We start from the raw sequence: 461,373 nt of genomic DNA, 5'->3' as shown, positions 1-461,373 counted from the left end.
ATAACCTGTACTTACAGATAACTCTAACTGAGCAAATGACATTGTACTAATAAATAAGGAAGCAAACACTAAGTATACTTGTTTCATAATTTGAATTTTATTTTTGTTAAATTAAAACAATTAAAATTTTAGCTTATTACTAATATTTTAATCGTTTACAAATATACTTTTTTTGATGACTTTTCTTAAAATTAAGGCAAAACTATTATGTTAAATTACCAATGATAGTGCGACTTTTCATGAACTTACTGATTTTCAGCATGTAAATATTAGATCAAAACTAAGATGTTAACTCTTAATTTGTAAGAAACCCCTTTAATAGATGCCAAAATCTAATTTTTAGTACTAAAAAAATCATTTTAAAATAATTTGAAGCCTGTTTTTTTAATAAGATAAGGTCAAAAAGTTGATTTTTATAATAAATCAGTATTTAGACTATTTTTTAGATTAAAATTAAGGTCTATTATAAGACTTTGCACAACCATATATTCAGTATTATTTTGAGTATAATTACTGATATTAAAAATTTTGAATTGCTAATTTTATAAGAAATATGAATGTATTTCTAAATTTTAATTTTCAAATTTAGAATTATCTAAAATATATTATATTAGCGTAATAAATACGCATAAAATGCAACAAGCAATTAAACTTTCTGTAGATGCTGTAGTTTTTGGTTACGAAGCAGGATCTATTTCAGTATTACTTATCAAAAGAAAATATGAACCTTTTAAAGGTGAATGGGCTATTCCTGGAGGATTTGTTTTAGAAAATGAATCTTTGGAAGAAGCTGTAGAACGAGAGTTAAAGGAAGAAACAGGAATTCAAATAAATTATTTAGAACAACTATATACCTTTGGAAATCCAAATAGAGATCCAAGGAGTAGAGTAGTATCGGTTGCCTATTTCGGATTGGTTAAACCTAGTACCTTTAAAATAGTTGCTTCTACTGATGCAGAAGAAGTACAATGGTTTCATATAAATGAACTACCTAAACTTTCATTCGATCATGATGAAATACTTAAAAAAGCAATAGCCCGATTACAAGGAAAAATCACCTACGAACCTATAGGTTTTGAATTATTAGATGTGAAGTTTCCGTTTTCAGATTTAGAAAAACTGTACACAACCTTATTAGGTAGAGCCATAGATAGACGTAATTTCAGAAAAAAACTTATAGGTTTTAATATTTTAGATCAACTCGATGAAAAAGTATCTAAAGGTTCAGGAAGACCTGCTAACTTATTTAAATTCAACAAGAAAAGATATTTCAAATTAAAAGAAGAGGGTATTATTTTCGATATATAAATCAATAAAAAACAATTTGCGTAAAAAAAACACAAATAAATTTGGTAGAGATTTAAATCTCTTATATATTTGTGTCATAATTACACAAAAAAACAATTAATATGAACGGATTATTATTAACAGACGGATACAAAACAGGACACCACCAACAGTACCCAAAAGGAACAGAAGAAGTATATTCTAACTGGACACCTAGAAGTAATAAATATGCTCCGAAAGGTTGTGACAAAGTAGTTTCATTTGGACAACAATATGTTTTTCAATGGTTACACGATTATTTTGAAGATAATTTCTTTTCAAAACCAAAAGCACAAGTTTGTAATGAATTAAAAGAAGAATTGTCTTTGTATTTAGGTACTGATTATGACGTAACACATTATGAAGAATTACACGATTTACAATATTTACCAATAAAAGTAAAATCTTTACCAGAAGGAGTAGAGGTGCCAATTAGAGTTCCTATGGTTACTGTAGTAAATACAGATAAAAATTTTTATTGGATAACTAACTTTTTAGAAACCATTTTGTCAACCATGTTATGGCAACCAATGACATCTGCTTCCATAGCATTACGTTATAAAAGAATATTTAAAGATTGGACATTAAAAACAGATAAAGATAATTTAGCGTTTATTGATTTTCAAGGTCACGATTTTTCTATGCGTGGAATGGGAGGTTTGCAAAGTGCAATTTCTTCTGGAATGGGACACGCTTCTGTATTTTTAGGTTCAGATACTTTACCAATAATAAGTAGTTTACGCAAATATTACAAAGCAGAAGGTTTTGTAGTAGGTTCTGTAAATGCAACAGAACACTCTGTTATGTGTGCTGGTACCAAAGATGATGAAATAGGAACTTTTAGAGCTTTAATGAATACGTATCCTAGTGGTATTTTATCAGTAGTAAGTGATACTTGGGATTTATGGAAAGTATTAACGGAGTATTTACCAAAATTGAAAGACGAAGTTTTAGCTAGAGATGGAAAATTAGTAATTCGTCCTGATAGTGGCGATCCAGTAGATATTATTTGTGGTGAAACTAAAACGCTTGGCGGAAAAGCACCAAAAGATAAAGGAGTAGTAGAATTGCTTTGGGATATTTTTGGAGGAACTGTTAACGAACAAGGTTTTAAAGTTTTAGACAGCCACATTGGAGCTATTTATGGAGATAGTATTACTACGGAAAGAGCAGAAAATATTTGTCAACGATTACACGACAAAGGTTTTGCTTCTACTAATGTTGTTTTAGGAATTGGTTCTTTCACGTATCAGTTTAATACTAGAGATACTTTTGGTTTTGCAATGAAAGCAACATCTGTAGTCGTTAACGGAGAACGAAGAGAAATTTTTAAAGATCCAATTACAGATGATGGTGTAAAAAAGTCTGCAAAAGGGTTAATTAAAGTTGATAAAGTAAACGGAGAATATGTTTTAGTAGATCAAGTAAGTCCTGAGCGAGAAAATGAAGGCGAATTACAAGTTATTTATGAAAACGGACAGTTTAAGAATCAGGTTACTCTGCAAGAGATTAGAGAAAGTATTAATACTAATATCTAATTAAACAGCTAGATTATGGATGTTTTAGAATTTGATTTTTATAATAGATTAAGGCAAGATTATTTAGCTCATAAAAGTCTATTTGTAGCATTTGATTATGATAATACTATTTTCGATTACCATAATCAAGGTATTAATTATGAAGCTATAATAGAGCTTTTAAGAATTTGTAAGTCCTATGGTTTCACGTTAATTTTATTTACAGGGAATGAAGGAAAAAAATTAGACCATATAAAGGAAGATTTAATTGAACGTAACATTCCTTTTGATTTAATTAATGAGAATCCTTTAATGAAAACTAGAAAGCCTTATTATAATATATTATTAGATGATAGGGCTGGATTAAAAGAATCGTACAATAATTTAAAAAGATTGACAGATGAAATACGAGATAAAAAATTTAATGATGGTCAGGTAACTGCTAAAATTGTAGCAAATGGCAATTTAGATGTTAAAGTACGTGGAAATAGTTATGAAGATTTATTTAGAGCTGCTGCTGTAAAAGAAGCTTGGGATGCTGAAAATACAACGAACAAAGATGCTGTAGCTACATTAACTATATATTGTTTAATTGGTCAGCGTTCAGACAGACGATTTAATAAAGGAGAATCTTTCGATTTAAAAATTATATGTAATTTTATTAATACCATGCAGTTTGATAAGGTGTCTGTTTTACATCCACATAGTCCAATTTCTTTAGCCTTAATAAATAATTCTGAGATAATATCTCATTTCGAGTTTGTAAAAAAAACATATAATAAAATAGGAAACCCCGTATTGGTAAGTCCAGATGCTGGAGCCTATAAAACAACACACGAAATTGCTGAAAAACTGAATGCAGATTTAACTCCATCTAACAAAGTTAGAGTAAATGGAGCGCCTGTAATTAGTATTCAAGGCGATGTAAAAAACAAAGAATGTTTAATTGTAGATGATTTAGCCGATGGCGGAAGAACTTTTAAATTCTTAGCCGAAGCTTTAAAACAACAAGGCGCATCAAAAGTATTTTTATATGTTACTCACGGACAATTTAATTATGGTTTTGACGAATTAAAAGAAACCATTGACCATATTTATTGTACCAATAGTTACAAAGATATAGAAGATGATTTTGTAACTCAATTTAAAATTTCAGCATTTAATGCTTAAAATACCTGTTGCCTGAGAATCGCGTATTTGAAAATTTTAATACAATTATCCAGGATATTAAAAATATAAAAAAGCCAATTTGATTAATTTCAAATTGGCTTTTCCTTTATTTCTATTTTAGAAATTAATTAGAAATCACTTGTTTTACAATTTTACCGTTATTAGTTGTTAAACTAACAAATAACATTTGATTTTCTGTTCCTGTTAAATCTACTTTAATTACATAATCTTGTGATGCTTTAGTTTTTAAATTATCTATTTGTTTTATTAAAGTTCCTCTAACGTCAAAAATTTCAATTTTAACAGAAGTATCATAAGGTGTAGAATATTTAAGATTTAAAATACCTTTAAATGGTACAGGATATATATCTAAATTAATAACTGCAATTCTTGTAGGTGTTCCATTACTACAAATATCTCCAATACCATCTTGATTACTATCTAATTGATCTGGATTGTAATAATAAACACAATTATCTACGCAATCTGCAACTCCATCTTGGTCTGTATCTTCAAATCCTTCATCTATAAGTCCGTCATTGTCATTGTCAATTCCGTCGCAAACTTCTTCAGTAGTGTTTTCTTCACAAACATCTCCAATACCATTGTTGTTTTCATCTTCTTGATTTGGATTTGCTATTAAAGGACAATTATCTACACAATCTGCAATTCCATCTTGGTCTGTATCTTCAAATCCTTCGTCTATAAGTCCGTCATTGTTATTATCAATTCCGTCGCAAACTTCTTCAGGAATATTTTCTTCACAAACATCTCCAATACCATTGTTGTTTTCATCTTCTTGATTTGGATTTGCTATTAAAGGGCAATTATCTACACAATCAGCAACTCCATCTTGATCTGTGTCCTCAAATCCTTCGTCAATAACGCCATCATTGTTATTGTCAATTCCGTCGCAAACTTCTTCAGGAATATTTTCTTCACAAACATCTCCAATACCATTGTTGTTTTCATCTTCTTGATTTGGATTTGCTATTAAAGGGCAATTATCTACACAATCAGCAACTCCATCTTGGTCTGTATCTTCAAATCCTTCGTCAATAACTCCGTCATTGTTATTATCAATTCCGTCGCAAACTTCTTCAGGAATATTTTCTTCACAAACATCTCCAATACCATTGTTGTTTTCATCTTCTTGATTTGGATTTGCTATTAGAGGACAATTATCTACGCAATCTGCAACTCCATCTTGATCTGTGTCTTCAAATCCTTCATCAATAAGTCCATCATTGTTATTATCAATTCCGTCACAAATTTCTTCAGGAATATTTTCTTCACAAACATCTCCAATACCATTGTTGTTTTCATCTTCTTGATTTGGATTTGCTATTAAAGGACAATTATCTACACAATCTGCAATTCCATCTTGATCTGTGTCCTCAAATCCTTCGTCAATAACGCCATCATTGTTATTGTCAATTCCGTCGCAAACTTCTTCTGTTGGATCTGGATCTTCTAAATCAATTATAGCGTCAAAAGGGTAGGAGTGAATTTCTCCGGAGTTTTGTAATAAGACCTCAGTAATAATTTGACCATCAATATTGGAACTACTCTGATTATTAAAATTAGCATTAATAGCGTAAATTGTACCATATATTTGTGCTCCTCCTGTGTAATCTATTGTACTACTAATATTTGGGAAGTTATATAATATAGAAGATGCATACTCTAATGGGCTTCCTATAATGTTTGGCCAACTATTAATAGTTACCACTTCAGTATTACTACTACTATCTGTAATATTAACAATAAAAGGTGTTGTTGAAGAAGGTGTAATATCTATGAATTTAATTTCGCTTAATTGGTTAAATTCACTAACCGTAAGATTAATTACGTTGGTTTGGTTGGCAATTAAATTAACCCATAGTTTTCCAGAGTTAAGCTCATTTTCATTCCATGTAACATTAGTCGATTGAGCTCCTAAAACATCCGAAATAGAAGTGAATTGATCAAAAGCACCTGCAAAATCTATTTGTGGGTTATCAGAAATAGATTCTGTTTCTTGGTTGGTTGATAATTCAATTTGAGGATTGCTGTTAAAAGTCCCATCTAAATACGTAATTCTTGTATTAATAGGTGTGTTATTATTATCAACATTAAAAATACTACTTGTAGACAAATCACCTATTTTAATATAATTATTGTCTAATATGTGTAGTTGTCCGGATACATAATTAACTTGTTGATTAACAACCAAAGCAGTTGGTTGCGCATCATTATTAAAAAAGTTTACACCTCCAAAAATATTAAAACTACCATCTATAGTTAAGTTTCCACCTACAGCCCATGAGCCTTCAGATTCTGTTCCCATAGCTATAGCATCTCCAGAAGTAAAAACAGTAAAGTTATTTGCTGCTTCTGTAGGATTGAGGGGTTCGTTTTGTGCTGTTAATGTCGCACTAACACTTGAAAAGACTAAGCTCAAAGTAAAAATATTGTGCTTTAATCTGTTAAATTGTAATTTTTTTGCTTTCATTTAATGGTTGATTTGGAATTATATATAGTTTGTTTTTAAGTTAAATTGATTAAAATTTTAAAGCTTCTAACTGTATTAATGGATTAATCCAACCTTTGTTTTTTAAAAGTTGAATTGCTTTTTTACTGCGTACTCCTGACTTACAATAGACAATTAAGTCTTTACCTGTATTGATTTCATTGAATCTATGAGATAATTCTCCTAACGGAATATGTTGTCCTCCAATATGATGAATAGCTCTTTCATGAGCTTCTCTGACATCTAGTAAATTATATTTTTCAGGATTTTGATTCAATTGTTTTATTGTGATGGTTTGAATATCCTTATTAACTAAACCACAACTTAAATCATAATTAGAGTCTAATTTGTTAACAACTGAAGCTGTATTTTTTTTAAAATCTAAAAGTAATTGATTCATTGTAAGTGCATTAAAACTTAGCAATTTACCTGATAAAACATTACCAATATTACAGATTATTTTTATGACTTCGTTAGCTTGAAAGCTACCAATTATACTGGGTAAAACACCTAAAACACCTATTTGAGAACAATTAGGAGCAGTGTCTGGTTTTGGTGCTGTTGGATACAAACACCTGTAAGTTGGTCCGTTTTGATAATTAAATACTGAAACCTGACCCTCAAATTTAAAGATAGAACCAAATACAACAGGTTTTTTGGTTAAAACTGCTGCATCATTAACCAAGTAACGTGTAGGAAAATTGTCACTACCATCGACTATAATATCATACTTAGAGAATATATCAATCACATTTTTTGATGTTAACTTATCTAGATACGTTTGAAAGGTTACAAATGGATTTAATTTTGATAATTTTTTTGCAGATATTTCAGCTTTGAATTTACCAATATCATCATGTGTGTATAATATCTGACGTTGTAAGTTGCTTTGATCAATAGTATCATGATCAATAATACCAATAAAACCAACGCCTGCAGCTGTAAGATATTGTAAAATAGGACAACCTAAACCACCAGCACCAATAACCAATACTTTAGATTGTTTTAATTTTAATTGTCCTTTTATTCCAATTTCATCTAAAATAAGATGACGATCATACTGTTTATATTCTTGATTTGATAGTTTCATTATTCCCAATTATTTGACCAATCTTTCCACACGACTTCTAATCCTTGTTTTTTTAACATGGTAGTAATTGCTTCAGTAGATCTTTCGTCTGAAATTTCAAACTGTTCTAGAGATTGAGGGTCTACTGCATATCCACCAGGATTTGTTTTTGATTCTGCACTAATAGAGGTGATTCCTAAATTAACAATATTATTTCTGAAGATTTCGCTTTCACGAGTAGAGATAGATAACTCTACGTCTTCGTCTAACAACCTGAAGGCACATATTAATTGTACTAAATCTGGATCTGTCATTTCTACTTTAGGTTCTAATCCACCAGAATGCGGTCTTAATCTTGGAAATGAAATAGAGTACTTTGTTTTCCAATAGGTTTTTTGCAAATATATTAAATGTAAAGCGGTAAAAAAACTATCTGCACGCCAATCTTCTAGGCCAAATAAGGCTCCCAAACCAATTTTATGAATGCCTGCTTTGCCAAGTCTATCTGGTGTGTCTAATCTAAAGTCAAAATTAGATTTTTTACCTTTTGGGTGGTGTTTTTTATACTCGTCTCTATGATACGTTTCTTGATATACTAAAACAGCGTATAAACCATTATCTATTAGTTGCTCATACTCTTCTTGATGTAATGGCTGGACCTCTATAGTGATATTAGCAAAATGTGAACGGATTAATTGTATGGCATTACTAATATAATTAACGCCAACAGTTTTATTAGCTTCGCCTGTAACTAATAAGATATGATTATAACCTTTAGATTTAATATACTCAACTTCTTTTAAAATTTCAGTATTAGTTAAGGTACGTCGTGCTATTTTATTAGTCATGCTAAAGCCACAATAAGTACAAATGTTTTGGCACTCGTTACTTAAATACATTGGTGAATACATTTGAATAATATTACCAAAGCGTTTTTTAGTCAATTGCTGACTTAACTGAGCCATTTGCTCTAAAAAAGGTTTAGCAGCAGGAGATATTAAGGCTTTAAAATCTTCTAGATTTCGTTTTGTACTATTTAATGCTTGAATAACATCAGCTTCCGTTTTGTTAAATATACTTTGCAAAGTATAATCCCAGTCATAAGTATCAAATACGTCTTTAAAATTACTCATAAGTATTAATTTAAAAAACTAGTTAATGGACTGCTAGCTTCTGCTTTTTTATCTACTACAGCTGCTAATTTAGCCTCATACGCCATTCTACCAGCTTGTACTGCAAATTTGAAAGCTTCTGCCATTTGTACTGGATTAGGTGACACTGCAATTGCTGTATTTACTAAGACAGCATCTGCACCAAGTTCCATAGCAAAAGCTGCATGTGATGGTGCGCCAATACCAGCATCTACAATCACAGGCACATTACTTTGATCTATTATTATCTCTAAAAACTCTTGTGTCTTTAAGCCTTTATTACTTCCAATTGGAGCGCCTAATGGCATCACACATTGGACACCAACGTCTTCTAATCTTTTACACAATACAGGGTCTGCATGTATATAAGGCATAACAATAAAGCCAGATTTTACTAATGCTTCAGCAGCTTTTAGAGTCTCTATTGGATCTGGTAATAGGTATTTAGGATCTGGATGAATTTCTAATTTAATCCAATTTGTTTGAAGTGCTTCTCGTGATAACTCTGCAGCAAAAATGGCTTCGTTAGCATCACGAACACCAGAAGTGTTTGGTAATAAATTTATACTTGGGTGATTTAAATGTGTAAGTATATCATCTTGATTATCTTTTACATCAACCCGTTTTAATGCTACTGTTATTAACTCACTTTCTGAGGTTAATAAAGCCTCTTTCATTAATTTAGACGAACTAAATTTACCTGTTCCTGTAAATAATCTAGAATTAAACTGTTTATCTGCTATTTGTAACATCTTATTGTTTTTTGATAATAATGTTAGGTTACTCTTGTAATAACCTACCATTAATTATATTTTTAAATTTTGATATTGAATTAAAGTCTCTAGTGATTTCTCCTGAAATTGCAATACCGTATACACCTGTATTAATAATATCTAATACATCGTTTTGTACAATACCACCAATAGCTATAATTGGAATTTTAGTTTGTAATTGATTAATTATTACATCATAACCTTGAAGCCCTAAAATGGGACTAAGTTTAGTTTTTGTTTTAGTAAACCTAAAAGGCCCTAAACCAATATAATCTACCTTTTTATTTATTAATGTTTGGCAGTCTTCAATTGTATTGGCAGTACCACCAACCATTTGCCAAGAAGCTAAAGTAGCCTTAGCAATTAAAGGACAAGCATCAGACTTACCTAAATGCACACCATCTGCTTCAACTTGTGCAGCAATTTTATAATGGTCGTTTATAATTAAACTCACGTTATATTTAGCGGTTATCTCTCTGGCTAGTTTTGCAGTTTCTAACACAAGGTCATGGCTTACATTTTTTAATCTTAATTGTACTAGTTCAATTCCGGAAGCACAGGCTTTTTGAATATGCTCTAAATGTTGAGTAGGCGTTGTACCCTGAGATATGTAATGTAGTTTTGATAACATATTATTATTGTGATTGAATATAGGATTGTTTTAAAGTAATAAAGTTATTGACTGGGTCTGTAGTATTCCATACTGCACCTAGTAGACCAATACCTTTAAATCCTAATTTTAAGGTCTGTGCTATTGTTTTATTGTTAATGCCACCCATACCTACAATGTACTTATCTATATGGTTTACATCAAAACCTTGACCTTGATAACCTTGTTTGGAAATAGAATCAAAAACTGGACTTAATAGATGATAGTCAAACTCAAACTCACAATCTGCTAATACCTTTGGATCATGAAAGGACGAACTAATAGTTTTACCAAACATGTTTAGAGGTTTAAAATAGTGTCCAGGATTATCAATATGATCTATTCTTTTTTGTTCTTGAAAATGAATCCCTTTTAAGTTATAATCATTAACTAACTCATGATGATAATGCACTACAATTTTGTTGTGGTATTTAATATCTATTTGGTTTAAATACTCACAATGTTGTTGATAGTTTTTTGAAGGTTTTCTTAGATGAAAACATTCTAATCCGTTTTGAAATAGTTTGTTTAATAGTCCTATTTCGTTTAAAATATCTTCTTCTGGTGCAATAAGTACGATCATATTTTTTGAGTTAAGGATTGTAATGGAAATCCTTTTGCTTTTTCTGCAAAAGATTGTATTGGAAAGCCTGCCCACGCTTTTTGGAGCGTGGGAACTTCCTAAAACTATTAAAGATACACTTCTGAGCCTTTATCTTTAAATTCTTTTGACTTTTCTTCCATACCTTTTTGGATGACTTCATTATCTACGATATCATTTTCTTTAGCAAAATCTCTAACTTCTTGAGAGATTTTCATAGAGCAAAATTTAGGACCACACATGGAGCAGAAGTGGGCTATTTTGGCACCTGCAGCAGGTAAGGTTTCGTCATGATATTCTCTAGCGCGTTCTGGATCTAATCCTAGATTAAATTGATCTTCCCATCTAAATTCAAATCTAGCCATACTTAAAGCGTTATCACGATGTTGAGATCCTGGATGTCCTTTAGCTAAATCAGCAGCATGAGCAGCTAATTTGTAGGTTACTACACCAACACGTACATCTTCTTTATTAGGTAAACCTAAGTGCTCTTTTGGCGTTACGTAGCATAACATAGCACAACCATACCAACCAATCATAGCTGCACCAATACCAGAAGTAATATGGTCGTAACCAGGTGCGATATCTGTAGTTAGTGGTCCTAATGTGTAAAAAGGCGCTTCGTCACAAACCTCAATTTGCTTTTCCATGTTTTCCTTAATCATGTGCATTGGGACGTGTCCAGGACCTTCTATAAAGCATTGTACTTCGTGCTTTCTAGCGATCTTGGTTAGTTCTCCTAATGTTTCTAATTCTGCAAACTGAGCCTCATCATTAGCATCTGCTACAGATCCTGGTCTTAATCCGTCGCCCAAAGAAAAGGCAACATCATATTGTTTTAAGATCTCGCAAATGTCTTCAAAATGAGTGTATAAAAAACTTTCTTTATGATGCGCTAAACACCATTTAGCCATGATAGATCCACCACGAGATACAATACCTGTAACCCGTTTTGCGGTCATTGGAACGTAGCGCAATAAAACACCTGCGTGAATGGTAAAATAATCCACACCTTGTTCCGCTTGTTCAATTAAGGTGTCTTTAAAAATCTCCCAAGTTAAGTCTTCTGCTACACCATTAACTTTCTCTAAAGCTTGATAAATTGGCACTGTACCAACAGGTACTGGTGAGTTACGTATGATCCACTCTCTAGTTTCATGTATGTTTTCTCCAGTAGATAAGTCCATGATATTATCTGCTCCCCAACGACAAGCCCAAACTGCTTTTTCTACTTCCTCTTCAATAGACGATGTTACCGCAGAGTTACCAATATTAGCATTGATTTTAACCAAAAAATTACGTCCTAAAATCATAGGTTCAGCTTCTGGATGATTGATATTAGAAGGGATTACAGCACGACCTCTAGCGACTTCATCACGTACAAATTCTGGAGTGATTTTATCAGGTATTGATGCTCCAAAATGTTCGCCTTTATGTTGTTTTCTAATTTGGGTCATCTCGTCGATACGTTGGTTTTCTCGTATGGCAATGTATTCCATTTCCGGAGTGATTATCCCTTGTTTGGCATAATGTAATTGGGTTACGTTTTGACCTTTTTTAGCACGTAAAGGCTTTTTTAATAGCTTAAAACGCATATGATCTAAGCTTTTATCGTTTAAACGCTCATTACAATAAGTAGAAGAGTAGCTGTCTAACTGCTCTACATTATCACGATCCATAATCCATTGTTCACGAATACGTTCTATACCACTATGGATGTCTATTTGTTTATTAGGATCTGTATAAGGACCAGACGTATCATAAACCGTTACAGGTTGGTTAGGTGTCTTCTTTTTGGTCATAGAGTCCACAGTATCACTTAACTCAATTTCGCGCATTGCGACTTTAATTTGAGGGTGAATTTTACCATTGACATATATCTTTTTAGAATTAGGAAAAGGATGTCTAGTGATGCCACCTTGTTTAGGAGCAGTGTCTTTGTTTTTCATAGTTTAAGGGTTGATTATTTGTAGTGTTTTATAGTATTGAATTCAGTCATAAATAACATTATCCGCCTTGAGTTGCTTTGATAATTAGTATTGAATCTCCGTTATTAGGAGTGGTTGCTGACCAGTCTGATTTAGTAATAATGTTTTGATTGACAGCAACAGCAATACCGTTAACCGAAATATCTAATTGCTTAATTATTTGGTCTAATGTAATTTGAGACTCAAATTGGTAGGATGTGTTATTTACTTTTATGTCTATCATATTAATTCTTGTTTTTGAAGCCCAACCAGCTTCAATATTGTGTATTAATGATATAAACTAAAAAGGGGTAATACTATGTGAGAAACACAAATAGAGGAAGTGTACAGTTTAAAAACTGTTAACTTTTCCCTACGTTGGTATTAACCAAATCAGGTTCTAAGGATTTTTCTCAAACTAATTTAATAGCTACTCCTAAAGTTTACTGTAACAAATTTAATGAATTGAATTTGTAAATACTTCTAAATACAATAAATTTTAAATGTTTTTTTAATTCTTTCTATACTAAACGCTTGTAAATTATAGTATTGTATAGTTTATCCCTAAAGCCCTTATAACCTAACCAAAATTGCATTATTTTTGTATTTGAATTACTAAGCATAAATACTAAGATTTGTTAAAACCTCAAGACCAATTACCACAAGTCCCATTATTAGATACCGATTATTTTATTTATTGTTTGGAAGCAGTAAATGACGTGGAAGAAGAGGCAGTTACAGAAGTACAAAAACAACTTGACCAATTGACTTTACAATATGGCGTTGCTAGTATTTATAATACCTGTGATAGTATAGAAGGATTAGAGTCTAGCTTAGGTACATTAGTTTTAGATGATCATAATTTTAAAAACTACGAAGTTATTTACTTGGTTATTGAAGGTGAAGCCAATAGTATTTGTTTGAATGATTACTATTATAATTTGCAAGAAATAGCTGAACTTTTTGAAGGACGCTTAGAAGGTAAGATTCTGCATTTTTCTAATGTAAAAGTCCTTGATTTAGATGCCGAAGAGGCTCAATACTTTTTAGATATTACTGGTGCAAAAGGACTATCTGGTTATGGTTGTGCTCACCCTAATATTACAAGCTATACATTAGATATTGCTTTTTTTAACCTATTTAATGACGATGATGATATGTTTACAGTAGTGGAAGAACTACATCAAAAACATTACAAAGCCTGTAAACTACTTGATTTTAGATTATATTATTAAAGATAGCAAGTTTCGCAAGTCCCTTGAATTAATAATTGTGACACTTTAATTTTACGATTAGGAATATTTGGAAGTGTTACGCTTACAGATAAACAGTCTACTTTTCCGCAATTTAAACACTGAAAATGAGGATGTAAATCTTTATGTTCTGAAGCTGAACACCCTTTACATTTAGCATACCATTTTAATCCGTCTTTACCTAAAAACGAATGTAATACACCATCGTCTTCAAGCTTATCTAGAACACGATATATTGTGGTTTTGTTAAATGATGTTTGAAATTGCTTAATTAAGTTTTTAGCAGAAATAGCTACAGCTCTTTTATCAAATTCATCTAATAATACATCTACGGTTTTTGTTTTTCTTATCACTCCCATAATACAAATATACAGCAACGTTGTTGCATTAACAAATATATAGTTTTACATTTGCAACTTAGTTGTATTAACAAAATTATAAATGATAGTATTAAAGCAAAAATCAGATTTATTAGGTACGTATGCTAGTACCTTATGTTTAATCCATTGTATAGCAACCCCTTTACTATTTATAGCTCAGTCTTGCACTGTTACTTGTTGCGAAACTACACCAGTCTGGTGGAAAAGTATAGATTACATTTTTTTAGCTATATCATTTCTAGCAATTTATTGGTCTACAAAAACAACAGATCTTAAATGGATCAAACCAATGCTTTGGTTAAGTTGGTTTGCTTTAGGTTTTGTGGTTATAAATGAAAAAATAGAACTGTTACCTTTACCAGAAGCAACTATCTATTTTCCTGCTTTGGCATTAGTGAGTTTACATTTGTATAATCGTAAGTACTGTAAATGTAACACAGATAGCTGTTGTACTAAAACTTCATAAGTTTAATACAGCATTTCTTCTAGCTATTGTATGCAGAATTTTAATGCTGTAAGTGCCTACTTTTTTATGTATTTAGATTTAAGTCCGTATTTTAAAGATTATATCATTCGTTTAAAATCTTTAATATTATTGCATATAAAACTTCTAATTGCAGTAATTATTAATAATGTGCTTATTTTATTACAAAACCCTATTAAATCGTTTTGTATCCATCCTAATTAAACTATATTTATCCCTATTAAAATCAATAATAAACCAATTACAATGAAAAAAACCGCATTAAAAAAGTATTACTTAATGATCTTATTACTAGCCTTAATCGTTAGTTGTAAAGACAAAGCATCATCAACCACGTCTACAGATACAGAGACTAGTAGTGATGCAACAAGTGGTAACGATTTAGACGTAAATACCTCGAGTTTTTCAGAAGATGATAACTCTTTAATATGCTTATGGCCAAAAGTAGGTTTACGCGACATAGCTGGTAGAAAAGGGGCTAAGTACCTTGAAACTATTTATTTTGGAGAAACTGTTAAGTTTTTAGGCGAAAAAGAAACAGCAAGTGATAATAAAGAATATCTAAAGATTGAATTATCAGACGGTCAAGTAGGATGGGTTTATGAGTATTTATTCTCTGAAAACGGTAAATTAGCAGTGCTTAAAAGCCCATTGGCTATTTACAAAAGACCTGATGTTATGGAATTTATGGGTAATAAATTTACTAGAGGTAACATTGTTGTTGTTTTAAACGAAGACAAAGGAGAATGGAAAAAAGTTGTAGGCTTAAAAAAGGACACAGAAGGTTGGGTTAATAAAACAAGTGACTTTATATATGATGACTTAGATATTAAATTAGCCATTTTATATAACCGAGCGATTACTGAAGAGACTAGTGCTAAGCAACAACAAAAGCTTAAGTTAATTGTTGACAATCCTGCGTTTCAACAATCTAGTTTAATAGATATTGTACAAAATGCATTATATGATGATGAAGATGACTATGAGGAAGATTATGAAGAGGATTTTTCTGAATTAGATGCTTCTATTAGTTCTGATCAATTATACATTACGACAGAGGTTTTAAATGTAAGAAGCTCACCAGACTCTGATGCTGATAACGTTGTGTTTCAATTAGAAAAAGGAAACGTTTGTAATATAGTAGAAAAGGGACTTTATGAAACATTAAGAGGGAATAGTAGTAACTGGTATAAAATTGATTATAATGGTAACGAAGGTTGGGTCTTTGGTTACTTTACCTCAAAAAACTAAACCGTTACACCTCTTATTTAATAATAAAAAAACCTTCGTTAGTAACGAAGGTTTTTTGGTTTCTATGGCTTTTTATATCTGCCTTAAATTGTTATACATCGAAAAAGTAATAGATTTCTTTCTCTTCATGTGATGCTAATATCATTACCTGTATGTAATCGTCAATTAACGTTTAAAGTTAACTTATAAGTATGCCTTGCAAGGTCATTAGGTGTGTTATTAATTTGTAGTGCTTCATTAGGGTTTGTATTGTATTATCAATAAGCGAAAGAAAATGGTCCATTACTATTTTGGTAAAAGTCCTTTCGTTATTGACTAGATTCATAATAACGTTTAAAAGCAATCGATGATATACTGTATATAATGCATTAATTATTCCGCTAATAGGCGCACAATCTCCAAGCTCAATTTGCTTATCTATATTCTTTTTAAGGAAAGCACTATTGTTATTTATAACCACACTGTTTAATATTTAAAGAGTATCAAAAATTAAATTAACGCAACTTTGTTGCATTAGTGAATATTGTTCTTATTTTTACATACACATATGAGGAGACATCATAATACAAAACAAGAATAAATATGAAGTAATATTCTAGGTTTAGAACTAGAATATAATAGGCCAGACACTATAACTTCAAAATAAAAAAATCTAATCCAATACAATTATGAAAATTAAAGAAACTGTAAACAAACATTATCCAGCTGCAAAAACAGGAGCAGAGATTACTGAAAGTTATTTAGCACTTTTGGAAACAGAGTATAAATCGGATTTAAAAAAGATGCTATTTGCAACTTCAGTTTGTTCCGATGATGTTAACGTTTCAACAGATTTCCGTAAAGTATTAAGCAGACCATTTACTATGGGAGGATTAGGAGGGTTACCATTTTCAGGATTTACAGGTATGGTCGCTTTTTCTCACCACATTCCGGATGATGGTGATGCCTTTATTTTTTACGGACCACATATAGGAATAACAGATGAGGGAGAATTAGGACGTATGCGTAGAATTGGTCAATCCCGTTTAACAAATAGCTGTGGAGCTTTAATGCTAGCTTTGGAACGGTTTAAAAAGAGTGATGAAGAACCGACATATGTACCACAAAATGTACATTATGATCATCAACAAATTCAGTTAGAGCAATCATTAATGCCATTTAAACATGAAATTATACATGCTGAAAACCCAAAAAAAGCTATTACTGACTATACTTATGTTGCCATAGATACACAGATAAAACAACTGGTAAAAATGAGTATTAAAGAATTTACTTGTAAGCGAATATTTTTACTTGGTGGAGTAATTATTAATACAAGTGAAGCCTTTAATGATTATGTTGATGTTAGAAACTTTGATGTTATAGACACAGAAAACCCAAACGATTTTAATTCGGTGTCTATTTTGGAAACAGAAGCCTTTAAAAACTTATAGTTTTTACTATAACAAATCATCTATTTTATGCAAAACACTCTATTTCTTTTATGTCCAACAGATTATCTAGAATCCATTATAAATGATGCTTTTGGTTATGAGAATTATTTTTATGAGTCTTTAGGAAATTCGTTTATATATGATACTGCAACCTTAGACTACATTAAGCAACTTATTATAAAACAAAACGTTAGAAACATCCAATTTGTACTATCAAAGGATAATCAAATTGTATTAGATGCTTTAGGAAATAGAGAGTTTTCAAATATAGGTTCATTAAACAGTTTCTACAAAGAAATAGATAAACAAAAGGAATGGTCTAATAAAACGGTACAAAATAGTAATTCGCAGTTTACTATTCTTTTTTACTATCTCAATACAAAAATTAAAGAATTAAAATTACTACTTCCCAATCCATCTATTACAATACAAGGAAAAATATATAATAGAGATTTGGGACGATTCCTTAATATCTATTCAGATTTAATCTGTTTAGAAAAGCATCATCTTAATTAAAATTTAAAATCAATTAAATACTAAATATTAGTCTTTTAAAATACAAATTGTATGGAATACGATAGAAGAAAATTTCTTTCCTTTATTGGTAAAGCAAGTATAGGAGCAGTAGTTGCACCACAATTTTTGATCAGTTGTGGTAGCACAGCCACACCAACATCAACTTTTGACTTAACTTCTAAGACACGGTTAGAAATACTAAAAAACGTTGTATTAGAAGGCTTAACTGCTTCTGATAAAGACGACTTATTACTAGCTAATGGATTGGACTACCATACGATTATTAAATGGAATGATCATATTAGCGACACTGATACTTTTGGATTTAATAATGATTTTACTTGTTTTATTCCTTTTGATGATACTAACCCAAAAGACGGACTATTATGGGTAAATCATGAATACATACATCCTTTGTATGTTTCTAATTATAATCCATACGCTATACCAAAGCCTACTAGAACTAAAGAGCAGGTTGATCTGGAGATGTATAATGTAGGTGGAAGTATTGTTAGAATTAAAGAGGAAAACGGTATTTGGTCAATTGTAAAAAATGATTCACATAATAGACGCATAACAGCACAAACACCAATTCAATTAAATTGGGACACACCAATTAAAGGCCAAAGCATTGTTAAAGGAACACTTGCTAATTGTTCTGGAGGTATTACACCTTGGAAAACCTTTCTTACTTGTGAAGAAAACTACGATGGTTTTTTTGGAGAAACAGTATACAATGACAATAACCAACCTAAACATGTACCCAGTAATTATTACGGTTGGGAACAATTTTACAACTATCCACCAGAGCATTATGGTTGGGTTGTAGAAGTAAATCCAAAAGATGGTAGTGCACAAAAACATATAGCACTTGGTCGCTTTGCACACGAATGTTGTACGCTATATGAGTTAGAAGACAAACGTGTTGTGGCTTATACAGCAGATGATAGAAATGATGAACATTTATATAAATTTATATCCTCAAAACCAAGTTCGCTAAAAGACGGGATTTTATATGTAGCAGATACAATAAACGGTAAATGGTTAGCCTTAGATTGGGAAAACCAACCTATTTTAAAACAAACCTTTAAAGATCAAACCGAGGTTTTAATAAGAGCAAGAGAAGCTGCAAAATTATTAGGTGCTACAAAATTAAACAGACCAGAAGACATTGAAATAGATCCTATAACAGGTCATATTTTTATTACCTTAACTAATAACAAACCTAAAGGAGATTTTCATGGTTCAATTTTAAAAATAGAAGAAACCAATGGTACTTTTGATGCCTTAACATTTAAGGCTTCTACCTATTTAGCAGGAGGAGAAGACCATGGATTTTCATGTCCAGATAACTTAGCATTTGACCTATCCGGAAACTTATGGATGACTTCAGATATGTCTGGTAGCGCTATAAACAAAGCTGGGAAACCTTACCAAAGTTTTAAAAACAATAGCTTGTTTGTCATCCCTAGAATAGGGAAGGATGCGGGTAAAGTTATTAGAGTTGCTTCCGCACCTACAGATGCCGAACTTACAGGACCATGGTTTTCACCAGATGGTAAAACCTTGTTTTTAAGTGTACAACATCCAGGAGAACAAACTAAAAATTTAAGTCATCCTACTAGTACATGGCCTTTTGATGATGATAATATTCCGAAGCCAGCAGTAGTTGCTATTACTGGAGATTTAATTGAAAAAATGAATAAACTAAATCAACTTTAAAATACTTAACAATTAATGATATAAGCTTTAGTCAGTTTAAAATTATTAATCGTTTTAATATTGCTAAAACACAGTGCTACAACACCATATATAAAGCTTGTTATTTTATCAAAAATATTAACGCAACCAAGTTGCATTATAACTGATAAGATAATATATTTACAAAAATTATTTATTTGAAACAGTTTGAAAGTATCCGAATGGATTCTCAAAAAAATGAAGCTTAGTTTAATTAAAACACATATTACTTATTTACTACTTGTTCTTTTTCTATTACTGAAAATAACAAACCTTCATGCTTTGACCCATTCGGATCACGATAATGAAGAACACACTTGTGATATTTGCAAGGATAGCTTCATTAACAATATAACACCAATATTATTACCTGAAGACAACTATGTAACATTAGAGCGTGTTCTTTTTATTGTTTCAAAAGAAATAACAAATCACTATACTTATAGTCTTGTTACCACAAACGTTAAACACGCTTTATTTGGTAGACCTCCACCATATCACGTTTAATTATTATTAATTATACCGTGTTTGTCTTTTCTAAAAAAAGACAACTATCGCTATGACTACATGGGATTTGTCCTGTGTAATCAAAAACAATACATACAATTTTACTTTACATTAATATGTTTCAAAAACTACTGAGCATATGTCTTTTTATGGGCATATGTTCAATCTCTATTGCTCAAAATTCATTTCAAATTAAAGGATATATTTTACATAGTAATAGTTTAAAACCTGCTGAAGGCGCTAACATTTATGGTGATAATCTGTTTACGGTATCGTCACAAACTGGAGCTTTTACGATACAAAACCTAACTAAAGGCATACACACATTTAAAGTGTCTCATATTGGTTGCGAAACCAAAACCATATCTATTGAAGTTAATCATGATATAAGTGATGTAAAAATTTTATTGGATGAATTTAATACTGAACTAGATGAAATAGAAGTTAGCGGAAAAACTAAAGCACGAAAACTTTTAGAGTCTCCAATTGTTAGTCAAACAGTATCTAAAGCATTTTTAAAAAGTAACAGAGAAAACAGTTTAATGCAAACGTTAAGTAAACTTCCAGGAGTTAGCACTATAAACATAGGTTCTGGACAGTCCAAACCAGTTATTAGAGGCTTAGGATTTAATCGAGTTGCTGTAGTCCAAAATGGTATTAAACACGAGGCGCAACAATGGGGAAATGACCATGGTTTAGAAATAGATCAACATGGTATAGAAAGTATTCAGATTATAAAAGGACCAGCATCATTACTTTATGGATCAGATGCTATAGCAGGTGTTGTTAATATTCAACCTAACAAAATTCCGTCACAACATTCGTTTGCAGGAGAGCTTAATATTTTAGGTGAAAGCAATAATGATTTATTAGGTGTGTCTGCCGGTATTAAAACAAGAAAAGAGGATTGGTTTTATCGTGGGCGTTTAACCTATAGAGATTATGGTGATTATAAAGTCCCGACCAATCAAATTAAATATGAAAACTACATATTTAATTTACAGGATAATAATTTAAGAAATACAGCAGGAAAAGAAGCCGACGCTAGTTTTAGTTTAGGCTATGTAAAAAACGGTATTACGACAGAAACAGTTTTAAGTAACGTAAATGCTAAAAATGGTTTTTTTGCTAATGCCCATGGTTTAGAAGTTAGAAGCTCTAATATAGATTATGATGTCTCTAATAGAGATATTGATCTTCCATATCATAAAGTCAATCACTTTAAAATAACCAATAATACTACTATAAAAGGCGATACACATGATTGGCATATTGATTTAGGATATCAAAATAATCATAGGGAAGAACACTCTGAACCCGTTCCGCATGGTTATATGCCAACACCGCCAGATACACAAGAACGTGTGTTTAGTAAAAACACTTATTCGTTAAATGTTCGTGATGCTTTTAAGACTAATACCCAGCACGACATGGTTTTAGGAGCAAATCTAGAGTATCAAGATAATAACATAGGTGGTTGGGGTTTTTTAATTCCAGAATATAATCGTTTTACAGCTGGTTTATTTGCTTATAATCAATATAAAATTAGCCCAGATTTTCACCTATTAACGGGAATACGATATGATGTTGGTGTAGTAGATACTAATGCTTATTTTGATTGGTATCCCTCCACTGTAAATAATAATGATGGATCTACATCTTATGTTTACTTACAACGTTCAAAAAATAAAACCTTAACATTTGGTAATATAAGTGGATCAATAGGTCTTAGTTACATAAAAAACAAGACTAATTATAAGCTAAATATAGGCAGAAGTTTTAGAATGCCTTTGGCTAATGAGTTAGCTTCGGATGGTGTTAACTACCATATGTATCGTTACGAGAAAGGTAATTTGGATTTAGATCCAGAGGTATCCTATCAAATAGATTTAGAAGTTAACCATACAGCATCCTCTTTTTCTGTGGGTATAAGTCCGTTTATAAATGTGTTTCAAAACTATATTTATTTAAATCCAACTTCCAATTATTACGACACCATACAAATATATGAGTACACACAAGCACAAGTGTTTAGAATGGGAGGAGAGATTAATACCAGTACCACTATATTAAAAAAGCTACAACTTGATGCTTCTTTAGAATATGTGTATTCTAGGCAAGAGAGTGGTCCTAAAAAAGGGTTCACGCTACCATTTTCGCCACCATTATCAGGATTATTATCTGCTAAATATCAATTTAAAAAGTGGTGGTTTTTACAAGATTTACAATTAATAGCCGATTACAGAATTACCTCTGCTCAAGAAGAGATTGTTCCACCAGAAGAGATAACAGCAGGTTATCAATTATTAAATCTATCTTTTTTAACAACATTGGATGCTTTTAGTACAGAATATCCTTTAGAAATACGTTTCAAATTAAATAACGTATTCAATACTAAATATTTTAATCACACTAGTTTTTATAGGTTAATAGATGTTCCTGAAGCAGGAAGAAACGTCTCATTATCATTAAACATTCCTTTCTAATACAAAAAATAATCAATACAAATAAATTAAAACAAACATTATGAAATTAAAATTAAAACAATTAGCAATTATTACTTTTGTAGGTATCTTTTTAAACTCCTGTAGTAGTGATGACGATGCTGTAACAGTAGACGCACCAATGATTACCAATTTTGAGTATGGAGAAGGCAGTACCCACTCAACAGAGCAAGTTGCATACAAAGGATCAGACATCCATATTGAAGCAGATATAACAGCACAAGCGTCAGTAAGTAGCATTACATTATCTATTCATGCCCATGATTTAGCCTTAGGTGATGGTGAAGAAGATTGGGAATTTGAGCAAGTCTTTACAGACGCTAGTTATATGGCTATCAACCCAACGTTTCATGAGCATATAGATGTACCAACCAACATTCCTTCTGGAGAGTATCATATTGAGTTAATAGTTACAGACCAAAATGGTAATAGTACTGAAGTAGAAGGACATATTGATATTATGGATATGATAACTATTAGTGACGTATCTATTGACAGTACTGTTGTTAGAGGGGAAGATTTTCATTCAGAATTTATGATATATGCAATAAACGGAATACACAATATTACGGTAGATGTACATGCGCATGGATTAACACTAGCCGATGGTGAAGTAGAATGGGATTATGAAGCGGAGTTTTTAGATGGTTACCATGAAGAAACAGCAATCGAGTTTCATGAACATATTGATGTACCAAACACAGCACCAGCAGGAGAATATCATATTATTTATACTGTAGAAGATGAAGATGGAAATACAACAGTATACGAGACGCATATAGACGTTACAGCTTAATTAATCACCAATCGCATAGCTAAATTATTAGCTATGCGGTTTTAATTTTAAAACATGAAATTCACATTAAATTCATTCTTTTATCTATCAATTATCCTGTTAGTCGCTTCCTGTTCTAGTGATGACTCTACAGCTATTGATGACATAAAGCCTACGATAAGCGTTAATTATACTGGTGGTTTTCCGCAAGGTTGCGAAGTATTAACACGAGGAGAAACATATACTTTTAAAGCATTAGTTACAGACAATACAGCTTTAGCAGCTTACAGTTTAGATATTCATCATAATTTTGATCATCATACCCATGACGATCAAGTCACTGATTGCGTATTAGAGCCAATAAAAACTGCTAATAATCCTTTAATTTATGTAGAAAACTTCAATATAGAAGGTGCATTAACTAGTTATGAGATAAATGTAGAAGTCACTATTCCCAATGACATTGATACAGGTGATTACCACTGTGCATATTCTGTAACCGATCAAACCGGTTGGCAAAGTAGAACCTCTATAGATTTAAAAATAGTAGACTAATGAACAAATTACCTGTTACAGTCCTAAGTGGTTTTTTAGGCGCTGGAAAAACAACCTTATTAAATCACGTATTACACAATAAAGCAGGCTTAAAAGTTGCTGTTATTGTTAACGATATGAGCGAAGTCAATATTGATGCTCAGTTTATTGAAAATGAAAATACACTATCTAGAACCGAAGAAAAGCTTGTTGAAATGTCCAATGGATGTATCTGTTGTACCCTTCGTGAGGATTTGATGGTTGAAGTTGAAAAATTAGCAAAACAAAATAAATTTGATTATTTATTAATAGAAAGTACAGGAATAAGCGAACCTATACCAGTAGCACAAACCTTTACGTTTGAAAGTGAAGATGGGACTATAGACTTAAGTCAATTTAGTTACATTGATACTATGGTGACTGTAGTGGATGCTTTTAACTTCTTAAAAGACTTTTCAAGTGCAGATTATTTAACAACAAGAGCGCTCACGACTATAGAAGGTGATGATAGAACCATTGTAAACTTGTTAACCGATCAAATAGAATTTGCAAATGTTATTTTATTAAACAAAACAGATTTGGTGTCTAAGGACAATTTAGAAGAGCTGCATGCTATTATCCATAAATTAAATCCAGAAGCCCAAATTATAAGCACCCAAAACTCTAAAGTCCAATTAGAACAGGTTATAAATACTGGTTTATTTGATTATGAGAAAGCAGAAGCATCAGCAGGATGGATTAAAGAGTTGGAGGAGACGCACGTACCAGAAACTGAAGAATATGGTATTAGTTCTATGGTTTTTAAAAGTAAAAAGTCATTTCATCCAGAACGATTTCTAAATTATTTAAATACAGATTTTCCGCAAAATATAATTAGAAGTAAAGGTTTGTTTTGGTTAGCGTCACGATCTGATCAAGCCTTACTGTGGAGTTCGGCAGGAGGTTCTTGCAAAGCAGATTCAGCAGGAGTTTGGTGGGCATCTATGGAATATGGCGAACGAATGAGTTATGCTGCTTTTAACGATAACAAAGCAACCATCGAGTCTGATTGGGATCCTATATATGGTGACCGAAAAATAGAATTAGTATTTATAGGACAACACTTAGCTAAAGATAAAATGATAGCCGATTTAAACGCTTGTCTACTTACTGATGATGAAGTAAAACAATGGTCAACACAACAATTTCCACAATTGGATGATTGGCCTATTGTTAGGTAACATAGTTGTATTATAAATTGCTTTGTTGTTATCCATATCAAGAGACGTTATTTTATTAATCACTTTGGTTCACTCTGGTGCATTACCATGCACTATCTATGGCTTTACTATGGAGTATCTATGAAGTATCCATGAAGTATCTATGGAGTAGGGGTTATGCTTCCATCAGGCTATAATATACATTTTAACATATTTTAGCATTTGGGTGTGTACTAAACACTTTAAATGTTTCGTTATTAGATTATTACCACTTTCCACACAACATTTCCACATTAAACCAAACGCATATCAATAGGCCTATTGATGATTATCGATTCTTTTAGGGTAAAAGAATTGACATTGTTTAACTAGAGTTAATACGCTATAAAAAAGCTTAAAATTAAGTTATAGCGTTGGCTCATAATAATTTAGAAATTATGGCAAAGCTAAAAGGTTTTATCAAGTTAAAAGGAAGTCTAGGTGGACTTACATTTTACAACAACAACGGAAAGGATTTAATTAGAACAACAGGAGGCGTGGATAAAAACAGGATAAAAAATGATCCTGCCTTTAAACGCACACGTGAAAACATGAGTGAGTTTGGTGCCTCTGCACGAATTGGTAAATCTTTAAGAATGGGATTTTCTAACATTATAAAAAGCATGAGCGATACCAGTATTGTTGGTCGCATAACAGGACTTATGAAAAAGATAAATTCTGTTGGCTCTGGATTAAGAGGTCAGCGTGCTTTTGAAATGCTACCCAATAAAGCGTTATTAGAGGGTTTTGAGTTTAACAAAACGTCACCTTTAGATGCTATATTTTATGCACCAAATACAGCACCAACTTTGGATGCTAATAGAAGTGTGGCCAGTTGGGTGGTTCCTGATTTTAATGTCTCTAATTATATGAATGCACCCGAAGGTGCGACCCATTTTAAATTTGTAATGGTTAGTACTGTTTTAAGCGATTACAGCTTTAACACCCCTTTAGGGAAGTATGAAGCCACAGATGAATTAGAAAATGAAACTAATGGCATTGCCTATAGTAACGAAATACCTATAACAGGCATGGTAGGCGCAGATACAAGTCTAAGTGTAGATTTAGGCTTTACAGCAGCCTTACCAGCAACCGTAGCAGTTATTAATGCTGTTGGTGTTATATTTTACCAACAAATCAACAGTTTGTTATATGAACTTGCCAGTTATAATGCTATGAAAATAGCGAGTATTGGTTAGCGTCTGTAGCAACAGATTTAACTACATAAGGTTTGTGGAAACCTATGTGTGAGAAAAGCAATCTTAATGTATTAAGGTTGCTTTTTTTGGTTGATACTTAATATTGGTATTATATTTTTTACTACCTTTAGCATAATCACCTGAAATACAGTGATTAATTCTCCCGATTAGCGATTTAGCAATAGTAATTTTTACTTAATACTTACCATTATTATGTAAATATTTGAATCTAAGTAAAATCTTAATATTATTTATACTTTAAACTAATCAACCAATTATGAAAACAAGCACTTTATTTAAACAAATATATTTTTTTGGTATTAATTATACCTATTTTTAATTTTTCTCAATCCATTATTGATATTACTGGAACAGTAGTAAATTCTGGTAATATTCCAGTTCCTGAAGCAAATATTATAGTCAAAGGAACAAACACTTTCACTCAAACAGATATTGATGGTAATTTTGTTTTGGAAAAGATTTTAGAGAACTCTGTACTTATTATTAGTTATCCTGGTTTTGTAACTAAGGAAGTTACTTTGAATGGAGATAACAAAGTTAATATTAAATTTTTCGATGAATATGAAGATGAAAAAGTAATCTCTAGTTCTGTATCTTCTAAAAATTATTGGATCGGAGCTAAAATTGGATATAATTTTATTGGAGATACCGATGATAATTTCTTTGTTGGTTCAGCCTCAGTAAGTATAAATTTAATTGAAGGGTTAGGAAAAGAACATATGTTTGGTATAATTGGTAATATCGGTAATTTTAAATTTGACAAAAAAGAAGATTATAACAATGAAGATATTAAGAAGTTAGCGCAATCCATCAATGGTGTTTCTGTAGGTCTAGGTTATACTCACGAATCAAAAAATATTCCAATATTCTATGATAATGGGAAATTTATTTTTCGTCAATTTATACAAACAGGGTTACGTATAACGAGTTTTGATGAAATAGGAGAAAATAATGAAACAGAAACATTAGCACAATCAGCATCTACAGCTGGTCTTGAAATGGAAATTACAGGATTTAAAAACAAAGGAGCGTTAACTTTATCTACTGGAATTTCACTCTATTTATTTGATAGTAATATTTATCAAAAGATCTTCAATAATGATAAAGGTAGTTTAGTAACATTAGATTGCTCTATGATACTTCCAATTGCTGAAAAAGTTGGTTTTTTTATAAATGGCACATTTTCAAAAGATAGCTCTGCAGCATATATAATGGGTATAATTCTTAAACCCTAAAACATAATATTTAATGCCAACAATTTATATTATAGCTATAATTAATAATAATTATAATATTAAATTCAACAATATGAAAATTATTATATAACATAAATTACTCTATATTTGTAAAGCAATATTCATTAATTATGCAACTTTAACAATAGTAAAAGTTTAATATATTATTTGTTTTATTTATACATTTATTATTGAAGATTTTATGCTTACATCATCTTAATTAAAAGAAGATGGCAGATCAGTAGAAAACTTATTAAATGAATAAAAGTCTACCAAATAAAACTTCTAAACTAATTATCTATTGTATACTTAATTTGAATTTAGAGTTAAATATCTAGCAGTGATTGAAGAAACCAAAGAATTAGAAGAAAGATCAGATTTTCTTGAAATGGACCAAATACAGGATTGGTTTATATCAAGTGAATATTTTGATAATATACAGAAAAAACTTACTGGAACTGGTGCTAAGCTTTTAATAGGCCCAAGAGGAACTGGTAAAACTCATCAGATGTTAGCTGCACATTATAAATGCTTGGATGATAAAACTAAACCCGTTTCACTATATATTAGTTTTAATAGATATTATCACTTAGAACCCTTATTATCTAGAGCACCAAATGCTATTAAGGTTTTTAATACTTGGGTACTTAGTAAAATTATTTTGTCTATTCATGATTTTTGTAAATATTTAAAACTGGATAGTGATTTAGTTTTAGACCCAAATCAATTAAATGAAAAAAAATTAAATGATTTTATTGGGCAAGCAGAGAAAGGATTTTCTAGATTTGAAGATGAGGAATTAATTTCATCCTTAAACGTATCTTTTGTTCAATCATTAATAGAAAAACTAATAACAATATCAGGAAGAAAAAGAGCCGTTATATTTCTTGATGATGCTGCACTAACATTAACTCCAGATTATTTAGTTGAATTTTTTGAAGTATTTGTAAGTCTAAAATCTATGAGAATTTCCCCAAAAGCTTCTGTTTATCCTGGAACAACAGAATATGGAACTAAATTCCACTTAGGTCATGATGCAGAAAAAATTGAATGTTGGATTAATGTAAGCGAAAACATGTCTGCATACTCTGATTTTATGGATAATTTAATTAAAAAAAGGTTAAAATCATATGTTGAAGATATAGATTCAGATATTGTTGAATTATTAAAGTTTGCATCATTTGGAATTCCTAGAGCATTTTTATTTTTAATTCGTTCATTTGAGCAATCTACTAAAACAACTAAACAATCCAAGTTTAATGAGGTTATTGATTTACATTCAGAATTAATAAAAGCAGAATATTCTTCATTAAGTAAAAAAATACCACAATTCGCAAATATTATTGACATAGGGTATTCTTTTTTTGAAAAAGTAATATTAGAGATGTCTTTGGTTAATAAAGATTTAAAAGATGAAAAAAACTTAGTTATTGGTCTTGAAGTAGATTCAAATAGAATGATAGAAAGGATGACTCAGTTTTTAAATGAAGCAGGTTTAATGTATAAACACACTAGTAATGTTAGTCATGGAAGTGGTCGTGAATACGAAAGATACACGCCTCATATTTTATTTTTAATTAAAGCTAAAGCCTTTACTATTGGTAGAGGTTTTGATTCAAATAAGATTTTAAATAGATTGTTAAATCCAGAAAAAAACATCCCTTAAGACGTAAATACGAGTCGATTTTAAAGAGTAATGAATTAACAGAACTTAAATTAAATTTACCTCCGTGTAATAATTGCAATACTATTAGAATACAAGATGACCAAAGATTCTGTCATAAATGTGGAACAGAATTAGTTGTATCATCAGCATATGAAAATTGTATGGAATTAGATGTAGAAATAATACCATTTACTCCTTTTCAATTGAAAGCTGTAAAAAAAGCTAATTTCATTAAAATAAAAGATTTTTACTCTGCTCAAAACCCTAGTTCAGAACTTATAAAAATAAAAAGAGTAGGTCCTAAAACATCTGCTAATATAATGGAGCGTATAGATAAAGTAGTTGAAGAATTTCTTACATAAATTATGTTAAATATTGATGCAAATACAACTTCGAGCTATGTTGACTTAGATACTAAGTCCATGTTTGATAACACTTTTTCAGAAGGAAGTACTCCTCCGATTGATACTTTTTTAGGAAAAATCCCAAATCTTAGTGTACTCGTAGACCCATTAAATTTCAATAAATTAACTGCCAATTTAGTTATATTAGGTTTAATTTCAGCTGTTGAAAGTTATATGCGTGAGGTAATAAGAAAATGTATTATTATAGATGAAAAAAGTAAAACCAAATGTGAACTTCATATTATTACATATGGAGCAGCTATTAGTCATAAAACTGAACTAATGCCTGAAGCTATTTTAGAAGAGGCTTCATTTGCTGGGAAAAAGAATATCATAGAATCTTTAAAGAATTATTTAGGATTAAAAGGTAAAATTGATAACAGATTAGAATCTGCGTTAAATGAATTTTCTAAAGTTTGTCAAATTAGACATTGTCTTGTGCATAGGTACGGTAAATTAGGTACAAAAAATGCAATAGCACTAGGATTAGATAACCATTCTAATTCTATTGAAAAGCCTTTAAATTTAAATTATGCAAATCTCCAAGATTGTCAAGCAATATGTATATCTTTAGTGAGAGAGGTAAATAATTTTATATTTAATAAGTTATTACATCGTTTAATATGTGATGATACTAAACCTAAAAGTATAAAATTAACAAATATAATTTGGAAATGGCATTATGGTCAAGATAGAAAATTATTCAAATCATATTATGATAATTTAGTTTCTCAAGTTTCAACCCCTAGTGGGCATTCTAGTGTGAGAGAAGCATATGACTTGTATAAACAATTTTATAATGATTTATGAAAAACTGGTCTAAATATTATACTCCTAAATCAGTAGCAACTGATATTGTTTCAATGATTCCAACTGAATTTGTACCAGAAGTAGCCATAGATATTTGTGTTGGAAGTGGCAACTTTTTAGAAGCTGCAAGTAAAAAATGGAATGACATAAAACTAGTTGGTTTTGACATTAATAAAGTCAAGGACAATATTAATTATGAATTTCATCAGGCAAATGCATTAATTATAGATGATTTATTAGAAAGAACAATTAACTATAAATCAAAGAAAATCGTTTTAGCAAACCCTCCTTTTGGTGAAAATATAAATAAAAGTATTAATAATAATTTTATCGAAAAATATACTTTAATATATAAAGAAGCTCTTAAAACAAATAGAATTGAAGCTTTTATGTTAGTTTCAAATTTAAGTATTCTAAATAAAGGAGATTATTTTGGAGCCATAATACCAGAAAATTTCTTTAGTTCTAAAAGTTTAAGAAAATTCAAAGACATATTTATTCAGTTTTTTGATAATATTGAAATTGGTGATTCTGAAAAGTATTTTTCAGGAAGTGAAGTAAAAACAAGAATTTTTTTAGGATGTTTTAATGATAATAAAATAATAAATGATTTTATAACACCTAGTAATAATAAAAAAAGTAGCTTTGAATTATTAAGAGGTATTGATAATTCTAAACTAATTAAAGAAGAAGAATTAATTAGCTTAAATACAGATTATAAAGAAGTTTTGCATTTTTCTAATAAAATAGGAGGGAATAGGACTAAAAGGTTCATTAAAAAAGCTCCTAATTATGAAAAATTAATAGTTACTAAAAATGATAGTTTAATATTGAGAGTTGGCAGAAATACAGGGTATTCTTATTCTATAAAAAAAGACTTTTTAAATAAATATGTATCTGATTATTTTTACCTTTTAAAAGGAATAATCTTAGATGATAAAGAACATTTAATTTTACAAAAATCGTTGTTGGCTAAACGTAAAGGATTAACAACCTTTTATTTAAGTAAATATGACATTATTGATTCAATTAATGATATATTAAATGAAAGAATGTGAAGTTAGAATTATATAAACAATTTCATAACCTTCAGTAAAACAACACTTGAGTGGAGTTTTTATAAACTCAATTATCTTACAGATACTATAATTAGACTTAATACTTTATTTAAAAAATTTATCTGTCTTATTTAACCTTTTAGAGAATTAACATAGTGCTTAGAAATATTTAATAGAAATATTTAATAGAATTATTTACTATCTATAAAAATTCCCACTCCTTTTCTAATTGAATAAACTATCTCTTTATCTTGATGCCAATTATACTTTACTAAAATCAATTTCAAGCTTTCTTTGTTATTATTTTCAATCTCACTTCATAAAGCTATTATAATTGCTACACCTATAAGGTACTGTTAATCCATTCTAGCCAATGTATTAAAAATGACTATTTATACCCTATCTAAAAATAGGGTATTTATACGCTGTTTTGTTGTTTACTAATGCTATACATTTGACTTAACCAACTATAAATCAGAGTTAAAAATACTGTTTTGAAGTTGTTTAATTGTTTGTTATTACTTGTTAAAAACAAATGTATTTAGACCGTTAATCCCTTATTTGTATTACACTAAAACTAGCATTATTATGACCAAAGCAGAACTGAACAACCCTAATTTTACTTCTATTATAGCCGAACCCATTTGGGATCAAGAGATTGAATACTTTTTTGATGAACAAGATTATAATTGCATGATGCATGCCGATGGAGATAAGCAACAGTCCAGAACCATAGACCTTAAAAGCTATACTGAGGTTAGTGCCTTGAGTGCTAAAATATATTATTATGTGTATTATAAATTTATGCCGATGGGTAAAACCAAATGGAATGACAATAAGTTGTTTTCTTTTAGAAACTGGCTTACTCATGGTTGTCCAAAAGATACAGCTGAATTAGAAACCTTTAAAACAAACCAAGCAGCTATTTTAGAGGATACTAGTTTACGCCAGAGAAAAAACGTGAATACTTTATCAGTGCAAGAACAAAACACACTTATTAAAGCTTTTCAAGGGATTATGGATTTGCCTAAGGATGATCCTAATAGTTTTTATACTTTAGGCGGTCTGCATTGGTATCCTGGTGTGACTTATTGCGAGCATCATATCCATCCGTTTTTAGCTTGGCACAGAGCTTATATCCTTCAGTTTGAAAATGCTTTACGTACAATACCTGGTTGTGAGGAGGTGACGCTTCCGTATTGGGATATTTCTGACAATACTTATCCTGAGTTGTTTTCTAAAGCTCCGTTTATTGCTTCAGATCCTAAAGTTTCTGGATCGACCTCTTCTTACCAACTTCCGCAAGACTTTTTAGAAGCTTACCCATTTGAAGTTACTAATGGGTCTTTAAAAGCCGATGGTAGTATTATCCGTAATTCTGCTGCCATTTACAATGCAAACAAATGGAAGTATTTTAGAGATGCTACTCATGATCCGACCAATACTAACAAGATGTTTTTGGATAAAATCATACAATTGCCTACATGGAATGCCTTTAATGGTTTAGACAAAACAGGACAATTTGTTTCTGGATCTGAGACCTTAATGCATGCACATGATATGGTGCATGATATTAACGGATCGACTACTGCTAACCAAGATGTTACTGGTTTTGAACCTGTGTTTTGGTTATTTCATGCCAATTGGGATCGCTTAATGTGGCGTTGGCAAAAACTACACCATACAACTAATGTTGCTGATTTTAAAAAGAATGTGCAAGCTTGTGGTGATAGTACCGATTGGATTGATGGTATTGGGTTAAATAATATGGATCCTTTTACAACGTCTTTAGGATTGACGGTAGATCAGACTATTGATTTAAATGCTATGGGTATTAATTATATTGAGCCTGCATTACCATTGACTGAACCTGAGAACTATATTACAGAAGAGTTGTCTTTACAACGTGTCTCTAATACAGGACAATCTAAATCCAATGCATTTACGTTAAGTGATTTGTCTTATGTATCGCTTAGGGTTAAGGATGTGAATCGTTTGAAAATACCTGGTTCTTTTACCGTGTCGTTGTATTTGGATGGCGCATTAGTTCAAACCCGTTTCTTTTTACAGGCTACTAATCCTGGTAATTGTGAAAACTGTGTAAAACAAGCCTTAGTAAGTTTTGATTTTGTATTTAAACATGAACAACTATTACAGGCTAAAGGTAAAGTAAAAGTTGAGATACAACTGTCTAATGGACAAACGGATGGACAGCGACCTGTTATTCCGTTTCGTACTATAGGACAACCTACAATTAATATACGTCTGGTCCATTAAACACCTGTTATTTAGAACTTAATTATATCCCAAAGGATTAGCATACACATAACATGATTATACCCTTTTTAAACTGAAACCTAAATCCAACCTTATAATATTATTATCTATGAAACCAACTATGTATTTAAAATCGCTTTTTACGATTACGACCCTTCGCTTATTTTGTCTATTGCTTATTGGATTGACTATATCCTCTTGTAATGAGGTGCATTACGAAGGTGTCCCTTCGCCAGTTATTTTTACACCTAATATACCTGTAGATGTTGATCCTGTATTACAAAACGAGTTAAAAGCAGCAGGTGATATTTACCAGCTAAATCAAGCTTATAATCTTTATAGTTGGCAAGCTTTAATTGCTATTAATTGGCCAATGACCGATGATGGCATCCCAAAACCTAAGTTTACTGACGCAGGATCACCTGCTTGGTTAGGTTGGAAAGAAGCTTTTCAGGTGTATAGAGAGGACGGGAAACAACCCGCAGATTGGAGTAGTCCTAGAATACAGACTGGTTTAGGTCTTACATCTAGTTTACTAAATGATAGTGATTCTAGAGTGATACTAAGTAGTAGAACACCAACGCTACCTGCACATCATAATATTGCAGATGAAACGGATCAGGCTTTTGCTGGTAAATTATTTGATCAGAATGGAGAAGTTGTTGTTTATGAAGTTTTAATGAACCAAGCAGAGTTTGATTATATTGTTGCTAATAAGCTTTATAATATTAATGGACAATTAGAATTTACTAAGACCCAAACTGAAGTTAACTTCCCTAAAGGAAACTATGATAGTGGCGCACTTGGTGCTACAGAGATTAAATTAGCTTGGCGTGTTTTTAAGCCTACTGATTTACATCAAGATCGTTATTTGACTGATGAAGGTTATATTATTGATGAAGTTACAGGACAACCAAAGCAAGTGCGTCTTGGTTTGATTGGTTTTCATATTAGTCAGAAAACACCAACCGGTAAGCAATGGGTATGGTCTACTTTTGAACATATAGACAATTTAGATGAAAATGTTATTGTAGGTCCTGATGGTAAGACGACCGTTATACATCCTACATTGACTGATCCTGATTGCGAGATTTGTCCAGTGAATGTGGATGCTACTAATGGCAAGAGTATTTATAAGCACCATAGCTCTGAGCATAGTGACTATTGGACAATAACAGGTGATATAAATAACTATTTTGCTGAATCAGATACCATGAAAACGCAATCTAAGCGTATGGTTGATATTCCTGTTAGGGTTAGAGAAATTAATAGTAAAATGCAAGACTATTTTAAGGCGCAAGGTAGTGTTTGGCAATATTACCAATTGATTGACACACAATATCCTGTGGACCAAAATGCAAAACCTGCTACAAGTACAGCAACTGCCTACCATTTGCCAGAAAGTGTGATTAATAAATCTGGAGGACGACCTAATATAGCCTACTTAACTAATATTACTATGGAAACTTTTTTTCAGGATGGTAATCAGATTGCTGGACTTATGGAAAACTCGACGTCCGAAGGAACTGCTTTACCATTAAGCATCTTTGGTACAGAAAGCTGTATTGGTTGCCATTCTAGTGCTGGTATTGCTGTGTCTTATGACAGTACCACCTTGGCACCAAAATTTGGAGGACAATTGTCTGGTGATTTTAGCTGGTTACTTAGAAGAGCTTCTTGGGACACCTCGTTACCAAAACCAACTACTAAAGAAGACGAAAAAGAATAGTATCACCTTTAAAACTCACCTGATATGGCACCTTTAAAAACAACCACTTGCGCTTGTCGTACTACTAGTCCAAAAAAAGCACCTCAAAATGGTCGTCAAAAGATTAGTGTTATAAATGGTCTCTCTGTTGTGTTTCTATTCTTTTTTCCTAAATGTCCGTTGTGTTGGGCAGGCTATGCGTCGCTTTTTAGTTTTATTGGCTTAGAGTCTGTTAATTACAATTCTAATTGGCGTTTTATAATATTAGGTTTATTACTAATTGGGAGTTTTTTAATACTACGTAAGCATTATTTAAATAAATCATGGTTAAACCTTGCGTTTTATGGTTTAGGGATTTTTATTTTACTATTGACGTATTATGCCAATTTGAGTGATACTTATTGGTTATATATTATCCTATTTTTAATTCTGTTGAGTAATTTTTCTAAGCAAACAAACAATAAGCTAACTAAGCTTTTTAGACTTCCTCCCTTTTTTGGAGTTTAAATGGGAGGAAGGCTCTTGTGTTTTTTATAAAATCATGACCATTAGTTTTTAAAATACAACATCTACAAACTGTTACTTTTAGACCTCTTACTAACAAAATCTTGGTAAGAGGTTAATCTACTATTGGAATAATTAAAATATAAGTCTTTAATTAGTAAGTATATTTATTATATTACTACCTTTTAGTAACTACGCTAGTGCTAAATAGTCCCAATATAATAGTATGAAGTTAAAATTCTTAAAAAAACGAAAGTTCTGGTTGCGGTTTATTATTGCTATGATCTTAGTACCAATACTATTTTTTAGTGCAGTAGTATTATATATTTATTCTGAACAAGATGAAATTATTCAAGATGAAATCACTGTTTTGAATACCCAACATCAAGGGTTAATCACTATTGGAGACACCCATTTATCACTTTTTAACAACTTTCCGGATATATCTTTTAAGGTCGATGATGTAAAGATTTATGAAACTAAAGACACTAATGTAACACCAATACTTGAGGTCGCAGACATCTATACTGGTTTTAATATATGGGATATTATACAAGGAAACTATAACATTAGATCCCTAATTATTGAAGATGGTTTTTTTGATATTGTGGTACATAAAGATGGTACTATTAATCTTCAAAATGCTTTAGCCTCCTTTGAAGATTCAGAAACAACCAATGATGACTTTGCCAATATCCAACTAGAACGTATTCAATTACAAAATCTAGATATTCATAAAAAAGATGAAACCGAAAATACAGATCTAGAAACTTTTATATCTCAAGGAAAAGGTGGATTTGAAATTAACAGTGAGTTTATTTCTGCCCATATAGACACCGAGTTTGAAATGAATTTGATTGATAATGGCGACACCACTTATGTGCGTCACAAACATTTTGAACTTCATACATACCTTTCACTAAATCAAACTACAGGATTGCTTACTGTTAAACCTTCAGGTGTAAAAATGGAACATGGTGATTTTGAAATAGAAGGTACTATAGATACTAAAAATGATGTAGACTTGGACCTTGCTATAAAAGGTACCAAGCCAAATTTTGATATGTTAATTGCTTTTGCACCAGAAGATGTTATACCTGTTTTGGAACGTTATAGGAATGCAGGAAACATCTATTTTAATGCTATGGTTAAAGGTCCAACACTTAACCAACAAATGCCCTTTTTTGATGTAAATTTTGGTGCCAGTGAGGCATTTCTAGAAAATACAGATAAAGGTAAACGCGTTGATGACATGGGCTTCAGTGGTCATTTTACTAATGGAAAAGACCGTCATTTACGTACCATGAAATTCTCTTTAACAGATATGACTGCCAAACTAGACAAAGGGACGTTTTTGGGGAATATTGTTGTTGAAAATTTTGAAGCGCCTGAAATTAACATGCAATTAAATGTAGATTTTAACTTAGAATTTATGGCTAGTTTTCTTAATCTTACAGACATAGACAACACATCTGGAAATGTATCGTTAGAAATGAATTTTCATGATATTATTGATCTAGACCATCCAGAACTTTCACTTAACACACTTAATCAAGCTTATTTTACAGAGCTAAAAGTAAACAATCTAAGTATTACATCCGCAGATCTTCCTGCGCCATTAAAACAACTTGATGCGCACCTTATCATGAAAGGTAAACAAGCCACGCTGGATCAATTTGATATGGTGTTGGGTAACTCTGATGTTTCCATTACAGGATACTTGTCTGATTTTCCTGCCATTATACACCATACAGATACTCCTGTAGATGCACATTTAGACATAGCATCTAAAGTTCTTGATATTACTGAGCTTACACGATATTCTGTAATTGATAGTACAGGTATAGATGAACAAATTAAAAATTTAAGTACAGGGTTTTCGTTTAAATCTTCAGCTAAAGCCTTTACAGAATCTCAATATTTACCAAAAGGCGAATTTTTTATAGATAGTCTTCATGCTCAACTAAAACACTATCCGCATGAATTACATGATTTTCATGTTGATTTTCTTATTGGTGAAAAAGACCTCAACATTGTAGATTTTACTGGTTATATTGATGATTCTGATTTTCATTTTAATGGACAAGTCTATAATTATGGTTTTTGGATGCAAGACCAACTTAATGGAGATGTCGATTTGGATCTTACTTTAACTTCAGATTTATTACGTTTAGAAGATATTTTTTCTTACCAAGGCGAGAATTATGTCCCTAAAGAGTATCGTCATGAAGAGTTTGAAAAACTAGTTTTACACCTTAACTCAAGTATGCATTACAAAGATTCTGCTTTGCATTCCATAGATCTAGATCTTGATAAGCTTACCACTAAAATGCATTTACATCCTTTACGATTCCAAAATTTTAATGGACGTTTTCATTATGAAGATGAGCATCTTGTCATTGAAAAATTTAATGGTAAAATAGGACGTACTATATTTGGTATGGATCTTAACTATTATTTAGGAGAAGATGAAGCAATAAAAAAGCGTGACAATCACCTTGCATTGAAAGCTAATTACATAGATTTTGATCAACTGTTTAATTTTAATACATCAGCTCCAACAGTCACTACAATAACAACCACTAAAACAGATGATGAAACTGTAGATGTAGAAGTACACGCAGACGCTTTTAATTTGTATGAACTGCCATTTACAGACATGACTTTTGATATTGATGTTGGTCATTTTATATACCATCGTATTGATTTACAAAATATTAAAGCGCAGTTGCGTACCACACAAAACCATTATATCCATGTGGATACGTTTTCTATGAATGCAGCTGGAGGTAAGTTTAAAATGTCAGGCTATTTTAATGGTAGTGATCCAAAACATATTTACATGAAGCCAGATTTAATTGCAGAGCATGTAGACATAGACAAATTACTGTTTAAGTTTGAAAACTTTGGACAAGATCATTTAGTGTCTGAAAACTTAAAAGGGACCGTGTCTTCTAGAATTAAAGGTAATATTAGGGTGTATCCAGATCTAGTACCAGATTTAGATCAATCAGAAATCCATATGGATTTAGAAGTCCTAAATGGAAAATTACAAAATTATGATCCTATATCTATGTTATCGGATTATATGGGAGATAAAAACCTTAGAAATATAAAATTTGATACCCTTAGAAATCATTTAGATATTACTAACGGACGCATTACTATACCCAATATGACTATCGAGTCTACGTTAGGACATATGGAGTTTTCAGGTACACAAGATAGTGACAACAATATTGAATATTATATTAGAATACCTTGGAAAACTATAAAACAAGCTGCGCGTTATAAGCTATTTGCTAAAAAAAATAATCCCGATAGTACTGTAGAAATGGAGGATGACGATATTATAGAGCTTGATCCTAATAAAAAAATACGTTACCTCAACTTAAAATTACATGGTAGCATGGATGATTTTAAAGTGTCCATGAAGAAAGCAAAAAAGAGTGAAACGAAATAATACTATATACGCTTTACTGTAAAAAAACACCCAACACTAACTATAAATTATCACGCCATATAGACATACATTATCCCTTAGTATAATTATCTACTAGATTATTATACTAAGGATATAAGCAATTTATATGTTAAGCTTCAAACACATTTAGTAATTTATTTTTTAGCTTTTCATCTGTTCCATTTTGTTCAAACAATTTGTCTAAAGCTTTATTTGCTAGATTTTTGTAATACGCTATGTCTTCATCAGGATTCTCTTTTATTAGAGTTTTAAAGGTATTACGTGCTTTGTTAATCTCTCCATTTAATACGTAAGCGCTTGCTAAGTATTCCCAAACATACATTTGACTATATAAAGATAATTTGTTGTAGATAGACGTTAAATGTTCACAGATTTTTAAAAACTCTGGATAGTTTAATTTATCATCTTTATACAATAAACATAAGTTTAAGGTTCCTGCTTCAGTAGGTAGAATTTGATAGCAACGTTTCCACCATTTTTCTGCATTGTCATAATCTTTTAATCCGTTGTACCATGATCCCAAATAGTTACAGGCGCTTTCATGTTCTTGGATAGCATCCGTTATTTTTTCAGATTTTATTCCTTTAAAAGGTTTAATATCTTCTAAATAAGGCTCTAAACTAGCTATTGCAGCTTTATTACGTGCTTCCTTACTAGCTCCTTCATCTTCTTTTTTAATTAATATATGTCTTGCTTTAAATAGCTCTTTACGAATATCACTCTGACTAGGATAATTTGATAATGGCGTCATACCAATAGCCTTGAAAAGACTTTTTCCGGGTACTGTAATTTCTTTATTCCAAAGAGATAATAGTAGCTTTTGATTTTCAGGAGTGGCAACAAAATCTGCTATAACTTTTTCACGAATTATAGTGTCTGGTATAACTCCTTTATACATAGGTACTGTACACTCTTCTTCTATATCTCCGAAGCATTTTAGGTAAACAGAAGCGCCTTTTATTATATATGGCTTAATGTCTGCGTCTTCTAACAATTTTTGACCTACAGTTGCTAGAACAGTACAATGTTGAAACAATTCAAAGTCAGTACTATATTGGTAATTTTTTTCCCATGCTTTATTAATTCTTGGAGGTCCCCAAAGATCTTTAACACTTTCTAAAACATCACTAGGAGCGGATTCGTCTATTTTATTTTTTAACACTCGTAACTGCTCTTTAGTATAGATACCTAAAGTATAATCAACAACTACAAAATCATCACCATCGTCATTATAATCTAGATATTGATTTCTTAAAAGGGCTATTTTTTTTATTGTTCCTTCTTCAAGATCTACTATCTTTTTTAAAAACAAAGTTTTGTATTCTTTGAATAGGAACTGGGTCATCTCTTCAAACCATTTCATATCTTCTTTCATCTTAGGGCTTATATTAATGTCTTTGTTAATAGTTATTTAGAGTGTAAATATACTTTAAAACTCACATTGCTTTTATCCCTGAAAACCGTGTGATTTAAAAATGTATTATTTGTTGTGGCTTTGTTAGCTAATTAATAACCAGGTATAATTACAAATATACTTTCCAGTTTCTTTATTCATTAAATCAATATAAATTATTGTATCCCACTAATTACATACCTAGTCATTAGGTCTTCTTTTATTACACATAAACTACTAGAAAATAGAAAGGGTTAATTAACCCTATTAGAAAAGGTTGTACGGCTAAGGGTTTGTAACTAATTAAAAATGAACTTTATAAACTATTAATTAAGATCGTTTTAAATCAAGACAAGTATCACTTTAGTGTTCTTAAAACTTAAATAAACTAATGATTAAAATATAACTATAATCTATGAAAACAATTCTTATTCAATCTATCGGGACCGCCAAACCAGGGATTACTAAAATATTGGCAGATGCATTTGAGGTTAATCATCAAATATTAACACAGATGATTTATAACGCACCTAGTGTGTTTTTACATAAAGTAGATGAAGCCACTGCTGTTAAAGTACAAGGTATGCTTACAGACTTGGGGTTAGAGGTATTAGTGCAAAATGCTGATGTTGCTATTCCAGCTCCAAGTGAAAAACTTGATATAGCTCTGTATATAGACAATCCACTAACCATCCAAAGTGTCGCTAAACAATTGTCTGAGTTTATAGGCATCAATGAGAAAGAGGCGTTTGAATTGTTAATTCAGGATCCTTCTGTGGTTCTAGGAGGTGTTAGTAAAAATACTGCTATAGCACTAGACAAAAGAGTAGATGCAGAGGTTATGGTTAGTAACCCATTACATGCTACTTATACTATATTAATCAGAGACTATACACCAACTTTTATTAATGAGTTTAAGTTATTATGTCAAAACGCAGGATATGCGTTAGAGCAAAATAAAATAACAGGACTTACTCATAAAGAGGCACAAAAGTTATGGACTAAAGTACAAGACCCTCAAAAAATAAAATTAGTTAATGAAGATTTTATACGCTATAGAATCATTCTGAATGCTTTTGATGCCAACAATGAAGCGTCTGTACAATTCTTAAACGAAGCAATTGGGATGCCAACAGACTTAATTAACGGACTTGCTAATTATCTACCAATTGAAATTGTAGAAAGCCTACCTAAAAGCAAGGTTAAATCCTATTTAGAATTAACAACAGCTGCTGGTTTAGACTGTGAAAGTCATGTAAATTCCGTAGATAGATACCAGTTGCAAATACAAAATATCACAAAGAAAAAACAAGTAGAGCAAACATTGGATCTATTTTTTAAGAGCGTAGAAATTAAGGATACCAAATGGCAAACCCCAGAAAAGCTAGACAGTGTGCTTAATCGTTTACTATCTAAACAATTGGAAGCCTTGGGTTGTGATGTAGAACCTATTTACAGTTAAGCCTTATGGACAATACTAATTTACATTACAATATTGCAGAACAAGGTAAACTTTACGCCACACAAGGCAACCATAAAGAAGCGTTGAGGCATTATAAAGAAGCTTTGCGTATGTCTCAACAGATTCCTCAAGCCGATATATTCTTTCAACATTATAGTCAATGTGCAATGGAAAGCTTGGAACAGATGAAATCTTACATAGAGGTGATTACATTTTGTGATAAATGCATTGCTTTTATGGAGTCCAAAGACGACCTACAAGAGCACCCTGTTTTTATGAAGTATTTAGCGTCCTTATGGGAGCGTAAAGGCATACAGTATTTATATCTCAATGACAAAGAAGACGCCATAATTGCATTTGAGAATGCAATAGCAATCCTGAAGCCTCATAAAATTCCTTTAGCACAAGAACTACATAATTGGTGTAAAAGAGGCTATACTATTAGTCAACAACAAATAGAAAGTCTTAATAAAAAGCATCACTATTATATTGTTAGAAAAGAGACTATAAACTCTCAAATAGCAATAGAATTACCAGAAATGATTAATCCATTTTAATTAACAAATATATGTCAAACGTAACAAAAATTCAAGAGGGAGCATCGGTACTCCAGCAAGTAGATGTTAGTGATATTTTCACTTCCTTAGCTATGGGTATAGCAGATGCCCAAAAGAAGTTAGATGATAACTCTATCGATCAAATAACAAAACTAGCCAATACCACATTAGGGGATAAGTCACTATTAGAGCTGGGTTTTGCACCAACGTTCTATAGTTTTACCTATGCAGACATTAGCGCTAACATTCATTTAAAAATGAAAATGAAAGATGAGTTTGCGCTAGACGTTCAAGTCGACGCCACTTATAACTCTGGAAAACAAGGTAAAGACGATTATAAAACTATTGAGAAAGAGAAGGCATTTAATTCTGAAAAGAGTAGTTTTAAATCATCACGAAAGTTTTTAATGAAAAGCAGTACCAAGAATGCTGTGGTTATTAATGACAATCATTATAAACTAGATGAAAGTATTGATATTGTCTCTAGAATAGATGAGTTTCATTCTAAAATTATCCAATCGCAAGATGTAGAACGCTTAAACTATTCGGTATTACAACAGTTTGTCACTCGTTACACACCGCCTACAGATTTCACAATACTAAAGATTACTGATTATAGTGGGAATAATGTTGATAAAGATGGAAGCGGAACTGTTCTTACCTTAGGTACTGATCTTTCTACTACATTTTCAACTACTGGCGGTTTCTACGGTTTTTCAGGACACCTAATTTATGGTTCTACAGTAAGTCCAAAGGATTTAGAATTCCATTTTGGATTTGACAAACGTATCCTCAATTTTAATTATGCAGAAGGGACTATAGACAACGCAGGAAAAGCTGAGGAGTTTGAGGCATTGGCTTCAATTTTAAGAGAAGATGACACTGCTAGCATTGTTATTAAAGGCTATACCGATAGTAGTGGAGCAGATGCCTACAATATAAATTTATCTAAGGATAGGTGTGAAGCTATGCGTGATCATCTAGTAGCCCAAGGCGCTAGAGCCACACAAATACATATTGAACCGAAAGGTGAAACTTTAGCCAGAGCTAATAGTGGTCCTGATGACACTAAAAATGAAGTCTTTAGAAAAGTAACTATAGCCATTACTTCTGGAGCAGATTATATTTATTTTAATTCTGTGTTAAATGGAGCTACTCCAAACAATGGAGCTAATTACTTTATCATAAATTCTAATAGTAGTCTTGAAATTTCATCATCAACAGAAGATATAAGCGACTATTGGACAGAAGAAAGACATGGTATAGACTATTATCTGGATAAAGAGACTCAGATAGAGTTTTCTGCTTATTCTAAAACAAGCGAATCTATTAATATCTCAAAAGAAGAGGAAGCAGGTACAGTAGACGAAGTTAAAATAGCACAAAGTGAAAGCGCCAATCAATTATTATCTGATATTAGTGGTAATACTAATTCAAATCAAACTGTTGCGTTAGGATTGAATGTCGATTTACGCATGTCTCAGCAATTTGAAATGTCTGCAGAGGGTAATTCGTCTATGTCGGCACGTATGGTTGCGTTACCACCACCAGATGGGTTTTTAAAGTACGTAGACTCTTTAACTGAATAATTATGGGAGCTATAGCCACCATAACAAATTCAATAACCAATGCGCCTTTACATCAAATGATAGAGCAGATGGGCATATCTGTTGCCAATGCACAAGCTGCCTTAGATGAAAACTCTATTAAAACACTAAAAGCACTGGCGGAAAAAGGTGTCGAGGTTAATGGGGAAACCACCAATTTATTATCACTAGGTTTTGTTCCGACTTTTTATGCGTTTACTGAAGCTAGTTTTGAAATGAAAATGGAATTTTCTATGGCAGAATCAGAAGCCTTTTCGGTAGGCGCCAGTGTGGAAGCTGATTTTGGTATTGTAGCTGCATCAGTAAGTGCGTCTTACAGTCGTAAGTTTGATCAGTCAGCCAGTGGCTCTTCTAGTATTGCAGCTAGAATGGTGTCGCTACCACCACCAGAAAACCTATTAGAAAAGTTAAAAACTATTAAGCCAGTATTATAAATACTGTTAGACAATACACATAAATAACAATTAAACATTAAAAGATGAATTTACGTAACAAACCAAGGATTGGACAGGAATTACTAGATGTGCCGATGGGCAGTATGATTCAGCAAATGGCTATGGCAATAGCCGAAGGACAAATGGCATTAGATGCCAACTCTATAGACGTTGCAGAAATGATGGGAGGACTTAAAACCATTACAGATGATGATGGTAATGTGACCTTTGAAGACAGTCGTGTCTTTTTTGGCCAACAAAAGTTTACATCTACACAAGCTGTTACCTATTTAAATAGTGGAGAAGCCTCAGTCTATGAGCAAAACAAAATAGTAGAGGACTTAAAAGTAGGTGCTTCTTCTGGAGCATTAGCAACTGAAGCTGATGGTGTTTATACCCTTACAACAGCTGGAACAGGGTCATCAGTTGAGATTAATGTGCCTAGAAGACTATCTATGATGGAGTTAGGATTTACCCCTACATTTTATCAATTTGTAGATTCTATTATAGAAGTAAAAATAGCTATTAAGTATACCCAAGAAGGTTCTTCAACGGTTGATATTAATCGAACAGCTACTACTAAAAGTAGTGTAGGTGTTGGTGGTGGAGTTGCTAAGTTTTTTGGTAGTCCTAATGCTAGTAAAAGCACTGTTAGTACTTCTCAGGTTAATGCTAGCTACTCTCAAAAGTACAGTTACTCTGCTGAAGGAAGTAGTCTATTAAGAACCAAACTAGTTCCTATTCCGCCACCAGCAGTGTTAGAAGAAAGAATTAGAAAGATGATGGACGAAGAATTTGCAGAAACACCACCACAGTAATCAATACATAAATTAAATACGATCTTATGAACATAGGTAAAGAATTATTAAACGTGCCATTTCCGGAGATGATTAAAAATTTGGGAGTTGGTATTGCTGAGGCACAATATGCCTTAGACAAAGTATCTATTCGTATTGCGCAAATGATGAGTGGTCACAAGCTTAATGCTGATGGTGAAATGGAGAAAGATGACACTGCCTTAATCGTATTAAAAGAAGGAGAGTCGGGTGTAAGCTTATTAGCTTTAGGTTTTACACCCACTTTTTATCAGTTTGTGGAGTCTTATATTTCTATAAAGATGGATATGCGTTTTCAAGAAGACCGAGATTTAAGTCTTTCGGCAGAAGTTAAAGGACGTTATAGTACCGGTTTTACTAATGTGTCTGCAGCAGTCAACGCTAGTTATTCTCAAAAATACCAATTTGAAGCCAGTGGTAGTTCAGAGCTAAGAACCAAGCTAGTTACTGTGCCAGTTCCGGTTATATTTGAAAGTCGCTTGCAAGCCTTGTTAAAAGAAGATACTGGTAGTTAACCTTTTAAATTACGAAACTCTATGGCTAAAAATTGGAAAACATTATTACCCAAAGCACCAGAACAGGATTCAGCTTCAGCATTAGATTTAAAGGCATCCCTTGAAGATTTAGTACACATTGATGATACGCTTAAAAGCTTAATTACCGAGCGTGAAGCTTTGGAGCAGCAGATGAAAACGTTAAGTGGTGACTCTGAAGTTACAGACACACCAGCTAATAGCCCTTTTGAACAGCCCATTGACTCCTTTACAACCAAAAGGAAACAAGACCAAAAGCAGTTTGAAACCAAGCGCCAATTAGAAGACAAAATTGCAGCCAAAAAGCTAGCATTTAAACATTGGGAAGACCAAAGGAACGCTCTTAAATTAAAGGTTATTAATGCCAAAAAGCAAGTGGCACGCACTAAGGCTTTTAAAAAGGACTTTAAGACCGATGATTTTGAAGCCAAATGGGACAAACAACGGGAGACCTTTAAAGCCAAAGTTGTAAAAAAACCAAAAGATCTGTGGTCAAAATACAGAGATACACCCAAATCTAATTGGTCGGAACAACGAGACCAACCTAAAGCTAATTGGTCAGAACAGCGAGACCAACCCAAAGCACCCATTCTATCTAAACTCAGAGAGTCGGTGGATAGAACAAGGACTAAAAAAGCTCATCGAAACCAAAATCGAAACCAAAAGCAAAAACAATAAAAGACCGATGGGAACAATTGAGAGATCAACAAAAGGAGGCTAAAAAACTAAAGGCCAAGTCCGAGAAAAAATGGGATGACTTTCAAAAAGACTCTATGGTAGATTCTTTTGATGTGGTACCAAAAGAAGGAATTAGTGACTTTAAGTCCTTTGAAAACGATTTTAAAGCATTAGCACAACAAGAAAAAGATGCTTTTGAGCAGAAACAACAACAATTAAAAGACAAACTAAAAGCCAAAGCTAAGGCTACTAAATCCTCCTTAACTAAACAGAAGCAAAAAGACGCTAAGCAGGAAGAGGCCAAAGACCAACGCCAACAAGAGAAAAAAGCCGAAGATAAACGAGAAGCTGACAAAAAACAAAGACAGAAACAATCAAGAGACGAGAAGAAACAAGCGCAAAAGCGAGAACAACAACGTGAAGCACGTCAACAACGTAAAAAAGACAAATACGCATAATTATGAGTCAAGCAAATAATAGCTCTTTAGCATTACATGACATTTTACTATCCATAGCCGATAGTCTTAATGTGGCACAGCATCAGTTAAGAAATATGTCACCTTATGACGAGTATGGACGACCAAATACCTTATACCAATTGCCTTACTTAGATTTCTCTTTAGAGGTGATAAGTGAAGTTGTAAATGAAACTGAGTCTACACCATCATCTAATGCACGCCTTGCTAATCCTGAGGTTGCAAAAACTGCTGCCTTTGCAAAAAGCAATGTGATGACGCAACAAAGTCATCAAGCCTTAATGTATAAATTACCAACTACAACACAAAATAAAACTAGTAACGACAGTGCTTCCAATAAAATTACCAGTACCATTTCTGGTCGGTTTGTTGCTGTAATGCCCAATGAAGGTGTTCCGCAGGTCTTTATTGTGATGTCTGCTGAACAAATTTCGGCAACAGCCTACACACTAAAAGTCACGTTAACCTATGCTACTAATGAACCCGTTGTAGGACAAAAAGTAGAGATCAATTTTGATGAAGCAACCTCATTAGCCTTAAATGATACCGCAACTAGTATCACACCACCTTTATTTTCGCCCTCCAAAGAAGGGTTTACCAATGGAGCAGGTGTTTATGAAACCAACATCACCATTGCCTCAGGCGATGTCAATAAAACGATAATTTTTGTAGCTAACAGCGGAACCATTTTTACCTCTGTAGCTATTAGCAACACATAACCTTATGCCACTCAGTAAACTAAAACACATACGTATTGATTTTTCATTATTTGATGAAAAGAATAAGCCCAAAGCCAAACTACCTATATTTATTCAGTATTATGAGGTTACCACCAATGCCTGGATTTCTATTTATGTCGCCGATATTGTTAAAGGAGTTTTAAGTATAGAAGAAACGACCAAGTCCAGAGCCAAAGCTTTATTGTCTTTTTTCAAGATATTAAAAAACAATCAGATCCCAGAGCTGCGCATTATTGCCCAGAAGGATCTTTATAAATTAGAGCAATTTCAGGTTTTGACCTCCTTATATGCTTTTCATTTTGATGAAGAACAGAGTGTCTTGCATTTTGATTTTGGTACTGCTTATTTGTTGCCAGAGGATATATTAAAAGAACAACCAGGGTTTACGGATTTTATAGTTGTTACTTCCCCTTATTCGTTTGCGTATCAAAACCAACTCCTTGACACGTCATTAGAACAATGTATTACTAAAACTAAGACGTTAGAAGAGCAGTTATCCAAATCTAAAACGCAATTAACCGCAAAGCAAAAGCAATATACTGAGGCTACCAATTCGTTAAAAACAGCGACTAAAACCCATACTGATTTAACTAAAGCCCATTCTGATTTAGAAGCTAATTTTAAAAGTTTAGCGACTGATGCTAAGGACTGTCAAGAGGAAAAGGAAGCCTTACAAGCCGCCTTACATGACGCACAGCAAGAACTTGAGGTATTACATAATAATAATAGTAAGTTACAGACACAAAATGACTCCCTTACAACCGCTTTAAAGGAGGCTAGACAAGCCATAGAACGTTTAGCCCCTTTTGAAGACAAGTACTTAGCCTCTCAAAAGGAGTATGAAGCTTTAAACGGGAATTATACCGAGAGTATTCAAGCGTTAGAGCATTGTGCCAAAGGGTATACAGCCTTGCAAGATGCTTATGCCTTACTTGAAAAAGAACAACACAATTATTTAGAGCAATTAGAGATTTGTAGTGCAGAAAAAGCACAGTCAGACAAGGAACGCTTGGAAGCTTATGCCACGCTAGATGCGCTAAACACCAAATACAAAACTACTGTAGAACAGTTGAGCATAAAAAATACTGAAAATGAACAGTTGCAATTAAAAATAGACGAACTAAGTAAGGACGTTGCATTTGATTTACGACCAATGCCAGTTAGTGGTGTGTATACCAACATAGTAAACGAGATACAGTTAGCAGACAACTTAAATACTAGTGACTATAAGCTGTCTAATATTCAGTTAAAAATTAAGTCGTTGGTTAATCGTGATCAAGAGGGTGTTAATTTGCAGTTTTTAAATCATGAAACTGCTAAGGAGATTAATGGAAACTCTATTAGTGAAGTGGTTTTAGACATAGAAAGTACACCAAGACCCGTTACTACATCAGGTACGCTACCTAATTTGATTGGATTTACAGAAACTGCTGTAAGACGCATTTTAAACAATTTAGGCTTACGACTAAATCCTGTTTATCAAAAACAGAGTAGTGTGCCATCAGGAGAGTCTTTTAAGCAGAGTCCAGCATTAAACAGCACCATACAAAACAATCAATTAATCACTGTAATATTTAGTAAAAATGAGTAATCCAATCCAACAATTTAGTGACCTATTATCGGGACCGTTAGGCGAATTAATAGCCTCTATAGGACGAGGTGTAGGCGAAGCACAATCTGCATTAGACGAGGGCTCTTTACAACAAACCTTAGCACTTTACAGTCTAGACAATCCGCAAGACGCTACGACTCCAGACGCTGATAGTGCGGATGCTGCTACCGTTACCGTTACTGACAACCAACGCATGTTGGAATTGATTAGAAGTATTGGTTACCAACCTACGTTTTATGTGATACCAGAAACAGAGGTTGAAGCCAAGGTGTCTTTAACTATGGATCTTTCTAATACGCAAAGTGCACCCTTACGACAAACCTACCAGAGCAGAAATTATCGCGCTAATGTGACTCCGCTTAATGCTAATAATATTAACCAGTACAACCTAAATGCTAATGCAGCAGCCACTTTAAAGTTTAAGATAGTTCCGGTACCACCACCAAGTGGTGTTGCAGAAAAACGCATTATGCCACAGCTTATAGGCAGAGCCTATAACGATGCTACTATAGGACTTATAGCCTCTGTAGGATTAACTTACACCTTAGATGAGGACTCGCAAACCTTATTAGACGAGAACCCAACTATATCTTTAACTATAGCCAACCAAAATATTGCTGCGCAAAGTATTATTGACATTGGTACAGCCATTATATTGACCTTACAAAAAGAGTAAGTAGACAGCTATGCGACCCTTAGTTGTCGTGTGGTTAGATCTAAACACTACCAAAATACTTACAATGTATTAGTCATTGCCCGAAATTTTTAAACAATTTTCGGGCTTTATTATGCACCACATATACATTAGCGTTATATGGTTTTTTCAGTTTGTTTTTTGAGATTAGTTGCTATAACAGGTGTGTTTTTTTGAGGAAGTTGTAGGAGGGAAGCGGAGCGTGTACTTTCTGTTTTTTAATTATTGAGGTGCACTCTGGTGCATTACCATGAACTATCTATGGCTTTACTATGGAGTATCCATGAAGTATCTATGGAGTAACCCTTACTTAAAATTATAGGTATTTGCGTTTTTTAACATTATTTAGCATTTAGAGGAATAATAAGTTGTTTAAACAATTCGTTATTAAGGTATTGCAAGTGTGTGTTAGTGGTTTTTGTAATGGTTGGTTTGTGGGTGATTATTAATTTTTACAAAATAGGATAACTTGGGGTTGTTAATTGTAACTTACTGCTTATTACGGGTTACCGTAAGATAGTATTTATACTATTATTTACTTTTGAGTAAATTATAAACTTTTAAAATTATGTATCACATGACAATTGAAGCTATTAAACCAGGACCAAAACCTAAAAAAAGGATGGCACCCTTGATAAAAGGAGACGAGATAATAAAAATACACCTAGTAACAAACCGTCTTTAAAACCCAGTAAATCAACTAATAGATAAACTATTAAGTTTATATTTATATGAGTACTTCTATTTTGAAAACATGAGTTGATTAAAAGTGAAAGTTCAATACAATATTATATTTGTTTTTTCTTACACAATTTATTATATGATGTTAATTGAACGTCCTTTTTAAAAACAACGATATTAGAGAAGTGTAAACTGTGTGGAATTGAAATAATATTAAGAAATAAATATATAAATTGTTAACAATTAGTTAATAACTGAGTAAATCATATTATATATAATTATTAATTAAACCTTAAATTTACTTGAAATAATTGACTCTCCCCTTTGAACATTTTATAATTTACAATAAATTATAAAAAATTTTAAAATATTTTGTGCCTTGAACAATCAAAAAAACCACATAAAGGTTCTTACCGCTTTATCAATCGCATCTTCTGATACAAGAGAAGATACATTATCTTCTGTAATTATAAGAACTATATATGTTAAAGAGAATATTAAAACTAAAGATTTAACAAATAAAATAAAAGAAGAGTTCGACTTTGTTCCTTATGAAGAAGAATTAACTCCTTTACTTTTAAAACTTAAGGATGAAGATAAAATAAATATAGTCGGAGATAATTTAACACTAACCGAAGAACAAAAGAATAAAATATTAGACCTTGAGGTTTATTTATCAGATGAAGATCAAGCAAGGTTTTTAAATTTTAAAAATTTTATTACAGATGAATTAGAATCTGATATAACAATTGTACAAATAAAAATGTTGTGGTCAATTTTTCTAAAATATCTTTATGATAGCTTTTATGAATATGGACATGAAGCAATAAAAACACTACACCCTCATATGAGGAATGGAAGTGAAGAAGAAAATGGGGCTTATGCTGATGTTTTGCAAAAAGCAATATTAAATTTAAAGAGTAAAGATAAATCACTTATTAAAATATTTAAAAAAGTAGTAGAAAGATTTCCTGATTTTGCATCTGAAAATGATTTAGATTTTTTAAATGATTTAGCTCAAAAAACTCTTTCTTTTACTTCTTTAGGTTTAAAGCCAGAATTAGCTGACAGTACTATTAATCATGATATTATTGATTGGATACTCTATTTAGATACAAATGTTCTTTATTCAGTTCTCGGACTCCATTCACACCCTGAAAATCAAGCAAGTATAGCTTTATTTAATCTAGTAAGAAGTAATAGTCAATATATTAAAATAAAATTGAGATATACAGAACAAACTTATCAAGAATTAGGTTCAAAAAAGGATGATTTTAAATCTCTGGATGATAATATGACAGATTCTTCTATAAGAGCTTTATTGAAATCAGAGAAGCTTGATGATTTTTCAACAAAATTTTACAAAGATTTATTAAATAATAGAGATTCCACGATACACCCTTCAAAAGTAATAGAATTATCTCAAAGGACATTAAAAGAAGATTTAATTGAAATTGGTAGGACGGGTAAAAGATTAGAAAATATAGGAGATAAGTTTATTGAAAGTCGTATTTCTGATTATTATCAGTATATAACCGATAAAAATAGTATTAAAGAAGAGTTCTGTAAAGAGAAAGGTATAAAGTTTAATGAAATATATAGGAGTGAGAAACAAATGCGACATGATATGTCATTAAGAGAAATTGTTTTAGACTCAAGAAATATTAAAGCAGGAGAGGAGTTGACTTTAAATAATGTGAAATATTTTGCATTAACACTTGATGGTGTTTTAATTTCTTATGATAAAGCAAATGTAAAAGAGTATAATGATGAAAGAAGTTTTCCTGTCTTCTTTAAGCCTTCTTTTCTTTTAAACAAATTGATAAAAGTACTTCCAATTAAAACAGTTGATTATAAGAAAGCTTTTATTAAAGCTATAACGACTAAAGGATTTTATAAGAATACAAGAAGATCTCAAGATGTATTAAAAATTGTAAATTATCTTAAATCTAAAGGAATTGATGACGAACGAATAATTTATAATTTAATATCTGAAGAAATTTTTTTAGAAAAATACAAAGAAAATTCTAATTCTATTGAATTTAATGAAGGAGAATTCATTGAATCACAATTAAATAGAGAATTTAAAAAGAAGCAAGATGAATTATCAAATACTTTAAAAGAATTAGAGCTAGTAAAAGAAGATTCAAATAATGTAAAGGAAATAAATCAATCTTTAAAAACAAAAAAAATGAATTAGATTCTGAGCTATCCCAATATAAATCTGCATTAGAAAAAGTTAATAATAGGATTAAAAAATTAGAGACGAAAGATGTTCTCGACAAAAAACAGGTAAATATAAATTTTGAAGCAGCAGATCAAAAGCTAAAATATGATGATGCAGTTAATAAAAATAAAGAATTATCTGAAAAATTAAAAAGAGAAATTGAAAAACAAATAGAACAACATAAAAATAAAGAAATAAAGAAATGGCAGAAGAAAATTTGGTGGAATTTATTATGGGTAATACCATTAATCATTCTTGGATTCTTACTCGTTATACCAAATGATTTTTTTCATATTACGAAATTAGATAAAGAAGGTAATGAAGATAATACATTAAGGATTATATTAGGTATAATAGCATTTTTATTAAACTTATTTTTCTTTAATTTGATAAATAATAGATATTTTAGTGAAAGAGAGAAAAAAGCTAAATTATCAAATATACTCATACCAGATGGACTTAAACAAAAACTTGATGATATGTCAAAAAAATAATATTCAGCTAAACACACACACAACTTAACGGATTCTTTAATTTAACAATGTTAGGCGGTGAATCTTTCGCTAAACACATTATAAATAAAATTCACGATAATTAAATATAGATATCTATGATTAAAAGAAAAAATTTAAAAAAAGCTGCAGAAGGCCGCGAAAGGGCTTTATTTGTCCAAAAAGTAAATAACCCTTTAGAGATTTATATTGTAAATCAAGATGATTTTGATGCTATAGATAAAACTGGAATAGATTCTATAAACTGTCTATTATTAGAGTATTCTGAAACTAAAGAAGAATTAATTTATGATGTTAAAACACCAGAAACAATAATAACAATGAAACGTGGTGAATTAACTGGAATTTTACTAACTTAACAAATAATGTATTATGTTAAAAGATTATAAAGCAGTTGCAATGAAACAATCTGAAGGCACTGGAGCAAATAATTACATTTTTATAATTAAAGGAAATGACGTTAATCATGCTCTTGTAAATGCCCAAAATCATATATCAAATACTCACAATTCAAATTCCGCATACCATATTGAATTAACATTAATAGGTGATAGTTTAATTCAATAAATTATTATGTAAATAGAATTCTAATGTTATCTTGGTCAAAACAATAGGGGAAATGAGAGTCTATATTTCATATAAGCTTTTAATTAGCCTGCTTATGATTGATGTTATATAATTTTTGTTTTAAGTATTATAGATAAAGGATATAAAACATTATAAAGAGTTAACTTATAATTTCAAATAAGGAAAGTAGAAGTTTAGTAGCATTTCAATATCTTTAAATCCAAAGTAAGCATTTCTGCTTTTTATAATATTATCGACCAATTAACAACACCATGAAATTATTAAGATTAATAACCATCTTTTTCCTTTTTGGATATGTACAAAGTACATTTTCGCAAACATTTGTTGATGATATAGATAAAGTAGCTGTTGTGGTTATTGATTATTGTGTCAATGCCTCAGGAGAACGCTACAATATTAAAATAAACAAGGCGAAAACAACCTATGATAATGAGGGATGGAAACAAGGTTGTTTACAACATTTTAAAGACGCTAGTTTAATAAATCCAATGACAATGGTAAATGACTGTTGGACAACTGTATATTATTTTGTGAATACTAAATATAAAACTGCTGCATTGGAAGCGTCCGATCAAGTGAAATGCAAAGTCTTTCATAAAGGCGAATTTATGTACGACAATCCAGCCTATTCTAACACAAAAATTATTAGAAGAACGCGAAAACAAATTGAAAAAAGTCCAGATAAAGACCAACGTCAAGTCTATGATATTAAATGGATTAAAGACCATATATATACTTTAAAAGCCATAAAATTACCGTTAGAGAAGGATAAACACAAAATAGGAAAACTTCTATATGTAGAAATCATCGCGTTTATAGATGAAAACACTTATTTGTACAAAGTTTATGAAAAAGACGATACTAACATTATTTATGGCATTATGCATAAGGTGGCTTAGCATATAAAATGCTTATACAACAGCAATTTTCATAAGAGTTTATATTTAAGAGTTTATGAATCTTGTTAACTATAATTACTTACCAACCAAGCTTTCTACTTCAGTTGTATAAAAACACTATTTTAAAACGTTTACTTTGTAATTGTTATTATGCAATGTAACGATAGGCGAGTATTGGTGTGTGGCATGCTTTTAAATAACACCTGTATTTCTAAACATTACATTAGAAAAGTATTATTTTAGAGGCAATTATACATTGCTATACATGAGATTTAAAAAATACTTTTTACTATTCATAAATTTTATAAGAGATTATTTATTTAGAAAAAAGACCCTTAATTACCTATTGTGGCTATTAATAGTTGCCATTTTAGCACAGTTACATGCTATTAATAACTATGATGCTATACAGGCTATTTTTACTGAATTACAAAAAGATTATGATAGTATTTGGTTAAAGTATTTGATACTGGTTATTGAGTTTTTTGTTGGTGATGCTAGTGTTTTTGTTTTAAGTACTTTAATTGTTTTATTTTTAATTGTCTGCTACCTAAAGTATAAAGAGATTAAAGCTGTTAATGGGTTAGGCAGTAGTGAGGATTTTAAAAATGAGTTATTACATAGCCTAGTTGACACGATATCTAAGGCACAGAAAATTGATAGTGAGGCTTATATTTCGGCTATACATATTATTAACAATAAGGCGCTTAAAGCTAAATTAAAGACTTACCATAACTTTGAACGCAAGAGAGGTAATGTGCATTTATTAGAAAAATTTGTAGTAGACAGTAATTTAATTGATGATTTAAAAAAACATAGCCATTAGATGAGTTATTCTGAATTAAGTAATCCTTATGATTTTGCAAATCCTGTAACTGAAGAAAAGTTATTTGCTGGACGGTCTGACGAGTTGAAAGAGATCCGTTATTATTTGAACCATGGCGCCAAAACTAATAAGCCTATCAATCTTTCGTTAATTGGTGATCGCGCAGCAGGTAAGACGAGTTTGCTTAACATGATTGAAATTGAAGCGTCTAAATTAAATTTTCTTACGGTAAGAATAGATTTAGATGAAGGGGATAAGGGGTCTCAGTTGCAATTTTTTTATAAGATCTTTGATTCTATTTTTAATTCGGCTATCAACGATAATTATTTTGGAGGCGTTGGAGGTGCTATTTTTGATGAATACTTGAATCAAACTTCGGCTTATACGGTCTCTAATAATATAGAGTTTAGACCTTTTTTGTTTCCTATACAGTTTGCTAAAGCTATGGAAGCCGGAAGGACAGATGTATTAACTTCTGAAAGTAATTTTAAAAGAGATTTAGAAACCATCAATAAGGAAGTTAACACTTCTATAATTCTGTTGTTTGATGAGTGTAATGTGCTGTCTGAAAGTCGCGTTTTACTTGAAAAAATCAGGAATATTTTTATGAATAAAACTAACTATATGTTAGTTTTTACAGGTACTAAAGAGCTTTTTCCGGTTATAGACGACATATTTTCGCCAATAATTAGACAGTTTAAAAAGATTACTGTTGACGAATATAAGGATATTGAGGATACTGAGATTTGTGTTAGTAAACCACTTTTAGATATTGGTATAGAACCTAGTGATATTTTTGAAAATTCGACTTTTCGTGAGTTACATAACATCTCTGAAGGGAAACCTTATGAGATCCAGTTGATTTGTCATACTATGTTTAAAAAAATCCAGGAAGGGATTACAGATAGTATGACGTTAAATCACTCGGTATTAGAGGATGTTAGGTTAGAATTAGAAACGTCTCAAGATTTAGCAAAACGCCCCAAACTTTATGAGATTAAGAGTTTTAATAAAGAGACTTTACAGCACTTAAATTATTTGTCTAAATCCTTAAACCGATCGACTAGCAAGGAGGTTTTAAATTTAGAATATTTAATTTATGGTAATGATAGAGTGACCAAAGCCGATTTTAAAGCCTCTTATGATAAGTTTATTGACAAGGGTATTTTATTTGTTAATCCTGAAGGCAAATTAGATTTTTTTGGTGATGATTTTGATAAATTGTATACAAAATATTATGCCAGAGAAGCTGGCGTGCAATTTGAGTTTAATTATTATAATTTAGAGTCTAATTACTATAGAGGTGTTAGAGATTTGTTGCACCCAACTGATAGCCTCTTGAGTTTAAATAGGGATAATGCCCTTGTGCATAAAACCATTGCCTATTTTCTTGATAGCACAGCTACTATTGATGCTGATTTAAATACGGTAATGAAAATTTATACCATTTTATTTCAGTTTAGAACACGTGAGATCATCCATATTGAAATGCCTTTTAATTTAAATGGTACTAACTTTTTTATACATCTGTTTTTTGATGATAAGGATGCGGCTAAAAAAGTGATTGATTTTCAGAAAGAATTTGAAAAACGAGTTAAAGATAATGGTACTAATATTTTACTTAATAATATTATTATTAATGAACTACAGATACCTACTAGAGTTGAACTAGTCAAAAAAATACAAGCTTTACACTCTAATAACATCACCAAAGAGGTTATTAAATATCATGGTGTTAGATTTCCGATAGAGCATATTGAGTATCTTTTAGAAGTGAATGACGAAAGCAAAGACATTGTTTTAGCACATTGTAATGCTATTTGGGAACTGGACTTTAATAGTAAAAGACAATTCTGCTCGATTGAAAATTATAATGTTGTTAATATGGGTTATATCTACATGATTAACCTACTTTTGGATGAGGCTAAATGTTGTTCGGATTTTGTAACTACTAATTTAGAGTATAATAAATTCCATTTGAGTCTTAATACATTTAATCGTTCGGTTTTAGAAATCATGACAGGTAACTTTGATGCTATACAGACCAATATGGATCTTGTTATTAGATTAGCTAAAGACTATCAGGAGAGTACCAATACGGTGGATTCTACTAGTTGCTCTTGTCTTTTTATTCCGTCCAAAACTAGTGATGATGACATTACTTTTATAGAGGTGGAGAATCCTGAATTGATACAGACTGCTTTAGATGTTAAGGCGTATTTTAAGTAGTGTAGATCTAAGCACTAAAGCAATTTATAGCGACATCTTTTAAGTTTATATCTAAATTAGAAGACTTTGTGGCTAAATTACAGGAGTAGTTTGGATCTATATTTAAGCTATTTATATGATATACTGTTTGGTTATACGTTGCTGTATTGTTGTTTATTATAATGTCTAATAGGGGAATTTCTAGACCTCTTCCGTCTACTTTTACAACACTTTCTTTGATGGTCCAAAAGTTAAAAAACGTCTTTAAAGCATCTTCGGCATTTTTTATAGTATTGATTTGTTTATCAGTCATTACCTCATCAAAGTTATAGAAATCTATAGGCGTTATTTTTTCTATATCTATACCTACTTTTGTTGTTTTAGATATTGCACAGAGCACATAGTCACTAGAATGTGAAATATTAAAATCGATATTTGCATCTATAAATGGTCTGCCATTACAGTCTATTTGTAGGTGCTTTAAACAGTCTGGATCATACCCATATTCTTTAAGCCCTGTAAGTACTAATAATTTACCAAACAGATTAGCCTGTCTGTCTTGCCAACGTAAGAGTTTGGTGTTTTTTTCTTGTAAGTGTACAGGTAACCTATTGAGTAGTTTTTTAAATTTATACTCGGACAGTTGATCTGTAAATTTTGTGTAAAAGACTTCTACTTTGCTCACTGGTTCTGTTTAAATCCTGTTTAAAAATACTTTTATCATTTTAGATAAAAAAATGATGTCTATATTATTTAATTATGCCTTGGTCTTAAGCTTTATTGCTAAGAGTTGATTTTTGATTAATGGTACTGTACATATATTAATCATAGTGCTTCATTTTTAAGTTTAGTGATTCTATAGTTATTAAAAATATGTTGCACTATCACTTTTACCCCCTAAAGTCTTGTTGAGTATTATTACTGTTTTTTTAATACCGTATTTATACGTATAAACCACATAAGAATATAAAATAAATTTATACAATACTAATTTAAAAAATATATCTTATGTCAAATGAACAAAAACAAGTAAAACATCCTATTGAAGTTTGGCTGACGCTTAATGACCCGTCAGCACATGCTTCTTTAAAACGAGAAGCCAAGGTAAGTAATTTTTTAGCGACCACGAGCGAAGACTCCCAATTAGCTCCATCTATGTCTGCACTTACTGGACCTGGAGCAGCTTCTGCGAAATCGAATACTGATTGGGAAACGAATCCTGCACTTGGAGCTGCCAACCTTGCGCAAATAGCCATGCGTGCAGCTGGTTACGATCCAACCAATCTAGATATGGAAGACAAAGCCAATGCTGCTAATTTTAACTTATTTAGAAAAAAATTATCTGAATGCCCTTTGTTTATTACTAAGTATGCAGAAAAGCAGACTTTGAATGAATCAACCAGTGATTGGAATGATTTAATAGATAATATTGCGGATACTTTTGAAGGTATTATGGCTAAAGACAAGACTGCTATTGTTGGTAGCTTAAAAAAGCTAGCTAAAGCAGCCTCTTCAAAAATGAGTACCAAACAAACTACTCAGGTTTTTACACAGAATACCATAAATATAGATGATGATCTTTCGTATTATTTATATAGTTCACAAGTTTCTTTTGAAGAAAAGAAAGGGAAAGGATTCCATTCTCGTCAAAGTGACTTTGTTGTATGGAAACTTCGTTTAGAATTCCAAACAGAATTATGGCCAGAGTGGTGGGAAAGAGTTAAGAAAGCTTTTGATGGAGATATGGATAATTGGTTAGGCGACACCACTACCAAAAACACGGGAGAAGACCCAATTAATTGGGGATAGTCTATAACTAAACCAGATATAGCCTCTAGTTTGTTTTAAGAAACTACGCCATGAATTACTTTTTAACATTATAACATTTACAATTTTTAGTTGTAAACCCTTCAATTTTTTGAATGTAGTTTATGGTGTGGTCTCTTAATTATTTACCTGTACAATTCTAATAAAATATTATATATTATGGAACATGAAATTAATGATTGGTTAGACTCTTTTTATCTACAAAATAAGACTACTAATATACTGTCAACTAAGTCTAAAGCTATTTTGCAAGACGTAGGCAAAATACTTGACACCCCGAATACCCCTTTCACCTTTGAAGAAGAAGAAGTAACAGCAACTTTTACATTTTCATTTCCTGCACTAACAGGAAATAATACAGAAGCGCTTTTAACAAAAGATACAGAACTACAAAATGCCTATAATAGCCATAAACCTTTAGACCCAACGTTTATAAACTCATTAAAGAAAGCGCCTGTTACAGGACTAGCTACCCTATTGAGCTTTGTAGAGAGTATGACAAATTTTATTCCTCAAAAGGGTCTTTATACTATTCAAGACTTTGGTCGTTTTATGCAGGCTTTTGGAAACTGTCCTATAGTTAAAACAGGCTCTGCTCAGAACTTAGAACACGTGAGTAACTTGACTAAGATTAAGCACGGTAACTTTGATCAAGAGCCGATTGTTGATACCATTATTAGCATTTATAATTTAGGTGACGAACAACGACATGTAATTAGAGAACAACTTAAAAACACTACTGAAGATAGCGTTAAAATATCCCTTTATAATATGCAACTTTCGGGTAGTTCAGAAGAAGCTTTTTTTAACGTTTATGCAGGAGTAGTAACCCTTATTCGTACAGAAAACCACGGACTAAAAAAACCTATAATTTTAAAATTGACATTAAAGGAAATCATATTATTTCCTCTATACAAACTGCAAATTGGGCCAGTTTTGCTGCCAAATTAGCTGAAAAACATTTTGCTTCTATTACTGAATGGGTTAAATCTAACCAGCTACCCAATGCGCAAACCAAAAGAGTATAATACCAATATAATATAGACACAAATGAAAAAGCCTAGTTTTGAACAATGGGTTAACCACTTAGCAAATAAAACCTCTGTAAAGGAAGAATTGAGTGTATTAAACTCCGTTTTTAGCATTGCAAGTAAAGCCAACACCCTTTTATTAGGAAATGAAGAACATCCAGTAGTCAGTAATGCTAAATTAACTGGTCCTGGAGCTACTAGTGCCCTAGAAGCCGATGAGCACTATGTCTCTTTAAGAGCATCTGGAAAAACACTAGATGCAGAAAAAGCCCTAGCATTAAGTCCTGCTACAGGCTGTGCAATGTGCATGAGCCTGGCAGCAGAAGGCAGTGATTTTAATCCAGCGTCACCTGCACAAGCAGGAAATTTGACTGGTTTTTTGAATTATGTCAATGAGTTATTTAAATGTAAAATACTACATAACGAACTTAATGACTCACCTTCTGTAACTTGGGGCTCTGATTGGGAAACTACCATTACTAATATACTGAGTTATTATGTTGGGATTGATCAATCTAGTTTAAATCAAATTCGTATTAGCTTAAGAGATTGTGCTAGAGCAGCTGCGAGTAATCCGAATACCACACAAAGGACCGATTTATTTGTACAAAACACTATGCATGTAGGAGAAGATCTTAAAGTGTATTTATATAAAAGCTTTATTGAGATGATTTATGTCTCTAAGGATGGTGGAAAAAATGAACCCGATATTAGACGAGATGAGACCCACTTTACTATTTATCGGGTAATTTTTGATTTTAAACAATCAGAATGGCCAGACTATGCTAAGATAATCATGCCTCAGAGCGATGCTTCGCTTGATAGTTGGTTAAATAATAACTCACCCTCACAAAATATAAAACCAATAAACTGGGGTTAATTGCAATTACTAGCCTTAAATAACATCCATAGACTTGAGTTTTTAGTTTAATACTTACCCTAATATTTTACTTTTTTAAAAAAAGACCTTTTTGTATGAAAAATAATGTAAATGATACCAAAATAGCTATTGTAGGAATGGGATGCCGATTCCCAGGAGGTGCTTCAAATCCTGAAAAATATTGGGAATTACTAAAAAAAGGAGTTGATGCTACTAGTGAAGTACCCGAGGATCGTTGGGATTTAAAACGGTTTTATAGTCCAGACAAGACAGCTACAGGTAAATCCTATGTCTCAAGAGGAGGTTTTTTAAAAGAAGCTATTGATGCGTTTGACCCTGCATTTTTTGGAATTTCTCCAAGAGAAGCTACACCTATGGACCCCCAACAAAAACTTTTATTAGAGGTCGTTTGGGAGGCATTTGAAGATGCAGGTATTATAGCTAAAGAGATTGTTGGTAGCCAAACAGGTGTTTACATGGGAGCATTTACATTAGACAACAAAATACACTTATTAAATGCCTATAATAGATCATTAATATCTACCCATACAGCAATAAGCTCTACTGGAGGTATGTTAGCTAACCGATTGTCTTATACGTTTGATTTTAGAGGACCTAGTATGACTATTGATACCGCTTGTTCATCCTCCGCTGTTGCTATTCATTTGGCTTGTAAAGATTTAATCCATAAAGACTGTAATCTGGCTTTAGCAGGAGGCGTAAATGTGATGATCCGACCAGAATATACTATTGCCATGAGTAAAGGTGGTTTTTTGGCTGCTGATGGCAGATGTAAAACCTTTGATATGCGTGCTGATGGCTATGGACGCGGTGAAGGTGCTGGAGTCATAGTGCTAAAACGTTTAGACGATGCGATTCGGGATGGAGATCAAATTCATGCTGTTATTGCAGGTTCAGGAGTGAATCAAGATGGCAATAGTGACAGCATTACTGCTCCTAATCCGGAATCTCAGATTAATCTTTTAAATACAGTTTATACAACTGCAGGAGTCTCTGCAGATCAAGTTCAATATGTAGAAGCACATGGAACAGGAACCAAAGTGGGAGATAAGGCAGAAACTAGATCAATTGGTCATGCGATTGCTTGTAAACGAAAGGGAAACACTCCTTTAATGATTGGCTCCGTAAAGACAAATATTGGTCATTTGGAAGCTGCAGCAGCTGTCGCTGGTGTTATAAAAACCATATTGTGTTTGAAACACAAAGCTATCCCTAAAAATCTACATCTAGATCACCCTAATCCAGACATTCCTTTTGATGAATTGCGTTTAAAAGTCCCTTTAAAGCTTTCACCTTTTACAGCACATGAGGGTGACGCCTATGCAGGTGTTAATTCTTTTGGATATGGAGGTACTAATGCACATATCATTCTTCAAAGTGCACCTTTGATTATCCCCAAAAAAACTGAATCTCAACAAAGACCTCGACTGTTTCCTATTTCTGCGAATAGTCAAAAATCTCATTTAAAAAGAATTAAACAAGTCATTGATGTATTACAATCTAAGCCTAATTTAAACCTTGAAGATCTAGGGTTTACCTTGAGTCAAAAACTTAGTCATCTAAAATATAGACATGTTATTATTGCCAATACACAACAAGAGTTGTTAGAAAAGTTAGAACAACTAAACATTGATAGCCTTGAAAGTACAGCACAACTTATAGGATCTGGTAAAGCCCATAATGATGCAAAATGTGCCTTTATATTTACTGGAATGGGAGCACAAAGTTGGGGGATGGCAGTTGATTTGATTGAAGAGAATGGCATTGCCAAAGCATTTTTTAATACTTGTGATACCGAATGGACTAAAATTGCTGGATGGTCTTTAAAAAGACTGTTTACAAAGCAATCTGGAGCCCCCATGTTAGAACCACAAGACGCACAACCTGCTAATCTAATTGTACAGTTAATGTTAGTAGAAGTGCTACGCTCTTATGGTGTAGAGTCTGAAGGTAACTTAGGACATAGTGTGGGAGAGATTGCTGCTGCTTATTGCTCCGGATCACTAAATCTAAAAGAAGTCCTTACTTTAGTTTATCATCGTAGTCAGTTACAGCAAAGCACTCATGGAAAAGGTAAGATGTTAGCTGTAAGTTTATCTGCTAAAGATATACTATCTTGGATACAGCCTTATGAAGGATTACTATCTATAGCCGCAATTAATAGTCCGACCTCAGTAACACTTGCAGGTGCTGATGGAGCACTTCTTGAGTTATCGGAAAAATTTACTGAACAGGATATTTTTAATCGAATATTAAAAGTAGAAGTGGCTTATCACAGTTATCAAATGGAGTCTTTAGAACATTCATTTAAATCGTGTTTGACCACTTTACAGTCTGAACCTCAACACACCCCATTATACTCCAGTGTCTATGGACGATTAATTTCTGAACCACAAGATGTAAATTACTGGTGGAAAAACTTAAGACAAACCGTTCAATTTTCTGATGCTTTGGAAGCCATGATACATGATGGCTATAATACTTTTATTGAAATTGGACCACATTCGGTATTATCAGCAGCTATTAAAGATAATCTTCAAAACACAAATAGACAAGGCACCTGTTTTAGTACATTAAATCGTAAGATTTCCTCTTTAGAGGCATTACATCATGCTTTAGCAGGCTTGTTTGTACAAGGTGTACACATAGATTGGACCAAACAATTTAAGACAGGACAATTAATACCATTAGGGTCTTATCCTTGGGTGCGTGATACCATCTGGCAAGAAACTAAACTCTCTAAAAATGATAGATTAGGAGTTACAGGACATCCATTGGTAAATGCTCGTGCTGATGAACCACATCCCATTTGGGAAGGCGAATTGTCTGAATATGTACAACAGTATTTAGCCGATCATAGAATAGATGGAGAAATCATTTTTCCTGGTGCGGGTTATTTAGAAATGGCTTTGAATACTCAACATCATATAGGTAGTAACATTATTTTGGAAGATGTTAAGTTTCATCAAGCTTTATCTGTAAAAGACAACCCTGTAGTGAGGTTAATATCAGATGTAGGCAGTGATTCTTTTCAAATTTACAGTCGCTCACATACAACTGATTCTGAATGGCATAAAAACGTGTCTGGTAAGAAGTTTAATCAATTTCAGACTATCAAAATACCTCCATTTAAACTTAATGATGTTCTTGCCCGTACTACAGTACCGTTAGATGTCTCAGCTTTTTATGCGCTTTTACATGACTTAGGCTTAGAGTTTGGGCCTCATTTTAAGACTATAAAAAAGGCCACTATAGGTAATAATGAATTGCTAAGTGAATTGGAGGTTAACACCAATTTTGGAGCCTCTACCACAGACTATTTTATTCATCCAACGTTATTAGATGGAGCTTTTCAATCTTTATTAGCATTAGCGACTGAAGAGATTGAGACAGAAGGCAAAATTTTTATTCCGTTTGATATTAAAAAAATCCATTATTATAAAAAACCTGGAGATAAAGCGAAGTGTCATGCTCAGATTACTGAAAAAAACAACTATTATGTCAAAGGAAACCTTGCGCTATATGATGAAGACAATGTCCTTTGTTTAGAAGTTACAGGTTTTAGAGCCAAAGGTATCAAGGTAAGCTCAAAATCTAAAAAGCAAACATTACCCTCTCAATATGTAAGTGAATGGTATAATCAAGCTATTACCCCTGAGCCAATCTCTAACGGTCAAACTTGGATTGTATTTACAGATTCTCATAGTATTGGTGAGCAATTAATCCAACAAGCTTCCAGACAAGATGTTACACTTATACAGGTTAGTCATGGAAGTGTCTTTTTTCAAAAGGATGATTATCAATTTCAAATTCGTCGTAACTCCCGTGAAGATATGAAACAGTTGCTGGAGCGTCTTGAAGAAAACAAACCTAATGCTATTGTTTATTTATGGGGATTGGATCAAGAAAATCATCAGCAACTATCAGATGATTTCCAAGCTACTGGTACTCTAGATGTGATTGATTTAACCCACTTAGTACAATCCCTTGAAGTGACAACTTCTAATTATGTAAAGCGTATTGTTATTGGAATCCAAAATGCCCAAAGAATAACACGAGAGGATAAACTAAGTTATCCTGGTCAGAATGCTATTAGTGGACTTGCTCGAGTTATAAACTTAGAATATCCAAAGTACAAGGTGAAAATGGTTGATCTGCAAAGTTTATTTTCTGTTACTGCAGCAGATCAACTAATTAATGAACTACAAGATACGTCCAATGAAACCGAAGTCGCTTATCGTCATGGCGCGCGACTAGTTAATCGAATTACACCTTATACCATAGGGTCTAAAAAGGTTAGCTCTAAAAGACATACTAATTTTGCTTATTTGCAAGATAAAGACACCTTTGTAGAGCTACCACATATTACTCCAAAACCTGAAGCAGTAGAATTTACTGTTGACACTATTTATCCTATAAATTTAAATGGTGTATTAATAAAAGAAGAGGACCATGAATTGCTATCTTATTGTACAGGAACTGTAAGCCGTACTAATAGCTTATTATTTGAAGTAGGTCAGCCAATAGTATGTGTGGTACCAACTTCAGGAATACAGTCCTATATGTCTTTACCTGCAAACACTCTTTTTCCTGCTCCTGAAGGTATGCCATTACATGACGCTGTTACTATCCCTATTTGGGTTATGGCTTGGAACATTCTTTTTGAAAAAGGTAATCTACAATTTGGAGACACTGTTTTAATTCATGATGCTTCTACAGATGTACGACTTGCCATGGTACTTATAGCAAAATGGAAAGGTGCTAAGGTTTTTGTTACATCAGGACATGATGAGAGTAAGTTATTTTTAGACACATTAGAATTGGACCATGTCTTTAGTTCTAAAAGCTTTGATTTTATTACAGAGATAAAAAAACAGACTGAAGGGAAAGGAGTTGATATGTTAATTTGCAATACAGGTCTTCTTCTTGAAAAGAGTATAACATTGGTGAGTACTGGTGGACAAATTATTTGTCTAAACGCGTCAGACACACCTATGGGACACTTACCAATTAGTACATTTGATAGAGCTCTTAATTTTTCTGTAGTTAATCTTAACACACATTTTAAGATGGACATAACGCAGAATCAAAATTTTATAGAACCGTTGCTATCTATTGTAAAAGACAAACTTATGCTAATGTTTAAGTTAAATAGATTTTCTGTTACAACATTAGATCAATTGTTTAAAAGGTACAAAGGAGGAGGTTTATTTGGTGCTTCTGTGATTAAAGTACATGGAGAAAAAGTAAAATTAAGTCAACAACTAGCTACTCACTTTATCAAACCTGACGCAGGTTACATAGTTACAGGAGGACTAAGCGGGTTTGGATTGGCTACGCTGCAGTGGTTAGTAAAAAAGGTGCTAGACATATTATCGTGATGAGTAGAAGTGGTAGAGTATCTGCTGAAGCACAACACGTTTTAATACAAGCTAAAAGTTTAGGATGCCAAGTCTTAAATGAAACCGTTGATATATCTGACTATAAAGCTTTACAATTAACACTAAAGCATTTGGATCCTGCATTTCCAGAGATAAAAGGGGTGATACATTCGGCAGCAGTAATAGACGATGCAAGTCTTGAAACAGTTGATAAAGAACAGATTTGTAATGTTATGCAAGCCAAAGCTTTAGGCGCTTGGAATTTACATCGTGCCCTTTTAGAACATAAACTAGATATTTTTATTTGCTATTCTTCTATTTCCTCAATGTTAGGTAATATTTCTCAAGCTAATTATGCAGCTGCTAATGCTTATGTAGATGGATTAGTACAGTATAGACGTAGTCATGATCTTCCAGGATTGAGTATTAATTGGGGTGTTATTGGTGACACAGGACTTGTTGCTAGAGATCAAAAACTGAGACAACATCTGGCTCAATTTGGTTTAAATCCTATTTACTCTGAAGCTGGTTTAGACTGTATGCTAACTGCGCTTTGTGAAGAGCAACAACACATTGGAATATTTGATATAGATTGGGAGCAATGGACTAATCATTTTGAATTTAGAAGCAGTCGCTTGGAAAAAGTACTCTCTAACAATTCTGAAACATCAAAAAATGATGATGTTACTATTTTTAGAAAGCAAATTATTAATGACGATACTACACACAGAATCTTTAGTGTTCAAGATAAATTGGTCTCTATAATTTCTAAGATATTAAAAATATCTACTACTGATATTGATGAAAACTCTAATTTAACGGAATTAGGCATTGACTCATTGATGTCTATGGAAGTTAAAACAGCTATTAGACAACAGACGGGAGTTCAGTTTAGAACACTCTTTCTTTTACGTGGTCCGAAAATATCAGAATTAGCTAATTTAATTTTAGAAGAGATTATAGAGGAACGCATTACGGATTTATCTCCAATTAAAGCCTTTCAATAGTGGTTTGTTATTTACAATTTTTATTTTTAAATTAAAGCGTATATGCATTTCTTAAACTTGTACTATAGTTGGCCGTGAGAATTGTTACTATTGTGATTCTTTTAAAATATATTCTAAAAAAATGTTTGCCATGATGACCGAACACTTTTTACGGGTTATATAACGAAAGGCGTTTAATGAAATGCATGTTTTTGTAAATTGAGAAGACTATTTAATAATTTGTTTTTATGGTACTAAATAAAACCTCCAAACATCGTGTGACACCCTATGAATGCAATTACAGATAGAATAATACCAATTAGAAAAACGTTAAAAGATTTGCGGAGTAATTTAAATTTCTTGTTTATGGTTTTACCCAAATGATAGGTGTCTTTAGCAATGGTTTTATAAAGTTGATCCCCTTGATTCATTAAGTTTGTAATATTGTTTATGTATTCCTTCTCTTCCATATCTTGAAAGTTTCCATAAAACATTAAGTTATCGCTGTCTTTATCTCCGTGAATAAGCTCGGGACGTGTTGCCAATACAGCCAATGAAATAGACGTTAAATTTGTAATTAATATCATAATCACTGGAAAAATAAGATGAGGATCGGTATCTAACTGACTCATTACCGTACCTAGTATTAATGATATAATTAACGCATTAATAGATATTAAAATATTTGATTTTGTATCTATCATGGTATTTAAGGTGTATTGGTTTTTAGACAATAACCTGAAGAGTGTTTCAACACCTCTTTCTGATCTAGGTGCTACTTTAGCTAGTTTCTTTTTAAGCTTTTTAAGTTCCTCTTTATTAATATTTAACTCTTCCATTAAATACTTATCTTCCACTTTTTCTTTTAATTTATCACCCATACGTCACTCTATTAATTACCCCGTTTTATAACTATATTCTTTTTATAATTTTATCAATACAAATCCATTAGCTTTTAAATAAACTTTGGTATTTACAGTTGGATCCCTTCTGTAATATTACTTATTAATTGTTTTTTAATAGGTTAATAGCCTCTTTAAAAAATGCAATACCATTAGATTCTAATAGATTATCTGCATTTAGAATTGCTCCAGTAAACCCCTCTGATTTCCACTCTCCAGATGCTAATTTTGGCAATTTAGACGTCGCTATGGCATTTCCGTTTTTGTATCCTGCGACATATAAATAATGTTTGTTAGATATTTGATCTGGTATTGCTAATCCTAATCCTATTGTCATATCTGAATCGGGTAGAGGACTGTAAATACCTGTGTCAAAATGATGAGGCCAAATTCTAATTGAGGCATTAAGATTATACTGTTTGTTTATATTTTCAAGAACAGATTGAGCTAAAACACGCAGATTTTTTAGCTCTGCTAATCTGTCGGCATTTGATAATGCGAATGTAAATGAATGGTCTATACTGTAGGGTAAATTGTAATGAAACTTATATTGGTACGTTTTATTTAAATGGACTTTGGAATAGTCCTCTAGCCAAGTTAAGACTTCAGAATGTCTGGCACCATCTAACTCAAATGTTGTGATACCTTTATTTGATTTCCATTGTAATGTGAAATTTTGATACTCTAAACAAAGCACCTCTCCGTTGTCTGAAAGCGGATGTGTATAAAGACCTCCGTTTTTGGTATTAAAACCCAAGTTTGTATGACTATCGTCTGGTTTTTTTCTAAAAAACTTATTCCTGCAGCCGCTAAATATTGTGCTGCTAAATGCATTTGCTTTTCCATAGTATATCTTGTTTTATCTTAATCCTGCGTAATTAATTCCTGTTAAATGATGCATCTCTTTGTTGTATGTTGATAGATCCTCATGATTAAATTTTGTGACATTATCGTAACCACAAGCACGCGCCACCACTTTAATTAAATCGTTTGTGGCTTCAAAGTAATTTTGTAGTTGTTTGGCAGAGGACTCTATCATAATTCTACTACGCAAGGATTCTTTTTGAGTCGCAATACCAACGGGACAGTTGTTAGAACCACAAGCACGCATACCAAGACATCCAATAGCTTGTAATGCCGAGTTAGACACTGCAATAGCATCTGCACCTAACATCATGGCTTTTGCAAAATCCTCTGCAACACGTAAGCCTCCAGTAATTACTAAAGTAACACCAACAGCACCTACTTTATCCATATATGCTCTTGCTCTTGCTAGAGCAGGAATTGTTGGCACATTAATATGATCTCTTAAAATAGTAGGAGCAGAGCCTGTACCGCCACCACGACCATCTAGAATGATATAATCCACGCCAACATCTAGAGCAAACTGGATATCTTTTTCAATATGACTGGCAGCAATTTTAAATCCTATTGGAATACCTCCAGTATGTTGTCTTACTTTTTCTGAAAAATCTTTAAAATCTTGAACATAATGGAAGTTTGGGTTTGCAGCAGGTGAAATTGCAGTTTGACCTTCTTTTAGACCTCTAACGTCCGCAATTTCTTTACTAACTTTATTACCTGGTAAGTGTCCTCCTGTTCCTGTTTTAGCCCCTTGACCAGCTTTAAAATGAAATGCTTGCACATTATCTAATTTATCCCATGAGAATCCAAATTGAGCTGAAGCTAATTCGTAAAAATATTTTGAATTATTTGTTTGTTCCTCAGGTAACATTCCGCCTTCACCAGAACAAATTCCAGTACCAGCTAATTCTGCACCTTTACTTAAAGCTATTTTAGCTTCGCGAGATAAAGCTCCAAAACTCATATCACTTACAAAAAGAGGCATGTCTAACAGTAATGGTTTTTTTGCCTTTGGACCAATAACTACTTTAGTCGCAACCTCTTCGTGGTCTAACAAAGGTCTTGATGCCAATTGAGCCGGTAAAAATTGAATATCATTCCATTTAGGGAGTGTATTTCTATCGACTCCCATAGAGGCAGAAAACCCATGATGCCCTATATTTTTTAGACCATTTTTTGCTAATTCTTTTATATAGCCCGTATAAGGCTCGGTATCCTCTGGATGCGTATCTGCGTAAGCTCCTAAATATTCATCGCGATTAAAAGGTTGTGGGTTGTTTACTAAATAGGCCTCAATTTCAAATTCATCGACCATTAAATTATCTCCTTCAATTTTAGTAGAAAATTTATGAAGGACTTCTTTGTTGTTATATTCTGAGACTCCAGAATCTACACGATAATCCCATCCATGAACACCACAAATAAGGTTGTTGCCATCGACATGACCGTCTGACATTAATGCGCCCCTGTGTAAACATCTTCCGTAGAGAACAGAAATATCTTCATCAAACTTAACAATTACTAAATCTAAACCATTAACGAGAGCGTGTTCTGGCTGTTTATTTTTTAATTGACCTACTTGAGCAATAACTATTGGTTTTTTCATATGATTTAAGAATGAGTTACTATTTTATTTAAAAAGCGAAGCCTAATACAAAAGCGATTCTTCCTCCGTCGCTACTAGTGTAGTACCCTAAGTTAGCCGTAAGAGTTTCTAAGCCACTAATCCAGAAAGAACCACCAACACTATTATGCCATTTGTTTGATGTGTCATTTTCTACCCAAACACGACCATAGTCAATACCTCCAGTGATACCGTATTTAAGAGGTAGAACGCTAGTTTTAAACTTACCTAATAGTAGTCTTAGATCGGTATTATGATACAGGGCATATTTACCAGAGAAACGTTCTTTTCTAAAACCTCTTAAATTATCACCACCACCTAATTGTGCTGCGTGGTATAGCTCGAAATTATCACCAAAAACAGCTTCACTACCAATTTTTGTAGCTAATACTACACTAGCACTTTTGTTTAACCTATGGTTTAAGGCTATACTAGGTTTAAGGTAAGCAAATTTATTATCAGCATCTCCACCAGCTACATTTGTTTTATATCCAGCTGTAAGACCAACATCTAATCCCATTGTTGGATAAGAAGCATTATCTTTGTTTTTGAAACTATAATTAACTTCTGCACCAGCATAAGTCTGCCTATTAAATAGGGTAGCAGTTGCCGGTAAAGTATTAATGAATCTATTCGATTTATTTTCTACTTCAAAAGATTCTAATAATGGTTTAAAATAAAAAGCACCACCATCTCTACCTCGCCATATTAATGAAATGGCAGCACTCCATTCTTTTATGCTAACACGATTAAAGTCAATGTCAACGTCATCTTTATCGTATTTTGTATCATTACCAAAACCAAAAAAGTTTTGTGCAAAATTTGGACTGGTGTGTTTAGCTTCTATAGCAAAATTCCATTTATGAAATATGTTTGAAAACTCTCCTCTATAAGAGACATCATACCCTGAATTACCGGTGTAATACGATGCACTTAATGAGTGTCTTGTGGTAAATGGGTTACGTTGTAAACCATATGTTGTAAAATTATCTGTAAAACCAATGCGTAAACCATCATCTGGGTTTACACCTATAATTGGTAACAATTGATTTTTACTGTATTTACGTTTTTTATAATCGTAATTAGTTACTGCATAGTTATCTACCAGCCATTTTTTAGAGTGTTTATTTAATATTGTATTGTCTTTACTTTTATAATCGTAAAGCTTGACTTTTTTAGTGTTTTCGAAATTATAAGTATCATTTTTCTTTCCACCCATAATCTTTATGGAAATTAAATTATCTCCTTTTCCTTTAACATTAAAAGTGTCTTTTCCATCTAAGCCATAGATCCAAATTTCTTTTGTTTCTTCTTCTGTAAAGGTTCTTTCAAAAATCCCAAGATCTTTTCTTTGTATGACTATAGTGGTTTTACCATCGGGATGTCTTGTAATGTCAAATGCATCTGATTTTTGAGTTCCTGTAATCACTTCGTGTTTATTTATATACTCATAATAAGTGCGAGCTATAGCCACGATATTACCGCGTCTCCCTTTAAGTTTTTGCTTAATTTCTTCGATAGTTTGACCTTTAATTTCAGCAGGAACATTATTGAAGGCTTTTTCTATGACATCATCTGTGATCCCTGTTTGCAAGGTTTTAGCTTCTCTCTCCCAATCGGCCCAATTAGACTGATTGATAAAAGTCATATCCAAAGGGTAAGGCTCAAAACTAAACCACTTAGGACTTGGTAGGTCTTTATCAAATGATTGCATCATGCGTAAACTAGGTATGGCACGACGTAGAAACCCTAATAAGCTACCATCAAAAACCGAAAACGCTTGGTCTCTGTCTCTTGGAATAGGTTTACATATTTTGGAACCATCTTCGTTTTCAAAAAGAGCCCAACGCCATTGGTCTTCGTGTCTGTCCCAATCGCCAATAAGCATATCAAAAAGTCGTGCTCTAATGTATGACGATTCATCTACTATAGATTTTCCTGATTTATTGATTTCTTTTAGCACATCACTAGTACTTAAAATCTTTTTAGGTTGACCAAAGCTTTCTAAATCATTATGTCCAGATTCTACACGCTCTTCTATAATATAAAGCTCATCACCATACTGGTCGTTAAACTCACCTAAACTTTCTTGTTTAGGAATGTAATACAGCTCTGGATTAGTATGAAAAATATTAACAGCATCGGCAAGAGGACCAATTGTTGTAGGAGTATATGGATGTGCAGTAGTATAAAAATCTGACAAGAAACTATCTGCTAAGCTTCCTTCTAAATCCTCTTCTACGTATTTATCTTGAAAGGCTGTAGATTGTAAAAACTTAATAGCACTTTTACGTAATGCCCTCATGACGTATTGTTTACCGTCTTTATCTTCTAACCGCAATGATTTGGATTGGTGACCACCACCACGTCTCATTGGGGTTAAGCCTCCTTTTAAAGTATCTATAAAAGCGACTTTAGCATTGACTTTTGTACTATAGAATTCGCGGTAATGTTTCCCCCAAAGTCCCTTGTAAGTCTTACTTTTAAATGTTTCGTCTGAGGAATATACAGAAGCAGTATAAGTATCACCAAAACTGTTTCTGTCTTTAAACTTAGTCATTATTTCTTTTTTAATAGGAACAATAACTTTTGCTGTATACGGTGTTGTTATACCTTTAAAAGTAACACTAACAGCTCCATCTTTAAAAATATCTATACGTGCGTATCCATTTTGATTTGAAGAAAAATCATTTTCATGTTTTGAAGACGCCTTTTTTGTTTTACCTGCAGCACCACTTATAATTTGTGGTACACCGTATTTATTAATGTATTGTAAATTTTTGTCATACCCAGAAACAAAGCATATATTTTTAGTTTGCCTAGCTAACGTAATTAAACGATTTCTGAATTTTGTGTTTTGTTTATTTTGAAAATCGTGTATTGACACACCACCAGTTCTGGCTATTATTCCTTCCTTAGTATTGGAAAAAATGGGATGGTGCATAGCAACTATTATGGTTTTACCTTGAGATTTTTTGAGCATACTCTCAAATTCTAAGAAAAACTGTGTTCTATTTTTAATATTACAATCTTGGTTAAGGTATGTATGATTATTCCAATCTTCGAGATACCATTGCGAATCAACAGTAATTAAAACTACATTATTGGTAAGCTCCGTTTTTTTGATAGGACAACCTTCATCCGGATAAAATTTAGCTTTACTATTTTTTTGAATAAACGTTTCTATAGCTCTTACATCTCTATGCCCATTATTAGCCCATTCGTGGTGTCCTGGTGTAAAAATTACTTTACCATTAAATGATTTTAAGATCTCTAATTGAGAACTTATTTGAGTTTTTGCATCTTTTGAGTAGCCTGATTTTGATACAACATTACCGAGTATTAGCAATTTTGAATTGTCTAGTGTTTTAGCTTCCTCTTTAATTTGAGATAACACAGAATTGTTATCTGTAGTGCCTGTATTTGCGGTTACAAAGACAGAGGTTTTTAATTCTTGTCCTAGAGCAAAGTAACTGACTAGCAATAGTACACCTAGTATACTTATTTTGGTTGGCTTGAAAGTTTTCATGTTAATTTATATTGTTATTTTTTAATGATACATTTATAGATGTACTAAACTGCTAAAAAGCAATAACTAATCCTTCTGGTACAAATAATCCTATAATTAGGATAACAAGACTGTTATAATTAGCTTTTAGGCTAGCTTTTAGGCTAGTTTTTAGGTCTACAGGTTGGACATTCTAAACCATTTACGGTACTTTTTAGTTTGATCCCATTCATGTATGTTACTATAAAATCTTGTACAAATGCGTAATTAGCGTTGTGATTGTTAACCGTAATTTGTGCATCTTCATATTTTTCTCTAATCAGGTTATCATACTCTTGATCTCCCCAACAATTTGGGCAATACCCTTGAGATAATTCAGTTGTTTCTTTTTCGTTATTTTTTCCGAATAAGTGTTTTATAAAATTCATATTATTGAAGTATATTGGCTTTAATTAATAGAGAGTAATGATTGTCTTCAAAAAGCGAGAAGGCTCTTTATATATTAAAGCTTTAGTAGGTTTTATGTTGTTAATACTTGATTAGATTTTTTGTTTGTCGAAATATATAAAAGTTCCTTTCAAAATAAAAGACTATGCCTAAAGGCATTACGTTATCTACCTAAACTATATGCTTCTATAAAGTATTTGGAAAGACAATACAATTGTTTAATTAATATCTTATAATATTTTGAATAATATCAATAGGAGAGAGGGCTGAAGTTAATTTAATGCTTGTAAGATATCAGATATAATCAAAACCTTAAATTCTATAATACAACAAGTTTTACTTTACATAATTTAAAAGGTGAATTGCTTTTAATTGCAGATGTATTTGCGAATCTGAAAAACAAGTTAGTCTCTTAAAAAAACATATTCTTGTAGCAAATTTACGAGCCGCTAATGATTGTTTTTTCTCAACTAAAAGTAAACTAAACACAACAGTGTTGATGTGGTTTAACTAGTCTTTTTTTCGAAATTGAGAGGCTGTTTGCCCCATATTACGCTTAAAAAACTGATTAAAATTAGCTACTTCATTAAAATTTAATGCAAAAGCTATTTCCGCTATAGATTTATCCATTTGATGTAGAAGTGTTTTTGCATATAACATTTTATAATCAATAATAATTTTCTGAGCACTTTTACCTGTTGCTTTTTTTACACACTCGGTTAGGTAAATTGGACTAATATTCATTTGTGAAGCATATTTGTTTACAGATAAAAAATGATTGTTATTAGAAAGAATACATTGTTCAAATTTAGACATAATAGTATCAAACCTATTAGTGGTAACTATACCTTTATTATTTTGTGTAGAACGTTTTACTTTATATAGTAAAATAAGTAATAGAGACCGAACTATTTCAAAATTATGTATCTCTTTACTTCTTGATTCTTTATATAATTCTTGAGCGATACTTAGTATATTATTAAAATCATTTTCTAAAAGTTGATAAAGTGGCATGGTATGAATTTTAAAAAAAGGAAATTCATTTTGGAGACCATAAGATTGATTTAAATTATTAAAAATAGAAGCATTAAAATAAATAATATAACCATAGTCGTCATTTGGTGGTACTACACTATAATTAATGACTTGAAATGGAGAAACTATGGCTAAGCTATTTTTTAACTGATTCATGGTTTGATTACCAATTTGGATATTGGTATTACTTGTTTGAAGAATAGCAATCTCAAAAAAATCACGCTTATGTGGTTCCCAAAACTCATCATCAGGTTCCACATGATCCATCTCTTTCGCTATTTTTCTTACAAAAAAACTATTAGCATAATCATTTGCTGGTTGTGTATAGTTTAAAAAATAAGCATTGATGTCGTTGTATACTTTCATGAGACTAACAATTTCTTCAAAATTAATACTAAAACACTCTAAAAACTTAAATTATAATGTATTTAACACAAATTATAATACTTATTAAGGTTTTTAGCTACTCTATCTTTGCATTATAGAACTTATAGTGATTGGAATGAATATATTAAAAATAAAAATTCAGCAAATAAAGCATTTCATAAAAGGAACAACTGTTTCAGATATCGGCCAATCTGAAAAAGCAACCTATTCGCTCACTGAAGATAGTATTTTAAAACTATTATTAATTTTTGTTGGTCCTGCAGTTTTAGGGATGCTAATTAATGCGCTATACAATTTTGTGGATCGAATTTTTGTAGGACAATATGTTGGGGTAGAAGGATTATCTGCGGTCACTATGGTCTTTCCTATTAATCTTTTACAATTTGCATTTGTGTTATTATTTGGTAGTGGTGCAGGTATTTTAATTGCTAAATATTTAGGCGCATCTCAACCAGAAAAAGCTAGTCTTGTATTAGGAAACGCCATATTAGGTATTTTTCTAATTACATTGCTATTTACATCGCTTGGTCTACTATATTACAAACCTTTACTAGAATTATTTGGCGCTACAGGAGCCTTATTAGATTTATCTACGGAGTACTTATTTGTTATTATTTTAGGTTTTCCGCTTAGTTTTTTTCTTGCTTTAGAATTTACATGCAGAGCAGAAGGAAATCCAAAATTACCGGCAAAACTTATTGTACTTTCTTGTATTATAAACCTATGTTTGGATTATGTTTTTATGAAAATATGTAATCTAGGCATTCGAGGTGCTGCTTTAGCGACCATAATAGCACAAGCTACAAATGCTATCCTTTTAATGCACTATTATATGAGCGGAAAAAGTTTTGTAAAATTAAACTGGAAACATATAAGACTACAAAAACCAATTATTTTCACCATATTAATGGTTGGATTAGCACCATTTTTAATGGATTTAGCCATTAGTTTTCAAAATGTATTTGCTAATCACCTGTTATTAAATTCTGGAGGAACAGATGGTGTTGCCGCCATGGGAATATTGTTTGGAGTAAACGTCTTTTTTATGATGATTGCTTTAGGTACAGGTGATGGCATGCAACCCATTATAAGTTTTAATTTTGGAGCAAAACGATTTGATAGGACTCGTGAAACACTAGAGAAGGCTATAAAAATAGTAAGTGTAATTACTATTATTGGACTTATAGTGCTAGAACTTTTTCCGACACAAATAACCCGTGTTTTTATAAATAGTAATGGTAATCAAAATGTCATTGATATCACAAAAATAGCATTACGAATTTTTGCAGTATCTATACCGTTTTATGCTGTACAAATTATAATTACTAGACATTTTCAGGCACTTCAAAAGAATAAAATATCTACGTTTTTAGCGTTGCTAAGACCCATTATTTTATTTATACCAATTGCATACCTACTTAATCATTATTATGGTTTAACAGGTATTTGGATCGCCTTTCCTGTTAGCGATGTTATTGCTGCAATAGTGTCCTTACTAATCGTAAAAAAATATGCAGTAAACACATAAGAAACAAAAAAACCGTCTATAACATTATACTATATCTAGATGTGTATTCCGGATTAGTCTATTTGTATTGGGACTATATAACATTAGATAATTTTACACTAACAAATAAACATCAACTAAAAATCATATGAAACATCAAAACAATAATTTAAGGATTAGCACTATCGGGTTTATTATGGCTTTGTTTTTAACATCCTGTAATAGTGAAAAAAAGCAGGAACGTGGTAATGTCATTGCAGATTATGAGGTACTAACCGTATCACCAAAAGACATTGGATTATACAGAGAGTTTCCTGTGACTATTGAGGGTACCGAAAACATAGAAATTTATCCTAAAATAGAAGGGTTTATAGAAAAAGTATATGTTGATGAGGGCGAATATGTAACAAAAGGTCAAATTCTTTTTTCTTTAAATGCACCACAATACCAACAAGAACTTTTAAGTACTAAAGCAGCTATTAGTAGTGCTAAGGCTAATGTCAGTTCTGCACAGGTAGATGTAGAGAAAGCAAAACCCTTAGTAGAACGAGAAATTATTAGCAAGTTTGAACTAACGTCTGCCGAAAATGCCCTCACCGCATCTCAAGCCACTTTAGAGCAAGCACAGGCTAATTACGTAAATGCGCAAACCAATAATAATTATACAAAAATCATAGCCCCAGTGTCTGGTTATATAGGGTCGTTGCCTTATAAATTAGGAAGTTTAGTAAGTAGTAGCATAACTAAACCCTTAACAACAGTGTCTAATATTAAACAAGTATATGCTTATTTTTCAATTAATGAAAAAACGTATTTAGAATTTGCAAAAGCAGGTTTGTTGAAAAATATGGATGAAGTGTCTCTTTTGTTACCGGATTATACTGCTTTTGACCAAAAAGGAAAAATACAAACGATTAGTGGTCAAGTGGATGAAGAAACCGGTTCGTTTAATGTGCGTGCTATTTTTGACAATCCAGATAATTTATTGAGAACAGGAAATAGTGCTACCATACAATTGCCAAGAACTATTGAAGGCGCTTTTCTAATCCCTCAATCTGCGACTTTCGAAATTCAAGGTGGTGTTTATGTCTATTTAGTAAACGAACAATCACAAGTACAATCTACTAAGATTACAGTAACAGCTACAAATTCTGGTCAAGCTTATATAGTTACCAAAGGACTAAAAACTGGCGACCAAGTAGTTCTTGAAGGCATTTCTGGTTTATCTAGTGGTAAAGACATAAAACCGGTTCAAGTAAAAGAGAGTGATCTAAGCGCCTTACAACAAATCACTGAAAAAGTAACAACTACCAAATAAAAAAATAGAAATTATGTTTAATAAATTTATCAAACGTCCGGTGCTTTCGGCGGTAATTTCTATCATCATATTGATTTTAGGAGTTATTGGAATCACCACATTACCCATATCTCAATATCCAGATATTGCACCTCCAACGGTACAAGTTTCTGCTTCTTATGACGGAGCCAATGCAGAAGCCGTTTTAAATAGTGTTATTGTTCCTTTAGAAGAGGCCATTAATGGGGTAGAAGGGATGAGTTATATGACCTCTACAGCAACGAGTGGTTCTGCTAGTATCTCTGTCTATTTTGAATTGGGTACCGACCCAGATATTGCTGCGGTTAACGTGCAAAACAGCGTGTCTACAGCTTCCAACTTATTACCTTCTGAAGTGGTACAATCTGGAGTAACTACTAAAAAACAACAAAGTAGTAATGTCTTTATTTTTGGATTGTATAGTGAAAATGATAATTATGACGAGGAATTTATTCAGAATTATGCCGAAATTAATTTAATACCTGTATTAAAAAGGATAGACGGAGTTGGTAGTGCTCAAGCATTTAGTTCTAGAGATTATAGTATGCGAATTTGGCTTAAGGCTAATATAATGGCCAATTATGGTTTAATTCCTGCTGATATTACCACTGCACTTAATGACCAAAATTTGGAAGCCGCACCAGGTGAATTAGGTTTACAAGGAAATCAAGCCTATCAATATACCTTAAAATACAAAGGTAAATTACAAAATGCTACAGATTTTGAAGACATCATTATTAAAACTACTGATGATGGACGAATCTTACGATTAAAAGACGTTGCAAGAGTAGAATTAGGGTCACAATCATACAGCTCAATAACAACCATTAATGGTAAGCCTGGAACAGGTGTGGCGATAGCGCAATCTGCAGGATCTAATGCGCAAGAGGTTGTTGCGCTATCTATAGCTACCTTAGAGGAGGCTTCTAAAAACTTTCCTGAAGGTATAAAGTATACAGAAATGGTCAATGCTAATGACTTTTTAGACGCTTCTATTTCTAAAGTGATTAGTACTTTAATAGAAGCTTTTTTACTAGTGTTTTTAGTCGTTTTTATCTTTTTACAAGATTGGCGTTCTACCTTAATCCCAGCTATATCAGTTCCTGTAGCTATTGTAGGAACCTTCTTTTTCTTAAATGTATTTGGATTCACTATTAACCTACTAACGCTATTTGCGTTAATGCTTGCCATTGGTATTGTTGTAGATGATGCTATTGTAGTTGTAGAAGCTGTGCACGCTAAATTGGATTCTGGTTATAAATCCGCAAGAAAGGCTAGTATAGATGCCATGAGCGAGATTTCGGGAGCTATTATTTCTATTACTTTGGTGATGTCTGCGGTGTTTATTCCGGTAACCTTTATAAGTGGTTCTTCCGGAGTATTCTATCAACAGTTTGGTATTACCCTTGCCATTGCTATTATATTATCGGCTGTAAATGCCTTAACCTTGAGTCCTGCTTTATGTGCCTTACTGTTAAAACCACATGAAGCGCATCAATCAAAAAGTTACTTGCAACGTTTTTATATGGCGTTTAACGTTGGCTTTGAAAAGACAACTTCAAAATATAAAAATGTCTTAAACTTCTTAATTCGTAAAAAGGTTATTGCTATAGGTGTTATTGTTGTTTTTATTGGGGTGTTTGTATACTTAATGAATACCACACCCACAGGCTTTGTACCCGATGAAGACCAAGGTACTGTTTTTGCCGATGTGAGTTTACCTGCAGCATCCTCTTTAGAACGAACAGACGAAGTCTTAGATGAATTACAAAAGATTATTGAAGATATACCAGAAGTAAACGGATATTTACGTTCTACTGGTCGTGGTTTTATCAGTGGTACTGGCTCTAATTACGGGATGTTTATATTAAAACTGAAATCTTGGGATGAGCGAACCGGAGAAGGCCAAAGTGTACAAGACATTATCAATCAGTTATTTGCAAGAACAGCTAATATAAAAGATGCTAGGATGATATTTTTTGCACCACCTACAGTTACAGGTTTTGGTTTAAGCAACGGATTTGAAGTACAGTTACAGGACCAGAGTGGTGGTACTGTAGATGCACTTTATGATGTTAGTCAAGATTTTATTGAAGCCTTAAGTAAACGCCCAGAAATACAGTATGCTAGCACAACGTTTGACCCTACGTTTCCGCAATACGAAGTAGTAGTAGATGTCGCTAAAACTAAATTGGCAGGTTTAGATGTAGACGGAGTTTTAGGTGTCATGCAAGGGTATTTAAGTGGAGTATATGCTTCTAACTTTAATAAATTTGGAAAGCAATACCGTGTGATTTATCAAGGAGAACCCAATTTTAGAGCGAATCTTGAAAGTTTAAATGCTATAAAAGTTAAAAAAAGTAATGGCGTTATGGCGCCAATTACAGAGTTTATAACCCTAAAAAGAGTGTACGGACCTCAAAGTTTAGCTCGTTTTAATTTATTTACAGCAGCAAAAATCAGTGGTGCACCTAATGCTGGTTATAGTTCTGGTGATGCTATTGTAGCGATAGAAGAAGTTGCAGCAGAGGTATTGCCAACGGGTTATGGATATGAATACTCTGGTATTACTAGAGAAGAGATTTCTGCAGGAAGTCAAACGGTTTATATTTTTATGCTGTGCTTCATCTTTGTATACTTCTTATTGTGTGCGCAGTACGAGAGTTTTATACTTCCTATTTCTGTATTACTATCTGTACCAGCAGGATTATCAGGAGTACTTATTTTTGCAAATTTATTTGATATTAGTAATAACATCTATATACAAATCACCTTAGTGATGTTGATAGGGTTACTGGCTAAAAATGCCATTTTAATAGTGGAGTTTGCAATACAAAGAAGACGAGAAGGAGAAAGCATTGTGCAATCTGCAATAGATGCTGCCATAGCAAGATTTAGACCTATATTAATGACCTCGTTTGCCTTTATTTTTGGTTTACTTCCTTTAATGATTTCTACAGGAGCTGGTGCTGTAGGAAACCGAGCTATTGGTACAGGTGCCATTGGTGGTATGTTAATAGGTACCATATTAGGAGTAATGGTAATACCTGTACTGTTTATAATTTTCCAAACACTTCAAGAAAAATTAGTTAGCGTAACTAATCACGATTGGGGAGACGGAGACGAATCAACCTTAACTAAATAAAATATAAAAGATGAAAAATAGATCTTTAAATTATATAATTCCAGTTGTAATGATGCTCTTAGTCTTGAGCTCTTGCGGCGTGGTGAATAAAAAATATGTAACACCAGATGCAGAATTCTCTGAAAGTTACAGAGATACTTTAATAACAGATAGCACTTCAATAGCCACATTACCCTGGAAAGAAATGATATCGGATGAAATTTTACAAAACCTTATTGAGGAAGGCTTACAAAATAATCTCGATTTGAAAGTCGCTATTGAAAATATCAATCAGGCAAAAGCAAGTTTGGTAGAAGCTAAATTACAGTTTCTACCCAATTTGGAAGGTAGTGCTAATGTAACACGCTCTAAAACATCGGAAGCCGCCTTAAATTTAGGAGGTGTAAGCGGTTTTAATTTTAATACCACTTCTTATCTTGGGCAACTAAGTAGTAGTTGGGAATTGGACGTATGGGGAAAACTGCGTAGCAATAAACGCTCTGTATTGGCTTCTTTTTTAAAGACGGAAGCTGCCACGAGAGCTGTACAAACGCAGTTAATTTCTGATATTGCCACAGCATATTATAATTTGCTGACATTAGATGAGCAACTAGCAATAACTAAGGAAACTTTACAGAATAGAATTGGTGACCAAGAAACTATGAAACTTCTTAAAGAATCAGCTGTTGTTGATGGGGCTGGAGTAGTACAAAGTGAAGCAAGTAGATATGAAATAGAAACCTCTATACCAGATATAGAAATATCGATTTTGAAGCAAGAAAATGCATTATCTATTTTATTAGGCAGATTACCTGGTGCTATTGAAAGATCGACATTAAAAGAACAAGTAGCTTATGATGATTTAAATATAGGTGTACCATCTTCTTTATTAAGAAACAGACCAGACATACAAGAAGCTGAAATGACTTTTAGAAGTGCTTTTGAAGATGTAAATCTGGCTAAAACCTATTTTTACCCCTCCTTAACTATTACAGCAAGCGGAGGTTTATCTTCTTTAAGTTTGTCTAATTTTTTCGACAATTCTATTTTTTATAATTTAATAGGAGGTTTGACACAACCAATTTTCGCCAACGGACAAAATAAGGCAAGACTAAAAATCAACAAATCCGTTCAAAAACAGTCGTTTTACGATTATAAAGCAGCATGGTTAAATGCTGGTTCCGAAATTTCTAATGCCCTATATTCATACAGCAAGACCAAAGAAAAGCAAGCGTCTAGAACACATCAAATACATGCTCTTGAAAAATCTGTAGAGTTTACCGAGGCTCTTTTAGAGTATTCGTCTACTACTAATTATACAGATGTGCTTACCACAAAAAACAGTTTATTATTAGCACAATTAGATAGGGTAGAAGATAAAAAAGAAGAATTACAAGCTATTATAGAGTTGTATCGAGCGCTTGGAGGAGGATGGTTAAAATAATCTACAGTAGTATGTATAAAGTCTAATATAAAATTACAGTATCTATAGAAGAGCTTTAAATCTATTTTTTCTTTAGATATTAACTTCAATTAAATCATTTAAATATTAATCATGAAACACATTAAAATTACACTTCTTATTCTTTTGGGAACAATAACAATTCAGGCTCAAAAGGATAATAAAAAAAACATTGATCAATTAATTCAACAATCTTTCGAAGCCATGGGAGGGATGGAGAATTGGAATAACACTCATTATATACAATGGAATTTTGGAAAAAGAATGCTTACTTGGGATAAATGGACGGGAGATGTTAGAATTGAAAACCCTGTCGAAAAATTAACGCTGGTTGTGAACATCAATTCAGGAAAAGGAAAAGCATCAAAAGCTGGTGCGTTAGTTACAGATTCTGTGGAATTAGATAAAATACTTAAAACAGGAAAAAAATGGTGGATTAATGATTCTTATTGGTTGACGATGCCTTGGAAGTTAAAGGATAATGGTGTTCATTTAAAATATTTACAAACAGCAGTACTACCAAATGGGAATTCGGCAGACGTGTTAGAAATGACATTTGAAAACGTAGGTGTTACTCCTCAAAATAAATATCATATTTATATCGATCAAAAAGATTATTTGGTAAAACAATGGGCATTTTTTGGAAAATATACAGATGAAAAACCACGTTTTATAAAAGCGTGGGATAATTATCAAAAAGCAGGCAATGTTTTGTTATCATTTAATAGAAGTGAAAACGCAGGAGGTCCAAAGAATGTTATTGTTAAAGATGAAATAGCATCTGAAATTTTCACTAAACTATAGTTAGGACTCTTAATACAATTAAAAAAGATAAATGAAAAAGGAAGTATTTTTTAAATTACTTCCTTTTTTATTTCTTGTATGATTCTTTAGGTAATTTATTGGGTTTTAACCGTTTTTTCTTCTGTAAAATAAAGTAGTAAAAATAAAAAACCAATATATGTAGCTTGTAAACCTACAAGATCCCATTTTTGAGCAAAAGAACAACCAATAACTAAAACATTCATTAAGCCAAAAGCAGCAATTAATGTCTGTTTGGCATACTTGTTTATTAATAATAAAATACCAATAGTTAATTCTATAAAAGGGATACTATATGCTAAAGGAGTTACTAAAAAAGTAGGTAATAATGTGTTCTGAAATGTGTTTTGCATTCCTACCACAAAACCTTCTAGATTAGGTAATCTTACAATACCGTGAAATAAAAAATTGATACCGAAAGAAATACGAAATAAATGTAAAGCTAGTGTTTTGTTGTCTAATTTAGAAATCATGAAGTTTAATTTTTAGTTGTAATAAATATAAAAGTAATAAAAATATAAACCTCCTTATAAATCGTGTATTTGAAAAATTATTATCCTTTGTCATATTATTTTAACGAATCCAGAATTATTATGTAAAATAGAATTAAAGCTACACATTTAAATTATTATAACGAAGCCACAATTAGCTTGTCATAATTACTAATGCATTTATAATTTTCTATCTGAAATCTGTAATTATATCAAATATCGCTGAAAGAGCCTATAACGCTAATTTATAAATACAACTATGAAGCCACAATTAGCTTGTCATAATTACTCATGTATTTATATTTTTCTATAAGTATTCGTGAATCTTCATAAAATCGATTTATCTATCGATATAAGTCTTATTAGAATTATAGTTATCAAATAAACCTTGAATTTCACAAGCCGTAATTTCTTTTAACATAATATCTGACGATATAAGTCTAAAGACGTTATATCTGATATTATGCTAAATAGCCTAAAAAAGGCTATACAGAAATTACTAAATAATTGCACTATAATGTTCTGCGTTATGTAACTTTGCTTTGGCAAAAGCGAAGTTTAAACTACTACTTTTTCTTATTTTTTTCTTCTAAAAACATTCTCTACAATGTTAATGGAACACTCTTTTTACAAAACGACGACAGGAGAGAAGTGGAAAGTGTGTGGAATGGTTATAAATTAATTGACATTCCTACAATTACGGTTTACCATCAATCCATTTCTTACAAAATTAACTATTTAGTAAATGGATTTATTAGGAATAGCTATCGGGTTTATAACTGCATTACTAGGTATTGCTTACCCAATTATTTTACAGATAACAATAGATGATAAACACTCTTCAGAAAAAGTTTTAGACCTGTTTGAAAAAGATAACAAGAGACTTTTCTTTTTATATACTTTATATACTAGTTTGCTATTAATATTGGTTTATATTTTTCGACAACCAAGAAGTATTGATTTAAAATATTCATGGCTTAATACATTAGTGGAAAATTCTGCGATAATAATACTATGCATTTCTACTATTTTATTAATTATTAGTTTTTTCGGATTAATTAAATTAATCAAAATTTTTCATAGAACATCTAAATTAACAGCTTATTTAATTGAAAATGATAAAGAAAAAATTGAACAAAATAATTTTGATAATTTTGATGCACTTTCGGATATTTTAATGTGGTCCATTCAAAATCAAAACTCAACTATAGCTCTAGAAATTTCCAGACATTTTTATATGCTTTATAGGGATCAAAGAGAAAAGTATGACGCTAGTAACAATAAAGGTGTAATTTATCCAGATAGGTATTACTGGGTTGTTTATAATATTATTCAAAAAATATTACATCAAACTAGTAATAGTCTTGTTTTTCTAGAAAGTAGAACTATTGGAGGTATTTGGTTATTAGGAGAGTTTAAAGCACCTAAAATAAGTGAAGACACTTATACTTGGCTGTGGCGAAATATAACATTAGCTGTAAAGAATAACAGAAATGATTTAGGGTTTATGCATTGGAGGACAGCACATCAATTTATAAATACCAATTTGCGACTTATTAATCCAGATTATGAATATGTAGAAGATAGTCTCGTGATTAAGAATGAGGAAGAAGTTAATGAAAGAATTAAAGAAAGAAATAGATTTTTGGAATTTCATGAAGCTTTAGGTGGATTAATATTATATAAAAGAGATTTTGAATTATTAAAAAAGTTTTTCAATTACACAACTAGTACACCTCCGGAATATGTTCTTTTACCAATGCATATGACAGAAGTTTTTAACTCATTTTATAAATTTTGGGATCCGAATGAAATGAATTTTCCTTGGATTTCAGAACAATACAGTTTTCCTGATTTAGACAGTTTAAATGATTTAAATTTAATTAAATCATGGATTTGCAGATATATAGGAGTTTTATATATAAGACAGTTTAACATTCGAACTAATTATTCATTTCAAAAACCTACGGAAATACCTAATTTTCCGAATGACGTAGCAACCAAACGTTTATGGCTTAAAAACATTAATCATTTCAAAAAAATAGTAGAAAATTTAATTTTAGAAGAAGAATTATTAACAGTACTTAATTTTAAACTAATTGACGACAGGTATTTGTCATTTTTTAGTGATGCTGAAAGAAAATTAAAAGATAGTTTTGATCAAGATGAAATTAATGCACAGCCAGATAAAGACAAAATAGAACAGTTTTATGATTCTACAAATGATATTTTAAAAAATACTTTTAAAAATTTAGACGCAATTAAAAATTTGTCAAAAATAATAAATGATAAAGATTTAAACACATATAATTTACAAGGAACTTTTCAAATAGAACATAAGGGGACGTTTACAGATAATGGTATAGCTCATTTGAACTTTGAAAGTTTTCTAGCTCAAAGCATTTCATCAGAAATAAGACACACAATAGGTAATATTTTTAGATTTAATTCAAAAATAAAGTATATCCTAAATCAAGAAGATTTATTTGCTGGTATTGACAAGTTAAATGTTAACAAAGAATCTCATGTAATAATCTCATTTGGTTTAAATTTATATTATTATATAGAAAACCTTAAGATTCCTAATTTGTCTAAAAATGAATATAATGGAATAGAAATTATATCTTTTCCTTATGGTTCAGAGTTAGTAAGAAATTCAATTTTTGTACTTAAAAGAACTGATTTACCTTGGTTTATTTATAAAGAAATTGAACAAAAGTATATTGCCTTATATGATCTAAAGAAAATCAATGAACAATACATCATATATGCTTCTGTATCAGATTTAAATGAAAATGTAGCACTGCGAAATGAGCTTGAAAAAGATGAGAAAAATAAAAATATAGACTTAAGAAAATATGTTAGACAAGGTATCTCTTTCATTACATTATTAAAATGGAATAAAAATATTCAAATGGTTCAAATTCAAATAAAAAACAATTGGGATAATCAACTTAAATCTAATGAATTAAAAGATGTTAAGAGTTTATGAACATAACTAAAACTAAAGAATACATTGAATCTAATAAAGGATTAAAAAATAAAATTAAACTTGTTTTAAATAAAGTATTAAATCAAAAAAACAAAGTATTAGAAAAAGGGGAATTTGATTTTGAGGAGGAGTTTATTAAGCTCGGTGTTTTCAACAAGTTCAACACTAAACATGCTAATTTAGAACTCAATCCTGATTCTGAATATATTAGCTCTATTCTTTTGGAAATATTTGGCTCATATATGGTTTAAAACACCTTTATTTCCTGACCAATGGAGAAGTTTAGATTTTTAACCACGACCTCATAAAATTTTGGTAAAACAATAGGTGAGTGGAGCGTACATATTTTAGGGGTCTAAGTAATTCAGTATCTTAAGAGTTTTAATTATACAAGGGATTTCAAAGCAATCTTAATGAGTTCCAATGTTTCCTAAAAATATAGCGTAACGAGCCGTAATTGTTTCCAAAAGTTTATGCAGTCATGATTTTTTTGTTTCTTTTTTTATCCAAGAAAAAAAGATAATAAAACATTAAAAATGTATCTTGTTAACTATGAATACTTCTACTGAAAACGCATTGCAATTTATGAAACTAGAGTTTCAAAACGCTCAAATTGAAGTTTCAGAAAATGAAAGTGGGAGAGAAGGAGTTGATTTTTTAATTGGGAATAAGAAAATATACTTTCAGCCTCTAGATTTAGATACCATACTACAAAGTTTTAAAATTTTAAAGAATGAGTTAGGAGAACTAAACGATAACTTGTTTATCGCTTTGGTTTTAATTATAGAAAAACAACCAATAGTTGTATATGTAATTCCATCTAAAGAATTACAAGATTCCAATAATGACTTCTTTATAAATAATGACGTTAGCTTAATGCCAAGTTTATCTAATTGGGAAATTAAAATATCAAGTACAACTATAGTAGAATTAGAAAAGTATGCTTTAAATAATATGCTTGATAAACTATGATATATGGATTACAATGTATTACTCATAATAGTTATTGGAATAGTTGCTTGGTTGGTTAAACGTTGGGTTTTTAATGTTAAGCGTAAACGGCGTCGAGACTATTACCGAAATGTTTATCTTAAATCTGATGCATGGAAACGTAAACGTTATGTTGTTCTCAAACGGGATAATTGGCGTTGTGTTTATTGTGGTGCACGTGCGACACAAGTTCATCATAAAAAATATGCAAAGAGAAATATAGGGAAAGAACCAATAAAATGGTTAGTTTCAATATGTGAGCCTTGTCATGATAAAATTCATAAATAATAGCCTCTAATAATATTATGTAAAATAGAATTTTAAAAAAGTTTAATAGAAATTCTAAATAGAACAAGTGTATGGGAATTTTAAAGCAAGGATTTGAGCAAGGGAAAATTTTATACTCTTATGGCAACTTTACGAGAATCACGTAGAAAAAAATATAGAGCACAATTATTCAATTACTCTAAAATTTTAATAGTATCTAAAAACTAGCTTTTTTTGGCGTTGGCAAGCGGCGGTAAATTGTGTTTAAAAATAAATGTTATTGAAACATTTAAATTTTTAAAAAGCAATCGAGCGATTGGCAGCGGCAATTTTACATAACGGCAAATTATAATACAAATTTGAAAACGCGAAGTTTCTCGAGAATCGCGTATTTAAAAAAACTTGAACTATTGTACAGAATATTAAAATTATACAGAAGTACTATACTAATGTTTAATGACCCAAGTACAAAGGTTTCTTATGGAAACGATATATTCTGGGATATTTTACATAATACTACATTATAACTATCTAATTTTAATGGAATGAATTTGTATTATAATTTATATTATGTAAAATAGAGTTTTTAGAAAGTAACCTATTTGTCATAATTGACTTAAATATTAATTATTGTGTAATTTTTGAATAATGTGTTTAGCGACAGATTCACCGCTAGACATTGCTGCATTAATAGATCCGTTAAGTTGTGTGTCTCCTGCTAAATAAATTGTATCGGAATATTTAAATTCTGAACTGTTACTAATATGGCTTACGTGATTTAAATCTGGTAAGGCTTTATTGATTTTGTATCGTTTGATAAAACGCTTAGTCATAATATTACAATGCGTTTTTAGTTCTTCCTGAACAGTTTGAATTAATTTATCTTCGTTTAAATTATGAGATTTAACTATGGTTACAGACAATACATTTAAGTTATTACTGGAGTTTGTCTCTATACTTGTCGTATAAAAAATATTGTTTATTAATGCATTGCTATTAGTTACTAAACCGATAATTGGTTTGTTAATTGTATCTTTTTCGACTTCAAAATATAATGTATCGCATGATTTCCAGGTCATTGTTTGTTTGATTCCTAATACTTTTGAAGGTTCTGTAGCTATTATAGTGATGTCTGAATCAATTATGGATTGATCTTCTAATACTATATGGTTATCTTTTACTGATTGGACTTTGGTATTGAATAGAAACTCAGTGTCCTTTAATTTAGATTGTAATTGATTAGGAATGGCTTGCATTCCGTTTTTAGGAATTGAAGCTAAACCTTGACCAAACATTTTGTACACAAATTGAAACATTGTACTAGAAGTTTGCAACTGTGTTTCTAGAAAGATTCCGCTAAAAAAGGTTTGAAAAAGTCTTTAATAATTCGGTTTGAGAAACCTTTGTCCTTTAAGTATTGTTGAGTTGTAGTCTGTTTAGACTTAAAAATAGTATCTATAGATTTGTTTTTAAGTGCTATATTTAATTTAAGGATTGCTAGCTTATCCTTTAATGACCCAATATTAGATAATATAGTTGGTATTAAAAGTGACCAATCCCTTAAAGGATCGCCAATGGTTTGTGTTTTTCCGTTTTTAAAAATGACAGCTCCAGGTTTAATTTTTTGAAGTTGTAAGTCGTCAAAGTCTAAGTATTGTTTAGCTTTTGTATAAGCTTCTAATAGTACTTGAAAGCCATGATCGAGTTGAAATCCTTGAAAAACATCTGTTTTTACACGACCTCCAACTCGATCACTAGCTTCTATTATTGTAGGACTAAATCCTGCTTTTTCTAGGTTTATGGCTGCAATAAGTCCGCTTATTCCTGCACCTACAATAGTGATTTTTGTATTAGTACTCATTGACTTTATACTAATCTTCCTTTTAAACGTACTTCAATTTTTTCTTTTTTACGGTCAAACGTTTCATGATGTCCATTAATGAACTGTCTTTGTTTTTTTTGTAAATTTCGTTAATGGCTAAAATTAGACGTTTGGCTTCTCTTGAAGCTACTACTCTATCACTTGTTGACATATGATTCATTTTAGCTTTTTCAAATTCTAATGCTTGATTTAATAAAAGTTCCATATTAAGTTTGTTTAATTTTATATAAATATAGTTAAACAAAATAAAGATTTGAAAAATTGCGTTAAAAATTAATATAAATTTAAGAAAACATTAGCATTAGTCCCATGATACTAATTTGCTTAAATCATTCTAGTTTAAACTAATTACAATTAGCATTAGATATAAGCTTTTGGGTTACTTATAAAAATAATGTACAAATTATTTACTGTCATTAAAATTCAGTTTATATTAGTCTTTTAATTATTACATGACACCAAAACCGGAGTATATTTATGTAGCATTTGACGTATTTCCGTCACAAAAAGGAGCTGCAACTCATATTAATCATTGTTTAAAAGCCTTACAACATACTTTTAACACAGGATTGTTAATTTGTTTGGGGACAGATGACATGCCTAGTTTTCAATTTGATCAAGAGCGTCAATTATATGTTTACCGTTGGAAAGACAAAGTGGTTAATTTTTTAGAACGTACAAAAAAGTTTCAAGATGCTATAGCAGAGGTTTTACAACATTCGCTTTGCGATACTATTAAATTAGTTCATTTTAGGGATATTTGGGGAGGATTACCCATTTTACAGCACAAGTCAAGTTACAAAACGGTATTTGAAGTTAATGCTTTCCAGCATATTGAATTGCCTAATCGTTATCCAAACATAAGTAGCACTGTATTAGATAAAATACAATCTATAGAACGTTTTTGTATCATTAATAGTGATACCATAATTACGCCTTCAACTGTTACACAAAGCTTTATAAAACACTATGTAGCACCTGCAGATTTAAAAATTAATGTGGTGCCTAATGGCGTTTCTATCTACACTCCCAAACATATTAAAAATGACTGCCCCAACCCCTCGCCTTTTATTTTATATTTTGGAGCACTACAAAAATGGCAAGGGATTAAAACTTTATTTAAAGCTTTTAATGAGTTGTTGGATTTAAATTTACGTTTACGTATCTGCGCCTCTGTCCCAGAAAAACGTGTTTTACATTATAAAGCTTTAGCCAATACCATTGGAATTGCCCATCGAATAGATTGGTTTTACGAGCTAGATAAACCCACATTAGCTGCACATATACAACAAGCAGAAGTAACCGTTGCTCCGTTAGTAGCGTGTGACCGTAATATTAAACAAGGTTGTCATCCTTTAAAAATTGTTGAATCTATGGCCTATGGAACACCAGTAGTTGCTAGTGATATACCTGTTGTCACAGAAATTATTATCGCTAATACTACAGGTATATTAGTGCCACCCGATAGACCAGAAATTTTAGGTCGTACTATTAGAAAACTATTAGAGTCCCCTAACCTTTTGGAGGCTATTGGTAAGGCAGCATCGTTGGAAATAAAAAATAATTACCTTTGGGAGGCTCAAGAATTAAAAATGACTACTATTTATAAAAATCTATTATCCAATGTTTAATACACAATTAAAAATTGATGGTAAAACGTTTAAAGACACCAAGAAAATTAGTGGTAGGCGACCAACCCGCTATTGGTTGGCCTTTTTGAAATCTTATGTTTTAACTTATAAAGAACAAAAAAACAGAGTGGGGTGCTTAGCAGGACTAGTACCAGTAGTTATACTTGGTAGTCTATATTTATCAGGTGCTAACGAGGACAGCTACATTATTGGATTGTTTTTTTCGGTATTTATAACTGTTATTGTATGGGCTATTTTATCCCATAGTATTAAATTGGCTCATGTCCCTGTAGAAGCGTATCATAGTTTAGCTAGGTTTATAATTTCTGTAAAAGGTGATTTATTAAAGGATCAATTTAGCATGCGCTTAAATGCGAGTTCTATTGAAAAAAATGGAACTCTTTTAGATCCCAACGCTATAGGTATACCTAAAATTGAAAAAACAACTTTTAAACCATACGAGTTAGAGCGTTATAATGCAATTTTCACGTTTAAAGATGGTACTATTTGTACTATTACTTTACATCAAATAGCTTTACGTATCAGAAAAGTTAAGCGAAGCAGAAGTGGTAAAACGAAAATAAAAATTAAACATAAGCATAAGTTTTTTCACTTATTAACATTAAAACTAAATGTTAAAGATTATCAAGTTAATACAGCAGATACAAGCTTAATGCAAACTGACCGTTTTAATATAACTGTTGTAACCAAAGCAGGTTTTCATATTGTTAAAGTTAAAGCTAAAATGAAAATTACTTTACTATCAAACACTTTTAACAAAAAGGATAAGCATAACCCGTCTTTATATACAGATATACTTACGTATTTAAATACCAATGCTATAATAGTTAAAACTAACACTACTAAATTAAAACAATAAATCGTGTCTATGAATTGTCAACAAAAATCTGGTGTATTTTTAAATGTCGAATGTCAAAATTTAAAAGAAGCATCATGCTCTATTTGTCAAAAAGAGGTTTGTAAAACACACTTACATATATGGGTTAACACTTATTATTGTGAAGATTGTTATTGGGAACATTATTTATTAACTGATGACATTAGACCCTCTAGTCAACGTTTAGACACTACAACAGGTAGTTTTGTTTCTAGCTCTAGTACTAATAATGACTCCAATACAGAAGGTTTTGCTGGAGGTTTTGGTGGCGGTGAATTTGGTGGTGGTGGTGCAGCTGGTGAATGGACAGAAGGCGATATGCAGAGTTTAAATGCCACTTCAGGACAACAAGATAATGCTGCCCCATTAGGCGTTGGTACTGATGATACTTTTTTTATAGTTAATACAACTTTATGAGAATTACCTGGTTTACCGAGAATTATCCACCAAATAAAGGCGGTATGTCTAGAAGTTGTGACAGGATTGTATCACACCTAAGACACCACCATACGGTAGATGTGTTTCATTTTACCAATAAATCACCTGCATTTGTAACAGATACTCAGGAGAAAGGGTCTTATACTGCAATTCCAATTTATCAAGATAGCTCTCATACGCTAAACACATTATGGGCTTATATTAAAAATAACACCTTAGCTAGTCAAAGCGATGTTTTTGTTGGATTTGGTAGTCATTTATGCTTAAAAGGAATTACCCTTATCGCTAATTGGATGAGTCAACCCATACTAATTTGTTTTAGAGGTAATGATTTTGATAACGCGATATTCTCACAAAAAAAACAGGACCTGCTCTACTCTATTTCTAACGCATCTGCCATAGCTTGTGTCTCTAAAGAAAAGCAACAGCGCATACAAAGTATGGCGTTAAATGACCACGTGTATTTTACACCAAATAGTATTGATTTTAATCAATGGACTATTTTAAAGTCTGATATCGCTTTAGCGGAAACAATAAAAACCTCATTACAATTAGAGGAAGAAACTAAAGTTATTGGATTAATTGGATTTTTAAAACAAAAAAAGGAATCGATTTTTTTATAAATACACTTAAGAAATCACAATTGGTTACTAAAGTACATCTACATATTGTAGGCGAAATTGAGCCACATATTGAAAGTGAATTGCAACGGTTACAGCTTTCCTTCTCTAAAGTTAGCCCTTTATCACATACCGAATTAATCGCCAATTATTTAATTTGTGACGGTATTGCTATTCCTTCTATTTACGATGGAATGCCTAATGTGATTTTTGAAGCAGCCGCATTAAACAAACCTATAATGGCCTCTAAAGCAGGTGGAATTCCGGATATTTTGGATACTACTACCGCTTATCTGTTTGATGTTTTATCAGAACATTCCCTTTTAACCGCTTTAGCTAGTTTTGATAGAGCTACACCACAACAACTAGCATTAACTAACCAAGCATTATTGGAAAAAATAAACACTCATTTTACAACAACACAAGAAATTGCTAATTATTTAAACCTATTAAATACTATAACAGCCTAATATTATGAAAACTAACACTTCTTATCTAGCTCTATTAACCTTGTTATTTACAATGTTAATATCTTGTAACTCTTCAACTAAATCAACTCCAAATAACTCCACCTCAATTGAGGGTAATACTAGCTCATTGGATGGTAATTACACGTCTAAAATGACTAAATCGGACAAAAAGAAGTTTTATGACTCTGAAGGTCAGGTTGTATATGAGATAAAATATAAATCTGATGGTTTTAAATTGAGAACAGCAGCTTCCGAATTAATTTGGAAAATAAAATTATATGATACCAAAGTGAAAATTAGTGATAACGAAGAGAATTTAAATCCCTTTGAAATTAAATTAACAGAAACGTATGCAGCTAAACTTGTTAAAAATGAAACTGTATTAGCTAGAACAGGTTACGATTTAGAAACTAAAAAACAATCGATTACCTCTACTAATCAATCACAACCTAGCTTTATTGCGACCCCTTATTCGCCTAGTTTATTATTACATTCAATTCCAGAAATTGCAACAGACCAAAAACAAATTTTAATACAAGAGTTACAATCTAAAGGGTATTAATGCACGTATTTTATGTACAAGGAGGTGGTTTAGGGCATATGACCCGAACCGATAAATTAATCCAAACTTTACAATTACCTAGTCACGACGTCTTGATTATAACTCCCTCTATTTTTACATCCTTTTTTAAATTATATAATTGCGTAAATATATCTTGGTCTGATACTCCAAATGTTTGGACCAACCGCATTTTACAAGTCTTAAAAAGTATTACCGTTAGCACTTTTTACGTTGATACTTTTCCATTTGGGATACATTCTGAATTAACGTCAATTTATAAAATATATCCAGATTTAAATTATATTTATGTGGCTCGTCTACTAAAATGGGACACCTATATTAATACAGTTACACCAGTTAAGGGGTTTACATTTTCTAAAACATTAATTTTAGAAACATTATACACTTCACACCAAAAGTGGATTACTAATACTAGTAAACAACAACACCTTTTTAAATTAAATCAAGACCACTTACCTCCTATTAAATTTAGTGAGCAACCTTATATTATGGTTGTACATTCTGGTGGTGAAGCTGATGTTTTAAAACTTATTGCTATTGCTAGAGAAGACAATATTACCGCTATACAAATTATTGTTTTTACACAAGTAACAATAACAACAACATATACAAATGTTACTATAGTAAATCATATCTATCCAGTACAACAGTATTATCAAGCTGCAGTAAAAATTTATACAGGAGCAGGTTTTAATAGTATTAACGAACTTAGAAACTACACAGATAAACATGTTGTTCTGGCTTTTGATAAACTGTATGATGACCAGTTTTTTAGAGTAAAACATAGTAAAATTAATACATAAAAAAAGCCCAACTTAACGTTGGGCTTTTTAAATGCAAATGCTAATACAGTTTATTTAATGATGTCACCATTAGCTCTAAACTCGACATCTTTGTTTTTTCCTTTACGCTTAAACTCGACGTCATAAAATGTACCTTTAGATGCGCTAGTCACGTATTCGATTTCGGTGATGGTTTCCTCTTTATATTTATCTTTAATTACTGCTTTAATAGCTTTAGGTAAATCACCTTTACTAATACTAGATTCGGTTTCTATCCATTGTCCATTAGGACTGAAATCTGCTCTATATTTTTCGCCTTTTTGTTTAAAATGTGCTTCATAATTTCCGTTTGAATCTTTCTCCCAATCCGGATCATTTTCGCCAGGATATTTATTTTCAAAAGCCGATTGTACTGCTTTAGGTGCTTGTGCCTGAATAGTATTACAACTAAACGTTAAGGCTATGATTATAATGTATGGTATGGTTTTTAGATATTTCATGACTTATTTATTTTAATATGTTAATAGATACGACTTCAATTTCGCTATATATATTGTCTTCCGTAGTTTGTTTTAATTTTAAATTAAACGCTTCACCTACGTGTTTGTTTACGTCTAGATCATAGGTTTCTAAAGCTTTACTAGCCTCAATCTCTTCAATAATGATGATATTGTCCGAATGGTCTGTGAAATAGAATAAACGTCCATCAAATCCATCGTAAACTACTTTTTTGGTTACTTCTGCTTTATTTATAGTGTTATGATCTGTGTTTACAGCTATTGTTGACGCAAAAAACAGACTCATTATAATGCTTATTAGTTTCATAATTTATGTTTTTAAAAGGTTAAACTTGTGTCTTTACAAAGATGATAACAACCTGTAGTTTTTATATTACATAATTATGAGCGTGCCTTACATGATTAACATATTAACGTTTTTTAACGCAAAAAGCACAATGATGTCATTGTGCTTTTTGAAAATTAAGTGTATTGGTTGTTAGATTTTATTACCGTATATATCTAATTCTATTACAGGTTTCCCTAATTGTTTAACTTGATCAAACTGTGTTTTTTTATCTCCGACTATTAAATATACCATTTCGGTTTCGTTTAAATATTGATCGATAATGGATTTATAATCCTCTAAAGGCATATTGATTAGCTCCTTTTGATCTTTATCTAGAAAGTCGTCTGTTTTTTGGTATTTACTAATCGCTCTAAGAATACTTAGTTGAGCACCTAAACTTTCATAAGCTCTGGTATTTCCTTTTAATATCTTATTTTTAGTAAGTTCTACTTCCGTATCGGTAAAACTACCTTTATAATCGTTAACCATGTTTTTAATGATTTCTAAGGATTTTAAAGTTGCATTAGCACGTACACTAGTCCTAATAGTAAATGGACTTACAGCTTGACGTGACGCTATACTAGAATAGGCTCCATAGGTATACCCTTTACCAATCCTAAGTGTTTGAAATAAGCGACCACTTGATCCACCACCTAAAATCTCGTTAGCAAACTCTAAGTTGTTGGCATTATCATCGGTTGCAGCCAAAGCTAATTTACCAATATACACAACTGATTGTTTAGCATCAGGTACGTCAACAAAATATAAGTTTCCGGCAGTATTGGTATTAGCAACCTCTTGATTAGGAATTGTTATTTGGTCTCCTGTCCATGCTTTTAAAGGACTTAAAGCTGTTTCGGTTTGCGTTTTATTGATTGCTCCTGCAATATGGAACGTTGCATTTTTAGGTGATAAGTTATTGTAATATGCTTTTAAATCGTCCATAGTGATTGACGCTGTACTTGTTAAGGTCCCAGCTCCATTAATTCCGAAACGGTTGTCTTTACCATAAATTAATTGGTTGTAGACATTAGACGCTATCGCATTTGGATTGGCTTCGCTACCTTTTAATCCGGTCTCCAAGGCTTGTTTTAATCTAGTAAACTCTTTAGTGTCCCAACGTGGTTCTAAAATGATTTCTTTAACCAGTTTAATGGTTTCGTCTAGATTTTTAGTTAAACATGATCCTGTAATATGAAAATCCTCGCTAGCACTATACATATTTATGCTAGCCCCTAATAAACCAATAGCCTCTTCAAGGTCTGCAGCTGTTTTTGTTTTTGTCCCTTGCATCATTAAATCGCTAAATAAATTAGCCACCCCTTCTTTACCTTTAGGGTCTAATAATTGACCACCAGGAATGGTAATGTCAAATTGTACTAAAGGGACTTCGTTATTTTCTATTCCGTAGATAGCTAACCCATTATCTAATTGCCCTTTCCAAATGGCAGGAGATTTAAAAACTGGTAATTTTCCAAAATCAGGTTCGCTTCTATCAAATTTACTTGGTGTTTTTTCATACACAGCCTCCTCACCTTGGCTTACTTCTTCATTAGCAACATCTTGTTTTACCTCTTCAATCCATACCGTTGCTTGTTTGCTATCTGCCACAGCTAAGTCCAATTGACCTTTAGGTACGACACTTGTCATTACAAAGTTTTTACCTTTAATGTATTGGTTATACACACGCATAACATCGTCTGCAGTTACTGCATTGGTTAATTTTGCACGTTGCGTGATAAAACTTGGGTCACCATTAAACTCGTTATCCTGTACTAATTGAAATGCTTTATTTAAAACCGTACTTACCCCTTGGTATAATCCAGTTTCAAGTTCGGCTTTAATACGTTTTAAATCCGCTGTATTTACTCCGTTAGTTTCAAATTTTGTTAATCCAGCATCAATTGCTGCTTTTACTTGGTCTAAATCTGTACCAGCATTAGCACGTACTCTAAATACAAACTCTCCTGCTAATTCACTACTATTTTGGTATGTACCAACGCGAGGCGCTAATTTTTGCTCTTCAACAAGAACATTATATAAAGGCGACTTTTTACTTCCGCTTAACAATTCGCCTAAAATATCTAAAGCATAGCTATCTTGGTGATAGTTTTTAACCGTTGGAAATACCATACGAACTTCAGGAAGCTTAGCAAAGTTGTCTTCAAAATACAATGCTTTAGTGTCTTCTAAAACTACTGGATCAAAATTTTGTTCCTCTACTTCAGGACCACTAGGAATTTCTCCAAACCACTGTTCTACTAATTTTTTAGTATCGTCGATATCAATATCTCCAGCAATTACTAAAGAAGCATTTTTTGCTCCATAGTATTGCTTGTAAAACGCTTTAACATCGTCAATGGTTGCTGCTTGTAAGTCTGGCAACGCTCCGATAACTGTCCAATTATATGGGTGTCCTTCGGGATATAAGTTTTTACGAATGATTTCGTCTGTATACCCATAAGGTGCGTTATCTACACGTTGACGTTTTTCGTTTTTAACAACTTGCTTTTCTCGTTCAAGAGCAGCTTCAGTCACTGTGTTAATCATATAACCAAAACGGTCAGAATCTATCCACATGATTTTTTCAAATGCATCTTTAGGTACGACTTCATAATAAACCGTATAATCGTTAGACGTTCCACCATTACGACTTCCACCCCATTCTGGTATCATTTTACGATTGGCTCCAACTGGTACGTTTTCAGAATCATTAAAAGACATGTGTTCAAAAAAGTGAGCAAATCCTGTTTTACCAGGTTTTTCTCTGTTGGACCCTACGTGCATTAAGGTTGCTACAGCCACAATTGGGTCTGAATGATCTTCATGAAGGATTACTTCCAATCCATTGTCTAAAGTAAATTTTTGGTACTCGATTTTAAAATCGGGAGTTTGTTCTACGGTTGTTGTAGCCTTATCTTTACAAGATATTAACGCTAAAGCACTTAGAACGAAAAGAGATTTAATAGTTCGCATTATATTAGTTTTAATTGATAGTCCCTAAAGGTAATCATTAATTATTTGTATTAAATATTTAATAAAATGTAAGAATTTGATAATGATTTTAAGTATCTTTAAGTATAACTTAAAATTTAAATATATGGATATCAATTTTGAATATGATAAGGTGAAAGCAAGTGAAGATTTAGAAACATTTACTGCTGATAAAATCCAAAAATTGTTTAATAAATACGAATTTATAGTACGAGCAGATGTGTTTTTTAAATTAGAGAATACACATGATGATAAATCTGGAAAAATTGCAGGTATCAGGTTAAGTGCACCAGGACCAAGATTATTTGCTGAAGAAAGCAAAGAAACATTACATAAAAGTGTTAGTGAAGTTGTTACGCAATTAGAGCGTCAATTAGCTAAAAGAAAGGGTAAAATGAAAGCCCATTAATAAACCCTTATCAATAGATAATAAAAAAAGCCTAATCGTTAGATTAGGCTTTTTTTATATTGTAAATAGCTTGTTTAAGCTACTTATACAGTAATTTGTTTCATTTTAATACCTAAGGTTTGTTCGATTTTTTTAAGGTCTTTGTATTCGTTTCCTAAAATTAAAGCAATAGATTCTCCTTTTTTACCAGCACGTGCTGTACGACCACTTCTGTGAGTGTAATACTCTATATGCTCTGGCAGTTGGTGGTGCATGACAAATGCTAAGTCGTTAACATCAATACCTCTAGCAGATACATCTGTAGAAATTAGTAATTGTAAACTAGTATTTTTAAAAGCACGCATTACTTTATCACGTTCTTTTTGTTGCATATCACCTTCTAAGGCACCAACATTAAACCCTTCGGTTTCTAATTGATGTTTTAATGCTTGCGCACCAGCTTTTGTACGTGTAAAAATTATACCACGTTGGTCTTCTCTATCCTCTAATAATCGCATTACAGTAGACGATTTTTCATGTAATGAGGTTTCGACAAAAAAGTGAGTGATATTTTGGTTAACAATACTAGTTCTATCAATTTCTAATCTAATCGCTTCATCTGCAATGTAACGTTTTACAATTGCTTTTAAATCGTCTGACATGGTTGCACTAAATAACCACGTGTTTTTTGGACCAGTTACACCACTTAAAATAGTTGTTAAATCGTTTTTAAATCCCATGCTTAGCATCTCGTCTGCTTCGTCTAAAACAATGGTTTTTACATCAGAAAGATTAACTGCTCCACGGTTAATTAAATCGACTAATCGACCAGGAGTTGCAATAATTATATGTGTTGTTCTGGCTACGTTTTTAAGCTGAATATCTATTTTTTCTCCTCCATAAACACCTTCTAAAAATATTTTAGAGTTGTTATACTTGGTAAATTTAAATAACTGTTTTTTTATTTGCTGTACTAACTCTCTAGTTGGTGCAATAATTAACGCCTGAACTGCATCTTTTTTAGAATTGACTTTATGCAGTAACGGTAAACCAAATGCAGCTGTTTTACCAGTACCTGTTTGCGCTAAACCAATAAAATCGGTAGTCTTTTTAAGCAATGTAGGTATGGCTTGTTCTTGAATTTGAGTTGGGGTTTTAATACCCACTTCTTTTAACGATTTAACGTAATTTTTATCTAAGCCAAGGTCTCTAAACGTCATAATTTTAGTAATTAGTCAATAGTTATTTTAATGTATTACAAAAGTAGCAACTGCAAACTGCGACTGGATACTAGTACTGGTTTTATAATTTTATTCTTCTGGAGGAAAACCATTAATTTCTTCAAAAATCTCGTCAAAATTAGTTCTTAAATACGAATTCAATTTTTTACGATAATCTTCTTTCAGCCACTCCACAAAATTGTGTGTACTTTTACTGATACATTTAGTATAACGAGAGATACGGTAATCTATATCGTCTCCTAATAACTTAGCTAAAGCTAAAGCATCCCAAAGATCTTCACTATTTTCTGTACAAATGTGTGCATGGTGTTGTATAGAACGTTCTAGAACAACTTTAGAGCTTTCTCCAGCTCTAATACTATCTATATAACATTTTTTGATATCAAAATAGACTTGTTCAGACTTTTTAAACTGTTCACGTAAGTCTTCAGGCATTTCATACCTAAAGTTATTTTCAAGTTCTTCATCACTTAAAATTCCATCTAAGTAATAATTAGGAGAACGGAAAATTTTATGCCAATCAAGGTCACTTCCCCAAGGCCCAAAACGGTGTAAGTTGTTACCTAAATCAATTACAGTAAATCCGCTTTTATCTTTTAAGATACGTGATCCACGACCAATCATTTGGTAGTATAGTGTTAAAGATTTTGTTGCTCTGTTAAGCATGATACACTCTACTGTAGGCTCATCAAAACCTGTTGTTAAGATACTTACAGAGGTTAAAATAGCATCAGGCGTTTCTTTAAACCATCTTAGGATTTCTTTACGCTCTTTTTTAGTATTGTTATTATCTAGGTGTGCAACAGGATAACCTGCTCTTCTAAAGGTATCATACACATGTAATGATGTGTTAATACCGTTGTTAAAGATTAGCGTCTTTTTACCTTTACAACGTTCTTCATAAGCTTGAATAAGCTTAGTTAACATGTCCGTATTGGTGTATAAATCTTCAGATGATTTAACGGTATAATCTCCGTTAGCACCAACTACTAATGAGGTTAAACCTACATTGTAACTATACACTTCAGCACGTGCTAAAAATTCGTTTTCAATTAAGGATTGAATCGTTTCACCAACAATAAGCTCGTTATAATTATCCTTCATTGGAAGGTTAATATTACTACTTAAAGGCGTTGCTGTTACCCCAAGAATAAATGATTTTTCAAAAAACTTAAAAAGCTTAGTAAAACTGTTGTAGTGCGCCTCATCAATAATAACCAAACCAATGTCAGAAATGTCTAGTTTATTATCGTTTAATCTGTTGTTAAGCGTCTCTACCATTGCCACGAAACAATTAAACTCGTGCTGATCTGACAAATCTGCTTTACTATCTACAATCTTGTTAGACACGCCAAACTCTGATAACATTCTAGATGTTTGTTTACAAAGCTCAATACGGTGTGTCATTACTAACACTTGCTTTTTGTGTGTTTTTAAATATTGTCTTACAATTTCAGAGAAAATCACCGTTTTACCACCTCCTGTTGGTAGTTGGTATAATAAATGGTAATCTTCTGGAGCTTCTTCAAAACATTTAAAAATCTTGTCAATAGCACCTTTTTGGTAACTATAAAGACTTTTTCCTTCTTTGCGTTCTTGTAATTCTATAGTTTTCACAGACATTAATTAATAGTAGTTTTTTAAATTTTGAGATGTGCAAAAATACAACGAATTAAAGGGTTATGACAAATAATCTGCAAAAAAAATTATAATGTCTATTTTTACAATTATAATATGACACAAAACAGTACACCAATTCAAGCTCAGTTTTCGGGATTTTTCAATACTCCGCATTTATTTAACAGTTCAATTAATACTATGCAAGTATTTACAAGACAGCTTGATAACGCTTTTGTTTTTAATAAAGAGATTAAAAAAAATATCCGTCTTGGATTACTTGTAGAACACTTTGTTTTTGAAGAACTTGATCGTTTTGAGTCTACTACTATTTTAGCAAAAAATATTCAAATACAGGAAAATTCCAACTTAACTATTGGTGAATTAGACTGTTTGTACAAGTATAAAACGCAAGTTTATCATTTAGAAATTCAGTTTAAATTTTATCTATATGATACTTCTTTAGGTCTAAAAGAGATTGACCAACTTATTGGTCCTATGCGTCGTGATAGTTTAATTGAAAAATTAGAAAAACTAAAAAACAAACAACTTCCGTTATTACACAAACCTGTTACTAAACCCTATTTAAATAACTTAAAACTTGATTCTGAAAATATAAAACAACAGATCTATTTTAAAGCACAACTTTTTATCCCATATGGACAAAATATTACGTTTAAAACACTAAATAACGCTTGTGTTTATGGTTTTTATTTTAATTATAACCAATTGGACACCTTTAAAACCTGTAAGTTTTATATTCCTAGAAAAATAGATTGGTTAGTAGATGTTCATACAAACGTAGACTGGCAGAGTTACACTAAAGTTAAACCAAAATTAGAGGTCTATCAATCTGAACAATACGCACCTATGTTGTGGCTAAAATTCCCTAATGGACATATAACAAAATGTTTTGTTGTAGCTCACTAATCAAAACCACAACTTCCCTCAATCATAAGTTTGGTTTACTCATTGTTGCTTTTCATTTCATCTTATTATTATAACTTCGTAAAAAAATATATATGAACAAACTATTTAGTCTACTTCTACTCTTCACCAGTATTACTGTATTTTCTCAAACAGCAATTGATTCTAAAATCAAAGCTGTAAAAGTCTTTAAAAGTAATGCTGAAATTACAAGAGAAGCCACATTTATAACAAAAACTGGATCGCAAGAAATTGTATTAACAGGTGTTTCTACATCTATAAACCCATCTAGTTTACAAGTACAATTTAACAACTCTAATACTATATTGGTATCTGCTAAATATGAAAACAACTACCTGGTTTCTAATGTCAATAATAAAGATATTGAAACTTTAAAAGAGCAATTAGAATTGTTAAATGATGATTTAATTTTATTGTCACACCAACGTAATAGTTTGTTGGGTATCGAGCAAATACTTAATAAAAATCAAGATTTAGGAGGTGCTAATTCTAGTTTTACACCACAACAGGTTATAGAATTAAGTGACATTTATCAAACTAAATACTTAGAGATAAAAAAGAAATTAACAGCATTGGACAAAAAAGAAAAACCTATCAAAGAAAAAGTTACAAAGCTTAACCAGCAATTAAACGAGCTTAATGCTAAATTTAATAAACCCAGCGGAAACATTGTATTACAAATAGATTCAAAAAAAGCTGGAAACATTGTTATTGATTGTAAATATGTGGTTGGTAATGTAGGTTGGAAACCGATATACGATCTAAGATCAAAAAGTATTACGGAAGATGTAGAGCTAACGTATAAAGCTGCAATATATCAAAACACAGGGTTAGATTGGAATGAAGTAGACTTAACGATTAGCACTGGTAATCCGTCACAAAATAACAATAGACCTATTTTAGGTCCATTATACGCTAACATATATCAGCAGGAATTAGAAAGGCTTCAAGAAGTTGAATTTGAAGAAGTTTCTGTAAGTAATATGGCCTATACACAAGATGCTAGATATAATAATCCATCAAGCATATCAGAAAACCAATTAACAGTAGACTTTGATATTTTAACAAAACGCTCAATTACAAGTGATGGTAAAGAAAACGTAGTGGCTTTACAATCCTTTAATTTAAAAACAGACTATATTTATCACACTGTTCCAAAGTTAGATAGAGGTGCTTTTTTACTAGCTAAAATAACAGATTGGAGTCAATACAATTTAGTAGCAGGACAAGCTAATATCTTTTTTGAAGGCGCTTTTGTTGGTAAATCTCATATTAATCCGGAAGTCACTGCAAAAGAATTATTTATATCTATGGGACGCGATAACAGTATTGTGGTAGAACGTATTCCTATAAAAAAATACACGTCATCTAAATTTATTGGTAGCAATAAAAAAGAAACGTTTGGTTATGAGATTGTTGTTAAAAACAAAAAAGCGACACCAATTAAAATTGAAATTTTGGATCAAATCCCTGTATCGCAAAACAAAGATGTATTAGTCACTTTAGATAACAAAGGTAATGCCGATTACACAGAAAACATTGGTAAACTGTTATGGACTATGGATTTAAAACCTAGAGAAACAATTATTGAAACCTTTAGATATACAGTTAAATACCCAAAAAACCAGAGTGTTTATGGGTTAAAATAAATCTACTTTAAATTTTAAAAAAATAAAAGGTAATCCGTATTTAGGATTACCTTTTTTGCTTATTACTATTATACTTTATTATAAAAACTCTAACGTGACTTAAAATGAATCTGAAAGAACCTTAGAATTTTAAAAGTAAATTAGCATATATAAGAATCATATTAATTATATTGAAAGTTAAGAACCGTTTGACTTTATTCTTTTTTTAGTAAAACATGGTTATTCATTAATATAAAAACACGACATAAGCTTTATAATCCTTTGGTTATACCTTAAAAAATGCCTGTGTTTTCCAAAATAATACTAGTTTTGTGTCACGCAAAAATTAATACGCTATAACTTTTTTAAGTGAACACACATAAAAATATCCGACGTTTTACTGTTATCCTGCTTTTAATAATTCAATCCTTTTTTTGGCAATGATTATAAAAGAGCATTATGCAAATCATAATTTTATGATTGTAGTGGCTATAGTAGCTATTATTCTAGCTATTTATTTTGCCTATCGCTATTTAGATTTACATCATGAAACCTATGAATATGAGCGTTTATCTGTAGCAATTTGGGTACCCATTGGAGCTGTTTTATGTTATGTCTTAAATATTATATTTGGTTTAGGTAGCGTCTTAGCTGCTGGTATTATTGGTGTTTTAGCCTCATTTATACCACAGCTTAATAGTCAATCTAATTATCTAAAACAATTACCGACAGTTATATATTGTGGTGCTTTTGTTGGTATGTCAAGTGCACAAATCACACCTTCCATTGGTTTTGTAATTGCTGCAGGTATCATTACTGGGTTATTATATATGCTATCTAAAAATCTGTTTTTAGGTATTGGTGGTAAGCTTGGTGCTTTAGCTTTTGCAGGCGTTATTATTGTAACATTAATACATTGGTTATATGTTTATTAACAGTATTATCATTATTATTACTAGTATAATAGGTGCCACACTTACATTTTATGTTAGTGAGTCTTTAAACCAAGGTGCTGTTAGAGCCTCATCCTTATTAGCTTTAATTGTTGGCTTGTTTTTTTATGTTTTTCCAGACGTTTTAAATGTGTATTTAACCAAAAGCATTCCTGTAGTTTTTATTGGAGCAACATTTATAGGTATGGCATCACCTAAAGGTCGCAACAATTATCTTTTATTAGTAGTTGCAGGTGTTTTATTTAGTCTTGTTTACATCAATAAAAGTCGTTTTTTTAATGGTTATGGTGGTGCTTTAGGGACTTTAGCCTTTATAGCTTTATTATCTTCACTTGTTTTAAATCATGTTTTTTCAAGTCGTGGTTCAGTCATAAAACACTTACAAAACATTAAAAATAAAGTGTTTAAAAACAAAACATAGCTTTTACAGCTTTGCATCACTATCTATTTTAGAATCTAGTTAATAACTACTGAGAAAACCCTTTTATTAATTTAAGTAATTGATTTACTTTGCAAGTCTAAATTTTTATAAGCTTTTGAAAGTCTGTATTGCCGAAAAACCCAGTGTTGCTAGAGAAATAGCCCAAGTATTAGGAGCCAAAACTAAACGTGATGGTTTCTTTGAAGGCAATGGTTATGCAGTAACTTACACTTTTGGTCACCTTTGCACTTTAAAAGAACCAAACGATTATAAACCGTATTGGAAAAGTTGGGATTTAAACAACTTACCTATGCTACCTGATAAGTTTGAAACCAAAGTCACCAAAGATTCTGGGATTCAAAAACAATTTAAAATAGTAAAAAGTCTATTTGATAGAGCAGATGTTGTTATAAATTGTGGTGATGCAGGAACAGAAGGAGAATTAATACAACGTTGGGTTTTAGACCAAGCCAATTATAAAGGTGAAGTCCAACGTTTATGGATTAGCTCCTTAACAACCGAAGCTATAAAAGAAGGTTTTGAAAAATTAGAACCAAGTAAAAAATACGATAACCTATATTACGCTGGATTTTCTAGGGCTATTGGTGACTGGCTTTTGGGCATGAATGCGACGCGTTTGTACACAGTAAAACATGGTGGTTACAAACAAGTTTTAAGTGTTGGTCGTGTGCAAACACCAACCTTAGCCATGGTTGTCAACCGTTGGAAAGAAATAGAAAACTTTAAACCACAACCCTATTGGGAACTACAAACCTTGTATCGTGATACTTTATTTAGTTATGAAGAGGGACGGTTTTTAAAAATGGAAGATGGCGAAAAACTAGCTAATATTGTTAAAGCTCATGATTTTGAAATTGTATCTATTACCAAAAAGAAAGGTAATGAATACGCTCCTAAATTATTTGACTTAACAGGACTACAGGTATATTGTAATACCAAATTTGGATTTTCGGCAGACGAAACTTTAAAAATAGTACAGAAGTTATATGAAATGAAAGTTGTGACTTATCCCAGAGTTGATACTACATTTTTACCTAATGATATTTACCCAAAAGTTCCAGGTATTTTAAAAAACCTGACACAATATGCTAGTTTAACAGCACCTGTTTTAGCTAAAAAAATCAAGAAGTCTAAAAAAGTTTTTGATGATGCTAAAGTTACAGATCACCATGCTATTATCCCGACTGGTGTACAAAGTAACCTACAGTACAATCAGCAACAAGTCTATGATATTATTACTAGACGATTTATAGCTGTTTTTTATGACGACTGTAAGGTCTCAAACACCACAGTTATAGGTAAAGCCGAAAGCGTCAATTTTAAAACTACAGGAAAAGAAATTTTAGATAAAGGTTGGCGAGTTGTATTTGAAACTAAAGACAGTCCAACACGAGAAGCTGGTACCTTACCTGCTTTTGTTAAAGGCGAAAAAGGACCACACACACCTAGTTTTCTAGAAAAGCAAACCAAACCACCTAATCAGTATACTGAAGCCTCTCTCCTACGTGCTATGGAAACCGCAGGAAAACAAGTTGATGATGATGAGTTACGTGATTTAATGAAAGAAAATGGTATTGGTAGACCATCTACAAGAGCCAATATTATTGAAACCCTTTTTAGACGTAAATACATTAAACGTAATAAAAAACAGGTATTACCAACAGTTACAGGTATTCAGTTGATAGATATTATAAAAAATGACCTACTTAAATCTGCTGAGTTAACTGGTCTTTGGGAAAAGCAACTAAAAGATATTGAAAAAGGCGAATATTCTGCTTCAGCGTTTATAAACAACATGAAAAGAATGGTAGATCAATTGGTCTATGAAGTACGTACCGAAAAAGTGGAAGCCAAAATTAGCTACACCAATAATAAAACAGGTAAAGCCAAAACTAAAAAGACCAAAGCAACTACAAAAGGTATTGTTGGTAAAGCCTGTCCAAAATGTAAAACTGGACAAATTTTAAAAGGAAAATCTGCCTATGGCTGTAGTGCTTATGGTAAGACTTGTGACTTTGTCTTACCGTTTGATTATGGTGGAAAAAAATATCAGAAAACCAGTACAAACGTTTGCTAGATAAAGGTTCTACTGTAAACTTGAAAGGGTTTAAAATTGAAGGTGCTTCAGTTGAAGGTTTACTTAGATTTGATAATGATTTTAAATTAAAACTAGAACCAAAGCATAAAAAAGCATCTCAAACTACCGCTAAAGCAGACGACAACATTTGCCCTAAATGTAAACAAGGCACCATTATTAAAGGAAAAACAGCTTATGGTTGTAGTGCTTACAAAACAGGTTGCGACTTTAGATTTAGCTATGATTTAATACGTGAAAAAGCTAATGGACAACCCTTAACTAAAGCTTTAGTATTTGAGATTTTAAACAGGAATTAGACCGCTTTTCAATACAAATATTAGCGATTTTTATTCGAAATAACCTTGATCTGTTCACTTTATTCTTGTTGGAATAATTTTGAGAGCTGAAAAAAACTATAATTAGAATTCATAATACAAGCCATACATTGGAAAACCACAAACACTTTAAAATCTATAAGCCTTACAAAATGTTGAGTCAGTTTTCTAGCAATGCTAAAAAAGAACAACGTAAACGTTTTTTAAGAGAGTTAGGTGATTTTCCTGAAGGTACTATGCCTATTGGACGTTTAGACGAAAAAAGTGAAGGTTTGCTGTTGCTAACTACTGACGGAAAATTAAGCGATTATGTTAACCAATCTGGTATTGAAAAAGAATACTATGCTTTGGTGGATGGCAATATTTCCGCGAAAGCGATACAAAACTTATGCGATGGTGTTGAAATTGGTTTTAATGGTAAGAAATATCAAACCAAACCCTGTACTGTTTTTAAATTAGAAAACACACCAATATTACCAAAACGATCTCAAAAAATAAGAGATGCAAGACATGGTCCTACAACATGGATTTCGGTAACGATAACAGAAGGTAAGTTTAGGCAAGTACGCAAAATGACAAGTGCTGTTGGTTGTCCAACCTTAAGATTAGTACGTGTTAGAATTGGAAATATCATGCTTGACAACTTACAACCAGGAGCAATTTCACCCATAGATAATCCAAACCAGTTACTTTAACGTATCTTTAGTTTTTATTACTATTGTAATCGTTTTAAACCCTTTACTTTTGTAGCATAATTACACTTTACAAATGATTAAATACGCACATTTTTTTACGACCATTTTAGAGATTTAGGCCTTACAGCTATTACCTCAAAATACTTAAACATGACAGTTTTACTTATTTTGGTTGCGTTGTTTATTTTTTTGATAGATGTCTTAGTTAGAAAGGTTTTACGCTTAATATCTGCAAGAATTGCCTCTAGGACCAAATCTAATTTTGATGATTTATTAATTTCAAACCGTGTCCCAAGAAATGTGGCACACATACCTGCGTTATACATTGCTTTAAAAAGTATCCCTATTGTATTTAAAGATTTTAATAATCTACATTTACTTTTTCAAAAAACCATACAAATAGCTGGTATTATTTTAGGATTATGGATTGCAAGAAGCTTATTAAATACTTTAAAAAACTATTTTAAAACTTTACCAAGATTTAGAGATAAACCAATAGATAGTTACATCCAAGTTTTTATGATTTTTGCTTGGTTTTTTGGAGTTGTTATGGCTTTGGGTGTTATTGTTGGTGGAGATTCTTTATGGAAGTTTTTAACAGGTTTTGGTGCTGCAACTGCTATTATTTTATTGATTTTTAAGGATACCATTTTAGGTTTTGTAGCAAGTATACAAGTCTCTATTAACGACATGGTACGTATTGGAGATTGGATTACGTTTGAAAAATTTGGTGCAGATGGTGATGTTATTGAAATTAATTTAGCGACTGTAAAAGTCCAAAACTTTGATAATACAATTACAACTATACCAACGTATGCGTTGATTTCTGACTCGTTTAAAAACTGGAGAGGAATGACCAATTCTGATGGTAGACGTATTAAACGACACATTTTAATTAAGCAAACCAGTATTAAATATTTAAATGAAGAAGATATTGAAAGGTTAAAAAATATTGAAATTATATCGACCTATTTAAACACCATGCAAGATAAAATCAACAATTTTAATCAGTCACACTCCATTGACAAATCTGTTTTAATTAATGGACGTAATCTAACAAACATAGGTGTTTTTCGTAAATTTATACAAACCTATCTGCAACAACATTCTGCTATAAATGATAACATGTTGTTAATGGCTAGACAACTACAACCTACTGCACAAGGTATACCTTTAGAGATCTATTGTTTTAGTAAAGACAAACGTTGGGAAAGCTATGAGTATGTTATGAGTGATTTATTTGATCACTTTTTAGCTGCAGTTCCTTATTTTGATCTTGAGTTGTTTGAATTACCAAACGATACATCTTTCATAAAGTCTTAAAACACCTTAAAAATCAATAGATAAGTTAATGAATAGTTAATTTGGTTTCATTTGTGATAGTATTACTATTATATTTGCATTCAAAGTAATTATTATGGATTCATTTTTATCTAATTTAAAAATAAACATAAACGAAAAGATCTATTTAAAAGATCCCGAATCGTCAGCTCTAGGTAAACGTATAGTAGAAAACAGTATATTATTAATTGATGCTATAGGTTTTGATGCATTTACATTTAAAAAATTAGGGGTAAAAATCGGCTCTAATGAAAGCAGTATATATCGTTATTTTGAAAGTAAACATAAATTACTTATCTACTTAACGTCATGGTATTGGACCTGGTTAGAATATCATTTAGTGTTTTCTACTAACAATATTCAAAACGATATAGACAAAATTGACAAAGCCATTACTATATTAACCAGAACAACAACGATAGATTCTACTTTTTCTCATATTAACGAGGTGGTTTTAAAACGTATAGTTATTAATGAGTATTCAAAATCATACCTAACTAAGGAGGTTGACAACGAGAATAAAGATGGTTATTTTATGGTTTATAAACGCCTTGTAAAACGTTTACATGACATGATATTATCAATTGATGTTAATTATAAATACGCCTTTAGTCTAGCTAGTACAGTAATTGATGGCGCTTTACATCAACATTTTTTAAAAGATCATTTTACATCAATATCAGATTTAAAATCAGAAGAGGCACCAACAAATTATTTTAAAGATTTAGTTTTTAAAAGTTTAAACATAACAACAGATGAGTAAAAAAATACTAACTGCATGGCAACGCTTTATAAGTTTATTAAAATTAGATCGCAAAGATATAAAACAGGTGTTTTTTTACGCCATTTTTGCAGGATTAGTTAATTTATCCCTACCACTAGGGATTCAAGCCATAATTAACTTATTAACAGCAGCGCAAGTAAGCACCTCTTGGATTGTACTTGTGATATTAGTGACAATAGGTGTAGTTTTTGTTGGTGTATTGCAACTAATGCAAATTAGAATTATAGAAAATATACAACAAAAAATATTTACTCGAGCCTCTTTTGAATTTGCTTACCGTTTTCCTAAAATGAAAATGAGCGAATTAAATGGTTATTATCCACCAGAATTGGCTAATCGATTTTTTGATACTGTTAATGTACAAAAAGGAATTGCTAAAGTTTTAATAGATTTTCCTGCAGCTGTGTTACAAATTGTATTTGGATTAATTTTACTTTCATTCTACCATTCGTTTTTTATAATTTATGGTGCATTATTAATCATACTTATTTATGTTGTTTTTAAATTTACTGCTGAGAAAGGCTTAAAAACAAGTATTGACGAGTCAAATCATAAATATAGGGTTGCACATTGGATACAAGAAATTGCTCGCTCTGTAATTAGCTTTAAGTTATCAGGTAAAACTAGTTTAGCTTTAAACAAAAACGATAAATTAGTAACTGATTATCTTGAAGCAAGAGAAGGACATTTTAAAATTCTAGTTACACAGTTTATTCAATTAATTGGTTTTAAAGTCCTTGTAACTGCCGGTTTATTAATAATTGGAGGGGCTTTGGTATTAAACCAACAAATGAATATTGGGCAATTTGTAGCTGCTGAAATTATTATTCTTTTAGTCATTACATCTGTAGAAAAACTAATTTTAGGGTTAGAAACATTTTATGATGTACTAACTTCTATTGAAAAATTGGGTAAAGTTGTAGATAAGGAACTTGAACCTTATGATGGCGAGTGTTTAGATGATGATGATACTGATTTTAATGTCGAATTAGATAAAGTATCACTATTAGTACATGATCGCGCTCAACCAATTTTAAAAGACGTGTCTTTAAAAATAAAAAATAACGATCGTATTTTAATTCAAGGAAAAAGTGGCTCAGGAAAATCTAGCTTACTTAAAATCATAGCAGGAATTACTTGCCCAACAAATGGTCGTATTTATATTAACGATAAAAATTTAACTAGCATCAATATTAATAGTTATCGTGCAAATATTGGTCAGATTTTAACAGAAGAATCTCCTTTTGAAGGTACTTTAAGAGAAAATATCACTTTTGGAAGTACAGATATTACCAACAAACAATTGGACTGGGTTATAAAAAGCATTGGATTAAGAGAGGCTATTAAGCAAATGCCGGAAGGCTTAAATACTATGATTTATCCAGAAGGAAAAGGAATATCTTTTACAGTCTCCAAAAAAATAATGTTAGCTAGGAGTATTATTAAGCAGCCAAAACTATTAATGTTAAAAGAACCTTTAGATCAATTTGAGACTAATGAAGCTAACCAATTGATGGATTTTTTAAGCGCACCAGAGCACCCATGGACATTGGTTATTGTTAGTCAAAATAACTTGTGGAAATCAAAATTAAAAACAGTAATCACCTTAGATAATGGTCAAATAATTAACACCAAGTAATTATGTTGAATATTTCAAAAAACAGTGTAAGTAATAGAGCGGATATTAGTAAGTTTAGCTCTGTTCAAAAAGCGTTTAATAAAAACCATTACAAACAATTTAATCGGTTGTTAATAATTTCTGGTATTATTGGTGTTGTGGTGCTATTTTTACCATGGACACAAAATATTACAGCTTCAGGATTAGTTACAACTTTAACCCCAGATCAGCGTCCGCAAACCATCCAATCACCTATTCCAGGACGTATAGAAAAATGGTTTGTACGCGAAGGTGATTTTGTAAAAAAAGGCGATACTATTTTGTTTATTTCAGAAATCAAAAATGATTATTTCGACCCAAATTTAGTTGAAAGAACTGGGCAACAAATTAAAGCAAAAACTTCGTCTGTTCAATCCTACAGTGGAAAAGTAAAAGCATTAAACAATCAAATTGCAGCATTAAGTAATGAGCGTGGTCTAAAATTAAAGCAAGCCGAAAATAAATTACTACAATCCAAACTTAAAGCCAAAAGTGATAGTATAGATTTTGAAGCTGCTAAAACCAATCTAAACATTGCAGAAACACAATTAAATCGTACTCAGCAATTACAATCAGAAGGCTTAAAAGCTGTGACTGAAGTCGAAGAAAAGCGTCTTAAACTTCAAGAAACTCAAGCTAAATTGATTTCTCAGGAAAATAAATACTTAGCCTCTCAGAATCAAATTATTAATGCTAAAGTCGAATTAAATAGAATCAGTGCTGAGTATTCTGACAAAATTTCAAAAGCACAGAGTGATCGTTTTACAGCAGAATCCAATGGTTTTGATGCTGAAGCACAAGTCACAAAATTGGAAAACGATTTTACCAACTATTCTATGCGTAATGACATGTATTACATCAAAGCACCACAAGATGGTTACATCAATCGTGCAATAAAAGCAGGAATTGGAGAAACATTTAAAGAAGGCGAGCAACTAGTAGGAATAATGCCTGCAACTTACGACATTGCTATCGAAACCTTTATTGCTCCAATAGATTTACCACTAGTACATGTTGGCGAAGAATTTAGAGTCCAGTTTGATGGTTGGCCTGCTATTATTTTTAGTGGTTGGCCAAATGTATCTTATGGTACTTACGCAGCAAAAGTGGTTGCAATCGAGCAATTTATTAGTCCAAACGGAAAATTTAGAGTGCTACTTTCACCTGTACAAAAAGCACACAAGTGGCCAACAGCAGTACGTGTAGGTTCTGGAGCTAAAACGATGGCCTTATTAGAAGATGTACCAATTTGGTATGAGTTATGGAGACAATTAAATGGTTTTCCGCCTAATTACTATCAGCCAGCCAGCAATACCTCAACTAAAGCAGATAAAAAATAAATATGAAAAAACTATTTTATTATATTTTACTGTGGTGTCCAATACTAGTATCAGCACAACAAATAGACAGCCTTAGTTACACCGAGTTTTTAAGCTATGTCAAACAAAACCATCCAGTAGTTAGACAAGCAAATTTAAAGTTAGCCACAGGTGAAGCAACACTTTTAAAAGCTAGAGGAAGTTTTGATCCCAAAATTGAAGGGACTTTTAATGAGAAGGACTATAAAAACACCGAATATTTTGAGCGTTTAAAAACCACTTTCAAAATTCCTACTTGGTATGGTATTCAGCTAAAAGCCAATTATGAAGAGAATACAGGTTACTATCTAAACCCAGAATATACAGTGCCAGATGATGGTTTATTTAGTGCAGGTATTGGCTTTTCGTTAGGTCAAGGTTTGTTAATCAATCAACGTATGGCTGATGTTAAAAAAGCGAAAATTTATCAAAAGCAAACTAAAGCGGAACGCGACTTAATGGTAAACCAAGTGCTTTATGATGCTTCTGTAGCGTATTTTAACTGGTTGCAAGCTTATAAAGAAGCTACAATTTACAAACGTTTTTTAGACAATGCTAATATTCGTTTTAATGGTGTAAAATCAAGCGTTTTAGCAGGTGACAAAGCTGGTATAGATAGTTTAGAAGCTGGTATAACATTCAAAAATAGAGCATTACAATTGGAGCAAGCCAAAGTAGATCTTTTAAAGTCCAAATTAGAAGCCTCTAATTTTATTTGGCTAAAAAATACACCAGTTGAAATTACAGACAACATAAAACCCATAGTTATTTTAAATGAAGAAATTGATAATCAATTAGCCTTAGATAACACTTTGGAATACGATAATAATAACCATCCAAAATTACTTGCCTTGCAAAGTAAAATTGACGGTTTAAACATTGACCGAAGATTAAAAGCTAATAAATTACTACCTGTTATTGATGCTGAATATAATTTTTTAACCGAAACTCCAGATGTTTCAAATTCTTTTAATGCTGGAAACTACAAAGCGAGAATAAATGTCTCTTTTCCTTTATTTTTAAGAAAAGAACGTGGTGACTTAAAAATTAGTAAAATTAAGATTTCTGATGCTGAGTTTGATTATTCGGATAATAAGCTTCAAATTAAAAATAAAATTGAAGCATTAACTAAACAGCTTGAATCTTATACTATCCAAAACCAAATGATTACAGATATTGTAAACGATTACAACACGATGCTACAAGCAGAAGAACGTAAATTTAGTTTTGGAGAAAGCTCAGTATTTTTAATCAATAGCAGAGAAAATAAGCTGATAGACGCTCAAGTAAAAGCCATTACTTTAGAAAACAAATTGTTAGCCACAAAAGCTAAGCTATTTAATAGTTTAGGAATTGTACCTAATTAATCGTCGTTTTTAGGATTAGGATCTGCTTCAGATTTATCTTCTGATTGTGATTTAAGTTTAAGACCAGAATCTTTTTCTTTAACAACCACAATTGAGGCTTTAACACCTGTAGCAAGATTCCATTGATTTGATACTATAACATTACCAAGCTCATCTAACACTTGGAATTCTGCTGTGTTTGGACCAGAAGTTCCTTGGTTTAATGCCTGAAAGTCTATTTTATTAATTCCCTCATCTAATGGTAGTAATAAACCATTAAACCCTGACGTCAAGGTTACGCTAGACACCATAATATCTTCGTTAACATATACTCTTATTGCATCTCCATCAGGATATTGATGATCTCTGTATATAATATTCACTGCTTTAGCTGTAGTCTTATATTCTCCTAAAAACTGATTAACTAAGCTTCCGTTGTTAGACTTTTCGTCATCTTCCTTAAATTTAAGTTGACGTTTTAATTGTCCAGCATACAATTCGGCTGGATTCCTAAAGTTATTATCCTCTTCGTACACTGAAAATTTAGGTCTTGGCTTTGCAACTGTTTTAACGTCTTTTGGCGCTATAACTTCGTTATTGCTATCTTCATCAGGTTTAATGTCTATGGCTTCAGGAGCAGGATCTATAATTAATTCTGGGTCATCTTCAGGATCATCACTCTCAATAGCAGGTATGGCAAACCCATTATTTTCGCTATCAATTTGAGCAAAGCTTACCGTTGATATTGTTAGTAGAATAAAAAAAGAAATGTAAAATTTCATGTTATTACTTTATGTTATTTGTCGAAAATAAACCAAAAATCATACCTAAATGCTAAAAAAATATTAATACTGTAATAATTTCAACAATTCACCTTCAAATTTATCTCTAGACAAGTACTGATCTTCTAATTGGTTAATAAACGGTATTGGCGTATCTAAACTAGCAACACGCTTTACAGGCGCATCTAAATACTTGAAACAATGCTCCATTATTAATGCTGAAATATCACTCGCAATTCCGCCAAACAAAGAATCTTCTTGTAAAATAATAGCTTTACCTGTTTTTTTAACCGACTTATATATCGTATCAGTGTCTAAAGGCTGTAATGATCTTAAATCTATGACATCTGCATTAATATTTGGATGTTTATCTAAAGTATTTAAAGCCCAATGCACAGCTGCTCCATAAGCTATAATCGTAATATCCTCTCCTGTTTTTAAAGTCGCTGCTTGACCAAACGGAATGGTATAATAGTCTGTAGGCACATCTTGTCTTATACTTCTGTATAGGGCTTTATGCTCGAAAAACAACACTGGATTAGGGTCGTTAATAGCTGTTGCTAACAAGCCTTTTGCATCATAAGGAAATGCAGGATAGACGACTTTTAAACCTGGTGTTTTAGTAAACCAAGCTTCGTTAGTTTGGCTATGAAAAGGGCCTGCTGCTACTCCTGCTCCACATGGCATTCTTAAAACAACATCCGCATTTTGATTCCATCGGTAATGAGATTTTGCTAAATAATTAACCACAGGATTAAAACCTGAAGTTACAAAATCACTAAACTGAAGTTCGACGACACTCTTTATTCCAGCAACACTTAATCCCATTGCTGTCTCGATTATTGCAGATTCGCAAATTGGTGTATTACGCACTCGGTCTTTTCCAAACCGTTTAACAAATCCATCTGTGATTTTAAAAACACCACCATATTCCGCTACATCCTGACCCATTATAATTAAGTCGTCATGTTTTTCCATGGATTGCTTTAATCCTTCTGCTATAGCATCAACTAGACGTTGTTCTGTCTTTATAGAGTGTTCTTTAAATTCTTTGTAATCAAACGATCGATAGACGTCATTTAACTCGTTAGCTTCAGTTGAAACGATTGGTTTTTCCGCGTAAGCGATATCTAAATTATCATTAATTTCTTGAATAATTTCAACTTTAAATTGGGTTACTTCTCCAGCGGTTAAAAGCCCTTCGTCTTTTAAAAATTGCTCATAATTATCAATCGGATCTTTTGCAGACCATTGATCCATTAATGCTTGAGGTACATATTTTGTTCCGCTAGCCTCTTCATGACCACGCATTCTAAAAGTCTTAAATTCGATTAAAACTGGACGCGGATTTTCTCTTACACTTTTAGCCAACTGGTCCATTGTGTTATACACTTCAAGTATATTATTACCATCAATAATGTGGCTTTCCATACCATAACCCAAAGCTCTGTCTGCTAAATCCTTACAATTATATTGCTCATTAGTTGGCGTTGATAATCCATAACCGTTATTTTCAATACAAAACAATACTGGTAATTGCCAGACTGAAGCTACGTTTAAGGCCTCATGTATGTCGCCTTCACTTGTACCTCCTTCTCCAGTAAATACAGTAGTGACTTGTTTTTTATCTTTTAATTTTGAAGCTAACGCAATACCATCTGCCACACCAAATTGTGGTCCAAGATGACTAATCATCCCTACAATATTAAACTCTTGTGTTCCAAAATGAAAACTACGATCACGACCTTTTGTAAATCCGTTAGCTTTACCTTGCCACTGTGAAAATAAACGATGTAAAGGGATTTTTCTGGTGGTAAACACACCTAAGTTTCTATGCATTGGTAAAATGTATTCATCCTTAAGCATAGCAGACGTAACACCTACAGATATAGCCTCTTGACCTATTCCAGAAAACCATTTACTAATTTTACCTTGTCGTAGTAATATTAGCATCTTCTCCTCTATTAATCTGGGCTTTAACATGCGTTTATACAATTGTACAAGCGTTGCTTTATCTAAGTTTTTTTATCAAAAGTCATTTTGGTTTTTATGGTTGGTGTTGTTTTTAGTTAGTGTTTATCAAATATAGAATTTTTGTTATAAACAAGATGTACACCATTAAAATAATTAAGACTACCTTTTTACCAATGTTTTCGCTACATTTGTATATATTAGTATTATAATTTAATAAACATGAATAGCATACCTAGCGTTAATTTAAAAGATTTTATATCTGGAGATCCTGTTAAAAAACAACAATTTGTGGATCACATTGGAAAGGCTTATGAAGAAATAGGTTTTGTAGCCCTAAAAGGGCATTTACTTGACGAATCTTTAGTTGATAATTTATATGAAGAGATTAAGAATTTTTTCTCTTTACCACTAGAAACTAAGCATAAATACGAAATCCCTGGTATTGGTGGTCAACGTGGTTATGTGTCTTTTGGAAAAGAAAGTGCTAAAGGAAAAAAAGAAGGTGATTTAAAAGAGTTTTGGCATTTTGGTCAATATGTTGAAGATGATGAAGCACGTGCCAAAGAATACCCTCAAAACGTTACCGTTAATGAATTAGCTAAGTTTAACCAAGTAGGTAAACAAGCGTATCAAAAGTTAGAAGAAACTGCTAAATATGTATTACGTGCTTTAGCCTTACATTTAGACTTAGAAGAAACTTATTTTGATAATTATATCCATAACGGAAATTCTATTTTAAGACCAATTCATTATCCACCAATCACGCAAGAGCCTGATAATGCTGTACGAGCTGCTGCACATGGTGACATTAACTTAATTACATTGTTAATGGGTGCTCAAGGACGTGGATTACAAGTCCAAAACCATAAAGGCGAATGGATTGATGCTATTGCAGAACCAGACGAATTAATGATTAATGTTGGAGATATGTTGTCTAGACATACCAACAATAAATTAAAATCAACGATACACAGAGTGATCAATCCACCAAGAGAACTTTGGGGAACTTCACGCTACTCTATACCATTTTTCATGCATCCAATTAGCGAAATGAAATTGGATGTTTTAGATAGTTGTATTGATGACAATAATCCTAAACAGTTTGACGACATTACCGCTGGAGCGTTTTTAGATGAACGTTTAAGAGAACTTGGATTAAAAAAGTAGTACTTACTTAGTATAAAGCCTTAATAATTTGTTTAAAAAGCAATTATTAAGGCTATTTACTTATTCCTAAACATTTAATAGCATGGATTTAAAAGATCAACTTAAAAACCTTTTTCCAGAACACGTCCCTGAAACTGTTGAAAAACAAGATACTAAAAGCGATATCTGGTTACAAGACGATCCCATTATTTGTAAATACGAAAAGCGTAAAGGTAAGCCTATTACTATTCTCGAAGGTTATACAGGTGCTACCGAAGATTTTAAACTATTAGCCAAATCACTGAAACAAAAGTTGAGTGTTGGAGGTAGCTTTAAAGACGATAAAATTATAATCCAAGGTGATTATCGTGACCAAATAATGACCATCTTAAAAGACAAAGGCTTTAATGTGAAACGTGTTGGTGGATAATTATGAACACTAATATATTGCATATTACTAATGGTTCTAGCCTTACAGATTTTTTAGAAAAGATAAATATTTCTGGAGATTTTCTGACCTGGAGAGAAATGTTATGCGAAGGTCCAACCGTTAAAAACATTGATACACCAGAGTTTTTCAAATTAAGACAAAGGTTTTTAGAACACACCTACGATGTAGACTATGACCTTGATTTAGCAAAAAAAGACATTGCTAAACTTGACGATGTTAGTCCATACACAGAGATAGTGCTTTGGTTTGAATATGATTTATTTTGCCACATTAATTTAATTGCTGTTATCAGTCTAATTAAACAAAAAGGCATTGCATTACCACTATATTTGGTATGTAGTGGTCGTGTTGCTGGCGAGAAAGAATTAAAAGGTTTAGCACAACTAAGCCCACAACAATTATTAGAGCATTACGATACTAAAGTTAAACTAAACGTAGATGATATTGCTACAGCCCAAAAAGCTTGGCGAATTTATTGCGAAAATGACCACAACCTTTTTAAAGAACTTATTGTTAGACCATCAAACTTTAAATATCTAAGCAACTGTTTAAAAGCGCATTTAAGACGTTTTCCTGATACCAGAAGTGGTTTAAACACACTAGAATACAATATTCTAACATTAATAAAAGAACACAACATAACCTCTAAAAACCACTTATTAGGCTATTGTTTACATTATCAAGGGTATTATGGATATAGCGATTTACAATTAGAACGCATGATTGATAGATTGGCTATTTTTTATACTGAAACTGAAGATACACTAACCCTAAGCAGAGATGGCTTTTTGGCTATTGAAAACCAAAAGACCTTTTTTAAATCTATTGACATAGATTTTTCCTTTGGAGGCGTCAATAAAAAAGACTTCCAATACAATAAAAAAGAAAATAAATTAATACAAACCATTTAATGGCTATACAAGATTCCGAATTAATTTTAAATCCTGATGGTAGTGTTTATCATCTTAATTTATTACCAGAACACATCGCAGACACCATCATAACTGTTGGTGATCCAGATCGTGTACCAGGTGTTACAAAATACTTTGACTCAGTAGAGTTTACAACTCATAAAAGAGAGTTTCATACTCAAACAGGTATATATAAAGGTAAACGTATGACTGTTATATCAACAGGAATTGGAACCGATAATATTGACATTGTTTTTAACGAGCTAGATGCATTAGTAAACATAGACTTAAAAACAAGAACCATCAACAAAACACATAAATCGCTAGACATTATCAGAATAGGTACTTCAGGATCTATACAAAAAGAAATTCCTGTAGACAGTTTTGTTATTAGCGAAAAAGCTTGCGGTTTTGACAGTTTACTTCATTTTTACAATAGTAAACACATACAACAAACAGACGTGTCTGATGCCTTAATAAAGCACACCAATTGGTCTGAGGATAAATCAAAACCTTATGTGGTCACTGCAGATAAAGATTTAATGTCCAAACTAACATCTAATCAAACCATTAAAGGATTTACAGCAACAAACGTTGGATTTTACGGACCACAAGGACGTATTTTAAGATTACCTATTCAAGACGACGATTTAAACAATAAGTTAGGAAGCTTTAATTACAACGACCAACCTATTACAAATCTAGAAATGGAAACTGCAGGAATTTATGGTTTAGCTGGATTACTAGGGCATCGTGCTGTCTCTATGAATGCTATTATAGCCAATCGTGCTACAGGACAATTTAGCAAAGACCCTAAAAAAGTGGTAGAAAACCTAATACAGTATACGTTAGATAAATTAGTATAATAACATGAAGCAAATTAACATTGGTGGTGTACCAGAACATTTTAACCTAGCTTGGTATTTAGGTTTAAAAAATGGCGAATATAAAGCAGAAGATATCAACTTACGTTGGAAAGACTATTTTGGTGGTACAGGTGCCATGTGTAAAGGTTTAAGAGATGGGGACATTGATATGGCTGTCATTTTAACCGAAGGTATTGTTAAAGATATTATTGCTGGAAATAAATGTAAAATTGTTCAGGTTTTTGTTGAAACACCTTTAATTTGGGGTATTCATGTTGCAGAACAATCTAAATACAATAGCATTGAAGCATTAAAAGGAACAAAAGCTGCAATTAGTAGATATGGTTCTGGATCACACTTAATGGCTTATATTAATGCTGAAAATAATGGTTGGGATATTAAAAAGGACTTAGACTTTGAGGTTATAAAAAACCTTGATGGTGCAGTTGAAGGCTTAACAGAAGGGAAAGCTGACTATTTTATGTGGGAAAAATTCACCACCAAACCTTTAGTGGATAACGGGACATTTAGACGTATTGGTAATTGTCCTTCACCTTGGCCTTGTTTTGTAATTGCTGTAAGAGAAGACTTTTTAAAAACGAATAAAGAAGACGTCAAAACCATTTTAAATATTGTTAATAACACAACATCAGAATTTAAAGACATACCAAGTATAGATCGTATGATTGCCAATCGTTATGAGCAAGAACTAGAAGATGTACAAGAATGGTTAAGCTTAACTGAATGGTCTCAAGAAAACATCTCAAAACAAACCATTAAAAAAGTTCAAGATGAGTTATTTGCATTAAACATTATTCCAGAAAAATGGGATTACAAAGATTTTATTGAAGAAATATAGCTCTTATAATTTCAATAAGGCATAAAAAAGAGGCAGAATGTTTTAAACATTCTGCCTCTAATTATTTCAATCAGATATTAATTATGTGATTTTTCTAATTTATAAAACGTGACTTGCTCATAGTCCGAGCTACTACTTACAGATTTATTTCCAGAATACAAACCTGCTTTAAAATACATCCAATCGTTAGCAAAACCACTATTACTCATATTAAAGGTTTTAGAGGCTATATTGCTACCGCTTGCATTGTAAATAGTAACATACAATGTATTTGCAACAACTTCTATTTTATAAGAAAACTCTTCGTTAAGACCAATACCATTAGAAGGGCTACCAGCTCCAGTATAGTCTCCTGCTCCACTTCCTGTTTCTTCTACATAGTTTCCTATCATATTTTCAAAGACTTCATCACCACCACTTGGTTCGTGAGCAAAATATATAGCACCTTTACTATGTCCAGGTTGTTTGTGGTAGTATAATCTAATTGGTTCATCACCACTAGCGTGAATTTGTCCAATTATAATTCTACCCACTTGAGATGTACTTCCAGAGGTTGTTGTCACACGGTTAACCTTTAAAGTAGCCTCCATAACACCATCTACTCCACCAGCATTATTTTGGTTACTAGAATTTGAAGAGCTAAACACCCAATTATTTCCATTTATACCAGATGTAGAAATACTAGTATTTGTACCACGTAACATTTCTCTAAGTTCCACTCTAGAATAGGTAGAATTAGTAGTTGTACCTGCTCCTAAAGGATAGTTTTTAAATACCATTCCTCCATCAGATGCTGTGTAAAATTGATTACTAAGTTCGAATTCATTATTTAATTCCGAAACAGACTTTTCACTTCCAGAAGATAAAGTGATTTTCCATGTAGACAAATCAAAATTTTCCGAAGGTGCTTTACTAGGATCTAAATTACCAGAACCACCAGTTTCGCTACCATCAGCAGCAAATACTTGTACCTCTGCTAAAGACAATGGATTTGTATCTTTTAATTTAACTCTAACTCTTGATCCTAAAACACCACCTGTACTTATAGTTATAGAAGGATTTGGTGTTGCCGTAATTGTTGTTTTATACACCTGTACACCTGCTGCATTGTACACAAACACATCAAAATTGCTTAATCTGTCTGCACAACAATCGGTTCTGTTCCAGATTTTAATATCTCCAATATTGTAGTTTTGTCCTAACTGTACTTGCCACCAAGGACGATAAGTACTATTAGTATGCGTCACACTAGCTTGACCCCAAACTCCAGAAGTATTTCCATCAACAGCTCTGCTAGCAACACCACTATTACTTGTAGAAGATTGCGTAGCAGACTTATTTAAAGCTAAGTTTGTACTATTTGTACTAACATTAACTGGAGTAATTTTTATCCAGTTAATATTCCAACCACCTCCTGTAGCTAATAATTTAAGTGTACTGTTACCAGAGCTTAAATTAACCGTTTTAGAGGTTGTTGTCCAATTTTGCCAACCACCTGTACTAGCTTTATTAACATTGGATAATTTTGTATTGCCTTGGTAGAAGTCCATTTTAGAATTATTTGATTTAGAAGCTACCCTAAATTCAAATTTGTAACTACCAGAAGCTGGTACATTAAGCTCATATTCTAAATAATCACCCGAATCTATCCAGCCTACATTTTGACCTCCTCCAGAGTCGCTAGTAGTCTCTGTCTGTATACCACTCATGCTGTCATAATTTTCTGCCTGAATTGTAACACTATTATTGCTAGAAACTGTGGTCCTTGATGCACTGTTACCGAGTTCGGTTTTAGCATTACTGTCTTGCTCAGTATTCGTCTCGAGTGCTTCTTCGGAGCAACTAACAAAAATGAGTAATGCTAAAAGTAACACACTACTTAAATGCTTTTTTCTACTAATTAATACTTTGATTTGTTTTTTCATCTTGGTTGATTTAAAAAATTAATAATTTTGGTTATTAGATTGGTTATCCAATCTGGTAAACCAATTTAACTTAAAAAAATATACAAATCAATTATTTTGTGTTAAAAAAATAAATAAAACACAATAAAACACATTCTATTTTAAGAATATTTAGGTTTAAAGATTATAAGCTTCAGAAAAAAGAAAGAAGTGTATTAAAACTCTGAAAAACATTTTAGAGCCTATTTATACATCTCTGTTTTAAATAAATTACCAATTAATACTATCGTAGCCATTTTTTAATAATAATTGGTTTGTTTGACTAAAATGTCTGTTGCCAAACCAATACCCACGATTGGCACTTAAAGGTGAAGGATGACCAGAAGTTAATATGTGGTGTTTTGTAGCATCAATTAATTTTGCCTTTTTCTTAGCAAATCCTCCCCAAAGTAAAAACACCACATTGTCCTTTTGATCACTAATAGTTTTGATTACAGCATCTGTAAAGGTCTCCCAACCCTGTTTTTGATGGCTACCAGCTTCGTGCGCTCTAACCGTTAAGGTGGCGTTTAATAAAAAGACCCCTTGTTTTGACCAGGATTCTAAATTTCCGCTTGACGGATACTTTTTATGTAAGTCTGTTTCTAACTCTTTAAAAATATTGACTAATGATGGTGGATGTTTTTCATTGTCATTAACACTAAAACATAATCCGTTTGCTTGGTTGTAATTGTGGTAAGGATCTTGACCAATTATTACTACTTTTAAATGGTTTAAAGGACAAGTATTAAATGCATTAAAAATTAAATTTTCTGGTGGAAAGCATGTATTGTCCTCATATTCTTTATTCACATAAGCTTCTAGAGTTTTAAAATAAGAGGCCTCAAATTCGGGTTGTAAAAAAGGCTTCCAGCTGTGGTGTATATTGACGTTCATAACTTTTGATTGATGTGCTTTTACTTAGGCACAAAATAATACTATCTTTATAGCTATTAAAATTACCAGCTTAATATTTATCTATAATTGTAACTTAATTCATGAAACCTATCAAATTTCCTTCTGCTCAAACCATTTTACTTATAATAGCTGGACTTGTCACGTTATTAACCTGGTTAGTTCCTGCTGGTAAATACCAAACCTTAAGTTATAATAAAGATTCTAATTTGTTTACCCAAATTGGATTAGAAAAAACAACAACATTACCTGCTACACAGCAAACATTACAGGCTTTAAATATTAAAATTCCGTTAGACAAATTTACCAATGGAGACATTTACAAACCTATTAATATTCCTAATACGTATCAAGAATTAGAAGCCAGACCACAAGGGTTTTACGACTTTGTAAAATCTCCTGTCAAAGGTATTATTGAAGCTGCAGATATTATTTTTCTAGTATTAATTATTGGAGGGTTAATAGGTATTATTAACAGTACAGGAGCTTTTGATGCTGGTATTAGCTGGTTAGCTAACGCATTAAAAGGACGCGAATTTATTTTAATTATACTTGTGACCACCTTAGTCGCTGCAGGAGGAACTACTTTTGGTTTTGCTGAAGAGACTATAGCCTTCTTCCCTATTTTAATTCCGGTGTTTTTAGCAGCCAAATACGATGCTATGGTTGGTATAGCATGTATCTTTTTAGGAAGCTCAATTGGTACAATGTGCTCTACCATTAATCCATTTAGCACTATTATTGCTAGTGATGCTGCTGGAATAAGCTGGACAACTGGACTTTGGGGACGTGTATTTATGTTAATTGCCTGTTTGACAATTGCATTAATCTACATTATTAGATACGGTAAACGCGTACAAAAAGACCCTACGCAATCCATTATCTACGACCAGCAACAGCAAATTGTTGCTTTATTTACACAATCCAATACTAAAATAGTACAGTTTACGACACGCTTACGTATATCGTTAGTCATTTTTGCACTTTGCTTTATTATTATGATTTACGGTGTAGTAGCACTTGAGTGGTGGTTTGTAGAAATGACTGCAACCTTTTTGGTTGGAGCCATATTAATAGGTTTTATTGCTAAAATTAAAGAAACCGACTTTATAGACACTTTTGTTAAAGGTGCTGGAGATTTACTAGGTGTGGCCTTAATTATTGGTATTGCACGTGGTGTAACCGTTATTATGGCAGATGGTTTAATTAGTGACACCTTATTACATTATGCAAGCGCATTAACCACTGGAATGAACAAAGGTGTTTTTGCTAGTGCTATGACAGCAATTTATGCAGGATTATCCTTTTTTATACCAAGTAGTTCTGGTATGGCAGTGCTAACCATGCCAATCATGTCGCCTTTAGCAGATAGTGTTGGCGTAGGTAGAGAAATTGTTGTAAATGCCTACCAATATGGCTTGGGCTTATTTTATTTTATTAATCCAACAGGATTAATATTAGCATCATTAGCTGTTGTTAAAGTTGGTTTTGATAAATGGCTAAAATTTATCATGCCTTTATTTATAGTGCTTATTGTTTTTACTTTAATTGTCATGACTGTATCTAGTTATATGTAATATAATTATGGAATACCTTTGGCAAATTGCATCAATACTAATAGCACTAATTATTTTTATAATTGAAATAGTTAACAAGTTTCAATCAAAAAAAGCAAACAAAAAACGACTACAGTTATTTAAACGTTTTAAACAGGTTACATTAGTATTAGATCACATAAAAATAGACGGACTACATTGGCAAGAAAACAGGCCAGTAGATATATATGACAACCAATTAGACCCAAACGGTTCTAAATTTAATAAACAAGCACATTTAGGAGGATATCACAAACAAAAAAACCTAACTAAATTTAAAAGTACATTACAAATACCAATCCATTATTTAGGTCAAGAGTATACCTACAATACACAATTACCTGTAGAGCATACTATACTTAGAATGAAATTTTACCAACAAAAAACCTTACCAATTTACATCTATCCTACTTCATCAACAACAGTTGAGTTTGCTTTAGACTTTACTTGTTTAAATCTACCCAATGTAGGCCTAATGACAACACCTATTTATAATATAAAAAATACGTAGTTGTACGTATTTTTTATATAATTACATTATTGTAATTTAGCGTTTAATAATGCAACTATAATAAAATGAAACTTATTTGATATGAGTTACTAAAAGTTGTCATAACGGGAAATATAACCCCAAAAACAACTATATTAGTTGTTATATAACTAGTTGCCAGTAATATGAAAAACACAATCGTCATAGGAATTTTGTTACTAAATTTAAGCTTAATGTTTGGACAAACTATTGACGAACTGAATACCAATAAGAAAGTTTCTAAATTTTTAGAAAAGAATATTAATAAGAAATACACTTTCAAAGAAGTATTTGACAAAGAGGTTGAGGCAGACGAAGAAGATTTTGAATACTTTGTAAAGAAAATTGATTTAGACAATAATGGTTTTACAGACTTGGTTGTAAATGCATATGTACCTTTAATTATTGTTCTTAACAATGGAGATAAAAATTACAAAGAACTAAATTACAGAAACACAAAGTTCTTTTCTGACATCGAACCTGAATTAGACTCAATCGCAGAAATTGGAAATGAAAAAGTATTGATTTTCGAAACAGAAATCCGAGAATTTGATGACACAGAATATTCGAATACAATAATTAAAAAATCCGAGTTTAGAAATAAAAATATGAAATACAAAATTGACAGTTTAACTGTGAAATTTGGTGAGCTTGTAGAATATCGGAATATTAAAACTAAACTTGATAAAATCAAAGAAGTTTATTTCTCAACAACAGGATGTTATGGAACTTGCCCAATCTTTGAAATGAAATTATCATCTGATGGAACATTAAACTACAATGGTAAACGATTTACCAATCATTCTGGATTAAAAACGATTAGACTGAATCAAACCGATTATGATAATTTAGTTGGATTGATTGAGTATGCGCAACTGAAAAAATTGGAAAATTCTTATTCTGTAAATTGGACTGACGACCAAACTGGAATATTAAAAGTAATTTACGAAAATGGAGAAGTCAAGGAAATACAAGATTATGGTTTGCAGGGAACAACAAATTTGAAAGCGATTTATAAAAAATTGTTTGAAATAAATAAAAACGTGAAATAAATACTACTGGCAACAACGTGTATAGCTCATTGCTGTTCAGTTGCTTAAACCAAAGTTAAGGCGTGTTTGGAAAGTCTCCAAATTTTTAAATTTGACGATTTCCAACAAAAAGATAAATAGTAAAATTCAAAAATCTGGCTTGTGGCTAAACCGAAAATTAATCGCTAATTTACACGCAACGAGCCATACACCAGACCGTTATGTGCAAACTGAAATGAGGAACTTTAAACTAACATTTGGATTTATTTTTTTAAGCATTCTATGTTTTAATCAAGCATTCGGACAAAATGCAAAACCGAAAGCGGATTGGGACAAATTAATCGTTGGAAAGTGGGTTAAAATAATAAATAAAACTAAAGACGGAAAAGAGTATTTCGGATTGAAATGCAAGGACACTATTCAGTACTTCCAAAATGGAAATTATAAATCGGAACAATGCGTTTGGAATGAAACTGGAAAATGGAAATTTTCTGAAAATAATGATTTAATTATACATTACGATATTGACAACGAATATTGGAAAAAAGAACTCGGAACTGATGACTTGGGCGAAAGTCACGGAACAATATTATCATTAACCGAAACTGAATTAGTGACAATAATTTACGCCGAAATGGAAGGAGAGATTCGCTGTTATTATAAAAGAATTAAATAAAAGTCAGCACATAACACCGTATAAAAATAATTACGGTTTAGTGCTAAAAAAAGGTAGTTGCGTGTTTGCTACATCTGATTTTCCTTCGGAAAATCCTCGCATACAAACCCGCAACTATTCTTATACATAAACGTTGTAAACCATACCCAAATACACCGCCAATGACATTAATAAGTCGATTAGTCTTCTTCAAAGATGAAAAGAAGACGGAAAAAAATCGTCTGAACGAATTACAAAAAACGAAATTTCAATTGTAATTCCAGTTAAAGACAACCAAAAAGGAATTGATAATTATTTAACCAAATTTTTTGAAACTCACTCGAAAACTGACTTTCCAAAAGAGATAATAATTGTCGATAATAATTCAAGTCAAGCGATTGAATTAAAATCTGAATATCTGAATTTAGACTTACCGATTGAATTAATTTTGTGCCGAAAAATTGGACCAGCTTCTGCGCGAAATAAAGGAGCGAAAATTGCAAAAGGAAAATGGTTGCTTTTTAACGATAGCGATTGTATTCCTACAAAATCAATTTTGAAAGGCTATCTAAATGCTGATAATAATTCTGTTGCTTATGCTGGAAATATAAAATCATTGGATAATAACAAACTTTCTAAATATTACGAGAGTCAAGAAATATTAATTCCATTAAAAACTTACAATGAAAATGGCGACTTCGTTCCACAATATTTAATTACTGCCAATTCGCTGATTTGGAAAAAAGCATTTAATGAAATTGGTGGATTCAACGAGAAAATAGCAATTGCAGGTGGAGAAGATGTCGATTTAGGTTTACGACTTTCGGAAATCGGAAATTTATCTTACGCTTTTGATAGTGTTGCAGTCCACGATTTTTCAGATGGTATTATTGGTTTTTATAAGAGGTTTAAAAGATATGGAGAGGGAAATCGAATTGTTGAGGAACTATGGAAAACTGATTTAAGACCTACTCTATTCAGACCAAATGAAAGGAATTTAGCGAATGAGATTTTTGCCAAATTTCAGTATATTGGATTAAGAATTGGATATAGGAAAGCGGACAAAAAAGTAAGAAAGTACGGTTTACAACACCGTGTATAATTCATTGCTAGTTATAGCTTACTTACGAAAGTCCTCGCGGACTTTCTATCTGTGATTTATTTGCTAACTTTAGTGCTTAAACACGCAACGAAATCATACACAATCACGTTGCCACACATTCTGATTAAAATACGTTATGAAAATAAAAGTCAAAGGAACAGATAAAATATTAACGATAAGTCCAACCGAATGGGCGAGGATTGAGAAATTAGGAACTACAAACGAATATGAAATAATTGAGAGAAATACTGTTTGGGGAGTTCCATTAGATGATAAAGGAAATATTATAAGAGAAAAACAAGAGTTTGAAAAAGACCATTGGGATAATTTAATGGCTTTAGGTTCAAAGGCTCGATGGAAAAGAGCTGAAAACGATATTTTAAAAGTTAAGAAAAGTGAAATAAAATCAGAAAATATTGAGTCTGATAAATTTATTTTAGAGCCTTTAAAAATAGCAGATTTACAAATTGAATTGACACAAGCCCAAATTGACGAAAGTAAAGCGCAGAAAAAATTCATAGAATTACAAACGGTTGATTTAAAACGAAAATATATATATTTTATAATTGGAATCATATTAGGGAATTTAGGTACAGTATTATTATGGATTCAATGGCTATCCCGAGAAGTACCACCAACCAATATTCCTTAATGATTAAAAAAAACGATGTGGCAACAATGTATAACCAAAATTGCTTAATTTTTGTAAATAGTGTATTTTTCATTTCTAATTTTATTAATTTTAAACATCTGAAAATTGCGGTTTCAAACCCGCAACTTTCGTTATACTAAACCGTTGGCAACAATATTAACGAACATCTAAACACACAAGAAAAATAAATGGGAATATTTAACTTTTCGAAAAAAGAAGAGCTTAATTACACGGATTTTAATACGATGATGATTGATAATGTTTATCTAATTAAAATACCTCAAGAATGGCATAAATACGAAAGCGACCGATTTAGAGCACGCACGAAAAATAAAAAAATCGACTTTTCAATAACCAATTACGGAAAGGAGATTTCCACACCTGACAATTTTGGAATCGAAGATTTGAAAAACCAATTCTTACCTTTATTTGACAAGTTTGTTAACGAAGGTGGTTACGTCTCAAATAAAGATTTAGAAATTGGAGAAAATTTTATTTATCAATCTTTTAAAGTAGGAAAGGAAACTCAATATTATTATTACACAAGTAGAGTAATAAAAAATGATTTAAGAGTTGTGATTGCGTTAATAATTAGACAAATCGGAAAATTGGAACCGAAACATTCTGAATTAATAAAAAATATAGGGAAAAGTATAACCCATAAAATAGCATAAAATACAGTTGCCAACAACGTTTATAAAAAAATGCTAAATTAGTGCTTAAATAAAATGTGTTGCGTTTTTGTTACGTCTGATTTTCCTGCGGAAAATCCTCGCATACAAAAACGCATCTTTTCATACACAAACACGTTGGCAACAATGTGAGCGAACGGAATCTGAAATTAAAAAATTGAAATTGACAACGGAGTAAATAAAAATACTTTGAATTGATAAGCGAACCGCAGAATTGAAAGCATAAAATGACAATAACAGAATTAATAAATTACTTCAGAAATAATGGAAATAAGTATGATTTTTTTGAAAACAATTCTCTTGACCCAGAATCTGAAGTTATAGAAATTTATATGCAAGAACCTTTAGGAATCGAAAACGAAATAAAACTGTTTGAAATTGAAAGAACTGGAGGAAATCTAACATATATTCACGAAAACATCGAATATCAAAATATTATTGACTTTTACTACTTTACGGACTTTATAGAAGAAAGTAAAATTGGAAAAAACAAAGATTTGACTGACCAGAAACTCGCTGAAATATTTCTGAATTATTGTATAAATGATGCATAATGGAAAAAACACTGTTGCCAACACCGTGTATATTTAATTGCTTTTTTATTCTCTACTTGCGAATATTCCTGCGGAATATTCACGGGTTCGTAAATCTTTATTAACTTAGTTGCTTAACCACGCAACTAACCATACACAAACACGTTAGCTTTAATGCGTGATCAAGTTTGTGGAATTGAAAAAAGGCTAGTTTATTTTTCGGTTTTTTTTGAGTTTTAAGGATAAAAAAACGAAAAAAAGATATTGCTGAATTTTGAAAAATATACTGAATTCTGACTCAAACTCTGAATTGAATAGTATTTGACTTTTTTAATCTGTTTGTGGAATTGAAAACTGAATTAAAACTCGGATTTTAACTCAAGCGGAATTTAGCAAGTTGCGGAATTAATTACTCGAAATCTTAATTAAATACTATCGAATTTCATCAAATTTGGGTAATAAAAAAATACCGAATTTTAAAAGCACTAAAAGCTAACACTGTATAAAATTAATTGCTTATTTTAGATCAATCAAAAGGTAATTGCTTTTTTGACTACTGCTGATTTTCCTACGGAAAATAAGCCTCGTCCAAAAGCAACTAATCTTATACAAACACGTTGGCAAACATTAACGAAACGCATATGAACAGAATAATTTTAACTATAGTTTTTACTTTATTTTTTACAAATATCTATTCTCAAGATACTTATTTGAAATTACCATTTACGAAAAGCAATTGTCCAACGTTCATTATTGATAAAGATATTATTGCGAATGAAAGTGCTATCGGAACGACAAAAGAATTGATTGCTGAAATAAGTGTTCTGAAACACAAACCAAATCGGAAAGAGCATAAATTCTTCAATCTGACTGAAAACGGAATTATTTTTGTCAGTTTAAAGAAAAAAACTGCTTTTAAAACACAATCTGAACTGAATGAATTTTTCGGAATTGAAAAAAATAACAAAATTTATGTAAATGGATACTTAATAGAAAATTCTGATTACAAAATTGCGACTGAATGTATTATGGAAATTGAATTGGTGGAACCTGATTCTGAAAACAAACTTGAACATAAAGCAATTAACGTTTGGACTCTGACAAAAGAACAAAGAATTAATGGTTGTGAAATACAGAACGTGAATTAAAATAACGATTTGCCAACAACGTATAAAATTAATTGCGGTTTTTGGCTTAATCAAAGGTCGTTGTGTGTTTGTTACGTCTGAATTTCCTTCGGAAATTCCTCGCATACAAACCCGCAACTAATCTTATACAAAACCGTTAGGCGTAATTACGGAAACGAACTCTAATCCTAATTAAAGAATAAGAGAAACTTATTGAAATATAAATGATAACCAAAGAAAAAACAACCGATTGGAAAGACCTACAAAATAAAGTTGAAGAAGTTCTCAAAAACTGTGGTTTCAATGTTGAAATTGAAAAAACTCTTCAAACAGTTAGAGGAACAGTTGAAGTTGACGTTTATGCAGAAGAAAACATCAATGGTCGTAAATACTCTATAATTTGTGAATGCAAAAGATGGAATTCAGATATTCCACAGGAAAAAATATATGCATTGAGAAGTGTTTTAGAGGATAGTGGTTGCAATAAAGGATACTTTATTACGACAAGTCGCTATCAAAATGGAGCAAAACAAACAGCAGAATCTACAAATATTGTATTACTTAATTGGGACGAGTTCCAATTGGAATTTTTAAAATCGTGGTACGAAAATTACTTTGAAAATAAATTATATGTCAGCACTCGTAATATCAATAAATGTGATTTAGATGAATATTTTGTTAGTTGGATTGACACTTTGAAACGTGACATAAAAAGTGAAATTCTGGCTACAAGGAATGTTGTTCAAGAAATTGAATCAGTTATAAGTTCTTTCGGTTTTAAGGCAAATAAAATGATAAATCAAAACGCAAATTTACCTGCATTACCATTGAATGAAAATTATTACAAAGAACACCTTGAAGAATGGGAACAACCTTTATTGCCTAAAGAGTTAATTGAAGAAAAATATTATATAGAATTTTTAAATAAATTAGTCGCTTTCACTGATGAAAGTGTAAACAAATATTTAGAAATGAAAAATAAATACTATAAAGAATAAAACTACGCCTAACAAAGTACTGTGGTAAAAAACAAGTAAAAACTCATTAATTTTTTAATAAAGTACTTCTGTAATTATTATCATAACTTAGTCCTGATTTTGCTATTGCAAAAGCCTGTTTTAATAGTTTGTTACAAACCGCTATTAATGCTAATTTTTTACTCTTCCCTTTGGCTACTAATCGATCGTATATTGCTTTGCAAGCATGGTTATATTTACAAGCATTAAAACTGCACATAAATAATAAATTTCGAAGCTTTTGATTCCCTATTTTACTAATTCGCGGACGTCCTTTTACACTACTTCCACTTTGACGGATCACTGGTGTTAAACCTGCGTAACTACACAATTCACTTCCGCTTGTAAAACGATCAAATCCATCGGTTAAAACCACTAGCATTAATGATGTTTTGGGACCAATTCCTGGAATACTTTTTAAGCGTGTTAAAACATCTTGATGCACTTCTTTTACTAAAACTAACAATTTATCTTCTATCATTTTTAGCTCTTTCTGAACTTGTTTTAAACTGCGTTTTAAAGAGCTAACTACTACTTTACTTGGATTGCCTAAAACAGCTTCGCCATGTAGTTTATTTTTTAACATTGTGCTTTGTTTTGTATACACACCAAGGAGTCTGGTCATTTGAAGACATTCTAATTGATGCTTTGAGTTGCCTTTCCAAAGCTTTAATTTTACATCTTTGGCATATTCACAAATCAACTTTGAGTCACTTTTATCTGTCTTTATTTTAGACAACTTCATTTGTATAAATCGTTTTACGGCTAAGGGATTTTCTACCGAAACTTTAATCCCTTCTTCTTGTAAAAAATAAGCTAATTGGTAATGATAATAACCCGTAGCTTCCATTACACAATGACTATTAAAATCTAACAGTTTTGTAAACTTTTTAAAGCCCGAAATACTGTTTTTAAATTGGTAATAATTACCATCAGAATCTGTTACATCAAAAACTAAATGACTGATGTCAAGTCCAAAATATTTTATATCTTTATTCATAAGAAAATGTTTTTTGAAAGGACAAGCTACGCGAGTTTCAACGACTTAAAATCGAGGTCTAAAAGCCTCATAGAACTGTACGAAATCTGTGTAGAAACCGAAGCATGAGGTTCGTGAATACTTTTAAAAACAAATAAGAAAAAAGGAACAAAAAGAGAGGGGATTTTCAATGTTGACGAGATCATAGTCTCTGCGTATATATTAACCTTATTCCTCTCTTTTGTACTTTCTGTTTATGTTTCTAATTTAATGAATTACAAACTTAAGACGTATAAAATTTATTGCTGGCTTCTCGCCTACTTACGAAAGTCCTCTCGGACTTTCTTGGTCGGTAATTATTTACTAAATTAGTTGCTTAAACCACGCAACAAACCATATACAAACACGTTACCCACAATTAAACAAAAACTCATATGAAAAAAAGAATCATTATTTTATTTACACTTATCTCATCATTATTTTTGACTTTTAGTTGCAATGACAACAATGATGAACCTGAAACCGAACCTGAATTGGAAACTTTTCTTTGTTGTGGAGAAAACCCATTTGCAAGTTCAAATATTGATGATTTAGACCAAACGTTAGGAGAAATTGAGGCTGTCGGAATGTTTACACCAAATGGAGATGGATATAACGACCATTTTGAAATTCAGAATATAGAATTTTATGAAAATAATATAGTTACAATTTATGATTTAGAAGACAATGTAGTATTTGAAACTCAAAGCTATAACAATATTGACGAAACAGTATTTCCTCAAAATCCATCTGAAAATGCTTTTCTTGGATTAAATCAAGCAGATGGCTCTGAATTAGAATTTGGATCCTATAAATATAAAATAGTAATTGAAAATGAAAGTACATTTTTGGAGTATGGTTATATCTGTTTTGTTAGAGAACCTGAACAAGCAAGCGAAATAAGTATATTTGATTGTATTGAAAGTCCGGTTTTTGACCCAATCCTTCAATAAATAACAGTGGGTAACACCGTATAAAATTAATTGCTAGTTCTAGCCAATTTACGAAAGTCCTCGCGGACTTTCTATCTGTGATTTATTTGCTAACTTTATTGCTTAAACACGCAACGAAATCATACACAAACCCGTTAGCTGTAATACCCAAAAAAACCGGAAAACAACAAAATGAAAAGAGTCCTAACAACTACTGAAAGATTAATCAAAGAGTTAAACGCAAAAGGAGGAATTTCATCAATAATATTAAATCACTTAAAAATTCCTGATTTCTCAATGAAAGAAAGTGCTTTAGTTTTATTAAAATTCGGTTGGTATATTCCAGGAGATTTTGAACTAAAAAAAATAGCTGAATTAACAGAATTAGTAAATTCCAAAAAAGTTAAAAAGGCAGATAAAATTTTGACTGATTTTTTTTATGAAAAAATTGATAATATTGAAGAAAACTTAATCACTAAACATTCAGAAAGAAGTGAAATTATAAAAGAAGCTTTTAAATCTCACAAAATGAAAATGTACTATTCTTCAACAATTCTTTTTCTATCTCAAGCAGATGGAATTACAAAATCAAAAATGTTTATAAGAAGAAAGAATTTTGACAAAAATATAGACCTCACAAAAAATCCTGATTTTATAAATGTTTTGGGAGAAGAAAGTCCTTCAAATGTTGATACTCGAAAAGATGAAAATCCTGATTTTTTAGCGATTTGAATCGACACGGAGTTATGCACGGTTTATCTAATAATTATGGTACTGTAAAAAATAGTTTAAGAGCGTTATCATTATTATGTTTTGTTAGTGATTATTACAATCGATATGAATAGATTAAAGTACAGCAGCTAACAACGTATAAAAATAATGCGTAGTTTAGTGCTTAATCAAAGGTTAGTGCAATTTTGTTACGTCTGATTTTCCTTCGGAAAATCCTCGCACACAAAACCGCACTATTCTTATACAACAACGTTAGGCAACATTTGAGAAAAACGAAATCTGAATGGAATTAAGACGAATATCTGGACAACAGAAAACTACCTTGCTTGAATTTTACAATCCAAAAGAATGGCCTTCTCAATGGAAAAGAATGCCTGAAATGATGTGTGAATTAATCAAATCGTTGGAATTGATTAAACACGAACCAGTTTGGGTATTTACATCTCATGCTGAATTGTTATTTACAAGTAAAGATGACTATCAAGATTGGCAGGTTTTAGTGAAAATAATAGAAATGGATAAAAAACAATTTTATAAAATAACAGTAGCACAAAACGACCCTTGGCATCATTTAACGGGATTTTCAGACAATCCTAATAAAGCATCGGAATTAGTAATATCTGGACTATCAGTAGCTGTTATAGGGAAAAATCGAAATATTTTTTTAGACTCAAATTAATATTTAATGAATTAATTGAATACTATAATAGATATATTTAGTGAGCACGAGATTTCCAAATATTCAGATTTGAAAATATGGGAACTTAATAAATCAGAACGCTACCCAATAAGTGAAGGAATCAAATTTGAATCAAATGATTTTGCTGGAGAAATATTTTACTATTCTGGTAATGAAATGGAATATTGCGAAATGGAATTTTTAATCTATTTTGGAGAAATTTATAAAGCCAAAGTAATTGAAAAGACAAGTAGTATAGAATTAAAAAACGTTGCCTAACAATGCATATAATTTATTGCTAGTTCTAGCTTGCTTACGAAAATTCTCCCGAATTTTCTATTACGTTTTTATTTGTTAACTTGGTTCCTTAATCACGCAACAAACCATATATTAAACCGTTGGCAACAATTTGGAAGTGATTCGTATTTGATGTATATTTACACCAAAACATCAAGTTATGTCAAGACAAAGTATATCATTTACCAAACCGAACGACGAATGGCTGAAAGCGCAAGTGAATAAAAATGAATATTCAAGTAAAAGCGAATTAGTAAACGATTTAATTAGACAAGCCAGAAAACAGCAAATTCAAATTGATTGGGTTAGAGCCAAACTGGATAAAGCTGAAAAAAGCGGATTTACGAGTGACAATAAAAACGAAATTTTAGCTCAATCAAAGGCCTTATTGAATGGCTAAATACAGATTAAGTAACGAAGCTAAAAACGATTTAATACGAATTCACCATTACGGAGTTGAAAAATTCGGAATGACTCAAGCGGATAAGTATTTTGAATCATTTTTTGAATATTTTGACATTATTTCCCAAAGACCTTATTCTTTTGAATCAGCTGAATATATAAAAAAAGATTATAGACGTTGTGTTTGTGGAACTGATAGTATCTATTTTAAAGTTGATGAAGATATTATAGATATAATGGCAATTGTTGGAAGACAGGACTTGAATGAAAAACTATAACGGAATAATAAATACTACAGCCAACAAAGTACTGTGGTAAAAAACAAGTAAAAACTCACTTAATTTTTAATTAAACTACTTCTGTAATTATTATCAAATATCAGTCCTGATTTAGCGATTGCAAAAGCCTGTTTTAATAGTTTGTTACAAACGGCTATTAATGCTAATTTTTTGCTCTTCCCTTTGGCTACTAATCTATCATATATTGCTTTGCAAGCATGGTTATATTTACAGGCATTAAAACTGCACATAAATAATAAATTTCGGAGCTTTTGATTCCCTATTTTACTAATTCGCGGACGTCCTTTTACACTACTTCCACTTTGACGGATCACTGGTGTTAAACCTGCGTAACTACATAATTCACTTCCGCTTGTAAAACGATCAAATCCATCGGTTAAAACCACTAGCATTAATGATGTTTTGGGACCAATTCCTGGAATACTTTTTAAGCGTGTTAAAACATCTTGATGCACTTCTTTTACTAAAACTAACAATTTATCTTCTATCATTTTTAGCTCTTTCTGAACTTGTTTTAAACTGCGTTTTAAAGAGCTAACTACTACTTTACTTGGATTGCCTAAAACAGCTTCGCCATGTAGTTTATTTTTTAACATTGTGCTTTGTTTTGTATACACACCAAGGAGTCTGGTCATTTGAAGACATTCTAATTGATGCTTTGAGTTGCCTTTCAAAAGCTTTAATTTTACATCTTTGGCATATTCACAAATCAACTTTGAGTCACTTTTATCTGTCTTTATTTTAGACAACTTCATTTGTATAAATCGTTTTACGGCTAAGGGATTTTCTACCGAAACTTTAATCCCTTCTTCTTGTAAATAATAAGCTAATTGGTAATGATAATAACCCGTAGCTTCCATTACACAATGACTATTAAAATCTAACAGTTTTGTAAACTTTTTAAAGCCCGAAATACTGTTTTTAAACTGATAATAATTACCATCTGAGTCTGTAACATCAAAAACTAAATGACTGATGTCAAGTCCAAAATATTTTATATCTTTATTCATAAGAAAATGTTTTTTGAAAGGACAAGCTACGCGAGTTTCAACGACTTAAAATCGAGGTCTAAAAGCCTCATAGAACTGTACGAAATCTGGGTAGAAACCGAAGCATGAGGTTCGTGAATACTATTAAAAACAAATAAGAAAAAGGAACAAAAAGAGAGGGGATTTTCAATGTTGACGAGATCATAGTCTCTGCGTATATATTAACCTTATTCCTCTCTTTTGTGCTTTCTGTTTATGTTTCTAATTTAATGAATTACAAACTTAAGCCGTATATAATTTATTGCTGGCTTCTTGCCTACTTACCAAAGTCCTCGCGGACTTTCTATCTGTGATTTATTTGCTAACTTTAGTGCTTAAAACACGCAACGAAATCATGTACAAAACCGTTCTGCACCATAAAAACATCATAAAATGACTAAATTAAAGATATCAATAAAGGCATTTGGCTATCTAGGTGATGATGATGAAAACGAAATTGTTCAAAATAACTTCATAGATAAAGACTTGACAGATTTTCTGTTAACTGAAAAAGACCTAAGAGATATTCTTGGTTCCTTAATTATTTATGTAAAAAAAATAAAGGATTTATATCCAGATGAGCAAACGAATGTTAGATATCATAATGATAATAGACTTGAAAGCCTCAAGTTCAAAATAGTATTTAATGATGAATCTGGTGCTTCTGAAATTATTGAAGAAAAAGCCTTTTTTGAACAAGCAGCTCAATATAGCAGTTTATCATCATTAATTTTAGAATATTGTATGATTACTGACAATGGAGAAAAAGGAGCACGAATTTGGATGATGGATGAATATGACCAAGGTCCTCAAGCCGGAACTTATGCTATCCTGGCACTCGTAAATCAAAATAAAAAATGGATACCTAATTATATTGAATTTTTGAGAACAAATGACCTTGATCATGAAGTAGAACAAATGTGGCATATTAAATCTATCATTGAAAAATATGGCTGGGTTAGGGAAACTTGTAGGTTAGCTATTGCAAGAAATATTAGCTGTTGTGGGCAAGGTGGTATAGAACAATTTAACTATTTTTTAGATAATGGTTTATCAGATTATTTAAATTCTGATAAAAATTTAAAAGAGTTTCTTGATTTAATTTTACAAGAGTTTAAGGAATGGGATGCAGTTGAATTTAGATTAAAAGACGGGTCTGAGAAATATTATAAAAGATATATTATAGATAGCGTATCCCGTTTTGATAAAATTATTGGTGAAGAAGAAATTAATGAAATTAAAACAGTCTTATTGAAAAAAATGGAAGACTATAAAATGAATTAAAACGGTGTAGAACACAGTATAAAAATAATGCTTAGTTTAGTGCTTAATCAAAGGGCGTTGTGTGTTTGTACAGTCTGAATTTCCTTCGGAAAATCCTCGCACACAAAACCGCAACTATTCATACACAAGACCATTGTAAAACATATAAAAAGAACTCAAATTGAAAATTGAACTTCATAAAATATTTTATTTTTTTTGCATAATTTTTGTATTTCAATCGTGTACAGTTTTATCTCAAAATTCAAGAGTTTCTAAAGAACCTCGTTTATCTAAAATATACACATCTGATATTGACAATTTCTATAAAGCATTCGATTTAGCAATAAATGATACTGATAATGCCAAAATTATTTTCAAAAAAGAATATTTCTCAAAAGGAACAAAAGGTCTTAAAGATTTCTATAAAACTAAAATCGTAAACGTTGAAAAATTTGCAGAATTTGTGATTAGACACAAAGAGTTCTACAAATCAATTAGAAACGACATTACGAATATTGATGATTTAAAAGAAAGAATTTATTCAAATTTTGAGTCTTTCAAAAATATTTATCCAAATGCAGTTTTTCCCGATGTATATTTTGTGATTGGAAAATTTCAATCAAACGGAACAATTTCAAAGAGAGGCCTATTAATTGGAACAGAAATTCTTTGTCGAACAGAAAACACAAATACAGAAAATTGGAATAAAGATATTTTAAGAATTAGTATGTTGAGAAAGCATATCCCAATAACTGTTAGTCACGAATTGGTTCACTTCAATCAATCAAAAATGGAAGATGAAAATACATTGCTTTCGAAAAGTATCAGAGAAGGCTCGGCAGAATTTATAGCGGAATTAATAAGTGGAGAAACTGATGGAGATTATTCTGAACTTATTGGAAAAGAAACAGAAATCTGGAATGACTTCAAAACTGACAAAAATGAAAATATTTGGTATTCTTGGCAAAAAGCAAATGAACAAAGACCAAAAAACGCAGGATATTGGACTGGGTATTTAATTTGTAAAGCATATTACGAACAAGTTAAAGATGAAGAAAAAGCAGTTTTAGATATTTTAAATATTAAAAATTATAATGAATTTTACGAAAAAAGTAAAGTAGAAAAATACATAAAAAAGAACTTTGGGAAATGAAAATACGTTTTACAACACCATGTATAATTCATTGCTAGTAAAAGCCTATTTATGTAAGTCCTCGCGGACTTTCTATCTGTGATTTATTTGCTAACTTTAGTGCTTAAACACGCAACGAAATCATGCACAAACACGTTGACAGTAATTAAACAAAATGAAAAAACTAAAAAACTGTATTTTAAATCAAGTATCAACTATTGAGAAAAACTCAATGGAAAATATTCTTTCAGTTTTTAAACCACTAGAAATATCTAAAGGTGAATTTTTCTTGAAATCAGGGAAAACCTGTAAACAAATGGCTTTTATAGAATCGGGCTATTTGAGAATGTATGATATAGTAGACGGAAAAGAAATTACAATATGGATTGGTTCAGAAAATAGATTTATCACCTCTCTATCTAGCTTCATTTTTGAAACAAATAATAACTGGAATATTCAAGCAATTACAGATTGTAAATTATATGTTATAAATAGAGAAAATCATTTTAAGTTAAATAAAACAGAACCCAAATGGTTAGAATTTGACAATATTTTATTAGCCAATTCTTTTGCTTTGTTGGAAAAAAATATGTTCTCTCAATTGCATACCACAGCTAAACAACGGTTTGATAATTTATTAAATGAAGAACCTGAACTTTTTAAAAATGTTCCACTACAATATATTGCTTCTATGATAGGAATTACACCAGAATCTTTAAGTAGATTGAGAAAAATGAATTAATTACCATTTGTCAAGAGAGATTATATTTTTATTACAGAATTTTGTTGAAACAAAATTTTGACAAATGAATAAATTACAAAAAACTTTAAAATACAACGCTATATTTTCTAGTATATCCGGTTTAATAATGATTCTATTTAATAATCAAATTGCAAAATTGTTTGGAACGACTAATAACTCTGTCTTTTGGATTGTTGGATTAATATTAATCTACTTTACAATGACAATTTGGTATGAAATAAAAAAACAAAGAAAACTTGCTATTTTATGGATTATCATTCAAGATTACACTTGGGTTTTAGGCAGCATAATCTTATTAATTTTTAATCCTTTTCAAGTTACATTATTGGGAAATCTTATTATTGGAATTATTGCTCTGATAGTTTTATATATGGGAATAAAACAAATGATGGAATTGAATAAAAAAAACTACAATCAACAAAGTACTGTGGTAAAAAACAAGTAAAAACTCATTGTTTTTTCAATAAAGTACTTTTGTAATTATCCTCATAACTTAGTCCTAATTTGGCTATTGCAAAAGCCTGTTTTAATAGTTTGTTACAAACCGCTATTAATGCTATTTAGCTCTTCACTTTGGCGACTAATAGATTGTTTATTGCTTTGCAAACGTCTTCTATTTACAGGTATTAAAACTGCATATAAATAATAAATTTCGAAGCTTTTGATTCCCTATTTTACTAATTCGTGGACGTCCTTTTACTCTACTCCCACTTTGACGGATCACTGGTGTTAAACCAGCGTAACTACACAATTCACTTCCGCTTGTAAAACGATCAAATCCATCGGTTAAAACCACTAGCATTAATGAAGTTTTGGAACCAATTCCTGGAATGGTTTTTATGCGTGTTAAAACATCTTGATGCACTTCTTTTACTAAAACCAACAATTTATATTCTATCATTTTTAGCTCTTTTTCAACCTGTTTTAAACTGCGTTTCAAAGAGCTAACTACTACTTTACTTGGATTGCCTAAAACAGCTTCGCCATGTAGTTTATTTTTTAACATTGTGTTTTGTTTTGTATACACACCAAGGAGTCTGGTCATTTGAAGACATTCTAATTGATGCTTTGAGTTGCCTTTCCAAAGCTTTAATTTTACATCTTTGGCATATTCACAAATCAACTTTGAATCACTTTTGTCTGTCTTTATTTTAGACGACTTCATTTGTATAAATCGATTTACTGCTAAGGGATTTTCTACCGAAACTTTAATCCCTTCTTCTTGTAAATAATAAGCTAATTGGTAATGATAATAACCCGTAGCTTCCATTACACAATGACTATTAAAATCTAACAGTTTTGTAAACTTTTTAAAGCCCGAAATACTGTTTTTAAACTGATAATAATTACCATCAGAATCTGTTACATCAAAAACTAAATGACTGATGTCAAGTCCAAAATATTTTATATCTTTATTCATAACAAAATGATTTTTTGAAATCAAGGAACGAAGATTCACGATTACCAATTTATTGAAATATTATAAAATGAGTAAAGGACAAGCTACGCGAGTTTCAACGACTTAAAAACGAGGTCTAAAAGCCTCATAGAACTGTACGAAATCTGTGTAGAAACCGAAGCATGAGGTTCGTGAATACTATTAAAAACAAATAAGAAAAAGGAACAAAAAGAGAGGGGATTTTCAATGTTGACGAGATCATAGTCTCTGCGTGTATATTAACCTTATTCCTCTCTTTTGTGCTTTCTGTTTATGTTTCTAATTTAATGAATTACAAACTTAAGACGTGTATAATTAATTGCTAGTTCTAGCCTACTTACGAAAGTCCTCGCGGACTTTCTATCTGTGATTTATTTGCTAACTTTAGTGCTTAAACACGCAACAAACCATATACATAAACCCTTATCGGTAATACGTCCAAAAATCATCAGATAAGATAGATTTGACTATATCATTCTTAGATTTGGAAAAGTAAAACACTCTTAAATCAGCCAACTTTGTATCATAATCTAAATTTAAAGAATATGAATACAAAAAAAGTATGGTTTATTACAGGTGCATCGAAAGGTTTAGGGTTAATATTAACCAAAAAACTGCTATTACAAGGTTATAATGTTGTCTCTACTTCAAGAAACAAACAAGCCTTAATTAAAGAGGTTGGAGAAGAAAATGAAACATTCTTACCAATTGAAATGGATTTAACAAATAACGAAAATGTTAAAAAAGCTATTGAAGCAACGATTAATCATTTTGGTAGAATTGATGTTTTAGTTAATAATGCTGGTTATAGTCAAATTGGAACTTTGGAAGAACTTTCTGAAGAAGAAGTTGAAAATAATTTTAAAGTAAATGTGTTTGGCACACTAAACGTAATTAGAAATACTTCAAAATATCTACGTAAACAAAAATCGGGACATATTTTCAACATCGCTTCCATAGGTGGTTATACAGGAAATTTTGCAGGTTTTGGAATTTATTGCTCTACAAAATTTGCTGTTGCAGGCTTTACAGAGGCTTTAGCGGAAGAAATGAAAGCGTTTGGAGTACACACAACCTTAGTATACCCAGGTTATTTTAGAACCAATTTTTTATCAAAGGGTTCTGTTAAAACACCTAATAATCCAATTGATGAATATAAATCTGCTCGTGAAATGGAACAAGCACATTTAAATGATATAGATGGTAATCAGCCAAATGACCCAGAAAAAGGTGCCGAAGTTTTAATTACTTTAAATGAACAAGAAAATCCTCCAGTACATTTCTTTATGGGAGAAGATGCGCATCATTATGCTAAGCTAAAAATAGATACAATTCAGAAAGCCCTGGAAGAAAACAGAACTTTAGGAACATCTACAGGATTTAAAAAATAAATTCTGAAAGCAAATGACAATAGAAGAGTCAAAAGCATATATTGGAATGTGGGTAACCCAAGATGGAAATATCCGTCACGAATTACTTCCAAACAATAGATATGACGAAGCAAGAGGGCATAAAAAAAGTGCTTACCAAGGAGACTATCTTGTAACAGGAAATCATATTGATTATAAAGATGATACTGGATTCACGGCAGATGGAGAATTCAGAAATGGAATTCTTTATCACGCAGGAATGGTGTTACATAAAGAAAATTAATTCTTAATTTTAAAGTATGAAAGAAATGCATCAATTTAAATCTATCAGCGAATTTCACAACTATAGTAATTTGCCCAAGCCTGAACACCCTCTTATTAGTTTAATAGACTATAGTAAAGTAAATTATGCTACTGATTCAGATAAAATTAAATGGGTGCAAGATTTTTATTCTATTGGTTTAAAACGAAATGTAAGTGAGAAATTTAATTATGGACAACAAGCATATGATTTTGATGAAGGTATATTTTCATTTGTTGCACCACAACAAATATTGACGATTGAAATAAATCAGAACATACAAGTAAATGCGTCTGGGTGGTTACTTCTTATTCATCCAGATTTTTTATGGAATACACCATTAGCAAAATCCATTAAAAATTATGATTTCTTTGGCTATGCTGTTAACGAAGCACTTTTCCTTTCTGAAAAAGAAGAAAATATTCTTATTGAGCTACTAAAAAATATACAAAGAGAATATCAATCTAATATTGATAAATTCAGTCAGAATATTATCATTTCTCAAGTTGAGTTATTACTCAATTATGCTGAACGTTATTACGAAAGACAGTTTATTACAAGAAAAATCAGCAATCATCAAATTCTTACAAAACTGGAACGAATATTAAACAACTATTTTAATAATAGCGAAACACTTATTAATGGAATTCCTACTGTTACCCAAATTGCAAATGATTTAAACCTCTCTCCTAATTATCTAAGTAGCACATTAAAAATAATTAGTGGACAAAGTACACAACAGCATATTCAGAATAAATTAATTGAAAAAGCAAAAGAGAAATTATCAACTACAGAATTAAGCGTTAGTGAAATTGCTTATGAATTGGGCTTTGAATACCCTGCCTCATTCAGCAAATTATTTAAGAATAAAACTAATATTTCACCGATTGCATTTAGACAGTCTTTTAATTGAATGAAAAGTACTACTGCTAACACCGTGTATAATTCATTACTAGTAATCGCCTACTTACGAAAATCCTCATGAATTTTCTATTTGGTTTGTATTTGCTAACTTTAGTGCTTAAACACGCAACGAAATCATACACTAAACCGTTGTAAGTAATTTGAGAAATGAACTTTCCTGAAATAGACTGACTAAAAATTAATTGAAAAAAATATCTTCCATAGTACTGATTTTCTCATTAATACTCCCCTCACTTAATAAGATTGGGGTACTTATCGACTTTAAAATTAATCAAGATTTTATTGCGAAAGTACTATGTATTAATAAAGAAAAACCAGAATTAACTTGCAATGGAAAATGTTATTTAACCAAACAACTTAAAAAAACAGAAAAACAAGATCAAAAACAAATACCTAATTCAAAAAAAGACAGAATTGAAATCCTATACTATTATTACAAAAATACATTTAACATCTTAACATATAGGTGTGCGTATACTCCTAAAACAAACGCAACCTACAATAAAAACGTGTATAAATCTGTGTATTTATCTCGTGTTTTTCGTCCTCCAAAATTTGATTTTATTTAGAATTTACAAAAAATCTAATATTTAAAATATTAGGTTCATAATAGAGTATGCGCTTTTCTCAAGTGTATACATTACAAAATTAAATCAAGAAATAAAGTGAATATCAAACACATTATAATGGCAATGCTATGCCTTGTTGTTACAAGAAACTTTGCCCAAAATATAGAAGGAATTATCACATCAGAAAAAGGCGAACCTGTACCTTTTGCAAACATTATAGTATTAAATAGTTTAAAAGGAACAGCAACAGATTTAGATGGCAAGTTTACTTTAAAATTAAACTCAGGAAAATATCAAATTCAATTTAGTGCTATTGGATTTGCAACTAAAATTAAAAATATAGTTGTTACAGAAGAAAAAATATATTTAGTCATTACCTTATCTGATCAAACAGAATCACTCGGAGAGGTTCTGGTAACTTCTAATAAAATTGAAACAGACCTTCAAAAAACACCTTTAGCAGTAACTGCTTTAAATGCAAAACAATTAAAAGAATATCGCGTTTGGTCTATAAGTGACTTAACAGCTTTAGCTCCAAGTGCTTTTACTATAGAACATGGAAATAGTACTGGATCTAATTTTCTTAATTTTCGTGGAGCTATGGGCTTTACTAATGAACAATCTGTAGCCACTTATGTGGATGGGGTTTATCAGTTCGATTTCTATTCTGCACCTTTAAACTTTAACAATATTGATCGTGTAGAAATATTAAGAGGTCCACAAGGAACACTTTACGGAAGAAATGCTTTTGGAGGTGTACTTAATGTAATAACTAAGAAGCCTACCAATAAAACTACTGGGTTTGTAGAATTAGATTTTGGGAATTACCAACAGCAACGATACAGTTTAGGATTTAATACACCATTAATACAAGATAAACTTTTTGTAAATGCCGGACTTCAATTAAATAAACAAGGTGCTGTATATGAAAACCCAACTTTAGATACCAAAGATTTTGACGGTAAAGAAGCGTATAGTGGAAACTTAAACCTGAAATATATTGTATCAGATAAGTGGACGTTAGATTTTACATCTAGATATGAAAATAACAAAGATAAAGGAGCTTATCCTTGGGTTGCTACAGATAGTATTGCCTTAAATGATCCCTATAAAGCTTTTGGTAATTATGACAACATAGAAGAACGAACAAACTTTAATGCCTCTATATCGGCTAAATATTATGGAGATAAATTCAATTTTACCTCTATTACAGCATTCTTAGATTATGAAAATAGGTTTGAAGATAAATATGATTTCGATTTCACTTCGGCTAAGCTCATTAGTGGAGATACTTGGAATAAACAAAATCAAATTACACAAGAGTTTCGTTTTACTTCTCCTGCAAACGAAAGTAAATTCAATTGGACAATAGGATCGTACTTATTTCTAGATAAATCAAAAAGTAAATACACTACCTATTACGAAGAAGATTTTACGTTATTTGATCCCACAGCACCTTATTCTACTATTACTAATGGTGTAAAAGATAATATGGGAGTTGCTTTTTTTGGACAGGCTAATTATGCTTTAACTCCAAAGTTAGATGTAACTTTAGGAGCTAGATACGACATGGAGCATCGAAAACTTACTCAAAATTCTAGTTATGAAAAAGATGATGTTGTAACTATTTTATCTACAGATAGCTCGGACGATAAAACTTTTTATGCTTTTACTCCAAAATTCATTTTAAATTATCAATTAACAGACAATTCTATTCTATATGGATCATATGCTAAAGGATTTAGAATTGGTGGTTTTAATTTTGGTAATGATACAAATCCGACATATGATCCTGAACGCTCTGATAATTATGATATTGGTATTAAAAATAATTTGTGGAATAACAAATTAAAAGTGAATTTAACCGCTTTCTATTTTCAGCAAAAAGACCAGCAGTTAACCACTACTACAGATGGAGCTGTTTATGCAACCGAGAATATTGGTGATATGGATAATTATGGTTTAGAGATAGAAATATCTGTACTACCAATAAAAAACTTACAAATAGATTGGACAGCAAGCACATCGCATAGTGAATATAAAAAACTAGAACTTTTTGATTCTAATACATTTACAACAATAGATTATAAAGGGAATAAAGCTATTTATACGCCAGAATATCAATCTATGATTGCTGCACAATACAGTGTCTCTTTTTCAAAATCAAATCAAAACTTAAAAGCTTTTATAAGAACTGAATTTAAATATATTGGCGAATATCAATTAGATTTTGAAAATAGTAATAGTCAAGAAGCATTTAGTATGCTTAATACAAGATTTGGAATTTCTAGCAACCATATAGATCTTGCTTTTTGGGTACGAAATCTTACCGACAAAAGGTATCTATCTTGGGGATATGGATCTTATATGCTTGGTAGCCCTAGAATGTGGGGTGCAACACTAACTACTAAATTATAAAAAAATATGAAAAAACTTATAGCTACATGTACATGCATTATTTTAATGATGTCTTGCAATAGTAAAAAAGAGTCTCCTGAAGTCATTATAGTTAATGATTCAAGTGATAATACATCATCATTTCTTGAACCTAATACAGAAGTTAAAACCGTTGGTATTTTATTATACGATGGATTTGCTAATCTAGATGCGGTTGGCCCCTATGCTGTGTTTACATCTTTAATGGGAACCGAAGTCTTTTTTGTAGGTCTTCACGACGGACTTGTTGAAGATGCAAGAGGAATGAAAGTACAAGTAGACACAACAATTACTGATGTAAAACAATTAGATGTTTTATTGATTCCTGGAGGTTTTAAAGAAACGTACCAACTCACTAAAGATGACACCTTATTAAATTGGATTCGTGACATTGATAATAACTCTAAATATACAGCTAGCATATGTACTGGGGCTTGGATTTTAGGGGCTACAGGTTTACTAGAGGGAAAAGAAGCGACTACACATTGGTATGGAAAAAAGATATTAGAAGAAAACTACGGGGCTAAAATAAAAAATACTAGGTACGCAAATAGTGGTAAATATTGGACTAGTGCTGGTGTTACAGCTGGAATGGATATGAGCTTAGCTATGCTAAGAGAAATTGCAGGGGATAATTACACTAAAATGGTTATGTTAGATTTAGAATACGACCCAAAACCACCTTTAGTAGCTGGTAGTGAAAAAAATACAGATAAAAACATTGTAGAAGCGCTAAAGTCTATGTACGATAGTGGAATGGAAACTGTATTAAACCCAGAAAAAGCAGCCTCAAATATTAAGGTTGACAATACCAAAGATCCTGTTTGTGGCATGTCTATAACAACACATATAGCCGATACCCTAAAATACAACAATAAGATATATGGCTTTTGCTCTAGTGCTTGTAAGGCCATGTTTAAAGAAAACCCAGAGATGTACCTAAATACCAAATAATCCATTAAAAGTTCAGATTAATTTGTAAGAATGACGTTTTAACGTTTATTTATATTCTTATAAATTAATCTGTTTTTTTTATGTTTTTCTAAAATATCCTTCTATTTATTAAAATCTTAAATATAAAAAAGAAGATTAGTAAATTGAATACCTACTAAACAACTTACAAAAACGTGTATAAAACATAGATATTATAGGACTTTCGAGAGACTTCTACTTATTTATTAAGTACGCCAAATTTTTATTTTGTATATTCTAAACTTTAAAAGCAAATAGATAAAATAAAAATTAGACTTGTGTTAAATCCAAAAAGTCAGCGTCTTTTTACACGCTACGTTTCATACACGTTGTACGCAAGCTAAAAATATTACCACACAAATAGTACATTTGGTTTTCACTAAACACAGGCAAGCACTAAAAACCAAAAGAGCTATTCTCTGCCACTAATTCTAGAAATTAGTTAGATAAGTTAAATCATGCTATACTTCTTCGGCTTTAACCCCATATGCTTTTCAAAAACACGACTAAAATGACTTAAGTTGCTAAATCCCATCTTATAACCTACGTCCGATACAGTCATTTTTTTCTTTTAGCAATCGACCAGCTTCTTTCATTCTAAATACTTGATAGTAGTCATAAACGCTATTCCCAAAAATCTGTTTAAAAAGTCTTTTTAGCTTAGATTCACTAAACCCAGCTGATTCTGCCAATGATTTTAAACTAGGTGGGGTTTCTAAATTTTTAAGAATATTGTCCCGTATTTCATATATTTTCTGAACATCCAATTCGTTTAAAGCCGAAACGGTTGTGTTTTTACGCTTTAATAACTCCACAAAAAGTAAACAAATCATTTCCTCAGCTTTTATTCGATAATAAAATTGGTTCAGTTCTTCAGGTATTTCGTTATCAACTAATTCTAATGCAACTTTTTGAATTTGTGGCGATAATAACTCTTCAAAAAGTAAAGGTTGTTCGCTTTGCACAATGGTAGATAATATAGAATGCTCTATTTGTGAACCGATTAAAGCCTTTAAATTCTCAGAATCTATTACCATAAGAATAGAACGATTTTGAATATGACTTGGGTAAAATTTTTCAAATCGTAATTCTCCTTTTCCTACCTGTATAAACGGTAGGTTTTGAATCTCATTTTTATTGACATTACTAAGTTTATTAGACGGAAATACATTATTGAAATTAATTATTATTTTTTCGGGAGTGTTAGCACTTAAATTCCGAATGAGAACTAAGTCTTCATACAATTCATAATCCCGAATCATTACGCCTATACTGTTCCCTAATAGTAAACCTCGTAAGTACCCTTTTCCTTTTTCGGATGGTATTTCAACAAAACCATTCTCTGATTTTGCTTCTATACTTTCAGCAAACTGCTGAATAAACCCTACAGATTTACTAAGTTTTATCTCTATCGCCATTATGACCTTATTAGACTATTTATTAGTCAAATGTAGTTATTTTACCTGTATTAATTGTTTGAAATTTGCATTATTAAAATTCAAGACATGATAGCAAGAATATCTCAAGCCAACAAAATATACGAAACTCCAGCAGGTCAAATCACCGCTTTAGACAAAAGCAATTTAGTACTCAGAGAGGGTGAATTATTACTCATAATTGGACCTTCTGGGTCTGGAAAAACAACTCTTTTATCTTTAATTGGGTGTTTGATAGACCCCACTGAAGGCTCGGTAGAAATTGATGGAAATATCATAGAGAAAATGACAGCAAAACAAATGGCTATAATTCGATTGAATACTATTGGTTTTGTGTTTCAGCAGTTCAACTTATTAGCTCCATTAACAGCCGAAAGCAATGTTTCTTTTCCCCTGCAAATGCAAGGCATTCAATCCATTGAATTAAAAAACAGAACGGAAGAAGCGCTTAAAAAAGTGGGGATGTGGGAACATCGAAAAAAACTACCCAAACAACTATCTGGAGGTCAACAGCAACGCATCGCAATTGCTCGTGCTTTAGTAACCAACCCCAAAATTGTATTATGCGATGAGCCAACCGCTTCTTTAGACAAAGACAGTTTAGCTACCGTAATGACCGAATTAAAACAACTCGCTAAAAACGGAAAAGCTGTAGCTGTAGTTACCCACGACCCACGTTTGATAGACTATGCAGACAGAGCTGTAAATGTTGAAAACGGCAAAGTATATCCTATTGAAAACTTAAGTGAAGTAATTAATTAATCGAATTAGATAATATACAAATGATGAAAAAAGCAATCTTAATCGCAACAGCATTAATATTCACTCTTTCTTCCTGTCAAAACGAAGAGAAAAGAGATGCGGAAAAACCAAAACCCGAACCTCAGGAAATTGCTAAAGTGGCAGGAATAGCAAGAATAGAACCCGAAAATGGTTTGTTATATATCTATGCGAATAGCATGGGAACAATTATAAATATACCTCATAAGGAAAATGAGGTGGTTCAAAAAGGGGAAATGTTAATTGGTCTGGACACAAAAGAAGATGTAGCTCAGCTTGCTTTAGAGGAAAGTAAAATAAAGCATCACATTACTACTGTAAATGCTGCCAATGAAAACCTTAAAAGCATTCATGTTGATTTACAAAAAGCAAAAGAAGATTTAACGTTAAACAACAAATTGTTTTCCGCTAAAGCAATCACACTTCAAACCTTAAATGATAGCAAATCCAAAGTGCAAAAACTAACTACGGAATATAATAAGCAATTGGCGGTAATAGAACAGATAAAAAGCGAAAAAACAGAAATTGATGCCAACACTAACTATAAAAAAATACTGCTTTCCGAAAAATCAATAAAAGCAACTCAAAATGGTAAAATATTAGAATGGAGCGTTAATCTTGGAGATTATATAACAGTCGGTCAAAAATTGGGTCGATTTGCTCCTGAAGGTGCGCTCCTTGCTGTAACAGAAGTAGATGAATTATTCGCGGATAAAGTTCGATTAGGAATGAAAGTAGATGTTTTATCCCAACTTGATGGACATAAAATAGGAGAAGGAGAAGTCATTTTTGTGGCTGATTTTTTAAAGAAAAAATCCTTATTCTCCGATGAGAATGTAGAGGAAGACCGAAGAGTGAGAACAGTAAAAATTCGGCTAAACCCAACTTCTAATGCCATTATCAATGCACGAGTAGATTGTATCATAACACTAAAATAGTAGCATTATGTGGAAAACAGCATTTCAATTTATGATATACGACAAGGCGAAGCTCTTGGGCATTTTGTTCGGTATCGTTATTTCCGTTTTCTTGATTGGGGCACAATTAGGATTACTAGATGGATTTATAGAGAGTAGCTTAGGAATTATTAAAGGGAATACAGATTACATTTTTGTGGTAAACGAAAAAAGTGAATCATCTATTTCTTTAGCAAACGTAGATAAACGTGTCGGATACGAATTACAGTCCATTGAAGGAGTTAAAAAAGTACATCCAGTAATTGTAACAGGAGCTACTATTACAATGGCTTCGGGCAGTACATTTGGTTGTGTATTGTCTGGTATTCAAGGCCCTGATTTTGTAGGTGCTCCTCAAAATTTTCAGGCTGAGACTAAACTAAACGAATTACAAAACGAAGGTGCAGTAATAGTAGATGAATCGGATCTGGAGAGCTTAGGTAATTTAACGCAAGGCGACCATTTTTCCATTAATAATTCAAGGGTATTAGTTAGTGGAATATCTATAGGTAATACTGGATTGGGCGAATACAATATTGTTACAACAATCGAGAGGGCAAGGCGGTTAACTGGTTTTAGCCCTAATCATGTTAGTGCATTTATAGTAGAAACAAGCACCAAAAATCCAGAATTAAATAAACAAATAGCCAATGCGATTACAACTACCATTCCTACAGTAAAGGCATTTACAGGTAAAGAATTTAGCGATATAACTAAAGATTATATGGCAACAGAAAGTGGTATTACCGTCACATTTATGATACTGGTTTGGTTTGCCTTGATTACAGGTCTTATCATAGTGGGACTCACCATGTATTCTTCAATCAATGATAGAATTAAGGATTACGGTACAATAAAAGCCATTGGCGGAGGCAATTCATACATTACAAAACTGATAATGATACAATCCATTCTGTATTCTATTTGTGGTTTTGCTATCGCAATGACCATGTTGATAGGCTTAAAATATTTTATGCTATCCATTAACCAAACTATGAATTACTCGGCAGATCGAATCATATTCCTCATTTTTTCAACCCTTACCATTAGCGTATTAGGTAGTTATTTTTCAATGCGAAAAATACTAAAACTCGAACCTGTAGAAATATTTAGAATTTAAAAAAACAACACACAATGAAACAAATAATAATAGCATTACTACTACTTATTGTTATAAGCAGTTATGGACAATCTACTAAAATAAAAATCTCATTATCAGATGCCATTACTTTAGGAATGAAAAACAGATATGATGTACAAGCCAATAATTTGAATGTTGATTTGGCAAAAAATAAAATTCAAAAGAGCAAAAAAGAATGGCTACCAAATATTTCTGCAACTGGAGATTTAAAATACAACACTCAATTGCAAACAATGATATTTCCTGATGTGTTTGGCACAGGCGAAGAATCGAGTATTGCTTTAGGTACTAAAAACAACACTTTATTTTCTTTGGATTTGAGTCAAACAATATTTAAACCAGGATTGAATTCCGATATAAAAATTAACAAAAATGAAATGCTATGGGAACAAGAAAAGAATCGTGAGAAAAATTTAATGATAAAAAAACAAATAACCGAAGCTTATCTCAATGTAATTTTAAAAAAAGAACAATTAAAAATAGCAAATGAAATTATAGATAGAAATGCAAAATATTTGGCATTGGCAGAAGATAAGTACAAACTAGAAAACCTTTTAGAAAATGATTTATTGAAAGCAAAGCTTGACTATGAAAATGTAAAAATATTGGCATTGGAAGCCCAACAGAATTATGACTTGGCAATAGCTAAATTACAGTATCAGTTGAATATAGAATCAACAAGTCAGCTCCTATTGACGGACTCATTAACAGCACTTCAAAATGAATATCTATTGACACAAATCGACACAAATATTTCAGAAAGAACTGAATTAAAACAATTAGAATTTCAGCAACAATCAAATATGTTACAACTACAGAAACGTAAACAATATTACTTGCCTACAGTTTCATTTGTTGGTAATTATTCCACTCAATTTCAAGCCGAAAATTACAATTACTCACAAAAACTTTGGTCGCCTTTTAATTTCATTGGACTAAAAGTCGAATTGCCCATTACAGGGAATCTAAAAAACACTAATATCACAAAGGAATATCAATTAAAATCTCAGCAAACGACCTTATTAACTCAGCAAAAAACAAATGACATAAATAATGAAATCAATACATGTCAAACAGCATTGAGCAATGCGGAAAATGTCTTACAAATTAATCAGAACAACTTAGATCTTTCTAAACAACTACACCAAAGTCAGCTTACTATATACAATTTAGGTACGGTTTTGTATAGCAGTATTTTGGACACTGAAGAAGCTATAAAAACAGCCGAAGAAAAATATATTAAAGCGGTTTATGACTTCTTACTGGCCAAAGTGAATTATGAAAAAACCATTGGAAAGCTATAGATTAATAGAAAATTTCAAGTAGAAAACCTGTACATACTTGCAAGTCAAACGAACCAAACTGAAAGAAGAAAGCCAACGTACAACAAAGTACTGTAGTAAAAAACAAGTAAAAACTCATTGTTTTTTCAATAAAGTACTTTTGTAATTATTCTCATAACTTAGTCCTAATTTGGCTATTGAAAAAGCCTGTTTTAATAGGGTATACAAACCGTTATTAATGCTATTTAGCTCTTCCCTTTGGCGACTAATAGATTGTTTATTGCTTTGCAAACGTCTTCTATTTATAGGTATTAAAACTGCATATAAATAATAAAATTAACAGCCTTTAAATCCTAATAACAAAAGGTAATTAGTGTCTATTTTTCCATAACACCAACTTTCAAGATAAAGACCTGTAAATCAAATAAATAAGTCGTGTTTTAAAATAGGTTATAGCGTGGTTATAGCATGCTTATACCGTACTTATAACATACTTATAGCGCAGTATATAACAGTCAGCTTACACGTATCTTAATAAAGAAACAAGCAGTTTAAGTATATAGCGTTAAAACTTATATATTTTAGTAACCTAGCTCTAACCTACTTGTAGACTTCCACTTTTTAGGACACCTTAAAGACTAACAAATAATTAATTACTAAATTAGGTGCTTAAACTCGTTATTTGCCATATATTTAACATTAGCAAAATTAAAATGAACATACCGACTTTATTAATATTATTCCGATTAGTACTAGCTCCAATAATTTTAGTATTGGCTTATTTTACTGGAGAAAGTTCTAAAATAATAATAGTTGTATTGATGTATTTAGGATTGATTTCTGATATATTAGATGGAATAATTGCAAGAAAACAAAATATTTCTTCCGCAAAATTAAGGAGAATGGATAGTCAAACTGATATGATATTTTGGCTATCCATAGGTTTTGCAACTTGGATACTATACCCAAAACTGATTGCTGATAATTCAATCGTAATTTGGACAATTCTAGCAATGGAAATTGCTTGTTATGTAATAAGTCTAATAAAATTTAAAAAAGAAACTTGTACACACGCATTGCTTTCAAAACTTTGGGGAATTACTTTGCTAATTGCTTTCACTTCATTAATTGGATTTAATCACGCTGGTATTCCATTTGCAATGGCAATAATTATGGGACTGATTTCGCATATTGACAGAATTTTAATAACTCTAATTTTACCAAAATGGACTCACGACATTCCAAGTGCATATCACGCATATTTAATTAGAAAAGGAATTGATTTCAAGCGAAATGAATATTTAAACGGGTAAATAACGATAGCATAAAACGTATATAATCCATTGCTAGTACATAACTACTTCCTATAATCCTCTCGAATTTTCTATTCGGTTTTTATTTGATAACTTACTCGCTAAACCACCCAATTAATCCTACACATCAAGATTGTTGGTAATAATAACACAAATGAAAAACAACATATTTCTAATATTGACTTTAATAATTTTATCTTCCTGTAAAGGACAGATTTCTAAAGAAGCAAATAATAACGTTGAAATTGATACAGAAATAATTACTGAAGTTCCAAAAGTTATAAATACTAACTTAGATTTTCAAAGTAATACAATTCATATCATAGTTGCGCTTTGTGACAATAAATATCAAGGTATCGTTCCAGTTCCAAAAGCTATAGGAAATGGACAAAACCCAAAGAACAATCTTTATTGGGGAACAGCTTATGGCATTAAGACTTATTTTAAACGAAGCGCTGAATGGACTTTAGTAAGTAAAACAAAAATTGATTCGACTATATTAGAACGTCTAGTTTTCAAGCATAACAGCAAAGATTATTTTATTGTAGCAGATGCTTATAATGGAAAAAAATTAAAGATGCGACAGAAACTTTTCTAAAAAGTAGTGCTGGAATCGTTAAGGATACTCTAAAAATAAATGACACAACCATAGGAATATTAGGCAACTCAAAACTTGTCGCTTATATAGGGCACGATGGACTTATGGATTTTAGTCTTAAAGAAGAGTTTGTAAATATTGATAATAAAGAAAGAGATGTAATAATTCTTGCTTGCTATAGCAAAAGCTATTTTAAACCACACTTAGAAAAATCAAAAGTGAATCCTTTAGTATGGACAACTGGACTTATGGCACCTGAAGCATATACAATTCACGATGCCATAAGCGGATATATTAACAATGAGACAAACGAAGAAATAAGAGTTCGGGCAGCTAAAGCTTATCATAAATATCAAAAATGCGGACTAAATGCAGCAAAAAAATTATTAGTAACAAAATAAAATACATCCATCAACACGGTGTATAATTTATTGCTTTTAATAATCTACTTACCATAGTCCGCACGTATTTTCTATTCAAATTTTGTTATCTAAATCAAATGCTTAAACTCGTTATTTATCATATTTTTAACCAACAGAAAAACTAAATTACAACATATGAAAAAATTATTTACGGCGTTAAGTTTAACGCTACTCTCTTTAAATGGAATAGCTCAAGACAATCCAATAAAAAAAGATAAACTAATAACCAATCCTACTGATACTATTGACTTTAAAGAGAATACAAAATTTAAAATAGATACTTTATATATAACTTCAGGCAAAGCTTATGTCATTTTAATGGATATAGAAAAAGATTACGATGATGATAGTGTCAGTGTAATTGGTGGACCTGTAGATGACGAGGAAAAAGAACTTTTAAATAACTTTGAAGAGAATTCATTTGAAATTATAAAACAATACCAGCATACTTTAATACTTTTTGAAAATGGACAAAAATTAGACTTATCAAACATAGATAATAGCTTTAAAGGGATAGTTTATTGGCAGGGAAATATAGAAGCAGATGTAAAAACACAAAATAATATAAAAAAAGTACCGAATTTGTAGCGAAACAAATGGGCTTAAACAAACAATCTTCTTATGTTGCTAATAATGAAAAATATAAAAAAGCACTAAATGATTTAAAAAACAACAATAAATTCACAAAAAAATCAAAGCAAATAATGAATGCTTATTTGAACAATTCATATAAAGCTTTTCTTAATAATCGTTTAAATCAAGATGCTAATTTATTTAATACACCTCCTGTAGATTTAAAACAAATGAATCTATTTATAACCGAAGAGGGTAAAGAAAAACGCCTAAAACGTAGCATTTTAATGAATAAACAGGGACTAATAGATAAATTAATTCTATTTGATAGAGATGGCAAAATGTCTAGAACAATAAAGTATCAATATGAGAATAACATATTAAAAAAGGAAATTAATGATGAAGGTAGAATAACCACATTCACTTATAATGATGACAAAATGATTTCATTCCAAAATATTGGTGATGCAAATGAAACTAATGTTTATTCTTTAAAAAATGAGAAAATAAATATTGAAAATTATGTTATTATGATTGACGAGGCGTACTCTTCTCAAAATGCATTATCCAAAACCATAAACGAAAAAAATTGTGAAATACGTTATATAAATGATATTGTATGGACTAAAAACTGTTTTACAGATCAAAACACTTTCCCTTATATACACACCTACACATCATATGATAATGGAGAACTATTACAGTATAGAAAATTTAAAATAGAAAAAAAGGACGAAAAAACATACAAGAAATATTATTCTAATGCCAATAAAGAAACAGATAAAGATATATATCAATATAAAGCCACCTATCAATTAAATGACAATAATTTGGTAAATAAATACACAATTATTGATGGTCAAGAACATATTATTTTCGAAATAGAATACATTTATAATAATTAAAATGTGAAAGTATACTAGTAAATAGTGACCCAACAAAAGTAACCATTGCACAAGTCTTTAATTTTGTGCGTCTTAATCATTAAAAAAATCTTAAAATTTATAAATGAAACATAATCATGAAAAATCATTCTATGATATAAGTTACGCCTTAACACAGTTAGATGTCAACAACCTGTCTAAACAAGAAATAGAAGAGTCTTTAACAGGAATTAATTTTAATAATGTCCAAGATAAAGACATATTAATTTTATCAAATAAGGTAAACGAAGGAGAAGTAAAAGCTGTTAAATACTTATTAGAGAGTAAGGCTAACCCTAATCTAGAATCCGCTTCAAATCATTATTATAAAGGACCAGCAATCCTTTTTGCATTACAAAATAACTGTTCAAGTACAGAAGTAAAACTAGAAGTCTTGAAGTTGCTTATTGACTATGGAGCTAATATTAATGCAAACATGCAATGGTATGACTCAGAATCAAACAAAAAAATTAAAGGAAATTGTATAGAGTATGGTTTAAAATTAGGAATGGACGAATTAAAAACTATGACTGATGATAGTTTTGATACTGAAAGTAGAAAAGATAGTAGAAATCAAATCGAAGGATTACAAGTAATGCTTTCATTTATTAACGAATTAGAAATAAACATAAGCTCTAAAACCAAAAGAGATTTAGAAGAGTTTTTAAAAATTGAAACTAGAAACAATAGTAAAGTAAATCCTGTAACATATTATAAAAAAGCCTTAAACCAACTAAATGTAGAAAACAGAATAAATGATTTGCCAAAAACAGTTAAAGAAGTATGTTATATGTATTTAGATAACGAAAAATTTATTCCTTCAAAAGAATGGGGAGCATTAATAAAACACATCATTAACATGTCCTTAACCTTTGAAGAAGTTGCTAAAGCAGTATATGAAGAAGAATACGAAGAAGGAATGACTATTGAAGATGATGAAGGTTGGCTAAGTCAGAGTTGGGACGAATACAATTGGTTTAGTGAAATAATTGAAATTTTATCTAACAAAATTGCAATTAAAAACACCGAATGGGAGAACCTATTACTACTTATTATCAAAGAACACGGAAAATACAGTGTAGATATTGAATATGAAATAGAAGAACTACTTGAAGAATCTTGGGTACAATCACATTCGGCATTCCAAAAATTAAAAGATACCGCAAATCAATATTTTTCCTAACTAAACAATTACAAACCCAAATTTGAGGTATTCAAATTAACAGCATAAATTCAATTTTAACCAAAACCCATATTTCAGGATTATACACTTAAATAAAGTGCGATTGTTATCATTAAGAGTATTTATAAAAAACCAGCATTTTTTCACGGGATTCAGGGTATTATATAAAATGTAATGGATTTATTTTTGTAAAAAATAGTTACAAAAACAAATTTCAACATATTTATTTCTAACAACTTACTTCGCTAGTTCTTGATATATAAACTTAAATAACATAAAATGGATACAGTAAATTTTGACGAAATCTTTTTAAAACATTCAATTCTAGAAATATTAGAATGTAATGATCTTGAAGAATTACCTGAAGGGTTAGAAAAGCTAAAATTACTTAAAACAGGAGCAATACCTCTTATACTTCAACAAAAAGAGCCTGAAGGCGAATTTCTAAAAGAAGGCTGTAAAATGTTTGACATGGACTACGAAAAAGTCAAAACCCTATTATTAGCTGTTGCAGATCAGCCTAATTCTGACACAGAAAAAAAATGGTTTGAATTTATGGAAGATGCTATCTTTAAAATATTCAAACAAGCCATTAAACAGTATCCTGTATATGTGTCAAAAACAGCAACAAATACGCAAAAACCATACGCTTATCTAACTATGCGTTGCAATGATTTTGTCCAAGATGGTTTTCAAATTGGATTGGATAATAACGCGCAAAGTGGTGACTGGGAAGGTTTGGCATATAATATTGACGATTTTGATGACTATTGCAGTCTTATTGATGAAATTGACACAAAAGATTGGAGCCCTACAGAAGAAGAATTAGAAAATTATTGTGATGACGATGAGGATGCTTTCTTTGAAGTACTTGAATCTTCTCTTTGTGAAATATTGTTTGAAAAAGTAGGAGAAAAATTAAAAAACGACCCTAGTTTACAGGAATTTATAACTCCTAAAACTAAAATAATACCTTCAGCCTATTTTGCTTATATCCCTTTTCCTTTTACATCTATGCCAGAAAAATTGCGTCAAGAGATTGTTAAAGAACTTATAGATAATGAAGACAGCAAAATAGAAGTTTTAAATATGTGGAAAGATAAAAAATAGCCTGTTTTTTATCTTTTGTATCGTAAAAATTATTGATTTACAAATTGCTTCATACAATATAATTTTAATGGTTCTATGGCTTAAAAGTTTATCCTATTAAGAAGGCTAAGGCTTTATTCATATTTATATACTATTTAAGCCAAATAGAGCTACTTGTCTTGTTGTTTAGACAAAAAAGCATCCTAACAAAGATGATAGTGTAGTATGGTGTTTAATCAAAAGTTCACCACTTTTAACTCAATTCATGTACTAACCATAATCTAGACGTTGTACACGCAACCAAATCATACATAAACAATAGATTGGTTGCTTTAAAACCCACTTATAAAAATTATATATCTTACTAAATCATTTACAAACACTTTGTATACTTCACTTTGGTAACAATTGGCATCTAATGTTTACTTGAATACAACTTCTTCATAATTTTTCATATTTTTACAATTACAGTTTATAATTATGTTGCTTTAACTACTTTCTTTATCGGGAGATAATACTTCTAGTATTCCAAATGGTTCTTTGCAACTTTATAGAAAGAGAGGACTGGTACGTGTCATGGACCTAATATTCTAAAACACGTTATAATTCTCCTCTTTTTCTATCTAAATATAATTTATTACAAACTAAAGAAACACGTTGGGCACAATGAAGACAAACTTTATGAAAAATATAATAATTGGAATTTTTACACTGACTTCTTTTTTTAGTTTTAGTCAAAACCAAAAGATTGAGAATTGGACTGAAAAGGAAAAAGAAAAATATCAAATACTAACCCAGTTAGCTCAATATGTAAACGGAAAAGAAAAATCTGAAATTTCTAAAGCAATACTCTTTGATAAATACATTGAATTCGAATATGTTTTGAAAGACACTTTAGAAACTCGGAAAGAAAAGCGAATACAAAAGTTCGACACTTTATTTTACGCCTTTAGAAAACCAATTGACAGTTTAGGAATTGAAAACCTGGATGCAAAACCAATCCGATTTTACAAAGAACATGAAATCTATGAATCCTTTGAAAAAGAATTATCTACTATAGAACCGAATGTATTTGTATACTTTGAAAAGGATAAACCTGAAAGCCCAAAAGGAACGCTATGGTTTGATGAAAAATCGAATAAATTAATTGCTTGGATTTTATTAAATCAAGGAGGTTATAGGTATTTTTTATCATTTAACTTATTTTAAATCACAGTGCACAACAACGTGTATAATTAATTGCTAGCTTCTAGCCTACTTACGAAAATTCCTGCGGAATTTTCACGGGTTCGTTAAAGTTTATTAACTTAGTTACCTAACCACGCAACAAACCATATACGTATTCCAAGATCAAATCCTAATAAAAAAAACATTTTTTTAAGCTGCATATTGATCAAGAACCACATAAGGTGTTCCTCTCTTTACCACAGCAAAAGCTCTTGCTATTAATTTATTTCGAACATTGTTGACTGCAATCATCGTTTTTTTACCCTCAGCTAATTTTCGTTTGTAATATAAACGCAACTCACTATCGTGTTGTATAGCTGATACTGCTGCCATACTCAATAGACTTTTCATTTTTCTATCTCCTAAATAATGACATTGTTTTCGTCTATGGATGCTTGTCCCTGAGCGATGTTCATAGGGTGCGGTACCGCAATAACTTGAAAATGCTCGCCAATTATCAAAACGGGTAAAATTACCGGTGTGATATATTAATTGACATGCCACTACCAAACCTATTCCTTTTAAACTACTTAATAATTTATAGTTTGTATTCATCGATTCGTTCTCTGATATAATTTCTTTTATTCGTGCTTCAACACTAGTTACTTGCTTGGTTAAATAGTCTATACTACGTTTTAAACTAATACAACCTAAATCTGTTGTTGGGCTAGATAAAAGCATTTTCATTTCTTTTAAAGTCCCCTTAAGTCCTGCATTATTTCTAACTATTTGGTCGCGCAAGGCTAACAATCTACCTAATTCTAATTGTGAATTACTCTTGACACTGCTTGGCGCTAACTCTTCTCTATATAGCCATGCGTATCGTGCGATTAGCTGAGCATCTAATTTATCCGTCTTTTCTTTAACTATTCCTGAAGAGCGCTTGATTTTTAATGGACTCTCTTCTACATAAACAATTGATTGATTACTTAAATAAAGAGCCAGTTTTAACGAGTAATAACCAGTATTCTCAAAACAATAAAATAAAGACCTTCCTTTGGCTTGCTTTAAAACCCATTTTATAAGACTTTTATAGCCTGTTAAATCATTTACAAACACTTTGTGTAATTCACTTTGGTAACAATAAGCATCTAATGTTGTCTTGGATACATCGATTCCTACAACTTCTTCATAATTTTTCATATTTTTACAATTACAGTTAATAAATATGTTGCTTTAACTACTTCCTTTATCGGGAGATAATACTTCTAGTATTCCAAATGGTTCTTTGCAACTTTATAGAAAGAGAGGACTGGTACGTGTCATGGACCTAATATTCTAAAACACGTTGTAGTTCTCCTCTTTTTCTATTTAAATATAATTTATTACAAACTAAAGAAACACGTTGTAACACATTTGATGAAAAATCTATTAACCATTATAATTCTGACCTTTACACTCATATCTTGTGATGGAAAAAAGTATCCAACGATTGAATTAAATGATGTTGATACCAACTTAAAATTAAGAGCGGATAAAATTACATCTGACTTTTTTACTCTTGGAAAAACCGAAAACGGACTTCAAGAATTTCAAAAAATGGATTACATAACACCTCTTGCTCATCGTTCATTAATTGATCCAAATAGTCCTTATTCATGGACACCTTGGATTATTGAAAACCATTTAGGAGCAATTTACTCTAAAAATTTATTTCAAGTCATTGACAAAGGAGTGGTAAAAACCATGAGATATAAAGTAGTTTGCGAATTAAGACCAGATGAATTAGTCGAATTTCGAATTGACCTAAATGAGCAATATCGATTATCAAAAATTTACTTGTACTTGTATGATTCTAAAACGGACAAAAATAAAAATGCGTTCGATGGAGCGTATATAAAATTATAAAAACGTGTTACAACAAAGTACTGTGGTAAAAAACAAGTATAAACTCATTAATTTTTCAATAAAATACTTCTGTAATTATTATCATAACTTAGTCCTGATTTTACTATTGCAAAAACCTCTTTCAATAGTGTATTACAAACTTATAAAGCTTACTTTTCACACTTACCTTTGACTACTAATAGATTGTATATTGCTTTGCAAGCTTAGTTATATTTACAGGCATTAAAACCTACAATTACTAAAACCATATAAAAAATAATACGCCTACTTTAAAATAAAAAATACGTAGTCATACGTATTGTACTTGCAAATGCATTATTGTAATTTAGCTTTTTAATTAAAAAATAAACAGCTATAATAAAATGACACTTATTTGATAGCTGTTAACAAAAGTTGTTATAACGTGAAATATAAGCCCAAAAACTACTATATTAGTTGTTATATAACCAGTTACCACACATTTGAGTAAAAAACGAACATTGGAGAAAAAAATCATATAAAGATTATTTAGACAAAACATTTCTTGAGGAATTGAATTATAAAATTTGGTCTACTAAAGGCAGTAGATTTAATGCAAGTAAAAGACTTTTGAAAGTAGCAGACTTATCAAACTTATGTTTAAGTATGTTATCTGTCTATTTAATAGCTGTCGGACTTTTATCAGTTTATAATATATATTCAACTGAAACGATTGACGAAAACTTAATTGCATATTCAATTACTTGTCTTTCTATATTATTATTAGTGTTTGGACAAATAGAGAACGCAAAAGACTTCAGTACAAAAGCAAAACAATTTCATACTTGCGGGCTTGAATTATCAAAACTGTATAATGATTTAAGGATTTTTAAAACTCTGAAAGAAAAACCAAAATTGAGTGAAAAGAAAGAATTTGCAGAAAAAGTATCTGACAAATATGAACGAATTTTGGAAAGACACGAAAATCACGAGCCAATTGACCATAATATGTTCAAAGCATCAAAAGCAGATTATCACGAATTAAGCAAAATAGATGTTTATAAAATAAAAGCTGATTATTACATTAAAACAAGTTTAATTTATCACACTTTAATAATATTACCACCAATAATCATAATTGGACTTTTAATTAAAACTAACTTATAAATGACAATTAAAGAATTTGAAGAAAAATCTAAAATAATTAGAAAAGAAATTTTTGATGAGAGTCTATTAAGACAACCAAGTATTTACTCATTAAAAAGAGTTGGAAATCAACTTTTAGATATTGTAAAAACAATGAAATCTGAAAATTCCGAAATGATTCCTACGCTTCAATCATTGAAAATGGACTTAGACATATATTTAGCTGATTTAGGTGGAGAACTTCAGCACGATTATGATAAAAATAATAAAAGGTACAAAGGAAAATGGTCAAATGAAAGTAGAAAAATAAGTGGATTTATTTCTCGACTGAAAACATATATTTTAGAAAAAGAAACGTAATAAAAACGTGTGGTAACACCGTATATAATTTATTGCTAGTTCTAGCCTACTTACGAAAATCCTCGCGGATTTTCTATTCGGTTTGTATTTGCAAAATTAGGTGCTTAAACCACGCAACAAACCATATACAAACACGTTAGGCAACATTAAAAAATCCGTATGGCAAACAAATGGGGAATTCCCAAAGAAACAGAAGAATATGTAATCAAAAGAGATTTAGCTTGTGTTTATTGTGGTGTGGATTTTTCAATTGAACATAAATCGAGAAAAACTAAACCAACTTGGGAACATATAGTAAATGATATAAGGATTAATTCAATTGACAACATTTCATTATGTTGTACTTCTTGTAATGCCAGTAAAGGAGCAAAATTATTAGAAGATTGGTTAAAAAGTACATATTGCAATTCTAAAGGAATAACTAAAGAAACTGTTGCGCAAGTAATTAAAAATGCAATCGAAAATCCGCCTAAATTAAATCTCAAAGAGTAATGAATTGGATAATTTCAGCAAATTCCAAAATGTACGACCATTCAAGTTCATTTGAACATTATGGTTCAATAGATTGGAGACAAGGAAAAACTAAATTTGAAGTTGGAGATATAGTTTATATTTATTGTACTCGACCTTTAATGATGTTGCAATACAAATGTATAGTTGACAGAATTGATTTAGACTCTTCACAAATTAGAGACGATAAAGAATATTGGATTGACCAAGAAGAATATTTAAAATCTTTAGATGGAAAATTTATGACTTTAAGGCTAATTGAGCAGATTTCAAATAGCAGAATGAAACTTGTGAATCTTAAAGAAAATGGACTGAAAGCAGCACCTCAAGGTCCAATGAAAATTAAAAACGAAATTCTACAAAAGTACATTGACACTTATTTTACAGATAATTATCAAACTGACTTTTTTCCAGAAACTTTAAAAGAAAGTGAAACGGAATACGAAGGAGCAAAAAAAACAGTAATCGTAAATAAATACGAACGAAGTTCAAAAGCACGAGAAAATGCAGTAAATTATCATGGACTGAACTGTAAAGTATGTAATCTGAATTTTAAAAAAGTTTATGGAGAAATTGGAGAAGATTTTATTCACATTCATCATATAGTTCCAATTAACGAAATCGGAAAGAATTATAAAATAGATTATAAGAAAGACTTAATTCCTGTTTGTCCGAATTGTCATTCTATGTTACACAGAAAATTGAATGGAAAAGAACCAACAATTGAGGAATTGAAACTAATGATGGAAAAATAAAAACGTTGCCTAACACCATATATAATTTATTGCTAGTTCTAGCCTACTTACGAAAATCCTCGCGGATTTTCTATTCGGTTTTTATTTGCTAAATTAGGTGCGTAAAACACGCAACAAACCATATATAAACACGTTGGCAGTAATTAAAGAGAACCTTGTAAAATATGTTGAATTTTTAATCAAGTCTGATAAATGATAAAAAGTAAGAATATCTGAGTTAATGAAAGTACTAAAAAAATTTATAAAGAGATTCTTTATTGTCGCTATCCCTCTTTTTTGCTTCTATCTTTTAAGCCTTTATTCTCTTGCAGAAAACAGTAAAAAACTTCACAAAACAGATGTTGGTTTGGGATTAGCAATAATGCTGTTTTTTCTACTTTCTATTTTAGGCATTGGTTTTATAATTGACTTTATATACAAAATACGACAAAAGCAATATAAAACAGCCTTGACAAATATTCCTTTTCTTTTATTATTCTTAATTCCAATTTTATATATTCATTGCCAAATGGGAGGCTGCTGTGATACGTTTTGCGAGTGGTATATTAATAAATTTTAAACATATGAAAAGCATAATACTCCTATCAATTTTCATTCTATTAATTACCTGTTCACAAAAGAAACCAAATACTGAAACAAATGATTGTGGTAAGAAGATCTCTTTAATACAAAGTAATGAGGGTTCACCTTACAATACATTTTTCAATTATGTTAAGGTGAGTGAATTAACCGATACCATACTTGTTCAAAATAGATCAAAAGTATTTGGTTGTGGCACTGCTGCACTTGAATATGAAAATGAATTAAATAAAAAAGGATTGAACAAATTCTATGAAAAATATGGAACAGTTTTGTCAAATCCAGAATTAATTAGTTTGTTTGAAAAAAATAACAGTGTCAAAATTTTATGGGTAAATACTGGAAATGAAGGCGAACTTTTTCAGTTAGTAGATAGTACTTTACACAAAAACATAAGTCTTGAAAAACGATTAATTTCAGAAAAAACATTTCTAATTTTCAATGATAACCCCAAATCATTAGATAGTTTAACAATAAATATATCAATTGAGAACAAGAAACCTAAAAGAAAAATTCTATACTATTTTGAATTATCAATAGATAAAAACAAATGGGTAATTGACACAGAATATGAAGAAGAATTAATAAATGGAATATAAAAAACTACTGGCAACACCATATAAAATAAATTGCTGGTTTTAGACAATTCACGAAAGTCCTAGCGGATTTTCTATCTGTGATTTATTTGCTAACTTTAGTACTTAAAACACGCAACTAATCTTATACAAGCACCTTGCCAGTAACTTGAGAAAAACCTTTGAACAAATGAAAATTATTGAAAAAAAATATCTGAATTAAGAAATTTAGATAAGACTTTTTCTGTTTTTGGATCTGAAGACCATAAATATAAATTCAATTCTAAAATTTCTGAAAATAAAATTATTGAATTTGAAAATAAACACGAAATTACTTTACCAAACTCTTATCGTGAATTCATATTAAAATTTGGAAATGGAGGTTGTGGACCAAATTATGGTCTACTGAAAATTGAGACAGGTATTTTAGATATTCCACACTATCCCGAACATTCAGATATAATAAAATTGTCGAGAGAGTTTAGGTTTGATACATTTTGGAATTTAGAGGACTTTCCAGATGATGATTATCAACTATGGGAAAAGGAATACGAGGATTCAAAATGGAGTGATGGAATGTTACGAATTTGTCATCAAGGTTGTGGCGTCTTTTTAAACCTAGTAATTACTGGAAAAGAAAGAGGAAATATATGGATTGATGATAGAGCTAATGATGGCGGAATATATCCTGTGAATCACCACGAAGGAAAATCTAAAACTGATTTTACTCAATGGTATCTCAATTGGCTAAATGAATCTATAGAAAAAACTATTGGCAACACCATATAAAATAAATTGCTTGGTTTTAGCCAATTTACGAAAGTCCTAGCGGATTTTCTATCTGTGATTTATTTGCTAACTTTAGTACTTAAAACACGCAACAAGTAATATATAAACGCAACCAAAAATTTGATAGAAACCGAACAAATAGTATTAATTCTTGATTTAGATGAAACTCTAATTCACGCAACTGAAACGAAACTAGATATCAAATCTGATTTTCAGTATGCTGAATATTTTATTTATAAACGTCCAAATTTAATTAAATTTCTAACAGAAATGAACAGGCACTTTAAACTTGCTGTTTGGTCATCTGCTGACGACAAATATGTGAATGACATTGTGAATGTAATTAAACCGACGGAAATAGATTTTGAATTTGTTTGGGCAAGAAGTAAATGTACTTTAAAACGTGACTATAAATTAGATAAATATGTTAGCGAGAAAAGGTTGAAAAAAGTAAAAAAACAAGGTTTCCGTTTAGAAAAATCTCTGATTGTAGATGATTCACCTGAAAAAACAAGAGATAATTTTGGAAACGCAATTTATGTGCAACCTTATGAAGGAAATTTAAAAGATAATGAATTAACTATACTTTCCGAATTTCTTAAGTCGATTAAAAGTTCTGAAAATGTAAGAAGAATTGAAAAAAGAGGTTGGCGCAATAACAACTATTCTAAACAAAGTACTATAGTAAAAAAAGTTAAACCCTCTAATGTTTAGCTAAACTACTACTGTAATATTTATCCTTAATTTATCCTAATTTTGCAATAACAATAGCCTCTTTTAATACTGTATTACAAACTCCTAAAGCTTACTTTTTACAATTCCCTTTGGTGATTAACAGACTGTAAATTACTTTGCAAAACGTCTTCTATTTACAGGCTTTATAGTTGCACAACTATAACAAAACTAATACCATTTAAAATCACTAAAACAAGGGATAATTATGGTCTATTTTACCATAATATCAAATCTCAATCTAACTACCTGTAAAACAGATAAATAACTCATATTCCAAAATAGGTTATAGCGTGGTTATAGCATGCTTATGCCATACTTATAACATGCTTATAGCGTATTATATAGCAGTCAGCATAAACTTATCTTAATAAGCAACCAAACAGTTTAAGTACATAGCCATAGGTACTATATAATGTGTTACTAATTATAGCCTACCTTCAAAAATCCTAGCAGATTTTCTATTCGGTTTTTATTTGTTAAATTAGTTGGTGTAAATTAATGGAGCTGTGTAAAATTTAATAGTTATTACCGTTGTAATAAAACACCAAGACAGTTTCAAAAAATTAGTAATACTATGTACAAATTATCAGTTAACTTAAAATTTTATATCTTATTAACGTTTTATTTTATTTTTTGTAATACATCCTTGGGTAACAAACCATATAACAGACTACAAATAGCTAAAACAACTGTAGTAAATGATTATTTATATCTTGCTACTGTAAATTCTGATACTTCATTAAATGTTAGAAGTACTCCTGATTTAAAAGGGAGAAAAATTGATAATATAAAATATCGTAAAGAAGTAAAAGTACTCAAACAAACCAATATTTTTTTATCATTAAAATTAAAAAACAGGACTGCATATGGACAATGGGTTTATATTTCATACATAGATTCAAACAAAAAGGTAAAAAAGGGTATGTGTATGACTACTTTTTAGAAATGAGTGTTGATATAAAAACACTTGGCATGACTAAAGCAGAAGCCATCACTAAATTTAAAATAAATAAAGATTGTATTATTGATAATGTGTCTGATAAATTTTTATTCAGTATTCAAGGGTTATCCTATTCAGAGGATGATTTTAATAGAGTTAAAAAAGTACGAATCGAAATACAAGGTATAACAGACGAGAATACTACTTTTCAAAGAATTGATTATAAACCTAATCATTGGATGATGTATGATGAAGTGAATTGTAATGCGACAAACTATTTTAAAAACAACACTTCTCATGAAATTGGTGCCTTGGGAGAATTTATAATATGGGATTATAATATTGATGGTTTACATGATTTTGCCATTATGAATGATCAAGGAGGTAATGCTGGTTCTTGGTATGATTTTTATATGCAACAAACGGATGGGAGTTTTAAAATTGAAGAATACCCTTTTTCCCTGTTTCCTACTAATATAGATTATGACAAAAAGACTATCACTGAAATACACCCTTTAGGGTGTTGTAAATTAACTGGAGCAACATACAAGAAAGAAAAAAATAAATGGAAATTAATTGAAACAATAGATGAAGATATGAGAGAATAAAAAAACTAACCATCTACAACTAAGCTAAACTAAACCAACTATGGACATTCAAAAAAACATCATTAAAGTGACCTCAGAATATTTTGAGGACACACTTGACTACCTAAAATTGTCAAAGGCCACTAAAGCCTATAAAGCTATCTTAAATACCATTTGTGAGCAAGATCTAGAGGTTGAAGAAGGTAAAAAAGACATCGCTTTAGATAATGGTAAAGCACTGGGTACGTTTTGGGCTGCACTTTGTCTTGATGATTTATTAAGAACCCGACAATTTATTAGAGGCATAAATAAAGCTATTGAAGACCAAATACAAGCTAACAAAAAACAAATACATATCCTGTATGCAGGTACAGGACCTTTTGCGACACTTATATTGCCTATTATTTTTAGATATCCAAAACAAGCCATTAAATACACTTTATTGGAGGTCAATCCATTTACATTTAAAATATTACAAAAAGTAATTTCTAAATTAGGATTAGAAGGTTATGACATAAACCTAATAAATGATGATGCGACTACATTTAAAATAGATCCAAAAAATAAACCTGATATTATTATTAGCGAAACCATGCAAAACGCATTGGCTAAAGAGCAACAAGTACCTATTTTTTTAAATGTAATGCAACAAGCTAAGTTGGATACCATTTTTATACCAGAAAAAATACAGCTATATCTAGGTCTTAAAAAAGCAGGAATTGCAACGGAAGCACTTAAAGCAAAAGATTATAATAAAGTAGAAAAAGTATTAGACATTAGTAAAGCATCCCTATTTCCTGAAAAGCAATCAAAAACACCAGCCATTACACCAAAAACATTTTCAAAAGTAAAAACGGTTATTAATAGTGATACCTTAAAAGGGTTTAATCAATTGGCTATTATTACAGAGATACAAGTATATAAAAATATAACAATAGATATTAATGATAGCGGTTTGACAACACCAATTTTTATACATAATATCCCAGAACACCTAGAAGACTCTATACTAGTTGAAACACAATATCAAATTACTGCAGAGCCTAAACTTGATTACAAAATAACCCTAACAGACAAGGCAACGGTAATATAAAATGTAGTCAATAAAAAAAGGTGCTAAAAATTAATTTAGCACCTTTAGTTTTTTTGCTTTATAGGTTTAATTTATTCGCAAATAAAGTTACTATTTATAGCATTCTCATCTGTAATATCAGATTCTAAATTAGCTTCTGTAAATAATACAAATCTGTCAATAGCGTGACCTGTAGATCGTCCCGAAACCTCAATGGTATAATCTCCAGGCGTATCAAACACTACATAAATATTGTGTGCATCATTATCGCTTGTTTTTGTATTCCATTTCCAAGCGTTTTGAGTATTCATATAAGCTTTAAACCATCCATCGCTACCTGATCCGTTTGGTACTGTTGTGGTTTGACCTTCACTTTCAGGAATAGGATCCAGAGTTGTTTCCTTTGGATAAACAATATGTCCATCGTTTTTCATGCCATAAAAGTGATCCGCATCTGGTATGCGTAACCAACTGTCATTATGTTCTGATCCTTGCTCACCAATAGTAATATATGATCGCCAAATAAATCTGTAAGTTCCTGGTGTTGATATTCTAATGTTGTAGGTTAAAAGCCCATTTCCTGGATTACCAAAAAACGTGTCTCCTGTCCATACTAAATACCCATCACCAGAAGCATCTTCAATACTTTGTTGAAAACTCCAATCGGTATTTTCAAAATTGGTCTTCTCAAATTCGATATCCAAAACACCATTTTCTTCTATAAAAAAAGTGGTTTGTGTGTCATCACAGATAGTATTTAAATCACCATTAGTTGGGTCTGTTCCGTTTTCTGAAGAAGTGTCAGAATCGGCTGAATCATCTGAACTACAAGATGATAAAGAAATAACAAAAAAAGAAAAAATTAAGGGAATTAGAATTGATTTTTTAAAAAACATATTATATAAATTTTGGTTGTCCTCAAATATAATAAATGTTAAAATGGAATGGCTTAGTAAATGAGATAACTAAAATAGTTTTATGCATACTTACGAGTTTTATTTGTTAAATAACTTAAATACTATCTTATAATAAGCACTCTAATTGTAACAAAAATCTAAATTATTCGTCTTAAAATAAACCAACTATATTATGATGTTAATTAAAAAAATCACAAAATCTATCGGAATTTTAATACTAATTGGAATTCTATTTATTGGTTTCAAGTTTGGAGTTAAGTATTATAAATCTTATCAAAACTCTAATTTATTAAGCAACACAGTTCTAGATTATAATATTAGTCCTAAAGATTATAAAGAGTCTCATAATCTGAAAAATGGAGCTATTGTATCTAAAAAACTAATAAACCTTTCAGAGATACCTCCTATTTGGAATAATGTTTCTGAAAACAATTCCTTATCCAAAAACTACAAATATTTAGATAACATTAATTTTTATTCCATTATTTATAAAAGTGATTCCTTATTAGTTAACGGAATAATTGCTGAACCGAAAAAAGAAGGGACATTTCCTGTAATTATTTTTAATAGAGGTGGAAATAAAGAAGTTGGAAAAGTAGCTAGAGGTAAAACACTACACTCTTTAATACAATCGGCTTCAAAATTGGTTAACGAAGGTTACATAGTTATAGCAAGTTGTTATAGAGAAAATGATGAGTTTGGTGGTAATGATATTAATGATGTTTTAAATTTGACAGAAACCGTTAAAACAATAAAAAAAGTAGACTCTAGTCGTATTGGAATGTTTGGTTGGTCAAGAGGTGGAATGATGACTTATCTATCTCTAAAACATAGTAATAAAATAAAAACTGCTGTAATTGGTAATGGCCCAACTAATTTAGAAAAGCTTATTAATGATAGACCTGAAATGGAAAATTTGGTATATGTTAAACTCATCCCGAAATACAAACAAAATAAAAAGGAAGAATTAAAAAAACGTTCTGTTGCATATTGGGCTAACAAATTAGATAAAAACTCTAGTTTACTAATTCTTTGTGGTACCCAAGACAAGCAAGTAAATCCAAATCAGGCAGATTTAATAGCTGATACATTAACTAAAATAAATTACGATTTTAAACTTAAAAAAATGAAAACAGACCACAAGTTTTCTAATAAAAAAGAAGAACTAAACACATTATTAATTAATTGGTTTAAAGAAAAACTATAACATAATTAATTTATAAATCACATTGTAATTAATCGTGATATATTATTAAAAAAGCATAAATCAAAAGTATCCAAATTTAGTGTTTCATGTTTTTTTAAAAAACATCCCTTGAAAAAAAGCTATTTTGCACAAAATGCAATTAAACAACTAATAAACAATAAAATAAAACAAAAAACAGGCAACTTTTTTACCAGAATTTACGTCTATTAAATAAAACATTTTAAACAAGTTAATCATGGACAAAAGACAATTCTGGAAGCAGCTTACCTTATTTATAATTGTACTACTACTAATTTTACTAACAAGAGAGTATTTTTCTTACCAATTAATTAACAACGGAATTGAATCTTACCAAACACATACAATATTAAGTATTAGTGCAAACCTAATATTAATATTAGTGTCTTTATTTTTTATTAATAAAAATAGACTTTATACAATTGCAGGACTAAAAGGTACCAAATTAAAAAAGTGGTATCTTTTATTATTTCCGCTTGTTTTTTTGGTCATGCTTAACCTATTTGTGATGGATAGTATAACTATTGATAATATATATCCTAACATATTTGTTTACACAATCTATGCTATTTCTATTGGATTTTCTGAAGAGTTAAGTATTAGAGGCTTTTTACAATCGCATTTAATAAGTTACTTAGGACAGACTAAAAAAAGTAGTATTATGTCTGTTTTTATAGCGTCTACATTTTTTGGAGTTATTCACCTTATTAATTTTGACAAAGGGCTTTATGGCGAAATGTCTCAAGTTTGTTTTGCTACTTTTATTGGAGTTATGTTTGGTGTTTTACTAATCATAACAAAAAGAATATATCCATTAATTATAGTACATACCATAATAGATTTTGTTGCAGATTTAGACACTATAGGCTTACCTATTAAAGAAAAAATAAGCAATCCAGCAACTCTTGAAACTGCTATAATTATTACTTTACTTGCGTTACCATGTTTGTTGTATGGTCTTTTTCTGATGAAAAAACATCCATTAATTGAACAAACCTAAAAATCATAAATTATTGTATTTTTAAACTGATTTTGTGACTATTACTATAAACTTTAGAATTAAATTTAAAGATCTATTAATTCTGAAAATTTACAATTAAGTGAATGTTTAAGAGTAAGAAAACAACATTGAATAAAAAATTAACGGTATAGGAAACAAAACTCTAATATTGAATCTAGCTATTTTAATTAAATTTCATTTTAATCTATAAAAACTAATAATAAAGATAACTTTACTCAAAAAATTTAATCTACTAAAATGAAAAAATCATTAATCTTTATTCTAATTTTATGCAATATTACTGCTTATTGTCAAGATAAAACACTTGTTTTAACTTTAAATAACTATCAAGTTTTTCAAGATACAACTCAAAAAACATACAGCATTGTAGACCCTAATAACAACGTAATTATACAAGATTTAAAATATGTAAATTACGCAGGTTTCAGCCAAAGCTTACAGACTTTAGATAAAAGCAACAACATAATTTATTATGATAATACTTTAAAACAAATTGAAACACCTGAAGAGGGCTTTATGACAGTTTGTGGTACTGTAGCCTATTTTAAAAGACAAATTACTGAAGATAAAAACAATTACTATGTAGAGTTTACAAAGGATAATTCCGTTTATAATGAAGGTATTACTAAAACAATTGTAGATACCATTCCTAAAATTAATATCAAACAAATTTACTTTGCCAATACTAAAAAAGAAATTAACTACGATGAAAATTTCTATTTTCCAACGGTCTTAATTTTAAAATTAGAAAACACTATAGCTATAAAAGACAATGATTCGATAAGATATTACGACTCAATTGATTTAAACAATCCATTTGCTATAAAAGTAAAAAAAGGCGATTTACTAGGTTTCGATGGTATTACCGAGGTCAAATTTAAACAATTAGAAAACTTTGAATATAACCTTGCTAAATTTACAGATGTAAACGGTAAAATAGGTTATATTGATTTACGAGGTAATGAGTATTAATACACATTAATTATTCACTAAAAAAATCGTATATTAATAACACTAATAATATAAAAACTATACTTATGAAAGCGACAGTTATATTAGCCTTTTTACTATTTGTTTTAATCACCTTTGTATTTTACAAACTAACAAGTAAAGACTACAAAAAAGATTATAGTAAAAAGTTGTGGTCCAATTGGGTTACCAAAACCTATTATTGGCAAGGTGCATTACTAATTAGTGGTGGTATAACCGTAGCTTTATTATTTGCCCTAAAGTCTGTAAATATCTTACAATTTTAAACTCTTTTGTTTTCATTTAAAATAAACAATTCAATTCCGTAAATTTGTTGTGCTTAAAAAAGATAAATTTAAAGAATTAAGGTTATTCCGTTGTCACGGAAACTATTATAAATGATAAACATTCACGAAAAAACATTACAAGATTTAGAGTTTTCAACCGTATTACATCAAGTAAGCGAGTATTGCATTACCACATTAGGTAACCAAAAAACACTAAGTATTTTACCATACAAAGACCAAGAAACGTTGTTAAATGCATTGCAATTAACCAACGAGTATCTGTCGTCTTACTACAATGATAATCGAATACCAAACCATGGTTTTGATACAATTAGCAAAGAGCTTAAGTTGCTAAAAATAGAAAACACCTATTTAGAAACACACAGCTTAAAAAAACTAGTCTCGATATCCTTAACAGCCAATGAGCTAGTAAAGTTTTTCAAAAAGTTTGAAACCTACTATCCTGGTTTATACCAATACAGTTCTAAAATTGAAGTGACTACAGATATCATTGAAAAAATTGATAGTGTTGTAGACCGATTTGGAGATGTTAAAGACACCGCTTCTGCATTATTAAAAGAAATTAGACAACAAATAAATAGGTTAAAAGGAAAGATAAACTCTAGCTTTACTTCGGCATTAAATCAATATCACAATCTAGAATATTTAGATGATATCAGAGAGTCTGTAGTAGATAACAAACGTGTATTGGCTGTAAAAGCCATGTACAGACGTAAAGTTAAAGGTGCCATAATGGGTGGAAGTAAAACTGGAAGCATCGTCTATATAGAGCCTGAAACCACACTACAACACTCAAGAGAATTAAATAATTTAGAATACGAAGAAAGCGAAGAAGTGGTTCGTATTTTAAAAGAAGTGACCAACTATATGCGTCACTATTTACCATTACTAAATTTATACCAAACTTTTTTAACTGAAGTTGATGTGATCTCCGCGAAAGCGAAATACGCAAAATCCATGAACGCTATTTTACCAGAAATTAGCGAAAAACGTGAGCTATATCTGCGTGATGCCTACCATCCACTACTCTATTTAACCAATTTAGAGAAAAAAGAAAAAACACATCCACAAACCATTAACCTAAAAGAGGACAGTCGTATCATTGTTATTTCTGGTCCAAATGCAGGAGGAAAATCTATTACTTTAAAAACCGTAGGTTTATTACAAGTCATGTTACAATCCGGACTATTAATTCCTGTACATGAGCGTAGTAAAGCCTTTTTATTTGATAGAATTGTAAGTGACATTGGAGATAACCAGTCCATAGAAAATCATTTAAGTACCTATAGCTATAGGTTAAAACAGATGAATTATTTCTTGAAAAAGATAAATAAAAACACATTGTTTTTAATAGATGAATTTGGTACAGGATCTGACCCAGAATTAGGAGGTGCTTTAGCAGAAACTTTTTTAGAAGAGTTTTACGCTAGAAAAGCTTACGGAATCATTACCACACATTATGCTAATTTAAAAATGTTGGCTAATGAAAAAGAGGAAATGATTAATGCTAATATGATGTTTGACGAGCGTACTTTGGAGCCAATGTACAAATTAGCATTAGGTCAAGCCGGAAGTAGTTTTACATTTGAAGTTGCACAAAAAAATGGTATTCCGTATAGTTTAATAAACCGTTCTAAAAAGAAAATTGAACGTAGCAAAGTACGTTTTGATGCCACGATAGCTAAATTACAAAAACAACGTGCAAAGCTTGAAAAAACTAGCGAATCGCTTAAAGTTAATGAGAAGAAAAAACAAACCGAAGCAGATAAGTTAGAAGAAATCAACGCAAAAATACAACGTAAACTAGAAAACTATCAAGAGCTGTATGATAACAATCAACGTTTGATCTACTTAGGTCAAAAAATGAATGATATCTCTGAAAAATATTTTAACGACAAGAAAAAAAGAGAGTTAATGGCTGAACTGTTTAAACTGGTTCAGATAGAAAACTCTAAGCGTAAAAAAGTATCCGCTAAACAAGCTAAAGCAGAAAAAGCTAAAGAAAAGCAAGTACAACAAGAAGCCGAGAAAAAGGTGAACGTTATTAGAAAAAAGAAAAAAGAAGCCAAACAAAAAGCTAAAGACAAGCCTGCAGCACCAAAACCAATTTTAAAAGTTGGAGATAGAGTCCGTATGAATGATGGACGTGCTGTTGGAACTATTGATAAGTTTGAAAAAGGAAAAGCTATTGTTAATTATGGCATGTTTACAACTAATGTTAATGTAGACCTTTTAGAGTTAGTTGAAGCGGTTAAAAACAAAAAGTAAATCTAGGTAATCAATAACATTTTAAATTCTCAAAATACCAACCCGTTACTTCGAATGATTGGTGAGGCACGAGCTAATTGTATCGAGAAACTCAAATTACAATTAAAAATATTACCTAAAAAGTTCTCAACACACTCAAAATTTAAAAAGAATAACAACCCGTCACTTCGAGTAATTGGTGAGGCACAAGCTAATTGTATCGAGAAGCAAAATACAATTGAAAATATTACCTAAAAAGTTCTCAACACACTCAAAATTTAAAAAGAATAACAAACCGTCACTTCGAGTGATTGGTGAGGCACGAGCTAATTGTATCGAGAAGTATAAAAGTAAACTTAAAATATTTTAACTAACACCTAATTATTTACCAAATAACTTGTACATAACCCAAGCAGGTCCTACTAATAAAAATTGCAAATCGTCAATAAAACTAGGTTTTTGACCTTCAACTTTATGACCATAAAATTGACCTATCCAAGCAATAACAAATAAAGCTATTGAGAAATATAAAATGGATACATATTGAGCAATGTAATAATTAAGAATTAAGCAAAACGCAGAAAACAATAACATTTGTAAACCCACTTTTACAGACAATCTAAAGTAAAACAAAGCTAATATTAAAACTAACACAACAAAAGCCCAATTTGCAACCATTGGATGTGGTAAAAACGAATTTAATACACCTGAAGGTATAGCCATAAACAAACCTACTACACTAAAAAATATAGCTGGAACACAAATAAAATGAATTGAAATATTAGTTGGGTTTTGGTGACTGACTGCGTAGCTGTCAAACCATTGTTGTAAAGTTTTCATAAAATTGATTTATGTAAATATATTAATTTATTTTTGTGATATGCAAAAATTACCAAATGACAAATCTTTAATTCTTTTTGATGGTGTTTGCAATTTATGCAACAGCTCAGTGCTTTACGTTATTAAGCGAGACAAGTATGATAATTTTCTATTTGCACCTTTGCAAAGTACCATTGGTAAACAGATTATTAATAAATATAATTTGGACACTACTGTGACAGATTCTATTTTATTATACAATGAATCTAAAGGACTAAAAATCAAGTCTACAGCAGCTTTACACATAGCTAAACGCTTAGGATTTCCTAATAATTTAATGACTATATTTTTTATAGTCCCTACTTTTATAAGAAATCTAGTCTATGATTTTGTAGCTAAAAACAGGTATAAATGGTATGGTAAAAAAGAGTCTTGTATGATACCTACTCCTGAGTTAAAAGCTAAGTTTATGGATTAAAACTTAATTTACTTTAATACTTTTTTAAGTAAATTATAGGCCATGTGTTCCATTTGATCCATATCTCCATCAGCAAATGCCAAAAGTTTTATGTCTGCAAATAAATCGGCTAAATCATTACGATAATAATCATGAGATTGCACAGCTTCAATTATATTTTGAATACTTTGATAGTCGTTATCTTGTTCAAATTTTTCGTGTACATTTTTATAAACAGCAGCATCAACTCTTGATAAAATATATTCTTTTTCCTTTTTACTTTCGTCTAAATCAGAATGCGCTATAAATATTAAAATATAAGCTAGCAATTGGTCTTTAGTCCATAATTTAGGATTATCCATAGTTGTTGTTGTTAAAGTTCCGTATTCTGTCCACGAGCCATCATAAACACTATTAGTATAACCTAATGTAGTTGCTACTAAACTTAATATAGATGCTGTTATACCAGATCCACAAGTAAATACTAAATGTTGATTAGCTTTAGTTAAAGTAGTAAATATAGCTGTGATATCATCTTTAGATTTAAATTGACTTGTGTCTAAAATTGAGGTGTAAGGTAAATTAATAGAATTTGGAATATGTCCTGATCTTAATCCCTCTCTAGGTTCTGGCACTTTTGAAGTGAACCTTTCTGCAGATCTTACATCAATAATTTTAAAATTTTCATCTTTACCTATGGCTTCTAAAGATTCAAAATATACGACATTACTCGGATTGTATTTTGCTTTAAAATCACCTGAGTTATATTCGGCTTTAGCCTTAATTTCTGTTTTACATTTTTGAGCATTCCACTCTGGAAAACCACCATCCAAAACGGCTACATTTTCATGTCCAAAGGTTTTAAATAACCACCAAGCACGAGGACTGGAATAAATACCTTTTGTATCATATACCACAATATAGCTATCTTGTTGTATGCCTAAATGTTGGGCAGATTGCTGAAATTGTTGTTCTGAAGGGATCGTACTAGGAAATTGTGACGATACATCACTAAAGTTCTTTTTTATATCAAAATAGCGTGCATTTGGTATTTGTAATTCTGTTGTAGTATTTTCCCCTTCTGTAACTTTGGCTATAGTTGCATCCAAAATTATAAGTTGTGGATGATTTAAATTAGCTTTTAACCAGTTTACAGATACTATGTTACCAAATCCTTCCATTGTTAGACTATTTTACTTTATCATAATTATCATCCCACTCTTTTGCTACAGGATTATCATGAAGTTTTCCTAAAGATTTAGCGACTAACATAGACACAGTAGCATCACCAGTTACATTAACAACAGTTCTACACATATCTAAAGGTCTATCTACTGCAAAAATAAGCGCTAGTCCAATTGGTAGTAATTCGGCAGGAAAACCAATAGCTTCCAATACAATAACTAACATTACCATTCCTGCACTTGGCACAGCTGCACTACCTATTGAGGCTAATAAAGCTGTTCCAACAATGACTAATTGGTTGGTTAATGTTAATCCTTCTGGCCAAATAACTTGCATGATAAAAACAGCTGCAATCCCTTGATACAAACTAGTTCCATCCATGTTTACAGTAGCACCAACAGGTAACACAAATCCTGAAACTTCTTTATCAACACCTAAATGTTCTTCAACACGCTCCATTGTTACAGGCAAAGTCGCAGCACTACTAGAAGTAGAAAACGCTAATAATTGCGCAGGACTAAATCTGTTTAAAAACCATAATGGTGATTTTTTGGTCACTAATTTAATTAGTAGCATGTAAAAACAAATCATTAAAAACAATCCAACGACAACACATGCTGCATAACCTAAAAGTTTGACTAAAATGGTCGTATCGTCAAAAGCTATAATAACGTTAGCCATTAAAGCAAATACTGCATAAGGTGCAAAAAGCATGATTAAATCTACCATTTTCATTACGACTTCATTTAAAGAATCAAAAAAGTCAATTAATGGTTTTGCTTTTTTCTCAGAAATTAACAACAAACAAATTCCAACAAACAAAGCAAAAAAGATAACTTGTAGCATTGCAGGTTCAGCAAAAGATTTAAAAATATTACTAGGAAAAACATCTACTAAAGCTTGTAATGGTCCTGCATCTTGAGTGGCTTTTGCTTTACCAATCATAACATCTGCATTACCTTGATAAGTTGTTTTAATTTTCTCAATGGTTTCTTCAGGCATACCTACACCTGGTTTAATAATATTAACAATACTTAAACCAATGATAATAGCAATTACAGTAGTACCAATATAAATACCTATGGTACGTAATCCCATAGATTTAATTTTAGAAATATCTTTTAAATCTGAAATCCCCTTAATTAAAGACGCTAAAATTAATGGTACAGCTATCAATTTTAATAAATTGATAAATATTTTACCAAAAGGTGCAATCCAATCGGTTACAAAGCCTTTACCTCCACTTACGCTATTCATTAAAAATCCAAAAATGATACCTAAAATCATTCCTATAATTATTTTCCAGTGTAGTGCAAGTTTTTTCATATGCTTTATATAAATCTTAAGTGTTTGTTAGTTTAGTTATTATGAGTATGTTTAATAGGTCTTGTTTATCAAAAAATAATCTGCTAAAACCAATGCAGCCATAGCTTCAACTATAGGTACAGCTCTTGGTACAACGCAAGGATCATGTCTACCTTTACCTTGCATTTCTACAATTTTGCCCTCTTTGTTAATGGTTTCATATTTTTGTATTAACGTCGCTACAGGTTTAAAAGCTACTCTAAAATAGATATCCATTCCGTTACTAATACCTCCTTGAATTCCTCCTGACAAATTAGTTTTAGTCGTCCCATCAATATTAAATTGATCGTTGTGATCACTACCTTTCATTTTAGCACCACAAAATCCGCTTCCATACTCAAAACCTTTTACAGCATTAATAGAGAGCATGGCCTTACCTAATTCGGCATGTAATTTATCAAAAACAGGTTCTCCTAATCCAATAGGTACATTTTGTAAAACGCAAGTTACTGTTCCACCAATAGTATCTCCTTCTTTACGGATTTGTTTAATACGATCTATCATTTTTTCAGCTGTAGCTGAATCTGGACAACGTACAGCATTACTTTCGGTATTAGAAAAATCTAAATCTTGGTATGGCTTATCTATAAATATATCTCCAACAGAGGATGTAAATGCATTAATCTTTACATTGTTAAGCATTTGTTTTGCAATAGCTCCTGCAACAACACGACTGGCTGTTTCACGTGCAGAACTACGTCCACCACCACGATAATCTCTAAAACCGTATTTTTTATCATACACATAATCTGCATGACTTGGTCTGTAACTATCTTTTATATGCGAATAATCTTTAGACTTTTGGTTGGCATTTTCTATAACAAAACCAATTGGTGTACCTGTTGTAACGCCTTCAAAAATACCTGACAAAAACTTAACTTCATCTGGCTCTTTACGTTGTGTAACAATAGCAGATTGACCAGGTTTACGTCTATCCATTTCTGCTTGTATGGCATGTAAATCTAATTCGATTCCTGGAGGACATCCATCAATAATCCCACCAATTGCAACGCCATGTGACTCTCCAAAAGTGGTTAGTTTAAATAAGTTTCCGAAGCTATTACCTGCCATAAATAAATTAATTTACGCTAAAATAGTCATAAATAACAGTCAAACAAAACGTTAATAATTTCATCTTAAAAAAATTGATAATGATAACTTAACAATTAACTTATAATTAGATAATTATCCATTAATGTTTGATTAACAATAGAAACTAATATTTGCATATAATCTATTGAAAACATACGAATCCCTTGAAATTAAAAAGAAAAGTTGAAATTGTTGTTATATCAGACGTGCATTTAGGCACTTATGGTTGTCATGCCAAACAGTTATTGACTTATCTTAGCAGTGTTGATCCCAAACATTTGATCCTAAATGGAGATATTATAGACATTTGGCAGTTCAGCAAGCGCTACTTTCCTAAATCACATATGCAAGTTATTAAAAAAATTGTGTCTTTAGCTGCTAAAGGCACAAAAGTAACTTACATTACTGGTAACCATGATGAAATGCTTAGAAAATTTACCGACTCTGAAATCGGAAATATTTCTATTGTAAACAAATTGGTTTTAGAATTAGACGGAAAAAAAGCATGGTTTTTTCATGGTGATGTATTTGACGCCTCCATCCAAAACGCAAAATGGTTAGCCAAACTAGGTGGTTATGGTTATGACCTTTTAATTTTAATTAATAGATTTATAAATTGGATATTAGTAACCTTAGGAAAAGAACGTTATTCATTATCCAAAAAAATAAAAAACAGTGTCAAAGGTGCTGTAAAATATATTAGCAATTTTGAAACTACTGCAACCGATATAGCTATTGAAAATGGTTATGATTACGTGGTTTGCGGACATATCCACCAACCAAAAAATGAAATTATAGAAACCAGAAAAGGTAAAACAACATATCTTAATTCTGGAGATTGGGTAGAAAATTTTACGGCATTAGAGTATCAATTTAAACGTTGGAAATTGTATAAATATAGTGACGACAAATTATCGGCTTTTTTTGCAGATGAAGATTTAAAAGAAATGTCCGAACAAGAGTTAATTGCTGCTATTACCATTATGAAACCCTTAAAAAAAATCAAATAAGTATTTGATAATATTTGATTTAACTATATTTATGTAATTTTATAAAAAATGCATAAATGAATTTTAAAAAATTAACCGCTCTCCTATTTTTAAGTTTAATAATTTTTAACTGTTCTGATGATGACTCGGATAATACTGATGATAATCAAGTCACTTTTACAGGAAATTTCTTCCCTTTAAACCTAGATAACAGTTGGACCTACCAGGTTACAGACCTAAATAATGACACTAACGAAACTACAATTAGTACAGACCTTTTAATAGTAGAAAATGAAACCAATACTGGTTTTAACTTGACCGTTAATGAAGGTGGTTTAGCTAACGGAATCATGAGTGGTATTTTAACTTCAGGAGAATTATCTCTTACCGAAACGACTTTAACATCCAATGGTAGCATACAATTACCAATTGAAGGATTTGATTTTGAAATAGAAATAGACAATGCTTTACTTTATAATACTTCAGCTGAAAACGAAACCGAATTGTCTTCACAATCAGGTACATTTACTCAAGATATTGAAGGTTATCCAGTAACGATTAATTATACGTTAAGTAGTCAACAATTACAAAACTTAGAAAGCTACGTTGTAAATACTGTTGACTATCCAACAGTAACTTCTGCTAAAATAGCATTAAACCTATCAGCAAGCATTACTGTAACTCAATTTGGAATAAGTCAAACCCTTCCAATTGTAAACTCTCAAGAAGTTTTAGGCGTTGTAAGTCATTATGCAAAAGACATTGGCTTAATACAAGCGGAAGCCAATATATCTTTTAGTTTGAACGCTTCAATACTTGCTCTTTTAGAACAATCTGGTATGGATCTTAGTGCATTGCCAACTAATTTATCTGCGACAAATACACAAATCTTAACAGATTTTAATATCACAGAGTAGTTATAGCAAAGCTTGTTTTAAAATAGTAACTGGATGCAAAGCGGTACGTTGTGTTCCATCTTTTATTTGATGCCTACAACTCGTTCCATTAGCACTAATAACAGTGGTTTTTGGAGCTTTTCTAACAGCAGGAAATAGGGTTTGTTCACCAACAGCCATACTGACGTCATAATGTTCTTTTTCATAACCAAAACTTCCTGCCATACCACAACACCCACTTGGTATTAAAGTTACCTTATAATTTTTAGGAAGATTTAAAACCTTAAAACTATGTATTTGATTTGATTGTGCTTTTTGATGACAATGACCATGAAATTTTATCACTTTGGCTTCGGTTGTAAATTGCTCTGATGTTATGTTACCAATAGCAATTTCGTTAGATAAAAATTCCTCTATTAAAAACGTGTTTTTAGCAATCGCTTTCGCGGAAATTTTGTCGTCGACTAACTTTGGATATTCATCTCTAAAAGACAAAATAGCAGAAGGTTCAATACCAATTAACGGTGTTTTTTCTGAAACAAAACCTTTATATAAATTCACATTATTGTTGGCTACTTTTTTAGCTTGCTCTAACAACCCTTTAGACATAAACGCACGTCCTGATTCAGCATTTTTAACAAGTTTGACTTTGTAATTTAATTGTTGTAATAATTGAATAGCATCTTTACCAATATCAGAATCTAATTGATTAGTAAACTCATCATTAAACAAATAAACAGTTTTAACAACACTACTTTCAACCTTACTAATTATCTGTTTTTCAGTTTTTAAATAAAAATCATTTAAAGTCTTACTTGACAATAAAGGCAAACTCCTTTTATTAGAGATACCTAAACTTTTTTTAATAATAAAAGACGTTACAGGATTAGAAAACGTAAAATTTGTAAGTCCTCTAAAACGTCTTCCAAATTGGTTTAACAAATCATTATAAGCAAACATTTTAGTCCTAATTGATACACCATTTTCTTTTTGATATTGGTATAAAAACTCAGCTTTTAAAGTTGCTACATCAACACTACTTGGGCACTCGCTTGCACAAGCTTTACAACTTAAACATAAGTCAAAAACTTGTTTTAATTCAGTATGATTAAATCTGTTATTTTTATCAGAATTAGTAAGGAATTCTCGTAGTGCATTTGCTCTAGCTCTAGTAGTATCTTTTTCGTTTTTTGTAGCTCGATAACTTGGACACATTGTTCCTCCAAACTCTGGTAATTTTCTACAATCTCCAGAACCATTACATTTTTCGGTTTCACGTAAAATTCCTTCCGATTTAGAAAAATCTAGAATAGTTTCAATGTCAGGTTCGATCCTATTTATTTCATATCTTAGATTCTTATCCATTGGATATGCCTCGACAATTTTTCCCGGATTAAAGATGTTATTCGGATCAAAAGTTGATTTTATTTGTTTTAATAATTGGTAGTTTTTATCTCCAATCATGAGTTTAACAAATTCACCTCTTACAATACCATCTCCATGTTCTCCACTAAAAGAACCATTATATTTTTTAACTAAATGTGCGACATCAGTTGTTATTTGTCTAAATAACTTAACATCCTCTTGTTGTTTTAAATCTAAGATTGGACGTAAATGCAACTCGCCAGCTCCTGCATGAGCATAGTACACTGCATTTTGATTATAACCTTTCATTAAAATAGTAAACTCCTGTATATAATTGGCTAAATCTGGTAAAGCAACAGCTGTATCTTCAATACAAGCCACTGCTTTTTTATCTCCTATCATATTACCTAACAAACCTAATCCTGCACTTCTTAAATTATTTGCTTTATCTATTTGATTGTTTATTAAAATAGGATTTGCGTAACTTTTAGTTTGTTTTTCTGTTGTAGCTATTAAATTATTGGCTTTAAGCTTAGCCTCTTCAAGGGTTTTAGCTCTGACCTCGCACATTAAAATTGCTTCAGGATTACCTTCAATAAAAAATCTATTTTCTTGTTGGGTTTTATTGTGCTTTGTAAGGTCTAAGATGGTTTTATCCATCATTTCACAAGTATATAAATCATGCTCCATTGCTGGATTTACAGCTAGTAAACAGGCTTCAATAGTTGTAAAGTGCATCGCTACCATAATTCTGTTTTCATCTGGTAACTGATCTAATTTTAAGGTTACTTGAGTTGTAAATGCTAAAGTCCCTTCGCTTCCTGTTAATACATCACATAAATTAATAGTTTCATTATTTACTAACTGATCAACTGCATAACCAGTGTTTCTTCTATGTATTTCTTGTTTAGGATAATGTTTATTAATTTCAGCTTTAGCGTCATTAGTAAATACCTTGTTATTAATTTGATTATAAATCTGACCTTCTAAGGTTTCTAACTTTAGTTTATTATTAAAGGCTTTAGTAGACAATGCTTTAAAAACAACCTCACTACCATCACTTAAAATTGTGTTTAATGCTACAACCTTGTCACGTGTTACTCCATACTTAATAGATGTTGTTCCGGATGAATTATTACCAACCATACCTCCTATCATACACCTATTAGAAGTCGATGTATTTGGTCCAAAAAAAGTCCAAAGGGCTTTAAATAGTTATTTAATTGATCACGAACAACACCTGGTTGAACAGTAACCGTTTTATTAACCTGATCAAAAGATATTATAGAATTAAAATATTTAGAAACATCAACAATAATACCTTCTCCTACACATTGACCTGCTAAAGAAGTTCCTGCTGTTCTTGGGATTAATGATGTATTGTGTTGTGTTGCAAACTGAATTAACAGTTTTAAATCGCTATTATTTTTTGGATAAGCCACAGCAAGCGGAACCATTCTATAAACAGAGGCGTCCGTTGCATAAATAGATTTGGTTAAATCATCATAAAACAAATCCCCTAACAAGCTGTCTTTTAAGCTTTTTAAATCCATAGTAGTAAAAAAATAAAATTAAGTTAAGAAAACAGTATTTAAACGTAAAAATCAATCGTTTTAACGATAAGAGTCATTATGTTATTTAACAAAAATACTAAAGCTATTAAGAAAAATATCTTTGTAGATGTAATTATTAATTTAAATAATCATAAGCACGTATTGACACCAAAAACATAAGATTTATTAAACTTATTGTTGACAACACTACTGCTTAGGGATATGTAAAAATAGAAAAAGAGAAATTTATAGTTGGTTAGTTTTAGTTTAGCAAAGACTGATAAGCGTTTGTTTATCAGTCTTTCTTTTGTTTAAAATTTAAAGTTTAATTAAGAAAAAGTAAATTGTATTAACAATATATTTGTTTTACATAATCTATAAACCGATTTAAAACGTATTTACATTAATTAATTAAATTAACTTTTTATGAAACAATATTTTTTATTTGCATTAGCTCTTTTGGGTTTTGCAACTTTTAGTTACGCACAAGATATTAGCGATAATGCTATTGGTTTGCGTTTAGGTGATAGTGATGGTTTTGGTGCTGAAATATCATACCAACGTGCATTAGGTGATAATAATAGGTTAGAAGTAGATTTAGGATGGCGTTCTGGAGATGCTTTTGATGGATTTAAATTAGCAGGTTTATACCAGTGGGTTTGGGTTTTAGATGGTGATTTTAATTGGTACGCTGGTGTTGGTGGTGGTGTTGGATCTTATAGTTTTGATAACAGTGCTATTGACGATGAAACATTTATTTTTGCTGCAGGTGATATAGGAATTGAATATAATTTTGACTTCCCTCTACAATTATCACTAGATTTTAGACCAGAATTAGGTTTTGGTGACTACAGTGATGATTTAGATTTTGATATCGCATTAGGCGTTAGATACAGATTCTAATTATATTATAAATAATAAAAAAGCCACCTTATACAGGTGGCTTTTTTATTTAATTTAAAATCTTACATTTATTTAAAGTCTCTTGATAAATGGCTTCGTATTGAGGTACTATTTGATGTATATCAAAATGTTTTGCTTGTTGTTTGGCATTTATTTTAAATTGATTCAAAATAGTTTCATCTTTTAAAATATCAATTGCATTTTTACTCATATTTTCAACATCACCAACAGGACTTAAGTATCCTGAAAAACCGTCTTTATTTACCTCAGGAATTCCTCCTGTGTTACTAGATATTACAGGTACTCCTGATGCCATAGCCTCTAAAGCTGACAGACCAAAACTTTCGGTTTTACTAGGTAATAAAAACAAATCTGAAAAGCATAAAATTCGGTCTATCTCGTTACTATTACCAAAAAACACAACTTTATCGCTTATTCCTAAAGTTTCACATAAACGCTCAGCTGGTTCACGTTCTGGACCTTCACCTACCATCATTAGTTTTGCAGGAATTTCTTTTTGAATAGCATTAAATATATTAATTACATCAGGTATACGTTTAACTTCACGCATGTTACTAATATGTGTAATAATTTTTTCGTCATCTGTTGCCATCATAGCTCTCTGACAATCTGTATAATTATTATTAAATTTACTGATATCTATGAAATTTGTAACAACATTAATTTCATTTTTAATATCAAATAAGCGTAACGTATCATCTTTTAAACTTTGTGACACTGCTGTCACAGCATCAGATTTATTAATACTAAACGTAACTGCAGGCTTATAAAACGGATGGCTACCAACTAAAGTAATATCTGTACCATGTAACGTCGTTACTATAGGCACATAAATATTATCTTCTCTTAACATTTTTTGAGCCATATAAGCTGCATAAGCATGTGGTATAGCATAGTGTACGTGTAATACTTCAATTTGATGAAGCTTTACCATATCTACTAACTTACTAGATAAAGCAAGCTCATAAGGTTGATAATGAAATAAAGGATATTCAGGAACACTAACTTCATGAAAATGAACATTATTACCCAATAACTCTAGTCTTACTGGCTGATTATAGGTTATAAAGTGAATTTCGTGCCCACGTTTAGATAATTCTAAACCCAATTCGGTAGCTACTACTCCACTTCCGCCAAATGTTGGATAACAAACAATACCTATTTTCATTTAATTTTTAGTTTTTAACTTAGTCTCTTAAATTTAAATTCTTTACAAATTAATCAATAATTGCTTCGTAAATTGCTGCTTGAATATTAGTTCTTATATCTTCTCTTAATAACGTATTAGGACCTTTAGATGTTGGATAAGTACGGTTAGCCATAAACACATATACAATTTCTTCTGAAGGATCAGCCCAAGCATACGTCCCTGTAAATCCAGAATGTCCAAAACTTGTCATACTAACACAACCACAAGTTGGTCCAACATTACCTAGTTGTGGTTTATCAAACCCAATACCTCGTCTGTTGTTGCTTTCGCAATAATAACAGGTATTAAATTTGTCCAGAGTTTCTGTTTTAAAATAGCGTTTTCCTCCGTAAAATCCTTTCTGTAAATACAATTGCATGATTTTGGCTATATCATTGGCATTGCTAAAAATACCTGCATGACCTCCTACTCCATCTTGCATAGCTGCTCCCATATCATGTACATAACCTTGTACTTTTTGAAACCTATAATAATCATCATTTTCTGATGGGACGATGCGATTATCTGGAATTTTATCGTAGGGATTATACATTGTATTATTAGCACCTAAGGATTTATAAAAGCGATCTGCTGTTAACTCGTCTAAACGTTTGTTATAGTGAGACTCAATAAATTGTTTTAAAATATAGTAAGGTAAATCGCTATATCTGTAACGCAATCTTGACAATAGATCAGTATCTTTTATTCTTGTATTTATAGAGTCCATATAATCATCTCTTAAATACAATTCTGGAGCAACTTTAATAGAAAACCCTTGCGTATTTTTTTCTGTAATATTTATCAGAAGGTTTTTTAGTTTCAGGGTCTAAAGTCTTAAAATAAAAAGGAATCCATGGTTTTAATTGTGCATAATGTGACAGCATTTTTTTTAAAGTCACATTTTTTTTATTTGAATTTTTATATAAAGGAATAATTTCTGAAAGTTTAGTATCTAACGACACGATACCTTTTTCTTCTAATTCCATTACCAATGGTAAAGTCGCTACAATTTTTGTTAATGAGGCAACATCATAAATATCTTCACTAGTTACAGGTTGATTACCTTCATAGGTATGTTTTCCAAAATTTTTATTATAAATCACTTTACCTTTTCTAGCAATAACCAATTGTATACCTGGTGTCATTTTACCATTTACAGCATAATTAGCGATTGAATCAATTTTTTTTAAAGCATAACTTGACATACCTACACGTTCAGGTATTGTATACCCTAAACGCTCTATAGCATTAGCTTGCTTACCATAACCAAGCTTAAAAAACTCTCCAGCAGATACTGGTAAAGTACCACGAGCTGGAATAGCTCCAAAAATTAACTGAGCCGATTTTTCTTGTGCTATTTTACTATTTTGATAGCTAACTACAACACTTTCAATATTTTCAACCGATTTTAAATCTAATAAAGCATATGGTTTAGCAAAAACATCTAGAATTACATTATTGGTAGCAGCTATTTTCTCTAGCCATAACCTTTCTTTTTTAGAGAATTTATATGATTTCCATGGGCTTGCATTAGATTTATGAAATCCTACAATAACCGTATTATAATTTTGTAGCTTAGTCATTAATTGTTCCAAATTATCTGCTGGCACCTCATGTACTTTAGCATATTTTTTTAATTCTGAAACAAAAGCACTTTCATCACTATCACCTAACTTAACGTAAGCTATAGATTTAGTTTCAAGATTACGTAATGGTAATTGGTCAGTTTGATCTCGAGCTATAGTAATAGCATTTTCCATTAGCATTTCATACAATGCATCGTCTTTAATTCGATTTAAATCAGACACTATATTATAGATTCCAACGGGTTTGTATTTATGTAAATCTACTTTATATTTTGCCATCAATATTTTTTTAACCGAATGCTCTAAACGTGCTTCAGTTATAATTCCGTTTTTAAACGCAATTTTCATTCTAGCAATGGCTTTGGGTACATCTTCAGACATTAACATAACATCATTACCAGCTAAAAAGGCTGCTAAATCAATTTCTCCTCCTGTCAAACCACTGTTAGATTGTCCTCCATCTAAATTAGGCTGAACAAAATCTGCAGCACCTTTCATGGTTAATGCATCTGTAAAAATAAGACCTTTAAACTGTAAACGTTCTTTTAAAATATCTGTGACAATCTTTTTTGATAATGTAGATGGGAAACCTTCACGATTAGATAAACTTGGTATATTTAAATGTGCTACCATCACACTAGATAACCCTTCTTTAATTAGCTTTTTGTATGGGTAAATTTCAATAGAATCTATACGTTTTGCATCAAAACCAACGGTTGGTAAGGTTTTATGCGAATCTGCCTCAGTATCTCCATGACCAGGAAAATGCTTAGCATTAGCCAAAACACCAGCACTTTGCATACCTTTCATAAAAGCTAAAGCTTTTTCGGTTACGTTATCACGATCTTCTCCAAACGAACGGTTTCCAATAATCGGATTATTTGGATTTGTGTTGATATCAACAACTGGAGCAAAATTAAAATGAACACCAATACGCTTACAGTGTTCGCCTAACTGACGACCAGTTTGTTCTATTAAAAATTTATTTTTAACAGCTCCTAAAGTCATATTCCAAGGAAATGCATAGGTAGAATCTAAACGCATACTTAAACCCCATTCTGCATCCATACCAATTAATAATGGTGTTTTTGCTGCAGCTTGAAGTTCGTTATTTAATTTAGCTTGTCTTACAGGACCACCTTTGGAGTAAATCAATCCTCCAATATTATAATCTCTAATTAGCTCGACAATTTTATTTTTTTGTGCTTGAGATTGATTAGAAAAAACTTGTACCATGTATAATTGACCGATTTTTTCGTCCAATGTCATGGCATCATAAGTTTTATCAACCCATTGTTGTTGTGCTATAGGGTTAGTCGCTAAAAGAGGATTTCTACCATTTTGAGCATTTAAAATGCTACCAAATACTAAAAATAAAACTAGAGTTTTTAAATATTGCATATACTAAATTTGACTTTTAAAGTTGTACTTTACTATACAACTAAAAACAATGCCAAATTAGTACTTTTCTTATGATTAATAAAGCACTTTAAGAGAGAATTATAAAGGCAGTTGTAAACAATTTAGTTTAAAAAACGATTATGCCAACTTTGACTAGCAGGTATTTCCCAACTCTCATTTAGCTCTCCAATATTGGTAACTAGATTATTAAAGACAATTGTGTTTTTAGAAACTGCTTTTTGTTTAGCCATTTTTCTGAAATCAGTAAGTGTTTTATGAGCTACAAATTCACCTTGTTTGTAAGACACATTCATTTTATCAAGTAAATCTACGTTATATTCTTTTTCTAATTGTTGAATAAACGTTACTGAAGCATCAATACTACAACCTGTAGCTTGATTTAATTGCTGATCTAAAGCTATAATAATAAAACGTTTATATCTTATATCATATCCTGCTTTTAAATCGCTGCCATGAGCAGTCCAGTTTTCTATAAAAACATCTAGTTTTGATTTGATTTCTTCTAATTCGGTGTCAGAAAAAGATCTATTGGCTTGGTAAATCCAAACTCTTGAAGTTTCGGGTAATGTATTAAATTGTACTAACATGTTGTTATTCTATTAAATCAATATGTCTATCATGATATCCTAATAAATATAAAACACCATCTAAACCAATACTTGATATTGCACTTTGTGCGTTATTTTTAACTTTTGGTTTGGCATGAAACGCAATACCTAAACCTGCTAGGTTTAGCATTGGTAAATCATTGGCTCCATCGCCAACTGCAATGGTTTGACTAATATCAATCCCTTCTTTAATTGCAATTTCTTTTAAATATTCTGCTTTTTTATTTCCATCAACAATCTCTCCAAGGTATCCTCCTGTAAGTTTACCATCCTTAATTTCTAGTTGATTGGCATACACATAATCCATACCTAACTCTTTCTGGAGATAATGTCCAAAATAAGTAAATCCACCTGATAAGATTGCAGTTTTAAAACCGTATTTTTTTAACGTGTCTATTAATCGTCTTGCACCTTTAGTTATGGGTAAATTAATAGCAACATCATGTAAAACGTCTTCGCTTAAACCCTTTAATAGTTTCATGCGTTGTTTAAAACTTTCGTTGAAATCAATTTCGCCTTGCATAGCAGATTCTGTAATGGCTTTTACTTGGTCACCAACTCCAGCAAGTTCTGCAAGTTTGTCAATAACTTCTGCTTGAATTAGTGTTGAATCCATATCAAAACACACTAATCTACGGTTACGACGATATATATTATCCTCTTGAAAAGCAATATCTACATCTAAATCATGTGATATTTGCATGAATTTTTCAGTAAACTCTGCTTTACTTTCAATTTTACCTCTTATAGATAATTGAATGGATGCTCTTGGGTAATCTGCTTCTTTAACTAATGATGTACGTCCAGTTAAACGCTTGATTGCATCTATGTTTAGATTTTTTTCTGAAATAAATTTAGTGACTTCAGAAATTTGTTCTGCAGTTAACTTCTCGCCAAGAATAGTTACAATATAACGGTCTTTACCTTGAAGGTTGACCCATTTTTCATAATCGTCTAAAGATATTGGTGTGAATTTAGCTTTTACACCTAACTCATAAGCTTTAAATAATAAATCTTTTAAAACTGAAGCCGAATTATTACCTGATTCGATTTCAAACATGAACCCTAAGGATAGCGTATCATGAATATTTGCTTGTCCAATATCTAAAATTTTAGCTCCATAATGTGCTAAAACATTAGTCAATCCAGAGGTTAATCCTGGCTTATCTTGTCCTGAAATGTTTAAAAGAAATATTTCTTTAGTCATGAGTACTGTTTTGTTTTAAAACTAAAAGCACTTAAAAAAGTGCTTTTATATTATTGCTTTGCTTTTGTTTCTTTTCTGTAAGTCATGTAACCATTAAAAGCGCCAAAAACAACTGTATGTATCACAAATTTTAAAACAGAAAATGGACTTTGTTTATAGTAATCCCATCCTGCTAATAATATGGCAAAAACTAAACCTGATATTAATCCTGTTATAATATATTTTTTAATATCCATTATAGGTTTTGAGCATTTGCAATTAACTCGGCTACATCTAAAACTTTTATTTCGTTTTCTTTTTCTTTGACTTTTACACCATCAGACATCATGGTCATACAATAAGGACAACCTGTTGCGATAATATCAGGATTGGTTGCTAAGGCATCTTCCGTTCTTAACTCGTTAATATCTTTATCTCCCTTTTCTGGTTCTTTAAACATTTGTGCTCCTCCTGCTCCACAACACAAGGCTGTTGCTTTGCTGCGTTTCATTTCTTGAAGATTAGCATTTAAGACAGATAATACTTCTCTTGGTGCTTCATACTCTGAATTAGCACGTCCCAAATAACATGGGTCATGAAAAGTAATACGTTTACCTTTAAAGCTATTATCTGTAACCTCAATTAGTTTTTTGTCAATTAACTCTTTGATAAACTGTGTGTGGTGTAACACCTCATAATTACCACCTAATCCTGGATATTCATTTTTGATACAATTAAATGAATGTGGATCACATGTTACAATGCGTTTAACCTCGTAAGCATTAAGTACTTCAATATTCATTACTGCTTGCATCTGAAACAAAAACTCGTTTCCTGCACGTTTAGCAAGATCACCTGTAGCACTTTCTTCTGCTCCTAACACTGCAAAATTCACATTTGCTTTGTTTAGTATTTTTACAAAAGCTTTAGTTATTTTTTTTGCTCTGTCATCATAACTTCCTGCAGATCCAACCCAAAATAAAATATCTGGAGTTTTTCCTTGACTCATCATTTCTGCCATAGTTGGCACTATAAGTTGTTCGCTCATAATAAATATTATTTTAATGCTAAAAAATCAGTTTTAGATAATCTTATATAAATGGATAAAATTTTAATTCCGTTTTTTAATTTATTTTTTGGATCATATTGCTCTAAAGCTGCTAATTTTAATGCTTGTAATCCTAATTGTTTTTTTTGATTGTCTGTGCAATAATCACACATGACTTTTTTTAATTTAATGTCTTCTACTTGGCTTGAGTTGTACTTTATGTTGGTAATTATTTTAAATTGAAGTGAGTCTTTTTTATAATCTTGTGCCTGAAGCTTAGTTAAGCTAAAGGTTAGTATTAGTATGTAAAGACTAATTTTCAATTTGCTTTTTGTTTAAAAGTTATGACAAGTCCAATTCCTGATCCAACTAAAATACCTGATAAAAATCCTCCTAAAAAACCTGTGTCATAATTATCTAAAATAAATAGAGATAATATGCCTAATACTGTTAGCGATAGGCCTAGTATTAATCTTGTTTTTGATGGAATTTTTAATATAAAACTCATTTTTTTTGCGTTAGCGATAGTAATGGCATCCTTTTTTTGCTGCCATATATGGCAAAAAAAGATATAATGGATAGCGCGACCCTTGTGGTAACGCCCAAATTATACTACTCGTCTTTCCAATTTAAACGATCCATTTGGTTATAAGGCCAAGGTGCACCATTGTTTTCTATATTGGTCATCATGTTGTTTAGCTCTGTTGGAGCTGCACTTTCTTCCATTACTGAGTACTGACGCATTTGCATGATAATATTTAATGGATCGATACTTACTGGACAAGCCTCTACACAGGCATTACAACTGGTACATGCCCAAATTTCTTCTGGTGTGATGTAATCGCCTAACAACTGTTTACCATCGTCAACAAAGGTCCCTTTGTTAGCATCTATATTTTTACCAACTTCTACTAGACGGTCTCTAGTATCCATCATGATTTTACGTGGTGATAATTTTTTTCCTGTTAGGTTTGCAGGACACTCACTGGTACAACGTCCACATTCTGTACATGTGTAAGCGTTTAGTAAATTTACCCAACTTAAATCTTGTACATCACTGGCTCCAAATTTTTCTGGTACTGCATCTTCTTCTCCTTCTGGTGCTGCTGCAAATGGATCTGCGTTTGGATCCATCATCATTTTAACCTCTTTAGTTACTACTGGATTATTAGCAAATTGTCCTTTTGGTGTTAATTTACCGTAGTATGTATTTGGGAATGCTAATAATATGTGTAAGTGTTTTGAAAAATACAGATAATTTAAGAATGCTAAAATACCTACAATGTGCAACCACCAAGCTGCACGCTCTATGATATGTAATGTAGATTCTGATAATCCTTCAAATAAAGGTGCTATATATTGACTGATTACATTACCAGAATTATAACCTTGAAATACTGTATCTGTAGCATTCATGACTAAAAATAAACACATAAGTACGACTTCAAAATAAAGGATTATATTACCATCTGCTTTTGGCCACCCCTTCATCTCTGACTTTATAAAACGTTTGATTTTAATAACGTTACGTCTTATCCAGAAAATTATAACTGATACTAATACTAATACTGCTAATATTTCAAAACTACCAATTAAAAATCCGTAGATTGATTCTGGTAGAAATTTGTGTCCAATCCTGTGTGTACCAAATAATCCATCGATAATGATTTCTAGAACCTCGATATTAATGATTACAAATCCAACATATACAACAACGTGTAAAATACCTGCTATTGGACGTTTTACCATTTTGCTTTGTCCTAAAGCAATGTAAGCCATATTTTTCCAACGTTGTGGTTTATTATCTGAAACGTCTTGGTCTTTTCCAAGTTTAATATTACGAATTAACTTTTTAACATTGTTTGCAAAATAGCCAATACCTACAGCAAGTATTATGGCAAAAATTATATTTGGTATGTATTCCATAAGTTAGTTAGTTTTTGTCTTAAATCGTTCTACTCTTCTTTAATTTCATTTCCCTCAGCATCGTAACGTTTTGCTTTTTTTCCGAATAATGAAAAATGCACATAACGTTTAGGGTTAAGCTTCATATCTTCTAGAAGTTGTTCCATTTGCAAAGCTGCACCTTCTAAATTGTTATATAACTTATCATCGTTAAGTAATTTACCCATTGATCCTTCTCCGTTTTTAACACTTGCTAACATACTATTTACACTTGATAAAGTAGATTCTAGATCAGATACCGTTTTAGTAATATCTACTTGTTTAAGCTTTTCACTCATTTCGCTTAAATTAGTGCTAGTAGTCGCAAAATTATCTACCATTGAGGTAATGTTTTCATCATTCTTTTTTACAACAGAATTGATAGAATAGGCTAAACCTTTGTAAGATTTTAAGGTTGAATTTAACTCGGCTAAAGTATTTTTTAAACCATTTTCTGACTGATCCGCTACCAAACCATTAAGATTACCCATCAAAGTATCTACAGTCTGTAATGTTCCGTCAAGGTTTGTGCTTAATTGCGAGAAATCATTAGTTAAACTATTAACTAAACCTTCTTCTACTTCGGACTGGATTAAATCTCCATTTTGTGCTATTTGATTATCATCTGCTGGACGAATAGCCAATGCATTTCCTCCCATAATTCCTGTTTGGAACATTTTAATCGTACTGTTTTTAGAAAACTTAAGTTGTTTATCTACAGAAAAAGCGACTCTGGTTTTACCCGTTTCAAAATCGTATTTGATTTCTTTTACTTTACCTACTTTATTACCCTTAATAGTAACAGGAGCAGATACTGCTAATGAGTTATAATCAAACTCTGTATAATACGTATTATTGGAATCAAAGATGTTATTTCCTTTTAGATAACTAAAGCCAAAAATGAAAAATATTATTCCAAGTATGACTAATATGGCTGTTTTAACTTCTAGTGATAGTTTCAAGGTATGAAATTTAGATTGGTAACAAAATTAGAAAATAAATATAAAAGAATGGTTCTAATTAGCTTCGGTTTTTATGACTTCTGACAGTTTTACTTGTTTTCCGTCTTTAAGTGCTACAATATAAGCGTCTTTGTAGCCTTTATTTTTTGCTTCTATTTGAAGTTTTTGTGCTTTATTATAATCGGAAGTATAACCATAATAATATTTATACAACCCATTTTGCTTTTCTCTAGAGATATCATTTAGACCTTTAAAATTATATGCTTTAGGCTCTAAAGCATTAGAACTAGCTGCAATTTGAATTTTAAAAACTGTGTTTTCAATAGTATTTACTTCTGAAGAAATGGTGTCTTCTATTGAGACATCACCAACATAACTATCACCAACATTTAAATCTAAATTCTTTTTGTAAGCGTTAATAGCTTCAAGTATTGATGCTGCCATTTTAGACTGACCACTTTTTGAATTTAAAAATTTTCCTTCTGCATTATTAGTTAAAAAACCAACTTCAACTAACACACTTGGCATGTATGTATTGTGTAAAACCCAAAGACTAGCTTGTTTGATCCCTCTACTTTTTCGTTTAGATTTACCAATAAAGCTATCTTCAATTAATCTTGCTAATTTTATACTTTGCTCAACATAATCTTCTTGTTGAAAAGCTAATCCTATCAAAGATTCTGGTGCATCAGGATCAAATCCCTTATAATCTTTTTTATAATCGTCTTCTAAAAAAATAACTTCGTTTTCTTTTTTTGCAATGTCAAAGTTTCGTTTAGTGTTAGCTACTCCCAACACAAATGTTTCGGTTCCGGACGCTTGTGAAGAATGTGAGTTACAGTGGACAGACACAAACAAATCTGCATCAGCTCTGTTTGCAATTGCTGCTCTTTCTCTTAGTTTAACAAATACATCAGTCTTTCTAGTATAGATAACCTTAATATCTTTGTTTTTTTCTAGACTCTTACCAACTTCTAAAACAATTTTTAAAGCGATGTCTTTTTCTTTGTGACCATTACCTAAATTTCCGGGATCCTCTCCACCATGACCTGCATCCAAGACAACAATAAATTTACCACTAGCACTTTGTGCATTTGCTGTTTGAAAATTACCAAATGTTAATACTATTGTAAAGGATAATATAATTTTAAAAATGTACGTTTGCATATAGGGTATAACCATTTATAATTTCGTTTAGTATGAAATATAATTTTTAACGAATATTAAAACATTCACAAAAAAATATATGTAGTTTTGTCAATTCAAAAACCAAGCCATACTTTTACAAAAATACATTTAAAACCGTTGCGTACAAATAGTCTTTATATACTTTTTAGTTTGAGTTTTACAGTGTTTATTAACACTTTTGGCTTTGCCCAAGGGGATTTACCCAAGGATGGCACTTCAATATCACCAATTGAGGACAAAGATACACCTGTAACTAAACAGAAGGATTCTTCCATAGTTGATGTTAACGTCAAAGCATTATTAGGTCCTAAAACCGAAACAGATAGTACTGTAACTGATTCTATTAAACCAAAACCTTTATTAAGCAGTACAATTTCTTATAAAGCTACAGACTATATGTCTTATAAGCAGAAAGAAGCTAAAATGTATCTTTATAATGAAGCACAAATACTTTATGAAGATATGGATATTTCTGCAGGTGTGATTATTTTAGATTACAATAATGATTTGGTCTATGCTAAAGGAATCAAAGACTCATTAGGAGAATATACCCAAAAACCCGTTTTTAAACAAGGCGAAAATGTTATTGAGCCTGATTCGATTGTCTTTAATACACAAACCAGAAAGGGGTTAATATATAATTCTGTAACAGAACAACAACAAGGTAGATTAATTACCGAAACGACTAAGCGTGTTAATGACTCGGTTTACTACCTAAGAAACTCAAAATTTACAACTTCTGATAATGTAGAAGATCCTGAATATTATTTTTTAATCAGGAAAGGTAAATTAGTTCCTAATAAAAAAGTAATCACTGGATTAACTAATTTATTTATCTATGATGTACCTACACCAATAGGATTACCTTTTGCTTTTTTCCCGCTATCAAAAAAACGAACTTCAGGAATTATTTTTCCTAGTTTTGGTGAAGACGGAAACAGGGGTTACTTTTTACAAAATGGTGGATATTACTTTCCAATTAATGATCATTTAGACTTAGCTGTTTTAGGTGACTATTATACCAATGGTAGTTATGGTTTAAGGTTAGAAAGCAAATATGCTACACGCTATAAATACAGTGGTAATGTAGGTTTTAGGTACGAAAACCTAATTACTAGTGAGCGTGGTTTTCCTGATTATGCCAAATCTACTATATATAATTTACGTTGGTCACATAGTCAAGACACTAAGGCAAGTCCAAATTCAAGATTTGCAGCCTCTGTAAACTTAGGTAGTAGTAATTATTACACACAATCTATTAACCAATTAAACCTTCCAAACACTCAAAATAACACGTTGTCGTCATCTGTTTCATACTCTAAAACTTTTCAAGGCGAGCCACAAGCAAATATTAGTTTGGCAGCTACACATAGCCAAAACACTCAAACAGAAAGCATCAATATGACTCTACCTACTTTTCAAGGTAGTTTAAGTAGAATTTACCCATTTGCTGCAAAAGATGGTTCTAAAAAAGGAATTCTTCAAAACATTAACTTGCAATACAGTGTAAGAGCCGAAAATAGTATTGTAACCACAGACTCATTATTCTTTAAAAAAGAAATGTTTGATGATGCAAAAATTGGAGCACAACACAGCATTCCAATAAGTACAAACTTTAAAATATTTGATTATTTTAGTGTGACTGCAAGTACAAACTTTCAAGAAACTTGGACTTTAAAAACTGTTGAAAAATATTACGACACAGATAATGAAGAAATTATAACAAACGATGTTAATGGCTTTGATGCCTTTCGTACTTACAACTTTAGCACAAGTATCGGTACAACTTTATATGGAATGTTTAATTTAGATAAAGAAAAAAAGGAAAAAAATTACAAGCCATTAGACACGTAATTAGACCAAGTATTAGTTATAATATTAATCCTGCTTTTGATAACTATTATGACGAGTTCGAAGTTATTGATGCTGATGGAACTACTAAAAGTGAGTACACTAGATTTGAAGACAATTTATTTGGTACACCTAACCAAACATTTTCAAGTTCAATAGGTATTGGTTTATCAAATAATTTTGAAGCTAAAGTTAGAGACAAAGACACTACAAATGTCGAACCTAAAAAGATAACATTATTAAACAATTTAAATTTTTCTACTTCTTATAACATAGCAGGAGATTCACTTAAATGGAGTCCTCTAAGAGTTACAGGTGGTACCCAATTATTTGATAATAAAATGAGTGTTAACTTTGGCGCTTCTTTAGACCCTTACGCGTTAAACACCAATAACACAAGAATAAATACTTTTAATGTAAATAATGGAGGAAGCCTATTTAGACTTACAAGTGCTAATTTAACAATGAGCTATAGTTTAAGTAGTAAAGGTGGTGAAGCCAAAAACGATAACGATGCAATTGATGACAGATTATTAAGTGGTGGACGTGCAGATGATTTATTTGGAGTATCACAGGATTTTGCTAATCAACAAGCAAACCAAAGAGATGAAGATAAAGAAGAACGAGAACCTGACGAGTTTTATAACAATAAAATACCATGGAGTTTAAGGTTTGCCTACGCAGTTAACTATGCAAATAGTACTCGTCAAAATGAAATATCTTCACACTCATTAATGTTTTCTGGTGATATTGAATTAACTCCAAAATGGTCTATTGGTGGATCCTCCAGTTATGACTTTAAAAATAAGGGCTTTGGATTAACACAATTACGTTTTGAGCGTGATCTATTAAGTTGGAGAATGAATTTTAGTTGGGTCCCTTTTGGTACATACAATAGTTGGAATTTCTTTATTGGAATTAAATCAAGTATCTTAAAAGATTTAAAATACGAGCAACGTCGTAAAGCTGACGAAAGCTTGTAAATACTATAAATGTTTCGCTTACGCGGAAATTAAACACTCTAATTATGAAAAAGATTATTTCTACAACTAAAGCACCTGCTCCTATTGGACCATATAATCAAGCTATTTTAAGCGGAAACACCTTATATACATCAGGTCAAATTGCTTTACATCCAGAAACTGGAAAATTAGTAATGGATGACATCAAAACAGAAACTAAACAAGTTATGGAAAACATGAAAGCTGTTTTAGATGCTGCAGACATGACATTTGAAAACGTTATTAAAACCTCAATTTTTATTAGTGACATGCATAATTTTTCCGAAATAAATAAAGTCTACGGAACCTATTTTGACGAAGCAACTGCACCTGCAAGAGAAACTGTAGAAGTTGCTAATCTTCCTAAGTTTGTTAATGTAGAAATTAGTATGATTGCCATTAAATAAACACTTTACTTTATATATAAAAAAGCCTGAACATAACGTTCAGGCTTTTTTTGTGTGTATTACTATTTGCTTTTAAAGCTACTTTAGCGTTTTAGGGTAAAGTGGGCTTTAAATTGTTTTCTGGTATTATTAGTATCATTTGGTTCTCTGTAATCTACAGTAAACCAATAATCACTGGTTGGCATTGGGTTACCATTGTAGGTTCCATCCCATCCTGATCCGGTTGGACTTAATTGTTTTATTAGTTTTCCGTAACGATCAAATATGTAAATAACTGCATCTGGTTGATCTGAGATCCCGTAGATGTTCCATGTGTCATTAAACCCATCGTCGTTTGGTGTAAAGAAGTGTGGATAGTCCATGATTGATACTGGTACACTTCGCTCTCCACATCCGTTTATATCTCTTACTGTTATTATATGGTCGCCTGCTCCTACATCTGTAAAGGTAAAGCTTCCGTTGTTTGGTATATTACTTTCCCATGGTCCATCGTCTAAACTAAACTCATAAACTCCTACTCCACTTCCTGTTGCTGTAACTTCTATGTTATGAACATCTGCAAAGGCTTCTGTTAATAATTCATAGGTTACTGTTGGTGGCTCACTTTCTTCGACTATAGTCGTATCTGTGTTTTCACATCCAGTGGTTACATTGGTTACTATAACTTCATAAGTACCTGCTTGGGTTGGCTCTAAGCTACTTCCTGTTTCTCCCGAAAGGGTTACTCCGTCTAATGACCACTCAAAGGTGTATTGGGTCTCATCTAATCCTGTGTCTATGATTGGTGCGCTGACTACTTCTGATCCATTGGTGTTGATACATAGTAAATAACTGTCTTCTAAATCAAACTCTGGTAATGGATGGACTTGTAAGGTGATTTCGGCTGTATCGTAACAGATTGAACTGTCTACCATGGTTCCGGTTCCATCGTCTACCATTGTGTCGTTATCTACTCTTACATAAATCACCTGTGGGTTAACGATGTTTTCATACAATAATGGTAATGGATTGATACCTGCATCTGCATCTGATTGTGACTCATAATAACTTACAATGTAGTTTAATGGATCTTGTCCGTCTAATACTTCGTCATTTAAACTTTCTAAATCAAATTGTACACTATCATTGGTGGTGTCTCCATCGGTTTCCATGTTGTCATCACATAACTCATAATTTATTGGATCCATATCTGGATTGGCTTGTGCTGCTTCTTGAACCTCTATCACAAACGTTGTTGTGGTATCACAACCAGTGATGGTATTAGTGATGTTTACATAAATGGTTTGTGGATTACTAGTGTTAGTGTATGGACTAACTAAAGCATTCATTGATTGGTCTGCTTCTGCTTGTGTCTCATGATAAGTGACTGTAAAAAGGGTTGGGTCTTGTCCGTTTAGGATTTCGTCCGTTTTACTCTCTAAATCAAATCCATATTGTCCGTCATTAAATAACTCGCAATAAATATAGTCTGATATTGGCACTACTGCTGGTAATGGGTTGACCATGATATCAAAACTTACAATAGTAAAACATCCTGTTCCGCCTGTTCCTAAAGCATCTGACCCATTAGTTACACGTACATATATAGTTTGTGGTGTAATCGCTACGCCTGGATTGTTTGGATCTTCATTACTATGCATGGTTGGATCTACAATCTGATTGCTTCCCATTAAGGCATCATCTAGGTCTGTGTAGTAACTTGCACTAACGTTAGCTTCTCCATTTATGGTTGCAACCTCGTTGGTGGTTAGATCAAAGATTTCGATTAAATCGTTTGGTCCAACTACATCAACATCATCACATAACACGATATTATCTGGGTTTGGTGTTGGTGTTGGATTTGGTAATACACGTATGGTTAACGTCGTGAATGAGAAACATCCTGTGTCACCATCGGTAACACGTACATATACCGTTTGTGGATTGGCTGGATTGGTACCGACCATCATATTGGTGTATTGGGTTGGGTCTACTATAGCATTACTGTCTGCGTTAGCATCGGCTTGTGTTTCGTAATACGTCACAATCCAACTGGCAGTACCTGCTGTGATTTCATCATTTTTAACGGTTAAATCAAAAGTGGCTATTTCATCATTGTTTTCGTAATAATTAGCATCTAATTCATCACAAATAGTTAATGGTGTTGGCTGTACGATTACTGGTGGAAATTCTACGCTGATTATAAATTCGCCTGTACTAACACATCCATTGGTATTACTTACTAAACGTATATAAATAGTTTGCGAGTTGGTTACGTTGGTATAGTTACTTGTATTAGCGATTGGACTAGTACCACTGTCTGCATTGGCTTGTGTCGTGTGGTAGGTTAGTGTGAAATCTGATGGGTTTTGAGTCCCTAAGATTTGTGGTGTCATAACCGTATCAAAATCAAATTGATTGAATCCATCGTCATTATCATCACAAACTACGTAATCGTCGATTGCTACTGGTACTACTGGTGAAGGTTGCACGTCTAATGGTAGTATAACGATAGTAAAACATTCTGTGTTGTCATTTTCTGCACGTACATAGACCATTTGGGTATTGGCTACAATGTTGGTATATGGACTTACTAATGCATTGATGTCGTTGATGGCATCCGACTCTGTTTCGTGGTAGCTAATAGTGACATCTGGCTCTCCGTTTAAGATTGTTGTAGTTTGACTGTCTAAGTCAAAGCTTGAGAATCCGTCGTTATCATCATCACATACTACTAATGCTGCTGGTGTAGCTTGTGGTGATGGTGTTGGGTTTACTCGTAAATCTAAAGTAATGGTACTAACGCAATTAGTTACATTGTCTTCGGCTCTGATATACACCGTTTGGGCATTGGCAACATTGGTATATGGACTAAAGATTTGGTCTGCTGTTGTTGCATTATCGGCTCCAGATTGTGTGAAATAGTACGTTAACGTAATACCACTTTGTCCGTTTAAAATTTGTGCATTGGCATCTTCTAAAGTAAATTCTTCTTGCGCTAAAGCGCTAGTTTCTCCTGGTAAATCTGTAGCATTACACAACTCTAATGCGTCTGGCTGTACTAATACTGGTAATGGATTAACTACTAAATCCATGGTTGTTACTGTTGAACATCCATTGGCGTTATCGTCTACTCTAACCCATATAGTTTGTAAATCTGGAGTAGTGTTTGTATAAGCATTTGGGGTTGCTATTGCATTTTGTGGCACTTCTGCATTGGCTAAAGTCTCGTAAAATGTAATTGTGTAATCTGCTGCAGCTAAATCGTTACTTGTATCTGAATCTAACTGGTTTAAAAGCTCGGCATTATTTAATTCTAAATCAAATATTGCAATTCCATCGGCATCGTTATCACAAATTTCTAATGGACTTGGATCTGTAATTTGTGGTGTTGGGTAAACGATTAAGTTTAAAAATACAACCGAAGAACAATCATTATTGTAATTATTAATAGCTACATAAATAGTTTGATTATTTTCTACAATATTGTAATAAGGACTAGTTAAAGCATTTACGCTAAGTTGTGCATCACTTAAAGTTTCATGATAAGATAAATCTATTCCAGGTGCGCCTCCTATAATTGCTGGCTCTGCATCTGTTAATGTAAATACTCCAAAACCATCACTATCTGGATCACAAAAGGTTAATGATGTTGTTGATAACAAAGCTCCAGAATTATTGACTATTAAATCAAAATTACCAACATCATAACAACCTGTTAACTGATTTTCTAAACGGATATAAACTGTCTCAGGATTACTAACGTTTTGATAAGATTCTGGGTTATTAATTGCAGCAACCCCTAATTGTGCATCCATTAATGAATTATGATAAGTAACCACTGTATCATTTTGATAATTGATAATATTATCATCATTAGAGGTTAAATCAAAAGCTTCTGAATTATCAAAATCAATCTCACAGATTATCATATCATCAACAGGGTTTACTGTTGGAGAACTATTAACGCTTACTATAAAATTATTTTCGTCTGTACAATTATTTGGAGATGTTAAAGCTTCTGAAAAAACATATAAAGTTGTTGTTGTAAAAATTTCTGTACCAGCAGTAATCATATTACCAGTTCCATAAGGCCCACCTGTTTCTGTGTAATAATTATTATTTGGAGATAACATTGGTAATATATAGGAATCACAAGCTTGAACATCCATTGGTGCATCTGCAAGCGGAGAATAATCTATGGTTACAATAAAGCTATTCTCGTCAAAACAATTATTTGGTGACGTTGCTGTATCAGAATACACATATAAAGTAGTGGTAGTTGTAATTGATGTCCCTTCTGTAACTAAATTACCTATACCATTTGGTCCTCCCGTTGCTGTATAATAAGCATTATTGATAGACAATTGAGGTAATATATATGTATCACAAGATTGTACATTTGCAGGTGCGTCTGCTACTGGAGTGTCATCTATTGTGATATTAAATATATTTTCATCAGAACATTTATAAGGATCAACTCCAGATTCCGTATAAATATATAATGTCGTTGACATAGTGATTGTATCACCAGCTGCAAGCATTACTCCTGATCCGTTTGGTCCTCCTGTTTGCGAATAATAAAAATTATTTGGAGATAAAACAGGTAAAACATACATATCACAAGCCTGAGCATCTTGTGGATTATCTGCTATTGGAGACGTATTGATTATTATGTCAAAACTATTTTCGTCAATACAAAAATTTGGTCCTGCACCAGTTTGGCTGTAAACAAATAGCGTTGTCGAGTTTGTAATAACATCTCCTTGATTTAATAAAGTTCCTGTTCCTGAAGGACCTCCTGAAGATGTGTAATAATTATTATTAGCTGATAATTGTGGTAAAACATAAACATCACATACTTGCACATCTATTGGTGCATCTGCTGTTGGTGTTGTATTAACAGTTACTTGGAAACTATTTTCATCTGTACAATTATTAGGTGTCGAACCTAATTCTGTGTAAACATATAAAACAGTACTGTTAGTAATTTCTGTTCCTGGTGCTATTATGTTTCCTGATCCATTAGGACCACCTGTTGCAGTGTAATAGTAATTATCTGGAGATAAATTAGGCAAGAAGTAAGAGTCACAAGACTGCACATCTGCTGGAGCATCTGCTGTTGGAGAAACATCAATAGTTATATTGAAAACATTTTCATCAGTACAATTATTTGGACTTGTTGCTGTTTCAGAAAACACATACATTGTTGTTGAAGTTGTTATAGCTGTACCTTCAGGAACTAATAATCCTGTTCCACTTGATCCTCCTGTCGCTGTATAATAAAAGTTATTAGGTGATAAATTAGGTAATATATATGAATCACAAGCTTGAACATCTGCAGGAGCATCTGCTACTGGAGTATCGTCGATTGTTATGGTTAATATATTTTCATCTGAACAAATGTTTGGAGAAACACCATTTTCAGTAAATACATAAAATGTTGTGGTTAAATTTACAACGGTTCCTTCAGGTACAACGGTTCCGCTTCCGTTGGGTCCACCTGTTGCTGTATAGTAAAAATTATTAGCTGATAAAACTGGTAAAGTATAACTATCGCAAGCTTGAACATCTGCAGGTGCATCTGCTACTGGAGAGGTATTAATTGTAATTATAAAAGTACTTTCATCTGAACAATTATTTGGAGTAACTCCACTTTCAGTATATACATACAATGTTGTTGTGTTTGTAATATCTGAACCTTCTGGTAACATTGTACCACTTCCGTTTGGACCTCCTGTTGCTGTATAATAAAAATTATCAGGTGACAGTACTGGTAAGGTATAAGTGTCACAAACTTCTACATCTGAAAGAGCATCTGCTACAGGTGATGCATTTATTGTGATATTAAACATGTTTTCATCAGAACACATATTTGGAGCTGTACCAATTTCCGTATAAACGTAAAGCGTTGAAGACGTGTTAATCGTTGTCCCATCTGGAATTATAGTTCCACTTCCATTTGGTCCTCCAGTTTCTGTATAATAAAAATTATTAGCTGATAATACAGGTAATATATAATTGTCACAGGCATTAACATCTATAGGAGCATCCGCTACAGGAAAAGGGTTTATGGTTACTGTAAATGTATTTTCGTCGAAACAATCATTTGGAGCAACACCATTTTCGGTATAAACATATAGTGTGGTTGTTGTAGTTATTACAGTACCTTCAGCTATAATGGTTCCGCTTCCGTTTGATCCTCCTGTTGCTGTGTAGTAAAAATTATCAGCTGACAATGTTGGTAATGTATAAGTTTCGCAGGCTTGTACATCTGTAGGTGTATCTGCTACGGGAGATGTGTTTATGGTAATATTAAATAGGTTTTCATCAGAACACATGTTAGGTGCTGTACCAATTTCAGAATATACATAAAGCACTGAAGATGTTGTAATCACTGTACCATCAGCGACTAAAGTTCCACTTCCGTTTGGTCCTCCTGTTGCAGTATAATAATTATTGTTTGTAGATAATGTTGGTAATGTATAATTATCACAAGCATTAACATCTGAAGGAGCATCTGCTACAGGAAAAGGGTTTATGGTAATTGTAAACACATTTTCATCTGAACAATTATTTGGAGTAATACCATTTTCTGTATAAACATACAGTGTTGTGGTGGTTGTTATTACTGTTCCTTCTGCAACGAGAGTTCCACTTCCATTTGGTCCATCTGTTGCTGTATAATAAAAATTATTAGGCGACAATGTTGGTAATGTATAAGTCTCACAAGCTTGAACATCTGTTGGTGCATCTGCTGTAGGTGATGTATTAATAGTTATATTAAAACTTTTTTGGTCAAAACACTCATTTGGTGCTATTCCAGTAACTACATATACAAATAAGGTTGTAGACGTTGTAATAACTGTACCTTCATTAACTAATGATCCACTTCCGTTAGGTCCATCAATTGCTGTATAATAAAAATTATTAGCTGCTAAAGTTGGTAAAACATATGAATCACATGCATTGATATCTGGAGAGGAATCTACGATTGGAAAAGGATTGACAATAATATCAAAAGTTGTTTCTGCAAAACATGTTGGATTTGAATTATTATCAACTCTCACATAAATAGTCTGCGAGGGACTTGCTGTATTGATGTAAGCTGTTGGATTAATAATTGGGCTAACTCCACTAGTGCTTTCTAGCTGCGTTTCATAAAAACTTACAGTAAAATCTGCTGCATTTTGACCATTTAGTATATCTATTTCTTGAGTAGTAAGATCAAATACTTCAGTACCATCATTCATTGAATCATCACACACCTGTAAATCATCAGGTTGTGTTGCTGTAGCTGTCGCGTTAACCACCAAATTAAATGCAGCAGTAGCAGATACCTCATAACAAGTTGGATCTGTAACACTTTCTACTCTAACAAATATAGGTTGAGGGTTAGCTATATTTATGTAACCATCACTTAAAGCATTTGTACCTGAATTAGCATTTGCTAAATCTAAATAGTAAGTAACACTATATAAAGTTGGATCTAGTAAACCTAAAATAGAAGCATCTTGATTTGATAAAGTAAAAGCCTCAAAACCATCATTAGTAGCATCATCACAAACCTCGAGATCCGAAGCAGGATTAATTTCTGGGTCTAATATATTTAATGAAAAAGAATCTATTGAATAACATCCTCCACTGATGTTTTCAATTCTGATATAAATATTTTGACCATTTGTACCTGAATAAGAAGTAGTATTAGAAATAGGAGCAAAATCTAGTTCTGCCTGAGAATATGAAGTATGAAAAGATACTGATACTGTACTTGGATCTTGAGTTCCTATTGCAGAAGTTTCATTATCACTAAAATCAAATAGTGTAATACCTGTACCATCATCACATTGATTTAGGTCTGTTAAACTTTGTATTGTGGGACTAGGAACAAACTCTACTACAATTGAGTCAGAACTTGTACAATTACTTAAATTTGTTACATCAACAGAATAAGTACCTGGCTGTGTAACATCTAAATTGGATCCTGTTTCTCCAGGTATAATAGTACCGTTTAGATACCATATATGATTTGCTGTAGGAAAACTTGTATCAAGAGGAACGACTTGTCCACTGCAGACTGCATTTCCTTCAGCAATAGTCATGTCTTCACCTAGGTCAACCCCTAGTTTAAATGTACCAGCACCTAAAAATACCGCTGCATTAAAGTTTGTATCACTATCATCTGCGATTACTAATTTAATTTTATAATTATTATTTGGTACAACATTAGCAAAAGCAGTCATTATTTTAGTGTGACCTCTAAAGTTAATAGGAGAGTTTATTGTAGGTTCGCCTCCTGGACCATAATAAGAGTCAAAAAATCCAGGATTAACAGAGGCACAAGAAGCATTATAAGCATTGTCTCTAACTGTTAAAACCGAAACGACATCAGTTGTACCAGGTACAACAGCTAAATTAGATACATTTCCTGTACTAATATCTGTTAACAAAAAGGCAAATGCATCTGTAAAATTACACTGAAAAGCGCCATATTCTTCTGAAGCAAATAAGAAATCAAAACTTATTGAATTTGCCTTAGGAACAAAATTAAATTCAATATAGGTTGCATCTCTAGTATCTCCTGTATTTAAACTCGGTATTGCATTTTCTAAATCTGCATCACCTCCCCAGCCTCCACTATTTTGAGTTCCGGTTTCAGGACCTTCAGCTTCCCTTGCATCTCCAGTTGATAAAACTATACCTGACTCAAAATTAAAAGCTCCTGGTGTTGCTGTAAAATACCCGATACCATTTTCTTGTCCAAAATCTATACCTGTACTAGAATTTATAGATGAAACTGTTGCGCAAGGTGTATCGATTAATATATCCTCGACCAACTCATTTATACTATATGCAGTAAGACTAACATCTATATATTGACCTGGTAGAGCTGAATTCTGATTTACATCAGAAATACTTTTTTGCGCTAAATTGCTTTTAAGACTATTAGAGGTTGAGGATATTTTTTTAAAAGAGGCTACTGAAATACCATCTTCAACAAAACATTGGTTATTGTTTTGTTTGGATAGATTTAAAATAAAGTCATCATTTAAACTATCGTTTTCTGATACAAAAGAAACTTTGTAAGCATGTAATGCGTTTGGAATATCATAATTATTTGATATTGTTGAGGGATTAAAATAACCTGATACAGCAAGCGCTGTGAGGAAAATTAGGCTTTTCATAAATAATAAAATGGAATAATAATTAACTAATAGAGTTTAAAAATACTATTAAATTAATTTGTAGCTAGCTATGTAGTTACTTTTTTTACTCGAAAAACGAATAAATAAATTCCTAATCTTTTATATTATTTTTTTATCAACAAATAAATGATATTCAACATCTTAATAATAATTACAGGTAATACGTGATGAAACACTAAAAAAAACACATGTATATTATCGTATTTATATGCATTTAATAAAGCATTAAAAAAATCATTCAAACACCTTAAAATCAATAGTTAACAAAAATTTTCTTACAAAAAATAACCCTTAAAATAGTTGCCAATTTTATAGATTAAAATCAACTATTTTAAGGGTTAATGTTAAGTTTCATTGAAAATAAAAAAATATTTATGATGTTTTTAAGGCATTTATAAACAATTCGGCACTTGCCAAGTTAGTGGCTAATGGTACATCATGAACATCACATAATCGCATTAACATTAAAACATCAGGTTCGTGTGGATGCTTTTCTAGTGGATCTCTAAAAAAGATAACCATTTTACATTTACCTTCAGCGACTCTTGCAGCGATTTGCGCATCTCCTCCTAGTGGTCCTGATAACATACGTAACACATCAAATCCTGCTTTTTTTACTTTTTTACCAGTAGTCCCTGTAGATATTAAAGTAATTTCTTTTTGATGAAAAACTGCTTGATGTTCGTTTAAAAACTGAACCATTTCGGCTTTTTTACCATCATGAGCAATAATTGCTATTTCCATATTATTCTAATGTATTTGTATGAAAGGCTACTAAACCTTCGATTGGTCTTCTTTCAAAATTACCAACCTTAAAGTTTAATTCTTCAGCTACCGCTTTAATTTCATCTTGACAGAAAAATGCAATCGAACCAGCAAAATGAACAGGAACAGATTTTAATTCTTCTTTAAATTGTAAGATCATATTTTCAGCAAATCTTCTAATACCTGACTTGATTAAATTAATAATGTATTCTGAATCTTTATTTAAGATCATAAATTCTGCAAACTGTGCTAAATATGCATTTGGATTGGGTTGCTTATATAGGTTGTATTTGATATAATCAGCATCTAAATTATATTTATCTGCAAAAGCAATTCTTATTTCTTCTGGCATATGATTAAAATAATAATCACGAATTAATTCTTTACCATAATAATTACCTGATGCATCATCCATAAGTGTATAACCTAGTGATTTCACACGTTGATGTAATATTGAACCATCGTAATAGCTACAGTTAGATCCTGTACCTAAAATACAAACTACAGCTGCTTCAGTTGGTGTATTAATGGTAGCATATACTGCAGCCATAGTATCTTCATCTACTAAAATTTCTGCATTTGGAAAAAATTCTTGTAAAGCTGTTTTTAGTAATAAACGTGGATTTTCTGTTCCGCAACCTGCTCCATAAAAAAAGACATGAGACACTTCATTTTTATTATTAAACAAAGGTGTACTCTTTTTTAAAATTTTACTTATTTTCTTTTCAGAAAGTATTGCAGGATTTAATCCTTTGGTTCTTATTTTTTCAAGTAATTGGTTTCCGTTTTTATCAACTGCAATCCAATCGCACTTTGTAGATCCACTATCAACAACTAAAATCATATATTAAATATTTATGGTAAGATAAAAAAAGCACAGTAAAAAAGATACATATATCTAATTACTGTGCTAAAATTATTTAAAAAACAACACGTTTTATAGCGTGTTAATTTTTTGTGCTAAGTCTACTAATTTATTTGAATATCCAAACTCATTATCATACCAAGATACTAACTTGAAGAATGTAGAGTTTAACTCGATAGCAGAATCTGCATCAAAAACACTTGTTTTAACTTCGCTTACAAAATCTTGAGATACTACAGCTGCTTCAGTATATCCTAAAACACCATTCATAGATCCTTCAGATGCTTTTTTCATAGCAGCTTTAATATCTTCTAAAGAGGTTTCTTTTTTAGTTTTAACTGTTAAGTCAACTACAGATACATCTACTGTTGGTACTCTAAAAGCCATACCTGTTAACTTACCATCTAATTCAGGAATTACTTTTCCTACTGCTTTAGCTGCTCCTGTTGATGTTGGTATAATGTTATTTAAAGCACTACGACCTAATCTATAGTTTTTACGTGAAGGTGCATCTACAGTAAATTGTGTAGAAGTTGCAGCGTGAATAGTTGTCATTAAAGCTTCTTCAATACCAAAATTATCTTCTATAACTTTAGCTATTGGAGCTAAACAGTTTGTTGTACAAGAAGCATTTGATACGATTGTATCTGAAGCTGTTAATTTATCATCGTTTACACCCATTACAAACATTGGTGCATCTTTACTTGGTGCAGAGATTACTACTTTTTTAGCTCCACCTTCAATATGGTAGTTAGCAGTTTCTAAAGTTGTAAAAATACCAGTACATTCTGCTACTACATCTGCTCCTGCTTCATCCCATTTTAAATTTTTAGGATCTCTTTCTGCAGTTACTCTAATTGTTTTACCATCAACTATAAGGTTACCATCTTTAACTTCAATAGTACCATCAAATCTTCCGTGAACAGAATCATACTCTAATAAGTATGCTAAATGATCTACATCTAACAAGTCGTTAATTGCAACAACATCTACGTCGCTACGTTTTACTGTCGCTCTAAATACTATACGACCTATTCTTCCAAATCCGTTGATTCCTAATTTTAATGTTGACATATTTTTATTTTGTTTAATTCAATTTATATTAAGTGGTCATTATGTCTGACACACGTATTAATTCTTCGTTTATTTTTGATTTTCCTTTTACTGCTTGTTCTAATGGTGTTAAGTCAATTTTATCGTTAACCAATCCTACCATGTAATTAGATTTTCCTTCTAAAAGACTTTCAACCGCTTTTACACCCATTCTACTTGCTAAAACACGATCAAAACATGAAGGCGATCCACCACGTTGCATGTGACCTAAAACTGAAACTCGTACTTCGTACTCTTCCATATTTTCTTCTACATAATCCTTAAGTTCAAAAACATTTTTACCAATTTTATCACCTTCTGCAACAACTACAATACTTGATGATTTACCTGATAATTTACTTCGTCTTAAAGACTCTAATAACCTATCTAAACCTAAATCTTCTTCAGGAATTAATATTTCTTCAGCTCCTGCTCCGACACCTACATTAAGAGCAATGTGACCAACGTCACGTCCCATAACTTCTACAAAAAACAATCTGTTATGTGAGCTGGCAGTATCTCTGATTTTATCTATAACTTCAACTACCGTATTTAAAGCTGTGTCATAGCCAAGCGTGTGTGAAGTCCCGTAAATATCATTATCTATGGTTCCAGGAATACCCATTACTGGGAAATTAAATTCTTGATTAAAAATTAAGGCTCCTGTAAATGTACCATCTCCACCAACTGTGACTAGTGCGTCTACGTTGGCTTCTTTTAAAGCTTCATAGGCTTTTTGACGACCTTCTTTAGTACGAAACTCTTTTGATCTAGCCGATTTTAGAACAGTACCACCTTTGTTAATAATGCCTTTTACATTACGTGCGGTAAGCTCTTTAAAATCGCCTTCAATCATACCTTCATAACCACGATATATACCTACACATTCTATATTATAATAGGCACAAGTTCTGGCTACAGAACGTATTGCTGCATTCATTCCTGGAGCATCTCCTCCGGAAGTCATAACAGCAATTTTATTTATTTTTTTGACATATTTTTCTCTTAATAAAGTAAATCTACTAAAGAAAAATAATATATAACATTGGTTTTACTAAAATTTAACGATAAGCCTAAAACTATAACGTTTTCGTTAATAACTTAATAAAAAACAGCAGGTTAAATTGAATTTATGGATAAAATATGGTAGTGAAATCTACTCTTCATCAAAAGACATATCTTCAGGAAAAAATGTGCCTTTATCGTTTTTAGGTTGTGGAGTATTTGCTGGAGACTCGTCTTTTTTATCTTCTTCCTTCTTATTAGGATTAAATATTTTTTGTAATAATTCTCCAAATGTATCAAATGAAACACTATAAGATAAACCTACACCTTGAGTATACCCTACTTCTTCACCAAAGTTTCTGATACTATTTTCACGATTAAAAACTTTTGCAGTAAGCGTACCTTCTTCATTTAATAAAAAATCGACTTGAACATCTCCTGCAATTACAGAATCGCCAAGACCACCAACAGGCACACCTACTTTACCATTTATTAATACACGATCTGATATCTGTGTTTGTAAGGTTAAACCAACACGGTTATCTGTTTGGTAATCTGGATTATTTTGTCCTGCCTCAAAATTAACACCTATATTAAACTTACCATCACCTGTAGAAAGTAGATTATTAACTAAACTATTTAAACGCTCTGTCAACGTACCTGTAAAATTAACATCATCCAAACCACTACTAAAACCTCCTGTAGTAATTAAATATAATGCTTGACTCTCTCTTTCTTCTTTTGAATCTAATCTATAATTTAACTCAGATTTTATAGTGGATTCAGTGGTTGGAAATGCATAACTATAATCTATCGTTGGACGCTCTAATTGATCTGACAATTCAATTAATAAATCAACAGGAATACTTCTACTAATTGGATTATCTAATAAAGGAGAAGGATTTGCTCGTGTTGAGTATTTAGCTTTTATATTGATGATTGCTTCCAAAGGAGACCCATTCCATTGCAAACTACTTACATATGGTACAACTGTAAATTTCTTTTCAATAACACCTCCATATAAGAAATTATAAAACCCTTCATAAACTACAAAATCACCATACATATCAAACTTATCATTGGTATTTATTTCAATTAATAGACCTCCTACTCCACGACCACTAATAGTACTACCAGATGTTTTGTCTATTAAAATTTCAATTTCTGCATCTTCAGTGACATCTAATTCAAAATTAAGATCCAATCCAGATTCTTCTGGTGTTACAAAAGCAACACCATCTTGTTTAGCTTGTTTTTCTTCTGGACTTAAAAAATGAATGATAGAGTTGTCTCCAAAAGATTCGTTATCATTTAATGGTATTTTAAATACAGTTCCTTTTTTAGTTTCACCAATAACATTGATACTTAAACTCTCTGTTGGACCATAAATCCTAGCTGAACCACCAATAAAACCAGTTCCATAGTACAAAGACTCTTCAGTTTCTTTTGTATCTAAAACTAATAGCCTAGGCGTTTCTAGGTTTAAATCTAATTTCCATTTTGAAAAATTAGTATGACTAATACTTCCATCTAAAACCGCTTTAGAGTTTTCTTTTACATCAGTTATATTAATAGTATTAAAATTGAAGGTTTGATCTTTAAGCGTAACAGAAGCTTGATCTTGGAAAGCATAATCTACATTTAAGTAAGGCACACCAATACCACCATTATCTATTTTTAAAGCTCCATTAAAACTTGGTTTATTTAGCTTACCAATGACTTTAACATTACCATAAACATCTCCTCTAATTTTATCTAATACACCTTCTAAAAATGGATTTAAAATCTGAAGATCAAACTTATTAAAGTCTAAATTCACACCAATTAAAGCTTCGTTATTTTTAATATTTACATTCCCTTTAGCTATAAAAGAGTTAGTATCGTCATCTTTAATCTTGGCACTTATCAAATAGCTAGACAAATCTGCATTTCCTTTAATTTTGGCATCAAATGCACCATAAAAGGTATTATTTACTTCTAAATCATCAATTATTAAAGCAGCATTTGGTAAGTAATTTCCGTTTTCTTGAAGGACATCCAAATTACCATTTATATTACCTGCTAATGATAAACCTGAAATCTCAGGAATAATTTTATTTAAGTCTACATCTTTAAAATTTAATTTTAAATCTTTATATGTAGTGTCTCTTATAATACCTGCTAACTTAATCTCTTCGTTTTGATGGTTCAATACAAATTCTTCAATTTTAAAATCCTTGAAATCACGATCAAAAATGACTTTATTAAATTTATTTTTAGCCTCGTTGATTAACCACTTATTGTTTTTAAAAGTTACATCACTCTTTTTAAAACCAAGTACGGATAAATTATCTTCATTAATTGTATGGTAAAAACTCAAGTTATAAGCATCATCGTTACGTTTTCCGCCTTTAAATTCTGAACGCATAAATAACGTATCATTAAGAGTTACATTAATTAAATTAAATTTTGAAATATTATAATGTTTCGTGTAAACGCTATCCACTTCTACGTAAGTATTAAACAGTGGATTGTTATTATCTACTTGCACTTCAATAGTATTTGCAAAATAATCTAACAACTTAATTTTTGGAGACTTAAAAGTTAATTTGAATGCTTTTTCGTTGCTCTCTACACGTCCTTTAATAAAAGTATTTGCTCCTACTTCTACTTCTGGTAAAAAGACTTCAATAATTTTATTATAAATTTTAAAATTGAAATCTACATATTGATTTTCCTCTATGTTATTTGGCACATAGTTAGCATAAATACTTTTAAGCGAATTTTCAAAAAGAAGCTCTAAGTCATTAAATTTAAAGTTTCCGCTTAATTGACCTTCGATAATTTCTGGTGAGTTTACTTTTATAAATCTCTCGTTTTCTAAAAATTCTGAACTTATTGCAAAATCTTTAAAAGTATAAGTATCGTTTTCGTTTTTATAAATTGTGTTTTTAAAATTTATACTACCAACAGCGTCATCTATGCTAGTTGCACTCATTTTCATGTCTACAATTCCTGTAAATTCTGATTGCTGATCTCTTTTGTATAAATTAATAGCTTTAAAGTTGGCATAGTCTACTTTAGCCACAAAATCAAAGGTTTTAACCTCTTGAGATAAATCTGCTAATCCGTCAAACTCTAATTTTAAATTTTTATCTAAAGACAGTAACTTTCCGTTAAATTTTCTTTGTTTGTATTGACCATTAACAGTAATGTTTTGATAATTGTAGTTATTGTAATTAATACTATAGACGTCTCCTTTTAGTTGTGTTTTTAAATTTTCTTTTTTAAAGCCAACACCATCAACGTCTACATTAAAAGATGTTTTACCTAGTTTAGGATCATCTAATAAAATCCCTAAATCAAATTCGTCAAGAATAACATTACCAGTATAAGAAGCGTAATCTATGTTGTCAATATCAGACATTTCTAAATCACTATTTACAATACCCAATGAGGTTGCTATTTGTAAATTTGCTTTGATTGTATGAGGTGTAATGTGACTTTTACCAACTGCTGTAAAATCTCCTAATTTACCAAATAATGACGGAATAGACTCGCCTAAAACATTAGGCAAAAGGTCTTTTAAATCTCTATAATTTGAAGATAGATTATCAAAATCACCTTCCATAGAAAAGTTGTCGGCTTCACTATTAAAAAGATTTTTAAAGTTTATATTTCCGTAAATTTTGGTGTTTCGACTGGTTTCCAACTTTAAATTCTCAGTTGTCAAATTATTAAGAGTACCAGATAATACAGTCGAAAAATTAGCACGTTGATTTTCACCAAATTCGTTATAAAACACATTTAATTCATCTAACAAAACACTACCATCTGTAAAATTAGCAGAGACTAATACTTTGTCTTCAAACTCTTTAAAATCTTCACGATTATAATTAAAACGCAATGCTCCTTTTATAAATGATTCTGGTGTTTTGATATTTAAATCATCAAAACGCATTTCTGATAAAGTATAAGAAAAATTAGAAGTTAAATTTTCTAATTTTAAACCACGACTATCCATAAATTGCATAGTATTGATACGTGATTTAACATTACTACCATCAATGAGAAAATTGGTACCGTTTAAGTTTATATTATCAAACTGTAATATTTTTGGAGTTATTTTGTTTTGATCAATCAATCTAAATGTACCATTACTAATTGTAATGTCACTAGAAGACATTAAAAACGTACTTTTTTCTTTTCTTGGGTTATTGTCATCAAATCTAGCAACAAAAACATCAAGATTGGTATCAGATTCGTCTTTATAGGTTACTATATTAAAAACTAAATCTTCTAAATCTATATCACCAAAATTAAGTGTCCCTTGACTTAATTTTCTAAAATTAATAATAGAAGTATTTAACTCTGAAGCACTTATTAATGTGTCTTTTTTAAAATCTTTAATTAAAATCCCTTTAATTTCAACGTCTCCATTAAACTGAAGTCCAATTTTATCAATATTAATATTGGTTTTATATTCTTCATTTAACCAATTAGTAGCCCACTTACCTAAACTTGTTTGCACAGCTGGAATAGACATCACCAATACAAATATGACGAAAAGCAACAGTAAAATTGCTAACAGTTTACCTACTATTTTTAGAAATTTTTTGATACGTTTTTTAAGCTTAAAATTTATTTATAATATCTTACTTTTGCTTTAAGAAAAACAAATGTAATTTAGTTGTTAAACAATACACCAAAATTAACAATTATTATGCCTAAAAATAACTAATGACTTCACAAAATATTTATATCCTCGGAATTGAAAGTTCTTGCGACGATACTGCAGCTTCTGTTATCCTTAACGGAAAGATCTTAAGTAACATTGTTGCAAGTCAAAAAATACATGAAGAGTATGGTGGAGTTGTACCAGAATTAGCATCTAGAGCACATCAGCAAAATATAGTACCTGTGGTTGATCAAGCTTTGAAAAAAGCAGGAATTACTAAATCACAACTTAGTGCTGTAGCGTTTACTAAAGGACCAGGATTAATGGGTAGTTTATTAGTTGGTACTTCGTTTGCAAAATCATTAGCTTATGGTTTGAATATTCCTTTAATAGATGTTAACCATATGCAAGCTCATATATTGGCACATTTTATAGAAGAAGACGGTTTTAGTAAACCTCCATTTCCGTTTTTAGCAATGACTATTTCTGGTGGACATACACAAATAGTCAAAGTCAATCACTATTTTGATATGGATGTTATTGGAGAAACTATTGATGACGCTGTTGGAGAAGCTTTTGATAAAAGTGGTAAAATTTTAGGCTTAGGGTATCCAGCTGGGCCACAAATAGACAAACTTGCTAAATTAGGTAATCCAAAGGCTTATAAATTTACTAAACCTAGAGTAGATGGTTTAAATTTTAGCTTTTCTGGTTTTAAAACTGCAGTTTTATATTTTATTCAAAAACAAGTCAAACTAAACCCAAATTTTATTACCGATAACTTAAACGATATTTGCGCATCTATACAATATACAATCATTGGTATATTAACAGACAAACTTAAATTAGCTGTAAAACAAACAGGCATTACACACATAGCTATTGGTGGTGGTGTATCAGCAAACTCTGGAATCAGACAGGCTTTAAAAGATGGAGAGTCTAAACATGGCTGGACAACTTATGTTCCAAAATTTGAATTTACAACAGATAATGCAGCAATGATTTCCATTGTTGGTTACTTAAAATATTTAGAAGGTGACTTTGCCGAACAAAATGTTATGGCCAATTCTAGATTAAAAATTTAAATTACTGTGTTAAATCAGTCCGAATTTTAACCTATAAGACTATATTTTTTTGTTTTTTTGTCAAAACAAACATAATCCAAAACATGAAAAACCTACTTAAGCTTGCCATTTGCCTATTAACATTTACAACTGTTGCTCAAAAATCATTAGAAAAAGAGTTAGATACAATTGCAACCGTTGAGCAAGCTGAAAAATTTTTAGAAACTAAAAAATCTCGAAAAAATAAAATTTTAGTTTTTAACGAAGCTAAACATAAAACCAAATTAGCTGCAAAACTTTTAAATAATAGTGTAGGAAGTACAGAAGTTGTTAAATCAGAATTTAATACCACACATTATAAAATAGTAGATAAAACTAACGATAGACATTACAGAATTAGTTACATCTTTTTTGATGGAAATCAAGTTGAAGCTTCAAAAATTGTAAAATATAAAAACAATATATTACAATCGTATAAAGATGGTATAAGCTTTGACGACTTAGCCAAACGATACTCGATGGACAAAAACGCAAATCGTGGTGGTGATTCTGGTTGGTTAAAAGAAGGAAGCATGCCTACTGAAGTTGAAGAACAAGCCTTTAATTTAGATAATAAACTTGGTACATTATATACAGTTAGAATCGCAGAACCAAATGCGTTTTATGTTATTTTAAAAACCGAACGTATTAAAAAGATAAAAGAGATTAAAGTTTTAAAAGTGATAGCCAAGGACTAAATGCAATTATTTTACAACCAAAATATTGAAGCAGATACCAAACAATTTACTTTTCCTAAGGACGAAAGCAGGCATATTGTAAAAGTCTTACGTAAACAAATTGGCGACATCCTTAACATTACAAATGGAAAAGGGTATCTATTTAAAGCTGAAATCACGATTAGTGATCAAAAAAATTGCGTTGTAACTATTATTGAAACGACTTTACAGCAACCGCTAGATTACACTTTACATTTAGCAGTTGCACCAACAAAAATGAATGACAGGTACGAGTGGTTTCTTGAAAAAGCTACCGAAATTGGTATAACAAGCATAACACCAATTATTTGTGATCACAGCGAAAGAAAAGTAATCAAGGCAGAACGTTTTGAAAAAATAATTCAGTCTGCTATGAAGCAATCTTTAAATTGCTACTACCCTATTTTAAATCCAGCAATGTCATTTAAAGCGTATTGTAATCAAGATTTTTCTGGTGATTTATACATCGCTCATTGCGAAGAAACAGATAAAAAATCTTTAAAATCTCAAGTAAAGCCTAATAAAGAAATTACAATCTTAATTGGACCTGAAGGTGATTTTTCTGTAAAAGAAATAGAGACAGCTATCCAAAACAAATTTATTCCTGTAACTTTAGGTCAAACACGACTACGTACTGAAACTGCTGCAATAGTTGCATGTCATAGTGTTGCGTTTATAAACGAATAAACTTTTATGAAATTAAGACTAACTATTCTCTTTACTTTTTTCTCGCTTTTAATGTATGGTCAAGATTTAGCTATTCTTAAATACAAAGGTGGTGGTGATTGGTATAGTAACCCAACTGCTTTACCCAATTTAATACAATTTTGTAATAACAATATCAATACACAAATGACTGCTAAACCAGAAACTGTTGAAGCAGGAAGTGTGGATATTTTTAGGTTTCCGTTATTACACATGACAGGTCACGGAAATGTATTATTTGATGATGACGAAGTTGATAATCTTAGAAATTATTTAAAAGCTGGAGGTTTCTTGCATATTGATGATAATTACGGAATGCAACCATATGCTATCAAAGAGTTGAAAAAAATTTTCCCAAATCAAGAATTAGAAGAACTACCAACAACTCACCCAATATTTAGCAGTGCTTTTACATTTAAAGATGGACTTCCAAAAATACATGAGCATGATGGCAAAAGACCACAAGCTTTTGGACTATATCACGAAACTAGATTAGTGGTATTATTTACTTTTGAAAGTGACTTAGGTGATGGTTGGGAAGATAAAGAAGTACACAACGATCCTGAAGACGTTAGGTTAAAGGCCTTAAAAATGGGAGCAAATATTGTAAAATATGCTTTTGAAAACTAAGTGCCTATTTTAAACATTTAGATAACATTTTATAAATATATCATGCAACATACACACTACACGTCCACTTTTACGCAAAAAAAACATCCTATTACAATAATTTGCGAAAACGTTACAAATGCACCAAATATTGGTAGCTTATTTAGAGCTTGTGATGCATTTGGTGTTGATAAATTGGTGTTCTGCGGAAGTGATATTCCTTTAGGTCGAAAAATGACCAAAACATCACGTGCAACAGAAAAAGTTGTTAATTTTGAGGTAACAGAGACTGCTTTACCGATCATCAACAAACTAAAGACAGATGGTTTTACTATTATATCTTTAGAAATTACAACAAATAGTCAAGCTTTAAATCAATATAAATTTGACACTTCAAAACCTATTGCATTGGTTATTGGAGATGAAAATTTTGGAGTTTCGGATGAGATCTTAAAACTAAGCGATGCAACACTTCACATTAACATGTTTGGACAAAATAGCAGCATGAATGTCGTGCAAGCAACAAGCATTTGTTTATATGAAATTACCAAACAATTTTCTAACTAAATAAAATTCAAAGTTTTACATTTACAAGATGACAGCAAAAACAATATCAAACGGAATATTAAGAGCGGTTGGAACATTATTATCTGTTGCCATATTAATATGGTTTATTTACAAAATACAATCTGTAATAGTATATTTAGTAATTGCTGGTATTATTGCTTTATTAGGTAGACCTTTAGTTGTATTTTTAAAATCACGTTTAAGGTTTTCAGACACCTTAGCAGTGGTTGTATCAATGATTGTATTTTTAGCTATAGTTTTTGGTATTATAAGTTTATTTATTCCTTTAATTATAGAGCAAGGACAAAATCTAGCTTTATTGGATATAGAGCTACTTCAAACAAACGTTGAAAATCTTTATAAAGAAGCAATCAGTCATTTTGGTTTAAATTCTTCAGAAGTTGAAGAATCCATAAAAGATTCAAAATTCATGTCAAACATAAATTTTGGGGTAATTCCTGAGTTTTTAAATTATGTTATTGCAGGCTTTGGAAGTTTTAGTATAGGCTTATTTTCGGTGTTATTCATCTCTTTCTTTTTTCTAAAAGACAGCAAATTAATGAGTACTGGATTAATTACTGTACTGCCAAAAAAACATGAAAAACGTTTAAGAAAATCTTTCGTTACCATTCGTGATTTACTGACTAGATATTTTGGAGGTTTACTTTTACAATTGTTAATTTTATTTACTATTTATTCTATTGTACTATTAATTTTCGGAATTCAAAACGCAGTAATTATAGCAACATTATGTGCACTTTTAAACATCATACCATACATTGGGCCAATTATTAGTGCTTTTTTGTTAATACTATTAAGCATGTCCAGTAATCTTGGTCAAAATTTTAGCGATGTAATACTTCCTAAAACCATATATGTTATGATTGGTTTTGTTATAGCACAATTAGTAGATAATTTTTTTAGCCAACCATTTATATTTTCTAAAAGTGTAAAATCGCATCCATTAGAAATATTTTTGGTCATAATTATAGCAGGATTATTATTTGGTATAATAGGTATGATAGTAGCTATCCCTTCATATACTGCAATAAAAGTAATTGCTAAAGAGTTTTTATCAGAATACAGAGTAGTAAATAAATTGACGGAAGGTCTAGATGATTAATTTTAATAAAGACATTTTAAAACCAAATATTCAAGAATTTATTAATCAAAATATAAATTCTGATGTCTCAGAATTAGCTTTAAAAGGGATTCCTTTTCCGGACAGTTTAAAAAAAGATATCATTACACAAATTGAAGCTAAACAAAAATGTAAAAAAAGCTTCCTACTTGGTATGATACTTCTAACATTTACTATCCAACAAAATTAAATATCGAACAAACTTCTTCTGAAGCAACTGCAAGATATAAATCAGAACTCGTCTCTGGAGCACATTTAATAGACCTAACTGGTGGTTTTGGTGTAGATAGTCTCTATTTCTCAAAACAAGTTAAAAACGTTGTCCATTGTGATGTAAACACCATTTTATCAGAAATTGTTAAATACAATTCAGAAACATTAAAACTAAATAACATTGATTTTTATAATCAAGATGGTTTGAAAGTTTTAAAAAAATAAATCAAAAATTTGATTGGATTTATGTGGATCCTTCTAGACGCGATGATGTAAAAGGCAAAGTGTTTATATTAAAGGATTGTTTACCAAATATTCCAGACAATTTAAATCTTCTTTTTAAATACACTAATAATGTGATGATAAAAACATCTCCATTATTAGATATTTCGCTAGGTACAACTCAACTTCAAAATGTTAAAACCATTCATTGCGTAGCGTTAAATAATGAAGTAAAAGAAATATTATGGATTTTAGAAAAAGATTTTAATGGCGAAATAGAAATCCAAACAATCAACCTTGAAAAAAACGATAAACAAAAATTCAATTTCATTTTAAAAAATGAAGCTGAGCAAATACCAAATTATAGTCTTCCTCTTAATTATCTTTACGAGCCTAATGCTGCTATTTTAAAATCTGGAGCATTTAATACAATCGGAAATAATTTAAAGCTTTCAAAGTTACACAAGCATTCACATTTATACACTAACAAGGATTTAGTACAATTTCCAGGAAGACAATTCAAAATAGAACAGATTGTACCATATAACAAAAAAGCATTCAATAAACAGCTTGGATTAAAGCAAGCTAATATTACAATTCGTAACTTTCCTGAGTCAGTATCACAAATTAGAAAAAAGCTTAAAATAAAAGATGGTGGGAAAAACTATTTGTTTTTCACCACCAATCTTGACAATTCAAAAATTATAATTCTTTGCTCTAAAATTTAATTTTAAAGACTATTTATTACTGGTGAATCTATTTTATTAATAGAATTAATAACAATTTCTACCTCTGAGCAATTAGTCATCTCTATAAAAACTTTATCATCAGAAACTCCTGTAGTACCACTAGTAACATTAAAAACGGTTGCTCCTTCAGGAAAACTAACCCAGTCAGTAGAAGTATTTGGAGCTACATTAACTAATTCAATCAAATTATTATTTAAATCTATAATTTGAAATGTAAAAGCAACACTTCCATTATTTATAAGTTTAGACTGCGGATTTTGGTTATTGCATGATGGATTGTTTACAACAGAATAAACGTTGGTTGACTCTTCATTCATTGATTCCTCTAAACTATCTACAGTACAACTAGAGACAAATAATATTAAACAAACTTTTACAGATAACTTTACTAAATATTTCATTTTACATTTAATTATTTAAACACTTTAATGTGTCATATTTGGGGCTGCAAAAGTACTTTTAGAAATAAGATATAAAAGCTTAAAAATGAATTAATAAGAACAAATAGATAAACGTTCCAAAAAATCGGTTTAACTACACAATTAAATTAAAAAAGCTGTAAAAACAAACACCTAAAACATTATTAATCAAAACATTAAAAAAAAGACAAGTAATAATCAGAAATTAATTAAAGTATTAAAAACAAAAAAGCCTCACATTTCTGTGAGGCTTTAAGTGAGCCCTTCAGGATTCGAACCTGAGACCGCCTCCTTAGAAGGGAGGTGCTCTATCCAGCTGAGCTAAGAGCCCGTAGTTTTATTGTTTCTACGAAAACAGTGTCGGGGTGGCAGGATTCGAACCTGCGGCCTCCACGTCCCAAACGTGGCGCGATAACCGGGCTACGCTACACCCCGAAATGGTTATCTATTATCCAAATTAAATTTGAAAATATTGCGGAGAGACAGGGATTCGAACCCTGGGTAAATGTTTCCACCTACGACGATTTAGCAAACCGCTCCTTTCGGCCACTCAGGCACCTCTCCGATTATGTAATGAACAATGCAATTAATTGCGGGTGCAAATTTATAATACTTTATTAAATTTCACAACCTTTTTTGAAGTTTTTTTTCAAAAATTATTCTGGATATTCAATTCTTAAATGGTAAATATTTGCAAGCTTGCGTTTTAGCACTTTTTTAATCGACTCAATTTCTTTAAAAGTTATATCGGCATTTAAAAATTGTCCACTATCTTTTTGCTTATTTATTATATTTTCAACAAAATTATCAATTTTACTTGATGTTGGATCTTTTAAACTTTTTGAAGCAGCCTCAACACTATCACACATCATTAAAATGGCTGTTTCTTTACTAAAAGGTTTTGGACCTGGATATGTAAAATCACTAATATCTACATTTTCATTATTTGCTTTTTCTTTCATATAAAAATAATAAACTTGACTAGTACCATGGTGCGTCCTAATAAAATCTATTACTCTATCTGGTAAATTATATTTTTTAGCTATTTCTATACCATCCAAAACGTGATTAATAATGATTTTAGCACTTTCTCTTGGCGTAAGTTCATCGTGTCTATTAATACCTGACGACTGGTTCTCTGTGAAATATATGGGTGATTTCATCTTTCCAATATCATGATACAATGCGCCAACCCTTACTAACATTGCATTTGCTTCAATTTCGTTTGCAGAAGCTTCAGCTAAATTAGCAACGTTAAGCGAATGGTGAAATGTACCTGGAGCTTTATTTGATAATTCTTTCAACAATTTTGAATTTGTGTCTGATAATTCCAATAATGAAACATCAGAGATTAAGCCGAATAATTTTTCGTAGACATAAATAATGGGTTGTACAAATAACGTTGCTAGCCCACATAAAATGAACAAACCAAAGGTTTCCCATTTTAGATTATCTACACTAGCTTCATGTATTACAAAAAATGCAAAATATGCAATAATATACACTAAGGTTATTTGTCCTACTGATATAAAAAGATTTGCTCTTTTATATAATTCTGAAACTGTTAAGATAGTCACTATACCTGCAATGATTTGCAAAAACATATACTCATAACTATTAGGTACTATTGATCCTAATAATAAAACGGTTATAACATGTGTAAATAATCCTAAACGTGCATCAAAGAAAGCTTTTAGGACTAAAGGTAATATAGTAATTGGAATTAAATACACATACTCCGAATTGTAATTAACAATCAATGTTGTTAATAACACCATTACAAATACGTTAAAAAATATGAAGGTCACTTTTGTATTATTTTGATAAACATCTCTGCGATATTTTCTAATAAAAAGTAATAACATAAGTAAAGCTAATGAAACTAGTAATGTGTATGCAAAAACAATCCAATTATAGCTTGATTTACTCCAAACTTGAGTTTCATATTGTTTTGATAATGATGTCAAAACCTGAAACTTTTCATCATTTACAACTTCTCCTTTTGATATTATCAAAGTTCCTTTATCAACTACTCCTCTATTTTTTGAAATCTTATCTAAAGCTTCTTTTAAAACATTATCAGATAGTGCTTTATTATAGGTTAAGTTTGTTTTTATAACGTCAAAGAAAAGCGCTGTAAGTTTGTTTGAATAGATTTCTAAACTAGTCCCTTTAAGTTGTTTTTCGATACTATATTTTAATGTTCCTAATTTTTGTAAATTTTTATAAGTAGTGGTTTGTTTTTCAACATTATCAATTAAAATAACTGCTTTATTAGAATTTTTTAAATCTAAATTTTCATTTAATATACCATACTTATAAAAATCATTTAAAATTGAATTTGCTTTACTTTTTAATCCTTTATAATTGTTTAAAGAATCATTAAAAGTCTTATTAAATGCTTCTTTAAAATCTTTTACAACTTCAGATTCTACTCCCTTTTGCTTGTTAAAAAAACGTGTAGTTTGATTAGCTATTAAGTTTTTTTCATCATTAATTTCATTAACCGATTTTTGTATACCAAAATTAAAAGGTGCATATAAGTTTTCTGTCTGCCAAGGTTTTCCTTTTTCAAAATTATATTTAAAACGACCACTCTTTGGAAAAAAAAGACAATTAAAATAGTCGTCACTACAAATAATAATATCTTATAAAACTGTGAATGATTTTTATAGATAGCGTTAATATGATCTTTCATGCTTGTAATATGGTGTTTTTCAAATGTAATAAATTATAGTAGTACATAAAGTTATAATATGAAGAATAGGCTAAAAATTTCTAAAAAAATTAGTAATTTCGTGCTTTAACAAATTTCATTAATTATGAGTAAAAAAGTCGTTATTGTCTCTGCAGCTAGAACACCAATTGGTAGTTTTTTAGGTGCTTTAAGTACTGTACCTGCTACTAAGTTAGGTGCAATTGCTATAAAAGGAGCTTTAGATAAAATAAATTTAAAACCAGAATTAGTACAGGAAGTGTTAATGGGTAATGTAGTACAAGCAGGAACAGGTCAAGCACCTGCAAGACAAGCTGCTATATACGCTGGAATACCTAATACTGTCCCTTGCACTACTATTAATAAAGTTTGTGCTTCTGGTATGAAAACTGTTATGCAAGCTGCTCAAAGTATTGCTTTAGGTGATGCAGATATTATTGTTGCAGGTGGTATGGAAAACATGAGTATGATTCCTCATTATTTTCATGCAAGATCAGCAACCAAATTTGGACCAGCCACCTTAATTGATGGAATGCAAAAAGACGGTTTAGTTGATGCATACGACCAAAATGCAATGGGTGTTTGTGCAGACGCATGTGCAACAGAATATGACTTTACAAGAGAAGATCAAGATGCTTACGCAGTACAAAGTTATACTAGATCTGCTGCTGCCTGGGAAGCGGGAAAATTTGATAATGAAGTTGTACCTGTAGAAGTACCACAAAGACGTGGAGAACCTATAATTGTTAGTAAAGATGAAGAATTTACTAACGTTAAAATGGAAAAAATACCAAATTTACGTCCAGCTTTTTCTAAAGATGGAACTGTAACTGCTGCAAATGCATCTACAATAAATGATGGTGCTGGAGCGATGGTATTAATGAGTGCCGAAAAAGCAGAGGAATTAGGTTTAAAACCATTAGCTACTATAACTGGATATGCAGATGCTGCACATGAACCAAAATGGTTTACAACTGCACCATCTAAAGCATTACCAAAAGCATTAAATAAAGCTGGAATATCAATTGATAATGTTGAGTATTTTGAGTTTAACGAAGCCTTTTCTGTTGTTGGTTTAGCTAACATGAAAATATTAGGGCTTGATGATAGTAATGTAAATGTAAATGGTGGAGCTGTATCATTAGGTCATCCATTAGGGTGTTCTGGTGTTAGAATATTAATTACATTATTAAGTGTTTTAGAGCAAAATAATGCAAAGACAGGAGCTGCAGCCATTTGTAATGGTGGTGGAGGTGCTTCAGCAGTAATTATAGAACGTCACTAAATCCTAATAATGCAATTCGGAATTTGTAGTTTAAGTATTGTTCCTTTAAGACTTGAAACCTCTGATACAAGCGAGTTAATATCGCAGGTATTGTATGGAGATACCTTTAAAGTTTTAGAGCAACGCAAGCAATGGAGCAAAATAAGATTAGCTTTTGATAAATATGAAGGCTGGATTGATAATAAGCAATATCTTGAAATTACGGAAGAACAATACAAAGACTTAAATAATAAGCCTTTAAAATTATCTACAGATTTAGTTGAATTTATACAGGATGATAAAGATCAATTAAACACTATAGTTTTAGGATCTTCATTAATTGGTTTGGAATTATTGAACCATACTTTTGAGGGAATTTTTGTTGAGAATAAATTACCAAAAAGCGAATTAATCTCTACAGCTTTTAAGTATCTAAATGCTCCATACCTTTGGGGAGGAAAATCTCCATTTGGAATAGATTGTAGCGGATTTACACAGATGGTATATAGGTTAAATGGTTATAAATTACTACGAGACGCCTCACAACAAGCCACTCAAGGTGAAGCTTTAAGCTTTATTGAAGAAAGCGAACCTGGTGATTTAGCATTTTTTGATAACAACGAAGGAATAATAACTCACGTTGGTATTATCATGCAAGATAATTACATTATTCATGCTCATGGTAAAGTAAGAATTGATAGGTTAGACCATACTGGTATTTATAATGTAGATAAGCGACTACACACACACAAGCTTAGAGTCATTAAAAAAATCATATAAAAAAGCCTTCATTTGCATGAAGGCTTTTTTTATTAGAAATCAATTACTTAATTTCTTAAAGCTTTTGCTTTTGCATCTTCTCCAACAGCGCTATAAATACTTGCTAAAGTTGATTTAACATCAGGGTTTTCAGGATTAATTGCTAATACTTTTTCTAAATAAGGAATTGCTTCTTTATATAGGTCTGTACGCTTATCTTTTAACTCATCATATTTTCTATTATCAGCTGCAGATGTACCTAAACCATTCATCTCATCAATAATAGATTGCTCTTCACTTAACACTAAAGCTGCTAAATTAGTTAATGTATTAGTGTTTTCTGGGTTTAGTTTTAAAGATTTAAGGTAATATTCTTTAGCTTTTACTTTATCTCCAGAATCGTTAGACAATACTGCCAAGTTGTAAAGTAAATCAGCATTGTTTGGATCTCTTTCTAAAGCTAAACTAATTAACTCTTGGTACTTTTCAGTGTTACCTAATTTATATTGTAAGTTAGCTTCTGTAACTATTAAATTAGAATCTTCTGGATTAGCTTCTCTAGCTTTTTTCATTGCAGCTAAAGCTTTATCATCTTCACCTTTTCCAGCATAAATTAAAGCTATATTTTTAGTAATCTCTCCAGCTTTAGACTCAGTTGTTCTTTCACCAGGACTAATATGAGTTCCTATTTTAACATAGCTATCTCTTGTTGCTTTATTAAAAATTTCTTCTTGACCACTAGCCTTATTAATTGCAAAGTACTGTGTTTCTACACCTGTATAACCTAAATCATTTAACTTTAAATAATACTTTAAAGCTCCATCCATATCTTGGTTATTTAAAGCACTAGATGCTGCATAATACAGATAGTTTTCTTCGGTTTTATTTACATTATATAAGTTTTCAAAAGCTAAAGCAGCTTTACCGTATTGCTTACCAGTATAAAAATCGTTTGCTTTAGTTATTAAATCATTTTCAATTGTACGTTTGAAATCTTCAACTAATGGTGTTTCTTTTTCATCAAAATACCCTAAATATTTAGAAACTTTTTCTAAATCAGCTGTTGTATTTGCTCCATTTGCAAAGTATGCTTTTGCTGCTGCTAAGTTATATTTGCTTTTTAACTTACTGTCCATAGCACTTTCCATAGACTCAAGTTGACCTACTAATGCTTTAGCTTCAGCATAATTATTGTTTTTAACAGCTTTTTCTAAAGCCTTAATTTCCTTTTTTTGTCCAAAAGAAAATACAGTTACAAGTAATGCTACAGCAAGTATTAATTGTTTTTTCATTTTTTGTTTTTTTAATATAATTTGTTAATGTTATTATTCTTCTTCTGAATTATCAATAGTTGTGCCATCTTCTAAATTGGCAGTGTTTTCAAGGTCATCTGACGGATTTTCTATATCCTCATCTTCATCTTTCATCACTTTTGCAACAGCTGCAATAGAATCCTTACCTTTTAAGTTAATCAATTTAACTCCTTGTGTAGCTCTTCCCATTGTACGTAAACTTTCAACAGCCATACGTATTGCAATTCCTGACTTATTAATAATCATAAGGTCATCAGTGTCTGTTACTGTTTTAATAGATACTAATCCTCCTGTTTTTTCAGATATTGAAATGGTTTTAACACCTTTTCCTCCTCTGTTAGTAATTCTGTATACTGCTTCACCATCTTCTGGATCATCTATATAGGTACGTTTACCATATCCATTTTCAGAAACCACTAAAACAGTTTCCTCTTGAGGGTTTTCTACGATTACCATTCCAATAGCTTCATCTTCTGCATGTGCTAAGGTAATACCTCTTACACCTGAAGCATTTCTACCCATTGGTCTAGTTTTTGCTTCCTCAAATCGAATAGCCTTACCAGATTTAAGCGCTATCATAATTTGACTATTTCCGGTCGTTAATTTAGCTTCTAATAATTCGTCATCCTCTTTAATAGTGATGGCATTAATACCGTTGGTTCTTGGTCTAGAATATTGTTCTAAAGCAGTTTTTTTAACTTGACCTTTTTTAGTTGCCATTATGACATAATGACTATTAATATACTCTTCATCTTTTAAATCTTGAGTACATATAAATGCCATTACTTTGTCATCCTGCTCTATATTGATAAGGTTTTGGATTGCTCTACCTTTTGAAGTTTTACTTCCTTCAGGAATTTCATAAACACGCATCCAAAAACATTTTCCTTTTTGAGTAAAGAACAACATATATTGGTGATTGGTTCCAACAAACAAATGTTCTAAGAAATCTTCATTTCTAGTTGTCGATGCTTTTTGTCCTACTCCACCTCTATTTTGAGTTTTATATTCTGTTAAAGAGGTACGTTTGATATATCCAGCATGAGAGATGGTAATAACTACCTGCTCATCAGGAATCATATCTTCAATACTTAAGTCTCCTCCTGCATATTCAATTGTAGATCTACGCTCATCACCATACTTATCTTTAACAACAAGTAGCTCGTCCTTAATGATTTGCATTCTGCGTTCCTTTTTATCAAGGATATCTTTAAGGTCTTCAATGGTTTTCATGATTTCTTCATACTCACTACGTAATTTGTCTTGCTCTAGTCCTGTTAATTGACGTAGACGCATTTCGACAATTGCTTTAGCCTGTATTTCAGATAACTTAAAACGTTCTATTAATTTTGTACGAGCTTCATCTGCATTTGAAGACGCTCTAATAAGAGCAATTACTTCATCAATATTATCTGATGCAATAATTAATCCTTCTAAGATATGTGCTCTTTCTTCTGCTTTTCTTAATTCATATTTAGTACGTCTAACAACAACATCATGTCTGTGTTCAACAAAATAATGAATTAACTCTTTTACATTTAATAATTGTGGCTTACCATTAACCAATGCAATATTATTAACACTAAAAGAGGACTGTAAAGCGGTGTATTTATACAACTTGTTTAATACGATATTTGGTATTGCATCACGTTTTAAAACGTAAACAATACGCATACCGTTTCTATCAGACTCGTCACGAATAGTAGAAATACCTTCTAACTTTTTGTCATTAATTAAGTCTGCAGTTTTTTTAATCATGTCTGCTTTATTGACTTGATAAGGAATCTCGTCTACAATAATACATTCACGACCTTGCACTTCTTCAATGTTAGCTTTGGCACGCATAACAATACGTCCTCTACCTGTATGAAATGCTTCTTTAACACCATCATAACCATATATAGTTCCTCCTGTAGGAAAATCTGGAGCTTTAATATGTGTAATAATTTCGTCTATTTCAATATCTGGATTATCGATATAAGCTATTGTACCATCTACAACTTCAGATAAATTATGTGGTGGCATATTAGTAGCCATACCTACAGCAATACCTGAGGCTCCATTAATTAATAAACCAGGAATACGTGTTGGTAAAACGGTAGGTTCTTCTAACGTATCATCAAAGTTTAACTTATGATCTACAGTTTCTTTATCAATATCTGCCAACATGTCTTCAGATATCTTACGCATACGTGCTTCTGTATAACGCATTGCTGCAGGACTATCTCCATCAACAGATCCAAAGTTACCTTGACCATCTACTAACATGTAACGTAAACTCCATTCTTGAGCCATACGTACCATAGTATCATATACTGATGTATCACCATGTGGGTGATACTTACCTAAAACCTCTCCAACTATTCTCGCAGACTTTTTGTGCGCAGAACTGGCTCTAACACCTAATTCATGCATACCGTAAAGTACACGTCTGTGTACTGGTTTTAAACCATCTCTTACGTCTGGTAATGCACGTGACACAATGACTGACATTGAATAATCAATGTAAGCCGATTTCATTTCGTCTTCAATGTTAATTGGAATGAGTTTTTCTCCTTCTGCCATATATATTTTTAATTAATATTATTCATTATTTCAAAACACGCTAATATAAAACTTTCATTAGTAACGATAAGCGTTTTAAGTCTCTTTTTTAACGTTTTTATTAACAATTTATATATCCATTTTAATTAAGAAGATATTTATGGTTTATTTTTAAATTATGCGTACTTTCAATCTTCAAACAATTAACATATTATTTAAGGTATAGTTTTTGCCATTACTAATTATGTTTACTATTTTTAAAGCTGAAAGGAACAAATATATGGATGATAATTTTTCACCAAGAGTTAAAGATGTTATTGCTTATAGCAAAGAGGAAGCGTTACGCTTAGGACATGACTTTATAGGCACAGAACACTTAATGCTTGGTTTATTAAGAGACGGAAACGGAAAAGCTATTAATATTTTAAACTCGTTAGATATTGATTTAAATCACTTAAGACGAAAAGTAGAAATATTAAGTCCTGCAAACCCGAATACCACAATAACTTCTAACGAAAAGAAAAACTTACACTTAACACGTCAGGCAGAACGTGCGTTAAAAACAACTTTTCTGGAAGCTAAACTGTTTCAAAGTACATCAATTAATACTGCGCATTTATTATTGTGTATTTTAAGAAACGAAAACGACCCTACAACTAAACTTTTAAATAGGTTGAAAGTAGATTATGATAACGTTAAAGAACAATTTAAGTCAATGATAACAAACGACGATAACTTTGAAGATATTACTGGAGCTCCTAAAGCCGAGTCTTTTCAAGACGACTCTCCTTCTGAAGACTCTGGTTCTAAAGACATATTTAACACTCCAGGTGCTAAAGGTAACAAAAAGTCTAAAACACCTGTTTTAGATAATTTTGGACGCGACCTTACAGCTATGGCTGAAGAAGGTAAATTAGATCCTGTAGTGGGACGAGAAAAAGAAATTGAGCGTGTCTCTCAAATACTTTCTAGACGTAAAAAGAACAACCCATTACTTATTGGTGAACCTGGTGTTGGTAAATCTGCAATTGCAGAAGGACTAGCAAACAGAATTGTTAAACGTAAAGTCTCACGTATTTTATTTAACAAACGTGTCGTTACTTTAGATTTAGCTAGCCTTGTGGCTGGAACCAAATACAGAGGACAGTTTGAAGAACGTATGAAGGCTGTAATGAATGAACTTGAAAAAAATGATGATGTCATTTTATTTATAGACGAAATTCATACTATAGTTGGAGCTGGTGGAGCAACCGGAAGCCTTGATGCTTCCAACATGTTTAAACCTGCTTTAGCTAGAGGCGAAATACAATGTATTGGTGCTACAACGCTTGATGAGTACAGACAATACATCGAAAAAGATGGTGCTTTAGAGCGTCGTTTCCAGAAAGTGATAGTAGAACCTACAACTGTAGAAGAAACTATTGAAATTTTAAACAATATAAAAGGTAAATATGAAGAGCATCATAATGTAGAATATACAGATGAAGCTATTGAAGCTTGTGTTAAATTAACTAATCGTTATATGACTGAGCGCTTTTTACCAGACAAAGCTATTGATGCTTTAGACGAAGCTGGATCACGTGTACACATTACTAATATTGACGTACCAAAGCAGATTATTGAATTAGAGAAAAAACTTGAAGAAGTTAGAGAAACTAAAAATTCGGTAGTTAAAAAACAAAAATACGAAGAAGCTGCAAGACTACGTGATGACGAAAAACGTCTTGAAAAAGAATTAGCAGTTGCTCAAGAAAAATGGGAAGAAGACACTAAACAACATAAAGAAACTGTTACGGAAGATAACGTAGCTGATGTTATATCTATGATGACAGGCGTACCTGTTAATCGTATTGCACAAACCGAAAGCAATAAATTAGCTCAATTACCTGAATTAATTAAAGGTAAAGTTATAGGTCAAGATGAAGCGGTTGCGAAAGTTGTTAAAGCCATTCAGCGTAATCGTGCTGGACTTAAAGATCCAAATAAACCAATTGGTTCGTTTATATTTTTAGGACAAACAGGTGTTGGTAAAACCCAATTAGCTAAGGTGTTATCAAAACAATTATTTGATAGTGAAGAAGCTATGGTTAGAATAGACATGAGTGAATACATGGAGAAATTTGCCATATCTAGATTAATTGGTGCACCTCCAGGATACGTAGGTTATGAAGAAGGTGGTCAATTAACAGAAAAAGTTAGACGCAAACCATATGCTGTTATTCTTTTAGATGAAATAGAAAAAGCTCATCCTGATGTTTTCAATATGTTATTACAAGTATTGGATGATGGCTATTTAACAGACAGTTTAGGTCGTAAAATAGACTTTAGAAACACCATTATTATAATGACGTCTAATATTGGAGCTAGAAAACTTAAAGATTTTGGAACAGGAATTGGTTTTGGTACTGCCTCTCAAAAATCTCAAGAAGATGCTAATGCAAGAAGCGTTATTGAAAACGCACTTAAAAAGTCGTTTGCACCAGAATTTTTAAACCGTATCGATGATGTTATTGTATTCAATGCTCTTGAAAAAGAAGACATTAATAAAATTATTGATATAGAATTAGAAAAATTATTAAAACGAATTGACGGTTTAGGTTATACATTAACATTAACAGATCCAGCAAAGGATTACATCGCAGAAAAAGGTTTTGATAAACAATATGGAGCGCGTCCATTAAAGCGTGCTATCCAAAAGTATATTGAAGATGCTTTAGCTGAAGAAATAATTACTGCCAAATTACAAGAAGGTGATAAAATAATTATGGATTTAGATAGTAATACAGAAGAAATTACTATTGATATTGAAAAAGCTGAAAAATCTACTGAATCATAATTTATATCTAATAAATTTCAAAGCCCATAACTAGCGTTATGGGCTTTTTATATTAGATAGTTATCTAAACAAATATGAACCAACTTATTAAAATATCCTTTGTACGACATAAATAAAAAACACATAATGATTGCACTAACAATAAATAATTTAAGTGTAGAAAATTAATTTTATGAAAATAAATTCAATCATTTTATAAAATTAGAAGATGCTATTATTTGGAGTAAAAACAAATTGAAATCATTAAAATTAGATTAAATAATTAAATAATTCGTATTAAAATGAATAAAGACACCATTGAATTGTTAATTTAAAATTTTGATTTTAAAATAGTTAGCTAATATTTTTATAACAAATGCTATTTTAGTAATTACCTTTTTAAGTATATTTGCATCTTCAAAAAAAACACGTATATTATATAAGTTGTTTTTTAAACTAAAAATTTTAATGTATACAAAAACTAAATTATCATTCTGTACTCTTTTAGTTTCTGATAATATTATTATTTCAGAAATTAATGAAGGTGTACACATGAATAAAAAACATGCTACACAAATCATAAAGTTTGTTTTAGATGTTTTTGGAGATAGACCTCATGTTTATATTTCTAATCGCATCAATTCATACTCAGTAGACACAATAGTATACTCTGATGTTTCTAAAGTTAAAAGCTTAATTGGTTTTGCTGTAGTGTCTAATACATTAGCTGCTAGAAATGCAGAAATTGAAAGATTATTTTTAAACAAACCTTTTGAAATTTTCTCAAATTTAGAAGTTGCTAAAAATTGGGCAAAACAAATTATTGACAATAAAATAGAGTTAAAATAATTCGCTTGAATCAATTCCAATAGTTTGAATAAATTCAATAGACGCTTGTATGTCATCATGCAAAACTTCGTCTTCTTTTACAAAAGGCACTACTACTCTATAGCTTGATAAAAATTGTTCAATAAACTCACTAGACTTTAAAGGTTCTCTAAAAGCCAAAGCTTGGGACGCATTAAATAATTCTATAGCTAAAACACGCTCTACATTATTAATTAAAGTATAAGCTTGCGTTGCTGCATTTGCTCCCATACTAACGTGATCTTCCTGTCCGTTACTAGAAACAATAGAATCCACAGATGCTGGAGTTGCCAATTGTTTATTAGCACTAACTATGCTGGCTGCTGTGTATTGCGGAATCATAAAACCAGAGTTTAAACCTGGATTATCTACCAAAAAGGCTGGTAAACCTCTAAGTCCTGAGACTAACTGAAAAACTCTTCTTTCAGAAATATTACCTAATTCTGCCATAGCTATTTTTAAATAATCTAAAGCTAAGGCTAAAGGTTGACCGTGAAAATTCCCTCCAGAAATAATTTCATCTTCAGAAGCAAAAATATTAGGGTTATCGGTTACCGAATTAATTTCAGTTGTAAACGTTTTTTCTACAAATGATAAAGTATCCTTAGTTGCTCCATGAACTTGTGGTATACATCTAAAGCTATAAGGATCTTGTACATGTTGCTTTTGCTGTGTAATTATTTGACTACCTTGTAAAAAATCATTAACACGTTGCGCTGTTTTTAACTGACCATTATGTGGTCTAACCATATGGATTAAAGCGTTAAAAGGCTCTATTCTGCCATCAAAAGCTTCAATAGAGACACTACCAATTAAGTCTGCTAAATATGATAATTTGTAAGCTTTTAACAATAAAGTTGTACCATAAGCAGTCATAAATTGTGTACCGTTAAGTAAAGCCAATCCTTCTTTAGACTGTAAGGTTATAGGTTGCCAATCGTATTGGTTTAAAACTACTTCTGCTTCTACAATGTTCCCATTATACTGTACCTTCCCTTTACCAATTAAAGGTAAAGACAAATGCGCCAAAGGAGCCAAATCTCCTGATGCACCTAATGAGCCTTGTGTATAAACTAATGGTAAAATATTGTTATTATAAAAAGCTATTAAACGTTGTACTGTTTCTAGCTGTACTCCAGAATGTCCATAACTAAGCGATTGTATTTTTAATAACAACATTAATTTCACAACAGGTTCTGGCACTAAATCTCCTGTACCACAAGCATGAGACATCACTAAATTTTCTTGTAACTTCGTTAAATTTTCGTTATTAATTTTTACATTATATAACGATCCAAAACCAGTATTAATACCATAAATTGGTCGTGTTTCTGATTTTAGTTTTTCATTTAAATAAGCTCTACATTCTTTTATTTTATTTACAGATTCTTCAGATAATTCTAAAGTTTTTTGCTCTAAAATAATGGATTGTATAGTCGCCAAATCTAATGGCTTAGAAGAAATAATATGAGATATAATCATGTGTTAGTTTTGTCCATTCAAAAATCATCATTACTATAATAATATGCAAGTAATTGTTAATAATTAAAAAAAACTTTACTTCCATAATTATTCTATATATTTTTGGGTATAAACTAAAATTATAACAATGAAAAAACTATTAGTTTGCATAGCTGCTTTATCTATTGTTGCTTGCAAAAAAGAAGAACCTAAAGATTATGCTACTTTATCTGGTAAGGTAGAAAACAAAAACAGTGATTCTTTATTTATATACCAAGGAAGAGACTTTAAAAAAACAATTAGAGTTAATGAAGACGGAACATTTAGTGACACACTAAAAGTCAAAGCAGGTGTATATGGTGTTTATGACGGAAAAGACCAAACTAATGTATTTCTTGAAAATGATGCTGATATCACAATGAATCTTGATGGAGAAAATGTACGAGAGAGTGTTAGCTTTTCTGGTAAAGGCTCTGAAAGCTCTGTGTTTTTAGTTGAAAAATTTAAATTTGAGGAAGATTTAATAGATATTGAAGTTTTAAAAAATCTTGACGAAAAAGGGCTGAATAATAAAATAACTAGCGTAAAGGATGAAATGTTTGCTTTTTATGACAAAAATAAAGCTGTAGACTCAACGCTTATTGCACAAGCTAAAGCACAAACAGAACCAATGCTTAAAAGCTTAAAAGCTTTTGTTTTAGGAGGAATTAACCTTAAAAAACAATTACCAGCAGGAACACCATCTCCTACTTTTGAAAATTACGAAAATTACGAAGGTGGTACAACCTCTTTATCTGACTTAAAAGGAAAATATGTATATGTAGATGTTTGGGCTACTTGGTGTGGACCATGTATTGGAGAAATACCAGCTTTACAAAAACTTGAAAAAGAGTATGAGGGTAAAAATATAGCTTTTGTTAGCATATCTACAGATAATGGTAGAGGTTACAGAGCAGCAAGCAAAGAAGAGTCCTTTGAACTTTCTAAAGAAGGATGGAGAAAAATGATTGCTGAGAAAAACATGAGCGGAATTCAATTATTTGCTGACAATGCGTTTCAATCTGATTTTGTAACTGGTTATAAAATTAACTCAATTCCACGATTTATTTTAATTGGACCTGAAGGTAACATTGTTAATCCTGATGCACCAAGACCATCATACTCTAAAATAAATGAATATTTCAGTTCTTTTGGAATCTAAAAAACGACAAAATTATATTCATCAAAAAAGCGAACTTTACAGTTCGCTTTTTTTATACTTTAGTAATTATTATTTCTTCTTATCATCAGCTTCATCTTCAATTTCAGGCTGTTCTGGTTGTTTAAACAAATCTAGATAAGCCAACGGGATTCCTTCAATTACGTGACTAGCTATAAAACTTTGATAACCTAGGTTTTCAATTAAAACATCAGCAGATTTTCCATGTAAATACACTCCAAAAATCGTAGCAGCTAAGGCATCATAACCTTGTGCTATTAAACCTGTAATTACACCTGTTAAAACATCTCCTGTTCCTGCTGTTGCTAAACCAGGATTTCCGGTTGCGTTTACATAAAACTTATCTCCAAAAACCGTTATAGTATTTGCTCCTTTAATAACAACTATACATTTATATTGTTTAGAAAATGCTTTTGTTTTTTCTAATTTATCAAAATCATCCTCCCATTGACCTATTAAACGCTCCAACTCTTTTGGATGTGGAGTTAAAACAGTATTTTCTGGCAATAATTTTAATAATGATTTCTTTTCTGATAAAATATTAAGTCCGTCTGCATCAATAACTAACGCTGTTTTATTAGTCTTTAAAAAAGCTTCAAAAGCAGTAACAGTTTGTTTATCTGTACCTACACCTACTCCAAATGCGATAACGCTTGGTGAAATATCAAAATCAATAGAAGTAATTTTATCTTCGTCTTGATCTGTAATTACCATTGCTTCAGGAAAACCAATTTGCAATGGCAAATAACCACATTTTGGTGTGTAAGCAGTAACTTTTCCTGCTCCTATTGTTAGTGCTCCACGACTAGCTAAAGTAACAGCTCCAATTTTACCATAACTTCCTCCTATAATTAATGCATGTCCAAAAGTCCCTTTATGACTGTATTTTTGACGTGGTTGATAAATTGGCAAGACTTCATTTTTACCAATTAATTCTGCTTCGGTTAGTGTTGTATATAGGTATTCTGGATCTATACCAATATCTAAAACCTCCCATTGTACAGTATATTTAGCTGTTTCTGGTAAAAAGAAAGCTAATTTTGGTGTCTGAAAACTTAAGGTATATCCTGCATTAACAACACTTTCTGGGTCTTTTGGTGCTTTGTCTGTTGCTAAACCAGAAGGTATATCTATAGACAGTACAAAAGCTTTTGTCGTTCTAAAGTAATTAAAGAATTGTTTAATCCAACCATCAACAGGTCTATTTAAACCAATACCAAAAATAGCATCAACTATAATATCTTTTTCGTCAATTACAGGTAACTCATTAGCATCATTTAATAATACTGGCCAATCTTTAGTAGTATTTTTAATGCGCTCATAATTATTTAAAAAATCTTTAGAGCGTGTTGTACTATGATTAACGATATAGGTTTTAACGTTGTATCCATGGGTTATTAAGTGTCTGGCTACAACCAAACCATCTCCTCCATTATTACCAATTCCACAAAAGACATGAATTGGTACTTGAGCACCTTGCAGACGCATATGTAGCCAATTAAATATTTGTGTACCTGCACGCTCCATCAAATCTGTAGAAGTAATTCCTTGTTTTTTAGAGGTTAATACATCTCCTTCATAAATTTGTGCTTTCGAAAATATTTTCATTTTAATAATTTATTGGCTATTAATTGACAATGTCGTAAAAATCGACCTTTTGTTTTTTTGATAACAGTAAAAGTAATACATTTGATAGGTATAGACGCATAAAATGAAAAAAAGACAAACCATTTTTACAACATTTTTTATTATTACCCTTTTGGGTTAAGCTATATATATTCCTTCCGTTTAGGTAGTTTTTAACAACTACAAATCACAACTAAAAATATTACAATGAAAGTATTAAAATTTGGAGGAACCTCTGTAGGTTCGGCTCAGAACATTAAAAAAGTTATAGATATACTACAAAAGGAATCTTTGTCTAATCCTTTAATCTGTGTGGTTTCAGCTGTTGGTGGTATTACTGATAAGCTATTAGAAGCTGGTACATTAGCCAAGCAAAAAGATAAAAAATATAAAACTGTTTTTGATAAAATAAAAACGATTCATTATAAAGTTATAGAAGAATTAACTCCAGGCTCAACAACTATAAAAAAGGAAGTTGACACAAAGTTTGAGGATTTAGAACAACTTTTAAACGGAATTTTTTTAATAAACGAATTATCTCCAAAAACCTCTGATAAACTGGTAAGTTTTGGAGAATTACTATCGTCTTTTATCATAGCAAAAACCATGGAAAACATGGGTTTAAATACTATTTTAAAAAATAGTCAAGAGTTAATAGTGACTAATTCTAACTTTACAAAAGCCGAAGTCATTTACGACGTGACTAATAAAAACATCATAGATTATTTTAATCAGGCAACGCAACAAGTTACCATTTTACCTGGATTTGTATCAAAATCTCAGTTAGGAGAAATCACTACTTTAGGTCGTGGTGGATCAGATTTTACTGCTGCAATTATTGCGGCTGCTTTAAAAGTTGAACAATTAGAAATCTGGACAGATGTTAGTGGTATGTACACAACCAATCCAAAATTGGTTAAACAAGCGTACCCTATTAACAACTTGTCATACCAAGAAGCTATGGAGCTGTCTCACTTTGGAGCTAAAGTATTGTATCCTCCAACAGTACAGCCTGTTTTAAATTTAGCTATCCCAATACATATAAAAAACACATTACATCCTGAAGCTAACGGAACTGTAATTTCTAATCAAAATAATGGTAGTGATCTTACTGTAAAAGGAATTAGTCATATAGACAAAGTTGCGCTTTTTACTTTAGAAGGAAGCGGAATGGTAGGTATACCAGGTTTTTCTAAACGCTTGTTTGAAACTTTAGCTAGCGAAAAAATAAACATTATTTTTATCACACAAGCCTCATCTGAGCATTCCATCTGTTTTGGTATCGATGAAGGTAATGCCGAAACTGCAGAACTTGCTATAAACAATACCTTTGAAAACGAAATTTCGTTACATAAAATCAACCCTATTATTGTTGAAAAAGGCTTATCCATAATTGCCTTAATTGGTGATAACATGAAAAGTCATCAAGGTATAAGCGGTAAGTTATTTAGTACTTTAGGAAAAAACAACATTAATGTTAGAGCTATTGCTCAAGGTGCTTCAGAAAAAAATATTTCTGCAGTAATCAACAATAACGATGTCAGCAAAGCTTTAAACAGTTTGCATGAGCGCTTTTTTGAAGTAAACACAAAACAGCTTAACGTGTTTATTACAGGAATTGGTAATGTTGGAGAAAAACTAATAGACCAAATCCATCAACAACACAACTTTTTAAAGAAAAACCTAAAATTAGACGTCAAAATTGTTGGAATGGCTAATTCCCGAAAAATGATATTCAATCCTAAAGGTATTGATTTAAATAATTGGGCTTCTCAATTTCATCATGCTGACAAATCTAGCATTGAAGGCTTTTACCAAAAAGTTATCGAGCTAAATTTAAGAAACAGCATTTTTGTTGACGTCACAGCAGACAAAGAGGTTGCTGCTGTTTATGAAAACTATTTAAAACAAAGTGTTGCTGTTGTAGCATGTAATAAAATTGCATGTTCAGACAAATATGCCAATTACAAAAACTTACAAGATTTATCATTAAAATATAATGCTTCTTATTTGTATGAGACTAATGTTGGTGCAGGTTTACCAATTATTAATACCTTAAATAATTTAGTCGCTTCAGGTGATAAAGTGATAAGTATTCAAGCAGTTTTATCTGGAAGTTTAAACTTTGTATTTAATAATTTTAGTGATAAGAAGAATTTTCATGATACCGTAAAACAAGCTCAATTTGAAGGCTATACAGAACCAGATCCTCGAATTGATTTAAGCGGAATTGATGTCGCTAGAAAAATTTTAATTTTAGCTAGAGAAAATGGTATTCCAATGGAAATTGAAGATATTGTTAACGACTCATTTTTAACTAAATCTAATTTAGAAAGTACTTCTGTTGATGATTTTTATGACACATTAACTGAAGAAGAGCCACATTTTCAAAAACTATACGCAGATGCAAAAGCTAATAATTGCCAATTAAAATATGTAGCCGAATATAAAAATGGTAAAGCAAAAGTTGGTTTACAACAAATACCTGAAGGACATCCATTTTACAATTTAGAAGGTAAAGATAATATTGTAATGTTTTATACGCAACGTTATCCAGAACAGCCTTTAATTGTTAAAGGAGCTGGAGCTGGAGCAGATGTAACTGCCTCAGGATTATTTGCAGATATTATTAGGATTGGGAATAAATAAGTAGCAATACATTTACTAAATAATTACCGCTGTAGCGGAAAAGACAAAATGTAGTTTTAAATGAACGAAATTAAAATATTCTCACCAGCAACGGTAGCCAATGTTTCGTGTGGATTTGATGTGTTAGGTTTTTGCTTAGATACCATTGGTGATGAAATGATAATAAGAAAGACTAATAAAAAAGGGATAAAAATCACTAAAATAGTTGGTGCAGACCTTCCTTTTGAAACCGATAAAAATGTAGCTAGTGTTTCGGCTTTAGCCTTATATAATGATGCAAAACCTGATTGTGGTTTTGAAATCGAAATTTATAAAAACATAAAACCAGGAAGCGGAATTGGAAGCAGCTCTGCAAGTGCGGCTGGAAGTGTTTTTGCTATAAACCATTTATTAGGTAACCCTTATAACGCTACACAATTAACAGATTTTGCAATGAAAGGTGAAGCTGTAGCTAGTGGATGTGAGCATGCAGACAATATAGCTCCTGCCCTTTTTGGTGGTTTTACTTTAGTAAAAAGCACATCACCTTTACAAGTGTTGCAATTACCAACACCTAAGGATTTGTATGTTACAATAATTCATCCGCAAATTGAAGTTAAAACCTCTGAAGCTCGTGCTATTTTACCACAAGACATTCCGTTGCAAAACGCCATTACACAATGGTCAAATGTTGGAAGTTTAGTACACGCATTACATACCAACGATTATAATTTGCTTAGCCAATCTTTAAAGGATGTGGTGGTTGAGCCATACAGAAGTCAACTAATCCCTCATTTTGATTTGGTTAAAACCGAAGTCTTAAAAGTAGGTGCTTTAGGCGCTGGTATTTCGGGTTCTGGACCTTCGATATTTGCCTTATCAAAAAGTAAAACTACTGCTGAAGCTGTTGCAAAAGCAATGACACAGGTATATGCCAATACGACTATTGCTTTTAATACTTATGTGTCCAAAATTAATACTCAAGGGATGAAAATTATTAGTTAAAACCTAACTGTTAATTTAAGAAATACAAACTAACAAAACATCAGAAAAATGAAATATTATAGTCTTAACAAAAAAGCACCTAACACAACGTTTAAAGATGCTGTAATAAAAGGATTGGCTCCAGATAAAGGTTTATATTTTCCTGAAAGTATTACACCATTACCTGCTTCATTTTTTAAAAATATTGATGCTTTAAGTTATAATGATATCGCTTTTGAGGCATTACAACAATTTGTTTCTCCTGATATTCCAAAAGACGTTTTAAAAACTATTATTGCAGAAACCTTGTCGTTTCAGTTTCCTATTGTAAAGTTAAACGATAACATTTCTACCTTAGAATTGTTTCATGGACCAACTATGGCATTTAAAGACGTTGGAGCACGTTTTATGGCACGTTGTTTAGGCTATTTTAATAAAGATAACACCAATGAAGTAACTGTTTTAGTTGCAACTTCTGGTGACACAGGAGGTGCTGTTGCTAATGGCTTTTTAGGCGTTAAAGGTGTTAATGTTGTGATTTTATATCCTTCAGGTAAGGTTAGTGACATACAAGAAAAACAACTGACTACGTTAGGTCAAAATATAAAAGCTTTAGAGGTTGATGGTGTTTTTGATGATTGCCAAGATATGGTTAAACGTGCTTTTTTAGACACTGATTTGACTAGTCAAATGCAACTAACCTCTGCCAACTCTATTAATGTTGCACGATGGTTACCGCAACTACTCTATTTTATGTTTGCTTACAAACAATTACACAAGACGCAAAAAGAGATTGTATTTTCTGTACCAAGCGGAAATTTTGGTAATGTGTGTGCTGGTATGATGGCACAACAATTAGGTCTGCCAATTAAACATTTTATTGCATCAAATAATCAAAATAATGTAGTAACTAATTACCTTAAAACCGAAGAGTATACTCCTAAACCATCTGTACAAACTATTAGTAATGCTATGGATGTTGGAAATCCAAGTAATTTTATTCGTATTCAAGAAATCTATAAAAACAATTTTAGTACACTAAAAGATAATTTATCATCTTATAGTTTTACTGACGACCAAACTAAACAGGCTTTAAAAACCATTTATGACCAGTATAACTATGTAGCAGATCCACATGGTGCAGTTGGATATTTAGGTTGTGAAGCTTATTTAAAAGATAATCCAAACGTACATTGTGTATTTTTAGAAACTGCACATCCAACCAAGTTTTTAGATGTTGTAGAAGCTGTTATTAAACAAAAACAACCTTTACCACCACAAATTGAAGCTGTTATGGATAAAACAAAAGTAGCAACTAAAATTAGTAGCTATGACGACTTAAAATCGTTTTTAATAGCCAAGTAATTTATCTATAAAATCATGTTTAATTTAACATTAAACCATATTGCATTATCTGTTAACGACGTTGATAAATCTGTTACATTTTATAAAGAAGTTTTACAACTTAGTGAAATTAAAAACACAGCATCAACTTCTAAAACCAGGTGGTTAGCATTAACAGATACTAAACAGATACATTTAATACCACGACCAGAATTAGAAGTAATCACTAACAAAGCGGTTCATTTTGCAATAGCAACAACAGATTTTGATACTCTATTAAAACATCTACAAGCGCTTGATATTCCGTTTTCAGATTGGAAAGACACACCTAACAAAGACTATGTTCGTGATGATGGTATCCAACAAATTTACTTTCAGGATCCAGATGGTTATTGGATAGAAATTAACAACGTAATTTAATTATACTTAAAATTAAAAACTATAAAAATCATTTAAATGATAAAACCAAAATTAATTATTGTATTACTACTTATTATAACCGCTTGCACATCTCAAAATGATGAGTCTGAATTGTTAGAAGTTATTACTCAATCTATGGTTCATGCAGAAGAAAAACGTTGTGTTGACAAATATGAAATAGAAAAAATAGACACTAGCATTAAAAAGTATCTTGACACTACTAATTTAGAAGTCGTAAAAAAAATAGTCTCAAAAATTTAAATTATTACCTAGATAATAAAAATACTATTATTGATCAAATTACACTTTACAGGAAACAAGAAAACGAATCATTTAAAGAAATAACTAAAACCTATACAAAAGAAGAGGAAGAATATCTTGAAGATAAAAACACCTATTTAGAACTTGTAAACGACAACCATTTAAATTACAGAGATACGGTCCAAAATGGTGTATATTTTAATCAACTTTTTAGAAATAATAATGCTTCTTTAAAAACCGTAGTTAGAAATAATGGTGCTACTGTTTTTAAATTTGGAAATCAACAAAGCATTCAGCCTTTTTATTATCTTAATTTTGACTCTGAAAAAGATTTAAAAATCTTAGCGACCTATTACCATGATGGTACAAAGGATAGTGTACCAACTCCAATCGAGTCTCATTCGTTTCCGTTAAACTCAATACCTGTTAAAGAGATGAAGCATGTGGATAGCTTAACATTAGAATTTAAAGTTAAGTATGTTTCAAAGATAGATTCAATTCAATTTAATAAAAACGAAATTGGTGTTCAAAAAGGTGGTTTTAAACTTCTTAAAATGGAGAAAAATTATTTGGAATACGAAACACCTAATGACTACTACCCATATCACAAAGGTTCCATTTTAGAAGAAAAATATTTTAATAACAATGGTGATGTACTAGACACTAAATATAGTATCAGTAATTGTTCTACTGAAACACCTGAAGAAGACTATAATGAAAGACTATCTAACAGTAAAAACATTGAGAAACACATAAAAAATGTAGACTCAAAAAAAGAAGCTTATTTGATATTAAAATACATAGCAATTAAACGCTTAAATACAGAGTATGATAAAACTAAAAAAGTAAAAGTTAACGTAGAAGGTAATATTGATGCTCTAACACTTTATCTAGAAAACACAAGGGATACAATTACTTTTGTTACAACATTAAAAAACATATCTCCTGTAAAAAACATTTATCATCATGAGTTGGAAGAACAAACACAGTTTATAGATAAAAATGGAAAAATAATCTACACAGTCCCATCACCTATTTACTTTTTATATTCGCCTAAAACAGATAGCCATTCAGAGTCTTATTTTTTTACAGATACAGACAAAGTCAAGGATAGGGAATACTATTTTATAAATCAAGACAAAACTACTGTTACAAAATTACCATACGATAGTTTAGAGTTTTTATACCCTTCTGTAATTGCAGCAGAGTTAACTACTGATAATAGAAGTTATAAATTACTGTCGGCTAAAACAAGTCAACTATTATCAGATAAAACATTTGATCGTTTTCTAGAAATGTACTACACAGGTAAAGGCATGCTGGCTTATGCCAATGATGAGGCATTTATCCTTTATGACCAAAATGAAAAATTAATAGATAGAGAGAGTGAAAACGTTACAAAAATTATTCTAAAAAAGAAGATTACTAACCTATAAATACAAGCATACTTAATCAGAAAATATAACTTTGATAAAACCAAAATAATAAAGTATTTTAGGACCGTAATTATCAAAATATATTGATAATCTTATAAAAATCAACCAATAAAATATCAAAATGAAAAAACTATTATTAATTGTAATAATATTGACTGCAAAATTGTGTTTGGCACAAAACGCAAAAAATGAAGGATGGTACATACAAGAGCTACACTATCCCGAAATTAATTTACCTGTAGATTTTAAAAATTATAGTATCAAAATCGAAGAGAATAGTGACAATATAAAATTAGATGACAATGGTAGTCAAAAAACCACATCGTTTGATAATCCAAAATTAGAAGGATTAATAAAATCTTATTTTGATTTACCAGGTTATACAAAATCTGATAATCCTGACTTTATTATTAAATTTAATAATTTAGGACTAAAACATATTGTAAGTGCTACCGAAAAAAAGCCTACGGTAAAGATGCTAAAAACACTTATACTGGTATAATTGAAATAAGATCTGAAGTCGAGGTAACTGTTAAAGACCTAAACGATAGTATCATTTTTACAAAAAAGTATTCTAGAAAAACTAAATCTGAAAGTATCGGTGTTTATAAAAATAGTAGTATAACTAACAAGACTTTAGCTACAAGATTAATTAAAAACCAATATCAAAATAATGCTCGAGATTATAGAACCTCAAAAAACATATCAGAAGCAGGATATATAATACAAGATATTTCAAAATCTTTACAAGGTTTATTTTCTAGTTACTACGAGTCAAAAAGAGTAAATCTTTTTCGAATTAAAAAAGAAGAAAAATTTGGCATCGATAATAATGCTCAAGTTGAAAAACTAATAGCTTTAAACAAGGTAGATTACTCTGAAAACTACAATCAAGAATTACACAAATTAGCTAATGAAAGTATTCAAAAATTTAATACCGAAATAGCTAAACTCAAAGACAAAGAAGATAAAAAAGAAAAGAAAATCTATTGGTCTTTACTGTCTAACTTATCTGGTGCATATTATGCTATAGGTGATTACGATAAAGCTATTGAATATGCTAAAAAAAGAATGGAAGTAGATTACAACAAAAAATGGAAATTTAATTTAGAAATTGCCGAAAAACGAAAACAAATTATCGACAAAAATAAGTCTTAAATAAAAAGTGATTTAAAACCAAAGCTACCTAAATTAGGTAGCTTTTTTATCTGTATAGTACCTACACTAAATTTATTCCACTATTTTTAAACAATAATCAATAAAACGGATTATTTAAGCATAATCCAAAAACAACAATTTACAATTATATTAATGGGAACGATAAAAATAAACAGCACAACTGGAGCTAAAATATTTATTGACAATGTAGCCAAAGGCACAATAAATAAACAAAGCAAAACATTTGAGGTCAGTAATGGTCAACATCAAATATATGCTAAAGCAGCGTGGTGCAGTAGTCAACCACTAACAGTAAATGTAACAGATCAAAAAATAACTGTTGTAACACTTAGCAGTTTTAAACATGAAAATTTATTTAAAGCCACTTTCATGCTACTAGCTGGATTACTTTTATTTACTAAAAACATGATATTTGCAATTCTTGCAGCCATAGTCTTTTTATATCCATTATACTATTTAACTTTAGGAAAAGACAAGTATTTGCAATTATCAGAAAAAACCATAACCTAATCTTGTACATTACAAGTTATGAAACAACTTACTCACCTACTTATAGTATTATGCTTTAGTAATTTTTGTTTAGGACAAAGCTTACCTAAAAAACTTAACGAAACAGATTTTACTTTAGGTAAAACAATAAATATACAATCTGAAATATTAAACGAAACCAGAACATTAAATATTTATCTACCGTTAAGCTACAATCAAGATAGCACAAAAAAATACCCTGTTATTTATTTATTAGACGGATCAAAAGACGAAGATTTTATACACATTTCTGGACTAGTACAGTTTTGTTCGTTTTCTTGGATTAATATCATTCCTGAATCTATTGTTATAGGTATTGCTAACGTAGACAGAAAAAAAGATTTTACATACCCATCAAATAATAAATTAGACCAAGAAGAATTCCCTACAACTGGTAAATCTAAAAACTTCATAACCTTTTTAGAAAAAGAATTACAGCCTTTTATTAATGCTAACTACAAAACAACTGCTACAAAAACAATCATCGGACAATCATTAGGCGGACTATTAGCCACAGAAATTTTATTCAAAAAACCAAAACTTTTTGATAATTATATCATTGTAAGTCCAAGTCTATGGTGGGATGACGAAAAACTATTAAAAAACTATCAACCTAAAACATACACAAACAACAAATCCATTTATATAGCTGGAGGAAAAGAAGGACCTGTTATGCAACGTACAGCAAAACAGTTATTTGAAAAATTATCTCTTAACAAAAAAGAAAACACAAAATTATATTATAGTTTTTTTGAAGATAAAAATCATGGAGATGCTTTACATCAAGCAGTTTATGATGCATTTGAAAAGGTCTTTAAAACTAAAAAATAACAACAAAAACAAATCATATTTAAATGTCATCAAAACAAACCATATATCTTGCAGGTGGCTGTCTTTGGGGTGTACAAGAGTTTTTAAAACACATTCCAGGGATTATTAATACACAAGCAGGCAGAGCAAATGGCACAACCAATTCTACTATAACAGATTATGATGGTTTTGCCGAATGTGTAAAAACAACTTTTGATAGTAATGTCGTTTCAGTTGAAGATTTAGTAAATTATTTATTAGAAATTATTAATCCTTATAGCATTAATAAACAAGGAAACGATGTAGGAAAAAAATACAGAACAGGTATTTACAGTAATAATAAATTACACCTATTAAAAGCAAAAAAACATATTAAGACAATTGAAGACAAACTAAATATGGAAAACAATACCTTAAAAACAATAGTAATTGAGGTGCTTCCGCTAACAAACTTTGTTTTAAGTGACGCAGAACACCAAGATAGATTAACCTTGCATCCAGAAGATTATAGTTATTGCCACATACCTTTAGACGTATTACATAAGTATAAAAACAGTTAATTTAACAAAATTAAAATTACTTCTTAGTAGCTTTTGATAAATACTCATTTAATGCAAGCGAGGCAAAAATTAGACTTCCTCCTATTATAATTTTAATAAGATTGGACTCTTTATTCCATATTACAAGGTTAACGACTAAACCCAACGGAATTAATGCATTATTCATAATTGCCAAAGCGCCTGTGTTTACTTTAACAACACCTTTATTCCAAAAATAATATCCTAAACCAGAGGCTACAGCACCTAGATATAGTAAAATTAACCATTGTAAAGCTGTAGTGGGTAACTTTTGGGACGATCCAAAAATAAAAAACGCAACTAGAGCCACTAAAAAGGCACCTATAAAAAACAATCCAAAAACGGTATGCTTTGGTTTAGATTGTAATTCTGGTGTAAATTGTAATAAATACTTGTAGGCTATTTGACCTATAGCAAAAGAAAGGTTAGCACCTTGAGTAATTAAAAAACCTAAAAAAACATGCTCGCTAATACTTGAATATTGTATATAAGCAGCACCTAACACCGCTATTAAAGCTGTAAGAAGATGTACTTTATTAAACCGTTTGCTTAAAACATCATTTAATAGAGTAATATAAATTGGTGTTAATACACTAAACAGTAACACTTCCGGAACCGTTAGAAAATTAAAAGATTGAAAATAAAAACAATACATTACACCTAATTGAACAGAACCAATTGCTATAAGTTTTAAAATTGTTTTAGCTGTGATGCCTTTTAGTTTTAAAAAAGGCAAAAACAGTATTGTAGCAATACCTATACGTACCAATACAGAAAACCATGCATCCACATATCCCGAAAGATACACACCAATTAAACTAAACGAAAAAGCCCAAATTACCGTAACGCCAAATAAATACCTCATATAGAAACAAAGTAAAACATAATTAAAACCATACACAAAAAGATTACAACTCCCTCTTTCCTCACAAAAACACAAGTAACAGAAACTTCTTGATTGTAAATCAATTAAGTATTATAATTTATTAAAATAAAATAATAACTTACAACAATATTTAAAACCAAATAATAACTATTATGTGTCATAACGGGAAATACACTCCCAAAAACAACTATATTAGTTGTTATATAACTAGTTAGCTATAATTTGAATGACCGAATATTTCAAAATACTTAATTTAGAGTATGATGCTTCTGAAAAAGAAATAAAAAAAGCTTTTCGAAGTCTATCTAAAGAATATCATCCAGACACGAACTTTGGTTCAAATCAGTATGTTGAAAAATTTCGCCAAATTAAAGAAGCTTATGAAAAACTACTGATTTTTATAAAATCAAACAGATATAAAAACTGGAGAAGTTCTAAAACAAATAAAAAACAAAAAACTGAATTTAACACAAACAATTCAAAAGACAAGTCTAGATTTAACTATTATGAATTTGTAAATGATTTTGGTTTATTTGAGGAAAACTTATTCGAAGAGCAAAATAATTTCTCACTAAAAAAACAATACTCAACCTTAGACAAAATAGATGTAGGATTTTTTTCTTATCTAATAAAAAGTTTCGAGTTTAAAAGAGAATTTGGGAAAGACTTTTTGAAAGCAAAATCAGACGGCTATTTTCTTATTATTAACATAGAAATTCAAAATATTTCGAAAGAGTTGACTAGCATCCATAATTATATGTTTAGAATTTTTGATATTGAGGGATATTTTTACGAATTCTCAAGTGAAGGTTTGTCTAAAATGGTTATGAATCAAGAAAATACAATACCCTTTTTTGGAAAAGAGCAAAATCCTAAAATAAAAAGCAATTATAAACTAATTTTTGAAGTCCCCGAAATTGATAATTATTTCCTCCAACTTTGTGGTGGGAAATACCAGTTTGACGAAAAAAACATTTGTATATGCAATGAAATTGAAACTGTGAAATTAAAAAACTATAGCTAACAAAGTATATAATCCATTGCTAGTTCTAGCCTACTTACGAATATTCCTGCGGAATATTCTATTCGGTTTTTATTTGCTAAATTAGTTGCTTACACACGCAACGTATCATATACAAACACGTTACAAACAATTTACACCAAAATTTACGCAATGAAAAAAATAAACTTACTACTTGGAATTTTAATCGGATTAACAATTTTATCTTGCTCATCAGACGATGAAAACTCTGATAATAATCCGTCAATTGAAAACACAAAACTACTAAAACAAATATCTTGGAATGATGGATATTCAGAAAAGTATTTTTATGATTCACAAAATCGCTTAATATTGACTACTCAAAATGATTTTGCTTTTGCAGACAATTCATTAAATGACTCAACTTTTGTTGATTACACGAACAATAATATTTCTAAAATATTAAAAAGAAAACAATCTGGAGCTGATATTGTAAATACAGAACATATATTCAACAACTATAATTCTAATAATGCAAGTGGTACATTTAAAATATTCACAGATAGCGGAAGTAATTATTCAGACCTAACATTTGAATATAGTTTTATTGATAATCTATTGAAATCTTACACACGATTAAATCTTGACGGAACAAAAACTTATGAGCAAATATTCAATCACAACAATAATGGAAATTTAACAGAATGGAATGAAATATGGTATTCTACAAATAACCAAATTGATAATGCTAATTATAATACAATAACTGAATGGGATTCTGGAAATAGAGTAACTGAAAAACTTTTTGCTTGGGATTCTGAATATCTACCAGGTTTTGCCATTTCTACAAATAATTGCTTAAACCTAATCGATAATAATACAACTTACAGCTATACTTTTGAATATGATAGTGATGGATATGTGACAAAATACACATTCGACAATGGTGATTTTTTCACTTTAGAATACAACGACTAAATTTTAACAAACAATTTACACCAAAATTTACGCAATGAAAAAAATAAACTTGCTACTTGGAATTTTAATCGGATTAACAATTTTATCTTGCTCATCTGATGATGGCAATACAAATAATGATAATCCGAATGAAAACAATTTAAAAAGAATAACGTCACTTCAAATAATGGAAGATGGAAACCTTGTAGGACAGTATGATTTTGAATATGAAAATGAAAGACTTGCAACAATTACAGAAGTTGGTGATGAACGAATAGTTTTTTCATATTCAGATGATAGAATTGTTTCGTCTGAAGAATTTAATTTTACGGGTTCTGAATACAACCAACTTGACGCAACAACTACTTATACATTTGAAAATGGTCTATTGATTTCAGATTTAGAAGAATTTATCGAAGGAGGTGGCAATAGGCACGAATATGAGTTTAATTCCAATGAACAGATAACTGAATACATCTTTTTTCAATGCCCATCTAATTTAAATGATTGTACAGCAGCTGGAAGTAGGATTTTTGAATATGATATGAACAACAATATTATTACAGAAACTCAAACTGATAGTAATTCTAATACTGTTTTCTCAATAGAATACAGTAGTTACGATGACAAAAACCATCCTTTTGCTGGAATAGATATAAAAGCGCGAAGACTTTTTTGGAATTACTTTCAAAGTATGAATTTTAATAATTATAGTACGTTAACAAGATTTGACTCTAACGGAACAGAAACTGGAAGTTCTTCTTTCACTTTCACGTACGATAGCGATGATTTTCCGACCGAAATGATTGAAATCAATAATACAAATAATGAACAGACTGTTTATAACTTTATTTATGAATAAAAACTGTTTGTAACAATGGCTATAAGTAATTGCTTGTTTTTACCTATTTCTGAAAATCCTATAGGATTTTCAGTTTGGTGTTTACTTGCTAAGTTAAGTGCTAAACCGTGCAACTAGTCATAGTCGAGTACGTTAGCTGTAATTGAAAAATTGAAATGGGACACCATATTGAAGCAATCATAACATCTGAAAAACCAAATAAATCTAAAATTGAAGTTTTGGATTTACCTGTATTCTCTGAAAATGGATTTAATATTATTCCTCTTGATGTTTGTCACACCACTTATTGGGGAAAAAAATGGAATGTCTTTGATGAGAATGGAGATAGCTTTGGAGGAGTTAATCTACTCTGTGTGAGGAGCATTGAACGTATAGCTAAAGAAATTGAAATTTCAAATTTTGCTCTTATCGCTACCGATTATCATGGTGGTATTGGAGAACAAGCAGCAATTGTTTACAAAGATAAACGTGAAATTCGAATTAACGGAAACTACTATTCTCATTATTCAGGAATGGATGTAATTGATATAAATTCTGCTTTGCGCAATATTGGAGTAACGAAAAGAAAAAAATCTGATGAATTTGATTCAATTAATTTATCTAATTATCGGAGTTTTGATAAGTATTTCGAAAAGTATGAATTTGCTTGTGAAGACGAATAAAAACTACAGCTAACAAAGTACTGTGGTAAAAAACAAGTAAAAACTCATTAATTTTTTAATAAAGTACTTCAGTAGTTGTTGTCATAACTTAGTAATATAAATTTACATGAACTAACAATTTAAGAATTGAACGAGTTGAAATAATAACAAAAAAAGAGTCAACCGATATCAGAAAATTAAATTAGTTGCTAATCAATAATAAAAGATTTATAAAATAAAACAACAAAATTCAAATCTATAAATTTATATTTACGACTAATACTTTATTTTTAAATTAAAAAAACTTTTAACCTATTAGAAACGTAATAAAATCACCTAAAACGATTCTATATTCATTGTTTCTAACTCTAGTTATATTTAGTTGTTCAACTGACGATACAGAAGCCCCAATAATTAGCCCTATCAACAATCCAAACAACACTGTTACAAGTGATAATTACCAGAATGGTACACTAACTTTTTCTGCTGGAGAAAACACACCATCAGATGCTACTTATAAATTATATTTATATACCGACGAAAGCCCAACAACCACATACAACTTAAGTAATACTAGTTATACTTATAGTAATCTATTAGCAAATGTCAAATACTATTGGAAAGTAGAAACTTTAGACAATACAGGAGTAGTACTTGCTACTTCTATTACTTATAATTTCATCACAGGTCTGATTTACGATGGAAATTTATCGTTAAATCAAGAACAAATAAATACTTTTAATTATACAAAAGTAACAGGGAACCTGTTAATTCATGGATTTGAAGACCAAACAATTACTAGCTTAGAAGGCTTGAGTACTCTTAATTTCATTGGAGGAAATCTTGAAATTTGGATAAATAATAATTTAGAAAGTTTAGAAGGATTAGAGTCAATTACTACAATAGAAGGAGGCCTTTCCATATTAGAAAACCAAGCATTAACAAGCTTAATAGGCTTAGAAGGAATTACTTCTATCGGAGGGACTTTGACTCTTGTTGATAATAACGCTTTAGTAAGTTTTGATGGCTTAAATAACCTTACTACTGTAGGTGTGGATTTTCGTGTTCATTGGAATGATGCATTAACAAGTTTTGATGATTTAGACAATATAACTTTAATAGGAAGAAATCTTCTAATTTGGGATAATGATAATTTAATTAACCTAAACGGTTTAGAGACACTAACCACTTTGGGTGGTAATCTTTATATTGGGAGGAATACAAACTCAAGTGCTTCTGGCATTGGTAATAATATTTTATACAACCTATGTGGGGTTAGCCAATTAATTACCAATGGTCAGATAACAATTGATGAATACTTTGTAGGAACGAATGCCTATAACCCTACTTATACCGAAATACAAAATACTGGTAGTGGTGGTTGCGAATTTTAACTTAACTAATAATTCCAGCTCAAAACTTAAAGATAATTGTAATATAAAGTGTAACTAATTTTGAAAATATTTAACTACAAATATGTTAAAAAAAGTCCGAAAGAACATCAACTAAAAAATGTTACATTAAATAATTTTAAATCAGTTTAATTGACATACAATTTAAGGATTATTATAAACCGATTCAATTATTATTTGACAAATATTTGAATATTGAAATAGTAAAAAAACAATTAAATACTAACTAATGTTTAGCTAAAATAGTTATACAAAAATCATCATAAATTAGTCATGATTTTGCTATTGCAAAAGCTTGTTTTAATAGTATATTACACAGTACTACATCATGACTAATATCAGTATATTCATCTCATTTGTATTTTCTATATGGGAAGTCATGATGTTCTTCACTGTTCAAAATACTATTTTGAAAAAATATTATAGTGTGACAAAAAGAAATCACTATTAAGAAAATATAATTACTGAAGACGTAAACGGAATAACTAAAGACGTCTTTTATCTCGATCAAACCTTTGATAAATTAGCATAAGCAAATAGAGTTATAAAAAACACAATTAATTTATACAACCAAATAAGATTATACTTATCTTTATATTATAAAACACATATATAATATATCAATTGTCAGCTTAAATTCAATTTTAATCTGTAACCATATATCAGGACTAGCCATTAAAAAATGAAAGTATATTTATTAATATTAAGTTTCATCTATTCGATAAACTCATACTCACAAACACTAACTATTAATGTGTCTGAAAATAAATTTGGAATTGATGAAACCCTTTCTATAATTGTATCTCGAATCCAAAATATTGAAGATTATCAAGATATTGAAGATTACGATGAGATTGTTATTACTTTAGGTCAAAACGATTATAGTTTTATTTCACACCCTAGTAGCCTAGAATATTCAAATTCATATATAGTAGAAAGCATAAACTCTTCAAGTCAGTACACGCTTTATTTTACGCAAACACCTATTATTAAAATAAATACAGACAACGAAATCGTTGACGAGCCAAAGGTATTAGCGACTTTAGTTTACACTGATAATGAACAAACAGTATCTTCAAATATTGGGATTGAATTAAGAGGTGGCAGTTCTCAAAGTTATCCCAAAAAAACATATGATTTAGAATTTTGGGAAGATGAGACTGGAGAGGAAACACTAGACTTTCAATTTGGAGAATTACGTGAAGATGATGATTGGATTTTAGATGCATTATACAATGAACCATTAAGATTAAGAAGTTTTACAGCTTCTAAAATTTGGAAAGAGATACACACACCATATTATATTGATGATGAAGCACAGGCTAAATCTGGTGCAGATGTCATGTATGTTGAAATTTTTATAAATGATAAATATAATGGCATATATAACCTTTCTGAACAAGTTGATAGGAAACAATTAAAACTTAAAAAGTTTAATGGAAATATGAGAGGCGAATTATATAAAGGAACTTCCTGGGGAGCTTCCACTTTTACTAGTTTACCTGATTACGATAACAGTAACAGAGTATGGAGTGGTTATGATTTTAAGCATCCTGATGAAGATGAAATAACCGACTGGGATAACCTCTATCAATTTACTGATTTTGTGATGAATTCTTCTGAATCAGATTTTGCAACTAATATCTGGTCTAAATTTGATGAAGATAATTTTATAGACTATTTCTTGTTTCTAAACTTAATTCGTGCAACAGACAATACTGGTAAAAATATTTATCTAGGAAAATACAAAACTAATGAACCGTACTTTTACATACCTTGGGATTTAGATGGTTGTTTTGGAACTATTTGGAATGGTACTAACCAAAACATCACTGATGACATTTTGACTAATGGTTTCATGGATAGATTTATAAACGAGAACCCTAACAACGCATTTACTAACACAGCCAGTAAATGGTTTGATTATAGAAGTGATATTTTTAGTCTCAATTCTTTATCAAACTCTATTATAAATCAGTATGTTTTTTTACAAGAGAATAAAATTTACGAAAGAGAATCGTTAGTATATTCAAATTATTCATTCGACAATCAGAGTTTGACATACACTCTAACTTGGCTAGAAAACAGGTTAGAATATTTAGATATTTATTTTGGAAATCTCCTTTCAATTAACTCAATTACAACATCTAATAAGTTTAACATCTACCCTAATCCTGCATTAAACAGAATTCATATAGTTTTTGAAGAAGAAATTAATAATAAATATTATAAAATATATAATAATAAAGGACAACAAGTTAGTAATGGAGTTATTGAGGATAAGCAAATAGATATTGAAAAACTAGAAAAAGGTATTTACTTTGTCATTATTGATGGCATCTCATTTAAGCTAATTAAAAACTAACTATTTTTTTGCTAAAGTACTTCTGTAATCATCATCATAAATAATACAATAAATTTATACGATCAACGTAAGATTACATTTATCTTTAGAATATAAAACTCCAAATGAGGTATAAATTATAAGCTTAAAATCAATCATAAATTATAAGCCTATTTCAGGACTAAACATTTAGAAAAGTTGATGACACCTAAACAAGAAGAAAGAATAAAAAATAAAATAAAGAAAATTAAACGTGCCCTTCAAGCTGACAAAAAGCATTGGGGTGGATTTTATCACGATGGCGGTGGATTAAGATATTTACCACCTGAATTATACTTGAAATTAGAGGATTTTACAGGTGCATTACGATACTTCAATTGGTTTACTAAAAATTTTCCTGAAGACATAGGCTATCCCATCTTTCTTTTTGAATGGACAATTACTCTTTTTAAAACAAAAAGAATTGAACAAGCCGAAAAAAAGCAATTCAAACATTCGTGTCTAACACTTATATTTTTGACAAATTTCTTCAAAAAACATCTCTACAATTTGAAAAATCTGAATCTTCAAACTGGCAGTTAGAACAACTAATTGAATACTTTGAATATTCTAAAAACCAAGATTATTTGATTGATTTCGGAAAATGGCTAGAGACTTTTACTACAAGTAAAAAATTTTATGACTTTGCAAATACATTTATTGAATTGAGACAAAAATTAGAAAACGAACCTGTTGGAAATATTAGAACCACACTTATTAAGAGAGAACAAGAGTTAATAAAAACGCATACCTGTTAAAACAAGTAAAACCAAGAAAATACTGCAATAAAACAAGTATAAACTCATTAATTTTTAGCTTAAAAACTTCTGTAAGAATTAACATAAATAATACAATAACATAGCTTGTAAACAGAATCTTAAAAAAAGACGACTTTTATCTCGATCAAACCTTTGATAAATTTGCATAAGCAAATAGAGTTAGAAAAAGTACAATTAACTTATACAACCAATTAAGATTACTTTTATCTTTAGACTATAAAACACCGAATATGGTATATAAATTATCAGCGTAAATTCAATTTTAACCTGTAGTCATATTTCAGGACTAGACATTTGACCCAATCATCGCAATCAGAATGAAAAACCAATCTTGGAGACATCATTATTTACCAGTTTTTTACTTAAAAGGTTTTACTAAAGAATCAAATAAGTTTAAAATATATAATGTTCAGGAAAAAAGGTTTATTAAAAATGGAAAGGAATTTTCACCAGAATCTTACTTTTTTGAAAAAGATGGTAACACAATAAAATTCAATGAATCTGAAACAGATTTTTTGGAAACTGAACATTATAGCCATTTTGATAATAATGCAGCAAAACTTATCGACAAAATTAATTCCTCTAACAATGATAACCGTTTCAATGTAGACGAAGATGATATGCCTGCTCTTAATCACTTTGTAAGTTTAATGTATTGGCGTTTACCTCATAGAAAAGAAGAACTAAAAGACTTCATAAAAAACAATGATTTAAAAACTTTAGGATTAGCCATAAAAAACAAAAAAGGAATTAATGACAAAAAATGTGAAGAGGCATTTAAAAATAGCGAACAATTTTTAAATGCTTATAAGTATTATAATTCTTTAATGGACTCGATGAGAGGATTTGAATGTAGAACACCATACACAATTATAGAAAGTACTGACAAGTTACCGTACTTGTGTTCTGATAATCCTGTTATTTTTGAAAAAAATGTAATGCCAAAAGTCTATGAAGATGATTATCTTTTTCCATTATCTGGAAATAGGTTATTTATAAAAACTAATAGAAGAGAAAATTTCCCAGCTTATTTAAGACTTATGGTTGATACTTTAGTTTATAAACAGGCTATAAAATATGTTGGTTGTACCGATGAAATATATATTGATATTTTAGAAAAATAATTTTGAAAAGTATAATATTTCTGTTGAGGATTTAAAAAATTATATATTTAACAAACTGAAATAAAAAACGCTACACAACACTGTATAAAATTAATTGCTAGTTCTAGTCTACTTACTAAAATCCTCGCGCATTTTCTATTCGGTTTTTATTTACTAAATTACGTACTTAACCACGCAACTAATTTTATACAAAACGTTGTGTACAATTATGAGAAACTTCCTGCTTATCATTTTAATTTCAATTTCTACTTCGAGTTTTTCGCAAGTAAAAATTGACACATCTGATGTTAAATCGATAAGATATGAATGGAATATAAATCCGAAAACTAACGACACAACTCTCTGGACAAAACTGACTGAATATAAAAGTGGATTCTTTTATGAAAAAATTGAATTCTTAAATGACTCTTCAAAATTTGGACACTTCTTTATCTACAAAGGAAAAAAACAGAATATCAAAAAAGAACTGATATTGAAAACCACGTTTCTGGAATGGGAAACGAAATTATAAATATTTACTACGATAAATTCAAAAATCCTGACAGTATTGTTTTATTAAAATATGAACCTGATTTTAAAAGAGTTACTACTGCGATTGAAAAAAATATAAAAGAAAAGGAAAACTTGATTTCATAACGGATTTAGACGGGAAGAACTATTTCAAATACAATCTGTTCGGGAAACTAAAACAAATTGAACAATACAAAGATTCTGTCTTATATAAAATAAGTGATTTCAAAAATGACCTTTTGATTAACGAAACATTTCCTACCAGAAAAAAATATCGCAAAAAGTTCACTTACGAATATGATATAAAAGGTCGATTGACCAAAAGAGATGATAAGGATTCTGAATTCTATCGCTACGAATACAACGAGTTTGGATTAAGTAAAATCGAAAAAGTGTATACGAAAAAGAATATTGTAATGGAATATACACAGTTGATTTATGACAAAAATGGCAAACTTGAAAGAAAAAAAGAGTTCTCTCGAAATCATAAATTGAGAAACGAATTTATATATGAATACAAATAAATGTACACAACAAACTACTGTGGTAAAAACTCATTAATTTATACACCCAAATAAAATTACACTTATCTTTAGACTATAAAACACCAAATATAGCATATCAATTATCAGCTTAATTCAATTTAAATCTGTAACCATATCTCAAGGGAAGAGACCTAAAAATAATTCTGTATATGAATTGGAAAATAATACTCATAATACTAATTGGCTTAACTGCATGTAAAAACAAAACCGAAAAGAATCCAATTAAAAAAATTGATAATCAAGATAGTTTATACTCTGAAATCAACAATAAACCAGTTTTAAATACAGAAACTAATACAAAAATAACAAACTGTAATTTTGATAAATTTATTTCCGATAACAGAATTTCACAAATTGCTAAAGACATATACTTAGATAGTAATTGGAAATTAGACAATGCTTTTAGGTTACTAGATAGCTTAACAACTAAAAATAAATATTCAAGACCATTCTATTTTAAAGTAGTAACGTTGACATTTCAAAAATCTGATGGAGCATTTTCTGAAGAACTCGGATATAAAGGAAAAGAATATGTTAAAAATAATACTAAGGAATTTGTTTCACATTTCAACTCTGAAAAATGCTTTAGCGAAGATGATTTAAGCATTTGGGTAAATATTGTTATGTTAGAGTTTAGTTTAATTGCTAACAATGAATTTGACAAAAATCTTATTAAAAACTACATTAACATATTAAATAAGAATTGTTCAGACTGTACAGAAAATCAAAAAAACACTCTAGAAAAATTTCATTCAACTTTGAGAGTTCAATGGAATGAATTGTTGAAACATTTATTAGTATAGAAAAAAGCCGAACCGCTAATAAGGTACTAAGCCAAAAAACAAATAAAAGCCCTCTAATACTCACCTAAACTACTTCATTAACAATCATCATATATTAGTCCTCATTTTACAATAACAAAACCTTGTTTTAATAGTGTATTACTCACTACTAAAGCTTATTTTTTACACTTCACTTTGGAATACTAATACTTCATAAATTACTTTCTAAAATTTCTTGTATTTACAAGCATAAAACTGTACATAGGTTGTAAAATTATTACCATTTAAAACCTCGATTACAAGGGATAATAATAGCCTAATTTACTACAATAGCAAACATTAGTACAAATAACTAATAATCAGATACATAACTCATGTGTTAAAATAGGTTATAGCGTGATTATAGCATGCTTATAACGTACTTATAACATGCTTATAGTATGTATAAAGAAAGTCAGTAAGGACTAAGCCTAATATAAAACCAAACAATTTAAGTATATAGCATTAAGGCTTGTGTAATTAAGTAGCCTTGGTGTACAACTTACACTAAAGACAACATCATCACAATAAGTATCACTAAACAATACAATTCTTATAAAAAAGCGAAAGCAAAACCAATCAATAAAACGCTTGAATACAAGTATAGCTTAAAACAAACCATCAAAAGTAAAGATCATACACAAAAAACAGCTAAGCAAGCAGACCATATTGGCAACAATTTTAAAGCACATTTTAGCCCAGAATTAAGAAAGCCTATCCAAGTACATTTAAATATCAAATACAGTCCTGTAGAAAATTAGTGTAAATTTACCTGAATTTACAATTTAAGAATTGAACAAATTCAAAATATTAACCAAAAAGAATCAACCTAAATAAGTATAATACATAATGCCAATTCCTAATTTCTCTCAATTTATGGACGAGGAAGATTTTAAAGAGTCTTTTAGTGACTGTTTAGAAAAAGTCGAAAAGCATAAAACAGATTTTATAAAAATTGAGCCTTTAGAAAGTTTTGAGTCGTTTAAAATTATAGAGCTTTTTGTTGAACAATTATCTGACCAAAACATAAAGTCAGATTTAAGCAAAGTGAATTGGAAAAATAGTAAAAACAAAATTAAACAGGTAAAAGCTAATGTATTCATAATTAAAGATGAATGCTCTGTAGAAGAATTAATTTTGAGCTTTTTGGTATAAAAAAAGAAATTAAAAAACAAAAGAAAGATTATAGACGCATGCAGATATCCTACTGAAATTCAATCAATAAACAAATTTTTATCATATTATAAATTCATGCCTTTATAACTTTCAATCTCCTTTGGGTTTTAAAACCGCTCTGAAAATTCAAATAAAGTTTTGGCCTTTAAAAAGAGTTAAGTTCACCTTTTTAGCAACCTAAAGGCATGAATTTAATTACTAGTTTCTATTTTTTTAGTTTACTAGAATTTTTTTAGTTGTAACAACACCTTGTTGTTCAATCCTTACAAAGTAGAACCCAGGATTTCCAAATAACGAACGATCTATTTTAAGATATTGTCCTTTAGTTTCTGTGTTATATACTGTATTACCTTGCAAATCAAGAACATTTACTTTTGATGTTTTAGAGTGTCCTAAATAAATAGTTAATGCACTTTCTTTTATTGGTGTTGGATATAAAATAATGGTATCCTCTTGTTCTTTAATAGTAGTATCAATTCTGGAAACAGCACCAGATGTAGCACTATCTATAGTAATTAATTTTGAAGTACCACCTTGAGAACAAACAGCACGTAACACCAACGTATACTCAGTACCTGATACTAAACCATTGATTGTTATTGGCGATGAAGTCCCACTGGCATAAGACGTTGCTATCGGACTATTTATGTTTCCGGCAAACTGTCCTTTAGGCCAAGCTCTTAACTCGTACGTATTGTTACCTGTAAACTCATTAAATCCTATTGAAATAGATTGGTTGGTATCACTCACTTTTTTTACTGAAGTCATATCAGCATTTACAGTACATGGTCCAGAGGTAACAGCATCAATTTGTGTTAATTCTGATGTACCTCCTGTGATACAAATGGCACGTATAACGACAGTATATTCAGTACCCGAAGCTAAACCATCAATAGTTATTGGAGAAAAATCACCAGCTTTATATGCTGCTGCTGTTGGAGTATTGACATTTCCTGCAAACTGACCTTTAGGCCAAACTCTAACTTCGTAGGTATTTACATTACTTAGTGTGTCAAATGCCAATGTAATGGAAGTGTCAGTTGCACTTGTACTCTCTAAATTAGAAATAGTCATATTAGCAGAACAAGTTTCTTCTACTCTTATAATTTTCCAATTTTGATTTGTATTACCTACAACGTATGGCCATAAGTGCATGGCGTTACCATTATTTCTATCCACGACCTTTTCGCAATGTAAAGGTTCTAAAAAATAATCATCAGCTACTTTGGTAATACCCCATTTTTGATGATTACTACTAGCTGATGTCCAAGTCCCTAAATTAACGTTAAGATTCTCTGTTTTATCATTGGTATTACAAGCCGCATAAGGTACTTCTAAAAATTCATTATTTCTAAGATTTTTAATTGTGTAATAAGTACCAACTTTGGTAATTTGCCATTTTGCACTATTATCTGAAGTAGCCGCAATATTTACAATACGTCCATTGGGACTGTTAATTTTCATTTCATTAGTTGTGTTTTGAATATAGTAAACTCCATCAGCTAAATTAGCATCTGGTCTAACACTATCTTCAATTCCAGTACTACAGTTTTCACCTGGTAAGTTGTAACAAACACCTGTAGGTCCTTGATTAATATCCCAATCTGGTCCAGGTACCCAATTATCTCCTACTTCATAAGCTCCCACATCTGGAGCTGCTCCAATATAACTATCTGTATAACCAGTAATAATTCTACCTGCATCTACTGCTACTGTCCCGTTATTTAGCCTGTAGTTATTCGAGTTAAAATTCATAAAAGAGGTTTGATCTACAAGATTATTTTGCTTATTAGATTGCGGTTCCCAAGTCCCTTCTGTTTCTTGATTTCCGCCTTGGTCTGTTCTATAAGTATCCGTAATATTATTCCATACTTTAACATTAGTAAATGCTGTACCTGCTTTATGCCAAGCTCCCATAGTACCTCCATCAGCTTTGACTAAGGTATTATTAAAAATATCAATATCTTTTCCATTCCAATTAATCTGAATATTTGTCCACTCGACATTCCAAACAACATTACGATATACACGAACATTCTCAGCATCATTATCTAAATAAATACCTGCAGCTTTCTTTAATTCGCCTCTACCTTCCGCATCATGAAACCAGTTGTGATGAATGTCCATATTTAAACCTTTATTAATGGTATAAAGTAAAGCACAATCATCGGCTATAAGATTACTATAAGATATATCATTCCAAGCGACTTCAGAATTTTTATTTACTATTTGAATACCATCTCTACCTCCACGAGAAATATTATTACGTAAAATCTTAGAGTTAACTCCTCCTCTAGCCATTATTGGCGCATCATAAGAACCTAAAAAATCAAAATCATGAATATAGTTATTTCTGATTATTGTAGCATTTCCTGAATCCCAAATCCCTGTAGCATCTCCAAAACCTATTTCAGAATTTTCTATAATTGTGTTTACAGACCCTCCTTTAATATCTACTGCATTAATGCCAGAATTAAAGTTAGGAGTTATACCTCTAGTCATACTTCCATATAAAACCTTTACGCCTTTTAGTTTATTACTGGTTCCTTTTACAAGAACATTTCCTCCAAATAAAGCAAGGTTTTCAATATGTATGTAATTACGATTTTCTAAGTCAGCCGTCACCGCTCTTCTTGACATCTGCACTTCACCATCTTCTGGTTTTATACCTCCTGGTAATTGCACAAATAAAGTATTTGAATTAGCATCAAAATACCACTCATTTTGATAATCAAGCGCTTCTTTTATTCCTTCTAAATAATAATCTCCAAAATCGCCTGGAGGATGGGCACCTACAATCCAGTTTTGGTCTTTGACAGCGTCAAAAGTTACTCTTCCTGAAGATTGGCTTTTTATCCATGCTCTCCAAGTAGTCCAACCTGATCCTGGACGGTCTCCATAAAACATAATGGATCCACCATTTGACCATTGCCAATTTGGAATATCTCCATCTGTTAAAAAAGCATTTATAGAGACCTCATCTTGACTTCCTCCGTCATTACGTAAAGAGTTTAATGTAAAACGATCTCCATCCGTATTATTTGGCCATCTAGCTAAATCTAATACAGTAGCACCTCTGATTACAAAGTTTCGCTGTTCTAAATCCCAATTAACAGTGGTTTTCCAAACACTTCCACCATCAGAGGTCCATCCGCTTAAGGCTTGCATTGCTGAAACAACAACTTTTTCGCCTTGTTTAGAGGTATAAACAATAGGGTTTCCTGGTGTTCCTGATTTTGAAGGTTTAATAGTTTCTTCATAAGTCCCTTCTCCAATAACAATGGTATTACCAGGATTAGCTACTGCAGAAGCTTTTGCTATTGTTTTAAAAGGTTGAATCTCCGTTCCAGGATTAGCATCATTTCCTGTTTTTGAAACATAAATGCGTTGCGCATGTATGCTAGTAAATGAAAAGAGGATAACTAACGTTATGACTCCTCTAAAGACATTAATTAATTTCATAATTTAATAATTTAATAATTTAATGGTTGATAATTTATTATTTAATTAAAAGTAACGCCTTTTTTTAACAAAAATCACCTTTTCATCTTGTTTTTAGACAAAAAAAATAAAATCATTCAATACAATATAAACCACAGCTTTTTTTAATGTGGATGTTTCTTATAAATTAGTTTATACCTAGTACTTTTTATCAACAAAACAGAAATCACACAAGAGTTCTTTTAGTCATGTAGCAACAATAAAACGAACTTACATCGATTAAATAAGAATTTTATAAAAAATTATTCTAAGAAAAAAACAATTATGACAATCGCGTCTTTTCTAACCAAATCTATTACTTCAAAAAACAAAAAAAGTAACGGAAAGACCAATGAAATCTGAAGCATTGTATTTTCACTGAATTCAGGGTGTAAAAGATACCTAAAGAACAAGACCTTTGCATTTTGAAACACGCTATACTATAAATATGACACCAAAAGAATTATCCCTATTACAAGAATCGGAGTTGAAGACCGAGTTTATCACTTATTTTAAACCATGGGCTTTAACCGTGCCATGCCTTGAAATACTAAAAACAATTGCCACTAAAATTGTAGCGATACATTATGATAAAGCTCTAAAGATAACTTTTAAAAACGAGGATGAAAATGAAGTCATCATCACTTTTGGCGCGCCTTATCAAGGCGATTTTAAAGACACGCCTTTTACAATACCAGACTCTTATAAAACGGTAGTTCAAATGCATAACACAATAATTTTTGGTGATGGCGTCCCTGATTATATAGACTTTTATGGGTATGATGGAGACGCGCCTTCTTCAGAATTTATGATGGAAGAACTTGAAGGTGATGAAGAAAGACATCAGGGCTTTTGTGATGCTGGTCAAAATTGGATTATCTGGGATCACCAACACAAAAATGCTTTAGGGGAACCGGTTATAATAATCGCGGACCATGGTTTAACTGTTGAAGATAATGAGCCTTTTCCGGAGCAAGATAAAATAGCTTTCGGTACGGGAGGCCTATTTATAAGATTAATGAGTCAATTTATATTAGACGAAGACAAATACGGTTGGGGATAAAACAAAACCAAACCTGTTAGATTTAAATGTCAGCATCTAATCAATCACCATAAACCAATTGCTTTCAAACAAACGGACTGTTTTTAATCAAAAAAAACACTAAGCCCTTACTCTCAAAATTTAAAATTAATTTTTCCGATTTTTTAAAATTTCACTCCATGAAACAATCGATTACCCTACTCTTTTTATTATTAAGTCTCACTTCTTTTTCCCAAACCGAATTCACATCACTTTGGAATACTTCTAATACAGATACAGGGACTTCTGCAATTAACGAAGTTAGAATACCAACAAATCCAGCATACACTTATAATTATAGTATAGACTGGGGTGATGGACAAACAGACACTGGAGTTACTGGAGATATCACCCACACGTATTCCGCTCCAAACACTTATACAATAACTATAAGTGGTACGTTTCCATCTATATATTTTAACAATCAAGGTGATAAACTAAAAATTATAGAAATTTTAAATTGGGGTAATATCCAATGGCAAACTATGGAAAATGCTTTTTATGGTTGTGAAAATTTAAATTTTGATGCCATAGATGCGCCTGATTTATCTCAAGTAACGACGCTTAAAAACATGTTTAAAAATGCCGAAGCTTTCAACGGTATTATCAATCATTGGGATGTAAGTACCATAACGGATATTTCAGGTATATTTTATGGAGCTATTATCTTTAATAGACCTTTAGATTTATGGAATACAGGAAATGTAACAGATATGTCAGAAACATTTTATCGCGCATCAACCTTTAATGAGCCTTTAGATAATTGGAATACAGCACAGGTAACAACTATGACTAAAATGTTTTATTCAGCTTCAACATTTAATCAAAGTATAAATGGTTGGGAGGTTAGTAATGTAACGGATATGTCTTACATGTTTTATAATACCACTTTTAACCTGCCTTTAAGTAGTTGGTTAGTTAATAATGTAACTGACATGTCTTATATGTTTAGAGACGCAGATTTTAATCAACCTATAGAAATTTGGAATGTCAGTAATGTTGAAGACATGTCTTATATGTTTTATAAAAACGCAGTCTTTGATCAACCACTAAACGATTGGATAGTTAGCAATGTGACCAATATGTCGCATATGTTTGATGGTTATTTTGGAAGTACTAAATTTAACCAACCAATAAACGATTGGGACGTTAGCAATGTGACCAACATGAGCTTTATGTTTAGAGATAACAGGTATTTTAATCAACCTTTAAATAGTTGGATCGTTAGTGCGGTTACAGATATGGAATCGATGTTTGATGGCGCTTCTCTATTTAATGAGGATATTACAACTTGGGATGTTAGTAATGTTGTTGATATGCAATCAATGTTTGAAACTGCTTATGTTTTTAATCAGGATATTACAGGTTGGATTGTTAGCAATGTTACCAATATGAATAATATGTTTAGATCTGCAAATGCGTTTAACCAAGCTATTGCAAGTTGGGATGTTAGCAAAGTAACAGACATGAGTGCTATGTTTGCATCAAACACCTCCTTTAACCAACCTCTTGAAATATGGGATGTTAGCAAGGTTAAAAACATGAGCTCTATGTTTAGTTCGGCTCGTGTTTTTAATCAACCTTTAAATGGTTGGGTGACTTCAGAAGTAACCAACATGTCATATATGTTTTACTCTTCTACAACTAATCCTACAGCTTTTAACCAACCATTAAATAGCTGGGACACTGCCTCTGTAACCAATATGTCAGGCATGTTCAAAAATGCAATTGTATTTGACCAAAGCTTAGCATCCTGGAACATAAGTAACGTGACAACCATGTCCGACATGCTTGATAATTCTGGTTTATCTCAAACTAATTATGATAACACATTAATAGGCTGGGAATCACAATCGGTAATAAATAACGTTACGCTTGGAGCTGAAGGGTTAAACTATTGCGATAGTTTGAATCAACGACAAAACTTAATTGATAACTCCAGTTGGACAATCAATGACGATATTATTAATTGCTCATTTGTACTTTGTACGTCTTTGGTTTCTCCTCTTAATGGTGATACAAACGTCCCATCAAATACAGATTTAATTTGGGAAATGGTTCCTGGAGCTACTGGTTATAAAATTAGTTATCGAATAGAAAATAGTGGCATCATTACTAATGAAGTAACTGATCTAGACGTCGGTAATGTTACTGGTTTAGACTTAACACCAGATTTAAATCCTGGTGACACTGTTTATGTGACCGTAGTGCCTTATAATGCAACAGACGGAGATGCTATAGGCTGTACAGAAGAAAGTTTTAGTGTTATATCCAATTGGGTAAACGACCCAACAGCTTTTAAAATTACTATAGATACACGCATAATACAAAGCTATACTAGTGATGATAATCAAATTAGGATAGATGCTAATTCTGGTTATCCAGATTACTTAACTTATAATTACTCTATAGACTGGGGAGATAATCAATTCAATAATAATGTAACTGGAGGTATTACCCATACTTACCTTGTACCTGGTATTTATACCATCAGTATTATTGGAGACTACCCAGCTCATTACTATTCTAATTTTGCGCGAGACAATCAAAAATTACTGTCTATAGATCAATGGGGAACCCAACAATGGCAATCAATGAAAAACGCGTTCTATTATTGTAGAAATATGGAATACAACGCTACAGACTTACCTGATTTGTCACAGGTAACAACCACATATCGTATGTTTGGTTCTACCAATCTTTTTAATGGTAATATAAACGATTGGGATGTTAGTAATATTGAAGACATGTCTAGTATGTTTCAAAGTGCAACTGCTTTTAATCAACCTTTAAATGATTGGGATGTTAGTAACGTAACCAATATGCAAAGTATGTTTTCTGGTGCTAGCAATTTTGATCAACCATTAGACAACTGGATTACTAGTAATGTTACAAATATGCTCGCAATGTTTTATTCTGCAAGCACATTTAACCAAAATATCAATAGCTGGGATGTTACCGCTGTAACCTCTATGAAACAGATGTTTGATAGAGCTAGTCTTTTCAACCAACCACTACTCGATTGGGACGTGACTTCTGTTATCTCTATGGAAGAAATGTTTAACGACGCAATTGCTTTTAATCAACCAATAGATAATTGGATAGTCAGTAATGTAACTAACATGTCTTCTATGTTTGAAAATGCGACAGCATTCAATCAAAATATTAATGGTTGGAATGTAACGTCCGTTACTGACATGAGTGCTATGTTTAAAAGTGCTATAAACTTCAATATGCCTTTAGATAATTGGATTCCAATTAGTGTGACCAATATGCAGTCTATGTTTGAAAGTGCTACAATATTTAATCAAGACATTAATACCTGGAATGTAACTAATGTTATAAATATGGCATCAACATTTGAGAGCGCTAAAGCTTTCAACAAACCATTAAATGGATGGGATGTTAACTCTGTGGTAGATATGACCTCTATGTTTGAAAGCGCCGAAGTCTTTAATCAACCATTAAACCTTTGGGATGTTAGTGCTGTTGCCAACATGACTTCTATGTTTGAAAAAGCTTTAGTATTTAACCAAGACTTAAACGATTGGACGGTTAGTTCTGTTACTTTAATGCCTTCTATGTTTGAAAATGCTAGTGCTTTTGACTCACCTATTAATGATTGGACTGTAGCATCTGTAACCAATATGGAGAGTATGTTTAAAAATGCTATCCTTTTTAATCAACCATTAGACAATTGGAACACTGGAGAAGTTTTAACTATGGCAAACATGTTTAATGGTGCATCTACTTTTAATCAAAATATTGACATTTGGAATGTCTCTTTTGTGACCACAATGCAAGCGATGTTTAAAAATGCGACCAGTTACAATCAAACCATGAATGAATGGAACGTGGCCTCTGTGACAACTATGGAAGAAATGTTTAGAGGTGCTAGCGTTTTTAATGAAACTATAGACAATTGGAATGTAAGAGGTGTTATAACTATGGAAGAAATGTTTTATGACGCCATAGCATTTAATCAACCGCTTAATAGTTGGAAGGTTATCAATGTGTCTAATATGATTTCCATGTTCAGAAACGCAACAGCTTTTGATCAAAATTTAAACGATTGGAATATTGGTACCACAGATATGAAATACATGTTTAGTAATGCCACGTCTTTTAATCAACCATTATCTGATTGGGAAGTTAACAATGTAACCAACATGCAGTACATGCTTGATTATACTGCATTGTCTAGAGAAAATTATGATGCAACATTAATAGCATGGTCCGAGCTTGTCTTAAATTATAATATAAATCTAGGTGCTCAAAGTTTATTGTATTGTGATGCCGAAGCGCAAAGACAATCTATCATCGATACCTATGGATGGGTAATTACAGGAGATATTTTAGACTGTCCTATACCAACTTGTACGCAATTAATATCACCTTTAAATGGAGATACAAATGTACCTATTAATACAAACATCAGTTGGGAACCAACACCTTACACCAACGCCTATATACTATCTGTAGTTTCACAACCTGGAAATATCTTATTGGTTGATAATGAAATAGTCACTGAAACATCGTATCAATTTTTATCAGATTTTTCAGGAAATGAACTTGTACAAGTTACTATTACTCCTTTTAATGATGAAGGTGAAGCATTAGCCTGTACAATGGAAAGTTTTACAATTACCAGTAATAGTACACCAACAGTTCCAGATTGTACAACCTTAACATTACCAGTAAATGGAAGTACAGATGTAACTGTAGACACTGACTTAGAGTGGGAACCAATTGCGAATGCTGATGGTTACAGAATCACAGTAGGTACAACTTCTGGAGGTAATGATATACTAGATGATATTGATGTTGCTAATGTAACCGTTTATCAATTAACTACAGATCTTCCTGAAAACACTGTGATTTATGTACAAATAACGCCATATAACACTATTGGAGATGCTATAACCTGCGCCGAAGAGAGTTTTATTACAGAAACTATTCCCGTTGCTCCAGAGTGTACTAGCTTAACATTACCTTTAGATGGTGCTACAAATGTCTATATAGATACAGATTTTTCTTGGAATGCTGTTCCTAATGCCACAGGTTACTTATTGTCATTAGGGACTACTAGTGGAGGTATTGAAATTCTTAATAGTATTGATGTTGGAAATGTAACGACTTACGATCTTCCTGATGACTTATACACTAACCGTTTAATTTTTGTAAACATCACACCATACAACGCTGTTGGTGATGCCTTAAATTGTACTGAAGAAACTTTTAGAACAGGAAATTCTACATCTACAGCCACACCTAACTGCACCACACTTACAATGCCTTTACATAATGCTACAGACGTGGACATTACTACGGATTTAACTTGGAATACTGCAACAGATGCTACTGGATATATAATCTCTGTAGGAACAACTTCTGGTGGTACGGATATTTTAGACAATCAAGATGTTGGAAACGTAATCACTTACAACCTAGCAACAGATTTACCTGAAACAACAACCATATATGTTACCATTACTCCTTATAATGCTGTAGGTAATGCTACAGGATGTGCTGAAGAAACTTTTTCTACTGAAACACTTCCAACGCCTCCTAACTGTACTACTCTTACAATGCCACTAAATAATGCTACTGACGTGGACATTACTACGGATTTAACTTGGAATGCTGCAACAGATGCATCAGGATATATAATTTCTGTGGGAACAACTTCTGGTGGTACGGATATTTTAGATAATCAAGATGTTGGTAATGTAACAACTTACAACTTAGCAACAGATTTACCTGAAACATCAACCATATATGTAACCATTACTCCTTATAACACCATTGGTAATGCAACAGGATGTACTGAAGAAACTTTTTCTACTGAAACACTTCCAACGCCTCCTAACTGTACTACTCTTACAATGCCACTAAATAATGCTACTGACGTGGACATTACTACGGATTTAACTTGGAATGCTGCAACAGATGCATCAGGATATATAATTTCTGTGGGAACAACTTCTGGTGGTACGGATATTTTAGATAATCAAGATGTTGGTAATGTAACAACTTACAACTTAGCAACAGATTTACCTGAAACATCAACAATATATGTAACCATTACTCCTTATAACGCTGTTGGTAATGCTACAGGATGTGCTGAAGAAACTTTTTCTACTGAAACACTTCCAACGCCTCCTAACTGCACCACACTTACAATGCCTTTACATAATGCTACTGACGTGGACATTACTACAGATTTAACTTGGAATGCTGCAACAGATGCGACTGGATATATTATTTCTGTGGGAACGACTTCTGGTGGTACGGATATTTTAGACAATCAAGATGTTGGTAATGTAACGACTTACAACTTAGTATCTGATTTACCTGAAACATCAACAATATATGTAACTATTACTCCTTATAATGCTGTAGGTAATGCTACAGGATGTGCTGAAGAAGCTTTTTCTACTGAAACACTTCCAACGCCTCCTAACTGCACCACACTTACAATGCCTTTACATAATGCTACTGACGTGGACATTACTACAGATTTAACTTGGAATGCTGCAACAGATGCGACTGGATATATTATTTCTGTGGGAACGACTTCTGGTGGTACGGATATTTTAGACAATCAAGATGTTGGTAATGTAACGACTTACAACTTAGTATCTGATTTACCTGAAACATCAACAATATATGTAACTATTACTCCTTATAATGCTGTAGGTAATGCTACAGGATGTGCTGAAGAAGCTTTTTCTACTGAAACACTTCCAACGCCTCCTAACTGCACCACACTTACAATGCCTTTACATAATGCTACTGACGTGGACATTACTACAGATTTAACTTGGAATGCTGCAACAGATGCGACTGGATATATTATTTCTGTGGGAACGACTTCTGGTGGTACGGATATTTTAGACAATCAAGATGTTGGTAATGTAACGACTTACAACTTAGTATCTGATTTACCTGAAACATCAACAATATATGTAACTATTACTCCTTATAATGCTGTAGGTAATGCTACAGGATGTGCTGAAGAAGCTTTTTCTACTGAAACACTTCCAACGCCTCCTAACTGCACTACTCTTACAATGCCTTTACATAATGCTACTGACGTGGACATTACTACAGATTTAACTTGGAATGCTGCAACAGATGCGACTGGATATATTATTTCTGTGGGAACGACTTCTGGTGGTACGGATATTTTAGACAATCAAGATGTTGGTAATGTAACGACTTACAACTTAGTATCTGATTTACCTGAAACATCAACAATATATGTAACTATTACTCCTTATAATGCTGTAGGTAATGCTACAGGATGTGCTGAAGAAGCTTTTTCTACTGAAACACTTCCAACGCCTCCTAACTGTACTACTCTTACAATGCCACTAAATAATGCTACTGACGTGGACATTACTACGGATTTAACTTGGAATGCTGCAACAGATGCATCAGGATATATAATTTCTGTGGGAACAACTTCTGGTGGTACGGATATTTTAGATAATCAAGATGTTGGTAATGTAACAACTTACAACTTAGCAACAGATTTACCTGAAACATCAACCATATATGTAACCATTACTCCTTATAACACCATTGGTAATGCAACAGGATGTACTGAAGAAACTTTTTCTACTGAAACACTTCCAACGCCTCCTAACTGTACTACTCTTACAATGCCACTAAATAATGCTACTGACGTGGACATTACTACGGATTTAACTTGGAATGCTGCAACAGATGCATCAGGATATATAATTTCTGTGGGAACAACTTCTGGTGGTACGGATATTTTAGATAATCAAGATGTTGGTAATGTAACAACTTACAACTTAGCAACAGATTTACCTGAAACATCAACAATATATGTAACCATTACTCCTTATAACACCATTGGTAATGCAACAGGATGTACTGAAGAAACTTTTTCTACTGAAACACTTCCAACGCCTCCTAACTGTACTACTCTTACAATGCCACTAAATAATGCTACTGACGTGGACATTACTACGGATTTAACTTGGAATGCTGCAACAGATGCGACTGGATATATTATTTCTGTGGGAACGACTTCTGGTGGTACGGATATTTTAGATAATCAAGATGTTGGTAATGTAACGACTTACAACTTAGTATCTGATTTACCTGAAACATCAACAATATATGTAACTATTACTCCTTATAATGCTGTAGGTAATGCTACAGGATGTATGGAAGAATCATTTACGACTGAAACACTTCCAACGCCTCCTAACTGCACCACACTTACAATGCCTTTACATAATGCTACTGACGTGGACATTACTACGGATTTAAGTTGGAATGCTGCAACAGATGCGACTGGATATATTATTTCTGTGGGAACGACTTCTGGTGGTACGGATATTTTAGATAATCAAGATGTTGGTAATGTAACGACTTACAACTTAGTATCTGATTTACCTGAAACATCAACAATATATGTAACTATTACTCCTTATAATGCTGTAGGTAATGCTACAGGATGTATGGAAGAATCATTTACGACTGAAACACTTCCAACGCCTCCTAACTGCACCACACTTACAATGCCTTTACATAATGCTACTAACGTGGACATTACTACGGATTTAACTTGGAATGCTGCAACAGATGCGACTGGATATATTATTTCTGTGGGAACAACTTCAGGTGGCACTGATATTTTAGATAACCAAGATGTTGGAAACGTAATCACTTACAATTTAGTATCTGATTTACCTGAAACATCTACAATATATGTAACCATTACTCCATATAACGCTGTTGGTAATGCAACAGGATGTACTGAAGAAGCTTTCACTACTGAAACTTTACTATCCCCTCCAACTTGTACAACATTAATCAACCCAATCCACAATGAAACTGACGTTGTTTTAGACACTAGCATTGACTGGGAATTTGTTTCTACTGCTAATGGTTATACCATCTCCATAGGGTCTATATCTGGAGGAACTGACATTGTAAATAATCAAGATGTAGGAAATACAACCTCGTATACTTTAATTGCAGACTTACTTCAAAACCAAACATACTACGTGACTGTTATACCATATAACATTGACGGTGATGCTCAAAATTGCACAGAAAGTAGTTTTACCACTTTAACAATTCCAAAAAATGATGTTAAATATGGTTTCTCACCAGATAACGATGGTATCAATGACTTTTGGCATATTGAAGGTATAGAAATGAATCCAAACAACACCGTTACTATTTTTAACCGTTGGGGAGATATGGTCTTTCAAATTGATAATTATAATAACACCACTAATGTTTTTAGAGGTATAGCCAATAAAAAAACTAAAATGGGTGCTGATGTATTACCAGAAGGAACTTACTTCTTTCAATTTGATATTGATGGTCCTCACAATTTCGACAAATTAAAAGGATTCGTAATTATAAAAAGATAACCCAAAGCAATGAAAATCACAAAAAAAACAATCACTCTTGCCATAATTATAGGGTTTACCTACTGCTTAAAAGCTCAGCAAACCCCTACTTTTTCGGAGTATAATTATAACCCTTTTATTATTAACCCAGCATACGCTGGGTTAACAGAAAACACAGAATTCACGATAAGTAATACTGGCTTTTTCAATCAATTTGAAGGAAGTCCAAAGAGCTTTTCATTAAGTGGACACGGTTCGCTAAATAGAAATAAAATAGGAATTGGTGCTGGTATCACACGGGATCAAATAGGGGTTACTACCTCCACCTCTTTTTTCGCTGCCTATTCTTATAAAATATTTTTCGACTTTAAAAGCAATAGACCCTATTGGCAATTGTATGATGCAGGAGTCTTATCTTTTGGTATCACCGCAGGATTACAACAATACCAAAGTAATTTAACAGAATTAGGGATTTTAGACGATCCTAAGTTCTCACAAAATATAAATGCAACAATTCCAACTATCGGTTTCAGTTTTCTATTTAATCATGCAGCCTTTTATGTTGGAGTATCTACACCAAATGTTATGGGAGACAGCTTAGCGTCCGATAGTGACTTAGTATTAAACAGTCCTTATTACGGTTACTTTGGTTATCGTTTTTATAATAATCGATTTAAAGACTTTATGATAAAACCAAATATTTTAATAAAACATGAAGATGGTGCACCACTACAAACCGATTTTAATGTGTCGCTTAGTTATAAAAACAAACTAGAAATAGGTACAGGTTATAGAACCAGTAATTCTATAAACTTTTTAGCAGGAGTCTATCTGCATAATAACTTACGTGCAATATACACTTATAATCTAGCTAACAAAAATACGACTTTTGGAAGTACACATGGTATAATATTAAGCCTTCAACTTGGTGATGGTTATAGTCATAATTAAATCTAAACATAGTGATAACATCAACAAAAACTAATAAATAGCAATTATTAATAAAAAACCACTTAGCGGAAGTTAAGTGGTTTTTAGGAGTTGAATATTACAGTCTACAATAAGCATTTTGAAATAGAGAGGTTTAACTTGACTAACAATTAAAAAACAATATATACTAACAAAAAAAGAGACAAGCTACATTAGTATAATACTAAGTCAATATAATTATAAATGTTATGAGTAAAGTAAAAAAGTGTCTGCAAAGACTTTCGGAGAAATTCAGCTATCATTTTTTAGATAATACTAATGATAATCCTTACAAGGAAATTTCTTATTCGGATATAGTATTAGCGGAAAATTGCACAGAGAAAGAAATTATAGAAATTCTTAACACAAGGCGTTTTAATGGAGAATGGTGTAATCAGATGTTGTTTCGCTTTTCAGAAGATTTGTACAATTATGAAGGATTTAAAAATTTTAATATAAAAACACAACATCAAATATTACTTAAAACAGATTTTAAAATTGAACGCCTAGAAAATTATAATGATATACCTATAAAACCAATTATAGATTTATGGATGAGTCATGAAGGCGAGATGCTAACTCCTTACGTTAATGATAATGGGCTAGAAGATACTAAGCATCTTGAGTTTTACACTAAAGTAGCAAAATGGTTATTAAACCACAATGATTTTAAACCTGACCTTCCTAAAAGTCATCCTATTGTAAAATGGGCAAAGAGACTCTCTAAATCAAATGCAAAGGCGTATGCAAAACAAGGTAATCTATTATTAGAGAAATTAGGATTGTTAGGGTCCGACAAAATCGATATTTCAGAAATGAAATGGATGGAGTTAATGGAACATAACCTTACTATTAGTTGTAAGGATTTAATAATGGCTAAGAATAATAAGATACATGGATTAGTTCTTTATTTTTATCAATATAATTTTACTTGCTGGTGCGATTACAAAGAAAACAAAAGACTTTCTTTACATAAAATAGAGGATTGGATTAATGCTTCTTATAAAAAAGCAGATATAGATTATAACTTGGGGGGTATACCAAATGATGAAAATGATGGAAATGATGAAAATGATGGAAATGATGAAACGTTATGGGATGTAGCATCTTTAATAATATCAATAGTAATGGCAAAAGCCCTAATTAACCTAAAAAATGATGTAACATTAAATACTCATTTTTCTGAAAATTTAAAAATTGGTATAAATATGGAAGATATATTTACAAAGCCTTTTTTTATGGTAATCGCTATGACAGCAGTCTTCATAGTAAATATGATGAAAGGTATACTCCAGATCCTGAAATTGTAAAAAAGATAATAGAAAAGTACGTTTCTAGTCAAGAGAATAAAGACTTAATTATGGATCTTATAAAAGAAAAACCTACTGATTCTGGATTAAAACTTCTAAATGAATTATCATATTAAGATAAGCTCTATTAACTTTAGCTAATTATTCCATTACTAAATAATATTCAATAAAAACTCAATAATTAATCTCAGAAAATTATTAGACATAAAACGTTTAAAAGATTAATGGATTTATAAACTAAAAAATGTAGCATAACAACTCTTAAACAATAACATTTTGTAACGTTACAACATTAACTAAATCACCTCAATTAAAGCTAAAATCACTTTTTAACTACCCTACTAATTTAGCAGATTATAAAATTAAACGCTGTATAATAAAACCAATTGCAAACACCAAACATAATTAATTGCTAGCACTACCTTACTTTTACAAAAAAACTTCTAGACTTTCTATCTGTGATTTATTTGCTAAATTAGTCATATAAACAAGCAACAAAAATATGCACAACCTAATTGTACAGCATTTAAAAATAACATTATGGAAATAGGAACAAAATTAAGAAAACCGAGCTTGAAATTTCGAATATTATTTGCAATCGGAACTGCAATAACATATTCATTTACACTTTGGTTATTTGATTATTTCTCAGAGGAAAAAATTTATTCTGTAAATAACTTATTATTTCAAGGTGCTTTTTTCGGGATATTTTTCGGAATAGGATTTCCTTTCATAAATGAAAAACTAGCAGGAAAATTTTCTAATAAGGTCGGTATAAAGATCAAACCGAATTTGGAAACAGAAGAAATTATTCAAATCGAAGGTCCTGCAAATTTGTTTCGTGGTATTGAAGGAGTTGGAGGAAAAATTTTCTTAACGAATAAAAAAATTATTTTTAAATCACATAAAATTAACATACAAAAAGGACAAACAGATATTGATTATGTAAATATTAAACAAATTGTAAAAAGAAAAACTGCGAAACTGATTGACAATGGAATCAGAATAATAACTAAAAATGAAAAACAATTCGATTTTGTTGTTAATGAAAGAGATTTATGGTTTGAAAAAATAAATGAACGAATAAAATAAAACCAATTGCAAACACCAAACATAATTAATTGCTAGTACTCTCCTACTTTAACAAAAAACTTTCTGAACCTTCTATCTATCATTTATTTGCTAACTTTAGTCCTTAAACAATCCTACACTAAAACATTAGCCTACAATATAAAAAAACATGAAATATAACCTTTCTAAGATGAACGCTTTGGACATCTATTTATCAAATCTCACAAATGAGGAATACGACAAAATGAAACATAAAATTGGTGCTAAAAAATCAAAACAGATGCCATTATTGAGTTGGGATATTTATATGAGTGGTCATCATGATAGAATGACTGAAGCAAAAAAAAGAATAGAATTAGAAAAAGTACTTGCTTTTGCAAAACAATTTAATTGGCAGAATGACCTTGAAATTGATTTTTCTGAAAACGATTATGATGCCTTGATCATTACTGATAAAAATCAAAAAATTATATGGGTAAATGATGGTTTCACTTCTATGACTGGTTATTCAAAATCATTTGCATTAAACAAATCACCTAGATTTTTACAAGGCAGTAATACCTCGTTAACAACAAAAGCAAGGATTAAGACTAAAATTAAACTTAACAAACCGTTCAAGGAAGTAATAATCAATCACCGCAAAGACAAATCAATCTATAAATGTGAAGTAAAAATTATACCCCTTTACCACAAAACAACAACGCATTTTTTAGCATTAGAAAAACAAGTAATATAAATGGACATAGAGCAAAAAACAAAAAAGTCAAGAACCAAAATCTTTAAAGCAGTTTTTCCTAATACAACTAATCATTACGACACTCTTTTTGGTGGTACAGCAATGCAATTAATGGACGAAACGGCTTTTATAACAGCAACAAGGTTTAGTCGACAACAAATGGTAACTGTCAGTAGTGATAAAATTGACTTTAAAAAGCCTATACCAGCAGGCACCATAATAGAACTTGATGGATACGTTACCCATGTAGGAAACACAAGTTTAAAAGTGACTGTAGATATTTTTGTTGAGGAAATGTACACAGAGTCACGAGAAAAAGCGGTCTCAGGAGAATTTACATTTGTTGCGATTGACCAAAATAAGAAACCAGTAAAAATACTTTAGATAACCTGCATATAAAAATAGTAGTTAAGTGCAAACTATAAAGTTTGCGCTTTTCTGTTATCTTTATTACTAAATTGTAAGTAATCGCAGTTTATTCTGTTACTTTTCAAATACAAGACCTTAGACAACATTTAAACCCTGTACTTTCCTAAAATTGGTCTACTAAATATTGAATCCATCATTAAAACGTATAATTACTAAAACCATATAAAAGTAATAGGACTGCTTTTAAATAAAAATACGTAGTTATACGTATTATACTTGCAAACGCATTATTGTAATTTAGCTTTTAATAATACAGCTATAATAAAATGAAACTTATTTGATTTAAGTTACTAAAAGTTGTCATAACGGGAAATATAATCCCAAAAACAACTATATTAGTTGTTATATAACCAGTTACCTGCAAGCTGAACTCACTCATACGCCTTGAAATACTAAAAAATGATTAAAATATATTTTGACTGGAATGTTCTATCACAAATGAAAAACGGTAAGCATTCCGAGTTAAAAGAAATAATTCAAGACAACGAAAAATTATTAATTCCGTTTTCAACATCACATATAAACGATTTATCTTCAAATTTCAATAATTCACCTGAACAAAAAGAATATATTAATTCTGATTTAGAATTTATTTCAAGCGTTACCAACGAATATTGTCTATTTAATAATGGTAAAGGAATTGTTCTAGATTTTTATCCGCCAAAAAAATTATTCGAGCAAAATATCTCGGACAAAAACACCTTTACCGATTTGAGCATTGATGGATTAATGAAAAATTTTGAAGATGATGAATTATCTAAAAGTCTAGTAAAACCAATATTTGACTTACTCAAATCTTTACCTATAGAGGAATCTTTTAAGCAAGCTTTCGATAATCCGGAAAGTTCTAAAATTATGGATAAAATGTTTCCTGGCTTAAAAGAAAACCCAACAATGGACGGATTTTTTAAAAGTTTCAGTAAAATGAACTTCAATCTGAACGAATTAGAAGGTTACAAAGATTTAAGGCAAACTGTCCAAAGTGGTACAGGAATCAATAGAGATAAAATTTTCAACACAGAAAACCCTTTTGATTTAATTCAAAAAAGTTATGACAAACTAGGTGTTTCACTTGACCAATTAAAACAGGAATCAAAATACAGTCCACAATGGTTTGATGACATTACAAATGAATATCTTAAACTAGATATGCACGGTTATCAAGAAGATAAAGTGAATATAAAAAAAGGAAGAAAGGAAACATTCAAAAATACAACTGATGATGGATTTCACGCTTCTTTTGCTTCTACTTGTAATATTTATGTGATTAATGACAAGAAGTCTTATAAAAAGACCAAAAAAGTCTATGAAAAACTGAACATTAATACAAGAGTGTTTAAACCAGATGAGTTCATCGATTTTTACAAAAAATTTTTAGATTATAACAATCCAATAGTAGATTTAAGAATCATACAAGACATTCTTAATTCAGAAAATTTTTATGAATCAAAAACTGAAGACGGAATTTACAAGACATACTATTTTCCATTCTTTTTATTTGGTTTTTTTAATAAAATTATTTGCTTTTACCCAACAGATGAATCAGAAGAAAGTTCAACCTTTTTAAGTCAAGATAAGCCAACAAATTGGTTCATTATACCAAAAGAAGTAGAAATCTTAGTCAAACGATTATTAATATATTTTGGAACAGACTTAAATAACGAGGGAGAATTAAAACCAGATGAATATAACAATGAAAAGTGGGAAGGAAGAAAATGGAAATTTGAAAACCTAACATTAAGACTTCAATCTATAAACGGTTTTGTACAATTATATTGGGACTATGAAAATGAAAAAGCCAGCAGGTAACACCGTATATAATTTATTGCTGGCTTCTCGCCTACTTACGAAAGTCCTCGCGGACTTTCTTGGTCGGTAATTATTTACTAAATTAGTTGCTTAAACCACGCAACAAACCATATACAAACACGTTGGGCATAATTAAAAGAAACCCAGAAAACATAATAAACAATCACAAAATTTAAATAAAATATGCTTTGTCCTCATTGTTCTGCAAAAGTAAATTTCGACTGGGATTCTACTTCATTTGATGCACCTGAAAATAATTTGGTTCATAAATTAGCATTTGCTCATTGTCCAAATTGTGAAAAATTAGTGGTTAATTTATTTGAACAGAAATTTAATGGATTAAGCCCAATCGATTGGGAAATTGAATCAGAAGTTGAGACAATGATTTATCCGAGCAAATCAAAATTTCAAAATATAAAAGACATACCAAAAGAATATTTAGAGGATTATGAAGAATCACTTATGATTTTATCTATCAGTCCAAAAGCATCAGCAGCATTAAATCGTAGATTACTACAGAATATATTGAGAGAAGAATTCAATATTGAGAAAAAAAGCTTAGCTCAAGAGATTGGTGAATTTATCCAATTAGACGGAATTCCTTCCCACATAACTGACGCAGTAGACGCTTTAAGGAATGTTGGGAATTTTGCAGCTCATCCAACTAAAGATAAAAGTACAGGAGAAATTGTTCCTGTGGAAACAGGAGAAGCAGAATGGCTGATTGAAATTATAGAAGCTTTATTCGACTTCGTTTTTGTTCAACCAAAGAAAATTGAACGAAGAAGAAAAGAGCTGGATTTGAAACTGGAAAAAGTTGGAAAACCAAAGATGAAAACGAAAAAATAACTATGCCCAACACCGTATAAAAATAATTGCGGTTTAGTGCTTAATCAAAGGCAATTGCGTGTTTGCCTGCATCTGATTTTCCTGCGGAAAATCCTCGCACGTAAAGCCGCAACTATTCTTATACGTAACCGTTATGCATCATTTAAAAAAATCAAATAAACTATGGAAAATTCGAAAATTGACGAACTAATTTTTGAACCGTCTGTAATTTCATTTATCAAAATAAACAATGAAAATAGGTGGTATTTATCTCCTATTGATTACTGGTTAATGAATGAATGGGGACAATATGGAATTTCACATCAGTTAAATGACATTGATAAAAATAAAGAATTCATAGATTTGATTGAAGAATTTAGGATTTCTAAAACTAAATTAAATGAATTATATATTGTTTATGACAAAGTATATAAATTATTACCTAAAATCTATATGGATTTTGAAAATTATCAATTTATAACAAATTATGGAGAATGGGTTTTAGAAGACTCTACATTACCGATATGGAACTCTAAAAGAGGAGAATTTATTGATTTAATTCCAAAAAAACAAAGATACTGGGAATAGCAATATAAAAAAAACAAATAATGAATTGATATACAGCCAATAAGATTAATGAAATGAAAAACACTAAAAATAGAATTTTTGACTTTGATTTAAAATTTCAGAAGATGAAAATTGAGATATTTTAGGAATAATGATACCAAAAGAAACGAATGCATAACAATGTATAAAAAACATAGGGCTTTTGTGGTAACTCCAAAGTTCTGTGTTTATTTATGAAGTCCGCCAAATATAAAATTTGGCATTTCGATATAAAAGATAAATACAAAATATTATATTTGGCTAAGTGTAAAACCGAAGTGAAGTGCTTATCCTATGCCCTACGTGTTTTATACTAAACGTTGTGCATCATTAGAATGAACCGAAAAACAAGCGACATACTTTTCAATATTGGAATTACATTTCTTGTATTAGGCGGAATTGGATTAACTTTTATGGCTTTCTTTGCTGTGATAGGATTACCAATATTTATTCTTGGAGTAATCTTCATTTTATTGAGTAAACGAAAACTAAAAACAAAACTTATATGGATTTTATCCTTTGCAGTTTTGATAATAATATATTGGCCAATTTGGACTAAAATTAATACAGGAGAACCTGAAACATATCTGATACCTGAAAATTATTCTGGAAAAATAAAAATAGTTTACGGAGAAGACTGCGGAATAAATCCTTCCATTGAAAATGGTCGTCGAATATTAGAAATACCAAAAAGCGGAATTTTAATTATTCAACCTGAATTTGAAAGCGGAATTATTGACCACGAATATTACTTTGTGAACGAATATAAAGAAAGAACAAAAATTGAGCGATATGAAAATTATTCTGATGGAATTAAACACTTTCCTGGAATTCGATTAGGTGGTTCTGGAGCAGTTGGTGGAATAATGCCTGATGGAAGTTTTTCAACGGAATCAACTTTAGCAATGCGTTATTCAGAATTTGAAGTTTATCAAGACACTTTGAATAATTATAATTTTAAAGAACAACAGAAATTCGATTCTTTAATGAAAGAATTAGTAATTGAATGTCGGAAATTGAAAAAATAACGTTGCACAACAAAGTACTGTGGTAAAAAACAAGTAAAAACTCATTAATTTTTTAATAAAGTACTTCTGTAATTATTATCATAACTTAGTCCTGATTTTGCTATTGCAAAAGCCTGTTTTAATAGTTTATTACAAACGGCTATTAATGCTAATTTTTTACTCTTCCCTTTGGCTACTAATCGATCGTATATTGCTTTGCAAGCATGGTTATATTTACAGGCATTAAAACTGCACATAAATAATAAATTTCGAAGCTTTTGATTTCCTATTTTACTAATTCGCGGACGTCCTTTTACACTACTTCCACTTTGACGGATTACTGGTGTTAAACCAGCGTAACTACACAATTCACTTCCGCTTGTAAAACGATCAAATCCATCGGTTAAAACCACTAGCATTAATGATGTTTTGGGACCAATTCCTGGAATACTTTTTAAGCGTGTTAAAACATCTTGATGCACTTCTTTTACTAAAACTAACAATTTATCTTCTATCATTTTTAGCTCTTTCTGAACTTGTTTTAAACTGCGTTTTAAAGAGCTAACTACTACTTTACTTGGATTGCCTAAAACAGCTTCGCCATGTAGTTTATTTTTTAACATTGTGCTTTGTTTTGTATACACACCAAGGAGTCTGGTCATTTGAAGACATTCTAATTGATGCTTTGAGTTGCCTTTCAAAAGCTTTAATTTTACATCTTTGGCATATTCACAAATCAACTTTGAGTCACTTTTATCTGTCTTTATTTTAGACAACTTCATTTGTATAAATCGTTTTACGGCTAAGGGATTTTCTACCGAAACTTTAATCCCTTCTTCTTGTAAATAATAAGCTAATTGGTAATGATAATAACCCGTAGCTTCCATTACACAATGACTATTAAAATCTAACAGTTTTGTAAACTTTTTAAAGCCCGAAATACTGTTTTTAAACTGATAATAATTACCATCAGAATCTGTAACATCAAAAACTAAATGACTGATGTCTATTCCGAAATATTTAGTATCTTTATTCATAAGAAAATGTTTTTTGAAAGGACAAGCTACACGAGTTTCAACGACTTAAAATCGAGGTCTAAAAGCCTCATAGAACTGTACGAAATCTGGGTAGTAAAAGAGAGGGGATTTTCAATGTTGACGAGATCATAGTCTCTGCGTATATATTAACCTTATTCCTCTCTTTTGTACTTTCTGTTTATGTTTCTAATTTAATGAATTACAAACTTAAGCCGTGTATAATTAATTGCTTTTTACGTGCTTACTTGCGAAAATTCCTGCGGAATTTTCTCTGGTCCGTAAAAGTTTGCTAATTTAGTTGCCTAACCACGCAACTAACCATACACAAACACGTTGGCAACAAGCTGAAAACTGTACTTTCCTGAAATAGGTTGACTAAAAATTAAGCAATTAATTACAGTCACTTATGAAAACACAAAATGAACACTGGCGAAAAAAAGCTATCAAAAAGCAACTTTAGAAACTAAACTTTTAGTCGTTGACCAAATCCTTAGCGGACAATTATCCAATAACCAAGCTTCTAAAAAATATGATATTCCTAGAACAACCATATCCTATTGGTTAAGAAAATACAGTACCTTAGTACAACAAAACAATGGTATGAGTAAAAACGATGAGATTAAAAAGTTAAAGGAAAAGATTGAAGAACTTGAGTTTCAAAAAGACTTCCAACAGGACATTATTGCTGATATGGAACTTATTACAGGAGTCGATATGTCAAAAAAGTCATTGCCCAAAACATTAGCAAAAGAGATAGAGATAAAGAAAAAGGCACGTATAAAAGAAAGTGGCTTTATGGATGTTTTGGGGTTAGCAAACAAGCATTCTACAAAAGACTCAAAGCTCAACGAAAACAAGAAATAGACCATCAAAAACTAATCAAATTGGTGAAGGACTACCGCAAAAAGGTAGGCTCGAAAACTGGTGGAATTAAGCTATACAAAGAACTAAAGCTAAACTTTATAAACGCTGATATTAAGATCGGCAGAGATAAGTTCTATCGCTTCCTTAGACTAAATAACCTTTTGATTCCTAAAACTAAGAATTACATCACAACCACAAACTCAAACCATATGTATAAAAAATATAAAAACCTGGTCAAAGACCAAGTTCCTTCTCGACCAGAACAACTATGGGTTAGTGATATCACTTATATTAAAACAGAAAAAGGACACAACTACCTAGCATTAGTCACAGACGCCTATTCTAAGCAAATTATGGGTTACAAACTTGATAATCATATGAGAACATCACTTTGCTCAGATGCGCTAGCTATGGCAATCAAAAACAGAAAATATCCTAATCAAAAACTTATTCACCATTCAGATAGAGGTTTCCAATACTGCAACCCCAAATACACGAAGTTTGCTGAAGATAATGGAATTACAATGAGTATGACTGAACAATACGACCCTTACGAAAATGCAGTAGCTGAACGCATTAACAGAACTCTTAAATACGAATACGGACTAAAACAAAACATTAAAAACACTCTATTAGCACAAAAAATGACACAACAAGCGGTGTATATTTATAACAATTTGAGAACCCATTTTAGCCTGAATCTAAGAAAACCTGCTGAAGTACATTTAAATCCTAATATCAAATACAAGTCGTATCGAAAAAATAAAGTAAATTTACATGAACTAACGATTTAAGAACCGAGAATTTTAACTAAAAAAGAGTCAACCTATATCAGTATAATACAAACGGAACTTAAAACGAAATACAAACAATGAATTCAACCGAAATAATTCTATTAAATTTTTCCGAAATTAGAAGAAGGAGTATAAAATTATGGAGTGGAATTCCGAGCGAATATCTGAATTGGAAACCTGATAAAAACGCTTTTTCGATAATCGAAATGATTAGGCACGTTTTGGAAGGCGAACATCTTTTCCATAAAATAATCCAAAATCGAGGGAATTTAGGAAGTTATCAATCACCTTGGAAAGAATTAAAATATTCAGACTTAAAAAATGAATTAGACTTTTCTGAAAAATATCGAGTGGATTTTTTAAGTATGATAAACGGACTAAAAGAGTCGGAATTGGAAAACGTAAAGATTGAGAGAAAAGAAGTTGGACAAAGCAAACAACTTGGAGATTATTTGAACAGAATTGCTTATCACGAATCTGTACATACTGGACAAATTTTGAGTTATTTAAGAACAATTGGAATTGAAAGACCACAAATATGGGATTAACCAAACTGAACGGAAAAGCCAGTTGCCAACACCGTATAAAAATAATTGCTAAATTATTGCTTAACCAAAGGTCGTTGCAGTTTTGTTACGTCTGATTTTCCTGCGGAAAATCCTCGCACACAAAACCGCAACTATTCTTATACAACAACGTTGGCATCAATTTGAGAAATGACGAAATACATCCAAATTTTTATAATCTTTTTGACATTATCTGCTTACGGACAAAATGCGAATGAAATGAAAACACCTGAAAATGCGAATGAAAAGTTTGCGGAATTTATAACAAAGAAAAAGTTCGTAAAAGAAAATTTTTATCCTGGAATTGCGGACGAAAAAATGCGACCAGTTTTTACGGAAAAAATAAATCAAATCGCATCGGATTTTAAAGCTGTTGCGGAATCGGAAAAACCAACTGATAAAAACTATCAAGAAAAAATTGGAATTGGACTTTCTAGATTTGCGGATATTTATCTGGAATTAGATACAGAAGATAGAGAACGTGTTTGCACATATATCGAGGAGTTAATGGACATTGTGGAATTGGAAAGTTCAAATGGACAATTAAATAAATTTATGTACGGATTTGATATTGAACCACTATTAGATAAAAATTAAATATGGCTAAAGAAAAAAATGAAAAAAGAGCATAAAGAAATAATTGATTTGATTTCTAGTTATTTAGAATATGACCCAGAATTAAGATTTGGACAAGCACTATTTAATCTCAAAATAAATGAATTTCAAAAGTCTACTGACCCTCGAAATCCAAATTACAATTTAAGAGATATTCATAATGACAATGATGCTGATATTCTTAAGCGTATAAAAAGTCAACTTGAATGGTTTGACTTACAAAGAAGAGTAATGAAAGGAACATCAAAAGTTATCGGAATTGAAGGAATGACTGTTAACGAGAGATTATTTGCGACAGACTTAATGGAGTTATTTGACAAAATGAAAAAAACGAATAAGGAATATGCTCAATACATTCTAAAATCATTAAAAGTGGATAGAAAATCAATTGAAAAAATCCTGAAATAAAAAACTGTTGCCAACACGGTGTATAAAACATAGCTAATAAGTGCTTAACCAAAAAGTTTGTGTATATTTAAAAAGTCCGCCAAATTTTTAATTTAGCTTTTAAAAAGAGAAAAATTAAAAACAAAATATAAAAATTCGGCTCTGTGTTAATCCGAAATTTAGTGTCTTTTTGCACGCCACTAATCATACACAAACACGTTGGCAACAATATGAGAAAAACGACAGTAATACTTTTTATGGTCTTTAGTTTAAATTCTATTTTGGCTCAAGTCGAGAAGAATATTCACGAATTGAATTCAATGAAGAATCTATTAACCGATGATGTTAAAGATATTTTAGATATAAATTTAACTGACAAAAAAGTTGTCTTTTTAGGAGAATCTCATCATAATTTTGGTTCAGATTTTTTAGCTAAAACTGAGTTTGTAAAGTATTTAGTATTAGAAAAAAGCTACAGAGACATTGCATTTGAAGGTGATTTTTTTGGACTTTATTTTGATCATAATAGAATAAACTTATATTCTTTTTGGTCACGATCTATTCAATGCAAAGAACTATTTGAATTTTTAAAAGAACATAAGGTCACAATTTGGGGTTTTGATAATCAATTAGGTTCTGGCTATACTTGGAATAATTTTTCAAAAAAATTAGCCGAATTTTTAAAGTCTAACTCAATTAGTTTTAATGAAAAATTTATTGAAATAACTGAATTATATATTAAGAACAGAAAAAAAGCTAATAAAGTAGTTGGTAAAAACAATTTAAATTATTTGGTAAAAGAAATTGAAAAACTACTTAAAAATGATAAAATAATTCTAAACAAACTTTGGTCACAGTTTTTAAAAAATTACAAAAGCGATATTCTTATAAATTCAACTCATAAAAGCAATAGCAAAGGAATACCAATTAGAGATAGTCAAATGGCAAAAAACCTAGATTTCCTAGTTAAAACAATGCCTGATAAAAAATATATTATTTGGTTAGCAAATGCACATATGGCAAAATACGAATATGAATTTATGAAAGGCCAAACTATGGGAAGTCAATTTGTAAATTCAAATCCTAATATTTCTTACCACATTGCTTTTTCTTCTGTATTCATCGAACGTAGAAAACCTAAATGGATAGAAAAATCTAGTAATGACAAGAAAAATTTACTTCACTTTTTACCTTCACTTGAGAAAAACTATTTTATGAACTCAAAACAAATAATTAGTGATAATCCTGAATATGCAGAAAAAGAATACGAAGGAATATTTAATCTTGAGAAAAATAAAACTAATTGGCTTAAACACTTTGACGCTTTAGTTTTTATTTCAAAAGGTGAAGCAGTAAAATATCCTGACTAAAAATACTGTTGCCAACAAAGTATATAGCTCATAGCTAATGAGTTGCTTAATCAAAGTTAAGGCATATTTGGAAAGTCGCCAAATTTTTAAATTTGACGATTTCCAATAAAAAAAGATAAATAGTAAAATTTAAAAATCTGGCTTGTACATAATCCGAAAAATAATCACTAATTTACACGCCACAAACCATATACAAACACGTTGTATGTAATGCCCGAAACGCGACAATGAGAATTGAAAAAAATGAATAAAATTGAGCAGATGGACAAAAATCTTAACCAAATAAAAACGGAGATTTATGACAAATGCTCTCTTAATATTTCGGACTTCAAAACTGAAACTGAAAGCAAAGAATATAGCGCTTGTCGATTTCAACTCAACGGACTGAATATTTTAAGTAGAAATGCCAAAATAACGCCGAAAAAAGTCGGACAATTTGTTACATTTTGGAAACGAAATGGAAATGGACCGATTGAGCCATTTAACGAAAACGACCGAATTGACTTTTATACCGTGAACGTGAGAACTGAAAATGAATTTGGACAGTTTGTGTTTCCTAAATCTGTTCTGATTAAAAAAGGAATTATGTCAACGGAAAAGAAAGAAGGGAAAAGAGGTTTCCGAGTTTATCCGAAATGGGATGTTGCGAAAAACAAACAAGCTGAACGCACTCAAAAATGGCAATTGAATTATTTTTATGAAATAAACGATTCGACTGATTTACAAAAAGTGACTGAATTGTATGATGGAAAATAAAGCACTACATACAACAATGTATAACCGCAATTACGGCGGATTCGACTACGTCCGGTTCCACTCGGAATTGCTAACGTCAGTGCTTAACCGAAAAACAGTAACTTAAAACCCGTAACTGACGGTTATACGAGACCGTTGTAAAACATTTAAGACAAACATTCTGCTGATTTAAAATGGCAAGAGAAAATTGGAATAGTGAAAAGATTTTTGACCGATTAGTGAATAACAAATCGCAGAAAACCTATTGGAATAATATTTCGGAATTGAGAAAAAGAGCAACTGAAGAAATTTATGACCAAGCTTATAAACTTGCCAAGTCTGAAAATGATAAAAACAAAATTATCGGAATAGACGTTTTGGCTCAATTAGGTTTTGACCCAAGAATTGGACAACAGAAAACTGTAGAATTGTACTTTGATTTACTGGAAAATGAACAAAATGACGATGTTCTTTTTTCACTATTTTTTGGGATAAGTCATAACAATGAAAATCTTACGGAAAAGCAAATTTTAAAACTGACTGAATTTAAAAATTCTAAAAATAAAGATATTCGTTACAGTTTAGTTTCTGCCCTATCGACAGTTGAAAACCTAAAAGCTATCGAAACTTTAATTGAGCTTTCGGAAGATAAATATTCATCAATTCGGAACTGGGCGACATTTGGAATCGGAACTTTAAGCGAAAAAAATAATGACCGAATTTTAAAAGCATTGTGGAAAAGAACCAAAGACAAACATCAAGAAACGAAACTTGAGGCTATCGTTGGATTAGCAAACCGAAATGAAATTGGTGTTAAGGAACAAATAATAGAGGAACTGAAAGAAGGCGAATATGGAACTTTGTTATTTGATGCTATCAAAACGCTTAAAGACAAAGATTTTATTCCATATTTAGAAAGTAATTTAAAATCTGCTAAAAAAGATAGCGGAATAAAAGAAGAATGGATTAGCGATTTAAAGCAATGTCTGAACAAACTGAAAGAATAAAAAACGTTTTACAACAAAGTACTGTGGTAAAAAACAAGTAAAAACTCATTAATTTTTTAATAAAGTACTTCTGTAATTATTATCATAACTTAGTCCTGATTTTGCTATTGCAAAAGCCTGTTTTAATAAGGTATTAAAAACCGCAATTAAAGCTATTTTTTTACGCTTTTATTTGAAACCCGAACCTAGAAAAAAAAGACGAAAACAATTTAGTTTTCGTCTTCGTCTTTAATAAATTCTGACTGATATTTTTCTAAAAATGCTTTTTGTCTAGCAATCATTTGTTGTCTTAATTTATCAATATCCATAAAGTCATTCCCAAAATTACTTTCAAAAAAATCATCATTAAAAAAATGTTTACTAAAAAGGGAATCTTGAGAAAAAACATCTTCAAACCCTTGATTTTCAAACGCTGAATAGTTTAAAAAAACGTGATTTAAAAGATTGCATTAAGCTATCTTTATCTGACAATGAAAGAGTCTCAAACTTATCATTGGAAGACCAAGAATAAATACTATCGTACCTAATCAAATGTCCGCTTTCATCAAATTCTTTATCAACTTTCCAAGTACCTTTAGGCGCTTCAATTATATTAGCCTTATTGTCTTCTTTTTCAACTTTGTTGGTTTCATTTTCTTGTCCTTTACAACTAACGCTTAACAAACCAACCATCAACAATAAAATATACTTTTTCATCACTTTAGTTTTTGAATTAAACTTAATTTTGGGTTTGTTATAAATGTTTTTAACAAACCACCAGCTTCTATCATTTTAATCAATCTATTTTGGTGGAACACTTCTGATTTTCGTTCACCATTTTTATACCAAACACATTCCAAATAACTGTCATTATCAACCAAACCGAATATTAAATCCTTTTTTGGAACATATTTAATAACTTGCATTTTCGGAGAGGTAAGTTTTCCTTTAACTTTTACCCATTCCCCAGATTTAAACTTTCTTGGCATAACAATAAAATTTTAAAGAATTAAACTTATTATTAAGAGGATGCTAAAAAATTCAGCATCCTTCTTAATATTTTACTCTAAAATTTAGTGTAACAATTATGAAATCTTGATGCTTCTAGCAGGCTTTTGTTTAGCCTCTTCTTTTTTTGGTAAAAGAATATTTAAAATACCATTATCATAATTTGCATTAATCTTTTCATCGTTTACACTTTCTGGTAAATTAAAGGTTCTTTTAAACGAGGAGTAACCAAACTCTCTACGAGTATAATTTTCTTCCTTATGTTCACTTTCTTCCTTTGTTTCCGTAGAAATAGATAATACTTGATTATCAAGGTCAATTTGGAAATCTGATTTCTTTAGACCTGGAACTGCCATTTCAACCATAAAAGCATCGGCAGTTTCTTTAATATTTACTTTAGGTAAAGTAATTCCAGTATTAAAATTTGAAGTGAATACTGATGGTAGATCTCTATTAAAGATGTCATCTAACCAATTTGACAAAGTTGGGAAGTTTTGATTTGAATTGCTGTTCGCTAAACTTCTATTTTTAGGAACAGTTAATAAATTGCTCATAATTAAAAAATTTAAATTAAACATTATTTCAAATTTGAAATCTTTACGACTTCAATAACCTCTAAACAAATTAAATGCCAAAATCAATTTACTATGTTTTATCACAATTAACACATATTATTATATGTAAATTTGTCATAATAATAAAGAATTACCACATTTAACCACAACAAAATGACATATTTTCATTTGTAATTTGTAGTAAAACTAAAAATCTATTATGTAATATAAAAATTAACGCATAAAAGCTTGTAATAGGCACTACACACAACAAAGTACTGTGGTAAAAACAAGTAAAAACTCATTAATTTTTTAATACAGTACTTTGTTACCTACAGTTTTTTTAATATTCTATTCAACCAAGATTTCTTTTTCTCTAAAATTGGCTTTTCATTATTTTTAATCAAATCCCATATTTCATTCGTAATCATAGGTTTTAGTTTGTCAATTTTTGCTTGCATTTCGGCTTGTATTGTTTTTGAATATTTCCCCGTGTTCAAGACACATAAACTATCTTCAATTTCCTCAATAACACTCCATTCACGTTCTGATATTTTTTTTAAATCACTTTTTGTACCTGTCCTGAAATCAGCCATTACATCGTATTGTCCGCTGTATTTTGCGTAAACCTTGTATTTCTCAATCCCGATTAATTCGCTTATTTTTCCAGAAGCTTCTTTTAGTTTGTCCGAATTAAATCCTTTAGTCAATTCGGTCAAGATTAAGTTGTCTTTTATATTATTTTCTAGTCCGTTCAGAGTTTTGTCATCATCGATAATTAGGAAATCTGAAGGTTTAAATTCCGCAATAAATTTTAATATTTCTTCTTTTCTGTTTTTACAATTTGAGTATTCAGGTAAAAATCCGACGATGTCTTTTTTTATTCCACGATTTTTAAAAATCAGATTGAATTCAGTTAAAGTTTTTACAGTTCTCCTTGTTGAACTTAACCAAATCTCAAATTCCGCAAGAGTTAGAAGTTGATTTAAATTCTCAACACAAGATTCGTTAAATTCAGAATATCCATCCGAGTGAATTCGGTCAGCTTTCCACGATGGATTTGTTATTAGTACTCCATCTAAATCTAATATCAAAAGTTTCTTATTTCTCAAATTGCAGGTAACGTGTTTGTGTATGATTTCGTTGCGTGTTTCAGCAACTAATTTAGCAAATAAATCACAGATAGAAAGTCCGCGAGGACTTTCGTAAGTAGGCTATAACTAGCAATGAATTATACACGGTGTTAGCACCAGTATTTTATCCGTCTATTAATATTTCAGTCGCATTAAAATCTTTCATTGTTAAAGTAAACGTATGGTTTAAATCGTGTTCACTTTCAAATGCTATTTCCCAAGTTTTCGATTCGTTTTCACAGCGAGGTAAGTATAAATAAACAGATTTAAATTCCTTTTTAAAGTCAACTATTTTAAAGTCCTCTTTCCAATTCCGAAATTCAGATTCAATCATTGGTTTTATAGAAGAGATTATTTGTTCAAATTCAGATTCAATTTTGCGAAAGAATTCTTTCTGTAATTCAGTCGGTCCACTCACATTTCCCTCAATTCCGATTTCTATAATTTCGTTAGTCGGTTTGAAATGTCTTCCACATTCAAAGTAATTCTTTTCAGGATTTTTCTTGAATTCTGAAAATATCATTTTCCCAAAGAACTCGTCTTCTATTTTAATTGTCTTTCCAAATATAAAGTCAAATATTCCCATTCTGTTTTTTATTGGTGCTAACGTTGTTGTATATGGTTTGTTGCGTGGTTTAAGTAACTAATTTAGTAAATAATTACGGACAAAGAAAGTCCGCGAGGACTTTCGTAAGTAGGCGAGAAGCCAGCAATAAATTATATACGGCTTAAGTTTGTAATTCATTAAATTAGAAACATAAACAGAAAGTACAAAAGAGAGGAATAAGGTTAATATATACGCAGAGACTATGATCTCGTCAACATTGAAAATCCCCTCTCTTTTTGTTCCTTTTTCTTATTTGTTTTTAATAGTATTCACGAACCTCATGCTTCGGTTTCTACACAGATTTCGTACAGTTCTATGAGGCTTTTAGACCTCGATTTTAAGTCGTTGAAACTCGCGTAGCTTGTCCTTTCAAAAAACATTTTCTTATGAATAAAGATATAAAATATTTTGGACTTGACATCAGTCATTTAGTTTTTGATGTAACAGATTCTGATGGTAATTATTACCAATTTAAAAACAGTATTTCGGGCTTTAAAAAGTTTACAAAACTGTTAGATTTTAATAGTCATTGTGTAATGGAAGCTACGGGTTATTATCATTACCAATTAGCTTATTTTTTACAAGAAGAAGGGATTAAAGTTTCGGTAGAAAATCCCTTAGCCGTAAAACGATTTATACAAATGAAGTTGTCTAAAATAAAGACAGATAAAAGTGACTCAAAGTTGATTTGTGAATATGCCAAACATGTAAAATTAAAGCTTTGGAAAGGCAACTCAAAGCATCAATTAGAATGTCTTCAAATGACCAGACTCCTTGGTGTGTATACAAAACAAAGCACAATGTTAAAAAATAAACTACATGGCGAAGCTGTTTTAGGCAATCCAAGTAAAGTAGTAGTTAGCTCTTTAAAACGCAGTTTAAAACAAGTTCAGAAAGAGCTAAAAATGATAGAAGATAAATTGTTAGTTTTAGTAAAAGAAGTGCATCAAGATGTTTTAACACGCTTAAAAAGTATTCCAGGAATTGGTCCCAAAACATCATTAATGCTAGTGGTTTTAACCGATGGATTTGATCGTTTTACAAGCGGAAGTGAATTGTGTAGTTACGCAGGTTTAACACCAGTGATCCGTCAAAGTGGAAGTAGTGTAAAAGGACGTCCGCGAATTAGTAAAATAGGGAATCAAAAGCTTCGAAATTTATTATTTATGTGCAGTTTTAATGCTTGTAAATATAACCATGCTTGCAAAGCAATATACGATCGATTAGTAGCCAAAGGGAAGAGTAAAAAATTAGCATTAATAGCGGTTTGTAACAAACTATTAAAACAGGCTTTTGCAATAGCAAAATCAGGACTAAGTTATGATAATAATTACAGAAGTACTTTATTAAAAAATTAATGAGTTTTTACTTGTTTTTTACCACAGTACTTTGTTGTACCTCGTTTTTTTACATACATACTGTTCTATTCCTTTTAGTTTCTTTACTACCTTCAATTGGAAAATCCATAAAATATCTGTCTGATAAGTCCGCAGAAGTTACCATATGAATTAGGTTGGAAATGAAGTAAGAATGGGATAAGTCTTCTAATTCATAAACATTATAGAAATTTGAATCACAATCGGCATTAATAGGTGGTTGTAAACCTTCTCCATCAACCCAATGTCTAATGAAAATATTCCCACCTAATGAAAAGTGATTAATAATTCCACCTGACAGTCTAATAGATTCATCTATTACTGTTGAATTTATTCCTCCTTGATAATCAAATGAAATAAGTCCTCTAAAAATTCTGTTATTATCTATTCTTGCAACTGATGGGAACCTTACAATTGAGTTGAAATTCTCAACAACTTTATAAAGCCCATTTTTATGAGTCCGATTGGATAAAACTTTGGATTTAACTTCAATAATTGCTTTCACACAACTTTGAGTGACGATAACAAAATCTCCTTCTGAAAAAATAGGTGCTTGATTATTTTCATAAACTAAAATATCAATCTGTTTAGATACTACATTTTCATTATGGGAAATTTGATTCAAGATGAAGCCAGTTCCAACAGATAAATTTTGTGGTAATTTGTTTCTTAGAATTGTTTTAAGTTTCTCTTCCTTATACCTTCCATCTTCTCCCCAATTTGCATTTCCTATTAGATTCCGCACTCTATTTTTAACTGTATCAAGTTCTCTATTTAGGGATATTTGGTATTCTAATGTGTTAATCATATTCTCTTTGGTAATTGGCTTGTTAAATGAGGTACAACGTTGTTGTATAAGAATAGTGCGGTTTTGTGTGCGAGGATTTTCCGAAGGAAAATCAGACGTAACAAAATTGCACTAACCTTTGATTAAGCACTAAACTACGCATTATTTTTATACGTTGTTAGCTGCTGTACTTTAATCTATTCATATCGATTGTAATAATCACTAACAAAACATAATAATGATAACGCTCTTAAACTATTTTTTTCAGTACCATAATTATTAGATAAACCGTGCATAACTCCGTGTCGATTCAAATCGCTAAAAAAATCAGGATTTTCATCTTTTCGAGTATCAACATTTAAAGGACTTTCTTCTCCCAAAACATTTATAAAATCAGGATTTTTTGTGAGGTCTATATTTTTGTCAAAATTCTTTCTTCTTATAAACATTTTTGATTCTGTAATTCCATCTGCTTGAGATAGAAAAAGAATTGTTGAAGAATAGTACATTTTCATTTTGTGAGATTTAAAAGCTTCTTTTATAATTTCACTTCTTTCTGAATGTTTAGTGATTAAGTTTTCTTCAATATTATCAATTTTTTCATAAAAAAAATCAGTCAAAATTTTATCTGCCTTTTTAACTTTTTTGGAATTTACTAATTCTGTTAATTCAGCTATTTTTTTTAGTTCAAAATCTCCTGGAATATACCAACCGAATTTTAATAAAACTAAAGCACTTTCTTTCATTGAGAAATCAGCAATTTTTAAGTGATTTAATATTATTGATGAAATTCCTCCTTTTGCGTTTAACTCTTTGATTAATCTTTCAGTAGTTGTTAGGACTCTTTTCATTTTGTTGTTTTCCGGTTTTTTTGGGTATTGCAGCTAACTGGTTATATGACAACTAATATAGTTGTTTTTGGGATTATATTTCCCTTTATGACAACTTTTAGTAACTTATATCAAATAAGTTTCATTTTATTATAGCTGTATAATTAAAAGCTAAATTACAATAATGCGTTTGCAAGTACAATACGTATAACTACGTATTTTTTAGCTAGTGATTATTTTGTGTTATTATAAGAGACCGTAATTAATTGTTTAATTTTAGGCTACTTATTTTTGGAAAGTATATTATGTAGTTACGCTAGTTAAATACCAACAATCCGTCAAAGTGGAAGTCGTGTAAACGGACGTCCAAGAATTAGTAAAACAGGAAATTAAAAGCTCCGAAATTTATTATTTATGTGCAGTTTTATTGCTTGTAAATATAACAGTGCTTGCAAAGCAATATACGATAGATTATTAGCCAAAGGGAAGCGTAAAAATAGCATTAATAGCGGTTTGTAATACCCTTTTAAAACAGGCTTTTGTAATAGCCAAATCAGGACTAAGTTATGATAATTATAGAAGTGCTGTATTAAAAAAATAATGAGTTTTTACTTGTTTTTTACCACAGTACTTTGTTGGCTACAGTATTTATTATTCATTTTCATTTTTTTCATATCCTATACTTTCTGTTCCTAATATATTTAATTAATTTATAGATTAAGAATGGTAGTATAAAATAAAAAATAATTTTAAGAACAATAAGAGCATACATACCTCGATATTTTCCTTCATAATATTCCTTTGGTGCACCTTTTAAAAAATAATAGCCTGTTAATTTACTTTTATACAATGGTTGATATTTAAGGTTAAAGTCAATGTATTTTGAAAAACCTACTTTTAATGTTAAAGTAGAATTATCACTCATTAATACACCTCTAATATCAAATCTAATTAAATCGGCTGTTGCTTCATTTCTGTCAAAAGTTTCTTTTAGAAGAAGAGAGTCAACAATCATATATTTTTCTTTGTTGTTTAAGCTCTTAATATTCTCAAATTCTTTAAAATATCTATTATTTACTAAATCAAGAATTGTAAGTCCAATTGAGCCAATACATAGAAAAAATAATATAAAAAAGAGAATTGCTTTTATTCCGTTATACATTGTTTTTTATGAATTAAAGAATGATATAGGTTAGTTTTATTAGAGTATTCAATTCAATTATGCTGGTTTTTGCAAATTGTTGCCAACGTTGTTGTGTATGGTTAGTTGCGTGGTTAAGCAACTAATTTAGTAAACAAAAACGAACGCGTGAAAATTCCGAAGGAATTTTCCAAATAAGCACTTGCCAAAGCAATTAATTATACACGTTGTTACCACACGTATTTTATTTTCCGTTTTTCTTTTTTTCAGTTGGTGGTGCTGGTGGTGGCGGAATATTCAAAGTTCCAGATTCTTTATCGGATTCAGCGCTTATTTCCTCCATTTGTTTTTTACTCACAACTTTTATGTCATCAACTAAATTGTTTTCTCTGTCCTTAAATCGGATAAACAATTGTCCAAATTCAGTTTTAGTTTCTTTATTGTAGAAATGATAGCTATAAATCAAAGGATTCTCATTCATCATTGTCAGATAATAAGTTGCTTTCAATTCAGAATTATCAATGTCAGATTCAAGTTGTTTAATTTCCGAAATTGCTTTTTCATTATCAGTTCCTTCGTACCAATTTGTCAAATCAGTTGATTCTTTTTTGTCTATTAATATTCTTCCAATATTTTCACATTGAAGTATATATTTCTCCAATTCAGGCTTAAATATTTCCTTTTTTTCTTGAGCGAAAATATTAGTCGAAGTCAATAATATCAATATTAGTAATGTATTTCTCATATGTGTGGTAACGTGTTTGTATATGGTTTGTTACGTGGTTTAAGCAACTAATTTAGCAAATACAAACCGAATAGAAAATCCGCGAGGATTTTCGTAAGTAGGCTTGTACCAGCAATTAATTTTATACGGTGTTGGCACCAGTTTTTTGTTCCGTTTTATATAAATTCAAATCGTCTTTAATCTTATAGACAACTAGTATTAATAGTTTTAATAACATCAGATAATCGTTTTGTTGGCTATCGACTGAACTGCTGTTAGTTCCGTGTAAATATTTGTTTCTTAAATCCAATCCGTTAGAAAACTCTTTTTGATTTAGATAATAATTCAAATATCTTCTTTCTTCTTTAGTGAATAAAGTGTTTTCAAACTTTATCATTCCGTTATTTTCCATTTCTAAAATCTCGTTTCTTATTCGCTCGGAATAATGCCAAAAATTTAGAGCATCTTCATAATGCAATTTTCCAATTACAAAAATTAACTCCTGATTCTTAATTCTTAAAAAACCATCTTTATCGGTTGATAAATATTCATTTGAAATTAAATAGTCAATCTCTCTTTTTTGATAATCTTGAAAGTCGTTATAACTTATGTTTTCGCTGATTATTAACTGATAGAATGTACGATATTTTTCTTTGTATGGTTCTATGTAATAAAGCATAGATTGATTCGAAAAGAAACAGTATTTTATTCTCAAATATTCATTGCCTACACCATAAATATATTTCTTTTTTAGTTTACTTTTTACTTTACTTAAATGTAATTGGGAAGTGCTTATTCTTAAAAGGTCAAAGTCAATAAAATCCTCTTCTACATAGCATTGATATTGTTTAATTAGAAATTCTAATTCAGGAGCAATAAATCTAATTTTTTCTAATGGTGAAGCATTTTCTGAAGCGAATGAAATTGTTAAGCCTTTAATTTCGAACCTTTCATTTAATACTTCATTTACTTGATGGGATAAAACTTGCTCAAGAATTATATTGTTCTCTTGTAAATAACGTAAGTAGATTGCTAATTGTAAATGAGATAGTAAACTTTTACCGTGAAACTTAAAACTAATTAAGTATTCGTTTTTAGAACGCATAAAAGTTCTCTCAAATGAGTCTATCTCGTGATTTTTATTTACTAATTCAATACAACCTTGTGCATTGATATAGTTAAATAAGAACGAGAAATTACCAAAAACATTTTCATTTGATTTTGTAGCGTTCAACCACTTTTCAGAATAGCAATGCGTAAATTGTCCATTCTGATTTTCTAATTTATAAGGTTCTTCTTGGTCTTTTGAAATAGAAACCTGCACAACGTTAGTAGAACCTGTTCCTTTTTCAAAAATCTCATCGTTTTGCTTCTTCTCTAATCTTTTAGCCTTTAATTTGGTTTTGTCGGATATTTTTAAAGTTCTTGATTTAACAACTAATCTAACATAGTTTAAATTGGCATTTGGCGAATCCAAATAGCTTAATATTATAGACTCTTTATCGTTATCATTTAATGAGGTTGGAAAAAATAGTTTTGGTTTTTCAGATAAAATATGGTCTTCTTCAAATTGGGAAAGTAATAACTCTGCTGATTCTGTCGATTCAATAAGGTAATCTTTAATTATTTTAGAATAATGATTGACTATATTCTTTTGCTTTAAAAACTGTCTTATATAAAACCTGCTATTTTGTAAAATTTGAGTTATTGTTTCCGCTGATATTTTTTTGTAAATACTTAATTGGCTTATTAGGGTCCAAAACGAATCATAATACTGATAATCTATTGAATCAAAATAAACCGAAAAGTTTTCGTTATTAATTTTAATGAAAAATGAAGTGATTACGTTCCAAAACGAATCGACAGTCTCAATATAATTTGTTTTTATTTCAATACTCCAATCATTACGATAGAGTTCATTATCAAAGTAAAGTTTAATTTGATATAGTTCTAAAATATCATTTATATCATAGAGTTTTTTAGAATCGAAGCTGTCAATTATAGGTTCAGCATTTTGTAGATTTCTATCACCTGATAAATCTTGTTTAGAATAAAAAACTACTCGATTTATATCTCTTTTCATTGTGGAATTTCAAGTTCAGGTGATTTTGGTCAAATTGGTGCCAACGTGTTTGTGTATGATTTCGTTGCGTGTTTAAGCACTAAAGTTAGCAAATAAAACACAGATAGAAAGTCCGCGAGGACTTTCGTAAGTAGGCTCTAACTAGCAATGAATTATACACATTGTTGTGGTTAGTTTTTTCAGTTATAGGAATTCCATAAGGACCATTTTCAGATGTTGATTTTGAGTAAGATTTTCGGTTTTTTAAATCCATAATCAGAAAATCAATTCCGTTTAGTTTTATACTTATTTCGTTTCCGTTCCAATCAATTTCTATGTCCTTATTTTCAATTTCTCGTTGGATAGAGAATTCATTCGAATACCTTTTCATTAATGGCGCAGAAATAGCATTATTGATATAGTCTTTTATTTCTTTACTTGACTCAACAAGAGTTCCACGAGAACATATAAATCCGTCAAATTCAATTCCGATACTTTCCTCCGAATGTTTCAAGACATAAGCCCAAACAGAATGGTTATCTCCTTCGACAATGACCTCTCGATTTTGTTCTTCATTTATTTTAGATAAATAGATTTCGTTCATTTAAGACTTCTTGATTTGTTTTACCATAAATGTGGTTTTGCAAAATAAAGCCAACTACACCATAAAGTCCATAAGCAACTGAATAAAATTCCGATTATGAAAAATACCATTCGGAATCTTTTAATTCCGACTTTGTTTTTCAGGTAATACCAGTCAAATAATTCCAATAAAATTCCTAATGAATAAAAAATATTTGCTCCAATTCCCCAAATAATAATTCCAATTGTGTCGTCTATTGTCCAAGAGTATTCTCCTCTTGAAAGCCCATCGTAAATTCCAAAAATTCCGAAAAGTCCAACAGCAACATTATAAATCCATCTTTTGGATTCCCACCATTTTATGTTCGATTTTAATTGTTCTATCGTCATTTTCTTAAATTAACCACAACTGGTTATATAACAACTAATATAGTTGTTTTTGGGATTATATTTCCCTTTATGACAACTTTTAGTAACTTATATCAAATAAGTTTCATTTTATTATAGCTGTATTATTAAAAGCTAAATTACAATAATGCGTTTGCAAGTACAATACGTAAAACTACGTATTTTTTTAGCTAGTGATTATTTTGTGTTATTATAAGTGACCGTAATTAATTGTTTAATTTTAGGCTACTTATTTTTGGAAAGTATATTATGTAGTTACGCTAGTTAAATACCAACAATCCGTAAAAGTGGGAGTCGTATAAAAGGACGTCCAAGAATTAGTAAAATAGGAAATTAAAAGCTCCGAAATTTATTATTTATGTGCAGTTTTAATGCCTGTAAATATAACCATGCTTGCAAAGCAATATACGATCGATTAGTAGCCAAAGGGAAGAGTAAAAAATTAGCATTAATAGCCGTTTGTAATACCCTTTTAAAACAGGCTTTTGTAATAGCCAAATCAGGACTAAGTTATGATAATAATTACAGATGTGTATAATTCATTGCTAGTTAAAGCCTACTTACGAAAGCCCTCGCGGACTTTCTATCTGTGATTTATTTGCTAACTTTAGTGCTTAAAACACGCAACAAACCATATACAAAACCGTTGGCAAACATTTGAAAAAACAACATAATGAATATTAAATATAACGAATCCAAAAAAACGATAGAAATAAAAGACAGTTTGAAAACCCAGTATTGGATGATAAATATTATGGCGATTTTGAATATAATAAATTCAATTCTTTTCCCTGTTTTTGTGCTTGAGAAAAAACAAATGGAATGGTTTGGATTTATATGGGTAATTATTGGAATTGCATCAGTAATAGGTTTGATTTATCAAATTTGGAAAAAAACTGCATCTGAAAAACTTAATTTGTCTGAAATCAGTTCACTTAACGAAAAGCAAATTTTTGGCAGAAAAAGGTTCAGTCTGAAATTGAAAAACGGAAAATTAAGAGATTTGATGGAAATGAAAAACGAAACTGATATTAAAAAAACTAAAGAGTTGTTTAAAAATATCGGAATTGAAACAAACTGAATAAAAAAATAAAAACGATTTGCCAACACCGTATAAAAATAATTGCGGTTTAGTGCTTAATCAAAGGTCGTTGCGTGTTTGTAACGTCTGAATTTCCTTCGGAAATTCCTCGCATACAAACCCGCAACTATTCTTATACATAAACGTTGTGCGTAAGTTAAACTCAACCGTATGGAAAAGCAGAAACTAAATAAGAATGTTGACGAGAGTAACTTAGAACACACTTTTAAGAATATTCTATTACTTGAAAAACTATTTATTTTAGAAATCAAAAAGATTTACGAAATTGAAAGTGGAATATCTGAAATAAACCACTACATAATGTCAATAACAAATAGAGCGATTTCTTTAAATAGAGGTTTTGTTACTCTTGCGGAATGTAATAATTATCAAACAGCAATTTCATTGATGAGATTGCAAATAGATAATTGTTTGAGATTATATGCTTTGAGTTTATACGCTAATTCGAGTGAATTTTATGAAAAAGTTTTAAACGGAGAACACATTAGAAATTTAAAAGACAGAGAAGGAAATAAAATGACGGACAATTATTTAGTCACAAAAATTGATAAGATTTTTCCTCAATTTAAATCTTTGTACAAAAAACTTAGTGGACATATTCATTTTTCATCTGAACATTTCCATTTCAATAACAAGGTCGAAAACGAAACGTTATCTGTGTCGGTAGGAAATATTGAAAATTTGACGATTGCTGAGAAAGTAGATTATACATTTAATATGTTTTTGCTTGGAAAGGACCTTTTATCAATAATCGCTGAATATAGAAAGGAAATTACAAACTGAAAAAAAACTACGCACAACAAAGTACTGTGGTAAAAAACAAGTAAAAACTCATTAATTTTTTAATAAAGTACTTCTGTAATTATTATCATAACTTAGTCCTGATTTTTGCTATTGCAAAAGCCTGTTTTAATAAGGTATTACAAACCGCAATTAATGCTAATGTTTTGCACTTCCCTTTAGCTACTAATCGATCGTATATTGCTTTGCAAGCTTAGTTATATTTGCAAGCTTTAAAACTGCACATAAATAATAAATTGCGGAGCTTTTAATTCCCTATTTTACTAATTCGTGTAAATCCTCTAAAAACTATTCAAAACCCTAAGACCAACACAATTTGTAGCGTTTAAAGCATACAAAGCACCATCAACCATTTGGTAAAACCGCACACCAAGCACAAAAAGCCTAGTCCCAAGCACATTAGGCAAAGCATCTGGTGTTAAAGTCAAAGCAGACCCAGTATAACTACGCTCCATAACTAAAGGTGGTGCCAAATGCAAGGCGTAATCCAAACGCTCAAAATCAAAATCCAAAACACCATAAGTCAGTGCAATATGTGTGGCTCCATCCACAAAACCAACCTGATCAATATTAAAATCTGTAAAGGTTAACGCGTAATCACTATCAGACACAACAGACTCAAAAGGCAATACCTGTTGTACATCGCAAGTTGGTGTATAGCTAAACGTTTGTAAGAGCTGTAAACCTTCCGCCTGCCCTACTCCATTAACAACAGTACGTGCTCCACGTATATTAGTCGCGTCTAAAGCCTTAATTCTCATAAACAAACCCATCAAACGACTATGAAAATGCGGAAAAGTATACCCCTTATAAAACGGAGCCAAAGCTAATCTAAATGCTTTATTAACTGCAGAACAATGCCCAAACTCATTGGCATTTTCACGCACACGCTGCATACTAGCCTTGCTTTAAATAGCTTTTTTAGTAAAACCACCACCTGCTTTTCTTGCAATAGGTTGCCCATTCAAATAATAAAAATTAACACCATTTAAAGTCCCTACCAAAGGGATAATTCCTGTCTGTTTTGCCATACCATCAAATTTTTAATTAAACATCTATAATACAGTAATATACAAAATATTTTAATAGAGGTTATAGCGTGGTTATAGCATGCTTATAAAGTACTTATAACATGCTTATAGCGTATCCAATAGCAATCAATAATAACTTAACTAAATAATTAAGGTAATAATCAAAGGACACAACAGTAAGAGAGACAAAAGGCTTTAGCGTAGTAATAGCCTAACTATAAAATATTTTCACAGAGTATGGGACATTAAAATCTTGTAAATCTCCCCTCCAAACACATCACAACAACCAACATAAAACCAAATACAACCCTCATAACGGTAGCAGAGGTATATACAAAAACCAGTAAACACATTTTACACACTAAAACACTAACAGTAAGCACCCTACACCTTGTTTTTAGAACCTATGTGTAATACAAAAAAGAACAATAAATACGACTAAAGGGTTTTGATTCTAAAATGATTTTAGGGTAACTGCAATTGGTTTACCAATTTTTAAGTATATTAGTTAGGTTATTTTAACTACAATTAATTATGTCTTTAATAATTAATTAGACACAACAAACTAAACTAAACTAGATGATAATGATTAAAAACCAACGTAACTTAGTATTGGGCTTAAGCCTTTTAAGTATCACACTACTAAACAGCTGTAAAAAAGAAGTAAAACCAACTAACACTGAAACTAAAACAGAAGTAAAAGACAGCATAAAAATAAAGTATGCAAGTACTGTAATTCCGTTTTTTGATAACTGGAAGTTAATTTTAGGAGACGGGTCTAATGCTGGTATTGTTAATGATTTTGAAAGTAAAGACTTTTTCTATACGACTTATGATGGTAAAACGGATTGGGTTGTCTTTAAGACACCAAATGGCGGAGACACACACGGAACTTCTAATAACACCAGAACAGAACTAGCACAAATTAAAAAATGGTACCCAAAAACAGCTAACGATAAATTGTCTGCAACTTTAAAAGTCATGAATGTGTCTGCTACTGGTGATGCACGTGTAGCTGCAACCCATTCCGTAGTTGTAGGACAAATTCACAGTGCTGATGCTTTTGAAAACGAACCATTAAAGATATTTTACAAAAAATATCCTGGACACGATAAAGGTTCTGTTTTTTGGCATTACGAAATTAATACTGCTGGAGACGACAATTCTAAACGTTGGGATTATTCTTCAGCGGTTTGGGGTAACGACTTCTCGGTTGTTGGTAGCGAGGCCAATACCTATCCAGAACAACCTAAGGATGGTATTGCGCTAGGCGAAGAATTTAGTTATACTATTGAAGTCAAAGAGGGAATTATGAATTTAACATTTACTAGTCCAGGACATGAAACTAAAACATTTACTAAAAACTTAATACAGTCTGAATATACAACAGTAGATAACATCCCTGAACAAACTAAACAACTATTTTTTCCTATAGGACAAGATGGTATCGAGCGCGAAACTGCTTATACAGGAGAAGGTTGCTTTTTTAAGCTTGGTGCTTATAACCAAACCAACGGAAAATCTCCTGATGTAAATAAAAACTGGTGTTCTGGTGCCCAAACTCATAATGGTGATATTTCTAAGCAATATGCGGATGGTAACTATGCTGAAGTTTGGTTTAAAACCGCTAGCATAAGCGTTAGTGATGCTGCAGTATCAAATGAAGGGTATTTTACTAAAAACGATTAATAATACCCTAACACATAATATAAACCACTTTGTAGTTACAAAGTGGTTTTTTATTTACTACTAATTTTACTGTAATAAGGCTGCTATAGCATCAAATTTCTTTTCTATGGCATAGTCTAGAGCCGTTTTACCCTCATTGTCTTTTATAGTAGTGTCTGCTTTATGTTGTAATAATAACTTTACAATATCAATTTTATCATATTGGGTCGCAAAGGTTAAAGCAGTCGTCCCATTATTATTAACTGCATTTAAGTCTGCTCCATTTTTAATTAAATAGTCTGCAAAAGCAATGTTGCCTTTAAAACTAACACCTATTAATGCGGTGTTCCCTGAGGCATCTTTATCATTGATTGGTGCATTATGCTCAACCAAGACCTTTGTAGCTGCTTCATTATCAAAATAAGTAGCCAAAATTAAAGGTGTAAATCCACGTTGATCTTTAGCTTCTGCTAACCTTGGGTGTTCTGCTAAAATGGCTTTTAAACCTGCTGTATCTCTATTTTTTATACTTTCAAAAAGCTGTTCTGTATTCATTTTCTTTCAATTTTATTGTTATTTAAAACTGACTATAGTTATAATTTAAACTTAATTTAAAACCTAAAACCATTAGGTTACAAATCAATTAAAACGTCATTTAAATTAGTCTTAGTCAATAAAAAAGGAATGAATTTTATGCCAATTCATTCCTTTAAATTATATGTTTGCGTTCTTAATTATATATCAAAACGACCTAAATTCATCACTTTAGTCCAAGCTGCAACAAAGTCGGTTACAAACTTTTCTTTACTATCATCTTGTGCATATAATTCTGAATAGGCACGTAAAATAGAATTAGATCCAAATACTAAATCAACACGTGTTGCGGTAAATTTAACTTCTCCAGTTTTACGGTTTTTTATTTCGTAAATACCATTATCATTTGATTTCCATTCGTAAATCATATCGGTAAGATTAACAAAGAAATCATTGGTAAGTGCTCCTTCAGTTTCTGTAAACACACCATGCTTAGTGCCTCCAAAATTGGTTCCCATTACACGCATTCCTCCAACTAAAACAGTCATTTCTGCAGCAGTTAACCCAAGTAATTGTGTTTTGTCTAATAACATTTCTTCTGGACTGACTACATATTCTTTTTTCTGGTAGTTTCTAAAACCGTCAGCAAGAGGCTCTAAAGACTCAAAAGACTCAACATCTGTCATCTCTTGTGTAGCATCTCCTCGACCAGGTGCAAAAGGAACACTTACATCCATTCCAGCATTTTTAATAGCTAGCTCTACACCAACATTACCTGCTAATACAATAGCATCTGCAACGCTAATATTAAATTCTGCTGCAATTGGCTCTAATACTGCCAATACCTTTTGTAATTGCGCAGGCTCGTTAGCGTCCCAAGTATTTTGTGGCTCTAAACAAATACGTGCTCCATTTGCTCCACCTCTAAAGTCAGATCCTCTATACGTTCTAGCGCTGTCCCAAGCGGTAGCTACTAACTCAGAAATAGTTAAATCTGTACTAGCAATTTTAGCTTTAACAGCATCAACATCATAATCATAATTACCTTTAGGGATTGGGTCTTGCCATACTAAATCTTCTTGTGGTACGTCTGGTCCAAACCAACGGTCTTTTGGTCCCATATCACGATGCGTTAATTTAAACCAAGCACGAGCAAAAGTATCAGAGAAATAATCAAAATCATTCATAAACTTCAAAGAAATCTCTCTATAGATAGGGTCCATTTTCATGGCCATATCCGCATCAGTCATCATAGGATTGTACTTCGTAGTTAAATCTTCAACATCTACAGGCTTATCTTCTTCTTTAATACTCACTGGTTCCCATTGATCTGCTCCTGCAGGACTTTTTCTAGATTCCCATTCATGGTTAAATAACATTTCAAAAAAGCCATTATCCCATTTTGTAGGATGTGTGGTCCAAGCGCCTTCTAAACCGCTAGTAACTGTGTATCTTCCTTTTCCAGATTTTGTTGGGTTAGACCAACCCATACCTTGCTCCTCTACACCAGCACTTTCTGGGTCAGGCCCTAAAATACTAGCGTCTCCATTTCCGTGTGCTTTTCCAACGGTATGTCCTCCAGCTGTTAAAGCAACCGTTTCTTCATCATTCATAGCCATACGCTTAAAAGTCTCACGGACTTGTTGCGCTGTTTTTAAAGGGTCTTGTTTACCATTAACCCCTTCAGGATTTACATAAATTAATCCCATTTGTACAGCTGCTAATGGATTTTCCATAGTATCAGGTTTATCCACATCGCTATAACGCTCATCACTTGGTGCTAACCACTCTTTTTCTGCTCCCCAATACACATCTTTTTCTGGATGCCATATATCTTGACGACCAAATGCAAAACCGTAGGTTTTTAAGCCCATACTTTCATAAGCAATAGTTCCTGCAAGAATAATTAAATCTGCCCAACTAACTTTATTACCATATTTTTTCTTGATAGGCCATAGTAAACGTCTAGCCTTATCTAAACTCACATTATCAGGCCAAGAATTTAATGGTGCAAAACGCTGATTACCAGTTCCACCACCACCACGTCCATCGGCTAATCTATAGGATCCAGCTGCATGCCATGCCATTCTAATCATTAATCCTCCATAATGTCCCCAATCTGCAGGCCACCAATCTTGAGAATCTGTCATAAACTCATGAAGATCTTTTTTAAGGGCATCAACATCCAGTTTTTTTAATTCTTCCTGATAGTCAAAATCTGCACCTAAAGGATTCGTTTTAGAATCTTGTTGGTGAAGAATATCTAAATTTAGAGTATTTGGCCACCAATCGGTAACTGATTTTTCTGTGGTAGTAATTGCACCTTGCATAAAAGGACATTTTCCAATATCCGAACCTGCTCCATCTGGATTAGTTTCTTGGTTTTCTGCATGTATTGAATCTGCAGAATCGTTAGTTGAATTTCCCATAGTATTTAATGTTTGATTTATAATTTAATTGGATATAAAATTAGTTATCTACCCTCTAAATTTACCATTAAAAAAATTGATTGTTACTATTTTAATATAGCTTTTAACTATAACAAGTATTAAAACCCATAAATATTAACTATTTAATAAAGTTTTGCTAACACGTATTAATTACAGTCTTTATTACCTATTTTTACTTTTAGAAACAAAACTTAATAAAATGGCAAAAATAACATTAGGAGGTAATCCAGTAGAAACTTCAGGTAATCTTCCACAAGTTGGTCAACAAGCTCCTGAATTTACATTAACTGTAAGTGATTTATCTGTAAAAAAACTATCAGACTATAAAGGACAAAAAGTAGTATTAAACATTTTTCCAAGTGTAGATACTGGTACTTGCGCAACATCGGTAAGAGCTTTTAATAAAGAAGCAGCTAACATGGATAATACACAAGTATTATGCATCTCTAGAGATTTACCATTTGCTCAAGCTAGATTTTGTGGTGCAGAGGGTATCGAAAACGTAACCATGTTATCCGATTTTAAAACAGGTCAATTTGGTAAAGACTACGGATTAGAATTTGCTTCTGGTGCTTTTGAAGGCTTACACTCTAGATGTGTTGTTGTTATAGATGAAAATGGAACAGTTGCCTACAACGAGCAGGTACAAGAAGTCGCTGACGAGCCAAATTATAAAGCTGCATTAGAGACCTTATAATATATGGACACCAAAGAATCTTTTGTTGTCAACAGAATAAAAAGTGTTGGGTATGCCTTTAAAGGCATGCTCATGCTTTTAAAAACCGAAGCCAGTATAAAAATACAATTTTGCATAGCAATACTAGTTACTATTGCTGGTTTATATTGTAACATATCTGCAACCGAATGGATCATGCAATGCTTTGCTATTGGATTAGTAATGAGTATTGAAGGGATCAACACTGCTATTGAAGCCATAGCAGATTTTATACATCCAGAACATCATGCAAAAATTGGCTTTATTAAAGACATTGCAGCAGGAGCTGTATTTATCGCCTCAATAGCTTCCACAATCATTGGCTTGATTATTTATATACCAAAGCTATTTTAAACAATTATCCATTAGGATAAATGTTAACTATTTGTATTTTTACACAAATTAAAACCTGATAATGGCGAAAGCAAAAAAAACAGTTAAACCTAAAAAGAAAAAAGCATAAAAAAACCTGATTTAACGCTTAGTAGTCAGCAAAAATTAGTTCTTGGTAGCTTTTTAATAATATTAGGTATCTTGTTTTTTATTGCCTTTTTATCTTATTTATTTACAGGACATATTGACCAAAGTGCTTTAAGTGAATTTGGATCAAGAGAAGTAGAAACCAAAAACTGGTTAAGCAAACTTGGTGCTTGGATTAGCGACCTATTTATACAACGTGGTTTTGGTGTGGCTTCTTTTATAATCTCTGGGTTAACTTTTTTATCTGGTATTTATGTTTTAACAGACTTAAACAAAACGAAACTCCGTAAACATTGGTTTTGGGGAATCTTAGTTATTATCTGGCTATCTATATTTTTTGGTTTTTTTACACATATTAATGATAGTTTAAGTGGTGTTATTGGTTTTGAAATTAATAGTTTCTTCCAAGATTACATAGGTAAAATAGGTACAATTCTATTATTAACCTTTGCCTTCATTAGTTATTTAGCAATCCGATTTAAGTTTACACCACAACGTATTTCTTCGATGTTTAAAAAAGCATCAAAAGATATTCAAAAAGATTTTAATGACGACTTTGTGCCTGTGGACAATTCGTATTCAGATGAAGCTGAAGCCATGAAATCAGCTTTTGAAGTAGACAAAAAAGTAGAGCCTACAATTTCAAATCATTCAAAAATAGAAGGTACAACTCAACTTGAAATTAATCCAACAACTCCTAAAAAAGAACCAATAACAACAATTAAAACGGAAGTAGTTTCGCCTAAAATAGAAATAGAAGAACCTAAGGTTGAAATAGAAGTTGAAACGGTTAAAGAAGAATTATCTGAAACCGACAATTTAGCCAATAAATTAGTGGAAGATTTTGGACAATTTGATCCTACTCTAGAATTGGGCAATTATCAATTCCCTCCTTTAGATTTACTTAAAAAGTATGATAACGAAGGCGTTACCATTAATCAAGAGGAACTTGAAAATAATAAAAACCGAATTGTAGAAACTTTAAACAACTACAAAATTGGTATTGCAAGCATAAAAGCGACAATTGGACCAACGGTAACTTTATACGAAATTGTACCAGAAGCAGGTATCAGAATTTCAAAAATTAAAAACCTTGAAGATGATATAGCATTATCATTATCCGCTTTAGGTATACGTATTATTGCTCCAATACCTGGAAAAGGAACTATTGGTATTGAGGTACCAAATAAAAACTCGACAATCGTATCGATGCGATCTGTTATTGCGTCTCAAAAGTTTCAGAAAACCGAAATGCATTTACCAATAGCAATTGGAAAAACGATTAGTAATGAAACTTTAGTGGTTGATTTAGCAAAAATGCCTCACTTATTGATGGCTGGAGCAACAGGTCAAGGTAAATCTGTTGGTTTAAATGCTGTATTAACGTCTTTATTATATAAGAAGCATCCTGCTGAAGTTAAGTTTGTTTTAGTAGATCCTAAAAAGGTGGAATTAACTTTATTTAATAAAATTGAAAGACATTACCTAGCCAAGCTACCTGACGAAGGAGAAGCTATTATAACTGATAATACCAAAGTAATACACACCTTAAATTCATTGTGTATTGAAATGGACAACAGGTATGAAATGCTTAAAAATGCTTTATGTAGAAATATTGTAGAATATAATAACAAATTTAAAGCACGAAAACTAAATCCTAACGATGGTCATGCCTTTTTACCATACATTGTATTAGTTGTAGATGAGTTTGCAGATTTAATCATGACTGCTGGTAAAGAAGTAGAAACTCCAGTTGCAAGATTAGCTCAATTAGCTCGTGCAATTGGTATACATTTAATTATTGCAACACAACGTCCATCTGTAAATGTAATTACAGGTATTATAAAAGCCAATTTCCCAGCAAGAATAGCGTTTAGAGTATCTAGTAAAATTGACTCTAGAACTATTTTAGATGCTGGAGGAGCAGATCAATTAATTGGTCGTGGAGACATGCTATACACTCAGGGTAATGATATGATACGTATACAATGTGCATTTGTAGATACACCTGAAGTAGAAAAAATAGTCGACTTTATTGGTGGTCAAAAAGCATATCCAGACGCTTATTTGTTACCAGAGTATGTTGGTGAAGAAAGTGGCACAAGTCTTGATGTAGATATATCAGACAGAGATGTCTTGTTTAAAGATGCTGCCCAAATTATTGTTACAGCTCAACAAGGATCTGCGTCTTTATTACAACGTAAATTAAAACTAGGTTACAATCGTGCAGGTCGTTTAATTGACCAATTAGAAGCAGCAGGTATTGTTGGTGGTTTTGAAGGTAGTAAAGCCAGACAAGTGTTAGTTGTAGATTTAGTGGCTCTTGATGAACTATTAGAAAACGAAAAGAAATAAATTACACTTAAAATGAAAAAAGTATTAGTATTATTTTTATTAGCAACAACAACTATTTTTGCTCAAGATGATAAAGCAAAACAGTTATTAAACGAGGTTACAGCTAAAGCAAAAAGTTACCAAAATATTTCAATTGACTTTAAATATGTTTTAGAAAATCTTGAAGAAAACATCAAACAAGAGACTAAAGGTGACGTAGTCATGCAAGGCGAAAAATACAAATTAAACATCTTAGGTATTACGCGTATTTATGATGGTCAAAACATCTATAGTATCAGCCCAGAGGATGAAGAAATTACTATCTCTAAAGGAAGTGATGAAGATGAAAGCACCATTACACCAAGTAAAATGCTATCGTTTTATAAAGATGGTTTTACCTACAATATGGATATTGTACAAGACGTAAGTGGTCGTAAAATACAATACGTAAAATTAACACCAATTGATTCTAATTCTGAAATAAAATATGTTTTATTAGGTGTTGATAATAAAACAAAGCATATATACAGATTAATTGAAGTTGGAAAAAACAGCACTAAAACAACTTTAACTGTAAACTCTTTTAAAACAAACGAGACTTTATCAAAATCGTTATTTACCTTTGACAATAGTAAATACAAGGATTATTTTATCAATAAACTAGATTAGTCTTAAGTGAAAATATTAGATCGGTACATATTAACATCATATCTTAAAACTTTTATCAGCGTGTTTGTCATACTCATGCTGATTTTTGTTTTACAAGCTATATGGCTATATATTAAAGAATTAGCAGGTAAAGACTTAGACCTTGTCACTGTATTAAAATTTTTAATGTACATCACTCCTACATTAATACCTTTAATTTTACCGCTTACAATTTTATTATCTTCGATAATGGTTTTTGGTAATTTTGCCGAAAATTATGAGTTTGCAGCCATGAAATCTACAGGTATATCACTACAACGTGCCATGTCTGGTTTGGGTATATTTATAGTTGGATTATCAATCTTAACCTTCTTTTTTAGTAACAACGTCATCCCTTGGGCAGAATATAATAGTTTTAATTTAAGACGAAATATTGCCAAAGTTAAACCTGCTATGGCTATAGCAGAAGGTCAATTTAATGACATAAGTGACCAATTAAATATTAAAGTTGAAGAAAAATATGGTGAAAACGGTAAATTTCTTAAAGGCATAACCATACATCAAAAAAGTGGAAAAAGTTTTTCAGGAAACCATATTACCATAATTGCTAAAACAGGAGAACTAGCAAGTTCTGAGGATTCAAATATTTTAAAACTAATACTTTATGATGGGTTTTACTATAATGATACGCCTCCTAAAAAAATAGCTGAACGTAATAAAAAACCATTTGTAAAAACTGAGTTTAAAAAACACATTTTAAATTATGATCTATCTAATCTAAATAATGTGGATTTAGATGAAAAAAATGTAGATGATAATTATAAAATGCTTAACGTAGCAGAACTTAATTTTTCAATAGATTCCTTAAAAACTAAAAGACAAACTACAGTTGAAGATTTTTCTAAAGCGTTATACACCAGAACAAATTTATCTACTATAAACTTAACAATAAATGCTAAAAAAGACAGTCTTTACAAAGGTAATATCTTAGATATATTTAAAACTAAACGTAAAATCCAGGTTTTGGATTATGCTATCAATAGCATTTCTAGTACACAGCAAATTATTAAATCTAAACAAAATAACTTAAAAGGTGAAAATTCTAGAATATACAAACACGGAATCCAATTACATAAAAAGTTTGCATTAGGAGTTGCTTGTATTATCTTATTTTTTGTGGGAGCACCTCTTGGTGCATTAATCCGCAAAGGAGGATTGGGACTACCAATGGTAATTGCTATTGTTTTATTTTTAACCTATCACTTTATTGGTTTATTTGCAGAAAACAGTGCAAAAAATGGAAACTTAAATCCTGTACTAGCTGCTTGGTTTTCTACATTAATCATGTTACCCTTAAGTATATTTTTAACTACTAGAGCAACACAAGACAGAGGGATTTTTGAGTTTGATCACATTACGGTACCTATTAAAAATTGGTATAATAAAAAGTTTAATCGTGGATCAAAGCTTGACAGTTTAGATCCTAATTTTAGAACTGTCCATTTTGAAGATAAAGAGATTTTAAATTACAAATCTTTATCAAAAATTAATATTATTAGCCTTAGTATAGCTCTAATATTATTCATTTTATATTTTGTTTTTAAGAATAATAAATTACCTCAATTAGCACTTGCAGGAATACAAATTTCAGGTATATCAGTAATAATATTTATATTCAATTACATAAAATCAACAATTACTTATAACACCTTAATTGTTAAAACAAAACATAAAGAAGAAACTTTGATTCAAAAAGGTTTAGGATTATTTATTTATCCTTTAACTCACTTTTTAAGAGTTAGTAAATTATCTGTTGGAACAAATTTTAATGGGTTAACTACTATGGATACTGTATTTGAAACAGAATCCGAACCAATTATACTTATAGACAAAGATTTAAAGGATTACAATATAACTACAAAGTTAAGCTTCATTAGTTTCAGCATAGCTTTAATTCTATTTGTTTTATACTTTGTATTTAAAAATAATAAATTACCCCAATTAGCACTTGCAGGAATACAAATTAGCGTAATTTCATATCTAGTTTTTCTCTTTAATTATATTAAATCTTCAATAGAATTTTTAAAACTTTTAAAAGCTATTAAAGTAAAAAGAGAAAACTTTTTTATACTGATTTTAGGAGTTATAATGTATCCAATCATTCATTTTAAAAGACGTCAAAAACTATAGGCTTAATTGCACTAAGTGATAAATATGCAATATCTTTGCAGGACAACACATTTGTTATGAATACTACACAAAAACAAGATAAAACAGCTTTTAAATTAAATACAATTGAAGAAGCTATACAAGATATAAAAGCAGGTAAAGTCATTATTGTCGTTGATGATGAAGACAGAGAAAATGAAGGTGATTTTGTTGCTGCAGCAGAATTAGTTTCTCCTGAGATGATAAACTTTATGGCAACGCATGGTCGTGGTCTAATATGCACACCTTTAACGGAACAACGTTGTGAAGAATTAGATCTACACATGATGGTAACCAATAATACAGATCATATGGAAACTGCCTTTACAGTATCTATAGATTTAAAAGGAAATGGTGTTACTACAGGTATATCTGCTGCAGATCGCTCTAAAACAGTACAGGCACTAGTAAATCCTGAAACAAAACCGTTTGATTTAGCACGACCAGGACATATTTTTCCATTAGTTGCCAAAGAAGGTGGTGTTTTAAGACGCACAGGTCACACTGAAGCAGCAATAGACTTTGCAAGATTAGCAGGATTACAACCTGCTGGTGTGATTGTTGAAATCATGAACGAAGATGGAACTATGGCTAGATTACCTCAGTTAATTGAGGTTGCTAAAAAGTTTGATTTAAAACTAGTATCAATAGAAGATTTGATTGCTTATCGCATGGATCATGACTCGTTAATTGATAAAAAAGAAGACTTTGAAATTCAAACAAGATTTGGTGCTTTTAGATTAAGAGCATACCAACAAACTACAAATAATCAAGTTCATATTGCTTTAACTAAAGGAGATTGGACTAGCAATGATACTGTTTTAACTCGTGTTAACTCGACTTTAGTCAATAACGACATTTTAGGTACTTTAACCAATAATGCCGATGAGAAGCTAGACGACATGTTTAAAGTAATTAATGACGAAGGAAAAGGAGCTATACTGTTTATTAATCAACAAGCTGAATCGATGAACTTACTACAACGTTTATCGGTTTTAAAATCAGAACAAAAACCTGATACTATTGCTAAAGCACCTGCTATAGCAATGGATAGTAAAGATTTTGGTATTGGTGCACAGATTCTTCATGATTTAAATATTCATAAAATTAAGCTTATCTCAAATTCACAACAAACAAAACGTGTTGGAATGATAGGTTATGGTTTAGAAATTATTGAATATGTTAATTACTAATTAACTTTTAATTGAAATAAAAAAAGCTCCAATTAATAATTGGAGCTTTTTTTATATAATTATAATGGTTTTATAATGATGTTTTTATAGCTTCAACCATTAACTCTGCACGTTTTTTTGTTTCGGCTTCAGTCCAAGATAATTTTATTAGACATGATAAGTTTCGTCCTATAAAATGGTCAGATTTTTCAAAAGACTTATCCTTTAAGTAAGACATACCCTCTTTAACTTCTTTACTAACGGGATATAATGTTTTCAAGTCTTTTAAATGATCCCATTTTCTAACATAATGCCAATTGTTATCATAATAATGAAAACATGCATCAACTCCATTAGTTTTAAATGAAGTAGATACTTTACGAGCAATCTCTAAATCTGGTAAGAAAAAACTTAAAAACGCATAACTCTCCTCTCCTCCTTCAGGTACAGTTCTAAAAGTAATTTCAGGAATTGTAGATAAAGCATCTCTTAAAATTGTGTAATTCTTTTTCTGTATAGCAACAAAATCTTTTAAACGTCTAACTTGAGCTAAACCTACTGCTGCATGCAACTCTGACAATCTAAAGTTATAACCTAAGACAGGATGTGATTCTGCACCTCTATCGCTACCAATATGGTCGTGACCATGATCCGTAAAATAATCTGCATGTTTAGCATATTCTGGATTATTGGTAATAACAGCTCCTCCTTCACCTGAAGTAATTGTTTTTACAAAATCAAAACTAAAGCACCCTAAATCACCATAAGTCCCTAAATATTTTCCTTTATAAGTACCTCCAATTGCCTGACAAGCATCCTCAACTAATTTTAGATCATGCTCATCCGCTAGTGCTTTTAAAGCCTCTAGATTAGCCATACTACCACACATATGAACAGGCATAATAGCTTTCGTTTTATTTGTAATGGCTTGTCTAACAGCTTCAGGATCTAAAGTCAAAGTATCATCAATATCAACTAAAATTGGTATTGCACCAAGCATCATTATAGCCTCAAAACTAGCAACAAAAGTAAAACAAGGCATAATAACCTCGTCACCTGCTCCAACTCCTGCTAATGCTAATGCAACAGACACTGCTGCTGTACCATTGGTTACTAATTGTGCGTGATTAACCTCAAGTGTCTTTTGTAATTCTTGTTCTAATGACTGTGCTTTATAATGACCATTTCGCATAGCATCAAAACCATAACGCATTAAAACACCACTGTCTAAAACGTCCTGCACTTCTTTTCTTTCTAAATCTCCAAAGCTTTCAAATCCTGGCATCTCTATTATTTTAATTAAGCTTCAAAACTAAACGAAATAAAGCAATAAAAAAAACGTCTAAATTGAATTTTAGACGTTTTATATATAGTGTAAATTGAATTTTAATAATTCTCTAATATAGCATCAATAAAAGCATAATGCCTATCTGTTTCTCTTAAAAAAGTGTAGCCAGACAACTCTCCAATTATTTGTAATTTATCATTTAAAACAACTAAGTTAGGGTATCCTCCAGAGGTATTATATTTATTAACTACTTTTTGATTTTTTTCTTTTGTTCTTCAGAAATAATATCAATACGTCTTGGCATATCAATCATTAAAAGCACAAACTGATCTGCTTTGGCTTCAAATTTGTCTGTATGAAAAAAATCTTTTTTCAACATTTTACAGGGTGCACACCAATCGCTTCCTGTAAAATAGATTAGAATAGGTTTTTTTGAAGCTATAGATTCCTTTTTAGCTTCAGACAAATCTGTTAACCAATTAAGGCTAGATATGTAGTCCTCTTCGTCTTGTGCACTAATCGAAAAAGTGACACTCATTATAAGTAGAAACAGTATTTTTTTCATTTTATTCAATTTTAAAGCGATACAAATGTATTGCTTTTTATGAAATAACAACAATCTTGCCAATTATTGTTTATTTAAGTATTACACTACTATTTAAAGGTTTTCTTACTTTTTTTAACTCTGCCATAAAATCATTTTCTGATCTATAACCAATAGGCATTACTAAAACTGATTTTAAATTTTGAGTGTCTAATTCTAAAAGTCTATCGTAATCCTGTGGTACAAAACCTTCCATTGGACAAGCATCAATGTTTAACATAGCGCAAACAGTTAACAAATTACCCATTGCTAAATACAATTGGTTTTTAGCCCACGCTTCTTTCTCTAGTTGAGTTTTCTTTTTAAAATCTTCAATTAAAAACGTTTTAAAAGGAGTTAAAATATCTTCTGGGGTATTTCTTATGTCTTTTACTCTTTCAAAATAATTTAGAATAAAGGTTTCATCTAATTTAGTTTCAATACAAAATACTAATACATGTGAAGCTTCTCCAACTTGCTTTTGATTAAATGAAAAAGGGATTAATTCTTTCTGAAGCGCTTTATCTTTAATAATCAATAGTTTAATTGGCTGTAAACCATAAGAAGTTGCTGTTAAATTAAATGCTTCTGAGAGTGTCTTTATATTTTTATCAGAAACCAACTTTTTATCATCAAAGCTTTTAGTTGCATATCTCCAATTTAAACGATCAATAATGTCCATATTTTTTTATCAAAAATAAAATATAACATTGTAAATACAATCACAATTATTTTTTAAATGTTACAATTTGATTATTAGGCAACTAAAATAAAAATTGCATTTTTTTAAAAAAAGTTGAATTTTATTTGAATAGAACTAAAATCATATCTATATTTGCACTCGCATTTAGGGAATACCTAATGAGGCACTCAGGAGAAATGGCAGAGTGGTCGAATGCGGCAGTCTTGAAAACTGTTGAGGGTCACACCTCCGGGGGTTCGAATCCCTCTTTCTCCGCAAAAAAAAATCACAACTTTCGTTGTGATTTTTTTGTTTTAAATAGTTTCTATTTATTCTTTCCAAAAACCTTCTATCTCTTCTAATGATTTACCTTTAGTTTCTGGTATAAATTTATAGGTTACAAAAACAATAACTAATATAAAGGCTATAAATATAAAGTATGGTAAAGATCCATTCCAAGGTGCTGAGTTATTAGTCTCACTTTCCATAACCATAGGAAAAGATTGAGATACAACATAATTTGCAGCCCATTGCGCTGCTACAGCTACAGACATTGCCACACTACGAATTTTATTTGGAAACATTTCTGATAGTAAAACCCAAACAACAGGACCCATTGACAATGCAAACGAGCCAATAAAAATTAAAACACCTATTAATGAGACTAAACCTACGCTTTGTTGCTGTAAACTAACACCTAAAAGTAAAAAGCCTATAATCATACCTACAGAACCAATATATAATAATGGTTTTCTACCAAATTTATCTACTGTAAACATGGCAACAAAAGTAAATACCAAGTTTACAAAGGCTAACAATATTTGCTGTGCTAAAACATCTTCCTTACCAAACCCTAAAGCTTTTTCAAAAATATCTGCACCATAATACATCACAGCATTAATACCTGTAAACTGTTGTAACATAGACAAAACTGTACCTATTATTATAATTAACAATATAGCTTTTGATGCATAATTAACTTTTATATTAGTATCATTTTGAGTTAAAGATTCCTTTATTTGTGCTAACTCTTTTGATGCTAAATCTTCATCATTAATTTTTTCTAAAACCATTAAAGCCTCATCTTCTTTTCCTTTTAAAGCTAACCATCGTGGACTTTTAGGTACAAAAAATAGTAATAGTAAAAATAATCCACTTGGTATTAATTCTGACCAAAACATACGACGCCATCCAAATTCTATATTTTCTGCTTGAGTTAAATTATGACCTATGTAATACGTTGCTAAAAACACAACAAAAAAACCAATTACAATAGCTAATTGATAATAAGTAACCATACGACCTCTAATATTTGAAGGCGCTATTTCTGCAATATACATTGGTGCATTCATTGATGCTACTCCTATACCTAAACCTCCTATTATTCTAAAAAAGACCAACATGCTTACCGATTGAGGAAATAATTCTGGCAAACCAGAACCAAAGGCTGATAATGTAAATAGTATTGCTGATATTATTAAGGACCATTTTCTACCTATTTTAATACTTAATGGAGCAGCTACAATAGCTCCAACAAAACAACCTAATAAAGCACTTCCTACAACCCATCCTTTTAAGGCAGAACTCAAATCAAAATGCTCAGTTAAGTAGAATTGTGCTCCATTAATAACACCTGTATCGTATCCAAATAATAAACCTCCTAATGCAGATACTGCTGCAATTAAAAGTAAAAAAACTCCTTTTTTCATTCAATATAATTTTTGTTAGTACATCAATATACTACATATAATTATTGAGAATAATCAAAATCATACTATGTATGGTTTTTGTATAGGTGGAATTAATATTTTTTCAAGCTATACTTGAGAAATCAGTAATTACACCATTATTAAATATAGTTTTGTATAGCTGTTTGACACAATTAAATCTGGATTTTTTAAGTATTATAACACATATAATAAACAAATTATTAAATCTATTTATAAGAAATATTGAATATGATTTTTATCATGTTTTAAATACTAGTTTTAACCTATTTTGGTCTAAGTAAATTATATGAATACTTTTTATTAAAACACTAAATAAGTAATTTATGAAACTATCTATTTTAATCCCAACTGACTTTTCAAATAATGCAAAAAGTGCTATTAATTATGCCATAAAATTATATCAAAACAAAGAATGTACATTTTATTTTCTGCACGCTTGGACTATCAAAACAGATAACAGAACATACATAACATCAAACTTTGTTGACACATCAAAAGAAGAGACTAAAAATAAATTAGAAAACTTTAAAAACAATACCCAAAGCTTAAACCCTAATAGCAAGCATACTTTTAAAACTATTTTTAGCACAAACAACCTTATAGACGCTATTGAAAATACAATAAAAGACTTAAGTATTGACCAACTTTTTATGGGAACCAAAGGTGTTACTAAAACAAAGGAACAATGGTTTGGTAGCAATACCGTTAATACTTTAAAAAAAATAAATCAATGTCCAATTATTGTTGTACCAGATAAATATAATTTTAAACCTCTTAATCAAATTGCTTTTGCAACAGATTATAATAGACACTTTGGAGACGAATTGAAAACCATAAAGTCTTTTGTAAAATTATACGACTCTAAATTACAAGTAGTACATGTTTGTAAAAAAAATACACTAACAGATAATCAGAATCATAATTTAACAATGCTACAAGCTAATCTAAGTGATATACCACATAGTTTTAATTGGATGCAAAATGAGGTTAAAAAAACTGAAGAAATAGCCAATTTTGTTGACCAACAAGATATTGATGCTCTAATTTTAATTAACTATAATCACAGTTTTATAGAGAATTTAGTTAACGAACCTGTTATTAAAAATGTAGCCTCCTATCCTACTGTTCCCTTATTAATATTACCTTACAAAGACTAAAAATTAAAAAAAGAGCTAAAAATATAGCTCTTTTTTTATGTAATAAAGTTTTAAGAAGTCTGTCGTTTTTTACCTGTAAAACCTTCAATTTTTATTATAAATACAGCTGGAATATTGTCTTTATAAATTTTACTAGAAAAATCACTAATAAAACTAGCTTTACTTTGTTCTTTATCCAAAATAATATTTTTAATTCCTAATGAAAACTTATGTAAATAGGCTTTAGCATCACTCCCAAAGTGTTGTTCAAATTTACCATGCACTAATACAGACTTCCAATTGGTAACGTTATCAATATCCGAAACAAGTAATGATATCGCTGGATGCTTTCGCATAGCCTTCATTTTATGGCCATCTCCAGAATAACAAATTATTGCCTGTATTTCTTTATCAAAAAAGTAAGTTATAGGTACAACATAAGGTTCATTATTAAAGATATAACCTAGTTGTCCAATATAATTATTTTCTAAAATGAAGTCAATTTCCTTTTGTTCTAAATTTATAAACATTGCGCAACGGTTTTAAGGGTTAATTTCTTTATCAAACTCAATTTCTAATTTAGCAAGCAACATTAATTCTGTTTTATTTGTTTTAGAAAAGCTAGATGCAACACTAATAGCTACAGTTAATATTGCTTGCTTTAATGTTTTAGTAAACAAGCTCTCGTTGGATTGCTTGTAGGTTATAAAACTATTATAACAGTCTTCAAAATCATATGCTTCATCAACTAAAAACCACGTAAAAGCTTCAATTATATCCACTTTATTTTCAGAAAACATCCAATTGTCCTTTACTTTTTGTTTTAAAGTTTCAATTTCTATCTTAGATGTAGTGCCATCAACTGCAGCTATAGCATAAAACAATTTACCTAAATTTTGGCTTAATTCTTTATTATTTACTGAAGTGTTTTTCATTGCTGTAAATTTTCAACTTAAAATTACTTCTTAATACTCATATATTTTATGATATAAATCAGGAATAGCATTATTGGTCTTTCTTTTTTTGTAATTTTATTTTTTTAAACTCCATTAAACACTTTATGTTTAAGAATAACCAAGATGTTTTTGAAATTCTTTCTGAAGCCATATCTGAAGGTATTTTAATAGTTGATGAGACCCAAACCATTATAGCTGCAAACAAGTCTACTGAAGACATGTTTGGATTTAATAAAGATGAACTTAACAACAAACCATTGTTAACTTTAATTCCATCAAATTTTCACAAAGGACATGGACACCATTTCAACACGTTTTATAAACACAGTGAAAAACGGACTATGGGAAAAGGTAGAGAGCTTTATGGTTCTAGAAAAGATGGCAGTACGTTTCCTGTAGAAGTTGGTTTAAATCCTTTTAATGTAGGAGAAAAAAATACGTTATGGCTTTAGTAATTGACATTACCGAACGTAAAAATTATACTGACAAACTTGAAAAAACAGTTAAAGAGCGTACCAAACAACTAAGAGAAGCTTTAGAAGCTGAAAAGGAATTAAACGACCTTAAAACAAAGTTTTTATCCTTAGTTTCACATGAGTTTAAAACACCTTTAACAGGTATCTTAACCTCTACCATGTTATTAAGTAAATATAAGTTAGAAAGTCAACAAGATAAACGCGACAGACATATTGATACTATTACCAGTAAAGTCCATTATTTAAACAATATTTTAAATGATTTTTTATCTATTGAAAAATTAGAATCCGGAAAAATTAATTATAAGTTTATTCAATTTAATTTAAGTAAGGTTGTAAACGAAGTCATCTACAACGCTAATATGTTATTAAAAGAAGGACAGAAAATTTTATATCCCGAAAACATTGACGACATTACGTTAATCCAAGATGAAAAAACAGTCGAACTAGCCTTATCCAATTTGGTACACAATGCTATCAAATATTCGCCTGAACAAACTACAATTGAAATTATTGTTAAACAAGATACTGAAAACACCAGTTTCAAAGTTATTGACAACGGAATTGGAATTCCTGAAAAGGATCAAAAAACATTTTTAATCGTTACTTTAGAGCCGAAAATGCTTTACTTGATCAAGGTACCGGAATTGGTTTAAATATTACCAAAACACATCTTGAAAATCTTGGCGGAAACATTACTTTTTCTAGTATTGAAGGCCAAGGAAGCACCTTTACAATGACCATACCTAACACTGCAAAATAAATGAAAACCATATTACTAATTGAAGATGATGCCATTTTAAGAGAAAACACTAAAGAGCTTTTAGAACTTTCAGATTATGATGTTACGACTGCATCAAACGGAAAAATTGGTCTAGAAACAGCTTTAAACACTTTGCCAGATATTATAGTATGTGATATAATGATGCCTGAATTAGATGGCTACGGAGTGTTACAAGGGTTGTCTATAAATGATGATACAAAATATATTCCGTTTATATTTTTATCTGCAAAAACAGAGCGTCAGGATGTTAGAAAAGGAATGGATCTTGGTGCTGATGATTACATTACTAAACCTTTTACAGAAGATGAAATTATTAGTGCTATAGAAAGTCGATTGGCTAAAGCTGCCATTTTAAAAGACTCAAGACAAGCAAATGAGACTATAAAAAAAGACGATAATCAATTAAGAACACTAAATGATCTTAAAAACTTTTTTGATGACAATGGAGAGGTCTTTAGCATCAAAAAAAATGACACAATCTATCAAGAAGGCCATAATTCTAACTACATTTATTTAATCACTCAAGGTGTTGTAAAGTGCCATAAGTTAGACGAAAATGGCAAAGAACTAACTACTGCGTTACACAAGGAAGACGATCTGTTTGGTTACACCTCTTTTACTCAAAATATAACGTATCAAGAATCTGCAATTGCAATGACAGATGTGACATTAGTTGGTCTCTCTAAAAATACACTTAAAGACGTTTTAAATAGTAATCACAAAGTAACTTTAGAGCTAATACAACTGCTAACGGACGATATATCTGGTGTAAAAAATCAATTATTAGAAATGGCATATAGCTCTGTTTACAAAAAAACAGCGTCGACTATTTTAAAATTTGCAGAAAAATTAAATAAAAAACCAGAAGATCCAATTAAAATTTCTAGAAACGATTTAGCTAGTGTTGCCGGAATAGCTACAGAAACGTTAATAAGAACCATGTCATCTTTTAAAAAACAAGGTTTAATTGAAATTGAAGGTCGTAATGTCAAAATTTTAGATATCCAAAAGTTAAAAAACATGCATTAAGCTAGTATTTCAACTAACACTTAATAAACATGATTTTTATCATTTTTTTAAATTAGCTTTCATTATAAATTTGTTTTAATAAGAACAAATACAATGAAAACTATTCTATTACCTACAGATTTCTCTGATAATTCTTGGAATGCCATTCAATATGCTTTAAACTTTTACAAGCATATTAATTGTACATTTTACTTATTACATGTTAATAGATTAAGCGATACCATAACCAATGACAATGTGTATTTAAGTACACCAGATGTTATTGATAAAGTGTATACTAGGCCTTCAAAAAAAGAACTTAATAAGCTGCTAAAAAAGATAGTAACAACATTTCCTGAAAATACAAAACATACATTTTACACCATTACAGACCATAATTTTTTTATTGATTCTGTTAGAAAACACGTCGAAGAAAAAAATAGACCTAATCGTTATGGGTACTAAAGGAGCATCAGGACTACAAAAATATATTCTAGGTACAAATACAGGTGATATTATAACAAAAGTACATTGTAACACACTAGTAATACCAGAAGAAGCAAAATACACAACAGTGAATGAGGTTGCTTTTCCTACTGACTTTTTACAATTTTATGGCAGTCATACCTTACAACCAATATCAAATATTTTAGAACAACAAAAAGCTGCTGTTAGAATATTACACATTAACAAAAAACAAAAAGATTTAAACGAAGGTCAAAAACAAAATAAAGACTTTTTAGAAGACTTTTTAGTCATTACAGTTCAAGCTTTCATTTTTTAACTAATACAAAAATAGAAGCTGCTGTACAGTGTTTTGTAGAAAGTAGAAATATAGATATGATTGCTATGGTAGCCAAAAACCTGAATTACTTTCAACACATATTATTTCATAATAAGGTTGAAAACATTAGTTATCAAACAACAGTTCCGTTTTTAGTGTTGCATGAATAATGTTATTTAAGTACTAAAACAATTAAAAAAGTAATATTGGTTAGTAAAAACGTTAAATACTTGTGTAGAGTTTACTACTTGTTATTATTTAGTTACATACTATTAAGACAAGATAAAAGGAAACGATCCAGAACTTAAAACCACCTTTGAAATACTACTTAACTATTGGCAACAATTTCAAGACAATCCAATGTGGTTAGTACAAGCAAGACAATAATCCAAACTATTGATTGTGTATCTTTGTAAAAAAGATAGCCACACTAATGCATTTTGATTTAAAAAATACGTTTATACATTCGCTTCCTGCAGATCCAATTACAGACAATAGCAGACGTCAAGTCTCAAAAGCCTGTTATAGTTTTGTGACACCAAAACCGACTGCTAATCCTAAAATAGTACACGTTTCTCCTGAGATGTTAGACAGCTTAGGTCTGTCAGAAAACGATGCTAAAACAAAGGCATTTTTAAATATTTTCACTGGTAATACTGTTTTAGAAAACACCAAACCTTATGCCATGTGTTATGGTGGACATCAATTTGGACATTGGGCTGGACAATTAGGTGATGGACGTGCTATTAATTTATTTGAAGTTGAACACAATAATCAAAACTGGAAATTACAACTAAAAGGCGCTGGAGAAACCCCTTATTCTAGAACTGCAGATGGTTTAGCTGTTTTAAGAAGTTCTGTTAGAGAATATTTATGTAGTGAAGCTATGTACCATTTGGGTGTACCAACAACTCGTGCTTTAAGCTTAGCTTTATCTGGAGACCAAGTATTGCGTGATGTGATGTATAATGGCAATCCTACTTACGAAAAAGGCGCTATCGTTACCAGAGTATCTCCTACTTTTTTACGATTTGGTAGTTTTGAAATTCATGCCTCTCGTAACGATTTACCTACTTTAAAAACACTTGTAGATTACACTATAAACACTCATTTTTCTCATCTTGTTACTGCAAATACAAAAGCAGAGATAAACAAACAAACCTATGTTCAGTTTTTTAATGAGGTTGCTACACGTAGTTTAGACATGGTTATCCATTGGCAACGTGTTGGATTTGTACATGGTGTAATGAACACTGATAATCTATCCATTTTAGGATTAACCATAGATTATGGACCTTATGGTTGGTTAGAAGGTTATGAGCCTGGTTGGACACCAAATACAACAGACAAACAAAACAAGCGTTATCAATTTGGCACGCAACCTGATATTGTACTTTGGAATTTGTACCAATTAGCAAACGCATTATACCCATTAATTGAAGAAGCAGAAGGTTTAGAAGCTGTTTTGGCTAATTATGCCGAACAAAAAGACATCAAATACTTACAAATGATGCGTAGTAAAATTGGATTGTCATCCGAAGAACAACTAGATGCTAACTTAATTCAAGAATTAGAGGACTGTTTACAGTTAACAGAAACAGATATGACTATCTTTTTCCGTAACCTATCAGATTTTGAAAGCTCTACTCCTACTAACGGATTACAAATTATTCGTGAGTCTTTTTACGACATAAAATCTGTAACCGAAGCTGTAAAAAACAGATGGAACTTATGGTTTAATAGTTATGCAGACCGTTTACAACGTGAGTCAATTTCCACGAAAGCGAAAAAAGAAAACATGAACAAAGTAAACCCAAAATATGTGTTACGCAACTATATGGCACAATTAGCTATTGATGATGCCAATAAAGGGGATTACAAATTAATTGACGAGCTATATAACCTTTTAAAACAACCTTATGCAGAGCAACCTAAACATCAAAAATGGTTTGCAAAACGACCAGAATGGGCTAGACATAAAGTAGGCTGTTCTATGCTATCTTGCAGCTCTTAAAATTAGGTTAAAAATAGGGCTAACTGGTTTTCAATAAAAATAACTACTTAGTATTTTGTATCTTTACATAAAAAGAAAAAGGATGTCAGACACTAAAAAACCTGATAATATTGTCTTTAATCAAGAGACACAAAAATACGACGCTTCATTAAAACCGTATGCTACAAATGTTGGTGCTCCTGCTATAAAAGTAACAGAAAACGTCACCTGGAAAAACAAAAACGTACACAAAGCTAACCAACAAATTAAAGCTAAATATTTAGAGCTAAAAGCAGAATACGAAAAAATGATGGATGAGCTAGAATATAACAATTTAGTCTATAACGCTAAGTTTAGTTTTCAGCCAATAATTGGAGATACCTATCATTTGTACAGAGACAAAAAGGGACAACCTTTTTTATCCATCATCTCTCCAGACCAATGCAATTTTGATTTTGTAGGTAGTTTTTATTTAAACTCAGAGCATATCTGGAAAAGGACAGACCAAGAGGACAAAACACAACAATTACAATAACAAAAAAATCCCAAGTAAATACCTTGGGATTTTTTTATAATATATATTAAAACAGTAATTATTAATTGACTAACTACTACTGTTACTAATAATTAGTTTCCTTTTTTGTAATCTTCTAAAAACTTAGCTAAACCACTATCTGTTAAAGGATGTCTTAATAAACCTTCAATAGAACTTAAAGGACCAGTCATAACATCTGCACCTAATTTAGCACAATCAATAACGTGCATTGTATGACGTACAGAAGCAGCTAAAATTTCTGTTTCAAAAGCATAGTTATCAAAAATATGTCTTATTTCTGCAATTAAGTTTAAACCATCTGTAGAGATGTCGTCCAAACGTCCAATAAAAGGTGACACATAAGTTGCACCAGCTTTAGCAGCTAATAATGCTTGACCAGGAGAAAACACTAACGTTACATTAGTTTTAATACCTTTATCACTAAAGTATTTACAAGCCTTAACACCATCTTTAATCATTGGTAATTTAACCACAATTTGATCGTGTAATTCGGCAAGCGCCTCACCTTCTTTAACCATCCCTTCAAAGTCAGTAGATATTACTTCTGCACTAACATCACCATCTACAATATTGCAAATGTCAACATAATGCTTCATAATATTATCGTGACCTGTAATACCTTCTTTAGCCATTAAAGATGGATTAGTAGTCACACCATCTAAAATACCCATATCCTGAGCGTCTTTAATCTGGTCTAAATTGGCAGTATCAATAAAAAATTTCATTTAAAAAATATTTAAGTTGTGTATATTTAATTATTTGGGCGTTACCACAAGGGTCAGGCTGTCCGTTATATCTTTTTTTGCCATTTGTGGCAGCAAAAAAAGGATGCCACTTCCATCCTTAACGCAACGCAAAGTTACAATTTAACTTTAGCATCTAAAATAATCATATCAAATGATATTAACATTTTAGTCTAAAAACTTAAACGTCCTCTGGCAATCTAAATCATGTTGGTAATAATACATTTTAAAATTATCATGATCCCAATGTAAAGTCCAATTAAAAACAAAAATTTCAAAGTAAATAATAAGCAAAGCCATAGCGCATAAAGCAACAATTATTGTTTTACCAAAAATTTTAAAAACCCTATGTTTTATAGTGTCTAACAGATAAACTAACCCGTAAATAAAAACACTATAAAATAACACATTACCAACAACCCCTTTAACAAACAGGTTACCAGACATAGAAAACACCCAAGAACCATCTGTACTTTGCACAAACGGAAATCCATAAAAAAATGGCCAACGCTCGTCAGTAAAACATTCGTATTTAAAAGTGATAAAATGTGGTAGAGTAAAGCCTATAGCAATACATAAGGTCGCTAAAAGCCTTTTCATTATTATAATTTATAATGATTAAGTAATAATTTTTCGTACATCTTATCAGGTAATAAAAACTTTAATACTATCGAAAATTTTTGCATTGGTGCACCAACCTTATAATGTATTTTAGGTTTTTTAGTATTAATAACCTGATGTACTTTTTTAGCCACTGCAATTGGTGAACTACTATTGTCTACATGATCATCAATATCCTTTAAAACATTTGGATATTTAGTGTATGGAGAATCTTTTAAAACTGGAGCATGATATCGTCCTGCAGCAATATTTGTAGCAAAATCACCTGGAGCAATGTTAGTTAATTGTACACCAAAGTCTTTGGTTTCCATACGTAATGCTTCTGTTACAATCTCTAAAGCTCCTTTACTAGCACTATAAATCCCTCTGTAAGGTAATCCCATATAACCAGCAATAGATGTAATATTTATAATCAAACCAGACTGTTGTGTTCTCATTTGTGGTAACACTGCCTTGATAACATTTATAGGTCCAAAAAAATTAGTATTAAAATTATGTTGGATTTGCTCTTGTGGTATTTCTTCAATAGCACCATTAATACCAACACCTGCATTATTAACCAAAACATCCAGCTTACCTTCTGCTTCTATTACAGTTTTTACAGCACTTGCAATAGTTACCGTGTCATTAACATCCAAAGCAACCAACTTAAACTTACTATTGGTATAGTTTGAAGGATTACGACTGGTGCCATAAACGGTAAACCCTTTATCGGTTAAAAACTCTCCAATAGATTTTCCTATTCCAGAAGAACCTCCTGTAATTAATACAACTTTAGACATGTAAATAAATTTAAAAGTTAAAAGTAAAAAAGTTGAAAGCACAAAACGACTTTAACCAAAAAAGATTTGCTAGAATTAACTAACAAATCTTTATTTTATGTTTATAAATCTCTTTTTTATAAAAGGATTTAGAATAATCAAAAAAGGCAAGCTACCTACATCACACCGCTACGACCATTTACCTTTGCTTCGTTCCCGACCTGGAGGATTCAACAGGAGCTGGTTGTGTAGGACTTGCCGAGTGCAAAGATACACACATTTTATTTTTTTACAATCATTTTTTAAAATGAATTTTAATAAATAACTTGCTACAAAATAAGTTTATAAAATGAAAGCATTTAAATACCTTACAATCATATTTTTAGCCACTACACTTTTTTCTTGTGGTGATGACGTTGAAGCTCAAAAAAAGAGCTTTTCAGTGACAACTAACGCTAAAAATGGTACAATTAGCATTAATAAAACGCTAGAATTGTCTCTAAAAAATCCTAAAAACATCCAAGTTTCTTCTGTTACGTATCAGTTAAACGGAAAAACAATTGAAGCTAAACAACAACTTTCTGACTTTAAATTAGGCGAACATAATTTAAAAGCAACCATAAATTTTAATGGAGAAACGACAGAAGTTAATCAAACCATAGCATTATTAAGTGATGTGGCTCCTAAATTTTTGAAAGTAGAAATTTTAAATACTTTTCCGCATGACAACACTTCTTTTACGCAAGGTTTAGAGTTTAATAATGGTGTATTATATGAAAGTACTGGACAACGTGGCGAATCTAAGATCAGGAAAATAGATTACAAAACTGGTGACGTTATTACTGAAACAGCTATACCTGATGCCTTTTTTGGAGAAGGAATTACAGTTTTAAACAATACCGTTTACCATTTAACTTGGCAAGGTCGAAAAGGGTTTACTTACGATGCTAACACTTTAGAGAAAAAAGCAGCTTTAATTATAGACAAAGTCAAGAAGGTTGGGGATTTGCTAACGACGGAACTAAACTTTATAAAAGTGATGGTACTAGCTTAATTTGGTCCTTAAATCCTGAAACTTTAGTTGAAGAAGACCACATACAAGTTTGTACTACAAAAGGAAAGATTGGTAGATTAAATGAAATTGAATTTGCTAACAACAAATTGTACGCAAATATTTGGGAGAAAAACGGAATTGCAATTATAAACCCTAAAAATGGTGCTGTAGAAGCGGTTATTGACTGTACAATACTTACCAAACAGATTCCTAATTTTTCTATTAACGAAAACTGTTTAAATGGGATTGCTTACAATCCTGAAACTGAAACGTTCTTTTTAACAGGTAAGCGTTGGGATAAATTATTTGAGGTTAAAATTTTAGAAAATTAACCTAACATATTAAAAGTTAAAAGTTTAAAAATTGGTTGTTAAAGTCTCTTAATTAAGTTTTTCATATAAAATGATAAATCTAAATTTGAGGCTAATCAACCAACCAAACATTGAAAACTTATACAATTATATTTGTCCTTTTGACTGGCTATTTTGTGTCTGCTCAAACAGTAAACGGTATTGTTTACGACTCTATTGCTACCATAGAAAACATTAAAATTACCAATCTTTTTTCAAAAAACATGACTGCTTCTGATGCCAACGGAACGTTTTCAATAGCAGGAAAAATAGGTGATACTTTAAAATTTAGTTCGATATTTTATAAGGAACAAACCTTAGTTTTAGAAGCTTTTCATTTCCACGAAAGTGTCGTTATCGAGCTAAAAAAATCTACAATAATTTAGACGAAGTCAAACTTATAACACCATATAAGGAGCAATTAGCAGATATCAAAACAGTAGAATCTAAACTAAAAAATCAAATTTTAGAGGATATAAAAAATAATCCTCACCTCTACTCTGAGCAACCAGTAGCTGGTGGAATAGACATTATTCAGGTTTTTGGATTAATTGCTAAACTGTTTGAAAACAAGGATAAATACGTTCCGCCTCCTTTTATTGAAATGACTTACGAAGATTTAGAAACACTTTTTGAACAATCAAAACTATTTAATAACAGCTTTTTAGTTAATGATTTAGCAATCGAAAAAGACTACATTCCTATGTTTTTAGAATTTATTGTTAAAAATGAACTTAACAATAATCTTCTAGCAAAGGAAAAAGAGTTTGAACTACTAGAAATTTTTGTACAAAAAGGTCAAGTGTTTAATAAAATTGTAGCAGACTTTAAAAAAGAACAACTTAATAAGAATTAAAGGCTTTTGATACTAAATCATTAATTCAAAAGTTATATTTTAGTCAACCAAAGTTACAATTACATTTATATGAAGCGTACGCTATATTTTATCTGCTGTTTAGGATTTATATTATTTTGCAGTTCTTGTCGTAAGGATTTTGAGTTTCAGGCTAGTTCTGGAAATCTAGGTTTTTCTAAAGACACAGTATATTTAGATACTATTTTTGCAAATATTGGCTCAAGTACCTACAACTTAAAAGTGTACAATAATAGTAATGAAGACATCTCTATACCTAATGTACAACTACAAAATGGTGAAACTTCTGGTTACCGATTAAATCTTGATGGTCAAGCAGGAAAAAGCTTTAATAATGTTGAATTATTAGCCAAGGACAGTTTATTTATTTTTATTGAAACGACTTTTAATACTAACACTACACCACTTACTAACGACCAATTTTTATACACAGACAAAATAATTTTTGACGCTGGATCCAACCTTCAAGATGTAGATTTAGTGACTTTAATTAAAGATGCTAATTTTATATATCCTGATAAAGACAATACTACTGGTGTTATTGAAACCCTAACGCTAACCGTAGATGGTCAACCTGTAGAATCAGAAATACAAGGACGAGAACTACTACCAGAAGAACTTACATTTACAAACCAGAAACCTTACGTAATTTATGGTTATGCTGCTGTACCATCAGGCGAAACATTAACTATAGATGCAGGAGCACGTGTCCATTTTCATGCTAATTCTGGATTATTAGTGTCAGAAGGTGCTACTTTAAATGTCAATGGAGATTTAAGTACTGACCAAGATCTTTTAGAAAACGAAGTGATTTTTGAAGGTGATAGACTAGAACCATTATTTAATGATGTGCCTGGACAATGGGGAACTATTTGGCTATTTGATGGCAGTTTAAACAACATTATAAATCATGCAACTATTAAAAATGCTACAGTTGGAGTATTGTCAGATGGTAATGCTGATGCGGTAACAGATAAATTAACCATTACTAATTCTCAAATTTATAACATCAGTACATTTGGTATTTTAGGTCGTAATACCTCTATCAAAGCAGATAATTTAGTCCTTAATAATGCTGGGCAAGCTAGTTTTGGTGCTACTTTTGGTGGAAAATACAATGTCACACACTCTACTATAGCAAATTATTGGAATAGCAGTTTTAGACAATTTCCAGCTTTGTTAATTAATAATTTTGTTATTGATGAAGACAATACAGCTTTTGTTTCTGATTTAACTGAAGCAAATTTCAGCAATTGTATTATCTACGGAAATGACAATCCTGAGTTGTTAATAGATGAAATTGAAGACGCTTCCATAGTATTTAACTTTAAGTTTACTAATTGTTTACTTCAATTTCAGGATAGCAGTAACTTTTTTACAAGTGAAAACTATGATTTTGAAGATACTACACACTACGAAAACATGATTTTTAATGACGACCCTAATTTTAGAGATCCTTTTGATAATGATTTAAATATTGGTGAAGATTCTGCTGCAATTGGTCAAGGTAATGCGACTTTTGCGACACAAGTCCCTAATGATATTTCAGGTAATGATAGAACTGCAAGTCCAGATTTAGGTGCTTATCAGCATACTGATTTTTAAGACTATAAAACATATCCTCAGTTCGACTACGTCGACGTAGAAGACGTGAATCGAGATTTTTTTGTATAATTACATTAAAGCAAAAACCACAACACAAAAAAGCCAGCTAAAAAGCTGGCTTTTTTTCCGCGAAAGCGAAATATATAATTTAAAATTAGGCTACAAATAAAGGTAAATCACTCATCATTGCATTTACTTTAATAGCAATTTCGTCTAATTTACCTTCATTGTCATGATTTTTAATCACTTCATCAATTAAACCAACAATGACTTCCATTTGGTCTTCTTTTAAACCTCTGGTTGTAATTGCAGCTGTACCTACTCTAATTCCTGAAGTTACAAATGGTGATTTATCGTCAAAAGGCACCATGTTTTTGTTTACCGTAATATCTGCTTTTACCAATGCTTTTTCTGCATCTTTACCAGTAATATCTTTGTTACGTAAATCAATAAGCATCATGTGGTTATCTGTACCACCAGAAATAATTTTGTAATCACGCTTTACAAAAGCTTCTGCCATAGCAGCTGCATTTTTCTTAACTTGTAACATATAATGCATAAATGGTTCAGTTAACGCTTCTCCAAAAGCAATTGCTTTTGCTGCAATGATGTGCTCTAAAGGTCCTCCTTGATTACCAGGAAATACTCCAGAATCTAATAAAGAAGACATCATGCGTAGGTTTCCGTTTTTAAGTTTGATTCCAAATGGGTTTTCAAAATCTTTACCCATTAATATCATTCCTCCTCTTGGTCCACGTAATGTTTTATGTGTTGTTGTTGTTACGATATGACAATGCGGAATTGGATCGTTTAAAATTCCTTTTGCAATTAATCCTGCAGGATGTGATATATCTGCTAATAAGATAGCTCCAACACTGTCTGCTATGGTTCTGAAACGTTTAAAATCTATATCTCTAGAATAAGCAGAGGCTCCAGCAATTATTAATTGTGGCTTTTCTTTAGTTGCAATTTCTTGAATTTTATCATAATTTAAAACTCCTGTCTCCTGCTCTACTCCGTAAAATACTGGATTATATAATTTACCAGAAAAATTTACTGGAGACCCATGAGTTAAATGGCCACCATGTGATAAATCAAATCCTAATATTTTATCTCCTGGTTTTAAACAGGCATGGTAGACAGCTGTATTAGCCTGACTACCAGAGTGAGGTTGCACGTTAGCATATGCTGCACCAAACAAAGTTTTTGCTCTGTCAATTGCTATTTGCTCGACCTCGTCAACCACTTCACAACCACCATAATAACGCTTTCCTGGATACCCTTCGGCATACTTGTTTGTTAGTACAGATCCTGCAGCTTCCATGACTTGGTCACTGACAAAGTTTTCTGATGCAATTAGTTCTATACCATCTAATTGGCGTTCTTTTTCGGCTTGAATTAATTCAAAAATTTGTTCGTCGCGTTGCATAATTGTATTGTTTTTAATTTCCGCTTTAAGCGAAAATAGTTTTATCGTTAAATATTTATCAAAAATAAGAAATAACCCTTTTAAATAATTGAAAAAACATATATTTACTTATAATTTATAAACAACAAATCAACAATTATATATATGCCATTATCAGCCAATAATCCAGATAGAAAATCGTGGTTACACGTCGATAAAAATTCAGATTTCCCTATTCAAAATATTCCTTTTGGTGTTTTCTTAACTAGAGATGACATTATTACTATAGGAACAAGAATTGGTGATACTGCAATAGATTTAGGCGCTTTACACCAATTAGGTTATTTTGAAGGAATCCCATTAACAGATGATATTTTTTTACAAGATACCTTAAACGATTTTATCGCAGATGGTCGTAAAACTTGGCGTTTAGTAAGAAATAGAATTGCCGAAATATTTGATGCAGATAACACATCTTTAAAGGATAATGTAAAAAACAAAGAAGTTGTATTATTTAGATTAGATGAAATTGAAATGCAATTACCTGTTCAAATTGGTGATTACACAGATTTTTACTCTAGTATAGAGCATGCTACCAATGTAGGTACGATGTTTAGAGATCCTGATAATGCTTTATTACCAAACTGGTTACATATACCTGTTGGATATCATGGTAGAAGTAGCTCTATTATTCCTTCTGGAATACCAGTACACAGACCACAAGGTCAAACTTTACCTGCTGGAGCAACAGACCCAGTTTTTGGTCCAAGTAAATTAGTAGACTTTGAGTTAGAAATGGCTTTTATTACTACTGATGCTAATGATTTAGGAGAACCAATACCTGTAAATGAAGCTGAAGAATATATTTTTGGTCTAGTGTTATTTAATGACTGGTCAGCACGTGATATACAAAAATGGGAATATGTGCCATTAGGACCATTTTTGGCAAAAAACTTTGCCTCTTCAATTTCTCCTTGGATTGTAACCTTAGATGCGTTACAACCATTTAAAGCAGACAACCCAAAGCCTTTAAAAAAGCAATTACCATACTTACAACAATCTGCTAAAAAGAATTACGATATTAATTTAGAAGTTGCTATACAACCAGAAAAAGCTAAAGAAACGGTTGTTACACGATCTAATTTTAAACATATGTATTGGAGTATGTCACAACAATTAGCACACCATACTATTAATGGTTGTCCTGTTAATTCTGGAGACATGATGGGAAGTGGTACAATATCTGGACCAACACCTGATAGTTATGGGTCTATGTTAGAGTTATCTTGGAGAGGTGAAAAACCTGTAAAAATGCAAGATGGGTCTGAACGTAAATTTATAAATGACAACGATACTGTTATTATGAGAGGTTATTGTGAAAAAGATGGTACCAGAATTGGTTTTGGAGAAGTTAAAACAAAGTTATTACCTGTTTTTGAACCTAAAAAAACAAAATAACAACACACTATATTTCAAACACTTAACCCTTAAATTTAATTATTTAAGGGTTTCTTTTTTAGGTTTGGCACGCAATTTGGATTTCTATTAACATAGAAACCAATTAAATCCAAAAAAGATGAAAAATTTTACTCTTATTACAGTACTTCTTCTAGTGCTAACATCTTGCGTTGGAAGAAAACAAATTGAAAAACAATTGCAATCTTGTGATTATGATCTAGCTATTAGCAATGCTTTAAAAAAACTAGAAAACAACAAAGACAAAAAGCGTAAGCAAAGCTATGTAATGATGTTACAAGATGCATACTATAAAGTTGTGGATGAAGATCATACTAACTTAAACCATTTAGCTAAAGATGGTAATCCAGAGTTATATGAAACCATATATAATATTTATTTAGATTTAGATAGTCGTCAAAATGCTGTTAAACGTGTTTTACCATTACAAATTGCTGGTCAAAATTTAGAACTTGATTTTAATGACTATAGTAATGAAATTATTAATTATAGAACTAAAGTATCAGAATACAAATACACGCAAGCAAAACAATTAATGACAACACATGATAAGTTTTACAATCGTGATGCTTATGAGTTGTTACAGTCTATTGAAGCTATTAATCCTAACTATAAAAATGTTAGAGAGTTAATGAATGAGGCACATTTTAAAGGAACTGATTTTGTTTTAGTTACTATACAAAATCAAACTCGTCAAATTTTACCACAACGTTTAGAAGCTGATTTATTAAATTTTGATACGTATGGGCTTGATCAATTTTGGACAACTTATCACGCTAACGCTAATTACAATTTAGAGTATGATTATGCTATGGATTTGCAATTACAACACATAAATATATCTCCAGAACATATAACTGAAAGACAATTATTGCGTCAAAAAAACATAGTTGATGGTTGGGAATATGTTTTAGATGACAACGGAAACGTAGCCAAAGATAGTTTAGGTAACGATATTAAACAAGATAAAATAGTTAATATAAAAGCTAGATTTTTTGAAGTAAACCAATTAAAATCAACACAAGTTATTGCTAAAGTTGTGTATACTGATTTAAAACAAAATCAAATATTAGACAATTTTAATATTGATAGTCAATTTATTTTTGAAAATACTTTTGGAACTGTAAAAGGGGACCGAAGAGCTTTAAATACTGAAGACTTACAATTACTAAGAAACAAACAAGTGCTTTTTCCAAGTAACGAGCAAATGGTTTATGATACTGGTGAAGATCTAAAATATAAACTTAAAGATATCATATCAGAATACCGTTTTAGAGGTTAAAATATAATGTTTGAAACAAAAAACTCTCAAAGCAATTTGAGGGTTTTTTGTTATAATTTTTAGGTAGAATTATTAATCCCCTTTTAATATATATATCATACTATCTATATCTTTTTCTGAAAAAGCATTACTTATACTAACATGTCCTTCTTTAATTACACTATTAACTATTGGCAAAGACACAATTTGTTTATTAATAACAATAGCTATAGGTTTACCTATATTATTGCCTGTTAATATATATAGTTTACGAGTACCTTCTTCTGTTAATGATATTGCTATTTCTGGTTGAATAGATCCATAATCAGAAAAAACTTTACTTACATTTAAAATATCAGATATAAGTATAGTTGGATTATCTTCTAATTTAACATCGGTATTATTTGAATTATATTTATAATCAATTAAAGCATAAAATCCATCTTCCCTATCAACCGGAATTGTAGTAAATATAGTTGAAGATGTATAATAATTATCAGCTGAAACAGCATCAGTCAATTTTGAAATTGCTTTATTAATAGAAATAAACTCAGCAGATATGCTTTTATTCAAGCTCTCAGAATCATAAAATCCATCTATAGTATCAGGATTAATTTGTTTGTATAATTTATCAATATCAGATTCACTGAAATAGTTTTGAAATCCTATTTTTATTTTATTAGAAATAACACTGTCAGTTAGCTTATTTTCCAACTGTTTAATTTGCTTTGAATAATTTTCTAAACCTCTTGTTTTTAAATGCTCTAACTTAAATTTTAAATCTGTTTTTTGGACTTCTCCAATTTCTAATTTAGCAATTAATTCTTGCATCTTATCTGGTTGTGTTTGAGCATAACTTACTGTAACTACAATCCAAAGTAAACAAGTAACTAATAACTTCATAAGTTATGCAAAAAAATCTTTTAACCCACTTAAAATACTTTGTACAGCGTAAGATGCCAATATTAATCCCATAATTTTACTTATTACGGTAATACCATACTCTCCTATCTTATCTTGAACTTTGTTAGCTGCTAACAATAAAAGACCTGTTAAACCAACGACTAAGAAGACTAATAATGTGGTTAACAATTGTTGTTGAATTGTATATATGTGATTATCGGTTAGTAATACCACAGCCATTATAGCTCCTGGCGAAGCTATAGAAGGGATTGCCACAGGAAAAATAGTAACGTGTTTATAATCTTTAATCCCATGTTTTTCAGTTTCAGGTTTTCCTTCACCAAAAATCATAGTTAAAGCAAATAAAAATAATATTACACCTCCAGAAATTTGAAACGCATCTAACGTGACATTCATTCCTTCTAAAATTAATTGACCAATAACTATAAAAAATAATAAGACTAAAAAAGCCACAAAACTAGCTCTAACAGCTACACGTTTTTTATATTTTTTATCAAAATTTTTAGTCGCTTCTAAGTATACAGGTATAGAACCTAGAGGGTCTATCACTGCAAATAAAAACAGGAAAGAGGTCAAAATTTCTTTCATAAATTATAAACGTTATTTTTTTAAAGTTACACCTTGGGTCGTAAAAGACAAACCTTGCTGTCCGTAGGTTGTAATCATAACACCTTCAAAATAAGGTGGATTTGCATTTTGCGGTATGGACCAATCAAATAAAAAGTTAGCTCCAGTTCCACCTTCACTATCTGTTTCATTTATAACAATCTCTATAGTTTGCATTGGTTTTACAAAAATTGGTTTTGTAAAATACGATTTAATCAACTGGCCCTTGGTATCATAAAAGTCTGCTTTGTTTATAAAAATAGTATCAGAGGTATTAATATTTCTTATACTTACAGTTGCGGTTAAATCATGTTTTTTATGCTCCGTAACACTATAAATTTGAGAATACACGGATAGATAACTTGAACCTGATAATAACGAATCCGATAATGCTGTATTCCACTGCATGGTTTTCCAGTTATTAGAAGGCACATGGTCATCTTTTTTTCAGTTTCACAACTAAAAAAGAAAATAGTATTAAAATAAAAAACAATTTTGACTTCATTATGATTAATCAAATTGGTTAAGATTAATTTCATTTATTTGACCATGACTAGCATGTGCAACAGCAACACCATTTTTTACAATAATTAATTGTGGTGATTGATGCATGACTTGAAATTTGTAACCCGTCTCATTAGACACCTCTCTATAGTTTAGTAGATCTAAATAATACAAATCTATATTTAAATCTAAGTCATACATTGCAATAAATTGATTCATAACCATACTACTTATACCGCATCTTGTAGAATGCTTAAATATAACTTGAGTTTTGGTTTTTGATTTTTGAACAATAGAATCTAATGTTTCAACAGAGGTTAAAGGTATCCATGGTAACACCTTTTTTCTTTTGGTGGAGCATCGCTTCCAAATAATTTATTAAAAATTCCCATTTGTATTTCTTTTTTTAGTTTTAATTATACCAATTTTTAACGAAGATACTACAGGAAACCGTATAAACTATATCCTAATTTCCTTATTTAAACCTTCTAAAATATTTTGAAGTTCTCCTCGTTTGATTGGCTTGATTATATAGTCGGAAATTTCAGAAATACTTGCAGCTTTTTTCACATCTTTAGCATCAACAGAAGAAGATACCATATAAATTATTATTTTTTTACCAACTTTTGGATTAATTTTCACAAACTCGTCCATAAATTGAAATCCATCCATGATTGGCATATTAATATCTAGCAAAATTACATCTGGTAATGTTTCAATAGCATCAAGATTATTAGCTATAAAGTCAAATGCCTCATCTCCATCAGAAAATGCCATAATGTTTTTGTCATAACCTATAGATTTCAAGATTTTTACTACTGTAAATTTGTAGATTTCGTCATCATCAACAATACAAATATTTAAATCACTTTTCATTTTTATTTATTAAAATTAATGATGAAGGTTGATCCTTCATTAACAACACTTTTAGCAGTAATATTACCACCTAACGCTTCTACGTGCAATTTAGTCATAAACAAACCTACTCCTTTTGCTTCAGGATGTCTATGAAAAACTTTATGCAGACCAAATAATTTATCTCTGTGTCTGTTAAGGTCTATACCTAATCCATTATCTTGGATGTGTAATACTGCCTTTCCATCAACTTTAGTTGTCCATACATGAATTTCAGGTGTTCGGGTTTGGGACCTATACTTCAGTGCATTTTCAACTAAATTAAGAAAAATACTTTCAAAATAAATCTTATTATAGGAAATTTTATTTATTTCTGAAAAATCGAAGGTAATGTTGGCTTTAGTCTTAATAATTTGAGCAGCCAACAACTCTTTTGTTTTATATAAAGTCTCATCAAAAAACACATTGGACTGGCTTACTTTATCATTTTTAACTTTTAACGCTTGTATTAACGTGTTCAAAGTAAGGGTTAAATGGCTGGTTACCTTTTTAAAATTATGTATAACTTCTTCCTTTTCTAATTGACCTATAGACAAATCATACATGTCTAATAACGAATTTAAGTTACTTACAGGAGCTCTTAAATTATGAGATGTTATTTGAGCAAAATCTGCTAATTGTATATTTTGTGCAATTAATTTATCCGCTAAATGTTCTAGATTGATATTGGCATTTACTATTTTTTGTTTATCTTCTTTTTGTTTAGAAACATCTCTAATGGCTGCAGAAACTAGCAACCCATCTTCTGTCTCAACTGGACTTAAACTAACTTGAACAGTAAACTCTTCCCCTTTTTTATTTACACCTATTAGTTCTTTATTTTCACCCATACCTATGGATTTTGGATCCTCAAAGTAATTATCCTTGTAGGTTTTAAAATTTTCAACAATACGTTTTGGTATTAAAATTTCAATTTTTTCATCTAACAATTCAGTAGAGGTATAACCAAACATTTTTTCGGCTTGCTTATTTATTAAATGTATTTTCTTATTAGCATTTAAAATGACCATGGCATCTGGAGCAGACTCAAGTAATCCTCTAAATTTAATTTCAGCCATACGTTGTTTGGTAATATCTTGGCAAGTACCTATAATTTCACAAATTTCATCATTATTATCTTTAATTACTTTTCCTAATACACTAACTGTTTTAATTGATCCATCTGAAACCATTATACGATGTACAAGCTCTCCATCAAAGCACCTGTTAGTCATTGTTAGCTTCATATGATTTATTAACAGATCGACATCATCAGGATGAGTCATTTCTAATAACGTATTTTTATCTATTTTAACCTCTTTATCTACTCCTAAAACATCGTACATACTTGAAGACCAAGTTATTTCATCTGTTTTAGCATCTAAAACCCAATGACCAATATTATTAATTTGTTCAGCAAAATTTAAAAGTTCATTTTGTTTAAGCAGTTTACTTTCAGCTTGCTTTAGATAGGTAATGTCTTGAACCACTCCAAATACTCTAACACATTCTCCGTCTACAAATTCCGCTTTACCAATATCTCTAACCCAAATATGATCACCATCAGGACTAACCACTTCCAACTCTAAATCAAATGGTTGTCCTGTCTTTTTTATGGTTTGTATGGCTTTTATTATTTTTTTACGACTAGTTCCATTTTTATATAAAAACAAGCTGTTGTTTCCATACAACTGTTTATCACTTTTAATTTTGAGAATTTTTTTAGACATCGCACTAAAGGTTAGTTTGTCGGATTTTATATCTAATTCCCAAGTACCAATTTTAGCAACTTCATTTGTGCTTTTTAAAATTTGTTCTACCTTTTGTTTTTCTTCGCGTTGTTTTTTATGATTGGTAACATCTCCAGTATACATTAGCAAACCTCCAACGGTCCCATCAGATAAATACCAAGGTCTAACGTCCCAAAATATCCATTGTATTGTTCCATCTGCCCTCACAAAAGGGGCTTCATCACAAGTATCAATATAACCATTTAAACATTTTTGATGCTGTATTTTCCATTCTTCTCCTATTTCAGGAAAAATATCGTAATGCGACTTACCTATAAATTCTTCTCCTTCTTTATTATATGTTTTTTTCCATTTTTCAGAAACAGCTATATATTTCATGTCCTTATCTAACATCGCTAAAGAAGGAGCTGCTTGAGAAATAAAAATTTGATTATAATATTCTTTCTGCTCAAGATCTAATCTTAGTTGACCTAATTCTTCTAAGTTTTTATCAACTAAAGCTTGTGTGTTTTTTAAACGCGTGTTACTAATTTCTAAATCTTTATTTTTAGCCAACAACAGTCGTATATTAGGAAACCATAAAGAGAAAAAACCAACAATTATTATTACTGCGCATAAACCAAAAATAATATAAAAACTAGATTCTATTTTATATAAATTAGATTCTGCTTGTTTTTGATACTCATTGACAATAGCATCCATAACAAATAAATAACTTAACTCAGTTACTCTAAAACTAGTAATATTATCTAGCTCTAAAATCTTTGTTTTAACAAGGTTTTCACTATCTTTAATCAGCAATTCTAAGTTATCATTGGCAACCTTAAACAATGAGTCTAATTTTAAAGAGTTTCCTGTCTTTTTGTAATCGTTAAACAAAAATAATTGAGTCTCTTTAAGCTCTTTTGTAAGATGATTAACTGAATCACTTATTGTAGTTATAGGTAAAACATTTTTGTCATAATGTGTTAAAAAAATTAATTTGGCTAAACGCTGACCTAACATTCTTTGTTTACCAGATTTATTTATCAAATAAGCATCATTATTTTGCACTAAAACATGCCTTTTTAAAATATAAAAGAGAGATAGAAATACTATTATAAAAGTAGTGGCAAAGATTATAAATCTTCGGTTGGTTTTTTGTTTAAGTGTGTTCATTGTTAGGCTAACATGATATTGATTTATAGCTGTTCAAACCGTAAAAAATCACAATTTAAACTAAGGGCAACTATTGACTAATACATAATAGATTAATCAACTATCATTTTAGGAGAATTAACATCACAAATAAAAGCAAAATAATTTTATTATTAAACTAGTTAGGTCAAGTGAGGTTAACATTAATAAATATAAGCTTTATTTTAATAAAACCCTAAGCCAAACGACAAAAAGTCACTTAAAACCAATGCTATACAGACATTTTGTCTTACAAATACAATTGGTAAGGTGTTTGAAATATACTTAGCGTTAACAAATTTAAACACAACAGTTTTCGCTTACGCGGAAACACAAAAACTAATATATGAATCCAAATAATTATACAATCAAATCGCAAGAAGCCATACAACGTGCGCAACAGATTGCACAAAGTTATGGTCATCAACAAATAGAAAACGAACACTTTTTTAAAGCCATTTTTGAAGTTGATGAAAACGTATTACCATTCATTTTAAAAAAATTGAATGTAAACATTCCTGTACTAGAACTAGCTTTAGACAAACAATTAGAAAGTTTTGCTAAAGTTACAGGTGCAGATTTAATGCTATCCAGAGAGGCCAATAAAACTTTAAATGAAGCTTCAATCATAGCCAAATCTATGAACGATGATTACGTTTCTGTAGAGCATTTTATATTAGCTATTTTTAAATCAAATAGCAAAATAGCACAAATGCTTAAAGACCAAAGCGTAACAGAAAAAGGTTTAAAAGCAGCTATTGACGAGCTAAGAAAAGGAGATCGTGTGACCTCACAAAGCCAAGAAGAAACTTACAACTCGCTTAATAAATACGCAAAAAACCTCAACCAATTAGCAAGAGACGGTAAACTTGATCCTGTTATTGGACGTGATGAAGAAATTAGAAGAATCCTTCAAATCCTATCCAGACGTACCAAAAACAACCCTATTTTAGTTGGTGAACCTGGAACTGGTAAAACTGCAATTGCTGAAGGTTTAGCTCATAGAATTGTTGATGGTGATGTTCCAGAAAATTTAGTCGACAAACAAATTTTTGCTTTAGATATGGGAGCACTTATTGCGGGTGCAAAATTTAAAGGCGAATTTGAAGAGCGTCTAAAAGCTGTAATCAAAGAAGTTACGGAAAGTGAAGGTGATATAGTATTATTTATTGACGAAATCCACACCCTTGTTGGTGCTGGAGGTGGTCAAGGTGCAATGGATGCTGCTAATATTTTAAAACCTGCTTTAGCACGTGGAGAACTTCGTGCAATTGGAGCTACTACTTTAGATGAGTATCAAAAATACTTTGAAAAAGACAAGGCTTTAGAGCGTCGTTTCCAGAAAGTAATGGTTGACGAGCCTGATACAGAAAGTGCTATTTCAATACTAAGAGGTATTAAAGAAAAATATGAAGCACATCACAAGGTACGCATTAAAGATGATGCCATTATTGGTGCTGTCGAGCTATCTCAACGTTATATAACCAATCGTTTTTTACCAGATAAAGCAATTGATTTAATGGACGAGGCTGCCTCTAAAATGCGCATGGAAATTAATTCTAAACCAGAAGAATTAGATGTTTTAGATAGAAAAATCATGCAATTGGAGATTGAAATTGAAGCTATCAAACGTGAAAAGGATGAAGTTAAATTAAAATCTTTAAGAAACGATTTAGCAAATCTCAAAGAAGAACGAAACGAAATTAATGCCAAATGGAAAAGTGAAAAAGAAGTCGTTGATAACATCCAAAACACAAAACAAGATATTGAAAACTTTAAGCTTGAAGCTGAAAAAGCAGAACGTGATGGTGATTATGGTAAGGTAGCCGAGTTACGTTATGGTAAAATAAAAGAAGCGCAAGAGCAATTAGAGCTTTTACAAAAGGATTTACAAGACAACCAGTCTGAAAATTCTTTAATAAAAGAAGAAGTAACCTATGAGGATATAGCAGAAATTGTAGCCCGTTGGACAGGTATACCTGTTACAAAAATGCTTCAAAGTGATCGTGAAAAATTACTTAAACTTGAAGACGAATTACATAAACGTGTTGTTGGTCAAAACGAAGCTATAACTGCTGTTAGTGATGCTGTAAGACGTAGTCGTGCTGGATTACAAAATCCAGACAAACCTATTGGCACCTTCTTGTTTTTAGGAACTACTGGTGTTGGTAAAACCGAGTTAGCAAAAGCTTTAGCAGAATACCTTTTTGATGATGAAGGTGCAATGACTAGAATTGATATGAGTGAATATCAAGAACGTCATGCGGTTAGCAGATTAGTTGGTGCACCTCCAGGATATGTTGGTTATGATGAAGGCGGACAATTAACCGAAGCTGTTAGACGTAAACCATATTCTGTGGTACTTTTAGATGAAATTGAAAAAGCACATCCTGATACTTTTAATATTTTGTTACAAGTATTAGACGAAGGGCATTTAACAGATAATAAAGGTCGTATTGCAGATTTTAAAAACACAATAATTATTATGACTTCAAACATGGGAAGCCAAATAATACAAGAGCGTTTTGATACTGTTAAAGATGTGGACACAGCAATTGAAGGCGCAAAGGTTGATGTTTTAGCACTATTAAAGCAAACGGTTAGACCTGAGTTTTTAAACAGAATAGACGATATTATAATGTTTACACCTTTAACACAAGATAATATTACTGAGATTGTTGGATTACAATTAAAAGGAATCACTAAAATGATTGCTAAACAAGGGATTACATTTGATGCCACTCCACAAGCAATAACCTATCTTGCCAATAAAGGCTTTAATCCAGAATATGGAGCAAGACCTGTAAAGCGAGTAATTCAAAAGGAAGTACTAAACCAACTAAGTAAAGAGATTTTATCTGGTCAAGTTAGTACAGAAAGTATCATTTTGTTAGATGAGTTTGATGGACAACTAGTTTTTCGTAATCAAGGCGATTTAGTGACAGAAGACATACAATCATAAAGTTCTGTTAACACAAAATAAACTAAATATCAACACGTTTTGATAATGGTTGGTTAGTTGAAAAAGCAACACAATACTTTTACATAAGTGGCGTGTTGCTTTTTTTGTTCTATATTGTAACCGCTTAACAAAAAACCATTTGACTTGCATACTACAAAGTTTAAAAACCAATTTTTAATCCTTTTTTTAATTCTAACCAATATAGTCTATTGTCAAGTAAAATTTAAAAACACTTTAAAAACAGAATCAGATTTTAACAGTCTTAAAACAGCTCCTGTTACAAAAAAATACGGTCGTGTAGATGCTTTAAAGGTCGTCTATGATATTAAATCAAAACAGTTATACTTTATAAATAGTAAAGTGTATAAATACCACTTTAGATTTTGTAGTGGTTACCTCAACATTCCTCAATCTTTACAACAGTTTAATAACACTAATTATAAAGCTAAACATAAAGACAAACGCTTTTTATTAGGAAACATTAATCACTATCTAGCCAATGACGCTTATAGCTTAGAATTGTCTCCTATAGATGATATGCAGATAGACGATATAAAAGCTTTTTATAATGCAGTTAAAAAAGCAACTTATTTTAAAAACTTTAATTTCTTTTTAAATACCGCAAGATTAGAACAATTCAAATCAGCGATTCAAATCCCTACATTATCGGCTTCAGATTTATATGGTGACCAAACCTACCAAGCTGTAAGTACTCAAAAAAGTTATGGCTGTTTAAAATTTGTTGATGCAACTAACCTAGCTAAACAAAACATCTCTAAAAACGATATTATAGTAATTAACCAACCAATATTAGAACTTCCCATAACAGCAGGTGTTATTACAACCATATTACAGACACCATTAAGTCACATTTCTGTTTTAGGAAAAAACAGACAAATACCTATTGCGGCTTATACAAAAGCAATGCAGTCTAAAATTTTAAAACAATATGACAATCAATATGTGTCTTTTGAAGTAACTTTAGATACTTTTTATATCAAAACTATTACCAAAACTCAATTTATTAGAAAAACTAAAAAAGAAAAAAGGAAACGCTATTCTTAACAAAAAACACCTCTATAAAAACACTAATTGATATTGACAATTTAAACCAAAAATCAATAAATACCGTAGGTGGAAAAGCTGCCAATTTTGGAGTTTTATATGATTTAGCTAAAAAAGAAAAGTTTAAAATCCCTGAATCTGCTTTTGCTATCCCTTTTTACTTTTATGAAGCACACTTAAAAACCTCTGGAGCAGATACTTTAGTTAAACAAATGGTTTATGATTATAAAATTAATCAAGATAAAACTGTTTTAGAAAAACAATTAAAAGTAATCCAAAAAAGAATAAAAAACACACCAATAGCATCCAATTTAATTAGCAGCGTTAATGCTAAAATAAAAAGTTTAGGCAGTCATACTAGACTACGTTTTAGAAGCTCAACAAATGCAGAAGATATTGTTGGTTTTTCTGGTGCAGGTTTATATGACTCTAAAACAGGAATTGTAGACCATAAAAAGAAAACCATTGAAAAAGCTATTAAAAAGTATGGTCCAGCTTATGGTACCAACGTGCTTTTTTAGAACGCGATTACTTTAATATAGACCAAAACAGTATTGCAATGGGAGTTTTGGTACATCGCTCCTTCCCTAACGAGAAAGCCAATGGTGTTGCGATTACTAAAAATCTTTACAGAAAAAATTATTTAGGTAATATTATAAATGTACAAGTAGGCGAAGCCAGTGTTGTACAACCTGAAGCTGGTGTAACCTGTGATCAGATAATATGTTACTCTGGATCATCATCTAAACTATATAATGAAAAACGTATAGTCGAAATCATTTCTCATTCAAATCTAAATAATGGAAATTTAGTAATGTCAGAAACCGAAATAATTAACCTTTCTGAACAATTAGAAAAAATCAAAAAACATTATTATTACAACGTATATAAATCAAAACAAAAGTATTTAGAGTTTGGATTGGATATCGAGTTTAAATTAGATGGCGAAAATAGAGACCTTTACATAAAGCAAGTCCGTTATTTTAATGATTAGAGTTGTAATGACTTTTTACTTTTTGCTAATTGCTCTTTAAACAAGCTTTCAGTAACCTCAGTATTCCAAAACGGAATCATTTGTTTCATTATAGCTTGTCCTTGGTCAGAATTAAGTATTTCCGGAAAAGCCTGCTGTAAAACTTGCAACATTACTGAAGTCGCTGTAGATGCTCCTGGTGAGGCTCCTAGTAAACAAGTGATACTTCCGTCTTTGCTACTAACAACTTCGGTCCCAAACTGTAAAACACCACCTTCATATTCGTCTTTTTTAATAATTTGTACACGTTGTCCAGCAACTAACAACTCCCAATCATCACTTTTGGCATCCTTAACAAATTTTCTTAAAGCGTCCATACGGTCTTCATGAGACGACGTTACTTGTTCAATCAAATATTTAGTTAATGGTAAATTGTGCCAAAAAGCACCTAATAATGGAGAAATATTATCAAATTTAACCGATTTTAATAAATCAAAATTAGACCCTTCCTTTAAAAACTTAGGACTAAAACCAGCAAATGGTCCAAATAGTAATTCGCGTTTTCCATTAATATATCTAGTATCTAAATGTGGTGTTGACATTGGTGGATCACCAAGTCCTGCTTTACTATAGACTTTAGCATTGTGTTGGTTAATAATGGCTTCATTTTTACAAACTAACCACTCTCCACTTATAGGGAAACCACCATAACCTTCTTTCTCTTCAATTTCTACCTTTTGTAACAATAACAAGCTTCCGCCACCTGCTCCAATAAACACATGTTTAGACTCTAAGTTAAATTTTTCATTAGTTTCTAAATTTTCAACCTCAACGGTCCAGTCAATATCAGGACTTGGGTCTATATCTTTAACCTCCATGTTACAATGTACAGGAGTATTATATTTAGTTTCTAAAATATTAAATAAAGTTTTTGTTAAAGCACCATAATTAACCTCTGTACCTCTATCTATTCTTGAAGCAGCCATCACTTCATCTTCTTCTCTATTATCCATGATTAAAGGAAACCACTCTTTCATTTTACTTTTGTCTTTAGTAAACTGAATGGTATCAAACATAAAATGATGTTTCATGGTATTATAACGTTGTTCTAAATACCTAGCGTTTTCTTTTCCTAACACCCAACTATGGTGTGGTACAGCAGCTATAAAATTATTTGGATTAGTCAACAAACCTTGATCTGCCAAATAGCTCCAAAACTGTTTTGACTCTTCAAACTGTTGACATATTTTAATTGCTTTTTCAATAATAACTTGACCTTCTTTTTCAGGACAATAATTTAATTCGCATAAAGCAGAATGTCCTGTTCCTGCATTATTCCAAGCTGCAGAACTTTCTTGAGCAACCTCGTTTAAACGCTCGACAATTAACACTTTTAAATCTGGTTTTAAGATTTTAGTCATTAATGCTAATGTAGCACTCATTATTCCGCCTCCAACACATATTAAATCATAGTCTTGTGTACTGTCTAGTGTATACTTGCTCATTTATATCTATTTTTTCTTTAAATATAAATAAGTCATTTGATAAATTAATTTTTAATGAAAGAAAAAAGTAAAAACTGACCATTATCATTGTAAAAAAAGTTTATTAGGTGATTTTACAACATGAATTCATTCTATCATTAAAACTCGTAACTTTATGTACTAATTTTTACACCAATGAATATCCTAAATAAATACATAGATCATACTTTATTAAAGGCTACTGCTACAAAGTTTGATATCATTAAATTATGCGAAGAAGCTGTAAAACACGATTTTTTTTCTGTTTGTGTTAATAGTAGTTATGTCGCTTTGGCTAAAGCCGAAATCAAAAATAGTAATACAAAAGTCTGTAGTGTCATTGGATTTCCGTTAGGAGCTATGAGTACTAAAGCTAAAGTTGAAGAAACCAAACAAGCTATTAAAGATGGTGCAGACGAAATTGACATGGTTATAAACATAGGCTTACTTAAAAGCGAAGCATTTGACGCTGTTTATAATGACATTAAAGCAGTAAAAGACCTGTTACCTAATCAAGTCTTAAAAGTCATTTTAGAAACCTGTTATTTAACAGATCAAGAAGTTACAAAAGCAAGTCAATTAGCAATAAAAGCTGGTGCAGATTTTATTAAAACGTCCACTGGATTTGGTACAGCAGGTGCAACTGTACATCATGTAAAATTAATGAAAGAAGCTATTAAAAATACTGATACTAAAATTAAAGCTTCTGGTGGAATTAGAGATACTAAAACCGCTTTACAATACATTAATCTTGGTGTAGATCGCATCGGAACCTCAAACGGAATAGCTATAGTGACAGGCAAACCTTCCGGAGAAAAAGCTATTAAGTTCTACAGTAATCATTTCATTTTCAAATAAAAAACTATGAGCATACATATTGGAGCCCAAAAAGGCGATGTTGCAGAAACTATATTATTACCTGGTGACCCATTACGTGCCAAATGGATTGCCGAAACATTTTTTGACAATCCGGTTTGTTTTAATCACGTTAGAGGCATGTTGGGTTATACTGGGACGTATCAAGGTAAACCAATCTCTGTGATGGGAACAGGAATGGGTGTACCCAGTATTTCTATCTATGCACACGAGTTAATCACACAATTTGGTGTAAAAAACTTGATACGTGTTGGTAGTGCTGGATCATACCAAAAACACATAAAAATTAGAGACGTAGTTTTGGCTATGGCTGCTTCTTCAAATTCTGGTGTTAACGAACTTAGGTTTGGTGGTGCAGACTATGCGCCTACTGCAAGCTTTGAATTATTTCAAAAAGCAGTAGAGACTGCCAAAACTAAAAATATTGCTATAAAAGCTGGAAATGTTTTTACTTCTGACGAGTTTTATGCAGACGATTTTGAGGCCTATAAAAAATGGAGTAAATTTGGTGTACTTTGCGTAGAGATGGAAACTGCAGGATTATATACTGTTGCTGCAAAGCACAATGTTAATGCGTTAACCATTTGCACAATATCAGACTCGTTAGTTACTGGAGAAAAAACGACTAGTATAGAACGGGAAACCACCTTTAAAGATATGATCAAAATAGCTTTAGAGTTAGCTTAATTATTATTTATGAAAAAACATATATTATTTGTATTAATCGTTTTTATTTCTGTCTCAATAAAAGCGCAAGAGCAAGAGTTTACAACCTCAACAACGACTTATTATTTTATTAGACATGCCGAAAAAAATAAAAGCGATACGTCTAACCATAATCCAGAGTTAATAAAAAAAGGAAAACGTCGTGCAAGAAAATGGAAACGCTATTTTAAAAATCAAAATTTAGATGCTATTTACAGCACAAATTATAAACGTACACTATCTACAGCCTTTCCTACTGCTAATCATAAAAAGCTACCTGTAATTCTATACAGTGCCAAACAAACTGATTACGATAACTTTTTAAAATCTACTAAAGGACAATCTGTTTTAATTGTTGGACACAGTAACACAACACCAAGTTTTGTAAATGCTATTTTAAATAAAGAAAAATATCAAGACATAGACGAAACCATAAATAGTAAATTATTTATAGTCACTATCTCTAATGGTCAAATAACCGATAAAGTTATTGATGTAAAGTAAACATGATTGCATTACAACCTATTACAATAGCTAAGCAAAATACATTATTACAATTAATGCAACGCATTTATCCTCCGGCTTACCAACAGCTTTGGGTAAATCAGGATTGTAATTGGTACATTAACAGTCAATACAATAAAAATAATTTAAAAGAAGAATTACAACAAGCGCATTCTGATTACTATTTTATTACATTTAATAATACGATTACTGGCATCCTAAGATTAGTACATCAACCCAATAAAAAAACGACTAAGCTGCATAGGCTATATTTAGACCAAGATTATCAAGGACAAGGTTTGGGTAAAAAGGTTATGACTTTAGCAATAACTATAGCTAAACAAAACCTATCTAAAACCATTTGGCTAGAAGCTATGGACACACAAACACAAGCGTTACAGTTTTATAAAAAAATGGGCTTTACAATTACCGAAGCCTACGCGTTAGATTTTGATTTAATACATCCTAATTTAAGAGGCATGTATAAAATGACTAAACAATTATAATTACTTTAACTTCTAATTTATTAGCTTTGCATCAATGCAAAAAAAGATAAACATACTTAACAAAAAGGCTAAATTTCAATATGAAATTTTAGATAAATATACTGCTGGAATAGTTTTAACAGGAACCGAAATTAAATCCATTAGAAACAGTCAAGCCTCTATTGCTGAATCTTTTTGCGAGTTTAATGAGCAAGGTGAATTGTTTGTTATTAACATGAACATTCAAGAGTATGCCTATGGTAACTACTATAACCATAGACCAAAAGCCGAACGTAAGCTATTACTTAACAAACGCGAACTTAAAAAACTACTTAAAGAGGTTAACACGTCTGGTTTAACCATTATCCCTTTACGTTTATTTATAAACGAGAAAGGTTTTGCTAAATTAGACATTGCTTTAGCTAAAGGTAAAAAACTGTATGATAAGCGTGAAACGATTAAGGATCGAGATAACAAACGTGACTTAGCTAGAATTAAAAAGTCCTTTAATTAATGACATACAACTTCATTTTCATAAATAATTAGACGGTTATATTTCATTTTAGAATAAACAAAACCACCTGGTTACTAATTATTTAAAATTATAAATTTTATAGTTTCTATAACAATATTCAATTTTTATAAGTTTTATGTTTGGTGCTAGGCAACCATTTTAAATAAATGTGCGTCTATATAATTAAACAACCAACTTATAATGAAACACGCTTTAATCGCTTTATTTACATTAGCTAGTCATTTTGCTTTTGGACAAATTACAGGTACAGTAACCTCTAACAACAACAATCCTTTAGCGGTTGTAAATATTTTTATAGAAAATACTTATACAGGTACCACGACTAATAATGATGGTAACTACGTTTTAGATATTAGTAAAACTGGCGATTATACCATTACGTTTCAATACTTAGGTTACAAAACCTTAAAGCAAAAGGTAACCATCACAAAGTTTCCGTTTGTGCTAGATGTTACTTTAAAAGAAGAAGACATCAATTTAGATGAGGTTGTTATAAATTCGGATGAAAATCCTGCTAACAACATCATTAGGCAAACTATTGCTAAACGTAAAGAGAACTTAAAAAAACTTAAATCGTTTAAAGCTCAGTTTTACTCCAGAGGATTACTTAAAATGGTAGATGTACCAGAATCCGTTTTAGGACAAGAAGTTGGAGACTTGGATGGTGCTTTAGATAGTACCAGAACAGGTATTGTGTATTTATCCGAAACGATTAGTAAACTAGAATACCAAGCACCAAAACCTATTAAAGAAACCATTATAGCCTCTAAAGTTAGTGGTGATAGTAATGGCTTTAGTTTTAATACTGCGACTGATGTCGAATTTAATTTTTATCAAAATACCTTTGAGCTGGGTAGCGAAATTGTCTCTCCTATCTCTGATTTTGCATTTAATTACTATAAGTATAAATTGGTTGGTACATTTTATGATGACTTAGGCAATCTTATTAATAAAATTGAATTATTACCTAAACGAAAAAACGACAAGGCATTTGGTGGCTTTATTTACATTGTTGAAGACCAATGGAGTTTGTTTGGTACAGAGGTAACTTTAACAGGACAACAAGCACAAATACCTGCAGTAGACTTATTTAAAATTAAACAATCGTTTACGTACTATAATACCGAAAAATTGTGGGTAAAAACAACGCAGTTATTTGATTTTGAGTTTGGAATATTTGGGTTTAATGGTGATGGTCGTTTTACTGCTGCTTACAGTGATTACGAGTTTGATCCAAATTTTGATAGCAAAACCTTTTCAAGAGAAATCTTAAGTTTTGAGGATAATGCAAACAAAAAGGATTCGTTATTCTGGGAAGCTAAGCGTCCAGTCCCTTTAACATCAATAGAGGCTAATGACTATGTACGTCGTGATAGTATCCAGTTGGTAAGAGAATCTAAACCCTATTTAGACTCGGTTGATCAAGTAAACAACAAATTTAAATTTGGTGATATTTTAGGTGGTTACAGCTATAGTAATAGCTACAAAAAAACATATTTTAATATCTCCTCTCCTATTAGCAAATTAGCGTTTAATACCGTTCAAGGTTGGAACGGAACACTTACAGCTAACTACACCAAACGTTTTGAAGACAATCAAAAATATTTCAAGGCATCGTCATCCATCAATTATGGCCATTCTGATGACAGACTAAGAGCTACTGGACAAATTAACTATAGATTTAACCGTAAAAACCGAGCGTTTGTATCCTTATCAGGAGGTAGTAAAGTAGAGCAATTTAATCCTAATTTATCAAGTTTAGCTTTACTAAATACATCTTACTCTTTATATACAGAAAAAAACTACCTTAAAATTTACGACCGTAGTTTTGCGCAACTAAATTATAATCAAGAAGTATTAAACGGTTTATATCTATATTCTGATCTAAGTTACAATAACCGCAAACCATTAAATAATACCACAGACCAAGCGTGGTACCCAAAAAGCGACAGAGATTATACTAGTAATAATCCGCTTGATCCCACAACTACAGGAACCAATGCTTTTGATCCGCACAACATCATGAAGTTAAACGTCAACACACGTATTAATTTTGGACAAAACTACATGAGTTATCCCTTTGGTAAATACAACATTCCTAACAGTAAAATACCAACCCTGTATTTAGGTTACGAGAAAGGCTTTGGCAGCAATAACGCCAATTACAACTTTGATCAATACAAAGCCATGTTGTATCAAAACATCAACTTAGGTAATAAAGGAGATTTAACCTATTTAGCAAAAGGAGGTGTATTTAATAACGCAGACAATATTGCGTTTATAGACTATCACCATTTTAGTGGTAACCAAACCAACGTTGTTATGGATGGTAATTATATTAATAATTTTAAAATATTACCATACTATGCTTTAAGTACCAATAAGGCTTACGCCGAAATACATGCCGAACACAATTTTAAAGGCTATATACTTAATAAAATTCCGTTACTAAATAAACTTAACTTTAATCTTGTCGCTGGATTTAATGCTGCTACAACAAAAACAAATAAACCATACACCGAATATTCGCTTGGATTAAGTAATCTAGGTTGGGGTAAAATGCGCTTTTTACGCGTAGATTATGTACGCGCTTACCAAGGTAGCGGATTAGTAAACGATACGTTTTTATTTGGCTTTAGCTTTTAATACCTAAATGCTCTATTTAGTAAACAAATAGATGACATTACCTACACCAACAATACCTGTTAAACAACCTAAAATAAAATCCATTTTAGTAGCTATATAAGTTAGCTTATGCTCAATATTTTTAGCGACAATAGCATAAATCGTATATAATGTAAAAGAACCTATGGTAGAGCCTATCGAAAAATAAAAAGCGTTAAACATATTGTATTCAAAATACTCAAAGCCTATTAACAACGAAATAAAAGTAAAGTAAAACGGTATAGCCATCATGTTTAATAAAGACATTAAAATACCGTAAAAATAAGATTTAGATTTAGGGATTTCCTTTTCCTTAACCTCCTTTTTAGGAGCAAAATAAATTCTGAAAAAATTAATAGATAACAAAAAAAGTATACCAGTACCTATTTTTTGTATCAAGGTAATATACTCAGAGTTTTTCATTAAAATATTAGCAAGGTAAGCGCCTAAATTGGCTTGAAAAAATAAAACCGTAGCATAACCAGCTATTAAGTAAAATGTAGATTTTTTACCATTTTTTAAACTATACTTTACAACAGTTAAATTTAAAAAACTAGGCGTAATACTCCCTAAAGCAGCTATACAAAACCCTAAAATTAAGCAGATAAAAAAATTCATGTTTTTATTTTATAAAACAAAGAAACAAAATGCCTGTCTTATTTTGACAATTCTTAACAGTTTTTAATAATAAACACTGGCTAAAAATACGTAGTTATACGTATTGTATTTCCTTGTACATTATTATAATTTAGCTTTTAATAATTCAGCTATAATAAATGTTGTAACCAATTTGAGAAATGAAACGTAAGATATTAGGAATTGGAATTTTACTATTCATCGGAATTTTATTTTTACGAGCAAATTTACCAATGACTGAATCTAAAGTAATCGGAACATATATAAACACGAATTACGAAAATAAACACTGTTGTTTGGAAACGCCTCACGTTGCTGACACTCTGATTTTAAAATCTAACGGAACATTTTCAAGCGGATATTATGGAAACGGAACTTATGAAATAAATTACAGAATTTTATCAACTGAAATTGACTGGACTTACGATTATGAATTAGGAAGAGCTGGATACAGTACATATTTTAGTAATAAACTTTTTGAAAAACCGAAAATTATATTGAATTACGACTTGAATCATTACTATGAAAAAACGGAATAAAAAACTGGTTACAACAACGTGTATAATTAATGGCTAGTTCTCGCCTACTTACGAAAATCCTTGCGGATTTTCTATCTGTGATTTATTTGCTAACTTTAGTGCTTAAACACGCAACGAAATCATACACGTACGCATTCATTTTTATAATGATGCAACAAACTCTAAGATTAATACTAAATATTGGAATGAATACTTCAGAATACTAAAAGAATTTTCCGAATTTAAAAAAAATGATTTATAATAAACTAAAGAAACACGTTGGCATTAATTAAGAAAACTGAATTGGAAATTATAGAAACACATAGAAATGATTATACCATTTCAACTGACAAGGATAAATTAGATATATTGAGCATTCACAAATTCCTTGCAAATGAAACTGATTGGGCTAAAGGAATTCCAATTAATACTTTGAAAACATCCATTGAAAACTCTTTGAATTTTGGACTTTATTACAAAAAAAACAAATTGGCTTTGCTAGAATAATTTCAGACTATTCAACTATTGCATATTTAGGTGATGTTTATGTTCTAAAGGAATATAGAGGAAAAGGATTAAGTAAATGGCTGATAAATGAAATAATGGAACACCCAAATCTTCAAGGATTAAGACGCTGGATTTTATTAACGGATACAGCTGAATGGCTTTATAAAAAGTTTGGTTTTAAGGAAATAATTAATCCTGAATTTTATATGGAGAAACATAACCCGAATATATATAACGGAATAGATAAAACTAATGCCAACAAGGTATAAAAAACCTAAGATACTTGTACTAAATTTGAATATTAGAAATTTTAAGAAAGTCTGTTAAATATAAAATCTGTCTTTTAAATGAAAAATAATGTATTTATATTTAGCTAAGTTTTAAACGCAAACGAAATCTTTATCTTTTGAGCTGCGTTGTTCATAACAAACGTTATATATCATTACAACTCAACAATGCAGAATTTAATTAATTACATACAATCAAGAATTACTTTAACTCAAAAAGATATTGATTTAATCAAAAAATATTTCATTTCCGAACAAATACCAACACAAACTAATCTTTTAGAAGCCGGAAAAGTTGAACGGTACATTTATTTTTTAGATACTGGAATTGTAAAGGGGTATCAAAATATTGACGGAAAAATTGTCGTACAGCATCTTGTTTCAGAACAAGATTTCTTCACGTCTTTAGATAGTTTTATGACAGAAACACCGTCAATAGATTATTATGAAACGATTACTGAAGCTAAAGTTCTAAAAATATCAAAACCAGATTTTGATATTTTACAAAAGGAAACTAAATTTTGGGCAATATTTATCAAAGAAGTAACCAACGAACATTTAGGTTGTAAATTAGAACGTGTTAAAGATTTTCAGATATTAACAGCAAAAGAACGCTATCTAAAATTTGTAAATCAAAATCCAAAATTAGCGCTGAATGTATCTATCGACAATATCGCTTCTTTTTTAGGAATGGAACCTCAATCCTTAAGTCGTATCCGCAAACAAATCACTTTCTAACAAATGTTATTTCTATCCTCTTAAAAGGTATCGAAATTTGCTCAAACAAAATTTCAATAATTATGAGCAACGAAATATCATTAGTAACAGGAGGAACTGGACATTTAGGAAACAACTTAGTCAGACTATTACTTTCCGATAACCAGAAGGTAAGAACAACCGTAAGAAACATTAAGAATACAGCACCATTTGAAGGTCTGGACTGTGAAGTTGTACAAGCTGACCTTATGGACAGAGCCTCGCTAAAAAAAGCATTTCAAGGAGTTACCAACTTATATGCGGTAGCTGCAAACTTTAGTATGTGGGCAAAAAATCCAAAAGAGGAAATTTATGACAACAACATGCAAGGAACCCAAAATGTCTTTGATATGGCAAAAGAATGTGGTGTTAAAAACATTGTATATGTTAGTTCTGTCGCTTCTTTAGATTTCACAAAGTTACCAGCCAATGTAGATAACGGATATAATAAAGACCGCAGAAATTGGTATTATAATTCTAAAAATGATTCCGATAAACTAGCATTAGAGTTAGGTGAAAAATATGGAATTAGAACTGTTTTGGTTTTACCTTCCGCAATGATTGGTGATAAAGCTTACAAATTAAGTTATTCTAACAACTTAGTATTACAAATTTTAAATGGTGAGATACCTGTAGACACCAATGTAACTTTAAATTGGGTAGACGTAAAAGATGTAGCTTCTGGTATGTATAGCGCTATGACCAAAGGTAGAAATGGAGAACGTTATATTTTATCAAACGAGAAACACACTAGCATGCAAGAAAGCGTAAAAATAGCATCCGAATTATATCCTGAGTTAAAATTAAAAATGCCAAAAAAAGTTCCAAAATGTTTATTGTATTCTGTAGCTGGATTAATGGAGTTTAGTAGTAAAATTACAAGTAAAGAACCTTTACTACAGAGACATTACTTAGATATGTTTTATGGCTTAAAACAAGATTATGATATTAGTAAATCTAGAAAAGAATTAGGGTATAATCCTAAACCTTCTAAAAAAGCTTTGGAAGATGCTTTAAAATATTTAAAAAGCGACTGGAAAAAAGAAAACGGTATATAATCCGTATAAAATTAATGACTAGTTCTAGCCTACTTAATAAAGTCCTCACAAACTTTTTATTTGTTTTGTATTAGCTATTACCTCTATTCTACTTAACCCGTTTACAACATAAAAAATACGTAGTTATACGTATTGTAATTATTATTTAGTAATTGTAGTTTAGCTTTTAATAATTTAGCTACAATAACGTGAGATCTGTTTGATATTAGTATTGAAAAGTTGTCTTAAAAGTAGTTGGCTACAATTTAAACTTACTCAATTGTTAAACAAATCGAATAAAGAAAGACTTGAAAAAAAGGAATGATTCTTTTTTGTGGTGAGAATAGATGCCATATTTTGAAAAAAATTGGAATTATTGGAAACTCATTACCCAATTATACCTCAATTCCTTTAGTGATGATGAACAAAGATGGAAAAACAGAGTCAGAAACAATTTCTGATTGCCCAACTATGATGTTATGGTTTGAAAAAAATCAATATCAATTAGTATGTTGGGATTGGGTTCCTGGACCAGGTCCTGGTGATTTTGAACTAAATTTTGAAGATGAAAATTCTGTTGTTGCTTTTATTGAGTCATATTACTTTGGAGAAAATGAGTATTTCGAAAAACGATTAGAATACGAACTGAATAAAAAACAGTAGCTAACAACGTATAAAATTAATTGCTAGTTTCTAGCCTACTTACGAAAGTCCTCGCGGACTTTCTATCTGTGATTTATTTGCTAACTTTAGTGCTTAAACACGCAACTAATCTTATACAACAACGTTGCCAGTAATTTGACGAAATGAATGGACATTACTTCTTTTTTGGAATTTTAATGATATTTCTGATTTCAATGCCGATTTTCCTTATTTGGGATTGGAATAAAAATCGAGAATTATCAATCAAAGAATTGCTCAAAAATTTTTGGGAAAAGAAAAAAGTATATATTGGAATTTTTGTTGTTTTTATAATAATGGAATTCTTCATTCCTTTAAATAAAAATCACGGAATTGAATTTAACTCTAAACGAGAAATACTCGGAATTCCTGAATTAAAAGCTGATTGGAAAAAAGACAAAGCTCAATCAGAGAAATATACAACTTACTGGTGGAAACCTGAACCACATAATGGACATTTCAAAAAAGTAATTGAATACGGAATTTTAAATGCAAAAACCGAAACGGATTATTATCACAATGCGAATCGAAAAGGAACCTTTGCGTGGTCAAAATATGATTTCAAAAGTGAAACATTCGAATATTTCATTGAACAACCGAATGACAAAAACATATCATTTACAGAATCTGGAAAATTAAAAATAGATAAACTAACCAAAATAAAGAAAGTAGAAAAATCTGAATTTAAAAAATATATATCTGAATAAAAACTACTGGCAACACCGTATAAAATTAATTGCTAGTTTCTAGCCTACTTACGAAAGTCCTCGCGGACTTTCTAGCTGTGATTTATTTGCTAACTTTAATGCTTAAACACGCAACGAAATCATACACAAATAAGTTGTAAATAATTAAAACTGACCGCTCACATTGTTTGAAAATTATTGAATAAACAACCTATGAAAAAGGATGATTTTAAAATAAAACATGGCGAATTAGAAATAGGATATGATGATATTTATATACATTATGAAGAATTTAGTTTAGGACTTGGTCTATGCATGTATATCAATAAATCAAAGAAACATAAAATTATAAACCTAAATCCATATAGATTTTTAAATACATTATTAGGAGAATATGACACCAAAAATCATATTGAATTTATCCGATTTATAGAATGGGGAATTTTATCAGAAGAGTTTAAAAAAACCTTACTTCCATTTAAAGAATTGAAAAACATTGTACAATTGCGAAAATAATTTTACAAATAACTATTTACAACACCATATACAACTAAAACTAGCTTCTAGCCTACTTACATAAGTCCTAACAAACTTTTTATTTGTTTTGTATTAGCATTACCTCTACACTACATAACCCGTTTACAACATAAAAAATACGTAGTTATACGTATTGTAATTATTATTTAGTAATTGTAGTTTAGCTGCAATAATGTAAGGTCTATTTGATATAAGTTGCTAAAAGTTGTCATAACGGGAAATATAATCCCAAAAACAACTATATTAGTTGTCATATAACCAGTTAGCAAACATATGAAAAAAGCGCTCATAATAATATTGAATTTAATTATAACTTTTGTGATTTATGGTCAAGAAAAAAATGATTTTAAATACACTAGAGATTATGATTCAATTTTAAAAATATCTAAAGAAAAAACAAATAAACTATCCTATAAAAACTTATTTGAACGATTTCAAAAAGCAGATTCAACACTAACAAATTATGAGTTAGTTGCTATGCAAATTGGCTATACAGATAACCCTAAATATTACCCTTATCAAGACATTGAACTTGAAAGAGAGATTTGGTCTTTAAATGAAAATCAGGAATTTGAACTAGCAGAAAAGAAGTTAGACACATTATTATCGAACAATCCATTTAGTATTTTAGGTCATAGAGAAATGAGTTATGTTCAACACAAACTCGGAAATAAAAAAATTGGAAGTTTACATTATAAAAAATTTGAGTTAATTGTTGCAAGTGTTTTATCAACTGGAGATGGAACTTCTTATGAAACTTCTTGGTTTACGCTTTCACCTGCTGACGGACAATGGATAATCAAACTTGCATTTAGAGAAGATATTTGTTCTATGGGTTCAGGAAGAGATAGTAATGGGAATTTTCACGACATATTGGGAATAAAATTTGAGGATTCTGAAGATTGTAAAAAACTTTATTTTAATATAGAACCCGCAACAAAAAGAATGTTTGGAAAAGAAGATTTAAACCTTGAAGAAACAGGAGAAAAAATTGACATTGACGAAAATGGTAAAGTCATAATTAAAAAGGAAAAACAGAAAAAGAAAAATAGGAAATAAAATACGTTTGCTAACAACGTGTATAATTAATGGCTGGTTCTCGCCTACTTACGAAAATCCTCGCGGATTTTCTATTCGGTTTTTATTTACTAAATTAGATGCTTAAATACGCCACTAATCATACACAAAACCGTTATCCATAATTAAAAAATATCACAAATAAATACAATGAATGAAAGAGCTACAGAAAATGACGTAATCCAAAACTCTAAATTAGAGCATTTATATAACCACGATTTTGGAAGTGGTAGATTCTTTCAAGTAGTTTTTGAAGATGAAAACGAAGCACACGTAAAGTTAGCTCCGAGAACTTTGATGAAAGTGGTTTATCTTAGAGACAAAGATAATATTGAGGGTATTGAAATCATAAAAGAAATTTCTGGAGAAGAAAAACAAAGAATTAAATTTAACAAATTTGATTTTAAACAACTCAAAAGCTTTTTAAGTTTCATTAACTCTATTGATTTAGCAACAATCAATGACCGCAGAATTGTATTGGCTGATAATTCATTCGACATTATTGATGATATGACGAAAAAGAAACTTGGAACTTTACTTTCTGGTAGTGATGGTGGTAATTTATTAAGAGACCTTTTAGACGAGGGACTAATTACTAATCAGGATTTAGTAAATACTGGTTATAGAAAACAACAACTCGAAATATTTAGAAAGTTACTCAGTGAAGAAGAATTTTTACAAAAATATAAAGATGAAATAGGTAAAAGTAACACCAAAGATGAAACAGCTTGGCAACATTACTTCAATGTAAATGAATGGATTTTTGGATATGGATTAGACTACAAATATAAAAGTATCCTACAAAAAGAATTTAGAGCTTCTGATAGTGACGCGAGTGGTAGCGACACAGTAATTGGAGATTTTCTTATTGGAGATAATAGATTTACAACATTTATAGAGTTAAAACTCCCAACCACGAATATTTTTAAAAATGAAAAAAATCGTTCTGGTGCTTGGAGATTGTCAAATTCATTTATAGATTCAATTTCACAAATTTTAGAGCAAAAAGCAAGTGGAACTATTAAAATAGAAACTACTAAAGAATTGTTTGATGAACAAGGTAATGCAATAGAACAAAAATCTTATGATTCAAAAACAATTTTAATAATTGGGAATTGGGATGAACTTGATAAATCTAATGATAGTGCTCAAATTAAGAAAATAAAGAGAAAAACATTTGAGCTTTATCGTAGAGATTCTCGAAACATTGAAATAATAACCTATGATGAACTTTACGAAAGAGCAAAATTCATAATTGGAATATAACAACTACGTACAACAAAGCTCTGTTCCAAAAAACAAGTAAAAACTCATTAATTTTTCAATAAAGCACTTCTGTAATTATTATCATAAGTTAGCCCTGATTTTGCTATTGCAAAGGCCTGTTTTAATAGGGTATTACAAACCACAATTAAAGCTAGTTTTTTTACGCTTCCCTTTAGCGACTAATCGATCATATATTGCTTTACAAGCATGGTTATATTTTCAACCATTAAAACAGCACATAAATAATAAATTTCGGAGCTTTTAATTTCCTATTTCACTAATTCTAGGACGCCCTTTTACACGACTTCCACTTTGACGGATCACTAGTGGTAAACCAGTGTAATTACACAATTGACAAACACGTTAAAACAAATACATATAAAAATAATATGTGTATTGTTTCATCCTTCATAACTAATAAACGTCAAATATTATAACATTTACTTTCTAAGTTATTTTAATTAACTTCGTTTGGCTTTAAATATAACTTATTAAAACGGGATTATATTTGCTATATGTTGGCAGTAATTTAAGAAACAACAACCTATTAAAATAAACTTAACTACTAATAATTTTAAAATAACTAACCAATGAGGTCAATAAAATTCATATTAATAATAATCTTCATTTTACCACAGTTATCTTTTACTCAAAATAATGAAAATCCAATTTTAATTGCCTACATAAATAAAACTACTCAACTGTATAAACAGCAATTAAATAAAATTGTAAAAGAAATAAACCTTTTAGATAAGCTTGTATATGACTTTGATAAGCTTGAATCTTATGATAATCACTATTATAAATTATCAATGTCCTCTAACAAAAAAAGAAAGTTAATAGATTCGATAATTACAGCACCAAAACCATCTGGTATAAGTAAAGAAGAGATGGCTGAATTTTTATATTTTTTTAAAAAACAAAATCAAGAATATTCTAATAAATTACAAAATAAGATATATCATATTGAAGATGTGCATAATACTATAATTAATTTATATTATATGACACTTGAAGATAGTATAATTGAAAACGAAACGGATTTAAAAACAATTATTGAAGTCTATAAATCTTTTGATATTTTAACAAGACACCATACAAGCCTAAAGATTAAAACTAATAATATTTTATCAAAATTGAAGTATGAAAAAGAAAACAAACCTAGTTATTTAAACTGTGAAAATATAGCACATTACTTAAAGTTTTGTGATGATTTTGATAAGAAGACCACCTCTAGATATCTTCAGATAAAAGACTCTACAGTAAACCTTTACAATAATCTACAAAAAAAATATCAAACACTTAAAATTGTTACAAAAGTAAAAGAAGATGAAAATGAACCTGCAACAATAGATAGTGAAGAATTATTTAAAAAATATAAAGGACATTATTCTAACAAATTAGTAGATCCTTATTATGCAAACATGGATAAGTCTCGTCATCTATTACAATACTATACTGATTTTACAGCTGAACTTAGAAAAGAGATAAAACTACTTAAGGAAGATAAAAACTGCAATTAAATCTCAAAAAAAATAGTATATAAAACCTCTTTAAAAACTATAAATTTAAATCACATATAACTAAGTAAGTCCTAAATTACAAACGCTAATAAACAAACAAGTAATTTTAATATATAGCTTAAGCCTTATATAATTAAGTAGCCTACTCCTAGCCTATTTACTAATACCCTCTTGGATTTCCAATTCGGTTTTAATTTACTAAATTAACGACTTAACCACTCACCTGATCTTATACAAACACATTATAAATAATGTAAAAAAAGAAATGAAACTATTTAAAACATTACTACTTGTAAGTTTATTATCTATATCCGCATGTAAAGTTCATCAAGTACAAGAAACTAAACCATTAAACCTTGTAAAACTAACTCAATATGGTTTAAATGCTAATGTATCTATAGCAACTACAAAAGGAATATTATCTAAACCTATTTTAAAACACGGAGAACTAATAACTCTTAATTTTAACCAATTGGAAGGTTTTGCAAAAAAATAATACCTATTATCCTAACCTAGACATAACCTTGGTATCCAAACAAAAAGATACTGTTTATCATAATGACAATATATTAGGGCTAGATAAAGACGTAAAAGGCATTACAAAAGACTCACTTAAGATTCCACTTTTTACTAATTACCCACTTTTAATAAGGTATAATATTTCATCAGGAAACGAATACACACTATACGGTACACTTCGCGATACTAAAAGCGAAAAAAACTAGTAATAAAAATGGATTTTAAGTTAATTCAGAATAATAATCCTCATCTAATAGTTAATAAAAAAGGACTTGATTATTCCGATATTTTTATAACCACAGAAAGTAGTCCTACCCTAATACTTGAAGATAATAAAATAGAAAATAGTAAATACCTAATGTTATATATAAAAAACCTAGAAGGTTATACAGTAAAAAATAATAAGGCTTCATTTTATTTAAAAAATACAATTACAAACAAATTAGGAGAGATACTTATACACGATGATAAACAGATGGTCTCTGGATGTAAAGATGGAAAACTTATAGAACAAATGATAAGTATACCTATTGAGCTTTTTGAAATAAAAAACTATAGCAAGCCATTAATTTATAATCTAAACATTTCAGATAAAAATAGTGATACTAAATTAATAATATCTATAGAATTAAATTAGTTATCAACCCCCTTCAAAAGCCCAAAAACAAGGGATAATTCTAGTCTTTTTTAACACAAAACCAAATATCAATACAAAAACCTGATAAACAAGCACTTAACACATATATCAAAATAGGTTATAGCGTGGTTATAGCATGCTTATACCATACTTATAACATGCTTATAGCGTTATAAAAAGCAGTCAGTACGCACTAATCTTAATACACAACCAACTAGTAAAACCATATAACATTTTGGCTTGTATAATGTAGTAGCCTAATCCTAACTTATTTACTAATACCCTCTTGGATGTTCTATCTATAATCACCTTACTAATTTTAGTTCTAAAACCACAGAACAAAATCATACACATAACCGTATAGCACAAGCTTTTTTAATAAAAAAATATTATATGCTAATACACTAATAATAGACGTTTAATATTATAAATTTACTGTGTAATTGTAATTAACATATGTCGTTAGATTAAGATATAATTCCTTAAAACAGAATCATATTTGATAGGCGTTATAAACAAGTAAAAAATGAAAAACAAAATACTTATAATTTTAATACTCTTTACAAGTATAATTTCTGTTAAAGCACAGCAAACAACAACAAAAAAGGTAGACCATCCCAAATATGGTAAAGCCATCCTTGAAACCTATTTTGACCAAGATAACAACCCAAACCAAAAATTTATCTATACAAAAGATACACTGTATACTAATGGTAATAAAGAAGTTGGAGAAGTCATCCTATATTATAAAAACGGAACAGTAAGTGCAAAAGGTCCTTTTTCTACATCAAATAAGAGCTCATATTATGGATCTACCCGAAAAAAACAAGGAAAATGGCAACATTACAATAAACAAGGGAACTTAGAGATAACACTATTTTACAAAGACAATAAAATAGATGGCCTATATACTACATACCATAAAAACGGAAATATTTCCAGTACCATAAACTATATAAACGGAAAGAAACAAGGGAACTCTAAAACCTACTTTACTAACAAAAAGTTACATAAAGTTTTACAGTACAAAAACGGAAAAATATATAACGTACTAGAGTTTTACAATAATAAAGGCACACAAATAGAATATGGGACTTTAAAAGAAAGTAATGGTACTTTAGATATATACGACCTAGACACTGGAAAAATATCAAAAACGTACACCTATGAAGATGGTATACCTCATAATATCGAAACCAAAGACATACCATCTGCAAAAGGCACTATCAATCAAAAAACTTACAAAACTAATACTGGAAAGAGTATTAAAATTGTGAGACTATTAAATAACAAACTTGAAGGTCTACAAGAAGAATTTAATTATGACGGCATCTTAAAAGACGCTAATTACTTCTCTAACGGAAAAAAACACGGTACACAAACTAGATATAATAAAGATGGTACTATATTTTGGCAAGACACCTATGTAAATAACAAAAAGACAGGACCGTTTATACATACTGCAGAAGACTCTGAAGCCGAAGGTAACAGATATAGCGGTAAAAAAAATGATAACGTTGTGCTTCACTCAGGGTTTTATGATGAAGATCAGAAAATAACAGGTCGCTTTACAAGTTACACACAAAAAGATAGTATTGTGATTACAACCGGACAATACAATAAAAACTATAAAACAGGCGCTTGGAAGTTTTATGATCAAAAAGGCAAACTTATTAAAGAGGTAAAATATGATAATGACATAATAGAAAAGCAATAAATTAGCGCAACTTTCAATATATCAATATAAATAGAATATTAATTAAAATGAAAAAAATAATAATCCACACCTGCGTCATACTTCTTTTGTTAGCTTGTAAAAACAATCAAACTAATAAAGAGAAATTAATTGCTTCAAACATTAAAACCAGTTTTTATAATAAGCAAAAGATTGATATCTCTAAAAAACATAATACTACAGAGTGTTTTGCTAAACAGATTAGAGTGTATTTAGACGATCCTGATACATCTGGTACAAATATTAGAAACAAACCAAATGGTGAAATAATTACTAAATTAATAGTAGATGATTTAAATCATGATTATATCATAACTGTCACAGAGGCTAAAAATGGTTGGTTTAAAATTAAAAACCCAATAATGGGAATGGAAAATGAGGTTATAATACCCAATGATGAAGGTTGGATTCATGGCTCTGTAATAGCTGTAGATACTAGAAATTATTCAGGACAACACTTAAATATTCTAGAAAGACCTATAGATGGTGAAATTATGACAATCATTAAAGAAGAAGTCGTTCAATTAAAGATAAAAGATATTTGTGGAGATTGGGTTCAAATTGAACACAACAACTCTATTGGTTGGATTGAAAGTAAATGGTTATGTGGTAACCCGCTAACTAATTGTTCATAATTCTCATTTTATTAATTTTACTTTTATTGAAACACAACCTATATATGACCCAATTAATAAAACAAACCTCATTTATACTTTTAGGTCTACTCGTTCTGACAAATTGTAGTAACCATACAAAGACTACTTTTAAACTTAAAGAGGGAGATTTACTGTTTCAAAACACAGGATCTGACGAGATTGATAATGCTATAAAAGACGTTACTGCAACTGCTGCTGCCAAAAACTATTCTCATGTAGGTATAGCCATGCAAAAAGATAACCAATGGTTTGTTGTAGAAGCAATACCAAAACAAGGCGTTTGCATAACACCAATCGCTCAATTTTTAGAAAGAAATAAAAACAAGCTCAACAAATCTCAAACCACAGTAGCAAGACTAGACAATTATTACAAACCTTATCTAAAAAAAGCAATAGATTATGGTATTGCTAGAGTTAACATTCCTTATGACGATATATTTTTATGGGATGACACATCCTATTATTGCTCAGAGTTAGTGTATAAAATGTTTTCAACTCAAAACATACCTCAAGATTCTATTCCTTTTCTTACACACCCAATGACTTTTAACGATAGTTCTGGACAACCTATGACTAGTTGGGTTAAATATTACAAAGCACGCAACCAACCAATACCAGAAGGTATTGAAGGGACAAACCCTAACCTAATGGCTAGCAGCACTCACATTACATTTGTACATGATTATGAAAACCAGTAAACCTAAAATCACCACCTTAGATTTTGGTTTTAGTGTAACTTTTAGTCAAGTAGTTAGACTTATAATAAAAAGGTTTTAAATGAATAAAATAGTAACCATTATTATAGTAATTGTTATCGGCTTTGTCTTAACAGGTTTTGTAACTAAAAAAAGACAACAACCTAATCCTAAATTTATTTTAGACTTTATTAAAAACAATCCTGATAAAGGCGCTATAACAGTTATAAGAAACGATTCTGTTTTAATTAACAAAAACGAAAACAGATTACAACCTTTAGCAAGTACAGTAAAAATTATTATCGCCATAGAATATGCACACCAAGCAGCCAATAAAACTATTGATGCTAATGAATTAATTAACCTATCCGAATTAAATAAATATTACATACCAAACACAGATGGTAACGCACACAATAATTGGCTTAATTACATCTCAAATAAAATTGATGATAATAAAATTTCTATAAAAGAAATTGCTAAAGGGATGATAATGTTTAGCTCTAATGCTAATACCGAATGGTTGCAACAAAAACTAGGTTTAAACAACATCAACACACAATTACAAAAATTAAACTTAACTAATCATACACCTATATATTACATGGTATCGTCCTTATTTGTAGGTAAAGAAGTCTCTAAAAACTTAAATAACCAATCATTACAACAAGCTTTAAAAACAGTATCAGCATCAGACTATATTGCATTAACAAACAAAATACATCAAAAATTAAATACTGATGTTAATTATAAAAATGATGTTGGAGATTTAAGTATGCCTATTCAAAAAATATGGAGTGATAATTTGCAGGCTTCAACAACTAAAGCATATGCTACATTAATGAAAAAGCTAAACAATAAAAGTACTTTTTCAGCAAAAATCTACCAGTATTTAGATCCAATAATGGAATCTATGATGCAAAATAAAGGCAATCAAATTAACCTAAAACATGCTGGATTTAAAGGCGGATCTACAGCTTTTGTATTAACACAAGCGTTTTATGCAACAGACAAAAAAGGAAACACGACACAACTTGCTATGTTTTTTAATAACCTAACCAATTCAGAGTTTCAAAACCTTAGCTTGCAGTTAAACAATTTTTTAATAGCAACACTTTACAACAAAGACTTTAGAGAAGCACTCTTAAACAATTATTGATTACTAATTCTTATCCTCTAGAAGTGGTACAAATCTAAACTCACCAAATTCTGTTTTTTCAAAATCGGTTTGACCTGTTCTTACAAACAGAGTCATGATTTGCACATCGTCTCCTACAGGAATTACCAAACGACCTCCAATAGCTAACTGTGCTAATAAAGCATTGGGTACAAAAGGGGCTCCAGCAGTAACTATTATACTTTTAAAAGGGGCTTCTTCACGCATACCTTTATAACCATCACCAAAAATTAAACTTTTAGGTCTGTAACCTAACTTAGGTAAAAAACGACTGGTAATTTTAAACAATTCTTGTTGTCTTTCAATACTATAAACTCTAGCTCCAAGTTCACATAATACAGCTGTTTGATAGCCACTACCTGTACCAATTTCTAGAACTTTATCACCACGTTCAACTTGCATCAATTCGGTTTGAAAAGCAACAGTATAAGGTTGTGATATCGTTTGGTCTGCTGCAATAGGAAACGCTTTGTCTTGATACGCATGATCTAAAAAGCTAGAATCCATAAATAAGTGTCTTGGTATCTTGCCAATAGCAGATAAAACAGCACTATTAGTTATGCCTTTGTTTTTCAAAACAGCAACAAGTTGCTGACGTAAGCCTTTATGTTTAAAAGTATCTTTCAATGGTAGCAGTTAGTTTAGAGCATAAAATTACTTCAAAAATTTAAAGCTGAAAAGGATTTTCTTTCAATTTATAATTTTGTTTCACTTGGATTATATAATTAGTAATTTCATATAAAATACTGTTCAAAAAAACTTATTTTTGTTGAAAACGTAATAACTTATGCTTAAAGCTGGTGTATTAGGTGCTGGTCACCTTGGAAAAATTCATCTTAGATTATTAAACCAATCTGAAAAATTTGATTTAGTAGGATTTTATGACGCTAATCCTGATAATGCTAAACAGGTTGAGGCCGAGTTTGGTTATAAATACTTTGATACTATTGAAGCATTAATTGAAGCTGTAGATGTGGTGGACATTGTCACTCCTACTCTATCGCACTACAATTGTGCTAAACAAGCCATATCTAAAGGCAAACATATTTTTGTCGAAAAACCTATTACCAATACTGTACAAGAAGCCGAAGCTTTAAGAGCTTTAGTTGCCGAATATGGTGTGAAAGGTCAGGTTGGTCATGTCGAGCGTTTTAATCCTGCATTTACTGCAGTTAAAGACCAATTAGACAGTCCAATGTTTATTGAAGCACATCGTCTAGCCGAGTTTAATCCTCGTGGTACTGATGTACCTGTGGTGTTAGACTTAATGATTCATGACATTGACGTTATTTTAAGTGTTGTGCAATCTAAAGTGAAAAATGTATCTGCAAGCGGAGTTTCAGTCATCAGTGACACACCTGATATTGCAAATGCTCGTATCGAGTTTGTAAATGGTTGTGTGGCTAATTTAACTGCCAGCAGAATATCACTAAAAAACATGCGTAAAACTCGTTTTTTTCAACGTGATGCCTATATTTCTGTAGACTTCTTAGAGAAAAAATGTGAGGTTGTAAAAATGAAAGATGCTCCAGAAAATCCTGGCGATTTTGATATGGTTTTACAAAATGCTGAAGGGGTTAAAAAACAAATCTATTTTGATAATCCTGACGTGTCTGCTAACAATGCTATTTTAGACGAGCTAGAAACCTTTGCTGATGCTATAAATAACAACACAACACCAATAGTAACATTACATGATGGTACTGAAGCCTTACGTGTAGCAACCATGATTATTGATCAGTTTTAGTATATGAAGTACGTTATATTCTTTTTGCTGTTAAGTGTATTAGCATCCTGTAAAAAGGATACTAAACAAAAGGAAATAACAGCAAGTAATTATACATTATCTGTACAAAAAGCGTCTATTAACCATGATGATTTTACCAATAAAATATCGGCAGAACCATTTAGTATAAACGCTGAAAACATTAAATTTAACGAGCTTGTTAGTACCATTTTTAAAGACGAAACGATAACGGTTCACTTTCAAAATCAAGATTTATATGACCTACCACTTCAAGTGTCTTTAACAGTAGATAATAACACTAAAGCGGTTCAAAAAGAAGTTTTGGACCAAATAGTTAATCAATTATCGCTTAAAAGTAGTTTAAAAAATCAAGATTTTTTTGAGCTTACTATATCAGACTCGACTAAGTTGTACAAACATTATGCAAATAATAAACAAACCAGAATCTATAAATCAAAAGATTCTATATCGCTACAACACGTCTCGTTAGTCAAATTTTCAAAACTAATAAAAGAAAGATTTGACATCAATTGTTACAGTACAAATAACAGAGCTGTAATAAATTATGATACAAAAATTAAAGACTTAGCAACTTTTAAAGCTAATTTAAAAGAACAATTAGGTTTAACATTTATAAAACAACAACAACTCACTTACATTATTAGTGATTAAATAAAACAGTATATAAAATGAAAAATATAGCAGTTATAGGTGCAGGAACAATGGGTAATGGTATTGCTCATACATTTGCACAATCAGGATTTAAAGTACAATTAATCGATATTAGCGAAGCTTCATTAAAAAAAGGAATGGATACCATAGCTAAAAACTTAGATCGTATGGTTGCTAAGCAAAAAATTACTGAAGCTGATAAAAATACTACACTTGATAACATAACGACTTTTACTAGTATTGAATCTGGAGTTAAAGAGGTCAATTTAGTAGTTGAAGCTGCTACCGAAAATATTGATCTAAAATTAAAAATATTTAAACAATTAGATGAAGCTTGTAGTCAAGACACTATTTTAGCAACTAATACTTCTTCTATTTCAATCACACAAATTGGAGCTGCAACTTCAAGACCTGAAAAAGTGATAGGTATGCATTTTATGAATCCTGTACCAATCATGAAATTAGTAGAGATTATTCGTGGTTATAACACTAGTGATGAGGTAACTAAAACCATCATGGAACTGTCTAAAACGTTAGGTAAAACACCAACTGAAGTTAATGATTACCCTGGTTTTGTGGCTAACCGTATTTTAATGCCAATGATTAATGAGTCTATTGAAACGTTATACAATGGTGTTGCTGGAGTCTCAGAAATTGATACAGTCATGAAGTTAGGTATGGCACATCCAATGGGTCCATTACAATTAGCAGATTTTATTGGTTTAGACGTTTGTTTATCAATATTAAACGTTATGTACGACGGATTTAAAAACCCTAAATATGCACCTTGCCCACTGTTAGTAAATATGGTTCAAGCAGGAAAACTAGGTGTGAAATCTGGCGAAGGTTTTTATGATTATTCTGAAAGCAGAAAAGCAGAACACGTTTCTAAACAGTTTATATAACACTTAAAAAAAGGCATAAGACACATACTAACTTATGCCTTTTTTGATACTATTCTTTTGTATATTTTAAACATGACTAAAATTTTACCATTCAAAGCTGTAAGACCAACTAGAGACAAAGTAAGTTTAGTGGCTTCAAGATCGTATCAAAGCTATACACAACCAGAAAGAGAAGCACGTTTGGACCATAATCCGTTTTCATTTTTGCATATTGTAAATCCTGGTTATAAATACGATAAAGAAATCTCTGGTGAAGCACGCTATAATTTAGTAAAAAACAGATATTTAGAATTTAAAGAAGATGGTGTATTTATTCAAGATAAAAAACCCTGTTTTTACATTTATAAGATAGTTGACAGAGATCATCAGGTATTTAACGGTATTGTTGCAGCAGCAAGTGTAGAGGATTATAACAATAATATTATTAAAAAACATGAGGACACTATCGCTTCTCGCGAAACAGTTTTTAAAGACTATCTAAAAACTGTAGGCTTTAACGCAGAACCTGTATTATTAACCTATCCTGATAATAACACCTTAGAAAATATAATTACAGAAAAACAAAAAGAACGAGCAGAATTTGAGTTTACTACAACTTATAGAGACACTCATTATTTATGGTTAATAGATAAAGAAGAAGATATCAAGGCTATAGCCGAAACATTTGATAAAACCAACACACTTTACATCGCAGATGGACATCACAGGTCATCATCATCACAGTTATTATGTGAAGCATTAAAAAATGAGAATAAAAATCATACAGGAGAAGAAAGTTATAACTTTTTTATGAGTTATTTAATCTCTGAATCTGAATTACGCATTCATGAATTTAATCGTTTGGTAAAAGACTTAAACGGATTAACTAAAGAGGAGTTTTTGATACAACTTGATACCATGTATCGTATCGAAAACAGAGGCATCACTCCTTATCAACCATCAAAAGCACATCATTTTAGTATGTATTTGGATGGCGAATTTTACTCGTTGTATTTAAGAAAAACTAATTATCAATTTAACACCTCTCTAGATCAATTGGATGCACAATTATTGTATAAAACTATACTTAAACCAATCCTTGGTATCACAGATTTACGTAACGATGATCGCATACATTACCTTAGCGGAAAAAAGGATATAGTAAACTTAAAAAGTAAAGTGGACAGTAAAGCATATACTGTTGGTTTTGGTATGATTCCTGCAACTATTCAGCAAATGAAACAAATTGCAGACGACGGACTTACAATGCCTCCAAAAAGTACTTACATAGAACCAAAAATTAGAAGTGGTGTCACTATTTATGAGTTTTAAAACTAAAAAAAATGAAGCAAGTAATCACCATATGTACCTTATTAGCATCTATTCTACTATATTCTCAAGAATTTGAAGGTACTGTTACCTATAAAATGAATTATACTATTAAAAGTACTGAATTAGATGTGCAAGAACTCAAACAATTAATGGGTACAGATGTAAAAACACACTTTAAAGATGGTTTTTATTTAGAAGAAACCAACTCAGACTTTATGAGTTATCAATTATATAGTCCTAAAGACACACTAATTTATTTTAAAGACAACATAAAATCTGATATTATAAAATATTACAGAACAAATATTAAAACTAACGATGATTTTTCTTACAAAATTAAAAAGAAAACAGACACCATTTTAGGTTATGTATGTGACAAACTAATAGTTAAAGATAAATATGGAAGTAAAACTTATTATTACTCTAACGAGTTGGCTTTAGATCCAGATGATTATAAATATTGTTTGGTCTCAAATAAAAACAAAATTGTTAACCTAATGAAGGCTATTTACCTTAGGTTAGAAATGACATTACCAGCATTTACAGTTAATATTATGGCTACAGAAATAGAAAAGAAAAAACTAAAAAAATCTTTATTTAAACTACCTAAAAATCATGTTTTAATTGATGGCAACCTTTAAAATGAGCATAACAAAAAACCTAAATACTATAAAACAAACTATTCCAGAACATGTGACGTTGGTTGCGGTCTCAAAAACAAAACCTGTAAGTGATTTAATGGAAGCCTATGATGCTGGACAACGCATTTTTGGAGAAAATAAAATCCAAGAGATGGCAGACAAATATCAAGAGATGCCAAAAGACATTAAATGGCATATGATAGGTCACGTACAAACAAATAAAGTCAAGTATATGGCTAAGTTTGTAGATTTAATTCATGGTGTAGACAGCCTTAAACTTTTAAAAGAAATTAATAAACAAGCTAAAAAATACGATAGAAGCATTAATTGCTTATTACAAATTAAAATAGCTTCAGAAGATTCTAAATTTGGAATGACACAAAAAGAGGCTTTAGCACTACTTGAATCAGATCAATTTTCAGAATTAACAAATATTAAACTAACAGGTGTCATGGGAATGGCTACTTTTACTGATAATCAAGAGCAAATTAAAAAAGAGTTTAATACATTAAAAACAGCTTTTAACAATCTTAAAACTATACAAACCAATAACTGCCAACTAAAAACTATTAGCATGGGAATGAGTGGTGATTATCTATTAGCAATAGATTGTGGAAGTACAATGGTTCGCGTTGGAAGTAGTATATTTGGGAAAAGAAATTATAATTAAAATCAACTTTTTATTTACACAATAGTAGACATAGAAACCACAGGTGGTAAATTTAATGAAGAAGGCATTACAGAAATTGCTATCTATAAATATGATGGTCATGAGGTCGTAGATCAATTTATAAGCCTTGTTAATCCTGAACGTGACATACAACCCTTTGTCGTTAATCTTACAGGTATTAACAGTAAAATGTTACGTAATGCTCCAAAGTTTTATGAGGTAGCAAAACGTATTGTAGAAATTACCGAAGACACCATTTTGGTAGCCCATAATGCACAATTTGATTATCGTATTTTAAAAACAGAATTTAAACGTCTAGGTTTTAAATACGAACGTCAAACTTTATGCACTGTAGAGTTGTCTAAAGATTTAATTCCTGATATGCCAAGTTACAGTTTAGGTAAATTAGTTAGGTCTTTAGGTATACCTGTAACAGACAGACATCGTGCATCTGGTGATGCTTTAGCTACTGTTAAGCTATTCAAATTATTACTTAACAAAGACACAAAAAAAACGATTATAAAGGATTCGATTAGAAAAGAACCTAAACGTCAAATGGAACCTCGTTTGATAGACATAATAGATGGTTTACCTTCTAAAACTGGTGTGTATTACATGCACAAATCTGATGGAGATATCATTTACATTGGTAAAAGTAAAAATATAAAAAACAGGGTAAACCAACATTTTATTGGTCATACTCCTAAATCTAAAAAAATACAAGCTCAGGTTACTAATGTAACTTATGAAGCTACAGGAAGTGAGCTTGTTGCGCTTTTAAAAGAAAGTGAAGAGATTAAACTAAACAAACCAATCTTAAACAGAGCCTTACGTAAAAGCAAATTTACACATGCTTTATACAGTTTTACAGATCATAATGGTTACATCAATTTAACCATTGATAAAGCTGATGGACGTAAACCGCATATTACTACATTTAATACACGACAAAGTGGTCGTCATTTTCTAGAAAAAATGGTCGAACAATTTAATTTATGTCAAAAATTAAGTGGTTTATATAAAACAAATACAAGTTGTTTTCAATATGAAGTAAAGAATTGCGAAGGTGCTTGCATACAAAAAGAATCTCCTGAAGACTACAACAAACGTGTACAACAGCTTATTGACAAATACAGTTATAAAAACAAAAACATGATAATTGTGGATCAAGGTCGTGAGGTAAACGAGCGAAGTGTAATTTTAATCCAAAACGGAATATTTAAAGGCTTTGGTTTTTATAATTTAAATCATCAAATTAATAATCCAGAAATATTAGAATCTATTATCACACCAATGGAAAATAATAGAGACCAACAGCATATAATACAAAGTTATATGCGTAAAAATAAGCGCTTAAAAATTATCGAATTAAATAGCCAATAATTTATTACGCTAATTGTAGTATTTTTGCACCATGAATACAGCTAATCAAACTAAGACCTGGAAAGAAAAACTTCATGAAATTATTTATGAAGCAGACACTCCTGCTGGTAAATTATTTGATGTTGTATTACTTGTACTAATATTTGCAAGTATTGTTCTAGTAATGCTTGAAAGTGTTAGAAATATAGATGCTAAATACCACAATGTACTTTATATTGGAGAATGGATAATCACTATTTTTTTTAGCATAGAATATATTTTACGGATTATAACTGTAAAAAAACCCTTTAAATATATTTTTAGTTTTTATGGTATTTTAGATTTATTATCCACAATACCAATGTATATCTCATTTATTTTTGTTGGCTCTCATGCATTAGTAACTTTAAGAGCTTTAAGACTATTACGTGTTTTCAGAATTTTAAAATTAGCTAGATATTTAGGTGCCTATAATCAATTAAGGGATTCTATTGTTGCTAGTCGTGTAAAAATATTTGTCTTTTTATTTGCTGTATTAGTATCCTCTGTCATTTTTGGAACCATTATGTATCTTGTAGAAGGCGAAGAAAATGGCTTTACTAACATCCCTAAAAGTGTCTATTGGTGTATTGTAACCCTTACAACTGTTGGTTTTGGAGACATTGCACCACAAACTGCTTTAGGGCAATTTATAACAACAATAATCATGATTTTAGGATATGGTATTATAGCAGTTCCTACCGGAATTGTATCTGCTGAATATTCTAGAAACTTGAAAAAATCTGATGATGAAAAGTTAAAAACTACAGAACCAAAAATTAATCTAAACACACAACGTTGTTCTAATTGTCATGAAAACAACCATGATGATGATGCTTATTTTTGTAAAGTCTGCGGAAACAACTTACATTAAATCTATCTAAGACCTTTTAAAGTGAAACACACTAACAAGTATTTAATATCTATTGTTGGACCAACTGCTATTGGTAAAACTGCACTTAGCATTAAATTAGCCAATTATTTTAATACTGAAATAGTTTCAGCAGATTCAAGACAGTTTTTTAAAGAAATGAGTATTGGTACTGCTGCTCCTACAAATCAAGAACTAGCTGCTGCTAAACATCATTTTATACACAACAGATCAATTACTGAAGATTACAATGTTGGAACTTTTGAAAAAGAAGCTATAAGCTGTATACAAAATCTTCATCAAACAAACGATATTGTAATTATGGTAGGCGGTTCTGGTTTGTATGTTGATGCAGTTACAAAAGGATTGGATTATTTTCCTGAAGTAGATAAAACTATAAGAACAGAATTAAATACTCAATTAGAAACCGAAGGACTTGAAATACTTCAACTAAAATTAAAAACCTTAGACCCAATAGCCTATAATACCATAGCTATAGACAATCCACAACGCGTAATTAGAGCTTTAGAAATCTGTATTGGTAGTGGACAACCTTATTCCTCTTTTTTAAATAAAGATAAAAACAAACGACCATTTACAACCATAACCATAGGTCTAGAGGCAGATAGAGAAATTATTTACAACCGCATAAATGAACGTGTGGATATTATGATTGATAATGGTTTATTAGATGAAGTAAAAGCATTACTACCTTACAAAAACCTAAATAGCTTAAATACGGTTGGATATAAAGAAGTGTTTAAATATTTAGAAAACACATGGACTTTAGACTTTGCTATTTCTGAAATAAAGAAAAATTCTCGTCGTTTTGCTAAAAGACAACTAACTTGGTTTAGAAAAAAACAAGAGACATTATGGTTTGACTACCTTACACCTATTGAAACTATTTCTTCTAAAATAGAAACTATTATAAACAAAAAAATCCAGCTGAATAGCTGGATTTTTTAATATAATATACCTTGTTTAAGCATCTTGATTTACGACTAATCTAAAACCTTCACCATGGATGTTTAAAATTTCTACATTTGGATCTAATTTTAAATACTTTCTAAGCTTAGCAATATAAACGTCCATACTTCTAGATGTAAAGTAATTATCATCTCTCCATATTTTTGTTAACGCTAACTCACGAGGCATTAAATCGTTTTCATGTAATGCTAACATACGTAATAATTCGTTTTCTTTAGGAGATAATTTAACTTGCTCTCCTCCATTGTAAGTTAAAAATCTAAGTTTTGAGTTTAAATCAAAACCACCAATTTTAAATTCAAATTGTTTGCTATCTGCAACAGTATCGTTAGCTTTACGTTGCATGATTGCTTTTATTTTCATTAGTAAGACTTCACTATCAAATGGCTTATTTAAATAGTCGTCGGCACCAACTTTATAACCTTTTAGCACATCTTCCTTCATCGCTTTTGCTGTTAAAAATACGATTGGAATATCTGCGTTTTTCTCTCTAATTTCTTTAGCTAAAGTAAATCCATCTTTATATGGCATCATGACATCTAAGATACATAGATCAAAATCACCACGTTTAAATTTTTCAAAGCCTTCCATACCATTTTTAGCATGAGTTACTTCGTAATCATTCATTGATAAATAATCTTTTAAAACGGTTCCAAAATTTGGATCGTCTTCGACTAATAATATTCTCTTTAATTGTTCTTCCATAATGTTACGAGATTAACGGAAGCTTTATTGTAAAAGTACTTCCTTTTTCTTTTTCACTTTCTACTGATATATGACCATGATGGTCTTCTACGATTCTTTTAACGTAAGCTAAGCCTAAACCATGACCCTTTACGTTGTGTATATTCCCTGTGTGTTCTCTATAAAATTTTTCAAAAACACGTTTTTGAGCGGTTTTACTCATACCACTTCCGTGGTCTTTAATATGTACTAAAATATTGTTTCCTGCTAACTCAGTTGTAACAATAATTTTTGGTGCTTCTGGAGAATACTTGATGGCATTATCCAAAACATTAACTAAAACATTGGTAAAATGGGTTTCGTTAGCTAATACAGAAGACTTTTCAGCATTGATGTTAGTCTCAATGTGACCTCCTCTATCTTCTACTATTAGCTCCACATGAGTTATAGCGTCTTCTACTAAGTCGTTAAGCTCTAGTGGTTCCTTACTAATATTTAGTTCATTTTTTTCAAGTTTAGATATTCTTAATACATTTTCTACTTGAGCATGCATACGTTTGTTTTCATCTTTAATCATTCCTAAATAGCGCAAGACCTTTTCTTTATCGTCTATTATTTTAGGATTTTTAATCGAGTCTAACGCCAAATTTATTGTAGCTATTGGTGTTTTAAACTCATGAGTCATGTTATTTATAAAATCTGTTTTAATCTGTGAGATTTGACGTTGTCTGATTAATTGATATAATGCACTTGAATAAGCTATTATAATAATTAAAGTGAAAATTATTGACAATGTTAACATGGTTAACACAGATGATAATATAAATTTATTACGTTCCGGAAAATTTACTAGAAGCCTATAGTTGCTATTATCGTTTTTGTTGTAAAAAAAGGAACACTAAAAGTGGAGGCTTTGTTTTGCGGAAGCTCAAAGTTTTCGGTTTTAACTTTTGTTGCTAAATCATTGCTATATATGGCAAACTCATAATCAATATTAATGTCATCCTCTATCAGTTTTAATGCTAAAAGTCTATCAACTTTTTCAACTGTAACACGCTTATGTATTGGTTTTAAGTAGGCTTTGTCTTTGTAAACTGACTCAAAAGCAAGGTGAGTTGTTTCATTAACTTTACTTAATTTAGAAAGCATTGTCGATAGGTTTTTACTACCATCAATCGAGTTGTTTTCTATTGTTTCAGTTTCACGCTTTTGCAAAATTCTTCGGACGTTTAAACTATCTAAACCTATGTCAAAGAGCGATGACGATACCTTAAAGTTTTCTTCTAAAATACCGTTTCTGTAAATAATAGTTTCGTTGGTTTCTGGACTATCTTCTTTTAAATAAATATTTATTATTGCTGTAGTATCATTAACGTTAATGTTACCTGTACTTAATAAATCATTAAATTTTTGTAGGTAGTCTTCTTTTTCCTCATTCTCAACTGTTTGAGAAACATAGCTTAAAGCTTTTTTAACATTAAAGTTAAATTGCTTTTCAGTATTCTCTAGAGAATTATTGATATAATAAGCTTGCACTAAAATAATACCAATTAGAGAGCAGCTCATTAAAATGACCAATACAAGAAAAATCCTTTTATTCATCAGCCAAAATTAAGATTTTAACATTAACAAAACCTTGCTTTTAACCTTACATTAACAAAAACGTTAATTTTTAAGGATTTGTTATTCTTTTTAAGATTTTTTTGTGGACTTTTCCTACCTCAAGCTTTGTAGTTTCTAGGCTTGTGTTATTAATTACAAAATCTGATAATTCGATTTTTTGATTATCCGACCATTGATTATTCATAATAGCTTCAACTTTTTCTTTAATAGAGTTATCCCGTTTTAACACACGTTTTAATCTCACCTCTTTTGGTGCTACTACAGTAATAATGTAGTCATATTTTTTATAGGTTCCGTTTTCAAAAAGTATAGCAGCTTCGCTAATAACGTAAGCAGTGCTTTGCTTTTTTACCCAATTTGCAAAATGCTTTGCTACTTTAGGATGTACTATAGCATTCATTTGTTGCAATAAATCTTGGTTATTAAAAATTTGACTTGCAATAAACGGTCTATTAAGTTTATCATCTATATAGGCTTGTTCTCCAAATAACTTAATTAATTTTCTTTTGATTATTTTAGAACGATTCATCAAAGCTTTAGCTTCAGTATCTGCTATATATATTGGGACGCCTAAAGTTTTAAAAAAATTAGCGACTGTAGTTTTACCACTACCTATACCTCCTGTTAAACCTATAATTTTTGGTGTCATTGTTTTATAATAAACTCAATTTTTTGTTGTAATAATCTTACATTTTTAACACCTTCAGGTTGCTTTACTATTATTGGTGTTAAAAAGGCATCATCAATAGCCTCTTTATAATCACATATAATTTTAAAATCTGTGGCTTTGATATTATTGAAATTCTCTAAACTGGTTGCATAACTAATTGAAATTTGCTTGGGAAAATAGTTTATACGCTTTCCTTTAGGACTATTTAAAATTTCAATTGGAAGTTGGACTACACCTTCTGAAAATTTAGAAACTTTTAAGTTAAAAGCAACTTGCTTAACATTAGTTTTTACTTGATTTCCTAGACTATCTAATTTTAACAACAATGATGTGTTTACATCGGATTTGACATCATTTAAAACTAAAGCTTCAGTATTAATAACTTTTACATTATCAAGTATTGTTTTTGGACCGATCAACTTTACACTATCAGGTGATGCTTTAAAGGTTTCTAATGTGTTATATCCTTCTACAAAATCAATAGTTGTATTTAACTGTATTGGTACAAACTTTATGTTATTTATATCATACTTAAACAATAAGGTATCAGGATTTATACTTATGATTTTTTTTGTTTGTTAAACTGATTATTGATATTTGAAAAACCTCTTGAAACACTCCATATTAAAGAAGAATCTATTTTTACTACATCTGTATTAAAATCTACATCTAACTTTGGTGTATTAATAGCGTATCTAAGCCAGTTAAAACCATAGGTTTCCATTGTGACGTTAAGTTTTAATTGGTCTTTATTTAAAACCACAAAAGTATCGTCTACATTAATTGGATTAACTTCAAACGGAATAGTAGCTGTATAAGATTTAGATAGTTTTGTTAAAATTAATATGGAAAATGATAATACAAAAAATAGTAAAAAAACGTTTAGTTTTCTACTTCTAAACAATCCTGAAATTTTATGTTTAATATTTTGTTTCATTTAATTCTTGAAAAACAAATGTGGAAAAAGTTGTTCTGGAGTTTCTTTTTTTAAAGTTAACATTATTGTTGATTTAAAAAAACCATAACCATAACCTAAAAACTGAATGGATACTGCTATTATGGACTGAACCGCTATAATTAAACTTTTTGTTTTAGCTAAAGCTGAAATAAATATCATTATAAAGTATCCTATTACCATATAAATTGGCCAATAAACATTAAACAGAGTCAATAATAAAGCTATTAAAACACTAAAACAAAACACCGTAGGAAACCAATAAGTAATCTTTTTAGTTTGAGGATGCCATTTATTTAATATTGGTCTTACTGAACCAAATTTATTAACTTGCTTATAAAATTTAGACCAAGAAATGCGTCTTTTATGATACACATAAGCTTCCGGAATTAACTTAGTCCTGTACCCTAAATCCCATAATCTAATGGATAAATCTGGATCTTCTCCTGGATGTATGTTTCCAAAACCATTAGTAGCCTCAAAAGCTTGTTTAGACAATCCCATATTGAAACTTCTTGGCTGAAACTTATCTAAACTTTTTTTACTACCTCTAATTCCGCCTGTTGTTAATATAGATGTCATACTAAAATCAATAGCTTTTTGAAGATTAGTAAATGATTGATGTGCACTATCTGGTCCACCAAAACAATCTACAAAATCTTGTTTTAAACTATTTTCAACTTGAGTTAAATAGTCTTTAGGTAATAAACAATCACTATCTAAAATTATAAAATAATTCCCTTTAGCTTTTTGCATTCCATAATTTCTAGAATCACCTGGACCAGAATTAGATTTAAAATAGTAGGATATATCTAATGTATCGGAATATTTTCTGACTACATCTTTAGCTGTAATAGAAGAACCGTCTTCTACTATTACAATCTCATAATCAACCACTGTATCTAATTTTGAAAAACTTAATAAAAGCTCTTCTATTTCATTAGGACGATTATAAACTGGAATAATAAAAGAAAAATGTAGTTTCATATCACAAATGTAAGTTAATCATATAAAAAAAGCCACCTCTAAAGGTGGCTTTTAATGGTATTAAAAATTAAGGTTAGTTCTTAATAATTTTAATTGTTTCAGTAGCATCATTAATTGTTACTTTAACAAAGTATGCACCTGAATCTAAATTAGCCATATCTACAGTGTTATTAAAACTGTTTGGTGAGTTTCTGTAAACTTCTTGACCTAACATATTATAAACACTAACATTTGAAATCTCTTTTTGAGCTTTTAAGTTTAAACTATTACTTACTGGGTTTGGATAGTAGGTAAATAATGATTCTTTTTCAAAGTCAGTAGTAGATAATAAAGCACTACATGTTACATCTGCTGACCAGCCAGTTTCTTGTACAATACTATCAGAAGTAAATACTATTGTTAAAGCTCCTGAAGCATCTGTAGACGTAAATGAATCTCCTATACTTAAAGGAGTGTCTGAAATATCTCCATCTCCACTTTCTTCACCACAAACTGACTGTGCTAAAACAGGATAAGTTGCATCTGGACCATTATAGATAGTAATGGAATCATAACATCCTCCACCAAAATTATTAACCTCAATATCTACATATGTAAATGTAATAGTTACAGCATTACCTGCCATATCAGGCATAATAGTTGTAGTTTCATTACTACTTGATGAGTATGAACCAGAATTACCTCCTTCATCTAAATAAATACCTGATGTACAATCTGCTGGAACAGCTACATAAGCTGTAGAAAAAGTAAAAGGCCCAGCCCAGTCTGATAACTCTCCACCACCACAATCTGCTTGTACATAGTAAGAGTAATTATTATCACCTACTAAACCTGTAGCCATAAATGGATTTGAAGTTGCCACAGTAGTAGCTGTCATCGTTTGGGTTCCTCCTGCTGTTAAATCTACTATTTCAACATTCCATAAAGTAGCAGAACCATTTTCAGACCATCCTAAATCTGCAGTTGTTTCTGTAATATTTGTAGCAGTTAAAGATGTAGGGGTTGGACAAGTTTCTACAGTTGAAAATGCAAATGGACCTGACCAAGCAGATAAGCCTTGAGAACCACAATCTGCTTGCACATAAAATTCATAATCATTAGTTTCGGTTAATCCCGTAGCTGAATATGGATTTGTAATTCCAATAGCTGTAGCTGTTCCAGTAAAGGTTCCTCCTGCTGTTACATTTACTATTTCAACATTCCAAGAAGTCGCTGAGCCATTTTCTGTCCAACCTAACTCTGCACCAGAATCTGTAATGTTTGTGGCTGTTAATATTGAAGGTTCTAAACAAGCAGGAATTTCTTCTACAATAAAATCATCAAAATAAATATAATACCCATCTAAACCTCCATCTGGTACATGAATAGCAATATATACATTACCTGAATAAGCACTTAAGTCAATAATTTCCTCAGTGTGTGTTGTACTTGATACTGTAGTTAAACCTAATAAATCTGTAGAAAAATCTGCTGGCGCATTTCCTGTAGTTGAAATTACGACTTTATAATCGTTTGGTTCATTTGTACTTCTAGCTCTTACATTATATTTTAATCTTTCTGTTCCAGTTAAAGTGAACTGAGGTAAAATTAAATAATCATCATTATTACCGTTATTAAAATCTGTATATAATCCTACAGACCTACTTCCTCCTACTCCATATAAACCATAACTCTTCCAAAAGTCTGTATCACCATTGTTGTTGTTTTCAGAAAAACAAATTGGTAAATTTGATTCTGTTGTTGTTTCAAAATCTTCCGTCCATGGAAATGTAGAAACTATTTCACAAGCTGTAGAAAAAGAGAATGGTCCAGCCCATTCACTTAAATCTCCACCTGTACAATCTGCTTGCACATAAAACTCATAAGATGTTGAAGGTGATAATCCATTCTTTATAAATGAATTAGCAACACCTGTATCTGTAGCTGTTCCTGTAAAAGTTCCACCTGCTGTTACATCTACTATTTCAACATCCCATAAAGTAGCTGAACCATTTTCAGACCATCCTAAATCTGCAGTTGTTTCTGTAATATTTGTAGCTGTTAAAGTTGTAGGTGTTGGACAAGTTTCTGTAGTTGTAAATGTAAATGGTCCAACCCATTCACTTAAATCTCCACCTGTACAATCTGCTTGCACATAAAACTCATAAGAAGTTGAAGGCATTAATCCACTTTTTATAAACGAATTAGTAACACCAGTATCTGTGGCTACTTCAGTCGCTGGAGTACCTTCTTCTACAACTTCTAAATTATATAATGAGGCTGTTCCTCCTTCAACCCAACTTAGTTCTGCTTGAGTAGGGGTAATAGCTGTTGCATCTAAATTTGATGGAAAAATACAACTAGGTACTGACCAATATATACATGTCACTCCTGAAATATCCATTTCGTTAGAATAAACATAAGCACCATTTGCTCCAACAACTGTAATTCCTGCCGAAACTCCATTGTCATAATCTAAATCACCAAAAACAATATCTTGATAAACAAATGCAATTTCGTTTAAAGTTTCATAAAGTACCACTTGAAAAGTAATACCTCCAGTAGTAAAATTATTATGAGCCTTATCTTGATATTGAATTATTGTTCTTCTATTTGGAGCTGTTCCTAAAGTTTGAACATAAATTTTATCATTTGTTTGTATATCTAAATCATCTGAAAAAGGATAAAATCCTTGAGCAGTAGGTGATGATGTGACTAACACATTACCAGAAGTTGCATCAAATAAAATTCCTCCATTCGTCCCTATTCTTAAATCTGAGGAAGACACGCCATCCATAGTAAAGCTAAATGGTAAAATAAAATTATGCTCAGAATCGTCTGTGACACTAAATTCAGTGTCATATGTTGTACTAATATCTTCAAAAGCTGTGGTACAGGAATCATCAGATTCATATTGTGCTTGAGATTGCCAAATAAACGCAAACATAGCAAAAAGTAGTAAAGTAGTTTTTTTCATATTAAATCTTAGTATAAGTTAGTAATAAATTAATCATCCTTTAAAAGTATTGAAATAATGACAACGACAAAGCTTATAAGTTATCAAATCGACAAAACGCAAAAAAGAAGGGTTAAAATACCGTTATCTAAAAGTTACTTTAATATTAAAAGCTGTAGGATTATACACACGACTAGCAATCAGTAAATTACAAAATATGAGACAAAAAAAGCCTTACAAAACTGTAAGGCTTTTAAATACTTAATATATAAGCTATTACTTATCTTGACCTTCTACAAATGCATTCATAACAGCATCACTAACTCCCATATTACTAAAACCTCCATCGTGAAATAAGTTTTGTAGCGTTACACGTTTGGTTAAGTCACTAAATAATGACACTGTGTAGTTAGCACAATCTAAAGCTGTTGCATTACCTAAAGGCGACATTTTTTCCGCGTAAGCGATAAACCCATCAAAACCTTTGACTCCACTACCTGCAGTAGTTGGCGTTGGTGATTGTGAAATTGTATTTACACGTACTTTTTTGTCTCTTCCAAAAAAGTAACCAAAACTACGAGCTATACTTTCTAAATAGGCTTTATTATCTGCCATATCGTTATAATCAGGAAAGACACGTTGTGCAGCCATATATGTTAAAGCTACGATACTTCCCCATTCATTCATTGCATCTTGTTTGTATAAAGTCTGCATTGTTTTATGAAAAGACATTGCAGATACGTCTGTACCTTTTTGCGTCCAAGCATAATTTTGATCGGTGTAATGCTTTCCTTTTCTAACATTAATTGACATACCAATAGAATGTAATACAAAGTCTATTTTACCTCCTAAAATCTCCATAGATTTTTCAACAAGATTTTGTAAATCTTCTTCACTTGTTGCATCTGCAGGTATAATCTGCGATCCAGTTTTTTCTGCTAAAGCATTTATTTGTCCCATACGCATTGCAACAGGTGCATTGGTTAAAACAAACGTACCTCCTTCTTCATGAACACGTTCGGCAGTTTTCCAAGCAATAGAGTTTTCGTCTAATGCTCCAAATATAATTCCTCTTTTTCCTTTTAATAAATTGTATGACATAACTTATAGTTTATCAGTTAAGTTGTTAGTTTATTTTAATATCTTTCAAAGATAGTATTTAATATGTTTTTATTTCGCTTTCGCGGAAATTAAGCCTCTAATTTAATAATTGTTTGGCATGTGCAATTGCCGAATCTGATAGCTGGCTTCCACCTAACATTTGTGCAAGCTCAACAACACGATCATCATGATTTAACTTAATAAGATTAGTTGTTGTTACCTCATTAACATCTTTTTTGTACACTTTATAATGGGTATTCCCTTTTGCTGCTATTTGAGGTAAATGTGTAATACTAAAAACTTGCATTTTAGTACTCATTTGGGACATAATATCTGCCATTTTATTAGAAATTTCTCCAGATACACCAGTATCAATCTCGTCAAACATAATAGTTGGTAATTTGACGTATTTAGATAAAATAGATTTTATAGCTAACATAATTCTAGACAACTCACCACCTGAAGCAGCTTTTTTAAGAATATTAAATTGCCCACCTTTATTAGCAGAAAATAAGAAGTTTAAATTATCCTTACCGTTATTTAAATATGTTTCAGAAGCTTGCAAACTAATATCAAATTGGGCATTTGGCATGCCTAGTTGACTTAAAATAGCTTCTAATTGTTTTTTTAATTCTGGAATAGCCTTATTACGTTTATCTGTAATTTGTTTAGCTTCAGCATTTAAAATCTTTTCTATTGCAGCAATTTCATTTTCTTTAGCTAAAATATCTTGATCAGCATTTTCTGTAGCTTCTACTTTTTTAGATAAATCATCTCTGATAATAATCAGTTCAGAAACTGTTTTAACTAAATGTTTTTGTAACAAATTATTTAATGTAGTTAGTTTACCACTAACCACTTCTAACCTATTAGGATCTGCATCTAAGTTACCTTCAAATCGTTCTATATCGACTAAAACATCGTCTAGATCAATCAAACTACTTGTTACTCTATCAAGAATACCTTGGTAGCTAGAGGATATTGTTGCTAATTTTTGTAATGCTGTTTTAACTTCTCTTAAAGATGTTAAAATACCTGTTTGTTCTTCATTTAAAAGTGCGTTAGCTTCCTCTAGTTTAAGCTGAATACTTTCTACGTTGCTTAATAATTCATATTCTTCTTCTAAAGTTTCTAACTCATCTTCTTTTAGGTTAGCTACTACTAATTCGTTTAATAAAAACGAATTGTAATCGTGTTCTTTAGTCGCCTCAGCTTGAAACTGCAATAATTGTTTTAATTCCTTTTTTAAAACTTTGTGTTGTTTTAAATAAGTAGCATAAGTCAACAGATTAGTGTCGGTTTTTGCCAAAGCATCAATCACCTGAAATTGAAAAGCATCATTAACTAATCGCATGGTTTCATGCTGAGAGTGTATATCTATTAATTGTTCTCCTAATGCTTGAAGGCTAGATAAATTTACAGGCGAATCGTTTACGAAGGCTCTAGATTTTCCTGATGGTAAAATTTCACGTCTTATTATTGTCTGCGTTTCGTAATCTAAATCTTGATCTTTAAATAACGTTTTAAGTTTATATTTTGAAATATCAAAAGTTGCTTCAATAATACACTTATTTTCTGGGTTACGTAAACTTGACAAATCAGCTCGTTTACCTAAAATTAAAGAAAGACCTCCTAATAATATGGATTTTCCTGCTCCAGTTTCTCCTGTAATAATGGTAAACCCATCGTTAAAGTTAACCTGAAGTTGATCTATTAATGCGTAGTTTTTTATTGTTAATCCTGTAAGCATTCTTAAAGTGAAAAGTTGAAAATTAAAAAGTGAAAAGTCTTGGTTTTTCGCTTTTTAAGAATGAAAATAATTTAAGTCTAAAATTTTATATTTCTCCATTTAGAAGAGTGTATTGGTGCCACTTTATTAAGTGTTTCTATTAAGTCTGCAATATCAACACTTGGACCATCAGAAAAAATTTGTTCTATTTCTTCTGCTTTAGCATCAAAAAACACACGTAATAAATACGAGTTTGGGCGTCTTCTATTCATATCCTTGAAATAAGACAAACTAGATGCTATTTTGTTTTTAGCCTCTTTTTGATTATCACTCATAGCATCCAATCCTAGTCTATGATAATCATATAAAACGGTTCTAAATTCTTTAAAAGTTGGTGATAATAAATTGTCTATTAAAGCAAATCTACTTTGCAAACCATCTGATAACTTCCATCCTGCATAATTTTCTTGTTGAGAAAAGTTAACAATGTTTTGTGCCTGTTCAAAATACTTACTACCGCCTTGTTTTTTGAAGGTTTCTGCATCCATACCTAAAATCATATTAACATGAAAAGCTAAAACAGATATTAAATTAGAGGCATACTGTGTTTTGTTATAAATAAGATTTTGAAACTCGATATACTCAAACGTAAAATTTTTATCGTTAATATTATATACTGGAGTTGTATAACTTGAACCAAAAACGGGTCTTGAAGATTGTATTTGTAATGTTGCTTTGTAGTTATTACCCGAATACTCACTAATATTTATTACAAAATTACAATCTATACGCTCTTGAGGTTTAACCTTTATATCTGTCCATTGTGTATTAGATATAAATTCTTTTAGTTGTTTTTCAAGTGTTTTAAATTGTTGTAAGTTTTCATCACCTGTTTGCTGTGCATTAACTACAACAGTAGCATTTAACTCTTGTGCATTGATTGAAATACTAAAACAAAATAAAAATAAGAATAAAAAATTACGCATTTAGTGTATTTATTATAGTATTAAAAAGGTCTTTAGCAACTTCTGCTTTAGATTTTAACTGGTAAACAGTAGCTTCTTCGTTTTTATTAATTAGAGTTACCTTATTAGTATCAGACTTAAATCCTGCACCTTTATCGTTTAACGAATTTAAAACAATTAAATCTAAATTCTTCTTTTTAAGCTTCAATTTTGCGTGTTCAAGCTCGTTATTAGTTTCTAAAGCAAAGCCTACAAGAAACTGCTTCGTTTTAATTTGACCTAAAGAGGCTAAAATATCTTTTGTTTTTTCTAACTCTAAAGTTAACGTTGAAGTTTTCTTTTTTATTTTTTGAGTCGCTATATTTTTTGATCTGTAGTCTGCAACCGCAGCAGACAAGATAGCAATATCTGAATTTTTAAAATGAAGGTGAACAGCGTCATACATTTGTTGTGCACTTACCACAGGAATAACTTTAATTAAGTTATGATTAACCGTTTGATGCGTTGGACCAGAAATTAAAACAACATTTGCTCCTAAATTAGCTGCTACTTTTGCAATTTCAAACCCCATTTTACCAGAGGAATGATTACCAATAAATCTTACAGGATCTATAGCTTCATAGGTTGGTCCTGCTGTTATTAAAACGGTTTTGCTTTTTAAAGGCAAACCGTTAATGATATCTTTTTCTATAAATGAAACAATATCTTCTGGTTCTGCCATACGACCTTGACCAACAAGTCCACTAGCTAATTCTCCTGAAGTAGCAGGAATCATAACATTACCGTAGCTTTTAAGTGTTTCAAAAGAATGTACTGACGATGGATGAATATACATATCCAAATCCATTGCTGGTGCAAAATACACTTTACATTTTGCCGATAAATAGGTTGCTAATAAAAGATTGTCACAAGTACCATTTGCCATTTTTGACAATGTATTTGCGGTTGCAGGAGCAACCACAAAATAATCTGCCCAAAGTCCTAATTCTACATGGTTATTCCACATAGCATTGTCATCATCATCGTTAGTAAATGTTGAATGAACAGGATTTTTAGATAGTGTAGATAATGTTAACGGAGTAACAAAATCTTTAGAAGCAGGTGTCATAACGACTTTTACGTTGGCACCTGCTTTTATAAATGCTCTGACTAATGGAGCAGTCTTATAAGCAGCAATACCAGCACTGACGCCTAATAGTATGTTTTTGCCACTTAATATAGACATAGTTTTAGTCTTTTTTATCTTGCTCTGTATTTCTGTGGTAGATTTTGTCATCTAACCATTCTTGAACTGCTAGCGCATGAGGTTTAGGTAATTTTTCGTAAAACTTAGAAACTTCAATTTGTTCTTTGTTTTCAAAAATTTCTTCTAAACTATCATTGTAAGTAGCAAACTCTTCAAGCTTTTCAATTAATTCCTTTTTAATTTCAGAATTAATTTGCTCTGCTCTTCTAGAAATAACTGAAATTGCTTCATAAATGTTGTTTGTTGGAGCATCTATTGCATTTCTGTTATAAGTAGTCGTTGATAACGGAGCGTCGATTTTTTTAAATCCATAATATATATTAGCTTTTGGTACTATATTGTTGTAATTGTTCGTTTAAATCTTCAGCCATACTATCTGCTTCTTCCAAAAATTTTAATTCACCTTTGGATTTTTTGTAGCTATTATAATAAGTAATTGCTGTATTTAACCTGTCTTCTTTTTTTGATTCTACACTTTTCATTGCTAACTGATAAGCAGAATCAAATCTGTAAAACAACGCTTTTTCACGCAAGGTTGTTCCTGGAAAATCTGCTATAAAGTTACTAAAAGCACTTATTGATGCTTTAAAGTCTGAAATGTGATTGTATTGTTTTGCAATACTATAAGCTTTAAACTCTAGTCTGTATTCTAAATCTTTTACCAATTCGTTAATTTTTGGCATGTGCTCTGACGTTGGATACAAGTTTGCAAATAATTGTAATTTTTCTAAGGCATGATTTGTATCGTGTTGTTCTTTAGAATAAACAGGTGCTAAATCTGCGTAGCTTATTGCACTTTTATAATAAGCTTCTTCAACTTTTTCACTTTTAGGGTACGAGGATGCAAAACGTTCAAATTTGTAACCTGCTAGGTATTCTTGTCCTGTTTGAAAATAGCAATCTGCATCTAAAAACATTAACTTTTCAGCTTGGGGCTTACCTCTATATGCTGGTAAAATTTGTTCAAATAAACGACTAGCTTTATTGAATTTTCCTTCATTATATAGTTGTTCTCCCATTTTAAACTTAACAGCAACGTCTTCAGACTTTAAAGCCTTTTGATAATCGCTACAAGAAGTAAAAACTAAAAATGTAATTAAGATGTAAAATAAATTCTTCATAAAATTTTAACGAAGCGCAAAAATACGCTATTTAAATGGATTTTAAAAATATAATTTAGTTGCTAAATTAATTGAAGATATCAAGTTTGATATAGGTTTAAGTATAATTTAACTTTTATCAAAATTTGACAGGAACGCCTCAATACTTTTTTGCAACTGATCTGTTGCAGGAACTAATGGTAATCTAACTGTTGTAGCACATAAATTTAATTGGCTTAAAACAGCTTTTACTCCTGCTGGATTGTTTTCGGCAAAAATTAAACTAACAATGTCCATCATTTTAAAATGCAAATCATAAGCTTCTTTTGCTTTACCTTCTAAACCTAGGTTTATCATTGTAGAAAATGCTTTTGGCAGAGCTTGACCTATTACAGATATAACTCCTGCTCCTCCTGCTAAAACAACACCTAAAGCTAAATCGTCATCTCCTGAAATAACTGAAAAATCTTCAGGTTTATCTCTTAATAACTCTAAATATTGTCCCATATTGTTTCCTGCTTCTTTTACAGCCACAACATTTTCAAAATCTTTTGCTAAACGTAATGTTGTTTCTGGAGACATGTTTTTTGCTGTTCGTCCTGGCACATTATATAGTATAACTGGTACTGGACAAGCTTCTGCTACTGCTTTAAAATGCTGGTAAAACCCTTCTTGTGTTGGTTTACTGTAATATGGTGCAACGGATAAAATTCCTGCGAAAGCAGTTAAATCTGTATTTTCGATTTCTTCAACAACTGCTAATGTATTGTTTCCTCCAATACCTAAAACTAAAGGTAAACGTCCTTTATTGTATTTAATTATTGCTGTAACTATCTCTTTTTTTCCTGTTTGGTAACTGTAACACTCTCACCTGTTGTACCACTTATTACTATATAATCTGTACCATTGGTAATGTTGTATTCTACAATGTTTTCTAGCGCTTTGTAATCGACCGTTAAGTCATCATTAAAAGGTGTTACAATTGCTACTCCTGTGCCTAAAAAAGGGTTATTCATTACTTTAATTTATTTAATATGTTTAGGTATTTTATTAATTCGGTTTTAAAAACGGATTTATCATTAATGTTTACATTAATAATTAAATCGTTTAATTCTGGATTAGTGTTATTTAAACCAACTTTTAGGGTTGCATTTGTTGCTGCTGTTGCAACTTGCAATGCTAAATCATTGGTTTGATACAAGTTAATTAACAAATCAAAAGATGTATTTACAAAATCCTTAGCTATTTGTGATTTAAATTGACCATTCCAGCTCAAATCTTTTTTTGCAAAGGTATTTGTAAAGACAGAAATTTCCTCTTTTTTTGGATTAAAATATGATAAAATTTTTAATTGATTTTGATTGACTTTTAGGCTTTGTGCTAAATTATTAATCCACTCTATATCAGCAAATTCATTATTATCTACCAGTACACCAATGCTGTTAATTTTGTTGTCATTAGGCTGTACTACTCTGTTTAGTACAGATTTCTTAACATACTTTTTATTAGATTTGTCTATAAATCTTTTTAAAATCATCTATCTTTATTCCTTTGTTACAAATGTAATGATTGTAACTAAATATTGACTTTAAATTATTCAACTTTAAATATGAATTTAAGACCACTTTTATTTTTGCTTGCTATTTTGTCTTTAGCATCCTGTAAGCAAGAGGCTTTTAGTTTAACTAAAATCGAAGGTAAACAGATCCCAATTACGGACTCTATTGCTATTGATAAAGGCATAGACTCGATAATTAAACCTTTCCGCGAAAGCGTAAACAAAGACATGAATGCTATTTTGTCTTACGCTCCTGAAACTTACAGTAAAAATGATGGCGACTTAAATACTGCTATTGGTAACTTGATGGCTGATGCTGTATTGACGCAAAGCGACCCAATTTTCAACAAACGCACTGGTCACAACATAGATATGGTTTTATTAAATCATGGTGGTATACGATCTATTATATCTAAAGGAAACGTAACGACAAGAACCGCTTTTCAAATCATGCCTTTTGAAAACAGTATTGTTGTGGTTGCTTTAAAAGGACAACAAATTGATAGTTTAACACATTACTTAAGTCAAGCTAAACGAGCACACCCTATTAGTGGATTGCAATTAACTTTAGACAAAAATTATGCGATTACTGAAGCTTTATTAAACAATAAACCTATACAAAACGATAAAACCTATTATGTTGCTACTAACGACTATTTGTATAATGGTGGTGACCGAATGCGATTTTTTAAAACAAATGATAGTCTTTATGTTTTAGATTATAAAATAAGAAACGCTATGATAGACTACTTTAAAAGTGTAGATACTATCAAACCTGTAATTGACAATAGATTTATCCAAACTAAATAACCAGAAATGAAACGTAGAGACTTTATACAACAAGCAACAGCTGCGACTGCTTTAATTACAGTTGGTGGTTATGGATTACAATCTTTTGCAACAACTGCCAATACTAAAAAAATCACCATTCTACATACCAATGATGTGCATAGTCATATTGATGCTTTTGGTCCTGAAGATGGACGAAATGCCAATAAAGGTGGTGTCGCTAGACGTGCAACTTTAATTGAAAATATTAGAAAAGACAATCCTAACACCTTATTACTTGATGCTGGTGACATTTTTCAAGGCACACCATATTTTAACTATTATGGAGGAGAATTAGAATTTAAACTAATGAGTCGTTTAAAATACGATTTAGCAACTATTGGTAATCATGATTTTGATAATGGCATAGATGGTTTATATGCACAATTACCACATGCTAACTTTGGTTTTGTATCTGCAAACTACGACTTTAAAAACACTGTTATGGATACACATGTTAAACCTTATCAAGTCTTTAAAAAAGAAGGTTTAAAAATAGGTGTATTTGGGTTAGGAATACAATTAGATGGTCTTGTTGATAAGTCTATGTATAAAGAAACAGAATATTTAGATCCTATTGAAACTGCTCAAGAAATGACAAGAATCCTTAAAAAGGATGAACAATGTGATTTAATCATTTGTTTGTCTCACTTAGGCTATAACTATAAGAAAAATCCAGATAAAATAAGCGATCTTAAATTAGCTAAAAACACTAAAGACATAGACTTAATTATTGGTGGTCACACACATACTTTTTTACCTAAACCTACAGTTGCACAAAATATTGATGGTAAAAACGTATTAGTAAACCAAGTTGGTTGCTACGGAATAAATCTTGGTAAAATTGATTTTTATTTTGAATCTGATAACACTAAAAAAGCTGAAGGAACTTCAATAATCGTTTAACGCTTTACAGTTTGTGTAGATATTGGTGGTGGGTTGTGTTTTATTTTGATATACTCGTATAAAAAATAAAATCCAACTGCCATTAATGAAGAGTATATTACCTGTAACAATTGTTGTGACGAAATAAATAAATAAGCTACCTGAACCATTTCTGAAAAAACAATACAAACACTAGCTAAAAACAAAAATAAACCAGGCTTAGTCTCATGATATAAATAATGTATCAACGATAATGACAACACTAGCAATATCAATACATTATAGGTAACCTCGATTAAAAAATCTAATGAATACACAGATATATCTTCATCTTGCATAATCATTTGATTTAACACGTATATTATATAAGCATTAAACACCAATAAGACTATAATATGTATTTTAAAGTCTTTTAATAATGGTTTTAATTTTATGTCTTTAACAAAAAATATTATTAAAGTAACGTAAGCTATAATCACTAAAATGTTTGCAAAATAGTAAGCCATAGCATTACTTGTATCAAAGACTATTTTCAAAAACTCTGCAATTGAAAAAGCAACGAGAAAAAACCAAACAAATGGTTTTTATCCTTAACATGACTGTAGTACAAGTAAACAAACAGTGGAAATATAGCAATCCATGAATAATTTGATAAAGCAGGACAAACAAATATTCTACCAACCGCAACAAGCAGGACAAGTATAACCAATATTATGGATACAACATTAAACCTTGATAACTTCATCATTCTGATTTGAGCAGCAAATATACATTAATTTCGTTATTAGACGAAAATAAATGCTTTTTAACGGATTATAACAAGAATTAATCAAGTTTCTGTAAGAAATCCTGCTCAGAAATTAATTCGACTTTAAGCTTTTCTGCCTTCTCTTTTTTACTTGGTCCCATATTGTCTCCAGCTACAATGTAACTAGTTTTAGATGAAATTGAACTACTTACCTTTCCACCATTATCTTCTATCAGTTTTTTAAGTTCAGTTCTTGATACGGAATGAAATACACCAGAAACAACAATTACTTGTCCTTTTAACTTGTCGGTTTGACCCGCTAATTTTTCAGCAGAAATCTCTAATTGCAAGCCATAAGATTTTAATCTGTTGATTGTATCTTGGTTCTCTGGGTCTGTAAAAAAGTCAACAACACTTTGGGCTATTCTAATACCAATCTCATTAACCTGCTCTAAATCTAAAACCGAAGCAAAAGCCAATGCATCAATGGTTTTATAATGTTTAACTAATGTTTTCGCAACCGTTTCTCCAACAAACCTAATACCTAAAGCAAATAAAACACGTTCAAAAGGAATTTGCTTTGAAGCTTCAATACCAGCAATTAAATTGTCGGCACTTTTCTCTGCCATGCGTTCTAAGGGTAATACTTGTGCTTTGGTTAACTCGTATAAATCTGCATAATTTTTAATTAATCCTGCATTAACTAAAAGCGCAACAGTCTCTCCTCCTAAGCCATCAATATCCATCGCTTTTCTAGAAATAAAATGCTGAATACGACCAATGATTTGAGGATTACAACCATTGTAATTTGGACAAAAATGTTTCGCTTCTCCAACTTCTCTTTGTAAAGGTGTATGACATTCTGGACATTCTGTAATGTATTTTGTAGGTACTGAATATTCTGGTCTTTTTTCTAAATTTACTGCAATAATTTTTGGTATAATTTCTCCTCCTTTTTCTACAAAAACCGTATCTCCTTCTCTAATGTCTAATTTTTCAATTTGATCTGCATTATGTAAAGATGCTCGTTTTACAACTGTTCCTGCTAGTTCAACAGGTTCTAAATTAGCAACAGGTGTAATTGCTCCTGTACGCCCAACTTGATAAGTTATTTGATTTAATACAGTACTAACTTGCTCTGCCTTAAATTTATAAGCCATAGCCCAACGTGGTGCCTTGGATGTAAAACCAAGCTCGTCTTGTTGGTGTAGATTATTAACCTTGACCACTACTCCATCAGTCTCATACGGTAAATCGTGTCTAGCCACATCCCAATGGTTAATAAACTCAAATACTTGATCTATACTTTGACACAATGTCGCTTCATTAGGTACTTTAAATCCCATTTGACGTGCTTTGTCTAAGCTTTCAAAATGCGTTTTATAATCAAAATTTCCACCAACTAAACCGTATAATAAACAATCTAAAGGTCGTTTTGCAACCTCAGCACTATCCTGAAGTTTTAAGCTTCCTGATGCTGTGTTACGTGGATTTTTATAGGGCTCTTCTCCATCAGCAATTCGTTCTTCATTCATGGCATGAAACCCATCAAAAGGCAATACTATTTCTCCTCTAATTTCAAATTGCTCAGGTACATCTTGTCCTTTTAATTGTAAAGGCACAGAATTAATGGTTTTTATATTAGCTGTAACATCATCACCTTGAATACCATCTCCACGTGTTACTGCATTAAACAAGGTTCCATTTTGGTATGTTAAGTTAATAGATGCGCCATCATATTTAAGCTCGCAAACATACTCAACTGGACCATCCACCATTTTTTTAATACGTGTTTCCCAATCTTTTAAATCTTCTAAAGAATACGAATTATCTAAACTGTACATCCTATGTTTATGTACCACTGTATTAAAGTTTTTAGTCACAGCTCCTCCAACACGTAATGTTGGTGATGTAGCGTCAAAAAACTCTGGATGAGCCTCTTCTAAAGCTTGTAATTCTTTTAATTGTATATCAAAATCATAATCGCTAATAGTTGGACTGTCTAAAACATAATAATTATAATTATGTTCTCTTAACTGTTCTCTTAATGCGTTTATTTTTAATTGTATGCTCATATAATGTGACTATTAGCAATGGTTAACTGCTTATTGTATTATTTTTTCTTCCAAAAACCATACGGTCTTTTCCAAAAAAATCTTGTTTTAATTGTACGTTTTCAAAACCATTATGGTTTAATAAATCTACTGTTTCTTGACCTAAATATTCATTTATTTCAAAAAACAATTCGCCTTTAGGCTTTAAATATTGTAATGCAAAATTTGTAATAGCCTTATAGAAAATTAAAGGATTATCATCGTCTACAAATAAGGCTAAATGCGGTTCGTTTTCTAACACATTAGCAGACATCGCTTGTTTTTCAAGCTGTCTTACATAAGGTGGATTAGATACAATAATGTCAAATTTTAAATCTTTAAAAACACGATTCCAAGTCGTATCCTCCAAAATACTTGCTTCTAAAAAGCTAACATTTACTTGGTTTAACACTGCGTTTTGTGATGCGGTTTGTATCGCTTTCGCGGAAACATCAAGCGCATGAACAGTACTTTTAGGTAAGTTTTTGGCCAAACTAATAGCAATACAACCACTGCCTGTACCAACATCTATAATTGAAGCGTCATTTACTGAAGCTTTGTTACTGTAACTATCAATAATTAATTGTACTAATTCTTCGGTTTCTGGACGCGGAATTAAAGTATTGGAATTGACTTTAAAAGGCAGTCCAAAAAACTCAGTTTCACCTATTATATATTGTATTGGTTGCTCTTGTTTTAATTGTTCTAAAGCATCAAAAAAAGGCTGCTGCTCAGCTTTTGTGATACTTAAATTAATATCTAAAGCAACATCTAATCTTGAAATATTACTATACGCTTCGGTTAACATAAAGAAAAAAGTAAACACTTCGTCCTTACCATAAATGGCATCCAATTGATTATGAAACAACGCTTTTAAATCGTTTACCAACATATACTTTATATATTTTTTGACATCCAAATACCACAACTAAAATGTCCTGTACTACCTAAAGGTCCTTCAAGATGCTTAAAACCATTGGTTTCGTAAATATGGATAGCTTCTTTTAAAACAGGAATAGTTTCTAAATAGGCCTTTTTAAATCCTAAAGACTTTCCGTGTTCTAAACATTTTAAAAATAGTTTTTTACCAAAGCCTTTTCCGCGTAAGCGATTTGAAAAATACATTTTTTGTATTTCAAACACCTCGTTTTCCATACCATTTAAAGGTTTTAAACCTCCACCTCCTTCAACTTTGCCATCAACGACAACAACATAATACACAGATTTTGGATCTGCATAAGCCTCAAACATTTTAGGCGTTTCAGCATCTTGATAAGCAGTACCAACTAATGGTAATTTATACTCGATAAAAACCTCACGTATAACTGCCTCTATTTGAGGATTATCCTGTGGTTGGATTTCTCTTATTTCAATAGTAGTATTACTCACTTTTAAATGTTATTTTTGTCTTTGATTTAAAGGTGAAAGATACGGTAAATCTAAAAATAGAACCATGAGAAAAACACTAATTTTATTAACAATACTATTCTGCTTTTTTAGTTGTAAAGTGACCGAAAGACCAGAATTTATTAAAGTTGAAAATATTAAAGTGTCACACTCTAATTCTAAATTTATTACACTTACTGCAGATGCTTTTTTCTTAAACCCAAATCACATTAGTGGGCAATTAAAAACTGACGGAATTAGAGTTATTGTTAACAACAATGAACTTGCATCTGTCACAAGCGAAAGTTTTAAAGTCCCTTCTAGAAAAGAATTTAGCATACCATTACAAGCTAAAATCCCAACAGACAGCCTACTTAGCAACAAAAATTTAAGCAGTTTATTGGGCAGTTTATTTAGTAAAAAAATGAAAGTCCAATATCTTGGCGAAATTAAATATAAAATTTTAGGCTTCTCGCATACTTACAATGTAGACCGAACAGAAGATGTAAAAATCAAACTATAATTTTGACGGATCAATATTACATACAACGTGCTTTACAAATAGGAAAAAAAGGATTAGGACAAACACGTCCAAATCCAATGGTTGGTAGCGTAATTGTAGTAAACAACCGCATAATTGGTGAAGGTTACACTAGTAAATATGGTGGTAGTCATGCTGAAGTTAATGCTATCAATAGTGTTAAAGACAAATCTTTATTAAAACAAGCCACTATTTACGTCACCCTTGAACCTTGTAGTCATTACGGAAAAACACCACCTTGTAGCGATTTAATTATCCATCACCAGATACCAAACGTTGTTATTGGCTGTGTAGATGACAATCCTGAGGTAGCAGGAAAAGGCATCAAAAAATTATTGGATGCTGGACGTAATGTTAAGGTTGGCGTATTAGAAACTGAATGCAAGGCACATCACAAGCGTTTTTTTACATTTCATAATAAAAAGAGACCTTACATTATATTAAAATGGGCAGAATCGGTTGATGGTTTTATAGCTCCAAAAAACAGAGATCAATTACAACCCGTTTGGATAACTAATCCAATGTCAAGGCAACTAGTACATAAATGGAGAGCTGAAGAACAAGCCATTTTAGTTGGTACAAACACAGTTATTATGGACAATCCAAGCCTAACGGTTAGAGATTGGACAGGAAGCAATCCAACACGTGTCGTTTTAGACAAAAATAACTTATTGTCTGATGACTATACTATTTTTAATACTGAAGCAGAAACTCTAACTTTTAAAGAGCAATCTGTTACTGCTATTTGTGATTATTTATTTAAAAACAACATCAATTCTGTGATAATTGAAGGTGGATCAAAAACGCTACAAGCTTTTATTGATAAAAACCTTTGGGACGAAGCAAGAATTTTTAAAGGAGATATATTATTTTCTGAAGGCGTGTCAGCTCCTAATTTTAAAGGGAAACTTATCGAAAAACATTCGGTTTTAGACGATAAACTATTCATCTACTCCAATTTATAACGTCATTTTTAATTAAATTTTATTTAATTAAATTATGATAATATATATTTTAAAACTAATTTTAAGCAACTATTAAGAAGACTATTAGTCATTAAACGTCTATTTAATAGCATCGTTTTACATACAATAGCTTGAGATTTAGACTGCTAAAAACAGATTAAATTCAGCCAAATAACAACCAAAATATGGCTTTACAAAGCAATACTACCATTTTTATTAATGGTCAAGAAATTACAGCTTTTAAAAAATTAACGCTTAATCAGCAAATAGATGCACACCATTATCTAGTCTTACATTTTAGGATGGATGTACTTGAAGATTTAGAAATGACTTTAGGCGAAACCACAAAAAATTATCTAGGTGAAACCATATCTGTACAAATAGCGCCAATAGACGATATTGAAAACTATCACCAATTAGAGTTTAAAGGTATAGTCACCCAAGTCAAAACTATAAAAGGTCACGAAGCAAGTACTGGTGACACCATACAAATAGTAGCACAAAGCCCTACTTTTATAACAGACGATGGTCCACATTATGCCTCACACAGCGACAAACAACTCTCTGAAATTATACAAAATACGTTAATAGATTACGACCAATCGCAATTAGAAGTTGTAGTACAACCACAAAACAACGTATCTTTACATTATACTGTACAACATAACGAAAGCGCTTATAATTACATTAGCAGACTTGCTGCACAACACTCAGAATGGTTTTACTATAATGGATCTCAACTTATTTTTGGAGCTCCAGAAACTAACGAGCTTGAACTAATCTATGGTTTTGACTTAAAAGAATACCATTTATCACTATTACCGCAATCGCACAACTATAAATATTATGCTAACGATTATTTATTAAACGAAATACACGAAAAAGACGCCAAAGACATTACTGCTGGAGTTAATGGATATAATGGTTTTGTAACCAATAAATCTAATAGTATTTTTAATAAAGAAACCAAAGTTTGGCATAACCATTATAACGATCCACAAGCAAAACAACGTTTAGATACAAGTATTGAGTTACAAAAAAAGCTATCGAAATCAAACAAGTCATGCTTAATGGTGTTAGTGATAATCCAGGAGTCAAATTAGGAAACATTATAAAAATTGAAGGCAACAATTACCGAGTAACACGCGTTACACACTCTAACTCTGAAAACGGAAATTATTTAAACGAATTTGAAGCGATTACAGCAGAGTTCGATGCTTATCCAAACACCAACATAAGTGCATTTCCTAAAAGTGAAACACAAACAGCAATTGTATTAGAAAATGTTGATCCGGAAGGTTTAGGTAGAATAAGAGTACAATTTCCTTGGCAAACCATTACTGGTGAAATGACACCTTGGATACGTATAGTAACACCACATGCTGGTGTAGATAAAGGCTTCCACTTTATACCTGAAGTTAACGAAGAAGTATTAATTGGTTTTGAAGGCGGAAATGCTGAACACCCATATATGTTAGGTAGTTTATACAACGGAAACAATAAAGCCAGCACATTTGAAAGCAGTAATAACGACATAAAAGCCATACGTACAAGAAGTGGACATACCATAGAGCTAAATGATACTGATGGTGAAGAAAAAATAAATATTTATGATAATGAAGGTAGTGTCATAACATTTGATACACAAGCAAAATCATTATTTATAACTGCTGCCGAAAATATAGAGTTTCAAGCCAAGAACATTAAAATGATTGCTGAAGAAAATATTGATATTCAAGCTCAAGGTGATATTAATGCCTCATCAGAAGGTGACACAAATATTATTTCAGAAAGCGCATTGGCATTACAATCTACTTCAGACACCACAATTAATAGTGATGCTTCCGTAGCTATTGAAGCCTCAAGTGATGCTACAATAACAGGTATAAATGCAATTATAGAAGGTCAAGCCTCTGCAGAAGTTAATAGTGCACAAACTAAAGTTTCAGGTAGCGCAATGACAGAAGTTTCAGGAGCAATTGTAAAAATAAATTAAACCCTAAAAATTATGCCAGGACCAGCAGCAACAATAGGAAGCATGCATGTATGCCCAATGTTAAACCCAGGAACTCCTCCTCCACCTCATGTCGGTGGACCAGTAGTTGGACCAGGTGTACCCACAGTATTAATTGGTGGTAAATCTGCAGCAGTAATGGGTGATTTATGCACGTGCATTGGACCTCCAGACTCAATAGTTATGGGTGAAGGTACCGTTTTAATTGGCGGAAAACCTGCAGCAACCGTAGGTAGCTTAACCGCACATGGTGGACAAATAACTCAAGGCGAACCAACCGTATTAATTGGCACAGGTGTTAGCCCAACCACATCAGTAATGCCTATTCATAAAATACCATTTCCAACAATTAATCCTACACTTAAAGTTATGGCGTCTATAACAGGTCGCAGAAGCCAATTAAATGAGGCTATAGCACAACAAGAGGCGCTAAAAAAGGAAGTAATCAAAAGAGGATTCTTAAATGATTTTGGCTTTAGTATTTAATTCGTTTAAAAAAGTATTATGAAAGTAAGTTATCCCGAAAAAAATGGTAAAAAAACTGATTTGAAATTTAGAAACAGTTTTGGGAGATACCTAATAACCAACTTTAACACATGGCATGGAGGTATTCATTTAGAAGATGCAAATAAACAAATTAGAGCTATTGCTGATGGGAGAATTATTGGATATCGTTTAAAAAAACAATATCTTTTTGAAGAAGAGACTAATAGCATGGTAAGCACCAAGGAAAATGAGGTGTCTTCTGATAATAATAATTGTGAAGAAAAAAAGGGTTTAACTACTCAAATTCATTCATGTTATTGCAACATGATATTCCTCTTTCAAGAACTACTGTTAAAAAAGACAATAAAGGTAATGATGTAGAAAAAATAGAGAAAAAATATGTTACTTTTTATAGCTTATATAATCACTTAATGTGTTTAGATGAGCTAAAAAAGAAAACCAAAAAAGAAGAAATCCCCATATTTCTACAAAAAGAAGAAACTAAGGTCATTGCAAATAACAAATTAGGTGCTACTACTAAAGTTGAAGGTTTAAATGCTAGAGTTCCTGTTAAAGGAAAAATAAAATGGACAAAAAGTTATAAGCATACTATAAAAGTTGTCATACCTAACGGAACATTAGTCGAAAAAGTAACAAAAGAAGGAATTGAAGAAAAAATAGGAAGTTGGGCTAAAGTAAAGTATACTGACCCTAATGGAAAAGTGTATGAAGATGCTTATATAAGTACAAATTTTAAAAGAGATAAAACAAAAAGGGTTGAAGACCTTGGTAATAGTTATCAAATAACAACTACAGAAGATGAAGGTGAGTTTATAGACCAATCATCCGTTTCCGAAACGGATAAAAATAAAGAAGGAGCTATAATTTACGAATCAACATCAAAAGAAAGTAATCAAAAAGACATAATAGCTAATGGGAACCCTGTAATTATAGCTAAAAAAGATAAAAATTGGTACCAAATAGAAGGTAAAAAAGGTTACTGTTATAAAAATGATTTTGAAACAAAAGTTTATCTAGACGAGAGTAAAATAATTCCAGATGATATTACAGCTTGTGATATTCCTATAAATGCAAATGACTTAATTGGATTTACAGGAGCTTATGAACATGGAGCTGCTGGTAGAAAAGAATATAACACCTGCCAAGTAGATGTATTCATGGCAGAAGGTGCTGAAGATTTTATAGATAATTGTTATGGAGCTGGAAGCAAAGAAGATAAAAAATATTTATCCTTTCCACAATGTACTAAAATTAAAAAGAGAATAGAAGTTGATATCGATTTAAAACAAGATACTATAGTACAAGTTTTAGATGTTAAAGATATTTACGCTAAAATTAAAATATCCCCCAAACCAAAAGAGAAACCAGTTAGAGCTGTTTTTGAGACTTCATTTTTGAGAGATTCCAAAAACATGACTTTTTCAATTTCTGGTGGAGATCATTATACTATTGCAGACAAAACGTTATTTCCTAAAATAAATGCTTATTTCAATAACAAACTCCCTAATGCAGATGTTAGACTAGAATGGCATAGACGATGTTATAAAGATGGTTCTCCTTTACCTGGTAAAGGTTCAGCAGCATGGAAAATTAAAGAGAAAGAAATAATTGCTAGTGGTAAAAAAGCATATCGTAGTTTAGAATATACTCCTGTCTCTAAAGATGAAAAAACTAAAAACCCAGAAGAATTTTGGATAGAAATTAATCACCTAGACGAAAAGGCGGTTATTGAAATGATACCTGAAAGAATCTTAGAACCAAAAAGTATAGCTAGTACATCTACACTTAATGATTATGTTACAAACTATGATAATAGATATGAACAAATCACCTATAATCGCCCTAATCTTAAATGGTTTTTTCCAAATGAAAATGACAATATAATTGCTGAAGAAGATTTAGAGGATAAAATATATAGCTCAGACATTACCTACAGCCATTTGGTTGATCACGGAGTTATCTACACCATAAAGCCTAAACATTTTGATGAGGTTAATAATGCTTTTGGCGGAAAACTATTAGGCTTAGATGCTAAATTATATTATGTAAATGGTATTACAAAGAAAAAAACAACAATAAGGTAAGAGAAAAAATACTATACAAACAAAAAGAACACGACAAAAAATTAAACTTTAAAGACAAAGCTCATTTTAAAGGATGTCGCAAAGTAACAGCAGGAGATAAAACAGAAGTATTATCTAATTTAAAAAAAGGTTATTTAGTAGTACCCGAAAAGTCTAATGACATACTTGATAAAGAACTAGAAAAAGCTACTGTAGTTAAAGCAAGACCTACTACAATAAAGGATATTAAACATGATAGTAAAATATACCGTAAATTAAGTTTTAAAAGTTTTAAAGGAAATACTCCTCATACCGAAACAGGTTGGGTAGAAATAACTAATATTAAAGAAAAAGATTATTTTAGTGCGTATAATTTAAATAAATTTGGTTTCAAGTATTTTAATGCTGGTAGTGAATATATGTACGACATACAAAATGTATTAGGTAAACCTAGTACAGATAGTCATTTTATAAAGACACTTTGGGATAAAATAGATGTAATTAAAAAAGATAGTGTTATTACTAATGCTGAATTAGAACATGCCTATCGGTTTTTAGAAATACAAGACGAAGTTTCAAAAATGGTTTGTAAGCATAAAATAGAATGGTCATATATTTTTGAAGAAATAAAAGCAGAAGCAACAGGGTTTTATAACTATGCAATTGAAACACTATATGATAAAGAGTTACATAAGGACTTACACAAAGCCAAAGATGAAAAATTGGAAGGTTTAAAAGTAAAAGTTGAAAACTTAGCTTTTTGGACTGATTTAAGAGCTGCAAAGTATGAAGAAAAGAAGACTACTGATGATAACACAACTAGTAATGAAGAACAACAACCTGTAACTAATCCTGTAGAAAATAACACAACTACAGAAGAGGATCAAGTAAAACTACCTGAACGTATCATGCCAAATACAGATGAGGTTACACACTTCCACCCTATTGCATTTGTCAATCATATGAAACTTATTTTTGGTAGTGGAGGAATTAACGAAGAATGTCCAGAACTTGTTTGGGGTAAAAAGGTATCTTGTGAATTCAGAAAACGAGTAGTACAAATTTCAAAACGTTTAGAATGTGACCCGAATCATTTAATGTCTATAATGGCTCTCGAAACAGCCGAATCATTTGATCCAAGTATAGACAATGAAGTAGGTAAAGATAAAGATTCAGAAAAAAGGGGTACGTAGGATTAATTCAATTTGGAAGAAGTGCTGTTGATGATATTAACAGCAGATATTTTTTACATAAAGCCAAACTTTCAAAAACTGCTTTAGTAGGTATGACAGCAGAAGAACAATTATGTTATGTTGAATGTTTTCTGTTACGTCATAAAGGAAAGTTAAAAACTCTGACAGACTTTTATTTAGCTGTAATTTTTCCAGCAGATGTAGGTAAAGGAGATCAAAAAGATCATGCTGTTTTTAATAGCTCATTAACACTTAATTATAAAACCAATGGAGAAGTAAAAAAAGATGTAACCTATTACAGAAAATATGGTTATGATGCAAATCCCACCTTTTTTAAAGAGGAAACAGATAAAAAAGGTAATAAAAATGGAAAAACATATGTCTGGGAAATGACACAAAAAATAAAAGAAGTATATGATAAAGGATTAGAATTTAAAAATACTTCTATTAATTGTGAATGTAATAATAATTGTTCTTGTAATAAAAAATGCATAGATGTAAAAGATAAAGTTTCTTGGATAACTCAATTTAATAAGTCTGAACGGAAGAGAAATAGTGAAGGTAAATTATATATGCAAACAGATGCCTGTTGGAGAACTTCTCAAAAACTATTAATGAGTGCTGGCCTAAGTAAAACTTCAGGTTTTAAAGGAGGAATGATTATTACAGCAAAAGAGAATGATACTAATACTTCTATAGCTGTAACAACAGAAGCAAAAGCAGGTGTCGATTATATTGATGCTGAATTGGAAAAGGGAAAACCAGTATTGGTTGGTTTAAATCACACACTTAATTATAGACACAATGGAAAAATAATAAACGAAGGTACTACAGATCATTATGTTGTTATTGTAGGAAGAGGTTGTGAAGATGATAAGGTTTATTATAGATTTTATGAAGTAGGTACTAGTTGGCCACATCATGGTAAAAATTCTAAGAACAAGTTGTTTTTAGGGGCTGATTTTTCTTTGAAAGGTAAAGCTAGTCATAGAAGTGAAGAATATTTTGTTAGTCAGGTTAGAAAAAACTAAAAAGAATGAAAATAAAAGTAATAACATTTTGTTTAACTGTTCTATTAATTTCTTGTTTTAAAGCAAAAAAAGAAACTAATTCAGAACTAAAAAAAGAAACTGAAAATCTTGTTTCAAGTGAAGTAACAAATAAATCAATCGCTAAACAAGAATATTTTACTAATACAGAAGAATTTAAAAAGTTTATTAACACAAAATGGATAAGTATAGAAGGAGACGTTTCTTGCTCTGAAAGTAGAACTATTGAAATAAGTGGCGGTTATCTTTTAGAATATGACGGCATGGAGCCTAGTAAATGTAAAATTGAAAGTATAAAGAAAGTAAATTCTAAAAAATTAGAAATTAAGATAGAAGAGAATTGTAATTATGGAAATACTTTTAATATTGAAATTATTGATTTTAACAGTAAGTTAGTAAAATGGTCTTTTTATAATGGTATATCGTACAATGCTAAACCATTTAAGAACACATGTAACGATAAAAAGGTTATTAATTTATACGAATATCCGAATGGTTTTATTTCGCCAACTTCTAATTGGTTGGGAGAATATTATTTTGAGAATAGAGATATAGGCAAGCAAATTTTTATTACAGATAAAAATATTCGATATAAATCCGTAGCAAGACAACATTATGATGAATATGAATTGATTTCAAATCAAGTTGCTGATACGTTGGCTTTGTATTATTACAAAGGTGTTTCTCACACAGATGAATTTTTAAAAGATTATTTACCTCTTATAAAAATTTATAAGAAAGGTAGTAAATATTATGTAAATACATCTCTTACTACACCAGAGAATGTTAAAATTGAAATTCAAAAATTGAAATAATCAACCTTCCCTACTTCTGCTAGTTTGTAACTAGTGATGTTAACTAGTAAGCGTTAAAAAACAAGATATTATAAAGCCACAGTTTAAATAAAAGCTGTGGTTTTTTATTTTATAAGAGTTTAAGAAGAAAAAGCTTGTATGGTTTTAATTTTTTGTAAAACCATATCAATCATTTTAAACACGAAGTTTTTATTTTCTCCCTGCTGATGCAAGCGTCACGCTTAAATATATTAAATAACAAATAAGTCACAATTTAAAAGCTTCAGTCTTTTGGTCATAATACATCACTATTTAACAAAGTAATAAACAAAGTTTACGAAAAAGGAATAAATTTAGCTTCAGAAGCTTTAAAAAAAATAGAACAAGCACGTGAGGCAAAAAAAGTTTTGTTAGAAGAAAAAATTAACAACCTGTGTTTTTGGGATCAAATCACTGATGGTGATGTTGAAGAAGCTGACCATCATTATAACGGAAAAGAAAAACCAGAAGAAAAAAGAACTTTTCCTGCTGATAGTTCTAGTATTTATCATTTTCATCCTATTGCTTTTGTAGAGCATATGAAGTTGATTACGGCTAATGATAAATATGGTATAGAACTTACACCTGAAATGTTAAAACAAATATTCCCTAAATCAACAGAAAAAAAGGAAAGAGGTTGTTGAAGATATTAATGAACACAAATGTAAATTTGAAATCAATACTATCAATCGACTATCTCATTTTTTAGGTCAAATTGGTACTGAAACAGGTCAATTAATGCAATTAAAAGAAAATTGTAATTACATTGCAGAAACTATTTATAAAATTTTCTTAAGAAAAGTTTTAATAAATTATCCAACTGCTACTGGTAAATACACTTTTAAATATCATGATTTAATAGAAGGTTATAATGCAGATTTAACTTGTGAATACACAAACCCGAAATCATCTAGTCAAAAAAATTACGGACATAAGAGAAGTGTTGAAAACCCCATTAAAATAACTAAAGTCGGAAAACAAGCATCTTGGACTTATAGTCAATTTAATGCTTTGTACACCATTAAATCTAGTTACATTAAAAGTAAATCCCTCTTTGATTATGTATATGGTTGTAGGATGGGCAATGGAGATAAATCAACTTTAGATGGTTCAGATTATTTTGGAGTTGGCTTTATACACTTAACAGGTAAAAATAAATATAAGATGTTAAATACTGAATGGAAAAAAATATATCCAAATGAGCCTAAAGATTTTATGGGAGATGATATCTCTCTTTTAAAAACAAATATCGATGTTGCAATGAGAGCTTCAATGATTATTTGGAGAGATTCTACAAAAAAAACACATACAAAATGTGATAAAGGAATTACGGATGATATTATTACCAAAGTGACAAAAGATGTTAATGGAGGTGACAATGGGTTAACTCATAGAAAAAAATACACTAATAAAGCATATCAAGTTCTAACAGAAGCTCAAAAAACAATGGCACAAATTAGATTTTTAATTACTGGTTTAACACTTTTTTTATAAGCTGTAAAAAAGAACAAAATAATAATACCGTTCCATTTATAGTGAAAAATGAAGAAGTTAAAGTCAATAACATTGATTCAAATAAGTTAAAATATAATATTAAAGATTTACAAGGTATTTGGGAAAGCTACTCATACTATCTTGAACATGAATCTGAGTTCAAAGATTTTAATCAAAATAAATTTTACAAAATAGTATTTAATAAAAAATCATTAGATGTAAAAATAGAAAATAAAGATTTTAAAAAATAAATTTTAAAAAATATTATTTAGGTTTTTTAAATTTAAATGAAGAAAAAAATATTAGATGAAAAAAATTTATTGATAATCTAAAAGATTCTGGAGACCTATTAGTTAGATTAAATCAAGAAATTGAAGCATATGAAAGTTCGAATATAGAAATAAGCACAAATGTTGAAAGATATTTTGATGTAGCCGAAATTTTAAATGATGGTTTTAGCTATGAAAAAAATACTGAATATTTTAATTTTAAATCATTACCAACCTTGCCTTTAGAAGTTTTTTATAAATTAAAGAAAAAATCTAAAGTTGATAATATTAATTATATAAAAGAGTTTAACATATATAATTTTTCTCAAAAAGCTAGGGTAAAAGTTAATAAGACTTTTTTTATAATAAAACTACTAAAGAATCTGTAAGAACAGCATTTCTAATTGAGAATAATGTTGTGTATGTTGAAGAAATATTAGATGATTGGCTTAAAGTATATTATAACGGAAAAATCATATCAAAGGGTTATGTTTTAAGTTCTGATTTTGAAATTATTAATTAAAGCTCATTCTTTCCATTGACGCAAGCTTCTGACTTGTGCTATAAAACACAAAATATACAAACCACATTTTACAGCTGTGTTTTTTTTGCTTTTAAGAAAGGGAAAAGCATGTGATGCTGATGGAAATGATGAAAGTTGGAAAACCGCTAGCCATAGACTTTTAGCCTTTGATATCGAAGCATTTAATAAAAGTCAAGAAGCTCAATATCATAATGAAGATGGTGCACATGAAGTAAATGTAGGTGATGAAGTAGGCTTAATAAAAGAAGTGACAAATATTTGGTTATCATCAAAAAAATAATGAAGATTTTATTTTTAAAACACAAAAACTTACTTTAGTAAAACTGACAGATAAAGAAATTAAGCTATACGAAGAAAACGATGAATTTCACTATCTACAAGTTGAAACTGTAAATATGTATTTGAGTACTGATACTTTAACTATTGAAAAAGAATGGGTTAAAAGTAAAGATTTTACCGAAAAATTCTTTAGTCCTTATCATTGTAAAAATTTTGGTTTTAAAATATTAGATGCTGGTAGTGAATATATTTATAAGGTAAAAAATGCCCAAAACGATGAAGACAAAATATCTGAATTTTTAAAAAAATATGGGAGAAATTTAATATTAGTCAAAACAATGTAATAGAAGCAACCGAAGTTAACGCTGCCTTAAACACAAACGAAACACTCTATGAAATGAGCAGAATAGTAACAAAACATAGAAGTGAATGGGCACTAACTGAAGCTGAAATTAAACCAGAAGTAGAAAAATTTTATAAAGATCAAATAAATAATGCTAAAAAGAACAAGTTGGCACAAGAGATTATTGATAGTATGGAAACTAAAAAGCAAGAATATCTTGATAGTTTAACCCAACAAGTAACTGATTTAATGTTTTGGAATGAAGCAGAAAGTGCATCGGTAACTGATACAGGAAAAGAAACAGAAACTACAACTACCCCAACTTCAACTTCAGCTTCTACTTCTACTTCTACTTCTACTTCTACTTCTACTTCAGAAAATAAAGAAGATAAACATGAACGCGTATTTCCAGCATCTGATGCCATTTTTCATTTTCACCCATTAGCTTTTATCAATCATATGAAACTCATTTTTGGAAGTAGTAAAGCCGAAAATAATTATGAAGCAAGAGTGAGAGCTTTTTTACGAGTTATTAAAAAGTTTGAGGGTGTGCCCGGAGAAAAAGGGTATACTACACTTTTTGACAAAAAAGACTTTTTTCGGATATGTCTAAACACCCAGAAAAACCTATTTATTGGTATACCAAAGCTGATGGTACAAAAATATACAGTACAGCAGCAGGATCTTATCAAATTATGAAAGAAACATGGTGGGATTTTAACGGAGAAGTTGTAAAGAATCATAAAAAAACAGGTGATTATAATAAAAACAGAGATTTTGTCGATAAATATAAAATAAAGGATTTTTCTCCTAAATCTCAAGATGAGTTTTGTATCGCATTATTAATAGATGGATACAATGCAAAAAAACAACTAAACTATTTACTTAATGGTTTTGTAACTAGAGCAATAGAAGAATGTGCGTCACATACCTGGGCAAGTTTTACACCTGGTAGATATGAAAAACAAGGACTAACAAAAGGACCAACAAAAGGACTTACAGAGAGGTCAAAAATAAAAGATGCTATACACGAAGCTAGAGTCAAGCAATGGGAAGCATATGATAAATTTCTTGCTGAAGAATTAGCTGGACAATCTGATTTACATTTAGAACCTGGATTTTTAAAAAAGTTTGGAATTAAAGAACCTGAACCGAGAGAAATCATAGAAAATAAAAAACTTGGTCTTGATTTGACTAAAGCACTTGAAAGATTAAATAAAAGAGCTGGTGATATGACTACTTCTGTAGGTAAATGTGTTAAATATGTACGATGGGCACTTGAAGCTGGAGGTATGAGTACTACAGGAAGACCTAGATCTGCAAAAGATTACGGTCCATTTTTACTTCAAAAAGGTTTTAAAGAAGTTCCTGATGGGAATTACCAAATAGGTGATATATCTGTTATTGAAAGTTTTACAAATAATCCTGATGGACATACAGCTATGTGGAATGGTAAGAATTGGGTTTCGGATTTTATTCAACGAACTCTTTATCCAGGAGATAACTATAGAAATGCTCAACCAAATTATAAGATTTACAGATGGGAATAAATAAAATGTTAAGACTTACAATAATTTTTGTTTTTATACTTTCAGTTACTTCTTGTAAGCAAAATGTAAAAAAAGATAATATTGTTCAAACTTCAGAAAGCTTACAGAAACCTGATAATAAAGGTATTAAAAAAATAAACCAGATTTCTAAAGAAAAATCTATTAAACTTGTTAAGGAATTTTATACGGCATACTTAACATATTTAAATGAAAGTTCTGATGATTTTAATTTTACTAATTATTTGTCTGATGAATTAATTGAAAAAATAAATAGCGTGGACTATAATATGATTATTACTGGTCAGGATCATGGGAAGTTTGATTTAAACACATTGAAAGTTTCAAAAACATCAAAGAATGAAGTGTTTAAAGTTGAATTTATAGATTTAGGCTATAATGTGATAGTATATCCAAAAGTTAGTGAGATTGATAATAATTATAAAATAACAAATATTGCAAGAGTGCTTGAAGAGATAGATAAATCGGCTTTACCTCCTGTGAAAAAATCAGATGATTATAAATATTACGCTTTTGAATATGAAATAAATTCTGGAGTATACAATAAAGAAATAAATTATTTCATAGATTATTTAGAGGAAGATTATATTGTTTTTCAAATAACAGATTCAGATAAATTTTGTGATTACAAATGTAGGCAAGAAAGGGTTAAAGATGGAATTTTACTTTACTATGTAGATGTAGGCGATGAAGGAAATGAAGAGTATACAGGAGATACCAGTAAACCTCTGATGAAAATATATAAAAAGGGTAATGATTTCTATGCTAAAAGTTCACTTATCGATAATGGTAAAGAAGTTAGACTAACAGAAGTTGAAAATAGGTATTAACCATTTTTTCGAAGTCTATTGACTTCGTTTTAGGAATTACAATACACAAGCCACAGTTTTTATAGTTGTGGTTTTTTGTTTTTATAAAGTAGCTGCATTTTTAGCGAAAAAAATTTTAACCTTTTTATTGGTAAGCATTTTTCTACGAGTCTAAAAATTGTCTGTTTGTCTTTCCTCGTTAACGCTCGTTTGTAACGAGTGCCACATTGAGTAAGAAAGCACTAATATAATAATAAAAGATGGTAAACGTAATGCTAAGAGTGGCGAAAAAACAAAATTACTTTCTGACGTACAAAAGGTATATTGGGTCATGCCAGATAATAATAAAACTTTAGATCCTATTTGTACCTCTAAAGATACTGTAATAAACATAAATCATTCTAAAGAAATTACAACTACTGAAGGTAAATACAAATCAGTAGTTTGCAAACAAATTATTGACAGTAAATCTGGAGTTTATACGCAAAAAGGATGGATAAAATCTTCCATGATAGCTAAAAAAGATTTGTTTAGTGCATATAATTGGGATAAATTTGGGTTTAATATAATTGAAGATGGTATTGAAGAATATATGTACGTAGTACAAGACTATTTAGGCGAAGAAAATTCTGAAACAGATATAGTAAATGCGCTATGGTATCAAATGGACAGAAACCACAGTAATGTAATATCTAGCCATGAAATAGACCTAGCTTACAGATCTAAAGAGTTTCAAGACTTTGTTTCTAAAATAGTTTGTAAACATAAAAACGAATGGTCATATACAAAAAATGAAATAAGAACAGAAGTTGCTGGTTTTTACGATTATTTTATTAATAAACAACCTGAAGAATACAGAGGATCTGTTGATGAATTAAAAGAAGGTGAACTTAATGCAATAGAAGATCAAGTAGATAAACTAATGTTTTGGAAAGAAGCTAGCTGCAAAAAGTACAATCCACCTAAACCAGAAACAAACAACAAAAATACTGGTTTAGATTTTAGAGGAGGAATAGTTGAAGAACCTACTAATTTATCAACCTTCAATAATCCAAATACATCTGAAGCAGTTAAAACAGAAGTGACTACTGATAAGACCACAGCAAATGACAATGAGGAAAAATTACCTAGAATCTTTCCTAACACTCAAAATGTGTTTCACTTCCACCCTATTGCTTTTATAAATCACATGAAACTTATTTTTGGGGAAGGAAGTGAAACAGGTGAAATTTGTTATGCTGAAGCCAGAGTTAGAGCTTTTATGAGAATGTTGCGTGTAGGAGAAGGGTCTGTAGGAGAAAAAGGTTATACAACTTCTTATGGACATCAAACAATGACTGATTTAAGTAAACATCCAGAAACTGTATATTTAGGTTCTAGTGCTGCAGGTGCATATCAAATGTTGAGAGAAACTTATTGGACACTACAAGGGTATATAGTTAAAGACCATAAAAAGGTAGGTGATCCTGTTCCTGCAAGAAACCTTATAGCTAAATATAAAATACCAGATTTTTCTGCTCTTTCTCAAGATAAGCTGTGTGTTATTTATATGAAACATCATGAAAAAGGGTTAATAGAATTACTTGCTGAAGGACAAATAGAAAAAGCTATTAGAACAAAAGCGAGTAAAATTTGGGCTAGTTTACCTAATGAAGGTGTACCTTTCGAACATAAAAAAAGTAGATATAAAATGCCAGATGGTAAAAGTTATCAACCAGCAGAACACATGAGTGATAGTTGCTTGAAAAATTACCGTAAGTTTTATAGAGAGGAAGTCAAGGGTATTACTGATTTACATTTAAAACCAGGTTTTTTAAAAGAGTTTGGTTTTGATTGTTGTAAAGATAATAGTTTATCAAATAATGAAGGTGGTTGGCCAGTAAAAGAGTACCATAATGGACATAAAAGAAGACTAGGAGGTCCTTATGGACCAAGAAATGGAAGAACACACCATGGGATTGATATAAATTTCGGTTCTGGATATGATGATTATGGTGCTCTTGTAATAGCTACCCATGATGGTGTTATAATAAAAGCAGAAGATAATATACAAAATGGAGCAGGTAGGAGAGTTTCTATAAAGTCTACGGATGGAGCTTTTGTGACAAAATATTTTCATTTAAGTGTTTTTTTAGTAGATATAGGAGATAAAGTTAAAAAAGGGCAAGTTATTGGAGAAATAGGTTCTTCAGCTAAAGGTAAAGAAAATGGAACTGATTGTCATTTGCATTATGAAATACATAAAAAAATTCGGCAGGTAAAATGGCTTCATATAATCCAGCTGAAGGAGGTAGTTTAGTTGACCCTCAAACTTGGATAAATTAAGAACATTATAAATAAAAAAACATGGCAATTTTTATAAATAGAATTATTATAATCTGTTTAGTCTTATGCTTCTTTTCCTGTAAAGCAACAGAAAAAGAAAAGAATGAAGAAGTTACAACTGAATCAGAAATATTAACTTCTCCTAAAGTTGAATTAGAAGAACAAACTGATTCAGAATTTGTAACGTATTCCTATTCATATAAAGAACCAGTTGAAGCAGGATATTATGAAGTACAAACATTAAAAATAAAATGGAAAGATAGCCTTAATTTAAAATTTAAGATAATTATTGATAATTCTATGTGTACTACTGATGGAGAGGAAACAGAAGCTTCGTTAATAGAAGAAAATAAATATCAAGTAAAAAATCATCCAATTATTAAACAATTAAAGTTTGATAGTAATAAAAATGAAGTAAAGTTGATTTGTTATTCAGGTAAGAACAAAGGAGAGTGTGATCCTATGGATAACATTATAATGAGAAAAGCTTCCTTTACGGGTAAAAGTGAGTTAAAGAAAGAAGAATTAGAAGAAGAACAGAAAATCACATATGAAACTATTTATGAGTTGAAAAAGCAAAAATATTCCACAGATTGTTCTGGTAAGGATTATGTTTTCTTTTTAGTTGGTGGTCAATTTAAAACAAAAGATATTTTTTTAACTCACGACTTAAAAGAATTAATGACACAGAGTATTATGTTTACTTTTCACCACCATTATTAGACCCTATACCAAGTAGTCTAAAAGACGAAGCGTCTTTTTCTTTGAGTAAACCAATAGGTAAAATCATTAATAATATGAAAGGTGAATTACAATTTGAATGGTATGGTTTTTATAATAGAAGAACTAAAGAAAGGGAGTTTACACAAAACCCTTTTACAAATAAAATAGAAGACAATTATATTACTTTAAAATGGTGTGACATTGGTAATGTTGATGGTTTTTAGTTAAAAAACTTGTTTTTATCTGATGTCACAAACGTCACGATTAGAATTATAAAGATTAATTAATACTAAAAATAGAAAACTAAACCAATCACAATTCAATTACCCTAAAAACCTTCAGATTAACCATTAACAAAACACTTAAACAAACTATTCTGAAAAATACACGACTGATTGAATATAAAAACAAGATATTTGCATTTGTTAAAAAATAAAGTAAATGATCAAAACAATTATATTCGATTTTGGAGATGTCTTTATCAATCTTGATAAAGAAGGTGCAATGAAAAACGCGTTAGAGCGTTTTGAAATTGAGGAACTGTCAGAAGAACTTGTTGCTATAAACGCACTATATGAACAAGGTTTAATGGACACTACCGAGTTTTTAGATTTTTATTTAAACAATTTTCCAAAACTTTCAAAAAAAGAATTAATTGATACTTGGAATTTTATTATTTGTGATTTTCCGCCAAAACGATTAGAATTTATACAACAATTAACCAAAGACAAAAAATACCAACTAATACTATTAAGTAACACTAACGAGTTGCATATAGATTGTATTAAAAAACACATTCCGTTTTACGAAGATTTTAAAGCATGCTTTGATAAATTCTATTTATCTCATCAAATCATGTTACGTAAACCAAATACAGATATTTTTAATTTTGTTTTAAACGAAAACAATTTAAAACCTGAAGAATGCTTGTTTATTGATGACACCAAAGAAAACACTGAGGCTGCAAACAAATTAGGAATTAATGTTTGGAACAACAACCCTAAAACGGAAGATGTACTAGATTTATTTACCATCAAAAAAGAATTGTTTTAATGTTTTTAATTCTAAGTATTTGTGCATCGACACTAATTTTTGTCATCTTTAAAGTTGTTGGAAAACGTAATATTGACACATTACAAACTATAGTTTTTAACTATTTTACAGCATTTACCTGTGGAATATTAAGTTATGACGCACCAATTGTTGTAACAGATGTAATACAATCCAAATGGTTTTTTGGAGCCATTTTTTTAGGCTTCCTGTTTATTACAATATTTAATGTCATGGCTTTAACAGCCCAACGTTTAGGTTTATCTGTAGCTTCGGTTGCCAGTAAAATGAGTGTCGTTATTCCTATTATTTTTGGACTATTTGCTTACAATGAAAACTTAGGCTTACAAAAAGCATTGGGTATACTGTTAGCTTTAGTGGCTGTATATCTAGCCTCATTAAAAGCTAAATCCAACGAGAAATTTTCGTTTAAAAGTTTATGGCTTCCGTTGTTACTATTTTTAGGTTCTGGTACTATAGATACTACAATAAAATATGTCGAAACTACTTTTGTACCACACAATGGTATTCCGATATTTTCGGCTTCAATATTTTTTATTGCTGGTTTAATTGGTGTTGGCCTACTTTCCGTGAAAGCGATACAAAAACAATTTACATTTGACCCTAAAAGTTTAATCTCTGGTTTTGTATTAGGGATCGTTAACTACTACTCTATTTACACTTTACTAAAAGCATTAAACGCAGATAATTTTGAAAGTTCGACAATATTTACAGTAAATAACGTGTCAATTGTAATGTTATCAACCTTATTAGGTTTAATATTTTTTAAAGAACGTTTATTACTTAAAAATTGGATAGGTATTGGTGTTGCTGTAATTGCTATACTTTTGGTAACTTTAGCCTAATTTATGGAAGCAGACGTTTATAAAACCATTACCAAGCCCAGTGAAGAAGTATTGTTTAAAGACAAGAATTCTAAGTTTTTTGGCTTTGCCTACCCTGTTACTACAGAAGATCAAATTAAACAGCATTTAGAGGATTTAAAAAAACAACACCATCAAGCTAGACATTGGTGTTATGCCTATCAAATTGGGACCGAAACCATTGCTTACAGAGCTAATGATGATGGCGAACCCAGTAATAGTGCTGGAATGCCAATTTATGGTCAAATACAATCTTTTGAAGTTACTAACGTTTTAATTGTAGTAGTTCGCTATTTTGGAGGTGTTAAACTTGGCGTTGGTGGTTTAATTAATGCCTATCGTACAGGTGCACAAATGGCTTTAGAAGCATCTAATATTATTGAGCGTACTATTAATATTGATTATTTAATTACTTGTGAATATGATTTAATGAATAAAGTCATGAGGGTTATTAAAGAAAAAAACTTAAATATTACCAATCAAAAATTAGAATTAAACTGTGAAATAACAATTTCGGTTAGAAAAAAGAAGCCGAATCGATAAAATCAATATTTGATTCGATTTACAAAGTTGACATCAAAACTTTAGAACGTTAATTTTTTAAAGCTTCTAAAAAATATTTTGGAGGTCTAGTTGGTCGTTTTGTTTTCATATTCAAAAATGCCAAAATCACACTTGCTGTGCTTAAAATTTGACCTGATTTATTAACAATTTCATACTCAAACTCTACCAATGCGGTAGGCATTTTTTTAAGCTTAGTTTTTACCGTAATTACGTCATCATAAAGGATAGGAATTTTATAATTTACTGATAATGATACCACTGGTAAACCAATGCCTTCTTCCTCCATTTTTTTATAAGAAATCCCTAATTTTCTTAACCACTCGATTCTCGCTAATTCTAGATATAATGCGTAATTCGCATGATGAACGACACCCATTTGATCGGTTTCAGAATATCGTACTCTTATTTCAATTTCATCTTGTTTTGTACTCATTTTTCTAATTATTTTTTGTAGCTTGACGGTCTAATCTAACATGAGGAAAAAAACTGAATATTCAATAGTAAATCATTTTTTTTACGTTTTTTGTTCACATATTTGCCAAGCTTAGAAACTAAGTTGTCTTAATCGCTATACAGGCAAAAATAACTAACATTTAATATATTTTAAAATTAACATGAGTATAACTGCGCAATCGGTCTGGAATAACTGTCTACTTTTTATAAAGGATAATATCCAACCACAAGCTTACAAAACATGGTTTGAACCTATTGTAGCGGTAAAACTTGCAGAAAATGCTTTAAGCATTCAGGTCCCAAGTAAATTTTTTTACGAATGGCTAGAAGAGCATTACGTAAAATTGTTAAAAGTGTCTTTAACTAAAGAGTTAGGCGATACTGCTAAACTGGTTTACATTATTAAAATGGAAAACACGTATGGCAACAAACAACCGTTTACAGAAAAAATTCCGAGTTCTAATAGAAGTGCTGTAAAGTCTCAGGACGTAGATGTGCCTCTTAATAACAAAAATCGAGAATTACGTAATCCGTTCATAATTCCTGGAATTAGAAACGTGAAAATAGAATCTCAACTTAATCCTAACTATAATTTTGATAACTTTTTAGAAGGTGACTCTAACCGTTTAGCACGTAGTGCTGGTTTAGCTGTATCTGCAAAACCAGGAGGAACTTCTTTTAATCCATTATTAATATTTGGTGGTGTTGGATTAGGTAAAACACACTTAGCGCATGCTATAGGTGTGGATATCAAAGATAAATATCCTGAAAAAACAGTATTATATATTTCCGCTGAAAAATTTACGCAACAATATATAGACTCTGTAAAAAAGAACAACCGTAATGACTTTATACATTTTTATCAATTGATAGATGTATTGGTTATTGATGATGTTCAGTTTTTATCAGGAAAATCAGGAACTCAAGATGTGTTTTTCCACATTTTTAACCACTTGCACCAAAATGGGAAACAAGTTATTTTAACAAGTGACAAAGCACCTGTTGACATGCAAGATATTGAACAACGTTTATTATCTAGATTCAAATGGGGACTTTCAGCCGAGTTGCAAACTCCTGATTTTGAAACCAGAGTTTCTATTTTAAAAAACAAATTATATCGTGATGGTGTAGAAATGCCTGATGATATTATTAACTATGTTGCTAAAAACATTAAATCTAATATTAGAGAGCTTGAAGGTGCTATCATATCACTTATTGCTCAATCTTCTTTCAATAAAAAAGAAGTTAATATTGAATTAGCAAAACAGGTTGTAGAAAAATTTGTTAAAAATACTAAACGTGAAGTTTCTATAGATTACATTCAAAAAATAGTTTCTGATTATTTCCAAATGGATGTAGACACACTACAATCTAAAACTAGAAAGCGTCACATTGTTCAAGCTAGACAATTGGCTATGTTTTTTGCAAAAAAACTAACCAAAGCATCATTAGCAAGTATTGGATCTCAAATTGGTAAACGTGATCATGCAACTGTATTACACGCTTGTAAAACTGTAGATAACTTATCTTCTACGGACAAGCAGTTTAAAAAATACGTTGAAGATTTAACTAAGAAGCTTACAGTATAAATACATTATAAAATGACTGAAATTTTAATGGTATGCTTAGGAAACATTTGTCGTTCTCCTCTAGCTGAAGGTATCTTAAAATCAAAGTTAGACAATACGTATACAGTGGATTCTGCAGGCACAAGTAGCTATCATATAGGTAATAAACCAGATCCAAGATCTATTACAACTGCACATAAACACAATATAGACATTACCAATCAACGCGCTAGACAGTTTACAAAACAAGATTTTATAGACTTTGATGTTATCTATGCTATGGATAACTCAAACTATAATAATATTTTAGCTTTAGCAGAAAACGAAACAGACAAATCAAAAGTAAAGCTTATTTTAAACGAAAGCTTTCCTAATAAAAACCTTGATGTTCCTGATCCTTATTATGGAGGAAACAATGGTTTTGAAAAAGTGTATACTTTGTTAAATGATGCTTGTCAAAAAATAAGCACAACTCTAAATAGTGATACCTAATTAAATACTTTAAACGACCATGACAAAAGGTAAATTATACTTAATACCTAACACCTTAGGAGACTCTAATCCGTTTTTAGTATTACCTGCTCAAGTTAAGACTATTGTAGACAGTTTAGATACATTTGTTGTAGAAAACTCTAAAGCAGGTCGAAAGTTTATAAAAAGTATTGCGCCAGAAAAACAACAAGCAAGTCTTACCATTTTTGAGTTAAATAAACATACAGAACCACAAGATTTACCAAATTTTATTACCCCTTGTTTGGAAGGACAAAATATGGGATTATTATCAGACGCTGGTTGTCCTGGTATTGCAGATCCAGGAGCTGATATTGTTAGTTTAGCCCATAAAAACAATATACAAGTCGTACCTTTAGTTGGACCATCCTCTATCCTATTAGCTATGATGGCTTCTGGAATGAATGGACAAAGCTTTGCTTTTAATGGGTATCTCCCAATTGATAAAAATGAAAGAAAATCTGAAATAAAACGTCTAGAACGTTTAAGCTTTGAGCATAATCAAACACAATCTTTTATTGAAACACCTTACAGAAATAATAAATTTTTGGAAGATTTATGTAACACTTTAAGTGATAGTACAGAAATATGCGTCGCTTGTGACATTACCTTACCAACTGAGTTGATTAAAACAAAAACAGCCAGTCAATGGAAAAAAATAGTGTTGACCTACATAAAAGACCAACACTATTTATAATTCATAAACCTAGCTTTTAAGCTCTGTCGTACTCTACTTTTACTCTTTTTGAAGCTTTAATTAAAGACGTATCATATCCAGAAAACTTTTTTAAGTAATATCTAATAGTTGTACCATTAGCATCAGCAAATCCATTTTGGCCATAACTTCTCAAGTATTTTTTCACATTTCCTGGACCTGCTAGATGTGCAGCTGCAAGAATACCTGATTCGGTTACTTTAACACCATTAATAAACTTCCCTTTAAAACGTTTAATATCACGTCTTAACACCCATTTGTTACGCTGTGCATTTGCTATAAATGCTTTTTCTTGTAATTCTGGATTACTTAAAAAGTACTGTGGATGATAAATACCTATTAATCTTAATGTCCCTTTTCCAAATTGATATTTACCTAAATATCCAAATTGGTTAACTCTAAAGTAATCATTTTGCGATTCTTTAAAACCTAAGGCTTCTTTAAAACCCGTAAACGTTTTTCCTAATTCTGGACTAAATTCTGGTAACTGGTAAGATTGTAAATTAGAAGCAATCTCTTTTTGTTCTATATTTTCAAAGTCAACCTTGTCAGTTTCAATTTTATCTATTAATTTAACATTTTCAGTTGTATTAAAAAATACAACAACTAGTAAAATTGATATTGTAAATGCTAGGGATAATAACTTTCCAATATTTTTTTCATTTGTATTGATTTAAAAGTCTGTTTTTTAATAATCTATAGACTTAAATTTCAGCGTGCAAATATACAACAAATTTAATAATACTGAAAATCAATATGTTAACTTATGTTAAAAGTAAATTAAGTGTCCTTTTAGCTTACCTTTACTATTAATTTGAAGAGCTGGAAAAGGTACTTTTATCACATTAATTATGTTAAAAAACTGCTTTAAAAAGGTGGATTTGGTCTTTATTTTTGCTAAATCCATATCTAAACTTAAATAGAATTGTTTTGTTCTTTTTTGATTAGGAAAACTCAGATTTTGTAAATTTTCATTGCCATATAGTAATCCATCGACTCCATAACCAACTGCTAAGTTTAACCATTTAGGTACTTTACTATTTTTTAAAAAAGACTGTAAATTAGCACTCAACCAATACGTTTGACCATTATAATCTTTTAAAATTTCTTCTAAAAAACCATTTCCTAATTTATTTGGGTTTTGGTTTGCATATGGACTTTGACTAAACGAATACTTTAACTGCAATCGTTGTTCGTCCCATAACAGTTCTTGTCCAATAAACAAGCCTGCACCTGCTGCATTAGCAGTAAAATCTCCCCAAGAAAATCCCCATTCTGATGAAAAACCATCTAAAACTTCTACTGCAGTTAAAAAAGAAAAACCTAAAGTTGCTCCAAAAATCAACTGATTTTTTTAGAAACACCACTCCAATTTAAAGTTTGAGCACCAAAACGTCCTAATTGATAAGCAGTAAAGCTATGACCTAGTTTATCCATTTTAAACCACTCAGAATTATCATTAGTTGTATGAAATTTAGAGCGTTTATAATCAGAATACCATAATGTGTTTAAACCTATAATGGATAGTGAGGCTAGACTAGCCTCTGTTATTATTACAGCTTTACGTCTTTTAACATGTAATGTATCACTTGGTTTAAAAAAGGATTCTGTTTTGGTTTGTGCTGTTCCAGTAACTATAAAACAAAGACAAAAAACAAGAGTGAAAAATTTAATCAAACAATTATCTATTTACACCTTGGCTATTGATCCAACGTACATATTCGTTTTTATTTGCGTTATGTTGACTAAGTGTTTTGGCAAACTTATGGTAACCAAAGTTTTTAACATTAGCAACAAAATAATAGTAGTTATGATCTTCTGCATTTAAAACTGCATCAATTGCAGAAACATCTGGCATTGTTATAGGTCCTGGAGGAATACTTGCGTATTTATATGTATTGTAAGGCGAATCTATTTCAAGATCTTTATATAATACGCGTTTTATAATTTGATCAAAATCGTTTTCTTTTAATTTTTTAGAAAAAATAACCGTAGGATCTGCTTGTAAAGGCATTCCTTTTTTGATTCGGTTTAAGTAAACTCCTGCAACTCTAGGCCTTTCGTCAACTTTAGCAGTTTCTTTTTGAACTATAGATGCAATGGTTACAACCTCATTAACCGATAAATCTAAAGCTTTTCGTTTGGCTTGTCTAGAAGGATTCCAAAATCGAAAATATTCTTTAAGCATTTTATCTCTAAAACCTTCAGCTGAAGTATTCCAAAACACTTCATAACTATTAGCCACATACATATTTAAAACCGTTTGTTCAGTAAACTTATGTTTATCCATAAACGCTTTATCTGTCATAGCTTGAAGTAAGCTAAGGCTATCTGGTTCTATTTGTTGAGCAATACGACCAGCTAAATTCTGAATACGCTCTTGATTATTAAAACTTAATTTTAATGGTAAGTTTTTACTTCTAATTGAGTTTATAATGTCATTATTACTCATGTTTTTATCAATTGCAAAACGACCAGCTTTAATATTAGTTGTGTATTTTTTACGTTCGGCTAAAGCATCAAAACTATCTATATCTTTTAATAATGGTTCTAATTGCGCTCTAACCATATCGTAACTTGCATTGGTTGGCACGTATATAAATGCTTGTTCATTATTAAAAGCTGTGTTTTGTTTAAACATGGCTCCATAAATAAAATAAGCAAAATAAGCAGCTACAACAAGACCTAACAATGCTATGGCTACAATAATTTTTTTAATGTACATCTGTATTAATTAATTGAAATAAATATTCGTTTTTGTATTGTCCGTTTAAAAAATTCCAATCCTTTTTTAAACCTATTTCTTTAAATCCTTGGCTTTTAAACAAAGCTAAGCTTGCTGTATTATCTTCACTGATATTACAATATAACTGATGCAAATCTAAATGCTTGAAACAATAATTACAAAGCATTTGTACAGCTTCTTTACCATAACCTTTAGCTCTGTCTTGGGTTTGTTTTATTAAAATACCAATACCTGCTCTTCTATTTTTATAATCAAAATCAAAGACATCAATCATACCTAAAGCCTCATGCTTGTTATTACAAATGACTAGACGTAATTGCTTAACTTCAAAAATATCTTTGTGAGCATTATCTAAATATTGTTTTATTAAATACTTAGAATAAGGTGTTATGGTATTACTAATTTCCCAAATAGACTCGTCATTTTCAATAGTATGTATAAATGTTAAATCTTCGGGCTCTAAAGCACGTAAATAGATATGTTTACCTGTTAATGTTAGCATGTAATTGTACCTTTAAAAACTTGTGTTGCTGGTCCAATTAACATGACTTTTTTGTAGGTATTATTATCTTTTTTAAAAGACACTTTTAATTGTCCGCCTGGTACATTTAAATTTAATTGTGAAGCTGCACTTAGTCCAGAATCATGCATGGCTATTGCAACTGCAGTTGCACCTGTACCACAAGATAAGGTTTCGTCTTCTACTCCTCTTTCGTAAGTTCTAACAGTAAAAGTATCCTCATTTTCTTGCTGGACAAAGTTGACATTAGTTCCTGCTTCATTATAAGGTTGACCGTATCTAATTTTTGCACCTTCGGTTTTAACATCAAAATTTGCTATATCTTTAACAAACTGAACGTGGTGTGGTGATCCTGTATCTAAAAATTGATGTGTATCAAAGGTATCTATAGTATCTACATCTTTCATTTGTAAATGAACTAAATTGTCTTGGATTTTGGCATAATGCAATCCGTCAATCGCTTCAAAAGTAGTCTCATGCTTAACAACCTGCAAAAATTCCGCGAAAGCGACCAAACAACGTCCTCCATTACCACACATAGTACTTTGGTTTCCGTCTGCATTATAATACACCATTTTAAAGTCAACTTCAGGATGATTTTCTAGTAAAATCAAACCATCTGCTCCTATTCCAAATTTACGATCACATAAAAAAGCGACCAATTTGGTATTGTCTTTATCAAAAATTTGTTGTCTATTATCAATCATGACAAAGTCGTTACCTGTGCCTTGATATTTATAAAAAGTTAATGTCATTGGTGTACTAAATTGAATGACAAATATAAGTTTTTTCAGTTGTTAAAACGTCGTTAAAGTTGAAATTGACATTCAATAATTAATTAATTTTAATCGTTATCTAATAAATCTAAACTAAGTTTTTTTATGAAGAAGATGTTAACTTTGGTTTTAGTTTCGGTATTAGGAGGTGCAATTACCCTAGGAACATACAAAACCTTTCTTGAAAAAGAAGAACCGAAAATTGCAAATACAAACACACAGGATGATCCTGTTTTTTTACCTACCAATTATAACACAACCACTACAACTTTAGCTGCTGCAGAAGGTATAGACTTTACTACTGCTGCAGATCAAACTGTGCATGCTGTTGTACACGTTAAAAACGTGGCTTTAAATACTGCACAACCCACTTTACAAGACTTGTTTTATGGTCGTGTACCACAAAAAAGACAATTAGGTACAGGAAGTGGTGTAATAATATCTCCAGATGGTTATATTATTACTAATAACCACGTTATTGAAGACTCTGAACAATTAAGCATTACACTTAATGACAACCGTACATTAGAAGCCAAAATTGTTGGTACAGATCCAAAAACAGACATTGCTTTACTTAAAGTAGAAAGTGATGAGCAATTACCATACACCACTTTTGGCGATAGTGATACTGCTAAAATTGGCGAATGGGTTTTGGCTGTCGGAAATCCGTTTAATCTAACGTCTACAGTAACAGCAGGAATTATAAGTGCTAAATCTAGAGATTTAAGCGGTCGAAGCACGCAGTCTTTTATTCAGACTGATGCTGCTGTAAACCCAGGAAACTCTGGTGGTGCTTTAGTTAATACAGCTGGTCAATTAATTGGAATTAATACTGCTATATCGTCTCAAACGGGATCCTATATTGGTTATTCTTTTGCTGTACCAAGTAATATTGCTAAAAAGGTAGTGCAAGATATTATGGAGTTTGGTAATGTCCAAAATGGAATTTTAGGTATTGTACCAAGATCTTTAGATAGCTTTACTGCTGAAAAATTAAAACTTACCGAAACTGAGGGTGTTCTAGTTGAAGAAGTTGAAGAAGACTCTGGTGCTGATATTGCTGGAATAAAAAGTGGAGATATCATTAAAGAAATTGATAATATTAAAATCAGAAAATTTAGTGATCTTAGAGGTTTTTTAGACTCTAAACGTCCTAATGATGTCATTAATATAACTCTATTACGTGATGACCAACTTAAAATTGTTCAAGCAACATTACTTAAAAATAATACTATAATTTTACCTTTTATTGGAATAATTAAAGATGCTAAACCACAAGATTTAAAAAAGTATAAAACAGATAATGGTGTAAAAATATTGAAGGTTAATGGTAGTTATAGTGATTATTTAACAAGTGAAGGTATCGAGGAAGGTAATATTATTACTGCTATTAATAACAAAAAAGTTAATAGTATTGAAGATGTAGAGGCCATCCTAAAAAATAGAGATCCGTACCAATTATTAAGTATTGAGCTTATAAACTCAAAAGGACAAACCAATCGTTATGGACTAAGATAATCCCTGATTGCTTTGCTAGAAAAAGCTCTTAATTTTTAAAATTAAGAGCTTTTTTATTTTACTTATAGTTATTGAACTTCATAAAAATCTAAACGTCTAATAATAGTTGGTATCGATTTAGAAACAAATGATGACGTATCATAAATAAGTCCAATCCCATTTGAATAATAAAAACGGTCTAAACCTGGTAGTTGCTCATTATCTAAATTTTTAGCGTATCGTTCTGAGTGTATACAATCAAACTCTCCTGCTTCAACACTTATGACAGTAGTACCTTCTGAAAGGGTTTCATAAACAGTTCCCCATTCATTTTCTTGTAATAAACGTTCTTCATTTACATTATTTGTGAATTTTATCGACCCTTCTTCATTTATTAAGCTTCCTTCAAACTCTCTCAAAAACTCGAACGATTCACCATTAGGATTACAAAAAGTGATTGCATCTTCATTTCCGGTTGTTAATGTTCTGAATTTGTAATAGGATTCACCTGAAAAATCTTGTATACCAACTATACTTATCGAATCTATTACGCCTGTATCATCATACGTTTCTGTAACAAGGTTATATTGGTAATTTTTGTAAACCCAGGAATTACCAACTGTTAAAGCGAAAAAATTAGCATCAGATTTACTAATAAGATTTTCAGAATTATCTGATTTAGTACAAGAATTAACAATTATAATAATGCAAAAAAACAATAATAAGCGTTTCATAGTATTTTGTTTTAGTTAGTTAATAATAAATATCATTGTTAAATAAATTATTTGACTTATGATTAGAAATCTATTTAATAAACGAAGAAATAAAAACTTTATTACAACTAACTAATTCAAGTACAACTTAAACACATGCTAAATTATAAACAATCATAATAAAAGCTTTTTTATTTTTTACACGTTTTACTTTACGAAATCGTTTGAAATCTATACTTTTGCCGAAAATTTAGAAGTCTAAATTAACAACACATACTAAATAATTTAAAATGTCCATTAACGAAACTTACGAAAACGAATTAGCGTTTCAAGCAGACAGACGACGTGCTACAGTCGAATTTATTAAAATTGTTAGCGATTTATGGTATGACAAATCTATAGAATTAGTGATTTTTAGAAATCAGTTAATTGATAGAAATGTTTCCGAAATTTTAAACCTTCATGAATATGCTGGAGAGTTTGTTCAAAAACCAATTTCTATATTTGATTCGGTCGAAATTGCACAAGCTATTCAAACATTAGATGTTCCTCCTGCTAAATTGGATATTGGTAAATTAACTTACGAGTATCATTTAGAAGAAAAAAAATACAGCAATGCATTAGCATTTGTTTCGACTAAATTAAAAGGAGCTAGTCAGACTAAAGACATCAAACCTAAAGACGTAGTACTTTACGGTTTTGGACGTATTGGACGTCTGGTTGCCAGAGAGTTAATGACACGTACTGGAAAAGGTAGTCAATTACGTTTACGTGCTATTGTAACACGTGGTAAAATCGATGCTACTGTTTTAGAAAAACGTGCTGCATTATTACGTAATGACTCTGTACATGGTGAATTTTCTGGAACTGTAACTACAGATTTAAAAAACGAAGCTTTAATTATTAACGGTACAACGGTTAAAATTATTTCGGCTAACCAACCGGAAGATATTGACTATACAAAGTATGGTATTAATAACGCTTTAATTATTGATAACACTGGTGTCTTTAGAGATAAAGAGGCTTTAACACGTTTAAAAAACTCTCCTGGAGCAGATAAGGTTTTATTAACAGCGCCTGGAAAAGGAATTCCTAATATTGTTTATGGTGTAAACCATTTACAAAACGATCCTGACAAAATAGATATTTTCTCTGCTGCATCTTGTACAACCAATGCTATTACACCTGTTTTAAAAGCTATGGAAGATACTTATGGTGTTAAAAGTGGACACCTAGAAACGATACATGCTTACACTAACGATCAAAATTTAGTAGATAATTTCCATAAAAAATATAGACGTGGACGTGCTGCTGCTTTAAACATGGTTATTACTGAAACTGGTGCTGGACAAGCAGTCTCTAAAGCGCTACCAAGTTTTGAAGGTAAATTAACATCAAACGCAATACGTGTACCTGTACCAAATGGATCTTTAGCTATTTTAAATTTAGAACTTAGTACTAAAACATCTTTAGATAGTATAAATGCGACTATCAAAAAGTATGCTTTAGAAGGTGATTTAGTCGAGCAAATTAAATACGAAATGAGTGATGAGCTAGTATCAAGTGATATTATTGGTAGCTCTGCGCCTTCTATCTATGATAGCAAAGCCACTTTAGTTAGAAAGGATGGTAAAAATGCAATCGTTTATGTTTGGTATGATAATGAATATGGTTACAGCCATCAAGTCATTAGATTAGCTAAATATATTGCTAAAGTTAGACGTTTTACTTACTATTAACATCTAAATAGTATTTACAATCGTATATATTAAAGCCTCGCATTTGTGAGGCTTTTTGTTATTTTTAAACCCTATTTTTTATATTTTCGCAAAGCGAAAGACAACAAATACACAACAATGCGCCACACACAATTATTATTAGCAACAGTTTTTATCTTCTTATTTTCATTTACTATTACAACACAAGCACAAACTAATGAAGATGATGACAAACTATCTTTAGACTCTGGTACTCTTGAAAAACAATTTGAATACCTTACTAAAAAATCTACTAATTGGAGAGATCAACGTGGACAATCCTTTGAGGTTATAAAAAACGAATGGGTTGCCAAAATTAAATCACATACATTAGACTCGGTAAACGCATTAAAAAAAGAATTATTAGACACTCAAAATAAAGTATTGTCTCAAACTCAAGAAATTGACAAATTAAAAAATAACTTATCAAATACAAAAACAGACTTAAAAGAAACCAATATTGAAAAAGACAATATGTCATTACTAGGTTTACAAATGAGTAAAACTGGTTATAACACTTTACTTTGGTCTATTATTGGTGGTTTATTAGTATTTTTATTCTTCTTTATTTTTAAATTCAAAAACAGTAATTCTGTTACTAAAGAAGCTAAGTTAAAATTAGAAGAAACAGAAAACGAATTTGAAGAACACAGACGTAATGCACTAGAGCGAGAACAAAAAGTTAGACGTCAACTTCAAGATGAAATCAATAAAAACAGGAATAGTTAATTAGCTATTTAAGTACAACAATTTAAAACTGCAAATTAATTTTTACAGTTTTTTTATGCTCAAAATTGAAATTCACAAACTACTACGACTAGAAAAAAGACATACAAACTTGTCTAAATGTAAAATAAACTTTACATTTGTTGAAACATAAAACAATTTTGACATGAAAACACATTATCTCTTATCAAACAACTTTAAAATTATAGGATGGGTAATTTTAATATTAGGCTTACTAACAGGAATAATATTTTATAAAACTATTTTAGATGGTGAATTATTACAAACTAATGTACTGGTCTTGTATAATTCTGATGGTTTATTTGACAATAACAATGGTTTCTTTAAAATAATCAAAAATGGTATTTTAGATGAAATTGTTGCTATATTAATTATTGTTGGTGGATTAATTGTAGGATTTAGTAAAGAGAAAATAGAAGATGAATTTATTTTTCAGTTAAGAAAAACATCTTTAGTTTGGGCTATTATATTTAATTATATAGTTTTAATGTTTGCAATTGTATTTGTTTACAATATGACCTTTTTTGAAGTTTTAATCTTTAACATGTTTACACCTTTATTGTTTTTTATAATACGTTTTAATTTTCTTAAATATAAATCTAGAAATTATGACGAATAAAATTAAAGTACAGCGTGCTATTCATAATTTAACACAAGCAGATTTAGCGAACAAAATAGGTGTTAGTAGACAAACCATAAATGCGATGGAAAAAAACAAATACGTACCGTCTACAGTTTTAGCTTTAAAATTATCTAAAGTTTTTAAAGTATCTGTTCATAATATTTTTGAACTTGAAGAAATAGATTAAAAAAAAGTGCAACCCAATGGATTGCACTTTTTATATTTTAATAATGTCTAGATTACATTCCTCCCCATTCTTTTAAAGAGTCTGTATTCATTTTTACATAATCAGCATTTCCTGCTTTTGTAGCCAACTCTAAAGATTGTTTAGCAGCTTTAATCGCACCTTTTTTATCACCAGCTTTAGCGTTAATTAAAGACTGTTGACGTAACCACCAAAACTTAGGAGAATCCTTAGACATATCAATAGCTTTGTTCATCCAAGTAACCGCTTGGTTAATGTCTTTACCAGATTCTAAATAGTAACGTGCAGAAGCATAATAATCGTTTGCACTAGGTCCATTCATGGTCTTATTAATAGCATCTGTAACAGTTTTATCTGTTGCTACATCAATTTTCACAGCAACATATGCTTTTTCCCACATGATACCTAACATTGCAGAATCGTTAGTTAAATCGTCAAATGACATTGTAAACGTTTCAATATTCATCGGTAAGGTATAAACTTCTGCAGATACTTTAGCAACGACTTTAGACTCCTCTAATGTTTTAGGTGTTCCCCAATTATTAGTATCGCTATAGAATATAACGTCCCAACTCGTTTTGTTTGGTACTGTAAATACAGCATAAGATCCTGCTTTTAAAGCCTTACCTCCTATTGTAACATCACTTCCAAAGTTAATTATTGTATTATTATTTGCTCCTGTTCTCCATAATTTTCCAAAAGGAACTAGGTTTCCAAATATTTCACGACCTCTCATAGATGGTCTTGAATACTCTAAAGTTACATCTGTAAGACCAACTTTTTGTTCTATTTTCTGAAACGGACTAGGTTGAGGCGTCTCAATCTGAGCATTAACAGCAAAAGATACTGTTAATACCATAATTAGTGTGAATAATTTTTTCATGGTTATATTTTTGATTTTTATTGACGTAAAATTAAGCATAACTATAACCTTGTTTGTTAATAAAACCTTAAAATAACAGAAGACAATTTTTCTAATTGATATATTAATCGTAATATTGCGATATACAAATTAATTAAAAAAATGGGATTAGTTAAAACCGAAAAATTTTCAGATTCACAAAATCAAATTGCTCTATTTGCTAAAGCTTTTGGACATCCAGCTAGAGTGGCAATCATTCAACATTTATTTAAAATTAATACTTGCGTTTGTGGTGATTTAGTGGAAGAAATAGGTTTAGCACAACCTACAATCTCTCAGCATTTAAAAGAATTAAAAAAACTAGGCTTAATTCAGGGTACTATTGAAGGTACAAGTGTTTGTTATTGTATAGATACAGACAATTGGACTGCTATGAAAACCATTTTAAGCGGATTTTTAGACAACGATTTAAACAGTAATACTTGTTGCTAATACCAATACATTAATCATAATAAAAACATAAATTATGACATTATCAGAAATTAAAACACACCTATCAAAATTAGACACTATTTCATTTACATTACCAAACGGTAGCTTAGTACCAAGTCATTTTCATGTCACGGAAGTGGGACTAGTAACTAAAAATTTTATCGACTGTGGTGGTACAGTAAGACAAGAAAAGAAGGTTAATTTTCAGTTATGGAATGCTGATGACTATGACCATAGATTACATCCTGAAAAATTGGTTAATATCATTCAATTATCTGAAAACATTTTTAATCTAGAAGGTTTAGAGATTGAAGTAGAATTTCAAGGAGAACAAACGATTCAAAAATTCGGAATAGAGTTTCAAGACAATACATTTAAGTTAACATCATTATTAACAGACTGTTTAGCTAAAGACAAATGTGGTATCCCAGAACCTAAACAAAAATTGCAATTTTCTGAAATACAAGAAGGTAATTCTTGTGCGCCTGGATCTGGATGTTGTTAACATCATTTTAGAAAGACGAGGTAAAATTATTGGTATCTAAAATTCATTTAAAATGAATACAAAAATCAAAGACTATATAAACACGTTAACTGTTGAAACTATTACAGATCAACGTAAGGCTGTTTTACAACCGTTAATAGATTTTATTAAAAATAAAAAAACGACTAAACAACCTATAAACATTAATTTTATTTGCACGCATAACTCAAGACGCAGTCATTTATCTCAAGTTTGGGCACAAGTAATGGCAGATTATTTTAAGATTAATCAAGTTGCGTGCTACTCTGGAGGGACTGAAGCTACAGCACTGTTTCCTAAGGTAGCTGATACATTAACTAAAACAGGTTTTGATATTAAAGTAATTGCCGAAAGCAACAATCCTGTTTATAGTATAAAATTTGATGCTAATAGCCTACCAATTATAGGTTTTTCTAAAACATATGATGACACCTTTAATCCTACCTCTAACTTTGCTGCAATAATGACGTGCTCTCAAGCAGATGGTGGCTGTCCATTTATTACTGGAGCAGAAAAACGTATAACAATCACATTTGAAGATCCAAAAGCATATGATAATACAGAGCTACAAGGTGAAAAATACCTAGAACGCTCTACACAAATTGCTACAGAAATGAAATATATTTTTAATAAAGCAATCGCCTAAAACATATTATTTTTATAAATGTATTAACATCATAAAGTAGCTTGTAATAAGTTACTTTATGATGTTTTTTTATATCAAAAATTTAGCTCTCAAATTGAAGGTCACACAAAGTCTTGTTAAATTTTGTTTAACCATATTAAAATATCGTTAAACATTTTGTATCTTTATACCATCAAAATTTTATATGATGGCAAAAAAAGACAATTAGTTCAAACGACATAATCACATTTTACATGGATTACGTCCTTGAACACAATCATAAACCTAAAAGTATTTACGCTTTCGCGAAACAAAATAATTTTGACGAAGCTAAGTTTTATGAACACTTTGGTAATTTTGAAGCTATTGAAAAAGGCATATTTCAAGCCTTTTTTGATAACACACACAAAGCGCTTGAAGCAAGCGAAGACTATGCTAATTTTGAGCCAAGAAACAAACTATTAAGTTTTTACTTCACTTTTTTTGAAAACCTAACTGCCAATAGAAGTTATGTAATTTATGCGTTACATCAACACAAAAACAGCTTAAAAAATTATAAAATATTATCAGGTTTAAAAACAAGTTTTACACATTACATTAAAGATTTAGATATCGAATTAATTGATGTTAAACAAGAGCAATTAAACAAAATACAAGACAAAGGTTTGACAGAAACTGCTTGGCTTCAATTACTATTAACATTAAAGTTTTGGATGGATGATACCTCTGCTTCATTTGAAAAAACAGACATATTTATAGAAAAATCTGTAAACACAAGCTTTGATGTATTAAATATTGCTCCTTTAAAAAGTTTAATTGACTTCGGAAAATTCATTTTTAAAGAAAAAGTAAAAACAAGTTAATTATAACACTCACAATTAGAGTGTGTTGTAGGATACTATTTTAAGTATCAACCCATTTAAATTAAAAACTATTGAAAACGATAGACAAAATACCAACATCAAAAATATCTAGAGCAACCAAGTTGGTAACTACAGGTGCAAAAGTTGGTGTTAATTACATAAAATATTATGGTGATAAAATCACCAAAACAGAAGCCGAAGCTAAAGACAGACTTAACAAAAATAATGCTGAAGACATTTATGATAGTTTAAAACAGCTTAAAGGAAGTGCATTAAAAGTTGCCCAAATGCTAAGTATGGAAAAAAGTATTTTACCACAAGCTTATGTAGAGAAGTTTTCTTTAGCACAATTTTCAGTTCCGCCTTTATCTGCTCCTTTAGTTAGCAAAACATTTAAAAAATATTTCGGGAAACTACCAAGCCAAATTTACGACACCTTTAATCTTAATTCTGTAAATGCAGCCAGTATTGGCCAAGTGCATTTAGCCGAAAAGGATGGGAAAAAACTTGCTGTGAAAATTCAATATCCAGGTGTTGCAGATAGCATTGCTACAGATTTGGCTTTGGTAAAACCTATAGCTATTAAAATGTTTAATATTAAAGGTAAAGACTCGGATAAATACTTTCAAGAAGTCGAAAATAAATTAGTTGAAGAAACTAATTACATTCTAGAGGTACAACAAAGTAAAGCAATTGTAGAGGCTTGCAAGCACATACCTAATCTTAAATTTCCGGAGTATTATGAAGACCTGTCTTCTGAGAGAATCATTACAATGGATTGGATGGAAGGCGAGCATTTATCAGAATTTACGGCTTACAATACAGATCAAAACAAAGCCAATACTTTAGGGCAAGCGCTTTGGGACTTTTATATGTATCAAATGCATGTTATTAAAAAAGTACACGCAGATCCACATCCAGGAAACTTTTTAGTCTCTAAATCAGGCGATTTAATTGCTTTGGATTTTGGTTGTATGAAAACTGTTCCAGAAGAATTTTACGTTCCTTACTTTGAGCTTGCTAAGCCCAATGTGATTAACAATAAAACATTGTTTACAGATACAATGTACGAATTAGAAATATTAAGAAAAGACGATTCTGAAGAAGAGCTAGCATTTTTCTCTGCAATGTTTCATGAGTTATTAAGCTTGTTTACAAAACCATTTCATGAAGAAACCTTTGATTTTTCTGATCCAGAATTCTTTAATGCTATTTCAGAAATGGGACAACGTTACAGTAAAAGTAGTGAACTTAAAAAAATGAATGGAAACAGAGGCTCTAAACATTTCATTTATATAAACAGAACCTTTTTTGGATTGTACAATTTGATGTTTGACTTAAAAGCAAAAGACATAAAAATCAACAATTTCAAAAACCTTTAAATGGCATATTTTAGCAGACAAGACATAGATAACCTTGAGCATTTATATAAAATAAATTTAATTAATAGCTGCTCAGGGTTTAAAAGCGCTAATTTAATAGGTACAAAATCTGCAGATGATCAAGAAAATGTAGCTGTTTTTAGTTCTGTAACACACGTTGGTAGCAATCCACCTTTACTTGGATTTTTTTGTAGACCAACTACAGTAACTAGAAACACTTATAACAATATAAAAACGACTGGTAAATACACAATAAATCCTATCCAGTTAAATAATTTTGAAGATGCACATCACACCTCAGCTAAATATGACACCAATATTTCTGAATTTGATGTAACCAATTTACAATCTGAATATAAAGAGGGTTGTTTAGCTCCTTTTGTTAAAGATGCGCCTTTACAACTTGATATGACTTTTGTTGAAGACTACATTATTAAAGCAAATAATACCATATTAGTCATTGGTAAAATAAACGGAGTATATATTAATGACGATTTATTGGAACACGATGGCTTTATAAATTTATCAAAAGCCAATATTGCTGCAATAAATGGTTTAGATGGTTATGCCATACCGAAACTTGAAAAACGTTTAGAATACCAAAGACCTAAAAAATAAATAAAAAGTATAGAAAGACTCAACGTCAGTTCTAGTAATTTTTGAAGAATAAAAAATTATATCAAGAACAACAAATCACATAAAACCAAACCCATGAGAATATTAGTAACAGGAGCAACAGGCTACATTGGTAAGCGTATTATTCCGTTACTACTAGAGCAAGGTCATACTGTTGTTTGTGCTGTAAGAGGAAAATTAAGAACCGAACGTCAATATCCTGAAGAAGAAAACCTTCATGTTGTTGAGGCTGATTTTTTAAAACCAGAAACACTTACTAACATCCCTAAAGACATTGATGCGGCTTATTATTTGATACACTCCATGTCAAATTCTGTAGATCAATTTCATAAAATGGAAGAAGATTGTGCTGTAAATTTCAAAAATTATATTGAAACGACTAATGTCAAACAAGTTATTTACTTAAGCGGAATTACAAACGACACTAAGCTATCCAAACATTTATTATCCAGAAAAAATGTCGAAACAACCTTACAATCCAAGCATTATGCTTTAACCGTTTTTAAAGCAGGAATTATTGTTGGATCTGGAAGCGCAAGTTTTGAAATTATTAGAGATTTAGTCGAAAAACTACCTGTAATGATTGCTCCAAAATGGCTAAACACAAAAACACAGCCTATTGGTGTCAGAGATGTTCTTGCATTTTTAACCAAAGGTTTAGGTAAAACCGAATTATATAACACCTCTCACGATATTTTTGGGTCAGAAATTATGACTTACAAGCAAATGCTACTTCAATTTGCTGAAGCTAGAAAGCTTAAACGATACATATTAACCGTTCCAGTAATGACACCAAAACTATCTAGTTATTGGCTATATTTTGTAACCTCAACGTCATACAAACTAGCATCATCATTGGTAAATAGTATGGGAATTGAAATAATTGGTCAAAAAAGTGATATCAATTCTATTTTAGACATTCAACCTGTAAGCTACAAAAAAGCCATAAAATATGCTTTTGCTAAAATTGAAGGTAATGAGATTATCTCAAGCTGGAAAGATGCTTTAATTAATAGTCGTTTTAAAAAACGGGCTTCAACCAAATACCTTAAAGTACCAAAACATGGTTGCTTTAAAGATATTAAAGAGCAAAAAGTCCTTGACGAGCAACGTACTTTAGAAAAAATTTGGGCTATTGGTGGAGAAAACGGTTGGTACTATGGTACATTTTTATGGAAAATTAGAGGCTATTTAGATAAACTAGTTGGTGGTATTGGTTTACGTCGTGGACGTACTAATAAAACAGATATTAAAACTGGTGATGCATTAGATTTTTGGCGTGTATTATTAGCAGATAAAGACCAAAAAAGGTTAATCCTTTTTGCCGAAATGAAATTACCAGGTGAAGCTTGGTTAGAGTTTCAAGTCGCAAAAGGTAAAGTCTACCAACGCGCCACATTTAGACCTCGTGGATTAGCAGGAAGATTGTATTGGTATAGTGTTTTACCGTTTCATGGTTTTATTTTTAAAGGTATGATAAACAAATTAGCAAATGCCTAAAGGTATTAAAAAACAACATCTACCATCTAAAGACTGTTTAACCTGTGGACTTCCATTTAGTTGGAGAAAAAAATGGGAAAAGAACTGGGAGAACGTAAAATATTGTAGTCAAAAATGCAGAACAAACAAGACAAAACCAGCCTAATTTGGTTTAAAAACAATTTAAGAACACACGATAATATTTCGGTCACAAAAGCTTTAAATAATAGCGAAACTATATTGGCAATTTATTGTTTTGATCCAAGAGATTTTGCTACTACAACTTATGGCTTTAAAAAAACGGAGCGTTTTAGAGCTCAATTTTTAATTGAAACTGTAAAAGATTTAAAAATACAATTAGATAAATTAAATATTCCTTTATTCGTTTACACGGAAACTCCAGAACATGCCATTTCAAATTTAATTAAAGACTATAGTATTACTGATGTTTATTATCAGAAAGAATGGACTTCAGAAGAAGTTTCGGTTATAAACCAAGTCAAAGCATCTTGTTCAAAATCGGTAACTTTTAATGATGATTTTGATCAATTTTTATTTCATCCAGAAGATATTCCGTTTCAAACGGAAGCTTTGCCAAACGTATTTACACAATTTAGAAAACAGTGCGAAAAACATTGTAAAGTCAGACATTTAACTGAAATAATTTCAGCGAAAGCGAAAAAAACAAACATTACCAACAACACCACTATTCCTGATTTAAAAGATTTAGGATTGGACTCCATTACATTACAACCTAACAATGCATTTCCGTTTAAAGGAGGACAAACCGAAGCTTTAAAGCGTTTAAATAATTATTTTTTTGAAAGCAAAAAATTAGGCTTCTACAAAAAAACACGAAACGGATTGATTGGTACAGATTTTAGCAGCAAGTTTTCGCCATGGTTAGCAAATGGAAGTTTATCTGCTAAACAAATTTATTTTGAAGTCATGCGCTTTGAGCAACTTCATTTTAAAAATCAATCGACGTATTGGTTAATATTCGAACTGATTTGGCGTGACTATTTTAAATACGTCTCTTTAAAACATGGCAACCACATTTTTAAATTAGAAGGCATATTACAAAAACAGTACAATTGGTCTTCTAACTCAAGTAAAATACAACAATGGATTGAAGGTAATACGCCAGAACCTTTTGTAAATGCCAATATGATTGAACTTAAAAAAACAGGCTGGATGAGTAATCGTGGTCGTCAAAATGTAGCAAGTTATTTTGCTAAAACATTACAATTGGATTGGCGTATTGGAGCTAGTTATTTTGAAAGCCTACTTATAGATTATGATGTACACAGCAACTATGGAAATTGGATGTACGTTTCGGGAGTTGGCAACGATCCTAGAGATCGTGTATTTAACGTTAAACTTCAAGCCCAACGTTACGATGCCAATGGAAAATACCAACGCTTGTGGTTACAAGATACTCTGTTTTAGTTTATAGTATTTTTAACTCAAGTTGTAATCATTAATACACACACACTTACCATTTGAAAACACTAAGACTAATACTTGGCGATCAACTAAACAGTAAACACAGTTGGTATAAAGACAATCCAGATAACATTACATATTGTTTGTTTGAAATGCGTCAAGAAACTGACTACGTTAAACACCACATCCAAAAAGTGATTGGCTTTTTTGCTGCTATGCGTGATTTTGCAAACCACTTAAAAAATAATGGGTTTGAAGTGATCTATTTTAAGCTTGACGATAAAAATAATACGCAAGATTTAACAAACAATCTAAAATATTTAATAAATCAACATTGTATTACAAACTTTGAGTATCAATTACCAGATGAGTATCGTTTGGATCAACAATTATCAACTTTCAGTAACTCATTAGATATTAAAATCAAAGCAGTTTCTACAGAGCATTTTTATACCAAACGTCAAGATTTAAAACAGTTTTTTAAAGGTAAAAAACAATACTTAATGGAAAACTTTTATCGTGACATGCGTAAAAAACACGATATACTAATGGTTGCAGACCAACCTGAAGGTGGTAAATGGAATTACGATAAAAGTAACCGTAATAAATGGAAAGGAGAACATCCAATACCAAGTTATAAATATTATAAAAATAAGGTTGACGACATCGTTACTTTACTAAACACACAAGAGGTTAAAACCATTGGTGAATTTGACACTAAAACGTTTAGCTATCCTATTAACCGAGAACAAGCCTTAGACCAATTAAAATATTTTTGTGAAGAGCTACTAATTCATTTTGGCGACTACCAAGATGCTATGCATACAGACCAAGTCTATTTATTTCATTCTAGATTATCGTTTGCAATTAACCTTAAAATAATTTCACCTAAAAACGTAGTCGATACGGTATTAAATTATTGGCGCAAACATGGTCAAGACATAGCTATTAGCCAAGTAGAAGGTTTTATTAGACAAATTATTGGCTGGAGAGAATATATGCGTGGCATGTATTGGGCTTTAATGCCAGAATACAAAACACTTAACCATCTAGAAAACACCAATACTTTACCAGACTTTTATTGGACAGGAAACACAAAAATGAATTGCCTAAAACAAGCCATAACCAATAGTTTAGATAATGGTTACGCACACCATATCCAACGATTAATGGTAACAGGTAATTTTGCTTTACTAGCGCAAATAAATCCTGACGAGGTTGACGCTTGGTATTTGGGTATTTATGTAGATGCTTTAGAGTGGGTTCAATTACCAAACACAAGAGGTATGAGTCAATTTGCAGATGGCGGAAAAATAGCTACAAAACCTTACGTCTCTAGCGGAAGCTATATTAATAAAATGAGTAATTATTGTGACTCTTGTTATTATAACAAAAAAGAAAAATTAGGCGATAAAGCCTGCCCTTTTAATAGTTTGTATTGGAATTTTCTAGACGATAAACGTCCACAATTGGGCAATAATTTCAGAATGAAAATGATGTACAGTCTATTAGATAAAATGGACGCACAACAAATAAGTAGCCTAAAAGAAAGAGCACAACAAATTATTGAAAATCCTGATAGTTTTTAAAAATCATCACGATACAATTTTTAGAGAAAAAACTAAAAATCACTCGATGTGACGATTACGTAAAAGAATAGATAATAACAGAATTAGAAAAATAAAATAGACACGTAACGTCACTTCGAGTGATTTGTGAGGTACGAGCAAATTGTGTCGAGAAGTAATAAAGAGAAATCAATAAAAATGAAACAAAACCTAAGCATAGTGTGGCTAAAACGCGACCTTCGACTACAAGATAACGAAGCCATTACTAATGCTTTAAACTCAGGTCAGCACACGCTCCTACTCTATGTTTTCGAGGATTTTTTATTACAAGACAAACATTACAGCCAACGTCATTGGGATTTTGTAAAACAATCATTACAGGATTTAAACTCACAATTACAACCTTACAATTCTAAAATCTTAGTAGTTAACAGCTCAATAATTAGCTTAATTAAACAACTACAAATCCACTACACAATTACTCAAATCTTTTCTCATAAAGAAACTGGTATTTTATCTACCTTTAATCGTGATATCGCTTTCGCGGAATTTTTAGCCAACCAAAATATTACTTGGACAGAAAACGACAATAATGGTGTACAACGTGGACTAACTAATAGGCACAATTGGTACGAGCAATGGAATGATTTTATGATGCAAGCCGAGTTTCAGTTTCAACCGAAACCTAGCCAACTACTAAACATCAATCAAATTGAAACACTAGAAACCAAACTAAACATTGTTTCCGTGACAACGGAATATTCAAAAATATTTCAAAAAGGTGGCACAACAACTGGATTAAAATACATGCAATCGTTTTATAACGGTCGTTACCATAATTACATGTATCATATCTCAAAACCATTAGATGCCAGAACAGGTTGTAGTCGATTATCACCTTACATAGCTTGGGGAAATTTATCCATTAAACAAGTCATCAATGGTGCTTCAGACGTTGTAAAACATAAAACACATAAAAGACATTTAAATGCATTTGTATCCAGACTACGTTGGCAAGCGCACTTTATACAAAAGTTTGAAATGGAACATCAAATGGAGTTTAAAAGTGTAAACAAAGGCTATCAAGAACTTAATAAACCCGTTAATTTAAAATATCAAGAAGCCTGGAAAACTGGACAAACAGGTTTTCCGTTAGTAGATGCTTGCATGCGATCTTTACAAGAAACTGGCTATTTAAATTTTAGAATGCGTGCTTTAGTAGTTTCATTTTTCACACATAACTTATGGCAACCTTGGCAAGACATGAGCGAACATCTAGCCAGTTTATTCTTAGATTTCGAACCAGGCATACATTATCCACAAATACAAATGCAAGCTGGCGAAACTGGAATAAATATGTTACGCATTTATAATCCGTTAAAAAATAGTTTGGAGCACGATCCTGAAGGCACATTTATTAAACAATGGGTACCTGAGTTAGCAAATTTGGACACTCCGTTTGTACACGACCCAAGTACAATGACATATTTTGACCAGCAACTGACAGATTTTCAGCTAGGAAGAGATTATCCTTTTCCAATAGTAAACGAAAAACAAACAAGAAAATTTGCTAGTGATACACTTTGGAACATGAAAGACAATTCTTTAGTAAAAAAAGAAAGTAAACGCATACTATTACGACATACTCTTAACGACCGTAAACGCCTAATACCTAACAATAAGTAACTGTTATAATTGTATAAACAAATAATATGTTAATTTTTGTTTAACTAATTAGAATAAAGGTTAAACATTTTATATATTTGATATATATTAAAAATAACATCACATTAATTGCTTTTAAACACAACACATAACAATAAAGATAGCAACAAGTTAATAGATAATTTAGTTGGTAAACCATTTTCATTTTTACAAATAACAAAATTGAAAGGTATTGGATCTAAAAGAATGATTGTGGACGATACCAGCCCAAATATGGCATCAATTTTGAATACAGTTAGTGATACTAATTATGGTAATATAGAGTTAAGACCCAAAGGGATTTTAATACATATTACCAAAGGATTAAAAAATTTTACTTGGGCAATTCCGTATTATAAATTAGTAGTTTACAAGACCAACGGATCTAGTATACATTCAAATGGAAAATTTATTCATTTCAGAAATAACAAAACTTTTAGAGAAAATAAGAAGTTTTTTAATAAATTGATGAATGAAAAGGTGAAATTTGACGAACAATACAATTTTTCGCCATTTTAAATGAAAAAAGAATTTACAATAGAAGAAACCGACAGAATAATAGAAATGGCTTGGGAAGACCGTACAACTTTTGATGCTATCAAGTTTCAATTTGGTTTAAAAGAGCAAGACGTTATTGAATTAATGCGTCGTGAAATGAAATTGAGCAGCTTTAAAATGTGGAGGCAACGCGTACAAGGTAGAAGCACTAAACATAGCAAAAAAAGACCTTTTGAAGACGGTCGTTTTAAATGCTCTAGACAAAAACAAATTACACATAACAAGATATCTAAACGTTAGATAAATAAACAACCTGCTTTGATTTGGCATGTTAAACCAAATACAGCAATTAAAAAGACAAAATGAACAAACAAAACACAGTAGTAGATCATGACAAATACAGCCTTAATGGTTTTGATCATGAAGATATAGGTGACGATCACCTTTACACTGGACTTGAAACACCAATGAAAGCAGATGCTTTCAAGCTTTCGGACAGTGATAAAAAAGAAAGAATTGCTATTCTCTTTGAAGAAATAATGGATGTTTTGGGACTAGATTTAACAGATGATTCGTTAAAAGGAACACCAAAACGAGTTGCCAAAATGTATGTTGATGAAATATTTTCTGGATTAAACCCTCAAAATAGACCAAAAATTGCGTTATTTGACAACAAATACCAATACAATCAAATGTTGGTGGAGAAAAATATAACTTTCTACTCCAACTGCGAGCATCACTTTGTACCCATTATAGGTAAAGCTCACGTAGCTTATATTTCTTCAGGAAAAGTTATAGGCTTATCAAAATTAAACAGAATTGTACAGTATTATGCTAAGCGTCCTCAGGTACAAGAACGGTTAACAAATCAAATAGCAGAAGACCTAAAAGCAACATTAAATACAGAAGATGTTGCGGTAATTATTGATGCCAAACACTTATGTGTATCGTCACGAGGTATTAAAGATGAATCTTCTGCAACAGTGACGACGTTTTATGGTGGACAATTTAATACACCAGAAAAAATAGCCGAATTACAAAATTATTTAAAAGAGTAGCATTATGAGTATCGTAGAAAAAGCAATCGAATTTTCAGAAAGAAAGCACAAATTTATCACTACTAGCGATCGTATTCTTGCATCAAGAGAAGCTAAGGATTTAATCCTTGGAGTAAATGAACTTTACAAAGAAAACAAAGATCCTAAGTTAATGGATATTATGAAGGATTTAACCGCTATCAAACAAAAAATTGAAAAGCGTTTAAAAGGAAGACCATCTGCTGCATAAGTTGTAGATAACTATTAAATTACATATTAAGTGGTATTATTTAATAAGAGCAATCTTATTAATACCACTTTTTTATACCTAATTTTAAAAAAAGCTATGAAACATTTAGTCATTATTGGTGGTAGTAAAGGCATCGGAAAAGCCATTACAAACACTTTTTTAGAGACTCACAAAGTCACAAATATTAGTCGTACTACTCCAGATTTTAGTCATGAAAACTTAGCACATCACTCTTGCGATATTTTAACCGATGATTTACCTGATATTGATCAAGTAGATACGTTAATCTATTGTCCAGGAAGCATAAACTTGAAACCTATTGGTCGTTTAAAACTAGATGATTTTAGAGCAGATTTTGAAATTAATGTTCTTGGTGCTGTCAAAGCAATTCAAAAATATGTCGACCCTTTAAAAAAAGGTCAAAACCCATCTGTAGTATTATTTAGTACTGTGGCTTCAAAATTAGGTATGCCTTTTCATGCTAGTGTTGCTGCTTCTAAAAGTGCTGTTGAAGGTTTAGTAAAATCTATTGGAGCAGAATTAGCTCCAACAGTAAGAATTAACGCTATTGCACCAACAGTGACGGATACTGATTTAGCATCAAAACTGCTTCGTAATGATAA

At 30.9% G+C, this 461,373-nt stretch carries 424 protein-coding genes, 4 tRNA genes, 1 other RNA gene, 18 pseudogenes and 1 riboswitch (2 of these 448 cut by a window edge); of the genes and pseudogenes, 307 read left to right on the top strand and 140 right to left on the bottom strand.

What is annotated here, in order from left to right; genetic code table 11:
• On the bottom strand, positions 1 to 87 hold the 5' end (the start) of the coding sequence (locus AC0L4B_RS12300; RefSeq protein WP_473437179.1) for an outer membrane beta-barrel protein. The gene continues 777 nt to the left of window position 1, outside the view; 87 of the gene's 864 nt are visible here — the first part of the coding sequence; its start codon is at positions 85 to 87; its stop codon lies beyond the left edge, outside the window.
• Positions 88 to 633: 546 nt separating this feature from the next.
• Between AC0L4B_RS12300 and AC0L4B_RS12295 the strand changes: the two genes are divergently transcribed.
• The 3 genes from AC0L4B_RS12295 (at position 634) to AC0L4B_RS12285 (ending at position 4,013) form a co-directional block, all read left to right on the top strand.
• Positions 634 to 1,308: an NUDIX hydrolase gene (locus AC0L4B_RS12295; RefSeq protein WP_473437178.1), complete on the top strand. Its 675-nt coding sequence runs from the start codon at positions 634 to 636 to the stop codon at positions 1,306 to 1,308.
• A gap of 101 nt (positions 1,309 to 1,409) precedes the next feature.
• Positions 1,410 to 2,864: a nicotinate phosphoribosyltransferase gene (locus tag AC0L4B_RS12290; protein WP_473437177.1), complete on the top strand. Its 1,455-nt coding sequence runs from the start codon at positions 1,410 to 1,412 to the stop codon at positions 2,862 to 2,864.
• Between the two features lie 15 nt (positions 2,865 to 2,879).
• Positions 2,880 to 4,013 carry a phosphoribosyltransferase family protein gene (locus tag AC0L4B_RS12285; protein WP_473437176.1) on the top strand — a complete coding sequence of 378 codons (1,134 nt, stop codon included), beginning with the start codon at positions 2,880 to 2,882 and terminating at the stop codon, positions 4,011 to 4,013.
• A gap of 124 nt (positions 4,014 to 4,137) precedes the next feature.
• On the opposite strand, the gene AC0L4B_RS12280 is transcribed toward AC0L4B_RS12285, so the two are convergent.
• The 8 genes from AC0L4B_RS12280 to thiS all read right to left on the bottom strand — a co-directional run bounded on the left by AC0L4B_RS12280 (position 4,138) and on the right by thiS (position 12,979).
• Positions 4,138 to 6,507, bottom strand: a complete 2,370-nt coding sequence (locus AC0L4B_RS12280; protein ID WP_473437175.1) for a collagen-binding domain-containing protein — start codon at positions 6,505 to 6,507, stop codon at positions 4,138 to 4,140.
• Between the two features lie 49 nt (positions 6,508 to 6,556).
• Positions 6,557 to 7,615: a molybdopterin-synthase adenylyltransferase MoeB gene (gene moeB / locus AC0L4B_RS12275; protein ID WP_473437174.1), complete on the bottom strand. Its 1,059-nt coding sequence runs from the start codon at positions 7,613 to 7,615 to the stop codon at positions 6,557 to 6,559.
• Positions 7,615 to 8,727: a 2-iminoacetate synthase ThiH gene (gene thiH, locus AC0L4B_RS12270; protein WP_473437173.1), complete on the bottom strand. Its 1,113-nt coding sequence runs from the start codon at positions 8,725 to 8,727 to the stop codon at positions 7,615 to 7,617. The genes moeB and thiH overlap by 1 nt, the downstream gene beginning before the upstream one ends.
• A gap of 5 nt (positions 8,728 to 8,732) precedes the next feature.
• On the bottom strand, positions 8,733 to 9,497 hold the full coding sequence (locus AC0L4B_RS12265) for a thiazole synthase (protein ID WP_473437172.1): 765 nt from the start codon (positions 9,495 to 9,497) through the stop codon (positions 8,733 to 8,735).
• 28 nt (positions 9,498 to 9,525) lie between these two features.
• Positions 9,526 to 10,149 carry a thiamine phosphate synthase gene (gene thiE / locus AC0L4B_RS12260; protein WP_473437171.1) on the bottom strand — a complete coding sequence of 208 codons (624 nt, stop codon included), beginning with the start codon at positions 10,147 to 10,149 and terminating at the stop codon, positions 9,526 to 9,528.
• Between the two features lie 4 nt (positions 10,150 to 10,153).
• Positions 10,154 to 10,750, bottom strand: coding sequence for a thiamine phosphate synthase (locus AC0L4B_RS12255; protein WP_473437170.1), 597 nt, complete (start codon positions 10,748 to 10,750; stop codon positions 10,154 to 10,156).
• A gap of 107 nt (positions 10,751 to 10,857) precedes the next feature.
• Complete coding sequence (gene thiC, locus AC0L4B_RS12250) at positions 10,858 to 12,717, bottom strand: phosphomethylpyrimidine synthase ThiC (RefSeq protein WP_473437169.1); 1,860 nt, start codon at positions 12,715 to 12,717, stop codon at positions 10,858 to 10,860.
• Positions 12,718 to 12,775: 58 nt separating this feature from the next.
• Positions 12,776 to 12,979: a sulfur carrier protein ThiS gene (thiS, locus tag AC0L4B_RS12245; protein ID WP_028289994.1), complete on the bottom strand. Its 204-nt coding sequence runs from the start codon at positions 12,977 to 12,979 to the stop codon at positions 12,776 to 12,778.
• A gap of 109 nt (positions 12,980 to 13,088) precedes the next feature.
• A riboswitch (TPP riboswitch) is annotated at positions 13,089 to 13,183 on the bottom strand.
• 187 nt (positions 13,184 to 13,370) lie between these two features.
• Between thiS and AC0L4B_RS12240 the strand changes: the two genes are divergently transcribed.
• Positions 13,371 to 13,970: a DUF6642 family protein gene (locus AC0L4B_RS12240; protein ID WP_473437168.1), complete on the top strand. Its 600-nt coding sequence runs from the start codon at positions 13,371 to 13,373 to the stop codon at positions 13,968 to 13,970.
• Here AC0L4B_RS12240 and AC0L4B_RS12235 read toward each other — a convergent pair.
• Positions 13,967 to 14,347: a Fur family transcriptional regulator gene (locus AC0L4B_RS12235; RefSeq protein WP_473437167.1), complete on the bottom strand. Its 381-nt coding sequence runs from the start codon at positions 14,345 to 14,347 to the stop codon at positions 13,967 to 13,969. The genes AC0L4B_RS12240 and AC0L4B_RS12235 overlap by 4 nt on opposite strands.
• Positions 14,348 to 14,429: 82 nt before the next feature.
• On the opposite strand from AC0L4B_RS12235, the gene AC0L4B_RS12230 reads away from it, so the two are divergent.
• Entirely contained in the window at positions 14,430 to 14,834 is a 405-nt protein-coding gene (locus tag AC0L4B_RS12230) for a MerC domain-containing protein (protein ID WP_473437166.1), read from the top strand.
• A gap of 264 nt (positions 14,835 to 15,098) precedes the next feature.
• Positions 15,099 to 16,103, top strand: a complete 1,005-nt coding sequence (locus AC0L4B_RS12225) for an SH3 domain-containing protein (protein WP_473437165.1) — start codon at positions 15,099 to 15,101, stop codon at positions 16,101 to 16,103.
• A 178-nt stretch (positions 16,104 to 16,281) separates the two neighbouring features.
• Here the strand turns inward: AC0L4B_RS12225 and AC0L4B_RS12220 are convergent, their stop codons facing one another.
• Positions 16,282 to 16,563, bottom strand: coding sequence for a hypothetical protein (locus tag AC0L4B_RS12220; protein WP_473437164.1), 282 nt, complete (start codon positions 16,561 to 16,563; stop codon positions 16,282 to 16,284).
• Positions 16,564 to 16,771: 208 nt separating this feature from the next.
• Here AC0L4B_RS12220 and AC0L4B_RS12215 point away from each other — a divergent pair, with 208 nt between their 5' ends.
• The 18 genes from AC0L4B_RS12215 to AC0L4B_RS12130 all read left to right on the top strand — a co-directional run bounded on the left by AC0L4B_RS12215 (position 16,772) and on the right by AC0L4B_RS12130 (position 39,695).
• The gene (locus AC0L4B_RS12215; protein WP_473437163.1) at positions 16,772 to 17,536 is read left to right on the top strand and encodes a hypothetical protein; all 765 of its coding nucleotides are present in this window, start codon (positions 16,772 to 16,774) and stop codon (positions 17,534 to 17,536) included.
• Between the two features lie 27 nt (positions 17,537 to 17,563).
• Positions 17,564 to 18,052 carry a hypothetical protein gene (locus AC0L4B_RS12210; protein WP_473437162.1) on the top strand — a complete coding sequence of 163 codons (489 nt, stop codon included), beginning with the start codon at positions 17,564 to 17,566 and terminating at the stop codon, positions 18,050 to 18,052.
• A gap of 51 nt (positions 18,053 to 18,103) precedes the next feature.
• The gene (locus AC0L4B_RS12205) at positions 18,104 to 19,774 is read left to right on the top strand and encodes a PhoX family protein (protein ID WP_473437161.1); all 1,671 of its coding nucleotides are present in this window, start codon (positions 18,104 to 18,106) and stop codon (positions 19,772 to 19,774) included.
• Positions 19,775 to 19,990: 216 nt separating this feature from the next.
• Positions 19,991 to 20,299, top strand: coding sequence for a hypothetical protein (locus AC0L4B_RS12200; RefSeq protein WP_473437160.1), 309 nt, complete (start codon positions 19,991 to 19,993; stop codon positions 20,297 to 20,299).
• A 149-nt stretch (positions 20,300 to 20,448) separates the two neighbouring features.
• Positions 20,449 to 22,785, top strand: coding sequence for a TonB-dependent receptor (locus AC0L4B_RS12195; protein ID WP_473437159.1), 2,337 nt, complete (start codon positions 20,449 to 20,451; stop codon positions 22,783 to 22,785).
• Positions 22,786 to 22,825: 40 nt separating this feature from the next.
• Positions 22,826 to 23,599 carry a DUF4625 domain-containing protein gene (locus tag AC0L4B_RS12190; RefSeq protein WP_473437158.1) on the top strand — a complete coding sequence of 258 codons (774 nt, stop codon included), beginning with the start codon at positions 22,826 to 22,828 and terminating at the stop codon, positions 23,597 to 23,599.
• Positions 23,600 to 23,653: 54 nt separating this feature from the next.
• The gene (locus AC0L4B_RS12185) at positions 23,654 to 24,133 is read left to right on the top strand and encodes a DUF4625 domain-containing protein (RefSeq protein WP_473437157.1); all 480 of its coding nucleotides are present in this window, start codon (positions 23,654 to 23,656) and stop codon (positions 24,131 to 24,133) included.
• Entirely contained in the window at positions 24,133 to 25,332 is a 1,200-nt protein-coding gene (locus tag AC0L4B_RS12180) for a GTP-binding protein (protein ID WP_473437156.1), read from the top strand. The genes AC0L4B_RS12185 and AC0L4B_RS12180 overlap by 1 nt, the downstream gene beginning before the upstream one ends.
• 416 nt (positions 25,333 to 25,748) lie before the next feature.
• Positions 25,749 to 26,549 carry a hypothetical protein gene (locus AC0L4B_RS12175; protein WP_473437155.1) on the top strand — a complete coding sequence of 267 codons (801 nt, stop codon included), beginning with the start codon at positions 25,749 to 25,751 and terminating at the stop codon, positions 26,547 to 26,549.
• Between the two features lie 314 nt (positions 26,550 to 26,863).
• The gene (locus tag AC0L4B_RS12170) at positions 26,864 to 27,805 is read left to right on the top strand and encodes a carboxypeptidase-like regulatory domain-containing protein (protein ID WP_473437154.1); all 942 of its coding nucleotides are present in this window, start codon (positions 26,864 to 26,866) and stop codon (positions 27,803 to 27,805) included.
• A 340-nt stretch (positions 27,806 to 28,145) separates the two neighbouring features.
• Complete coding sequence (locus AC0L4B_RS12165) at positions 28,146 to 29,471, top strand: ORC-CDC6 family AAA ATPase (protein ID WP_473437153.1); 1,326 nt, start codon at positions 28,146 to 28,148, stop codon at positions 29,469 to 29,471.
• A 161-nt stretch (positions 29,472 to 29,632) separates the two neighbouring features.
• Entirely contained in the window at positions 29,633 to 29,833 is a 201-nt protein-coding gene (locus AC0L4B_RS12160; RefSeq protein ID WP_473437152.1) for a hypothetical protein, read from the top strand.
• 3 nt (positions 29,834 to 29,836) lie between these two features.
• A complete protein-coding gene (locus tag AC0L4B_RS12155) occupies positions 29,837 to 30,685 on the top strand; it encodes a hypothetical protein (protein ID WP_473437151.1) in 849 nt (282 codons plus the stop codon).
• The gene (locus tag AC0L4B_RS12150) at positions 30,682 to 31,743 is read left to right on the top strand and encodes a DNA methyltransferase family protein (protein ID WP_473437150.1); all 1,062 of its coding nucleotides are present in this window, start codon (positions 30,682 to 30,684) and stop codon (positions 31,741 to 31,743) included. The genes AC0L4B_RS12155 and AC0L4B_RS12150 overlap by 4 nt, the downstream gene beginning before the upstream one ends.
• A 588-nt stretch (positions 31,744 to 32,331) precedes the next feature.
• A complete protein-coding gene (locus tag AC0L4B_RS12145; RefSeq protein ID WP_473437149.1) occupies positions 32,332 to 34,020 on the top strand; it encodes a tyrosinase family protein in 1,689 nt (562 codons plus the stop codon).
• Between the two features lie 109 nt (positions 34,021 to 34,129).
• Positions 34,130 to 35,749 carry a hypothetical protein gene (locus AC0L4B_RS12140; protein WP_473437148.1) on the top strand — a complete coding sequence of 540 codons (1,620 nt, stop codon included), beginning with the start codon at positions 34,130 to 34,132 and terminating at the stop codon, positions 35,747 to 35,749.
• Positions 35,750 to 35,773: 24 nt separating this feature from the next.
• Entirely contained in the window at positions 35,774 to 36,235 is a 462-nt protein-coding gene (locus tag AC0L4B_RS12135) for a hypothetical protein (RefSeq protein WP_473437147.1), read from the top strand.
• A gap of 223 nt (positions 36,236 to 36,458) precedes the next feature.
• Positions 36,459 to 39,695, top strand: coding sequence for an AsmA-like C-terminal region-containing protein (locus tag AC0L4B_RS12130; protein WP_473437146.1), 3,237 nt, complete (start codon positions 36,459 to 36,461; stop codon positions 39,693 to 39,695).
• Positions 39,696 to 39,825: 130 nt separating this feature from the next.
• Here the strand turns inward: AC0L4B_RS12130 and AC0L4B_RS12125 are convergent, their stop codons facing one another.
• Positions 39,826 to 41,091, bottom strand: a complete 1,266-nt coding sequence (locus AC0L4B_RS12125; protein WP_473437145.1) for a tetratricopeptide repeat protein — start codon at positions 41,089 to 41,091, stop codon at positions 39,826 to 39,828.
• A gap of 433 nt (positions 41,092 to 41,524) precedes the next feature.
• On the opposite strand from AC0L4B_RS12125, the gene AC0L4B_RS12120 reads away from it, so the two are divergent.
• The 17 genes from AC0L4B_RS12120 (at position 41,525) to AC0L4B_RS12040 (ending at position 58,700) form a co-directional block, all read left to right on the top strand.
• Complete coding sequence (locus tag AC0L4B_RS12120; RefSeq protein WP_473437144.1) at positions 41,525 to 42,571, top strand: hypothetical protein; 1,047 nt, start codon at positions 41,525 to 41,527, stop codon at positions 42,569 to 42,571.
• Positions 42,572 to 42,576: 5 nt separating this feature from the next.
• Positions 42,577 to 43,128 (top strand): tetratricopeptide repeat protein, encoded by a 552-nt coding sequence (locus AC0L4B_RS12115; RefSeq protein ID WP_473437143.1) that lies wholly within the window; start codon positions 42,577 to 42,579, stop codon positions 43,126 to 43,128.
• Positions 43,129 to 43,139: 11 nt separating this feature from the next.
• Positions 43,140 to 44,717 carry an OmpA family protein gene (locus AC0L4B_RS12110; protein ID WP_473437142.1) on the top strand — a complete coding sequence of 526 codons (1,578 nt, stop codon included), beginning with the start codon at positions 43,140 to 43,142 and terminating at the stop codon, positions 44,715 to 44,717.
• Positions 44,718 to 44,719: 2 nt separating this feature from the next.
• Positions 44,720 to 45,169 carry a hypothetical protein gene (locus AC0L4B_RS12105; protein WP_473437141.1) on the top strand — a complete coding sequence of 150 codons (450 nt, stop codon included), beginning with the start codon at positions 44,720 to 44,722 and terminating at the stop codon, positions 45,167 to 45,169.
• Positions 45,170 to 45,213: 44 nt separating this feature from the next.
• Positions 45,214 to 45,987: a hypothetical protein gene (locus tag AC0L4B_RS12100; RefSeq protein ID WP_473437140.1), complete on the top strand. Its 774-nt coding sequence runs from the start codon at positions 45,214 to 45,216 to the stop codon at positions 45,985 to 45,987.
• A gap of 26 nt (positions 45,988 to 46,013) precedes the next feature.
• Positions 46,014 to 46,520, top strand: a complete 507-nt coding sequence (locus AC0L4B_RS12095) for a hypothetical protein (protein WP_473437139.1) — start codon at positions 46,014 to 46,016, stop codon at positions 46,518 to 46,520.
• A gap of 21 nt (positions 46,521 to 46,541) precedes the next feature.
• The gene (locus AC0L4B_RS12090) at positions 46,542 to 47,216 is read left to right on the top strand and encodes a hypothetical protein (RefSeq protein ID WP_473437138.1); all 675 of its coding nucleotides are present in this window, start codon (positions 46,542 to 46,544) and stop codon (positions 47,214 to 47,216) included.
• A 17-nt stretch (positions 47,217 to 47,233) separates the two neighbouring features.
• Entirely contained in the window at positions 47,234 to 47,674 is a 441-nt protein-coding gene (locus tag AC0L4B_RS12085; RefSeq protein WP_473437137.1) for a hypothetical protein, read from the top strand.
• 2 nt (positions 47,675 to 47,676) lie between these two features.
• Complete coding sequence (locus tag AC0L4B_RS12080) at positions 47,677 to 48,411, top strand: hypothetical protein (RefSeq protein ID WP_473437136.1); 735 nt, start codon at positions 47,677 to 47,679, stop codon at positions 48,409 to 48,411.
• Between the two features lie 4 nt (positions 48,412 to 48,415).
• Positions 48,416 to 50,023 (top strand): PASTA domain-containing protein, encoded by a 1,608-nt coding sequence (locus tag AC0L4B_RS12075; protein WP_473437135.1) that lies wholly within the window; start codon positions 48,416 to 48,418, stop codon positions 50,021 to 50,023.
• The gene (locus AC0L4B_RS12070) at positions 50,016 to 50,720 is read left to right on the top strand and encodes a hypothetical protein (protein WP_473437134.1); all 705 of its coding nucleotides are present in this window, start codon (positions 50,016 to 50,018) and stop codon (positions 50,718 to 50,720) included. Before AC0L4B_RS12075 ends, AC0L4B_RS12070 begins: the two co-directional genes overlap by 8 nt.
• A gap of 1,078 nt (positions 50,721 to 51,798) precedes the next feature.
• The gene (locus tag AC0L4B_RS12065) at positions 51,799 to 53,619 is read left to right on the top strand and encodes a hypothetical protein (protein WP_473437133.1); all 1,821 of its coding nucleotides are present in this window, start codon (positions 51,799 to 51,801) and stop codon (positions 53,617 to 53,619) included.
• Between the two features lie 637 nt (positions 53,620 to 54,256).
• The gene (locus AC0L4B_RS12060; RefSeq protein ID WP_473437132.1) at positions 54,257 to 54,517 is read left to right on the top strand and encodes a hypothetical protein; all 261 of its coding nucleotides are present in this window, start codon (positions 54,257 to 54,259) and stop codon (positions 54,515 to 54,517) included.
• Positions 54,518 to 54,530: 13 nt separating this feature from the next.
• On the top strand, positions 54,531 to 54,725 hold the full coding sequence (locus tag AC0L4B_RS12055; RefSeq protein ID WP_473437131.1) for a hypothetical protein: 195 nt from the start codon (positions 54,531 to 54,533) through the stop codon (positions 54,723 to 54,725).
• Positions 54,726 to 54,997: 272 nt separating this feature from the next.
• A complete protein-coding gene (locus AC0L4B_RS12050; protein ID WP_473437130.1) occupies positions 54,998 to 55,645 on the top strand; it encodes a hypothetical protein in 648 nt (215 codons plus the stop codon).
• Between the two features lie 265 nt (positions 55,646 to 55,910).
• The gene (locus AC0L4B_RS12045) at positions 55,911 to 56,471 is read left to right on the top strand and encodes a hypothetical protein (protein ID WP_473437129.1); all 561 of its coding nucleotides are present in this window, start codon (positions 55,911 to 55,913) and stop codon (positions 56,469 to 56,471) included.
• Positions 56,472 to 58,700, top strand: coding sequence for a hypothetical protein (locus AC0L4B_RS12040; protein ID WP_473437128.1), 2,229 nt, complete (start codon positions 56,472 to 56,474; stop codon positions 58,698 to 58,700). It begins immediately after the preceding gene.
• A 7-nt stretch (positions 58,701 to 58,707) separates the two neighbouring features.
• Here AC0L4B_RS12040 and AC0L4B_RS12035 read toward each other — a convergent pair whose 3' ends face one another.
• Positions 58,708 to 59,364, bottom strand: a complete 657-nt coding sequence (locus AC0L4B_RS12035; protein WP_473437127.1) for a 4'-phosphopantetheinyl transferase family protein — start codon at positions 59,362 to 59,364, stop codon at positions 58,708 to 58,710.
• Positions 59,365 to 59,687: 323 nt separating this feature from the next.
• Between AC0L4B_RS12035 and AC0L4B_RS12030 the strand changes: the two genes are divergently transcribed.
• The 5 genes from AC0L4B_RS12030 to AC0L4B_RS12010 all read left to right on the top strand — a co-directional run bounded on the left by AC0L4B_RS12030 (position 59,688) and on the right by AC0L4B_RS12010 (position 68,826).
• Entirely contained in the window at positions 59,688 to 60,488 is an 801-nt protein-coding gene (locus AC0L4B_RS12030) for a hypothetical protein (protein WP_473437126.1), read from the top strand.
• A 177-nt stretch (positions 60,489 to 60,665) separates the two neighbouring features.
• Positions 60,666 to 61,457 carry a hypothetical protein gene (locus tag AC0L4B_RS12025; RefSeq protein WP_473437125.1) on the top strand — a complete coding sequence of 264 codons (792 nt, stop codon included), beginning with the start codon at positions 60,666 to 60,668 and terminating at the stop codon, positions 61,455 to 61,457.
• A 99-nt stretch (positions 61,458 to 61,556) separates the two neighbouring features.
• Entirely contained in the window at positions 61,557 to 62,417 is an 861-nt protein-coding gene (locus tag AC0L4B_RS12020; protein WP_473437124.1) for a hypothetical protein, read from the top strand.
• Positions 62,418 to 62,512: 95 nt separating this feature from the next.
• Complete coding sequence (locus AC0L4B_RS12015) at positions 62,513 to 67,819, top strand: beta-ketoacyl synthase N-terminal-like domain-containing protein (protein ID WP_473437123.1); 5,307 nt, start codon at positions 62,513 to 62,515, stop codon at positions 67,817 to 67,819.
• On the top strand, positions 67,783 to 68,826 hold the full coding sequence (locus AC0L4B_RS12010) for a beta-ketoacyl reductase (protein WP_473437122.1): 1,044 nt from the start codon (positions 67,783 to 67,785) through the stop codon (positions 68,824 to 68,826). The genes AC0L4B_RS12015 and AC0L4B_RS12010 overlap by 37 nt, the downstream gene beginning before the upstream one ends.
• A 233-nt stretch (positions 68,827 to 69,059) precedes the next feature.
• On the opposite strand, the gene AC0L4B_RS12005 is transcribed toward AC0L4B_RS12010, so the two are convergent.
• From AC0L4B_RS12005 to AC0L4B_RS11980, 6 genes are all read right to left on the bottom strand, one after another.
• Positions 69,060 to 69,686, bottom strand: coding sequence for a Pycsar system effector family protein (locus AC0L4B_RS12005; RefSeq protein ID WP_473437121.1), 627 nt, complete (start codon positions 69,684 to 69,686; stop codon positions 69,060 to 69,062).
• 124 nt (positions 69,687 to 69,810) lie between these two features.
• On the bottom strand, positions 69,811 to 70,464 hold the full coding sequence (locus AC0L4B_RS12000) for a hypothetical protein (protein ID WP_473437120.1): 654 nt from the start codon (positions 70,462 to 70,464) through the stop codon (positions 69,811 to 69,813).
• Between the two features lie 102 nt (positions 70,465 to 70,566).
• A complete protein-coding gene (locus tag AC0L4B_RS11995) occupies positions 70,567 to 72,177 on the bottom strand; it encodes a glutamate synthase-related protein (protein ID WP_473437119.1) in 1,611 nt (536 codons plus the stop codon).
• 28 nt (positions 72,178 to 72,205) lie between these two features.
• A complete protein-coding gene (locus tag AC0L4B_RS11990; protein ID WP_473437118.1) occupies positions 72,206 to 75,724 on the bottom strand; it encodes a metallophosphatase in 3,519 nt (1,172 codons plus the stop codon).
• 143 nt (positions 75,725 to 75,867) lie between these two features.
• Positions 75,868 to 76,131, bottom strand: coding sequence for a hypothetical protein (locus AC0L4B_RS11985; protein WP_473437117.1), 264 nt, complete (start codon positions 76,129 to 76,131; stop codon positions 75,868 to 75,870).
• A 529-nt stretch (positions 76,132 to 76,660) separates the two neighbouring features.
• Positions 76,661 to 77,551 (bottom strand): AraC family transcriptional regulator, encoded by an 891-nt coding sequence (locus AC0L4B_RS11980; protein ID WP_473437116.1) that lies wholly within the window; start codon positions 77,549 to 77,551, stop codon positions 76,661 to 76,663.
• A gap of 136 nt (positions 77,552 to 77,687) precedes the next feature.
• On the opposite strand from AC0L4B_RS11980, the gene AC0L4B_RS11975 reads away from it, so the two are divergent.
• The 5 genes from AC0L4B_RS11975 to AC0L4B_RS11955 all read left to right on the top strand — a co-directional run bounded on the left by AC0L4B_RS11975 (position 77,688) and on the right by AC0L4B_RS11955 (position 85,805).
• Entirely contained in the window at positions 77,688 to 79,100 is a 1,413-nt protein-coding gene (locus tag AC0L4B_RS11975; protein ID WP_473437115.1) for an MATE family efflux transporter, read from the top strand.
• Positions 79,101 to 79,227: 127 nt separating this feature from the next.
• Positions 79,228 to 80,397: an efflux RND transporter periplasmic adaptor subunit gene (locus tag AC0L4B_RS11970; protein ID WP_473437114.1), complete on the top strand. Its 1,170-nt coding sequence runs from the start codon at positions 79,228 to 79,230 to the stop codon at positions 80,395 to 80,397.
• A gap of 13 nt (positions 80,398 to 80,410) precedes the next feature.
• Positions 80,411 to 83,560 (top strand): efflux RND transporter permease subunit, encoded by a 3,150-nt coding sequence (locus AC0L4B_RS11965; protein ID WP_473437113.1) that lies wholly within the window; start codon positions 80,411 to 80,413, stop codon positions 83,558 to 83,560.
• A 10-nt stretch (positions 83,561 to 83,570) separates the two neighbouring features.
• Positions 83,571 to 84,983 carry an efflux transporter outer membrane subunit gene (locus AC0L4B_RS11960; protein WP_473437112.1) on the top strand — a complete coding sequence of 471 codons (1,413 nt, stop codon included), beginning with the start codon at positions 83,571 to 83,573 and terminating at the stop codon, positions 84,981 to 84,983.
• Positions 84,984 to 85,094: 111 nt separating this feature from the next.
• Positions 85,095 to 85,805 carry a hypothetical protein gene (locus AC0L4B_RS11955; protein WP_473437111.1) on the top strand — a complete coding sequence of 237 codons (711 nt, stop codon included), beginning with the start codon at positions 85,095 to 85,097 and terminating at the stop codon, positions 85,803 to 85,805.
• 95 nt (positions 85,806 to 85,900) lie between these two features.
• Here AC0L4B_RS11955 and AC0L4B_RS11950 read toward each other — a convergent pair whose 3' ends face one another.
• Positions 85,901 to 86,296 carry a MauE/DoxX family redox-associated membrane protein gene (locus AC0L4B_RS11950; RefSeq protein ID WP_473437110.1) on the bottom strand — a complete coding sequence of 132 codons (396 nt, stop codon included), beginning with the start codon at positions 86,294 to 86,296 and terminating at the stop codon, positions 85,901 to 85,903.
• A 763-nt stretch (positions 86,297 to 87,059) separates the two neighbouring features.
• On the opposite strand from AC0L4B_RS11950, the gene AC0L4B_RS11945 reads away from it, so the two are divergent.
• The 4 genes from AC0L4B_RS11945 to AC0L4B_RS11930 all read left to right on the top strand — a co-directional run bounded on the left by AC0L4B_RS11945 (position 87,060) and on the right by AC0L4B_RS11930 (position 90,584).
• Positions 87,060 to 89,306, top strand: a complete 2,247-nt coding sequence (locus AC0L4B_RS11945) for a hypothetical protein (protein WP_473437109.1) — start codon at positions 87,060 to 87,062, stop codon at positions 89,304 to 89,306.
• Complete coding sequence (locus AC0L4B_RS11940) at positions 89,303 to 89,557, top strand: hypothetical protein (RefSeq protein WP_473437108.1); 255 nt, start codon at positions 89,303 to 89,305, stop codon at positions 89,555 to 89,557. Before AC0L4B_RS11945 ends, AC0L4B_RS11940 begins: the two co-directional genes overlap by 4 nt.
• A 301-nt stretch (positions 89,558 to 89,858) precedes the next feature.
• Complete coding sequence (locus AC0L4B_RS11935) at positions 89,859 to 90,278, top strand: hypothetical protein (protein ID WP_473437107.1); 420 nt, start codon at positions 89,859 to 89,861, stop codon at positions 90,276 to 90,278.
• A 3-nt stretch (positions 90,279 to 90,281) separates the two neighbouring features.
• Positions 90,282 to 90,584, top strand: coding sequence for an HNH endonuclease (locus tag AC0L4B_RS11930; protein WP_473437106.1), 303 nt, complete (start codon positions 90,282 to 90,284; stop codon positions 90,582 to 90,584).
• Between the two features lie 602 nt (positions 90,585 to 91,186).
• On the opposite strand, the gene AC0L4B_RS11925 is transcribed toward AC0L4B_RS11930, so the two are convergent.
• Genes AC0L4B_RS11925 through AC0L4B_RS11915 form a run of 3 tightly spaced genes read right to left on the bottom strand, consistent with a single transcriptional unit; the run spans position 91,187 to position 92,650 of the window.
• Positions 91,187 to 91,879 (bottom strand): FAD-dependent oxidoreductase, encoded by a 693-nt coding sequence (locus AC0L4B_RS11925; RefSeq protein WP_473437105.1) that lies wholly within the window; start codon positions 91,877 to 91,879, stop codon positions 91,187 to 91,189.
• 26 nt (positions 91,880 to 91,905) lie between these two features.
• On the bottom strand, positions 91,906 to 92,424 hold the full coding sequence (locus AC0L4B_RS11920) for an FAD-dependent oxidoreductase (RefSeq protein WP_473437104.1): 519 nt from the start codon (positions 92,422 to 92,424) through the stop codon (positions 91,906 to 91,908).
• A gap of 22 nt (positions 92,425 to 92,446) precedes the next feature.
• Entirely contained in the window at positions 92,447 to 92,650 is a 204-nt protein-coding gene (locus AC0L4B_RS11915) for a hypothetical protein (RefSeq protein ID WP_473437103.1), read from the bottom strand.
• Between the two features lie 247 nt (positions 92,651 to 92,897).
• Here AC0L4B_RS11915 and AC0L4B_RS11910 point away from each other — a divergent pair, with 247 nt between their 5' ends.
• From AC0L4B_RS11910 to AC0L4B_RS11880, 7 genes are read left to right on the top strand one after another with little or no spacing between them, the layout of a single operon-like run.
• Positions 92,898 to 94,076 carry a glycosyltransferase family 4 protein gene (locus tag AC0L4B_RS11910; RefSeq protein WP_473437102.1) on the top strand — a complete coding sequence of 393 codons (1,179 nt, stop codon included), beginning with the start codon at positions 92,898 to 92,900 and terminating at the stop codon, positions 94,074 to 94,076.
• Positions 94,069 to 94,956 (top strand): hypothetical protein, encoded by an 888-nt coding sequence (locus tag AC0L4B_RS11905; protein WP_473437101.1) that lies wholly within the window; start codon positions 94,069 to 94,071, stop codon positions 94,954 to 94,956. The genes AC0L4B_RS11910 and AC0L4B_RS11905 overlap by 8 nt, the downstream gene beginning before the upstream one ends.
• Before the next feature lie 9 nt (positions 94,957 to 94,965).
• Entirely contained in the window at positions 94,966 to 95,391 is a 426-nt protein-coding gene (locus AC0L4B_RS11900; protein WP_473437100.1) for a hypothetical protein, read from the top strand.
• Positions 95,388 to 96,035, top strand: a complete 648-nt coding sequence (locus tag AC0L4B_RS11895; protein ID WP_473437099.1) for a glycosyltransferase family protein — start codon at positions 95,388 to 95,390, stop codon at positions 96,033 to 96,035. The genes AC0L4B_RS11900 and AC0L4B_RS11895 overlap by 4 nt, the downstream gene beginning before the upstream one ends.
• A 20-nt stretch (positions 96,036 to 96,055) precedes the next feature.
• Positions 96,056 to 96,502 carry a glycosyltransferase gene (locus AC0L4B_RS11890; protein WP_473437098.1) on the top strand — a complete coding sequence of 149 codons (447 nt, stop codon included), beginning with the start codon at positions 96,056 to 96,058 and terminating at the stop codon, positions 96,500 to 96,502.
• 4 nt (positions 96,503 to 96,506) lie between these two features.
• Positions 96,507 to 97,064: a hypothetical protein gene (locus AC0L4B_RS11885; RefSeq protein ID WP_473437097.1), complete on the top strand. Its 558-nt coding sequence runs from the start codon at positions 96,507 to 96,509 to the stop codon at positions 97,062 to 97,064.
• The gene (locus tag AC0L4B_RS11880) at positions 97,064 to 97,888 is read left to right on the top strand and encodes a hypothetical protein (RefSeq protein WP_473437096.1); all 825 of its coding nucleotides are present in this window, start codon (positions 97,064 to 97,066) and stop codon (positions 97,886 to 97,888) included. The genes AC0L4B_RS11885 and AC0L4B_RS11880 overlap by 1 nt, the downstream gene beginning before the upstream one ends.
• 50 nt (positions 97,889 to 97,938) lie before the next feature.
• Here the strand turns inward: AC0L4B_RS11880 and AC0L4B_RS11875 are convergent, their stop codons facing one another.
• The 3 genes from AC0L4B_RS11875 to AC0L4B_RS11865 form a co-directional block, all read right to left on the bottom strand.
• Positions 97,939 to 98,367, bottom strand: a complete 429-nt coding sequence (locus AC0L4B_RS11875) for a PepSY-like domain-containing protein (protein ID WP_473437095.1) — start codon at positions 98,365 to 98,367, stop codon at positions 97,939 to 97,941.
• 7 nt (positions 98,368 to 98,374) lie between these two features.
• Positions 98,375 to 98,692, bottom strand: a complete 318-nt coding sequence (locus AC0L4B_RS11870; protein ID WP_473437094.1) for a hypothetical protein — start codon at positions 98,690 to 98,692, stop codon at positions 98,375 to 98,377.
• A 171-nt stretch (positions 98,693 to 98,863) separates the two neighbouring features.
• Positions 98,864 to 101,689, bottom strand: coding sequence for a M16 family metallopeptidase (locus tag AC0L4B_RS11865; protein WP_473437093.1), 2,826 nt, complete (start codon positions 101,687 to 101,689; stop codon positions 98,864 to 98,866).
• 124 nt (positions 101,690 to 101,813) lie between these two features.
• On the opposite strand from AC0L4B_RS11865, the gene hpf reads away from it, so the two are divergent.
• Complete coding sequence (hpf, locus tag AC0L4B_RS11860; protein ID WP_473437092.1) at positions 101,814 to 102,116, top strand: ribosome hibernation-promoting factor, HPF/YfiA family; 303 nt, start codon at positions 101,814 to 101,816, stop codon at positions 102,114 to 102,116.
• Positions 102,117 to 102,199: 83 nt separating this feature from the next.
• On the opposite strand, the gene AC0L4B_RS11855 is transcribed toward hpf, so the two are convergent.
• Positions 102,200 to 103,318: a DEAD/DEAH box helicase gene (locus tag AC0L4B_RS11855; protein WP_473439441.1), complete on the bottom strand. Its 1,119-nt coding sequence runs from the start codon at positions 103,316 to 103,318 to the stop codon at positions 102,200 to 102,202.
• A gap of 87 nt (positions 103,319 to 103,405) precedes the next feature.
• Positions 103,406 to 104,959 carry a DEAD/DEAH box helicase gene (locus AC0L4B_RS11850; RefSeq protein WP_028290032.1) on the bottom strand — a complete coding sequence of 518 codons (1,554 nt, stop codon included), beginning with the start codon at positions 104,957 to 104,959 and terminating at the stop codon, positions 103,406 to 103,408.
• A 111-nt stretch (positions 104,960 to 105,070) separates the two neighbouring features.
• Here AC0L4B_RS11850 and AC0L4B_RS11845 point away from each other — a divergent pair, with 111 nt between their 5' ends.
• The 11 genes and pseudogenes from AC0L4B_RS11845 to AC0L4B_RS11795 all read left to right on the top strand — a co-directional run bounded on the left by AC0L4B_RS11845 (position 105,071) and on the right by AC0L4B_RS11795 (position 118,538).
• On the top strand, positions 105,071 to 105,883 hold the full coding sequence (locus AC0L4B_RS11845; RefSeq protein WP_473437091.1) for a DUF1853 family protein: 813 nt from the start codon (positions 105,071 to 105,073) through the stop codon (positions 105,881 to 105,883).
• A 92-nt stretch (positions 105,884 to 105,975) separates the two neighbouring features.
• Entirely contained in the window at positions 105,976 to 107,550 is a 1,575-nt protein-coding gene (locus tag AC0L4B_RS11840) for a DUF4139 domain-containing protein (RefSeq protein ID WP_473437090.1), read from the top strand.
• Positions 107,551 to 107,969: 419 nt separating this feature from the next.
• Complete coding sequence (locus tag AC0L4B_RS11835) at positions 107,970 to 108,464, top strand: hypothetical protein (RefSeq protein ID WP_473437089.1); 495 nt, start codon at positions 107,970 to 107,972, stop codon at positions 108,462 to 108,464.
• Positions 108,454 to 108,903: a hypothetical protein gene (locus AC0L4B_RS11830; protein WP_473437088.1), complete on the top strand. Its 450-nt coding sequence runs from the start codon at positions 108,454 to 108,456 to the stop codon at positions 108,901 to 108,903. The genes AC0L4B_RS11835 and AC0L4B_RS11830 overlap by 11 nt, the downstream gene beginning before the upstream one ends.
• Before the next feature lie 115 nt (positions 108,904 to 109,018).
• A pseudogene (locus AC0L4B_RS11825) lies at positions 109,019 to 111,318 on the top strand (type IA DNA topoisomerase).
• A 128-nt stretch (positions 111,319 to 111,446) separates the two neighbouring features.
• Positions 111,447 to 112,031, top strand: a complete 585-nt coding sequence (locus AC0L4B_RS11820) for a pseudouridine synthase (RefSeq protein ID WP_473437087.1) — start codon at positions 111,447 to 111,449, stop codon at positions 112,029 to 112,031.
• 150 nt (positions 112,032 to 112,181) lie between these two features.
• Entirely contained in the window at positions 112,182 to 113,354 is a 1,173-nt protein-coding gene (locus AC0L4B_RS11815) for a mechanosensitive ion channel family protein (RefSeq protein ID WP_473437086.1), read from the top strand.
• Positions 113,355 to 113,448: 94 nt separating this feature from the next.
• A complete protein-coding gene (locus AC0L4B_RS11810) occupies positions 113,449 to 114,135 on the top strand; it encodes a TetR/AcrR family transcriptional regulator (RefSeq protein ID WP_473437085.1) in 687 nt (228 codons plus the stop codon).
• Positions 114,128 to 115,795 (top strand): peptidase domain-containing ABC transporter, encoded by a 1,668-nt coding sequence (locus AC0L4B_RS11805; protein ID WP_473437084.1) that lies wholly within the window; start codon positions 114,128 to 114,130, stop codon positions 115,793 to 115,795. The genes AC0L4B_RS11810 and AC0L4B_RS11805 overlap by 8 nt, the downstream gene beginning before the upstream one ends.
• A 2-nt stretch (positions 115,796 to 115,797) precedes the next feature.
• Entirely contained in the window at positions 115,798 to 117,153 is a 1,356-nt protein-coding gene (locus tag AC0L4B_RS11800; RefSeq protein ID WP_473437083.1) for an HlyD family secretion protein, read from the top strand.
• 2 nt (positions 117,154 to 117,155) lie between these two features.
• Positions 117,156 to 118,538 (top strand): TolC family protein, encoded by a 1,383-nt coding sequence (locus AC0L4B_RS11795; protein ID WP_473437082.1) that lies wholly within the window; start codon positions 117,156 to 117,158, stop codon positions 118,536 to 118,538.
• Here the strand turns inward: AC0L4B_RS11795 and AC0L4B_RS11790 are convergent.
• Both AC0L4B_RS11790 and AC0L4B_RS11785 read right to left on the bottom strand, forming a co-directional pair.
• Positions 118,535 to 119,299: a hypothetical protein gene (locus tag AC0L4B_RS11790; protein ID WP_473437081.1), complete on the bottom strand. Its 765-nt coding sequence runs from the start codon at positions 119,297 to 119,299 to the stop codon at positions 118,535 to 118,537. The genes AC0L4B_RS11795 and AC0L4B_RS11790 overlap by 4 nt on opposite strands.
• A gap of 63 nt (positions 119,300 to 119,362) precedes the next feature.
• Complete coding sequence (locus AC0L4B_RS11785; RefSeq protein WP_473437080.1) at positions 119,363 to 121,282, bottom strand: alpha-ketoacid dehydrogenase subunit alpha/beta; 1,920 nt, start codon at positions 121,280 to 121,282, stop codon at positions 119,363 to 119,365.
• A gap of 210 nt (positions 121,283 to 121,492) precedes the next feature.
• On the opposite strand from AC0L4B_RS11785, the gene AC0L4B_RS11780 reads away from it, so the two are divergent.
• The 5 genes from AC0L4B_RS11780 (at position 121,493) to AC0L4B_RS11760 (ending at position 125,506) form a co-directional block, all read left to right on the top strand.
• The gene (locus AC0L4B_RS11780; RefSeq protein WP_473437079.1) at positions 121,493 to 122,440 is read left to right on the top strand and encodes an isopenicillin N synthase family dioxygenase; all 948 of its coding nucleotides are present in this window, start codon (positions 121,493 to 121,495) and stop codon (positions 122,438 to 122,440) included.
• An 82-nt stretch (positions 122,441 to 122,522) separates the two neighbouring features.
• Positions 122,523 to 122,849 (top strand): translation initiation factor, encoded by a 327-nt coding sequence (locus tag AC0L4B_RS11775; protein WP_473437078.1) that lies wholly within the window; start codon positions 122,523 to 122,525, stop codon positions 122,847 to 122,849.
• 2 nt (positions 122,850 to 122,851) lie between these two features.
• Positions 122,852 to 123,781 carry a DUF1835 domain-containing protein gene (locus AC0L4B_RS11770; protein ID WP_473437077.1) on the top strand — a complete coding sequence of 310 codons (930 nt, stop codon included), beginning with the start codon at positions 122,852 to 122,854 and terminating at the stop codon, positions 123,779 to 123,781.
• Positions 123,781 to 124,647 (top strand): nucleoside phosphorylase, encoded by an 867-nt coding sequence (locus AC0L4B_RS11765; RefSeq protein ID WP_473437076.1) that lies wholly within the window; start codon positions 123,781 to 123,783, stop codon positions 124,645 to 124,647. Before AC0L4B_RS11770 ends, AC0L4B_RS11765 begins: the two co-directional genes overlap by 1 nt.
• A 4-nt stretch (positions 124,648 to 124,651) precedes the next feature.
• Positions 124,652 to 125,506, top strand: coding sequence for a substrate-binding domain-containing protein (locus AC0L4B_RS11760; protein ID WP_473437075.1), 855 nt, complete (start codon positions 124,652 to 124,654; stop codon positions 125,504 to 125,506).
• 77 nt (positions 125,507 to 125,583) lie between these two features.
• Here the strand turns inward: AC0L4B_RS11760 and AC0L4B_RS11755 are convergent, their stop codons facing one another.
• Both AC0L4B_RS11755 and ung read right to left on the bottom strand, forming a co-directional pair.
• On the bottom strand, positions 125,584 to 127,431 hold the full coding sequence (locus tag AC0L4B_RS11755) for a polysaccharide lyase family 7 protein (protein WP_473437074.1): 1,848 nt from the start codon (positions 127,429 to 127,431) through the stop codon (positions 125,584 to 125,586).
• A 249-nt stretch (positions 127,432 to 127,680) separates the two neighbouring features.
• A complete protein-coding gene (gene ung, locus AC0L4B_RS11750) occupies positions 127,681 to 128,346 on the bottom strand; it encodes a uracil-DNA glycosylase (protein ID WP_473437073.1) in 666 nt (221 codons plus the stop codon).
• 101 nt (positions 128,347 to 128,447) lie between these two features.
• Here ung and AC0L4B_RS11745 point away from each other — a divergent pair, with 101 nt between their 5' ends.
• The 10 genes from AC0L4B_RS11745 to AC0L4B_RS11700 all read left to right on the top strand — a co-directional run bounded on the left by AC0L4B_RS11745 (position 128,448) and on the right by AC0L4B_RS11700 (position 137,278).
• On the top strand, positions 128,448 to 129,941 hold the full coding sequence (locus tag AC0L4B_RS11745) for a YfcC family protein (RefSeq protein WP_473437072.1): 1,494 nt from the start codon (positions 128,448 to 128,450) through the stop codon (positions 129,939 to 129,941).
• Positions 129,942 to 129,948: 7 nt separating this feature from the next.
• Positions 129,949 to 130,470, top strand: a complete 522-nt coding sequence (locus tag AC0L4B_RS11740; protein ID WP_473437071.1) for a hypothetical protein — start codon at positions 129,949 to 129,951, stop codon at positions 130,468 to 130,470.
• A gap of 164 nt (positions 130,471 to 130,634) precedes the next feature.
• Positions 130,635 to 131,540 carry a DUF6438 domain-containing protein gene (locus AC0L4B_RS11735; RefSeq protein ID WP_473437070.1) on the top strand — a complete coding sequence of 302 codons (906 nt, stop codon included), beginning with the start codon at positions 130,635 to 130,637 and terminating at the stop codon, positions 131,538 to 131,540.
• Positions 131,541 to 131,631: 91 nt separating this feature from the next.
• The gene (locus AC0L4B_RS11730) at positions 131,632 to 132,195 is read left to right on the top strand and encodes a hypothetical protein (RefSeq protein ID WP_473437069.1); all 564 of its coding nucleotides are present in this window, start codon (positions 131,632 to 131,634) and stop codon (positions 132,193 to 132,195) included.
• A 229-nt stretch (positions 132,196 to 132,424) separates the two neighbouring features.
• Entirely contained in the window at positions 132,425 to 133,276 is an 852-nt protein-coding gene (locus AC0L4B_RS11725) for a glycosyltransferase (RefSeq protein ID WP_473439440.1), read from the top strand.
• 136 nt (positions 133,277 to 133,412) lie between these two features.
• Complete coding sequence (locus AC0L4B_RS11720) at positions 133,413 to 133,928, top strand: hypothetical protein (RefSeq protein ID WP_473437068.1); 516 nt, start codon at positions 133,413 to 133,415, stop codon at positions 133,926 to 133,928.
• A gap of 188 nt (positions 133,929 to 134,116) precedes the next feature.
• Positions 134,117 to 134,602 (top strand): hypothetical protein, encoded by a 486-nt coding sequence (locus tag AC0L4B_RS11715; RefSeq protein WP_473437067.1) that lies wholly within the window; start codon positions 134,117 to 134,119, stop codon positions 134,600 to 134,602.
• Between the two features lie 245 nt (positions 134,603 to 134,847).
• Positions 134,848 to 135,174: a hypothetical protein gene (locus AC0L4B_RS11710; RefSeq protein WP_473437066.1), complete on the top strand. Its 327-nt coding sequence runs from the start codon at positions 134,848 to 134,850 to the stop codon at positions 135,172 to 135,174.
• A 620-nt stretch (positions 135,175 to 135,794) separates the two neighbouring features.
• Positions 135,795 to 136,301, top strand: a complete 507-nt coding sequence (locus AC0L4B_RS11705) for a hypothetical protein (RefSeq protein ID WP_473437065.1) — start codon at positions 135,795 to 135,797, stop codon at positions 136,299 to 136,301.
• A 203-nt stretch (positions 136,302 to 136,504) separates the two neighbouring features.
• Positions 136,505 to 137,278 carry a restriction endonuclease gene (locus AC0L4B_RS11700; protein ID WP_473437064.1) on the top strand — a complete coding sequence of 258 codons (774 nt, stop codon included), beginning with the start codon at positions 136,505 to 136,507 and terminating at the stop codon, positions 137,276 to 137,278.
• A gap of 46 nt (positions 137,279 to 137,324) precedes the next feature.
• Here the strand turns inward: AC0L4B_RS11700 and AC0L4B_RS11695 are convergent, their stop codons facing one another.
• Positions 137,325 to 138,296, bottom strand: coding sequence for an IS110 family RNA-guided transposase (locus AC0L4B_RS11695; RefSeq protein ID WP_473436607.1), 972 nt, complete (start codon positions 138,294 to 138,296; stop codon positions 137,325 to 137,327).
• Between the two features lie 413 nt (positions 138,297 to 138,709).
• Here AC0L4B_RS11695 and AC0L4B_RS11690 point away from each other — a divergent pair, with 413 nt between their 5' ends.
• From AC0L4B_RS11690 to AC0L4B_RS11665, 6 genes are all read left to right on the top strand, one after another.
• Positions 138,710 to 139,267 carry a T9SS type B sorting domain-containing protein gene (locus tag AC0L4B_RS11690; RefSeq protein ID WP_473437063.1) on the top strand — a complete coding sequence of 186 codons (558 nt, stop codon included), beginning with the start codon at positions 138,710 to 138,712 and terminating at the stop codon, positions 139,265 to 139,267.
• 171 nt (positions 139,268 to 139,438) lie between these two features.
• The gene (locus AC0L4B_RS11685; protein ID WP_473437062.1) at positions 139,439 to 139,978 is read left to right on the top strand and encodes a hypothetical protein; all 540 of its coding nucleotides are present in this window, start codon (positions 139,439 to 139,441) and stop codon (positions 139,976 to 139,978) included.
• Between the two features lie 283 nt (positions 139,979 to 140,261).
• Complete coding sequence (locus tag AC0L4B_RS11680) at positions 140,262 to 140,657, top strand: hypothetical protein (RefSeq protein WP_115840131.1); 396 nt, start codon at positions 140,262 to 140,264, stop codon at positions 140,655 to 140,657.
• A gap of 69 nt (positions 140,658 to 140,726) precedes the next feature.
• On the top strand, positions 140,727 to 140,936 hold the full coding sequence (locus AC0L4B_RS11675; RefSeq protein WP_473437061.1) for a hypothetical protein: 210 nt from the start codon (positions 140,727 to 140,729) through the stop codon (positions 140,934 to 140,936).
• Positions 140,937 to 141,114: 178 nt separating this feature from the next.
• Positions 141,115 to 141,354 carry a ribbon-helix-helix domain-containing protein gene (locus tag AC0L4B_RS11670; protein WP_473437060.1) on the top strand — a complete coding sequence of 80 codons (240 nt, stop codon included), beginning with the start codon at positions 141,115 to 141,117 and terminating at the stop codon, positions 141,352 to 141,354.
• A complete protein-coding gene (locus AC0L4B_RS11665) occupies positions 141,347 to 141,634 on the top strand; it encodes a type II toxin-antitoxin system RelE/ParE family toxin (protein WP_473437059.1) in 288 nt (95 codons plus the stop codon). The genes AC0L4B_RS11670 and AC0L4B_RS11665 overlap by 8 nt, the downstream gene beginning before the upstream one ends.
• A gap of 59 nt (positions 141,635 to 141,693) precedes the next feature.
• Here AC0L4B_RS11665 and AC0L4B_RS11660 read toward each other — a convergent pair whose 3' ends face one another.
• Complete coding sequence (locus tag AC0L4B_RS11660; RefSeq protein WP_473437058.1) at positions 141,694 to 142,665, bottom strand: IS110 family RNA-guided transposase; 972 nt, start codon at positions 142,663 to 142,665, stop codon at positions 141,694 to 141,696.
• A 411-nt stretch (positions 142,666 to 143,076) separates the two neighbouring features.
• Here AC0L4B_RS11660 and AC0L4B_RS11655 point away from each other — a divergent pair, with 411 nt between their 5' ends.
• From AC0L4B_RS11655 to AC0L4B_RS11640, 4 genes are all read left to right on the top strand, one after another.
• On the top strand, positions 143,077 to 143,967 hold the full coding sequence (locus tag AC0L4B_RS11655; protein ID WP_473437057.1) for a hypothetical protein: 891 nt from the start codon (positions 143,077 to 143,079) through the stop codon (positions 143,965 to 143,967).
• A gap of 160 nt (positions 143,968 to 144,127) precedes the next feature.
• On the top strand, positions 144,128 to 145,099 hold the full coding sequence (locus AC0L4B_RS11650) for a gliding motility protein GldB-related protein (RefSeq protein ID WP_473437056.1): 972 nt from the start codon (positions 144,128 to 144,130) through the stop codon (positions 145,097 to 145,099).
• A 154-nt stretch (positions 145,100 to 145,253) separates the two neighbouring features.
• Entirely contained in the window at positions 145,254 to 145,820 is a 567-nt protein-coding gene (locus AC0L4B_RS11645; RefSeq protein ID WP_473437055.1) for a Crp/Fnr family transcriptional regulator, read from the top strand.
• A 64-nt stretch (positions 145,821 to 145,884) separates the two neighbouring features.
• Positions 145,885 to 146,286, top strand: coding sequence for a hypothetical protein (locus AC0L4B_RS11640; RefSeq protein WP_473437054.1), 402 nt, complete (start codon positions 145,885 to 145,887; stop codon positions 146,284 to 146,286).
• 4 nt (positions 146,287 to 146,290) lie between these two features.
• Here the strand turns inward: AC0L4B_RS11640 and AC0L4B_RS11635 are convergent.
• Positions 146,291 to 147,261: pseudogene (locus AC0L4B_RS11635) on the bottom strand (IS110 family RNA-guided transposase).
• A gap of 563 nt (positions 147,262 to 147,824) precedes the next feature.
• Between AC0L4B_RS11635 and AC0L4B_RS11630 the strand changes: the two are divergent.
• From AC0L4B_RS11630 to AC0L4B_RS11610, 5 genes are all read left to right on the top strand, one after another.
• Positions 147,825 to 148,670 carry an SDR family oxidoreductase gene (locus AC0L4B_RS11630; RefSeq protein WP_473437053.1) on the top strand — a complete coding sequence of 282 codons (846 nt, stop codon included), beginning with the start codon at positions 147,825 to 147,827 and terminating at the stop codon, positions 148,668 to 148,670.
• A gap of 13 nt (positions 148,671 to 148,683) precedes the next feature.
• Positions 148,684 to 148,932, top strand: coding sequence for an Atu4866 domain-containing protein (locus tag AC0L4B_RS11625; protein ID WP_473437052.1), 249 nt, complete (start codon positions 148,684 to 148,686; stop codon positions 148,930 to 148,932).
• Between the two features lie 25 nt (positions 148,933 to 148,957).
• Positions 148,958 to 149,863 carry a helix-turn-helix domain-containing protein gene (locus tag AC0L4B_RS11620; RefSeq protein WP_473439439.1) on the top strand — a complete coding sequence of 302 codons (906 nt, stop codon included), beginning with the start codon at positions 148,958 to 148,960 and terminating at the stop codon, positions 149,861 to 149,863.
• A 697-nt stretch (positions 149,864 to 150,560) separates the two neighbouring features.
• Positions 150,561 to 152,861, top strand: coding sequence for a TonB-dependent receptor (locus tag AC0L4B_RS11615; protein ID WP_473437051.1), 2,301 nt, complete (start codon positions 150,561 to 150,563; stop codon positions 152,859 to 152,861).
• 6 nt (positions 152,862 to 152,867) lie between these two features.
• Entirely contained in the window at positions 152,868 to 153,833 is a 966-nt protein-coding gene (locus AC0L4B_RS11610; protein ID WP_473437050.1) for a DJ-1/PfpI family protein, read from the top strand.
• Positions 153,834 to 154,302: 469 nt separating this feature from the next.
• Here the strand turns inward: AC0L4B_RS11610 and AC0L4B_RS11605 are convergent, their stop codons facing one another.
• On the bottom strand, positions 154,303 to 154,386 hold the full coding sequence (locus tag AC0L4B_RS11605; protein ID WP_473439438.1) for a hypothetical protein: 84 nt from the start codon (positions 154,384 to 154,386) through the stop codon (positions 154,303 to 154,305).
• A 1-nt stretch (position 154,387) separates the two neighbouring features.
• Positions 154,388 to 155,269, bottom strand: coding sequence for a helix-turn-helix transcriptional regulator (locus tag AC0L4B_RS11600; protein WP_473437049.1), 882 nt, complete (start codon positions 155,267 to 155,269; stop codon positions 154,388 to 154,390).
• Positions 155,270 to 155,356: 87 nt separating this feature from the next.
• Between AC0L4B_RS11600 and AC0L4B_RS11595 the strand changes: the two genes are divergently transcribed.
• The 12 genes from AC0L4B_RS11595 (at position 155,357) to AC0L4B_RS11540 (ending at position 166,757) form a co-directional block, all read left to right on the top strand.
• Positions 155,357 to 156,049, top strand: coding sequence for an ABC transporter ATP-binding protein (locus tag AC0L4B_RS11595; protein WP_473437048.1), 693 nt, complete (start codon positions 155,357 to 155,359; stop codon positions 156,047 to 156,049).
• 20 nt (positions 156,050 to 156,069) lie between these two features.
• The gene (locus AC0L4B_RS11590; RefSeq protein WP_473437047.1) at positions 156,070 to 157,005 is read left to right on the top strand and encodes an HlyD family secretion protein; all 936 of its coding nucleotides are present in this window, start codon (positions 156,070 to 156,072) and stop codon (positions 157,003 to 157,005) included.
• 7 nt (positions 157,006 to 157,012) lie between these two features.
• The gene (locus AC0L4B_RS11585) at positions 157,013 to 158,143 is read left to right on the top strand and encodes an ABC transporter permease (protein ID WP_473437046.1); all 1,131 of its coding nucleotides are present in this window, start codon (positions 157,013 to 157,015) and stop codon (positions 158,141 to 158,143) included.
• Positions 158,144 to 158,157: 14 nt separating this feature from the next.
• On the top strand, positions 158,158 to 159,468 hold the full coding sequence (locus AC0L4B_RS11580; protein ID WP_473437045.1) for a TolC family protein: 1,311 nt from the start codon (positions 158,158 to 158,160) through the stop codon (positions 159,466 to 159,468).
• A gap of 692 nt (positions 159,469 to 160,160) precedes the next feature.
• A complete protein-coding gene (locus AC0L4B_RS11575; RefSeq protein ID WP_473437044.1) occupies positions 160,161 to 160,760 on the top strand; it encodes a CDP-alcohol phosphatidyltransferase family protein in 600 nt (199 codons plus the stop codon).
• Positions 160,761 to 160,914: 154 nt separating this feature from the next.
• Positions 160,915 to 161,358, top strand: a complete 444-nt coding sequence (locus AC0L4B_RS11570) for a hypothetical protein (protein WP_473437043.1) — start codon at positions 160,915 to 160,917, stop codon at positions 161,356 to 161,358.
• Positions 161,359 to 161,462: 104 nt separating this feature from the next.
• Positions 161,463 to 161,759: a hypothetical protein gene (locus AC0L4B_RS11565; RefSeq protein ID WP_473437042.1), complete on the top strand. Its 297-nt coding sequence runs from the start codon at positions 161,463 to 161,465 to the stop codon at positions 161,757 to 161,759.
• A gap of 156 nt (positions 161,760 to 161,915) precedes the next feature.
• Positions 161,916 to 162,368, top strand: coding sequence for a hypothetical protein (locus AC0L4B_RS11560; RefSeq protein WP_473437041.1), 453 nt, complete (start codon positions 161,916 to 161,918; stop codon positions 162,366 to 162,368).
• A gap of 8 nt (positions 162,369 to 162,376) precedes the next feature.
• On the top strand, positions 162,377 to 163,258 hold the full coding sequence (locus tag AC0L4B_RS11555) for a hypothetical protein (RefSeq protein ID WP_473437040.1): 882 nt from the start codon (positions 162,377 to 162,379) through the stop codon (positions 163,256 to 163,258).
• Positions 163,259 to 163,361: 103 nt separating this feature from the next.
• Entirely contained in the window at positions 163,362 to 164,459 is a 1,098-nt protein-coding gene (locus AC0L4B_RS11550; RefSeq protein WP_473437039.1) for a hypothetical protein, read from the top strand.
• 279 nt (positions 164,460 to 164,738) lie between these two features.
• Positions 164,739 to 165,569: a hypothetical protein gene (locus AC0L4B_RS11545; protein WP_473437038.1), complete on the top strand. Its 831-nt coding sequence runs from the start codon at positions 164,739 to 164,741 to the stop codon at positions 165,567 to 165,569.
• A gap of 660 nt (positions 165,570 to 166,229) precedes the next feature.
• On the top strand, positions 166,230 to 166,757 hold the full coding sequence (locus tag AC0L4B_RS11540; RefSeq protein WP_473437037.1) for a hypothetical protein: 528 nt from the start codon (positions 166,230 to 166,232) through the stop codon (positions 166,755 to 166,757).
• Positions 166,758 to 166,925: 168 nt separating this feature from the next.
• Here the strand turns inward: AC0L4B_RS11540 and AC0L4B_RS11535 are convergent, their stop codons facing one another.
• Positions 166,926 to 167,918: an IS110 family RNA-guided transposase gene (locus AC0L4B_RS11535; protein ID WP_473437036.1), complete on the bottom strand. Its 993-nt coding sequence runs from the start codon at positions 167,916 to 167,918 to the stop codon at positions 166,926 to 166,928.
• 213 nt (positions 167,919 to 168,131) lie between these two features.
• Between AC0L4B_RS11535 and AC0L4B_RS11530 the strand changes: the two genes are divergently transcribed.
• The 12 genes and pseudogenes from AC0L4B_RS11530 (at position 168,132) to AC0L4B_RS11475 (ending at position 176,650) form a co-directional block, all read left to right on the top strand.
• On the top strand, positions 168,132 to 168,623 hold the full coding sequence (locus tag AC0L4B_RS11530; RefSeq protein WP_473437035.1) for a hypothetical protein: 492 nt from the start codon (positions 168,132 to 168,134) through the stop codon (positions 168,621 to 168,623).
• A gap of 522 nt (positions 168,624 to 169,145) precedes the next feature.
• Positions 169,146 to 169,748: pseudogene (locus AC0L4B_RS11525) on the top strand (SLATT domain-containing protein); the annotation flags it as partial.
• Entirely contained in the window at positions 169,749 to 170,087 is a 339-nt protein-coding gene (locus AC0L4B_RS11520; protein ID WP_473437034.1) for a hypothetical protein, read from the top strand.
• 159 nt (positions 170,088 to 170,246) lie between these two features.
• Positions 170,247 to 170,579: an HNH endonuclease gene (locus tag AC0L4B_RS11515; RefSeq protein ID WP_473437033.1), complete on the top strand. Its 333-nt coding sequence runs from the start codon at positions 170,247 to 170,249 to the stop codon at positions 170,577 to 170,579.
• Positions 170,579 to 171,352: an HNH endonuclease gene (locus AC0L4B_RS11510; RefSeq protein WP_473437032.1), complete on the top strand. Its 774-nt coding sequence runs from the start codon at positions 170,579 to 170,581 to the stop codon at positions 171,350 to 171,352. The genes AC0L4B_RS11515 and AC0L4B_RS11510 overlap by 1 nt, the downstream gene beginning before the upstream one ends.
• Before the next feature lie 220 nt (positions 171,353 to 171,572).
• Entirely contained in the window at positions 171,573 to 171,911 is a 339-nt protein-coding gene (locus AC0L4B_RS11505) for a hypothetical protein (protein ID WP_473437031.1), read from the top strand.
• A gap of 4 nt (positions 171,912 to 171,915) precedes the next feature.
• Positions 171,916 to 172,530, top strand: coding sequence for a hypothetical protein (locus AC0L4B_RS11500; protein WP_473437030.1), 615 nt, complete (start codon positions 171,916 to 171,918; stop codon positions 172,528 to 172,530).
• Positions 172,531 to 172,716: 186 nt separating this feature from the next.
• Positions 172,717 to 173,295 carry an SMI1/KNR4 family protein gene (locus AC0L4B_RS11495; RefSeq protein WP_473439437.1) on the top strand — a complete coding sequence of 193 codons (579 nt, stop codon included), beginning with the start codon at positions 172,717 to 172,719 and terminating at the stop codon, positions 173,293 to 173,295.
• 120 nt (positions 173,296 to 173,415) lie between these two features.
• Complete coding sequence (locus tag AC0L4B_RS11490) at positions 173,416 to 174,009, top strand: NIF family HAD-type phosphatase (protein WP_473437029.1); 594 nt, start codon at positions 173,416 to 173,418, stop codon at positions 174,007 to 174,009.
• A 667-nt stretch (positions 174,010 to 174,676) separates the two neighbouring features.
• Complete coding sequence (locus tag AC0L4B_RS11485; RefSeq protein WP_473437028.1) at positions 174,677 to 174,973, top strand: SH3 domain-containing protein; 297 nt, start codon at positions 174,677 to 174,679, stop codon at positions 174,971 to 174,973.
• Positions 174,904 to 175,578, top strand: a complete 675-nt coding sequence (locus tag AC0L4B_RS11480) for an XAC2610-related protein (protein ID WP_473437027.1) — start codon at positions 174,904 to 174,906, stop codon at positions 175,576 to 175,578. Before AC0L4B_RS11485 ends, AC0L4B_RS11480 begins: the two co-directional genes overlap by 70 nt.
• Positions 175,579 to 175,618: 40 nt before the next feature.
• Complete coding sequence (locus AC0L4B_RS11475) at positions 175,619 to 176,650, top strand: SAM-dependent methyltransferase (protein WP_473437026.1); 1,032 nt, start codon at positions 175,619 to 175,621, stop codon at positions 176,648 to 176,650.
• Between the two features lie 71 nt (positions 176,651 to 176,721).
• Here AC0L4B_RS11475 and AC0L4B_RS11470 read toward each other — a convergent pair whose 3' ends face one another.
• Positions 176,722 to 177,525 (bottom strand): hypothetical protein, encoded by an 804-nt coding sequence (locus tag AC0L4B_RS11470; RefSeq protein ID WP_473437025.1) that lies wholly within the window; start codon positions 177,523 to 177,525, stop codon positions 176,722 to 176,724.
• 193 nt (positions 177,526 to 177,718) lie between these two features.
• On the opposite strand from AC0L4B_RS11470, the gene AC0L4B_RS11465 reads away from it, so the two are divergent.
• The 5 genes from AC0L4B_RS11465 (at position 177,719) to AC0L4B_RS11445 (ending at position 183,337) form a co-directional block, all read left to right on the top strand.
• Positions 177,719 to 178,753 (top strand): alpha/beta hydrolase family protein, encoded by a 1,035-nt coding sequence (locus AC0L4B_RS11465; RefSeq protein WP_473437024.1) that lies wholly within the window; start codon positions 177,719 to 177,721, stop codon positions 178,751 to 178,753.
• 235 nt (positions 178,754 to 178,988) lie between these two features.
• Entirely contained in the window at positions 178,989 to 179,771 is a 783-nt protein-coding gene (locus tag AC0L4B_RS11460) for a CPBP family intramembrane glutamic endopeptidase (RefSeq protein WP_473437023.1), read from the top strand.
• Positions 179,772 to 180,029: 258 nt separating this feature from the next.
• Positions 180,030 to 180,764: a hypothetical protein gene (locus tag AC0L4B_RS11455; protein ID WP_473437022.1), complete on the top strand. Its 735-nt coding sequence runs from the start codon at positions 180,030 to 180,032 to the stop codon at positions 180,762 to 180,764.
• Positions 180,765 to 180,829: 65 nt separating this feature from the next.
• Positions 180,830 to 181,048 (top strand): hypothetical protein, encoded by a 219-nt coding sequence (locus AC0L4B_RS11450; protein WP_473437021.1) that lies wholly within the window; start codon positions 180,830 to 180,832, stop codon positions 181,046 to 181,048.
• Positions 181,049 to 181,159: 111 nt separating this feature from the next.
• A complete protein-coding gene (locus AC0L4B_RS11445) occupies positions 181,160 to 183,337 on the top strand; it encodes an endonuclease MutS2 (protein WP_473437020.1) in 2,178 nt (725 codons plus the stop codon).
• Positions 183,338 to 183,697: 360 nt separating this feature from the next.
• Here the strand turns inward: AC0L4B_RS11445 and AC0L4B_RS11440 are convergent, their stop codons facing one another.
• On the bottom strand, positions 183,698 to 184,156 hold the full coding sequence (locus AC0L4B_RS11440; RefSeq protein WP_473437019.1) for an Mpo1 family 2-hydroxy fatty acid dioxygenase: 459 nt from the start codon (positions 184,154 to 184,156) through the stop codon (positions 183,698 to 183,700).
• A 40-nt stretch (positions 184,157 to 184,196) separates the two neighbouring features.
• On the opposite strand from AC0L4B_RS11440, the gene AC0L4B_RS11435 reads away from it, so the two are divergent.
• Entirely contained in the window at positions 184,197 to 184,613 is a 417-nt protein-coding gene (locus AC0L4B_RS11435) for a thiol-disulfide oxidoreductase DCC family protein (protein ID WP_473437018.1), read from the top strand.
• A gap of 8 nt (positions 184,614 to 184,621) precedes the next feature.
• Here the strand turns inward: AC0L4B_RS11435 and AC0L4B_RS11430 are convergent, their stop codons facing one another.
• The 3 genes from AC0L4B_RS11430 to aroC are packed head-to-tail and all read right to left on the bottom strand — an operon-like array spanning position 184,622 to position 188,213.
• Entirely contained in the window at positions 184,622 to 185,773 is a 1,152-nt protein-coding gene (locus AC0L4B_RS11430; protein ID WP_473437017.1) for a sulfurtransferase, read from the bottom strand.
• Between the two features lie 7 nt (positions 185,774 to 185,780).
• Positions 185,781 to 187,103 (bottom strand): dicarboxylate/amino acid:cation symporter, encoded by a 1,323-nt coding sequence (locus AC0L4B_RS11425; RefSeq protein WP_473437016.1) that lies wholly within the window; start codon positions 187,101 to 187,103, stop codon positions 185,781 to 185,783.
• Between the two features lie 51 nt (positions 187,104 to 187,154).
• Positions 187,155 to 188,213, bottom strand: a complete 1,059-nt coding sequence (aroC, locus tag AC0L4B_RS11420) for a chorismate synthase (RefSeq protein WP_473437015.1) — start codon at positions 188,211 to 188,213, stop codon at positions 187,155 to 187,157.
• 185 nt (positions 188,214 to 188,398) lie between these two features.
• On the opposite strand from aroC, the gene AC0L4B_RS11415 reads away from it, so the two are divergent.
• Complete coding sequence (locus AC0L4B_RS11415) at positions 188,399 to 189,244, top strand: UDP-2,3-diacylglucosamine diphosphatase (protein WP_473437014.1); 846 nt, start codon at positions 188,399 to 188,401, stop codon at positions 189,242 to 189,244.
• A gap of 56 nt (positions 189,245 to 189,300) precedes the next feature.
• Positions 189,301 to 190,140, top strand: a complete 840-nt coding sequence (locus tag AC0L4B_RS11410) for a hypothetical protein (protein ID WP_473437013.1) — start codon at positions 189,301 to 189,303, stop codon at positions 190,138 to 190,140.
• On the opposite strand, the pseudogene AC0L4B_RS11405 reads toward AC0L4B_RS11410, so the two are convergent.
• Positions 190,141 to 193,037: pseudogene (locus tag AC0L4B_RS11405) on the bottom strand (FAD-binding and (Fe-S)-binding domain-containing protein).
• A 426-nt stretch (positions 193,038 to 193,463) separates the two neighbouring features.
• Here AC0L4B_RS11405 and AC0L4B_RS11400 point away from each other — a divergent pair.
• Positions 193,464 to 193,940 (top strand): hypothetical protein, encoded by a 477-nt coding sequence (locus tag AC0L4B_RS11400; protein WP_473437012.1) that lies wholly within the window; start codon positions 193,464 to 193,466, stop codon positions 193,938 to 193,940.
• Positions 193,941 to 193,989: 49 nt separating this feature from the next.
• Here AC0L4B_RS11400 and bshA read toward each other — a convergent pair whose 3' ends face one another.
• The 11 genes and pseudogenes from bshA to AC0L4B_RS11345 form a co-directional block, all read right to left on the bottom strand.
• Positions 193,990 to 195,129 carry an N-acetyl-alpha-D-glucosaminyl L-malate synthase BshA gene (gene bshA / locus AC0L4B_RS11395; protein WP_473437011.1) on the bottom strand — a complete coding sequence of 380 codons (1,140 nt, stop codon included), beginning with the start codon at positions 195,127 to 195,129 and terminating at the stop codon, positions 193,990 to 193,992.
• 49 nt (positions 195,130 to 195,178) lie between these two features.
• A pseudogene (locus AC0L4B_RS11390) lies at positions 195,179 to 198,137 on the bottom strand (glycoside hydrolase family 3 N-terminal domain-containing protein).
• Positions 198,138 to 198,259: 122 nt separating this feature from the next.
• Complete coding sequence (locus AC0L4B_RS11385) at positions 198,260 to 198,745, bottom strand: ABC transporter ATPase (RefSeq protein WP_473437010.1); 486 nt, start codon at positions 198,743 to 198,745, stop codon at positions 198,260 to 198,262.
• Between the two features lie 4 nt (positions 198,746 to 198,749).
• Entirely contained in the window at positions 198,750 to 199,973 is a 1,224-nt protein-coding gene (gene serB, locus AC0L4B_RS11380) for a phosphoserine phosphatase SerB (RefSeq protein WP_473437009.1), read from the bottom strand.
• Between the two features lie 50 nt (positions 199,974 to 200,023).
• Positions 200,024 to 200,209 (bottom strand): hypothetical protein, encoded by a 186-nt coding sequence (locus AC0L4B_RS11375; RefSeq protein WP_473437008.1) that lies wholly within the window; start codon positions 200,207 to 200,209, stop codon positions 200,024 to 200,026.
• A complete protein-coding gene (locus AC0L4B_RS11370; RefSeq protein WP_028607818.1) occupies positions 200,209 to 201,000 on the bottom strand; it encodes a (Fe-S)-binding protein in 792 nt (263 codons plus the stop codon). Before AC0L4B_RS11370 ends, AC0L4B_RS11375 begins: the two co-directional genes overlap by 1 nt.
• A gap of 8 nt (positions 201,001 to 201,008) precedes the next feature.
• Positions 201,009 to 201,323, bottom strand: a complete 315-nt coding sequence (locus AC0L4B_RS11365) for a hypothetical protein (RefSeq protein ID WP_473437007.1) — start codon at positions 201,321 to 201,323, stop codon at positions 201,009 to 201,011.
• Positions 201,320 to 201,508: a hypothetical protein gene (locus AC0L4B_RS11360; RefSeq protein WP_473437006.1), complete on the bottom strand. Its 189-nt coding sequence runs from the start codon at positions 201,506 to 201,508 to the stop codon at positions 201,320 to 201,322. Before AC0L4B_RS11360 ends, AC0L4B_RS11365 begins: the two co-directional genes overlap by 4 nt.
• A 104-nt stretch (positions 201,509 to 201,612) precedes the next feature.
• Positions 201,613 to 202,926: a 4Fe-4S dicluster domain-containing protein gene (locus AC0L4B_RS11355; RefSeq protein WP_473437005.1), complete on the bottom strand. Its 1,314-nt coding sequence runs from the start codon at positions 202,924 to 202,926 to the stop codon at positions 201,613 to 201,615.
• A gap of 29 nt (positions 202,927 to 202,955) precedes the next feature.
• Positions 202,956 to 203,906, bottom strand: a complete 951-nt coding sequence (locus tag AC0L4B_RS11350) for an MlaD family protein (protein ID WP_473437004.1) — start codon at positions 203,904 to 203,906, stop codon at positions 202,956 to 202,958.
• Positions 203,907 to 203,960: 54 nt separating this feature from the next.
• Entirely contained in the window at positions 203,961 to 205,073 is a 1,113-nt protein-coding gene (locus AC0L4B_RS11345; protein ID WP_473437003.1) for an N-acetylmuramoyl-L-alanine amidase family protein, read from the bottom strand.
• A gap of 87 nt (positions 205,074 to 205,160) precedes the next feature.
• Between AC0L4B_RS11345 and AC0L4B_RS11340 the strand changes: the two genes are divergently transcribed.
• The 4 genes and pseudogenes from AC0L4B_RS11340 (at position 205,161) to AC0L4B_RS11325 (ending at position 208,353) form a co-directional block, all read left to right on the top strand.
• Positions 205,161 to 206,948, top strand: coding sequence for a putative LPS assembly protein LptD (locus AC0L4B_RS11340; protein ID WP_473437002.1), 1,788 nt, complete (start codon positions 205,161 to 205,163; stop codon positions 206,946 to 206,948).
• A pseudogene (locus AC0L4B_RS11335) lies at positions 206,936 to 207,262 on the top strand (putative LPS assembly protein LptD); the annotation flags it as partial. The gene AC0L4B_RS11340 and the pseudogene AC0L4B_RS11335, both read left to right, overlap by 13 nt.
• A 24-nt stretch (positions 207,263 to 207,286) precedes the next feature.
• A complete protein-coding gene (locus tag AC0L4B_RS11330) occupies positions 207,287 to 207,928 on the top strand; it encodes a hypothetical protein (protein ID WP_473437001.1) in 642 nt (213 codons plus the stop codon).
• A gap of 44 nt (positions 207,929 to 207,972) precedes the next feature.
• Positions 207,973 to 208,353, top strand: a complete 381-nt coding sequence (locus AC0L4B_RS11325; RefSeq protein WP_473437000.1) for a RidA family protein — start codon at positions 207,973 to 207,975, stop codon at positions 208,351 to 208,353.
• Positions 208,354 to 208,436: 83 nt separating this feature from the next.
• Here the strand turns inward: AC0L4B_RS11325 and AC0L4B_RS11320 are convergent, their stop codons facing one another.
• The 6 genes from AC0L4B_RS11320 to AC0L4B_RS11295 form a co-directional block, all read right to left on the bottom strand.
• Positions 208,437 to 217,517: a choice-of-anchor L domain-containing protein gene (locus tag AC0L4B_RS11320; RefSeq protein ID WP_473436999.1), complete on the bottom strand. Its 9,081-nt coding sequence runs from the start codon at positions 217,515 to 217,517 to the stop codon at positions 208,437 to 208,439.
• 393 nt (positions 217,518 to 217,910) lie between these two features.
• The gene (locus AC0L4B_RS11315) at positions 217,911 to 218,282 is read right to left on the bottom strand and encodes a methylglyoxal synthase (protein ID WP_028290406.1); all 372 of its coding nucleotides are present in this window, start codon (positions 218,280 to 218,282) and stop codon (positions 217,911 to 217,913) included.
• A 1-nt stretch (position 218,283) separates the two neighbouring features.
• The gene (locus AC0L4B_RS11310; protein ID WP_473436998.1) at positions 218,284 to 219,147 is read right to left on the bottom strand and encodes an N-acetylglucosamine kinase; all 864 of its coding nucleotides are present in this window, start codon (positions 219,145 to 219,147) and stop codon (positions 218,284 to 218,286) included.
• Between the two features lie 93 nt (positions 219,148 to 219,240).
• Positions 219,241 to 220,242 (bottom strand): type I glyceraldehyde-3-phosphate dehydrogenase, encoded by a 1,002-nt coding sequence (gene gap / locus AC0L4B_RS11305; protein WP_116822594.1) that lies wholly within the window; start codon positions 220,240 to 220,242, stop codon positions 219,241 to 219,243.
• 28 nt (positions 220,243 to 220,270) lie between these two features.
• Positions 220,271 to 221,227: a 6-phosphofructokinase gene (gene pfkA, locus AC0L4B_RS11300; RefSeq protein ID WP_473436997.1), complete on the bottom strand. Its 957-nt coding sequence runs from the start codon at positions 221,225 to 221,227 to the stop codon at positions 220,271 to 220,273.
• A gap of 189 nt (positions 221,228 to 221,416) precedes the next feature.
• Positions 221,417 to 225,775 carry a translocation/assembly module TamB domain-containing protein gene (locus tag AC0L4B_RS11295; RefSeq protein ID WP_473436996.1) on the bottom strand — a complete coding sequence of 1,453 codons (4,359 nt, stop codon included), beginning with the start codon at positions 225,773 to 225,775 and terminating at the stop codon, positions 221,417 to 221,419.
• Between the two features lie 209 nt (positions 225,776 to 225,984).
• Here AC0L4B_RS11295 and tsaD point away from each other — a divergent pair, with 209 nt between their 5' ends.
• The 8 genes from tsaD (at position 225,985) to AC0L4B_RS11255 (ending at position 231,926) form a co-directional block, all read left to right on the top strand.
• The gene (gene tsaD / locus AC0L4B_RS11290) at positions 225,985 to 227,007 is read left to right on the top strand and encodes a tRNA (adenosine(37)-N6)-threonylcarbamoyltransferase complex transferase subunit TsaD (protein WP_473436995.1); all 1,023 of its coding nucleotides are present in this window, start codon (positions 225,985 to 225,987) and stop codon (positions 227,005 to 227,007) included.
• A gap of 83 nt (positions 227,008 to 227,090) precedes the next feature.
• Positions 227,091 to 227,723, top strand: a complete 633-nt coding sequence (locus tag AC0L4B_RS11285) for a peptidylprolyl isomerase (protein ID WP_473436994.1) — start codon at positions 227,091 to 227,093, stop codon at positions 227,721 to 227,723.
• The gene (locus tag AC0L4B_RS11280) at positions 227,724 to 228,428 is read left to right on the top strand and encodes a 16S rRNA (uracil(1498)-N(3))-methyltransferase (RefSeq protein WP_473436993.1); all 705 of its coding nucleotides are present in this window, start codon (positions 227,724 to 227,726) and stop codon (positions 228,426 to 228,428) included.
• A gap of 6 nt (positions 228,429 to 228,434) precedes the next feature.
• Positions 228,435 to 229,076 (top strand): DUF4159 domain-containing protein, encoded by a 642-nt coding sequence (locus tag AC0L4B_RS11275; RefSeq protein ID WP_473436992.1) that lies wholly within the window; start codon positions 228,435 to 228,437, stop codon positions 229,074 to 229,076.
• Positions 229,077 to 229,118: 42 nt separating this feature from the next.
• Positions 229,119 to 229,622 carry a TrmH family RNA methyltransferase gene (locus AC0L4B_RS11270; protein ID WP_473436991.1) on the top strand — a complete coding sequence of 168 codons (504 nt, stop codon included), beginning with the start codon at positions 229,119 to 229,121 and terminating at the stop codon, positions 229,620 to 229,622.
• A 28-nt stretch (positions 229,623 to 229,650) separates the two neighbouring features.
• Positions 229,651 to 230,745, top strand: a complete 1,095-nt coding sequence (locus AC0L4B_RS11265) for an AI-2E family transporter (protein WP_473436990.1) — start codon at positions 229,651 to 229,653, stop codon at positions 230,743 to 230,745.
• Entirely contained in the window at positions 230,738 to 230,953 is a 216-nt protein-coding gene (locus tag AC0L4B_RS11260; RefSeq protein ID WP_473436989.1) for a hypothetical protein, read from the top strand. The genes AC0L4B_RS11265 and AC0L4B_RS11260 overlap by 8 nt, the downstream gene beginning before the upstream one ends.
• A gap of 271 nt (positions 230,954 to 231,224) precedes the next feature.
• Positions 231,225 to 231,926 (top strand): THUMP-like domain-containing protein, encoded by a 702-nt coding sequence (locus tag AC0L4B_RS11255; RefSeq protein WP_473436988.1) that lies wholly within the window; start codon positions 231,225 to 231,227, stop codon positions 231,924 to 231,926.
• Positions 231,927 to 231,928: 2 nt separating this feature from the next.
• Here the strand turns inward: AC0L4B_RS11255 and AC0L4B_RS11250 are convergent, their stop codons facing one another.
• From AC0L4B_RS11250 to AC0L4B_RS11230, 5 genes and pseudogenes are all read right to left on the bottom strand, one after another.
• Positions 231,929 to 232,348 carry a hypothetical protein gene (locus AC0L4B_RS11250; protein WP_473436987.1) on the bottom strand — a complete coding sequence of 140 codons (420 nt, stop codon included), beginning with the start codon at positions 232,346 to 232,348 and terminating at the stop codon, positions 231,929 to 231,931.
• Between the two features lie 275 nt (positions 232,349 to 232,623).
• A tRNA-Arg gene (locus tag AC0L4B_RS11245) sits at positions 232,624 to 232,697 on the bottom strand.
• 29 nt (positions 232,698 to 232,726) lie between these two features.
• A tRNA-Pro gene (locus tag AC0L4B_RS11240) sits at positions 232,727 to 232,801 on the bottom strand.
• Positions 232,802 to 232,841: 40 nt separating this feature from the next.
• Positions 232,842 to 232,930 (bottom strand) — tRNA-Ser (locus AC0L4B_RS11235).
• Between the two features lie 92 nt (positions 232,931 to 233,022).
• A pseudogene (locus AC0L4B_RS11230) lies at positions 233,023 to 235,064 on the bottom strand (HD family phosphohydrolase).
• 124 nt (positions 235,065 to 235,188) lie between these two features.
• On the opposite strand from AC0L4B_RS11230, the gene AC0L4B_RS11225 reads away from it, so the two are divergent.
• Both AC0L4B_RS11225 and AC0L4B_RS11220 read left to right on the top strand, forming a co-directional pair.
• Positions 235,189 to 236,367, top strand: coding sequence for an acetyl-CoA C-acyltransferase (locus AC0L4B_RS11225; protein ID WP_473436986.1), 1,179 nt, complete (start codon positions 235,189 to 235,191; stop codon positions 236,365 to 236,367).
• Between the two features lie 9 nt (positions 236,368 to 236,376).
• The gene (locus AC0L4B_RS11220) at positions 236,377 to 237,126 is read left to right on the top strand and encodes a C40 family peptidase (RefSeq protein WP_473436985.1); all 750 of its coding nucleotides are present in this window, start codon (positions 236,377 to 236,379) and stop codon (positions 237,124 to 237,126) included.
• Between the two features lie 47 nt (positions 237,127 to 237,173).
• On the opposite strand, the gene AC0L4B_RS11215 is transcribed toward AC0L4B_RS11220, so the two are convergent.
• On the bottom strand, positions 237,174 to 238,397 hold the full coding sequence (locus tag AC0L4B_RS11215) for a tetratricopeptide repeat protein (protein ID WP_473436984.1): 1,224 nt from the start codon (positions 238,395 to 238,397) through the stop codon (positions 237,174 to 237,176).
• A gap of 33 nt (positions 238,398 to 238,430) precedes the next feature.
• Complete coding sequence (gene gyrA / locus AC0L4B_RS11210) at positions 238,431 to 240,983, bottom strand: DNA gyrase subunit A (protein ID WP_054850801.1); 2,553 nt, start codon at positions 240,981 to 240,983, stop codon at positions 238,431 to 238,433.
• A gap of 259 nt (positions 240,984 to 241,242) precedes the next feature.
• Here gyrA and AC0L4B_RS11205 point away from each other — a divergent pair, with 259 nt between their 5' ends.
• On the top strand, positions 241,243 to 243,798 hold the full coding sequence (locus tag AC0L4B_RS11205) for an ATP-dependent Clp protease ATP-binding subunit (RefSeq protein WP_054850862.1): 2,556 nt from the start codon (positions 241,243 to 241,245) through the stop codon (positions 243,796 to 243,798).
• Positions 243,799 to 244,245: 447 nt separating this feature from the next.
• Positions 244,246 to 244,626, top strand: coding sequence for a hypothetical protein (locus AC0L4B_RS11200; protein ID WP_473436983.1), 381 nt, complete (start codon positions 244,246 to 244,248; stop codon positions 244,624 to 244,626).
• On the opposite strand, the gene hutH is transcribed toward AC0L4B_RS11200, so the two are convergent.
• Entirely contained in the window at positions 244,618 to 246,126 is a 1,509-nt protein-coding gene (hutH, locus tag AC0L4B_RS11195) for a histidine ammonia-lyase (protein ID WP_473436982.1), read from the bottom strand. The two genes, AC0L4B_RS11200 and hutH, sit on opposite strands and share 9 nt — an antisense overlap.
• A gap of 127 nt (positions 246,127 to 246,253) precedes the next feature.
• Between hutH and AC0L4B_RS11190 the strand changes: the two genes are divergently transcribed.
• A complete protein-coding gene (locus tag AC0L4B_RS11190; RefSeq protein ID WP_473436981.1) occupies positions 246,254 to 247,306 on the top strand; it encodes a TlpA family protein disulfide reductase in 1,053 nt (350 codons plus the stop codon).
• Between the two features lie 69 nt (positions 247,307 to 247,375).
• On the opposite strand, the gene AC0L4B_RS11185 is transcribed toward AC0L4B_RS11190, so the two are convergent.
• Positions 247,376 to 248,932 carry an NAD(P)H-hydrate dehydratase gene (locus AC0L4B_RS11185; protein WP_473436980.1) on the bottom strand — a complete coding sequence of 519 codons (1,557 nt, stop codon included), beginning with the start codon at positions 248,930 to 248,932 and terminating at the stop codon, positions 247,376 to 247,378.
• A 225-nt stretch (positions 248,933 to 249,157) separates the two neighbouring features.
• On the opposite strand from AC0L4B_RS11185, the gene thrA reads away from it, so the two are divergent.
• The 10 genes from thrA (at position 249,158) to AC0L4B_RS11135 (ending at position 259,100) form a co-directional block, all read left to right on the top strand.
• Positions 249,158 to 251,599 carry a bifunctional aspartate kinase/homoserine dehydrogenase I gene (thrA, locus tag AC0L4B_RS11180; RefSeq protein WP_473436979.1) on the top strand — a complete coding sequence of 814 codons (2,442 nt, stop codon included), beginning with the start codon at positions 249,158 to 249,160 and terminating at the stop codon, positions 251,597 to 251,599.
• A 60-nt stretch (positions 251,600 to 251,659) separates the two neighbouring features.
• On the top strand, positions 251,660 to 252,583 hold the full coding sequence (locus tag AC0L4B_RS11175; protein WP_473436978.1) for a homoserine kinase: 924 nt from the start codon (positions 251,660 to 251,662) through the stop codon (positions 252,581 to 252,583).
• Between the two features lie 48 nt (positions 252,584 to 252,631).
• Positions 252,632 to 253,927, top strand: a complete 1,296-nt coding sequence (gene thrC / locus AC0L4B_RS11170) for a threonine synthase (protein ID WP_473436977.1) — start codon at positions 252,632 to 252,634, stop codon at positions 253,925 to 253,927.
• A gap of 15 nt (positions 253,928 to 253,942) precedes the next feature.
• The gene (locus tag AC0L4B_RS11165) at positions 253,943 to 254,326 is read left to right on the top strand and encodes a VOC family protein (protein WP_473436976.1); all 384 of its coding nucleotides are present in this window, start codon (positions 253,943 to 253,945) and stop codon (positions 254,324 to 254,326) included.
• A gap of 36 nt (positions 254,327 to 254,362) precedes the next feature.
• A complete protein-coding gene (locus AC0L4B_RS11160; RefSeq protein ID WP_473436975.1) occupies positions 254,363 to 254,587 on the top strand; it encodes a hypothetical protein in 225 nt (74 codons plus the stop codon).
• Between the two features lie 443 nt (positions 254,588 to 255,030).
• Positions 255,031 to 256,023, top strand: a complete 993-nt coding sequence (locus AC0L4B_RS11155) for a hypothetical protein (protein WP_473436974.1) — start codon at positions 255,031 to 255,033, stop codon at positions 256,021 to 256,023.
• 121 nt (positions 256,024 to 256,144) lie between these two features.
• A complete protein-coding gene (locus tag AC0L4B_RS11150; RefSeq protein ID WP_473436973.1) occupies positions 256,145 to 256,525 on the top strand; it encodes a hypothetical protein in 381 nt (126 codons plus the stop codon).
• Positions 256,526 to 257,334: 809 nt separating this feature from the next.
• On the top strand, positions 257,335 to 257,712 hold the full coding sequence (locus AC0L4B_RS11145) for a hypothetical protein (RefSeq protein ID WP_473436972.1): 378 nt from the start codon (positions 257,335 to 257,337) through the stop codon (positions 257,710 to 257,712).
• An 18-nt stretch (positions 257,713 to 257,730) separates the two neighbouring features.
• A complete protein-coding gene (locus tag AC0L4B_RS11140) occupies positions 257,731 to 258,561 on the top strand; it encodes an alpha/beta hydrolase (RefSeq protein WP_473436971.1) in 831 nt (276 codons plus the stop codon).
• Between the two features lie 23 nt (positions 258,562 to 258,584).
• Complete coding sequence (locus tag AC0L4B_RS11135; RefSeq protein ID WP_473436970.1) at positions 258,585 to 259,100, top strand: peptide-methionine (S)-S-oxide reductase; 516 nt, start codon at positions 258,585 to 258,587, stop codon at positions 259,098 to 259,100.
• Positions 259,101 to 259,116: 16 nt separating this feature from the next.
• Here the strand turns inward: AC0L4B_RS11135 and AC0L4B_RS11130 are convergent, their stop codons facing one another.
• On the bottom strand, positions 259,117 to 259,983 hold the full coding sequence (locus AC0L4B_RS11130) for an EamA family transporter (RefSeq protein ID WP_473436969.1): 867 nt from the start codon (positions 259,981 to 259,983) through the stop codon (positions 259,117 to 259,119).
• Positions 259,984 to 260,230: 247 nt separating this feature from the next.
• Between AC0L4B_RS11130 and AC0L4B_RS11125 the strand changes: the two genes are divergently transcribed.
• The 11 genes from AC0L4B_RS11125 (at position 260,231) to AC0L4B_RS11075 (ending at position 272,175) form a co-directional block, all read left to right on the top strand.
• Positions 260,231 to 261,028, top strand: coding sequence for a DnaJ domain-containing protein (locus AC0L4B_RS11125; RefSeq protein ID WP_473436968.1), 798 nt, complete (start codon positions 260,231 to 260,233; stop codon positions 261,026 to 261,028).
• 150 nt (positions 261,029 to 261,178) lie between these two features.
• Entirely contained in the window at positions 261,179 to 261,964 is a 786-nt protein-coding gene (locus tag AC0L4B_RS11120; protein WP_473436967.1) for a hypothetical protein, read from the top strand.
• A 49-nt stretch (positions 261,965 to 262,013) separates the two neighbouring features.
• Positions 262,014 to 262,805 carry a hypothetical protein gene (locus AC0L4B_RS11115; protein WP_473436966.1) on the top strand — a complete coding sequence of 264 codons (792 nt, stop codon included), beginning with the start codon at positions 262,014 to 262,016 and terminating at the stop codon, positions 262,803 to 262,805.
• Between the two features lie 155 nt (positions 262,806 to 262,960).
• Positions 262,961 to 263,467 carry a hypothetical protein gene (locus AC0L4B_RS11110; RefSeq protein WP_473436965.1) on the top strand — a complete coding sequence of 169 codons (507 nt, stop codon included), beginning with the start codon at positions 262,961 to 262,963 and terminating at the stop codon, positions 263,465 to 263,467.
• Positions 263,468 to 263,802: 335 nt separating this feature from the next.
• Positions 263,803 to 264,840, top strand: coding sequence for a hypothetical protein (locus AC0L4B_RS11105; RefSeq protein WP_473436964.1), 1,038 nt, complete (start codon positions 263,803 to 263,805; stop codon positions 264,838 to 264,840).
• A 700-nt stretch (positions 264,841 to 265,540) separates the two neighbouring features.
• Positions 265,541 to 267,223, top strand: coding sequence for a CotH kinase family protein (locus tag AC0L4B_RS11100; protein WP_473436963.1), 1,683 nt, complete (start codon positions 265,541 to 265,543; stop codon positions 267,221 to 267,223).
• Positions 267,224 to 267,403: 180 nt separating this feature from the next.
• Positions 267,404 to 267,784: a hypothetical protein gene (locus AC0L4B_RS11095; RefSeq protein WP_473436962.1), complete on the top strand. Its 381-nt coding sequence runs from the start codon at positions 267,404 to 267,406 to the stop codon at positions 267,782 to 267,784.
• 553 nt (positions 267,785 to 268,337) lie between these two features.
• Positions 268,338 to 269,144, top strand: coding sequence for a DUF4238 domain-containing protein (locus tag AC0L4B_RS11090; protein WP_473436961.1), 807 nt, complete (start codon positions 268,338 to 268,340; stop codon positions 269,142 to 269,144).
• A 492-nt stretch (positions 269,145 to 269,636) separates the two neighbouring features.
• Complete coding sequence (locus tag AC0L4B_RS11085) at positions 269,637 to 269,780, top strand: hypothetical protein (RefSeq protein WP_473436960.1); 144 nt, start codon at positions 269,637 to 269,639, stop codon at positions 269,778 to 269,780.
• Between the two features lie 568 nt (positions 269,781 to 270,348).
• Positions 270,349 to 271,002, top strand: coding sequence for a hypothetical protein (locus tag AC0L4B_RS11080; RefSeq protein ID WP_473436959.1), 654 nt, complete (start codon positions 270,349 to 270,351; stop codon positions 271,000 to 271,002).
• A gap of 867 nt (positions 271,003 to 271,869) precedes the next feature.
• The gene (locus AC0L4B_RS11075; protein ID WP_473436958.1) at positions 271,870 to 272,175 is read left to right on the top strand and encodes a hypothetical protein; all 306 of its coding nucleotides are present in this window, start codon (positions 271,870 to 271,872) and stop codon (positions 272,173 to 272,175) included.
• A 234-nt stretch (positions 272,176 to 272,409) separates the two neighbouring features.
• Here AC0L4B_RS11075 and AC0L4B_RS11070 read toward each other — a convergent pair whose 3' ends face one another.
• Positions 272,410 to 275,658 (bottom strand): fibronectin type III domain-containing protein, encoded by a 3,249-nt coding sequence (locus AC0L4B_RS11070; RefSeq protein ID WP_473436957.1) that lies wholly within the window; start codon positions 275,656 to 275,658, stop codon positions 272,410 to 272,412.
• A 466-nt stretch (positions 275,659 to 276,124) separates the two neighbouring features.
• Between AC0L4B_RS11070 and AC0L4B_RS11065 the strand changes: the two genes are divergently transcribed.
• The 11 genes from AC0L4B_RS11065 (at position 276,125) to AC0L4B_RS11015 (ending at position 294,944) form a co-directional block, all read left to right on the top strand.
• Positions 276,125 to 276,739 (top strand): hypothetical protein, encoded by a 615-nt coding sequence (locus AC0L4B_RS11065; RefSeq protein ID WP_473436956.1) that lies wholly within the window; start codon positions 276,125 to 276,127, stop codon positions 276,737 to 276,739.
• Between the two features lie 158 nt (positions 276,740 to 276,897).
• Positions 276,898 to 286,179, top strand: coding sequence for a BspA family leucine-rich repeat surface protein (locus AC0L4B_RS11060; protein WP_473436955.1), 9,282 nt, complete (start codon positions 276,898 to 276,900; stop codon positions 286,177 to 286,179).
• Positions 286,180 to 286,188: 9 nt separating this feature from the next.
• Positions 286,189 to 287,109 (top strand): PorP/SprF family type IX secretion system membrane protein, encoded by a 921-nt coding sequence (locus AC0L4B_RS11055; protein ID WP_473436954.1) that lies wholly within the window; start codon positions 286,189 to 286,191, stop codon positions 287,107 to 287,109.
• Positions 287,110 to 287,336: 227 nt separating this feature from the next.
• Positions 287,337 to 288,437, top strand: coding sequence for a hypothetical protein (locus AC0L4B_RS11050; RefSeq protein WP_473436953.1), 1,101 nt, complete (start codon positions 287,337 to 287,339; stop codon positions 288,435 to 288,437).
• Positions 288,438 to 288,977: 540 nt separating this feature from the next.
• The gene (locus AC0L4B_RS11045; RefSeq protein WP_473436952.1) at positions 288,978 to 289,529 is read left to right on the top strand and encodes a GRAM domain-containing protein; all 552 of its coding nucleotides are present in this window, start codon (positions 288,978 to 288,980) and stop codon (positions 289,527 to 289,529) included.
• Between the two features lie 148 nt (positions 289,530 to 289,677).
• Positions 289,678 to 290,244: a PAS domain-containing protein gene (locus tag AC0L4B_RS11040; protein WP_473436951.1), complete on the top strand. Its 567-nt coding sequence runs from the start codon at positions 289,678 to 289,680 to the stop codon at positions 290,242 to 290,244.
• A complete protein-coding gene (locus AC0L4B_RS11035) occupies positions 290,245 to 290,628 on the top strand; it encodes an acyl-CoA thioesterase (protein WP_473436950.1) in 384 nt (127 codons plus the stop codon).
• A 444-nt stretch (positions 290,629 to 291,072) separates the two neighbouring features.
• Positions 291,073 to 292,482 carry a hypothetical protein gene (locus AC0L4B_RS11030; protein WP_473436949.1) on the top strand — a complete coding sequence of 470 codons (1,410 nt, stop codon included), beginning with the start codon at positions 291,073 to 291,075 and terminating at the stop codon, positions 292,480 to 292,482.
• A 183-nt stretch (positions 292,483 to 292,665) separates the two neighbouring features.
• A complete protein-coding gene (locus tag AC0L4B_RS11025) occupies positions 292,666 to 293,331 on the top strand; it encodes a DUF4145 domain-containing protein (protein WP_473436948.1) in 666 nt (221 codons plus the stop codon).
• A gap of 162 nt (positions 293,332 to 293,493) precedes the next feature.
• Positions 293,494 to 293,898 (top strand): hypothetical protein, encoded by a 405-nt coding sequence (locus AC0L4B_RS11020; RefSeq protein ID WP_473436947.1) that lies wholly within the window; start codon positions 293,494 to 293,496, stop codon positions 293,896 to 293,898.
• Between the two features lie 353 nt (positions 293,899 to 294,251).
• Entirely contained in the window at positions 294,252 to 294,944 is a 693-nt protein-coding gene (locus AC0L4B_RS11015; protein ID WP_473436946.1) for a DUF6843 domain-containing protein, read from the top strand.
• Between the two features lie 44 nt (positions 294,945 to 294,988).
• On the opposite strand, the gene AC0L4B_RS11010 is transcribed toward AC0L4B_RS11015, so the two are convergent.
• The gene (locus AC0L4B_RS11010; protein ID WP_473436945.1) at positions 294,989 to 295,960 is read right to left on the bottom strand and encodes an IS110 family RNA-guided transposase; all 972 of its coding nucleotides are present in this window, start codon (positions 295,958 to 295,960) and stop codon (positions 294,989 to 294,991) included.
• A gap of 728 nt (positions 295,961 to 296,688) precedes the next feature.
• Between AC0L4B_RS11010 and AC0L4B_RS11005 the strand changes: the two genes are divergently transcribed.
• From AC0L4B_RS11005 to AC0L4B_RS10975, 7 genes are all read left to right on the top strand, one after another.
• Complete coding sequence (locus tag AC0L4B_RS11005) at positions 296,689 to 297,618, top strand: IS3 family transposase (RefSeq protein ID WP_473439436.1); 930 nt, start codon at positions 296,689 to 296,691, stop codon at positions 297,616 to 297,618.
• Between the two features lie 77 nt (positions 297,619 to 297,695).
• Complete coding sequence (locus tag AC0L4B_RS11000; RefSeq protein WP_473436944.1) at positions 297,696 to 298,166, top strand: DinB family protein; 471 nt, start codon at positions 297,696 to 297,698, stop codon at positions 298,164 to 298,166.
• A 237-nt stretch (positions 298,167 to 298,403) separates the two neighbouring features.
• Positions 298,404 to 298,781, top strand: a complete 378-nt coding sequence (locus tag AC0L4B_RS10995; RefSeq protein ID WP_473436943.1) for a DUF4844 domain-containing protein — start codon at positions 298,404 to 298,406, stop codon at positions 298,779 to 298,781.
• A gap of 18 nt (positions 298,782 to 298,799) precedes the next feature.
• On the top strand, positions 298,800 to 299,207 hold the full coding sequence (locus AC0L4B_RS10990; RefSeq protein WP_473436942.1) for a hypothetical protein: 408 nt from the start codon (positions 298,800 to 298,802) through the stop codon (positions 299,205 to 299,207).
• 299 nt (positions 299,208 to 299,506) lie between these two features.
• Complete coding sequence (locus AC0L4B_RS10985) at positions 299,507 to 300,556, top strand: erythromycin esterase family protein (RefSeq protein ID WP_473436941.1); 1,050 nt, start codon at positions 299,507 to 299,509, stop codon at positions 300,554 to 300,556.
• 243 nt (positions 300,557 to 300,799) lie between these two features.
• Complete coding sequence (locus AC0L4B_RS10980; protein ID WP_473436940.1) at positions 300,800 to 301,312, top strand: MepB family protein; 513 nt, start codon at positions 300,800 to 300,802, stop codon at positions 301,310 to 301,312.
• 173 nt (positions 301,313 to 301,485) lie between these two features.
• The gene (locus tag AC0L4B_RS10975; protein ID WP_473436939.1) at positions 301,486 to 302,298 is read left to right on the top strand and encodes a hypothetical protein; all 813 of its coding nucleotides are present in this window, start codon (positions 301,486 to 301,488) and stop codon (positions 302,296 to 302,298) included.
• 48 nt (positions 302,299 to 302,346) lie between these two features.
• Here the strand turns inward: AC0L4B_RS10975 and AC0L4B_RS10970 are convergent.
• From AC0L4B_RS10970 to AC0L4B_RS10945, 6 genes and pseudogenes are all read right to left on the bottom strand, one after another.
• Positions 302,347 to 302,466: pseudogene (locus tag AC0L4B_RS10970) on the bottom strand (IS110 family transposase); the annotation flags it as partial.
• 237 nt (positions 302,467 to 302,703) lie between these two features.
• Positions 302,704 to 302,994, bottom strand: a complete 291-nt coding sequence (locus tag AC0L4B_RS10965; protein ID WP_473436938.1) for a hypothetical protein — start codon at positions 302,992 to 302,994, stop codon at positions 302,704 to 302,706.
• A complete protein-coding gene (locus AC0L4B_RS10960) occupies positions 302,994 to 303,266 on the bottom strand; it encodes a YodC family protein (protein WP_473436937.1) in 273 nt (90 codons plus the stop codon). Before AC0L4B_RS10960 ends, AC0L4B_RS10965 begins: the two co-directional genes overlap by 1 nt.
• 96 nt (positions 303,267 to 303,362) lie before the next feature.
• Positions 303,363 to 303,839 (bottom strand): Hsp20/alpha crystallin family protein, encoded by a 477-nt coding sequence (locus tag AC0L4B_RS10955; RefSeq protein ID WP_473436936.1) that lies wholly within the window; start codon positions 303,837 to 303,839, stop codon positions 303,363 to 303,365.
• Between the two features lie 332 nt (positions 303,840 to 304,171).
• Complete coding sequence (locus AC0L4B_RS10950; RefSeq protein ID WP_473436935.1) at positions 304,172 to 304,933, bottom strand: HAD domain-containing protein; 762 nt, start codon at positions 304,931 to 304,933, stop codon at positions 304,172 to 304,174.
• Positions 304,934 to 305,096: 163 nt separating this feature from the next.
• A complete protein-coding gene (locus AC0L4B_RS10945; RefSeq protein WP_473436934.1) occupies positions 305,097 to 305,558 on the bottom strand; it encodes a hypothetical protein in 462 nt (153 codons plus the stop codon).
• A gap of 407 nt (positions 305,559 to 305,965) precedes the next feature.
• On the opposite strand from AC0L4B_RS10945, the gene AC0L4B_RS10940 reads away from it, so the two are divergent.
• Positions 305,966 to 306,937 carry an IS110 family RNA-guided transposase gene (locus AC0L4B_RS10940; RefSeq protein ID WP_473436601.1) on the top strand — a complete coding sequence of 324 codons (972 nt, stop codon included), beginning with the start codon at positions 305,966 to 305,968 and terminating at the stop codon, positions 306,935 to 306,937.
• A 49-nt stretch (positions 306,938 to 306,986) separates the two neighbouring features.
• On the opposite strand, the gene AC0L4B_RS10935 is transcribed toward AC0L4B_RS10940, so the two are convergent.
• Together AC0L4B_RS10935 and AC0L4B_RS10930 are read right to left on the bottom strand one after the other, a co-directional pair.
• Positions 306,987 to 307,763, bottom strand: coding sequence for a DUF6602 domain-containing protein (locus tag AC0L4B_RS10935; protein WP_473436933.1), 777 nt, complete (start codon positions 307,761 to 307,763; stop codon positions 306,987 to 306,989).
• Between the two features lie 176 nt (positions 307,764 to 307,939).
• Positions 307,940 to 308,593 (bottom strand): hypothetical protein, encoded by a 654-nt coding sequence (locus tag AC0L4B_RS10930; RefSeq protein WP_473436932.1) that lies wholly within the window; start codon positions 308,591 to 308,593, stop codon positions 307,940 to 307,942.
• A 276-nt stretch (positions 308,594 to 308,869) separates the two neighbouring features.
• Between AC0L4B_RS10930 and AC0L4B_RS10925 the strand changes: the two are divergent.
• Positions 308,870 to 309,173, top strand: a pseudogene (locus tag AC0L4B_RS10925) (transposase); the annotation flags it as partial.
• Between the two features lie 69 nt (positions 309,174 to 309,242).
• On the opposite strand, the gene AC0L4B_RS10920 reads toward AC0L4B_RS10925, so the two are convergent.
• From AC0L4B_RS10920 to AC0L4B_RS10900, 5 genes are all read right to left on the bottom strand, one after another.
• On the bottom strand, positions 309,243 to 309,734 hold the full coding sequence (locus AC0L4B_RS10920) for a hypothetical protein (protein ID WP_473436931.1): 492 nt from the start codon (positions 309,732 to 309,734) through the stop codon (positions 309,243 to 309,245).
• A 223-nt stretch (positions 309,735 to 309,957) separates the two neighbouring features.
• Complete coding sequence (locus AC0L4B_RS10915) at positions 309,958 to 310,458, bottom strand: hypothetical protein (RefSeq protein WP_473436930.1); 501 nt, start codon at positions 310,456 to 310,458, stop codon at positions 309,958 to 309,960.
• A 121-nt stretch (positions 310,459 to 310,579) separates the two neighbouring features.
• Positions 310,580 to 312,520: a hypothetical protein gene (locus AC0L4B_RS10910; RefSeq protein ID WP_473436929.1), complete on the bottom strand. Its 1,941-nt coding sequence runs from the start codon at positions 312,518 to 312,520 to the stop codon at positions 310,580 to 310,582.
• Positions 312,521 to 312,605: 85 nt separating this feature from the next.
• Positions 312,606 to 313,013, bottom strand: a complete 408-nt coding sequence (locus AC0L4B_RS10905) for a hypothetical protein (protein ID WP_473436928.1) — start codon at positions 313,011 to 313,013, stop codon at positions 312,606 to 312,608.
• A gap of 110 nt (positions 313,014 to 313,123) precedes the next feature.
• On the bottom strand, positions 313,124 to 313,471 hold the full coding sequence (locus AC0L4B_RS10900) for a hypothetical protein (protein WP_473436927.1): 348 nt from the start codon (positions 313,469 to 313,471) through the stop codon (positions 313,124 to 313,126).
• Between the two features lie 259 nt (positions 313,472 to 313,730).
• Between AC0L4B_RS10900 and AC0L4B_RS10895 the strand changes: the two are divergent.
• The 3 genes and pseudogenes from AC0L4B_RS10895 to AC0L4B_RS10885 all read left to right on the top strand — a co-directional run.
• Positions 313,731 to 314,027 (top strand): annotated as a pseudogene (locus tag AC0L4B_RS10895) (transposase); the annotation flags it as partial.
• A 135-nt stretch (positions 314,028 to 314,162) separates the two neighbouring features.
• Entirely contained in the window at positions 314,163 to 314,570 is a 408-nt protein-coding gene (locus tag AC0L4B_RS10890; protein ID WP_473436926.1) for a hypothetical protein, read from the top strand.
• Positions 314,571 to 314,741: 171 nt separating this feature from the next.
• Entirely contained in the window at positions 314,742 to 315,374 is a 633-nt protein-coding gene (locus AC0L4B_RS10885) for a hypothetical protein (RefSeq protein WP_473436925.1), read from the top strand.
• A gap of 51 nt (positions 315,375 to 315,425) precedes the next feature.
• Here the strand turns inward: AC0L4B_RS10885 and AC0L4B_RS10880 are convergent.
• From AC0L4B_RS10880 to AC0L4B_RS10870, 3 genes and pseudogenes are all read right to left on the bottom strand, one after another.
• Positions 315,426 to 315,675: pseudogene (locus AC0L4B_RS10880) on the bottom strand (IS110 family transposase); the annotation flags it as partial.
• Positions 315,674 to 316,288, bottom strand: coding sequence for a hypothetical protein (locus AC0L4B_RS10875; RefSeq protein WP_473436924.1), 615 nt, complete (start codon positions 316,286 to 316,288; stop codon positions 315,674 to 315,676). The gene AC0L4B_RS10875 and the pseudogene AC0L4B_RS10880, both read right to left, overlap by 2 nt.
• Positions 316,289 to 316,300: 12 nt before the next feature.
• Positions 316,301 to 316,423 (bottom strand): hypothetical protein, encoded by a 123-nt coding sequence (locus AC0L4B_RS10870; RefSeq protein ID WP_473436923.1) that lies wholly within the window; start codon positions 316,421 to 316,423, stop codon positions 316,301 to 316,303.
• 579 nt (positions 316,424 to 317,002) lie between these two features.
• On the opposite strand from AC0L4B_RS10870, the gene AC0L4B_RS10865 reads away from it, so the two are divergent.
• Entirely contained in the window at positions 317,003 to 318,112 is a 1,110-nt protein-coding gene (locus tag AC0L4B_RS10865) for a polysaccharide lyase family 7 protein (protein WP_473436922.1), read from the top strand.
• 66 nt (positions 318,113 to 318,178) lie between these two features.
• On the opposite strand, the gene AC0L4B_RS10860 is transcribed toward AC0L4B_RS10865, so the two are convergent.
• The gene (locus AC0L4B_RS10860) at positions 318,179 to 318,646 is read right to left on the bottom strand and encodes an ankyrin repeat domain-containing protein (RefSeq protein ID WP_473436921.1); all 468 of its coding nucleotides are present in this window, start codon (positions 318,644 to 318,646) and stop codon (positions 318,179 to 318,181) included.
• A 179-nt stretch (positions 318,647 to 318,825) separates the two neighbouring features.
• Positions 318,826 to 321,054 (bottom strand): catalase/peroxidase HPI, encoded by a 2,229-nt coding sequence (gene katG / locus AC0L4B_RS10855; protein ID WP_473436920.1) that lies wholly within the window; start codon positions 321,052 to 321,054, stop codon positions 318,826 to 318,828.
• A 220-nt stretch (positions 321,055 to 321,274) separates the two neighbouring features.
• Here katG and tpx point away from each other — a divergent pair, with 220 nt between their 5' ends.
• From tpx to ribB, 6 genes are all read left to right on the top strand, one after another.
• The gene (gene tpx, locus AC0L4B_RS10850; RefSeq protein ID WP_473436919.1) at positions 321,275 to 321,772 is read left to right on the top strand and encodes a thiol peroxidase; all 498 of its coding nucleotides are present in this window, start codon (positions 321,275 to 321,277) and stop codon (positions 321,770 to 321,772) included.
• Positions 321,773 to 321,775: 3 nt separating this feature from the next.
• Positions 321,776 to 322,144, top strand: coding sequence for a diacylglycerol kinase (locus AC0L4B_RS10845; protein WP_473436918.1), 369 nt, complete (start codon positions 321,776 to 321,778; stop codon positions 322,142 to 322,144).
• A gap of 180 nt (positions 322,145 to 322,324) precedes the next feature.
• On the top strand, positions 322,325 to 324,625 hold the full coding sequence (locus AC0L4B_RS10840) for a DNA translocase FtsK (RefSeq protein WP_473436917.1): 2,301 nt from the start codon (positions 322,325 to 322,327) through the stop codon (positions 324,623 to 324,625).
• 12 nt (positions 324,626 to 324,637) lie between these two features.
• Entirely contained in the window at positions 324,638 to 325,273 is a 636-nt protein-coding gene (lolA1, locus tag AC0L4B_RS10835) for an outer membrane lipoprotein periplasmic chaperone LolA1 (protein WP_473436916.1), read from the top strand.
• 6 nt (positions 325,274 to 325,279) lie between these two features.
• The gene (locus tag AC0L4B_RS10830; protein ID WP_473436915.1) at positions 325,280 to 327,442 is read left to right on the top strand and encodes an LptF/LptG family permease; all 2,163 of its coding nucleotides are present in this window, start codon (positions 325,280 to 325,282) and stop codon (positions 327,440 to 327,442) included.
• A 56-nt stretch (positions 327,443 to 327,498) separates the two neighbouring features.
• Positions 327,499 to 328,653 (top strand): 3,4-dihydroxy-2-butanone-4-phosphate synthase, encoded by a 1,155-nt coding sequence (ribB, locus tag AC0L4B_RS10825; protein ID WP_473436914.1) that lies wholly within the window; start codon positions 327,499 to 327,501, stop codon positions 328,651 to 328,653.
• 70 nt (positions 328,654 to 328,723) lie between these two features.
• On the opposite strand, the gene AC0L4B_RS10820 is transcribed toward ribB, so the two are convergent.
• The 3 genes from AC0L4B_RS10820 to AC0L4B_RS10810 form a co-directional block, all read right to left on the bottom strand.
• On the bottom strand, positions 328,724 to 329,917 hold the full coding sequence (locus AC0L4B_RS10820) for a DegT/DnrJ/EryC1/StrS family aminotransferase (protein ID WP_473436913.1): 1,194 nt from the start codon (positions 329,915 to 329,917) through the stop codon (positions 328,724 to 328,726).
• Positions 329,918 to 330,167: 250 nt separating this feature from the next.
• Complete coding sequence (locus AC0L4B_RS10815) at positions 330,168 to 330,485, bottom strand: thioredoxin family protein (protein ID WP_473436912.1); 318 nt, start codon at positions 330,483 to 330,485, stop codon at positions 330,168 to 330,170.
• Positions 330,486 to 330,555: 70 nt separating this feature from the next.
• Entirely contained in the window at positions 330,556 to 331,185 is a 630-nt protein-coding gene (locus AC0L4B_RS10810; protein WP_473436911.1) for an NAD(P)H-dependent oxidoreductase, read from the bottom strand.
• A 191-nt stretch (positions 331,186 to 331,376) separates the two neighbouring features.
• Between AC0L4B_RS10810 and AC0L4B_RS10805 the strand changes: the two genes are divergently transcribed.
• Positions 331,377 to 331,461 (top strand) — tRNA-Ser (locus AC0L4B_RS10805).
• A 53-nt stretch (positions 331,462 to 331,514) separates the two neighbouring features.
• Here AC0L4B_RS10805 and AC0L4B_RS10800 read toward each other — a convergent pair.
• Positions 331,515 to 332,894 carry a sugar porter family MFS transporter gene (locus AC0L4B_RS10800; RefSeq protein WP_473436910.1) on the bottom strand — a complete coding sequence of 460 codons (1,380 nt, stop codon included), beginning with the start codon at positions 332,892 to 332,894 and terminating at the stop codon, positions 331,515 to 331,517.
• 344 nt (positions 332,895 to 333,238) lie between these two features.
• Here AC0L4B_RS10800 and AC0L4B_RS10795 point away from each other — a divergent pair, with 344 nt between their 5' ends.
• Positions 333,239 to 334,072, top strand: coding sequence for a universal stress protein (locus tag AC0L4B_RS10795; protein ID WP_473436909.1), 834 nt, complete (start codon positions 333,239 to 333,241; stop codon positions 334,070 to 334,072).
• Positions 334,073 to 334,122: 50 nt separating this feature from the next.
• Here the strand turns inward: AC0L4B_RS10795 and AC0L4B_RS10790 are convergent, their stop codons facing one another.
• Positions 334,123 to 334,581: a pyridoxamine 5'-phosphate oxidase family protein gene (locus AC0L4B_RS10790; protein WP_473436908.1), complete on the bottom strand. Its 459-nt coding sequence runs from the start codon at positions 334,579 to 334,581 to the stop codon at positions 334,123 to 334,125.
• A gap of 12 nt (positions 334,582 to 334,593) precedes the next feature.
• On the bottom strand, positions 334,594 to 334,986 hold the full coding sequence (locus AC0L4B_RS10785; RefSeq protein WP_473436907.1) for a hypothetical protein: 393 nt from the start codon (positions 334,984 to 334,986) through the stop codon (positions 334,594 to 334,596).
• A 125-nt stretch (positions 334,987 to 335,111) separates the two neighbouring features.
• On the opposite strand from AC0L4B_RS10785, the gene AC0L4B_RS10780 reads away from it, so the two are divergent.
• The 7 genes and pseudogenes from AC0L4B_RS10780 (at position 335,112) to AC0L4B_RS10750 (ending at position 340,587) form a co-directional block, all read left to right on the top strand.
• Positions 335,112 to 335,459, top strand: a complete 348-nt coding sequence (locus AC0L4B_RS10780) for a PAS domain S-box protein (protein WP_473436906.1) — start codon at positions 335,112 to 335,114, stop codon at positions 335,457 to 335,459.
• Positions 335,450 to 336,246 (top strand): annotated as a pseudogene (locus tag AC0L4B_RS10775) (sensor histidine kinase). Before AC0L4B_RS10780 ends, AC0L4B_RS10775 begins: the two are co-directional and overlap by 10 nt.
• Complete coding sequence (locus AC0L4B_RS10770; RefSeq protein WP_473436905.1) at positions 336,247 to 337,296, top strand: response regulator; 1,050 nt, start codon at positions 336,247 to 336,249, stop codon at positions 337,294 to 337,296.
• A gap of 93 nt (positions 337,297 to 337,389) precedes the next feature.
• Entirely contained in the window at positions 337,390 to 337,740 is a 351-nt protein-coding gene (locus AC0L4B_RS10765; RefSeq protein WP_473436904.1) for a universal stress protein, read from the top strand.
• On the top strand, positions 337,730 to 338,059 hold the full coding sequence (locus AC0L4B_RS10760; protein ID WP_473436903.1) for a hypothetical protein: 330 nt from the start codon (positions 337,730 to 337,732) through the stop codon (positions 338,057 to 338,059). Before AC0L4B_RS10765 ends, AC0L4B_RS10760 begins: the two co-directional genes overlap by 11 nt.
• Before the next feature lie 433 nt (positions 338,060 to 338,492).
• Positions 338,493 to 340,073 carry a protein adenylyltransferase SelO gene (locus AC0L4B_RS10755; RefSeq protein ID WP_473436902.1) on the top strand — a complete coding sequence of 527 codons (1,581 nt, stop codon included), beginning with the start codon at positions 338,493 to 338,495 and terminating at the stop codon, positions 340,071 to 340,073.
• 82 nt (positions 340,074 to 340,155) lie between these two features.
• The gene (locus AC0L4B_RS10750; protein WP_473436901.1) at positions 340,156 to 340,587 is read left to right on the top strand and encodes a DUF2452 domain-containing protein; all 432 of its coding nucleotides are present in this window, start codon (positions 340,156 to 340,158) and stop codon (positions 340,585 to 340,587) included.
• Between the two features lie 92 nt (positions 340,588 to 340,679).
• Here the strand turns inward: AC0L4B_RS10750 and fsa are convergent, their stop codons facing one another.
• The 4 genes from fsa to ffs all read right to left on the bottom strand — a co-directional run bounded on the left by fsa (position 340,680) and on the right by ffs (position 342,994).
• On the bottom strand, positions 340,680 to 341,333 hold the full coding sequence (fsa, locus tag AC0L4B_RS10745; protein ID WP_028290433.1) for a fructose-6-phosphate aldolase: 654 nt from the start codon (positions 341,331 to 341,333) through the stop codon (positions 340,680 to 340,682).
• Between the two features lie 186 nt (positions 341,334 to 341,519).
• Positions 341,520 to 341,951, bottom strand: a complete 432-nt coding sequence (locus AC0L4B_RS10740; protein WP_473436900.1) for a hypothetical protein — start codon at positions 341,949 to 341,951, stop codon at positions 341,520 to 341,522.
• A gap of 2 nt (positions 341,952 to 341,953) precedes the next feature.
• Positions 341,954 to 342,754, bottom strand: coding sequence for an SDR family oxidoreductase (locus AC0L4B_RS10735; RefSeq protein ID WP_473436899.1), 801 nt, complete (start codon positions 342,752 to 342,754; stop codon positions 341,954 to 341,956).
• A gap of 141 nt (positions 342,755 to 342,895) precedes the next feature.
• Positions 342,896 to 342,994: signal recognition particle sRNA small type (ffs, locus tag AC0L4B_RS10730), an RNA gene on the bottom strand.
• 88 nt (positions 342,995 to 343,082) lie between these two features.
• On the opposite strand from ffs, the pseudogene AC0L4B_RS10725 reads away from it, so the two are divergent.
• The 4 genes and pseudogenes from AC0L4B_RS10725 to AC0L4B_RS10710 all read left to right on the top strand — a co-directional run bounded on the left by AC0L4B_RS10725 (position 343,083) and on the right by AC0L4B_RS10710 (position 346,616).
• Positions 343,083 to 344,119, top strand: a pseudogene (locus AC0L4B_RS10725) (glutaminyl-peptide cyclotransferase).
• A gap of 110 nt (positions 344,120 to 344,229) precedes the next feature.
• Entirely contained in the window at positions 344,230 to 344,523 is a 294-nt protein-coding gene (locus tag AC0L4B_RS10720) for a hypothetical protein (RefSeq protein WP_473436898.1), read from the top strand.
• Between the two features lie 218 nt (positions 344,524 to 344,741).
• Positions 344,742 to 344,993: a hypothetical protein gene (locus tag AC0L4B_RS10715; RefSeq protein WP_473436897.1), complete on the top strand. Its 252-nt coding sequence runs from the start codon at positions 344,742 to 344,744 to the stop codon at positions 344,991 to 344,993.
• A 69-nt stretch (positions 344,994 to 345,062) separates the two neighbouring features.
• The gene (locus AC0L4B_RS10710) at positions 345,063 to 346,616 is read left to right on the top strand and encodes a hypothetical protein (protein ID WP_473436896.1); all 1,554 of its coding nucleotides are present in this window, start codon (positions 345,063 to 345,065) and stop codon (positions 346,614 to 346,616) included.
• Positions 346,617 to 346,770: 154 nt separating this feature from the next.
• On the opposite strand, the gene glyA is transcribed toward AC0L4B_RS10710, so the two are convergent.
• Complete coding sequence (glyA, locus tag AC0L4B_RS10705) at positions 346,771 to 348,045, bottom strand: serine hydroxymethyltransferase (protein WP_473436895.1); 1,275 nt, start codon at positions 348,043 to 348,045, stop codon at positions 346,771 to 346,773.
• Between the two features lie 144 nt (positions 348,046 to 348,189).
• Here glyA and fahA point away from each other — a divergent pair, with 144 nt between their 5' ends.
• Both fahA and AC0L4B_RS10695 read left to right on the top strand, forming a co-directional pair.
• A complete protein-coding gene (gene fahA, locus AC0L4B_RS10700; RefSeq protein WP_473436894.1) occupies positions 348,190 to 349,482 on the top strand; it encodes a fumarylacetoacetase in 1,293 nt (430 codons plus the stop codon).
• 118 nt (positions 349,483 to 349,600) lie between these two features.
• Positions 349,601 to 350,782: a hypothetical protein gene (locus tag AC0L4B_RS10695; protein ID WP_473436893.1), complete on the top strand. Its 1,182-nt coding sequence runs from the start codon at positions 349,601 to 349,603 to the stop codon at positions 350,780 to 350,782.
• A gap of 72 nt (positions 350,783 to 350,854) precedes the next feature.
• Here AC0L4B_RS10695 and AC0L4B_RS10690 read toward each other — a convergent pair whose 3' ends face one another.
• The 6 genes from AC0L4B_RS10690 to AC0L4B_RS10665 form a co-directional block, all read right to left on the bottom strand.
• Entirely contained in the window at positions 350,855 to 351,664 is an 810-nt protein-coding gene (locus tag AC0L4B_RS10690) for a SecDF P1 head subdomain-containing protein (protein WP_473436892.1), read from the bottom strand.
• Between the two features lie 3 nt (positions 351,665 to 351,667).
• A complete protein-coding gene (locus AC0L4B_RS10685; RefSeq protein ID WP_473436891.1) occupies positions 351,668 to 352,273 on the bottom strand; it encodes a MarC family protein in 606 nt (201 codons plus the stop codon).
• A 12-nt stretch (positions 352,274 to 352,285) separates the two neighbouring features.
• On the bottom strand, positions 352,286 to 352,699 hold the full coding sequence (locus AC0L4B_RS10680) for a DUF3124 domain-containing protein (RefSeq protein WP_473436890.1): 414 nt from the start codon (positions 352,697 to 352,699) through the stop codon (positions 352,286 to 352,288).
• A 102-nt stretch (positions 352,700 to 352,801) separates the two neighbouring features.
• Positions 352,802 to 353,134 (bottom strand): bacillithiol system redox-active protein YtxJ, encoded by a 333-nt coding sequence (gene ytxJ, locus AC0L4B_RS10675; protein ID WP_473436889.1) that lies wholly within the window; start codon positions 353,132 to 353,134, stop codon positions 352,802 to 352,804.
• 120 nt (positions 353,135 to 353,254) lie between these two features.
• On the bottom strand, positions 353,255 to 353,671 hold the full coding sequence (locus AC0L4B_RS10670; RefSeq protein ID WP_473436888.1) for a response regulator: 417 nt from the start codon (positions 353,669 to 353,671) through the stop codon (positions 353,255 to 353,257).
• 2 nt (positions 353,672 to 353,673) lie between these two features.
• Positions 353,674 to 356,598 carry a PAS domain S-box protein gene (locus AC0L4B_RS10665; RefSeq protein WP_473436887.1) on the bottom strand — a complete coding sequence of 975 codons (2,925 nt, stop codon included), beginning with the start codon at positions 356,596 to 356,598 and terminating at the stop codon, positions 353,674 to 353,676.
• A gap of 364 nt (positions 356,599 to 356,962) precedes the next feature.
• Between AC0L4B_RS10665 and clpB the strand changes: the two genes are divergently transcribed.
• The 4 genes from clpB (at position 356,963) to AC0L4B_RS10645 (ending at position 361,637) form a co-directional block, all read left to right on the top strand.
• Positions 356,963 to 359,578, top strand: a complete 2,616-nt coding sequence (clpB, locus tag AC0L4B_RS10660) for an ATP-dependent chaperone ClpB (RefSeq protein ID WP_473436886.1) — start codon at positions 356,963 to 356,965, stop codon at positions 359,576 to 359,578.
• Positions 359,579 to 359,722: 144 nt separating this feature from the next.
• Complete coding sequence (locus tag AC0L4B_RS10655; RefSeq protein WP_473436885.1) at positions 359,723 to 360,643, top strand: hypothetical protein; 921 nt, start codon at positions 359,723 to 359,725, stop codon at positions 360,641 to 360,643.
• Between the two features lie 14 nt (positions 360,644 to 360,657).
• Positions 360,658 to 361,164 (top strand): PEP/pyruvate-binding domain-containing protein, encoded by a 507-nt coding sequence (locus AC0L4B_RS10650; RefSeq protein WP_473439435.1) that lies wholly within the window; start codon positions 360,658 to 360,660, stop codon positions 361,162 to 361,164.
• 17 nt (positions 361,165 to 361,181) lie between these two features.
• Positions 361,182 to 361,637 (top strand): hypothetical protein, encoded by a 456-nt coding sequence (locus AC0L4B_RS10645; RefSeq protein WP_473439434.1) that lies wholly within the window; start codon positions 361,182 to 361,184, stop codon positions 361,635 to 361,637.
• Here the strand turns inward: AC0L4B_RS10645 and mqo are convergent.
• A complete protein-coding gene (mqo, locus tag AC0L4B_RS10640) occupies positions 361,634 to 363,121 on the bottom strand; it encodes a malate dehydrogenase (quinone) (RefSeq protein ID WP_473436884.1) in 1,488 nt (495 codons plus the stop codon). The two genes, AC0L4B_RS10645 and mqo, sit on opposite strands and share 4 nt — an antisense overlap.
• A 174-nt stretch (positions 363,122 to 363,295) precedes the next feature.
• Between mqo and deoC the strand changes: the two genes are divergently transcribed.
• From deoC to AC0L4B_RS10610, 6 genes are all read left to right on the top strand, one after another.
• Positions 363,296 to 363,997 (top strand): deoxyribose-phosphate aldolase, encoded by a 702-nt coding sequence (gene deoC, locus AC0L4B_RS10635; RefSeq protein ID WP_473436883.1) that lies wholly within the window; start codon positions 363,296 to 363,298, stop codon positions 363,995 to 363,997.
• Positions 363,998 to 364,003: 6 nt separating this feature from the next.
• A complete protein-coding gene (deoD, locus tag AC0L4B_RS10630) occupies positions 364,004 to 364,702 on the top strand; it encodes a purine-nucleoside phosphorylase (protein ID WP_473436882.1) in 699 nt (232 codons plus the stop codon).
• Positions 364,703 to 364,711: 9 nt separating this feature from the next.
• Positions 364,712 to 365,224, top strand: a complete 513-nt coding sequence (locus AC0L4B_RS10625; protein WP_473436881.1) for a SixA phosphatase family protein — start codon at positions 364,712 to 364,714, stop codon at positions 365,222 to 365,224.
• 2 nt (positions 365,225 to 365,226) lie between these two features.
• A complete protein-coding gene (locus tag AC0L4B_RS10620) occupies positions 365,227 to 365,730 on the top strand; it encodes a GNAT family N-acetyltransferase (protein ID WP_473436880.1) in 504 nt (167 codons plus the stop codon).
• A 34-nt stretch (positions 365,731 to 365,764) separates the two neighbouring features.
• Positions 365,765 to 366,223, top strand: coding sequence for an SsrA-binding protein SmpB (gene smpB / locus AC0L4B_RS10615; RefSeq protein ID WP_473436879.1), 459 nt, complete (start codon positions 365,765 to 365,767; stop codon positions 366,221 to 366,223).
• 201 nt (positions 366,224 to 366,424) lie between these two features.
• Positions 366,425 to 368,890, top strand: a complete 2,466-nt coding sequence (locus AC0L4B_RS10610; protein WP_473436878.1) for a DUF5686 and carboxypeptidase regulatory-like domain-containing protein — start codon at positions 366,425 to 366,427, stop codon at positions 368,888 to 368,890.
• A 12-nt stretch (positions 368,891 to 368,902) separates the two neighbouring features.
• Here AC0L4B_RS10610 and AC0L4B_RS10605 read toward each other — a convergent pair whose 3' ends face one another.
• Positions 368,903 to 369,526, bottom strand: coding sequence for a LysE family translocator (locus AC0L4B_RS10605; protein ID WP_473436877.1), 624 nt, complete (start codon positions 369,524 to 369,526; stop codon positions 368,903 to 368,905).
• Between the two features lie 179 nt (positions 369,527 to 369,705).
• Between AC0L4B_RS10605 and AC0L4B_RS10600 the strand changes: the two genes are divergently transcribed.
• From AC0L4B_RS10600 to AC0L4B_RS10555, 10 genes are all read left to right on the top strand, one after another.
• Entirely contained in the window at positions 369,706 to 370,083 is a 378-nt protein-coding gene (locus AC0L4B_RS10600; RefSeq protein WP_473436876.1) for a hypothetical protein, read from the top strand.
• Between the two features lie 282 nt (positions 370,084 to 370,365).
• The gene (locus AC0L4B_RS10595; protein WP_473436875.1) at positions 370,366 to 370,569 is read left to right on the top strand and encodes a hypothetical protein; all 204 of its coding nucleotides are present in this window, start codon (positions 370,366 to 370,368) and stop codon (positions 370,567 to 370,569) included.
• Positions 370,551 to 370,838, top strand: coding sequence for a GNAT family N-acetyltransferase (locus AC0L4B_RS10590; RefSeq protein WP_473439433.1), 288 nt, complete (start codon positions 370,551 to 370,553; stop codon positions 370,836 to 370,838). Before AC0L4B_RS10595 ends, AC0L4B_RS10590 begins: the two co-directional genes overlap by 19 nt.
• 186 nt (positions 370,839 to 371,024) lie before the next feature.
• Positions 371,025 to 371,594 carry a Crp/Fnr family transcriptional regulator gene (locus tag AC0L4B_RS10585; RefSeq protein ID WP_473436874.1) on the top strand — a complete coding sequence of 190 codons (570 nt, stop codon included), beginning with the start codon at positions 371,025 to 371,027 and terminating at the stop codon, positions 371,592 to 371,594.
• Between the two features lie 62 nt (positions 371,595 to 371,656).
• Positions 371,657 to 372,670 carry an NAD-dependent epimerase/dehydratase family protein gene (locus AC0L4B_RS10580; protein ID WP_473436873.1) on the top strand — a complete coding sequence of 338 codons (1,014 nt, stop codon included), beginning with the start codon at positions 371,657 to 371,659 and terminating at the stop codon, positions 372,668 to 372,670.
• Positions 372,671 to 373,006: 336 nt separating this feature from the next.
• A complete protein-coding gene (locus tag AC0L4B_RS10575) occupies positions 373,007 to 373,312 on the top strand; it encodes a hypothetical protein (RefSeq protein WP_473436872.1) in 306 nt (101 codons plus the stop codon).
• A gap of 143 nt (positions 373,313 to 373,455) precedes the next feature.
• Positions 373,456 to 374,037, top strand: coding sequence for a hypothetical protein (locus AC0L4B_RS10570; RefSeq protein ID WP_473436871.1), 582 nt, complete (start codon positions 373,456 to 373,458; stop codon positions 374,035 to 374,037).
• 192 nt (positions 374,038 to 374,229) lie between these two features.
• Entirely contained in the window at positions 374,230 to 374,532 is a 303-nt protein-coding gene (locus AC0L4B_RS10565) for a hypothetical protein (protein ID WP_473436870.1), read from the top strand.
• Between the two features lie 294 nt (positions 374,533 to 374,826).
• Positions 374,827 to 375,612 (top strand): DUF4919 domain-containing protein, encoded by a 786-nt coding sequence (locus AC0L4B_RS10560; RefSeq protein WP_473436869.1) that lies wholly within the window; start codon positions 374,827 to 374,829, stop codon positions 375,610 to 375,612.
• A gap of 168 nt (positions 375,613 to 375,780) precedes the next feature.
• Positions 375,781 to 376,896 (top strand): Shedu anti-phage system protein SduA domain-containing protein, encoded by a 1,116-nt coding sequence (locus AC0L4B_RS10555; RefSeq protein WP_473436868.1) that lies wholly within the window; start codon positions 375,781 to 375,783, stop codon positions 376,894 to 376,896.
• A gap of 47 nt (positions 376,897 to 376,943) precedes the next feature.
• Here the strand turns inward: AC0L4B_RS10555 and AC0L4B_RS10550 are convergent.
• Positions 376,944 to 377,250 (bottom strand): annotated as a pseudogene (locus AC0L4B_RS10550) (transposase); the annotation flags it as partial.
• A gap of 236 nt (positions 377,251 to 377,486) precedes the next feature.
• On the opposite strand from AC0L4B_RS10550, the gene AC0L4B_RS10545 reads away from it, so the two are divergent.
• From AC0L4B_RS10545 to AC0L4B_RS10510, 8 genes are all read left to right on the top strand, one after another.
• Positions 377,487 to 378,419 (top strand): hypothetical protein, encoded by a 933-nt coding sequence (locus tag AC0L4B_RS10545; protein WP_473436867.1) that lies wholly within the window; start codon positions 377,487 to 377,489, stop codon positions 378,417 to 378,419.
• A 265-nt stretch (positions 378,420 to 378,684) separates the two neighbouring features.
• A complete protein-coding gene (locus tag AC0L4B_RS10540; protein WP_473436866.1) occupies positions 378,685 to 378,915 on the top strand; it encodes a hypothetical protein in 231 nt (76 codons plus the stop codon).
• Between the two features lie 28 nt (positions 378,916 to 378,943).
• On the top strand, positions 378,944 to 379,144 hold the full coding sequence (locus AC0L4B_RS10535) for a hypothetical protein (protein ID WP_473436865.1): 201 nt from the start codon (positions 378,944 to 378,946) through the stop codon (positions 379,142 to 379,144).
• 8 nt (positions 379,145 to 379,152) lie between these two features.
• Positions 379,153 to 379,575: a hypothetical protein gene (locus AC0L4B_RS10530; RefSeq protein WP_473436864.1), complete on the top strand. Its 423-nt coding sequence runs from the start codon at positions 379,153 to 379,155 to the stop codon at positions 379,573 to 379,575.
• A 526-nt stretch (positions 379,576 to 380,101) separates the two neighbouring features.
• Positions 380,102 to 381,292: a toxin-antitoxin system YwqK family antitoxin gene (locus AC0L4B_RS10525; RefSeq protein ID WP_473436863.1), complete on the top strand. Its 1,191-nt coding sequence runs from the start codon at positions 380,102 to 380,104 to the stop codon at positions 381,290 to 381,292.
• Between the two features lie 47 nt (positions 381,293 to 381,339).
• On the top strand, positions 381,340 to 381,945 hold the full coding sequence (locus AC0L4B_RS10520; RefSeq protein ID WP_473436862.1) for an SH3 domain-containing protein: 606 nt from the start codon (positions 381,340 to 381,342) through the stop codon (positions 381,943 to 381,945).
• Positions 381,946 to 381,989: 44 nt separating this feature from the next.
• Positions 381,990 to 382,664, top strand: coding sequence for a YiiX/YebB-like N1pC/P60 family cysteine hydrolase (locus AC0L4B_RS10515; RefSeq protein WP_473436861.1), 675 nt, complete (start codon positions 381,990 to 381,992; stop codon positions 382,662 to 382,664).
• Positions 382,665 to 382,743: 79 nt separating this feature from the next.
• Positions 382,744 to 383,820 (top strand): serine hydrolase, encoded by a 1,077-nt coding sequence (locus AC0L4B_RS10510; protein ID WP_473436860.1) that lies wholly within the window; start codon positions 382,744 to 382,746, stop codon positions 383,818 to 383,820.
• A 3-nt stretch (positions 383,821 to 383,823) separates the two neighbouring features.
• Here AC0L4B_RS10510 and AC0L4B_RS10505 read toward each other — a convergent pair whose 3' ends face one another.
• Positions 383,824 to 384,465: a protein-L-isoaspartate(D-aspartate) O-methyltransferase gene (locus AC0L4B_RS10505; RefSeq protein WP_473436859.1), complete on the bottom strand. Its 642-nt coding sequence runs from the start codon at positions 384,463 to 384,465 to the stop codon at positions 383,824 to 383,826.
• Between the two features lie 160 nt (positions 384,466 to 384,625).
• On the opposite strand from AC0L4B_RS10505, the gene AC0L4B_RS10500 reads away from it, so the two are divergent.
• The 9 genes from AC0L4B_RS10500 (at position 384,626) to miaA (ending at position 393,025) form a co-directional block, all read left to right on the top strand.
• Positions 384,626 to 385,585, top strand: coding sequence for a Gfo/Idh/MocA family protein (locus tag AC0L4B_RS10500; protein WP_473436858.1), 960 nt, complete (start codon positions 384,626 to 384,628; stop codon positions 385,583 to 385,585).
• A gap of 3 nt (positions 385,586 to 385,588) precedes the next feature.
• Positions 385,589 to 386,257: a hypothetical protein gene (locus AC0L4B_RS10495; protein ID WP_473436857.1), complete on the top strand. Its 669-nt coding sequence runs from the start codon at positions 385,589 to 385,591 to the stop codon at positions 386,255 to 386,257.
• A 17-nt stretch (positions 386,258 to 386,274) separates the two neighbouring features.
• Entirely contained in the window at positions 386,275 to 387,162 is an 888-nt protein-coding gene (locus AC0L4B_RS10490; RefSeq protein WP_473436856.1) for a 3-hydroxyacyl-CoA dehydrogenase family protein, read from the top strand.
• A 72-nt stretch (positions 387,163 to 387,234) separates the two neighbouring features.
• Positions 387,235 to 388,473: a DUF1015 domain-containing protein gene (locus AC0L4B_RS10485; protein WP_473436855.1), complete on the top strand. Its 1,239-nt coding sequence runs from the start codon at positions 387,235 to 387,237 to the stop codon at positions 388,471 to 388,473.
• A gap of 11 nt (positions 388,474 to 388,484) precedes the next feature.
• Positions 388,485 to 389,114: a hypothetical protein gene (locus tag AC0L4B_RS10480; protein WP_473436854.1), complete on the top strand. Its 630-nt coding sequence runs from the start codon at positions 388,485 to 388,487 to the stop codon at positions 389,112 to 389,114.
• Position 389,115: 1 nt separating this feature from the next.
• The gene (locus AC0L4B_RS10475) at positions 389,116 to 389,784 is read left to right on the top strand and encodes a YggS family pyridoxal phosphate-dependent enzyme (RefSeq protein ID WP_473436853.1); all 669 of its coding nucleotides are present in this window, start codon (positions 389,116 to 389,118) and stop codon (positions 389,782 to 389,784) included.
• Between the two features lie 12 nt (positions 389,785 to 389,796).
• Entirely contained in the window at positions 389,797 to 391,167 is a 1,371-nt protein-coding gene (locus AC0L4B_RS10470) for an exonuclease domain-containing protein (protein WP_473439432.1), read from the top strand.
• 31 nt (positions 391,168 to 391,198) lie between these two features.
• Positions 391,199 to 392,059, top strand: coding sequence for an ion transporter (locus AC0L4B_RS10465; RefSeq protein ID WP_473436852.1), 861 nt, complete (start codon positions 391,199 to 391,201; stop codon positions 392,057 to 392,059).
• Between the two features lie 21 nt (positions 392,060 to 392,080).
• Positions 392,081 to 393,025 carry a tRNA (adenosine(37)-N6)-dimethylallyltransferase MiaA gene (gene miaA, locus AC0L4B_RS10460; RefSeq protein WP_473436851.1) on the top strand — a complete coding sequence of 315 codons (945 nt, stop codon included), beginning with the start codon at positions 392,081 to 392,083 and terminating at the stop codon, positions 393,023 to 393,025.
• A 15-nt stretch (positions 393,026 to 393,040) separates the two neighbouring features.
• Here the strand turns inward: miaA and AC0L4B_RS10455 are convergent, their stop codons facing one another.
• The 15 genes and pseudogenes from AC0L4B_RS10455 to AC0L4B_RS10385 all read right to left on the bottom strand — a co-directional run bounded on the left by AC0L4B_RS10455 (position 393,041) and on the right by AC0L4B_RS10385 (position 408,578).
• Positions 393,041 to 393,751 carry a response regulator transcription factor gene (locus AC0L4B_RS10455; RefSeq protein ID WP_028291416.1) on the bottom strand — a complete coding sequence of 237 codons (711 nt, stop codon included), beginning with the start codon at positions 393,749 to 393,751 and terminating at the stop codon, positions 393,041 to 393,043.
• 4 nt (positions 393,752 to 393,755) lie between these two features.
• Positions 393,756 to 395,332: pseudogene (locus AC0L4B_RS10450) on the bottom strand (sensor histidine kinase).
• A gap of 70 nt (positions 395,333 to 395,402) precedes the next feature.
• Complete coding sequence (gene coaE, locus AC0L4B_RS10445; protein WP_473436850.1) at positions 395,403 to 396,002, bottom strand: dephospho-CoA kinase; 600 nt, start codon at positions 396,000 to 396,002, stop codon at positions 395,403 to 395,405.
• Positions 395,999 to 396,562, bottom strand: coding sequence for a CdaR family protein (locus AC0L4B_RS10440; protein WP_473436849.1), 564 nt, complete (start codon positions 396,560 to 396,562; stop codon positions 395,999 to 396,001). The genes coaE and AC0L4B_RS10440 overlap by 4 nt, the downstream gene beginning before the upstream one ends.
• A 20-nt stretch (positions 396,563 to 396,582) precedes the next feature.
• Complete coding sequence (locus AC0L4B_RS10435; protein WP_473436848.1) at positions 396,583 to 396,960, bottom strand: hypothetical protein; 378 nt, start codon at positions 396,958 to 396,960, stop codon at positions 396,583 to 396,585.
• Positions 396,961 to 397,965: a glycosyltransferase family 2 protein gene (locus AC0L4B_RS10430; protein ID WP_473436847.1), complete on the bottom strand. Its 1,005-nt coding sequence runs from the start codon at positions 397,963 to 397,965 to the stop codon at positions 396,961 to 396,963.
• A gap of 73 nt (positions 397,966 to 398,038) precedes the next feature.
• Positions 398,039 to 400,921 (bottom strand): fibronectin type III domain-containing protein, encoded by a 2,883-nt coding sequence (locus AC0L4B_RS10425; RefSeq protein ID WP_473436846.1) that lies wholly within the window; start codon positions 400,919 to 400,921, stop codon positions 398,039 to 398,041.
• Positions 400,922 to 401,176: 255 nt separating this feature from the next.
• Positions 401,177 to 402,001: an enoyl-ACP reductase FabI gene (locus AC0L4B_RS10420; protein ID WP_028291410.1), complete on the bottom strand. Its 825-nt coding sequence runs from the start codon at positions 401,999 to 402,001 to the stop codon at positions 401,177 to 401,179.
• Positions 402,002 to 402,098: 97 nt separating this feature from the next.
• Positions 402,099 to 403,751, bottom strand: coding sequence for a DNA repair protein RecN (recN, locus tag AC0L4B_RS10415; protein ID WP_473436845.1), 1,653 nt, complete (start codon positions 403,749 to 403,751; stop codon positions 402,099 to 402,101).
• A 77-nt stretch (positions 403,752 to 403,828) separates the two neighbouring features.
• Complete coding sequence (gene porD, locus AC0L4B_RS10410) at positions 403,829 to 404,716, bottom strand: type IX secretion system protein PorD (RefSeq protein WP_473436844.1); 888 nt, start codon at positions 404,714 to 404,716, stop codon at positions 403,829 to 403,831.
• Positions 404,709 to 405,920: a bifunctional phosphopantothenoylcysteine decarboxylase/phosphopantothenate--cysteine ligase CoaBC gene (gene coaBC, locus AC0L4B_RS10405; RefSeq protein WP_473436843.1), complete on the bottom strand. Its 1,212-nt coding sequence runs from the start codon at positions 405,918 to 405,920 to the stop codon at positions 404,709 to 404,711. Before coaBC ends, porD begins: the two co-directional genes overlap by 8 nt.
• A gap of 4 nt (positions 405,921 to 405,924) precedes the next feature.
• The gene (locus AC0L4B_RS10400; protein WP_473439431.1) at positions 405,925 to 406,260 is read right to left on the bottom strand and encodes a DNA-directed RNA polymerase subunit omega; all 336 of its coding nucleotides are present in this window, start codon (positions 406,258 to 406,260) and stop codon (positions 405,925 to 405,927) included.
• A 1-nt stretch (position 406,261) separates the two neighbouring features.
• Positions 406,262 to 407,062 (bottom strand): outer membrane protein assembly factor BamD, encoded by an 801-nt coding sequence (locus tag AC0L4B_RS10395; protein WP_473436842.1) that lies wholly within the window; start codon positions 407,060 to 407,062, stop codon positions 406,262 to 406,264.
• 108 nt (positions 407,063 to 407,170) lie between these two features.
• Positions 407,171 to 408,057, bottom strand: a pseudogene (gene dapA, locus AC0L4B_RS10390) (4-hydroxy-tetrahydrodipicolinate synthase).
• A complete protein-coding gene (locus tag AC0L4B_RS10385; RefSeq protein ID WP_473436841.1) occupies positions 408,057 to 408,578 on the bottom strand; it encodes a DUF6913 domain-containing protein in 522 nt (173 codons plus the stop codon). The pseudogene dapA and the gene AC0L4B_RS10385 overlap by 1 nt, the downstream one beginning before the upstream one ends.
• 72 nt (positions 408,579 to 408,650) lie before the next feature.
• On the opposite strand from AC0L4B_RS10385, the gene AC0L4B_RS10380 reads away from it, so the two are divergent.
• Both AC0L4B_RS10380 and AC0L4B_RS10375 read left to right on the top strand, forming a co-directional pair.
• Positions 408,651 to 409,409 carry a 5'-nucleotidase C-terminal domain-containing protein gene (locus tag AC0L4B_RS10380; protein ID WP_473436840.1) on the top strand — a complete coding sequence of 253 codons (759 nt, stop codon included), beginning with the start codon at positions 408,651 to 408,653 and terminating at the stop codon, positions 409,407 to 409,409.
• A gap of 6 nt (positions 409,410 to 409,415) precedes the next feature.
• The gene (locus tag AC0L4B_RS10375; RefSeq protein WP_473436839.1) at positions 409,416 to 410,333 is read left to right on the top strand and encodes a bifunctional metallophosphatase/5'-nucleotidase; all 918 of its coding nucleotides are present in this window, start codon (positions 409,416 to 409,418) and stop codon (positions 410,331 to 410,333) included.
• Here the strand turns inward: AC0L4B_RS10375 and AC0L4B_RS10370 are convergent.
• The 4 genes from AC0L4B_RS10370 to AC0L4B_RS10355 form a co-directional block, all read right to left on the bottom strand.
• On the bottom strand, positions 410,330 to 410,848 hold the full coding sequence (locus AC0L4B_RS10370; RefSeq protein ID WP_473436838.1) for a hypothetical protein: 519 nt from the start codon (positions 410,846 to 410,848) through the stop codon (positions 410,330 to 410,332). The genes AC0L4B_RS10375 and AC0L4B_RS10370 overlap by 4 nt on opposite strands.
• A 289-nt stretch (positions 410,849 to 411,137) precedes the next feature.
• A complete protein-coding gene (gene ligA / locus AC0L4B_RS10365; RefSeq protein WP_473436837.1) occupies positions 411,138 to 413,135 on the bottom strand; it encodes an NAD-dependent DNA ligase LigA in 1,998 nt (665 codons plus the stop codon).
• Between the two features lie 22 nt (positions 413,136 to 413,157).
• Entirely contained in the window at positions 413,158 to 414,045 is an 888-nt protein-coding gene (gene prmC, locus AC0L4B_RS10360) for a peptide chain release factor N(5)-glutamine methyltransferase (protein WP_473436836.1), read from the bottom strand.
• Between the two features lie 5 nt (positions 414,046 to 414,050).
• Complete coding sequence (locus AC0L4B_RS10355) at positions 414,051 to 414,542, bottom strand: GNAT family N-acetyltransferase (RefSeq protein WP_473436835.1); 492 nt, start codon at positions 414,540 to 414,542, stop codon at positions 414,051 to 414,053.
• A 64-nt stretch (positions 414,543 to 414,606) separates the two neighbouring features.
• Here AC0L4B_RS10355 and AC0L4B_RS10350 point away from each other — a divergent pair, with 64 nt between their 5' ends.
• From AC0L4B_RS10350 to AC0L4B_RS10235, 24 genes and pseudogenes are all read left to right on the top strand, one after another.
• The gene (locus AC0L4B_RS10350; RefSeq protein ID WP_473436834.1) at positions 414,607 to 415,062 is read left to right on the top strand and encodes an LEA type 2 family protein; all 456 of its coding nucleotides are present in this window, start codon (positions 414,607 to 414,609) and stop codon (positions 415,060 to 415,062) included.
• Positions 415,062 to 416,045 carry a bifunctional diaminohydroxyphosphoribosylaminopyrimidine deaminase/5-amino-6-(5-phosphoribosylamino)uracil reductase RibD gene (gene ribD / locus AC0L4B_RS10345; RefSeq protein WP_473439430.1) on the top strand — a complete coding sequence of 328 codons (984 nt, stop codon included), beginning with the start codon at positions 415,062 to 415,064 and terminating at the stop codon, positions 416,043 to 416,045. The genes AC0L4B_RS10350 and ribD overlap by 1 nt, the downstream gene beginning before the upstream one ends.
• Before the next feature lie 185 nt (positions 416,046 to 416,230).
• Positions 416,231 to 417,148, top strand: a complete 918-nt coding sequence (locus tag AC0L4B_RS10340) for a contractile injection system protein, VgrG/Pvc8 family (protein WP_473436833.1) — start codon at positions 416,231 to 416,233, stop codon at positions 417,146 to 417,148.
• Positions 417,109 to 418,041, top strand: a complete 933-nt coding sequence (locus AC0L4B_RS10335) for a phage baseplate assembly protein V (RefSeq protein WP_473436832.1) — start codon at positions 417,109 to 417,111, stop codon at positions 418,039 to 418,041. The genes AC0L4B_RS10340 and AC0L4B_RS10335 overlap by 40 nt, the downstream gene beginning before the upstream one ends.
• Positions 418,042 to 418,053: 12 nt before the next feature.
• Positions 418,054 to 418,545 (top strand): PAAR domain-containing protein, encoded by a 492-nt coding sequence (locus tag AC0L4B_RS10330; RefSeq protein ID WP_473436831.1) that lies wholly within the window; start codon positions 418,054 to 418,056, stop codon positions 418,543 to 418,545.
• A 60-nt stretch (positions 418,546 to 418,605) separates the two neighbouring features.
• On the top strand, positions 418,606 to 418,926 hold the full coding sequence (locus AC0L4B_RS10325) for a hypothetical protein (RefSeq protein WP_473436830.1): 321 nt from the start codon (positions 418,606 to 418,608) through the stop codon (positions 418,924 to 418,926).
• The gene (locus AC0L4B_RS10320) at positions 418,863 to 420,650 is read left to right on the top strand and encodes a hypothetical protein (RefSeq protein ID WP_473436829.1); all 1,788 of its coding nucleotides are present in this window, start codon (positions 418,863 to 418,865) and stop codon (positions 420,648 to 420,650) included. Before AC0L4B_RS10325 ends, AC0L4B_RS10320 begins: the two co-directional genes overlap by 64 nt.
• A gap of 398 nt (positions 420,651 to 421,048) precedes the next feature.
• Positions 421,049 to 421,822 carry a hypothetical protein gene (locus AC0L4B_RS10315; RefSeq protein WP_473436828.1) on the top strand — a complete coding sequence of 258 codons (774 nt, stop codon included), beginning with the start codon at positions 421,049 to 421,051 and terminating at the stop codon, positions 421,820 to 421,822.
• Between the two features lie 92 nt (positions 421,823 to 421,914).
• Complete coding sequence (locus AC0L4B_RS10310) at positions 421,915 to 422,853, top strand: hypothetical protein (protein WP_473436827.1); 939 nt, start codon at positions 421,915 to 421,917, stop codon at positions 422,851 to 422,853.
• Between the two features lie 5 nt (positions 422,854 to 422,858).
• Positions 422,859 to 423,686 carry a hypothetical protein gene (locus AC0L4B_RS10305; RefSeq protein ID WP_473436826.1) on the top strand — a complete coding sequence of 276 codons (828 nt, stop codon included), beginning with the start codon at positions 422,859 to 422,861 and terminating at the stop codon, positions 423,684 to 423,686.
• Positions 423,687 to 424,072: 386 nt separating this feature from the next.
• Entirely contained in the window at positions 424,073 to 424,348 is a 276-nt protein-coding gene (locus tag AC0L4B_RS10300) for a hypothetical protein (protein ID WP_473436825.1), read from the top strand.
• A gap of 94 nt (positions 424,349 to 424,442) precedes the next feature.
• Complete coding sequence (locus AC0L4B_RS10295) at positions 424,443 to 425,198, top strand: hypothetical protein (RefSeq protein WP_473436824.1); 756 nt, start codon at positions 424,443 to 424,445, stop codon at positions 425,196 to 425,198.
• 41 nt (positions 425,199 to 425,239) lie between these two features.
• Positions 425,240 to 425,449 (top strand): hypothetical protein, encoded by a 210-nt coding sequence (locus AC0L4B_RS10290; RefSeq protein WP_473436823.1) that lies wholly within the window; start codon positions 425,240 to 425,242, stop codon positions 425,447 to 425,449.
• A gap of 626 nt (positions 425,450 to 426,075) precedes the next feature.
• Positions 426,076 to 426,291, top strand: a complete 216-nt coding sequence (locus AC0L4B_RS10285) for a hypothetical protein (protein ID WP_473436822.1) — start codon at positions 426,076 to 426,078, stop codon at positions 426,289 to 426,291.
• 121 nt (positions 426,292 to 426,412) lie between these two features.
• Positions 426,413 to 426,634, top strand: a complete 222-nt coding sequence (locus AC0L4B_RS10280) for a hypothetical protein (protein WP_473436821.1) — start codon at positions 426,413 to 426,415, stop codon at positions 426,632 to 426,634.
• Positions 426,635 to 426,687: 53 nt separating this feature from the next.
• Positions 426,688 to 427,332 (top strand): hypothetical protein, encoded by a 645-nt coding sequence (locus AC0L4B_RS10275; protein WP_473436820.1) that lies wholly within the window; start codon positions 426,688 to 426,690, stop codon positions 427,330 to 427,332.
• Positions 427,239 to 428,183, top strand: coding sequence for a hypothetical protein (locus AC0L4B_RS10270; protein WP_473436819.1), 945 nt, complete (start codon positions 427,239 to 427,241; stop codon positions 428,181 to 428,183). Before AC0L4B_RS10275 ends, AC0L4B_RS10270 begins: the two co-directional genes overlap by 94 nt.
• Entirely contained in the window at positions 428,174 to 429,031 is an 858-nt protein-coding gene (locus AC0L4B_RS10265) for a hypothetical protein (RefSeq protein ID WP_473436818.1), read from the top strand. Before AC0L4B_RS10270 ends, AC0L4B_RS10265 begins: the two co-directional genes overlap by 10 nt.
• Before the next feature lie 310 nt (positions 429,032 to 429,341).
• Positions 429,342 to 431,309: a peptidoglycan DD-metalloendopeptidase family protein gene (locus AC0L4B_RS10260; RefSeq protein ID WP_473436817.1), complete on the top strand. Its 1,968-nt coding sequence runs from the start codon at positions 429,342 to 429,344 to the stop codon at positions 431,307 to 431,309.
• 47 nt (positions 431,310 to 431,356) lie between these two features.
• The gene (locus AC0L4B_RS10255; RefSeq protein WP_473436816.1) at positions 431,357 to 432,058 is read left to right on the top strand and encodes a hypothetical protein; all 702 of its coding nucleotides are present in this window, start codon (positions 431,357 to 431,359) and stop codon (positions 432,056 to 432,058) included.
• A 41-nt stretch (positions 432,059 to 432,099) separates the two neighbouring features.
• Positions 432,100 to 432,282: a hypothetical protein gene (locus AC0L4B_RS10250; RefSeq protein ID WP_473436815.1), complete on the top strand. Its 183-nt coding sequence runs from the start codon at positions 432,100 to 432,102 to the stop codon at positions 432,280 to 432,282.
• Between the two features lie 217 nt (positions 432,283 to 432,499).
• Positions 432,500 to 433,111, top strand: a complete 612-nt coding sequence (locus AC0L4B_RS10245; protein WP_473436814.1) for an HAD family hydrolase — start codon at positions 432,500 to 432,502, stop codon at positions 433,109 to 433,111.
• Positions 433,111 to 433,974, top strand: coding sequence for an EamA family transporter (locus AC0L4B_RS10240; protein WP_473436813.1), 864 nt, complete (start codon positions 433,111 to 433,113; stop codon positions 433,972 to 433,974). Before AC0L4B_RS10245 ends, AC0L4B_RS10240 begins: the two co-directional genes overlap by 1 nt.
• A 3-nt stretch (positions 433,975 to 433,977) precedes the next feature.
• Positions 433,978 to 434,588, top strand: a pseudogene (locus AC0L4B_RS10235) (IMPACT family protein).
• Here AC0L4B_RS10235 and AC0L4B_RS10230 read toward each other — a convergent pair.
• Complete coding sequence (locus tag AC0L4B_RS10230) at positions 434,585 to 434,989, bottom strand: acyl-CoA thioesterase (RefSeq protein WP_473436812.1); 405 nt, start codon at positions 434,987 to 434,989, stop codon at positions 434,585 to 434,587. The pseudogene AC0L4B_RS10235 and the gene AC0L4B_RS10230 sit on opposite strands and share 4 nt — an antisense overlap.
• 181 nt (positions 434,990 to 435,170) lie before the next feature.
• Here AC0L4B_RS10230 and dnaA point away from each other — a divergent pair, with 181 nt between their 5' ends.
• The 3 genes and pseudogenes from dnaA to AC0L4B_RS10215 all read left to right on the top strand — a co-directional run bounded on the left by dnaA (position 435,171) and on the right by AC0L4B_RS10215 (position 437,804).
• On the top strand, positions 435,171 to 436,598 hold the full coding sequence (gene dnaA, locus AC0L4B_RS10225) for a chromosomal replication initiator protein DnaA (RefSeq protein ID WP_473436811.1): 1,428 nt from the start codon (positions 435,171 to 435,173) through the stop codon (positions 436,596 to 436,598).
• Positions 436,599 to 436,610: 12 nt separating this feature from the next.
• Positions 436,611 to 437,069, top strand: coding sequence for a low molecular weight protein-tyrosine-phosphatase (locus tag AC0L4B_RS10220; protein WP_473436810.1), 459 nt, complete (start codon positions 436,611 to 436,613; stop codon positions 437,067 to 437,069).
• Positions 437,070 to 437,088: 19 nt separating this feature from the next.
• A pseudogene (locus AC0L4B_RS10215) lies at positions 437,089 to 437,804 on the top strand (SAM-dependent methyltransferase).
• Here the strand turns inward: AC0L4B_RS10215 and AC0L4B_RS10210 are convergent.
• The 6 genes from AC0L4B_RS10210 to dapF all read right to left on the bottom strand — a co-directional run bounded on the left by AC0L4B_RS10210 (position 437,801) and on the right by dapF (position 441,823).
• Entirely contained in the window at positions 437,801 to 438,454 is a 654-nt protein-coding gene (locus tag AC0L4B_RS10210; RefSeq protein WP_473439429.1) for a peptidoglycan-binding protein LysM, read from the bottom strand. The pseudogene AC0L4B_RS10215 and the gene AC0L4B_RS10210 sit on opposite strands and share 4 nt — an antisense overlap.
• A gap of 117 nt (positions 438,455 to 438,571) precedes the next feature.
• A complete protein-coding gene (locus AC0L4B_RS10205) occupies positions 438,572 to 439,147 on the bottom strand; it encodes a YfiM family lipoprotein (protein ID WP_473436809.1) in 576 nt (191 codons plus the stop codon).
• Positions 439,144 to 439,479, bottom strand: coding sequence for a hypothetical protein (locus AC0L4B_RS10200; protein WP_473436808.1), 336 nt, complete (start codon positions 439,477 to 439,479; stop codon positions 439,144 to 439,146). The genes AC0L4B_RS10205 and AC0L4B_RS10200 overlap by 4 nt, the downstream gene beginning before the upstream one ends.
• Before the next feature lie 4 nt (positions 439,480 to 439,483).
• Positions 439,484 to 440,527: an endolytic transglycosylase MltG gene (mltG, locus tag AC0L4B_RS10195; protein WP_473436807.1), complete on the bottom strand. Its 1,044-nt coding sequence runs from the start codon at positions 440,525 to 440,527 to the stop codon at positions 439,484 to 439,486.
• Complete coding sequence (locus AC0L4B_RS10190; RefSeq protein ID WP_473436806.1) at positions 440,517 to 441,050, bottom strand: GNAT family N-acetyltransferase; 534 nt, start codon at positions 441,048 to 441,050, stop codon at positions 440,517 to 440,519. The genes mltG and AC0L4B_RS10190 overlap by 11 nt, the downstream gene beginning before the upstream one ends.
• Positions 441,044 to 441,823, bottom strand: a complete 780-nt coding sequence (gene dapF / locus AC0L4B_RS10185; protein WP_473436805.1) for a diaminopimelate epimerase — start codon at positions 441,821 to 441,823, stop codon at positions 441,044 to 441,046. The genes AC0L4B_RS10190 and dapF overlap by 7 nt, the downstream gene beginning before the upstream one ends.
• Positions 441,824 to 441,949: 126 nt before the next feature.
• On the opposite strand from dapF, the gene AC0L4B_RS10180 reads away from it, so the two are divergent.
• Positions 441,950 to 443,362 carry a trypsin-like peptidase domain-containing protein gene (locus AC0L4B_RS10180; RefSeq protein ID WP_473436804.1) on the top strand — a complete coding sequence of 471 codons (1,413 nt, stop codon included), beginning with the start codon at positions 441,950 to 441,952 and terminating at the stop codon, positions 443,360 to 443,362.
• 68 nt (positions 443,363 to 443,430) lie between these two features.
• Here the strand turns inward: AC0L4B_RS10180 and AC0L4B_RS10175 are convergent, their stop codons facing one another.
• Entirely contained in the window at positions 443,431 to 444,075 is a 645-nt protein-coding gene (locus AC0L4B_RS10175) for a hypothetical protein (RefSeq protein ID WP_473436803.1), read from the bottom strand.
• Positions 444,076 to 444,344: 269 nt separating this feature from the next.
• Between AC0L4B_RS10175 and AC0L4B_RS10170 the strand changes: the two genes are divergently transcribed.
• From AC0L4B_RS10170 to AC0L4B_RS10155, 4 genes are all read left to right on the top strand, one after another.
• On the top strand, positions 444,345 to 445,793 hold the full coding sequence (locus tag AC0L4B_RS10170) for a glyceraldehyde-3-phosphate dehydrogenase (protein WP_473436802.1): 1,449 nt from the start codon (positions 444,345 to 444,347) through the stop codon (positions 445,791 to 445,793).
• 117 nt (positions 445,794 to 445,910) lie between these two features.
• A complete protein-coding gene (locus tag AC0L4B_RS10165) occupies positions 445,911 to 446,540 on the top strand; it encodes a tRNA (guanine-N1)-methyltransferase (protein WP_473436801.1) in 630 nt (209 codons plus the stop codon).
• A 163-nt stretch (positions 446,541 to 446,703) separates the two neighbouring features.
• On the top strand, positions 446,704 to 447,177 hold the full coding sequence (locus AC0L4B_RS10160; protein ID WP_473436800.1) for a hypothetical protein: 474 nt from the start codon (positions 446,704 to 446,706) through the stop codon (positions 447,175 to 447,177).
• Positions 447,167 to 447,367 carry a helix-turn-helix transcriptional regulator gene (locus tag AC0L4B_RS10155; RefSeq protein WP_473436799.1) on the top strand — a complete coding sequence of 67 codons (201 nt, stop codon included), beginning with the start codon at positions 447,167 to 447,169 and terminating at the stop codon, positions 447,365 to 447,367. The genes AC0L4B_RS10160 and AC0L4B_RS10155 overlap by 11 nt, the downstream gene beginning before the upstream one ends.
• Before the next feature lie 52 nt (positions 447,368 to 447,419).
• Here the strand turns inward: AC0L4B_RS10155 and AC0L4B_RS10150 are convergent, their stop codons facing one another.
• Positions 447,420 to 448,268, bottom strand: coding sequence for a DUF2911 domain-containing protein (locus AC0L4B_RS10150; RefSeq protein ID WP_473436798.1), 849 nt, complete (start codon positions 448,266 to 448,268; stop codon positions 447,420 to 447,422).
• A gap of 141 nt (positions 448,269 to 448,409) precedes the next feature.
• Here AC0L4B_RS10150 and AC0L4B_RS10145 point away from each other — a divergent pair, with 141 nt between their 5' ends.
• The 16 genes from AC0L4B_RS10145 to AC0L4B_RS10070 form a co-directional block, all read left to right on the top strand.
• Positions 448,410 to 448,739 (top strand): ArsR/SmtB family transcription factor, encoded by a 330-nt coding sequence (locus AC0L4B_RS10145; protein ID WP_473436797.1) that lies wholly within the window; start codon positions 448,410 to 448,412, stop codon positions 448,737 to 448,739.
• A 34-nt stretch (positions 448,740 to 448,773) separates the two neighbouring features.
• Positions 448,774 to 449,244: a DUF6428 family protein gene (locus AC0L4B_RS10140; protein WP_473436796.1), complete on the top strand. Its 471-nt coding sequence runs from the start codon at positions 448,774 to 448,776 to the stop codon at positions 449,242 to 449,244.
• A 52-nt stretch (positions 449,245 to 449,296) separates the two neighbouring features.
• Entirely contained in the window at positions 449,297 to 449,908 is a 612-nt protein-coding gene (locus AC0L4B_RS10135; protein ID WP_473436795.1) for an arsenate-mycothiol transferase ArsC, read from the top strand.
• A gap of 233 nt (positions 449,909 to 450,141) precedes the next feature.
• Positions 450,142 to 450,750, top strand: a complete 609-nt coding sequence (locus AC0L4B_RS10130; RefSeq protein WP_473436794.1) for a TetR family transcriptional regulator C-terminal domain-containing protein — start codon at positions 450,142 to 450,144, stop codon at positions 450,748 to 450,750.
• Positions 450,751 to 450,821: 71 nt separating this feature from the next.
• A complete protein-coding gene (locus AC0L4B_RS10125; RefSeq protein WP_473436793.1) occupies positions 450,822 to 452,132 on the top strand; it encodes an ABC1 kinase family protein in 1,311 nt (436 codons plus the stop codon).
• A complete protein-coding gene (locus tag AC0L4B_RS10120) occupies positions 452,133 to 452,750 on the top strand; it encodes a flavin reductase family protein (RefSeq protein ID WP_473436792.1) in 618 nt (205 codons plus the stop codon).
• A 93-nt stretch (positions 452,751 to 452,843) separates the two neighbouring features.
• Positions 452,844 to 454,268 (top strand): SDR family oxidoreductase, encoded by a 1,425-nt coding sequence (locus AC0L4B_RS10115; protein ID WP_473436791.1) that lies wholly within the window; start codon positions 452,844 to 452,846, stop codon positions 454,266 to 454,268.
• Positions 454,269 to 454,272: 4 nt separating this feature from the next.
• Positions 454,273 to 454,413 carry a DUF2256 domain-containing protein gene (locus AC0L4B_RS10110; RefSeq protein WP_473439428.1) on the top strand — a complete coding sequence of 47 codons (141 nt, stop codon included), beginning with the start codon at positions 454,273 to 454,275 and terminating at the stop codon, positions 454,411 to 454,413.
• Positions 454,383 to 455,696: a DASH family cryptochrome gene (locus AC0L4B_RS10105; protein ID WP_473436790.1), complete on the top strand. Its 1,314-nt coding sequence runs from the start codon at positions 454,383 to 454,385 to the stop codon at positions 455,694 to 455,696. The genes AC0L4B_RS10110 and AC0L4B_RS10105 overlap by 31 nt, the downstream gene beginning before the upstream one ends.
• 53 nt (positions 455,697 to 455,749) lie before the next feature.
• On the top strand, positions 455,750 to 457,282 hold the full coding sequence (locus tag AC0L4B_RS10100; protein WP_473436789.1) for a cryptochrome/photolyase family protein: 1,533 nt from the start codon (positions 455,750 to 455,752) through the stop codon (positions 457,280 to 457,282).
• A gap of 177 nt (positions 457,283 to 457,459) precedes the next feature.
• On the top strand, positions 457,460 to 458,947 hold the full coding sequence (locus AC0L4B_RS10095) for a cryptochrome/deoxyribodipyrimidine photo-lyase family protein (protein WP_473436788.1): 1,488 nt from the start codon (positions 457,460 to 457,462) through the stop codon (positions 458,945 to 458,947).
• A 108-nt stretch (positions 458,948 to 459,055) separates the two neighbouring features.
• Positions 459,056 to 459,484 carry a hypothetical protein gene (locus tag AC0L4B_RS10090; protein ID WP_473436787.1) on the top strand — a complete coding sequence of 143 codons (429 nt, stop codon included), beginning with the start codon at positions 459,056 to 459,058 and terminating at the stop codon, positions 459,482 to 459,484.
• Entirely contained in the window at positions 459,485 to 459,763 is a 279-nt protein-coding gene (locus AC0L4B_RS10085) for a TIGR03643 family protein (RefSeq protein ID WP_473436786.1), read from the top strand.
• Positions 459,764 to 459,825: 62 nt separating this feature from the next.
• Positions 459,826 to 460,521: a GTP cyclohydrolase I FolE gene (folE, locus tag AC0L4B_RS10080; RefSeq protein ID WP_028291360.1), complete on the top strand. Its 696-nt coding sequence runs from the start codon at positions 459,826 to 459,828 to the stop codon at positions 460,519 to 460,521.
• Positions 460,522 to 460,525: 4 nt separating this feature from the next.
• Positions 460,526 to 460,750 carry a hypothetical protein gene (locus tag AC0L4B_RS10075; protein WP_028291359.1) on the top strand — a complete coding sequence of 75 codons (225 nt, stop codon included), beginning with the start codon at positions 460,526 to 460,528 and terminating at the stop codon, positions 460,748 to 460,750.
• A 96-nt stretch (positions 460,751 to 460,846) separates the two neighbouring features.
• Positions 460,847 to 461,373, top strand: the 5' portion of a protein-coding gene (locus tag AC0L4B_RS10070) for an SDR family NAD(P)-dependent oxidoreductase (protein WP_473436785.1). The gene runs 157 nt beyond the window's last position; the window shows 527 of its 684 coding nt (coding positions 1–527); it begins with the start codon at positions 460,847 to 460,849; the stop codon falls past the right edge of the window.

The sequence above is a fragment of the Olleya sp. NP1-10 genome (assembly GCF_055804415.1).
This window is presented reverse-complemented; position numbering and strand designations above follow the sequence as displayed.

Excerpts from the sequence above, each read along its gene's own strand:
- AC0L4B_RS11610 (WP_473437050.1), top strand. The coding sequence starts at position 152,868 with ATGAAAAAACTTATAGCTACATGTACATGCATTATTTTAATGATGTCT.
- AC0L4B_RS11100 (WP_473436963.1), top strand. The coding sequence starts at position 265,541 with ATGAAAGTATATTTATTAATATTAAGTTTCATCTATTCGATAAACTCA.
- deoC (WP_473436883.1), top strand. The coding sequence starts at position 363,296 with ATGAATATCCTAAATAAATACATAGATCATACTTTATTAAAGGCTACT.
- AC0L4B_RS11695 (WP_473436607.1), bottom strand. The coding sequence starts at position 138,296 with ATGAATAAAGATATAAAATATTTTGGACTTGACATCAGTCATTTAGTT.
- AC0L4B_RS11745 (WP_473437072.1), top strand. The coding sequence starts at position 128,448 with ATGAAACCTATCAAATTTCCTTCTGCTCAAACCATTTTACTTATAATA.
- AC0L4B_RS11775 (WP_473437078.1), top strand. The coding sequence starts at position 122,523 with ATGGATTTAAAAGATCAACTTAAAAACCTTTTTCCAGAACACGTCCCT.
- AC0L4B_RS10820 (WP_473436913.1), bottom strand. The coding sequence starts at position 329,917 with ATGCCAGGATTTGAAAGCTTTGGAGATTTAGAAAGAAAAGAAGTGCAG.
- AC0L4B_RS11425 (WP_473437016.1), bottom strand. The coding sequence starts at position 187,103 with ATGAAAAAACTTGCACTACACTGGAAAATAATTATAGGAATGATTTTA.
- AC0L4B_RS12290 (WP_473437177.1), top strand. The coding sequence starts at position 1,410 with ATGAACGGATTATTATTAACAGACGGATACAAAACAGGACACCACCAA.
- AC0L4B_RS11865 (WP_473437093.1), bottom strand. The coding sequence starts at position 101,689 with ATGCGAACTATTAAATCTCTTTTCGTTCTAAGTGCTTTAGCGTTAATA.
- AC0L4B_RS11720 (WP_473437068.1), top strand. The coding sequence starts at position 133,413 with ATGAAAATAAAAGTCAAAGGAACAGATAAAATATTAACGATAAGTCCA.
- thiE (WP_473437171.1), bottom strand. The coding sequence starts at position 10,149 with ATGTTATCAAAACTACATTACATATCTCAGGGTACAACGCCTACTCAA.
- coaBC (WP_473436843.1), bottom strand. The coding sequence starts at position 405,920 with ATGTCTATATTAAGTGGCAAAAACATACTATTAGGCGTCAGTGCTGGT.
- AC0L4B_RS11605 (WP_473439438.1), bottom strand. The coding sequence starts at position 154,386 with ATGGGATTTAGCAACTTAAGTCATTTTAGTCGTGTTTTTGAAAAGCAT.
- AC0L4B_RS11660 (WP_473437058.1), bottom strand. The coding sequence starts at position 142,665 with ATGAATAAAGATATAAAATATTTTGGACTTGACATCAGTCATTTAGTT.
- AC0L4B_RS11035 (WP_473436950.1), top strand. The coding sequence starts at position 290,245 with ATGGACATAGAGCAAAAAACAAAAAAGTCAAGAACCAAAATCTTTAAA.
- AC0L4B_RS12255 (WP_473437170.1), bottom strand. The coding sequence starts at position 10,750 with ATGATCGTACTTATTGCACCAGAAGAAGATATTTTAAACGAAATAGGA.
- AC0L4B_RS12280 (WP_473437175.1), bottom strand. The coding sequence starts at position 6,507 with ATGAAAGCAAAAAAATTACAATTTAACAGATTAAAGCACAATATTTTT.
- AC0L4B_RS10155 (WP_473436799.1), top strand. The coding sequence starts at position 447,167 with ATGACGAATAAAATTAAAGTACAGCGTGCTATTCATAATTTAACACAA.
- AC0L4B_RS10920 (WP_473436931.1), bottom strand. The coding sequence starts at position 309,734 with ATGTATAACGGAATAAAAGCAATTCTCTTTTTTATATTATTTTTTCTA.
- AC0L4B_RS11010 (WP_473436945.1), bottom strand. The coding sequence starts at position 295,960 with ATGAATAAAGATACTAAATATTTCGGAATAGACATCAGTCATTTAGTT.
- AC0L4B_RS11220 (WP_473436985.1), top strand. The coding sequence starts at position 236,377 with ATGCAATTCGGAATTTGTAGTTTAAGTATTGTTCCTTTAAGACTTGAA.
- tsaD (WP_473436995.1), top strand. The coding sequence starts at position 225,985 with ATGACTTCACAAAATATTTATATCCTCGGAATTGAAAGTTCTTGCGAC.
- AC0L4B_RS11205 (WP_054850862.1), top strand. The coding sequence starts at position 241,243 with ATGGATGATAATTTTTCACCAAGAGTTAAAGATGTTATTGCTTATAGC.
- AC0L4B_RS11590 (WP_473437047.1), top strand. The coding sequence starts at position 156,070 with ATGATGAAAAAAGCAATCTTAATCGCAACAGCATTAATATTCACTCTT.
- AC0L4B_RS12265 (WP_473437172.1), bottom strand. The coding sequence starts at position 9,497 with ATGTTACAAATAGCAGATAAACAGTTTAATTCTAGATTATTTACAGGA.
- AC0L4B_RS11620 (WP_473439439.1), top strand. The coding sequence starts at position 148,958 with ATGCATCAATTTAAATCTATCAGCGAATTTCACAACTATAGTAATTTG.
- AC0L4B_RS10735 (WP_473436899.1), bottom strand. The coding sequence starts at position 342,754 with ATGTCTAAAGTTGTATTAATTACAGGAGGTTCTTCTGGAATAGGAAAA.
- AC0L4B_RS12195 (WP_473437159.1), top strand. The coding sequence starts at position 20,449 with ATGGGCATATGTTCAATCTCTATTGCTCAAAATTCATTTCAAATTAAA.
- AC0L4B_RS11445 (WP_473437020.1), top strand. The coding sequence starts at position 181,160 with ATGATAAACATTCACGAAAAAACATTACAAGATTTAGAGTTTTCAACC.
- AC0L4B_RS10150 (WP_473436798.1), bottom strand. The coding sequence starts at position 448,268 with ATGAAAAAATTATTCACACTAATTATGGTATTAACAGTATCTTTTGCT.
- AC0L4B_RS12155 (WP_473437151.1), top strand. The coding sequence starts at position 29,837 with ATGTTAAATATTGATGCAAATACAACTTCGAGCTATGTTGACTTAGAT.
- AC0L4B_RS11940 (WP_473437108.1), top strand. The coding sequence starts at position 89,303 with ATGAACATAACTAAAACTAAAGAATACATTGAATCTAATAAAGGATTA.
- AC0L4B_RS10120 (WP_473436792.1), top strand. The coding sequence starts at position 452,133 with ATGGCATATTTTAGCAGACAAGACATAGATAACCTTGAGCATTTATAT.
- AC0L4B_RS11600 (WP_473437049.1), bottom strand. The coding sequence starts at position 155,269 with ATGGCGATAGAGATAAAACTTAGTAAATCTGTAGGGTTTATTCAGCAG.
- AC0L4B_RS10530 (WP_473436864.1), top strand. The coding sequence starts at position 379,153 with ATGGATTTTAAGTTAATTCAGAATAATAATCCTCATCTAATAGTTAAT.
- folE (WP_028291360.1), top strand. The coding sequence starts at position 459,826 with ATGAACAAACAAAACACAGTAGTAGATCATGACAAATACAGCCTTAAT.
- AC0L4B_RS11520 (WP_473437034.1), top strand. The coding sequence starts at position 169,749 with ATGACAATTAAAGAATTTGAAGAAAAATCTAAAATAATTAGAAAAGAA.
- AC0L4B_RS10690 (WP_473436892.1), bottom strand. The coding sequence starts at position 351,664 with ATGAAGTTATTAGTTACTTGTTTACTTTGGATTGTAGTTACAGTAAGT.
- AC0L4B_RS10220 (WP_473436810.1), top strand. The coding sequence starts at position 436,611 with ATGACTGAAATTTTAATGGTATGCTTAGGAAACATTTGTCGTTCTCCT.
- AC0L4B_RS12095 (WP_473437139.1), top strand. The coding sequence starts at position 46,014 with ATGAACATAGGTAAAGAATTATTAAACGTGCCATTTCCGGAGATGATT.
- AC0L4B_RS11125 (WP_473436968.1), top strand. The coding sequence starts at position 260,231 with ATGACCGAATATTTCAAAATACTTAATTTAGAGTATGATGCTTCTGAA.
- AC0L4B_RS11430 (WP_473437017.1), bottom strand. The coding sequence starts at position 185,773 with ATGGAAGGATTTGGTAACATAGTATCTGTAAACTGGTTAAAAGCTAAT.
- AC0L4B_RS11570 (WP_473437043.1), top strand. The coding sequence starts at position 160,915 with ATGAAAAACAACATATTTCTAATATTGACTTTAATAATTTTATCTTCC.
- AC0L4B_RS11550 (WP_473437039.1), top strand. The coding sequence starts at position 163,362 with ATGAAACATAATCATGAAAAATCATTCTATGATATAAGTTACGCCTTA.
- AC0L4B_RS11460 (WP_473437023.1), top strand. The coding sequence starts at position 178,989 with ATGGACAAAAGACAATTCTGGAAGCAGCTTACCTTATTTATAATTGTA.
- AC0L4B_RS11505 (WP_473437031.1), top strand. The coding sequence starts at position 171,573 with ATGAAAGTACTAAAAAAATTTATAAAGAGATTCTTTATTGTCGCTATC.
- AC0L4B_RS12140 (WP_473437148.1), top strand. The coding sequence starts at position 34,130 with ATGAAACCAACTATGTATTTAAAATCGCTTTTTACGATTACGACCCTT.
- AC0L4B_RS10270 (WP_473436819.1), top strand. The coding sequence starts at position 427,239 with ATGTCTAAACACCCAGAAAAACCTATTTATTGGTATACCAAAGCTGAT.
- AC0L4B_RS12075 (WP_473437135.1), top strand. The coding sequence starts at position 48,416 with ATGCCACTCAGTAAACTAAAACACATACGTATTGATTTTTCATTATTT.
- AC0L4B_RS10130 (WP_473436794.1), top strand. The coding sequence starts at position 450,142 with ATGGATTACGTCCTTGAACACAATCATAAACCTAAAAGTATTTACGCT.
- ribB (WP_473436914.1), top strand. The coding sequence starts at position 327,499 with ATGAATACTACACAAAAACAAGATAAAACAGCTTTTAAATTAAATACA.
- AC0L4B_RS12205 (WP_473437161.1), top strand. The coding sequence starts at position 18,104 with ATGGAATACGATAGAAGAAAATTTCTTTCCTTTATTGGTAAAGCAAGT.
- AC0L4B_RS11655 (WP_473437057.1), top strand. The coding sequence starts at position 143,077 with ATGACTAAATTAAAGATATCAATAAAGGCATTTGGCTATCTAGGTGAT.
- glyA (WP_473436895.1), bottom strand. The coding sequence starts at position 348,045 with ATGCAACGCGACGAACAAATTTTTGAATTAATTCAAGCCGAAAAAGAA.
- AC0L4B_RS10975 (WP_473436939.1), top strand. The coding sequence starts at position 301,486 with ATGGCAAGAGAAAATTGGAATAGTGAAAAGATTTTTGACCGATTAGTG.
- AC0L4B_RS10135 (WP_473436795.1), top strand. The coding sequence starts at position 449,297 with ATGAATACAAAAATCAAAGACTATATAAACACGTTAACTGTTGAAACT.
- AC0L4B_RS11575 (WP_473437044.1), top strand. The coding sequence starts at position 160,161 with ATGAACATACCGACTTTATTAATATTATTCCGATTAGTACTAGCTCCA.
- mltG (WP_473436807.1), bottom strand. The coding sequence starts at position 440,527 with ATGTACATTAAAAAAATTATTGTAGCCATAGCATTGTTAGGTCTTGTT.
- gyrA (WP_054850801.1), bottom strand. The coding sequence starts at position 240,983 with ATGGCAGAAGGAGAAAAACTCATTCCAATTAACATTGAAGACGAAATG.
- AC0L4B_RS11875 (WP_473437095.1), bottom strand. The coding sequence starts at position 98,367 with ATGAAATATCTAAAAACCATACCATACATTATAATCATAGCCTTAACG.
- AC0L4B_RS10930 (WP_473436932.1), bottom strand. The coding sequence starts at position 308,593 with ATGAAAAGAGTCCTAACAACTACTGAAAGATTAATCAAAGAGTTAAAC.
- AC0L4B_RS10475 (WP_473436853.1), top strand. The coding sequence starts at position 389,116 with ATGAGCATAACAAAAAACCTAAATACTATAAAACAAACTATTCCAGAA.
- AC0L4B_RS10245 (WP_473436814.1), top strand. The coding sequence starts at position 432,500 with ATGATCAAAACAATTATATTCGATTTTGGAGATGTCTTTATCAATCTT.
- AC0L4B_RS11145 (WP_473436972.1), top strand. The coding sequence starts at position 257,335 with ATGGGAACGATAAAAATAAACAGCACAACTGGAGCTAAAATATTTATT.
- AC0L4B_RS11595 (WP_473437048.1), top strand. The coding sequence starts at position 155,357 with ATGATAGCAAGAATATCTCAAGCCAACAAAATATACGAAACTCCAGCA.
- AC0L4B_RS11945 (WP_473437109.1), top strand. The coding sequence starts at position 87,060 with ATGGATTTATTAGGAATAGCTATCGGGTTTATAACTGCATTACTAGGT.
- AC0L4B_RS11840 (WP_473437090.1), top strand. The coding sequence starts at position 105,976 with ATGAACAAACTATTTAGTCTACTTCTACTCTTCACCAGTATTACTGTA.
- AC0L4B_RS11965 (WP_473437113.1), top strand. The coding sequence starts at position 80,411 with ATGTTTAATAAATTTATCAAACGTCCGGTGCTTTCGGCGGTAATTTCT.
- AC0L4B_RS11765 (WP_473437076.1), top strand. The coding sequence starts at position 123,781 with ATGGCTATACAAGATTCCGAATTAATTTTAAATCCTGATGGTAGTGTT.
- AC0L4B_RS11670 (WP_473437060.1), top strand. The coding sequence starts at position 141,115 with ATGTCAAGACAAAGTATATCATTTACCAAACCGAACGACGAATGGCTG.
- AC0L4B_RS12285 (WP_473437176.1), top strand. The coding sequence starts at position 2,880 with ATGGATGTTTTAGAATTTGATTTTTATAATAGATTAAGGCAAGATTAT.
- AC0L4B_RS10955 (WP_473436936.1), bottom strand. The coding sequence starts at position 303,839 with ATGAGCAATTTATTAACTGTTCCTAAAAATAGAAGTTTAGCGAACAGC.
- AC0L4B_RS10760 (WP_473436903.1), top strand. The coding sequence starts at position 337,730 with ATGGGTACTAAAGGAGCATCAGGACTACAAAAATATATTCTAGGTACA.
- AC0L4B_RS10115 (WP_473436791.1), top strand. The coding sequence starts at position 452,844 with ATGAGAATATTAGTAACAGGAGCAACAGGCTACATTGGTAAGCGTATT.
- AC0L4B_RS11815 (WP_473437086.1), top strand. The coding sequence starts at position 112,182 with ATGACAGTTTTACTTATTTTGGTTGCGTTGTTTATTTTTTTGATAGAT.
- AC0L4B_RS10960 (WP_473436937.1), bottom strand. The coding sequence starts at position 303,266 with ATGCCAAGAAAGTTTAAATCTGGGGAATGGGTAAAAGTTAAAGGAAAA.
- AC0L4B_RS10545 (WP_473436867.1), top strand. The coding sequence starts at position 377,487 with ATGAGGTCAATAAAATTCATATTAATAATAATCTTCATTTTACCACAG.
- AC0L4B_RS11480 (WP_473437027.1), top strand. The coding sequence starts at position 174,904 with ATGGGTTTATATTTCATACATAGATTCAAACAAAAAGGTAAAAAAGGG.
- AC0L4B_RS10770 (WP_473436905.1), top strand. The coding sequence starts at position 336,247 with ATGAAAACCATATTACTAATTGAAGATGATGCCATTTTAAGAGAAAAC.
- AC0L4B_RS12180 (WP_473437156.1), top strand. The coding sequence starts at position 24,133 with ATGAACAAATTACCTGTTACAGTCCTAAGTGGTTTTTTAGGCGCTGGA.
- AC0L4B_RS11925 (WP_473437105.1), bottom strand. The coding sequence starts at position 91,879 with ATGTTTCAATTTGTGTACAAAATGTTTGGTCAAGGTTTAGCTTCAATT.
- AC0L4B_RS10240 (WP_473436813.1), top strand. The coding sequence starts at position 433,111 with ATGTTTTTAATTCTAAGTATTTGTGCATCGACACTAATTTTTGTCATC.
- AC0L4B_RS10485 (WP_473436855.1), top strand. The coding sequence starts at position 387,235 with ATGACTAAAATTTTACCATTCAAAGCTGTAAGACCAACTAGAGACAAA.
- AC0L4B_RS11315 (WP_028290406.1), bottom strand. The coding sequence starts at position 218,282 with ATGGAAATAGCAATTATTGCTCATGATGGTAAAAAAGCCGAAATGGTT.
- AC0L4B_RS10865 (WP_473436922.1), top strand. The coding sequence starts at position 317,003 with ATGATAATGATTAAAAACCAACGTAACTTAGTATTGGGCTTAAGCCTT.
- AC0L4B_RS10380 (WP_473436840.1), top strand. The coding sequence starts at position 408,651 with ATGAATTTAAGACCACTTTTATTTTTGCTTGCTATTTTGTCTTTAGCA.
- AC0L4B_RS11015 (WP_473436946.1), top strand. The coding sequence starts at position 294,252 with ATGAACCGAAAAACAAGCGACATACTTTTCAATATTGGAATTACATTT.
- AC0L4B_RS10580 (WP_473436873.1), top strand. The coding sequence starts at position 371,657 with ATGAGCAACGAAATATCATTAGTAACAGGAGGAACTGGACATTTAGGA.
- AC0L4B_RS10665 (WP_473436887.1), bottom strand. The coding sequence starts at position 356,598 with ATGAACACACTTAAACAAAAAACCAACCGAAGATTTATAATCTTTGCC.
- thiH (WP_473437173.1), bottom strand. The coding sequence starts at position 8,727 with ATGAGTAATTTTAAAGACGTATTTGATACTTATGACTGGGATTATACT.
- AC0L4B_RS11060 (WP_473436955.1), top strand. The coding sequence starts at position 276,898 with ATGAAACAATCGATTACCCTACTCTTTTTATTATTAAGTCTCACTTCT.
- AC0L4B_RS11285 (WP_473436994.1), top strand. The coding sequence starts at position 227,091 with ATGAAAAACCTACTTAAGCTTGCCATTTGCCTATTAACATTTACAACT.
- AC0L4B_RS10455 (WP_028291416.1), bottom strand. The coding sequence starts at position 393,751 with ATGGAAGAACAATTAAAGAGAATATTATTAGTCGAAGACGATCCAAAT.
- hpf (WP_473437092.1), top strand. The coding sequence starts at position 101,814 with ATGGATATCAATTTTGAATATGATAAGGTGAAAGCAAGTGAAGATTTA.
- AC0L4B_RS11515 (WP_473437033.1), top strand. The coding sequence starts at position 170,247 with ATGGCAAACAAATGGGGAATTCCCAAAGAAACAGAAGAATATGTAATC.
- AC0L4B_RS12020 (WP_473437124.1), top strand. The coding sequence starts at position 61,557 with ATGAAAAAGCCTAGTTTTGAACAATGGGTTAACCACTTAGCAAATAAA.
- AC0L4B_RS12100 (WP_473437140.1), top strand. The coding sequence starts at position 45,214 with ATGAATTTACGTAACAAACCAAGGATTGGACAGGAATTACTAGATGTG.
- AC0L4B_RS10500 (WP_473436858.1), top strand. The coding sequence starts at position 384,626 with ATGCTTAAAGCTGGTGTATTAGGTGCTGGTCACCTTGGAAAAATTCAT.
- AC0L4B_RS10335 (WP_473436832.1), top strand. The coding sequence starts at position 417,109 with ATGCTTAATGGTGTTAGTGATAATCCAGGAGTCAAATTAGGAAACATT.
- AC0L4B_RS11110 (WP_473436965.1), top strand. The coding sequence starts at position 262,961 with ATGGGACACCATATTGAAGCAATCATAACATCTGAAAAACCAAATAAA.
- AC0L4B_RS11055 (WP_473436954.1), top strand. The coding sequence starts at position 286,189 with ATGAAAATCACAAAAAAAACAATCACTCTTGCCATAATTATAGGGTTT.
- AC0L4B_RS10910 (WP_473436929.1), bottom strand. The coding sequence starts at position 312,520 with ATGAAAAGAGATATAAATCGAGTAGTTTTTTATTCTAAACAAGATTTA.
- AC0L4B_RS11160 (WP_473436975.1), top strand. The coding sequence starts at position 254,363 with ATGATAAAACCAAAATTAATTATTGTATTACTACTTATTATAACCGCT.
- AC0L4B_RS11310 (WP_473436998.1), bottom strand. The coding sequence starts at position 219,147 with ATGATTTTAGTTGTTGATAGTGGATCTACAAAGTGCGATTGGATTGCA.
- dapF (WP_473436805.1), bottom strand. The coding sequence starts at position 441,823 with ATGACATTAACTTTTTATAAATATCAAGGCACAGGTAACGACTTTGTC.
- AC0L4B_RS11080 (WP_473436959.1), top strand. The coding sequence starts at position 270,349 with ATGAATTGGAAAATAATACTCATAATACTAATTGGCTTAACTGCATGT.
- AC0L4B_RS11585 (WP_473437046.1), top strand. The coding sequence starts at position 157,013 with ATGTGGAAAACAGCATTTCAATTTATGATATACGACAAGGCGAAGCTC.
- AC0L4B_RS11845 (WP_473437091.1), top strand. The coding sequence starts at position 105,071 with ATGACACAAAACAGTACACCAATTCAAGCTCAGTTTTCGGGATTTTTC.
- ung (WP_473437073.1), bottom strand. The coding sequence starts at position 128,346 with ATGAACGTCAATATACACCACAGCTGGAAGCCTTTTTTACAACCCGAA.
- AC0L4B_RS11140 (WP_473436971.1), top strand. The coding sequence starts at position 257,731 with ATGAAACAACTTACTCACCTACTTATAGTATTATGCTTTAGTAATTTT.
- AC0L4B_RS10685 (WP_473436891.1), bottom strand. The coding sequence starts at position 352,273 with ATGAAAGAAATTTTGACCTCTTTCCTGTTTTTATTTGCAGTGATAGAC.
- AC0L4B_RS11435 (WP_473437018.1), top strand. The coding sequence starts at position 184,197 with ATGCAAAAATTACCAAATGACAAATCTTTAATTCTTTTTGATGGTGTT.
- AC0L4B_RS11950 (WP_473437110.1), bottom strand. The coding sequence starts at position 86,296 with ATGATTTCTAAATTAGACAACAAAACACTAGCTTTACATTTATTTCGT.
- AC0L4B_RS11955 (WP_473437111.1), top strand. The coding sequence starts at position 85,095 with ATGAAACACATTAAAATTACACTTCTTATTCTTTTGGGAACAATAACA.
- AC0L4B_RS12040 (WP_473437128.1), top strand. The coding sequence starts at position 56,472 with ATGAGTTATTCTGAATTAAGTAATCCTTATGATTTTGCAAATCCTGTA.
- hutH (WP_473436982.1), bottom strand. The coding sequence starts at position 246,126 with ATGATTATATCTCATATTATTTCTTCTAAGCCATTAGATTTGGCGACT.
- AC0L4B_RS10175 (WP_473436803.1), bottom strand. The coding sequence starts at position 444,075 with ATGAAACGCTTATTATTGTTTTTTTGCATTATTATAATTGTTAATTCT.
- AC0L4B_RS10385 (WP_473436841.1), bottom strand. The coding sequence starts at position 408,578 with ATGATTTTAAAAAGATTTATAGACAAATCTAATAAAAAGTATGTTAAG.
- AC0L4B_RS11740 (WP_473437071.1), top strand. The coding sequence starts at position 129,949 with ATGGAATACCTTTGGCAAATTGCATCAATACTAATAGCACTAATTATT.
- AC0L4B_RS10945 (WP_473436934.1), bottom strand. The coding sequence starts at position 305,558 with ATGGGAATATTTGACTTTATATTTGGAAAGACAATTAAAATAGAAGAC.
- AC0L4B_RS11830 (WP_473437088.1), top strand. The coding sequence starts at position 108,454 with ATGTTTATTAACAGTATTATCATTATTATTACTAGTATAATAGGTGCC.
- AC0L4B_RS10490 (WP_473436856.1), top strand. The coding sequence starts at position 386,275 with ATGAAAAATATAGCAGTTATAGGTGCAGGAACAATGGGTAATGGTATT.
- AC0L4B_RS11810 (WP_473437085.1), top strand. The coding sequence starts at position 113,449 with ATGGATTCATTTTTATCTAATTTAAAAATAAACATAAACGAAAAGATC.
- AC0L4B_RS11905 (WP_473437101.1), top strand. The coding sequence starts at position 94,069 with ATGTTTAATACACAATTAAAAATTGATGGTAAAACGTTTAAAGACACC.
- AC0L4B_RS11705 (WP_473437065.1), top strand. The coding sequence starts at position 135,795 with ATGAACAGAATAATTTTAACTATAGTTTTTACTTTATTTTTTACAAAT.
- prmC (WP_473436836.1), bottom strand. The coding sequence starts at position 414,045 with ATGTTGGTAAACGATTTAAAAGCGTTGTTTCATAATCAATTGGATGCC.
- AC0L4B_RS11760 (WP_473437075.1), top strand. The coding sequence starts at position 124,652 with ATGAAGCAAATTAACATTGGTGGTGTACCAGAACATTTTAACCTAGCT.
- AC0L4B_RS10160 (WP_473436800.1), top strand. The coding sequence starts at position 446,704 with ATGAAAACACATTATCTCTTATCAAACAACTTTAAAATTATAGGATGG.
- AC0L4B_RS11000 (WP_473436944.1), top strand. The coding sequence starts at position 297,696 with ATGAATTCAACCGAAATAATTCTATTAAATTTTTCCGAAATTAGAAGA.
- AC0L4B_RS11475 (WP_473437026.1), top strand. The coding sequence starts at position 175,619 with ATGGACATTCAAAAAAACATCATTAAAGTGACCTCAGAATATTTTGAG.
- AC0L4B_RS11770 (WP_473437077.1), top strand. The coding sequence starts at position 122,852 with ATGAACACTAATATATTGCATATTACTAATGGTTCTAGCCTTACAGAT.
- AC0L4B_RS10330 (WP_473436831.1), top strand. The coding sequence starts at position 418,054 with ATGCCAGGACCAGCAGCAACAATAGGAAGCATGCATGTATGCCCAATG.
- AC0L4B_RS10180 (WP_473436804.1), top strand. The coding sequence starts at position 441,950 with ATGAAGAAGATGTTAACTTTGGTTTTAGTTTCGGTATTAGGAGGTGCA.
- AC0L4B_RS12210 (WP_473437162.1), top strand. The coding sequence starts at position 17,564 with ATGCAAAACACTCTATTTCTTTTATGTCCAACAGATTATCTAGAATCC.
- AC0L4B_RS12115 (WP_473437143.1), top strand. The coding sequence starts at position 42,577 with ATGGACAATACTAATTTACATTACAATATTGCAGAACAAGGTAAACTT.
- smpB (WP_473436879.1), top strand. The coding sequence starts at position 365,765 with ATGCAAAAAAAGATAAACATACTTAACAAAAAGGCTAAATTTCAATAT.
- AC0L4B_RS11545 (WP_473437038.1), top strand. The coding sequence starts at position 164,739 with ATGGATACAGTAAATTTTGACGAAATCTTTTTAAAACATTCAATTCTA.
- AC0L4B_RS10935 (WP_473436933.1), bottom strand. The coding sequence starts at position 307,763 with ATGATTAACACATTAGAATACCAAATATCCCTAAATAGAGAACTTGAT.
- AC0L4B_RS11665 (WP_473437059.1), top strand. The coding sequence starts at position 141,347 with ATGGCTAAATACAGATTAAGTAACGAAGCTAAAAACGATTTAATACGA.
- AC0L4B_RS12120 (WP_473437144.1), top strand. The coding sequence starts at position 41,525 with ATGAAAACAATTCTTATTCAATCTATCGGGACCGCCAAACCAGGGATT.
- AC0L4B_RS10520 (WP_473436862.1), top strand. The coding sequence starts at position 381,340 with ATGAAAAAAATAATAATCCACACCTGCGTCATACTTCTTTTGTTAGCT.
- AC0L4B_RS11870 (WP_473437094.1), bottom strand. The coding sequence starts at position 98,692 with ATGAAACTAATAAGCATTATAATGAGTCTGTTTTTTGCGTCAACAATA.
- AC0L4B_RS10075 (WP_028291359.1), top strand. The coding sequence starts at position 460,526 with ATGAGTATCGTAGAAAAAGCAATCGAATTTTCAGAAAGAAAGCACAAA.
- AC0L4B_RS10765 (WP_473436904.1), top strand. The coding sequence starts at position 337,390 with ATGAAAACTATTCTATTACCTACAGATTTCTCTGATAATTCTTGGAAT.
- AC0L4B_RS11715 (WP_473437067.1), top strand. The coding sequence starts at position 134,117 with ATGGGAATATTTAACTTTTCGAAAAAAGAAGAGCTTAATTACACGGAT.
- AC0L4B_RS10780 (WP_473436906.1), top strand. The coding sequence starts at position 335,112 with ATGTTTAAGAATAACCAAGATGTTTTTGAAATTCTTTCTGAAGCCATA.
- thrC (WP_473436977.1), top strand. The coding sequence starts at position 252,632 with ATGAAATATTATAGTCTTAACAAAAAAGCACCTAACACAACGTTTAAA.
- AC0L4B_RS11700 (WP_473437064.1), top strand. The coding sequence starts at position 136,505 with ATGATAACCAAAGAAAAAACAACCGATTGGAAAGACCTACAAAATAAA.
- AC0L4B_RS10790 (WP_473436908.1), bottom strand. The coding sequence starts at position 334,581 with ATGTTTATAAATTTAGAACAAAAGGAAATTGACTTCATTTTAGAAAAT.
- AC0L4B_RS12125 (WP_473437145.1), bottom strand. The coding sequence starts at position 41,091 with ATGAAAGAAGATATGAAATGGTTTGAAGAGATGACCCAGTTCCTATTC.
- AC0L4B_RS10900 (WP_473436927.1), bottom strand. The coding sequence starts at position 313,471 with ATGACGATAGAACAATTAAAATCGAACATAAAATGGTGGGAATCCAAA.
- AC0L4B_RS10105 (WP_473436790.1), top strand. The coding sequence starts at position 454,383 with ATGCAGAACAAACAAGACAAAACCAGCCTAATTTGGTTTAAAAACAAT.
- AC0L4B_RS10140 (WP_473436796.1), top strand. The coding sequence starts at position 448,774 with ATGACATTATCAGAAATTAAAACACACCTATCAAAATTAGACACTATT.
- AC0L4B_RS11135 (WP_473436970.1), top strand. The coding sequence starts at position 258,585 with ATGTCATCAAAACAAACCATATATCTTGCAGGTGGCTGTCTTTGGGGT.
- moeB (WP_473437174.1), bottom strand. The coding sequence starts at position 7,615 with ATGAAACTATCAAATCAAGAATATAAACAGTATGATCGTCATCTTATT.
- AC0L4B_RS12045 (WP_473437129.1), top strand. The coding sequence starts at position 55,911 with ATGAGATTTAAAAAATACTTTTTACTATTCATAAATTTTATAAGAGAT.
- AC0L4B_RS11120 (WP_473436967.1), top strand. The coding sequence starts at position 261,179 with ATGAAAAAAATAAACTTACTACTTGGAATTTTAATCGGATTAACAATT.
- AC0L4B_RS11565 (WP_473437042.1), top strand. The coding sequence starts at position 161,463 with ATGGATTTTAGTCTTAAAGAAGAGTTTGTAAATATTGATAATAAAGAA.
- AC0L4B_RS11375 (WP_473437008.1), bottom strand. The coding sequence starts at position 200,209 with ATGGATATTAAAAAATATATTATAACAGGATTAATATCAGGTTTAGTT.
- AC0L4B_RS12160 (WP_473437152.1), top strand. The coding sequence starts at position 29,633 with ATGGAATTAGATGTAGAAATAATACCATTTACTCCTTTTCAATTGAAA.
- clpB (WP_473436886.1), top strand. The coding sequence starts at position 356,963 with ATGAATCCAAATAATTATACAATCAAATCGCAAGAAGCCATACAACGT.
- AC0L4B_RS12105 (WP_473437141.1), top strand. The coding sequence starts at position 44,720 with ATGGGAGCTATAGCCACCATAACAAATTCAATAACCAATGCGCCTTTA.
- AC0L4B_RS11790 (WP_473437081.1), bottom strand. The coding sequence starts at position 119,299 with ATGAAATTTTACATTTCTTTTTTTATTCTACTAACAATATCAACGGTA.
- AC0L4B_RS11400 (WP_473437012.1), top strand. The coding sequence starts at position 193,464 with ATGAAACAATATTTTTTATTTGCATTAGCTCTTTTGGGTTTTGCAACT.
- fsa (WP_028290433.1), bottom strand. The coding sequence starts at position 341,333 with ATGAAATTTTTTATTGATACTGCCAATTTAGACCAGATTAAAGACGCT.
- AC0L4B_RS10555 (WP_473436868.1), top strand. The coding sequence starts at position 375,781 with ATGAATGAAAGAGCTACAGAAAATGACGTAATCCAAAACTCTAAATTA.
- AC0L4B_RS11050 (WP_473436953.1), top strand. The coding sequence starts at position 287,337 with ATGAGTAAAGTAAAAAAGTGTCTGCAAAGACTTTCGGAGAAATTCAGC.
- AC0L4B_RS10995 (WP_473436943.1), top strand. The coding sequence starts at position 298,404 with ATGAAAACACCTGAAAATGCGAATGAAAAGTTTGCGGAATTTATAACA.
- AC0L4B_RS10750 (WP_473436901.1), top strand. The coding sequence starts at position 340,156 with ATGTCAGACACTAAAAAACCTGATAATATTGTCTTTAATCAAGAGACA.
- AC0L4B_RS10740 (WP_473436900.1), bottom strand. The coding sequence starts at position 341,951 with ATGAAAAGGCTTTTAGCGACCTTATGTATTGCTATAGGCTTTACTCTA.
- AC0L4B_RS11020 (WP_473436947.1), top strand. The coding sequence starts at position 293,494 with ATGGAAAATTCGAAAATTGACGAACTAATTTTTGAACCGTCTGTAATT.
- AC0L4B_RS11095 (WP_473436962.1), top strand. The coding sequence starts at position 267,404 with ATGACACCTAAACAAGAAGAAAGAATAAAAAATAAAATAAAGAAAATT.
- AC0L4B_RS11075 (WP_473436958.1), top strand. The coding sequence starts at position 271,870 with ATGCCAATTCCTAATTTCTCTCAATTTATGGACGAGGAAGATTTTAAA.
- AC0L4B_RS10420 (WP_028291410.1), bottom strand. The coding sequence starts at position 402,001 with ATGTCATACAATTTATTAAAAGGAAAAAGAGGAATTATATTTGGAGCA.
- porD (WP_473436844.1), bottom strand. The coding sequence starts at position 404,716 with ATGCGTAATTTTTTATTCTTATTTTTATTTTGTTTTAGTATTTCAATC.
- AC0L4B_RS10465 (WP_473436852.1), top strand. The coding sequence starts at position 391,199 with ATGAATACAGCTAATCAAACTAAGACCTGGAAAGAAAAACTTCATGAA.
- AC0L4B_RS11345 (WP_473437003.1), bottom strand. The coding sequence starts at position 205,073 with ATGCAAACGTACATTTTTAAAATTATATTATCCTTTACAATAGTATTA.
- katG (WP_473436920.1), bottom strand. The coding sequence starts at position 321,054 with ATGGGAAATTCAACTAACGATTCTGCAGATTCAATACATGCAGAAAAC.
- AC0L4B_RS11555 (WP_473437040.1), top strand. The coding sequence starts at position 162,377 with ATGGGCTTAAACAAACAATCTTCTTATGTTGCTAATAATGAAAAATAT.
- AC0L4B_RS11960 (WP_473437112.1), top strand. The coding sequence starts at position 83,571 with ATGAAAAATAGATCTTTAAATTATATAATTCCAGTTGTAATGATGCTC.
- AC0L4B_RS12190 (WP_473437158.1), top strand. The coding sequence starts at position 22,826 with ATGAAATTAAAATTAAAACAATTAGCAATTATTACTTTTGTAGGTATC.
- AC0L4B_RS11355 (WP_473437005.1), bottom strand. The coding sequence starts at position 202,926 with ATGGAATACATACCAAATATAATTTTTGCCATAATACTTGCTGTAGGT.
- AC0L4B_RS12090 (WP_473437138.1), top strand. The coding sequence starts at position 46,542 with ATGGCTAAAAATTGGAAAACATTATTACCCAAAGCACCAGAACAGGAT.
- AC0L4B_RS11465 (WP_473437024.1), top strand. The coding sequence starts at position 177,719 with ATGATGTTAATTAAAAAAATCACAAAATCTATCGGAATTTTAATACTA.
- AC0L4B_RS11200 (WP_473436983.1), top strand. The coding sequence starts at position 244,246 with ATGTATACAAAAACTAAATTATCATTCTGTACTCTTTTAGTTTCTGAT.
- AC0L4B_RS11970 (WP_473437114.1), top strand. The coding sequence starts at position 79,228 with ATGAAACATCAAAACAATAATTTAAGGATTAGCACTATCGGGTTTATT.
- AC0L4B_RS10170 (WP_473436802.1), top strand. The coding sequence starts at position 444,345 with ATGTCCATTAACGAAACTTACGAAAACGAATTAGCGTTTCAAGCAGAC.
- AC0L4B_RS10190 (WP_473436806.1), bottom strand. The coding sequence starts at position 441,050 with ATGCTAACATTAACAGGTAAACATATCTATTTACGTGCTTTAGAGCCC.
- AC0L4B_RS10620 (WP_473436880.1), top strand. The coding sequence starts at position 365,227 with ATGATTGCATTACAACCTATTACAATAGCTAAGCAAAATACATTATTA.
- AC0L4B_RS12235 (WP_473437167.1), bottom strand. The coding sequence starts at position 14,347 with ATGGGAGTGATAAGAAAAACAAAAACCGTAGATGTATTATTAGATGAA.
- AC0L4B_RS11580 (WP_473437045.1), top strand. The coding sequence starts at position 158,158 with ATGAAACAAATAATAATAGCATTACTACTACTTATTGTTATAAGCAGT.
- AC0L4B_RS11045 (WP_473436952.1), top strand. The coding sequence starts at position 288,978 with ATGGAAATAGGAACAAAATTAAGAAAACCGAGCTTGAAATTTCGAATA.
- AC0L4B_RS11835 (WP_473437089.1), top strand. The coding sequence starts at position 107,970 with ATGATTATAAAAGAGCATTATGCAAATCATAATTTTATGATTGTAGTG.
- AC0L4B_RS11985 (WP_473437117.1), bottom strand. The coding sequence starts at position 76,131 with ATGAATTTTATAAAACACTTATTCGGAAAAAATAACGAAAAAGAAACA.
- lolA1 (WP_473436916.1), top strand. The coding sequence starts at position 324,638 with ATGAAAAAAGTATTAGTATTATTTTTATTAGCAACAACAACTATTTTT.
- AC0L4B_RS10710 (WP_473436896.1), top strand. The coding sequence starts at position 345,063 with ATGAAGCGTACGCTATATTTTATCTGCTGTTTAGGATTTATATTATTT.
- AC0L4B_RS11150 (WP_473436973.1), top strand. The coding sequence starts at position 256,145 with ATGAAAAAACTATTATTAATTGTAATAATATTGACTGCAAAATTGTGT.
- AC0L4B_RS10480 (WP_473436854.1), top strand. The coding sequence starts at position 388,485 with ATGAAGCAAGTAATCACCATATGTACCTTATTAGCATCTATTCTACTA.
- AC0L4B_RS10295 (WP_473436824.1), top strand. The coding sequence starts at position 424,443 with ATGCAATTAAAAGAAAATTGTAATTACATTGCAGAAACTATTTATAAA.
- AC0L4B_RS10755 (WP_473436902.1), top strand. The coding sequence starts at position 338,493 with ATGCATTTTGATTTAAAAAATACGTTTATACATTCGCTTCCTGCAGAT.
- thiC (WP_473437169.1), bottom strand. The coding sequence starts at position 12,717 with ATGAAAAACAAAGACACTGCTCCTAAACAAGGTGGCATCACTAGACAT.
- AC0L4B_RS12175 (WP_473437155.1), top strand. The coding sequence starts at position 25,749 with ATGGCAAAGCTAAAAGGTTTTATCAAGTTAAAAGGAAGTCTAGGTGGA.
- AC0L4B_RS11560 (WP_473437041.1), top strand. The coding sequence starts at position 161,916 with ATGAAAAAATTATTTACGGCGTTAAGTTTAACGCTACTCTCTTTAAAT.
- gap (WP_116822594.1), bottom strand. The coding sequence starts at position 220,242 with ATGTCAACATTAAAATTAGGAATCAACGGATTTGGAAGAATAGGTCGT.
- serB (WP_473437009.1), bottom strand. The coding sequence starts at position 199,973 with ATGACTAAAGAAATATTTCTTTTAAACATTTCAGGACAAGATAAGCCA.
- AC0L4B_RS12025 (WP_473437125.1), top strand. The coding sequence starts at position 60,666 with ATGGAACATGAAATTAATGATTGGTTAGACTCTTTTTATCTACAAAAT.
- AC0L4B_RS11070 (WP_473436957.1), bottom strand. The coding sequence starts at position 275,658 with ATGAAATTAATTAATGTCTTTAGAGGAGTCATAACGTTAGTTATCCTC.
- AC0L4B_RS11735 (WP_473437070.1), top strand. The coding sequence starts at position 130,635 with ATGAAAAACACAATCGTCATAGGAATTTTGTTACTAAATTTAAGCTTA.
- AC0L4B_RS12030 (WP_473437126.1), top strand. The coding sequence starts at position 59,688 with ATGTCAAATGAACAAAAACAAGTAAAACATCCTATTGAAGTTTGGCTG.
- AC0L4B_RS12110 (WP_473437142.1), top strand. The coding sequence starts at position 43,140 with ATGTCAAACGTAACAAAAATTCAAGAGGGAGCATCGGTACTCCAGCAA.
- AC0L4B_RS10495 (WP_473436857.1), top strand. The coding sequence starts at position 385,589 with ATGAAGTACGTTATATTCTTTTTGCTGTTAAGTGTATTAGCATCCTGT.
- AC0L4B_RS11930 (WP_473437106.1), top strand. The coding sequence starts at position 90,282 with ATGGATTACAATGTATTACTCATAATAGTTATTGGAATAGTTGCTTGG.
- AC0L4B_RS10425 (WP_473436846.1), bottom strand. The coding sequence starts at position 400,921 with ATGAAAAAAACTACTTTACTACTTTTTGCTATGTTTGCGTTTATTTGG.
- AC0L4B_RS10165 (WP_473436801.1), top strand. The coding sequence starts at position 445,911 with ATGCGCCACACACAATTATTATTAGCAACAGTTTTTATCTTCTTATTT.
- AC0L4B_RS11185 (WP_473436980.1), bottom strand. The coding sequence starts at position 248,932 with ATGAAAATATTTTCGAAAGCACAAATTTATGAAGGAGATGTATTAACC.
- AC0L4B_RS11440 (WP_473437019.1), bottom strand. The coding sequence starts at position 184,156 with ATGAAAACTTTACAACAATGGTTTGACAGCTACGCAGTCAGTCACCAA.
- ligA (WP_473436837.1), bottom strand. The coding sequence starts at position 413,135 with ATGAGCATACAATTAAAAATAAACGCATTAAGAGAACAGTTAAGAGAA.
- AC0L4B_RS11895 (WP_473437099.1), top strand. The coding sequence starts at position 95,388 with ATGAGAATTACCTGGTTTACCGAGAATTATCCACCAAATAAAGGCGGT.
- AC0L4B_RS11030 (WP_473436949.1), top strand. The coding sequence starts at position 291,073 with ATGATTAAAATATATTTTGACTGGAATGTTCTATCACAAATGAAAAAC.
- AC0L4B_RS11280 (WP_473436993.1), top strand. The coding sequence starts at position 227,724 with ATGCAATTATTTTACAACCAAAATATTGAAGCAGATACCAAACAATTT.
- AC0L4B_RS11065 (WP_473436956.1), top strand. The coding sequence starts at position 276,125 with ATGACACCAAAAGAATTATCCCTATTACAAGAATCGGAGTTGAAGACC.
- AC0L4B_RS10625 (WP_473436881.1), top strand. The coding sequence starts at position 364,712 with ATGAAAAAACATATATTATTTGTATTAATCGTTTTTATTTCTGTCTCA.
- dnaA (WP_473436811.1), top strand. The coding sequence starts at position 435,171 with ATGAGTATAACTGCGCAATCGGTCTGGAATAACTGTCTACTTTTTATA.
- coaE (WP_473436850.1), bottom strand. The coding sequence starts at position 396,002 with ATGACACCAAAAATTATAGGTTTAACAGGAGGTATAGGTAGTGGTAAA.
- AC0L4B_RS10340 (WP_473436833.1), top strand. The coding sequence starts at position 416,231 with ATGGCTTTACAAAGCAATACTACCATTTTTATTAATGGTCAAGAAATT.
- AC0L4B_RS10985 (WP_473436941.1), top strand. The coding sequence starts at position 299,507 with ATGAAGAATCTATTAACCGATGATGTTAAAGATATTTTAGATATAAAT.
- AC0L4B_RS11915 (WP_473437103.1), bottom strand. The coding sequence starts at position 92,650 with ATGGAACTTTTATTAAATCAAGCATTAGAATTTGAAAAAGCTAAAATG.
- AC0L4B_RS11685 (WP_473437062.1), top strand. The coding sequence starts at position 139,439 with ATGAAAAGAGTCCTAACAACTACTGAAAGATTAATCAAAGAGTTAAAC.
- AC0L4B_RS11990 (WP_473437118.1), bottom strand. The coding sequence starts at position 75,724 with ATGAAAACTTTCAAGCCAACCAAAATAAGTATACTAGGTGTACTATTG.
- AC0L4B_RS12055 (WP_473437131.1), top strand. The coding sequence starts at position 54,531 with ATGTTAAAAGATTATAAAGCAGTTGCAATGAAACAATCTGAAGGCACT.
- thiS (WP_028289994.1), bottom strand. The coding sequence starts at position 12,979 with ATGATAGACATAAAAGTAAATAACACATCCTACCAATTTGAGTCTCAA.
- AC0L4B_RS11850 (WP_028290032.1), bottom strand. The coding sequence starts at position 104,959 with ATGTCTGTGAAAACTATAGAATTACAAGAACGCAAAGAAGGAAAAAGT.
- fahA (WP_473436894.1), top strand. The coding sequence starts at position 348,190 with ATGCCATTATCAGCCAATAATCCAGATAGAAAATCGTGGTTACACGTC.
- AC0L4B_RS10605 (WP_473436877.1), bottom strand. The coding sequence starts at position 369,526 with ATGAATTTTTTTATCTGCTTAATTTTAGGGTTTTGTATAGCTGCTTTA.
- recN (WP_473436845.1), bottom strand. The coding sequence starts at position 403,751 with ATGCTTACAGGATTAACAATAAAAAACTACGCATTAATAGATCAACTT.
- AC0L4B_RS11360 (WP_473437006.1), bottom strand. The coding sequence starts at position 201,508 with ATGAGTTTTATATTAAAAATTCCATCAAAAACAAGATTAATACTAGGC.
- AC0L4B_RS11880 (WP_473437096.1), top strand. The coding sequence starts at position 97,064 with ATGCACGTATTTTATGTACAAGGAGGTGGTTTAGGGCATATGACCCGA.
- AC0L4B_RS11470 (WP_473437025.1), bottom strand. The coding sequence starts at position 177,525 with ATGTTTTTTAAAAAATCAATTCTAATTCCCTTAATTTTTTCTTTTTTT.
- AC0L4B_RS10915 (WP_473436930.1), bottom strand. The coding sequence starts at position 310,458 with ATGAGAAATACATTACTAATATTGATATTATTGACTTCGACTAATATT.
- AC0L4B_RS11320 (WP_473436999.1), bottom strand. The coding sequence starts at position 217,517 with ATGAAAAGCCTAATTTTCCTCACAGCGCTTGCTGTATCAGGTTATTTT.
- AC0L4B_RS11385 (WP_473437010.1), bottom strand. The coding sequence starts at position 198,745 with ATGTTAGTACAATTTAATACATTACCCGAAACTTCAAGAGTTTGGATT.
- AC0L4B_RS11680 (WP_115840131.1), top strand. The coding sequence starts at position 140,262 with ATGGAATTAAGACGAATATCTGGACAACAGAAAACTACCTTGCTTGAA.
- AC0L4B_RS11710 (WP_473437066.1), top strand. The coding sequence starts at position 134,848 with ATGACAATAACAGAATTAATAAATTACTTCAGAAATAATGGAAATAAG.
- AC0L4B_RS11025 (WP_473436948.1), top strand. The coding sequence starts at position 292,666 with ATGCTTTGTCCTCATTGTTCTGCAAAAGTAAATTTCGACTGGGATTCT.
- AC0L4B_RS10565 (WP_473436870.1), top strand. The coding sequence starts at position 374,230 with ATGAAAAAGGATGATTTTAAAATAAAACATGGCGAATTAGAAATAGGA.
- AC0L4B_RS11085 (WP_473436960.1), top strand. The coding sequence starts at position 269,637 with ATGGGAAACGAAATTATAAATATTTACTACGATAAATTCAAAAATCCT.
- AC0L4B_RS10230 (WP_473436812.1), bottom strand. The coding sequence starts at position 434,989 with ATGAGTACAAAACAAGATGAAATTGAAATAAGAGTACGATATTCTGAA.
- tpx (WP_473436919.1), top strand. The coding sequence starts at position 321,275 with ATGGCAAAAATAACATTAGGAGGTAATCCAGTAGAAACTTCAGGTAAT.
- AC0L4B_RS11920 (WP_473437104.1), bottom strand. The coding sequence starts at position 92,424 with ATGAGTACTAATACAAAAATCACTATTGTAGGTGCAGGAATAAGCGGA.
- AC0L4B_RS11130 (WP_473436969.1), bottom strand. The coding sequence starts at position 259,983 with ATGAGGTATTTATTTGGCGTTACGGTAATTTGGGCTTTTTCGTTTAGT.
- AC0L4B_RS11275 (WP_473436992.1), top strand. The coding sequence starts at position 228,435 with ATGAAATTAAGACTAACTATTCTCTTTACTTTTTTCTCGCTTTTAATG.
- AC0L4B_RS11510 (WP_473437032.1), top strand. The coding sequence starts at position 170,579 with ATGAATTGGATAATTTCAGCAAATTCCAAAATGTACGACCATTCAAGT.
- AC0L4B_RS10610 (WP_473436878.1), top strand. The coding sequence starts at position 366,425 with ATGAAACACGCTTTAATCGCTTTATTTACATTAGCTAGTCATTTTGCT.
- AC0L4B_RS10350 (WP_473436834.1), top strand. The coding sequence starts at position 414,607 with ATGAGAAAAACACTAATTTTATTAACAATACTATTCTGCTTTTTTAGT.
- AC0L4B_RS11615 (WP_473437051.1), top strand. The coding sequence starts at position 150,561 with ATGGCAATGCTATGCCTTGTTGTTACAAGAAACTTTGCCCAAAATATA.
- AC0L4B_RS10890 (WP_473436926.1), top strand. The coding sequence starts at position 314,163 with ATGAATATTAAATATAACGAATCCAAAAAAACGATAGAAATAAAAGAC.
- AC0L4B_RS10885 (WP_473436925.1), top strand. The coding sequence starts at position 314,742 with ATGGAAAAGCAGAAACTAAATAAGAATGTTGACGAGAGTAACTTAGAA.
- AC0L4B_RS10940 (WP_473436601.1), top strand. The coding sequence starts at position 305,966 with ATGAATAAAGATATAAAATATTTTGGACTTGACATCAGTCATTTAGTT.
- AC0L4B_RS11270 (WP_473436991.1), top strand. The coding sequence starts at position 229,119 with ATGCAACATACACACTACACGTCCACTTTTACGCAAAAAAAACATCCT.
- AC0L4B_RS11250 (WP_473436987.1), bottom strand. The coding sequence starts at position 232,348 with ATGAAATATTTAGTAAAGTTATCTGTAAAAGTTTGTTTAATATTATTT.
- AC0L4B_RS11935 (WP_473437107.1), top strand. The coding sequence starts at position 89,859 with ATGAATACTTCTACTGAAAACGCATTGCAATTTATGAAACTAGAGTTT.
- AC0L4B_RS11190 (WP_473436981.1), top strand. The coding sequence starts at position 246,254 with ATGAAAAAACTATTAGTTTGCATAGCTGCTTTATCTATTGTTGCTTGC.
- AC0L4B_RS11780 (WP_473437079.1), top strand. The coding sequence starts at position 121,493 with ATGAATAGCATACCTAGCGTTAATTTAAAAGATTTTATATCTGGAGAT.
- AC0L4B_RS11630 (WP_473437053.1), top strand. The coding sequence starts at position 147,825 with ATGAATACAAAAAAAGTATGGTTTATTACAGGTGCATCGAAAGGTTTA.
- AC0L4B_RS10695 (WP_473436893.1), top strand. The coding sequence starts at position 349,601 with ATGAAAAATTTTACTCTTATTACAGTACTTCTTCTAGTGCTAACATCT.
- AC0L4B_RS12185 (WP_473437157.1), top strand. The coding sequence starts at position 23,654 with ATGAAATTCACATTAAATTCATTCTTTTATCTATCAATTATCCTGTTA.
- AC0L4B_RS10980 (WP_473436940.1), top strand. The coding sequence starts at position 300,800 with ATGAATAAAATTGAGCAGATGGACAAAAATCTTAACCAAATAAAAACG.
- AC0L4B_RS12135 (WP_473437147.1), top strand. The coding sequence starts at position 35,774 with ATGGCACCTTTAAAAACAACCACTTGCGCTTGTCGTACTACTAGTCCA.
- AC0L4B_RS11040 (WP_473436951.1), top strand. The coding sequence starts at position 289,678 with ATGAAATATAACCTTTCTAAGATGAACGCTTTGGACATCTATTTATCA.
- AC0L4B_RS10860 (WP_473436921.1), bottom strand. The coding sequence starts at position 318,646 with ATGAATACAGAACAGCTTTTTGAAAGTATAAAAAATAGAGATACAGCA.
- AC0L4B_RS11690 (WP_473437063.1), top strand. The coding sequence starts at position 138,710 with ATGAAAAAAAGAATCATTATTTTATTTACACTTATCTCATCATTATTT.
- AC0L4B_RS11540 (WP_473437037.1), top strand. The coding sequence starts at position 166,230 with ATGAAAAATATAATAATTGGAATTTTTACACTGACTTCTTTTTTTAGT.
- AC0L4B_RS11995 (WP_473437119.1), bottom strand. The coding sequence starts at position 72,177 with ATGAAAAAACCAATAGTTATTGCTCAAGTAGGTCAATTAAAAAATAAA.
- AC0L4B_RS11910 (WP_473437102.1), top strand. The coding sequence starts at position 92,898 with ATGACACCAAAACCGGAGTATATTTATGTAGCATTTGACGTATTTCCG.
- AC0L4B_RS10510 (WP_473436860.1), top strand. The coding sequence starts at position 382,744 with ATGAATAAAATAGTAACCATTATTATAGTAATTGTTATCGGCTTTGTC.
- AC0L4B_RS10965 (WP_473436938.1), bottom strand. The coding sequence starts at position 302,994 with ATGAAAAAGTATATTTTATTGTTGATGGTTGGTTTGTTAAGCGTTAGT.
- bshA (WP_473437011.1), bottom strand. The coding sequence starts at position 195,129 with ATGAAAATAGGTATTGTTTGTTATCCAACATTTGGCGGAAGTGGAGTA.
- AC0L4B_RS10795 (WP_473436909.1), top strand. The coding sequence starts at position 333,239 with ATGAAACTATCTATTTTAATCCCAACTGACTTTTCAAATAATGCAAAA.
- AC0L4B_RS11640 (WP_473437054.1), top strand. The coding sequence starts at position 145,885 with ATGAATAAATTACAAAAAACTTTAAAATACAACGCTATATTTTCTAGT.
- AC0L4B_RS10255 (WP_473436816.1), top strand. The coding sequence starts at position 431,357 with ATGGCAATTTTTATAAATAGAATTATTATAATCTGTTTAGTCTTATGC.
- AC0L4B_RS12225 (WP_473437165.1), top strand. The coding sequence starts at position 15,099 with ATGAAAAAAACCGCATTAAAAAAGTATTACTTAATGATCTTATTACTA.
- AC0L4B_RS10810 (WP_473436911.1), bottom strand. The coding sequence starts at position 331,185 with ATGGACATTATTGATCGTTTAAATTGGAGATATGCAACTAAAAGCTTT.
- AC0L4B_RS11450 (WP_473437021.1), top strand. The coding sequence starts at position 180,830 with ATGAAAGCGACAGTTATATTAGCCTTTTTACTATTTGTTTTAATCACC.
- AC0L4B_RS10095 (WP_473436788.1), top strand. The coding sequence starts at position 457,460 with ATGAAACAAAACCTAAGCATAGTGTGGCTAAAACGCGACCTTCGACTA.
- AC0L4B_RS10785 (WP_473436907.1), bottom strand. The coding sequence starts at position 334,986 with ATGAAAAACACTTCAGTAAATAATAAAGAATTAAGCCAAAATTTAGGT.
- AC0L4B_RS10870 (WP_473436923.1), bottom strand. The coding sequence starts at position 316,423 with ATGGCAAAACAGACAGGAATTATCCCTTTGGTAGGGACTTTAAATGGT.
- AC0L4B_RS11975 (WP_473437115.1), top strand. The coding sequence starts at position 77,688 with ATGAATATATTAAAAATAAAAATTCAGCAAATAAAGCATTTCATAAAA.
- AC0L4B_RS11755 (WP_473437074.1), bottom strand. The coding sequence starts at position 127,431 with ATGAAAAAACAAATCAAAGTATTAATTAGTAGAAAAAAGCATTTAAGT.
- AC0L4B_RS10600 (WP_473436876.1), top strand. The coding sequence starts at position 369,706 with ATGAAACGTAAGATATTAGGAATTGGAATTTTACTATTCATCGGAATT.
- AC0L4B_RS10310 (WP_473436827.1), top strand. The coding sequence starts at position 421,915 with ATGACAGCAGAAGAACAATTATGTTATGTTGAATGTTTTCTGTTACGT.
- AC0L4B_RS10990 (WP_473436942.1), top strand. The coding sequence starts at position 298,800 with ATGAAAAAAGAGCATAAAGAAATAATTGATTTGATTTCTAGTTATTTA.
- AC0L4B_RS10875 (WP_473436924.1), bottom strand. The coding sequence starts at position 316,288 with ATGCAGCGTGTGCGTGAAAATGCCAATGAGTTTGGGCATTGTTCTGCA.
- AC0L4B_RS12200 (WP_473437160.1), top strand. The coding sequence starts at position 19,991 with ATGAAGCTTAGTTTAATTAAAACACATATTACTTATTTACTACTTGTT.
- AC0L4B_RS11645 (WP_473437055.1), top strand. The coding sequence starts at position 145,254 with ATGAAAAAACTAAAAAACTGTATTTTAAATCAAGTATCAACTATTGAG.
- AC0L4B_RS11265 (WP_473436990.1), top strand. The coding sequence starts at position 229,651 with ATGACAGCAAAAACAATATCAAACGGAATATTAAGAGCGGTTGGAACA.
- AC0L4B_RS10275 (WP_473436820.1), top strand. The coding sequence starts at position 426,688 with ATGAGCAGAATAGTAACAAAACATAGAAGTGAATGGGCACTAACTGAA.
- AC0L4B_RS10525 (WP_473436863.1), top strand. The coding sequence starts at position 380,102 with ATGAAAAACAAAATACTTATAATTTTAATACTCTTTACAAGTATAATT.
- AC0L4B_RS11260 (WP_473436989.1), top strand. The coding sequence starts at position 230,738 with ATGATTAATTTTAATAAAGACATTTTAAAACCAAATATTCAAGAATTT.
- AC0L4B_RS10570 (WP_473436871.1), top strand. The coding sequence starts at position 373,456 with ATGAATGGACATTACTTCTTTTTTGGAATTTTAATGATATTTCTGATT.
- AC0L4B_RS10800 (WP_473436910.1), bottom strand. The coding sequence starts at position 332,894 with ATGAAAAAAGGAGTTTTTTTACTTTTAATTGCAGCAGTATCTGCATTA.
- AC0L4B_RS11785 (WP_473437080.1), bottom strand. The coding sequence starts at position 121,282 with ATGTTAAAGCCCAGATTAATAGAGGAGAAGATGCTAATATTACTACGA.
- AC0L4B_RS12150 (WP_473437150.1), top strand. The coding sequence starts at position 30,682 with ATGAAAAACTGGTCTAAATATTATACTCCTAAATCAGTAGCAACTGAT.
- AC0L4B_RS10585 (WP_473436874.1), top strand. The coding sequence starts at position 371,025 with ATGCAGAATTTAATTAATTACATACAATCAAGAATTACTTTAACTCAA.
- AC0L4B_RS12130 (WP_473437146.1), top strand. The coding sequence starts at position 36,459 with ATGAAGTTAAAATTCTTAAAAAAACGAAAGTTCTGGTTGCGGTTTATT.
- AC0L4B_RS11535 (WP_473437036.1), bottom strand. The coding sequence starts at position 167,918 with ATGAAAAATTATGAAGAAGTTGTAGGAATCGATGTATCCAAGACAACA.
- AC0L4B_RS12080 (WP_473437136.1), top strand. The coding sequence starts at position 47,677 with ATGAGTCAAGCAAATAATAGCTCTTTAGCATTACATGACATTTTACTA.
- AC0L4B_RS10845 (WP_473436918.1), top strand. The coding sequence starts at position 321,776 with ATGGACACCAAAGAATCTTTTGTTGTCAACAGAATAAAAAGTGTTGGG.
- AC0L4B_RS11165 (WP_473436976.1), top strand. The coding sequence starts at position 253,943 with ATGTTTAATTTAACATTAAACCATATTGCATTATCTGTTAACGACGTT.
- AC0L4B_RS10085 (WP_473436786.1), top strand. The coding sequence starts at position 459,485 with ATGAAAAAAGAATTTACAATAGAAGAAACCGACAGAATAATAGAAATG.
- thrA (WP_473436979.1), top strand. The coding sequence starts at position 249,158 with ATGAAAGTATTAAAATTTGGAGGAACCTCTGTAGGTTCGGCTCAGAAC.
- AC0L4B_RS11325 (WP_473437000.1), top strand. The coding sequence starts at position 207,973 with ATGAAAAAGATTATTTCTACAACTAAAGCACCTGCTCCTATTGGACCA.
- AC0L4B_RS10670 (WP_473436888.1), bottom strand. The coding sequence starts at position 353,671 with ATGAAAAGTGATTTAAATATTTGTATTGTTGATGATGACGAAATCTAC.
- deoD (WP_473436882.1), top strand. The coding sequence starts at position 364,004 with ATGAGCATACATATTGGAGCCCAAAAAGGCGATGTTGCAGAAACTATA.
- AC0L4B_RS11625 (WP_473437052.1), top strand. The coding sequence starts at position 148,684 with ATGACAATAGAAGAGTCAAAAGCATATATTGGAATGTGGGTAACCCAA.
- AC0L4B_RS12005 (WP_473437121.1), bottom strand. The coding sequence starts at position 69,686 with ATGGGTGATAAATTAAAAGAAAAAGTGGAAGATAAGTATTTAATGGAA.
- AC0L4B_RS10715 (WP_473436897.1), top strand. The coding sequence starts at position 344,742 with ATGACTTACGAAGATTTAGAAACACTTTTTGAACAATCAAAACTATTT.
- AC0L4B_RS12070 (WP_473437134.1), top strand. The coding sequence starts at position 50,016 with ATGAGTAATCCAATCCAACAATTTAGTGACCTATTATCGGGACCGTTA.
- AC0L4B_RS11800 (WP_473437083.1), top strand. The coding sequence starts at position 115,798 with ATGTTGAATATTTCAAAAAACAGTGTAAGTAATAGAGCGGATATTAGT.
- AC0L4B_RS12230 (WP_473437166.1), top strand. The coding sequence starts at position 14,430 with ATGATAGTATTAAAGCAAAAATCAGATTTATTAGGTACGTATGCTAGT.
- AC0L4B_RS11980 (WP_473437116.1), bottom strand. The coding sequence starts at position 77,551 with ATGAAAGTATACAACGACATCAATGCTTATTTTTTAAACTATACACAA.
- AC0L4B_RS11215 (WP_473436984.1), bottom strand. The coding sequence starts at position 238,397 with ATGAAAAAACAATTAATACTTGCTGTAGCATTACTTGTAACTGTATTT.
- AC0L4B_RS11795 (WP_473437082.1), top strand. The coding sequence starts at position 117,156 with ATGAAAAAACTATTTTATTATATTTTACTGTGGTGTCCAATACTAGTA.
- aroC (WP_473437015.1), bottom strand. The coding sequence starts at position 188,213 with ATGGCAGGTAATAGCTTCGGAAACTTATTTAAACTAACCACTTTTGGA.
- AC0L4B_RS11455 (WP_473437022.1), top strand. The coding sequence starts at position 180,030 with ATGAAAAAATCATTAATCTTTATTCTAATTTTATGCAATATTACTGCT.
- AC0L4B_RS10375 (WP_473436839.1), top strand. The coding sequence starts at position 409,416 with ATGAAACGTAGAGACTTTATACAACAAGCAACAGCTGCGACTGCTTTA.
- AC0L4B_RS11370 (WP_028607818.1), bottom strand. The coding sequence starts at position 201,000 with ATGAGCGAACAACTTATAGTGCCAACTATGGCAGAAATGATGAGTCAA.
- AC0L4B_RS10395 (WP_473436842.1), bottom strand. The coding sequence starts at position 407,062 with ATGAAGAATTTATTTTACATCTTAATTACATTTTTAGTTTTTACTTCT.
- AC0L4B_RS10515 (WP_473436861.1), top strand. The coding sequence starts at position 381,990 with ATGACCCAATTAATAAAACAAACCTCATTTATACTTTTAGGTCTACTC.
- AC0L4B_RS11410 (WP_473437013.1), top strand. The coding sequence starts at position 189,301 with ATGAATTTTAAAAAATTAACCGCTCTCCTATTTTTAAGTTTAATAATT.
- AC0L4B_RS10145 (WP_473436797.1), top strand. The coding sequence starts at position 448,410 with ATGGGATTAGTTAAAACCGAAAAATTTTCAGATTCACAAAATCAAATT.
- AC0L4B_RS10680 (WP_473436890.1), bottom strand. The coding sequence starts at position 352,699 with ATGCAGTGGAATACAGCATTATCGGATTCGTTATTATCAGGTTCAAGT.
- pfkA (WP_473436997.1), bottom strand. The coding sequence starts at position 221,227 with ATGACTTCCGGAGGAGATGCTCCAGGAATGAATGCAGCAATACGTTCT.
- AC0L4B_RS10305 (WP_473436826.1), top strand. The coding sequence starts at position 422,859 with ATGAAAATAAAAGTAATAACATTTTGTTTAACTGTTCTATTAATTTCT.
- AC0L4B_RS12145 (WP_473437149.1), top strand. The coding sequence starts at position 32,332 with ATGACCAAAGCAGAACTGAACAACCCTAATTTTACTTCTATTATAGCC.
- AC0L4B_RS11175 (WP_473436978.1), top strand. The coding sequence starts at position 251,660 with ATGAACGAAATTAAAATATTCTCACCAGCAACGGTAGCCAATGTTTCG.
- AC0L4B_RS10540 (WP_473436866.1), top strand. The coding sequence starts at position 378,685 with ATGAAACTATTTAAAACATTACTACTTGTAAGTTTATTATCTATATCC.
- AC0L4B_RS12060 (WP_473437132.1), top strand. The coding sequence starts at position 54,257 with ATGATTAAAAGAAAAAATTTAAAAAAAGCTGCAGAAGGCCGCGAAAGG.
- AC0L4B_RS12015 (WP_473437123.1), top strand. The coding sequence starts at position 62,513 with ATGAAAAATAATGTAAATGATACCAAAATAGCTATTGTAGGAATGGGA.
- AC0L4B_RS12215 (WP_473437163.1), top strand. The coding sequence starts at position 16,772 with ATGAAAATTAAAGAAACTGTAAACAAACATTATCCAGCTGCAAAAACA.
- AC0L4B_RS11090 (WP_473436961.1), top strand. The coding sequence starts at position 268,338 with ATGAAAAACCAATCTTGGAGACATCATTATTTACCAGTTTTTTACTTA.
- AC0L4B_RS10560 (WP_473436869.1), top strand. The coding sequence starts at position 374,827 with ATGAAAAAAGCGCTCATAATAATATTGAATTTAATTATAACTTTTGTG.
- AC0L4B_RS10265 (WP_473436818.1), top strand. The coding sequence starts at position 428,174 with ATGGGAATAAATAAAATGTTAAGACTTACAATAATTTTTGTTTTTATA.
- AC0L4B_RS11500 (WP_473437030.1), top strand. The coding sequence starts at position 171,916 with ATGAAAAGCATAATACTCCTATCAATTTTCATTCTATTAATTACCTGT.
- AC0L4B_RS10435 (WP_473436848.1), bottom strand. The coding sequence starts at position 396,960 with ATGAAACAAAATATTAAACATAAAATTTCAGGATTGTTTAGAAGTAGA.
- AC0L4B_RS10260 (WP_473436817.1), top strand. The coding sequence starts at position 429,342 with ATGCCAGATAATAATAAAACTTTAGATCCTATTTGTACCTCTAAAGAT.
- AC0L4B_RS12050 (WP_473437130.1), top strand. The coding sequence starts at position 54,998 with ATGAAATTATTAAGATTAATAACCATCTTTTTCCTTTTTGGATATGTA.
- AC0L4B_RS10315 (WP_473436828.1), top strand. The coding sequence starts at position 421,049 with ATGTACGACATACAAAATGTATTAGGTAAACCTAGTACAGATAGTCAT.
- AC0L4B_RS11225 (WP_473436986.1), top strand. The coding sequence starts at position 235,189 with ATGAGTAAAAAAGTCGTTATTGTCTCTGCAGCTAGAACACCAATTGGT.
- AC0L4B_RS10430 (WP_473436847.1), bottom strand. The coding sequence starts at position 397,965 with ATGAAACTACATTTTTCTTTTATTATTCCAGTTTATAATCGTCCTAAT.
- AC0L4B_RS10815 (WP_473436912.1), bottom strand. The coding sequence starts at position 330,485 with ATGAAAAAAATACTGTTTCTACTTATAATGAGTGTCACTTTTTCGATT.
- AC0L4B_RS11885 (WP_473437097.1), top strand. The coding sequence starts at position 96,507 with ATGAAAACTAACACTTCTTATCTAGCTCTATTAACCTTGTTATTTACA.
- AC0L4B_RS11330 (WP_473437001.1), top strand. The coding sequence starts at position 207,287 with ATGAGTGTTAACTTTGGCGCTTCTTTAGACCCTTACGCGTTAAACACC.
- AC0L4B_RS11805 (WP_473437084.1), top strand. The coding sequence starts at position 114,128 with ATGAGTAAAAAAATACTAACTGCATGGCAACGCTTTATAAGTTTATTA.
- mqo (WP_473436884.1), bottom strand. The coding sequence starts at position 363,121 with ATGAGCAAGTATACACTAGACAGTACACAAGACTATGATTTAATATGT.
- AC0L4B_RS12295 (WP_473437178.1), top strand. The coding sequence starts at position 634 with ATGCAACAAGCAATTAAACTTTCTGTAGATGCTGTAGTTTTTGGTTAC.
- AC0L4B_RS11900 (WP_473437100.1), top strand. The coding sequence starts at position 94,966 with ATGAATTGTCAACAAAAATCTGGTGTATTTTTAAATGTCGAATGTCAA.